This is a genomic window from Nocardia sp. NPDC059236, from assembly GCF_042754085.1.
Classification (GTDB): domain Bacteria; phylum Actinomycetota; class Actinomycetes; order Mycobacteriales; family Mycobacteriaceae; genus Nocardia.
Genome location: NZ_JBHZAF010000002.1, coordinates 55473 through 380901, shown reverse-complemented (window position 1 = coordinate 380901; position 325429 = coordinate 55473). Strand labels below are relative to the sequence as shown.

The following is a 325429-nucleotide window of genomic DNA, read 5'->3' as shown; positions in this document are numbered from 1 at the left end:
CAAAACCTATGGCGGCCGGGTATCCTATTCCGCGCCGCCCCGGATTGGGTTCCGAATCCCCCGCAATTCGCCAAAACGGGCGGAGGCCCGGATCCGATCGATCGGATCCCGGCCTCCGCCGCAGTGTGCTGAATTCAGGCGAGATTGAAGGGCTCCGGGGCGCTGCGGACCGAACCGAGTTGCGCCACAACGGTGTAGGGGCCCGCCGGAACGGGAACGCGGTCGCCCGCGCAGTTGGGCTGGGAGGTGGCGCCGGACCAGGTGACGGTGAAGGCGGCCTGCTGGCCGGGGGCCAGGGTGTGCAGGTCGGGGGTGCCGTCCGGGTAGCAGTCGGTGCTGGACCACAGCCTGCGCTGGCCGTCCAGGGACTGGACCTGGACCAGCTGCAGGCCCGACCCCATATCGCGTTCGCAGGCGGCGCTGGAGATATTGGTGATGACGATGCCGAACTGCGGCTGCTCGCCGACCCGGTACGTGGGCTGCCCGACGGTCACCTTCACGGCGAGCGACTGGTCGGGGCACAGACCCAGCGCGGCGGGAGGGATGGCGGTCGGGGCGGCGGCAGCGGACGGCTTGGCCGCGCTCGGCTCCGGGGCGCTCGCGGAACTGCTCGCGGCCTTGGTGGTGGCCGCGGCGCTCGAGGTGGTGGCCTTGGCGTCCGTCTTGTGGTCGCCGCCGCCCTTCAACAGCGCGAAGGGCACCCAGATCACCAGCGCGAGGCCGAGCACCATCGCGCCGATCGCGACCGCGCGACGGCGCCAGTAGATTTCGGGTGGCAGTGGTCCGTTCGGTTCCAGCACGGTGTCAACGGTAAGGGCACCGTCCGGGTCATCCCGAGCAGGGTGTCGGCGTGTCGGACGTGAAAGCGCCTACGGGGGCGGTAAATTCCGCCGCCCGCGGGAGCGAAACGCGCATCCCCGGCAGAACCGACGCCACCCCGTTCGAGCCGGGCTAGACCACTTCGCCGATGTTGCCGATGACGCGGTGCAGCTTGATCTCGCCGTCGCCGAGGTTGTAGGTGACACAGGCGATGGCGCACTCGCCGGTGGCCACCCGCTGGGAGATGATCATCGACCGCTGCATGAGCAGGCGGGCGGTCTCCTCGACGTGGCGGGCCTCGAGCTCGTCGACCGATTCCAGGCCCTCGCGCCGGCCGATGAGGATGGACGGGGTGACACGCTCGACGACCGAGCGGATGAACCCGCCGGGGACATTGCCGTGGTCGAGGGCGTCGATGGTGGCGCGGACCGCGCCGCAGCTGTCGTGGCCGAGCACGATGATCAACGGCACCGACAGCACCTGGACGCCGTATTCGATGGAGCCCAGCACCGAGGCGTCGATGACGTGACCTGCGGTGCGGACCACGAACATGTCGCCGAGACCCTGATCGAAGATGATCTCGGCGGCGACGCGAGAGTCGCCGCAGCCGAACAGAACTGCCGAGGGCTGCTGCCCGGCGACGAGCTTGGCCCGGTCGGCCGCGCCCTGGCTAGGGTGCTGCAACGTGCCGTTGACGAAGCGCTCGTTGCCTTCGCGCAAGGCTTTCCAGGCACTGATCGGGTTGTTGTGCGGCATGTGTCCCATTTTCCATAGCCCTCTGGTTACCGGCGAGTCCTCAGCGTTACGGTCGGGCAAAGACGCGCCGACCGGATCGCTGCGCGCCCGGTGAGCCGCCGGGTGGGCGGAAACCGGCCTCGCCGAAATGGATACCATCGCGCGTGGCGGCGTGCGGGATTTCCCGGCTCCGAAACGGCCGGGAGGAGGCGAAGGTGGACAGCGACGCGCTCATCGACTGGTATCGCGAGACCGCGCGGGACCTGCCGTGGCGACGGCCCGGCGTCACGGCGTGGCAGATCCTCATGAGCGAGATCATGCTGCAGCAGACGCCGGTGGTGCGGGTCGAACCCATTTGGCGGGAGTGGGTGGCCCGCTGGCCGGTGCCCTCCGCCATGGCGGCCGCACCGCAGGGCGACGTCCTGCGGGCCTGGGGCAAACTCGGCTATCCGCGGCGCGCGCTGCGGCTGCACGAGTGCGCCCGGGTGCTGGCCGAGGAGCACGGCGACGAGGTGCCGGCCGACGTGGACGTGCTGCTGAGCCTGCCCGGGATCGGGGCGTACACCGCCCGTGCCGTGGCCTGTTTCGCGTACGGGCAGCGAGTTCCGGTGGTGGACACCAATGTTCGCCGCGTGGTGGCCCGCGCCGTGCACGGCCGCGCCGAGGCGGGCAATCCGGCGAACCGCGATCTCGCGGAAACCGAGTCCCTGCTGCCCGCGCGGGTCGACCGGGCCGCCGTCATGTCTGCCGCCCTGATGGAACTGGGCGCGCTGATCTGCACCGCGCGGACCCCGGATTGCGAGCGCTGCCCACTTCCCGTGTGCGCCTGGGTCACCGCGGGCCGCCCGGCCTCCGAGGTGGTGCGGCGCGTGCAGAAGTACGAGGGCACCGACCGGCAGGCGCGGGGCCGCCTGCTCGACGTCCTGCGCGGGGCGTCGGGTCCCGTGGAGCGGGTTCGGCTGGACCTGGCCTGGACTCGCGATCCGGGCCAGCGGGATCGGGCCCTGGATTCGCTGCTGGTGGACGGCCTCATCGAGCAGACCCCCGACGGCCTGTTCGCGCTGGCGGGCGAGGGCAGCTGATCGCAGCCGGTTTCGCGGGATCCGGTGCGAAACTCAGGCGGCGACGAGGACTCCGCGGCGATTGCGTGTGCGGCTGCCCACCACCCGGCAGATCAGGTAGATCGTGAACGAGATGGTGGTGACGAAGGTCGAGATCGGGACGCCGGGGGCCAGCGACAGCAGAATGCCTCCGACGGCGGCGATCTCGGCGAACACGATCGACAGGATCGCCACCCGGGCCGGGCTGGCGGTGAGCTGGGCGGCCGCGGCGGCGGGAGTGATCAGCAGCGAGAGCACCAGCAGCGCGCCGACGATCTGGACGCCGAAGGCCGCGGTCACGCCGAGCAGCACGGCGAACACGATGGACAGCGCCCGCACCGGAACACCGCGCGCCACCGCCACTTCCGGATCCGCGCTGGCGAACAGCAGCGGGCGGTAGACGGCGGCCAGCACCACCAGCACGGCGGCGGTGCAGGTGGCCAGCAGGCCCAGGCCGGAATTCCCCACGCTGACCACCTGACCGGTCAGCAGCGAGAACTTGGAGCCCGCGCGTTCCGGGCCGAGCCACAGGAACAGCACCGACAGGCCGAGGCCGAAGGACAGCACCACGGCGATCACCGAATCACGTTCGCGAGCACGGGAACCCAGCACGCCGAACAGCACGGCCGCCACCACCGAACCGATGATGGCACCCAGGCCGACGCCGATGCCGGCCAGCAGCGCGGCCGCCGCGCCGGTCAGCGAGAGCTCGCTGGTGCCGTGCACGGCGAAGGACATCTGGCGGCTGATGATGAGCGGGCCGATGGCCCCGGCCAGCAGGCCGAGCAGGGCGGCGGCGAGCACCGCCTGCTGCACGAAGTCGTAGGACAGCAGATGGGCGGTGGTGGCGACGTCGAACATCTGCGAGAACAGCTTGGACAGCTTGTCGATCATGCCCGCGCCTCCGGTGCCTGCTTGCTGTGGCTGTGCTTGTCTTCGCCATGGCTGTGCCTGTTTTCGCCATGGCAGTGGGCCGCACCGGATTCGCCGAGGGCGTCCATGGCGTCGCCGGTGCCGACGACCACCAGGCGGCCCCGCACGCGCAGCACGTCCACCTCGGTGCCGTAGAGCTCGGAGAGGGTCTCGGAGGTCATGACCTCGTCGGGCGTGCCGATCCGGAACTGCCCGTCGACCAGGTACAGCACCCGATCCACCAGCGGCAGAATGGGATTGATCTCGTGCGTCACGAACAGCACCGCGGTGTCGTGGGTGCGCCGCCGCCGGTCGATGAGCTCGGAGACCAGCCGCTGATTCGCCAGATCCAGCGACAGCAGCGGTTCGTCGCACAGCAGCACCCGGGGATCACCGGCCAGCGCCTGCGCCACCCGCAGCCGCTGCTGTTCGCCGCCCGAGAGCGCGTCCAGCGGCGCGTAGGCGAACCTCTCCGCTCCCACGGCCGAGATCGCCGCCGCCACTTTGCGTTTGCGTTCCCTGCGCCCGCGCAGCCCGAGCCCCCACCGATGCCCGTCCACCCCGAGCCCGACGAGATCGACCCCGCGCAGCTGCGCCCCGCCCTCGATGGTCTTCTGCTGCGGCACATATCCGATATCCGGATTCCCCACCCGCACCGGCGATCCCGCGACCTCCGCGGTTCCCGCGGTCAGCCCCAGCTGCCCCAGCAGCATCCGCATCAACGACGTCTTCCCGGACCCGTTGGGCCCCAGCACCGCAATGAATTCCCCCGGCGTCACCTCGAGATCCAGCCCCTGCCACAACGTCCGCTCCCCGAACGACAGCCGCGCATTCGACAGCCGCACGGCCGGTGCGCCCCGGCCGCCGTGTGCGCTGCCTGCGCCCGTGGCCGGCGCGCCGGCGGCAGCGTTCGCCGTCGTTTCGACCTGCGCCGCAATGGTGTTCGTATCGGCGGTGAGGGCACAACCGGCTTCGGGCGTCGTCACGCCGGCGTCGGGTGCCTGCGCGGCCTGCGCGGGGTTCGCGGTCATGGTGGTACTCCCGGATGCGGCGGTCGGTCAGGAGAGGGCCTTGGCGAGGGCCTGGGCGTTGTTCGTCATCCAGGTGACGTAGTCCAGGCCCTTGGGGAGGGTTTCGGTGACCTCGACGACGGTGACGCCGGACTTGTCGGCGGTGGCGCGCAGGTCCTTGGTGAGTTTGTCCTCGGTCTGGATGTTGTAGACGAGGGCGCGGACCTGCTTGGCGCTCAACAGGTCTCGCGCGGTGGCCACGTCCTGGGGCGCGGGGTCGGTGCCCTGTTCGACGGCCTCCTGGAAGGCGTGCGGGGTCTTGTCGTCGGCCTTGGCGGCGGTGAGCAGGTAGGCGGCGAGCGGCTCGGTCTGCAGGACCGGCTGGTTCGGGTGCTCGGCGGCGATCTTGGCGGTCACGGCCTCGATGGGGGCCAGCTGCGCGGCGAAGGCGGCGGCGCGGTCGGTGAAGGCCTGCTTGTGGCCGGGGTCGATCTCGCCGAGGGCGTCGGCGATGTGCTGGGCGATGTGGCCGACCTGGTGCAGGTCGTACCAGACGTGCTCATTGGACTCGTGGTCGTGACCGGCGGCCTCGGTCCGCGCGGAAGTCGGTGCGGCCGAACCGCTCTCGTGCGCGTGATCGCCTTCGGTGGCGATGTCGAAGGCGTTGACCGTCTTCGTGTTCCGGCCCGCGATGGCCTTGTCGATGAACTCGTCGTAGTGGCCGCCGTTGTAGACGACCAGCTTGGCGTCGGTGATCTTGGCAGCGTCGGCGGGGGAGACCTCGAACGAGTGCGGGTCCACCGCGGGGTCGTCGATGATCGATTCGACGGTCACGTCCGGCCCGGCGACGGCCCGGGTGATATCGCCCCAGACATTGGTGGAGGCGACGACGGTCGGCTGATCGGAACTCTTGGCACTGCCGCAGGCGGTCACGGTGGCGACCGTCGCAAGTCCGGCGGCGAACACGGCGAATCCTCGGGCGAAGCTGGTGGTCACGCGGGGTACTCCTGGCACTGCGGCTTACTAGTAACGAAAACGATTGCCATTTGAATGTAGCGCAAACGACCGTTAGGTCCCTAGCCCCAGGTTGAGATGTGGCCTGCGACACCTGCGGCCTACCTCGGCCCCGTGCAGAAAACGGCCCCCGCGAACAGATGTTCGCGGGGGCCGCTTCGGTCGTGCAGTGCGGTCCGGCCTAGGTCATCGCCGCGACCGGCAGGCTCAGCAACTGCGCGCAGCGGAGCAGGCCGAGGTGCGAGTACGCCTGCGGGTGGTTGCCGAGCGAGCGTTCGGCGACCGGGTCGTACTCCTCGGAGAGCAGACCGGTCGGTCCCGCCACATCCACCAGCTGAGCGAACAACGCCTCGGCGTCCTCCCGCTTGCCGATGAGCAGGTACGCCTCCACCAGCCAGGCGGCGCACAGGTGGAACCCGCCCTCGCCGCCGGGCAGCCCGTCGTCGTGGTGGTACCGGTACACCGTCGATCCGCTGCGCAGCTCGGCCTCGGTGGCCACCACGGTGGCCGCGAACCGCGGATCCGAGGGATCGATCAGCCCGCTGAGCCCGATGTGCAGCGTGGCGGCGTCGAGGTCGGTGCCGTCGTAAGCCGCTGTGTAGGACTGGACTTCGTCGTTCCAGCCCTCGGTGCGGACCTCGTCGGCAATGGTGTCGCGCAGCGGCTCCCACTCGGGATCCGCCGGCCGCCCGAACTGCCGGGACAGGGTGAGCGCCCGGTCCACGGTGAGCCAGCCCATGACCTTGGAGTAGACGTGGTGGCGCGGATTGCCGCGGATCTCCCAGATGCCGTGGTCGGCCTCGCGCCAGCGGCGCTGCACCGCGGAGACCATGGCGTGCACCAGTTCCCAGTCCGCATCCGGCAGCGCCTTCGCGGGATCGTTGATGCCCTTGCGTTCCCGCGCGTGCGCGAGCTGGGAGATGAGATCCACGATGGGCCCGAACACGTCCAGCTGCACCTGCATGTTCGCCGCGTTGCCGACGCGCACCGGCCGCGAGCCGGCGTAGCCGGGCAGCTGGTCGATGACGGCCTCGGGGGGCAGCGTCTCGCCGTAGAGCGTGTACAGCGGGTGCAGTCGCTCGGGTCCGGGCAGGGTCTCGAGCACCCGGTGCACCCAGGCCAGCAGATCCTCGGCCTCGCTGAGCGAGCCCAGCGAGACCAGCGCGGACGCGGTGAGCGAGGCGTCGCGCAGCCAGCAGTAGCGGTAGTCCCAGTTGCGCACGCCGCCGATGTCCTCGGGCAGCGAGGTGGTGGCCGCGGCCAGGATGGATCCGGACGGCGAGTGCACCAGCCCGCGCAGGGTGAGCGCCGAGCGCTTCATCAGATCCGGCTTGAGCGGCGGCAGTTCGAGCGTGCCCACCCATTCGGCCCAGTACCGCTCGGCCTCCCGGCGGCGGTCCGACTCGGCCCGCATGGCGGGCGCGAGATCGGAGGTGCCGCAGCGCATTTCGAGCACGATCGGTCCCTGGCGCGGGTCGACCACGGCGCGGGCCGTGTGGTGGTTGCCGTCGTCGATGATCTCCCATTCCACGCCGGGGGAGCGCAGCACGATCGGATCGTTGGGGCCCTCCACCTTGAGCCCGCCGGTCGCGGGCAGCAGCCGCACCGGCACCTGCCCGAATTCGGGGCGCGGCGCGAAGGTGATGACCGCTTTGGCGTCACCGGTGATGACGCGGGTCAGGTCGGTGCGCTCGGGTACCACGTCGTGCGGCAGGTAGTCGACGACCTGCAAACTGGACCAACGGGTTTCGACGGTCATGGTGCCGTCGACATAGCGCTGCGACAGCGGCAGGCTGGCGCGCTCGGGCTGAATGGTGAAGTGGCCCGCGCCCGGTCCGCCCAGCAGATGGGCGAAGACGGCGGCGGAATCGGGTTCGGGGTGGCACAGCCAGGTGACGGTGCCGTCCGGTGTGACAAGGGCTTTGGAGCGCGGGCTGGCCAGCATGGTCAGCCGCTCGATTCGAGGGGCGGAGGCACCTGCCAACCACGTGCGGCGTTCCTCGAGGAGGAACGCCAGCGCCTTCGACACCTCCTCGGTGCTGGCTACCCGGTATTCGGCCAGCGATTCGCCGTCGCCGACCTTGATGCCGACGTCCGGTCCGGAGAGGCGTTTGAAGGCCTTCTCGTCGGTGACGTCGTCGCCGATGAACAGTGCCGCCGAGGCGCCCTGCTGATGCCGGACGATATCGAGTGCCGCGCCCTTGTCGGTCTCGACCACCGCGAGTTCGATGACCTCCTTGCCCTCCGTGGTCTGCACGCCGACCCAGCTGGCCGGGCCCTGGCGCACCGCAAAGACTGCGCGACGGCCGATTTCGGGGCTGGCATTGCGGACGTGCAGGGCCACACTGGCCGGTTTGATCTCGACGGAAGCGCCCGGATTGTCCTGAGCGATCTGCGTCAGGGTCGTGGTGACCTCCTGCAGCAGCTGTTTCGCGTCATTGTCGATGGCGTGCACGAAGCCGACATCGAATTCCGAACCGTGACTACCGATCAGCTGCACCTCGACAGGCAGCCGGGACAGGGCCGCGAGATCGCGCAGGGCGCGACCGGAGATCACGGCGGCGGTGGTTCCGGTGAGTCCGGCGAGAGCGCGTAAGGCACTCACCGACTCCCGATGGGGATAGGCCTTGGTCGGGTCGGAGACGATGGGCGCGATCGTCCCGTCGTAGTCCGAAGCGACCAGCAACCGTGGCACGCGGGCGATGGCCGACAGGGCACGGCGAAGTTCCAGTGACAAATCCTGTGCGCTCACGCATCCAACCTAGTGATCGGAGGAGATTTTTCAGGGCGCGAGTGATGCTACTGGGTCTTGATTGCTCACTCGTGTGTGCGGTGATACATAGCGTTTACAAGACACTTCCGGGTCGTTCACGCTTTTTGTGAGACACGCGCGGGTTGCTCTGCGTTCACCTGGGCTGACCAGCGGGGTTCCAGCAAACGCGCAACGGGCTGCCCGGTTCTCCGGACCGGGCAGCCCGTTGCGCATCGAGCGAACGCAAGTGTGCGTTCGTGCTATTCGTTGCCGCTGCCGCTGCCGATGAGCAGATCGACGGTGAGCTCCAGGCGCTCGGTCACATCGGTGGCCGAGGCGCGGCGGGTCAGCCACGCAACCAGATTCGACAGCCACACATCGGAGATGACGCGGGCGATGGCGAGCTGGCGGTCGCTGGGAACCTCGTCGGAGAGGGCACGGGCGAAGAACCGGTCCATCACCTTGCCGACCCGATCGACCTCGGCGGCCGCGGAGGCGTCGGCGAACATGAAGGCGCGGGTCATGGCCTCGGTGAGCAGCGGGTCGCGCTGCATGGCCCGGGTGACCTGGGTGAGCAGCAGGTGCATGCGCTCCTGCGGGGTGGCGCCGGCGAGCGGCTTGCGCCGGCCCTCGAACTGCTCGAATTCCCGGGCCAGGGCGGACACCAGCAGGTGCACCTTGGACGGGAAGTACCGGTAGAGCGTGCCGACGGCGACATCCGCGCGTTCGGCGACCGCTCGCATCTGGACCGCGTCGTAGCCACCCTTGGATGCCAGCGCGAGCGTGGCGTCGAGGATGCGCTTGCGTCGGTCGCGCTGCGCCGCCGAGCTCAGATCCTCCTCGCTGAGGGTGGTGACGGGCGCGGTGCGTCCACCGGGCACCCCGTCGGCGGCCTGCGATCGGGAGGGACTGGCCATCGGTTGAGAGTCCTTTCCTGCACGAATCGTTCGGTTCATCTCACCCAGCGTCGACTGGGCACGAGTTCGTACCGCGTCCGGGACGGCGCTTGACTTCGGCCCGGCTCGAACATTAGAACATGTTCTAGGAGCTGAAGTCACGCCGGAAAGGCGGTATGGAGTGTGACCATAGCCACCACTGACGAGCATAAAGCCGTCCAGGAGTCGATGCGCGGATGGGCAACCGCCGTGCGCCCGATTGCAACAATGCGTTCCAGAGCACAGACGGAACTGCGTTCCGGCGCGCCCGATTTCTGGCGCGAGTACTGGCCGCGCCTGGCCGATCTCGGAATTTTCCGGGTCGCGGTGCCGGAGGAGGCCGGGGGCGCGGGTGGGACCGTCGGGGATCTGGCCGTGCTGGTGGAGCAGGCGGCACATGACCTGGTCGGCGGACCGGTGCTCTCGACGGCGTTGGCGGGACTCGTCGCCGGCGAGGCGCTCGACGAGATTACGCCATGCGGCGTCGCGCTCGCGGGCGAAATCGCAATATCCGTGGGCGAATCGGGCGCCTCGGTGTCCGGTGAGTGGGACTCGGTTCCGGGCGCCGCACCGGGTACGGCGGTGCTGGTCCCGGTGCGCGACGGTGATCGTCACCTGTGGGCGCTGATCGACGCCGACGCCGCCGGGCTGACCGTGGAGCCGCTGGCCGGCATCGACAAGACCGTGCCGGTGGCACGCGTGGTGTGCGCGGACGTCGCCGTGGCCGCTGATCGCCTGTTCGAGCCCGGCTTCTCCGTGCTGGACCTGGCCGCCACACTGGTCGCCGCCGAGGCCGCGGGCATCGCGGGCTGGTGCCTGGAGACCGCCACCGAATATGCGAAGGTGCGCGAACAATTCGGGCGCAAGATCGGCGAATTCCAAGCGGTCAAACACATTTGCGCGTGGATGCTGTGCCGGGCCGAACAGATTCGCGCCGTCGCCGCCGATGCGGCCGCCGCGGCGGACAGCGGTAGCGCGGAACTGCAGCTGGCCGCCGCCGTCGCCCTGTCCATGTCGCTGGATGCCGCGGTGGAGAATGCCAAGGATTGCATTCAGGTTCTGGGCGGAATCGGTTTCACCTGGGAGCACGACGCGCATCTGTATCTGCGCCGGGCCACCGCGCTGCGGCAGCTGCTGGGCGGCACCGCGCGCTGGCGGGCCCGGGTCGCCGAGCTGACCCTGGCCGGCATGCGCCGCACGGTCGGCGTCGACCTGGGCGCCGACGGCGAGCCCGGATCCGACTGGGAGACAGCCGGTCTGGATGCCGCCGAGGCGGCCGTGCTGGCGGCGGACCTGGCCAAGATCGCGGCGCTGCCGGAGCCGGAGCAGCGGGTGGCGCTGGCCGAGGCCGGACTGCTGGCCTCGCACTGGCCCGCGCCCTACGGTCGCGGCGCCGGACCCCTGCTGCGCACGCGCCTCGACGACCAGATCCGCCAGGCGGGTATCGCGCTGCCGGACATCGCGATTGCCAACTGGGCGATCCCGACCCTGCTGCAGTGGGGCACCCCCGAGCAGATCGAGCGCTACGCCATGCCGACGCTGACCGGTGAGGTCATCTGGTGCCAGCTGTTCTCCGAGCCGGGCGCCGGGTCTGACCTGGCAGCGCTGCGCACGGTGGCCGAACGGGTCGAGGGCGGCTGGAAGCTGCGCGGCCAGAAAGTGTGGACCTCGCTGGCGGATCGCGCCACCTGGGGCATCTGCCTGGCGCGCACCGACGCCTCCGCGCCGAAGCACAAGGGCATCAGCTACTTCCTGGTCGATATGAAGAGCGCGGGGCTGGATATCCGGCCGCTGGTGGAGATCACCGGTGAGGCGCGCTTCAACGAGGTGTTCCTCGACGACGTCTTCGTGCCGGACGACTGCCTGGTCGGTGAACTCGGCAATGGCTGGAAGATCGCCCGCTCCACCCTGTCGGCCGAGCGGGTCGCCATGGGCGGCAAGGGAATCGGGGACGAGCTGGAGGCATTGATCGCCGCCGCGCCGGCCTCGGGCCCGGGCGCGGAGCTGGTCGCGGACCGGCTCGGCGGGCTCGTCGCGGAATCGGTTGCCGGAACATTGTTGGAAGCTCGTGCGGCGCAGAAGCTGCTGTCCGGCGGGGACCCTGCCGCGCAGAGCAGCGTGCGCAAACTGGTCGGTGTGAGACACCGGCAGGCGGTAGCGGAATTCGCCGTCGAACTGTCTGGTGCGGCGGGCGCTCTGGAAACCGACGCGGTGAAAGAATTCCTGCTCACACGCTGTTTGTCGATTGCCGGCGGTACCGAGCAGATCCTGTTGACCGTCGCCGGTGAACGGATCCTCGGATTGCCCCGCGAGTCGCACGGCTAGTCCACACCTGAACCGGGAGCATTGCATTGGACTTCACCAGGGACGAGAGCCAGGACGCTGTCGCCGAGGTTGTCGTAAGTTTGCTGGAACGCGACAGCGCGCGTGATGTCGCGCTGTGGCCGATCATCGCGGGCAGCGGCCTGCTGGCCGTGCCGCTGCCCGAACGCTTCGGCGGCGACGATATGGGCCTGCTCGAGGTCGGGGCCATGCTCACCGAGCTGGCCCGCGCCGCCGCGCAGGCGCCCGCACTGGTCACCCTCGGCTTCGGCGTGCTGCCGCTGAAGGCGATCGGCCTGCCGGATGCCTTGGCGGAAAAGGTGTTTCCGGCCGTGGCCGAGGGCGCGGTGCTGACCGCCGCCCTGCACGAGCCCGGCTCGCCGTTCACGGTGAAGCCGGAGACCACCGCGGTGACCGACGGCGCCACAGTGCGGGTCACCGGCCGCAAGGTGGCGGTGCCCTACGCCGACACCGCACGCTGGATCCTGGTGCCCACCGACAGCGGCATCGCCGTGGTGGACGGTGACGCCGCGGGCATCACCCGCACCGCGAGCCCGACTTCCGATGGCGTGCCGGAGTTTTCGCTCCAGTTCGACCAGGTCGTGATCCCGGCCGAGCAGCTGCTGCCCGGCGGGCTCACCGAACTGCACCGGTTCGCGCTGGCGAGCCTCGGCGCGGTGGCCGACGGCCTGCTCGCCGGCGTGGTCTCACTGACCGCCGAGCACGTGCGCACCCGTCAGCAGTTCGGCCGCCCGCTGGCCGAATTCCAGGCGGTCGCACAGCAGATCGCGGATGTCTACGTGGCCTCGCGGACGCTGCACGCGGCCGCCTGCTCGGCGACCTGGGCGCTGGCTCAGGACGAACAGGGCGCCGAGCACCTGGAGCGCATCGACGACGATCTCGACGTGCTGGCGTACACGGTGGCAGCGGAACTGCCCGCGGCCATGCAGAAGTGCCACCACCTGCACGGTGGTCTCGGGGTGGATATCACCCATCCGCTGCACCGCTACTACTCACAGGCCAAGGACATCGCCCGCTGGCTCGGCGGCGAATCGTTCCGGCTGGACCGTTTGGGAGCCAGATGTTCATCGAACTGACCGCGGAGCAGCGCAAGCTGCGCGACGAACTGCGCACGTACTTCACCGGTCTCGTGACTCCCGAAGAGGAGGCCGAGATGCTGGTGAACCGGCACGGTGACGCCTACCGCGCGGTGGTCAAGCGCATGGGCCGCGACGGCAAGCTCGGCGTCGGCTGGCCCAAGGAGTACGGCGGGCAGGGCTTCGGGCCGCTGGAACAGCAGATCTTCTACAACGAGGCGGTCCGCGCCGACGTGCCGGTGCCGCTGGTCACGCTGCTGACCGTCGGCCCGGCGCTGCAGTCGTTCGGCACCGAGGAGCAGAAGCAGAAGTTCCTGCCCGGAATCCTCACCGGCGACGTACATTTCGCCATCGGCTACTCCGAGCCGGACGCCGGCACCGACCTGGCCGCGCTGCGCACCTCCGCGGTGCGCGACGCCGACGGCGACTGGATCGTCAACGGGCAGAAGATCTTCACCACCGGTGCGCACGAGGCCGACTACGTCTGGCTGGCCTGCCGCACCGGTTCCGCGGAGTCCCGGCACAGGGGCATCACGATCCTGATCGTGGACACCAGGGATCCGGGCTACTCGTGGACGCCGATCATCACCGCCGACGGCGCGCACCACACCAACGCCACCTACTTCGACAATGTCCGCGTCCCCGCGAACATGATGGTCGGCGAGGAGAACGGCGGCTGGAAGCTGATCACCACCCAGCTCAATCACGAGCGGGTGAGCCTGGGCCCGTCCGGCAAGATCGAGCAGCTCTACCACCGGGTGCACGACTGGGCGCAGGCCCAGGGCGTGCTCGGCGAGGCCGACGTGCGGCGCTCGCTGGGCCGCCTGCACGCCATGACGCGGCTGAACGAGCTGCTGAACTGGCAGGTGGCCTCCAATATGGAACGCCCCGACGCCGACCAGCGCGATGTCATCGCCGATGCCTCGGCGACCAAGGTGTTCTCCACCGAGGCGCTGCAGCAGGCGGGCCGCCTGGCCGAGGAGATCGTGGGCCGCTTCGGCGATCCCGCCGACCCGGCCACCGCGGAACTGCTGGTCTGGCTGGACAAGCGGACCAAGCAGAACCTGGTGGTGACCTTCGGCGGTGGCGTCAACGAGATCATGCGCGAGCTGATCGCCCAGATGGGCCTGCGCCTGCCCAGGGTCCCCAGATAGGAGCCACCCAACCGTGGAGAAGACGTACCCCAGGCGGACGAGATCATGCGCACTGTGCCCGATGGCCCAGATGGGCCTGCGCCTGCCGCGGGTTCCGCGCTAGATCGCAGAGGAGAGAGCGTGACGAAGAGTTTCACGGCCGACGAGATCCGCGAGGGCCTGGAGAAGATCAAGGCGGACGGTGAGTCCGCGGCGCGCGCGGGGCGCGATCCGATCAACCAGCCCATGATCAACAACTGGGTCGAGGCCCTCGGCGACGCCAACCCGATCTACGTGGACGAGGCCGCCGCCAAGGCGGCCGGGCACCCCGGCATCGTGGCCCCGCCCGCCATGGCGCAGGTGTGGACCATGCTGGGACTGGGCGGCGTCCGCGCCGACGACGACCCGATGACCCGCACCAACGACCTGTTCGACGCGGCCGGCTTCACCTCGGTGGTCGCTACCAACTGCGAGCAGGTCTACCACCGCTACCTGCAGCTCGGCGAGCAGGTTACGGTGCGGTCCAGCATCGGCGACATCGTGGGCCCCAAGCGGACCGGGCTCGGCGAGGGCTGGTTCACCACCTACCTCACCAACTGGTACGTGGGTGACGAGCTGGTCACCGAGATGAAGTTCCGCATGCTGAAGTTCGCGCCCGGCACCGGAAAGACGGCCGCTCCCAAGGAATCCGGCGAGGTGTCCGCGGAAGATCTGGCCAAGCGCGTGCGGCCGACCGTGTCCAAGGACACCGAGTTCTTCTGGGACGGAATCAAACTCGGTGAGCTGCGGATCCAGCAGCGGCCCGACGGCTCGCTGCAGCACCCGCCGGTTCCGGCGCTGTGGAAGGACCACTCGGAGCAGACCGACTATGTGGTCGCCTCCGGTCGCGGCACCGTCTTCAGCTTCGTGGTGCACCACGCGCCCAAGGTGCCCGGACGGCAGCTGCCGTACGTGATCGCCCTGGTCGAGCTGGAGGAGGGCGTGCGCATGCTCGGTGAGCTGCGCGGCATCGAGCCGGGCGAGGTCGAGGTCGGCCTGCCGGTCGAGGTGGGCTTCCTGAAGCTCGACGACGACAACACCGTGCCCTACTGGGAGGCCGTGAAATGACCACTGTCGAGCTCTCGGCCGTGCAGGTCGGAACCGTGTTGCCGGAGTTGGTGATTCACGCCGACACCACGTTCATCGTCTCGACGGCGCTGGCCACCCGGGACTTCCAGGACGTGCACCACGACCGCGACAAGGCGGTCGAGCGCGGGTCCAAGGACATCTTCGTCAACATCCTCACCGACACCGGTCTGGTGCAGCGGTTCGTGACGGACTGGGCGGGGCCGCGGGCCATCGTCAAGTCGATCGCGCTGCGGCTGGGCGTGCCGCTCTACGCGGGTGACACCCTCACCCTGAGCGGCACCGTGGCGGCCGTGGACGGCGCGGACATCACCATCGACGTGGTCGGCAAGGACTCGCTCGGCGACCACATCACGGCGAAAGCCGTCATCTCCCTGCAGGAGGCACAGTGAGTGGGCTGAGCCGTACCGCCGCCATCGTCGGCATCGGCGCGACCGACTTCTCCAAGGACTCCGGCCGCAGCGAACTGCGCCTGGCCGCCGAGGCTGTCACCGCCGCCCTGGCCGACGCGGGACTCACGCCCGCCGATGTGGACGGCCTGACGACCTTCACCATGGACACCAATACCCAGGCCGCCGTGGCGCGCGCCGCCGGTATCCCGTCCCTGAAGTTCTTCAGCAACATCCCCTTCGGCGGTGGCGCGGCCGCCGCGACCGTGCAGCAGGCGGCCATGGCGGTCGCGACCGGTGTCGCGGATGTCGTGGTGGCCTACCGGGCTTTCAACGAGCGCTCCGGAAACCGCTTCGGGCAGTTCGCGACTCACCTCGCGACCGGCAACCCGAGCTCCTCCGGCGTGGACAACGCGTTCTCCTACACCCACGGCCTGGGCACCCCGGCCGCGCAGGTGGCCATGGTGGCGCGCCGCTACATGCACGTATACGGCGCGCGCAGTGAGGATTTCGGCCGGGTGGCCGTCGCCGATCGCAAGCACGCGGCCGTGAACCCGGCGGCGCACTTCTACGGCAAGCCCATCACCCTCGAGGAGCACCAGGCGTCGCGCTGGATCGCGGAGCCGCTGCACCTGCTGGACTGCTGCCAGGAGACCGACGGCGGCGTGGCCATCGTGGTCACCAGTGCCGAGCGGGCCAGGGATCTGCCCAACAAGCCCGCGCTGATCGCCGGCGCCGCACAGGGTTCCGGTGCCGACCAGTACGTCATGACCAGCTACTACCGCGACGCCATGACCGGGCTGCCGGAAATGGGCCTGGTCGGCGACCAGCTGTGGGCGCAGAGCGGGCTGCGGCCGGAGGACATGCAGGCCGGCATCCTCTACGACCACTTCACCCCCTTCGTCCTCATGCAGCTGGAGGAGCTCGGCTTCTGCGGCCGCGGCGAGGCGAAGGACTTCATCGCCGACGGCGCCATCGAGATCGGCGGCCGCCTGCCGCTGAACACCCACGGCGGCCAGCTCGGCGAGGCCTACATCCACGGCATGAACGGCATCGCCGAGGGCGTCCGCCAGATCCGCGGCACCTCCGTGAATCAGGTCCAGGGCCTGGAGAACATCGTGGTCACCGCCGGCACCGGCGTACCGACCTCGGGTCTGGTGCTCACCGCCAACTGAGCGAGTCGCGAAGGCCCGGATGATCGCCGAGATCGTCCGGGCCTTTCACATGGAACCGCTTGGTATCCATAGAATCGGCCTGGTGTCCGACAAGTCTGAAATGGGCGAGTTTCTTCGGTCGCGCCGGGCGCGATTGCGGCCCGAGGACATCGGCTTGCCGGTGTGGGGGCGGCGGCGGGTGCCCGGGTTGCGGCGCGAGGAGGTCGCGCATCTGGCCGGGGTCAGTGTCGAGTACTACGTGCGGCTGGAACAGGGGCGGGCCGAGGCGGTTTCGGAGGGGATCGTCGATGCCATCGCCACCGCGCTGCTGCTGAGCGAGGACGAGCGACGGCACCTGCGCAATCTGGCGCGCCCACCGCGTTCGCTCTCCCGGGCGGGCGAACCGCTGCGCCCCGGGCTGCAGCAATTACTCGATTCCATGACCCGTGCGCCCGCGTATATCGTCGGGCATCGGACCGACATCCTGGGGTGGAACGCCGCCGCGGTGGCGGTATTCGGCATCGATTTCGCGGAACTGCCCGAATCCGAACGCACGTGGATGCATCTGATCTTCTTCGACCCGCACATCCGGGCGATCACGGCCGATGTGGCGGTGGTCGCGGGCCACATCGCCGCGGATATGCGGCTGCAGGCCAGCCACCGGCCCGACGACCCGGAACTGCGGGCCATACTGCGCGACATGAACGAGCGCAGTCCCGAGTTCCGGGAGTACTGGGAGACGCACGAGGTCAGCGACTTTCAATACGGCCGCTACATCGTGCACCACCCGCTCGTCGGCGACCTGCACCTGGATTACGAACTGCTCGATATTCCGGCCGATCCCGGGGTACGAGCCCTCATCGCCTACACCCCGGCGCCGGGCACCGATACCGCGCGGGCACTGGACTCATTGCTGGACGAGACCGCCTCCGAAGCCAAACGGTGCAGCTGATCCGCGAGCCGATGGCCGTGATCAGTCGATGGTGCCTTTCGGCACGACCCACACATGGGGCTGCCGGGTGACTGCGGCGATGTGCTCGAAGTCCACGTCGTAGTGGACGACGACCGCGTCGTGGAATTCGGCGACGGCAGCGGTCATGAGGTCGACGATCCCTGCTGAGCGATGCAGCCCCTGGCGAGCGAGCAACTGCTGAACCTCACGAGCACGATCAGCGATCGCCTCGTTGACAGGCAGGTTCACATAGAGGGCGCGGCGGCGTTGCGCGATCTTCTGCAGATCGGCCAGATTGCGGCCCGAGTATCCGGCTTCGAGATCAACGGTCACGCACGTGGCTGCGGCTCGGTTGGCGATCAGCCCGGTGATCACGGCGCGCACGGCGTCGTCGCGGATCCGCGAGGCAGCCGAAGTATCGATGAGGTGCAGTCGGAGCGGCGTGGGTTCGTTCAACGGCGGGCCCGGCGCATGACCTCGGGATCGCCGATGTCCGGGCCGATCCCGATGCTGTACGGGTCGTCGAGGATCTGTTCGATGCGTTGCCTGCGCTCGGCCACGAACTTGAGCGCGGCGTTGACCGTGTCCTTCTTCGTGGTGGTTCCGAGTTCCTTGGCGGCCAGGGCGAGAGCCTCGTCATCGAGGTCGATCATCGTCTTCATATATCTCATGATATGTCTCCGGCATTAGTGCCAGCAATATTCAGCAGGTATTCGGCACGGTCGCCGCTCTGGATTGCTGATCGACCCAAGTCGGTGCCGGTGCTGTTGCGGGGGCTGTCCCGAGGTATCCGGACATAGCGTCGCGTTCCTCGAAAGGGGTGCGGCTACGCAAGATTCGGTGGCGGTTACCGGCGAGGGCGTAGATTGGGGCGCAATTCATCTGTGGGGAAAGGGATCGCGATGACCTTGCGGGAACGGTTGAATGAGCTGCCGGTGATGGGGAGTGCGCCGGTGTACGGGGAACCGTACGAGACTTCCGATGGGACCACGATCATTACGGTCGCGGCCGTAAGTGGCTGGCGCGGGTCGCGGCCGCTCGGCGTATTCGTCGTCCGCGACGGTGAGGTCAAGTGGGAGCCGGCCGTGGACGGCTCCCGTATCGCGACCCTCGGTGTCCTCACCGGCCTGATCGCCGCGACCCTCGGCACCTTGGCCCTGGTCAAGCAGCCGCCGTGGCCGAACATGCGCATCTGGGATATCCGCTACCGCGCTAGCTGATGGCCCTGAACTGGGCGGACAATACGGCCGCCAGCTGATTCACGCTTTTCGCGGTACCCGGCGCGAGACCGGTGCGGGCGCCGGCGAAGCGGTCGAAGACCAGGCCCTCGAGGACCGCGATGAAATCGGCTGCGGCAGTGGCCGGGTCGGATGCGCCGAGGGTTTCGAACAGGGTGGTGGCGTGCCGGTGCGAGAAGAGCGAGCTCGCGAGTTTGTCGTGCATGTCGGCATCGCCGAGCAGTTCGATGATGAGGGCGTGGCGGGCGATCAGATGGTTGCGGCGTTGCGCGAGTAGACGATCCAGCCAGCCCGCGATGCCGGCGGCCAGCCGGTCCAGGGCGCTGTCCGTGAGGGTTCCGGGTGCTCCCGTCGGTGCCGCCAGGTCCGCTTGCCCGGTCGCGAAGTCGGTGCGGGAGCGGGTGGTGATGCGGTCCACGATGCCCTCCAGGAGGGCTCGTTTGGTGCGGAAGTAGTAGGACGTCGATCCTGCGGGGAGTTCCAGCGCGGTGTCCAGGGCGCGGTGGGTGAGCGCCCGGAGTCCTTGGGTGGCAATGAGATCGATGGCGCTGTCCACGATGAGGGTGCGCCGGTCGGGTGTGGAGGTGGTCACCTTTGCTCCTCTGCGGCTCCGTGATCCTCTACAACTATAGAGGAAGCTCTACAGAAGTAGAGGAAGCGGGGAGGTTGTCATGGAAACGCCGGAGATCGTGCTCGATGCCGACCAGCGCCACGCCGCCGCGCAGCTGGCCGCCATTGCCGCGCGGGTGGGCCGGAGGTGGCGGCGGCCGCGCGGGCTGTACCTGTACGGCGGTCCGGGGCGCGGCAAGACCATGCTCATGAACCGCTTCTTCGCATCGGTGCCCTCGAATCGCAAGCGGCGCTACCACTTTCACGCCTTCTTCGCGCAGTTGAATGCCGGAATCCACGAGTACGGGAATATCGACGCCTCGGTGGACGCGCTGCTCGGCGACGCGGATCTGATCTGCTTCGACGAATTCCATGTGCACGATTCGGGCGATGCCCGGCTCGTGACACGACTGCTGGACACGCTGTTCGCCCGGCGCGTCACCCTCGTGGTGACTTCGAACTATCCGCCGCGGGACCTGCTGCCCAACCCCCTCATGCACGGCATGTTCGTGCCGACCATCGAGCGGATCCTCGAGCACCTGGACGTGGTGGCGGTAGACGGTCCGCAGGACTACCGCATGCTCGGGGGCCGGCACACCGGCTTCGCCGCCGGGCACTACGTGGTCGGGGCCTGCCCGATGATCGGCGCGGTCGATCTGCCCGTCGCGCATCGGCGGCTGCACGCCCGCGCGCTGGAAAACGGGGAGCTCACTGTCGATTTCGCGGAGCTGTGCGGTATCCCGGTGTCGGCGGCCGATTTCCTGGAGCTCACCCGTGAGGTCCGCCGCTGGGTGGTGTGCGCGGTGCCGCCCATGGGGACGGTCCCGCCGGACTGGGTGATGCGCTTCGTGAACCTGGTCGACGTGCTCTACGACGCCGACCTGGAACTGTCGATCTTCGCCGACGTGCCGCTGGCGGAGCTGGGCGGTGCCGGCAATGGGGCGAGGGTGGCGATCGAGCGCGTCCCCGATCTCTACCGCACCCTGAGCCGGCTCGCGGAGCTGCGCGAACCGGCAAACCTCGAGTCTCGATAGCCGTTCGGCGAAGCCCCGGTGAACTGGCCGACTTGATCGACGTGCACGGTTCACGTGCCGTCAACGCGGAGGGGGTCTGGCGTTGCGGGCCGCTTCCTACCGTGGCGTCAGGAGCAGCACCGAACCGGAGGGGAACGATGCGAATCCGCGAGCAGGCAAGGGATTCCGCGCCGCGGAACCCGAGCATACCGAGTAGTCCCCATATCCGGAAAAGCGCCCGCCTGCGGGTGCTGGTCGTCGCCGAGTCCTTTCTTCCCCAGGTCAACGGCGTCACCAACTCCGTGCGCCGGGTACTGGATCACCTGGCCGCCAAGGGTCACGAGGCCACGCTGGTGGCCCCGACCGGTCCCGGCAAGTACGCCGGGTTCCGCGTGCACGTGGTGCGCGGAGCCCGGCTGCCCTTCTACCGGGATTTCCGGATCGGGCTGGAGACCCGCCGCCGGCTGCGCAAGATCATGCGCGAATTCCGGCCCGATGTCGTGCATATCGCCTCGCCGGCGACGCTCGGCTATCAGGCGGCCAAGGTCGCGAACGAGCTCGGGATTCCGACCGTCGCCATCTATCAGACCGATCTGGTGGGTTTCGCGCTGCGCTATGACCTGCCCGGCGGCGTCCGCGCCATGACCGCGCTGACCCGGCGCATCCACCTGCGGGTGGACCGCACCCTCGCGCCCTCCACCGCCAGCCTGCGCCAGCTGGAGCTGATGGGCATTCCGGGACTGGGCCGCTGGCCGCGCGGGGTCGACCTGCAGCAGTTCGGCCCGTTCCGGCGGTCGGCGGAACTGCGAAAGCGCCTGGCCCCCAATGGCGAAGCGCTGGTCGGCTATATCGGGCGCCTCGCGCCGGAGAAGGAGCTCGAGCTGCTCGCCGCACTGCGGCCGCTGCCGGGCGTCCGGCTGGTCGTGGTGGGCGGCGGCCCCGAGGAGAAGCGGCTGCGGAAGCTGTTGCCGGACGCGGAGTTCCTCGGCGTGCTGCACGGTGAGGAACTCGCGGCGGCCTATGCGTCGCTGGATGTGTTCGTGCACACCGGCCGCCACGAAACCTATTGCCAGGCAGCGCAGGAGGCGCTGGCCTCCGGTGTGCCGGTGGTCGCGCCCAAGTCGGGCGGCCCGATCGACGTGGTCACGCCCGGCGCGGGTTTCCTCTATCCACCCGGCGACGCCGAGGCGATGACCGAACTGGTGCGCCGCCTGGTCGAGGACCCGCGACTGCACGAGCAGACCGCGCAGACCGCGGTGCGCAGTGTGCGCGACCGGTCCTGGACGGCCGTCAACGATCTGCTCATCCGTCACTACCGCGAGGTGATCGCGGAACGCCTGCAGGCGGATTCGACTCTGCAGGCCGATTCCACGCGGGGCGAGTTCCCGGCCACCAAGGAGGCATCCTGATGCTCCGCATCTCCGTTATCGGCACCGGATACCTGGGCGCCACCCATGCCGCGGGCATGGCCGAACTCGGCTTCGACGTGCTCGGGGTGGACAACAACCCGGCCAAGGCCGCGGCGCTGTCCGCCGGGCGGGTGCCCTTCCACGAGCCCGGACTGCCGGAACTGCTGGCCGGGCACGTGTCGGGCGGGCGGCTGCGCTTCGGCACCTCGCTGGTCGAGGCCGCCGAGTTCGCCGACGTCCACTTCCTCTGTGTCGGAACGCCGCCCGGGGTGAACGGGGCCGCCGACCTGTCGCAGCTCTACACCGCGCTGGACGGGCTGGTGCCGCACCTGACCCGCAACTGCCTGATCGTCGGCAAGTCCACGGTGCCGGTGGGCACCGCCGAGGCGCTCACCGCGCGCATCGCCGAGCTTGCGCCGGAAGGGATTTCGGTCGATCTGGCCTGGAACCCGGAGTTCCTGCGCGAGGGGCACGCGGTCTACGACACGCTGCACCCGAACCGGCTGGTCTTCGGTGTCACCACGCCGGACGCGGAGTGGGCGCTGCGACAGGTGTACGCCACGCCCATCGCCGCGGGCTCGCCGGTGGTGATCACCAACCTGCCGACCGCCGAGCTGATCAAGGTCTCCGCGAATGCCTTTCTGGCGACCAAGATCTCGTTCATCAATGCCATGGCCGAGCTGTGCGACCTCACCGGCGCGGACGTGACCCTGCTGGCCGATGCGCTGGGCCACGACGACCGGATCGGCCGCAAGTTCCTGGGCGCGGGCCTCGGCTACGGCGGCGGCTGCCTGCCGAAGGACGTGCGCGCCCTGATCGCCCGCGCCACCGAGCTCGGTGCGGGGGAGTCGGTCGACTTCCTGCGCGACATCGACGCGGTCAACCTGCGTCGCCGCGAGCGCGTGGTGCGGGAGACCCTGGAGCTGCTGGGCGGTCACCATCCGCGCGGCCGGGTCGGGGTGCTGGGTGCGGCGTTCAAGCCGCTCTCCGACGACGTCCGCGATTCACCCGCCCTCGATGTCGCGCAGCAGCTGCGCGCGGCCGGCGTCGAGGTGACCGTATTCGACCCCGCCGCAACGGGTCCGGCGCGTGCCGTCGCCCCGCAGCTGGTGTTCGCCGCCACCCCGGCGGCCGCCCTGCACGAGGCGGATGTGGTCCTGCACCTGACCGAGTGGCGCGAATTTCGGGAACTGGATCCGGGTTTCCTGCGCACGGTCGCCCGCGGCCGGGTCATCATCGACGCCCGCAATACCCTCGACCCCGAGCCCTGGCTGGCGGCGGGCTGGGACTTCCGCGCCCTCGGCCGCCTGGTCGAGCCGCGCACCGTGGCCGGCCGCGTCGGCGCGCCCGCCGGCACCGTCTATCCGGCACCGGCTGTCCGGGAGCCGATCGCCGAACCGGCCAGCGCTCTGGCTCAGCCCTCGCCACTGACCCGCCTGCGCGCCCGCGTCCGCCGCACCGCCTGATCGCTACGGTCCCAGACCGTCGACCCTCAGCCCGGCACGCGGTCTCCCCGCGTCGCCGGGCTGCTGCGCCACGGCGTGCGGCCCGGTGCCTTCCGGCCTCGAATGCGCCGAGCGGCTCTCCTGCCTCGCGAGACCGGCCTGCCTCCCTCGCTGCCGTGCGATCTTGATCTGCGCTCCGGGTCGCCCGGATCGTGCACGGATGGTGATAAGTGGGGTTGCGGCGGCAGGGTCGGCCTCGACCGGGATGACCTGGGTTTTCGGGTCTGGCACGGGATGCCGCGCAGGTGGGGGATTTATGCGCGGCGGGTATGTGACTCCAGCTTCACGATTTTGGTCCTGACGGACCGCTCGGCATGTAACTATGTGCCTGATTCCGCTGGACTCTGGTTAGGAGTATTCGTGACTGGGGTGGGGACGGTGGCAGCACGCGCGATCGCATTGATCGGGCTCGTGATGCTGGCTGTCGTCGCACTGCGCGGGTACATTCCGGGAACCGGAGGACCCGCCGCGCCACATCCGTCGTCGGCGGTGTCACTGGCCTTGATGCCGGTGCTGCTGCTGGTCTCGATGGTGATTCTGGTGGCGGGTGTGATCAACAGCCAGCATCGCCTCCCGCTGGCCATGCCCGAACCCGACCGCGAGTCCGCGGTGCGCGTGCCGGGCCTGCGCCGGCTCGGGCTCCTGCTGCTGGTCGGGATCGCGGCCATCACGCTGATCGTGACGGCGGTGCTGTCGGTGTACCTGGTGACGCCGGCGCGGCAGACCCAGGTGGGGACGCCGCCGAGCGTGTCCGCCACTGGGACCGCCCCGCAGCCACAGGAGACCGTGGCACCGCCGGAGGAGGCGGTCCCCGAGCCCACGCTCACCGGCACCGCGCTGCTGCTGGTCGGCATCACCGCCGGCGTGCTGGTGCTGATCGCCATGACCGGCCTGGTCGTGGTGGCGGTGGGCTCGAACCGCCGGCCCTCGCTGGAGCGCACGCCCCTGCCACAGCCCACGGCCACCGAGGCGGTCTCACTGGCCAAGGTCGCCGAGATGGGCCTGGCGGCCATGATCGCGCCGGGGCAGGACCCGCGCACCGCCATCATCGCCTGCTACGTCGCCATGGAACGCGGTCTGGCGACGGCGCGGGAGGTCGCCCCGCTGGCCTCCGACACCCCGTCCGAGGTGCTGGCGCGAGCCTTCGACCGTGGCTTCCTGCACGACGCGTCGGCGCGGGAACTGGTGGCCCTGTTCGAGGAGGCGCGGTTCAGCCCGCACTCCATGCTGGAGTGGCAGCGGATGCGCGCCGAGCAGCTGCTGCGCATCGTGCTGGCCGATCTACAGGGGCAGGCGGCATGAAAGACGGTGTGGCAGTGCGGATCCCGAGGGGCCGAACGGGGGTCCGGCCATGAATCGGAGTGCGATCGTGGTGGGTGCGGTGGCGCTGGCCCTGCTGTTCGAACTGCTCGCTCTCGGCGATCAGCGCGAGCATCTGGTCGCCCTCACCGCCGTTCCGGTGGCTGCGGCGCTGGGACTGCTGGTGTGGTCGCTGGTGGAGCGGTCGCGCCGGCTCGCCCCGCCCGAACCGGACGACAACGATATCGACAACGGTCCCGTCGAGATGCTGCACCGCTGGCAGGCGCGCGCCCAGATGCTGGCGGACCGCTCCGAGGGCTCGCGCGCGGAGTGGGATCGGCACCTGCGGCCGCTGCTGGCCAAGGAATTCGAACTGACCAGCGGGCACCGGATGGCCAAGAACCGGCGGGCGCTGGAAGTGGCGGGACAGCTGCAGTTCGGGCCCGAGCTGTGGCGCTGGGTGGACCCGGCGAACTCGGCGCTGCGCGATCAGGTCAATCGGGCTCCCGGCCGCGAGGCCCTGGACGAAATCCTGCGCCGACTGCAGAACATGTGAGATGAGATGCGAGACATGCGATGACATCACCGATGGACGTGACCATCAAGCGCACCGACGCGGTGCTGCGTGAAGTATCCCGGGTCGTGGTCGGCAAACGGGACGAACTGCAGCTGATCATGATCGCGGTGCTGTCCGGGGGCCACATCCTGATCGAGGACCTGCCCGGACTGGGCAAGACCCTCATCGCGCGCTCCTTCGCGACCGCGCTCGGGCTGAACTTCACCCGCGTGCAGTTCACCCCGGACCTGTTGCCCGCCGACCTCATCGGGTCGACGATCTACGACATGCATTCGGGCCGTTTCAGTTTCCGGCGCGGTCCGGTCTTCACCAATATGCTGCTGGCCGACGAGGTCAACCGCACCCCGCCCAAGACCCAGGCCGCCCTGCTGGAGGCCATGGCCGAGGGGCAGGTCTCCATCGACGGCGAAACCTTCCCGCTGCCACAGCCTTTCGTCGTCTTCGCCACCGACAACCCGATCGAGTACGAGGGCACCTACCCGCTGCCCGAGGCCCAGCTCGACCGCTTCGCCATGCAGCTGCGGCTGGGCTACCTGTCGGAGACCGACGAGATGAACATGATCCGCCGCCGCCTGGAACGCGGCTCGCAACCCGCCCAGATCGGGCAGGTGGCGGATGCCGACGGCCTGCTGGAGATGCGGCAGTCGGTGGAATTCGTGACGGTGCACCCGGATGTGGTGGGCTACGTCGTCTCCCTCGCCTCGGCCACCCGCGGGCATCCGCAGGTGGAGGTCGGCGCGAGCCCCCGCGCCGAACTCGACCTGGTGCAGATGGCCCGCGCCCGGGCCCTGCTGCACGGCCGCGACTACGTGGTCCCCGAGGACGTGAAGGCGCTCGCCGTGCCGGCCATGGCCCATCGCATCACGCTGCGCCCCGAGATGTGGGTCCGCCGCATCCGCGGCGAGGACGTGATCTCCGAACTGCTGCGCCGCCTGCCGGTCCCACGCGCCACCCAGGCCTGAGGCGCGTATGAAGCATCGCGACACGAGTACGGCGGTCGAGGCCGAATTGCGCTGGCGGCCCGCACCGTTGGTGTTCATGCTCGCCGCGGTGTCCGTGCCCGCCCTGGTGCTGGCGCTGGTACTGGGCAAGTGGCAGCTGGTGGTGTTCGCCGCGCCCATGCTCGGGGTGCTGGCCACCGCGCCGCTGCAGCAGTCCCGCACCCGCATCCAGGTGGACGGGGCGGGGGTGCTGCGCTGCTTCGAGACCGAAGAGGTGGTGCTGACCGCCGCGGCGTTCGTGGAACGCGGGCACGCGCTGCTGCGGCTGCATCCGGAACCCTTGCAGAGCATGGAGATCCATGTCGAGGAGACGGTGGACTCCGGGACCGCGCCCGCCGGGCTGCGGCTGGCGCTGTCGGCCCCGCGCTGGGGCCGATATCCGGTGCCGATGCGGGTGACCGCGCTGAGCCCGGCCGGGCTGGCGGTGGCCTCGGTGCGCTTGCGTGCGGGCGAGGTGTACGTCTATCCGATCACCGATCCGCAGCGGATGCGCCTGCCGCGCACCGAACTTCCCGAACGGATGGGCACCCATCTCACCCGGCGGGCCGGGCCGGGCGTGGAGTACGCGGATATCCGCGCGTACACGCCGGGGGATCAGCTGCGCACCGTGAACTGGCCGGTGAGTGCGCGGCGCGGGCAGCTGTTCGTGACCGAGCGCTTCACCAACCGGGCCGCGGATGTGGTTGTGCTGGTGGACACGTCGATGCAGGCGCCCGGGCCCGCGTCGGACTCGCTGGAGCTGTCGGTGCGCGGCGCCGCCCAGGTGGCCCAGTCCGCGCTGCAGGCGGGCGACCGCACGGCGGTCGTGTGCCTGGGCCGCACTCCACGCTGGCTGCGACCGGATATCGGCCGCCGCCAGTTCTATCGCATCGTGGATGCCGTGCTGGATGTCGGTGACGAGCACATCCTCACCGAGGGCACGCTGGCGCCGCACGCCGCGGTGCCCATCGGGGCGGTCATCGTCGCCTTCTCCACGCTGCTCGACACCCAATTCGCCCTGGCCCTCATCGATCTGCGCAAGCGCGGCCACGTCGTGGTGGTGGTCGACGTGCTGCGCGGAACGCCGTTCGGCGATGGCCTGGACTCCACCCTCGCGCGCATGTGGCAGCTGGAACGCACCTCCATGTACCGCGATATGGGCACCGTCGGCGTCGACATCGTGCCCTGGCCCGAGGACACCCGCCTCGATCAGGTCATGCGCCTGCTGCCCGAACACCGCCGCACCGTGAGGGTTCGCCGATGACCAAGTTCCTCGCCGTGCTGTCCGGGCTGCTGCTGGCGGGCGCGGTGGCCATCGTGCTGCCGTGGGCCGCGATAGCGGTGATCATCCTGGCGGTGGCCGGCTGGCGCTGGCGGGTGTGCGCGGTGCTGGCCGTGCTCGCGGCCATGGCGGCGCTGGCCTGGGTCGGGACCGGGGCGCTGGTGGCGGGCGGCATCGGGCTGGTCGCGACCACGTACCTGCTGAACACGGCGACCGTGTCGGCTCCGGTGGGCGTGGTGCCGACGACGATTCCGTCGGTGGCGGGCGCACTGGTGTTCACGGTGGCGGCGGGGGCCGCGACCGTGCTGCCCACCGGACTCACCTGGGTGCCGATCCTGGCGCCGTTCACCGTGATCGCGTTGTACGCCATGCTGGTTCGCGGACTGACGGACGACCGGACCGTCGGCCGAGCCGAGAACACGCCCGGCGGCTGAGCCGAAAATCGCTTCGAATCCGGCTGTGGGGCTGGTTCACTCGCGCCATGGACGAACAACAGATGATCAAGGCCTCGAAACGGTTGTCGAGGCACCTACGGCATGCCCCCGAGGCCATCGGCATCGCGCTGGACCCGGCCGGGTGGGTGGACGTCGCCACGCTGCTGTCGGCGTTGGGCCGGCACGGGCGGGCGCTCTCGCGTCCCGAACTGGACGAGGTGGTGGCGCGGAACAACAAGCGCCGCTTCGAATTCGATGCGACGGGGACCCGGATCCGCGCGAGTCAGGGGCACAGTGTCGACGTTGACCTGGAGTATCGGGCGACCGTACCGCCCGTGGCTCTCTACCACGGCACCGTTGCCGCGGCCCTGCCCGGAATTCGCGCCGAGGGGCTGAAGCCCATGCGCCGCCACGACGTTCACCTGTCGGCGGATACCGAGACCGCCGTCAAGGTCGGGGCACGACGTGGCAGACCCGTGGTACTGACCGTGGCTGCCGGCGCGATGCACCGCGACGGGCACGAATTCCGGGTCAGCACCAATGGGGTCTGGCTGGTGGCCGCCGTCCCGCCCGGATACCTGTCCGGACTCTGAGCGGGGCGGCCGCCGCGGCGACTACTGGAGGGCGGGGGGCATGCGGGTCGGCTTGATGCGGCCGGCGTCGATGAGCGCCCGGAACGCCGCGGCTTTGCGCGCGCACTCCGCAACCGGGCAGCGGCGGTGCTGCTGCATGGTGCGATGGGCTTCCTGGACGCCCAGCGGGTGATCCGGAGCGAGGTGCGACCAGGCGGATGTGTCGGGAGTTGCCAGCGCTAATACGCTGCGTTCCTTGTTGATTCGATCGCGGATGCGTTCTACGGAGAGCCGGTCCGGATCGTGATGGGGGTGGTGCAGGCTCATGATGGTGACAGCCATGATCACGAGCGTTGCGAGAGTGGCCGTGAACACTTGCCAGGCGGCCATTTGTTCACCTTCTCCATGTCTATCGGTAGTAGTCAGCTAGATATTCAGTTGGTTAGCTAGATATTCACCGTATGCCTGAAGACGTTACGCCTCCAGCGCGTCTTGGGTCAGGTTCAATCGAATTTCGGCCGCTTTGAACAACTCAGCTGTCGCCGATCCCGCTGTCGCGCTGAAGGTTTGCGGCCATCTCAATATCCGGTATGCGGCTTATGGCCGGATTGCCGTGTCACCCACCGGGTCTCGAACTCCTCGCCGACTGCCCCGCCCGCACCCGCGAGGACCTGGTAGCCGCCCTCCGGTACGCCTACCGCCCCAGCTCCAGAGCCTGGACTCCGAACACCCACTGCCCAACAAGATCAGGGAGCTCCCACCGAGGAAATCTGTCCGATTTCCGCAGTGAGAGCTCCCTGATCTTGAAGCTCTGTTCGGGTTACGAGTGGGTGAGGACCACGTCCGCGAGAACGGGGGCGTCGTCGCGCTCGACGACGGTGACCGCGATGACGAGTTCGCCGTCCTGCTGCCAGATTCGGGAGCGCAGGGTCTCACCGGGGTACATGACGCCGGCGAAGCGGGCGCGGAAACCCTTGACGCGGGACACATCCGAGGCGAGGACCGTGTCGGTCGCGGTCTTCAGGACCAGGCCGTAGGTGCACAGGCCGTGCAGGATCGGGTTGGGGAAGCCGGCATTGCGGGCGAATTCGGGGTCCGAGTGCAGCGGGTTGCGGTCGCCGCACATGCGGTAGAGCAGCGCCTGCTGCGGGAGAGTGGGAGTGAGGACCTCGAAATCCGGTGCCCGGTCCGGAAGTTCGGTCTTCGCGCTGGGGCCGCGGTCGCCGCCGAAGCCGCCCTCGCCCTTGGCGAAGATGGAGGAGCGCGACGTCCACAGGGGTTCGCCGTCGGAGCCGACGGCGGTGTCCTCACGCCAGATGACGGCATTGGAGCCCTTGTCCCAGATCTCGCTGATGCGGCCGGAGATGCTGCCCTTGCCGGAGGCCGGGATCGGGCGGTGCACGATGATCTCCTGGCTGCCGTGCACGACCTTCGCCAGATCGATGTCGATGCCGTCGAACTTCACCTTCGGCGGCTCGGTCTCGTGGAAGGACGGCGCGACGGTCGCGAACGACGGCAGCACCTGCGGCTCGCGATCGTCGACGTAGCGCAGCTCGGCGGCGTCGGTCCAGCGGTTGCCCGCGCCGAGCGCCAGGTTGTAGGTCTGCACATCACTGGCGGACCAGCTGAATTCGCGCGCGGGGATCTGCGCGCCGAGCGCGACACTCAAATCGATGGGCATGAAAGGTTCTCCTCGTCACTCGCGTCCGATGGTCCGGCGCGGCTCGCCTCCCCGCAAGCCGCCGCCCCGCTGACCGGGTCGCGCTCGAAAGTCTGGTTCCCGGCCCGCCGCGGGAAAGAGCGTTCGCGGCGGCGGGCACGGGCTGTTCAGTTGTCCGCGCCCCCGCCGGGATAGAGCGGTACGGCGGGGCATGCGGGGTGGGTTGGGCGCGGACTCGACGTGACCCGACTCGCGCCCAACCCGATCCTGAACCGGGTTGGGACGGTTCAGGACGCTTCTTGGGACGACACCGTCTCGGCCACCGGCGTGCCGTTCTTCGCCTTGGCGGCGATATCGAGGGCGGCCAGGTAGCCGAAGGTGATGGCGGGGCCGATGGTCGCGCCGGGACCGGCGTAGGTGTGGCCCATGACCGGGGACGAGGTGTTGCCGGCGGCGTACAGGCCCTCGATGGCGGTCCCGTCCTCGCGCAGCACGCGGGCATCGTTGTCGGTGACCAAGCCGCCCTTGGTGCCGAGGTCGCCGGGGACCATCTTCACCGCGTAGAACGGGCCGACCTCGAGCTTGTTCAGGCACGGGTTCGGCTTGATGGTCTGGTCGCCGTAGTACCGGTCGTAGGCGCTGTCGCCGCGGTTGTAGTCGAGGTCCTTGCCGGTCGCGGCGAAGCCGTTGAAGCGCTCGATGGTGGCGGCCAGCTGGTCGGCGGGGACGCCGATCTTCTCGGCCAGTTCGGCCACCGTGGGCGCGACGACGATCAGGTCGTTTTCCATCCAGCGGGACGGAATCCGCTGGCCAGGCTGCAATCCGGCGAAGATGTACCGGGACCGGTAGCGCTGATCGAACACCAGCCAGCACGGCACGTTCTCGCCCGGACCCTCACCCTGCCCGTATTCGCCGCCGTACATGGTGTGCACAGCCTCGACGTAAGGAGCGGACTCATTACCGAATCGCTGACCTTGCGTATTGATCATGATGCTGCCGGGCAGATTCCGCTCCGCGAGGCAGAACCAGGGCTTTCCTTCACCGCGGAAGGTGGTCGGACCCCACCAGGCGTCGTCCATGAAGTCGATGTCCGCGCCCGCCGCGATGCCGGCCCGGATGCCGTCGCCGGTATTGGCGGCCGCGCCCGTGGTCCACTCGGTGGTGATGGGCTCGCGCTGGTACTTGTGCCGCATGTCGGCGTTGTGCTCGAAACCGCCGCTGGCCAGGATGACGCCGTACTTGGCGTTGAACCGGACGGCCTGCCCGTTCTCCTCGGCGTCGACGCCGGTGACCACGCCGTTGTCGATGACCAGTCCGGTGAGCGGGGTGTTCAGCAGCACCGGCACATTCGCGTCCAGCAGGCCCTTGCGCAGGCCGGCGATGATGGCCTGGCCCATGCCGACCAGCGCCTTGCCGGTGACCTTGCCCCACGCCCAGCGGGTGCCGACGCGCAGCACGCGCGCGATGCCGACCGGGTGCCGGCGAATCAGGTTGAGCTTCTTGTAGTCCGCCTGCATGACGACGACGTTCAGCGGCGCCTTGCTGTAGGCCGGCTCCAGCTTGAAGCGCTCCTGGCCCAGGACTTTGAGGTTGAACGGCTTGGGCTCGCAGCTGCGGCCGTCCGCCTTGCCGCCCGGTGCCTCCGGGTAGTAGTCGGAGTAGCCGGGTACCCAGGTCATCTTCAGGGCGGAGTGGTCGAGCACGTAGTCGAAGGCTTCGGCGCCGCGATCGATGTAGGTGTCGATCTTCTCCTTGGGCACCACGTCGCCGATGATGCTGTACAGGTAGGTGCGCGCCTCGTCGAGGTCGTTCCCACGGCCCGCGGCCTTCAGCACCTTGTTTCCGGGAATCCAGACGCCACCGCCCGATCGCGCGGTAGAACCGCCGTAATGAGCGGCCTTTTCGATGAGCACCGTGCGCAGACCGTGGTGCGCAGCGGTGAGGGCGGCGGACATACCGGCGGCACCGCTGCCGACCACCACCACGTCGTAATCCCGATCAGTCATGTAGAACACGTTATAGAATCGATCCTGGTTTGGTCTATGTTGGTCTGGCAGATGGGACTGCTGAAGCGACGTTATTCACAAAAACTCGTTTCAGTTTCTAGTCTCGTTACTGGATGGCCACCGGCCGGTACCCCCGATGGAAGGAACACAGCGTGCTGACCGACGCGCTACGTAAGGAACTGGCCGACGAGCTCGCGGCGGCCGAGCGGACCCGGGTTCCGATCGATCCGCTGGCCGTGCGGCATCCCGAGATCGACGTGGTCGATGCCTACGAGATCCAGCTCATCAATATGCGGCAGCGCTTCGACGGCGGCGCCAAGGTCGTGGGCCACAAGGTGGGCCTGTCCTCCAAGGCCATGCAGCAGATGATGGGCGTGGACGAACCCGACTACGGGCACCTGCTCGCGGAGATGGAAGTCTTCGAAGACGTTCCGGTCGACACCTCCAAGTACCTGTACCCGCGCGTCGAGGTCGAGGTCGGCTTCATCCTGGGCGCCGACCTGCCCGGCGAGGACTGCACCGAGGAGGACGTGCGCAAGGCCACCGTCGCCTACGCGCCCTCCATCGAGCTCATCGACACCCGCATCAAGGACTGGAAGATCGCGCTCTGCGACACCATCGCCGACAATGCGTCCTCCGCCGGCTACGTGCTGGGCAAGCAGCGGGTCTCACCGGATCAGCTGGATATCAAGAACATCGACGCCGTGCTGACCCGCAATGGCGAGGTCATCGCCGAGGGCCGCTCCGACGCCGTGCTGGGTGATCCGACCATCGCGGTGGCGTGGCTGGCGCGCAAGGTCGCCTCGTTCGGCGTGCGTTTGAAGGCGGGCGACATCGTGCTGCCCGGCTCCTGCACCCGCGCCATCGACGCCCGCCCGGGCGACGAGTTCATCGCCGAGTTCGCCGGACTCGGTTCCGTCCATCTGGGTTTCGCGTAGACCTGAGCCGATCAGGCCGCGTCGCACAGACACTGACCTCACCGAGTAGGAGAAAGCCGTGACTGCAAGCAAAGTCACCGCCGCGATCGTCGGGTCCGGCAATATCAGCACCGATCTGCTGTACAAGCTGCTGCGTTCGGAGAAGATCGAGCCGCGCTGGATGATCGGCATCGACCCGGAGTCCGAGGGCCTCAAGCGCGCCCGCGGCCTGGGCCTGGAGACCTCCGCCGAGGGCGCGGATTGGCTGCTGGCGCTGCCGGAGAAGCCGGACCTGCTGTTCGAGGCCACCTCCGCGTACGTGCACCGGGCCTACGCGCCCAAGTACGCCGAGGCCGGCATCCGCGCCATCGACCTCACCCCCGCCGCCGTGGGCCCGGCCGTGATTCCGCCGGTCAACCTCGACTCGCTGCGCGACGAGATGAACGTCAACATGATCACCTGCGGTGGACAGGCGACCATTCCGATGGTGCACGCGGTTTCTCGCGTGGTTCCCGTCGAGTACGCCGAGATCGTGGCGTCGGTGTCCTCCGTGTCCGCCGGTCCCGGCACTCGCGCGAACATCGACGAGTTCACCAAGACCACCTCCGCCGGTGTCGAGACCATCGGTGGGGCGAAGCGTGGCAAGGCGATCATCATCCTGAACCCGGCCGAGCCGCCGATGATCATGCGCGACACCATCTTCTGCGCCATCCCCGAGGACGCCGACCGCGACGCCATCACCGAGTCGGTGCACCGGATGGAGAAGTCCATCCAGGAGTACGTGCCCGGCTACCGGCTGCTCAACGAGCCGCAGTTCGACGAGCCGTCGCTGGTTTCCGGTGGCATGGCAAAGGTTTCGATCTTCGTCGAGGTCGAGGGCGCGGGCGACTTCCTGCCGCCGTACTCGGGCAACCTCGACATCATGACGGCCGCCGCCACTCAGGTGGGCAATGTGCTGGCCGACCAGATCATCTCGGCTCGGGTGTAAGGAGTTCCGACAGTGAGCAATTCGAACGCTGAATCCAATTCACCGCTCGCGGTGGCGAAGCCGTTCTCGGCGGATCTGGACATCCGGGTCACCGACACCAGCCTGCGTGACGGCTCGCACCACAAGCGGCACCAGTTCACCGTGCAGGAAGTGCGCGACATCGTCGCCTCCCTCGACGCGGCGGGCGTGCCGGTCCTCGAGGTCACCCACGGTGACGGCCTGGGCGGTTCCTCGTTCAACTACGGTTTCTCGAAAACCCCTGAGCAGGAACTGATCAAGGCTGCCGCGGAGACCGCCAAGCAGGCCAAGATCGCCTTCCTCATGCTGCCGGGCGTCGGCGTCAAGGAAGACATCAAGATCTCGCAGGACAATGGCGCGAGCATCTGCCGCATCGCCACCCACTGCACCGAGGCCGACGTCTCGATCCAGCACTTCAACATGGCCCGCGACCTCGGCCTCGAGACCGTCGGCTTCCTGATGATGGCGCACTCCACCACCCCGGAGAACCTCGCCAAGCAGGCCCGCATCATGGCCGACGCGGGCTGCCAGTGCGTGTACGTCGTCGACTCCGCCGGTGCGCTGGTGCTGGAGCAGGTCACCGACCGCGTCTCCGCCCTGGTCGCCGAGCTCGGCAATGACGCGCAGGTCGGCTTCCACGGCCACGAGAACCTGGGCCTGGCCGTCGCCAACTCGGTCTACGCCGTGCGCGCCGGCGCCACCCAGATCGACGGCAGCGCACGCCGTTTCGGCGCGGGCGCGGGCAACCTCCCCGTCGAGGCCTTCATCGGCGTCTGCGACAAGCTCGGCATCAAGACCGGCGTCGACTTCTTCGCCGTCACCGATGCCGCCGAGGATGTCGTCCGCCCGGCCATGCCGAGCGAATGCCTCCTCGATCGCCAGGCCCTCATGATGGGCTACGCCGGCGTCTACTCGTCGTTCCTGCGCCACGCCGAGCGCCAGGCCGAGCGCTACGGCGTCTCCGCCGCCGAAATGCTCGTCCGCGCCGGCCAGCGCAAGCTGGTGGGCGGCCAGGAAGACCAGCTCATCGACATCGCTCTGGAACTCCAGCGCGAAAAGGAAAAGTCGGCCGCCAACGCCTGACCCCACCCCTTCGCTGGGCCGCAACCGACTCCGGTTGCGGCCCAGCGGCGTTTTCGGCACCGGTTCAATGACCGATCAGTAAGCTGACCAGCGTCTTCTGCCGATCTGCCCGCCCTTGATGTATCTAACCTGATGTCATCGATTCAGGCTTGTATATCTGGAGGTGGCTCATGGCTCGGACGGTGATCGACCTTGACGATCAGCTGGTAGCCGACGCGTCGAAGGCCCTTGGGACAACGACGAAGAAAGACACCGTGAATGCGGCCCTTCGGGAAATTCTCGAGATCCGCCGCCGTGCGGTCGCGCTGACGCGGCTACAGGAACTGGTCGCCGATGGCGCGATCGATGTGGAGATATTCGAAGACAAGCGGAACTATCGCCGGTGAACGGGGCGCAGTTCCTCATCGACACGAGCGCTCTGGTCCCGCTGCTGCGTCAGGAGCCGGACGGGGTGGTGTGGCAGCGCGTCGCCGCCGCAGGGCTGATCGCGATCTGCCCGATCACCGAACTCGAGTTCTTTTACAGTGCGCGTTCGATTGCCGATCGCGAGTCGCTGATCGAGCAGATTCGCATTCTGTTCGGCTGGGAGCCGGTCGACGATCGTGCCTACCGGCGGGCATGGGAAGTGCAGGGCGAGTTGACCAGTCGAGGGCAGCGCCGCAGCGCGGGACCGGTCGACCTCGTCGTCGCGGCTACCGCCGAACTCAGGGGTCTGACCTTGCTGCACCGCGACCGCGACTTCGATTGCATCGCAGCCATAACCGGCCAGCCTCATCGTCGACTGGGAACTCCCTGATCCAGCGGTTCCCTCGTCACCTCGATCTGCGCAGGGTGGCTTCATACTCGAGGACCGCAAGGAGGTCGTCGGGTTCGAGGTCTGGGTAGTCGTCGAGGATTTCGGCAGTGGGCATCCCGGCGGCACGGTCCAGGCGGGACATGGCACAACCTTAGAGGGCCTGCGTTCCCGATCCGCTGGTATTCGGATTGGTCTGGCATCAACTGGCTCTACGTCTTCCAATGGATACGATTGGATAAAAATGAGAGATCTGAGGCCATTCAGGGTCTTGCAGCTTCCGCCTAGCGTTGTCCTCGTTCGGTTCGATGAACGGGCCGGGGAAAAGCGTTGGAGGACAGAGCGATGCGTGCGGTGGTTCAGAAGAGCTTCGGTGGGCCTGAGGTGCTGGAGGTTGTGGAGGTCGAGAAGCCGGAGTTGCTTTCGGGGGAGGTGCTGGTTCGGGTGAAGGCCAGTGCGGTCAATCCTGTTGATGTGGCGGTGCGGTCGGGGGCGTTCCCGTTGCTGGGGGAGCCGCCGTTCGGGGTTGGGTGGGATATCTCCGGGGTGGTGGAGGCGGCTGGGCCGGGGGCGCGGTATGAGATTGGGGAAGAGGTTTATGGGATGCCGTTCTTCCCCAGGGCCGCAACGGGTTACGCGGAGTATGTGGCTACGCCCTCGCGGCAGGTGGCTCGGAAGCCGAAGTCGCTGAGTCATGTTGAGGCTGCGGCGCTGCCGCTGGCGGCGCTGACCGCGTGGCAGGGGCTGGTGGACAAGGCGGGGGTCGGGGAGGGGGATCGGGTGCTGGTTCACCGGGCGGCCGGTGGGGTCGGGCATCTGGCGGTGCAGATTGCGAAGGCGCGGGGTGCGTATGTGATCGCGCTGGCCAGTGCCGGGAAGCACGACTATGTGAAGAGCCTCGGCGCCGATGAGGTGATCGATTACCGGACAACCGATTTCACCGCGGTCGTGAAGGATGTCGACATTGTCTTCGACTCTGTCGCCGATGGTGCACGGTCGCTTCAGGTGTTGAAGCCGGGTGGGGTGCTGGTGACCATTCTCGAGCATGTGAACCCGGAGCTGGAGCGGGCTGTGAAGGAAGCCGGGCGCCGGTTCGCGGGTGTTTCTGTGGAACCGGATTACTGGGCGCTGGAGCAGATCGCGGAGCTGGTCGACGCGGGGAAGCTGCGGCCGACCATTGCCGAGACGCTGCCGCTGGAGGAGGCGGGGAAGGCGCACGAGATCGTGGCGTCGGGGCAGACGGTCGGCAAAGTGGTGCTGACCGTCGAGTGAGGGGCGGGGCGAATAATCGGGGCGGGATCCGGGTTGCAGGGCACGGGTTCGAGGTGAAGGAGATCGGTCATGGATGTGCTGAGTGAGGCCCTGACTTCGATGCGGACCGGTGCGCCGAACTCGGTGCGGACGGATGGGCGGGTGCCGTGGGCGCTGCAGCTGCCGCCGACGGCGGGTGCGGGATTCCATGTGGTGCTGCACGGGACCTGCTGGTTCTATCCCTCGGACAGCAGTGCCCGGCCGATCGCGCTCGGGCCCGGTGATGTGGTCTTCGTCCGGGACGGGGCGGGGCATATTCTCGCCGACCACCCGGACACCCCTCCGGAGGTTCCCCGGCCCGAGCAGTACACGCAGCGTCCGCCGGTGGGCGCGTTGCAGATCGGCGGGGACGGCCCGGCCACCAGTCTGCTCTGCGGCAACTATCACCTCGACGGGCAGCGGCCGCATCCGTTGCTACGGCAACTCCCGGAGGTGATCCATCTGCCCGCCCGCCACGGCCGGCACCCGGAGTTGAATGCCGCGATCCAGCTGCTCGGCGCGGAGCTCGACAATCCGCGCATCGGGTCGCACGGCATCGTGCCGGCGCTGATCGACTCGCTGCTGCTGTACATCCTGCGCGCCTGGATCGAGGAGCAGCCGCAATCCGAGGCGGTGGGATGGGCTGCGGCGCTGCGTGATCCGGCCGTCGCCCCGGCCCTCGAAGCCATGCACGGCGATCCGGCCGCGCCCTGGACCGTGCAGTCCCTCGCCGACCATGCGGGCCTGTCCCGCGCCGCGTTCGCCCGCAAGTTCAATGCCATGGTCGGCGAACCGCCGCTGGCGTACCTGACCCGCTGGCGGCTCACCACGGCGGCCCGCCTGTTGCGCGAGGACGAGCTGGCCATCGAAAAGGTCGCGGCCCGAGCGGGATACAGCTCGGAGTTCGCGTTCGGGAAGGCGTTCAAACGCGAATATGGCCTGGCCCCAGGCCAATATCGTCGCCAAGCCCGCGCCGCCGCCTGACTTGTACACATGTGGAAGGGCCCCTGTGGATGAATCTACAAGGGGCCCTTCGCATTGTCTGGGTAGTTGGGTTGAGGGGTGAAGCCCCTGAGAGCTACCGAGAGTTGGTCATCTTCACAACCACGTATCGAGAGTGGTGGTCGTGAGGAAGTGTTCGAGGTCCGCGCGCCAGGGCGCGGGCGTCGTCTTCTCCGGTTCGATGGCCGTGTACTGGCCCCGGTAGAAGAGCAGCGGCCTGCCGGAGTCGGTGGACTCCGACAGGGCCCGGACCCGGCCGATCACGATGTAGTGATCGCCGCCGTCGAGCACGTTGTCCACAGTGCACTGGATCGTGGCCAACGCGCCGTCCAGCACCGGGAGGTCCAGTTCCGAGGTGTGCCAGTCGATTCCGGCGAACTTGTCGGGTTCGCGGGAGCCGAAGCGGGCGCACACCGGCTGTTGCTCCTCGGCGAGCATGTTCACGGCGAAGCTGCCGTTGCGTTCGATCGCCGCCCAGGAGCGGGACTCCTTGGTGGGGCAGAAGAGCACCAGCGGCGGATCGAGGGACAGGGCGGCGAACGACTGGCACGCGAAGCCGATGGGGGCCCGCGCGCCGTCGACGCCGTCGAAGGTGGTGATGACGGTGATGCCGGTACAGAACTGCCCCAGCACGTTCCGGAACTGACGCCCGTCGATGACGGGATTGGCGTCGGTGGTCATTGGCCGCCCCTGTTCGTCTCGCTACTTGAATCCGACGCTGAAGTCGTGGCCCCACAGGCTGACCGCGGTGGATTCCCGCGCGATCCACGAGTGGTCGTCGACTTCCAGTCCCTCACAGCCGAATTCGATGTCGAACCCGCCCGGCGTCTTCATGTAGAACGAGAGCATTTTGTCGTTGATGTGCCGCCCGAGGGTGGCCGACATCTTCACCTTCTTGCGGTTGGCGCGGTCCAGGCAGAGGCCGACGTCGTCGGAGTTCTCCACCTCGACCATGAGGTGCACGATGCCCGTCGGGTTCGGCAGCGGCAGGAACGCCAGCGCGTGGTGGCGCGGGTTGCAGCCGTAGAAGCGCAGCCAGGCCGGGTCGCCGTCGGCGGGACGGCCCACCAGCTGCGGAGGCAGCCGCATGGAGTCGCGCAGCCGGAAGCCCAGCACGTCCTGGTAGAACGCCTGTGCCGCAGCATCGTCCGTGCAGGTGAGGACCACGTGGCCCAGGCCCTGCTCGGCGGTGACGAACTTGTGGCCGTAGGGGCTCACGAAGCGGCGGCCCAGGTACTGCGCGCCGTAGAACGCCTCGAGGGTGTTGCCGGCCGGATCCTGGAACCGGATCATGCCCTCGACCCGGCGCTCGCCGAGCTCCTCCTTGGTGCCCTCGGTGAAGGCGACCCCGGCCTTGGACAGGGTCTCGCGCAGCTGCTGCAGCCCGCGGGCGTCGGTGACCTCCCAGCCCGAGACCAGCAGCCGGTCCTGCTCACCGGGGACGATCACCAGGCGTGCGGCGAAATCGTCCATGCGCAGGTAGAGCGCGTCGGGGTTGAGCCCGTCGCCCTCCATCATGCCGAGCACCTTGAGGCCGTACTCGCGCCAGGCCGCCATATCGGTGGCCTCGATGCGCATGTAGCCGAGCGCCTTGATACTCATGCTCACTTCTCCTTGACGCCGAGCAGGAAGTCGGTTGCCAGGCGGTTGAATTCGTCGAACTTCTCCAGCTGCGCCCAGTGTCCACAACCGCCGAAGACATGCAACTGCACGCGCGGCACCATCTTCAAGGCGACCAGGGCGCCGTCGATCGGGTTGACCCGATCCTCGCGGCCCCAGATCATGAGCACCGGCTGCCGCAGCTTGAACGCGTCGCGCCAGATCATGCCCTTGGCGAAATCGGGTCCGGCGAAGGACTTGCCCATGGCGCGGGTGGCGGCCAGCGACTCCGGCTGCGAGGCCGACGCGAAGCGCTCCTCGACGAGTTCCGGCGTGATCAGCTTCTGGTCGAAGACCATGATCCGCAGGAACGCCTCCAGGTTCTCCTTCGTGGGTTCGAAGTTGAACTTGGACAGCAGCTTCACGCCCTCGGTGGGGTCCGGCGCGAACAGGTTGGTGGACAGGCCGCCCGGGCCCATCAGCACCAGCTTGCCGGCGCGGTCCGGGTAGTCCAGCGCGAAGCGGGTGGCCGCGCCGCCGCCGAGCGAATTGCCCAGCAGGTGTACGCGTTCGGTGATGCCGAGGGTGTCGAGCAGGTCCTTCAGCGCCGACGCCGAGTGCACGAAGTACTGCGGGTGCTCGGTCGGCTTGTCGGACTGGCCGAAGCCCGGCTGGTCGACCGCGAGGACGTGAAAGTCCTTGGCCAGCACCGGAATGTTCTTGGCGAAGTTGGACCACGAGGACGCGCCCGGGCCGCCGCCGTGCAGCAGCACGATGGTGGGGCCGTTGCCAACCCCGGCCTCGTGGTAGTGCAGCTTCAGGTCCGGCCGCACCTGCGCGAAGCGCGAGGTGGACTCGTAGGTGATTTCTCCCACTGCGGTCATGGGGATTACACCATTCCGTCGGTGACCGGGAGACCGAAGGCGTGGGTGCCGTACATGACGTAGGCGCGCTCCGGGTCCTGCGAGGCGTGCACGCGGCCGGCGTGGGCGTCACGCCAGAAGCGCTGCAGCGGAGTGCCTTCCACCAGCGCGGTGGCGCCGGCGGCCTCGAACAGGCGGTCGACGGAGGCGATCACGCGGCCGGTGGCGCGCACCTGGTCACGGCGGGCGGCGGCGCGCATCTCGAACGGAACGTCCTTGCCCGCCACGATGCACGCGTACTCGTCGGCGATATTGCCCGACAGCTGACGCCAGGCGGCGTCGATGTCGCTGGCGGCCTCGGCGATCCGGACCTTTGCGAACGGGTCGTCCTTGGTGTTCTCACCCGCGAAGGCGGCGCGGACGCGCTTGCCCTGGTGCTCGACGTGGGCCTCGTAGGCGCCGTAGCCCATGCCGATGATCGGCGCGGTGATGGTCGCGGGGTGGATGCTGCCCCACGGCATCTTGTACAGCGGGTCGGTATTCTGCTCCAGGCCAGGCGATTTCAGTTCGCCCATGGTTCGCATGCTGAGGAAGCGGTGCCGGGGCACGTACACGTTCTCGACCACGACGGTGTTGGAGCCGGTGCCGCGCAGGCCGACCACGTGCCACACGTCGTTGATCTTGTACTCGCTCCGGGGAATCAGGAACGAGCCGAAGTCGACCGGCTTGCCGTTCTTGATGACCGGTCCGCCGACGAACACCCAGTCGGCGTGGTCGGAGCCGGAGGACCAGGCCCAAGAACCATTGACGATGTAGCCCTCGCCGTCCTCGGTCACCACGCCCGCGCCCATCGGGGCGTAGGAGGAGGAGATCCGGACCTCGGTGTCGTTGCCCCACACCTCTTCCTGCGCGCGCTGGTCGAACAGCGCCAGGTGCCAGTTGTGGATACCGAGGATGCCGGCGCACCAGCCGGTGGAGCCGCACGCGCTGGCGATCTTGCGGACGGTGTCGTAGAAGATCACCGGGTCGCAGGCGTAGCCGCCCCACTGCTTGGGCTGCACGAGCTTGAAGAAGCCGGTCGCCTGCAGATCCTTGACGGTCTGGTCGGGAAGGCGGCGCAGATCCTCGGTCTCCTGGGCGCGCTCACGCAGGGTCGGCAGCAGCGCCTCGACCCGCTCAACTACTTCTTGCGTCATCTCGCCAGTTGCTCCTGCCTGGTGTTACGGGAAGCGGTCTTCGTTTGCCCCTGAGAGTAGAACACGTTCTTATTCCTGTCGAGAACGCAGTACAAGCGCAGCTCAGAGCGCCCCTATCCAGGTAGTGGGACCTATCGCTGGCCAACCGCGAGTCGATTTTGTAACGTGTTCTAGTACATCCATAGGAGGATCAACGATGGCGACAAGCGCCCAAGGGCCCCGCGGGAAGGTCCGCGAGATCGACGTGGGCTCGATGCCCACCCGCTACGCCCGGGGTTGGCACTGCCTCGGCCTTGCCAAGGACTTCCGTGACGGCAAGCCGCATGCGGTCAACGTATTCGGTACCAAGCTGGTCGTTTTCATGAACAGCCAGAACGAACTGAAGGTACTGGACTCCTACTGTCGTCACCTGGGCGGCGACCTCTCCATGGGTGAGGTCAAGGGCGACTCCATCGCGTGCCCGTTCCACGACTGGCGCTGGGGCGGCGACGGCAAGTGCACCGGCATCCCCTACGCGCGGCGCGTGCCCCCGCTGGCCCGCACCCGCGCGTGGATCACGCTCGAGCGCAACGGCCAGCTGTTCGTCTGGCACGACCACGAGGGCAACCCGCCGCCGGACGAGGTGACCATCCCGTACATCGAGGGTCCCTACACCAATGCCGACGGCAGCTCCTCGGAGACGCTCAACGAGGGCTGGACCGACTGGACCTGGCACTCGCTGCTGATCGAGGGCTCCAACTGCCGCGAGATCATCGACAACATCGTGGATATGGCGCACTTCTTCTATATCCACTACGCCTTCCCCACGTTCTTCAAGAACGTGCTCGAGGGTCACGTCGCCACCCAGTACCTGGAGACCAAGGCCCGGCCGGATATCGGCAACGCGGCCAAGGCCGGCATCGACGTGCTGCTCAAGTCCGAGGCGTCGTACTTCGGGCCGTCGTACATGATCAACCCGCTGCTCAATATCTACAGCGGCTTCGAGGTCAAGACGGTCCTCATCAACTGCCACTACCCGGTCACGCAGAACTCCTTCATGCTGCAGTGGGGCGTCTCGCTGGAGAAGCCGAAGGGGCTGCCCGAGGAGCAGGCGCAGATGTTCGCGGCCAAGATGACCGAGGGCGTCAGCGAGGGCTTCCTGCAGGACGTCGAGATCTGGAAGCACAAGTCCAAGATCGACAACCCGCTGCTGACCGAGGAGGACGGGCCGGTCTACCAGCTGCGTCGCTGGTACGACCAGTTCTACGTCGATGTCGCCGACATCGACCCGAAGTCGGTGCAGCGCTTCGAATTCGAGATCGACACCTCCAAGGCCAACGAGGCCTGGGGTCTCGAGGTCGAGGAGAACCTGCGGAAGAAGCGGGAGGCCGACGAGGCCGCCGCGCAGGAGGCGAACGTCTGATGACCGGCTGGGCGAAGGCACCCGATTTCGCGGACCGTCCGGAACAGCGAGCACAGGTGCGCGCCCAGACGGTCCTCGACAAAGAGCACTACATGGAGTCTGGGCTGACACCGATCGCGTGCCAGACCTGCGGCACCGAGGTGCTCGTGCGCAAGCACAGCCACAATCAGAAGACGGTGCAGTGGACGGTCGATCCGGCCGCGCACTGCCCGGTCTTCCGCAAGCTGGCCGAGGCCGGGCCGACCACCGGTAAACCGGACTCCTGCCCGAACCTGGAGAAGACCATCGACCACGCGGTCGCGGAGGGTCTGCTCGGGATCGACGACTGAGAGTCGTCGAACCACCGATTTCCTTGCTTCGTGTAGGTTCGCGGTTCAGTCGAGCCGGAAGTCGGCGAAATCGAATCCGGGGGAGACGACACAACTCACCAGCACGTAGTCGTCACCTGCCGGACGGGCGGCCTGGCTGATTCCGCCGGGAACCACCGCCTGGGGGCGTTGCCCCTGTTCGACATCGGGTCCGAGGACGATCTCCTCACCCCCGATGTTCAGCAGCAGGGGACCACCCCGATGCCAGAACCAGATCTCGTCCGACGTCACCGTGTGCGGCGCGGACTTCTCGCCGGGTAGCAGCAGAAAATAGATGGCCGTGCCGGTCGCGCGCGGGCCCGGGTAGCCTTCCGGCTCGAATTCCACTCCGCTGCGCCAGGTTTCCCGATACCAGCCGCCCTCGGGATGCGGCACCATATCCAGTTCAGCGGCCAGCTTCGGACGGTCGTCGCTCATGGTCCCCACTGTATTGCGGGGCTCGACCGAATTCCCTTTACTGCGAGCGCGTTCGGCCAGGCGTCGTCGACGGCCGTCTCATGCCCCGGTGATCGTCCAGGTGATGCCGCGGGGCGCGAGCGAATCCAGGAAGTCCGCGGCGTCGAAGGCCTCCGAGGGCGTGAGCACACCCGGCTGCACGGCGCCGCCGGCGAGCCGCACGGCCGCTTCGACCGCCATCAGGCCCGAATCCCGGTAGGAATCGACCCCGCTGACCACGCCGCGCCGTGTCCGGCCGTCCGCGGCGGTGGCGTCCACGATCATGTCGTAGCGCAGATCCGAAGCCGCACTCGGCTTTTCCGGCAGGCCGGCGACCAGTTCGGCGGTCAGGCCGGTGATGTTCGCCCGGAACACGCTGTCGACGGCGCCGGTGACGGCGGCGGCGTCGGTGTGGCGCGGGATGGTGAGCACGGCGGGGAAGGCGAACTTGGCCACCTCGGTCGGCTTGATATCGCCGGGGTACAGCATGGGCGCCGGATCCGCCGGGCCGGTGCGGAACTCGCCGTCGGCATAGTGCCAGCCGCCCGCGCGGAACCAATCCAGGCTGGCCAGTAGTGTTTTCGCGCTGCCGCGAGAGCCGTCCCCGCCGCTGCGGCTGTGGTGGCTGATCACGAAGCCGACCGGTCCGGCGAGACGCGCGGCGAGTAGATCCGCGAGCAGATCGGCGGGGAGATTGCTGTCGGTCACCGAGGAGAGGACCGTCACCCCGGCACGCTCGGCGCGCGGGCCGTACTCGTCGAGGACCCGGCGGAGGAACAGCTGCTCGCCCGAAATGTCGACATAATGCGTACCCGCGTCGAGGGCGGCGGCCAGGATGGGCTCGCCGAGGTCCACGTAGGCGGGCAGGCTGCTGATCACCACATCCGCACCGGTGAACGCCGCGACCAGGGCGGCGTGATCGTCGGCCACTGCGATCCGGATCTCGGCTTGCGGCAGCCCGGCCGCGTCGGCAGCGGCGCGTAGCCGATCGGCATTGCGGCCCACCAGGATCGGGGTCAGGCCGCGGCGATCCAGCTCGGACAGGATGTAGCCGCCGGTGTGGCCATTCGCGCCGTACACGGCGATGGTGGGGGTCTGCGTGGTTTCTTGTGTCGTCATGTGGATGAAGTTATTCGCGTGAAGTGAGCACATGAATGGCTGAATTACTCAGAACGATGCTCGAAACGCTCATGAAGTGAGCGGTATGGTGCCGATGTGGACATCCTCAGCGAGACCGTAGCCGCCATCCGCACCGGCAACCCGGCCTCGGGACTCTTCACCCGGCACGCGCCGTGGGGCCGTCGCTATCCGAAGGTGCCCGGCGCGGGATTCCATGTGGTGCTTCAGGGTTCGTGCTGGGTGCTGCCGCCCGACGGGGAGCCGGTCGCGCTGGGGGCCGGCGATGTGCTGTTCATGCCGCGCGGCGAGAACCATGATCTGGTCGACGCGCTGGGGACGCCGATCACCGAGGTCGCCGTGCCGGGCGAGCCGCGCGAGATCGCGGGTCCGGGTGCGCGGACGGCGCTGGTGTGCGGTGCGTACGAGCTCGGGCGGCACCGCAGCCACCCGCTGCTCGACGACCTGCCGGAATTCATCCACCTCCCGGCCCGTCCCGGTCGCCACCCGGCCCTGCGGTCCGCCGTCGATCTGCTCGCCGCCGAGATCGCCGAACCGCGACCCGGCACCGATGCCGCCATCCCCGCGCTGCTCGACACCCTGCTGCTGTTCATGCTGCGCGCCTGGTTCGACGAACAGTCCACTGCGCCGACCGGCTGGGCCGGCGCCTTCGGCGACCCCGCCGTATCCGATGCGCTGCGCGCGATTCACGCTGCGCCGGAACGGGCTTGGACGGTCCCGGAGCTGAGCGCCGTCGCCGGGGTCAGTCGCGCCACCCTCGCTCGCCGCTTCCTCGCCACGGTCGGCGAGCCGCCGCTGTCCTATCTGACCCGCTGGCGCATGCTCACCGCGGCGCGGCTGCTGCGCGAGACCGACACCCCGCTGGCCGGCGTGGCGAGGAAGGTCGGCTACCAGAGCGAATTCGCCTTCGCCAAGGCCTTCAAACGCCAGTACGGCTCGGCCCCCGGGCAATACCGCCGCGTCGACGATGAACCCGCTGTTCTGGCGGTCTGAACGCGGGACCGGCTCGTCACGCGGCAGACGGTGGACAGGCGGCGGGCTGGGTGGGGTCGGCATAGGCTGAGCAGTGTGACGGACTGGCGTGCACGCAGGGGACCGATCGGCGTCTTGACCGGCGCGGGGATTTCGACCGACTCCGGAATACCGGATTTCCGTGGGCCGCGCGGGGTTTGGACCGAGGATCCGATCGCGGAGCTGCTGTCGACGTATCAGAACTATGTGGCGGATCCGGAGCTACGCACCCGGGCCTGGCTGGCGCGGCGGGACAATCCGGCCTGGCGGGCGACACCCAATGCGGCACATCAGGCCCTGGTGCGGCTGGCTGCCTCGGGGCGGGAGGTCGGCATCATCACGCAGAACATCGACCGGCTGCACCACCGGGCCGGGTCGGACAGCGTGGTGGAGATCCACGGCAATATGTTCGAAGTCGTCTGCATCGACTGCGATTTCACCGATTCCATGGCCGCCACCCTGGAACGGGTGGCCGCGGGCGAGCCGGATCCGGCGTGCCCGGACTGCGGCGGCATCCTGAAGGCGGCCACCGTCATGTTCGGCCAGCAGCTCGACACCGCCGCCATTCGCGCGGCGGTGCAGATCGCCGAGAATGCCGAAATCTTTCTGGCCGTGGGCAGTTCACTCCAGGTCGAGCCCGCCGCGTCCATGTGCGCGGTGGCGGTGGACGCGGGGGCCGACCTGGTCATCGTGAACAACGAGCCGACCCCCTACGACGACTACGCCGCCGAGATCGTGCGCGACCCGATCGGGGCGGCGCTGCCCCGGCTGGTGTCGGAGATCCTGGGGGACTGAGGGTTTCAGCTGAACGGCGTCTTGGGGCGCGGCACCATCTCGCCGTCCACCCAGATGTCGACCTTCTCGTTGTAGAACGAGGCCAGCCCGGCGATCTTCTGGCTCTCCGGCAGCGGGGTGCGGTAGATCCACACCAGGTCCGGGTGGCTGGTCTCGCCCAGCTGGATGTTCCAGTACTCGGCGTGGCCCTTGTACGGGCACGACGTCCTGGTTGACGACGGCCGCAGCAGGTCCATGCGGATATCGGTGAGCGGCAGGTAGTAGCGGGCGGGCAGCCCGGTCTCGAACAGGATGCGCGGGGAGTGCGAATCGGCCAGGGTCTGGCCGTCCAGTTCGACCCGGATGTGGCGGGAGCTGGCGAGGATGTCCACCCGGGTGTACGGGTCGCGGGGGTGGACGTAGATGGGCTCGTCCTCCTCGAACCACTCGTCCATGGCCTGGAAGTCCAGCTTCACCAGGTCGCGCAGTTCCGGAATCGGGGAGTCCAGGTGCCGGACGGCCGCGCCCGCCGCGGTGACGTCGTCGGCGATCACATCGAATTCGGTGCCGTCCCCGCGGCTGGGGGAGTGGCGGGTCTTGCCATTGGGTTCCAGCTTCACCCGCAGGTCGGCGACCGGCAGATAGTAGGTGGGGTAGTGGGGTCCCTCCCATACCAGCGTCGGATTGACGGTATCGGCGGCCAGGTGACCGCCCAGGTAGGCGCGTACCCGCTTGGCGCTCGGTTCGACGCGTACCCGGCCACGCTGTGTCTCGGTCATACCTCCTGACGGTACGCCGGTGGGTAAACCGCTGTCGGGGAGCAGGATTCGCGTACCGGCGACAGCCCGGGAAACCGTGGCCCGACCGGCGATTTTCCCTGCCTGACCAGGGCCGATATGGTGTTCGGGCAACACTCGAGCAACACAAGAAGGTGGCGGTCTGATGTCGGAAACCGGCAGTGTCCAGAAGCCGGAGCCCGGCAGTGCCCTGAAGCCGGAGCCCGGCAGTGCCCTGAAGCCGGAACCCGGCAGTGCCCAGCTGACGGAACCGGGCGGCGAGCAGCAGGGACTGCGCACCGGACTCCGGCGCCGGCACATGACGATGATCGCCATCGGCGGCGCGATCGGTGCGGGCCTGTTCGTGGGCAGCGGCTCGGTCATCCAGACCGCCGGGCCCGCCGCCATCCTGTCCTACGCGGGCGCCGGACTCGTCGTGCTGTGCGTACTGCGGGCGCTCGGCGAAATGGTGGTGGCCCGCCCGGTCGCCGGATCCATGGGCGAGTACGCGCGGATGGCCATGGGACCGTTCGCCGGATTCACCGTCGGCTGGCTGTACTGGTACCTCTACGTGATCCTGGTCGGGGCCGAGGCGGTGGCCGGCGCGGCCATTCTCGGCAACTGGATCGACCTCGACCAGTGGGTCCTGTCCGCCGGGCTGCTGATCGTCATGACCGTGGTCAACCTGGTGTCGGTGAAGTCGTTCGGCGAGTTCGAGTTCTGGTTCGCCTCCATCAAGGTGGTGGCGATCGTGGCCTTCCTGGCCATCGGACTGGCCTGGGTGTTCGGGCTGTGGCCGGGCTCGGACGCGGGTTTCGCCAACCTGACCGGGCACGGCGGCTTCGCGCCCAACGGGATCGGCGGCGTCTTCTCCGCCATCGTGGTGGTGATGTTCGCGTTCGGTGGCACCGAGATCGTGACGGTGGCGGCCGCGGAATCCAAGGAGCCGGGCCCGGCGGTGGCCCGCGCCACCAACAATGTGCTGTGGCGGGTCGGCCTGTTCTATGTGGCCTCGATCTTCCTGGTGGTGACCATCCTGCCGTGGAACGACGCCAAGGTACTGACGAGCCCGTTCGTGAGCGCGCTCGAGCACATCGGGATTCCGGCCGCCGGCACCATCATGCAGGTCGTCATCCTGACCGCGGTGCTGTCGGTGCTGAACTCGGCCATCTACGTCTCCTCCCGCATGCTCTACGTCCTCACCCGCGACGGCGACGCCCCCGCCTCCCTGGTGAAGCTGAACAAGCGCGGCGTCCCCGCCCGGGCCGTCCTGCTCGGCACCGTCGCCGCCTGGGGTGCGGTCATCGCCTCCTACGTCTCACCCGACCAGGTCTTCACCTTCCTGGTGAACTCCATCGGCGTCGTCCTGGCCTTCGTCTACGTGGCGATCATGTTCTCCCAGTTGCGACTTCGCGCCCGCCTCCGCCGCGAGGACCCCTCCGCCCTCACCTACCGCATGTGGGGCTACCCCTACATCAGCTGGGCCGTCATCATCGCCCTCTTCGCCGTCTTCGTAGCCATGGCCCGCAACCCCGACCAGCGCAACCAGCTCATCGCCTCCACCATCAGCCTCCTGGCAGTCATGGCGATCTACCCCCTGCGCGCCAAATTCGGCCGCAAGAAGCCGGTCCGCAACGTCGAAATCCTCCACCACTGACCCGAATCCCCTGCGCCACACCGATTCCCACAACGAATCGGGCGATTCCCGTCGAGATGACCGGTTATCGAACAATCTTTCGATAACCGACCTACCGTCGTGCTCATGGTCAGCTCGAAACATGAAGCGATGCACCGGCTTTTCCGAAGTTACCCAGACGGTTCCGCCACGGTCCCGGCCGGCTCCGGCGAGCTCGGTCTGGGCAATACCCCGGCCGCACAGACATGGAGGCAGTTGATGACCGTGGATCTCTCGATGCCTGGTTCGATCGTTCGCTCACCGCGAGCTCGATAACTGAGATTCTCGGCAAGGAGGGATAGCTGTCGAGCCCGGTGTTTACTGCGTGGGTTTGACGACGACCGCGGTGCCGTAGGCGGCGACCTCGCTCATGGTGTTGGCGATTTCGTTGCAGTCGAAGCGCATGGCGATCACCGCGTTCGCGCCATAGGCCATGGCATGTTGGCACATTCGCATGATGGCCTCGTGTCGCGACTGGTACAGCAGCTGGGTGTATTCGTGGATTTCGCCGCCGCCCAGGGCACGGAAGCCGGCTGCGAAGTTGGCGCCCAGGCCGCGGCTGCGGACGGTCAGGCCCGCGACCTCGCCGATCACCTTGACGATTTCCTGGCCGGGGACATCGTTCATGGTGGAGACCAGGATCGGGAACTGCGGGCCAGGCTGCTGCTGCGGTTGCGGCTGGCCCTGCTGCGGGTAGGGGGCCTGGCCCTGCGGGGGATACGGCTGTTGGCCTTGCTGCGGGTACTGCTGCTGGTATGGCTGTTGCGGCGGCATCGGTTGGTTCATGAGCGGGATCGTACGGGGTCGAACCGAACGCGGACCGAACCGGAATGGCACGGCCCGCATCGGGTTTGCCCGGGTCAGGCGGTGAATGCCGGGGCGTTGCGGCGGGCGAATTCGGCGAAGGTGGTTGGGGTGACGCCGAAGCGTTCGTGGGTGGACACGTCGATATGGGCTTCGGGGGATCCGGCGCGGCCGGCGTAGAGCTCGTCGAGCAGGTCGATGACCGGGCCGGGTAGACCCTGCTCGGCGTGCAGCTCGCGTTTGCGCCGGCGGGTCACGAGCTCGTAGGTGAACGTGGTTCCCGTTGCTGCGGAAAGCTGTTCGACGATCTCGATGGAGGTCAGGGCCTCGGGGCCGGTCATGTCGAACGCCTGGCCTTCGATGCCCTCGGCCCGCATCATGGCGACGCAGACTTCGGCGATGTCCTGGATGTCGACCGGGGCCAGTCTGCTCGCACCGATCGGCATGACCAGCGCGTGGCGGGCACTGTCGACTCCGGTCAGCGCCTCCGGCAGGTACATCTGCATGAACTGGCTGGGGCGCAAATGCGTCCATTCGAGGCCGGAAGCCTCCAGATAGGCCTCGATCTCCAAATGCCAGCGGGTGCCGCGAAAAGCCGTGAGATCGAAGGTGGTTCCGGATTCCTTGCCGCCGAATTTCACGATGTGCCGCACCCCGAATTGTTTGGCGGCGTCGATGAATCGGCACTGGGTTTCCAGCATGCGGTCGCGCGGGGAGGAGATCATCAGCGCCCGGTCGACGTCCTCCATGGCGGGTCCGAGAGTGTCGGCGTGCAGCATGTCGCCGACCACGACCTCTATTGTCGGTTCCGCCGCGGCGAGCTGCACGGCCTTGGCGGGGTCGCGCACCAGCACGCGAACCGGGACCTGCTGTTTCACGAACTCGCGCAGGACGATGGAACCGGCCGCGCCGGTGACTCCGGTGAGCAGGAACATGGGTCTACCTCACTTCTGAATGAATGCGGATGCGAAGGTGCGCAGGGTGTTCGGGATAGAGACCACGCCGGCCCGCGAAAGGAATCGCCGCCCTCAGTGCCCCGGATCGACCTCGGGAAACCCGAAGTGGCGCACCATGCCCGGGTCGATGAAGGCGGTCACGTGGGTGACGTGCCGGTCGTCGACGGCCAGCACCACCACGCCGAACGCGGTGAGCGCCGGGTCCGCGTGCTCGCCCCGGTAGGCGACCATGGCGGGCTGCCCGTTCGCGATCACCGGATACAGCCGGTACTCCCCGGAGCGCGCCCAGATCAGCAGCCGCTCGATGCAGTGCGTCTTGCCCGCCAGCCAGCGGCCCGTCGCGGTGGATTCGAGAATGGCGTCGTCGCGCAGCAGCTCGGTGAGCCCGGCCACGTCCGCGTTCTCGAACGCGGTGAGATAGCGCTCCAGCAGGGCCCGCGCGTGCGGGGAATCCGGTTCGATCACCGCGTCCGCTCGCGGGGACACCTCGTCGAGTTTGGCGCGGGCCCGCTGTAGTGCGCTCTTGGTCGCCGCGAGACTCATGCCGAGCATGTCGGCGACCTCCGCGGCCGGGTAGGCCAGCACCTCCCGCAGGATGAACACGGCCCGCTGCCGTGGCGGCAGATGCTGCAGGCTTGCCACGAGCGCCAGCCGCAGACTCGACCGACCGGCGACGATCTCGGCCGGGTCCGTATCCGGCCAGCGCTCGGGGAACGGTTCCAGCCACAGCTGTTCCAGTTTGGCTCCGGATCCCGCCGCGGCGGGCCCCAATCCGGATGGCAGTACCCGGCGCTGCTTGTTCGTGACCGCGGTCAGGCACAGGTTGGTGGCGATCCGATACAGCCAGTTCCGCGTCGACGCTCGCCCCTCGAATGCCTCCCAACCCCGCCAGGCTCGCAGATATGTTTCCTGTACCAGGTCCTCGGCCTCGTGCACCGAGCCGACCATCCGATAGCAGTGCGCGATCAGCTCGCCGCGATACGCCTCGGCGGCGCGCAGGAATTCCTCGCGATCGAGATCACCGGACACGGTCGACGGCATGGCAGCTCCCCGGGACGTAGCGATGTCGATATTCAGACGACCCGGACCGTCGAAAGTAATCGTCAGGGGTGGCGACGTGCGGATATGTGAACGGACCGCACCCCTTGGGATGCGGTCCGCGGCGTGGACGGATCAGTCTTCGCCGAAGGTGATGGCCTGGGCCTCCGCCTGGCTGTGGGTCGCGGGGGCGTGATCGTCCATGTGGGACAGGAGCTTTCGGCCGGAGAACAGGACGGCGACCGCGGCGGCGGTGCAGGCGGCGCCGACCCAGAAGGGGAGGGACGCCTGGTGTTCGCCGAGTTTGCCTGCCAGGTAGGGGGCGGCCGCGCCGCCGGCGAAGCGGACGAAGCTGTAGGCGGCCGAGGCGGTGGAGCGTTCGACGGGGGCGGCCTCCATGACGGCCTCGGTGATCAGGGTGTTGTTGACGCCGAGGAACAGGCCCGCCAGGACGGTGCCGACGATGAGAACCGGCTTGTGGTCGGTGAACACGGCCATGACCGCGAGATCCGCCGCGAACAGGGCGAGCGCGAGCGCCATCATGGGCACGGTTCCGAAGGCGCGCTGCAGTTTCGGGGCGAACACCACCGAGGACAGGGCGAGCAGCAGACCCCAGCCGAAGAAGATGAATCCGATCGAATAGGTGCCCATGTTCAGAGGGAACGGGGTGTACGCGAGCAGGGTGAAGAAGCCGTAGTTGTAGAGCAGCGCGGTCACGCTCACCAGCAGCAGGCCCGGGTAGGTGAGGGCCTTGAACGGCGCGACGATCGAGGTCGGCTGCGCGGGCTTCGGCGACTCCGGCAGCAGCACCACCAGGGCGATGAACGCGACCGCCATCAGGACCGAGACGCCGAAGAACGGTGCGCGCCAGGTGAAGTGGCCGAGGAAGCCGCCCACCAGCGGACCCGACGCGATGCCGATGCCCAGCGCCGCCTCGTAGAGGATGATGGCGCGGGCGACGCCGCCGGTGGCCGCACCCACGATGGTGGCCAGCGCGGTGGCGATGAACAGCGCATTGCCCAGACCCCAGCCGGCGCGGAAGCCCACGATCTGCCCGACCGTGCTGGAACTGCCTGCGAGAGCGGCGAACACGACGATGATGGCCAGGCCGGCCAGCAGGGTCCTCTTGGCCCCGACGCGGCTGGAGATGACACCGGTGATGAGCATGGCCACGCCCGTGACCAGCATGTAGCTGGTGAACAGCAGTGTCACCTGGGACGGTGAGGCGTGCAGCTGCTCGCCGATCGGCTTGAGGATCGGATCCACCAGCCCGATGCCCATGAAGGCGATGACCGAGGCGAAGGCGACGGCCCACACCGATTTGGGCTGCTTGGGTTTCGAGGTGGCGGCGCTGGTTGTCGACATAGCGGCGTTGTCGGGGCCGACGGCCGCGGGGAAGGCGGGCCGGGTGATCGGGCTGGTGGTCACTGGAGAGTCCTCATCTACGAATGATGGTGAGTCGCAGCTGCTTTCGGTCGAGTTGCGAGGTGCCGGATTCAGGCTCCGGCGGCCTTGAAGGCCTCGGCGAGGTCGTTCAGGTCTCGGCTCAGGCGGGTGAGCAGGGCCGGATCGAGGTCGGGAAGGCGTGCGGCGAGGGAGTTTCCGAGGTGGTCCCGGGCGGCGGCCAGCCGGTCTCGTCCCGCGGGCGTGAGTTCGACGACCACGGCTCTGGAGTCGTCGGGATCCTTGGTCCGCGTGGCGAGACCGGCGTCGGTCAGCCGTCCGATCAGCGCCGTTGCTGCCGGTTGCGAGCATCGGTCGAGGCGAGCGAACTCGCTGATCCGCAGGGGGCCGTACTCGTCGAGGGTCCCGAGGGCCCGCATGACGGCGTGCGGAAGATCGATGCCGCCGAGTACTCCGGCCAGGCGGTTGAGCCGTGAGGTGGCGACGACGATGTCGACCAGCCTGTCCCCGGTGTCCTCCGGGGTGAGCTCGGTTGCCTGTCTCAGCTGCACCCGTCGATTGTTGCATAAGCTAACTATCTAATTGCATAGGCTAACGATATTTGTCGCGTGAGATACGGCACAACGCAAACGGCCCGTGCGCAGCGAACTGCGCACGGGCCGTTTCCGGAAAGGTTTCCGCTAGGCCGGACGGGCCAGCGGACGGGCGGGAGTGCCGAAGAGCTGGGCGTCGGCGTGGGCGCGCTTGAAGAACAGGTGCGCGTCGTGCTCCCAGGTGATCGCGATACCGCCGTGCATCTGGACGGTCTCGGACACCACCGAGTTGAAGGTGTCGATGGCATGCAGGCGGGCGGACTGCACGTCGACGGCCTCGACCGCACCTTCGGCCAGGCCCGCGATGGCCAGGTACGCGATGGAACGGGTCGACTCGACCAGCACGTACATATCGGCCATGCGGTGCTTGAGCGCCTGGAAGCTGCCGATCGGGCGACCGAACTGCACCCGGGACTTGGAGTACTCGACGGTCATGTCGAGGCACTGCTCGGCCGCGCCGAGCTGCTCGGCAACCACTGCCGCCCAGGCGATTTCACGCAGCCGGGCGACATTCAGCACGCCCAGCGGACGGGCCTCGACCGAATCGAAGTCGATGCGCGCCAGCTTGCGGGTCGGATCCTGGGTGACGACCGCGGTGCGGGTGACGCCCGCGGCCGTGCCGTCCACCTCGAACAGGCCCGCGGCGGTCAGCACCAGCAGGGTGTCGGCGTGCACGCCGTCCAGCACGTAATGCGCGGAGCCCGAGAGCTTTTCGCCCTCGGCGGTGACCCCGAACGAGTCCCAGCCGCGCGGCCCGGCCCAGCACAGCGCCAGCGTGCGGACACCCTCGGCGACCTCCGGCAGCAGCCGCTCATTGGCCTCGGCGTTCCCGGCCAGCAGCAGCGCCTGCACACCCAGCACGGCCGAGCCGAGCATGGGCGGCGCGGACAGCGTGCGCCCGAGCTCCTCGACCACCAGCAGGGACTCGACCAGACCGACCCCGACGCCGCCGAACTCCTCCGGAATCGCCAGCGCGGCGACACCGACATGCTCGCACAACAGCTTCCACAGCTGCTCGTCGTAGCCGCGCTCGCTCTCCAGCCCGCGCCGCATGGCCGCGCTGTCCCCGTGCTTGGCCAGCACCGCGCGCACGGTGGTCGCGAGTTCCTGCTGTTCGGCGGTGAGGCTCATGCCTTCGCTCCCATGTCGTAGAAGTGATTCGAGTGTGTCGCCCGGCGGCCGGGCGTGCCCGGCGCCCCGGCCGCCGGGGTGCTCATGCGACGTTTCCGGCGCGGAGCGCGGCGGCGATCCGGGCGCGGTGTTCGGCCGGGGTGCCCCAGGCCGAGCGCAGCGCGGTGACCTTGGTCAGCCACAGCGACAGATCGCATTCGGCGGTGTAGCCGATGGCGCCGTGCACCTGCAGCGCGATGCGGGCGGCCTGGTAGGCGGCCTCGCCGCAGGCCAGCTTGGCCGCGGAGATGTCGCGGCCGCGGGTCTGTGCGTCCGCGCCGGACTCCAGGGTCAGGGCCGCCCGGTAGAGCAGCGGCTGCGCCATGTCCAGCCCGATGTGGGCATTGGCCACGTGGTGCTTGATGGCCTGGTAGCGCCCGATCGGGGTGCCGAACTGCTGCCGCTGCTTGACGTACTCGACGCTGGTGTCCAGCAGCGCCCGGCCCGCGCCGAGCAGCTGCGCGGCGGCGGCCAGGGCGGCGGTGTCGAAGGCGAGATCGATGGCGGCGCCGACGCCTTCGCCCTCGGCCAGGGTCTCGACGGCGGCCACGGTGAACAGGCGGCGGGCGGCGTCCACCGACGTCACCAGTGCACCGGCGGTGGCCAGCGCGATGCGGTCGCCCTCGGCGATCAGCACCAGGTCGGCGATGTCGGCATCCAGCGCGGTGGCCGCGCCCTCGGCCCGGCCCGCATTCGCGCCGGCCGTGGCGGTCACCGCGAGGGTGCCCAGCTTCGCGCCCTCGGCCAGCTCGGGCAGCCGTTCGGCGGCGAGCGCCGAGTCCGGAAGCGCCTGCAGCAGTGCGGGAATCGCGGCGGCGGTCTCCACCAGCGGGCCCGGCACCGCGGCCCGGCCGATCTCGGTGAAGGCCACGATCATCTCGACCGGGCCCGCGCCGAAGCCGCCGTTCTCCTCGGTGACGGTCAGGCCCAGCGCGCCCGCCTCGGCCAGCTGGCCGATGAGTGCGCGCCCGGCGGTGGAATCGCCCGCGCCCCACGCCCGGACGACGCCGGGAGTCTTGGCGGCCTCGCCCATCTTGCGCAGGCTGGCGGCGAAATCGTTCTGTTCTGCGGTCAATGCGAATCGCATGTCGTCGTCCTCCGGGTGGCTATCGCGGCAGGCCGAGCAGGCGTTCGGCGATGATATTGCGCTGGATCTCGTTGGTGCCGGCGTAGATCGGGCCCGCCAGCGAGAACAGGTAGCCATCGGTCCAGGCCGATTCCTGTTCCGCGGCCGCGCCGTGCAGATCGAGCGCGGTCTCGTGCATGGCGATGTCCAGATCCGACCAGAAGACCTTGTTCACCGAGGATTCCGCGCCGAGCTGACCGCCCTCGGCCAGCCGGGTCACGGTGGCCCAGGTGTTGAGGCGGTACGCCTCCGCGCCCACCCAGGCGTCGACCACGCGGTCGGCGAGGGCGGTGTCGGACTCGGCGGCCGCACCGCGCCACAGCTCGATGAGCTTGTTGGCGGTGGCATTGAACCGGCCCGGCGAACGCAGCGACAGGCCGCGCTCATTGCTGGAGGTGGCCATGGCGACCTTCCAGCCGTTGTTCGGCTCGCCGATCACGTCCGCATCCGGCACGAACACGTTGTCCAGGAAGATCTCCGCGAAGCCCGGCTCGCCGTCCAGCTGCGGAATCGGCCGCACCGTAATGCCTTCCGCGGTGAGCGGGAACATCAGATAGGTCAGGCCGCGGTGGCGCTCGGCCTCCGGGTCGCTGCGGAACAGGCCGAAACCCCAGTCCGCGAACGAGGCTCGCGAACTCCAGGTCTTCTGGCCGTTGAGCAGCCAGCCGCCCTCGGTGCGCTTGGCGGTGGAGCGGATGCCCGCCAGGTCGGAGCCGGCCTCCGGCTCGGACCACGCCTGCGCCCAGATGTCGTCGGCGCGCGCCATTCTCGGCAGGATGCGGGCCAGCTGGTCCGGCGAGCCGTGCTCGAACAGGGTCGGCGCGAGCAGGAAGATGCCGTTCTGCGAGACGCGGCCCGGCGCGCCCGCGGCGTAGTACTCCTCCTCGAAGATGACCCACTCGGTCAGCGAGGCGTCGCGGCCGCCGTACTCGGCGGGCCAGGCCACACACGACAGGCGGGCCTCGGCGAGCTTGGCCTCCCACGCGCGGTGCGCCTCGAAGCCCTCCTCGGTGTCCATGGAGGGCAGGGGAGTGGCGGGCACATTGGCCGCCAGGAACTCGCGCACCTCGGCGCGGAACTCCTCTGTCTTGGCGTCGAATTCGAGATCCACTTATTTCGCCCCGTCGTTGTTGGCGGATTCTGTTTCGCGGCCGGCAGCGTCGGTCGCGGCGGCCTTCATGGACTTGGCGTTCATCCCGCCCAGCGAGTCCGCGCCGACCTCGGCATTGTGGGCGTGCGCGAAGTGGTGCAGCCCGAACACCGAGTCCATGCCGGCCCGCATGCCCATGAGGTCCTCACACTGGTTGACGGCCTTCTTGGTCAGCGCCAGCCCGAACTGCGGCATCTCCGCGATCTTGTCGGCCAGCGCGAAGGTCTCGGTCTCCAGATCCGAGCGCGGGACGACACGATTGACCATGCCCCACTCGTAAGCCTGTGCGGCGGTGAAGCGTTCGCCGGTGAACAGGATCTCCTTGGCGCGGCGCGGCCCCAGCACCCACGGGTGCGCGAAGTACTCGACGCCTGGAATGCCCATGCGGACAACCGGATCGGAGAAGAATGCGTCCTCGGAGGCCACGATCATGTCGCAGGACCAGGCCAGCATGAGCGCACCGGCGATGCACGCGCCCTGCACCATGGCGATGGTCGGCTTGGGGATCTCCCGCCAGCGGCGGCACATGCCCAGGTAGACCTCGGACTCACGGGCGAAGCGCTGATCGCCGCCCGGGCGATCGGTGTGGTCCCACCACAGCGCGGCCTTGTTCTCGTACTTGATGTGGTGGTCGCGGCCCGGCGTGCCGATGTCGTGGCCCGCGCTGAAATGCTTTCCGGCGCCGCCCAGCACGATCACCTTGACCTCCGGATCCTCGACGGCCCGCACGAAGGCGGCATCGAGCGCGTAGGTCATGACCGAGTTCTGCGCATTGCGGTAGTCCGGCCGGTTCAGCGTGACGACCGCGATCGGCCCCCGCTTCTCGTAGCGGACGACTTCGCCCTCGTCCGGGATGGCACCCAGTTCCTGGCTCACACTGTCTCCTTTGCGCGTGATCGAGCGCCCACGTGGTTACGCTCCGCTACCGCCTCCGGGCTTGACTCGCTCACGCGGTCTCCTCACGTAATTGCCGCTTGAGAACCTTTCCGGCGGCGTTGTAGGGCAGCTCGTCGCGGAATTCCACGTACTTGGGCACCTTGAAGTTGGCCAGCTGCGCCTTGGCGTAGGCCTGCACGTCGTCGGCGGTCAGCTCCGAGCCGGACCGGCGCACCACGAACACCTTGCCGACCTCGCCCATGCGCTCGTCCGGCACGCCGATGACCGCGGTCTCGGCGACACCCTCGAGCCGGGCCATGGTCTGTTCCACCTCGGCGGGATACACATTGAAGCCGCCGGAGATGTACATGTCCTTGAGCCGGTCGGTGACCTTCATGTAGCCGCGGTCGTCGATGACGGCGACGTCACCGGTGTGCAGCCAGCCGTCGGCGTCGATGGTCGCGGCCGTGGCCTGCGGATCGTCGAGGTAGCCGCGCATCACCTGGTCGCTGCGCAGCAGCAGTTCGCCATTGTCGGCGAGCTTCATCTCGAAGCCGTCGATGGTGCGCCCGCAGGTATTGGCGATGGTCTCGCTGGAGTCCTCGGGCCGGCACATGGTGCCGAACCCGCCGGATTCGGTCTGCCCGTACGCGGTCAGCACCACCTCGAAATCGAGCTCGCTGCGCATTCTTTCGATGAGCACGACCGGCACGGTGGCCGCGCCGGTGACCGCGACGCGCAGGCTGGACAGGTCCGCCCCGTCGCGCTCCGGGTGGCCGAGGATGGTCTGGTGGATGGTCGGCGGACCGGTCAGCACGGTGATGCGCTCGCCCTGGATGAGCCGCATGGTCTCCCGCACGTCGAACACGGCCTGCGGAATCATGGTCGCCCCGGTGACCAGGCTGGTGATGATGCCCGCCTTGTACCCGAAGCTGTGGAAGAACGGCGGCACGATCAGATAGCGGTCGGTGTTGTTCAGCGTCGCGCAGTCGGCCCAGGCCCGGGCGCTGCTCAGCACCTGGTGATGCGCGATGAGCACGCCCTTGCTGCGCCCGGTGGTGCCGGAGGTGAACAGGATGTCCGAAAGATCGTTCGGCGATACCGATTCCGCGCGGGCGACGACCTGCTCGAGACTCACCGCCTCGGCCACCTTGCCCAGTTCCGACCAGACGATGGCGTCCTCGACGGGGGCCTCGCCCTCGACGGGGATCACGATGGTGGTCTCGATGCCCAGTTCCGGTGCGGCGGTCCGCAGTTCGGTCAGCCGGTCGCGCCCCAGGAATTCGCCCGTGATGAACAGCGCCTTGGCATGCACCCGCGACAGCACATCCGCCGCCTCGGCGGCCACGTACCGGGTATTGAGCGGAACGATCGCCGCACCCACGTAGTGGCTCGCCAGCACCGCGGTCACCCAGTGATGCGTGTTGGGCGCCCAGATGCCGATGCGGTCGCCGCGCTGAATGCCGCGCGCCATCAGCGCACGCGCGGTCTCACGCACCGAGTCCAGCAGTTGCGACCAGCTCAGTCGCACGGCACCGTCGCCGACAGCGGGCGCGTCACCGTAGACGTGCGCGGCCGCGTGCAGGGCGAGCGGTGTGGTCTGCGGAGGAGATGTCACAGGGCTTCCTCGCTGTCCGGGAATGGGTCTAACAAAGCAAGTGCTTGGTAGGTTACTCTACCGACGTGAGCATGATCCAGACCCCCGAACCGGCCAGCGGGATTGAGCCCCCCGAGGACGCCGAATTCCGTGCTGAGGTGCGCGAATGGCTGGCCGAGAACCTGAACGGCCAGTTCCGCGAGCTGCGCGGTCTGGGTGGTCCCGGGCGCGAGCACGAGGCCTTCGAGGAGCGGCTCGAATGGGATCGCGCCCTCGCCGCCGCCGGCCTGACCTGCCTGGGCTGGCCCAAGGAGTGGGGCGGCCGCGACGCCACCCTGCGCCAGCAGGTCATCTTCCATGAGGAATACGCCAAAGCCGATGCCCCGAGCCGGGTTTCGCACCTCGGCGAGGAACTGCTCGGACCCACGGTCATCGCCTTCGGCACCGAGGAGCAGAAGAAGCGCTTCCTGCCGGGCATCCGCAATGTCACCGAGCTGTGGTGCCAGGGCTATTCGGAGCCGGGCGCGGGCTCGGACCTGGCCGCCGTCACCACCTCCGCCCAGCTCGAGGGCGACGAATGGGTGATCAACGGCCAGAAGATCTGGACCTCGCTGGCGCACCTGTCCGACTGGTGCTTCGTGGTCGCCCGCACCGAGAAGGGCTCGACCCGCCACCACGGTCTGTCCTACCTGCTCGTCCCCATGAAGCAGCCGGGCGTCGAGGTGCGGCCCATCATCCAGCTCACCGGGACCGCGGAATTCAACGAGGTCTTCTTCGACAATGCCCGCACCGCCGCCGATCTGGTGGTCGGGCAGCCCGGCGACGGCTGGAAGGTCGCCATGGGCACGCTCACCTTCGAGCGCGGCATCTCCACCGTCGGCCAGCAGATCCGCTACGCGCGCGAACTCGCCGACCTCGAGGCCGTGGCCCGGGAGAACGGGGCGATCGAGAACCCGGTCCTGGCAGACCGTTTCGACAAGGCGTGGGTCGGCCTGCGGGTGCTGCGCGCGCACGTGCTGCGCACCCTGGAGTCCGGCCACGACGGAGCCTCCGTGGATGCCCGCACCGCCGCCGGGCAGGCCTCGGTGACCAAGCTGCTGTGGGCCAACTGGCATCGCGGCCTGGGCGAATTGGCCATGGACGTGCTCGGCGCGCCCGGCCTGATCGCCGACGGCCCGGGCGATGACCTCAATGCCTGGCAGCGCATGTTCCTCTTCACCCGTGCGGACACCATCTACGGCGGTTCGAACGAAGTGCAGCGCAATATCATCTCCGAGCGCGTGCTCGGACTTCCCCGAGAGGCTCGACCGTGAGTGAGCGAAGCGAACGTCAATTGAATACCGTCGACCTGTCCACCGCTCCCGAAATCACCCCCGGCCACAATCTGCTCGCGGGCAAGATCGCGGTGGTGACCGCCGCCGCGGGCACCGGCATCGGTTCGGCCACCGCGCGCCGCCTGCTCTCCGAGGGCGCGGACGTGGTGATCTCCGACTGGCACGAGCGTCGCCTGAAGGAGACCGAGCAGGCGCTGCAGGCCGAATTCCCCGACCGCCGAATCGCTTCCGTGCCCTGTGACGTCAGCTCGACCGAGCAGGTGGATGCGCTGGTCGCCGGTGCCGTCGCGGCGCTGGGCCGGATCGACATCATGGTCAACAATGCGGGCCTCGGTGGTGAGGTGCCGGTCGTGGACATGACCGACGAGCAGTGGGACAAGGTCCTCGACATCACGCTGAACGGGACTTTCCGCGCAACTCGGGCGGTGCTCAAGTACTTCCGCGAGGCCGGCCACGGCGGCGTCATCGTCAACAATGCCTCGGTCCTGGGCTGGCGCGCCCAGCACGGCCAGGCCCACTACGCCGCCGCCAAGGCCGGCGTCATGGCGCTGACCCGCTGCAGCGCGGTCGAGGCCGCCGAGTTCGGCGTGCGCATCAATGCGGTGGCCCCCTCCATCGCCCGCCACGCCTTCCTGGACAAGGTCACCTCGGCCGACCTGCTCGACCGCCTGGCCGCGGGCGAGGCCTTCGGCCGCGCCGCCGAGCCGTGGGAGGTGGCCGCCACCATCGCCATGCTCGCCAGCGACTACACCACCTACCTGACCGGCGAGGTGGTCTCCATTTCCAGCCAGCGCGCCTGACCAATATCTGATTCGCTCGGAAAATTCTCCGGCCCGCCTGAAAACAGGCGGGCCGGATGTTTTTGCCAATTCTTGAATGCTCCGTCGATTGGTTCGCGGCGCGTCTCGTTCTGGACTGCGGCTTGATAGACCTCCGCCTTGGAGCGGGGGAGCGAAGCGGAGGAGCGGAGGAGGGAAGAACGAGACCTTCAGCGCCGCGAACACGCCCGGAGCGGAGCGGAGGGCAATATGGCACCGAAAAATGGCTGGCGCGTCGAGGGTGTGGTTGTGCAATCCTGGTTTAGGCCGGTACCGCTAGTCGAAGGGCACGACCCATGGGTCCGGATCGCCGACAACAAGCAGCCCCAGCACACGCCCATGAGGAATTGGAACTCGAGCTGGTGCGTGAGGTCGTTCTAGCGCGCCGAAGACTCGACAATGTCGTTCTGGCCGCACTGACTTTGGGTGCGGAATTACTGGATCACGACTCCGAGTGCGCCACCGCCATGCGGGCGGCGCAGATCCTGGAAGAACACGCCGTGGACGAAACCGACGTGACACGCGACCCGCGTGGCGCGTTGCGGCGGGACATGGTGCGCGATCGCGAGCGCGCCCGCCGCATCGGCCTGTCCCGGATCGGGTTTTCGGACAGCGAGGCGGATCAGCGTCGCCGGAAAAGGACGGCCCTGCTCTGCGAGGTCCGGGCCGATCTGCTGGAGGTGGTGCGCAACTGCCGCCGCCTGCGCTACGACCATGCCGCCTTCACCGACGGTATCGCGCAGGGATTATGTGCTGCCACAGACAAATTGGTGGTGGGCGCCGATATGGAGACCTATCGGGCCTGGCAGCGGGGGATGGTCCTCAAGCTCATCGAGGAACCCGGTCGCGACGGCATACCGCCGCGGGTCATGGCCACCGTGGACGCCGGGCCGGGCCGGGAGCCGCTGACCGTCGAATGGGACAGTCCCGAACGGCGGTTGGCGCTGGTGGCGCGGATGGCGCGGGCGGGGGTGTCACCCGTGCTCATCTGCGATCGCCTGCTGGCCGACCTGTCGGTCTCGTCGCCGCTGCGGTATTCGATGCGCTGAGCGGGAGGCAGGTGGACCAAGCAAATGCTTGGTTGTATATTGACGGGGTGACCCAACCTGACCCCTCCAAATCAGCACGTCGCACCGAGCTGCTCGGCCTGGCCGCGAATCTGTTCGCGGAACGGGGCCTGCGCGCTACCACGGTTCGTGACATTGCCGACGCGGCGGGGATTCTATCCGGGAGTCTCTACCACCACTTCGATTCCAAAGAAGCCATGGTGGACGAAATCCTGCGCGGGTTCCTCGACGACCTCTTCGGTCGCTACCGCGAAATCGTGGCGGCCGGCGTCCCCGCCCGCGACACGCTGGAAGCTCTGGTCACCGCTTCCTACGAATCCTTCGACCGGTTCCACGCGGCCGTCGCCATCTACCAGGCCGAGGCCAAACGACTCAGCGGCACACCGCGATTCGACTACATCGCGGAATACAACAGCGAGTTCCGTGAGCTCTGGCACCAGGTGCTGACCAACGGCGTCGCCGACGGCAGCTTCCGGCCCGAGATGGACATCGAACTGGCCTACCGGTTCCTGCGCGACACCGTCTGGGTGTCGGTGCGCTGGTACCAGCCCGGCGGCCGGATCACCGTCGACAACCTCGCCAAGCAGTACCTGACCATCGTGCTCGACGGGCTCACCAGCCCCGAGAAGCGCACATAACCAACTCTCAGCGACAACTTCACCGCAGCAGCAGCCAGTAGGAGTTCCCCATGTCAGCACCGTCCCGCCGTCAGTATTCGCCGATGCGTGAGGCGTATGTGATCGACGCCGTGCGCACGCCGGTCGGCAAGCGGGGCGGCTCGCTGGCCGCCGTGCACCCGGCCGATCTGGGCGCCACCGCCATCAAGGGGCTCATCGAGCGCACCAACCTGGACCCGGCCGCGGTGGACGACGTGGTGTTCGGCTGCTGCGACACCATCGGCCCGCAGGCCGGAAACATCGCGCGCACCTCGTGGCTGGCCGCGGGCTACCCCGAGTCGGTGCCGGGCGTGACCGTGGACCGGCAGTGCGGTTCCTCGCAGCAGGCCATCACCTTCGGCGCCCAGGCCATCATGTCCGGCACCGCCGAGGTGATCGTGGCCGGCGGCGTGCAGAACATGAGCGCCATCCCGATCTCCGCGGCCATGCTGGCCGGGCAGGCCTACGGCTTCGACTCGCCGTTCGTCGGCGCGCAGGGCTGGGACCACCGCTACGGCACCGGTGAAGTGTCGCAGTTCAATTCGGCCACCATGATCGCCGAGAAGTGGGACATCTCCCGCCGCGACATGGAGGAGTGGGCGCTGCGCAGCAACGAGCGCGCCCGCAAGGCCATCGTGGACGGCAAGTTCGACCGCGAGATCGTGCCGGTGGGCGACTTCTGGATCGACGAGTGCCCGCGCGAGACCACCCTGGAGAAGATGGCCGGGCTGCAGCCGCTCGCCGAGGGCAGCCGCATCACCGCGGCCCTGGCCAGCCAGATCTCCGACGGCTCCAGCGCCACCCTGCTGGCCTCGGACTGGGCGGTCCAGGAGTACGGGCTCACCCCGCGGGCGCGCATCCACCACGTGAGCGCGCGCGGCGCGGACCCGATCTACATGCTGACCGCGCCCATCCCGGCCACCAGGTGGGCGCTGGAGAAGACCGGTCTGACCATCGACGACATGGACGTCATCGAGATCAACGAGGCCTTCGCCTCGGTGGTGCTGGCCTGGATCAAGGAGACCGGCGCCAACCCCGACAAGGTCAATGTCAACGGCGGCGCCATCGCGCTGGGCCACCCGCTGGGCGCGACCGGCGCCAAGCTGTTCGCCTCCCTGCTCAACGAGCTGGAGCGGGTGAACGGCCGCTATGGTCTGCTCACCATCTGTGAGGGCGGCGGCACCGCCAACGTCACCATCATCGAGCGCCTGGGCTAGTCCAGATACGGCGTTTCGGAAGCGGCACACCGAGTTTCGGTGTGCCGCTTTCGTATCCGGGGCCTTGCAATGTTCGCTATCGTCGAACGACAGGCCGGTTGAAAGCGAAGTTGTCCGGGGTGGGGACTGTGATGGACGAGTACCTGCCGAGAAGAGTTTTCCTCCTGGGGGCCTTCGGTTTAGCGGGCATGGGCTACATGGCCGCTGCGGCCGCCGATCCGGTCCCCCTGCCCCCGCCGCCCGTGCCGCTGCCCCCGCTGCCCCCGCCGACGTTCACGCCGTTCAACTACCATTCGCCCGCGCTGCAGCCGTTCGTCGACGACCTGCCCATTCCCGAAACACGGCGGGCCGCAGGGGAGTTGGCGGCCATCTCGGGAACTCACCGCTATCACCGGGAACTGCCGGAGACCCGCAGCTGGGGCTTCGGGCAGCCGGTGCTCGGGCCGAACCTGGAGGCGCATCGGGATCAGGTGGCGCGTATCGGTTTTCGCAATGAGCTGGGCACCCATGTGCTGGCCCAGCATGTGGACCTGACCATGCACGGCGTCACCGAGCTGGATCGCACCGATCCGCGCTTCACCGTGCACCTGCACGGCGGCGCGAATTCGCCCGACTCCGACGGACATCCGCTCATCGGTTGGCGCAATGGCGGCGGGCCCAGCTTCGCGTACGGCAACCGGCAGGAGGCCGCGACCCTCTGGTACCACGACCACGCCATGGGGATCACCAGGTTGAACATCCAGGCCGGGCTGGCCGGAATATATTACCTGCGGGACGAATTCGACACCGGCCGCGACGGCAACCCGATCGGCCTGCCCAGCGGCGAGTTCGAGATCCCGCTCATCGTGCAGGACCGGACCTTCAATGCCGACGGCAGCCTGCAACCCATGGTGGCCACCTATATTCCGCAGGGCTACAACCAATCCGGGCAGCTGGGGGACGTGTGCTGCGTGAACGGCGTGGTGTGGCCGCGGCTCGAGGTACGGCGCACCGTCTACCGGTTCCGGCTGCTCAACGGCTCCAACTCGCGGCCCTACATCTTCGAGTTCTCCAACGGCATGCTGTTCTTCGCGATCGGCGGGGATCTGGGCCTGCTGGACCGGCCGGTGCCGACACCGTCGATCCGGGTGAGCCCCGGTGAACGGGTGGACCTGCTCGTCGATTTCGGCGGCCTCGGCGACGGCGAGACCGTCGACCTGATCAATACCGCCGAAAACGATTTCGGCAATGCCGTGTTCATGGCCCCCGAGCTGCGGCCCATCATGCGCTTCACCGGCGCGGGCGACGGTCCGGCCCACGACATCCCGCGACTGCTGCGGGGCGGCCCCGGCCTGCCCGACCCGCTGGAGCCCACCTACCGGCCGGGCTCGGTGCGCACGGTGACGCTACTCGGCCTCAATGACGATTCCCGGGCCGCGGCGGTCTTCCCGACCATGATGTCGCTGAACAATCTGCCCTTCCTGAGCTCGGACATCGATACGGCACGGGCCGGGACGGTGGAACAGTGGGACATCGTCAACACGACCCCGTTCGACCACCCCATCCACCTGCACCTGGCCCGGATGCGGGTGATCGGCCGCCAGCCCATGCTCACCTCGGCCTACTTCTTCGCCAACTACCCGCCGGCGTTCGGTACCCGCTGGGCGCCCTCGGCCGACGGGTTCGCCATCGGGCCCCAGCAGGGGCCGCCGCCCTGGGAAGCCGGGTGGAAGGACACCATCGAGTGCCCGACCGACACCATCACCCGGATCCTGGTGAAGTGGCCGTCGGTCGAGGAGCTCGGCTTCGATCCCGATGCGGTGGTTCCCGTGCCGCCCGGCGCGGAGGCCATGGCGCCCACCGGTGCCGGCATGGCGGGCGGGATGGCGGATACCCCGGAGATCCACGGCTACGTGTGGCACTGCCACAACCTCGACCATGCCGACCACGACATGATGCAGCAGATCCGCGTCCAGCCCTGACCTCCGCAGGGTGCGCGAAGTTGCCGGGATGCCACGGCATTTCGGCCGGGATTCCTACACTGCGTGCATGTCGAGATCGGTGCAGGGCCGGTTCGAGGAGATAGCCCGCAAGGCCCGGCGGGTACAGGACGCCATCGACGGCGTGCGGGCTCGCGCCGACGTGGACGGGGTGCGGATCGTGGTCGCACCGGACGGCCGCATCAAGGCCCTCGAGCTACCGGATTCGCGGATGGCACAGGCGATTTCGCATGCTCACGAACAGGCGCTCGCGCACGCGCTCGAATGCGCCGATCGCCTGCGCGGTGAACTCACCGCAGATCCCGCGGTGGCGACCGCCTGGCGTCTGTTGATGCGACCGGTCCCGGAGTTGTCGAAAACTGCTGCGCCGCACGATGACTCGGCCGCGTCGCAAGTGGATGCCCCGAACCCGTACGCCCTGCCCGCCGCCGTCCGGCACCGATACGGCCTGCTCTGAACCGATCGGCGTACCCGCGCGCCCGGCGGGTTGCGGGACGTTGCCCAGAGCTGTGAAGACGGCCCGCCGGGCCGGCCCGGCGGGCTCGCACCGCACCGGCCGGGCTCGGCGGGCCAGGCGGGGAGCGCGGCGCGAGCTGGGGGTTTGCTCGGATTAGGATGGCCGCGGACTTGTTTCGGGCCTTCGGGAGAAAGCGGGCGGTTCATGGATCTGGGTGTCCGCTGGAAGGTGCACGGCGACGGGCGCTCGCCCGCGCCGGGGGCGGTGGTGCGGCCGGACGAGCGGCTGTCATGGCCGCGCACCTTCGGGCTGGGCGCGCAACACGTGGTGGCCATGTTCGGCGCGAGTTTCGTTGCGCCCGTGCTGATGGGGCTCGATCCCAACCTCGCCATCATGATGTCGGGCGTCGCGACCGTGCTGTTCCTGCTCGCCACCCGCGGCCGGGTGCCCAGCTATCTGGGCTGCTCGCTGTCGTTCGTGGGTGTGGCCGCGGTGATCCGGGCGCAGGGCGGTAGTAGCGCGACGGTTACCGGCGCCTGCCTGGTGGTGGGCGCCGCGCTGTTCCTGATCGGCCTGGCCGTACAGCGGTTCGGCGCGCGCATCATTCACGCCGCCATGCCACCGGTGGTGACCGGCGCGGTGGTCATGCTCATCGGCTTCAACCTGGCCCCGGTCACCGCCTCGACCTACTGGCCGCAGGATCAGTGGACCGCGCTGCTGGTCATGCTGTTCACCGGGCTGGCCGTGGTGGGCCTGCGCGGATTCTTCGCGCGCATCGCGATCTTCCTGGGCCTGGTGTTCGGGTACGGGCTCTCGTGGGTGCAGGACCGGGTGTTCGGGCAGATCCATTCGGCCGACGGCAGTGGCAAGGTCACCGATCACTGGCGGCTGGATCTGTCCGGTGTGGCCAAGGCGGATTGGCTCGGCCTGCCCAGCTTCCACGCTCCGTCCTTCCAGTGGTCGGCGGTGCTGGTGGCGCTGCCGGTGGTGATCGCGCTGGTCGCCGAGAACGCCGGGCACGTGAAGGCGGTCGGCGAGATGACCGGCGCCAACCTGGACGACAGGCTCGGCACCGCCATCGCCGCCGACGGCGCGGCCTCCATGCTGTCCACCGCGGTCGGCGGCCCGCCCAACACCACCTATTCGGAGAACATCGGCGTCATGGCCGCCACCCGGGTGTACTCCACGGCCGCCTACTGGGCCGCCGCGTTCTTCGCGCTGCTGTTCGGCCTGTGCCCCAAGTTCGGCGCCATCGTCGCGGCCATTCCGGGCGGCGTGCTGGGCGGGATCACCGTCATCCTGTACGGCATGATCGGCCTGCTGGGCGCGCAGATCTGGACCAATGCCCGGGTCGATCTCCGCAATCCGCTGAACCTGGTGCCCGCCGCCGCGGGCCTGATCATCGGCATCGGCAATGTGAGCATGAAGTTCACCAGCAACTTCACCCTGAGCGGCATCGCCCTTGGCACCCTGGTCGTCATCACCGGCTACCACGTGCTGCGCGTCTTCGCGCCCGCGCACTTCAAGGGGGAGGAGCCGCTGCTCGACGAGGGCACCTCCTCCTACGACGAATCAGGCAGGTAGCGAACGGGGTTCGGCCGCGGCCGGTCCGTCCGCCTGCTCTCCGGCGTAGGGCAGCTGCAGCACGTACCTGGAGTGTTCGGACGAATACTCCAGGTACTGCGAGGCTTCCGGGTCGCAGGCCAGTCCCTCGATCCGGGTCCACTGCCCGTCACCGGAGGCGATGGTGTCGGTGTAGCGGACGTGCAGGTGGCCGTGGAACAGCACGCTGGGCCGCAGCGCCCGCACCACCCGCTGGATGCGGTCCTGGTTGGGATAGCACTCGTCCTTGTCCTTGCGATTCCACTTCGGCTGCGAGGCGCGCGGTTTGTCGTGGGTGAGCAGTACGTCCACCGGTGAGCTGTCGGCATCGAGCAGGCCGGTCAGCTCGGCGTCGGTCATCTCCTCCTCCGGAAACCACAGCATGCCCGCGGTCTCCGGCCGCTTCGAGGAGCCGTAGCCGCGCCGCTTGGCGACCTGCTCGGCCTTGCGGGCCTCCCGCGCCAGCCGCCAGCCCTTGTCGGTGGAGCGGGCCCCGCCGAAGGCGGCGAAGCTGGTGCCCTCCCAGGTCCAGCGGTGCCCGCGCGGGGCGTACCGGAGGTGCTTGCGGCACACCAGGAATCCCTCGTCGTCGGGATGCTCGTCGTAGAGCTCGTGCAGCAGCGAGCTCTTGTCGTGGTTCCCGTCCAGGAAGTACACGGTGACCCCGGCGCGCTTGGCCGCCCTGTTCACCACGTCGAAGTACCGCCGCCCCGAGTGCATGTGCTCCCACGCCCCGAAGTCCCCCACGGCGAACACCCGCGCGCAGTCATTCCGCGCCGCGACCCGTATCAATGCCAGCGCATGCGCGGTGTTCCCGTGCAGGTCTCCGACAATCAGGACATTCCCCATCGCCACATGGTGGCACCCCCGTCCCCGGACGGCATCCGCAATTCCCGGACGCCGCTTTCGGCCGGCCCGAATTAGGCTGACCTCCATGAACTCTGTGTTGGTTACCGGCGCGGCGCGCGGCATCGGCAAGGCCGTCTGCCTGCGTCTGGCGCAGCAGAACTGGCAGGTCTACGCAGGCGTCCGCAAGCTCTCCGACGGTGAGGCGCTGGTCGAGGCGGACTCCCGCATCACTCCGGTCGTCCTCGATGTCACGAATCCCGACCACATCGCCGCCCTCGACGAGGTGCTGCCCGCCGACCTGACGGCCGTGGTCAACAATGCGGGCATCGTCGCCGACGGTCCGGTCGAGCTCCTCGATCTGGACGCCCTCCGAAACCAGTTCGAGGTCAATGTCTTCGGTGCGGTCGCGGTCACCCAGGCCGTCCTACCGCGCCTGCGCGCCACCCGCGGCCGCGTGGTCTTCATCTCCTCGCTGTCCGGCCGCATCTCCACCCCCGGGACCGGCGCCTACAACTCCTCCAAGTTCGCCCTCGAGGGCCTGGTCGACGCCCTCCGGGTGGAGCTGCGCCCCTGGGGAATCCACACGTCCCTGATCGAGCCCGGCCCGATCGCCACCGACCTCTGGTTCGGCGCGACCGACATGGTCGACACCACGACCGCCCACCTCACCGATGCCCAGCGCGAGCTCTACAGCGCCCACCTCACGGGCCTGCGCAAGATGTCCCAGCAGGTCCCGAAGATCGCCGCCCCCGTCGACTCGGTCGTCAACGAGATCGAAAAGGCTCTCACCGCGAAGCGCCCCAGGGCCCGCTACATCCCGGGCCTCGCCGGAAAGATCCAGGTGGTGGCCACCTCACTCACCCCGACCCCGATCCTGGACACCGTCTTCGCCCTGGTCTCCGGCATCCACAAGAAGTAGCGGGCACAGCGCAGCGTTGGGCCGGAGCAGAGGCCCGGAGAGGCGGGGGAGGTTACGCGCCGTAGACCGGCTCCGGGGTGGTGGCCTTGGACAGCAGGTCGCGCACGACCGGGCCCAGCTCGGCCGGCTCCCAGCGGGCGCCGCGGTCGATGGAGACACCGTGGCGCCAGCCGTCGGCGACGGTCACCTTGCCGCCCTCGACCTCGAACATGCGGCCGGTGACACCGGCGGAATCGGCGCTGCCCAGCCAGACCACCAGCGGCGAGACGTTTTCCGGGGCCATGGCGTCGAAGCCGTCCTCGGGGGCGGCCATCATGTCGGCGAAGACCGTCTCGGTCATGCGGGTGCGGGCCGCCGGGGCGATGGCGTTGACGGTGATGCCGTAGCGCGCGAATTCGGCCGACGCGGTGAGGGTCAGGCCCGCGATGCCGGACTTCGCGGCGGAGTAGTTGCCCTGGCCGACCGAGCCGAGCAGGCCCGCGCCGGAGCTGGTGTTGATGATGCGGGCCTCGGGGGTGCGGCCGGCCTTGGCCTCGTTGCGCCAGTACTCGGCGGCGTGCCGCATGGGCGCGAAGTGGCCCTTGAGGTGCACCTTGATGACCGCGTCCCACTCGTCCTCGGCGAGGTTGACCAGCATCCGGTCGCGGACGATGCCGGCATTGTTGACCAGCACGTCCAGGCGGCCGAAGGTGTCGACGGCGGTCTGGATCAGGCGGCGCGCGCCCTCCCAGTCGGAGATGTCGTCGCCGTTCACGATGGCCTCGCCACCGAGGGCCTTGATCTCCTCGACGACCTGCGCGGCCGGGGAGTCCGGGCTGGGCGCGCCGTCGAGCTCGGCGCCGAGGTCGTTCACGACCACCTTCGCGCCGGCGGCGGCGAAGGCGAGGGCGTGGGCACGGCCGATGCCACGACCGGCGCCGGTCACGATGACGACGCGGCCGTCGCAGATCTTGTTGTCGGTCATATCGATTACCTCTTCGTGTTCGATCGGTCTAGTGGCCCGAGACGGCGGGGACGTCTGCGGTGGATGCTTCGAGGAAGGCGGGCTTCTCGCCGCCGCCGTGCACCAGCAGCGCGCTGCCGGTGACGTACGCGGCCAGGGGCGAGGCCAGGAACGCGGCGGTGCGACCGATGTCCTCGGGCGTCGCCATGCGCTGCATGGGAACCGTTCGGCTCACCGAGGCGATGCCCTCCTCGTCGCCGTAGTGCAGGTGCGAGGACTCGGTGTTGACCAGGCCGCAGATGACGGAGTTCATCCGCACCTTCGGAGCCCACTCCACCGCGAGCGACGAAACCAGGCTGTCCACACCGGCTTTGGCCGCACCGTAGGCCGCGGTGCCGGGGGAGGGCCGATGCCCGGAGACGCTGGAGATCATCACGATCGATCCGCCCGTCTCCTGCTTCTGCATGACCTCGTTGGCCACCTGCGAAACCAGCAGCGGCGCCAGCAGATTCAGCTGCACGATCTTGGCGTGGAAGTTGGCGCTGGCGTCGGCGGCCAGGGCGAAGGGCGCACCACCGGCATTGTTCACCACGGTGTCGAGCCGCCCGTACTTCGCGACGATGGCCTCGATCAGTCCGCGCACCGAGTCCGGGTCGCGCACATCGCACGGCAGGAAGTCGATGCCGCGGCCATTGCTCTCGACGGGGGTGTCGCCGGGCCGTCGCGCGCAGGCCACCACGGTCGCGCCCGCGTCCAGGAATACCCGGCTGATGCCGGCGCCGACGCCGCGCACGCCGCCGGTGACCAAGACGACCGAGCCGGACAGGTTTACTTCGATTCCCACCGTGATAACCTACCAAGCACTTGCTTGTTTTGCCAACGATGGGACATTCGATGGGGATCAACCGTCACACCGAAACCGAGGGCGTCGAAGTCGTCACTGTCGACTACCCGCCGGTCAACGCGCTGCCTTCCGACGGCTGGTTCGCCCTGGCCGACGCCGTCACCCAGGCCGGCCGCAACCCGGAGACCCGGGTCGTCGTGCTGCGCGCCGAGGGCCGCGGCTTCAACGCGGGCGTGGATATCAAGGAGATGAACGCGGACACCGGGCACACCGCCCTGATCCGCGCCAACCACGGCTGCTTCGCCGCCTTCGCGGCGATCTACGACTGCGAGGTTCCGGTCGTCACCGCCGTGAACGGCTTCTGCCTCGGCGGTGGCATCGGCCTGGTCGGCAACTCCGACGTCATCGTCGCCTCCGACGACGCGACCTTCGGCCTCCCCGAGGTCGACCGCGGCGCGCTCGGTGCGGCCACCCACCTGGCGCGACTGGTCCCCCAGCACCTGATGCGGACCATGTTCTACACCGCGGGCACCCTCACCGCGCAGCAGCTGCACCACTACGGCTCGGTCTTCAAGGTGGTGCCGCGCGCCGAACTCGACGCCGCCGCCATGGAGGTCGCCAAGAACATCGCCAACAAGGACGGCCGCGTCATCCGCGCCGCCAAGAAGGCGCTCAACGGCATCGACGTGCAGGACGTGCACCGCTCCTACCGCTTCGAGCAGGGCTTCACCATGGAGCTCAACCTCGCAGGTGTGGCCGACGAGATCCGGGCGCGCTTCGACGACGACCTGGCCGCTCAGAAAAAAGCAAAGTAGAAGGGGCGAAACACTATGCGCGACAAGCGAATGAGCCTCGACGAGGTCGTCGGTGAGCTTCGCAGCGGCATGACCATCGGCATCGGCGGCTGGGGTTCCCGGCGCAAGCCGATGGCCTTCGTGCGCGCCCTGCTGCGTTCGGACATCACCGATCTGACCGTCGTCACCTACGGCGGCCCGGATCTGGGCCTGCTGTGCTCGGCGGGCAAGGTGCGCAAGGCCTACTACGGCTTCGTGTCCCTGGACTCCGCGCCGTTCTACGACCCGTGGTTCGCCAAGGCCCGCACCGAGGGTGCGATCACCGTGCGCGAGATGGACGAGGGCATGGTCAAGTGCGGTCTGCAGGCCGCCGCGGCCCGCCTGCCGTTCCTGCCCATCCGCGCCGGATTGGGTTCTGCCGTCATCGATTTCTGGGAGGGCGAGCTCGAGACCGTCCAGTCCCCGTACGCCGATGCAGACGGCCGCCGCGAAACCCTCGTCGCCATGCCCGCTCTGAACCTGGACGCCGCCTTCGTGCACCTGGACCTGGGTGACAAGCACGGCAATGCCGCCTACACCGGCGTCGACCCGTACATGGACGACCTGTACATGCTCTCCGCCGAGAAGCGCTACCTGTCGGTGGACCGGCTCGTCGAGACCGAGGAACTGGTGAAAGCCGTTCCGACGCAGGCTCTCATCCTCAACCGCATGATGGTCGACGGGGTGGTCGAGGCCCCCGGCGGCGCGCACTTCACCTTCTCCGGCAGCTACGGCCGCGACGAGAAGTTCCAGCGCCACTACGTCGAGGCCGCCAAGACGCCCGAGTCGTGGGCCGAGTTCAAGGCTCGCTACCTGGACGTGTCCGAGGCCGAATATCAGGCCGCCGTCAAGGCTTTCGCCGAGGAGCAGAAGTAATGACCGACACCACCACCGTTACTCGGGCCGAGATCTGCGTCGTTGCCGCCGCCGAGATCTTCCGGGGCGCGGGCGAGATCATGGCCTCGCCCATGTCCACCGTCACCACCATCGGCGCGCGGCTGGCGCGGCTCACCTTCGAGCCGGACCTGCTGCTGTCCGACGGTGAGGCGCTGTTCTTCGCCGAGATCCCGCCGATCGGCGGCAAGGCGCCCATCGAGGGCTGGATTCCGTTCTCGAAGGTCTTCGATGTGGTGAATTCCGGTCGCCGCCATGTGGTCATGGGCGCCAACCAGATCGACAGGTACGGCAACCAGAACCTGTCCGCGTTCGGTCCGCTGCAGCAGCCGACCCGGCAGATGTTCGGTGTGCGCGGCGCGCCGGGCAACACCATCAACCACGCCACCAGCTACTTCGTGCCCAAGCACAACAAGCGGGTGTTCGTCGACCAGGTCGACATCGTCTCCGGAATCGGTTACGACCAGGTCGATTCCGAGAACCCGGCCTACCGCTTCCACCACCTGCACCGGGTGGTCTCGAACCTGGGCGTGTTCGACTTCAACGGCCCGGACCACACCCTGCGCGCGCTGTCGCTGCACCCGGGTGTGACCGCCGACGAGGTCGCGGAGAACACCTCCTTCGAGATCGCCGGGCTGGCCGACGCGGGCGAGACCCGTTTGCCCACCGAGGAAGAGCTCACCATCATCCGGACCGTGCTGGACCCCAAGGGCTTCCGTGAGAAGGAAGTGACGGCATGACCGCGCAACGGCTCAAGACGCCGCTGACCGAACTGGTCGGCATCGAGCACCCGATCGTGCAGACCGGCATGGGCTGGGTCGCCGGTCCGGGCCTGGTCGCGGCCACCGCGAACGCCGGCGGCCTCGGCATCCTCGCCTCGGCGACCATGACCCTCGACGAACTCGAGGTGGCCATCGCCAAGACGAAGGCCAAGACCGACAAGCCCTTCGGCGTGAACATTCGCGCCGACCTGTCGGACGCGCCCGACCGCATCGACATGATGATCCGCGACGGCGTGAAGGTGGCCTCCTTCGCGCTGGCTCCCAAGAAGGAGCTCATCGCCAAGCTCAAGGACAACGGCGTGGTCGTCATGCCGTCCATCGGCGCGGCCAAGCATGCGGTCAAGGTCGCCTCCTGGGGCGCTGACGCGGTGATCGTGCAGGGCGGTGAGGGCGGTGGCCACACCGGTTCCGTCGCGACCACACTGCTGCTGCCGTCCGTCCTCGACGCCGTCGACATCCCGGTGGTCGCCGGTGGCGGTTTCTTCGACGGCCGCGGCCTGGCCGCCGCGCTGTCCTACGGCGCGGCCGGCGTCGCCATGGGCACCCGCTTCCTGCTCACCCAGGACTCGAGCGTCCCGGACTCGGTCAAGCAGGAGTACCTCAAGCGCGGACTGCAGGACACCGTCGTCTCCAAGAAGGTCGACGGCATGCCGCACCGCGTGCTGAACACCGAACTGGTGGACAAGCTGGAGCATTCGAGCGGCCTGCGCGGACTCACCGCCGCCGTCTCGAATGCCGTCAAGTTCAAGAGCATGACCGGCATGAAGTGGTCGACCATGATCAAGGACGGCATCGGCATGCGGAAGCAGAAGGGCCTCACCTGGTCCCAGGTCATCATGGCCGCCAACACCCCGATGCTGTTGAAAGCCGGTCTGGTGGAGGGCAACACCCACGCGGGCGTGCTCGCCTCCGGCCAGGCCGCGGGCATCATCGACGACCTGCCCACGGTGCAGGACCTCATCGACCGCATCATCACCGAGGCCATCGAGCGCATCGACAGCCTCAACACCTACCGCGTCAGCACCACCGCCTGACGCGTCCCCGAACGTGCGCGGCCACCACAGCCCGACCGCGCACCCGGATCCGGCCAACCCTCGGATCCTTGCGCGCGCCCATCCGGCGCGCGCCGAGCCGTCCCCGGAACCTCTCGCCCGGGGGCGGCTTCGCGCGTTTATCGACCCACCACGCAACGTCGGGGCGCCTTTGTGCGGATCCGTGTCGGGTCGGCCGGGGCACCTGCGAGTTAGCTGCCTTTTGCCTGATTTGTCAGCTTTAGTGCGAGGTTTCAGACCTCACGGTCGCCCTGCTTCGACGGTGAGGTTCGGCCCGAAGAACCTGGCCCGGGCCAATTGGCCTGGGCCGCTGGTGATATTGGGTACATGGGGTGTCGCGCAGGCGTACGGTTTGTGAGCCCCCCTAATGCAATCGGGGACTTGCGCGGATTGCCGTCGTGACCGGTACGATGGCCGCGTTCCGCAACGGTCCGGCAATCGGGGCGACAGTGTGAGCTCGAGACCTGTCCCGAACTGCCTGGTGCGGATCGGGATTCCGTACCCCTGGTGCGGAGGAAGCCAAGCGCGCGGTATCTGATGAGGGGATGGCTGTCGCATGATCGTCGATCGTGCAATGCGCCTGGTGGCAGTGATCGCTGCTGTCACCGGTTCGGCGCTGCTCGCGCCCGCGGTTGCCGATGCGCATCCGGGGGGCATCCCGCTCGATCCCGTACCCGCGGGCCAGGATCCGACCCTGCCCGCGCCCGGCGGTTCGCAATCGCAGGCGCCCGCTGTCACGCAACCTCAGGCAATCGATGCCACTCGTCCGCAGCCCGTCACCCCGGTGGCCGGGCCGCAGGATCTGCTGTCCATGCTGCTCGCGCTCGGAACCGGCTCGGCCGGTGCCGGTTCCGCCGGCGTCGGCTCGGCCGCGGTCGGTTCGGCCGGACTGGGCACCGTGCTGGGCGGAACCGGCTCCGCGGCCCTGGGCACCGGGTCTGCCGTAACCGGTTCCGCCGGTGCGGAATTGGGTTCGGCCGTCGCCGGTACCGGCTCGGCCGGGGCGGCCACCGGTTCGGCCGCGCTCGGAACCGGTTCCGCCGCAGTCGGTTCCGCCGGTCTCGGCACCGCGGGTGTGCTCGGCCTGGGTTCGGCGGGCGTCGGCTCCGCGGGCGTGGGGACCGGTTCCGCGCTGCTGGGCCTGCTGCTCGGCACGGGTTCGGCCGCAACAGGTTCGGCTGCGGTGGGCTCGGCCGCAACGGGTTCGGCCGGGCTGGCCGCGCTGTGCACCGGTTCGGCCGCGGTCGGTTCCGCCGGAATCGGTTCCGCGGGGCTCGGTTCCGCGGCGGTTTGCGCTTCGCCACTGCTGCTGTTGCTGATCCCGCCGCCCGCCGCGCCCGCGGTGCCGCCGGTGCCGCTGGAGATTCCGCAGCCCCCGGCGGTGCCGCAGTTGCCCGCCGTCGTAGCCCCGGCGGCCGCGCTGCCCGAGCCGGAGGTCGCACCTGCCGCGCCGCCGTTCCCCGCGCCGGCGCCCGCTCCCGTTCTGGCCCAGCCGAATCCGGATGTGAAGCCGACCTCGAACAACACCCCGCTGCCGCCGTGGAAGCCACTGTCGGTGATCGGCGGGCTGATCGCCATGGCGCTGGTGGGCACCGGCTCGGGCGCGGTGAGCTTCCAGAGCGCGTCCGCGGCCCAGGCGCGCGTCGATGCCGCGCGCGCTGCTTTCTTCGGACCGAGGGTATGAGGGGACCGCGATGACCGGGAGCAAGGCTCATAGCATCGGGTCCTACCGCCGGGTGGCCGCCGCGGTGGACGCGGTGTGCGCGGTGGCCGCCGATTTCGACGCCACCGACCTGGACGAGGTGGTGCTCGCCATCTCGGCGGAGCGGCGGCGGATCATCGAGATCGCCAGTGCCCAACTGGGCCCGGGCGTGTGCGGCCAGCGCCGCAGCTATCCGGACCGGGATGTGATCGTGCTGGCGCAGTCGCTACCCAGTCGTGAGCACACCCTGGCGCACGAGCTGGGGCACATCGTCTTCGACCATCCGGGCGAGGCGGCGACCGAGGTGGTGCTGGAGGCCAGCGACGATCTCATCGCCTACATGCTCAGCCAGCGCGCGCATCAGAAGGCCATCGATCTCGGCGACGACGAGCAATGCGAGTGGGAGGCGGAGACTTTCGCGAGCATGCTCATGACCCGCCTGCGCGTGTTCAACAGCCGGGGCGCGGGCGTCTCGGTCCTTCGATTCGATGAGGCGTTGGGATGACCGAGTCAGGGGATGCGGCATGACCTTCTGGGTGACGGCCATGCTGGTGTGGATGGCCTCGGGTGCACGCGTCGGGCGCGTGCTGGTGAAACCGGCGACCACCGCGCGGGTCGCGATCGTGATCGCGGTGGCCGCGGTGGCGCTGGCGGTGACCGTCGGCGTGCCGGAAATCGCTCTGGCCGTTGACCATTTGGCACCGGGTGGTGTGCACGGCCAGTGGCTGGGCGACCGGGTGGTCACCGCGGCGTGGATCATGTTCGCCACCGCCACCTCGGTGGTGGCGGCCGCGGCGTGGCCGGTGGTGTCGCGACGAAATCTGCGTCAGATCGGCATGATGATCTACGCCGGCGGCGCGATCGCCATGATTCTCACGCTGCTCTGGTCGCTGACCTTCGGCTGGGTGATCGTGCTGCTGGAGTGCGTGTTCATCGTGATTACCGGTGTGCGCAACCTGGATTGGACCACGCTGGGCCGCGGTATCGCGCTCTACACCACCGGTACCGCGGTGGTCGGTGTGCTGGCGGCGATGTCGATTCGCCGCGAGGCGCGCGACGAGCCGATGCCGAAGCCCGGCGACGAGGGCTGGTTCTGGCCGATGTGGCAGATCGCGGCCATGCTCATCGCCATCGGCGCGGTGTGGATCGTGATCGAGCTGTGGTGGCGAGCCCGGGTGCTGCTCAAGCAGATTCACACCCTGCACCGGGTGCTGATCGCGCGCTTCCCGGAAGTGGTGGCGCACGAGCAGACCGGATCGGGCACTCAGCTCAAGGCTTCCGATCAGGTCGCGCAGATCATGGACGCGCTCTATCTGCAGTCCGGTGGCGGGGTGGAGCTGGCCGCGGCGGGGGCGCCGCCGGTCTCGGTGGCCGAGCGCGCGCAGCGGGTGGCCGCGTGGTCGCGGAATCCGTTCGGCGAGGTGGTGATCGACGGTCGCTGGATCTCGCCGCCGGCGGGGGTCAGTCCGCGTGGCTGGGTGCAGGCCATCGCCCGCGCCTACGACGCGACGGCGGCCGCGTCGCCGAGCACGATTCAGGGCTCCGCGCAACGGTAGTCATTACTTTTCCATTACTATTCGGCGGATCCGCGCATTACCACCCCTCCGCGGCTCCGAACTTGATCACGCGGAGATCACCGACTCAATTGCGATCTTGTCGCAAATGCGCAAGTCCCGTACCGCGCGCGATTGCCAAGGGCGTGGCATTCCGGCGGGCCCTGCACGATGAGACTTCGTATCCGAGGTTTCGTCTCATCGAACCCGTCGTGCGCAGTACGGGACTTTGCTTGTCAGTAGATGTTGTCACTCTTGCTTGTCGCGGATGATGCATTGGGGCCGAAACATCCACAGTGCACAAAACGACATAGTGCACAAAACAACTCATTAGACCGACCGGACTCGCCCAGTCGGCGTTATGCCAGGTTTGTGCATACTGCACCAGTGCAGGGGTCTACGCCACATGGCCTCAGCACGCTGAGACCGGTGCAACATCCTGCACTCGAACCGAATGGTCCGGCGGGTCACCGGCACTGCCCTGCAAGCAGTGCCGGTGACCCGTTCATGTCGAGTCCGGAGCAAGCCCTGTAACAAACCAACACAGTGCGGCCTCCGAGCTAGCCGCACTGTGTTGCTCTGTGGCAGTGCCTATTCCGTGCCGTCCGGAGGAATTTCGGGCAGTCCTTCGCTTGCCCGCAACTTCTCCGCCATAGAGGTGAGGAGGTTCTGAGATTCTTCGGACAGGTCGAACGCCCTACTCGACAGACGACGGAGTCCATAGCCCTGCAGCTGGGACAGCAGCTCGAGATCGTGATCGATCTTCGCCGCGTAGATGTCGTTGAAGAAGTAGTCCGGCTTGACCTTGAAGAACTTTGCCAACGCTGCCACCGTCTCATCCGACGGGTTCGTGCGCTGTCCCGACCGCAACTGCGACAGATACGGTTTCGAGATCGGATGGCCGGATGCCGTCAAGGCTGCCGCCACCTCTGCGTTCGTGTGCGGCTTACGCCCCGGGGGATGCACGGTTTCGAACAGCTTGTTCAGCCGCGCCGCGAAATCAGCCATTGTGAGCCGCCCAATTCCCTTCGCTGTACTAACAGTCGTTATCTCGGATACGTATCATTGATATTAGCGGCTCAGTAACTGAAAACCTACGCCTGATTCGCGATTTCCTTGAAGCTTCTAGGCGGTCATCCGCTTCACCCGCTGTGGCTTGGGCGTTTGCGGGCTAACCCTACGGTTCTTGCTGAGCGCTTAAGAACCCCGGTTCTGGCCCGTCGCGAGGCTCTTCCCGGACGGGCCGCGGGTAGCCATAAGATAGCTGACGTCTCATCTTCCTGCCTGTGCCGCTGATCATGTGGCGTACGCCACGTTTTGCGGCCAGCAGGATGAACGTTCAACCTGGCCGAAAATCATTGAGGGACTAGATCCGTTCGATGATCGTGCCCGTCGCGAGGGCGCCGCCGCAGCACATCAGGACCATGGCGGTGGTCTTGTCCGAGCGCTCCAGCTCGTGCAAAGCCGTTGTGATCAAGCGGGATCCGGTGCTGCCGACCGGGTGGCCGAGCGCGATGGCGCCGCCATTGACGTTGACGCGATCGAAATCCGGCTTGTGCACCGAGGCCCACGACAGCACCACGGACGCGAAAGCCTCGTTGATCTCGAACAAGTCGATGTCGGAGATGCTCATGCCGCTGCGCTCGAGCAGTCGCTCGCACGCCTGCACCGGACCATCCAGGTGGAATTCGGGCTCGCCGCCCACCAGGCACTGCGCCACGATGCGGGCGCGCGGGCGCAATCCCTCACGCTGCGCGGCCTTTTCGTCCATGAGCAGCACCGCGGCCGCGCCGTCGGAGATCTGCGAGGAGGTACCGGCGGTGTGAATTCCGCCCTCCAGCACCGGCTTCAGCTTCGCCAGGCCCTCGCGGGTGGTCTCGCGCAGACCCTGGTCGCGGCTGATGTCGGCGAACTCGCCGGTGAGGTTGCCCTCCTTGTCGACCTGCGGCGCGTTCTTGATGGTCAGCACCTCGCGATCGAAGCGGCCCTCCGCCCACGCCTGCGCGGCCAGTCGCTGCGAGCGCTCACCCAGCTCCTCGACATCGTCGCGAGTGATGCCGCGCCGCTTGGCGATTCGCTCGGCGGCCTCGAACTGGTTGGGCATGTCGATGTTCCAGGACGCGGGACGGCGCGGGCCGGCGTGCGTTCCGACGTTGGCGCCCAACGGAACATGGCTCATGGACTCGATGCCGCAGGCCATGCCGACCTCGATGGCGCCGGTGGAGATGAGCCCGGCCACCAGGCCCGCGGCCTGCTGGGCCGAACCGCACTGGTTGTCGATGGTGACCGCACCGGTCTGCCACGGCAGCCCGGCGTGCAGCCAGGCGGTGCGGGTGACGTTGTTGCCCTGCTCGCCGACCTGCATGACGCAGCCGCCGACGACCTGTTCGACCAGCGCCGGATTCAGTTCCGCGCGCTCGAGCACGCCCTGCTGTGCCGCGCCCAGCAGCTCGGCGGCGTGCAGGCCGGCCAGCCAGCCATTGCGCTTGCCGATGGGCGTGCGGGCGGCCTCGACGATGACGGGAGTACCCATGTCTTTCCTTCCGGATTAGAACTGCAACGAGTTCACAACCAGTAACGTAAGCCTGTTCCGGACCAATACCTAGTCCCTTCTCTTGTTTTACCTCCTGTGCTTCAATAGCGGTAGAACGTGTTTCAGTTGGTCAAAGGAGACTGCTGGTGGTCGACACTGCAGCCCGGCCCGATGTGCCGGATGGATTCGATGTCACCGACCCGGAAATGTGGGCGCACCGGGTCCCGGTCGAAGAACTCGCCGAACTGCGCCGCAGCGCCCCCATCTGGTGGAACCCCAAGTCGCCGGAGGTCGGTGGCTTCACCGACGACGGCTTCTGGGTGCTCAGCAAGCACGCCGACGTCAAGACCGTCTCGCGGCGCGACGACGTGTTCTCCACCTATGAGAACACCGCCATCCCGCGGTTCCAGGACGACATCACGCGCGAGCAGATCGATCTGCAGCGCTTCGTCCTGCTGAACAAGGACGCCCCGGAGCACACCAAGCTTCGCAAGATCATCTCCAAGGGCTTCACCCCACGCGTCATCAACGGCCTGCGGGCCGAGCTGACGGCCCGGGCCGAGGCCATCGTGAAGGCCGCCGCCGACTCCGGCACCGGTGACTTCGTGGAGCAGGTGGCCGCCGAGCTGCCGCTGCAGGCCATCGCCGAACTGATCGGCGTGCCGCAGGAAGACCGCATGAAGCTGTTCAAGTGGTCCAACGACATGACCAGCTACGACGATCCGGACAGCGACGCCGACCCGGTGATCGCCTCCACCGAGATCCTCGGCTACTCGTACCAAATGGCCGAGGCCCGCCGGGCCTGCCCGGCCGACGACATCGTCACCCAGCTCATCAATGCCGACATGGACGGCGAGGCGCTGCTGCCGGAGGAATTCGGCTTCTTCGTCATGATGCTGGCCGTCGCGGGCAACGAGACCACCCGCAATGCCACCACGCACGGCATGATCGCGTTCATGGAGAACCCGGACCAGTGGGAGCTCTTCAAGAAGGAGCGGCCCAAGACCGCCGCCGACGAGATCATCCGCTGGGCCACCCCGGTCAGCTCGTTCCAGCGCACCGCGCTCGAGGACGTGGAAATCAGTGGCGTGCAGATCAAGAAGGGGCAGCGGGTCGTGCTGTCCTACCGCTCGGCCAACTTCGACGAGGAGGTGTTCGAGGATCCGTACACCTTCAATATCCTGCGTGATCCGAACCCGCACCTGTCCTTCGGCGGCACCGGCGCGCACTTCTGCATCGGCGCGAACCTGGCCCGGCTCGAGATCGAGATCATCTTCAATGCCATCGCCGACCACATGCCCGACATCTCCAAGCTCGGAGATCCGCGACGGCTGCAGTCCGGCTGGCTCAACGGCATCAAGGAATTCCAGGTCGACTACAAGACCTGCCCCGTGAAGCACTGAGCCGCAGATGATTTGATCCGCCCCGTTCCCCCTCTCACTCCTCGGGGCGGAGAAAAAGGAAGCGGGCGACTGGATGAATCCAGTCGCCCGCTTCGTCTTTCGTATGCCGACCGAGGGCCTAGGCCTTCTTCATCGTCGACATGGCGCGCTCGGTCTCCCAAAAGGCGCGCAAGGCAAGAATTTTCCCGTCCTCGTCGACCTTGTAGGTGAAGACGCCTTCCGCGTCGACGATATGACCACTCATGGTGGTGCGGATGCGGCCCGTGTAGGCCACCTCACGACCGCAGGCGAAGGAGTCGTCGAAGAGGAACTCGATCGACTCGGTGGGGGCAATCGCCTTGTCCCAGAAGGCTGCGATGGCCTCCGCGCCGCGGTGCCCGACGCCCTCGGGATCGAAGAAGGACGGCCCGATGGGGTCCTCCACGATCCCGTCGGCGGCGAACAGCGCCACCCAGGCCTCCTTGTTCTTCGCCCGCACCGCGGCCTGCGACGCCGTGCCCGCTACCCGGGCCGGGTGTTCGGTCGTGGTGGTCACGGCTGCTCACTCCCGACGACCCACATCGAGAAGTACTGCGAGCCACCGCCGTACGCGTGGCCGTAGGCCTTGCGCGCGTTCTCCACCTGGTAGTCGCCGGCCCGGCCCATGACCTGCTTGGCGGCCTCGGCGAAGCGGATCATGCCGGAGGCGCCGATCGGGTTGGAGGAGAGCACGCCGCCGGACGGGTTGACCGGCAGCTTCCCGCCGATGGCGGTCTCCCCGGCGTCGGTGAGCTTCCAGCCCTCGCCCTCGGGCATGAAGCCCAGGTTCTCCAGCCACATGGGCTCGAACCACGAGAAGGGGACATAGATCTCGGCCGCGTCGATCTCCTCGAGCGGGTTGGTGATCCCGGCCTGTTTCCACAGCGCCTTGGCGGCTTCCTGACCGGCCTTGGGGTTGACCTGGTCGCGGCCGGCGTAGGCGAGCGGCTCGGTGCGCATGGCGGTGCCGTGCACCCAGGCCACCTTCTTGCCCTGTGCCTCCACGGCCTTGCCCGACGCCTCGTCACCGATCACGATGGCGCAGGCGCCGTCCGAGGACGGGCAGGTCTCGTCGAAACGAATGGGGTCCCACAGCATTTGGGAGGACATCACGGATTCCAGGGTGATGTCGGGCTGGTGCAGGTGCGCGAACGGATTACGCGCGCCGTTGCGGCGGTCCTTCACCGCGACCATGGCGCCCACGTGCAGCGGGGCATTGGAGCGGCGGATGTAGGCGCGCACGTGCGGGGCGAAGTAGCCGCCCGCGCCCGCGCCGACCGGCATGGTGAACGGCACCGGATTCGACAGCGCCCACATGGCGTTGGACTCCGACTGCTTCTCCCACGCGATGGCCAGCACCTTGCCGTACACGCCGGCCTGCACCTGGTTGGCCGCGACGATCGCGGTCGAGCCGCCCACCGAACCGGCGGTGTGCACCCGGAGCAGCGGTTTTCCGGTGGCGCCCAGGGCATCCGCGAGGAACAGCTCCGGCATCATGGAGCCCTCGAAGAAGTCGGGAGCCTTGCCGACCACCACGGCGTCGATATCGGCCATGGTCAGGCCGGAGTCCACCAGGGCGCGGTCGATGGCCTCGCGGACCATGCCCCCCATGGATACATCCGACCGTTTGGTCACGTGATGGGTCTGTCCGGTGCCGAGCACCGCGGCGGGGAGTGTCATCGTGCCTCCAGGGTGGCAACCAGGTTCTGCTGCAGCGCGGGCCCCGAACTGGCGTGGGCCAGTGCGCGATTCGCGGTGCCGTTGATGATTTCGGTGGCGGCGAAGCCGATGCGCTCGAGGCCCGCGGCGAACATCGGATTGCCCGACAGCGGACCGCCGGACGGATTGATCCGGGTGGTGCCGTTCAGGCCGATGGCCTGCTTCAGGATCAGCTCCTCGTGGCTGAACTGCGCGTGCAGCTCGGCGATGTCGAAGCCGCTCGCGTCGCCGCCGGTGAGGGCGTCGGCCGCCTTCTTGGCCGAGGCCGAGACCGTCAGGTCGCGCGCACCCAGCACCGGGGTGTCGATGTAGTGGGCCATTCCGGTCAGCCAGGCCGGACGCTCGCACAGCTCGCGGGCGCGATCGCCCACGGCCAGCACGATGGCGGCCGCGCCGTCGGTGATGGGCGCGATGTCATGGGCGCGGAAGGGATCGGCGACCTTCGGTGCGGCCAGCAGCTTTTCGGCGTCGGAGCCGGTGCTGCGCGCGGCCACCGCGGCCATGTCCGCCTCGGTCCAGCGGCCCGCGTCCAGGCCCGCGCGGGCCTGCAGGCCGGCGATGGACACCGAGTCCGGCCACAGCGGCGCGACCAGGTACGGGTCGGTCTGCAGGGTGAGGATCTGGCGCAGGGTACCGGCCGAGGCCTTGCCGAAGCCGTACACCAGGGCCGTCTCGGCCTGTCCGGAGCGCAGTTTCACCCACGCCTCGTACAGCGCCCAGGCCGCGTCCATCTCCACGTGCGACTCGTTGATCGGCGGCACCGCGCCGATGGAGTCGATGGCCGAGATGAACGAGAAGGCGCGTCCGGCAAGGTAATCCGAGGAACCGGAGCACCAGAAGCCGATGTCGGAGACCCCGATGCCGAGCTTGGCGTAGAGCTCCTGGAAGCAGGGCGCCAGCATCTCGACGCCATTGGTGGTGCCGAAGGTCTCCGGCACGTGCGGCGCGTGCGCGAAGCCCACGACCGCGATGTCAGTTGCCTTGTGGTTCAAGGTGGTTCAGCGCCTCTCTACAGGTGGTGCGCGAAGCTGTCGTAGTCGGCGTCGGGTTCGCCGGTGGGCCGGAAGTGGTCGATATTGGCCATGGACAGGCCCCACTCCTCGCGCGGCTTCCACACCGCCTCCACTCGCATACCCATCCGGACCTCGCTCGCCTCGACGCCGAGCATCAGGTGCAGGAAGGGGATGTCGGCGCCGTCGAGCAGCACGTAGGCCGCCACGTACGGGGGCTTGAGGCGCTGGCCCATGAACGGCACGTTCACGATGCAGAAGGTGGTCACGATGCCCTTGTCGGACACCTCGACGTAGTCGTCGGTCGGCGAGCCGTCGCGCGGGTCGGCGCCGCGCGGCGGGAAGTACACCTTGCCGTCCATCCGGGCGCGGGCGCCGAGCAGGCGGCCCTCCATGAGCGCCTTCAGGAAGACGGCCTCCTGCGGGGCGGCGGTGTGCTTGATGGAGAAGTCGACCGGGGTCACGATGCCGGTCACCGGTTCGAGGTCGCTCGCGGAATCGACGGGGGCCGTGGAGGTCTCACCCGGTTCGAAGGCCGCGATGTCGTGGATGTCGCCGGTGCGCTCGGCGGCCCAGCGTGCGCGCACCCGCATCCCGGTGGCGATGTCGGCCGGGGAGGCCACATCCACCGCGTGCAGGATGGCGGTGTCCGCGCCGTCCAGCTTGATCAGCGCGTAGGCGAAGGGCCGGTCGAAGGGCTGGCCGGGCAGCGGCTCGGCCACCCACGACCAGGTCTGGACGGTGCCGACGTCGGACACGCCGACGAACTCCGACAGCGCCTCGCCGGTGGCCGGATCGAATTCCGCGGGCGGCACGATCACGCGCCCATCGGAACCCCGCACCCCGACGACCTTGCCGGATCGCAGTTCCGTGAGGAAGCGACCGATGATCGGACCGGTGGAGCGGGTGTAGTCGAATTGCATCCGCAGCGGTGCGGACAGTATTTCGGTGTTCCCCAGAGTCACGAGATCGAGTAGAACAGGTTCTAGTGATGGTGGCAAGAGTACGGGCTGCGGCCCTGACAACCAGCCCCGGATGTTCTAGGAAGGACATGGAAATGCGCTTTGGTCTGCAACTGGGATATTGGGGCGCGCAGCCGCCCGCCAATCACCGGGAACTGGTGCTGGCCGCGGAGGAGACCGGCTTCGACGCCATCTTCACCGCGGAGTCCTGGGGATCGGACGCCTTCACGCCCCTGGCGTGGTACGGCTCGGACACCAGTCGGGTCCGGCTGGGCACCTCCGTCGTGCAGATGTCGGCGCGCACCCCGACCGCCACCGCCATGGCCGCACTGACCCTCGACCACCTCAGCGGCGGCCGGCACATCCTCGGGCTCGGCGTCTCCGGTCCGCAGGTGGTGGAGGGCTGGTACGGGCAGCCGTTCGCCAAGCCGCTGGCCCGCACCCGCGAGTACGTCTCGATCGTGCGGCAGGTGCTGGCCCGCGAGGGCAAGGTGACCAGCGCGGGCCCGCACTACCCGCTGCCCTACTCCGGATCGGGCGCAACGGGATTCGGCAAGCCGCTCAAGCCCATCACCCACCCGCTGCGCGCGGACCTGCCGATCTGGCTCGGCGCGGAGGGCCCCAAGAACGTGGCGCTGACCGCGGAGATCGCGGACGGCTGGCTGGCCATCTACTACACGCCGCGGCTGGCCGACATGTACAACGAATGGCTCGACGAGGGCTTCTCGCGCCCGGGCGCGCGGCGCTCGCGCGAGGACTTCGAGATCGCCGCCACCGCACAGGTGATCCTGACCGATGACCCCAGGGCCGAACTCGATCGGCTGCGCCCGTTCATGGCGCTCTACATCGGCGGCATGGGCGCCGAGGAACTCAACTTCCACGCCGAGGTGTACCGGCGCATGGGCTATGGCGAGCAGGTGGACGAGATCACCCGGCTGTTCCGCACCGGCCGCAAGGAGGAGGCCGCGGCGGTCGTGCCCGACGAGCTGATTCTCGACACCACCATCATCGGCAACGAAGCGCAGGTGCGTGAGCAGCTGAAGGTGTGGGAGCAGGCCGGCGTCACCATGATGCTCGTGGGTGTCCGCGACGTGGCGCAGTTCGAGGCGCTGCGTCCGCTGATCGAGTCGCAGGGGCACTGAGTCGGTCGCAGGGGGCACTGAGTCGGTCGTAGAACTAGTTCCAGAAATCCGGCCCCGAAGAGGCGCTTCGCGGCCGGTTGGAAAGGGCGCGCCCCGGTGAACGGGTCGCGCCCTTTCGCATCTGTTCCAATTCAGCGTAAGTCGCCGTAGGGTGTGACAGGGGGCACATCCGGTCACTGGACCAAAGCCGAATCTGTGGCTTGTCACACACAAGAACACGTTCTATTTTGAAGCAGTGAGCTACAACATTGCGGACCTTGTCGAGCACACCATCGACCTCATGCCGGAACGTGTCGCGCTGGTTGACGACGCTCGTTCGGTGACCTACGCCGAGCTCGAGGACCGAGCCAACCGGCTGGCGCACTACCTGCAGGATCAGGGTGTGCAGCCGGGTGACAAGGTCGGCGTGTACTCGCGCAACACCATTGAGGCCGTGGAGGCCATGGTGGCCATCTTCAAGGCGCGGGCAGTCATGATCAACGTGAACTACCGCTACGTCGAGAACGAGTTGCAGTACATCTTCGAGAACTCGGATATGGTCGCCGTCATTCACGAGCGGCGGTACAGCGACAGGGTGGCCAATGTGCTGCCGAACGTGCCGAGGATCAAGGCGGTCGTCACCGTCGAGGACGGCACCGACCTGCCGCTGCCCCCGACCGCGGTGGAATACGAAGCGGCGCTGGCCGGCTCGCGCGGCGAGCGCGATTTCGGCGAGCGCTCCTCCGACGACATCATGATGATCTACACCGGCGGCACCACCGGCATGCCCAAGGGCGTCATGTGGCGGCAGGAGGACTGGTGGCGCGTCCTCGGCGGTGGCATCAACTTCTACACCGGTGAATTCATCCAGGACGAGTGGGAGCAGTCCAAGGGCGGCGCGAGCGGCAACTCGCCGATGGTGCGCTACCCGATTCCGCCGCTGATCCACGGCGGCGCGTTCACCGCGACCCTGCACAGCCTTTTCGACGGCGGCAAGGCCGTCATGCTGCCGGAGTTCAGCGGACACGGTGTGTGGCAGGCGATTCAGCGGCACGGCGTCAACATGATCTTCATTACCGGCGATGCCATGGCCCGTCCGATGCTGGACGCGCTGGCCGAGGGCAATGCGGAAACCGGTGAGGCGTACCAGCATTCGAGCCTGTGGGTGCTCGCCAGCTCCGCGGCGCTGTTCTCGCCCGCACTGAAGGACCAGTTCATCGAGAACTTCCCGAACGCGCTCATCACCGACTCCATCGGCTCCTCGGAGACCGGCTTCGGCGGTCTGGCCGTGGCGGCCAAGGGCGCCACGCACACCGGTGGCCCGCGGGTGAAGATCGACGGCTCCACCAAGGTGATCGACGAGGAGGGCAACGAGGTCGCGCCCGGCTCCGGTCAGGTCGGCATGCTGGCGCGCACCGGCAACATCCCGCTCGGCTACTACAACGACCCGGTCAAGACCGCCGAAACCTTCAAGGTGTTCAACGGCGTTCGCTACTCCATCCCCGGCGACTTCGCCCGCGTGGAGGAGGACGGCACCGTCACCATGCTGGGCCGCGGCTCGGTGTCGATCAACTCCGGTGGCGAGAAGATCTACCCCGAAGAGGTCGAGGGCGCGCTCAAGGCGCACCCGGAGATCTTCGACGCGCTCGTGGTCGGCGTGCCGGACGAGCGCTGGGGCCAGCGGGTGGTCGCGGTTGTGCAGTGCCGCGGCGGCGCCCGCCCGACGCTGGAGGAGTTGCGCCCGACCCTGGTCAAGGAGATCTCCTCCTACAAGATGCCGCGCAGCCTGTGGTTCGTGGACGAGATCAAGCGCTCGCCCGCGGGCAAGCCGGACTACAAGTGGGCCAAGGCGCAGACCGAGGCCCGCGAGGCCGACCACCACGCCCAGGCCTCGAACACCAAGTAACGCGGCTCAGCTCGTGGTGTGTGCCGGTGCCCGTCTGCGATCGCAGACGGGTACCAGCCTTTTCGCGGGTGTTTCTTGTCGGTGGGCTGTGCGACGCTGTCTGGCATGAGCGAGAAGGCGGGCGGCACCGTTTCCGACGATGTACTGCGGTCTTTCGAGGGGCATCGGCGGGAGCTGTGCGCCTACGCGTATCGAATGCTCGGGTCCTCGTTCGAAGCCGAGGACGCGGTGCAGGAGACCTTCACGCGGGCGTGGAAGTCCTACGACTCCTTCGAGGGCCGGTCCAGTCTGCGGTCCTGGCTGTACAAGATCACCACCAATGTCTGTCTGGACATGCTGGACGGTCCGCAGCGCCGCGCCAGACCCATGGATCTCAATGGTCCCTCGACCCCCGATTCGCAGCTGCCCCCGCCGGAGCCGGATTACGTGTGGGTGGAACCGATTCCGAACGCCCTCGCCTTCGGCGCCGATCCGGCCGAGGCCGCCAGCGCGAAGGACACGCTGCGCCTGGCCTTCGTCGCGGCGGTGCAGCATCTGCCGGCCAGCCAGCGCGCCATCCTGATCATGCGCGAGGTGCTGCGCTTCTCGGCGGGCGAGACCGCCGACATGCTCAATGTCTCCCCGGCCTCGGTGAACAGCGCCCTGCAGCGGGCCCGCGCCACCATGTCGAAGGTGCAGGAGACGGCCACGGTGTCGGACCCCTTCGACGAGAGCAACGAGCAGCAGCGCAAACTCGTCGACGATTTCGTCAAGGCCTTCGAGGCCTACGACATGGACGCCCTCACCGACCTGCTGAAAGCCGATGTGGCCCTGTCCATGCCGCCGTTCTCGCTGTGGATCTCCGGTCCCGGGAACGTGGCCGCCTTCATGCTCGGCACCGGCCACGCGTGCCGCGACTCCCGCCTGGTCCCGCTGGCCGGCGCCAACGGGCTACCCGCCTTCGGCCACTACAAGCCGAGTGACGAGCCCGGCCGCTGGATCCCGTGGTCCATCACCACTCTCGAACTCGACGGTGACCGCATCTCGGGTCTCACGTTCTTCCTCGACACCGAGAAGCTCTTCCCGCTGTTCGGCCTGCCGATGGAGCTGGGCTCGAACTAGGGCGGGCTCGTCACCGTCCGTCGCCGCGCTCCGGTGGTGTTCCGCGGGCCGGTCCCCCTCCGTCCACATCTCGGACGACGGTGGACTCCGGCCCGCGGACCGGCTTGGCGCGCAACCTCCGTCGAAAGACGGAGGACATCGGTGGCCGTCGCTGATCGCCGTTGATCGGAGGCTCCGCACGAACTAGCCGGTTCCCCTACCCTCACGGTCGGCGCCGCCACCGGTCAAGATCGGCGACTCACCCGTTTTGGGTGACACCCAGCGCATGCAGTCCATCCGGAACACTGATATCTCGCCGGTGCCCGGGTCGCGGACCACGGCGGTGTGTTCGCTGAACCCGCCGACCGGGAATCGAAATATGCTCTCCCACAGGTGCTCACGAGAGGTGCGTGATGACGGTAGAGCTGCACGCGGACGAGCTGTGGGCGGAGAATCTACGCCGCATGCTGGTGGGGGTGCGCCACGAGGCCGTCATGGCCATCGCCCGCCCCGTCCGCCCGGAGACCGAATACGGTTCCGAGGACACGGTTTTCCGGCAGCTGCACGCCGCCGGTAAGCAGGTCCGGCTGCTGTTGTCGGCCGCCTATGTGGGCGCGCGCGGACGGCAGTCGGTGTTGCGGCAGTTCGCGGTCGGCTCGCAGATCCGGGTCACCGACACCGACTTCTGCAATGCGCTGGTCGTCGATCGCGAGCGGGCGGCGCTGTGGTCGGCCGCGCCCGGGCAACAACCGCGCGGCCTGCTGGTGGCCGAACCGGCGCTGCTCGGCGTGGTGCACCAATTCGCCGTCCGCACCTGGCATTCCGCGCGGCAGCTCCGCGATCACCTGGAGCTGGGGGAGCGCGGGCTGGACGCGGTGGCACTGGCGGTGGTCGAGCAGCTGCATGCCGGGGCGAAGGACGAGACGGCGGCGCGGGCGCTGGGGGTGTCGCTGCGCACCTACCGCCGCTATGTCGCGCAGCTGATGGCCCGTTTCGAGGTCAGCACCCGATTCCAGCTCGGGGTGCGGGTGCGTGACCTCGGGCTGTTGAGCTGACTGCACACCCGGTCAGCGGGGAGCACGCATCCCCTCGGCGTGCTCGGCCGCGTACCGCTTGGCGGCGGGATAGTTCGCCTTGCCGCTGGGCTGCCGCATGACCTGGTCGACCAGCCAATACCCTCGGGGCGCTTTGTATCCCGCGATTCTAGTGCGCAGGTGCGCGTCGAGCTCACCGAGCGCGAGCGCGGCTCCCGGGCGCGGCTGCACCACCGCTGCCACGGCCTGTCCGAAGCGGTCGTGCGGAATGCCGATCACCAGGGCGTCGAAGACCTCCGGATGGGATTTGAGGGCGGTCTCGACCTCCTCCGGGAACACCTTCTCGCCGCCGGTATTGATGCACTCCGAGCCGCGCCCGAGCAGGGTGACGGTGCCGTCGGCCTCGTAGCGCGCGTAATCGCCCGGCGCCACATAGCGTTTGCCGTCCACCTCGGCGAAGATCGACCGCGTCTTCTCGGGATCCTTGTAATACCCGAGCGGCACGTGCCCGGTCCGCGCCATCCGGCCTACCGCGCCCGGCCGGGGTTCGACCAGGTTGCCGTCGTCGTCGAGCAGGACGGCCTGTGCGCTGAACTTCACCCGCGGGCCCTGTGTATGGTCGGAATCCTTGGTGACCACGGACAATCCGGTGCTGCCACTCTCCGAGGAGCCGATCACGTCGGTGATGAACAGGTTCGGGAAGGTGTCGAGGTACTGCTGTTTGAGCGAGTGTGAGAACAGCGCGGCGTGGCTGCTGAACGCCCACAGGGACGAAACCTCGTAGTGCCCTTCGTGATACGCCTCTAGCAGCGGTTTGGCCATGGCGTCACCGACCACGGTGAGCACATTGACACCGTGCCGCTCCACCACCCGCCAGACCTCGTGCGCATCGAACTGGGGCACGAAAACCACGGTGCCACCGGAGTTCAGGGCGATGAATGCCGCCCACTGCGCGGCGCCGTGGATGAGCGGCGAGAGCGGGGCCATGACGATTCCGGTCGGCGCGGACTTCGCGGCGGCGGCCAATTCCCATTCGTCCGAGACATATTCGCCGGTCACATGGTTGATGCCGCCGCCGAGCGTCCGCCAGACGTCCTCGTGCCGCCACATCACGCCCTTGGGCATGCCGGTGGTGCCGCCGGTGTAGAGGATGTACAGGTCCTCGCCGCTGCGCGCACCGAAATCGCGGTCCGGGGACTGCGCGGCCAGCGCCGCGTCGTAGTCGGGTCCGATCGCGAGCACCTCGGTCACGGACGGCACCGCAGCCTGGACCTCGGCGACGATGGCACCGTACTGCGCCTCGTGGACAAGGGCCTTCAGATCCGCGTTCTCGACGATGTAGCGCACCTCGTCGGCCACATAGCGGTAGTTGACGCACACCGACACCGCCCGCAGTTTGTAGGTCGAGAGCATCGTTTCCAGCGCCTCGGCCGAATTGCGTGCGTACACGCCGACGTGATCGCCCGCGCCGATGCCGCGGGCGGCCAGGTGATGGGCGAGCCGATTGGCCCGCTCGTCCAGTTCGCGATAGGTGAATTGCCGGTCGGCGCAGATCAGGGCGATCCGGTCCGGGACCGCGTCGACGGCGTGCTCGAACAGGTCTGCAACGTTGAAAGCCATGGGTTCACCCTGGTTCGCACCCGGGTGAACCGACACTTCATCGGATGGCAGGAAGCTGCCGATCGGCGGTCAGGCGGGGTAGGCCATGTGGAAGGGCTCCCACTGGTGGCCGTCGAGGTCGAGGAAGGTGCGGCTGTACATGCCCACCTCGGCTTCCTGGGCGCGGCGGTCGGGGTTGAGTTCCTCGGTGCCGCCGGCCTGCAGGGCCGCTTCGACGAGGGTGTCCACTTCGTGGGGGCTGGACAGGGCCAGGGCGTAGACGCTGTTGACGGTGCCGCGGGTGTCGCCGAGGGGGCGGGTGCTGAAGGTGGTGAAGAAGTCGTGGGTCAGCAGCATGACGCAGATGTTGTCGTCGACCACGATGCAGGCGGCATTACCGTCGGTGAAGTCCTGGTTCACCTTCCAGCCCACGGCCTCGTAGAAGCGCTTGGACCGGTCCAGGTCGGCGACCGGCAGATTGATGAAGATCATCTTGCTCGGCATGGTGGTTCGACCCCTCTCATTCGATGTACTGATGGGGACGAAGCGGGTGCGGAAAACTCATCGGTCGTGGAAGAGTGATCGGGGGAGGTGCCCGATGACTCACAGCTACCTGGTTGCCCTCACCGGAAGCGGCGGAACGGTTCCGCCGGAGCTGGGTGTGGTGCGGCGTCTGGTGCGGCGTGGCCATCGGGTGACCGTGCTGGCGGAGGAATCCCTGACCGGCCCGGTGGCGGCCGCGGGCGCGCGGCTGCGCCCGCGCGCGGGGGCCGGATTCGCCCGCGACACCGCCGACGAAATCGATGCCGAGCGACCCGATCTGGTGCTGGCTTCCTTCTTCGCCTTCGGGGCCATGGTCGCGGCGCAGGCCTGTGAGGTGCCCTTCTCGGTGCTCATTCCCGGCATCTACCCGCTGCCGGTGGAGGGTGGCCCGCCGCCGGGTTCCGGCTTCGGCAAGGCGCACGGGCCACTGGGCCGGTTGCGCGACCGGGTGGTGGGCTCGCTGGTGCAGCGGCGCTGGGACGAGGAACTGCTCCCGAGGCTCAATGTCCTGCGCGCGGATTTCGGGCTGGAGCGGCTGGCCCACTATCAGGATCAGGCGCAGCTGGCGCGCCGGCAGCTGGTGCTGTCCAGTGCGGCGTTCGACTTCCCGGGGCAGGGGCCCGACGGGGTGCGCTGGGTCGGCCCGATCCTCGACGAGCCGGATTGGGTCGAGGGCGCCACGTGGACGCAGACCGACGGCGGCGACCCGCTCGTCCTGGTCGCGCTGTCCACCACCTTTCAACGCCAAACCGATTGCCTGCAGCGCATTTCCGACGCCCTCGGCCAGCTCCCGGTGCGCGGCGTCATCACCACCGGCCCCGCCGTCGACCCGGACGAGCTGCGCGCCCCGCCGAACGTGACGGTCCTGCGCGCCGCCGGGCACCGCGAAATCATGCGGCATGCCAGCCTGGTCGTCACCCATGGCGGCCACGGCACCCTGATGAAGTCCTTCGCCGCCGACCTCCCGGTCGTGGTCCTGCCGCACGGCCGCGACAATGCCGACAATGCCGCGCGCGTCCGCGCCCACCATGCCGGAATCACGGTGCCGCGCACCGCGACCCCGCAGCGCATCGCCCGCGCGATCCGCCACGTGCTGCGCACCCCGGCCCACTACCGGGCCGCGGCCGAGCTGGGCCGCGCCATCCGCCACGACGCGCGCGGCGAGGCCCTGCTGTACGAACTGGAGCCGTCGACGGATCATCACGATCCGGTGGGTGAGCGCATCTCCTCCGTCCGTGGATTCGAATCCTGATGTTTGGCCGGATTTCGCGTTCGACCGTCCGCATATGGCTGGCAGGCCGGGTTTTCGCTGGTTAGCGTGGGCCGCATGGATTTCGTGGCCATTTTGCGCGAGAAATTGAGCCAGCTCGGAGAGCTGATCACGCCGGGGGTCGATCTGGCCGCACCGGTTCCCAGCTGCGGGGATTGGACCTTCTACGACCTGGTCGACCATGTCGGCCAGGGCAATCTGTGGGTGGTCACCGGTATCCGGGAGGGCCGCGGCGACTACCAGGGCGAACCCGCTCCGAAGGATCCCGTCGAGCTGCGGGCCTGGTACGACGAGACCGTGCAGGCCCTGCTCGAGGCGGTGTCGGTCACCCCGGAGACCCCGGCCTGGACCTTCACCAAGCTGCTGCCGCGCACGGTCGGGTTCTGGCAGCGCCGCCGCGCCCAGGAGACCCTCATGCACGTGTGGGACGGCAAGAACGCGCTCGGCATCGCGGAGGAATTCGATCCGGCGCAGGCCGCCGACGGCATCGCGGAGGTCTTCGAACTGTTCGCGCCGCGCATGATTCAGCGTGGGCTGGCGAACGAGCCCGAGGTGGCCATCAGGGTCCGCGCCACCGATACCGGTGAGAGCTGGACCTACGGCCCGGGCACCCCGGTCGCCGAAATCTCCGGCACCGCTTCGGATCTGCTGCTGGCGCTGTGGCAGCGCAAGCCCGCCAAGGATGCGGCGCTGGCCTGGCAGGGCAACTGGGCGGCGGGGGAGCGGGTGCTCGCCGGTCCGCTGGTGCCGTAAACCGTTCCCGGACAATGAAAAACGGCGAGGTGGTGGCCGGTATGGGAGCCACCGCCTCGCCGTCGGCCGCAGTGCAGGGTTCGGCCGAGTCTCCGGGAGTTGGGTACCGAGTCTCCGAGAGTTGTTACTGCGCAGCGTCGCTCAGCAGCGACCCGAGTGCGCGCAGGTGGTCGGTGGCGCCGCCGAGGGCGAACTCGTGGTGCTTGGCGGCGGTGAAGTACTGGTTCACGATGTGGTCGCGGTCGATACCGACGCCACCGTGCACGTGTACCACGGTGTGGGCGACGCGGTGGCCCGCGTCGGCGGCCCAGAACTTGGCGGTGTGGACCTCGGCCGCGGCGGGCAGGCCCTCGGCCAGCCGCCAGGCCGCCTGCGTCACCGCGAGCCGGACTCCCTGGACGTCGATGTAGGCGTCGGCCAGGCGCTGGGCCACGGCCTGGAAGCTGCCGATCTTGCGATTGAACTGCTCACGCTCGCGGGCGTAGTCGGCGACCAGTTCCAGGCCCTTCTCGACCACGCCGAGCTGGGTGGCGGCCAGGCCGAGCCAGGCGCGCTCCAGCAGCCAGGTCAGGATCTCGGCACCCTGGTCGACGGTGCCGACCAGTTCGGCGGGGGTGCCGGCGAATTCGACCTCGGCCTCGGGGGAGCGGTCGGTGACGATCTGGTCCTCGACGCGCACCGAGGCGTGCGACGGGTCGACCAGGAAGACGGCCGGGGAGCCGTCGACGCTGGCGGACACCAGGATTCGTGCCGCCTGGCGGGCGAAGGGCACCGTGGTCTTGAGACCGGTCAGCTGCCAGCCGTCGCCCGCCATCGCGGTGGTGACGGGGCTGGTGAGCTCCCAGTTGCGCTCCTCGCTCAGCGCGGCGGTGAGGATGACCTCGCCCCGCGCGGCCTGCGCGGCCAGCTCGCGCTGGGCCGTGGAGCCGAACTGCGCGAGCGCGCCGGCGCCGAGCACGATCGACCACAGGTAGGGCACGGGCGCGACGGACTTGCCGATCTCGCGCAGAATAGCGGTCTGCTCCAGCACGCCGAAGTCGCTGCCGCCCACCGTCTCCGGCAGGGCCGCGGCCAGCACGCCGGTCTCGGCGAGCGAGCTCCACAGCGATTCGTCGAAGCGCACGGTCGGGTTGCCCGACGCGTCGGTGTTGCGGTCGAGCTCACGCAGCCGGTCGGCGGTGACCAGCTTGCCGGTGACCTCGGCGGTGAGGCGGGCCAGATCCTGCTGCGCCTCGGTGAGGGTGAAATCCATGATGGTTACCTTGGTTTCGCGCGATGTGAGCGTCAGGCCCGGAGGAGGCAGCTTGCGTAACCACGGAGGGCTCGCTCGCATCGCTATCGGACACAGCTAGCGCGCGGCGGCGGGCTGCTTGAGGGCGGTCATGGCGATGATGTCGCGCTGCACCTCGTTGGTGCCGCCGCCGAAGGTGAGGATCAGGCAGGCGCGGTGCATGCGCTCCAGGCGACCACGCAGCTGCGAGCCCGCCGAGTCCTGGCGCAGGTAGGCCTGCGGGCCGAGGATCTCCATCAGCGCGCGGTAGGCCTCGGTGGCCAGTTCGGTGCCGTACACCTTGGTGGCGGAGGCGTCCCACGGGCGCGGGGCGGCGTCGCCGCCGGCGTCGGCGCGCGAGGCGATCTCCCAGTTGGTCAGCTTCAGGTACTCGACCTTGGCGTGGATGCGGGCCAGGCTGATCTGCACCCATTCCTCGTCGATGACCCGGGCGCCATTGGCGGTCTTGGTGTTGCGCGCCCACTCGGTCACCTGCGCGACGGCCAGGGCCAGGGGCGCGGACGAGGTCAGCGCGACGCGCTCGTGGTTGAGCTGGTTGGTGACCAGCGCCCAGCCGCCGTTCTCCGGGCCCACCATGTCGGAGTGCTTGACCCGCACGTCCTGGTAGTAGGTGGCGCTGGTGTCGGGCCCGGCCATGGTGTGCACCGGCGTCCAGGAGAAGCCCTCTGCCGTGGTCGGCATGATGAACATCGAGATGCCCTTGTGCTTCTTGGCGTTCGGGTCGGTGCGGGCGGCGAGCCACACGTAGTCGGCGTAGGCGATGAGGGAGGTCCACATCTTCTGGCCGTTGATGATCCAGTCGTCGCCGTCGCGGACCGCGGAGGTGCGCAGCGAGGCCAGGTCGGTGCCGGCGCCCGGCTCCGAGTAGCCGATGGCGAAGTGCAGCTGACCGGCGGCGATCTTGGGCAGGAAGAACTTCTTCTGCTCCTCGGAGCCGTAATGCATGATCGTCGGCGCCACCGAGTTGATGGTCAGGAACGGCACCGGCGCGCCGGCGATGGCGGCCTCGTCGGTGAAGATCAGCTGATCCATGGTGGAGCGGTCCTGGCCGCCGTACTCCTTGGGCCAGCCGAGGGCGAGCCAGCCGTCGCGGCCCATCTCCTCGACCACCTCGCGGTAGACATTGCCCTCGCCGTACTCTCCGGTCTGCGCCGAAAGCGCTTGCCGCCGTTCGGGAGTGATGAGGCGGGTGAAATAGTCACGCAGCTCGGCACGCAGCTGTTCCTGTTGCGGCGTGTAGGCGATACGCATAGCAGTACCTCTAGCCTTCGTTTCTCGGTTCAGCCGATCATCGCACGCAAGTGAAACATGTTCCAGTATTCGTTCCGGTTAGGGCTACTTTGCTGTTCTGACCACGGGTCCGCTTGTTAGGCTCGGGAAGAACCTGTGGTTAAGGAGAGAACTATGAAGGTGATCGTCGATTTCGATCAGTGCGAAGCCAACGGAATCTGTGTCGGAATCGCCCCTGACGTCTTCGATCTCGATGACGACGACAACCTGCACGTCAACGAGGCCGAGGTCACCGAGGCCAACCGTCGCGATATCGAGTCCGCTGTGGCCCAGTGCCCCAAGGCGGCATTGAAGCTGGTCTGAGCGGACGCTTGCCCGTCGGGTGGAACACGTTCTAGAGTCGGCCCGGTGAGCGATTCTGATGTAAGTCTTTCGGGCCGGGTTGCCATCGTCACCGGCGCGGGCGCCGGGCTGGGCCGGGCCGAAGCCCTCGAGCTGGCCCGGGCCGGCGCGTCGGTCATCGTCAACGACCTTGCCGAGAACGACGCGGTGAGCGCAACCCTCGCCGACATCCGGGCGCTGGGCGTCAAGGCGGAGTTCGTGGGCGGCAGTATCGCCGAGCGCGCGACGGCCGACGCATTGATCCGCACCGCCGAGGAGACCTTCGGCGGGCTGGACATCGTGGTGAACAATGCCGGGATCACCCGGGACAAGATGTTGTTCAACATGTCCGACGAGGATTTCGACGCGGTCGTCGCGGTCCACCTGCGCGGGCATTTCCTTCTGACCCGCAATGCGGCCGCCTTCTGGCGTGGCAAGTACAAGGAGACGGGTGCTCCCGTTTATGGGCGCATCATCAACACCTCCTCGGAGGCCGGTCTGCTCGGCCCGGCCGGGCAGGCGAATTACGGTGCGGCCAAGGCCGGCATCACCGCGCTGACGCTGTCGGCCGCGCGGGCGCTGGAGTCGGTCGGCGTGCGCGCCAATGCCATCGCGCCCCGAGCGCGGACGGCCATGACCGAGAAGGTCTTCTCCGCGGCTCCCGATCAGGGTCCGGACCCGCTCTCGCCCGATCACGTCGCGCGGCTGGTGGCCTACCTGGCCTCGCCGGCGGCCGAGGCGATCAGCGGTCAGCTGTTCGTCGTCTACGGCCCGATGGTGGCCCTGATGGCGGCTCCGGTGGTGGAGCAGCGCTTCGACGCCGAGGGCGAGTGGACCCGCGAGGGCCTGGCCGCGACCCTGGGCGGCTATTTCTCCGAACGCGGTTCGGACGCTACGTTTTCCGCCTCCTCGCTGAAGGATCTGGGCTGAGACTGGCCTCGGTGTCCCCGTCCGGGGGTCGTGGTTCCTGAAGACACGGCCCGGCCCCCCGCGGCTGCGGTTGATCACGAGATCGATCGTTGGTAAGAAAAGGGACAACTATGTGTGTCGCCTCACAATGCGGCATACCTGTGGTGGTTAGGCTGACATGAACCTGTTCTCAAAACTGGACGCCAGTTCAGAAAGATGACCTGTTCAAAACCGTCGAAACCTTCCCGAACCGTATGGGAACGTGTTCTAATCTTCGAGCGGGACCGAGATCACATTCAGATCTCGGTTGCTATAGCTAGGCAGGGGCAGGAGGAATAGCGGGAATGAATGAAGTCCTTGCCGTACCGCTGCGGGCGGTCGGAGGGTTCTTCGAACTCGCCGGTGCGGTCGCTCGCGCCGCGGTACGGCCCCCGTTCCAGCGACGGGAATTCATCGATCAGTCCTGGTTCATAGCCCGGGTATCCATCTTCCCCACCCTGATGGTGGCAATTCCGTTCACCGTGCTGGTGAGCTTCACCCTCAACATCCTGCTGCGGGAGATCGGCGCGGCCGACCTCTCCGGCGCGGGCGCCGCCTTCGGCACCATCACTCAGATCGGCCCCATGGTCACGGTGCTCATCGTGGCCGGCGCGGGCGCGACCGCCATCTGCGCGGACCTGGGCGCGCGCACCATTCGCGAAGAGATCGACGCCATGAAGGTGCTCGGCATCGATCCGATTCAGCGCCTGGTGGTTCCGCGCGTGCTCGCCTCGATGTTCGTGGCCTTCCTGCTCAATGGCCTGGTGTCCACCATCGGCATCCTGGGCGGGTTCCTGTTCTCGGTCTACCTGCAGGGTGTGAACCCCGGCGCCTTCGTCAACGGCCTCACCCTGCTGACCCACCTGCCGGAGCTCGTCATCTCCGAGGTGAAGGCCATGCTGTTCGGACTCGTCGCCGGACTGGTCGCCTGTTATCTGGGCCTGAACGTGAAGGGCGGTCCCAAGAGCGTCGGCGACGCCGTCAACCAGACCGTCGTCTTCGCCTTCATGGCGCTGTTCGTCATCAACGTCGTGGTAACCGCCGTTGGCATCAAGTTCACGGCGCGGTGATCAGATGGCGTTCGTGATCCAGTCTCGTTTTCCCAAGGTGACCAAGCGTTTTCAGCGCTTCACCGAGGCCCTCGATTCGGTCGGCAAGCACGCGGTGTTCTATGCGCGGTCGATCGGCTCGGTGCCCAAGGCGCTGGTGCACTACCGCACCGAGACCATCCGGCTGATCGCCGAGATCTCGATGGGCACAGGGGCTTTGGCCGTCATCGGCGGCACCGTCGTGATCGTCGGGTTCCTGACCCTGGCCGCCGGTGGCACCATCGCCGTGCAGGGTTACAGCTCGCTCGGCAATATCGGTGTCGAAGCCCTGACCGGCTTCTTCGCCGCGTTCATCAACGTTCGCATTGCGGCCCCGGTCATTTCGGGTATCGGCCTGGCGGCGACGCTGGGCGCCGGTACCACGGCACAATTGGGCGCCATGCGCGTCTCCGAAGAGATCGACGCCCTCGAGGTGATGGCCATCCGGCCGGTCCCCTTCCTGGTGGGCACCCGCATGCTGGCGGGCATCATCGCCATCATCCCGTTGTACTCACTGGCGGTCATCGCCTCGTTCATCGCCTCGCGCTTCGCGACCGTGGTGATCTACGGCCAGTCGGCCGGTGTGTACGACCACTACTTCTCGACGTTCCTGATCCCCAGCGACATCCTCTGGTCCTTCGCGCAGGCGATCTTCATGGCCATGGCGGTCATGCTGATCCACACCTACTACGGCTATCACGCCGCAGGCGGACCGGTCGGCGTCGGCGTGGCGGTAGGTAATGCGGTGCGGGCCTCGCTGATCGCGGTCGTCATGGTGACGCTGCTGATGTCGCTGGCCATCTACGGCACCTCCGGCAATTTCCATCTCTCCGGGTAGGGGCGGGACGACACACATGGTCCAACAAGAGCGCGGAATGGCGAGCCCGATCGGCTCGCCGTTCGTCGAGAAACCGAAGCCGAAACGCTATCTCGAACAGGGGTGGGTCATTCGGCTGGCCGGCGTGGGCATGGTGCTCGGCCTGGCCGCTGCCGTCGCGGTCTGCCTGGTGATGTTCGCGGGCGGGTTCGAAGACAAGGTCAAGGTCACGGTCGCCGCGCCGCGGGCCGGCCTGGTCATGGACAAGGACGCCAAGGTCAAGATCCGCGGGGTCGAGATCGGGCGGGTCACCAACATCACCGACAGCGCCGACGGTGCGCGCATCGAACTGGCGATGGACCCGGACAAGCTGAAGATGGTGCCCGCCAACGCCACCGTGGACATCAACTCGACCACGGTGTTCGGGGCGAAGTACATCAACTTCATCGAACCGCAGCACCCCGACTCCGACTCGCTGAAGCCGGGTTCGGTGGTGCAGGCCGGCGCGGTGACGGTCGAATTCAACACGCTCTTCCAGCATTTGAACGATCTGCTGGCGAAGGTGCAGCCGGAGAAGCTCAATGCGACGCTGACCGCGCTGGGCACCGCGCTGCAGGGTCGTGGCGACAAGCTGGGCCAGCTCATGGTCGACAGCGATCAGTTCCTCAAGGACATCAACCCGAGCCTGCCCGACCTGCAGCGTGATCTGCAGACCTCGGTCGGCGTGACCAACCTCTACGCCGACACCGCGCCGGATCTGTTGCGCACCACCGGGAATATGACGGTCACCGGCGGCACCATCGTCGATGAGAAGGACAACTTCGACAAGGTGCTGCTGAACCTGGTCGGCCTGGCCAACGACACCGGCGGCGTGCTCTCGGACAACCAGAAGGCGCTGGTCGACACCCTCGGCGTGCTGCGCCCGACCACCGAACTGCTCAACGAGTACAACCCGGCCCTGTACTGCTTGGTCGTCGGCGCGGCCAATGCGCTGCCGGACGGCAACCGCATCTTCGGTGGCGACGGGCCGTGGGTCACCCTGAACGCCGGCTTCATGGGCGGCGGCACCCCTTACTCGTACCCGAAGGATCTGCCGAAGGTGAACGCCACCGGTGGCCCGCACTGCGAGAACATCCTCGACCGAGTGCCGGGCAGCCACTCCAACTACCTCGTCACCGACACCTCCGAGGGCGAGGTGTGGACGCCGGCGATGGATACCCACCTCAACGGCCCCAGGGTGTTCCAGATTCTGTTCGCCGGACTTCCGGGGGTGCCGAACCCATGAGGCTCAAAGTGCATTCGAGCAGCGTGAAATTGGGGATCTTCACCCTGATCATGGTGCTGGTCCTGGCCGCGCTGGGCATCGTATTCAGTCAGATGCGCTTCGCCCGTTCGACCGGCTACCACGCGATCTTCACCAGTGCGGCCGGGATGCTGCCCGGCTCGAAGGTGCGCATCGCGGGTGTGCCGGTGGGCTCGGTGAGCCGGGTCTATGTCGGCAAGGACCATCTGGCCCATGTCGACTTCGACATCGACAACCAGTACCGCGTGTACTCCGGCACCCAGGCGGCCGTCCGCTACGAAAACCTCGTCGGCGACCGCTATCTGGAGCTGATGGACGGTCCGGGCACGGCGCAGCCATTGCGTAAGGGCGCCACGATCGGCACCGACAAGACCAAGCCGGCGCTCGATCTGGATCTGCTGCTCGGCGGGTTCAAGCCGCTGCTGCGCGGCCTCAACCCGCAGCAGGTGAACGATCTGACCGGGGCGCTGCTGCAGGTGTTCCAGGGACAGGGCGGCACGCTGGTCGCGCTGCTGAACAGCGGCGGCTCGTTCAGCAAGACCCTGGCCGACCGGGATGCCTTGATCGGCAGCGTGATCGAGAACCTGAAGACGGTGCTGGGCACCATCGACCAGCGCAACGCGGACTTCGGGACCACCCTGAACGAATTGCAGCGCCTGGTCAGCGGTCTGGCGGCCGACAAGGATCCGATCGGCGACGCACTGCCCCGATTGGCCGGGGCCACCGGCGATCTCACCAGTCTCCTGCAGCAGGTCCGCCCGGATCTGAAGGCGAACGTCGAACAGCTCGGCAAGCTGTCACAGAACCTGGACGACCGCAAGAGCGACGTGCAGTACGTGCTGGACCTGCTGCCGGACACCTACAAGAAGCTGATCCGCATCGGCTCCTACGGCTCGTTCATGAACATGTACGTCTGCGGTACGGCCGTCATCGTCGACGGACCTGACGGCCAGCATCAGACGCGTCTCGTCACGCCCGGCGGTCAGTCCACCGGAAGGTGCTCGGACAAATGAATCAACAGCGCTCACCCCTGATCGATATCGGGGTCACGGGCATCGTGCTGGCGGTGACGATCTGCCTCACCGCCCTGCAGTTCGACCGTTTGCCCTTCATCCGCTCGGGCGCGGAGTTCACGGCCTACTTCGCCGACGCCGGCGGGCTGCTGCCCGGCGACCAGGTGCAGGTGGCCGGCGTGAAGTCCGGCCGGGTCGAGAATGTCGCGCTGGACGGCGCCAAGGTCAAGGTGCGGTTCACCCTCGACGAGGCGATCGTGCTGGGCACCAAGACCACCGCGGCGATCAAGACCAATACGGTGCTGGGCCGCAAGTCGCTCGAGGTGGTGCCGACCGGCGACGGCGCGCTGCGTCAGGATCAGCCGATCCCGTTGGAGCGCACCACGTCTCCGTACTCGCTCACCGACGCGCTCGGCGATCTGGCCACCACGGTGAAGGGCCTCGACACCGACCAGGTCAACAAGACCCTGGACACCCTGTCGGACGCGTTCACCGATACGCCGGGACCGCTGAGGTCGGCGCTCGACGGCGTCACCCAGCTCTCGCGCAGCCTGAACAACCGCGACAAGGCGCTGACCGAGCTGCTCTCGCACGCCCAGAACGTCACCAAGGTGCTGGGTGATCGTGCGGCGCAGATCAATTCGCTGCTGGTCGACGGCAACAGCCTGCTCGGCGAGCTGGATGCCCGCCGCGCGGCGCTGAGTCAGCTGATCGTGTACATCAATGGTCTCGCACAGCAGCTCACCGGCTTCGTCAACGACAACGAGGCGCAGCTGAAACCGACGCTGGACAAGCTGAATTCGGTGCTGAAGCTGCTGCAGGACAACAGGGACAACCTCGGCAAGGCGGTCGACGAACTCGGGCCGTTCGAGGCCGCGCTCGGTGAGCAGGTCGGCAGTGGGCCGTACTTCCAGGCGTACCTGGCCAATGGCGCGAGCCCGGCCCTACAGGTCCTGGTCGACGCCATGGTCTGGCCGCAGCACCTGCCCGACTCGCTCCAGAAGATGCTCACTGAAAACGGGGCTCTCACGACCTCGACCGTGCCGAAGGAGCCGGAGCGTTGAACGCAATTCGCAAGCTGCCCCGGTGGACCCGGATCGCCGCAGCGGCCCTGGTGGTCGTGCTGGCAGGGTGGCTGGTCTACGGGCTGGTCTCCGACATCGGCAAGAAGCACATCACGGCCTACTTCCCCTCGACCAACGGCCTGTACGCCGGTGACGAGATCCGAGTGCTCGGTGTGAAGGTCGGCAAGATCGACTCCATCGAACCTGGCAAGGATCGGGTGACGGTGAAGATGACCGTCGACCGCGGCGTCGATCTGCCGGCCGACGCCAAGGCCGTGATCATCTCGCCGTCGCTGGTGTCGGCGCGCTTCATCCAGCTCGCGCCCGCGTACACCAGCGGCCCGAAGATGGGCGACGGCGCGTCGATCCCGGTGGAGCACACCGCCGTTCCGGTGGAGTGGGACGACATCAAGGCCGAACTGACCAAGCTGTCCACCGCGCTGGGCCCGATCGGCGAGGACAAGCAGGGTTCCTTCGGCCGGGTCATCAATACCGCCGCCGACAACCTCGGCAATGGCAATGCCCAGGCCTTCCGTGACACCCTGAAAGAGCTGTCGGCCACCCTGAACACGCTCTCCGACGGCCGCACCGACCTGTTCGGCACCATCCGCAATCTGCAGCAGTTCGTCGATGTGCTGTCCAAGTCCAATGATCAGATCGTGCAGTTCGGCGGCCGGCTGGCCTCGGTCTCCTCGGTGCTCGCCGGGGTGTCCACCGATCTCGGTTCGGGGCTGGACAATCTCGATTCCGCGGTCGCCGATGTGAAGCGGTTCCTCGACGAGCGCGGCGGGGCACTGACCGAAAGCGTGCAGCGGCTGGCCGACGCCACCCAGGTGCTCGCCGACAAGAGGCCCGAACTGGAGCGGATCATGCACTCCGCGCCGACCGCGCTGGTGAACTTCTACCAGCTCTACAAGCCGGCGCAGGGAACCATCGCGGGCGCACTCGCCGCGCCGAACTTCGCCAATCCGTTCGCCTTCCTGTGCGGTGCCGTCGAAGCCAACGCGAACAACGACTCCCAGCACAGCGCCGATCTGTGCAAGCAGTATCTGGCGCCCATCGTCCAATCGCTGATGATGAACTACCCACCGGTGATCCTGAACCCGGCAACGCAGCAGAACGTGTTCCCCAACCAGCTCACCTACAGCCCGCCCGATCTGGCCAACCAGGTACCCGCGCCCGACGCCGCACCGGTGGCGTCGCCCAAGTCCCTGACCGATCTGCTCATTCCCGGAGGTGGACGATGATGAGCCGCCGCAGGATTCGCCTCGCGGGCGCGGCGATCGGCCTGGTCGCGGTGCTCGGTGTGAGCGGCTGTGAGTGGGACGGCCTGAACTCGGTGTCCATGCCCGGTGCGGTCGGCACCGGGGAGGGCGCGTGGCAGGTGGACATCCAGATGCCGAATGTGACCACGCTGACTCGCAATTCGCCGGTCATGGTGAACGACGTGCCCGTGGGCACGGTCACCGGCATCAAGGTCGAGAACTGGCACGCGCTGGTCACCGTCTCCTTGGAGAAGGGAATCGCTTTGCCCGCCAACGCCATCGCGCGTATCGGGCAGACCAGTCTGCTGGGCAGCAACCACGTAGAGTTGTCCGCGCCGACGAATGAACCGGCGCAGGGCCGGCTGAAGGCCGGGGACGTGATCCCGCTCGAGCGGGCCGGGGCCTACCCGACCACCGAGCAGACCCTGTCCTCACTCTCGGTGGTGCTCAACGGCGGTGGCATCTCCCAGGTGGAGACCATCACCAAGGAACTCGACGCGACCTTCAAGGGCCGCACCGACGCCATCCGCGACCTGCTGCCGCAGCTGAATCAGCTGACCGGCACGCTGGACAAGCAGACGAACGACATCATCGCGGCCATGAGCGGTCTGGACCGGTTCGCCGGGGTGCTGGCGCAGCAGAAGGACGACGTCGCCGACGCCGTGACCAAGATCCACCCGGCGTTGACGGTGCTGGCCGATCGCCGCGAGAACATCACCAAAACCTTGACGGCACTGGGTGGTCTGAGCGATACCGTGCAGCAGATCATCGACCAGGGCGGCGACAACCTCAAGGCCGACCTGGCCAACCTGGAGCCGGCGTTGCAGTCGCTGGCCGCCACCGGCGGCAAGCTCGCGGATTCGCTGCAGTGGCTGCTGACCTTCCCGTTCCCGATCAAGAACATCGACAAGGTCATCAAGGGCGACTACATGAACCTGTTCATGACGGTCGATCTCACTGCCGCCCGGCTGGATTCGAACTTCCTGACCGGTACCCCGCTGGGCGGCACCTTCGGCGGTGCCCAGGCCACCCTCGGCGAGGGGACGCATCCCGCTCCGCCGCAGGGTAAGGGCGATCCGCTGACGGATCCGCTGAAGCCGTCGGCCCAGAACCCCACGCCGGCTCCGACGCCGAGTATCGCTGGGCTGCCGCCGATTCCGGGCCTGCCCGCCATTCCGGGACTCACCGTGCCCGCGCAGCAAGGGGCTGACGGAAAGTGAAACTGACCAAGTTCGTCAAGGTTCAGCTGGCCATCTTCACGGTGCTGACCGTGATCGGCCTGACCGTCATGGGCGGCAACTATGTGAAGCTGCCGGCCATGGTCGGCATCGGAAGATACGGCGTCACAGTGCAATTGGACGCCACCGGCGGCCTGTACCAGACCGCCAACGTGGCCTACCGCGGCACCAACGTCGGCAAGGTGGAGGAGGTCCGGCTCACCCCGGCCGGGGTGGACGCCAAGCTGTCCATCGACAGCGACTACAAGATCCCCGCCGATGTGCAGGCTTACGTGAAAAGCGTCTCGGCGGTCGGTGAGCAGTATGTCGATCTGGTCCCGCCGGATGCCCCCACGAGTGGCAATCTGCACGACGGCTCGGTGATCCCGGTGGAGCGCACCAAGCTGCCGCAGGACGTCGGCGCCATGCTCGACCAGGCCGACCGGCTGCTGTCCACGGTCGCCGACACCAAGCTGCAAGAGGTCATCAACGACGCCTTCGTCGCCTTCAACGGTGCCGGGCCGGATCTGCAGCGGTTCATCGACTCCGCGTCCCTGCTGGTGCAGGAGGCCAAGAACAACACCGATCAGACCAAGGATCTGCTGGACAAGATCGGTCCGCTGCTCGACACCCAGAACCAGTCCGCCGACTCCATCCGCGGCTGGACCAAGGACCTTGCCACACTCACCGATCAACTGCGCCAGCATGATCCGTCGCTGCGCGCCGTGTTGCAGCAGACGCCGTCCACGGTGCAGAAGGTGAACAAGACCTTTCAGGATCTGAAGCCGACCCTGCCGATCATGCTCGCCAACCTGCTCAGCGTCGGACAGGTCTCGCTCAAGTATCACTCCGGGCTCGAGCAGATCCTGGTCGTCTACCCGCCGCTGCTCGCATCGCTGCTCACCGCCATCCGCGGGCCGGTCCAGAACGGTGCCATGGTCGACTTCATGCTGGGCTTCGAGGACCCGCCGGGTTGCACCACCGGCTTCCTCCCGCCCAGCGAGCGGCGTTCGCCGGCCGATCTCAGCCCGATCGAAACGCCCGACAACCTGTACTGCAAGGTGCCGCAGAACGCGAAGGAAGCCGTGCGCGGCATCCGCAACACACCGTGTGTCGACGTGCCGGGCAAGCGGGCTCCGACTCCGGATCTGTGCCACGACCCGAACGGCTATGTGCCCGAAGGCGACAACCCGCCGTTCGGCGCTCCCAAGCCGGTGGACAACAACGGTCAGCCGCTCGATAAGCTGCTCGGTAACCAGAAGGCGCCATTCATCGGGCATTCCGACCCGAATACCGGCACCTTCGTCGGACCCGACGGTCACGTGTACCGTCAGGGGGACGTCAATGCAGATGGTTCAACCAAAGTCCCGTCGAGTTGGCAACAGCTGCTTCAGGAGCCACCGCGATGAGCGATAACCCAGCAAATCGAAACCGCACTCGGCGGCGTGTCGTCCGGCAGGCGGGCCCGCCCGTCGAGGACGAGCGCACCGGCATCGAGGTCCGGGAGGCGCCCCTCGGCGCGGTGAGCCCGGAAACAACTGCCGCTGAGCCGAGTGTGGTTGCCGATGCTGGGGCGCCGGCCGAGACCGCCGCGTCGAAGCCGGTGCAGACCGAGAAGTCGACGCCGGCGGAGGCTGCGGAGCCGAAGCCCGCGGAGACCGCAGAGTCGAAGCCCGGGAAGGCCGCTGACCCGATCGATGCCGAATCCGCCCACGCGGAGCCGGAAATCGTGGTCGGGTCCGGGGTTGCCGAAGACGAGCCCGTCGAGGATGCGACGGAATCCGAGGAGGGCGAGCCGGACTCGCGACTGCGCAGGATCTACGTCTCGCTCGGGCGGCTGGGTTCGGTGGCCGCGGTGGTGGCCCTGGTGTCCGCGCTCGTGCTGATCGGTTCGGGTGGCCTGTTCTTCTACCACCAGCACCGCGCAGACGCGCTGCGCGACCGGCGCGCCGAATACGTGCAGGTGGCCAAGCAGGCGTACCTGGACATGGTCACCGTCAAGAGCGACACCGCCGATCAGGACATCGACCGTTTGCTCTCGGTCGCCGGCGGCGGTCTGAAGGACGAGTACGCGACCAACAAGGACGAGTACAAGAAGCTGTTCGAGCAGTTGAAGGTGCAGTCCTCCGGCAAGGTCATCTCCGCGGCGATCGAACGCGATGACAAGGACTCGGCCATCGTCCTGTTGCTCGCGCAGCAGACGGTCTCCAATGTCGCCTCCAATGGGCCCATGCAGAAGGACTACCGCTTCCGGGTGACCGTCACCCGGAAGGGCGACTCCGTGACCGCCTCGTCGATGGAGTTGGTGCCGTGAAGCTCACCGTGCGTTCGATCGTCGTTGCCGCCGCCGGCATCCTGCTCGTGGCCGCCGTCGTAGTCGGCTCGCTGGTCGGGGACCGATTCTGGTCCGAGCGGCAGGCCGAGCAGAACCGTTCCTCCGCAACCGCTTTCGCGGCGGACACGGTGGAGTCGCTGTTCACCTACAACTACGATTCCGCCGAGAAGGACCTGCCGGCCGTCGCCGACAAACTGACCAGCGACTACCGGGACTCCTACCTGAAGGTGATCCACGAGCAGGCCATTCCGGCGGCCAAGGAGAAGAAGCTCTCCGTCCAGACCACGGTTCAGGCGACCGGCGTGATCACGACCACCCGTGACCGCGCCACCGTCCTCGTCATCGCGGATCAGCGGTTCTCGAGCGCCGATACGCCGCAGGACACGCTCATGAGCGATCGGCTGCAGGTGGAGCTCACCAAGCAGAGCGGGCACTGGCTCATTTCGGACGTCAAGCCGATCTAGGTCACCGGCTCGAACCGAGCCGAGTCGATATCGGGCGCGCAGCCCCGGGCACTGCCCGGGGCTGCGCGTTTTTTTCGGCAGTATGTATGGGGCGGCGTCTCGAAGTGCTTTGAGTGACAGCAACTTTCGGAATTATTCGCCTTGACACCTTCTGGAACCGGTTCTAGATTTGGAAGTGCGTCCCACACGGGCGGGGCGCGGCACAGCGCTGATGCGCAATGGGGTATCGGGGGGTTCTCACGGTAGGAATCACGAAAGACATTTCTTTCGTGTTCTTTTCGTTGCTGCTTTCTTCGAGAAGCTCGCGCGCATGGGCGGGAACTGTTACGCAACCGAATTTCTACGGTTGACAAAGGGGGGATTTCGCGACCCTTCGTCGGCTGGAAAGGGTCCGCGGTGTGACTACTTCTTATCTGCTCGGGGGACATATCCCACTGACCGATTCCTCGGTCCGGGAATTCTATGACCGGTACCCGGAAATTCGCCGCTCGTACGAGGAGACCGCCGAGTGGACCGGGGTTTCCGTCCCGGAACTGCTGGAGGGCGGCCGGCACACCGAACGCGAATTGCTGCACGCCTTCGATGGATTGCGTCAGGCGGCGCTGGTCCTGGGGCTGCACGATGTGCTGGCGGCGCGCGGCGTCCACCCGGACGCGGTCGGCGGGATCAGCCTGGGCGGACTGCTCAGTGCCTGCCTGGCGGGCGCCGTCGATCGGCGTGAGCTCTTCGAGATGCTGCACTATCACCGGCTGGTCCCGCCGCAGCCGGCCGGCACCCGGGCGCAGGGAATGGCCGTGGCCGCCTTGCGATTCGGCGACGACCCCGAGGACTACTACGGCGAGCGGCGGCCCGGGGTGTACCTGGCCGCGGACTACGACGCCGCCTACGGCGGGGATGTGCACGTCATCGTGCTGTCGGGGTATGTCGACGCGCTCGAGGAGCTGGTGGCCCAGCACCCGCGCCGGATGCAGATGCTGGACGAGTATCCCGGCGCCTTCCACAGTCCGCTCGCGCAGTACGCGACCGACTTCATGGCGCCGCACATCGCCGGGATGACCTTCCGGGATCCGAAGATCACTCTGTTCTCGCCGCACGTCGCCGGCGCGGTGACCACGGCCGACGAGGTTCGAGACTTCTTCCTGTACAACCATGTCCGGCCGGTGGGCGTCAAACCGCTGATGACCGAGGTCGAGCGCATCGGCACCACCGCGGTGGTCGGACTCGGGCCGGGGCTGCCGCAGAGTCTCGTGGTGGAGCCGCGGACGATGACATTGATTCTCACGCCCGGCGAACTGGATGAGGCCGCGGAAGCGCTGAGGTGACCGGTGAAGAAGTCGCTGTACGAGCTCGGCGAGCTGCCGCCGGTCGGGTACGTCCCGCGGAAGATGCTGGCCTCGGTCATCCGCCCCGATCGCTACGGCGAACCGACCGACGCATTTCGCGAGGAAATCGTCGACGTCCCGGGGATCGGGCCGAACGAGGTGCTCGTCTATGTCATGGCCGCCGGGATCAATTTCAACAATGTCTGGGCGGCCCGGGGTAAACCGCTCGATGTGATTGCGGCACGGCGGAAGCGCGGTGCGGCCGAGGATTTCCATATTGGCGGTTCGGAAGGCTCCGGAATCGTCTGGGCGATCGGCGACCGGGTGGACAATGTCGCCGTTGGTGATTCGGTCGTCCTGTCCTCGTGCCTCTGGGACGAATCGGCACACGATATCCGGATGGGCGCGGACCCGATGACATCGTCGAGTCAAAGTGTCTGGGGATACGAGGAGAATTTTGGTTCCTTCGCCCAATTCACGGTGGTGCAGGACTATCAGTGCCATCCCAAACCGGCGCGGCTGTCCTGGGCCGAAGCCGCGGCCTTCATATTGACGGGCGCGACCGCGTATCGCCAGTTGCTGGGGTGGCATCCGAATGTGGTGCGGCCCGGCGATCCGGTGCTGATCTGGGGCGGCGCGGGCGGGCTCGGTTCCATGGCCATCCAGATCGCCCGGGCCTACGGCGGGCGGCCGGTCGCGGTGGTCTCCAGCGTGGAGCGTGCGAAGTACTGCGCGAAACTGGGGGCCGTCGGTGCGGTCGACCGGCGCGAATTCTCCCATTGGGGAAGGCTTCCCGACATCAGCGACGAGACCGGGATGGCGGCCTGGTTCGCGGAAGTGCGGCGCTTCGGCGCCAGGTATTGGGAAGCGCTCGGTGCGAAGCGCGCACCGCGGATAGTCCTCGAGCATTCGGGGCAGGACACCATCCCGACGTCGATCTACCTGTGCGACAACGCGGGCATGGTCGTCATCTGCGGCGGGACCACCGGGTACAACGCGGATATCGACCTGAGGTACCTGTGGATGCGCCAGAAACGTTTGCAGGGATCGCATTTCGCGAACCTGCAGCAGTGCCGGGCCATCACCGAGCTGGTGTCGACCGGCGACATCGATCCGTGCCTGTCGCAGGTCGGCGCGTTCGCCGACATCGGAAAGATGCATCAGTTGATGTGTGACAACGAGCAGCCGCCCGGAAACATGGCGGTGCTGGTCAACGGGGGGCCGTCGTGACAGATCATGTTCTTGCCGAAGACTCGATCGCCGTGGTCGGAATGGCGTGCCGCCTGCCCGGCGGCATCGACTCGCCGGATTCGTTGTGGCGCAGCCTGATCGAAGAGGGGGACGCCGCTGCAGAGGTCGTCGGCGAACCGGACGGATTCGATCCGGAATTCTTCGACATCAGCCTGCCCGACGCCGAAGCCATGGACCCGCGCCTGCGGCTGACGCTCGAGACAGGCTGGCAGGCACTGGAGTACGCCGGGATCGACCCGGCAATGCTGCGGGACAGCGACAGCGGCGTCTACGTCGGCGCCCCGGGTGGCGACTACGGCCGCGTCGCCACCATCCTGGGCTTCCGCGGCCCCGCGATGAGCATCGACACGGCGGGCTCGGCCGCACTGGTCGCCGTGCATCTCGCGGCGCGGGCGATCGCGGCGGGTGACTGTTCGCTCGCCCTGGTCGGCGGGGCCGGCGGACCGCACGAGGGTGTGGCGGTCCTGGTCCTGTCGCGGTTGTCCGAGGCCCACCGCCGTGGTTACCAGGTGCTCGCCGTGCTGCGCGGCTCCGCGGTCAATCAGGAGGGTGCCGCCGGGTCCGGCGCGCAGGAGGGTTTGATCCGGGCCGCCCTTTCCGATGCTGAACTCGCGGCCGCCGACATCGATGTCGCCGAGGGACCCGAAACCGGCGCTGCAGCAGCAGGACTCGCTGGCGTACTCACGATGATTCAGGCTATCCGGCACGGGCTCGTGCCACCCACCGTGGCTGCCGCCCCGGCCGCCCCGTGGCCGGAACACGACCGCCCACGCCGGGCGGCGGTGTCGGCGTACGGGGCGAGCGGCACCCATGCCCGTGTCATCCTCGAGCAGGCCCCGCCCGAGCCCGCGCTCACGCCGGTCGATCCCACCCGGCGGGTGCCCCTGACTGTGTGGCCGTTTTCCGGCCGGACTCCGGAGGCGCTGGCAGAGCAGGCCGCGCGCCTGGCCGACCACGTCCGGGCGCATCCGGAATTCACTGCCCGCGAGGTGGGTCACGCCCTGACCACGACCCGCACCGTGTTCGACCATCGCGCGGTGGTCCTGGGCCGCAACCGTATCGACCTGCTGGCCGGGCTGGCGGCCATCGCGGACGGTAAGCCGGTCGGGCCGATTCGCGGGCGGGCCGCCGATCGCCGGGTGGTCTTCGTCTTCCCCGGGCAGGGCCAGCAGTACCAGGGCATGGCTGCCCAGTTGCTGGCCGAGTCACCGATTTTCGCCGCCGAGATCGCCGCGTGCGAGGCGGCGCTGTCGGAGTTCGTCGACTGGTCACTGACCGATGTGCTCACCGAGGCCGAGGGCGCGCCGTCGCTCGCGCACGTCGACGTGGTGCAGCCCGCGCTGTTCGCGACGATGGTTTCGCTTGCGGCGCTGTGGCGTTCATTCGGCATCGAGCCCGCCGCGGTGCTCGGGCACTCGCAGGGCGAGGTGGCGGCCGCCTATGTGGCGGGCGCGCTGTCGCTGTCCGACGCCGCCCGGATCGTGGCGCTGCGCAGCAGACTGCTGCGCGAATTGGACGGCACCGGCGGCATGGCCTCGATCAATGCCCCGGTGGCGCGGGTGCGCGAACTCATCGCGGGCATCGACGATCTGCACATCGCCGCCGTCAACTCTCCGACCGCCACCGTCGTCGCGGGCGGGGTGGACCGCGTGGCCCGCATACTCGAGGTCTGTGAGCGAGCGGCCGTGCGGGCGAGGCGGATTCCGGCCGACTGCGCCGGTCACACCGCTCATGTCGATGTCCTGCGGGAGCGGCTCGACGCCGCCGTGGCCCCGATCACCGCGCGGGCCACCGGCATCACCTTCTTCTCCACCGTCACCGGCGGGGTGCTGGCCGGCGAACAGCTGGGCCCGGACTACTGGTTCCGCAACCTGCGCGCGGCGGTGAGTTTCGAGGCAGGCTTCCAGGCTGCGGCCGATTCCGGATACAACGCCTTCCTCGAGATGAGCGCGAACCCGGTGCTGATCGCAGCCATGCACGAATCCCTCGGCGCCGCAGCCGATTCCTGTCTTGTCACCGGCTCGCTCCGGCGCGACGACGCCGGTATCCGGCGCCTGCTGGCCTCCGTGTCCGAGGCCCATGTCGGAGGGGCGTCGCCGCAGTGGTCGACCATCTACCCGGTCGGCTCCGCACGACCGATTCGGTTGCCCACCTATCCCTTCCAACACCGGACGTACTCGACGGCCGGCGTGGTGGAGACGGGCGGCGAGGAGCCCGGCGACCTCGGTCTGGCCGCGGCCGGGCACCCGCTGCTCGGCGCGGTGGCCGAGGTTCCCGGCGCGGACCGCTTCCAATTCGTCACCCGCGTCTCCCGGGCGACCCGGGGCTGGATCGCCGATCACGCCCTGCGCGGCACCGCGGCGCTGCCCGCTGCGGCGCTGGTGGAGCTGGCTTTTCACGTGGGCGGCCGGCTCGGCGTCCCGCGGGTCCGGAAGCTGACCGTGCACGAACCGGTCACACTGCCCACCGCGGGCGCAGTGGATCTGCAGGTCGTGGTCGGCGAACCGAGGGAATCCGGTCAGCGCACGGTGGCCGTCTTCTCCAGCCCAGAGGACGCGGATGCCCCACTCGGACAACGCCATTGGACCCGGCACGCGGACGGCGTGCTCACTTCGGCCTCCAGGACCGCGGATACCGACACCCACGGGCTCACCGTTTGGCCCCCGGTCGGTGCGGCGCCGGGTTTGGAGCCCGGTCCGGTATACGAGACCCTCACTGCGCTCGGCTACCGGTACGGCCCGGCTTTCCGAGGCGTGCGGCGCATCTGGCATCGCGGCGACGAAATATTCGCCGAGGTCGCCCTGCCCGATTCCGTGGCTGACGCGGACAACTACGGACTGCATCCGGCACTACTGGACGCCGCCCTGCAACCGGTCTTCGCGGCTGCTACGCCCTTGCAGGCGGACGCGATCCGGCTCCCGGTGGTATGGGAAGACGTGGAACTGCATGCGGTGGGCGCGAATACGCTCCGAGTGCGGCTGACCACCGCGGGGACGGACCGTTTTCGCTGGGCGCTCGGCGACGGCACCGGCCGGATCATTGCCGAGGGCACCGTGGGAATGGGTGTCGTCGCACCGACCGAGCGCGCCGCCGGTGGATCTGCGCGGCAGAATGCGCTCTACAGCGTCGACTGGCTGACTGTGCAGGCGTGGCGGGGGCGTTACGCCACCCGCCAGGGCGAGTGGGCCATTGTGGGAGCGGAGCCGCTCGGGGTGCGCGGCGAGGCGGGTCCGGCCCGTTATCCGGATCTCGAATCCCTCCACGCGGCGGTGGATTCCGGAACAGATGTGCCGTCGGTGGTGGTGCTGTCCCGGGTGGCCTCCGCCGCCGTGGTCGAGCCGGGCGCGCGTCCGGCCCGGGCCCTGCGCGACGAACTCGCACTGATGCTGCGTCAGCTCCAAGCCTGGTTGGCCGCACCGCGATTCGCCGACACCAAGCTGGTCGTCCTCACCCGGGGCGTGCAGGCGGCCGAGGCCGTCGAGGACGTCTCGGATCTGGTGGGCGCGAGCGTGTGGGCGCTGGTGCGCACCGCGCAGTGGGAGCATCCGCACCGCATCGTGCAGGTCGATCTCGACGAGGCCGGCATCAGCCTGGATCAGATCGCGACCGTGCTGCGCCTCGACGAGCCCGAACTGGCCCTGCGGCACGGCGAATTCCTTGCCCGGCGACTGCGTTCCGGCATCGACCCGGTGGCATCCCCTGATCCCGGGCCCGCCGGATCCGGGCCGTCCGCCTTCGATCCCGACCGCACCGTGCTGATCACCGGTGGCACCGGCAAGATCGGCGGCATCGTCGCCCGGCACCTGGTCGCCGCCTACGGCGCCCGGCACCTGCTGCTCACCAGTCGCAGCGGCGGCAGTGCCGACGGAATCGCCGAACTGACAGCGGAATTGGGTGCGAAGGGCGCCGAGGTGACGGTCGCGGTCTGCGACGCGGGCGATCGCGACGCGCTGGCCGAGGCGATCGACGGCGTCCCGGCCGCGCATCCGGTCGGAGCGGTCGTCCATCTGGCGGCCACGCTGGCCGATGCGACCTTCGCCGCCCTCACCGAGGCACAGCTCGACGCCGTGCTGCCCGCCAAGGCCAATGGCGCCTGGCACCTGCACGAGCTCACTCAGCATCTCGATCTGTCGATGTTCGTTCTGTTCTCGTCATCTGCAGGCGCTTTCGGCTGGGCCGGCCAGGCCAACTACACGGCGGCCAATGTCTTCCTCGACAGCATCGCCCGATACCGGCATCGCCGCGGGCTGCCCGCCACCGCCATGGCGTGGGGCTGGTGGGCCGAGGACACCTCCAATACCGGTGGACTCGACGACAAGGGCCGGGCGCGGCTCGGCCGCATGGGTCTCACTCCGATGCCGACCGCCGCGGCCATGGAGCTTTTCGATGCCGCCCTGCGCACCGGACAGCCGTACGTCCTGCCGATCGGGCTCGACCTGACGCGGCTGACCGCGGCCGAGCCGACCGGCGAACCCGCCCCGCTCTTCCGGGCGCTGGCGCCCGTCCGGCCGCTGGCCGCACAGCAGGCGGGTGATTCGACCGAACTCGCCGCGCGCATGGCGGGGCTCGGTCCCGCCGAGCGGCACCAGGCAATGACCGACCTGCTCAAGACACCGGTGTCCATCGTGCTCGGCTACGCCACACCCGATGCGGTGCAACCGGATCGGCCGTTCGCAGAGATGGGACTGGACTCGCTCAGCTCTATCGAACTCGGGGCCCGGCTGCGGGCGATAACCGGGGTGAAGCTGGGCAATGCGGTGATCTATCAGCACCCGACGGTCAGGCTGCTGGCCAAGCACGTGCTGGACCAGGTCACCCCGCGGGCCGCCGAACTCGCGGCCCCGATCGTCGCGGAGGTCGAGATGCTGCTCGAGCGCCTGTCCGAGATCTACGACGGCGGTCCGATACCCGACGCGCTCTTGGCCCGCCTGACCGGCGTGATCGACGCCCAGCCGATGAGGACACCCGCATGACCATCGCTTCCGGCGAGCCCGTCGCAATCATCGGCATGGCGGGCCGCTTTCCCGGCGCCGCGGACATCGACGCACTGTGGGAGCTGCTCGACACGGGTGGTGACGCCATTCGCCCGGTACCCGCGCAGCGCTGGGACGCGAGCGCACCGCTGGACCGCGAGAAGCGGATCCAGGCGGTCGGCGGATTCGTCGACGGCGTCGACGGTTTCGACGCGGCGTTCTTCGGCGTCTCCCCGCGCGAGGCCGCCGATATCGACCCGCAGCAGCGTCTCATGCTCGAAATGGCCTGGCGCGCTGTGGAAGACGGCCGAGTACCACCGGAGGCGCTGCGCGGCACGCGCACCGGGGTCTATGTCGGGGCGTCCTGGCACGACTACGAGATCCTGCGCAGGCAGCGGGGTGTCGGTGCGAGCCAGCACAGTTCGGTCGGCAATGCCCTGGATGTGATCGCCTCGCGAGTCTCCTACACCCTGGGCCTGACCGGGCCCAGCATGACCGTCGAGACCGGGTGTTCCTCCGCGCTCGTCGGACTCGACCTGGCGGTCCGGGCCATCCGCTCGGGAGACATCGACGCGGCGCTGGTCGGCGGCGTGAATCTGATGCTCGCCCCGGACGTCTCGATCGGGCTCACCCACTTCGGCGGGCTGTCCGAGCACGGGCGGTGCGCGGCTTTCGGCGCCGGCGCGGACGGATTCGTCCGCGGTGAGGGCGTGGCCGCGCTCTACCTCAAACCGCTGCGGGACGCGGTGCTGGACGGTGACCGGGTGCGGGCCGTCATCGTGGCGTCCGTCGTGAACAACGACGGTGGCGGCGAGAGTCTGGTGACGCCCAGTGGCGCGGGCCAGCGCGACCTACTGCGGCGGGCCTACCTGGATCACGACTTGGACGTCGACCGGCTCGCCTATGTGGAGGCACACGGAACCGGGACGCGCCGAGGTGATCCCATCGAGGCGGAGGCGCTCGGGGAGATCCTGGGAACCGCGCGCAGTGCCGGCAGCGGACCGCTGCTGATCGGGTCGGTCAAGACCAATATCGGTCACCTGGAGGCGGCCGCGGGCATCGCGGGACTGGTCAAGGCCGTGCTGTGTCTCGAACACGGCACAGTGCCACCGAGTCTGCACTCCGAGGTGCCGAATCCGGATATTGCCTTCGACGAGCTGAACCTGCGAATAGTGCGGGAGCGCACGCCACTTCCGGCGCACACCGATGTCCACATCGGCGTGAACTCGTTCGGGTGGGGCGGGACCAATGCACATGTGGTGCTACGTGGCGCGGCATCGACAGTGAGGGTGGTCAGCGAGGTTGCCCTCGAAACCAGACCCGAGCCAATGGGTTTCGTACCGGTATCCGCGCACACCATCGCCGCGCTGCGGCAGCGCTGCCGCGACATCGCGGATATGGTGGACGCCGAACCCGACCGGCTGGACGCGATCACCGCGGCGCTGGCAGGGCGGGCACCGGCCCTGCCGGTGCGGAGCGCGGTGCTGGGCGCATCGCCTCAGGAAGTGGCGGCGGCCTTGCGCCGCCACGCCGATGACCCGGCCGCCGAACTCCCGTCTGTGCTGACCGGCCGGGCTCACGACGTCGGCCGCACCGCCTTCGTCTTCCCCGGCCAGGGCAGCCAATGGCACGGGCTGAGTGCCGCACTGTACGGCCAGGATCCGGCCTTCACCGAGACGATCGACGCATGCGCTGCGGCACTGCGGCCGTACGTCGACTGGGATCCGGTCGCGGTGCTGTCCGGCGCCGCCGGACCGGGCTGGCTCGACCATGTCGATCAGGTGCAGCCGGTGCTATGGGCGCTGTCGCTGGGTATCGCGGCCGGGTGGCGGCGGGCGGGCATCGTGCCCGATGTCGTCATCGGCCACAGCCAGGGCGAAATCGCGGCGGCCACCATTGCGGGGCTGCTCAGCCTCGACGACGCCGCGCTCATCGTGTCCCGGCGCAGCGCGCTGCTGCGCTCGGTCGCGGGTACCGGCCGCATGCTGGCCGTCGAACTGCCCGTGGCCGAGATTCCCGCTGCCATCGCCGGATTCGAGGAACTCGTGGCACTGGCCGTGCACAACGGGCCGACCTCGTGCGTGCTCTCCGGCGATACCGACGCCATCGAGGCGCTCGATGAGATCCTCGCGGCCGACGGCGTTTTCTGCCGGATGGTGAATGTCGACTACGCCTCGCACAGCCCGCAGATGGCCGGGGTGCGGGTACCGCTGCAGGCCGCGCTCGCCGGGGTCGCATCGCTACCAGGCGGCACGGAGTCACCACTCGACGGCGTGGCGGCGCTGCCGGATGCCGTGGAGATGATGTCGACGGTCCGGCTGAAGGCCGTGACCGCCACCGACCTCATCGGCGACTACTGGGTGGAAAACCTCTGCAGCCCGGTACTTTTCGCCGAGGCGATGACCGCGGTGTTCGACGACGGCGTCACGCACGTGATCGAGATCAGCCCGCACCCGGTGCTGCTGCCCGCCGTGGAGCAACTGGCCGCCGAGCGCACCGACCCGCCGATGGTGCTGCCGTCGTTCTACCGGGACTGCGACCCCCGCGGCGAGCTGCACCGCAGCCGTGCCCGCGCCTTCGTCGCCGGACTGCGGCTCTTCGCGGCGGTCGCCGTGCCGGCGATCGCACTGCCACCGTATCCGCTTCGGCCGCAATCGCATTGGCTGCCGGATGCCGGGCCGGGTGCTCCGCGCGACACGGCAGCCGGCACGCTGCGAGTTCCGGTATACCCCAGCCGGCTCGAGCCGGGGGCCTGGCAGGCGACCGTCCCGATCGATCTGGAAACGCTGCCGTGGCTGGCCGATCACGTGGTCGGCGACGCGGTGGTGGTGCCGGGGGCCATGCTGGCGGTGCTGGCCATGGCGGTCACTCGCACCCACCTGGGCACCGGCCCGGCGGGCCTGTCGGGATTGCGGTTCGTCGAAATGCTCACCGTCGGTGACGCTCCGGTCCGGGTCGAGGTCACCCTGCGCGAGGACGTCCCGGCCGGGATCAGCTTCGAGATCGCGGCGCTGAACGCCGGCACGAACAGCTGGACGGTGCACGCGCGGGGCTGTGCCCTGCACACGCTCGAGTCCGCGACCGCGCCGCTGCCGTTCCCCTTCGGTCCCGGCGAGCCGACAATCGGCGACCCGATCCCGGTCGCCGATTTCTACGCGGCCTGCGCCCGCCGCGGGGTGGAGCTCGGCCCGGACTTCCAAGGCGTGCGGGAACTCCGGCGCTGGCGGGACGGCACGGCCTCGTTCGCACTGGCCAGGATCGCCCTGAGCGAACACGCCCGGGCGATGTCGCACCCCGGTGAGCTGCACGCCACGCTCGTGGACTGTGCCATGCAGGCCGGACTGGCCCTGTTCGACGGTGAGAACACCATCCTGCCCGGCGGCATCGAGGAACTGATCCTGGACGCCGAACCGGCCGGATATGTCGACGCCGCCTGGGCGTATGCCATCCGGCGCTCGGACACCACCGCCGACATCCACCTCTACGACGAGCAGCGCGCGCCACTGGCCCGCATCCTGGGCCTCGAGCTCATCTCGATCGACGACGACCGTGCCGACGCCAGGCCCTACGACCGGGAGCTTGCCTTCACCTGGCACGCGGTCGCGCGCGGCGAAACAACCAGCGCACCGGAATCATTCGCCGTCACCGGGTCCGCCGGAGCAGTCGGCGAGCTGACGGAGGCCCTGCGGCGGAGGGGCGCCGAGGTCGACGTCGCCGCCGATCGGGCCACGACTGTGGTCTTCGCCGCACCCGCGGCCCGGGACGGCCTGGACGCACAGCGCCGGGGCCTGCTCGAGCTCGCCGAACTCGTCGGCTCGTGTGTCCGATCGACTTCGGCGACACCGCGTCTGGTCGTGGTCACCACGGCCGCCCAGGCGGTCGGGACCGATGAGCGTCCTGATCCGGGCGGCGCGCTGTACTGGGGATTCGTCCGGGTCCTGCGTCGCGAACATCCCGAATTGTCGGCCGAGATCATCGATCTCGCCGCACCGCCCGACACCGAGCGCGGGGAGCTGTTCGACGACTGCGCCGCCGAACTCCTGGTCCGCACCGGTGAGGACCAGCTCGCCCTGCGCCCCGGGCAGCGCTACGCCGGACGCATCGAACAGGGCGAGCAAGCGGAAAGCACTGCGGCAGTGCGGCCCTGGCGAGTCACGGCACAGCCCTTCCGGCTCACGGTGACTCCCGGCCGCTCCTGGGAGGGTCTGCGCTACCGGCCCCTGGAAACCCGCCCACCGGGGCCGGGTGAGGTGCTGATCGAAATCGAGGCGGTCGCACTGAATTTCACCGATGCGCTGAAGGCGGCGGGCGCCTATCCCGACGACTCGGCGGGCCGCGACCTGCTCGGCCTCGAATGCGCGGGCGTGGTTCGCGCGGTCGGCCCCGAGGTGACCGGACGGGCTGTGGGCGATCGCGTCGTGGGCTGTGGATTCGGCGCGCTGGCCTCGCATCTGACGGTGCGCGCCGATCACACGCAACCGATACCGGATGCCCTCCCCGCCACCACCGCGGCGGCCCTGCCCATGGTGTCCACCACCGCCTGGTGCGCGCTGGTCACTATGGCCCGGCTCGCGCCGGGAGAGACCGTGCTGATCCATTCCGCCGCAGGCGGACTGGGACAGGCGGCCATCGGCGTCGCCCGTGGTCTCGGGGCGCGGATCATCGCCACCGCGGGCAGTGCGGAGCGGCGGGATTACCTGCGCCGCGCACACGGGCTCGAGCACGTCTTCGATTCCCGGACGCTGGGCTGGGCGGACGAGGTGCGGGCGGTGACCGGCGGGCACGGCGTCGACGTGGTGCTCAACTCGCTCTCCGGCCGCGCGATCGATCTCGGCATCGACGTGCTCGCCGAGGACGGCCGCTTCATCGAGGTCGGCAAGCGGGACATCCACGCCGATCGCCGGGTCGGGCTGCGGCCGTTCGCGAAGGGAATCAGCTTCGCGGCCGTCGATCTCACCGGATTGATGGCACGCCGTCCCGAGCGCTTTGCCGCCGCGCTGGCCGAGACGTGGGAGCAGATCGGCACGGGCCGGCTCGTTCCGGGACCCGTCACCGTGCACGACTTCGCCGACGCCGCCACCGTGCTGCGGGACCTGACCCGGGGCGAGCACACCGGCAAGGTGGTGCTCGCGAGTCCGGACACGGTGACCGACATCGTGCCGGAGCCATTGCCGGAGGGGCGTTTCCGCGCGAACGGCACCTATCTCATCACTGGTGGCCACGGCGCCCTGGGACGCAGCCTGGCCGACCATCTGCTCGCGAACGGTGCCGGCGCGGTGGCCCTGGTCGGCCGCAGTGCGCCGGACACGGTGGACACGGCATCGGTGCGCAGCTATCGGGCCGACGTCGCGGATTCGGAAGCGCTTACCGCTGTACTGGATTCGATCCGGGCGGAGCTGCCGCCGCTGCGCGGGGTCTTCCACGCCGCGGGCGTCCTCGACGACGCCACCATCCTCGGTGTCGACGCGGACCGCATGGAGCGGGTGCTGCGGCCGAAGATCGACGGCGCCCGGCACCTGGACGCGCTCACCGCCGATGACCCCCTGGATCTGTTCGTGCTGTTCTCCTCGGCCGCCGCGCTGATCGGCAACCCCGGGCAGTGCGCGTACGCGGCGGCCAACGCCTATCTCGACGCGCTGGCCGCGGCCCGCCGGTATGCGGGACGGCCCGGACTGAGCATCGAGTGGGGATACTTCGCGGAGGTCGGTCTGGCCGCGGCAGAACACAATCGCCACGCCCGGCTCACCGAACACGGCATCAGCAGCTACCCCACCGATGAGGCGTGGACCGCCATGGCCGCCTTCCTCACCGAGGAACGCACTGTCGTGGGGTACATGACCTTCGATCAGCGTCAGTGGTTCGACGCGTACCCCGATGCCGCCGCCCAGCCGAGCTGGCAGCTGCTGCGGCAGCGAGCCGCCGTCGAGTCGGCGGGGCGATCCGCCGGTGAATTCCACACCGCGCTGGCGGATTCGGCTCCCGCGGACCGGCACATGCTGGTACGGGACAAGATCACCGAGGTGGCCGCGCGCGTGCTCCGCATGCAACCGGCCGACCTCGACGCCCGGACACCCTTCAAGGCGCTCGGACTCGACTCGCTCATGAGCCTGGAGATGCGGAACCGGCTGGAATCCGCATTCGCGCTGCGGCTTTCACCCACGCTGCTGTGGACCTACGGCACCGCCGAGACCCTGGCGGGCGCGATCGGCGAACGGCTCGCCGCCTCGCTGTCCGCGGCCGGCGTGACCACCGGCTGACCCCTCAGGAGGCACTCCCATGGACAATCCGAATTCGAGCGAGGCTCTGACCGCGGCCCTGCGCCGTGCCACCCGGACCATCAAGCAGCTGCGCGAGCAATCGGCGGGGCAGAGCCCCGGCGGGCCCATCGCGGTCGTCGGCGTGGGCCTGCGGCTGGCCGGCGGCATCGCCGATCTCGACGGCTACTGGGCGGCGCTGCGGGAAGGGCGCAGCCTGATCACCGAGATGCCCGCGCATCGGCGCTGGCCCTTCGAGGACGAATGGGACTTCCTGCCCACGCGAGGCAGTTTCATCGGCGACGCCCTCGACTTCGATCCCGCCTTCTTCGGGCTCAGCCCGCGCGCGGCCCAGGCCATGGACCCGCAGCACCGCATGCTGCTGGAGGTGACCTGGGAAGCCCTGGCGCACGCCGGAATGCGGCCCGACCGGGAGCTGCCGGAGTCGGTGGGCACCTTCGTGGGCATCGCCGGCCGCCAGGACTACGCCGCCTGGGAGCCGCCGCAGGTCGATCCGCACTGGGCGCTGGGCATCGGCCACGGCTTCGCGGCGGGACGCATCGCCTATCACTTCGGATTCACCGGTGCCGCGACAGCTTTCGACAGCGCGTGCTCCTCCTCGCTGGTCGCCATCCATCACGCGGTCGCCGCCCTGCGGCGCGGCGAATCCGAGATCGCGCTGGCGGGCGGGGTGAGCCTGATGCTGGCCCCCGGGTCCACCGCGGTCATCCAGCAGACCGGAGCCCTCGCACCCGACGGGCTGTGCAAGACCTTCGACGCCCGTGCCAACGGCTATGTGCGAGGCGAAGGCTGCGCCGTGCTGGTGCTGAAGCGCCTGGCCGACGCGGAACGCGACAATGACCGGGTGCTCGGGGTCATCCACGGCACCGCCGTCAACCAGGACGGCCGCTCCTCCGGTTTCACCGCACCCAACGCGGTCGCCCAGCGCCGGGTGATCGAGGCGGCCCTGGCCGACGCCGGGTGCAAACCCGAGGAGATCGGGTTGGTCGAAGCACACGGCACCGGCACCTCACTCGGCGATCCCATCGAGGTCAGCGCCATTGTCGCCGCGCTGGGCTCCCGCAATGGCGGCAAATCGCTGCACGTGGGCTCGGCGAAGACCAATGTCGGTCACCTGGAGGCCGCCGCCGGTGTGGTCGGGCTCGTCAAGGCGCTGTTGTGCATTCGTGAGCGCACGGTGCCGCCACTGGCCCACTTCCAGACCTTGAATCCGCGAATCGACCTGGAGGGCACCGACGTTCGGATCTCGGGTCAGAGCGCCGCCTGGGCGCTCGCGGAGTCCGGCCCGCTCGCCGGGGTGAGTTCGTTCGGCGCCATCGGCACCAATGCGCACGCGATCGTCGGACCCGCGCCGGAGACCACCGCCGCGTTCCCACCCGGGGGAGATATCCCTCGGCCCGCGTGGAACCGCGGACCCTGCGTCCCGGCGTTCCTCGGTGCGGCCCCACCTGTCCGGAGCTGAAACACGGTTCTACTCACCATAATTCGACACTCTTTGGGGGTAATGCACAGTGGTGGCATTCTTCGACATGGTCGGCGGTCGCTACGCCCCGACCGAGATCGCGGCCAGTCCGTGGGCGCCGAACCAGGTGAGCGGCACCGCGGTGTCCGGACTCCTGGCGCGCGAGGCCGAAACACACAGTCCCGGCGGCGCATTCCTGCCCGGGCGGTTCACCGTGGATCTGTTCCGGCCCGTCCTCGCCGAACCGATCGAGCTGCGCAGCGAGGTGGTCCGCGACGGCCGCCGCGTGCGGGTGGTCGACGTCTCGGCCGTGCAGCAGGACCAGGTGCGGGTGCGCGCGACGCTCATGTATCTGGCTGCCGGAGAACCGGCGCCGGGGGAGGTCTGGCAGCCGGTGCGGCAGTTACCGGTACCCGAGCCGAGCGCAGAGTGGCACCCGCTGCGGTTCAAGTCGGGTGCGCTCGACTGGACCGGCGACTTCCTCACCGGCCAGAACAGTGAGCGCAAATGTATGTGGCACGACATGGCGCCGCTGGTCGAGGGCGAGCCCAATTCGCCGTTCCAGCTGGCCGCCTATGTCGCCGACACCACCAATATGGTGTGCAACTGGGGTACCGCGGGCATCGGCTACATCAATTGCGATGTGACCCTGGCACTCTCGCGCCTGCCCGCGGGGCCCGAGGTGGGGTTGCAGGCACAGGACCAGGTCACCGGCGACGGTGTCGCGATCGCCACGGCCACCCTGTACGACCGGACCGGCCCGTTGGGCGTCTCCGTCGCCACCACCATCTCGAATGTGCGCCGGGCGGTGGATCCGGCCGCCTTCGCGGCCGAGGCATTCTCGGCGCCGCACCCACAGTGAACCCCGGGGAGGAACCGTCATGCGGATTGCGTACACGCCGCAACAAGAGGAACTACGTGCCGAACTGCGGGACTATTTCGCTCGCCTGATGACCGACGAGCGGCGCACCGCGCTGGCCGCGCCGACCGGCGAATACGGCGAGGGTGACGTCTACCGTGAGGTCATCGCGGAGATGGGCCGCGACGGGTGGCTCGCACTGGGCTGGCCGGAGGAGTACGGCGGCCGGGGCGGCTCGGTCATGGATCAGCTGATCTTCACCGACGAGGCCGCCGTGGCCACCGTCCCGGTGCCGTTCCTGACCATCAATACGGTCGCGCCGACCATCATGTACTACGGCACCGACGAGCAGAAGCAGTTCTTCCTGCCCAGGATCGCCGCCGGTGAATTGCACTTCTCCATCGGCTATTCCGAGCCCGGCGCGGGCACCGACCTGGCCTCGCTGCGCACCTCCGCGGTCCGCGACGGCGACGACTGGGTGATCAACGGGCAGAAGATGTGGACCTCCCTGATCAGCTACGCCGACTACGTCTGGCTGGCGGCGCGCACCGACCCGGACGCCGAGAAGCACAGCGGCATGTCGATGTTCATCGTGCCGACCACCGCCGAGGGCTTCTCGTGGACACCGGTGCACACCATGGCCGGGCCCGATACCAGCGCCACCTACTACCAGGACGTCCGAGTCGGGCAGTCGGCGATGGTGGGACCGGAGAACGGCGGCTGGGGGCTGATCACCAACCAGCTCAACCACGAGCGCGTCGCGCTGAGCGGGGCCGGGCACCTGATGATGGCGCTCCGCGAAACCATCGAATGGGCGAAGAAGACCAAGGCGGCCAATGGTATTCGTGTCATCGACCAGGAGTGGGTGCAGCTGAACCTGGCGCGGGTGCACGCCAAGGTCGAGTACATGAAGCTGCTGAACCTGGAGATCGCCTCGCGCGCCGACGCCGGCGGTGACGCCGCGCCGCGCCCGTGGGACGCCTCCGGCCTGAAGGTGTACGGCACCGAGTTCGCCACCGAGGCCTACCGGCTGCTCATGGAGGTGCTCGGCCCCAACGCGCACCTCTGCCAGGACTCGGCGGGGGTGGAGCTGTTCGGCGTGCTCGAACGGCTGCATCGCGCCAGCCTCATCATGACCTTCGGCGGCGGCACCAATGAGATCCAGCGCGACATCATCGCCATGTTCGCCCTGCGACTGCCGCCCGCCACCCGCTGACCACACCCGAAAGGCCGGTAATCATCATGGATTTCACTCCGACCGAGGCCCAGCGGGATCTCGCCCGCCTGACCGGTGAGGTCTGCGCGAAGCTGGTCACTCCCGACCGGCTGCGCGAACTCGACAAGCACCTCGACGCCGCCGGTGACCGCACTGTGCGTTTCGACCGGCAGCTGTGGAACGCACTCGCCGAGACCGGTGTGCTGGCCGCCGCGCTGCCGGAGTCCGTGGGCGGCAGCGACTTCGGCGTCCTGGAACAGACCGCCGTTCTGCGCGAGCTGGGCAAGGCCCTGGCCCCCGTGCCCTACCTGTGGTCCATCGTGCTGAGCGCGGCCGCCCTCGCCGAATTCGGTACCGCGACCCAGCGGGACCTCGCCGCGCGGGCCGCCACCGGCGAGATCATCCTGACCGTGGCCCTCAGCGAAGCCCGGAACTGGGAGCCCACCGCACCGGTCACCACGGCGGCCGAGGACGCGGGCTGGACGCTGAACGGCGCCAAGACCACCGTGCCGTTCGCGCGCCAGGCCGATCGTATCCTGGTGCCCGCCAGCGTATCCGGGACGGTCGCCCTGTTCCTGGTCGATCCGTCGGCGGCCGGCGTCACGGTCACCGAGCAGATCACCACCGATCGCAGTCCCGAATACGCGGTCGAATTCGATTCCGCACCGGCGGAACCGGTGGGTACGGTGGCGGGCGGCGCCGAGATCCTGCACCGGCTGCTGGACCGCGCCTGGCTGGGGCTGGCCGCGCAGCAGCTGGGCACCCTCGAACAGGGGCTGGAGCTGGTGGTGGCGTATGCCCGCGAGCGTGAGCAGTTCAATCGCAAGATCGGCAGCTTCCAGGCCGTGGCCCAGCGCCTGGCCGACGCCTACATCGACGTCCAGGGCGTCCGGCTCGCGGTGACGCAGGCGGCCTGGCGGCTGGCCGAGGGCCTGCCCGCCGCGGCCGAGGTCCACACCGCCAAGTTCTGGGCCGCCGACGCGGGCCACCGCGTCGCCCACACCGTGGTACACGTGCACGGTGGCGTCGGTATCGACCGCGACCATATCGTGAACCAGTACTTCACCGCCGCCAAGCACAACGAGTTCGCCCTCGGCGGCGCCACCGACCACCTGCGCGCACTGGGTGCGGCGATGGCGGCCGGCCTCTAGCGGGAGAGACCGGCGTGATCCCGGAGCTCCGCGATCACGCCGGTCCGTTCGCCGCCGATGTCACTGTCGCACAGCCGCAGTGCCGGTTCGCGCGGTGATGCTCGCACCGTAGCGCCGGGTCTCGTTCTCGATCTGGCGGGGAGTCGCCGAGCGGGCCAGCGCGATTCGGGCCCCGCTCACCAGCGCCGCGCCCGTCGCGGCGAATACCTGCGGATCCGACAGTGCACCAGCGCAATACAGCGTGTCCCGATAGTCGATGCCGATGGCGGCCACCGTGCCGTACGCGCTGAGGGCCCACTGCCGATTGGTGATCCGCTCGACCGTCGGAGTGGGCGCCGCGACGTCGACCGCGAGGAAGGCGAGGTCGTCGGCGGTTCCGGGATTCGGGGTGTACCAGTCGGGTAGGCGCACGGTCCGGACGTCGATGGCATCCAGATCGGTTGCCTGGTCCGCCAGGGCGTTCCGGCTGCCGCGTGCGCCGTCATCGCCGAGCACCAGTAGTCGATGGTCGTGCTTCCCGACGCGGTCGATGTCCGACTGGCCGGCGATGATGGTGCCGATACCGGTGGCCGCTACGGCCGCGGCCAGATTCTCGTCCGCGGGCAGCAGCACCGCCACCGCGCCGAGCCGCGACAGGGCCGCCATCGCGATCAGGGCGCCCGGTCGCATCCCCATCACCACGCCCACCTGATCGGCGGGCTCCACACCCACCGCGATGAGGGCCCGCACCACCGCGTCGATACGGGCGTTCACCGCGGCCTCGGTGCGCATCCGGCCCGCATAGAGCAGGCAGTCACGCGAGGAGGTGCGCGCACCCCAGGCCGATCCCGGCGAAATCCTGGTGCCCAGCAGCAGCTTTCCGGGGCGCACGGGCCGGGGCGGGGCGAACAGCGCCCGCTGGGCCCGGCTCCGCGGCCGGGGCGGCCGCGGTGTCGCCTCGGGCATGTCGACGATCTGCTCGGGGCGCGGCCCCTGGCCGCCGTGCCAGTGCAGCCAGTCCGCGATGGCGGGCCAGGTCGTCCGCACCGCGACGCCGCCCGCGACCATCTTGTAGTGCCCGGCGTCGACACCGACCTCGTACACGGGCGCACTGCGCGCCGCGTGCCGGATGCCGCGCACCGAGGCGGCGGGCGCGAGCTGATCCTTCGACCCGACGATCCCGAGAATCGGGCAGGTCAGCTCGCCCAGGCTGTGCACCTGCTCGCCGACCACGAACCCCCCGGAGTACAGGCGGTTCCCGATCGCGAACTGCCGCAGCAGATCCGAGGCCGCCGGACCCGGGTAGCCGATGCGGCCCTCACCCGCCATGAACCGGCGGCGGCGTTCCTCGGCGGGGGACAGGCGCGGTGCGGAGCGGTGGCGCAGGGTGTGCACGCGATTGCGCACCGCGTTCACCGGATCGACCAGATCCCACCAGGTCTTCAGGATGGAGTCGGTGATATTGCTGCCCTCGCGCACCGTTTCGGCCAGGAAGTTCGCGATGCGCGGGCCGAACGGGAGCCCGGCGGCCGTCCAGTCCACCATGCTGCCGATCCCGACCATGCTCGCGATCCCCTCGCCGCACCGGTGTGCCGCGGCCAGGTAGCCGAACATGCCGCCCTGGCAGTAGCCGACCAGGTGCACCGCGTCGCCGGTGTGGTCACGCATGGTGTCGACGGCGGCGGCCACCGCCAGGACGTGATCGTCCAGGGTCCGTTCCCAGCCGTTCTCTTCCGTTGCCGGAGAGCCGAAGTCGAGGACCCACGGATCGATTCCGGCCCGATGCAGCAGCGCCACCGCCCCGGTCTCGGTGTCCAGGTCGAAGACCTCGGCGGTCATCATGAGCGGCGGTACCAGCAGGGCGGCCGGGCCCGCCGCCGGTTGCTCCGGAAAGTAGCGGCGCAACCGGTACATTGGCCGGCCTTCGAGCACGGCGAACGGGCTGGTGACGGGATCGGGTGCACTCCCGACGAATTCCATTGCACTCCCCACAAATGAAACGTGCCCTAGTCAAAAATTCGACGTGAGTCCATATGCGTTTGGTCACAGCGGATTTGCCGACTGAAGCCCTGCATCGAGTTCTAGAACAAGTTACAGTGCGAAGGAGTCGATGGGGTGGGTTCATGGACGTTGAAAGTCACTGAGACGCAATTGATCTGCGCATTGTCGCGCGGCAACCGGAAACAGTTCGGCCGTGAAACAGATTGGCGGAGAAGCACAGTCATACGCTCCGCCGATGGGAGGGGTTCTATGGATATGCTGCGGTGTCCCGTACACAGATACCCGTCGGAGACAACGAGATCACTGGGCCTGGACCCGGTCATGGACGAGGTCCGCGAATCCGGCGGCATCGCGCGGGTGCAGTACCCGTACGGCGATGCGGCCTGGCTCGTCACCGGCTACGAGGATGTGCGAACCGTCTATTCGCAGAAGGCGTTCAGCCGCACCGGAATGTCCCAGGACACCGCGCCGCGGCTCACCGCCGGACTGCTGCTGCAGGGCGGCATCGGCAGTCTCGACGACAGCATCCACACCAAACTGCGCCGCGTCATCGGGCGGGAACTGACCGCTGGGCGGATGGCCGCGCTGCGCACCACCGCCGAGGCCCTCATGACGCGGCGGCTGGCCGAGCTCGAGCCGTCGGCGGCCGCGGACTACGTATCCGGTGTCGCCAAACCGTTTTCGCTGAATGTGCTCGGAGAGCTGGTCGGCATTCCCGAAGCCGAGCAACCCGAGGTGGCCAACTGGGTGAGCGCGCTGCTCACCGACGCCTCCGTGGCCGACGCCGGCGCGCGCGGCGCGGACGCCGCGCTGCAGGATCTCGGCAAATACGTGCTGCGGCTCATCGCCGACCGGAAGGCCGCGCCCACCGGGGATTTCGTCTCCGATCTGGTCCGCCACGGCGACGATCTGGCGAAATGGGAGCTGGTGACCGTCGTCTTCGCCCTCATCGTGGGCGGCTACGAATCCTCGGCCCACATGCTGAGCAAGCTCGTGCTGCGCCTGCTGCTCAGCCCGGACCTGTGTTCCGAGCTGCGGGCGCATCCGGACCGGATCCCGGGTGCGGTCGACGAGCTGCTGCGCACCATCGCCCTGGCCGGTGGTGAAGGACTGCCCTGGCGGGTCCGCGAGCCCATCCGGCTCGGCGGGGTGGACCTGGTGCCCGGTGACTACGTCGTCCCGGCCATCGGCGCCGCCAATCTGGACCCGGCCGTCTACACCGATCCCGAACGCATCGACCCGGCACGATCGGCCAAGCCCCACCTGGCGTTCGGTTACGGCACGCGCTACTGCCTGGGCTCCCAGATCGCCCGCATGGAACTCGAGGTCGGTATCGGCACGCTGCTGCGGGACTACCCCGGCGCCCGGCTCGCGGTCGCACCCGAGCAGGTGCGCTGGCACAGCGGGTCGGCGGTCTGGCAGCTGGCCGAACTACCGGTGTGCCTGTGATGGCGGTCGGAATCCTGCGCACCGGCGCCTACGTGCCGCCCGCCGAGATCGGCAATGCCACCATCGCGGCCTGGGCGGACACCACACCGGAGTGGGTGGGCGAACGCACCGGCATCGACACCCGCCGCTACGCCGGCACGGAGACGGCCACCTCCGATCTGGCCCACCGGGCCGCTCTCGATCTGCTCGGGCCGCGGGAGACCTGGCCGCGGATCGGCAGTGTCATCGTCGCCACCTCGACCGGGGATCAGCCGCAGCCCGCGACAGCCGCTGCGCTGCAACACAAATTGGGGCTCAGCGGCATACCCGCCTTCGATCTGAACTCGGTCTGCGTCGGCTACCTCTTCGCCCTGACCGTCGCCGCCGGACTGCTGGAACGCGAGGGAGAGGGGGCGGACCCGGCGCTGGTGGTCGGGGCCGACATCTATTCGCGGATCATGAACCGCGCCGACCGCAAGACCGTGAGCCTGTTCGGTGACGGCGCGGGCGCGACCCTGGTCGGACCGGTGCCGCCGGGCTACGGGCTGCACGCGAGCCGCCTGGTCACCAATGGCGAACTGCGTTCTCTCGTGGAGGTTCCCGCGGGCGAGCGGCTGTTCCGGATGGACGGCCGCGCGGTCCGCGACTACGTGCTCACCATGCTGCCCAAACTCATCGCGGAGGCGCTGGCGGAATCCGGCTTCACGCTCGCCGAGATGGACCGGATCATCCTGCACCAGGCCAACACCCGGCTGCTGGAGACCTGTATCCGGGAACTCGGCGTGGATCCCGCCCGGGTGCCGCTGACCGCTCCCCGCTACGGGAACACCGGCGCGGCCTCCATTCCCATCACCCTGCACAGCACCCATCTCGAACGTCCGCTGCAACGCGGTGAGCGCATTCTGCTGGCCGGCGTCGGCGGCGGCATGAGCGCCGGGGCGGCGGTCCTGACGTGGTATTGACCCGAACGAAATCGGAGGACTCCTGATGCGGCTCGAAGGAAAGGCCGCCGTCGTCACCGGCGGCACCCGAGGGCTCGGCTTCGCGATCGCGAAAGCGTTTCTCGCGGAAGGCGCGTCGGTCATGTGCTCGGCGCGCACGGCCGGGGACTACCAGCTCCTCAAGGAGGAATACCCGGACCGCTGCCTGTTCCATCCGGCCGATGTCGCCGATCCGGCGGCGGTCGAGCAGTTGATGGCCGCGGCCGCGGAATCGCTGTCCGGACTGGACGTGGTGGTCGCCAATGCCGGCGTGAGCCGGGACGGGCGGATCGAACAGCTCGCCCCGCACGACTGGGACGCCATGGTCGCCACCAACCTGACCGGCACCTTCCTGTGCACCCGCGCGGCCGTGCCGCACCTGCGGGAACGCGGCGGCGTGATCATCAATATGTCCTCGTCCATGGCGAGCCGGATAGCGGTCGGCGCGGCCGGCTACAGCGCCACCAAGGCCGCCATCGAAATGTTCACCCGCACCAGCGCAATCGAACTGGGGCAGTACGGAATCCGGGTCAACGCCCTCTCACCCGGCATTCTCGACGCCGGCATGGGCGGCCGGCTGGCGGACAACGACCGGGTCTGGGCCGCCTACCGCAAGCGGTTCGCCCTGGGCCGGGCCGGGCGGGTCGAGGAGGCCGCGCAGGCGGCCGTGTTCCTCGCCTCCGACGACGCCTCCTACGTCAACGGGGCGATTCTCGATGTCAACGGAGGTTTGATGTGGGCCTGACCGACCAGCGCAACAATCCGTTCAGCGAGCCCGAGCAGGCCAAGCTGGTGGAGCTCGGGCGCAAGCATGTGATGGGCATGGAATACACCGACGCCGACGAGGTCTGGATCAGCTCGGGCATGGAGCATCTGCTGCTGCAGACCGTCGGACGGCGGAGCGGGAAGACCCACAAGGTGGCGCTGCCGTTCTGGGTCGATGCGGCGGGACACCGCATCGTCGTCGCCTCCTTCATCGGGGCGCCACGGCATCCGGCCTGGTACTGGAACCTCACCGACACCGCGGCCAATGCCGAGGTGCGGGTGAAGCTGCGCGCGGCCGAGCTCCGGGCGCGTCCCCAGATCCTCGAAGATCCCGAGTACCAGGAGGTTTGGGACGCCTTGACGACCGACCGCGAGTTCTACCGCGACTATCAGTCCCGGACCGAACGCCGGATACCGCTGGTCCGATTGCGCGAACTGTGAGCGAGGCGAATGCGGCTGCGCTGCAGGGCGTTCCGGTGACCGCGCTGTGGACACTGTGGAGCCGGGCGTCCGAATCCGCCCGGACCGATTCGGACTTCAGCGATTTCCGTGCCGAGGAACTGTGCCGGTCGATCTACTTCGACTACCGGACCTTCGGCAGGCCCGCCCAGACCCAGGTGCTGCGCGCCCGCACCATCGACGCGGAAATCGGACGCTTCCACTGCAACTCGCCCGGCGGCACCGTGGTCGCCCTCGGCGAGGGGCTGCAGACGACCTACTGGCGGCTCGGCACGCCGGACCTGAACTGGATCTCGGTGGACCTGCCGGAGATGATCGCCCTGCGTGAGCAGCTGCTGCCGGAGGAGCCACGGGTCCGCGCGGTCGCCGCGTCGGCGCTGGACCGGTCCTGGTTCGATCTGGTCGGCGCCGGGGACGTGCTCATCACGGCCGAGGGCCTGTTCATGTACCTGCAGCCGGATGAGGTGTACGCACTGATCGGCGATATGGCACAGCGGTTTCCGGGCGCGAGCGTCATCTTCGACGTCTTGCCGCCGGGCCTGACCGAGCGCACGCTGAACGGGACCAAGCTGGCCCGAGGATCGGACTATGTATTGCCGCCTATGCCCTTCGGCCTGACCGTCGCCCAGACCCGAGCGCTGTCGCAGCAGATCCCGGGTGTCTCCGGCTACCAGGAGCTTCCGATGCTCCCCGGACGCGGCTGGTGTTCACCGGTGATGCTCGGCCTGCAGCGCAGGCTGCCGCTGGTCCGGAACCACCGCCATCTGATCGCGCGGCTCACCTTCGCGTAGGGGCCGCGGCTCGGCGCGGCTGCGGCCCACCGGTGACCGGGTTAAGGTCACAGAGTTGAGTGAAACCCGACCGGTCAGGATGCAGCACGTGGAGAACAAGAAGGCACCGTGGACCGCCGCCGACATCCCGAATCTGCAGGGGCGCACCGCCATTGTGACGGGGGCCAGTGCCGGGCTGGGGTTGGAGACCGCGCTGCGGCTCGCCGAACACGGCGCCCGGGTGGTCCTCGCCTGCCGCAATGCCGACAAGGCCGCGGCCGCGGCGGAAACCATCCGCCGGACCGCGCCGGACGCCGACTTGCCGTTCGTGGAACTGGATCTGACGTCGCTGAAATCGGTCCAGCGGGCCGCGGCACGGCTGCACGACGACTTCGGGCAGATCGACCTGCTGGTGAACAATGCGGGCACGCTGAGCCGGGACCGGACCGTCACCGAGGACGGGTTCGAAACCACCTTCGGCACAAACCATCTGGGCCCGTTCGCACTCACCGGACTCCTGCTCGATCTGCTGCACGCGGCGCCGCAGGCCCGCGTCGTCACGGTCACCAGCGGGGTCCCCGCGCAGAAGGGCACCTGGCTCGACCTCGACGACCTCACCTACGAGCGGCGCACCTACAAGGCCTACCCCGCCTACGCGCAGTCCAAGCAGGCCAACGCCAGCTTCGCATTCGAACTGCAGCGACAGCTCAACGGCACCGGCAGCCGGCTGATCTCGGTGCTGGCCCACCCGGGCGCCGCCGAATCCGACTTCGCCCAGAACCTCGGTCCCGCGGTCGCCTTCCTGTCCCGGCCCTCGCTGCGCTGGGTGTTCCGGATCGTCATGCAGACCGTCGAGATGGGTGCGCTGCCGAGCCTGCGCGCCGCCACCGACCCCGGCGTGCGCGGCGGTGACTTCTACGGCCCCACCGGCTCGACCAAGGGCTACCCGGTGCCGAACGCGGCCGGGGAGCGCACCCGCGATCCCGAGCTGGCGGCCCAGCTGTGGGCCGAATCCGAACGGCTCACCGGAGTCACCTACCGGTTCGATCTACTCGACGACGCGGCGGACTAGGCCCGATACGCCGAACGCCCCCTGAAATCCTCAGGGGGCGTTCACCTTACGACCGGGTCAGCGGCTCGGGTTCGGATCCACGTCGTCGTCGGTCAGCAGGGCGCTGCCGGCGACGCGATCGGTGGCCAGGGCGTCGAGGAAGGCACGCGCCCACCGGTCGACGTCATGGGTGAGGACCTGGCGCCGCATCGAACGCATCCGGCGGCGACGGGTGTCGCGGTCGTCGTCGATCGCGCCGATCAGGGCGTCCTTGACGCTGTCGAGATCGTGCGGATTGCACAGGTAGGCCTGCCGCAATTCCGCTGCCGCACCGGTGAATTCGCTCAGCACCAGCGCACCGTTGAGGCTGCCCTGACACGCGACGTACTCCTTGGCGACCAGGTTCATGCCGTCGCGCAGCGGCGTCACCACCATGACATCGGCGGCCACGAAGAACGCGATCAGCTCGTCGCGCGGGATCGGGCGGTGCAGGTAGTGCACCACCGGATAACCCACCCGGGAGAACTCGCCGTTGATCCGGCCCACCTGGCGCTCGATATCGCCACGCATCTGAATGTAGGACTCGACCCGTTCCCGGCTCGGCGTGGCCAGCTGCACCATCACGGTGTCCGCCGGATCGATCCGGCCGTCGTGCAGCAACTCCTCCAGCGCGGCCAGCCGGATGTCGATGCCCTTGGTGTAGTCCAGGCGGTCCACACCCAGCAGGATCGTCTTCGGATTGCCCAGCTCCGCACGGATTTTCGCGGCCCGTTCCCGCACCCCGCGGCGGCGCGAATACTCGTCCAGCTCGGTGGAGGTGATGGAGATCGGGAACGCGCCCACCCGCACGGTGCGGAAACCCACCTGCACCACACCGAGTTTCGAACGCACGCCCACATTGCCGCGCGACGTCGGCTGGCCGGCCAGCCTTCTGGCCAGATACAGGAAGTTCTGCGCGCCGCCCGGCAGATGGAAACCGATCAGGTCGGCGCCCAGCAGGCCCTCGACGATCTCGGTGCGCCACGGCATCTGCATGAACAGTTCCACCGGTGGGAACGGAATGTGCAGGAAGAAGCCGATGGTCAGATCGGGCCGCAGCATGCGCAGCATCTTCGGCACCAGCTGCAGCTGATAGTCCTGCACCCACACCGTCGCGCCCTCGGCGGCCACCTTGGCGGTGTACTCGGCGAAACGGCGGTTCACCTGGACGTACGCCTGCCACCACTGGCGGTCGTAGACCGGCCGCACGATCACGTCGTGATACAGCGGCCACAGCGTCGCGTTGGAGAAGCCCTCGTAGTAATCGGCGACCTCGTCGCCCGACAGTGGCACCGGATGCAGTTCCAGACCGTCCTCGACGATCGGATCCAGATCCACATCCGGGACGCCGGCCCAGCCGACCCAGGCGCCCTTGTTGTTGCGCAGCACCGGTTCCAGCGCGGTCACCAGGCCGCCGGGGCTGCGCTTCCAGCGAGTGGTTCCATCGGGTAGTCGCTCCAGGTCGACCGGAAGCCGGTTGGCGACGACGACGAAACCGGAGCCGGAGCTATCCGGGTGCACGGGTCATTCGCCTCGCGTCGGAGCGATGCCCAGCATGGACAGCAGCATGCGGCACTCGTCGGCATCGGTGGCGTAGGCGGCCACCACGCGCTGGGCCTGTCGAGCGGTTTCGTCGGCGAGCGGTTCCAGATCGTCGTCCGCGATGTCGTTTGCGCCGGTCTTCGCGGCCATCTCATGTCCTCTCGGGAAAGTCTGCTCGGTGCGAGGAGTCCATCGTATCTGCCAGGAAAGTCGGGACCGTGCGCTGCGTACATTGCGAGCCCTAACCGCAATGGTCGTGCTCGCGAGACCTGCCGAGCAGACCGTACGGTCGGCGGCACCGAGCGAAACGTTCCAGGCCCCGATGCCTATACGGTCTACGAAACGTAGAAATCGGAAACGTGGCGAAGGGGTCTGAAGCATGCCGTTGGCGACGGTGAACGGAATATCGCTGAACTACCAGGTCAAGGGAGACCGGTCCAAGGGCACCGACGTCAAGGGGTCCGCGCCGCTGGTCGTCATGATCATGGGCACCGGCAGTGGCGGCCGGGTGTGGGAACTGCACCAGGTGCCCGCGCTGGTCGCCGCCGGATTCCGGGTCTGCACCTTCGACAACCGCGGCATCGCACCGTCCTTCGAATCGCCCGCCGGGATCACCATCGAGGACCTGGTGCGCGACACCGCCGCCCTCATCGAGTTCCTCGACGAGGGACCGGCCCTGGTGGTCGGTCAGTCCATGGGCGCGCGGGTCGCGCAGGAACTCGCGCTGGCCCGGCCCGACCTGGTCCGCAAGGCCATCTTCATGGCCGGACACGCCCGGCTCGACCAGTTCCAGAAGACGCTCTCGTTCGGCGAGCACGAACTCGACGCCTCCGGCACGCGGCTGCCCGCCAAATACGAGGCCGCCATGACCGCCATCATGAACCTCTCGCCGGCCACCATGGCCGACCCGCACGCCGCCCGCGACTGGCTCGACCTGTTCGAATTCACCGGCGGCCCGGCCGCGCCCGGCGTGCGCGCCCAGCGGCGCATGGACCACGACTTCGACCGCACCCAGGCCTACCGGGCCATCACCGTGCCCTGCCTGTCCATGGGCTTCGCGGACGACCGGATGATCCCGCCCTACCTTTCCCGCGAAGTCGCCGATATCATTCCGGGAGCCCGTTACCAGGAGGTTCCGGACGCCGGACACTTCGGCTACCTGGAACAACCGGAGGCCGTCAACAAGATCCTGCTCGAATTCTTCGCGGCCTGAACGAAGTGCAGGTAACCGCCCAGCGGTAACGCCTGCCTTGCTAGGGTCGAATCAACGTCGGGGGCTCGTTCCATCACTGCGGTGACTGGACGATCCGTCTACGTTCCCGTACACAGCGCCAGTATCCAGTGAGGTGAAATGAGCACCAACCCCTTCGATGACGAAGACGGCCGGTTCTTCGTCCTGGTCAACGATGAGGAACAGCACTCCCTGTGGCCCGCCTTCGCCGAAGTTCCGGCGGGTTGGCGAGTCGTCTTCGGCGAGGACAGCCGTGCCGCGTGCGTCGAGTACGTCGAGAAGAACTGGACCGACATGCGTCCGAAGAGCCTGCGAGACGCCATGGCGGCGGACGACGCGGCTCGTCAGGCGGCTCAGTCCTGACACTCTGCGGTTAGTCCGATACTGCGCGAACGGCTTCCGAACGCGGCCGGTCGATGCCACGAGCGTCGCCCGGCCGCGCTCCGGTCTTCCACGCAGCATCGTTCCGACTGGGACGCCGGCTTTTCCGCGCAGCCGGCCACCCCGGTTATGATGGCACCGCTTTCCGCCTCCTTAGCTCAGTGGTAGAGCACCGCTCTTGTAAAGCGAAGGTCGTCAGTTCAATCCTGACAGGGGGCTCAGCAGACAATTAGGGCGAGGACCTCCGGGTCCTCGCCCTGATGTCGTTCCGAGGTCCCCGCAGCGCTACCGGGGGTTGGTGCGCTCCTCGCAGGAAACTCCCAGGGAAGGGTCAGGTTCTTCGCGGGGGAAGCGCAGAATATGGCCTTATGACAGGTGTGCCCGTTCAGCCGCGCGAACCCGAGGCGAGGGTGCTCGTCGTTGACGACGAGCCCATGATCGTCGAGCTACTGTCGGTGAGCCTGCGGTATCAAGGGTTCGAGGTCGCGAGTGCCGCGAGCGGCACCGAGGGGCTGGACAAGGCCAAGACCTTCCGGCCGGATGCGCTGATCATCGATGTGATGATGCCCGGGATGGACGGCTTCGGGCTGCTGCGGCGGCTCCGGGCCGACGGGATCGACGCACCGGTGCTGTTCCTGACCGCGCGCGACGACGTGGACGACAAGATCACCGGACTGACGCTGGGGGCCGACGACTACGTCACCAAGCCGTTCAGCCTCGAAGAGGTGGTCGCGCGGCTGCGGGTGATTCTGCGGCGGTCCGGGCGCTCGGCGCCGGAGACCAAGACGTCGCGGCTGCGGTTCGCCGATATCGAACTCGACGACGACACCCACGAGGTGTGGAAGGCGGGCGAACCGGTTGCCCTGTCGCCCACCGAGTTCACGCTGCTGCGGTACTTCCTGGTCAATGCCGGCACCGTGCTGAGCAAGCCGCGGATCCTGGACCACGTGTGGCGCTACGACTTCGGCGGCGAGGTCGGCGTGGTCGAAACCTATGTGTCCTACCTGCGCAAGAAGGTCGACACCGGACCGGATCGGCTCATCCACACCCTGCGCGGGGTCGGCTACGTCATGCGGGAGCCGCGCGGTAAGACGGCCAACGCGTGAACGCTGCCCCGCCGGTCGATGGCAAAGGCACGCGCAGTCTCCGGGGCAAGCTCGCCGACCGGTTCGCCGCGGTGCCGCTGCGCACCACCCTGGTGCTCGCGCTGGTGTCGCTGGTCGGATTCGGGCTGCTGGTCTCGGGTATCGCGGTCACCTCGCTGATGCGCAATGTGCTGGTCGAACGCATCGACCGGCAGCTCTACGACGCCGCTCACAGCTGGGCCGCGCCCGGCGCGCAACGCCCGGAACCGCTGCCCACCGTGCGCGGGCGGGAACGGCCGCCGCACCTGTACTGGGTGCAGGTGCAGGATGCGACGGGCCAGGTCACGCTGAGTCTGTCGGCGGGCGTGCAGCAGCCCGAGGTGCCCGCGGACCTGGGCAATCGGCCGGAGACCGTCGGCTCGGTGGGCGCGTCCTCCGAGGAGTGGCGGGTGCTGCGGACCGTCAACGAGTACGGCACCAGCACCATCGCGCTGCGCATGGACGAGACGAACTCGCTGCTGGACAAGCTGATCGTGCTGCAGCTGGTGATCGGCGCGCTGGTGCTGGCGGCGCTGGCGGCGGTGGCACGCATCGTGATCCGGCGCAGTCTGCGGCCGCTACGGGAGGTCGAGCGCACCGCGGCCGCCATCGCGGGCGGTGACCTGCATCAGCGAGTTCCGGTGCGCGGCACCGACACCGAGGTCGATCACCTCTCACAGTCGCTGAACACCATGCTGACCCAGATCCAGCAGGCCTTCGCCGCCACCGAGGCCTCCGAGGAGGCGGCGCGGCGCTCCGAGGCCAAGATGCGGCGCTTCGTCGCCGACGCCAGCCACGAACTGCGCACCCCGCTCACCACCATCAAGGGCTTCTCCGAGCTGTACCGGCAGGGCGCGATCACCGATCCCGACATGCTGATGGACCGCATCGAACGCGAGTCCAAGCGGATGGGGCTGCTGATCGAGGACCTGCTCATGCTGGCCCGGCTGGACGCGCAGCGACCGATCGAGCGGCGGCCGCTGGACCTGCTCATGATGGCCAGCGATGCCGTGCACAGTGCGCGCGCCCTGGCGGCGGCCCAGCGCCCGGAGGGGCCCGAACGCAAGATCGACCTCGAAATCCGGCCCGGGCCCGGCACTCTGGAGATGCTCGGCGACGAGACGCGGCTGCGGCAGGTGCTGGCCAACCTGATCAACAACGCGCTGGTGCACACCCCGCCCGAGGCGGAGGTGACGGTGCGGCTCACCCCGGCCGCCGACGAGGTGCTCATCGAGGTCGCCGACACCGGGCCGGGACTGGCGGCCGAACAGGCCGAGCGGGTCTTCGAACGCTTCTATCGCACCGATGCGTCCCGCAGCCGGGACAGCGGCGGTACCGGACTGGGACTGTCGATCGTGCATGCGCTGGTCGACGCGCACGGCGGCAAGGTGTCGGTGACCAGCGAGCCGGGGGAGGGCACCACGTTCACAGTCCGGCTGCCGCGCGAACCGCGCTGAGCGGGGTGCCCGCGCCGGACGCGGGCACCCGGGTTCACTACGCGGGGACGTTCGCGCCGTAGCCGAGGTTGCGCAGGGCCTGCTTGATCATGGCCTGCGCCTCGTCGAGGGATTCCTTGCTGGGTTCCGGGTCCGCCCCGCTGATGTCGAAGTCACCCAGGTGGAAGGCCGGGAAGACGTGCATGTGCAGGTGCGGCACCTCGAGACCCGCGATGAGCAGGCCCGCCCGCGGGGCATCCCAGGCGGCCCGCACGGCCTGGCCGATCTTCTGGGCGACCGCGGTCAGGCGCGCGAAGGTGCCCGGATCGACGTCCTGCCACTGGTCGATCTCCTTGCGCGGCACCACCAGTGTGTGCCCTTGCGTCACCGGGGCGATCGTGAGGAAGCCGACGAATTCGTCGTCCTCCCAGACGAACCGGCCCGGCAGCTGACCTTCGATGATTGCGGAGAAAACAGAAGCCATGCCCCGGACCTTACGCGGGGAAGGACACCCCCGCGCGAACGCACAACAGACCGCTACCGATGGCGTCTGCCCAGCCCTTTAAGCTGTCTGCCGTGCGCGTACTCGTCATTGGTTCCGGAGCCCGTGAACATGCCCTCGTCCTGGCACTGCGCAAGGACCCGGCGGTGTCCGCCGTGTATGCGGCGCCCGGCAATGCCGGCATCGCCCAGCACGCCGAGGTGCGTGCGGTGGACGCCACCTCCGGGGCGGAGGTGACCGCGCTCGCCCAGGAGCTGGGCGTCGATCTGGTCGTGGTCGGACCCGAGGTGCCGCTGGTGCTCGGCGTGGCCGACGCGGTGCGGGCCGGCGGGATCCCGGCGTTCGGCCCGTCTGCCGCCGCCGCGCGGATCGAGGGCTCGAAGGCCTTCGCCAAGGACGTCATGAACGCGGCCGGGGTGCGCACCGCGCACAGCGAGATCGTCGATCATCCGGGCGAATTGGATGCGGCGCTGGATCGTTTCGGGCCGACCTGGGTGGTCAAGGACGACGGCCTGGCCGCCGGCAAGGGCGTCGTGGTGACCCCGGACCGGTCGGTGGCCCGTGAGCACGGCGCCGAACTGCTCGAGCAGGGCCACCCGGTGCTGCTGGAGTCCTTCCTCGACGGCCCCGAGGTGTCGCTGTTCTGCCTGGTCGACGGCGAGACCGTGGTGCCGCTGCTGCCTGCCCAGGACCACAAGCGGGTCGGCGACGGCGACACCGGGCCGAACACCGGCGGCATGGGTGCGTACACGCCGCTGCCGTGGCTGCCGGACGAGACCCTGCAGGCCATTGTCGACGATGTGGTGAAACCCGTTGCGGCCGAGATGGTTCGCCGCGGCGTGCCGTTCAGCGGCCTGCTGTACGCCGGTCTCGCCGTCGGGCAGGCCGGGCCGGCCGTGGTCGAATTCAACTGCCGCTTCGGCGATCCCGAGACCCAGGCCGTGCTGGCCATGCTGGACAGCCCGCTGGGAGAGCTGCTGTACGCCACCGCGACCGGCACCTTGGACCAGGTGCCCGCGCCGCGCTGGAAGGACGGCGCCGCCGTCACCGTGGTGCTGGCCGCCGAGAACTACCCGGCCCGCCCGCGCAGCGGCGATGTCATCACCGGGGCCGAATCCGCCGGTACCGGAACCGAATCCGAGGTGCTGCACGCCGGCACCGCGCAGCGTGAGGACGGCGCGCTGGTGTCCGCCGGCGGCCGCGTGCTCGCCATCGTCGGCCAGGGCGCGGATCTCGTCGAGGCCCGCAAGAACGCCTACGAGCGGCTGGCCGGAATCAAGCTGCCGGGCGGCCACTTCCGCACCGACATCGCGCTGGCCGCCACCGAGGGGCGCATCACCGTCCCGGCCTCCGCCTGAAGGCCGACGACCCGAAGTCCGAATCCGCGCCTGAACCTCGAATGCCAGCGCGACAACTGATTTCGTACCGATCGGGGTAACTCCCCGGGTACCCCTGACATTGTTTCGGCCCTGGACCGCCGGCACGCGTCGCCAACGGTCAACGGCTCCCGAGCCGTGCGCTGAAGTTTCGGGGAGGCGGGGGCGCTCAGCCGACGATGATGCCGTGCTGGGCCAGCCAGGGCTGCGGGTCCACGTGCTGGCCGTTGATGATGATCTCGAAGTGCAGGTGCGGTCCCGTCGAGTCGCCGCGGTTGCCGATGCGCGCGATCTGCAGGCCCGCCGGGACGCGCTCGCTGACCGACACCGAGAAGTCGTACATGTGCCCGTAGACGGAGATGGTGCCGTCGTCGTGGCGGATGCGCACCCACAGCCCGAAGCCCTGGGCCGGGCCCGCGTCGATGACGGTGCCCGCCGCCACCGCGTAGATCGGTGAGCCGAGCGGCGCGGCGATGTCGATGCCCGCGTGGAAGGTGCCCCAGCGCGCCCCGAATCCGGAGGTGAACATGCCCTTCGCGGGCAGCGCGAACCCGCCGGCGCCGGGAATCACGAAGCCGGGCGGCAGCGAACTGTCCGGTGACGGCGTCATCCACGGCTGCGGCTGCCCGGCGACGGCCGCCGCGGCCTCCGCCTTGGCCCGCTCCAGCGTGGCCGCCGCGGCCGCCGAGACCACCGCCTGCTCGCGCAGATGCTCACCGTTGTTGATGGCGTCCAGATACCGCTTCGAGGTCTCCGGGGAGGCCTGCACCTGCAGCGGATACTGCACCGGAACCCGCAGCGCCACACCGGGACCCACCTCGGCGTCGGTGGGCAGCAGCCCCAGCGCGCCGTCCGCGCTCGCGAACACCAGCACCGCGACCACACCGCCGATCAGCACCCGGTGCCGAATGCCCCACGCGCGCACCACCGGCCACTGCCGCCGCGCTTCGGCCCGGCCCCGCCGCACCAGCTCGACGGTCTCGGCCCACGTGCGCGGCCGCCGGGCCCACAGCTCGACCGTGCGTTCCCGCGCGATCGGCGCGTACAGCCGCAGCCAGGCGATCGCCTGCCCCGCGAGCCGGACCACCGACCGCCAGACCCGTTCCAGCGCCTCCTGACTCCGCGAGGGCTCGTCCTGGAATGCCAGCTGCGACCGCACACCCGGCGTGTAGCTGTCCGTCGCGCCGGCTGTCCGCGGCGGCGCGGGTTCGGGTGGGTATGGGTCGGCCTCCGGGGTGGTCCCGGTGGTTGCTGGTCCCCCCTGCACAGCCGCCTCCTCAGGCATTCGGGTGGCAGTTCCCGGACAGGCGGGGGAGTCGGTGCTCTACCGTCTGTCGAGTGCGTATCGAATCTCGCCGGTCGACCATTCCACCTTTTTACGTGATGGACGTCTGGAAAGCAGCAGCTGAACGGGCCCGGACACACGGAGATGTGCTGGTGCTGGCCGCGGGGCAGCCGTCCACGCCCGCTCCGGCGGCGGTTTTGCGCGCCACCAAGGCGGCCATGGATTCCGAATTGCTGGGCTATACCGAGACATTTGGGACCCTGGCGCTGCGGGAGGCCATCGCGGAGCACCATCGCAGCACCTACGGGGTGCGCGTGGACGCGGACGATGTCGTGGTGACCACCGGTTCCTCCGGCGCGTTCACCCTCATCTTTCTGGCGGCCTTCGATCCCGGCGACACCGTGGTGGTGGCCCGGCCGGGCTATCCGGCCTACCGGAACACGCTGACCGCGCTGGGCTGCGATGTGGTCGAACTGGACTGCGGGCCGGAGACCCGGTTCCAGCCGACCGTGGCCATGCTGGAGGCGCTGCCGGAGCCGCCCGCGGGCCTGATCGTGGCGAGCCCGGCCAATCCGACCGGGACCATGATCGCGCCGGAGGAGCTGGCGGCGCTGGCCCGCTGGTGCGACGAGCACGGGACGCTGCTCATCTCCGACGAGATCTACCACGGCATCGTCTACGCCGGCACCGAGCCGACCTCCTCGGCCTGGGAGACCTCTCGGGAGTCGGTGGTCATCGGCTCGGTGTCCAAGTACTTCTCCATGACCGGCTGGCGGCTGGGCTGGATGCTGGTGCCGGAATCGTTGCGCCCGGCGCTGCAGCGACTGGCGTCCAACATGACGGTGTGCCCCCCGGCTATTTCTCAGTTCGCGGCGGTGCACGCGTTCGGCGCCGAGGCCAAAGCCGAACTGGACGGTCATGTGCGGCGCTATGCGGCGAATCGCCAGCTGCTGCTGTCGGGGCTGCCCAAGCTCGGCATCACCGACCTCGCCCCCGCCGACGGTGCGTTCTATGCCTACGCGGATATCGCTCACCTGACCGATGATTCGATGCGCTGGTGCACCGAGGTGCTCGACGCCACCGGTGTGGCGCTGGCTCCCGGCATCGACTTCGACACCCGCAACGGCCATCACACGGTTCGCTTCTCGTTCGCCGGAGCCGGTGCCGACATCGAAGAGGCACTGGACCGGTTGGAACGGTATTTGGCCTGATCTGCCAAGGAGATTGAGCGCAGTGGGCAAAATGAACACAGCGCCGGTGATGACTGGCACGATTGCACCGTGACCACTGCGACGACTCCGAAAGGCGAACGGCGTCGCCAAGCGCTGGTTTGTGCCGCCGCCGAGCTCCTGCTCGAAGGCGGCTTCGAAGCGGTCCGGCACCGCTCGGTGGCAACCCGGGCGGATCTGCCGCTCGCGTCGACCACCTACTACTTCGAATCGCTCGAGGATCTGATCGCGCGCGCGGTCGAGTTCTCCGGCAATGCCGAACTGGAGGCCATGCGCCGCCGCGTCGGCGAGGTGACGCACCGCCGGCGCGGGGCGGAGGCCACCGTGGAATTGGTGCTGGACCTGTTGGTGGGTCCGGAGATTCAGGACCTGGACGCGCGGGGCCAGCTGATCGCCCGCTACGAGCGCTCGGTCGCGTCCGCCCGGCACCCGGAACTACGAGAGGTCCAGCTGCGACTACGCGCCCAGCTGGACGAGCTGCTGACCGACGTGCTGCGCCGCTCCGACCGCGTGGTGCGCACCGAACAGACCCGCCGCCTGGTGGCGGTCGTCGATGGGGCGGTGGTGACCGCGCTCGGTGAACTCGACCCGCAGCCCCGGCGCATGGCGCGGGGCGCGCTGCTCGAGATCATCGACATCGTCGCCCCACCGGCATAACTCGGCCCGACGCCCGGGGACTCTCGGGACGCCCCGGCCGGGGCGAACCTCCGCCGCGATGATGGCGGGGCAAACCGGCGGGAAACCCACCGGTAAACTGGGACAACGTGAGTCTTGTGCCGAACGTCCTTGCCACCCGCTACGCCAGCCCCGAGCTGGTTCATCTGTGGTCGCCCGAGAACAAGATCGTGCTCGAGCGGCGGTTGTGGCTGGAGGTGTTGCGGGCCCAGGCCGAGTTGGGGGTGGATGTTCCGGCGGGGGTCGTCGAGGACTACGAGCGGGTCATCGATCGGGTGGATCTGCAGTCGATCGCGGAACGCGAGCGGGTCACCCGGCACGATGTGAAGGCCCGGATCGAGGAGTTCAACGCGCTCGCGGGGCACGAGCACGTGCACAAGGGCATGACCTCGCGGGATCTCACCGAGAACGTGGAGCAGCTGCAGATCCGGCTCTCGCTCGAGCACGTGTACGGCCACGGCGTGGCCATCGCGGCCCGGCTCGCGGAGCGGGCCGCCCAGTACCAGACGCTGGTGATGGCGGGCCGCTCGCACAATGTGGCGGCGCAGGCCACCACCCTCGGCAAGCGATTCGCTTCCGCCGCAGACGAATTGCTCATCGCGCTGACCCGGCTGCGGGAGCTGATCGACCGATACCCGTTGCGCGGCATCAAGGGTCCGATGGGCACCTCGCAGGACATGCTGGATCTGCTCGGCGGCGACGCGGCCAAGCTGGCGCAGCTGGAGCAGAAGGTGGCCGGCCACCTGGGTTTCGCGAATGTGTTCACCAGCGTGGGCCAGATCTACCCGCGCTCGCTGGACCACGATGTGCTCTCCACGCTGGTGCAGGTGGGCGCGGGCCCGTCCTCGTTCGCGCACACCATTCGCCTGATGGCGGGCCACGAGCTGGTCACCGAGGGCTTCCAGCCCGGCCAGGTGGGCTCCTCGGCCATGCCGCACAAGATGAACACCCGCTCGTGTGAGCGCGTCAACGGCCTGCAGGTGGTGCTGCGCGGCTACGGCTCGATGGCGGCCGAGCTGGCGGGCGCGCAGTGGAACGAGGGCGACGTGTTCTGCTCGGTCGTGCGCCGGGTCGCGCTGCCGGACGCCTTCTTCGCCATCGACGGCATGATGGAGACCTTCCTGACCGTGCTGGCCGAATTCGGCGCGTACCCGGCCGTGGTCGACCGCGAGCTCAACCGCTACCTGCCGTTCCTGGCCACCACCCGCATCCTGATGGCGGCGGTGCGCGCGGGCGTGGGCCGTGAGACCGCCCACGAGGTCATCAAGGAGCACGCGGTGGCGGTGGCGCTGGCCATGCGTGAGCAGGGCCGCGAACCCGATCTGCTGGACCGCCTGGCCGCCGACGACCGCATGCCGCTGGACCGGGCCGCCCTGGATGCGGCCCTGGCGGACCGTTCCGCCTTCATCGGCGCGGCCGAGGCGCAGACCGCCGATGTGATCGCCCAGGTCCAGAAGCTGGTCGACGCGAATCCGGAGGCCGCCCGCTACACGCCGTCGCCGATCCTCTAGGGAGACAACGACTCTCGAGTCTCGCCCCCGGCTCCGGAACGGAGCCGGGGGCGAACGAGTTGTAGGCGAAGTATTGCGGGGTCGCTCGCCCGGCCACTGGGTCGAGTCGGGCGGGTGTGGGGTAGGGGGCTCTAGGCTCTGCGGGCATGAACCCTTACACGATCTTCTCCGACATCGTTGCCGGGCGAGCACCGTCGTCCAAGGTGTACGAGGACGAGGATTGCCTGGCGTTCATGGATATTCGGCCGGTGACGCCCGGGCATGTGCTGGTGATTCCGAAGACGCCCGTCCGGAGCCTGGCGGAGCTGGATCCGGCGTTGGGCGGCAAGCTGTTTCAGGTGGGGCAGCGCATCGCGGCGGGCCTGCGGGAGTCCGAGGTGCACTGTGACGGAGTGAATTTCTTCCTGGCCGACGGGGTCACGGCGGGGCAGGAGGTGTTCCACGTGCATCTGCACGTGATTCCCCGCACCCCGGGCGACGGATTCGGGCTGCGGGCGCGGCCGACCAGTCCGGCGCGTGCGGACCTGGATTACCTGGCGGGATCCATCAGGGGCGCATTGTCCCGAATTGCCGCCGACTGATAGCCGAATCGCATTACCATATCCGGACCGCGTGGTTAGCCAACGACACGCCATAACCCCATTCCCACGCGTCGCAATAGCCACTCGAGTTACGTTTGATGGTGATTGTGGTGGGCTGATGAAGGTGGGGACATGCGTCGAAGAGTCGTTGCCGCAGCTGTTTTGGCGATCGCTGCAGGTTTGCTTTATCCGGTGGCCGCCCCGCCGGCAATCGCGCACGCGGCCGAGGTCGTCCGCGTCGACCAGCTGAGCGCCACCCGCTCGGCGATCTTCATCGACTCCGCTGCCATGGGCCGCACCATCCAGGTGCAGGTGCTGCATCCGGCCGGCGGCGGTGACCGCCCCACCTACTACCTCCTCGACGGCCTGGATCCCGGTGCGACGCAGAGCACCTGGACCAATGCCACCGACGCCGAACCCTTCTTCCAGGGCAAGGACGTGAACGTGGTGCTGCCCATGGGCGGCCAGGCCAGCTACTACACCGACTGGGTATCCGACGACCCGCGCTTCGGCCGCTACAAGTGGGAAACCTTTCTGACACAAGAGCTTCCGCCCATCATCGACGGATACTTCGCCGGTAACGGGGTGGACGCCATCGGTGGTCTGTCGATGGGCGGCATCGCGGCCTTCGTACTGGCGGTGCGGCATCCGGAGCTGTACCGGGCGGTGGCGGGCTACAGCGCCTGCCCGGACACCACGATCGCGCAGGGCGCCATGATGTTCTCGGTGGCCAATCGCGGTGGCAATCCGCTCAATATGTGGGGTGCGCCGGGTAGTGCGGCGTGGACGGAGCACAATCCGGCGGTGCTGGCCGAGGCGCTGCGCGGCAAGACCATCTTCCTGTCCACCGGCACCGGCCTGCCCGGCCCGCACGAGCTGGAGATCAAGCCGCAACTGCCGGAGAACATCTTCTTCGGCGGCCCCATCGAATTCGGGGTGGACGCCTGTGTCACCGCGTTCGAGCAGCGGTTGCGTGCCATGAACATTCCGGCGCGGGTGGAGCACTCGCCGGTGGGCACGCATTCGTGGTCGTACTGGCAGGACACCCTGCACGAGTCGTGGCCGACCATCGGCGCGGCGATAGGGGCCTGAACAGTGTTGTGCCCGGCTCGTTTCGAGCCGGGCACACCCGAATCAGGCTCCGGGCCGGTTGAATTCGCCGTCCTTGGCCCCGGCCACGAAGGCTTCCCATTCGCCGGGGGTGAAGATCAGTACTGGCCCGTCCGGATTGCGGGAGTCCCGTAATCCGATGTTTCCACTGGCCAGAAAGGCGATCTCGACGCCGTCGGCGGTGTCGTCTCCGCGCCGCCACACCGCATCGGCCTCGATGACGCGGTTCTTCGCTTCCACTGTCGGCCTCCCCTGTGCGCACCAGCAGTACTGGTCGGTGATGTAGATCGCACTCATAATGCCAGGGTTTGTGAGGGCTTCGGATCGGATATTCCATCTTCTGTCAGTGGAAGGAGGTATGTGGTGCGCACGCCATGGTCCCCGCAACGAGCCGCCCCGGTCTCCGACAGCTGTGCGGTGGTTCCCGAGCGCTTCACAGCGGAATTGGCCCACAGCATTCTTCGGATCCACCGGAGTTGCCCGACCGACCAATGTGCTCGTCGCAAGGCCGCCGTCTTCTACCTCTACGAGCAGCATCAGCACGCCAACGGGACGCGGCAGCGACGGATACGGTGACGGCTCCCGCGCTCGACCGGCGCGGGAGCCGCACCACGCCCGGTACCGCCGGGTCGGGGGTGCGCGGTGGGGGATCGCTACTAACGTGGTGCCCATGGCTTTGGACAGTGGTAGCGCGATCTCAGTAGACGGCGCGGTGGTGGCGCCGATCGCCAAGCGGGCTCCGATGGAGCGCGTGCACCACGGGGATGTCTTCATCGACGAGTACGAGTGGCTGCGGGAGAAGACGGATCCCGAGGTCACCGCGTATCTGGAGGCGGAGAACGCCTATACCGACGCGCAGACCGCGAAGCTGGGCCCGCTGCGGGAAAAGATCTTCGAGGAGATCAAGTCGCGGATCCAGGAGACCGATCTGTCGCTCCCGACCCGGATGGGCGAGTTCTGGTACTACTCGCGCACCTTCGAGGGCAAACAGCACGGCGTGCACTGCCGCTGCCCGATCGCCGGTCCGGACGACTGGACCCCGCCCAAGCTGGAGGCGTCGGCCACCATGCCCGGTGAGGTGGTCCTGCTGGACTCCAATGAGCTGGCCGAGGGCCACGACTATTTCGCGCTCGGCGCGTTCTCCATCAGCCACGCCGGTGACATGCTGGCCTACTCGGAGGACACCTCCGGTGACGAGCGCTATGTCCTGCGCTTCAAGAACCTGACCACCGGTGAGCTGCTGCCCGACGAGATCACCGGCGTCACCCAGGGCGCGACCTGGTCGCTCGACGGCGCGTACGTCTTCTACTCGACCTACGACGACGCGTGGCGGTCCGACACCGTGTGGCGGCACAAGCTGGGCACGCCGATGTCGGCCGATGTCCAGGTTCTCCATGAGCCGGATGCCCACTACTCGGTGGGCGTGACGGCGACCAATTCGGAGAAGTACCTGCTGCTCTACGTCGAATCCAAGATCACCACCGAGAACTGGATCCTGGAGGCCGACAACCCCGAGGGCGAATTCCGGCTCATCATGCCCCGGCGCGAGGGCGTCGAGTACTCGGTCGATCATGCGGTGGTGGGCGGCGAGGACAAACTGCTCATCCTGCACAACGACGTGGTCGACGGGGTCAAGGCCGAGAACTTCGTGCTCGCCGAGGCTCCGCTGCACGATCCGACCAACCAGACCATCCTGATTCCGCACCGCGACGATGTCCGCCTCAACGGCCTGGAGTCCTTCTCCGACAAGCTGGCGGTCAGCTATCGGCGCGACGCGATGCAGCGGGCCGCGGTCTGGCCGCTGACCGACACCGGGTACGGCGAACTGCACGAGATCGATTTCGGTCTGGAGCTGTTCGACTCCGGGTTCGGCGCCAACCCGGAGTGGGAGCAGCCGATGCTGCGGGTCGGGGTCACCTCCTACATCACCCCGATGAAGATCTTCGACTACGTGCCCGACACCGACGAGCTGCTGCTGCGCAAGGAGCAGGTGGTGCTCGGCGACTACAACCCCGATGACTATGTGCAGCACCGGGATTGGGCGGTGGCCGCGGATGGCACCCGGGTGCCGATCTCGGTGGTCATGCGCAAGGATGCCCCGGCCGGTCCGAAACCGTTGCTGCTCTACGGCTACGGCTCCTACGAGGCGCCGATGGATCCGTACTTCTCGGTGGGGCGGTTGTCGCTGCTGGATCGCGGCATGGTCTACGCGGTCGCGCATGTCCGCGGTGGCGGCGAGATGGGCCGGCGCTGGTACGAGGAGGGCAAGAAGCTCGAGAAGAAGAACACCTTCACCGACTTCGTCGCCTGCGCACGGCATCTGGTGGATTCCGGTGTCACCGCGCCGGACCGCATGCTCGCCGAGGGCGGCAGTGCGGGCGGGCTGCTGATGGGCGCGGTGGCGAACCTCGCACCCGAGCTGTTCGCGGGCATCCTGACCAATGTGCCCTTCGTGGACCCGCTGACGTCCATCCTGGACGAGTCGCTGCCGCTGACCGTCACCGAGTGGGACGAGTGGGGTAATCCCCTGGCGGACAAGGAAGTCTACGAGTACATGAAGTCCTACGCGCCCTACGAGAACGTCGAGGCGAAGGACTATCCGGCGATCCTGGCCATCACCGGGCTCAACGACACCCGCGTGCTGTACGTGGAGCCGGCCAAGTGGGTGGCCAAACTCCGCGCCACCAAGACCGGCGATGCCCAGCTGCTGCTCAAGACGGAGATGAGCGCGGGCCACGGCGGTGTCAGCGGCCGCTACGAGAAGTGGAAGGAAGCGGCCTTCGAGCTCGCCTGGCTCCTCGACACCGTGGGCCTGGCGGACGCCTAGGCTCCGAGTCCGGAACATGAAGCGGCGGCGGGATTCCCGCCGCCGCTTCGCGGTATTCGGTTGCCGCCGTGGTTATCCGGTGGCAGCCGAACTCTCGGCCGCGCTCACTTCTTGCCGGCCTTGGATTTGGCGTGCTTGGTCTTGGCTTGCTTGGTTTCGGCCGGGGTCTCGGCGGTCTTCTTGCCGTTGATCGTGGCCTTGCCATCGGCCTTGGACCGCACCGGTTTCGCCTTGGGGGTGGGGACGACCGCGCGTGCGTTGTGCGGGAAGCCGCCCGCCTCCTCGCGGGTGAGCGAGGTCGTCATCGGGTGCTTGTCGAGCACCTGCAGGCTGCGGTGCAGGTCGGCGAGCAGCAGATCGGCCATGTCGATCGTGAAGCCGTGGCGCAGCACCGCGCGCATGATGATCTCGTCCTCGCGGTCGGCGGGCAGCGGGTAGGCGGCGATGAGCCAGCCGCGGGTGCGCAGCCGATCGGACAGGTCGTAGAGGTTGTAGTCGGCGCCGTCGGCCAGTTTCCACGAGACGGCGGTGATGCCGCGGCGCGGATCGGCATCGTGGATGAGCTCGAACGGCCCGGCCTCGGCAATGCCCTTGGCCAAGTGCTGGCTTGCGGTGTAGATGGCGGTCTGCACATTGCGGTAGCCGGTGCGGCCCAGCCGGATGAACTCGTAGTACTGGGTGACGGCCTGCCCGCCGGGCCGGGAGAAGTTCAGGTTGAAGGTGGGCATATTGCCGCCCAGATAGTCGACATTGAAGATGAGCTCTTCGGGCAGATCCTCCTTGGTCCGCCAGATGGCCCAGCCCGCGCCCAGCGGTGCGAGACCGGTCTTGTGGCCGGAGGCGTTGATGGACTTGACCCGCGGAAGCCGGAAATCCCAACAGATTTCGGGTGCGCAGAACGGGGCGAGGAAGCCGCCGCTGGCCGCGTCGACGTGGATGGGGATGTCGAGTCCGGTCGCGGCCTGCAGCGCGTCGAGCGCCTTGCTGATGCCCTCGACATCCTCGAACAGGCCGGTGAAGGTCTGGCCGAAGGTGGGCACCACCATGATGGTGTTCTCGTCGCAGTAGGCGGCGATGTCGTCGGGGTGCATGGTGTAGCGCTCGCCGCGCAGCGGGATCTGGCGGATCTCCACGTCGAAGTAGCGCGCGAACTTCTCCCAGCACACCTGGACCGGGCCGCACACGAAGTTGGGGGTGCCGGTGCCGCCGCGCCGGCGCCAGCGGAATTTGGCGGCCAGGCCGCCCAGCATGGCGGCCTCGCTGGACCCGGTGGTGGAGGTGCCCAGCGTGCCCCGCGGATCGGGGGAGTTCCACAGGTCGGCGAGCATGTGCACGCCGCGTTGCTCGAGTTCGGCGGTCTGCGGGTACTCGTCCTTGTCGACGATGTTCTTGTCGAGGCATTCGTTCATCAGCCGCCGGGCCTGGTCGTCGACCCAGGTGGTGCAGAAGGTGGCCAGGTTCATCCGGGAGACGCCGTCGAGCATCAGTTCGTCGTGGACGATCTGGTAGGCGACCTGCGGGAAGATCTCGTGCTCCGGGAAGCCACGGTGCGGAGCGGCGCGTCTGATGCCGGGCATCGCGTAGACGTCGTCGGGTTCCGTGGTGCCGGTCATATGGCCTCCGATCGAGATTCGGCATGGGTTTGCCGAGATGATGGTAGCCAGCCGGCCATGATCGAAACTGGTTCGGCCAGCTACCGTTTCGTAATCAAGAGAAAGTTGCTGAACGGTTACTATTCAGCACTATGGACTATCAGCATGTCATAGTGCAGGCGATGTCCGCCACGCCGCCGCACCTCGGGGCGGGTGCGGTAGCCGATCAGCTGCTGACCGACACCGTCGACCGCAATCGCGCCATCTGCTATCTGATGTCGAGCTTCGGAAACCTGCGCACTCTGGAAACAATCGGTCACCTGAAGAAGGGTGAGACCGTGAAACCCGATACCGCCAAGTGATCAGGAGGATGTCATGACCACGACCGCAGGGGTGCAGGAGGATTCGAAGGTGGCCGCGCTGCGCGCGGCCGTCAAGGAACTCATGCCGCGTGCGAAAAGCGATCTCGCGCAGCTCGTCTCGTTCAAATCGGTGTACGACGCCCGGCAGTTCCCGATCGAGGAGTGCGAGAAGGCCGCGCAGTGGGTGGCCGATGCGTTCGAGGCGGAGGGGCTCACCGAGGTGGGGCTGCACGAGACCCCGGACGGCAGCAATGCCGTCGTGGCCCGCAGCCGGGGGCCGCAGGGCGCGCCGACCATCATGCTCTACTGCCACTACGACGTGCAGCCGCCGCTCGACGAAGCCGCGTGGCAGACGCCGGTCTGGCAGCTCACCGAGAAGGACGGCCGCTGGTACGGGCGCGGCGCGGCCGACTGCAAGGGCAATATCGTCATGCATCTGACCGCGCTGCGGGCGCTGCGCAAGGTGTACGGCGACGAGTATCCGGTCGGGTTGGTGCTGGTCTCGGAGGGCTCCGAGGAGCAGGGCACCGGTGGCCTGGAGGAGTTCGTGCCCGGCAATGCCGACCTGCTGCGCGCCGACACCCTGCTCATCGGCGACTGCGGCAATTTCGCGGTCGGCGTGCCCACCTTCACCCAGACCCTGCGTGGCACCGTGAATGTGGTCGTCACCGTCGAAACCCTCTCCGGCCCCTTGCATTCCGGCATGTTCGGCGGTCCCGCGCCCGATGCGCTGGCCGCCATGATCCACCTGCTCGGCACCCTGCGCGACGTCGACGGCAACACCACCATCGACGGGCTGCGCAATGACCAGGTCTGGCAGGGTCATGAGTATCCGGTGGGCCGATTCCGTTCCGACGCGGGCGTTCTCGACGGCGTCCATCTGCTGGGCAATGGCGAGGTCGCCGACATGCTCTGGGTCCGTCCGGCGCTCACGGTGCTCGGTATGGACGTCCCGCCCGTGGTCGGCTCCTCGGCGGCCATCCAGCCCAGGACCCGGGCCCGCCTCAACCTGCGGATCCCGCCGGGCACCAATCCGGAGGACGCGCTGAAAGCCCTGACCGCGCACCTGAAGTCGCACGCGCCGTGGCACGCGAGGGTGACGGTCGAGACCGAGGCCACCGGCTCGCCGTTCGTCGGCAGTACGGACGGCCCGGCGCGGCGGGCCATGTCGGCGGCCATGGAGACGGCCTACGGCCGTCCCGCCACCACCGAGGGACAGGGCGGGTCGATCCCGCTGTGCAATGTCTTCGCCGACACCTATCCGCAGGCGGAGATCATGCTCATGGGCGTGGAGGAACCGAAGTGCCTGATCCACGCGCCCAATGAGAGCGTCGATCCGACGGAGATCGAGCACATGGCCCTGGCCGAGGCGCTGTTCCTGGCCTCCTACCGCTGACCCCGGGCGAGGCGGATTCGCCACGAATCCGCCTCGGCCGCAGTGGGTTACACAGCTCGCGCCGCCGGGCGGTGGCCGCTCCCGCCCGGCGGTGCGACATCAGAATTCCGCGTGATCCTCGGGTTCGATGATCTTGAATTCGGTATTGGCCGGACTCATTTCATTCAGCCGACCGAAATAGATGCCCTGTGCTTCGGGGGCGATGATGCCGTAGTGGATGGGGAACGCGACACGCGGATTTACCGCACGCAGGTAATCCACCGCCTCACTGATGCGCATCCACGGGGCGACCGCGGGAATGGCGAGAACACCGACCGGAGTCGGCGGAACCCAGAGTGAATCACCGGGATGGACGAGTTGTGCGGGATCGTCCGGAGTACCGAGTTGGAAGACGGTGTTGTCGATAACAGGGATCTCCGGATGGATGACCGCGTGCCGGCCACCACCGCCGGTAATTTGGACATCACCGACTTCGAGAATATTTCCGGCGTGCACCGGCTCCCACGGCTCGCCCCGCAGCAGCGCGGTCTGCGGATCGGACAGCAGCCTGGCCTGCGGATTCGCCTCGATCAGCGCCTCGATCCGGTGCGGGCAGATGTGATCGGGATGCTGATGCGTCACCGCAATGGCATCCAATCCGGTGAGGCCTTCGAATCCGTGCGAGAAATTGCCCGGATCGAACAGGATCTTGCTGCCGTTGAGCTCCACGAGAATGCAGGAATGTCCGAAATGGGCTATGTGCATGATTCAACGGTAGCCCGCGGGGCTGTGGTGTAGACCACGGACGGCACGACCCGGCGGTATGTCCGCCGCCCCCGCCAACTACGCTGATCAGCGATACCCCCCGCCCGGCAGGCATGCATGCCGGGCGCCGCCCCACCAGCTGAGGAGCAACGCGTGGCACGTGTCGTGGTCGAGGTGATGCCGAAGGCCGAGATCCTGGATCCGCAGGGACAAGCCATTGTCGGCGCGCTGGGGCGTCTCGGGCACCCCGGCATCTCGGATGTGCGGCAGGGCAAGCGATTCGAACTCGATGTCGATGACAATGTCACCGACGCCGACCTGGAGCAGATCGCCGAATCGCTGCTGGCCAATGTCGTGATCGAGGACTGGAAGGTCGTCCGGCTGTGAGCGCCCGCATCGGTGTCATCACCTTCCCGGGCACGCTCGACGACGTCGACGCCGCCCGGGCGGTGAAACTGGCCGGTTCCGAGCCCGTTTCGCTGTGGCACGCCGATGCCGACCTCAAGCAGGTCGACGCGGTCGTCGTCCCCGGCGGCTTCTCCTACGGCGACTACCTGCGCGCCGGCGCCATCGCCTCGATGGCCCCGGTCATGGGCGAGGTCATCAAGGCCGCCGAGCAGGGCATGCCGATCCTGGGCATCTGCAACGGCTTCCAGATCCTCTGTGAGGCGGGCCTGCTGCCGGGTGCGCTGACCCGCAACGAGGGCCTGCACTTCGTCTGCCGCGACCAGTGGCTGACCGTCGAGCAGACCGACACCGCCTGGACCACCCGCTACGAGCCGGGCGCCCAGATCCTCATCCCCGTCAAGAACGCCGAGGGCCGCTACCAGGCGTCCACCGCCGTGCTCGACCAGCTGGAGGGCGAGGGCCGCGTGGTGTTCCGCTACGCGGGCGGCAACCCCAACGGCTCGCAGCGCGACATCGCCGGCATCACCTCGGCCAATCGCCGGGTCGTCGGCCTGATGCCGCACCCCGAGCACGCCACCGAGCCGCTCACCGGCCCCAGCGACGACGGCCTGGGCCTGTTCCTCTCGGTGCTGGACAGCCTCGTCAAGGCGTAGCCCCACGTGCGGCGGAACTAGATTCCGTCCAGAATCTCGAAGTCGACTCCGCCCGCCCTGGCCAGCCAGGTCGGGCGGACTGCTTGTACCCCCTCGAAACCGACCTCGCCCCACGGGGTTTCGACGACCCGCCGGTCCGCCACCGCGGCCTGGATGCACCGCACCTCGAGCGATCCGGCCAGCTCGGCCATGCCGTGCAGGGTGTGGATGGCCTCGTAGCTGGTATTGCTGAAATTGGTGAGCGTGGGCGCGAACCAGCCGTGCAGCCGGTGATAGCGGTCCAGCCGCTCCCGATCGTGCGGTCCGTTCACGAAGAAGCCCGACGGCACGAACAGATTGTGGTTCGCGCCGCCGCCCGCGGCCAGCAGCACGTTCTCGTCCACGGCCGGGCTCACCCGCACCTGCTGACCGGACCGCCCGGTCCGGGAGAACTGCAGGTTGAAGCGGGCGACATCGGCGCCCACCAGCAGCACGATGATCCCGTCGGCCAGGTCGAGCCGGGGATCGTCGAGGAAGCGGCCGAAATCCCGGGTGCGCATGGGCACGAACAGCTCCAGCGGAATCAGCTCCGGATCCTGCAGCGCCGCGCGCACGGCCTGCGCGGTGCGCCGCGGCCACACGTAGTCGTTGCCGATGATCGCCCAGCGCCGGGCCTCGAAGGAGCGCCGCAGCCAGTCCAGCGCGGGCACGATCTGGTGTTCGGGATCCGCCCCGATCATGAACAGCCCGTCCGGGACCGACTCCACGCCCTCGTGATCGGTGGCGAACAGGTACGGCACCCGCCCGGCCGTCACCCGCTCCACCGCGCGGCGCACCGCCGAGGTGTGCCAGCCGGTGACCGCGTGCACCATGCCGGTGGCCAGCAGTGCCGCCACCTCTCCGGCCACCAGGTGGGGTTCGCGCCCGCCGTCAATGTGAGTGACGCGCAATTCCCGTCCCAGAATTCCGGAACCGGAGTTGATTTCTTCCAACGCGAGAGAAATAGCCGCCTCACAGGATGGCGCGAAGATACCTCCGGGTCCCTGCTGCGGAACTATGTTGATGATCTCGATGACGTTCTCGGGATTCCCGCCGAACGGGGACATGGGCTACCCTTCCCCTCGTTCAAGCGGTTTTCTGACGGGCGGGAAATATGGCGACAATTCTAGGTGGATTTTCCACCTTGCATGGAGCCCTCCGAGCGGCCGAGCGGAGTTGGCTTCGTCACCTGGACGCCGCATTGTGTGCCAGGCGGCTCACCGCCGACCAGTGGTGCATGCTCACCAATCTGTCCGCTGACATCGGCATCACCATGAGTGAGCTGGCGTCGCGGGCGCAGCTACCCCCGTCCTCGGCCACCCGGCACGCCGACCATCTCGCCGAGCGCGGGCTCATCTTCCGGGTCGCGGCGGCCGACGACCGCCGGCGCATCCTGATCGGACTGAGCCGCCGCGGTGAGGAATTGGTCGAGGAGGTGCGCGCCGAGGAGGCGCGCGCCGAGGCCGAAATGCGCCGCAGTCTCGGAAGTGACGACTATCTGGAGCTGGTGCGGCTGCTGGGCCGCGTCGCCGAGGCGCCGCTACCGGATTAGCACGGCGCTGATCATGGTTGCCTAGGATCGAGCCCATGCCAGTTGCCGAGACCACCGCGACCGCCGCAGGCCTGTGCGCATTCATCGATGCCTCCCCGTCGCCGTTCCACGTCTGCCGAACTGTCGCAGCCGAACTCGACGAGCTCGGCTTCACCCGGCTGTCCGAATCGGCGCCCTGGCCCGCGGGTGGCGCGGGCCGCTACTACGTGGTGCGCGCCGGCTCCCTGGTGGCCTGGGCCGACGGCGTCCCGGACGCGGCCACCGGCTCCGGGCAGGCCGGCCCCTTCCGGGTGGTCGGCGCCCACACCGACAGCCCCAATCTGCGGGTCAAACAGCATCCGGACACCGCCGTGGCGGGCTGGCAGATGGTCGGGTTGGAGCCCTACGGCGGCGCCTGGCTGAACTCGTGGCTGGACCGCGATCTCGGCATCTCCGGGCGACTGTCGGTGCGTGACGGAAATACGGTGCGGGAGCAGCTGATTCGCATCGACGAACCGATTCTGCGGGTGCCGCAGCTGGCCATCCACCTCTCCGACGACCGGCGTGGCGTGCAGCTCGATCCGCAACGGCACGTGAACGCGGTGTGGGGGATCGGCGGCGAGCCGCGCTCGTTCCTGGCGTTCGTCGCCGAACGCTCCGGCATCGACCCGGGCGCGGTGCTGGGCTGGGAGCTGATGACCCATGATCTGGTGCCCTCCAGGCTGATCGGGCGCGACCTGGATCTGATCAGCGCGCCCCGGCTGGACAATCAGGGCACCTGCTACGCCGGGCTGCGTGCCTTCCTGGCCGCCATCGCCGAACCCGGCGCGGCGACGCCGGTGCTGGCCATGTTCGACCACGAGGAGGTCGGTAGCCAGTCCGACCGCGGCGCCCAATCCGGGCTGCTGCCCACGGTGCTGGAGCGCATCGTGCTCGCCCGCGGCGGCGGACGCGCGGAATACCTGGCGGCCCTGGCCGATTCGGTGTGCGCCTCCGGCGACATGGCGCACGCGACACACCCCAACTATCCGGACCGGCACGAGCCCTCGCACCGCATCGAGGTGAACGGCGGACCGGTGCTCAAGGTCAACCAGAACCTGCGCTACGCCACCGACGCCACCGGCGCGGGCGCCTTCGCCCTGGCCTGCGCGCAGGCGAATGTCCCGTTGCAGCGCTACGTGCACCGGGCGGATCTGCCCTGCGGCTCCACCATCGGGCCGATGACCGCGGCCCGCACCGGCATGTCCACCGTGGATGTCGGCGCGGCTCAGCTGGCCATGCACTCGGCGCGCGAAATGATGGGCGCCGCAGACGTTCCCGCCTACGCGGCGGCTCTCGCGGCCTTCTTGACCCCTACGTCGTGAGCAGCGCGGCCTTTTCCGGGTCCGGGTTCGGGCGATAGCTCAGCGCCGCCACGACGAAGACGGCGAAGGTGAAGATGACGTAGCTGTTGCCGACGATCTGCTGCCACCAGTTCCAGGTGAGTTCGCGGTCGTGGTTGTGGGGGAGCAGCCACATCGGCCCGATGGCGAACATGACCACCGCCAGGCCGGCCGCGCCGAGGAACCACCGGTTGCGGCGGCCGCGGGCGACGGCATCGGCGGTCACGATCAGCGCGGGCGCGATCCACACCCAGTGGTGCGACCAGGAGACCGGGGAAACCAGCAGCACCGCAGCGGCATTCACCATCAGGGCCGCGACCGTCGCGCCGGCGTCGAGCAGGCGCTTCATCCACAGGGCGGCCAGCGCCACCGCGGCCACCGACAGCACCAGCCAGATCAGCGTCGAGATCGAGGTCGAGTAGCCGAGCCGGAACACGAAGCCCTTGATCGACTGGTTGCCCGCGTACCAGGGCGGGCCGATGCGGCCGGTGTCGGACAGGGTGTGGAACCAGTACTGCGGCGAATCCTTCGGGAACAGCACGAATCCCACCGCAATCGCGCCGATGGCGGACAGTACCAGTGTGATCGCGCCCTTCCAGTCCTTGCGCAGCAGGAAGTAGAGGAGATAGCCGCCCGGGGTCAGCTTCACCGACACCGCGATGCCGATCAGCATGCCGCGCGGCCAGAAAGGCTTGCGCACCAGGCAATCCAGCGTCACCGCGGCCATCAGCACCAGGTTGATCTGCCCGAACCCGTAGGTCTCGCGGATCGGTTCCAGCAGCTGCAGCAACCCGACCGCGCCGACGACGATCGCCAGCCGGGTCTGCCACGCCAGGCTCGGCCGGATCCGGTCCAGCACCACCCACAGCGTCACACCCAGCGAGGCGATGGAGACCGCGAGCACCGCCCACTCCGCGACGGCCAGCGGCATGATGGCCAGCGGCGCGAAGAACAGCGCGGCCAGCGGGGGATACGTGAACGGCAACCCGATCCCGTACACCGTCGGCATCGGCCCGTAGAGATCCTTGCCGTCGAGCCAGGCCCGCGCGCCGTTCCGATACACCTGCAGGTCGATGTACCCGTGCCAGAGAGTCGCGAAACTGATCACCGCGGATATCGCGAAGAGCGTGATCGCGATCGCGAGCAGTTGCCCCTGCCGCCGTGTCAGCCCTCCAGGCGTGGTCACGGGTTTCTCGGTCGGATCCGCGACCCCGGATCGATCGTTCACCCGGACAGAGTAGCGGGCAGCGGTCGCGACTTCGGTTCTCGGCTGCTGCCGGGGTGTGCTCCCGAACACAGCGACAGGCGGCGCAAGTGTGAGATTTCCAGGCAATTAGACTCGGTCCGTATCTCGCCGACATCCAGCAACGCCGGCTTTCGCTTCCGACCTGCCCGGCCGAAAGGACTCTGGTATTCCCGTGACCAGCCACGTCGATACCGTCAGCAACGCCGCGGCCACCTCGGACCACCCGCAGCCCTACAAGGAACTCGGCCTCAAGGACGACGAATACGTCCGGATCAAGGAGATCCTGGGCCGGCGTCCCACCGACGCCGAGCTCGCCATGTACTCGGTGATGTGGTCGGAGCACTGCTCCTACAAGTCTTCCAAGGTGCACCTGCGCTACTTCGGTGAGACCACCACCGAGGAGATGAAGAAGTCGATGCTCGCGGGCATCGGCGAGAACGCGGGTGTGGTGGACATCGGCGGCGGCTGGGCGGTGACCTTCAAGGTCGAGTCCCACAACCACCCCTCCTATGTGGAGCCCTACCAGGGCGCGGCCACCGGCGTCGGCGGCATCGTGCGCGACATCATGGCCATGGGCGCCCGCCCGATCGCGGTGATGGATCAGCTGCGCTTCGGTGCGGCCGATCACCCGGACACCCGGCGCGTGGTCGACGGCGTGGTGCGCGGCGTCGGCGGCTACGGCAACTCGCTGGGCCTGCCGAATGTGGGCGGCGAGACCGTGTTCGACTCGTCCTACCAGGGCAATCCGCTGGTGAACGCGCTGTGCGCGGGTGTCATGCGGGTCGAGGACCTGCACCTGGCCTTCGCCTCCGGCCAGGGCAACAAGATCATCCTGTTCGGCGCGCGGACCGGTCTGGACGGCATCGGCGGCGTGTCCGTGCTGGCCTCCGACACCTTCTCCGGCGACGAATCCGGTTCCGGCCGTAAGAAGCTCCCGAGCGTCCAGGTCGGCGACCCGTTCGCCGAGAAGGTCCTCATCGAGTGCTGTCTCGAGCTGTACCACGCCGGACTGGTGGTCGGCATCCAGGACCTCGGCGGCGCCGGACTGTCCTGTGCCACCTCGGAACTCGCGGCGGCCGGCGACGGCGGCATGCACATCGAACTGGACCAGGTGCCGCTGCGCGCCGCCAATATGACTCCCGCCGAGATCCTTTCGAGCGAGTCGCAGGAGCGCATGTGCGCGGTCGTCACCCCCGAGAACGTGGACGCCTTTATGGCCGTCTGCAAGAAGTGGGACGTCACCGCCACCGTCATCGGTGAGGTCACCGACGGCGAGCGCCTGATCATCACCTGGCACGGCGAGACCGTGGTGGACGTGCCGCCGCGCACCGTCGCCCACCAGGGCCCGGTCTACGAGCGCCCGGTCGAGCGGCCCGCGGATCAGGATGCGCTGAACGCGGATTCGGCCGCGCGCCTGAACCGGCCCAAGACCGGCGACGAACTGCGCGACACCCTGCTGAAGATGCTGGCCAGCCCGCAGCTGTGCTCGCGCAAGTGGATCACCGAGCAGTACGACCGCTACGTGCGCGGCAACACCGTGCTCGCCGAGCACGCCGACGCCGGTGTCATCCGCATCGACGAGGAGACCGGTCGCGGCATCGCGCTGGCCACCGACGCCTCGGGCCGCTACACCAAGCTGGACCCGTACACCGGCGCGCAGCTGGCGCTGGCCGAGGCCTTCCGCAATGTCGCCGTCACCGGCGCCACCCCGACGGCCGTCACCAACTGCCTCAACTTCGGCTCCCCGGAGGACCCGGGTGTCATGTGGCAGTTCCAGCAGGCCGTGCGCGGCCTCGCGGACGGCTGTGCGGCCCTGGGCATTCCGGTCACCGGCGGCAATGTGTCCTTCTACAACCAGACCGGCCAGACCGCCATCTTGCCGACCCCGGTGGTGGGCGTGCTCGGCGTCATCGACGACGTGCACCGCCGCATCCCGACCGGCCTGGGCACCGAGCCGGGCGAGACCCTCATCCTGCTCGGCGAGACCCGCGACGAGCTGGACGGCTCCATCTGGGCGCAGGTCGAGCACGACCACCTCGGCGGTCTGCCGCCCCAGGTCGACCTGGCCCGCGAGCAGTTGATCTCCGAGATCCTGGTCTCGGGGTCCCGCGACGGCATGGTCTCCGCCGCCCACGACGTCTCCGAGGGCGGCCTGATCCAGACCGTGGTGGAGGCCGCGCTGGCCGGCGAAACCGCCTGCCGCATCATCATTCCCGAGGGCGCCGACCCGTTCGTCACCCTCTTCTCCGAGTCCGCGGGCCGCGTCCTGGTGGCCGTGCCGCGCTCGGAGGAGACCCGCTTCACCAAGATGTGCGACGCCCGCGGCCTGCCGTGGGCCCGCATCGGCGTGGTCGACGACGGCTCGGACTCGGTGGAGGTCCAGGGCCAGTTCAGCGTGAAGCTCGACGATCTGCGCGCCGCCCACGAGGGCACCCTCCCCGCGCTGTTCGGTACCTCCGACCACTGAACCGACTCGGCCCGAGGGCCGTGGACATTCCGAGAGCCCGCCGGTTTCCCCTCGATCCGGCGGGCTCTCGCCATTCCTGCGGTGCGGGACCAGCTCAATTGATCTTGAATGGGTCGTGCTCGGCCATCAGCTTCTCCATCCGGGCCTCGTCGATGCGGTGATGCACCTTCGAGGATTCGTGTTGATCGCGAATCACTTTCGCGAGGGTGAAACTGCTGCTCACCAGGAACAGCATTGCCATCAGCAGGAATCCGCGCTGCCAGATGTCCAGCGGGAGGTAGACGATGCCGATGATCAAGGCGCAGAAGCTGATTCCGAAGGCGATCGTGGCCTGAGCCAGAAACGCCGTGGTGCTCTCGGTGTGTGCGCTCGGAGTGCTCATGGTTGGTGAGTCTGGCGGCCCCGCCGCCGAATCGACCGAGTACATCTACTCGAGTGCACCGAGTACAGGCCGCGGGCGGCACGCCGGTGGGATGGTCCCTCTCACCTGCTGCGGTCCACGGATTCCGGCCGGTTGCGTCCATACTTGACGAGTGCTGGACTCCGCCGACGCCCTGAACCGGCTGCGCACACGTGGCGCGATGGTGTATCGGCGTGGCACGGTGGTGGCGCGGAAGGTCGAGGACGTCATCGACCTCAACCACACCGGACTGGTGGTGGCGACCATCTTCTTCGCGTGGTCGGTGACGCCGTCGCTGGTGCCGCGCGACTGGCTGTTCCAGGGTTTGATCTCCGGCCTCAATGCCGCCATCGGTTACGGCGTGGGTTGTGTGCTGCAGTGGTTGTTCCGCAAGTGGATTCGGCCGCGGATCACGATCGCGACTCCGCCCGAGTGGGCGCGCTACGTGATCAAGGTCATCGTGGTGGTCGTCGGCATTCTGGTGGCGGGCTACATGCTGGTGCTGTCCGCCGACTGGCAGCGCGAGATCACCACCCTCATGGGCATGGAGGGCACCACCCGGGCCGCGTATCTGCGTACGGGCGGGCTGAGTTTCGCGGTCGGCGCGCTGGTGGTGGCGGTGTACCGCACGCTGCGCGAGATCGTGCGGTTCCTGGCGCGGCTGCTCAGCCGCTGGGTGCGGGTGCCGCCCGCGCTCGCGCCCGCCACCGGCGCGCTGCTGCTCACCGTGCTCATCGTGACGCTGTTCAACGGCGTCGCCACCCGCGCCTTCTTCGCGGTCGCCAACTCGGCGTTCAGTGTCCGCAACGACAAGGTGACCGAATACGCGGTGCAGCCGGCCGAACCCGAGCGTTCGGGCAGTCCGGCCTCGCTGGCCAAGTGGGAGACGCTGGGGTCGGAGGGCCGCTGGTTCGTCTCGCACGGACCCGACCCCATGCTGATCAGCGCCGTCACGGGAAAGCCCGCGCGCGAACCGATCCGGGTGTACGTCGGGTTGCAGTCGGCGGGCAAGGACACCACCGAGGAGGACCTGGCGGTCGCCGAACTCGAGCGCACCGGGGCCTTCGACCGCAAAGTGCTGGTGCTGGCGACCACCACCGGCACCGGCTGGGTGAACGGGGAGGCCGCGTCCGCCATCGAGTACATGTGGGGCGGCGACACCGCCGTCGTGGCCTCGCAGTACTCGTATCTGCCGAGCGTGCTGTCGTTCCTGGCGGACCGGCAGAAGGTCGCGATCAACGGGCGGAAGATGTTCGACGCGGTGTACCAGCGTTGGTCGCAGCGGCCGCCCGAGCATCGGCCCAAGCTGCTGGTGTACGGGGAGAGCCTCGGCTCGCAGGGCTCCGAATCCGCCTTCGACGGCCTGGCCGACCTGCGCTCCAAGGTGGACGGCGCACTGTGGGTGGGCCCGCCCAACTCGAATCGCCTGTGGCAGCAGTTCGTTCAGCGCCGCGATCCGGGCACCCGCGAGGTGGAACCCATCTACGCCGACGGCCTGGTGGTCCGATTCGCGGCCACCGCAGCCGATCTGGGCAAACCCTCGGCGGACTGGCGCAAGCCGCGCATCGCCTATCTCCAGCACGCCTCCGACCCCATCGTCTGGTGGTCCTCGGATCTCATCTTCTCCCAACCGGATTGGCTCTCGGAGCCGCGCGGCGCGGATGTCTCGCCCCAGATGCGCTGGTGGCCCCTCGTCACCTTCTGGCAGGTCGTCGCCGACCTCACCAATGCCCAGGGGGTGAGCGACGGTCACGGCCACAACTACGGCTCCCTGGTGCTGGACGGCTGGGCCGCCATCGCCGCCCCACCCGACTGGGACCAGGACCTCGGTGAACGCATCCGCACCCAGATCGAACTCGCGGAGGCGTACGAGCGGGCGGTGAAATAGCCGTGCTCGCCACGGCCCGCGCCCTGCTGCGCCCGAAACCCCTTGCCGCGGCGGCGCTCCCGCTGCTGTGGAGCAACCGCATACTGCCCGCACTGGACCTGGACGTGCGCGGCCGCACCGCCGTCAGCACAACCTTCGCCGCCGCGTACACCCTGCTCTTCCGAGGCACACCGAACTGGTTGTCACCGCATGGGCTGCGTACCGGCGCGGCGGCGGCCGGGATGGTGCTCTCCGGTTACGCTGTCGCCCTGGCCCTGCCGCCCACCCGCCGTCACCTCGCCGGACTCGCCGATCGCGGCCCGGGCGTCTCCACCGTCGAATGGACCGCCCTGCACATCCCCGGCGGCACCGTCCTCACCGAAGAGCTCGTCTACCGCTCGACGCTGACGCCCCTGCTGGATCGGGCCGCCGGGCGCCCGGGAAATGCTTTGGGCGCGTTCGTCTTCGGTCTGTCACACATCCAACCTGCTCGCGCCGCAGCCGATCCGGTCCGCGCAACGGTGGCCCTCACCACCGCCGCGGGTCTGCTCTTCGACGGGTTGCGCCGCCACACCGGCAGCGCCACCGCCCCGGCCCTGCTGCACCTGGCCCTCAATGCCGGCGGAGCCCTGGCCCCACGGGTCGCCCGGCGCCTTGCCCGAGGTGAGCGTTAGCCCGCGAAAGGGGGATGTCGGCGCGCCGCAGTAGCCTCGGCGGCATGGCGCGACGAGGTGCGGTGGATCCGGCGGAGGTGCGGGCGGCGGTAGCGGCGGTGAAGGAGTGGCTGCGCGACGAGACCACGGTGCCGCCCTCGCGCACCGAGCTCGCGGCCGCCGTGCGCGGGACCGCGCGGGCATTGGCGGCGGATGCGCCCGGGCATTCGGTGGAGGTGCGAGTACCGCCGTTCGTGGCGGTGCAGTGCATCGAGGGCCCCAGGCACACCCGGGGGACGCCGCCGAATGTGGTCGAAACCGACCCCCGCACCTGGCTGCTGCTGGCCACCGGGCTGCTCGGCTTCGACGTGGCGCGCGAATCCGGTGCACTGTCCGCCTCCGGCAGCCGGGCGGGCGAGGTCGCGCGGTGGCTGCCGGTGGTGCGGGCCTGACGCTGCGGCGCTAGGCGTCGGCGGGTTTGGCGTGCTTGCCGCCGCCGGTATCCGGGGTCTCGACGGGCTTGCGCTCCAAGCCCTTTCGATCGTAGACGCGGGTGATGAACAGACCGCCGACGACGGCGATGACCAGGCCGAGCACCGCCATCCAGACGCCGCGGGTGAGCCCGGCCCGGCCGTTGCCGTAGAAGTACAGGATCGAGCGGGTGCCCAGGAAGACCTGGTGCATGGGCTCGAACTTGGCCAGCCAGCCGAAGTACCTGGGTGTCGCCTCGATCGGAATGGTGCCGCCGGAGGAGGGCAGGCCCAGGATGATGAAGATGATCAGGTTGATGATCAGGCCCGCGGTGCCGACGGCGGCCAGCATCGAGGTGCAGGTGAAGCCGACCGCGACGATCACCAGAGTGCCGTAGATGAACAGCAGCAGCGGTCTGTCGATCGGCATGCCGAGCGCGGCCGCGATGCCCATCAGCGCACCCGAGACCGCCAGCGCCATCACCACCACCGCCGACCATTTGATGAGCAGCGTCTTCACCCGCGAGATCGATGCGCGTGGATAGTGCACGTACCACGGCCCCCACTCGGTCGGCAGGAACCCGAGGGCCGAATCGATGAGCTGATGGATGATCATCGCCCCGACCATGCCGACCAGCAGGAGCAGCAGGCTGTAGAAGAACGCGGTCAGGCCTTCGCCGGAACCGCCGGGCAGCGGCCAGAATTGGTCGACGACGATATTCAGGGGTTGCGCCAGCACCAGCCGGGTGGCCGCGGTGAGTTCCGTCGGGGGTGCGCCCGGAGCCGGCGTCAGCTGCGCCTTCACCTGGTCGGTCAGCTGCTGCCCGACCTGAGCGTTCACCTGGGTGAGAGCTCGCTCACCGAATTTCTGCACCACGGCGGTGGCGAACGCGCCGGTACGCGGATTGGTCTGCAGCGTGATGATCGGCTTGGCGATGTCGCCGGGCACCACACTGCCGACACCCAGAATGCCGAGCCGCTTGGAGAAGTCGGACGGAATGATGATCGTGCCGTACACCCGAGCGGACTGCATCTGCAGCTGCGCCTCGTTGATGCCGAGCACCCGCAGATCGATCTGGTCCGACGGCACCGCCTGCTGTAGACCGTCGGAGATCTGATCGCCGAAGTTGACGTGCTTGCCGCCGATATCGTCGCCGACATCCTGATTCACCAGGGCGATCGGAAAGTCGTGCAGATTCTTCTCCGGATCGACCACGTAATCGAGGTACATGACGCCCAGCAGCGAGGCGAGCAAGGTGACCACCACAATGGGAAACACCCACCTGAACGGGCTCAGATGCCTGGGTCGCGGAGCGGTTTCCGCACTGCCGGTGCTTTCGGTGCTCGCCACGGTCGAACGCTAACAGCAATCCGCTTGCCATCCCCGTTATCCCAACGGTGGGTTGCCTTGGGGTTACCCGTAGAATGGCGAACGCCCCCAGCCCGCCGAACAGGGAGCAAACGGTGACTCTCCCCTCCGCCGCCACCACCTCCGACCAGGACGAGAACGAACCGCGCGAAGAGTGCGGTGTGTTCGGCGTCTGGGCACCGGGCGAAGATGTGGCAAAGCTCACGTATTACGGACTTTACGCATTGCAGCACCGCGGTCAGGAGGCGGCGGGCATCGCCGTCGCCGACGGCGCGCAGGTGCTGGTTTTCAAGGATCTCGGCCTGGTCAGCCAGGTCTTCGACGAACAGACCCTGGCCGCCATGCCCGGCCACGTGGCCGTCGGCCACTGTCGTTACTCCACCACGGGTTCCACCACCTGGGAGAACGCGCAGCCCATCTTCCGCACCACCGCGGTCGGTACCGGAATCGCGCTGGGCCACAATGGAAATCTGGTCAACACCGCCGAATTGAGTACGCGGGCACGGGAACTCGGACTGGTCACCGGTCGGCTGGCGGGCACCGTGGCCGCCACCTCCGACTCCGATGTGATGACCGCGCTGCTGGCGCACGCGGCCGCCGACAAGAGCATCGAGCAGGCCGCCATGGAGCTGCTGCCGACGCTGCAGGGCGCCTTCTGCCTGACCTTCATGGACGAGCACACCCTCTACGCCGCCCGCGACCCGCACGGGGTGCGCCCGCTGTGCCTGGGCCGGCTGGACCGCGGCTGGGTCGTTGCCAGTGAGACCGCCGCCCTCGACATCGTCGGCGCGTCCTTCGTGCGCGAGATCGAGCCGGGCGAGCTGCTCGCCATCGACGCCGACGGCGTCCGCTCGCTGCGCTTCGCCAATCCGACGCCCAAGGGCTGCGTCTTCGAATTCGTGTACCTGGCCCGGCCCGACTCCACCATCTCCGGCCGTTCGGTGCACGCCACCCGGGTGGAGATCGGCCGCCGCCTGGCCGCCGAGCACCCGATCGAGGCCGATCTGGTCATCCCGGTGCCGGAGTCCGGCACCCCGGCCGCCGTCGGCTACGCACAGGGCTCCGGTGTGCCCTACGGCCAGGGCCTGATGAAGAACGCCTACGTGGGCCGCACCTTCATTCAGCCCAGTCAGACCATCCGCCAGCTCGGCATCCGGTTGAAGCTCAATCCACTACGCGAGGTGATCCGCGGTAAGCGGCTCATCGTGGTGGACGACTCCATCGTGCGCGGCAACACCCAGCGGGCCCTGATCCGCATGCTCCGCGAGGCGGGCGCGTTGGAGATCCACGTGCGCATCGCCTCCCCGCCGGTCAAGTGGCCCTGCTTCTACGGCATCGACTTCGCCTCGCGCGCGGAGCTGATCGCCAATGGCGCGGGCCCCGAGGGCATCGAGGGCGAGAGCCTCGACGACATGGTGGAGGGCGTGCGCCGCTCCATCGGCGCGGACACCCTCGGCTATATCTCGCTCGAGGGCATGGTCGCCGCCACCGAGCAGCCGCGCTCGCGGCTGTGCTGCGCCTGCTTCGACGGCGACTACCCGATCGCGCTGCCGGCTGAGAACGCCATCGGCAAGAACGTGCTCGAGGGCATGCTGTCCGGTGCGACCGAGACCGAGCTGCTGGCGGACAATGTCAATGCCTCGGCGCTGAGTCGCCCATAAGCACAAGCCCTGCGTCGCCCGTAAGCCCAAGCATTGACGGTGCCCGTTCGCGTAATCGCGAACGGGCACCGTGCTTTTCCCGCTCCGAACAGGGAAATTCGGTGGCGTAGTTGCGACATGGGCGTCTCGGGGCGGATGGCTCGATTTGTGTACCGATTGTTCCGAAACGCAACACGCCGGTTATAACCGGTCGATACTGTGCCCAGCCAAAGGATGTCCACCGCAGCGCGGCGGGACCGTGACCCGGCCGCTGCGCTGCGCTTCGAGAGCAGGGCAGTATGCGCGCGAGAAGAGTTGCGGCAGTAGGTTTTGCGGGACTAGCGGTGCTGGCGGTCGCCGGCTGTGGTTCGGGCAAGACATCGGACAGTGGTGGGGGAGCGGGAATCCTGGTCGGCACGACCGACAAGGTCACCTCACTGGATCCGGCCCGGGCCTACGACAACGGCTCACTGCTGGCGGAAACCCAGGTCTACCAGTTCCTGATGAATTTCCCGGCGGGTGAGGCAGTGCCGAAACCCGACGCCGCCGACAAGTGCGAGTTCACCTCGCCGACCGTCTACACCTGCACGCTCAAACCCGGATTGAAATTCGCCAATGGTGATCCCCTCACCGCGCAGAGCGTGAAGTTCTCCTTCGACCGCATGGTGAAGATCGACGACCCGCAGGGCCCGAAGGCGCTGCTGGACAACCTCGATCACACCGATGCCCCCGACGACAAGACCGTTGCCTTCACCCTCAAGAAGGGCAACGACCAGACCTTCCCGGCCATCCTGCCCACCCAGGCGGCGGCCATCGTGGACGAGAAGGTCTTCCCGGCCGACAAGGTGCTCGCCGACGAGGACATCGTCAAGGCCAAGCCGTTCTCCGGTCCGTACACCATCACCAGCTACGACAAGAACAAGCTGGTCGAGTACAAGTCCAACCCGGACTACAACGGCCTGTTCGGCAAACCCAAGACCGACGCGGTCACGGTGAAGTACTACGCCGAGGCCGCCAACCTGAAACTCGATGTGCAGCAGGGCAATATCGATGTCGCCTGGCACACCCTCACCCCGACCGACCTGGACTCGCTGAAGACCAGCGACAAGGTGACCGTGCACCAGTCGCCCGGCGGCGACACCCGCTACATCGTGTTCAACCTCAACACCCAGCCCGGCGGCAATCCCGCCCAGAAGCTGGCCGTGCGCAAGGCCGTCGCCGTCGCCGTCGACCGCGAGGCGCTGGCCACCAGCGTCTTCAAGGGCACCTGGGCCCCGCTGTATTCGCCGGTGCCCAAGGGTGTTCCGGGCGGCACCGAGGCCCTGAAGGACATCTACGGCGCGCTGCCGAACAAGGATGCGGCCGCCAAGTTCCTCGCCGACGCGGGCGTGGCCACGCCGGTCGAACTGAACCTGCAGTACACCACCGAGCACTACGGGACCGTCAGCTCCGAGGAGTACGCCGCCGTCAAGAGCCAGCTCGAGGCCACCGGGCTGTTCAAGGTGAATCTGCAGTCCACCGAATGGGTCGCCTACCAGAAGGCCCGCTCCACCGACGGCTACCCGGTATTCCAGTTCGGCTGGTTCCCGGACTACCCGGACGCCGACGACTACCTGCGCCCCTTCTTCACCGAGGACAACTTCCTGCGCAACCACTTCGGCGATCCGAAGATCACCGCGGAGCTGAACGCCGAACTGACCGAACCGGATCCGGCCAAGCGGACCGCCGCGCTCGCCACCGTGCAGCACGACCTGATGGCCGATTTCCTGCCCATCGTGCCGCTGCTCACCGGCAACCAGATCGCGGTGGCGGGCAAGAACATCCAGGGCGTGGACAACACCCTGGACCCCTCGTCCAAGTTCCGCTTCGGCGTGCTGAGCAAGTAGTCGGATGGTGACGACCACCGAACCCGAGGGCGGGCCGGCGATCCCGGCCCGCCCGGCGGGTACACGAACGCACCGCAGGTTCTTCCCGGCCCGCCGCGGCGACACCCGCTACGGCGCGCTGGCGCGGTACCTCGGGGTACGAGCCCTGCTCATCATCCCCACCACGTGGATCCTGGTGACCCTGGTCTTCTTCCTGATGCGGGTGATCGGCGATCCCATCACCGCCGCGCAGGGCGGGCGGCTCACCCCCGAGGAGTTGCAGCGGCGCAAGGAGGCCGCCGGACTCACCCGGCCCATCCTCACCCAGTACCGGGAATACCTGTCCGGCCTGCTGCGCGGGGATTTCGGCCGCTCCCAGGACAATCGGGCCATCAGCGACGTCATCGTCACCTACGGTGCGGCCACGCTGGAACTGGTGTTCTGGGCGCTCCTCGTGGCCTTCGCGGTGGGTGTGCCGCTGGGCAGATACGCCGCCACCAAACGGGATTCGGCCGCCGACGTGAGCCTGCGGTTGTTCGCGATCCTGGTGTACGCGGCCCCGGTGTTCTTCGTGGGCCTGCTGTTGAAGCTGATCTTCGCGGTCAAGCTGGGCTGGCTGCCCGTGGCCGGGCGGGCCAGCACGACCGTGGAGTTGCAGCTGCAGCACGTGTCGCCCAAGACCAACATCATGATCGTCGACGCGATCCTCTACGGCGACACCGGGAACATCATCGACGTGCTGAAACACGCTGTGCTGCCGGCGATCGCGCTGGGCCTGCTCACCGCGGGCGTGTTCCTGCGACTGGTGCGGATCAACCTGATCCAGACCCTGCGCTCGGGCTACGTGGAGGCCGCCCGGGCTCGCGGCCTGTCCGACCGCGTCGTCACCGGACGGCACGCCTTCCGCAATGCCCTCATCCCGGTGGTCACCGTCATGGGCATGCAGATCGCCATGATGCTCGGCGGCGCGGTGCTCACCGAAACCACCTTCGAATGGAAGGGATTGGGCTACCAGCTCGCCACCTACCTGCAGGCGCGCGATTTCGTGGCGGTGCAGGGCATCGTCGCGTTCATCGCCATCGTGGTGGCCGTCATGAGCTTCCTGGTGGACCTGATCGTGGCGCTGATCGACCCGAGGGTGAGGTTCTGATGACCGTCATCGAAACCGGCGTGCGGGCGCCGGTCCCGCCGACCCGCTCCCGGCTGCGGATCCCCGGAACGGCCCTGGTGCGCATGACCTCCGGGCTGCAGCGGGCCACGCTGCTGCTCGGGCTCGCCCTGGTCGTGGGGTTCATCCTGGTGGCGGTCTTCGCGCCCCTGCTGGCGCCCTACGGATTCGCACAGAACGCCTCCGGCGGCGTCGATTTCGCGCGGCAGCAGGCGCCGTCGGCCGCGCACTGGTTCGGCACCTCGGTGCGCGGGGAGGACGTGCTCTCCCGCGTCCTCTTCGGTGCGCGCACCGCGCTGTCGGTGATCGCGGTATCGCTGGTGCTGTCGCTCATCGTCGGCGTGCCGCTCGGCCTGGTGTCCGGCTACCTCGGGCGCTGGGTGGACCGCGTGCTGGTGCTGTTCATGGACGCCATGTACGCGTTCCCGTCGCTGCTGCTGGCCATCGTGGTGTCGATCGTGGTGTCCGGCGGGCAGTCCAGCAGCTTCGGCGGCATCCTGTCGGCGGCCATCGCCATCACCGTCATCTTCGTGCCGCAGTACTTCCGGGTGGTGCGCAACGCCACCATCTCGGTGAAACAGGAACCGTACGTGGACGCCGCGCGCGTCACCGGCGCGTCCACGCTGCGAATCCTGTTCCGGCACATCCTCGCCAATGTCACCCAGTCGCTGCCGGTACTCATCACCCTCAATGGCGCGGAGGCCATCCTCACGCTCGCCGGGCTGGGCTTCCTCGGCTTCGGCATCGAACCCACCCAGGCCGCGGAATGGGGCTACGACCTCAACAAGGCGCTGGCCGACGTCTCCAACGGCATCTGGTGGACCGGCGTATTCCCCGGCGCCGCCATCGTGATCGTGGTGCTCGGCATGACCCTGGTCGGCGAGAGCCTCAACGAGGTGCTCAACCCGCTGCTGCGCACCCGCCGCGCCGCCACCGCGGCGGCCACCGACACCGAGCCCGCGGCCACCGACTCCGAACCCGCGCAGGAGGCGGCCGATGCCTGAACCCGTCCTGTCCTTCGACTCCCTCACCGTCACCTTCGCCACCGACGCCGGGGCCGTCACCGCCGTGAAAAACGTTTCCTACCAGGTGTATCCGGGCGAGGTACTGGCCGTGGTCGGCGAATCCGGCTCCGGCAAATCGGTCAGCTCGCGCACCGCCATGGGACTGCTGCCGCCCACCGCCGACGTCCGCGGGCACGTCCTGCTGGGCGCGAAAGCGATCACCAGGATGAGCGAGAAGGAACTCACCGCGGTCCGCGGCGGAGCCGTCTCCATGATCTTCCAGGAGCCCGGCGCGGCCCTGGACCCGCTGTTCACCGTCGGCTTCCAGATCGGCGAGGCACTGCGGGCGCACTCGGGCATGAAGCGGAAACCGGCCCGCGCCAAGGCCATCGAACTGCTGCGCGCCGTCGGGCTGCCCGACCCCGAGGCGCGGGTGGACTACTACCCGCACCAGCTCTCCGGCGGCCAGAAGCAGCGCGTGGTGATCGCCATCGCCATCGCCTGCGAACCCCGGGTGATCATCGCCGACGAACCCACCACCGCCCTCGACGTCACCGTGCAGGCCGAAATCCTGGCACTACTCCGGGATCTGCGCGACCGCATCGGCGCGGCCATCGTGCTCATCACCCACAATATGGGCGTCGTGGCCGACCTCGCCGACCGCGTCGTGGTGATGCGTGAGGGGCGCATCGTCGAAGAGGCGGCGGTGGAAAAGCTTTTCGCCGAACCCGAGCACGAATACACCCGTGCTCTCTTGGCCGCGGTGCCGAAACTACATGTGCTGCCGGATAACTGGGAAGCCGCAGAGCATCCCGGTGACAGTGCACCGGCCGCTGGGGTCGAGGCCCGAGCCGACTCGGCGCCCGTCGCCGGGGCGGCACTGGCGAGAACGATTGTCCGCGAACCCATTCCGGCCGACGCCGCCACCGTGCTGGAGGTCTCCGGCCTGGTGGTGGAGTTCCCGGCCCCGCTCGGCCGCCCGTCCTTCCGGGCCGTGAACGAGGTCGGCCTCACCCTGCGCCGCGGCGAAACCCTCGGCCTGGTCGGCGAATCCGGCTCCGGCAAGTCCACCATCGGCCGCTGCGTGGCCGGTCTGCAGCGGCCGACCGCGGGCAGCGTCCGGGTGCTCGGCACCGATATCGCGGGCCTCTCCGAACGCCGGCTGCGGCCCATCCGCCGCCGCTTCGGCTTCGTCTTCCAGGACCCCGCCACCTCCCTCAACCCGCGCCTCACCATCGGCGACTGTGTGGCCGAACCGCTGCTGGTGCACAAACAGGCCAAGGGTGCGGCCGCCCGCGACCGCGTCCGCCGCCTCCTCGACGACGTGCAACTCCCGGCCAGGGTGGAAAAGCGCTACCCCCACGAACTTTCCGGCGGCCAGCGCCAACGGGTCAGCCTGGCCCGGGCCCTGGTACTCAATCCCGACCTGCTGGTCGCCGACGAACCCACCAGCGCCCTGGACGTCTCCGTCCAGGCCCGGGTGCTCGAGCTGTTCGCGGGCCTCCAGCGCGAGTTCGGCTGGGCCTGTCTGTTCATCAGCCACGACCTCGCGGTGGTGGATCAGCTGGCCGACCGGATCGTGGTGCTCCGCAACGGGACCGTCATCGAACAGGGCACCAACGACGACATCCTGCGCAATCCGCGTGAGGAGTACACCCGCCGCCTCGTCGCCGCCGTCCCGGTCCCCGACCCGATAGAGCAACGGCGTCGGCATCGTTACGAAACGTGACAACAGATTTCGTAGCGGTTGGGGTAACTCACCGGGTACGTCCAAAATAGATTTGGCACCCACCCGCCGGCACGGGTGCCGAAGTCCGACGGCGCTATGCCGGCCGCTGAATTCTCGGGGAGGCGGGCGAGCCCGCTGAGTGCTCTGGGAGGCGGGTGAGCTAGCGTGAGCAGGCATCTATCCATCGATTCGGCTTGGAGCTCTCTCCGACAATGACTGAACAGATCCCCAGCGGTGCCGGTGCCTCGTACGCGGCGGCCGGCGTCGACATCGAAGCCGGTGACCGTGCAGTCGAGCTGTTCGCTCCCCTGGCCAAGAAGGCCAGCCGCCCCGAAGTACAGGGCGGACTCGGCGGCTTCGCAGGACTGTTCGCACTGAAGGGCGGCTACAAGGAGCCCCTGCTCGCCGCCTCCACCGACGGCGTCGGCACCAAGATCGCGATCGCCCAGGCCCTCGACAAGCACGACACCGTCGGCCTGGACCTGGTCGCCATGGTCGTCGACGACCTGGTGGTCTGCGGCGCCGAACCGCTGTTCCTGCAGGACTACATCGCCGTCGGCAAGGTGGTCCCGGAACGCGTCGCGCAGATCGTCTCCGGCATCGCCGAGGGCTGCGTCATCGCCGGCTGCGCCCTGCTGGGCGGCGAGACCGCCGAGCACCCGGGCCTGATGGGCGTCGACGACTACGACCTGTCGGCCACCGGCGTCGGCGTGGTCGAGGCCGACGCCGTGCTCGGCCCGGACCGCGTCCGCCCCGGCGACGTGGTGATCGGCATGGGCGCCTCCGGCCTGCACTCCAACGGCTACTCGCTGGCCCGCAAGGTGCTGCTCGACATCGACCGCATGTCCCTCACCGGGCACGTGGAGGAATTCGGCCGCACCCTCGGCGAGGAACTGCTCGAGCCGACCAAGATCTACGCCAAGGACTGCCTGGCCCTGATCGCCGAGACCGACGTCCGCACCTTCTGCCACGTGACGGGTGGCGGCCTGGCTGCCAACCTGGCCCGCGTGCTCCCCGCCGGCCTGGTCGCCGAGCTGGATCGCGGCACCTGGAACCCGGCCCCGGTCTTCAAGATGATCGCCCAGCGCGGCCGCGTCGAGCGTGCCGAGATGGAGAAGACCTTCAACATGGGCGTCGGCATGGTCGCCGTCGTCGCCCCCGAGGACGCCGACCGCGCCCTCGCCGTCCTCACCGCCCGCCACATCGACTGCTGGACCCTCGGCACGGTGAAGAAGGCCAAGGACGCCGACGCCGCCCGCGCCGTCCTGGTGGGAGACCACCCGCGCTTCTGAGCACCGGACAGCAACGAACGAAGGCCCCGGCCACTCTGGAGAGTGGCCGGGGCCTTTCGTTATATCCGGCGGCGAGCCAAATCGCCCGTCTCCCAACGTGACAACTGATTTCGTTCCGGCGAGGGTAACTCGTCGGGTACGTCCAGAATCGGATCGGTACTCAACCGGCGGCACGCGTGCAGAACTGGCTACGGCTCCCCAGCCGTGCGCCAAAGGCGCGGGGAGGCGGGGGAGCCGCTAGTGCTGCTGGCAAATCCTCAGCATCGCCTGCTGCTCGGCGTAAATCGACGTGCTAAAGGGGGAAGCCCATCGGCCTCCCCCTGCAGTACGTCGAAATATCCGAGTCAGCGACGCCAGTCGTCGTAGCTGTCTTCTTCTTCCCAGCTCGACCGCGATTCGCTCGCGTCATGCTCTTCGGAAAGCACACCACTCCGCTGTGTGTCGGAGGGACTCCCCGACAGCTCTCGCTGAAGGCTCGAGAAGTCGGTCGACGGTGAGCTGTACTTGAGCTCCCGTGCAACCTTGGTCTGCTTTGCCTTAGCCCGGCCACGGCCCATGGCTGACCCCCTCGCGTCACTGCGGGGCGGCCTGGGGTGGGTTTGGCGGCCCCGTTCGAATTAATACTCTTCCTGACGAACACTTTAGCGTGTGTCCGGCGGTCGCGCTTCCAGGAGTGGGGGATAAACGTCCCGGGGCCGGGCCCGGCGATCTCCGGGCTCGTGCGAAAAGGTTGCTGACCGGGGGCTACAGCACCCCGGGAATCGCTCTGACGATGCCCACCCGGGTTCCGCCGCCGAGCACCGCGGGGGCCGCCAGCTCAGCGTGCTCGTCGGTCCACGACACCCCCATACGCTGGAGAATGGCCAGCGTCAGGGGGAGTCGCGCGCGATCGGCGCCGTCATCGATCTTGTAGGCGAACGCCGAACCGTCCGGCAGCGCGCCGGCGTGCACCCCGTCCGCGCCGATCTTGCACACCAGGCCGGGGGTCGCGGTCATCACCCGGAAGTCGGGACCGTCCGTGCCGGAAATCACTCGCGGATGCGTGCGAATCGCGTCCGCGACACGGCGTTCCGGGCTGTCCTCGGGCGCGGTGGCGAAGGTCGCGTAGGCGCGCGCCAGATTCACCAGCGACACCGGCACGATCGGCAGGCCGCAGCCGTCGATGCCCAGATCGGTCTCCGGTTCACCGGTCAGTTCGGCGACCGTCTCCAGCACGGCCCGCTGCAGCGGGTGCCCGAGCTCGAGATAGCCGCGGGTGGGCCAGTCGTTGATCCGGCAGGTGGCGAGCATGGCGGCATGCTTGCCGGAGCAGTTCATGTAGACGCGGCGGGACGCCTTGGCGCGGTCGCGCCCGGCCAGCGCCTGGGCCCGGGCGTGCTCCTCGAACGGCAGATCGGGCGGGCACTCGAGATCGTCCTCGGTGAAGCCGAAGCGGTCCAGCAAACGCTGTACCAGCTCCACATGATCGGCCTCGCCGAAGTGCGAGGCGGTGGCGATGGCCAGCTCGGCGTCGTCCACCGGCTCGAAACCGTTGCGCAGCAGGGTGAGTGCCTGCATCGGCTTGTTGGTGGAGCGCGGGAAGATCGGGCCGTGCACCGCGCCCACCGCGACCAGCGGCTCGCCGTCCGGGCGCAGCACCACCGCCGAGCCGCGGTGCACGCACTCCCGGAACCCGGACCGCACCACCTCGACCAGATCGACGCTCATGGTGGGGCTCCCCTCGGAAGTCGGTGTCATCGGGCGGCCGCCCCGACGTGACGGCGGCGGTGACGATCGATCTGCATGCGGACGTCGTCGGAGATGGTGGGTTCGGCCTCGGCCAGCAGTTCCAGGCGGGCCGGGTCGGCGCCGGTGAACAGGTCGCGGACGGTGATCCGGTGCTCGGGCACGTACACCACCCGCACCTCGTCGCCCGCGCCGATCGTGCCCTCGGTGAGCACGCGCAGATAGGCGCCCGTATTCGCCTGTGCGGTGAAGCGTTTCACCCACTGCGGTTCGCCGGAGTGCCACTGGAAGGTGGAGCACGGGACGCGCGGGGCGGACACCTCGAGCAGGGTTTCGCCGATGGCCCAGCGCTCGCCGATGACCGCGTCGCTCACGGGCAGGCCGGTCAGGCGCAGGTTCTCGCCGAACCAGCCCGCGTCGAGGTCCCGGCCGAGCTCGGTGGCCCAGCGCCGCGCGTCCTCCTCCGCATAGGCGTAGACGGCCTGGTCCACGCCGCCGTGATGTTTGGTGTCGCACACGTGGTCGCCGTCCAGCCCCAGCGCCCGGACCGGAACCCGGTGCGGCACCGGGCGTTTGTCGATGGCGGTGCGACCCACCTTGGAGGACCGGGCGGGCACCTCCAGTTCGGCGTGCACGACGCAGACGGCCAGCACCCGGCCGGCCGGAACGACGGCGTTCACCGGCCGCGCAGCTTCTCGACGGCGAGCCGGCCGGCCTGCGGCTCGTCGTGGGCGGGCATCGAATCCGGGTCGATGGCCGCCGCACACGGGCCCGCCACCAGGGCGGTGTCGGCCGGGATGGTGCGTTTGATCAGGGCGAGGGCGATCGGGCCGAGTTCGTAGTGGTCGATCACGGTGCCCAGGACGCCGACGGCCCGGCCGCCCGCGGTCACCGGGTCGCCGGTCGCGGGGCGGGAATCCGCGGAACCGTCCAGGTGCAGCAGCACCAGGTGCCGGGGCGGCTTGCCGAGGTTGTGCACCCGGGCCACCGTCTCCTGGCCGCGGTAGCAGCCCTTGTTCAGATGCACCGCACCGTGTTCGGCGGGGCCGCCGATCCAGTTCACCTCGTGCGGGATGGTGCGGTCGTCGGTGTCGACGCCCAGGCGCGGGCGCAGCGCGGCCACCCGCAGCGCCTCGAACGCCCACAGGCCCGCTGGCGCCGCGCCCGCGTCGCGCAGCCGCGTCCACCAGGTGACCAGCTGGTCGCGCGGGACGATCAGGTCGAAGGAGTCGGCGGTGGGCCAGGGCATGCGGCGCAGGAAACCGCCGCCGGGCAGGGGGACCGCGCGATAGGTGCCGGGAAGGGCTGGGACGCCGAGGGTTTCGATGAGCTCGGTCACACCCGGGCCCAGCAGGCTCAGCACCGCATGGTCGTTCGCGTCGACGGGTTTCGCGTCGGCCCAGAACACCATCTTCTGCAGGAAGCTCAGCAGCTCGGGGCCGCGCGCGCCCTCGGTGTCGATCCACACCGTGCCGTCCAGGTCGGTGAGCACGAAGTGGTTGAGCACCCGGCCGTTCAGATCCAGGTCCAGATTCTCGGCGGATTCCCGGTCGCCCAGTTCGGCGACCGCCTGACTGGAGATGGTGTGCAGCCAGCTCAGCCGTTCCTTGCCCGTGATCGACAGCACGAATCGGTGGGAGCGATCGACCACCGCAACCCCCTGTACCGCCGCGCGCTGCTCGCCGAACGGATCGCCGTAATGCCACGCGACCGCGGCATCCGGTGACTCCGGCAGCCCCGCGACAGCCCCTGGAACCTGCAGAATCGGACTGGGTGCAACCGATGAGGACACACACCCACACTAACCCGCCGCTCCGTGCCTTCAGCGCACGGCTCGAGAGCCGTTGGCGGTTGGGCACGCGTGCCGGCGGCCGGGAGCCGAACCGATTGTGGACGCACCCGGTGAGTTACCCGGATCCGTGCGAGATCAGTCGTCGCGTTGGGAGACGGGACCGGGTGGCGTGATCAGGTCATGGGTGGGTTCGTCGTGCCCGGAACGATGTCGCCAATGGGCCGCGGGCAGAGGTTTACGGCGTGGCGGCAGGCGGGTTTACGGGCTGGGTGGCGCGGTATGCCCGCCGGGGTCCGCCATCTGTCATAGGGTCGAGTCCATGGTGGAACGGGTTTTGGTGACACTCGACGGCGCGATCCGGGATCCGGACGCGCCGTTGTTGTATGCGGACGACATCGGGGTGCTGCGGGGGGACGGCATCTTCGAGACGGTGCTGGTGCGCGCGGGCGTGCCCTGTGCCCTGGAGTTGCATCTGGCCCGGCTACGCCGCTCGGCGGAGGCGCTCGATTTGCCCGCGCCGGATCTGGAGGCGTGGCGGTTCGCGGTGGAGCTGGCCGCCGAGCAGTGGGGGAGCGAGCGTGAGGGGACGCTGCGCATGGTGCTCACCCGGGGGCGTGACAGCGATCACGGAGCCGCTGGCGAACGAATGGCGAACAAGGGTGGGGACCTGGCCGGCGCCGAACCGGCAACCACCGGTTACGTTTTCGTGGTGCCGGTCCCGGACCGCGTGGAAAAGGCGCGCACCGAGGGTGTTTCGGTGATCACGCTCTCGAAGGGCATCTCCATCGACCTGGCGCAGAACGCGCCGTGGCTGCTGCTGGGTGCGAAAAGCCTGTCCTACGCCACCAATATGTCCGCGCTGCGGTTCGCCCAGCGGATGGGCGCCGACGACGTCATCTTCACCAGCACCGAACATCGGGTGCTGGAGGGTCCGCGCTCGACAGTCGTTGTGCAGCGCGACGACAAGCTCATCAGCCCGCCCGCGCGCAATGGCGTGCTGCCCGGCACCACCCAGCGCGCATTGTTCGCGCAGGCGGAGAAGGCGGGCTGGGAGTGCCTGTACGAGCCGCTGTTCACCGCCGACCTGATCACCGCCGACGCGATCTGGATGCTGTCCTCGATCACCCTGGCCGCGCGGGTCAATTCCCTGGACGGACTGCGCATGTCGGCGCCGGAGAACGCGGACGAGATCGTCGAGATGGTGAATCGTGGCATCGCGCTGCCCGGGAGCCTCGCCGACTGGTGATCGGCCCGGGTTTCCTTGACGGTCACCAGGTTCCGGCGGTGACCGGTGGGATTCGCCGCGGCGTGTCCGTCACATTCCGGCAAATATCTGGCACGCTGTGGTGAGGCATACGTTGATCTGAGCTCCCATGGGCGTAATGTCGGGTACTACGTTATGTCGTAGATCGGCAGGGAGGTCGGATGAGCGTCGTAGATCTGGCGCGCTGGCAATTCGGAATTACCACCGTCTATCACTTCGTCCTGGTGCCGCTCACCATCGGCCTCGCTCCGCTCGTCGCGGGCATGCAGACCGCCTGGGTGATCACCGGTAAGGAGCACTGGCTCAGGCTCACAAAGTTTTTCGGCAAGCTGTTCCTGATCAACTTCGCCCTCGGCGTCGCCACCGGCATCGTGCAGGAATTCCAGTTCGGCATGGGCTGGAGCGAATACTCCCGCTTCGTCGGCGACGTGTTCGGCGCCCCGCTGGCCATGGAGGCGCTGGTCGCCTTCTTCATGGAATCGACCTTCCTGGGCCTGTGGATCTTCGGCTGGACCCGGCTGCCGCAGAAAGTGCACCTGGCCTGCATCTGGCTGGTCGCCATCGGCACCAACGCCTCCGCGTACTTCATCATCGCGGCCAACTCGTTCATGCAGCACCCGGTCGGCGCGAAGTACAACCCGGAGACCGGCCGCGCCGAACTGCACAGCATCTGGGAGGTGCTGACCAACAACACCACCCTCGCCGCCTTCCCACACGTGGTGGCCGGATCCTTCCTCACCGCAGGCACTTTCGTCGCGGGCATCGCCGGATGGTGGATGGTGCGCAATGCGCGCAAGAGCAAGGCCGAGAGCAGCGACGCGCCGATCGAGGAGGCCCGCACCATGTGGCGGCCGAGCGCGCGCCTGGGCCTGTACGTGATCCTGGTCGCCTCGGTCGCCCTCATCTTCACCGGTGACATCCAGGGCAAGCTCATGTTCAAGCAGCAGCCCATGAAGATGGCCTCGGCCGAATCGCTGTGCCACACCGAGACCGACCCCGACTTCTCGGTCCTGACGGTCGGCACCCACAACAACTGCGACAGCGTGGACCACCTCATCGAGGTGCCCTACGTGCTGCCGTGGCTGGCCAGTGGCGACTTCACCGGCGTCACCCTGAAGGGCGTCAAGGACCTGCAGGTCGAGTACAACCAGAAGTACGGCGTCGGCGACTACCGGCCCAACCTGTTCGTGACCTACTGGTCCTTCCGCGCCATGATCGGCTTCATGGCCGGCCCGATCCTGTTGGCGCTGGCCGGATTCTGGGTCACCCGCCGCGGCCGGGTACCGGATCAGACCTGGTACAAGTGGCTTTCGCTGCTCGCCATCGCCACCCCCTACCTGGGCAATATCTCCGGCTGGGTGTTCACCGAGATGGGCCGTCAGCCCTGGGTGGTCGCACCCAACCCGACCGGCGACCAGCACATCCGGATGACGGTGCAGCAGGGCGTCTCCGGGGTATCGGCGGGCACGGTGCTCACCTCGCTGATCGTCTTCACGGCGCTCTACGGACTGCTGGCCATCGCGTGGTTCTACCTGATGCGCCGCTATGTGATCGCCGGACCCGAGAAGGCGTCCACCGATACGGGCCCGAAGATGACCGGGGAGCCCGTCGAGAAGCTTTCCTTCGCCTACTAGGAGCCGAGGATGAGTCTCCCAGAATTCTGGTTTCTCCTGATCGCAGTGCTGTTCACCGGCTATTTCGTGCTGGAGGGCTTCGACTTCGGCGTCGGCATGCTGATGCCGATCATCGGTCGCGGCGACGAGCAGAAGAAGCGGACCGTGCTCAACACCATCGGCCCGGTATGGGACGGCAACGAGGTGTGGCTGCTCACCGGCGGCGGCGCCATGTTCGCCGCCTTCCCGGAGTGGTACGCCAGCCTGTTCTCCGGGTTCTATCTGGCGCTGCTGCTCATCCTGGTCGGGCTGATCGCGCGGGCCTGCGCCATCGAGTGGCGCGGCAAGATCAACGATCCGCGCTGGCGCACCTGGTGTGACGTGGGCATTGCGCTCGGGTCGTGGATTCCGGCGCTGGCCTGGGGTCTGGCCTTCGCGAACATCGTGCGCGGTGTGCAGCTCAACGAGCACAAGCACATCCAGGGCACGCTGCTCGACCTGCTCAACCCGTACGGCATTCTCGGCGGGCTGGCCACGCTGCTGCTGTTCCTGCTGCACGGCGCGGTGTTCATCGCCCTGAAGACCGGCAGCGAGGTGCGCGACGACGCCCACCGCATCATCCGGCTGATCTTCGCGCCCACCGCGGTGGTGGTGGCGTCCTTCGGCATCTGGACCCAGCTCGCCCACGGTAAGGGCTGGACCTGGATTCCGCTGGTGCTGGCCGTGGTCGGGCTGGTGGTGGCGGGTCTCGCCGCCATCCGGGGCCGGGACGGCTGGGCCTTCACCGGCACCGCGGTCACTATCGCGGCGGCCACCGTGCTGCTGTTCGGGTCGCTGTTCCCGAATGTGCTGCCGTCCACCATCAATGACGCGTACAGCCTCACCGTCGACGGCCGCGGCGGCACCGTGGCGGCGTCCTCGACCCACTACACGCTGGTGGTGATGAGCTGGGTCGCGGTGGCCCTGGTCCCGATCGTGCTGATCTACCAGGCTTGGACGTACTGGGTGTTCCGCAAGCGGCTCACCATGGAGCAGATCCCGGCCTCGATCGGGCTGCCCATGGAATCCGCGAAGAGCTGAACGGAGCGGGCGCGCCGGACGTGATGTCCACGGGCCCGGCGCGCCCGTTCGCAGAGGAGATCGACCATGGCACGACCGGTGGACCCGCGACTGTGGCGGCACGCTCGCTCCGCCCGCAGGTATCTCGGGCTGAGCGTGGGGCTGTCGCTGGTCACCACGGGGTGCATCGTCGTCGCGGCGCTCGCGCTGGCGCGGGTGCTCGCGGGGGTCATCACCGAACCGGGCCAGCGCCGCATCGGTTCCTGGATCGCCGAACTGGTGATCTTCGCGGTCGCGGTCGGGTGCCGGGCGGCCGCCACCTGGTGGCAGTCGCGGCTCGCGCACCGGGCCGGGGCGCAGGTGGTCGCCGAACTCGAGACCGCCGCGCTGGCAGCCGGGGCCCAGCTCCCGCCCCGGGAATTGGAGAGCCGCCGCACCGAACTCGCGGTCGTGGTCGGCTCCGGATTGAGCGGGCTGCGCGCCTACCTCGCGGGCTACCTGCCCGCCCTGCTGCTGGCGATGCTCGTCCCACCGGTGATGCTGGCCGTGATCGCGGTGCACGACTGGGTCTCCGGCCTGATCATCTTCGTGACCCTGCCGCTGATCCCGATCTTCATGATCCTCATCGGCCTGCTCACCCAGGGGAGATCCGCCGGCACCCTGGCCGCCACCACCCGGCTCTCCGACCAGCTCCTCGACCTCTTCGCGGGCATGCCGACCCTGCGCGCGCTCGGCCGCGAGACGGGACGCGCGGACAGCGGTGGGGGAGACGGTGATTCACCGCGCAGCATGGCGGGCCGGGTCCGCGAGCTCGGCGATGTGCTGCATCGCCGGACCATGTCGGCGCTGCGCCTGGCGTTCCTGTCCTCCATGGTCCTGGAGATGCTCGCCACCCTGTGCGTGGCCCTGGTCGCGGTCTCCATCGGCATGCGCCTGGTGTTCGGCCACATGGGCCTGTACGCGGGCCTGCTCGCCCTCATCCTCGCCCCCGAGGTGTACCTCCCGCTGCGCGCCGTCGGCGAACGTTTCCACGCTGCCCAGGACGGAATGGCCGCCGCCGACAAGGCTTTCGCCATCCTCGAGCCGGACACCGCGCCGGCCGCCGACGCGAACACCGATGCGGCATCCGCGGCGCCGCCGCCCGTGCCGGCCGGACCCGAGCACCGGAACCCGCACGGCCACATCGACATCCGCGAACTCACCGTGCGGTCGCGCGACGGATACGCACCCGAAGGGCTGTCCGCTGCCCTCCGGCCGGGCACGGTCACAGTCCTGACCGGCCCGAACGGGTGCGGCAAATCGACCGCGCTGCAAGCCATCCTGGGCCTGCTCACCCCGGACTCCGGAAGCGTTCTCGTCGACGGCATACCCGTCTCCGACCTGGACCCCGACCAGTGGTGGTCCCACATCGCCTGGCTGCCCCAGCGCCCGGTTCTCGTCCCCGGCACCCTCCGCGCCAACCTCGAACTCCTGGGCCCCCCATCCGGCCCGGACCAGGTCGACGCCGCCTGCGCCGCAACCGGTTTCGACGCCGTTCTGGCCACCCTCCCGTCCCGCTGGGACACCGTGCTCGGCGCCGGCGGCATCGGCCTCTCCCTGGGCCAGCGCCAGCGCCTCGCCCTCACCCGCACCCTCGCCGCCCCGCGCACGATCCTGCTCCTGGACGAACCCACCGCCCACCTCGACGATGCCTCCGAGACAACGGTTCTCGCGGCCCTGACCGCCCGCGCCCGCGCCGGAGCCACCGTCGTCGTGGTCGCCCACCGCCCCTCCGTTCTCGCCATCGCAGACCACGTGGTCGAAGTCCGGGCCACGACCACGGCGCAGTCCGAGCATGAACCACAGTCGGATACGACGGCCGCTGCGCCACGGCAATCACAGGCGGCGACGAACTCGGCCGCCCAGCTCGGCGGCAACGCCGCGCCAGGGTCTTCCGGCGCATCCACCGGAACAGGGATCGAAGGGTCAGCGGCCGCTCCGGATCCGGGTGCCTGCGGACCCGCGCCGGAAACCGCTGCCGCCGAGTCGGTATCGGGTCCGCGAGCGGATCCGAGTCCCCGTCGAGCGGACGGGGGCGCACTCGGCCGAGCCGGGAGCGGCGCGACCGGGAGCGCGGGCGCGGTGAGCTCGATGGAGGTGTCGGCGCGATGAGGGCGGTACTGGCCGATTTCCGGCGGATTCGGGAGCTGCTCGAGCTGTCGCGGGGGCGGATGGCGCTGTCGGTGGGATGGGGGGTGCTGGCGCTCGGGAGCGGGCTCGGGCTGGCGGCGTTGGCGGCGTGGCTGATTGCGCGGGCGTGGCAGATGCCGCCGGTGCTGGATCTGAGCATTGCCGTGGTGACCGTTCGGGCGCTGGGTATTTCGCGCGGGCTGTGCCGGTATCTGGAGCGGCTGGCCACTCACGATGTGGCGTTGCGGTCCATGAGCACCGCGCGGACCACGACCTATCGGACGCTGGCGGGTGCGGACATCTGGCGGTTGCGGCGGACCGGGTCGGTGGACGGCGATGCCGCCGGACCGGCGGGCGCGGAAGACGAAGCCCGGCAGGGGGATCCGACGAATCTGCGGCGCGGTGAGCTGCTCGGCCGGGTCATGAGCGATATCGACGATCTCTGGGCCGTGGTGGTACGCGCGTTCGTCCCGATCGCGGTGGCGCTGATCCTGTCGCTGCTGGCCGTCGGACTGCTGGCGAGTATCTCGGTGTCCGCGGCGGTGATTCTGGCGGTGGCGCTGGCCGTTTCGGGCATCATCGCGCCGTGGCTGTCGGCGCGCGCGGCCCGGGAGGCGGAGCTCGCGGTGCGGACCGATCGCACCGAGTTCACCGCCGAGGCGCTGACCGTGCTGGACCACGCGCCCGAATTGCGGGTGGCGGGCCGGCTTTCCGGGGCGGTCGGCGCGGCCGCCGCGGCGGGGCAGCGGGCGGTCGCGGCGGAGGATCGGGCGGCGGCACGCAGCGCGTGGGCCGCGGCGGTGCTGCCACTGTCCATCGGGGTGAGCGTGCTGGGGGCGCTGCTCATCGGAATCGTGCTGTACGGCAGCGGTTCTCCCATCCCGACCGCCGGCTTCCAGACCGTCCCGCCGGGCGGCATCACCCCGATGGCGTTCACGGTGCTGGTCCTGGTCCCGCTATCCGCCTTCGAGGCCGTGGCGGTGCTCCCGGCCGCCGCGCAGGCCCTCACCACCGGTCGCGCCGCCCTGCACCGCCTGGATCGGCTCGAGCACGGCGAATCCGAGGCTCCCGCACCGAATCTCCCGGCGCTGCCGCCGGGCCGCCGGATCGCCGTGGTCGGCCCCAGCGGCGCGGGCAAGACCACGCTGCTGATGTCCTGGGCCGGGCTCTTCGAGACGCCGCGCCCGGGCGTCACCTTCTTCGCCGAGGACGCGCACCTGTTCGGCACCACGGTGCTGGAGAACCTGCGCGTGGCCCGCGGCGACATCACCCCGGGCGAGGCCGAATCCGCTCTGCGCGCAGTCGGAGCCGGCGACTGGCTGGACTCCCTCCCCGACGGCGTCGAGACCGATCTGGTCGGCGGCGCGGCCGCGGTCTCGGGTGGTCAGCGCCGGCGCCTCCTGCTGGCCCGCGCCCTGCTCGCCCCGGCCCGCGTACTGCTGCTCGACGAACCCACCGAACACCTGGAGGCCGAAGCCGGGGCCGAGCTGCTGCGCCGCCTGCTCGACGAATCCAGCGGTCTGGTGGAGCGTGACCGCACCGTGGTCGTCGTCACCCACCAGCTGCCGCCGGACACGAAGGCGGACACCATCGTTCGCGTCGAGCCGGGCGGCACCGTCGCCATCGCTCGATCTATTCCCACAACGCCGGCCTGACCTGCGATTTCGCAATCCGAGAAAATACGTTGCCGCCACTGTCTCATCCGACTAATTTCGTCGGTACACAGGAAGGAGGTGGTTCGAGAATGATTTCTAGGACGCGTGAGGTGGCTGCCAGCTAGGCGCTACCGCTGCAATCGGATTCCGATCGCGCGAGCCCTCGCGAATCCAAGGCAGCCACCCGGCCCCCGAGTTACGGTCCGTCCGACCGGATCAGCGTGAAAATGTTGCATCTTCCGCTGGTATGACTCGGGGGCCGTACCTGTTCCGCACATCCACGCATGAAAAAGCCCCGTCCGGCCGGACGGGGCTTCGCTGAATCTGCTAGCCGATGTAGCGCTGCAACCGTGCCGAGAGCCGCGGCTCCAGTGCGCCGTCGGCGGCGATGCGCTCCTCGACGTAGCCCAGGTCGCCGCCCTCGACAATGCCGTAGAGCCGCTTCGCGCCGCCCACCACGATGCCGGACTGGCTGCGGATCACCACGTCGGTGGCCAGCTCCCAGGAGGACTGGGTGAGCGCCTGGCCGTAGAACAGCTCGACAATGCCGGTGGAGTGGGTGAGCAGCAGCTCCAGCACCTCGTCGTCACCGTCGATGCCGACCCGCCAGAAACCGCTCTCCCGCAGATCCGGGCCCACGTACTCGCCCTGGGCGTCCAGCTTCCAGGAGCGCGCCTCCCAGGTCAGGTAGTCGCCGCCGTCGTGCGAGACGATGATCTGCTGACCGAAGCGGTAGTCGCCGGTCTCGAAATCATTGCCCTCGCCCTCACCGCGCCACACACCGACCAGCGGCAGCAGCGCGAGCATGGAGGAACTCAGATCCGGGCCCAGCCGCAGGTTCGCGGTATCGACGGGCAACGGCAGATCGGGGAGCGTCGGAACGTTCAGCGACCCGGTCGACTTGGCACGCTCGGCCGCGTCCGCGACCGCCTGGTCGCCGCTGCGCCGGAGGGCGGCAGCATCAGCGGGCTTCGCGCCCTCGTCGTGGCGAACGACCGGCGTCGACGACGACGAACCGTTGGCCACTCCGTTTTCGATGTTCTCGTGGGCCGGATCTGTCACGACTCGGTGAACAGCCGGTAGAGGACGTACAGACCGAACCAGGCGATCAGCACGGAGACGAGAACCAGCAGAATCTCGAAGGTAAGCACCACGTCTCGGAGTGTAATCGCACCGCCGGAATCACGTGAAAACGACCCCGGGAAAAACTCCGGCACCCACGAGAACGGCCCCGGGATCACGAATCCCGGGGCCGTTCTTGATGTTTCGCCTACTTGGCGACGCTGACGTCCACGTTGTGGATGCCGGCGCCCTCCGGCGACACCTCGACGGTGCCGTTGCCGGACGCGGACAGCGCGCGCAGGGTCCACGTGCCCGGCGCCGCGAAGAAGCGGAAGTCGCCGGTGCCCGAGGCCACGACCTCGGCGGTGAAGTCGCCGTTGCCGTCCAGCAGGCGGACGAACGCGCCACCGACGGTCTGGCCGTCAGCGGTCAGGACGCGGCCGGTGATGACCGTCTCCTTCTCGACGTCGACGTTGGCGGGCAGGGCCTGGCCCTGGGTAGGTGCTGCACACATAGGTAATTACGCTCCCAACTCGATCGGTGCACCGACGAGGGACCCGTACTCGGTCCAGGACCCGTCGTAGTTCTTGACGTTCTGGTGGCCCAGCAGCTCCTGCAGCACGAACCAGGTGTGCGAGGAACGCTCACCGATGCGGCAGTAGGCGATGGTCAGCTTGTCGCCGTCCAGCCCGGCCTCCTTGTAGATCTCCGCCAGGTCGGCGTCGCTCTTGAAGGTGCCGTCCTCGTTCGCGGCCTTGGACCACGGCACGTTGATGGCGGTCGGGATGTGGCCCGGACGCTGCGACTGCTCCTGCGGCAGGTGCGCGGGAGCCAGGATCTTGCCCGAGAACTCGTCGGGGGAGCGCACGTCGACCAGGTTCTTGGCGCCGATGGCCTCGATGACCTCGTCGCGGAAGGCGCGGATGGACAGGTCCTGCGCGGCGGCCTTGTACTCGGTGGCAGCGCGGTCCTTGATCTCCTTGGTCAGCTCACGGCCGTCCAGCTCCCACTTCTTGCGGCCACCGTCGAGCAGCTTGACGTCCTGGTGGCCGTACAGCTTGAAGTACCAGTAGGCGTAGGCCGCGAACCAGTTGTTGTTGCCGCCGTACAGCACCACGGTGTCGTCGTTGGCGATGCCACGCTCGGACAGCAGGGCAGAGAACTGCTCCTGGCTCACGAAGTCGCGGCGAACCTGGTCCTGCAGGTCCTTCTTCCAGTCGAGACGCACGGCGCCCTCGATGTGTCCCAGGTCGTAGGCCGAGGTGTCTTCGTCGACCTCGACGAGGACGACGCCCGGGGTGTTGAGGTTCTCTTCGACCCAGTCTGCGGAGACCAGGACATCGGAGCGAGCCATGTTGTTCCTTTCGATGCGGTGCCGGTACAGGCGTTGCGTTCGTGTGGTTGAGGGATGGACGGTCGGGGGTCAGACAGAGGAGTTCACGGAGCTGGTCGAGGTCGGGACGGTGCTGCCCGGGGCCGAGCGGAACCGCGCGACCAGCGGATAGATCTTGCAGCCCAGGCAGATTCCGAAGGCCGCGTTGAGGAAGGCTGCGAACAGCGCGAATCCGGTGAAGATCGCGCCCGCCACGGGGCTGCCGGCCGCGAAGCCCAGCACGCCCAGCACCGCGAAGGCCAGGCCCACCAGCTGCGCGAAGCGCAGCGGCGCAACGGGTTCCAGCTCGGTCGGCGCACCGACGCGCGGGGCGACCGCGGCGGCGTAGAGCCGGCCGTACGGGCTCCGGCGCGGACCGTAGGCCGCGCCCAGGCCGAACACGATGGCCTGCAGCGCCAGCAGCACGGTGGCGGCGGGAACCGAGACGGCGGCGAGGATCAGAACGAGGGCGAGCACCGCGGTGGTGATCCAGGCGGCGAAGCGGGGGCCACGGACATCCACCTGCCCGGCGGGCGGTGTGCTCCGTCCTGCGGGTGATGTGCTCGGATGAGGGTTCGACATGGGAGTGCTCCTGCGCTGAAGGTGTATTGGCCAGATCGCCGGAGGATCGAAACGATCTCTCGACAGCGGGTCAAATCCGGTCGGCGACAGGGGAATACGAAAGGCCGACCGGCTAGCGGCACAGGCAGCAACAACCACCGAGCCGGCACAGGTCTACCGTGCGGCGTCGGGTGAGCATCAGCTCGCGGTTGGATTGCACGAGAGGCAGTTTACCCAATTTTCGGGGGAAATTGGACCCGGGGTCCGTAATGCTGATCACTCAGCGGAGCCGGCGACCGTTAAAGGGGCCAATGACGTGCGCAGATCCGCCGCCTTCGGAACGCCGGAGATCCGGAAGCGTTCCAATCCTCGAGAATCCAATCCGAAAGTGGTGGGCAGCGAGAGCACGTTCAGCTCGCGCGCCAGCTCCGGATACGCGTCGATGTCGACCTCGAGATCCAGTGGCGGCAGCTCGGCCGACTCCAGCTCGCCGACCACCGACGCGACCACCCGGCGCACCGCCGCGCACGGGCCGCACCAGTCGGCCGAGAAGTGCAGCACGGTGGGCCGTCCCGGGATCACGCCGGCCGCGGCCAGCAGCGCGGCCCGATTCGATTCGGGCTCAGGCGGATTCGCCGCGGCGGCGGCGCGCACGCGACCCTCGTTGCGGCGCACCAGGATTCCCACGCCGGTCGCCAGGACCAGCATGACCACCAGAATCTCGATCGCGATCATTGTTTCTGCAACCTGTCCAGGTCGACGATCGCATTGCGCCCGGCGCCCTCCACCACGATCTGCCCGCCGCTGGCCTGGACCCGGGTCGGGACGATGCCGAACGGCATGTTCTTGGTGTCGAGGGTACGGGTGAAGCGGGCCAGGACCGCGGGCCGGTCCTGCTCGGGGATGACGATCCGGTCCTGGTCGGGGAGCACCGAATCGGTGTCGGCCTGCAGGTCCCGGCCCGCGATGGCGGTGGCGGTGATCCGCACCTCGTCGCCCACCAGCCGCAGATCGGCGAGCACGTGCACCTTCTTCTTCGTCACCTTCTCGCCGCCGTCGCCGGGCGGATCGGTGACCGCCACGGTGTCGGCGTCCGGGCCGACCGGCACGGTGCCCTCCAGGATGATGGTGCCCCCGTTGGTCGTGGGGACACTGCCGGAACCGCCGGAGCCGTCGGACTTGTCGGCGGGCGGGCCGAAGACCTGCAGGTCCGGAATCTTGAACAGCCGGCCCAGCTCGGTCGGCTCGATGCGCATGCGGGCCTGCACCTCGTCCACCGGGACCTGGCCCACATTGCCGTCGATGAGATTGCGCATCGACAGGTGCGCGCCGGTCAGATCGGCCTCGACCGTGATCCGGCCGGGAATGTCCGGACGCATGGCGCGGGCGCGGACGTCGATGTTTCCGTACTGACCGTCCAGCGCCTGGGCGACGAACGGGTGCCGCAGCGACTCGTGAATGGTGATCTCCGGATCGGCGCTCAGGTCCGAACCGGTCCGCAGGAGTCGCGAGACCCGGTACTCGGAATACGCCGCTACCCCGAAATCGAGTAGGACGGCCAGCCCTGCCAGGCAGAGCAGTCCGATGAGCAGCCTCCGGAAACGCATAGCTGCACCCTAATAGGGAGGTGTGCCGTTACCACCCGCCGACGTCCGACTCGGGCCGGTCGCGGCCCGGTGAATGACAGGTGAATGGGAACCGGACCGGACCGAACGGTTGCGACGGCTGGCCGGAATACGAGGGTGTCGGCCGAGACACGCTAATGTAGGCAGCGATTACCTGTGATGACCTGCATGAGGTAGTGGCGGACAATGCGGTAGCCACACACATGCCAGATGGGATGGAGGGCCCCCATGGAGCTGCTCCTGCTGACCTCCGACCCCAACCCCGAGTCGGTGTTGCCGTCGCTGGCGTTGCTGCCGCACCACGTGCGACCCGCGCCCACCGAGGTGGCATCGCTGCTCGAGGCGGGTTCCGCCGACGTGGCGCTGGTCGATGCCCGCACCGATCTGGCCGCCGCGCGGGGACTGTGCCGTTTGCTGGGTAGCACCGGATCGTCGGTGCCGGTGGTGGCCGTGCTGACCGAGGGCGGTCTGGTCGCGGTGAACGCGGACTGGGGACTCGACGACATCCTGCTGCCCGGCACCGGGCCCGCCGAGCTCGACGCCCGGCTGCGCCTGCTGGTGGCCCGCAACGGCGGGGTCGCCAGCCCGGAGAACACCGGCAAGATCACCCTCGGCGAGCTGGTGATCGACGAGGGCACCTACACCGCCCGGCTACGCGGCCGCCCGCTCGACCTGACCTACAAGGAGTTCGAACTCCTCAAATACCTGGCGCAGCACGCCGGCCGGGTGTTCACCCGTGCCCAGCTGCTGCAGGAGGTCTGGGGCTACGACTTCTTCGGCGGCACCCGCACCGTGGACGTGCACGTGAGACGCCTGCGCGCCAAGCTGGGCAGTGAATACGAGTCGCTGATCGGTACGGTCCGCAATGTCGGCTACAAAGCGGTGCGCCCGGCGCGCACGGCCGGCAAGGGCGAGGCGGTCACCTTCCCCGACTCCGACGGCACCGACGACTCCGAATTGACCACGGCGAACGGCGCTCTCTGATGACCTCCTGGGCCGACCGCCTGCCCGCCGAGACCGCCGCGCAGGTGCGGGCGGTCCTGGAGCGCGCCACTGCCGCCGACGGCGTGGCACCGGTATCCGAACAAGCGGTGCTCTCGCTCGGAAATGATTCGCCCGCACGACATCTGGTGGACATCCGCGATGGCGCGGTCGCCGGGTACGCGAATCTGGTTCCGGCCCATGACGAGCATCCGGCCATGGCGGAGGTCGCCGTGGATCCGGCGGCCCGCGGGAACGGGATCGGCGCAGGTCTGGTGGCCGCCGCACTGGCCGCGGGCGGGCCGGGTGCGCGGGTCTGGGCGCACGGTGACCTGCCGCCCGCGCGGGCGGTGGCGGCCCGGTTGGGCTTGTCCGTTTCGCGTGAATTGTGGCAAATGCGAAGAGAACTGGCTAATTCGGAGCTACCGGAATTGGCCGTGCCCGACGGACTCGAACTACGCACTTACACAGGGCCTTCCGACGATGCCGAACTGCTGCGTGTGAACGGTGCCGCCTTCTCCTGGCATCCCGAACAGGGCGGCTGGACCGAGCGCGATATCGACGCCCGCCGCGCCGAATCCTGGTTCGATCCCAAGGGTCTGTTCATCGCCGTGGATCCGGCGCGGCCCGAGCGCGTCCTCGGATTCCACTGGACCAAGGTGCATTCCGACGAGACCCCGCCGATCGGTGAGGTCTACGTGGTCGGCATCGACCCCGATGCGCAGGGCCGCGGCCTGGGCCGGCTGCTGACCCTGGCGGGTCTGCACTATCTGCGGGACCGCGGTCTCGGTGCGGTGCTGCTCTACACCGAGGGCGACAACACCGCGGCCGTCCACACCTACACCCGGCTCGGTTTCACCCGATTCCACATCGACGTCGCCTACTCGAGCGGGTCCTGAAATCCCTTCGGCAACAGTGCGGTTAATGTCACATCCGGTGTGCCGCAATCAGGGTGGGTTGTTCATCTCTCGTTCACCTGTGCTGGTCCAACTGTCAACCAGGTGCCCTTACGTTGCAAGTGGGCCGCAGACCGCTGCCCGGTGCGCTAGTTCGCAGCGAACAGCCGCCAATCGCGCCCGTCCGACCGTTGAGGGGTTGGACGTGCAATCGTGATTCCCGGAGGAATAGGTGAATCTCAAGCGCAGCAGCGCCCTGCTCGGTGTGTTGGCCGCGGCCGGTGCCCTGACTCTGTCCGCCTGTGGCAGTGACAACAACAGCACCGCCAACGGCGGCGCCAAGATCGACGTCGCGTGTGGCGGGAAGACCTCGCTGAAGGCCAGCGGCTCGACCGCCCAGAAGAACGCGATGGACCGCTTCGTTGCCGCCTACCAGGCGAACTGCAGCGGCGCCAAGCTGGACTACACCGGCTCGGGCTCCGGCGCCGGCGTGAACGAATTCATCGGCAACCAGACCGATTTCGCCGGTTCGGACTCGCCGCTGTCCGCCGACAAGGGCGAGACCGACAAGGCCGCCGCCCGCTGCGGCAGCCCGGCCTGGAACCTGCCGGCCGTCTTCGGCCCGATCGCCGTCGCGTACAACATCCCCGGCATGGACGACCTGGTCCTGGACCCGCCGACCCTCGCCAAGATCTTCTCCGGTGACATCACCACCTGGAACGACCCGCAGATCAAGGCCCTGAACACCAACAAGGCCGACAAGCTGCCATCGGACAAGATCGGCGTGATCTTCCGCTCCGACGAGTCGGGCACCACCGACAACTTCCAGAAGTACCTGACCGCCGCCGGTGGCTACACCAAGGGCGCGGGCAAGGCCTTCAACGGTGGCGTCGGTGAGGGCGCCAAGGGTTCGGACGGCACCTCGGGCGCGGTCGCGAACACCAAGTTCACCATCACCTACACCGAGTGGTCCTTCGCCAAGGCGCAGAAGCTGTCCACCGTGCGCGTGCTGACCACCGCCACCTCCAACGACCCGAAGCCGGTCGAGCTGACCGCCGAGTCCGCGGGCAAGGCCGTCGACGCCGCCAAGGTCGCCGGTCAGGGCAACGACCTGGTGCTGGACAACAGCTCGATCTACAAGCCCACCACCGCGGGCGCGTACCCGATCATGCTGGCCACCTACGAGATCGTCTGCTCGAAGTACAGCGACGCCGACACCGCCAAGGCCGTCAAGGCGTTCCTGACCTCGGCGGTCGGCAACGGCCAGACCGGTCTCGCCGACGCCGGCTACGTGCCGCTGCCGGACGCGTTCAAGACCAAGCTGACGACCGCGATCAACGCCATTCAGTGATCGCCTGATCGAAAAACCACGATGACCGTGCACGACGAAGCTGCATCCTCGGGCCTGTCCGTTTCGACCGACCCGAGGGATGACCGTGCCCAACTGCCGGGGGATACTGCGCTGATGCCGACCGAACCCAGCACCAAACCGGCCGCGGGGCGCGGCGCACCCACGAAGTTCGGCGCGGAGTTCGCCTTCCGCTCGGCGGCCACGGCCGCCGGCGGGATCATCGTCGCCGCCATCGCCCTGATCGCACTGTTCCTGCTGATCCGGGCGTGGCCCTCGATCATGGCGAACAAGGCGAACTTCTTCACCACCACCGAGTTCAACGTCAAGGACGAGAACAACCTGCGCTTCGGCATCAAGGACCTGTTCATGGTCACGGTGCTGAGCTCGGTGTTCGCGCTGGCGATCGCCGTGCCGATCGGTGTGGGCATCGCGCTGTTCCTGACGCAGTATTCGCCGAAGGCGCTCGCGCGACCGTTCTCGATCATCGTGGATCTGCTGGCGGCCGTGCCGTCGATCGTGTTCGGTCTCTGGGGTCTCCTGGTCGTGGCCCCCAAGCTGGGGCCCTTCCAGGACTTCCTGAACAAGAATCTGAACTGGTTGTTCCTGTTCTCCGACGGCAATGTCAGCATCGCCGGTGGCGGCACCATCTTCACCGCCGGTGTGGTGCTGGCGGTGATGATCCTGCCGATCATCACCTCCGTCAGCCGTGAGGTCTTCGGCCTCACCCCGCGCTCGCAGATCGAGGCGGCGCAGGCGCTGGGCGCCACCAAGTGGGAAGTGGTGCGCCTGACCGTGCTGCCGTTCGGCCGCTCGGGCGTGATCGCCGGTTCCATGCTCGGCCTCGGTCGCGCGCTCGGTGAGACCATCGCGGTCCTGATCGTGCTGCGCACCTCGACCAAGGCCGGCCACTGGTCGCTGTTCGACGGCGGCTACACCTTCGCCTCCAAGATCGCCTCGGCCGCTTCGGAATTCAGCTCGAAGCTGCCGACCGGCGCCTACATCGCCGCCGGTTTCGTGTTGTTCGCTCTGACGTTCGTCGTCAACGCACTGGCTCGGCTGGCGGCCGGCGGGAAGGTCAACGGATGACCACCACACTCGACAAGCCGATCAAGGCGCCGACCTTCCGGCATGTCAGCGTCGCCCGCCGGCTCAAGAACAATGTCGCCACCGGCCTGGTCTGGCTGTGCTTCGGCCTGGCCCTGGTGCCGCTGCTCTGGGTGCTGTACGTGGTGATGCAGAAGGGCGCGAAGGCCGTCGCCAATATCGACTGGTGGACCAAGTCGCAGAACGGTGTGCTGCCCGATCAGCACGCCGGCGGTGTCTACCACGCCATCTACGGCACCATCGTGCAGTCGGGCATCGCCGCGATCATCGCGGTGCCGCTCGGCATCATGGCCGCCGTCTTCCTGGTCGAGTACGGCCGGGGCTGGCTGGCCAAGACCACCACCTTCATGGTGGACATCCTGGCCGGTGTGCCCTCGATCGTGGCCGCGCTGTTCATCTTCGCGCTGTGGATCGCCACCTTCGGCAACCCGCAGAGCGCCTTCGCGGTGTCGCTGGCCCTGGTGCTGCTCATGCTGCCGGTGGTGGTGCGCAGCACCGAGGAGATGCTCAAGCTGGTTCCGGACGAATTGCGGGAAGCCTCTTACGCTCTCGGCATTCCGAAGTGGAAAACCATTGTGCGGATCGTGATTCCGACCGCCGCGCCGGGCATGATCTCGGGCATGCTGCTGGCCGTCGCCCGCGTCATGGGTGAGACCGCGCCGGTGCTGGTGCTGGTGGGTTACTCGAAGGCCATCAACTTCGATGTCTTCAACGGCAATATGGCCTCGCTTCCGCTGCTGATGTACCAGGAACTGTCGAATCCGGAGCCCGCCGGCCGCGAGCGCATCTGGGGTGCGGCGCTGACCCTGATCCTGATCATCGCGCTGCTGTACCTCGCCGCCGCGGCGGTCAACAAGCTGCTGACGCGGAACCGATAGAAGGAAAGACTGATGGCCAAGCGAATTGACGTCAAAGACCTCAATATCTACTACGGCAAGTTCCATGCGGTCGCCAATGTCGGGCTGACGGTGCTGCCGCGCAGCGTGACCGCGTTCATCGGTCCGTCCGGTTGTGGCAAGTCGACCGTGCTGCGCGCGCTCAACCGCATGCACGAGGTGACCCCGGAGGCCCGCGTCGAGGGCGCGGTGCTGCTCGACGGCGAGGACATCTACGGCGCCCAGGTCGATCCGGTCGGCGTGCGCCGCACCATCGGCATGGTGTTCCAGCGGCCGAACCCGTTCCCCACCATGTCGATTCGCGACAATGTGGTGGCGGGCCTGAAGCTGCAGGGCATTCGCAACAAGTCCCAGCTGGACGAGGTGGCCGAGCAGTCGCTGCGCGGCGCGAACCTCTGGAACGAGGTCAAGGACCGCCTCGACAAGCCGGGCGGTGGCCTGTCCGGTGGTCAGCAGCAGCGTCTGTGCATCGCCCGCGCCATCGCGGTGTCGCCGGACGTGCTGCTCATGGACGAGCCGTGTTCGGCGCTGGACCCCATCTCCACGCTCGCGATCGAGGATCTGATCACCGAGCTGAAGAAGGAGTTCACCATCGTCATCGTCACCCACAACATGCAGCAGGCCGCGCGTGTGAGTGACCAGACCGCCTTCTTCAATCTGGAGGCGCAGGGCAAGCCGGGCAAACTCATCGAGATCGACGAGACGGAGAAGATCTTCTCCAACCCGTCGCAGAAGCAGACCGAGGACTACATCTCGGGTCGCTTCGGCTAAAAACAGACCTTCCGGCGTTCACGGCCCCTGTCATCTGGCAGGGGCCGTTCCGTTTGTGCAGGTGGGGAGGTGTAAGCGGCCGCTGTGTGGCGTCGGTCATATGGCCTGCCGATGATTGTGTGCAACCGTTAGTAACAGTTAGTCTGACCCTGTTGGTAAACCGATCGGTTTAGTAAGGAGGTGTCGGATGACCGTCTCAACGGCGAGCCCGGGATCCGGACAGGCCGCGGCGGAACTGCCGCAGCGGGCCAAGGTGGCTGCCCTGATCGCCATCTGTCTCGCGGAATTGCTGGTGGTCCTGGACAACACGCTGGTCAATGTGGCCCTGCCGTCCATGGCCGTGCAGCTGCAGGCCGACATGAGCGGCCTGCAATGGATCGTGGACGCGTTCACCCTGGCCTTCTCCGGCCTGCTGCTCGCCATGGGACACCTCGGCGACCGGTTCGGGCGACGGCTGTTCATGATCATCGGACTCAGCGGCGTCGCGGTCATGTCCGCTGCCGGCGCACTCTCCTCCGGCCTCGGACAGGTCATCGCGGCGCGCGCCGGCATGGGCGTGTTCGCGGCCGTGGTCTTCCCGGCCACGCTGGCGCTCATCACCAATATCTTCACCGCGGCCCGCGAGCGCGCCGCCGCCATCGCGCTGTGGACGGCCATGGCCGGCATCGCCGTCGCCATCGGCCCGACCGTCGGTGGCTGGCTGCTCGAGTACTTCTCCTGGCACTCGGTGTTCTGGATCAATGTCCCCGTGGCGCTGGCGGGTATCGGGGCGGTGCTGGCCACCGTGCCGGAATCCCGTGCCGACCAGGTGGATCGGCTCGACCGCATCGGCATCCTGCTGTCCCTGGCCGGGGTGACCGCGCTGGTGTGGTCCATCATCGAGGCCCCCAAGCACGGCTGGTTCGCGACCGAAAGCCTTGCGGGCTACCTGCTTTCGATCGCCCTGCTGGCCGCGTTCGTGGGCTGGGAGCTGCGGGTGCCCGCGCCGGTGCTGAACATGCGGCTGTTCCGCAATCGCCGCTTCGCGCTGCCGTCGCTGGCGATCACGGTGTCCTACTTCTCGGCATTCGGCTTCCTGTTCCTGATCACCCAGTACTTCCAGGGCGTGAAGGAGCTCTCGCCGCTCGAATTCGGCATCCACTCACTGCCTTTCGCGGTGGCGGTGGGCTTCGGCGCACCCATCGCGACCATGCTGGCGCAGCGGGTGGGCACCACGGCCATGCTGGTGTCCGGGCTGCTGATCCTGGCGGTGGCCATGTACATCGCGGGCCGGACCACCGTCGAAACCCCTTATCTGGGACCGGTTGTGGTGTCCATGATCCTGATGGGCCTGGGCTTCGCGGTGGTGCAGGGGCCGGCGACCGAATCCATCATGGGCGCGGTGCCGCTCGAGGAGGCGGGGGCGGGCTCGGCGGTCAACGACACCACGCGTGAAGTGGGCGGCGCGCTCGGGGTGGCCCTGCTGGGCTCGATCATGACCTCGGTCTACGCCGGGAAGATCGGCGGCCGGATCGACGCGATTCCCGCGCAGATCATGAACGCGCAGCAGAAGGAACTGGCGGGCAATACGCCCATCAGCATCATCGGGATCGTGAAGGCGCCGGTGAATCCGCTGCTGGCGCAGGCGAAGGCGGATCTGATCCATGCCATGAAGGTCGCGGCCATGCAGGGCGCCGAGGCCGCATCCTATGTCGCGGTCGGCACCCTGGTGGTGTGCGCGGTCATCGTGGCCGCGACGCTCCCGTGGCGCCCCGAACGGGGCCGATCGATCCTGATGGGCTGGCGCGAGTCCGGCGAGGACTGACCCGCACCGAAACGAGGGAGTTCCGGGGTCGCCCCGGAACTCCCTCGTTCGTCGTCCTAGATGCTTTCCTTCTCGGAGTCCGGGTCGGGCGGCAGCACGCCGGTGACCAGGAACACCACGCGACGCCCGATCTCGACGGCGTGGTCGGCGAAGCGCTCGTAGTAGCGGCCCAGCAGCGCCACATCCACGGCCGCCGCCACGCCGAACTGCCAGTCGCGGTCCATGATCAGCGTGAACAGGTGCTTGCGCAGGTCGTCCATCGCCTCGTCGTCGTCGGTGAGCTTGGCGGCCCGCTCGGGATCGCGGGACTCCAGCACCTCCTTGGCGGTGGCACCCATCTTGACCGCGACCCGGCCCATCTCGGCGAAGTAGCTGTTGACGGCCTCCGGCACGGCGTGCGCCGGGAAGCGCCGCCGGGTCATCTTGGCCACGTGCAGCGCCAGCACGCCCATCCGGTTCACATCGGCGACGATCTGAATCGCGCTGACCACCTGCCGCAGATCACCGGCGACGGGGGCCTGCAGGGCCAGCAGCGCGAAGGCCTTCTCCTCGGCCAGCTGGATCATCTCGGCGATGCGGTCGTATTCGGTGATCACCTGCTCCGCGAGCTCGAGATCGGCACTGAGCAGGGACTGGGTGGCCCGCTCCATCGCCGATCCGGCGAGCCCGGCCATGCCGCCGAGCAGATCGGCGAGCTCGGCCATTTGTTCGTTGTAGATGACACGCATGACTCAAGACATTAGTGTGCACCGCTGACCAAGTCACCAACTGCGGGTTAACCGTCGGTAGCGGTCGGTTCCAGCGCCGATGCCGCAGTTGTGGCCAGTGGGACGCGCGGTCACTTACACAGGTCGTCGGCGGCGTTGACGTGCTCGAGATCGGACGGAAGTGTGACCGGAGCCGCACTGGGTCCGCCGGAGTCGCTCGGCGTGTCGGGCAGCGGCTGCCCGAAGGCGGTGGGCGCTTTCACAGTGCCGGTGAAATCGGAACCTGCGACCACTTCGACAATGCTGCCCAGCCCGCCCGCCGGTTCCAGGATGGCGCCCGGAATGGCGCTGGCCACCGTCCCGGCCTCGGCCTCGTGGCCGCTGGAATAGCGGACCTTGGTCCTGGGCGAGGTGCCGTCGGCGTAGTTGCCGGTGCTGTAGATCTGGAAGCCCTGCGCGGCCAGCTTGGTCGCCGTGGTGCTCGCGATGCCCGCCTGGCCGGAGCCGTTGGACACCTGCACCGAGAAGGTGCTCGGATCCACCGCGGCCAGCTTGGGCTTGGCCGCGGGCGCGGCACTGGCGCTGGGCGGGGGGTCGGTCTTCTTCTCGCCGGGCAGCGGCTGGTCGTCGATGACGGCGCGGAAGATGGCCTTGATATCCGATTCGCGCGGGATCTCGTTGCCGTAGGAGGTGGTGCCCGCGGTGGGGACGGTCAGGAAGGTGATGGCCCCGGCCTGCATCTTCTGCATCGAACGGCCCAGTGTCAGCAGGTCTTTGGTGGTGACGTTGTCCATGAAGGAGTGCTTGGCGAAGGCATCGATGAAGCCGTTGAGCTTGCCCGGATCGAAGAGCACCTTGCTCGACAGCGCACTGCGCAGCAGCGACGACAGGAACCGCTGCTGCCGGTTGATGCGGTCGTAGTCGCTGCGCTCCTCGCCGTACACGTGCCGGGCGCGCACGTAGTCCAGTGCGGTGGAGCCGTTCACGACCTGCTTGCCCGGCGTGGTGAGCACGGTGCCGAGGATCTCGTCGACCAGCGGCTTGGTGGTGCACACCTCGACGCCGCCGACCACGTCGACCATGGATTCGAAGCCGGAGAAGTCGATGCCGACGAAGTGGTTGATCTTCAGGCCGGACAGTTTGGTGATCACCTTGGTCAGGCACTTGGGCCCGCCGAGGGCGTAGGTGGCGTTGAGCTTGTCGCCGTCGGCGGCGGGGAACTTCTCGCCGCTGTAGGCGGCCTTGTCGTTGTCCCAGCCCTCGCAGACCGGGCGGGAGACGTCCAGGTCGCGGGGGAAGGAGACGGCGACCACGCGGGCCCGGTTGGCCGGGATGTTGACCAGCATGACGGTGTCGGAGCGCGCGCCCTCGGCGTCGTCGACGCTGCCCGCGCCGAGGCTGCCGTTGGCGCCCGCACGGGTGTCGGTGCCGACGATGAGGAAGTTCTCGTCACCGGTCTGGCCGTCGGCGTCGACGACGTCGGGTGAGTTGTCGTCGAGTGCGGAAACCTGCTGGAAATTGTTGTCCTTGGCGCGCAGGTAGCTCCAGCCGGTGCCGGTCACGATGAGCGCGATGACGGCGACGAGGGCGAGCGTGGCACGGCCGGCCAGCTGCAGCCGCCGGTTGCGGCGGCGGCGCGTGCTCGAAACCCATTTGGCCGGTGCGGGTCCCACGGCGGCCGGGAGCGCGGTGGTCGGATAATCGGCGGGCGACTCGACCTTTCGCGCGAGCAGCGCCCGGGTGCGGGCGGCCGCGCCGGGTGCGGCCGGTGGCGGCGCGGTATCGGTGACCGGGGGTAGTTCCACGGTGACCGGATCCGCGGTCGGGTCGGCCGGGCGCGCACCGCGATTGCCGGGTGCGTTCGCGACCCGGCGCAGGTGGCTGGTGTCGCGCACGGTGCGCTGGGACCCGGTGTTCGCCGCGGGCTGCGCGCCGGTCGAGGCCGCCGGCTGTGATCCGGTGGCGGGCACGGGAGCCGGTGGGGCTGCCGGTTGCGGCGGCACGGGTGCCGAGCCGTTCGGCCCGGGGGTTTCGCGGCTCGCCTCGGCCGCGGGCTCGTTCGGAGTCTCCGGTTCGGCGCGGCGCCGGCGTCGGGTCTGGCGTTCGCTGTCCACGCGCTCGACCAGGTCCTGGACCGAAATGGGTGCGGCGGCAGCGGGTTCGGCGTCGTCGGTGTGGCGGGAGCGGCGGCCGGTGCGCGCCGGATCGTCCCCGTCCGCGGGGTAGCGCTCCCAGGGGGCGCGACCTCCGGGTCGTGGCGTACGCCCGTACCGATCGTCACCCACCAACGAACCTCACTTTGCTTCTGATGCCGAGGGCCATGATAACGATTTCGCCACGACGGACCACTCGAACATATGTCCACCGCAGGTGAGGACGGTTTTTCCGCTTTTGTCGGGTATGTCGCACACCCGGGTGGGCACGCTTCGCAAAGTGTGCCAGGGCATCGCCACAACGCCCGGGAGCTGCGCCGGGCGGTGATCGGATCGAACTCGAAACAGGGAGCGATCAGCCGCCGCTGTAGCTGACTCAGCCGCCGCTGTGCATGACGTCGGCCGCGGTGGGCACGGTCGCGTCCTCGGGATCGTCGAGCCAGCCGTCGGGGAGGGCCACCTTGGTCTGCGGGGAACCCTGGCGTCCGCGCGGGCCGAGCGCGTCGGCCGGGAACGGCACGTCCGGCTCCAGCTGACCGACCAGATCCGCGATCTGCGCCAGGCTGGTCACGGTGGCGAACTGCCGGCGCAGCGCCGACCCCACCGGGAAGCCCATCAGGTACCAGGCCATGTGCTTGCGGATATCGCGCATGGCCTTGTCTTCGCCGTCGTGCTCGACGAGCAGCGCGGCGTGCCGGTAGAGGATCTCGCCGACCTTGCCGAGGGTCGGGCCCTCCGGAATCGGCTCGCCGCGCAGGGCGGCGCTCAGCTCCGCGAACAGCCAGGGCCGGCCCAGGCAGCCGCGACCCACGACCACGCCATCGCAGCCGGTCTCGGCCATCATGCGCAGGGCGTCGTCGGCGGTGAAGATATCGCCGTTGCCCAGCACCGGGATGCTGGTCACGGTCTCCTTGAGCCGGGCGATGGCGGACCAGTCCGCCTGCCCGGAGTACAGCTGCGCGGCCGTGCGGGCGTGCAGCGAAACCGCCGCGGCGCCTTCGGCTTCGGCGATGCGGCCGGTGTCGAGGTAGGTGTGGTGCTCGTCGTCGATGCCGATGCGGAACTTGAAGGTGACCGGCACATCGCCTGCGGCCGTGACCATTTCGCGCACGATCTCGCGGAACAGCCGCCGCTTGTAGGGCAGCGCCGACCCGCCGCCGAGGCGGGTGACCTTGCGCACCGGGCAGCCCAGGTTCATGTCGATGTGGTCGGCCCAGCCTTCGCCGACAACGATGCGCACCGCCTCGCCGAGGGTCTTGGGGTCGACGCCGTAGAGCTGCATGGACCGCGGCGACTCGTCCGGCCCGAACGCCATCATGTTCAGCGTCTTCTCGTTGCGCTCCACGATGGCGCGGGCGGTGATCATCTCGCACACGTACAGCGAAGTGGCGCTGCCGAATTCGCGGCACAGGGTGCGGAAGGCGACATTGGTGATGCCCGCCATCGGGGCCAGCACGACCGGCGGATCGAGCGGGTAGGGCCCGATCCGCAGCTCGGTCTTGGGGGCTTCGAGCGAGGCAGTCACGTCGTCCAGTCTCTCATCCGCGCGCTCGCGGCCAGAGCCGCGTACCGCCCGCAGTGCCCCCGGTCACACGGGTCACCACATGCGCAGGCCGCGGCGGCGCACCACGGCGACCGCGAGCACCGTGCCGACCAGCCACACCGCGAGCCCGACCCCGAGGTGGATCGCACTGCGCAGATCGCCCGGCATCGAGCGGCTCAGGTGGTGGCCGAGGATGGCGCGCTGCTCGCCGTCGATCGGCGCGACGAAGTAGTAGAGCCCGTACGGCAGGACCAGGTGGGTCAGCCAGGGCAGCGTGCTGCGCCAGTCCCGGCGCGCGGCCCAGCGCTGCCCGAGCGCGCGGGGCGGCACCGCGAGCAGCGCCGACACGATATTGCCCACCCCGAGCCAGGCCAGGATCGGCAGCGCCACATCGGCGACCGAAACCCCGGCCCGCTGCATCGGATGCGCGCTGGTCTTGGCGGTGAGCACGGCCGTGGCCAGCAGCGTCGGCAGTCCCACGATGATCAGCAGTGCGAGGTTCTTCACCAGCAGGATGCGCTGCACCGGCACCCCGGCGGCCAGGCTCAGCCGGGTCCGGTCGGCGTCCACGCCGAGCACATTCGTGGTGGTGACGTCGGCGAGCACGAAGGTCGCGAAGTAGACGCCGACCAGCACCACCCAGCCGTGCTTGTGCAGGGTGAGCGGCGAGATCAGCAGAAAGAGCCCGGACAGCACCACATTCGCGCCGATGCCCTCGAGCCACAGCGCAGGCGGGGTGAACGACCAGCGCACCTCGCCCGCGACCTGCCGCCACAGCGGCCGTCCGGGCTCGATCGGGCTGGGGGCGGGATGGCGGCGCTCGGTGTGGAACTGGGTGAGCGCGCGTTCCCGCACGGCCAGCAGGGTGCCGCGCATCGGTTCAGTCCAACGAGTCGACAAAGTCACCTATCCGGGCGGCCACGGCGCCGGGCAGCCGTCGTGGCAGATGGTGGCCACCCCCACTGATCAGATCGATTCGGGCACAGGGCAACTGCTCGCACAGTGTGTGGGAGGTGGAGATCGGCACGACCTTATCGGCGGGGTCGGCGAGGATCAAGGCCGGCACGAGGATGTCGGCGAGCCGCGCCATCCACCGGTCCAGCGTGTCGAACATTTCGCGCTGTTCGGTTAGGAAACTGCGCCACACCGGACCGTGCCGGTGGTGCACGCCGGCGAGCAGCGCGAGCGCGGTCCCGGCGGCGGTCCCGGCCGGGCTGTGGTCGAGGCCCTTGCGCGCCAGCCACGGCAGCACCGACCACGCGGTCAATGCCAGTGCGGTGCCGGCGTACGGCGCGGCGAGCAGTTCGTCCCAGGCGGTCAGGCAGCCGGGGCCCACGCTGGAGACCAGTACCAGTCCGCGCACCCGGTGCGGCGCGAGCGTCGCGGCCGCCAGCGCGACCGCCCCGCCGTACGAATGTCCGGCCAGGACGGCACTGTCGATGCCCTCGTGGTCGAGCCGGTCGAGCAGCCAGCGGGCATTGTCCTCGATGGATCCCGCCGGTTCCGGATTGTCACCGTATCCGGGGCGGTCCAAGGCCAGCGCGGTGAGCGATCCGGGCAGCCGGGCGGTGACCGCGTCCCAGTCGGACCGATCGCCCGGTTGCCCGTGCAGCAGCACCACATTCGCCGTGCGGACCCGGGTGTCGAGGCTCATGCAGTCATGATCGGGCCCGCAGACCTGGACCCGGCTGCGGAATCCCGGTGAGCTTGCTGTGAGTCGCGCGCAGGGCGCGAAACGGCCCCTCCGGATCGAAATCCGGAGGGGCCGTGTCTGATTCGCTCGGAGGGTCCGGGCCGCAGCCCGCAGTCGCTAGCTGCCGGTGGCGGCCAGCTCCTTCTCGCGCTTGGCGGCCTCGCGGGCCAGCATGCGGTCGCGCTGCTCCTCGAACTTCACGACGTCCTTGCCCAGCTTCTCGAGGAAGGTGCCCAGGCGCTCCCGGATCTCCTCGCCGCGCGCGGTGAAGTCGTCGCGCTCGAAGATCCGCCACTTCTTGAGCACCGGGTTCACCACCTCTTCGAGGTGCTGGCGCAGGTCGTAGATGCCGTGCTTGGCCATCAGCACGCCGTTGCGGCGGAAGTTGGGCATGCCGGCGCCTGGCATCTGGAAGTTCTCCAGGATGAGGGTGATGGCCTCGAGGGTCTGGTCGGGCGACAGGTCGAGGGCAGCACCGCACATGTTGCGGTAGAAGATCATGTGCAGGTTCTCGTCGGCGGCGATGCGCTGCAGCATGCGGTCGGCGATCGGGTCGTCGCAGACGCGGCCGGTGTTGCGGTGCGAGACGCGGGTGGCCAGCTCCTGGAAGGTCACGTACGCGACCGAGTAGAGGAAGCCGGCATTGTTCGACAGCTGCTCGAGTTCCTCGGTGGGCGAGGCGAACCCGTTGGTCATGTGGATCATGCGGGCCTGCTCGAGGGCGACCGGGTCGACGCCGCGGGTCACGACCAGGTAGTCGCGCATGACGATGCCGTGCCGGTTCTCCTCGGCGGTCCAGCGACCGACCCAGGTGCCCCAGGCCCCGTCCTGGGAGAAGTTCTCGGCGATCTCACGGTGGTAGGAGGGCAGATTGTCCTCGGTGAGCAGATTGGTGATCATGGCCGCCTTGGCGACCTCGCTCAGTTTCGACTGTTCCGGATCCCAGTCGACACCACCCATGGCGGCGAAGTTTCGACCTTCGTCCCACGGCACGTAGTCGTGCGGGTGCCATTCCTTGGCCAGGGAGAGGTGGCGATTGACGTTCTCCTCGGCAACCGGCTCCAACTCCGTCAGCAGCTCGAGTTGAGTCAGATCCTTTGCCATACGTGTGCCCTTCGTGTCGTGCGTCGTGCTGTCGTACCCTCGCCGGCCTGCCGCCGCGCCCATACCTTACGTGACCGTAGGGTGATGTGAAACTCACATGTGCGCCATTGCGGCGTAGGTGAGAGATGTCATATGACAAGCGGCCCACAGCGACGGGTGTATCGCCGCGGGCCGTGGTTCGTTAGCCGCGCATCCGGTCGAGATGCCCGATTACTTCTTACCCAGTAGCCCGCCCAGCACGTTGCCGAGCACACTGCCCGCGTTCTGGCCGACCGCCTTGCCGAGTATGTCGCCCAGACCGCCGCCACTGTTTCCACCGGTGGCGCCGCCGAGCAGACTGCCGAGCAGATCGCCGATCCCGCCGCCGGACTGGCCGGCCCCGCCGTCGCCTCCGCCCAGGGCCTTCTTGCCGAGGTAGGCCAGCACGATCGGCGCGAGCATGGGGAGCAGCTTGCCCATCAGGTCCTGGCTGATGTTGTTGCCGCCGACATTACCGAGAGCGCTGATCACCGTGCTCTTCTCGGCGCCGAAGGTCTGATCGACGATCTGGCTGCCGTTGGAGACGTCCACCTGATCCATGTCGACACCGCCGTCGAGCAGGCCGTGCGGCTGGCCGGCGACTTCGTTCTCCAGGTTCAGTCCGACCTCGGGGTTGCCGGCCTGTGCCTGGAAGCCGCCGAGTAGCACGGGGACGGCCGCATCGATCGCCGTCTTCGCGGTCGCCTCGTCGACGCCGAGCCTCTCGGCGATCTGCGCGACCGGGACATTGGAGAGCAGGTCATCGAAGGAATTCATGAACTCCGCCTGTGGTGATGGTTCCCGGGAAAAGCTCTGCTCCGGTCACGGTAGGTGAACTCCGGGCAGATTGCTACAGATTCGCGGATGTGGCGGGGGCCCGGAGGTATCGTTCCGGGCCCCTCGCATGGGAGTGCCCCCACCAGGGCTCGAACCTGGGACCTGCGGATTAAAAGTCCGTCCCCACCGGCTCCTATCAAATCCCTGGACACGCGTCAACATCCGTGACACGGAATGTCTTCTGTACAGCTAATTTGTAGGAGTTTCGGATCTTACTTACGTGACATGAGAGTACACGCCGATACACCTGCTTGCCCCATATGTGCCCCACTCCGATCGCAGATTTGCCCCACGCCGGGGCTTCCGATGGGTTAGTTCCGGATCTGATCTAGCAGCCAACTGCGCTTCGTCGGCCGGTCCGGAAATTCGTCAAGCTTGGCCTGCACAGTGTCGACAGCGCGCTGAATCTGCACAAGGCTACGCGGCGGTAGGTCTGTGAGCGAGGCGGCGAGTGGCGTGGCGACGACACCGACAGCGCCAGCGTCGATCGACTCTCGGATTCGGCGCGACGAGCCGTCCCACGTTGCGAATTCGGGTGCAGCGTGCCGGATCTCGGTGATTTCAGCCAACGAGATCTTGGCGAGCTTCCCGCCGGATGGCAGATGGCCTGTACTGCGGGCACTGGCAGCAAGTTCGGCGTCAAACGTACTGCCGAACATCGGATGGCTGTAGATCGTTGATCCAGTCGGCAACGCCTCCAGAAACTGTGCAGCGGCTAATCGAGTGTCAGCCTGCAGCACTGCCATTGGCCTGACGTGACGATCGGCGGCGGTCGCGAGGTCATCGGCAGACCAGGAACAGGCGAGTAGTCGGCCAGGGCCGACCGCCTCCAGCCAGATATCGAGGATGGCAGTGCGCTCGGTTCTAGTTAGCTCACCGCCTGCCGTTGTCGAGCCATTGATTAGGAAGAAGTCAACCCACCCAGCAGCGGCTGCCGATGCATGACGGCGTGTAGCCGCCATATCCGGCGTTCCGTCTGGATGTACGAGGTGCATCGTAGGAACGACGATGGAGGACTTGGCGGCGTGAACTGCGTCAACGATCTGGCCAGCAGCCCGATCAGGCCCGACTGACGCTGTATCGATTCGCACGTCCGCGAGAGGGAGTCTTGGAGTTGCATCCCAAGCTGCCAGGCGCTCAGTGACGTCATCAGTACCTCGGGCAGCCGCTCGTGATGCGGTGACATCACGCGGGCACCATAGTTCGACTACGACCCACCGAGTCGACGGTGCCGCAGCCTGCAATGCGTCTATAGCCTCCGGCTGACCGACGTGTAGGACCGGAATCTGGTCTTCACCGAACATCCTGTTCAGCTCAGCTCGATCAATGATGTAGGTCGAGCCATATCGACTGTTCGAATAGATGACTTCACCTGCGGATAACAGATGGTCGAGGTCGTCGGGTGAGGCCATCCGGTATCCCGCTGTGCGGCCGGCGCCGACCTTCATGCGGTGGTAGTGGCGGAACTCTTTACCGAACGGGGCGAGTGCGGCCGTCACGGTGTCCTTGCCCGCCGCGGGCGGGCCGTACATTGCGATCGCGATGTCCATGCTCAGCCCTGAAGGGGCTTGAGTAGTTCCTGCGCCTGCTCTCGCAGAGGCAGCGAATCGGGGTCATTCGCGATGATGGTGTGCTGCCAGGGGGGCTCGAAAGTGATGTCGAGGCCGCGCACGTACTCGTCCCAGTTGGCGAGCTTCCCACTGTCTCGGGCCGCGCCGCGACGGGTGATGTACGAGTGCATCGAATCTGGCTGGCATCGGATCCAGACCACTTCCATGTCAGCGCCAATCGAGTCCAACTCGGCAGCGGTGCGGCGGAACCATGCTTCGGACCTGAACTCCTCGATGTACGGAGCAGTGGTGATGACGGATACTCCGCAGCCGACGTTCTCCCGAACTGCCGCGGCAAGGCACTCGTATTCAGCAGGCCGTACGTGATTCAGGTAGATCGGTGATTCGCGGTCGGCGACGGTGCTGCCTAGCTGCACGAGGGCTGTGTCGACCACCGCCCTGGTGATGGTGTCCTTGTCGAGCATTGCCCAACCTGTCATTTTCGCCAGGATCCGGCCGAACTCCGTCTTTCCACTACCTGCGTAGCCGCCGACGTAGATCACCTGAGGCCGTCCTCGCCGTGGGCGCGGGACTCCAGGAGTGGCGGTGTCGCTGACCATCCGCCCGGAGCGTGGTCGGCTAACAATCAGCCCTTCCTCCTCGAGGATGGCCATCGCGTCGTTGATCGGCGCAACGCTCACGCCGAATTGCTCGGCCAGTACGCGCGTGCTTGGCAACTTTTGGCCTGGTCGCAACCGACCAGATTCGATCTCGTTGCGGATCTCGCGCGCGATCTGACGGTGCTTCGCGTCGCCGGTGATGTCCACGTAGCCCTCCTGTCTCTGTCGTGGTCAACCGAACCTATCAGTTGATACCTGTGCAACCCATCTGGGTTGGGCGAACCTGCGGTAAACGCCCGTTTGTGATGAAAAACGCACGAATGTCTAGACATCAGACGACATCAGATCTAACATTGAAGACATCAGATACACGATCTGATGTCGTACTGATTTGACAGAGGAGTGGGATTCATGAGCAGACGGAACGGTTCATTCGGTGCACGTAAGACGCTGATCAGCCTTCGTGACGCGGCCGACTTGGCCGGCGGAGTTCATCCCCGAACCATTCGCCGTTGGGTCGACAGCGGTCTGCTGGAGGGCTTCCAGGTCGGTCCGCGACTGATCAAGGTCGATCGTGACCAGGTTCTCGCGCTGGTCCGCCCCCTGAACGAGACCGGGATCGGTGCCTGATGCGCGACTACATGGGCAATCACGTGTCGCAGGTTGACAAGCACGGGTACGCGGTCGGCGTTGACGCGATTCGCATGAGTACGTCGGTGTGGGGCTCGTTTCGGGTGCGCTACGCCGAGAGCGTCGACAAGGTCTGTGTAGAGGTTGAGGACGAACACCCCGGCCGCGGTCGCATGTCGATGCAGTTGACGCTGGAACAGGCGATGCTGCTGCGTGACCTGGTGGACGCCGGTATTGCCGATGCGCTGGCCGCGCAGGCGATTACGGAGCCTGTTTCGGTTGCGCCTGAGCATGATTCGGCGACCGATGCCGGGGCGGTGGCGTGATGAACCGGCTGACCTTGTTGCCGTTCGTTTTCGTCGCCATCGTGATCGCCTTCTACGCCGCGCCCGGATTCGTCTTCAGCGTGATCGTCAGCGCGTTTCTGATCGTGTTCGGTGTGCGGTGGTTCGTTCGGGTCGCCAGCCGTCCCCGCCCGAGGGGGATGGGGCGATGATCGAGCCGGTTGTTCGTACGGATGTGGCGGTGGTGCGCGGCATCGGGTTCGGGATGGCGTTGCTGCCGTTGGGCTTTCGGTTGATTCTGCTGGCCGGGGCGCTGCTGGTGGCGATGGCCGGATGCACCGGTGCGTGGGTCCAGCAGCAGCACTATCGGCCCTCGCCGAACGTCTGCCGCGCCGATGAGGTTGGTGTCCGCACCGACTGCATCCCCCGCGCGCAGCTCACCCCGGTGCCCGATCAGGCGGGGGCTCAGCGATGAGCGAGGGCATTCCGACCTACCAATGGCGCACCGCGCCAGCGCATCTGCGGACTCGTCGCCAGCTTGCTGCCGAGGGTTTGCGCCCGAATGGGCAGGACATCGCGGGCAAGTTGCCGTATCGGCGGCGTGGGCGTGAGTACGTGGCGCACCTCTTCGACATTGGCAAGAGCGCGCCGAAGCGGCCCGCGACCGAGGCCCAGCTGGCGGCTCTGGCGAAAGCGACCCGTGAGCACCAGCTGCGAGCCGCTGAGCGCCACGGTGTCGACCGCAGCGAGTTCGACGAAGCCGCCGAGCAGGACTCGGGATGGGGCGCATCCACCAGTGCTCTCGCGGGATACGCGGGCACGGGCAACGCCCTGGCCGATGCGATGGCCCGCGGTGCTGAACGGGAAGGGATGGACCGATGAGCATTCGATTCTCGCCGCGCGACATGGTGGTGCTGACGATCCTCGCCGAGATGTACGGGGCGCCACTGGATCTGGTGGTGACCATGCTGGGCGTGAGCCGGTCGCGGGCCTACCGGATCGTGGCGAAGTGGCAGAACGCCCACATGATCAGCGCCAACCGCGTGCGGCCGGTGCCCGGATCGGCGTGGGTGTACCCGACGAAGTCGGCGTGCGAAGCACTGCTGGACAGGTCGGTGCGCTACTGGGTGCCGACCCCGAAGATGGCCGCGCACACCAAGGCCGTGTTGCAGCTGCGCCTGGCGCTAACCGGGATGGATCTGGACCGCTGGATCTCCGAGCGTGCTTTGCGGGCCGAGGTCGGGCTGGTGGCCGCCGGGCAGGCCCGCCCGCACATCCACGATGGCCGCTACCTCACCAGCACAGGCGAACTGTGGGCGGTCGAGGTCGAGCTGACCGCGAAAAGCATTGCGGCAGCCCGGTCTTCGGTGTTCCAAGCCTTGCATGTTGCCAAGCAGGCGGACTGCGCGGGGCTTACCTACTACTGCCGCGGGGACGCGGTGAAGAACGTGATCCGGACTGCGGCGGCGGGCCTGGATGTGTCTGCGGGGCCGAAGTTGACCCTGCTCGATCTGGACGAGTTCCTGGCCAAGCGACAGGCCGAACCGTCTTCTCCCGCTGCGCGACCCGGGCTCCGGGTGATCGCGGGCGGCGCCGCTGATCACGAAACCACCCAGGTCACGAACCAGGACGAAGGAAAGGCGGTCGGATCATGACCTGCACTCCGATGATTACCCCCGACGACTGCGGACCCACCGCGACACCTACTGCCGATCCCGTGCCGGCACCGCAGACGACGGAACAGCCCGGCATCCATGTGCATCCGGAGATGCCGCCGATCGGGATCAAGCACGACCCGCTGGGCTGGCTGCCGGACTTCTCCGCCTGGCACTGGGACAGCGTCGGCCAGCACGCCCTCCTGGGCGCTGCGTGTCTGGTGACGGTCCTGGCTGGCATGGTCGCGATCGTGGCCCCGGCGACGCTGCTGGGCTGGAAACCGGCCAGGCTGCGGAACTGGATGTTCGCATCGGTGCTGGCGATGCCCGGCGCTGCCGCGCTGTGGGCGTGGGACGTGTTCGCCCCGGTCCACGACTTCGGGCAGGCCGCACACGAATGGCTGGCTGGCCAGTTCGTGGGCGGGATGTTCGGGATGGCTCCGCTGCTGATCCCGGCGGCGTGGATGCTCGCGACGCTGTTCTACACGAACCGGCGGGTGCAGCTGGCCACGGTCGGGCTCAAGAGCCCGGCGCGGACCGAGCGGGCGTTGTATGTCCAGGCGCAACGTGAGCAGCGGGCCGCGGCTCGACTCTCGCGTCGGCGCCTGCCGTACACGACCGGTGGTCTGAACCCGGAGCTGGTGATCGGGCGGCTGTCGCTGGAAACCGACCAGGCTCCGCCGTCGAGCACGATGCGAGCCCTGATGGGCCGCAACGAGACTCGCCTGATTCTGCCGTGGATCAACGTGGCCGAGCACATGACCACAGTTGCTTCCAGCGGTTCTGGCAAGACGACGCTGATGCTGCGGGTGCTGTTCAGCTGGTTCGTGACCACGTGGACGCGGCATCGGCAGTGGTGGCGCCACGACCGGCCCGGCCGCCCGCTGGTCATCGTGGTGGACTGCAACGGCGGCCCGGAGTCGCGCAAGACCGCCGCCAAGATGCGGAAGTGGTTCTCCGCGTTGGGCGTTCGTCCCGACCGGATCGGCGTCTTCCCCGATGATGTCTCGCTGACCATGTGGCCGCGGTCGGACTTCGATGCGTTGCCGGTCAAGGTCCAGCGGGTGATCGTGGACGATCTGCGGTCGGTGCTCTCGGCGATGGTCTCCGGTGGTTCGACGCCGACGACCGACACCGAGAAGTACTTCCACGAGATCCGCGAGACCCTCATCCATTTGATCGTGGACGCCCCGGCACGGGTCGATCTGATCAATGGCGTGCCGACGCCGGTCGGGCACAACCCGCCGCGCAGCTGGCTGGAGTTCTTGTCCCGCTTCGATGTGGAGAAGCTGTCGAGGCTGTGGGGCGGCGAGGCCGGGGTGGTTCCGTGGGCGGGCGTGATGGGCGTGGACATGGAGATCGCGTCCACGATCGACGGCAAACAGCCCGTCATGAACAGCGCGCGAGCCGAATTCGCGAACCTGTACCGGTCACTCGGGTCCGCGTTCGACGGTGACAAGGAGCTGACCGACTTCGATCTGATCTACATCGTGCTCGAAGGTGTGAAAACTCCTGATCGGGCGCGATCGCAGTTCGGTGCGCTGGGAACGATGTTGGAGCAGCTGGCCGACAAGCAGCACGGCCGCGCCTCGTTCATGGTGGTCGACGAGTACTCGGCGGTCTCCGACGGCAAGACCCGCGCGGTGAAATGGGTCGAGCGACTCCGCAAGGCCGGCATCGGATCGTGGTGGATCGCGCAGTCCTGGCAGGGCCTGGGCCACGACGACGACAACCGTGCGGCCCTGGTCGCCGCGGCGTCGGGCGGCAGCCTGCTTGGGCGTTCCACCGACCCGGAAACCCTGTCCAAGGTCTACGGCACCCGCCCGAAATTCGAGCACAGCCGCAAGCTGATCGGCGGCAACCGCCACGGCGACGAGGGCAACGTCCAGCCTTCGGACCAATTTCTGCTGCCCCCGAACCGTATGCGCGCCATGACCAAGGGCGATGTCGTGCAGGTCTCCGGTGGTCGCGCCCGCTGGGGCCGGGTGAGCCCGCTCGATGACAGCGAGCTCAAGCGTGTGCGCCCGCTGCCGGGCATCTCCGATTTCGCCGAACCCGAGACCGCCGGCGCCGACCAGCTGGCCCCGGTCATTGATCTGAACAAGCGCCGTCCGGCCTGAAACCCACTGCACCAGAAGGAGTTATGACCATGTCTTCCCCGAAACCGATCGAGCCCGAGGACCACGGCGAGGAGCTGGGCGGGCGTAGCGCCGCCGAGCAGGCGCACGAGCAGCAGATCTTGGAAGCGCTCACCGCCGACATGCAAGGCAGCGCCGCCGCGCAGCTGGCCGCGCAGATGGTGCCGGTCGTCCCGGACGGCGGAACGGTCGGCCGCACCGTCGCCCCGCACGTCTCCCGGCTCACGAAAACCCGCGAGAGTCTGCGGATCTGGGGCCCGGCCGTCGCAGCCACGCTCGCGGCGACCACCGCGGTTGCGGTACTGCCACTGCCCGGGCCGCTGTCGCTGTACGTGCTGGCGTTGGCGGCGTTCGCGTGGTGGCACTGCGCCGGGCGCCCCGGACCCGTCGACTCGGTGCGCATGCTCGCTGGCGTTGCCGTCGAGAACTACGCCGGGCTCCGTGAGCGGGTGACCCGCCTGTCCGAGCGGCGTGGCGTCTACGAGGCCCGCCGCACCTCCACCGACCCCGGACCGCAGTAGCGGATCCGGTCCCTCAATGACACCGATTGGAAGGAAAACGCCATGAACAACAACGACTTCCGCGCCGCCGCACTCGGCATCACGGGCGGGGTGATCGCGACTTTCGCGACCATCACGTTTCTCGACAACGACATCGATACCCGGATCCTCGACGCCATCGCCCGCTGGCGGATGACCCCGGGCGAGCGCGACGAATACGACCGGATCCGCCGCGGCCAGGCCGAGACGCACGCCGCCGAGGCCCGCAAGACCGAGGAGGAACAGGCCGAGATCCGCGCCAAGTTCCGCCCCGACTTGCTCAGTGTGCAGGGCAAATTCGTCGTGCAGATGCCCTTGTCGGAGCTGTCGATCCGCGACCTGATCAGCGAAATCCGCTACGCCAAGACCCGCAAGCGCGCGGAGATCGCCGATGGCGACGGCACGTACGTGTTCGGCGAGGCCGAAGTATGGGGCCCGCAGGTCGATGCCCTGCGCAGCGAATTCCAGAGCCGCCACATCGAGGACATGTCGCTGCTGGACCGCACCCGCTACAACGCTGCCTGCAAGTACGTGAGCAGCCACCGAGACGAATGGCCGCCTGTGCCGGCGCGCGGCACCACGACCGCCGACGTGGCACAGACCGTCGCCGCGGGCGAGCCGTCGACGTCGTACGTGTCGTACCCGGATTTCTCCGGCCCCGCTGCCCTGGCCGACACCACCACTGAGGAGTAGAAACCATGTCCGATCACAGCGCTGTCGACGAAATCGTCGGCGAGGCACGTAAATTCAGCGCCGCGATGATGGCCGCGATGAAGCGGCACACCCAGGCCACGGGCTGGCTGGAACGTCGCAAGGCGCGCAAGGAAATCAGCCGCCTGCTCCGGGCCGAGCAGCGCGAGCAGGCCCAGGCCCGTATCGACAACCTGACTTGGACCAGCCAGGCCGTGGACCGTTACCGCGCCCACAGCGCCGCGGTCGCGCACCGGGCAGCCGATCCGAGCGTCGATCACGACCGCCGTGCCCGCGACGCCCGCGATCTGGCCCAGCACCGCGACGACATGGCGGCCCAGTTCATCGGCAACGACCATTTGACCCGCACCGAGCAGGGCATCGCCCTGGACGGGCTGGACGCGGCCACGATGTTCCCGGAGTACGAGACCGGCAACCTGTTCAGCCGCGCTCACAAGGTCAAAGGCATCGAAGCCCTGCGCTACCGGGCACGGGTGGCCCGCGAAACCGCCACTGTGCGTGAGCGTGCCGAGGCCGAGCGGGCCGGGTTCGATGTGAGCCTGGACGCGGCGCGCCGCGCGAATCGGGAGCAGCGGGAACTCACCCGGATCGAGAAGGCCCAACCGGATCAGTCCCGCTACGTGGCGGAGATGATCTGGACCAGTAGCCGGGGCGAGATCGGCATGAGCGATGTCACAGCACTCCCGACCGAGCATGCGGCGACGGCTTGGATGGCGCGAAGCGTCGATAGCTCGCTGTGGACCGAGGGCACCACGCTGGCGGTGCGAATCACCGACAGGGACGGTGCCGCAACGCAATACAGCGAGTCGGGCCGGCCGGAGATCGTGGCCGATCAGCTCGACGCTCGCGAGGCGATGCTGCGGGAACGGACCTTGGCCGGACAGGTCCACCGTGACCCGCCGGCGCAGGCCCGTGAGACGGGCGCGCGGGACAGCGGCCGGTTCAACAGTTTTCTCACCTACTGGCCCGAGGGCGGGAACGGCGTCCAGAACGTGCACGCCCGTCACGACAGCGAGATCGCGGCCGTCGCGTGGACGGAAAACCAGCTCAACGAGATTCGGTCGAAAGCCGACTCGGTGGTGCTGGTCTCGGCGTTCGAGCACGACGGCAACGGCCACCACGAACCGGTCTTCCAGGCCGAGGGCGGTCGGCAGTTCCTCGTCGACGAGGTGGCCCAGTGGCGTGAGGGTGCCGAGCGCGACGCCGGACGGCAGCGTGGCGAGCCGCCGCGGGAATCGGCTGCCGCAGAACGTGATCGGTTGCGCGGCGAGCTCGATTCGCTGACGACCAGGCATCGGCTCTCGATCGAACACAACGGCGACCTGACCGACCAGAACGCCGCATTGACGCGGCAGATGGCCTTGCTGACCACCGAGCGTGACCACCTGCTCGGTCAGCGTGACTCACTGCGCGGCGAGCGTGACGAGGCGGTACAGAAACTCGCCGAGCGCACGCCGGCGCACGAGCGGTTCGGCAGCCCGGAACGGCAGGCCGAGCAGGCCAAAGCCGCAGCGCGACAGCCGGGCCGGTCGGCGCTGGCCGACTACCAGCACGGCCAGACCCTCGCCGATGCTGTCGCCCGCAACGGCCACGACCGCGAAGGCATGGAGCGGTGAACGGCGACGCCGAATCCGCACCTTTTCTGCAGGGCGAGAAGTTGCCGTCCATGCCGGGCGAGGCACCGCCCGGCATGGACCCGGTGACGTGGCGCGGTCAGGCGCAGGCACGCGATCTGACCGGCCACGGCCGATGGCCCGACATCACCACAACATCCAATCGAGAGGACACCGAACCAATGAACGACATTACTCACCCCCAGCAGGCACCCAGAGCGATCGTGACCGAGACCGAGCAGCAGATGCGCGCGGACTTCATGCACGCGTGGGGGAGCCACAACAACAGCTGGGACTACGACCCCGCCGATGACATCGCCTACATGGAATACGCGGGTCCGTGGCTCACCGATGAGCGGTGGGTGGGCGAGTGGGTCCACCTCGAAGACGCCACGCTGCGCTGGAGCGAGGTCAGCGACATCGACGCCGAGATCGAGAAGTTCGACACCGCCGAGTTGTCGCCGATCCGGCGCCGCAGCGAGGAGCAGGCCCGCTACATCGCCGAGCACGGCATCGAACGTGACGAGCACGGGCTGTTGTCCTCGCACTACGTCACCCGCGTCGAGGAACGCGCCGAATCGGGCGTGGGCACGCCGTCGCCGCTGGCCGACTACAAGCCTGGTAACGCGCTGGCCGCGCACCTGGCGAACTCCGAGCGCGACGGGTTCGACCGGTGAGCGCCCCGGCCATCGAGGCGACGATGCCCGCCCAGAGCTTCGGCGCGCACGATCTGGTCGCGCGGCCGGCGGGCCCGCGGTCGCCGGTCCGTACGGCCTGGCCGGCGGCGTCGACGTCCACGAGCATGGTCCGGCCGTCGCCGGAAGCTCTGGGCGGCGGGGACCTTGAGGCGCGGTTGATCGCGGCGCATCAGCGGACCGCCGAGTTGGAGGAGCAGCTGGCCGCCGCGGTCGCGGGCCGCGATGCCGCCGAGCATCACGCCGCGCAACTGGAAGACCGTAACCGGGAGTTGGCCAGCGATCTGGACAACGCCCTGGATCAGCTGGCCGGGCACGCCCTGCACGCCGAGCAGGAACGACTGATCCGCCCGCCGGCGTGGAGCCCGTGGACCGCATCGGCTGACCGAGGGGGATACGACCGATGAGCACGGCTGACCATCCGCTCACCGTGTCCTCCGGCGAGGATCCCGCCCCCGCGCCGTGTCCTTCCGATTCGGTTGGCGCGCAGCAGGACACGGACCCCGCCCGGCAGGACACACCGAACCGATTCGAGGACACAGAGGAGGACACAATGCGGCAGAACCAGCCCGCCCGCGATCACGTCGAGACGGCGGCTCTCATCGCGGTGATTTCGGTGTTGACCGCCGCGAGTGGATGGTCAGCTATCGCCCTGCACGGGCTGGCACAAGCCGCGGGCATCACCTCGTGGCTGGCGTGGGGTGCCCCGGTCATCGTGGACGGCCCGCTGATCCAGGCCGCTATCGCGCTGGTCGTGCTGAAGCGCCGTGAGAAGGGCGGCGCGGACGTAGAGCCCGGTCAGCGTGCGTTCTTCTGGTGGATGCTGGCCATGTCGGAGCTGGTCAGCCTGGTCGGCAACGGCGCACACGCCTGGATGTCGCCCGAACGCACCATCAAGGGCTGGGCGGCAGCGATTGTGGCGGGCGCGGCCCCGATCGCGGCGATGGCCGTCATGCACGGCCTGACGATCCTGATCGAGGTACTCGGCCAGGCACTCAAGACCACCGCGCCCGCAGGTATCGCCGAGCGAACCGCTCCCGCAGCGGATTTCGAGGCTCCGCGAGCCCCGTCTCCTGCTGTGTCCTCAGGACACACCCCCGTGTCCCCGACTGTGTCCTCGCCCGCGGCAGGACACACCCAGGACACAGCCGCTGTGTCCTTGCCGTCTCCAGGACACGGCTCCGAGTCCGGCGAGGACACGGAGACCTCTGCCGAAGAGCGGGACGCGACCATCTGGGCGATGCATTCGGCCGGCGCCAGCCTGCGCGATATCGCCGCCGCGACCGGTCTGTCGTACGGGTACGTGGGCAAGCGGGTGAAGCGGTTGAAAGCCGAGCACGGTGTCACCGACGAGGATCCGGGCCCCATCGATGAGACGGAGGTGGTGCTGCAAGTCGTTCGCTGATCGATCGCCCGGTGATGCGGGAGGGTGTGCGGCGGTCCCGCCCGCGTCCAGGGCACACAGCGTCGCGGGGCGGCGATGGCCGAACGGCCACCCTTGACCCGCGAGCCTCCACCGCCACACAGGCACAGCCCTACGGGGCAGGCAGCAAGCCCTGCCCCCCAATTCCCTTCCACCTCGAACACATTGGAGGACACCATGACCAACGCACTGACCGACCTGGACCAGATCAACGCCGAGCTGATGGGCGCCGGCGCCCGTAATCCGTTCGGCAAGGACGTGCAGCCCGGGGACGGGGTGACCGGCGAGATCGTCTCGGTCGTGCGCCGCCACCGCCACAACAGTCAGGGCCAGCCCTTGTTCTGGGTCAACCGCAAACCGATGGCCGCCGCGGGCGGTGACCCGGTGATCGATAGCCAGTTGATCCTGGAAACCGACGCCCGCGACGACGAGCAGGACGACGGGCTGCGCGCGATCACTCTTGACCGGGACGTGCAGCGCGCGATCAGCGTGGGTGTGCGCCGCGCCCGCGCCGGCGGCATAGTGATCGGCGGCCGGATAGAGGGCCTGCTCTACGTCGGCCCGGTCGAGGGTGGCGGCTACGGCCGCATCTACGACCTGGGCGCCTACATCGCACCCGCCGCCTAACGATCCAACCCACCAGAGCCCCCGGCCCGTGATGAACGGACCGGGGGCTCTGTCGTGTTCACGGCCCCTCAGCTGGTCGTGATCCCGGCCTTCTATTCTTCCCCGACTGTTCCCCGGCCCCTTCCTCCGAAGGCTTTTCGTGCCCGGACAGCGGGTTGCTCAAGGGTGGCCGTAGGCCATCGCCGTCAGGCGACGCAACGCAGTTGCGCCCTTGAACAACCCGCTGTCCGGGCACACACTGTCCGGCCGAGGAAGGGCCCTGCTCATGTTCCGGCATCGGCTGGCAGCAGTCGATCTTGGTGTTGGGGGACCTGGTCGGCGGCGCGAAAACCCCGGCACAAAGCTAGCCACTGGGTAGCACACGAGTGTGCTACCCAGTGGCGCTCTCTACCACCACACCAACCCTCCTCTGAACTGGGGCGAAGGGCATGATTTCTGCTCACTCCCCACCCCCACCCAGTCCGACATCTCATCACCCACTTCGTGATCGACGAGATGTCGGACTGGGTGGGGGTGGGGAGCAATCAGAAATCAAAAAGATCAAGTAGGGGAGGGGTGGTGTGGTGGTAGAGAGAAAAAGAAGTGGTTGCGTTGGGTAGGTATCGGAAAGTTTGCGAGTGGGTCGTGTTGAGAGACGGTGGTTGTGGTGGCGTCGTCTGCCTAGGCTGCGGTTTAGGGCACGCGGCTGTGCGTGATGGTCAATTGGTGTAGCGCGTGTGCCGGCGGGGACGTGGGACGCTGACTCGTGTAGCGGCGCAGTGATGTAGCGCGTGGCACCATCCGATGGGGTACCGCGAGCTGGCGCTCGCGCCTGCGTTCCGCTCGGCAGGTGGTGGCGGGGCACCTCACCGCTCGGCCTGTTCTGGGGCTATCACACGGGTACCGGCCATCAAGGGCGCCTACGGCGTCGGCAAGCCGATGGCGCAAGCGCCACCCTTGACGGCCGCCACCCGTGTGATCGAGACGCCCCAGGCCAAGCGGAGAGGAACCCCACCACCACAGACACGCGCTCCACTCCGGACATGTCCGCAGCCTGACGGCTGCGCGCGGGGGCGCTGCCCGCCGGACCCCCGCCCTCGCCGGGAGCAGGCCTGCACAGAGAGAGGAGGGTGCACCCGCGCGCGTTGTGTTGGTCTACCGCAGCCCTCAAACGACCAAGATCACCGCCATGTACGAATGCGTCAATCACCTCAGCAACTTGATGGCACCGTGACAGCTACTTTGCGGCAAGAATCTTCGCGACCAGTGGCGGTTGCCGCGTCTTTGGCCACGAATGCGCGGCAAAAACCGCGCCACCCGATCCGGCTAAAAGCGCTGGTAGGCATCCGGATCGGACCGTACCGATCGGTGATGGTTCAGAACGATACGTTATCCGGCGAAGAGGTGGGCCGCCGTCTCGCGTGGGAGACAGGGTTGGTTCCGGGCCGGACGGCTGGAAGTCCTCGAACGCCCCAAATCCGAATAGAAACCACAACTAGTTGTGCCACAGCACGCCTTGTACTGCCTGCCAGGAAGCATGGTCCGCCGCATTCAGCAGCAGGCTGGTTGGGCTCTCGGTGAGTCGGTATGGTGCCCCATCTGGTCGTAGGGAAGTGCCGCCAGCTTCGGCTAGGAGCAGAGTGCCAGCAGCGTGATCCCATGGCTGTGACCGCTGGTACAGCACGAAATCGAGGTCGCCGTCGAGTAGTCGTGTGTAGTTGACCCCAGCGCTCAAGGCGCCTGGTCCCAAGTTCGCGAACCTTCTGCCGACCTCTGACAGCCGCGCTTTTTCCTGCCTGTCTAAGCGCTTCGTTGGGGCGGCGCCCCGTAGACGCTCGACCTCTGCGGGTGGGGGCGGTCGCCAGAGCCGGACACCGTCTCGGAATGCCCCAGAACCGCGCTCAGCGATGTATCGCTGTCCTGTCTCCGGCAGGATGATCCACCCGGCTACGGGCATGCCGCCGCGGAGCAGCGCCACCATCACCGCGTATTCGCGGCGCCCAGCCACGAAGTTCGATGTGCCATCGATGGGATCCACTAGCCAGCATGCTGGCTTGCCCAGCGCTGCGAGCAGAGACAGATCATGGGCGACAGCTTCTTCCCCGACTACCGGGATGTCGAGGATCTCTCGCAGCCCCTGTGAAATCAGTTGCTCGGCTTCACGATCAGCCACGGTCACCAGATCTCCCGGCGCTTTTTCCGCCACTTCACCGGCGGCCAAGCGGCGGAATCGAGGCAAGATCGCCGTCTCGGCAGCGCAGACGAGGACTTGCGCCACTTCATCGATCACGCCGTGAGACTAGTCCAGGGGCAGAGGAGGGCGGCGATGACGTGTGTTCAATACGCTCTGACCAGGCCCGAGCCCGTTCCCGCACATGCAACACGAGGTACCGACCGGGTTCCTCATCGCACGCCTCTTCCCGAACTGGTCGGTTGACGAGGAGTCAGCCGAGCGCCGCACGTACGTTGTCCCACTGGGACTTTGCGCGATGGGCGTAGCGCATCGTGGTCGTGATATTCGCATGCCCCAGCAGCCGCGAGACTTCCTCGATGGGGATTCCGTTCTCTAACAACCGGCTTGCGTAGGTGTGGCGAAGGTCGTGGAGTCGCACGTGTCCAATCTGGTGACGGCTCTTACCTTTACCGACATGCGCAATCCGGACTGAGGCGTCGAATCGGTTCCGGAGATTGGATGGATCGAACGGCCGGCCTTCGGTGTGCGCAAGAACAAGGGCTGAATGGACGCGGGCGTTCCGCGGGTACTTGACTGGCGAGGGCGCAGGCTTGCCTACGCCGACTTGCGAAAGGTGTCTGCGTAGCCGCTGAGTCAGACTTGCGCCGATGGGAATCGCGCGGCGCTCATGATCCTTGGGGGACTTCATCTCTTGCGCAACGGGATCGTACGCCCACTCGATCGAGATCAGGCACCGCTTGAGATCTACGTTCTCCCAGTGCAGCCCCATGGCTTCGCCGAGCCGCATCCCAGTGCCGAGTAGCACTTCCATCACGAGCTGATCGAAATCGCTCATGGATTCTATGATTGCTGAAATTTCGCTGTCGTCCAGATAGCGCTCGGGCATGGGGCCAGGCTTGGGTAGCACAATGCCCTTACAAGGGTTCGAGTCGATCGCTCTGGCCTTGTGGGCCGCCTTCATGGATGCGCTCAGGAGGTAGTAGCACTTCGCGACGGTTGACGCGGCCATGCCCCCGTTCGCGAGGTCGGTGACCCATAGCTGGATCGCATCGGTGGTGATGTCGCGCAGCGCGACCCTCTTCCACCGCGGACGGACATGATCGCGCAGCCGTCCTTGGTCGGATCGGTCTGTGCTCTTGACCACAATCCGGCCGGCCTGCCATCGAGGTTCCCACTCGCCCCATGTGAGCTTTCCGGCGTCGGCGGGTCTAGGCGACTCCCGATGGTTGACCTCTTCCTTGCCCGCCTGGCGGATTGCGTCGGCCTTGTGGGCAAAAGTGCCCGGGAGTCGCTGTTTCTCGCCTCCAGCGCCTCGATAGACGCCTCTATAGCGGCCGCTGGGAAGCTTCTCGGCCCATGCCATATCGTCACGCTCCGTCGATAACGATGTGGGGCAGACGTGGGGCATGTTGTAGTCTGTCCCAGCCAAGCCCCTTTAGCTCAGTTGGTAGAGCTGGAGACTTTTAATCTCTAGGTCGTAGGTTCGAGTCCTACAGGGGGCACAACCAGTAAAGGGGCACCTACGGGTGCCCCTTCTTCGTGTGTGCCCCATGAATGCCCCATGATCCTAGCGTTTCCGCAGCTAGAATCGCTGCAACTTGCGGATTAAAAGTCCGTAGCTCTACCAACTGAGCTATAGGGGCGTGCGGGACGTCAGTTTAATGGGCCGACCCCATAAGTGTTAAACGAGTATCCGATTGCGCTCTGGCAGACGGTATTTGCGCAGGTCACGATGCGCCGTCGGGGTCCGGGCCGGTGCGGCGCGGGCGCGCGGCGGGGAACCGCGGGAACCGGCGGCGTCCGGGTGGGGGATGACGCGGTGTGCCGTTGGGGTGACGGGCCGTGCCGATCGGCGGGGCTCGGGGAGCCGAGGCGGTCGGTTGGGGGGACGATGTGGCCCTGTGAGGGTGCGGACCGGTCGGTGCGGCACCGCGAGAAGGTGGACCCGGGGGCGGGTCGGGGTCGGCGCGGAGTGTGGGCGGGGTGGGGTGGCGGTGTGGTTTCGCCGTGTCCATTGCCCGACGGGTTCCGGACGGCCCGGTAAGCGGGCGCTGATTGCCGGTGCCGAGGGGTCCGGCAATCGCCTTGCCACTCAGTTTGTTTCGTTGCGCTGGAGTGTGAATATCATCCAATGGTGATGTGTGGCAAGCTATTTGGAGCGGGGGGGAAACCGGTCGGAGTCGGCGCGGGCGTGGGGGCGGCGGCTCGGCGGCGATGCGGTGTCGGTGTGGACAGCGCATCGCGGCGGCGATCGGCCGGCCGAACATCGGTGGGATATGGGCGAATTCGTCGATTCGAACCAATCATCCTTACGATTGCTGGGGAATTGCGGCATTCGATAGGGGGTGTGCTGGCTAACTGACTCTCCGGTACACCTCACGCTGGGTGCGCTTTCCGGGTACGGTGACCGACTGGTGAATTCCCGAGAAACCGGGATTGCCCCGGCGGCACGGGATTCGGCTTATCGTTGATGTGCCCGAACGTGTCGCGACCGGTCTGGCCGATCGCGGCTCCAATACGATGAAGCTGCGGGGAGGCGGACCAGGACGACGTGAACGCCCGGGTGCGCACCCCCTGTGGTGCACCCGGGCGGGAAAAACTATACCTGTTGGTGTGTTTCAAGTTTTTCGCGCTTTTCCGTACCGAAAGTTTGGTAATTCCGGGCGAAGCCCGTTTTGAAGTATTTGAAAGACACATAACTTTGCGTCGAGGCCGCGCGGCGGTCGGCGACGGTTAGCTAGCTTCGGAGGCGTTTCGAGCATGGCACGGCAGCAAGAGCGGGCCCGCCGGACACGCGCGGCGATCATCAGGTCCGCCGCCGTTGAGTTCGGGAAGAGCGGCTATGCCGCTGCTTCGCTCAACCGCATATTGGAAGGTTCCCGGGCGACCAAGGGGGCCATGTACTTTCACTTCGACTCCAAGGAGGACCTGGCTCGTGCGGTGCTGGATGCGGCGGTCGACCGCTATCGGGCATCGACCGAAAGGTGGCTCGCCAGAACCGATCTCGGTCCGCTGGATGTGCTGCACGGCATGATCGACGAGATCGCGCTGCGGCTGGAGAACGACATCATCATCCAGGCGGAGTTCCGGCTCATCATCGAGCCGGAGTTCTACCGCGACATCCAGGCCGGCGGCGGCCGCATCCTCGGGCGCGCCATCCGGCAGCTCGCGGTGAAAGCGACCGAGCACAAACAACTGCGCCCGGATTCGGATCCGGACCGGTTCACCCGCACCTTGGCGGCGGCGCTGGCGGGCCAGCGCTATATCTCCGATGTGCTGGCGGGACCGGTGGATCTGCGGGCCCGGTTCGCCGAGGCGCTCGAGGTGATCGTGGAAGCCACCACGACACCGGAGTGGACCGAGGAGTTCCGGCGCACCGGCTGGCGGGTGTCCGCCCGGCTCGAAGATCTCAACTTGGGACTCTGACCAGCTGATTTGGGAATCACGCGGAGCCTGTCATAAGCTATCTCCGCTCCCAACGGAAGCCGTTGAGCAAACGGTCCGGAGAAATCCGGCGGGCCCCCTTCGTCTAGCGGCCTAGGACGCCGCCCTTTCAAGGCGGTAGCGCGGGTTCGAATCCCGTAGGGGGTACAACGATGGAAACATCGTTGTCGGAGCAAGAGCAAGGCCCTGTGGCGCAGTTGGTTAGCGCGCCGCCCTGTCACGGCGGAGGTCGCGGGTTCGAGTCCCGTCAGGGTCGCAAGACTCCTTGCATGGCAAGAAGTGGTATAGCGTGGCATTCGAATCGGGTGCCTACGGCCAGGTAGCTCAGTTGGTACGAGCGTCCGCCTGAAAAGCGGAAGGTCGCCGGTTCGATCCCGGCCTTGGCCACCGGATCTGGAAGACCCTGTCCCTCGGACGGGGTCTTTCCGCATTCCCGGGCTCTCCGCGTGTTTTTCGACCTGTGGGTCTGATCTTGGTGGAATGCTGGACCCCATGGCTCAGGACAACCAGTGGTATTACTGCATCTCCCATCAGAAGGCGGAGCAGGGGAAGACCTGCTGGGTCGGCGATCGGATCGGGCCCTATCCGGATAAGGCGACAGCGGAGCGGGCGTTGGATATTGTGCGGGAACGAAATCGGCGCGCGGACCAAGAGGACGACTGACGCCGGAGTGACGGGGGTGACGCGCTGTTCGGTGCGCTCACGAGGCACTCAGGTTGACCAGGTACGGTTTCGTAGCCAGAAAACGACCAAGCGGGAGGGTAAGCCTTGAAGGTCACCGTGGTGGTGCCGACCTACAACGAGCGGGAGAACCTGCCGGTGGCGGTGGAGCGGCTGACCGCGCTACCGGTGGCCGACCTGCATGTGCTGGTGGTGGACGACAATTCGCCCGACGGCACGGGTGAGGTGGCCGACAAGCTGGCCGCCGACCTGCCGAACGTGGTGGGCGTGCTGCACCGCACCGAGAAGGACGGTCTGGGCCGGGCCTACATCGCCGGCATCACCAGGGCGCTGGGCGAGGGCGCCGACGTGGTCATTCAGATGGACGCCGACCTGTCGCACCCGGCCGAGGTCATCCCGGCCATGCTGGACAAGCTGGAGTCCACCGATGCCGGCGTGGTGCTCGGATCCCGTTATGTTCCCGGGGGTTCCACCGCGGCGGAGTGGAAGTGGTATCGCAAGGCGCTGTCGGCCTGGGCCAACTTCTACGTGAATATGATTCTGCGCCTGGGCGTGAAGGACGCGACCGCCGGTTTCAAGGCGTGGAAGGCGGACACGCTGCGCGCCATCGACGTGGCCTCGATCAAATCCAACGGCTATTCGTTCCAGGTCGAGATGAACTACCGGACGGTCAAGAAGGGCATTTCGATCGCCGAGGTGCCGATCCGTTTCGAGGAGCGCACCAAGGGCGCGTCCAAGATGAGCCTGAAGGTGCAGCTGGAGTCCGCGGCCATGCCGTGGAAGCTGCTGTTCGGTCGCGCTGTCTGACTAACTGCCGGGGCGGCTTTCGGGCCAGTGGAGCAGCGTGTCCACGAACAGCTGCCGGACCTGCTCCACCTCGGCGTCCATATCGGCCGGATCCCAGTCGCTGACATCGATCGGCGGTAGGACGGCCACGTCCACGACGCCTTTGCGCACCACGGCGGAATTGCGCCACGCTATTTCGCCGGCATTCCGGATCACCACCGGAATCACCGGCACACCCGCCTGCCGGGCAATGTGGAACGCGCCCTTCTTGAACGGCCCGATGCGCGGGGTCAGGGATCGGGTGCCCTCGGGCGCGATCACGACCGACAGTCCGCCGCGCAGGGTGTCGACGACGGGTTCCAGCGCGGCCTTGGCGGCCGCGGTGTCGGCGCGGTCGATGAAGGTCACCTCGACGAAGCGCATGAGGGGACCGAAGATCGGGTTCTTGGTGATCTCCCGCTTGGCGATGCCGGTGAATCCGGTGCCCAGCACCTCGGCCAGCACCACGATGTCGAACTGGCTCTGGTGGTTGAAGATGAACACGGCCGGGCGTGGGGCGCGGGCGTTCCCGGCGCCCACCACGCGGACCTTCACTCCGGTGCCGCGCAGGGTGGTGTCCGCGGCGTAGGTCATCATCGAATCCGCCATCTGGCGGCGCTGTTTCGTGTGCGCCTTGGCGGCCACGCCGAACAGGGCCCCGCCCAGCAGACCGGTGAATCCGGCCAGGGTGCGGGCGTAGTCGGTGGCCCCGGGCGCTTGCCGGGGCCGGAAATGCAGCACCGGCCAATCCTTTTCGGCCGCCTCCAGCACGACGCGCGGATCCGGGTTCACCGCCACCGGGTGCCCGGCGGTCTGCAGTAGCGGCAGGTCGGCGGCGCTGTCGGCGTAGGCCCAGCTCTGGGTGAGGTCGATGTCGTGGGTGATGGCGAAGCGGCGCACGGCGTCGGCTTTGCCGTTGCGCCACAGCGGCTTTCCCTCCACGTGCCCGGTGAGCACGCCTTCCTGGACGGCCATGGCCGTGCACAGCACGTGCGGGACGCCGAGTTCCTCGGCCACCGGCCGCACCTGGTAGCAGGTGACCGAGCTGATCAGCACCAGTGTGTGCCCGGCCGCCTCGTGTTCGCGCACCAGCCGCCAGGCCTCCGGATAGATGTGCCCGTACACGCTGCGCGCGAACGCCTGTCGCCCGAGTTGGGCCAGCTCGTCCTCGGCTGTCCCGGCCCAGCTGTACATCACCGATTGCAGGAAGCGCTCGTACTCGCCCTCGCTGCGCGCCCCGCGAATACTGCCGAGCAGGGTGGCGGTGAGCGCGCCCTGGGTGCTGCTGCGCCGCAGCAGTCGCCGGGTCAGCGGCGGCGGGTTGAATCCGTGGACGACGGTGCCGCCGAAGTCGAAAATCGCTGCGACGCGGGGGCCTTGCGGTCCGGTGCGCACGGCTTCGAGGGCCGCGCCGAGATCCTGTGCGCCGACCGGGCGCTGGGTGACGCCGACGCCGGGCCGGAGCGGCAGTGCGGGCCGGCCCGCGCCGATTCCCCGGACCCGGTGTGTCATAGCGCTTCCAGGCGGTTGGAGGGGTCGAGGGTGGCGGCCCGGGAGATGCGCTGCCCGATGGCGCGCAGTTCGGCGGCGAAGCGGCTGCGGCGGGCGGCCAGATCGGCGGGATCGTCGGAGGGGGTGAGCAGGCCGTGGTTGTCGGCGAGTTTGATCGCGCTGCCGAACAATTCGGAGGACACCGATTCGGGGCTGTGCAGCCGTTGCTGCAGCAGCATCTGTTTGCCGACCTGCAGGCATTCGTCGATGAGGACCTTCTTGTCGACCTCGGCGACCGGGTCGCGGGCGGCCAGCCGTTCGGCCACCACCAGTTGCGCGTCGAAGAAGGAGCGCAGCACCCGGTGCGCCATCATGAACCCGGATTCGGCCAGCCGGGCCAGGATGTCGGAGCCGACGGTGCCCGCGGCGGTGCGCTGATGCCAGTCGTGGTCCATCAGCAGCATTTCCGCGGTGAGCTGGCTGGTGAATTCGGCCCGCTCCGGGAAGAAGAATTCGAACTTGAGCAGGTCGCGCAGCCGGAAGGCGGCCTCCCAGCCGACCCGGAGCTGATCGCCCTCGGGCGCCTCGACGGCGGTGAGGATGGACAGTTCGAGGATGGCGCGGTTGACGAACCAGTGCACGGCGCTGTTGCGGTAGAACGCGGCCTCCAGGTGTGCCCCGGCATTGATGGCGTACACCGGTTCCAGCCCGCCGCGGTACACGGTGACCACGGTGGCGACGGTCAGCTGTTCGAGCACCACGGCCAGCCCGTGATCGTCGCGAAGCGCGTCGAGTTCGCCGCTGGGCAGGTTCCGGCGCTGGATGTAGCCGAGCACGGGCGCGATGGCGGCGCGCAGTTCGCCGCGGGTGAGGGCGCGCTCGTGCACGCCCAGCAGTACCAGGGTGGTGAGGGCGTTGACGGTGATCGGGGTGACGTCGTTGATGCCGACGGCGACCTCGAAGGCCAGCCGCTGCACGGCCAGGTGCTCGAGTTCGAGGGTCGGCTCGGAAGGCGGATTCGGGTGGACCGTCAGCGGATCGCCGTTCACGGCCAGCCGGTCGCGGGCCGAGAGCGGGGTCCCGAAGCGCACGTACACGCGCCCGGCCGAGTGCTGCTGGTTGCGCACGTAGCGGGCCAGCCAGGTCAGGCCCTCGGGTTGTTTTCGGCCGCCGGTCTGTTCGAGGGCGATGGCCCCGATCTCGTTGAGCCGCTCGTAGGTGATGGATACCGGCACCAGCATGACGTCGTCGATGCGTTTCGAACGCAGCGCGGCCGCAAGGTAATTCAGCAGTCCGTAGCGGGGCGGCCGGAGTTTGCCGGTGCGGGTGCGCCCGCCCTCGAAGTACCACTCCAGGTTGAAGCGTTTGGTGAGCAGGTAGGCGAAGTACTCCTCGACGACCGCCTTGTACACCTCGTCGTCGCCGAAACTGCGGCGGATGAACACGGTTCCGGTGCGCCGCGCGACGGGCCCGATCGGCCAGAACTTCAGATTGGCTCCGCCGACCACGTGGTTGGGCGGAAAGTCGTTGCGCGCCAGGATGTCCCCGAGCACGAAGGCGTCGACGTAGGACCGGTGCGAGGGCAGGAAGACCAGCGGGTAGCGCCGGTTCAGCGAGCGCAGCCGGTCCAGCCCGGACTCGTCGGCATCGACCTTCCAGGTGGAGGCGTGCACGGGCCGCATGGCCTGGGTGAACAGGTCCGACACCAGCCGGCTCTGTGCCGCGACGAGTTCGCGCAGGCCCTTCTCGGCCCGCCGGTACACCTCGCGCGCGGGCACGCCGGTCTCCTCGGCGATGGCGTCGAGCCGCCGCAGGAATTCGGGCGAGTCCAGGATTTCCTCGACCACCAGCCGCGGCACCTTGTACCGGTCGCCGATGACGGCGCGTTCGGCGCGTTCCAGGGCGACGATGCCGGCGCGCACGATGGCCCGCCCGAAAGCGTCGGGCGCACCGGCGGATCCGGGATTGTTGGCGCGCAGCTCGCTGAGCCGGGCCGGTTGCCCGGTCAGCACCAGGTGCCGGTCGGGGGCCTTGCTGAGCAGCCGCCGCTGCATGAGCCGGTTGGGTTTGCGCGGGTTGGTGAGGGTGAGCAGGTCGCTGAAGGTGGTGCGGCGCACGCCGTCTCGCTCGGGCGGCAGCCACAGCACCCGGACCGGCACCACCAGCGGATCGTCGCTGCGCCCGACCAGCCGGGCGGTGACGGCCGCGGCGTCGAGGTCGAGCTGGGTGACGGGCGCGGCGGTGCCGAACTCCTGGGTGATGCCGCCCTCGGCCAGCCAGTGTCCGACGAGGGCGCGCTCCACCTGGGAGGCGGCGTCGACCAGGGCGACCACGGACTGCGGAGCGGTGAGCGCGGCTTCGGGGAGCCGGCTGTCATGATCGAGCATTCTGGTTACCTCCGCATGAGCCGCTGCGATCCATTGAAGCCCAAACGTGCGGCGTCGGTCGGTAGGTCGGGCAATTCCCCGGTCGGGGCGTGGGTTTCGGGGCGGCGCGGCGGCGTCGTGGCGCAGGTCGCGATCGACCCCTCCCCGCTCTGGGAAAGGTAATGCTAACCTCACTCATTAAGTTAGGTAAGCATAACCTTGGAGGTCTGGTGTCGGTCGCTGACGAACGGGTACGGCTCGAGGGGGAGCAGCGGTGGGGCGAACACGTCACCGATCCGGTCGCGGCGGTCACCGCGCTGGCGGCGGCGGATCGCTTCGGCGAATACGTGGTGTACGAGCGGCCCGGCGAATGGGTGTTCGCGGCCGACCCGCTGGGCGGCGTCGAGCTGGACGCGAACGAACTGCGGGTGAGCTGGGGCGGGCGCACCACCGCCGGGCCGTGGACGGGGAATCCGGCGCAGGCCGTCGACGGCGCGCTGGCCGCACTGCCGCTGGACGGCCGGAATGCGTTCGGGTGGATCGGATTCGAGTTCTGCGCCTGGTCGCTGGGCGCGACCGCGCACGTGCACCCGCGAGCGACGCTGGCGCACCTGATGATTCCGCGCATCGAGGTACGCATCGACGCCTCGGGGGTACGGGTGTCGGGTGCGACGCCGTCCGAGACCGGCGACATCCACGCGCTGATCGCGGCCGCGCAGGACACGCCGCTGCCGGTCGCGCACCCCGTCGACGTCACCGTGGATCCCACGGGCTACCGGGACCGGGTGGCCACCGGCGTCGCCGAGATCCGGGATGGCAAGTACCAGAAGGTGATTCTGTCGCGGAAGGTGGAACTGCCCTTCGCGGTGAACATTCCGGCCACCTACCGGCTGGGCCGCGTGCACAACACCCCGGCGCGCTCGTTCCTGCTGCGGCTGGGCGGGCTGGAGGCCGCGGGCTTCAGCCCGGAACTCGTGGCGGCCGTGGACGGGGAGCGGGTGGTCACGACCGAGCCGCTGGCCGGGACCCGCGCCTTCGGGCGCGGCGACGAGGTCGATCTGGCCGCCCGCGCCGACCTGGTGCGGGATCCGAAGGAGATTGTCGAGCACGCCATTTCGGTGCAGACCTCGTTCGCCGAGATCGCGGCCGTGGCAGAGCCGGACACCACCGCGGTCTCGGACTTCATGGCCGTGCGCGAGCGCGGCAGCGTGCAGCACCTGGCCTCCACGGTGCGCGGGCGGCTGGCGGCCGACCGCAGCCCGTGGGATGCGCTGGAGATGCTGTTCCCGTCGGTCACCGCCTCCGGGATTCCCAAGGTCGCGGGCGTCGATGCGGTGTTCCGCCTCGACCACGATCCGCGCGGCCTGTATTCCGGTGCGGTGGTGACGGTTTCGCCCGACGGTGCGCTGGAGGCGACGCTGGTGCTGCGCGCGGTCTACCAGACCGGTGCGGGTGCGTGGCTGCGCGCGGGCGCGGGCGTGGTCGGGCAGTCCCGGCCCGAACGCGAATTCGAGGAGACCTGCGAGAAACTCGGCAGCGTCGCGCCGTACGTGGTGCGCGCCTGAGCGTCAGACGCCGAACTCGACCCCGGTCAACCGCTCGGACAGCTCCCAGAGCTGCCGGGCGGTCTTTTCGTCGTGGGAGGCGGCATTGGAGCCGACCTTGGCGGGGTGACCGCGCCAGTTGAACCGGTCCGGCCCGTAGTAGCCGCCCGGTTCGACCGCGGCGGTGGCGGCGTACAGCGTTGGGAGAGCGCCCATCTCGGCGCTCTGCGCCACCAGTCGATTGCCGAGCCCGACGATCTGCTCCAGCAGGTTCTGGGTCTCCGAGCTGATCTCGGTGGCGGCATAGCCCGGGTGCGCGGCCACCGACAGCGTGGGCGAGCCGGTGAGCGTCAGCCGGCGCTGCAGCTCGTAGGTGAACAGCAGCAGCGCCAGCTTGGACTGCGCGTACGCGCCGAAGCGGGAGTAGGCGCGCCGCTCCCAGTTCAGGTCCTCCAGATCGATACGGCCGATGAAGTGGGTGATGCTGGAGGTGTTCACCACACGCTCCGAAATCCGGTCCAGCAGTAGGCCGGTCAACGCGAAGTGGCCCAGATAATTGGTGCCGATCTGCAATTCGAAGCCGTCGGCGGTGCGCTGCTTCGGCACCGCCATCACCCCGGCGTTGTTGATGAGGACATCGGCGCGCTCGACACCCGCGGCGAAGGCGCGCACCGAGGCCAGGTCGGCCAGGTCGAGCTGGCGGATCTGCACGGTCCCGGGCATGGTCCGGGCCACGGACTGCGCCTTGATCTCATTGCGGCAGGCCATGATCACCTGGGCGCCGGCGGCGGCCAGGGCGCGCGTGGTGGCCTCGCCCAGGCCGCTGGTCGCGCCGGTGACGATCACGATGCGACCGGTCTGGTCAGGAATGTCCGATATGTTCCACCCGCCCATGGCTGAACCCTAGGGCGTGTGGCTCAGTAGCGCGCGGCGAGGGCCTTCTTGTCGATTTTGCCGACCGCGGTGACGGGCAGGACGTCGGCCTGCCGCAATACATCCGGGAGCTTGTAGGTGGCCAGGCCGCGCTCGGTCAGGAAGGCCTTGACGGCGGCCAGCGACGGGAGGTCGTCCGCGGTCACCAGGACCACGCAGACCTTCTCGCCGAGCGCCGGATCGGGCAGGCCCACGGCGGCCGCGTGCCGGACGCCCGGATAGGCGAGCAGGTGTTCCTCGAGCTCATCGCAGGAGATGTTCTCGCCGCCGCGATTGATGACGTCCTTGATGCGGCCGGACACGATCAGGTGGCCGCCGGGCAGGCGGCGCACCAGATCGCCGCTGCGGTAGTAGCCATCCGGGGTGAAGGCGCGCGAATTGTGTTCGGGGGCACGGTAGTAGCCGCGCAGGGTGTAGGGGCCGCGGGTGAGCAGCTCGCCCTCCTCGCCGTCTTCGACGTCGTCGCCCTGCTCGTCCACCACGCGGACCTCGTCGGCGGGGGAGAGGGGGCGGCCCTGGGTGGTGCAGACCAGTTCGTCGGAGTCCTCGGCGCGGGTGTAGTTGAGCAGGCCCTCCGCCATGCCGAACACCTGTTGCAGCCGCACGCCCAGGGCGGGGACGACATCGCGGGCGTTCACCTCGGCCAGCTTCGCACCGCCGACCTGGAGCAGGCGCAGCGAGGACAGGTCGGCGTCCTCCCACTCCACTGCCGCGCACCAGAGCTGGGCCAGCGGCGGCACCACGGCGGTGACCGTGACGCGGTGGCGTTCGATGGCGGCGAAGGCGCTCTCCGGGCTGGGGTCGGTGACGAAGGCCATGGCGCCGCCGGTGGCCACCGTGCCGAGTACGCCGGGGCAGGCCAGCGGGAAGTTGTGGGCGACCGGGAGGGTCGCGAGATAGACGTCGTCCGGGCCGAGCTCGCAGACCTCGGCGCTGGCCTTCGCGTTGTAGGCGTAGTCGTCGTGGGTGCGGGCGATGAGCTTGGGCAGGCCGGTGGTGCCGCCGGAGACCAGCATGAGCGCGATATCGGAGGCGTCGACCTCGGGTAGCGAATCACCCTCGGCGGGAATCGAATTCAGGTCGGTGAACGGGCCGGGGTCACCCAGCACCAGGACGTGCCGCAGGGCCGGGACGTGCGCGCTCACCTCGGCGGCGAGGGTGCGGTAGTCGAAGTCGGCGAGCCGGTCCGCCGTCACGTAGGCCACCGCGCCGGAAAGCCTTGTCAGATGCTCGATCTCGGCGCGCCGGTGGGCGGGCAGGGTGAGCACGGGGATGATCCCGGCGCGCAGCAGGCCGAACAGCACCGGAACGAACTCGGGGACATTGGGCAGCTGCAGGACGACCCGGTCGCCAGGCCGGATGCCCAGGGCGAGGAAGCCGTGCGCCATCCGGTCGGCCGCCAGATCGAGCGCCGCGTAGGAGGTCTCGGTGCCGCCCAGCAGCGCCGGTCGGTCGGGCCACTGCCGGGCCGCGTCGCGCAGGAGTTCGCCCAGCGGCCGGCCCGCCCAATATCCGGCCCGCCGGTACTGCTCGGCCAGATCGTCGGGGAACGGGACGAAGCCGTCGCGGTCGTCCGTGGCGGGTTTTGCGGTCGATGTCTCCGCGGATGCGGTCGATGTCACAGCTCTGACCTCTGGCTAGTAAGGGTGGCCTTGCATAAGTTAGGCAACCCTATCTCAATAGGTTACGCTGCTGTCGAACGACATCCGAATTCCGGATCGGCAGCGGTCATCCCCTCCCCTCGAACAAGGAGTACCAGCGGAAATGGAGTCACCCCAGGGGTCAGCGGCGAGCATCGCCCGGGACGAGATCCGTACCGCCGTCGCCCGCCACCTCGGCCTCGACCCGGTCGCCGTCTCCGACCACGCCGACCTCATCGAGCTCGGCCTCGACTCCATCCGCACCATGAAACTCGCGGGTTCCTGGCGCAAACGCGGCCTGGCCGTCAACTTCGCCCAACTCGCCGCCGAGCCCACCGTCGCCGCCTGGCACCGCCTCCTCGGCGGGGCGGAATCGAATGACCCGGCGGACGATGTGCTTGCGGCCGCGAGCGAGACGGCGGATGACGGGAGTCCGTTCCGGCTGGCACCGATGCAGCACGCGTACTGGGTCGGGCGGGGCGAGGGCCAGGAGCTCGGGGCGGTCGCGGCGCATCTCTATGTCGAATTCGACGGGGCCGGGGTGGATCCGGAGCGGCTCCGGGCGGCGGTCGAGGGGCTGGTGCGGCGGCATCCGATGTTGCGGACGCGGTTCCTGCCCGACGGGACCCAGCAGACGCTGGAGCGGCCGGGCCGGGAGGTCTGGAGTGTCACCGATCTTCGCGCGGCCGAGGCCGAATCGGTGGAGCGGACGCTGGAGGCGTTGCGGGAGCGCCGGACTCATCAGCTGATGGCGGTGGAAGACGGCCAGGTCGTCGATATCGCGCTGACCCTGCTGCCGGACGGGCGCACCCGGCTGCACCTGGATGTGGACATGCTCGCGGCCGACGCCATGAGCTACCGGATCCTGGTGGCCGACCTGGCGCGGCTCTATCACGGCGAGCAGCTGCCGGCGCAGTACTACACGTTCCGGCAGTACCTGGCCGAACATGCCGGTCCCGCACCGGAACACACCGCCGATCGCGAGTGGTGGCAGCGGCGGCTCGCGGATCTGCCGGGCGCGCCGGAACTGCCGGGCGCCGCCGAGGTCCAGGAGCAGGCGCGCACCGTGCGGCTGCATCGGTGGCTGTCGCCGGAGGCCAAGGCGCGGATGTTCGCGGCGGCGCATGCGCGGGGGATCACCCCCGCGATGGCGTTGGCGTCGGTGTTCGCCGAGACCATCGGCGGGTGGTCGGCGCAGCGGCGGTTCCTGCTGAATCTGCCGCTGTTCCATCGGGAGCCGGCGCATCCGCAGGTGGACGGGGTGGTGGGCGACTTCACCTCCTCGGTGTTGCTGGAGGTCGATGTGACCGAGCCGGCTACCGTCACCGACCGGGCCCGCGCCCTGCAGCGTGAATTGCATGCCGCCGGAGCGCATTCCGGCTACACCGGCCTCGAGGTGCTGCGCGATCTGGGCCGGCTGCGCGGCGAACCGGTGCTGGCCCCGATCGTCTACACCAGCGCCATCAATCTCGGCGAACTCTTCGCCGACCAGGTCACCGCCACCTTCGGCGAGCCGGTCTGGATCATCTCCCAGGGCCCGCAGGTTCTGCTCGATGCCCAGGTCACCGAGGTCCGCGGCGGCCTCCTGCTGAACTGGGACGTCCGCGCCGACGCCTTCCCGCCCGCCATGGTCGAGACCATGTTCACTCGCTACATCGACGCCGTCCTGCGCCTGGCGGGCAGTGACGAGCCGGAGGTGGAAGTCCGCGACGCGGGGTGGGATGCCGAGGCGGCGGTGCGAATTCCGGTGGAGCAGGCGGTGGTTCGCGCCCGGGTGAATGCCACCGATGGTCCGGTGAGCGGTCGGGCGCTGCACAGTGGGCTGTTCGAGTTCGCCGCCGCGAATCCGGATGCGCCCGCGGTCATCTGGGAGGACGACCGCGCGGACGCGTCCGACTCCCGGGCTCGAGTGCTGACCTATGGCGAGCTGGCCGGGCAGGCGCTCGCGGTGGCGGGTGCGTTGCGTGCGGCGGGGGTGCGGCCGGGTGATGCGGTCGCGGTGCAGTTGCCGAAGGGGCCCGATCAGATCCTGGCCGGCGCGGGTGTGCTCGCGGCCGGCGGCGTGTATGTGCCGATCGGGTTCGATCAGCCCACGGCGCGCCGGGACGAGATCGTGCGGATCGGTGCCGTGGTGGCGGCGGTGACGGCCGGGGCGGAGGTCACCGGGGTGCCGACGCTGGCGCTGACCGAGGCGCGGCGGTATCCGGAACCGTTGGCCGAGGCCGTGATTCCGGATACCGAGGCCATCGCGTATGTGCTGTTCACGTCGGGGTCGACGGGGCAGCCGAAGGGCGTGGAGGTGCCGCATCGGGCGGCGATGAACACCATCGACGACCTCAACGAGCGGTTCGGTATCGGCGCTGACGATCGGGCGCTCGCCCTGTCGGCGCTGGAGTTCGACCTGTCCGTCTACGACATCTTCGGCCTGCTGAGTGCCGGGGGTGCGGTCGTCGCGCTGGATGAGGGACAGCGCGGCGAGCCGGGACGGTGGGCCGAAATGATTCGGCGGCATCGGGTTTCGGTAGTCAACTGTGTCCCCAGCCTGCTGGACATGCTGTTCGAGGCGGCCGCCGGGAAGCCTGTGGATAGCTTGCGCATGGTCATTCTCGGCGGCGACTGGGTGGATGTGGCGCTGCCCGGACGGCTGGCCGCGGTGGCCCCGGACTGCCGGTTCGCCGGATTGGGCGGGGCCACCGAGACCGCCATCCACTCCACCATCTGTGAAGTGGTGAATGCCGAAGTGCCGCAGGAGTGGTCGGCCGTCCCGTACGGCACTCCGCTCCGCAATGTGCGCTGCCGGGTGGTCGGGCCCTCGGGGCAGGACTGCCCGGACTGGGTCACCGGCGAGCTGTGGATCGGCGGGGCGGGCGTGGCCGCCGGGTATCGCGGCGACGCCGAGCGGACCGCCGACCGGTTCGTCACCCACGAGGGCCTGAACTGGTACCGCACCGGCGATCTCGCGCGCTACCTGCCGGACGGCTGCCTGGAGTTCCTGGGACGCGCCGACCATCAGGTCAAAATCCGTGGGTATCGCGTGGAACTCGGCGAGGTGGAGAGCGCCCTGCGCGCCCTGCCGGGCGTGCGGCACGCCATCGCGGCGGTGATCGGCGCGGCCGCACCGAAACTCGCGGCGGTCGTGGTGGCGGGCGAGGGCGTCACCCTCGAGGTCCCGGCCCTGCTGGCGGCCGCCGCGGAGCTGCTGCCCGCCTACATGATTCCGTCCCGGGTCGAACTGCCGGCCGAGCTGCCCTTCACCTCGAACGGCAAGCCGGACCGCAAGGCCATCGCGACCCTGCTGGCCGTGGGTGAGCGGGACGGCGAATTCGTCGCTCCCCGAACCGATATCGAGCACGCCGTGGCCGGCATCGTCGCCACGGTGCTGGGCCGCGAGCGGGTCGGCGTGACCGACGACTTCTTCGCCCTCGGCGGCGATTCGGTGCTGGCGACCGCGGTCGTCGCGCGCGTGCGGGATTGGCTGGATTCCCCGGACACCGTGGTCGCCGACTTCTTCGCGGCCCGCACGGTCGCGGGACTGGCCCGCCGCCTGCTGGATCGTGAGGAGCGGGCCGGCGCGGCCGGCCGGCTGGACGAGGTGGCCCGCCTCTACCTGGAGGTGGCAGCCATGTCCGACGACGAGGTCCTCGCCGTGTCCTGACCGGCGGCCAGTACTGGATCCGACCCGGGAATCCGTCACCGCCGCTCTCGGTGACGGTGGTCTCGGTGTCCGTGGCGGTCACAAAGTCAGATCAGCACCAGAACGTCGGATCAGCACCAGAACGCCCAGCAAACCCGGGATTATCAGGGCGTCCATGGTCGCGGACGCTACCGCTCGAGCAGGTCGAAGGGCTCGACGGCGAGGCGGACACGACGCGCCGGAGCACCCTCGGCAGGCGTCGGCAAATTCCGAATCCGGGAGCGGTTCGCGCCGAGATCAGACGAGCACGCCGCCGCGCCCCTAGACTCGACCCCGTGAGTGGTTGGGACATCTCCGACATCCCCGATCAGGCGGGCCGGACGGTCATCGTGACCGGCGCCAACAGCGGGCTGGGCGCGGTCACCGCGCGTGCGCTCGCCGGCGCCGGGGCGCGCGTGATCATGGCGTGCCGCAATGAGGTCAAGGCGCGGGCCGTCGCCGACGAGATCGGCCCCAATGCCCAGGTGCGCCGGCTGGATCTGGCCGACCTGACCTCGATCCACGAGTTCGCCGACTCCGTCGACGGCGCCGACGTGCTGATCAACAATGCGGGCGTGATGGCGGTGCCGTTCAAGCGCACCGCCGACGGCTTCGAAATGCAGATCGGCACAAACCATCTCGGTCATTTCGCACTGACCGGGCTGCTGCTGGACAAGATTCGCGACCGGGTGGTCACGCTCTCCAGCGGCATGCACGCCATCGGCCGCATCGACCTCGAGGATCTCAACTGGGAGCGGCGCTCCTATCAGCGCTGGGCCGCCTACGGACAGTCCAAGCTGGCCAATCTCATGTTCGCGCGCGAACTGCAGCGCCGCCTGACGGCCGCCGGATCCACCAAGGTGTCGGTGGCCGCGCATCCCGGCTACGCCGCCACCGAGCTGCAGGGGCACACCGAGTCGCTATACGACACGCTCATGTCCATCGGCAACCGGCTGTTCGCGCAGAGCGCCGAAATGGGCGCGCTGCCAACGCTGTTCGCCGCCACCTCGGAGGTCGATCCGGGTGGCTTCTACGGCCCGACCGGGCTGCGCGGCATGCGCGGCTACCCCGGGCCCAGCACCTCCACCGCCGCCTCCAAGGACGAGGTGATGGCGCGGCGGCTGTGGGAGCTGTCCGAGCAACTGACCAAGGTCACCTATCCGTTCGTTCGCCGCTGACCCGGAGGCCGGAGAACCGATGAGCATTCCATTCGACCGGCGGGATCAGCTCGACAAGATCCAGCAGGGACTGCTGCCGGGTGAACAGATCCTGGCCGTGTACGACGCCATCGGGGTGGGCACCGGATTCCTGGGGATCACCGACCGGCGGGTGGTCATCCAGGACAACTCGTTCGTCGGGAAGAAGATCGCCATCACGAGCATCCCGTACGCGCGGATCTCGAGCGTCAGCATCCTGACCAACAAGTCGTTCGCGGGACAGTTCTTCTCCTCCGGGCACATCGCCATCAGCACCGGGCACCACACCTACGAGGTGGAATTCCGGGGCGACGAGAAGACCCGCCACGTGCACGATGTGATCCTGCACTACATCCTGCGCTGACCTGGTCCGTCCCAGTCTGTGAGATGTCGGTCCCATCAATGGTGTTCCACGCCACAGGCACGATTCGAGATCTCTGATACAGTCTCGGGCATGCAGCGTGTGTATTTCTGGTTTAGCCAGCCGGCCCCGGGTGGGTCGCGCGGCGTGAACCTGCGCTGACATCCTCCACCCCGAGCCGGACGAAAACAGACCGGCTCTAAGGGGTTTCGAACAACTCTCCGTGGGTCGGCCTGGGACAGGAAACCCACCCATGACTACCACCGCCGATCTCGAACGGCATGCAGATCTGGACGATCAGCGCACGCTCAGCGTGAGCCCGCTGCGTTCGCCCCGTGAGATCCGTGCCGCCCACCCGATCGACGACACCCTCGCCGACACCGTGCGCGCCGGCCGCAAGGCCACCGTCGACGTGCTCAACGGCTCCGACGACCGCCTGATGGTGATCGTCGGCCCGTGTTCGGTGCACGATCCCGACGCCGCCATGGACTACGCCCGCCGGCTCGCCGCCAAGGCCGCCGAGCTGGACGACCGGCTGCACGTGGTGATGCGCGTCTACTTCGAGAAGCCGCGTACCACGCTGGGCTGGAAGGGTCTCATCAACGACCCGCACCTGGACGGCAGCTTCGACATCAACACCGGCCTGGACCTGGGCCGTCGCCTGCTGGTCGACATCACCGCGCTGGGGCTGCCGGTGGCGTGCGAGTTCCTGGACCCGATCACCCCGCAGTACATCGCGGACCTGGTCGCCTACGGCGCGATCGGCGCGCGGACCGCGGCCAGCCAGGTGCACCGGCAGCTGTCCTCGGCACTGTCCATGCCGGTCGGCATCAAGAACGGCACCGACGGCGACGTGCAGGTCGCGGTGGACGGCGTGCGCGCCGCGGCCGCCTCGCACGTCTTCCCCGGCACCGACCTGGACGGGCGTTCCGCGCTCATCCGCACCGCGGGCAACCCGGACTGCCACGTCATCCTGCGCGGCGGCAGCAACGGCCCCAACTTCGACGCCGCCTCCTGCGCGGAAGCCCTGCTGCGCCTGGAGAAGTCGTCGCTGCCGCAGCGGCTGGTCGTGGACGCCTCGCACGGCAACTCCAACAAGGACCACAACAAGCAGATCGATGTCGTCACCGATCTCGCCGAGCGCATCGCGGCGGGCGAGGACACCGTGGTCGGTCTCATGATGGAGTCCTTCATCGTGGCGGGCCGCCAGGACCTCACCCTCGGCCACCCGGAGGCGCTCACCTACGGGCAGTCCATCACCGACGCCTGCATCGACTGGGACACCACCGCGGCCCAGCTCGACCGGCTCGCTGACGCCGTCACCCGCCGCCGCGAGGCCCGCGGCTAGCCGGCCCGGCCACCTGACCAGCACCCGCTCGTTGCGAGTTCACCTCGCACGGAACGAGTCCGGCGTGCACACTGTGTTCGGCGCACACCCAGTCCGGCGGGTGTGCGCCGAACCTTTTCCGGGTGTGTCAGACACCCTCGGGCCAGTGCGGGCTGGGCGTCGCGGGGTCGTCGCGCAGGCGGCCCGCCACCCAGGTGTCGCGGCGGACGCCGCGCTGCAGCGAGCCGCCGCGCAGCAGTCCCTCGTAGTGGTAGCCGGCGCGGCGGGCCACCGCCGCGGAGGCGTGATTGCCGACGAAGGCACGCCACTCCAGCCGCTCGAAGGCCAGCCCGGCGGGATCCAGACCCGCCGCGGTGACCAGGAGCGCGGCCCGGGTCATCAGGCCCTCGCCGCGGGCGGCGGGGGTGAGCCAGAAGCCGATCTCGGCGGTGTCCTCGTCCCGGCGGCGATTGGGCAGGGTCAGGCCGATCATGCCGACCACCGGCCCGTCCGCGGCGCGGCGCAGCGCCCAGGTGGGGCTGCGGGTGGCCCAGCCCGGGCCGACGATGTCGTAGATGAACTTCTCGGCGTCGGCGCGGTGATAGGGGACCGGCATGGTGGTCCAGGCGCCGATGGACGGTTCCTGACACAGGGCCGTGATGGCGTCGATGTCGGAAACTGCGGGCGGCGACAGCCGGACCACGCCGTCGGAGAGGAATTCCGCGTCCATGCGGTCATGCTGTCACGGAAACGTGCGCGGGCACAGCGGGTTCTGGCCACCGGGGCGGTGCGGAGGCTGTCGGAGCCCGGCCGTAGGATCGATCCGATGGTTGCCGCTCTCCTTGCCGACTTGTTCGAAACACATCGGCCGCATCTGCTCTCGGTGGCCTACCGGCTCACCGGCAGCGTCAGCGACGCCGAGGACGCGGTGCAGGAGAGCTGGCTGCGGCTCGCGGTGGCCCGCCAATCCGAGATCGAGGATCTGCGCGCCTGGCTCACCACCGTGGTCGGCCGCATCTGCCTGGACCGGCTGCGCAGCGCCGCGGTCCGGCGGGAAAAGTATGTGGGGCAATGGCTCCCGGAGCCGGTGGTCAGCGCGGTGACGCCCTCCAGCACCCCGGACCCGCTGGCGGCCGTGGTGCGCAAACAGGAATTCCGCTTCGCCGCCCTCGTGGTGCTGGACACACTGACACCGCCGCAGCGCGTGGCATTCGTTCTGCACGACGGCTTCTCGGTGCCGTTCAGCGAAATCGCCGACATCCTGGGCATTTCCGTGGACTCCGCGCGGCAGTTGGCCACCCGGGCCCGCAAGGCGGTGGCGGCCGCGCCCGCCCCGGTCACCGACGACGAGCACAATGCCGCGGTGCAGCGACTGCTCGCCGCGCTGGGCAGCGGCGACGTCGACGCCATCGTGGCCGCGCTGCACCCGGACGTGCGTACCGTGGGCGACGGCGGCGGCGCCGTGTCCACCGCCATCAATGTGGTTGCGGGCGTGGACAAGAACGTCCGCCTCTGGCTGGGCCTGTGGCGCCGATTCGGGCTCTTCGACGCCGAGCACATCGGACCCGCCCGGCAGCTCGAACCGGTGCTGGTCAACGGGCAGTGGGGAATCCTCGCGCACGCGATCCCGGCCGAGAACGGGTCCGCCGGGAACCCGCAGCGCGTGTACGCCTTCACCGTGCGCGAGGGCCGGGTGTGGGGCGTCTACGACGTGGTGAACCCCGCCAAGCTGACGGGCATCCGGTTGCCACAGTGAACCGCGGCCCGTCGCTGTGAGGTAACTCACCGTCGCGGGCCGTTTTCGCCGATGGATTAGGCTCCGGACATGCCGCGCATTCCCACCGTTGCCCGACTGCAGCCCTTCGCGTCGACGATCTTCGCCGAGATGACCGAGCTCGCCGTCCGCCACGGCGCGGTCAACCTCGGTCAGGGTTTCCCGGACAGCGACGGCCCCGCGGGCATGCTCGAGGTGGCGCGGCAGGCCATCGCCGACGGGTTCAACCAGTACCCGCCCGGCCGCGGCGTGCCCGTCCTGCGGCAGGCCATCGCCGCCGACCGCGCCCGCCGCTACGGCACCCACTACGACCCGGACACCCAGGTGCTGGTCACCGTCGGCGCCACCGAGGCCATCGCGGCCACCGTGCTCGGACTGGTCGAACCCGGCGAGGACGTGGTGCTCATCGAGCCCTACTACGACTCCTACGCCGCCGCCATCGCGCTGGCCGGGGCGCGGCGCCGCACCGCGCGGCTGGTGCCCGACGGCGACGGCTTCGCCCTCGACCTGGACAGCCTGCGCGCCGCCATCACCCCGAAAACCCGGCTGCTGCTGCTGAATTCGCCGCACAACCCCACCGGGACCGTGCTCTCGCGCGCCGACCTCACCGCGATCGCGGACATCGCCATCGAACACGACCTGTACGTCATGTCGGACGAGGCGTACGAGCACCTCTACTACGACGGGCACGAGCACATCAGCCTGTCCACCCTGCCCGGCATGTTCGAGCGCACCATCGTGATCTCCAGCGCCGCCAAGACATTCAGCGTCACCGGCTGGAAGATCGGCTGGGCCTGCGCGCCCGCGCCGCTGCTGGACGCGGTGCTCGCCGCCAAGCAGTTCATCACCTTCGTCGGCGGCGGGCCGTTCCAGCCCGCGGTCGCGCACGCGCTGAACACCGAGCAGCAGTGGGTGGCCGCGCTGCGGGACACGCTGTCGGAGAAGCGACTTCGGCTCTCGGCGGCGCTCGCCGACGCCGGGTTCGGGGTGAAGCGCAGTGACGGTACCTATTTCGTGTGCGCCGACATCACGCCGCTGGGCGCGAGCGACGCCTACGCCTTCTGCAAGGAGCTGCCCGAACGCCTCGGCGTGGCCGCGGTGCCGGTGAGCGTTTTCGCCGACGACCAGGCCGCCTGGAACCACCTGGTGCGCTTCACCTTCTGCAAGAAGGAGGAGACCATCGCCGAGGGTGTCCGCCGGCTGCGCGCGGGCCACACCGCCGACGTCGTCCGCTAGCGCCGGGCCTTGGAAAGCCGTCCGCACCCTCGGGAACCGGCGCCGCCGATCCGGCTGTGCCGGATGGCTCCGGGTTCGGGGTCCAGATGGTGGCGAGTGGACCGCGACAGCGGGTGGGTGGGGCTCGGAGAATTGGCCGGGTGATCGAGACGAGTGCGGTGCTGGGGGTGGCCGCGGCGGCGCTGGGGCTGGTGCTCACGCCGGGGCCGAACATGATGTATCTGGTGTCACGGACCGTGTCGCAGGGGCGGCGGGCCGGGCTGGTGTCGCTGGCGGGGGTGGCGGTCGGGTTCGGGGTGTATCTGGCGGCGGCGACCGCGGGGATCACCGCGGTGTTCGCCATGGTGCCCGCGCTGTACCTGACCCTGAAGGTGGCGGGTGCGGTGTACCTGCTCCATCTGGCGTGGAAGACGTTCCGGCCCGGCGGGGTTTCGCTGTTCACGCCGACGGAACTGCCCGCTGATCCGACGCGGCGACTGTTCACCATGGGTCTCGTCACCAATCTGCTGAATCCGAAGATCGCCATCCTGTACATGGCGCTCATCCCGCAGTTCGTGGTGCCCGCGCACGGGCGGGTGTGGCTGCAGAGCCTCTGCCTGGGCGCGGTGCAGATCAGCATCGCCATCACCGTGAACGGGTTGATCGTGCTCAGCGCGGGCGCCATCTCGACCTTCCTGGCGCGGCGGCCGCTCTGGCTGCGGGCCCAGCGGTTCGTCACCGGCTCGGTGCTCGGCGCCATGGCCGCGCTGGTGCTGTCGGACCGCACCCGCCCGCTTCCGGCCTGACCGGATCACGGTCGCCGCTGCGGTGGCCCGCCGCGAATTCCCGCGGCGGGCAACGTCTCACGCGCGCAGGCTGCCGGGGTAGAGGAACTCGTCGGCGGGACGGTCGGTGCGGTCGAGCCAGGCGGTGAAGAAGCCGTTCAGATCGCGGGGTGTGCGGGTCTGCATGAACGCGCGGAACTCGGGCATGGACGCATTGCCGTACTTGTGCCCCATGACGAAGTCGCGCACCGCCGGAAAGAAGGCGTCATCACCCATGGTGCGGCGCAGCGCGTGCAGGAACAGCGGGCCGCGGTAGTAGACCGAGGTGAATTCGCTGCCCTTGCCCGGGTTCTGGAGCGGGATCTCCCAGAACTTCGGATCGTCATGGTATTTCGCGATGGTCTCCCGGTACTCGGCGTCGACGTCCTTGCCGTCCTTGCGTTCCGGCCACAGGTAGTCGGCGGTATAGCTGGCGAAGCACTCGTTCAGGCAGACGTCCGACCACTGCTTCACCGACATGGAGTCGCCCCACCACTGATGGGTGATCTCGTGCACCACGGTGTCCAGATCGGTCCAGGGCGCGTAGATGGGGCGCGTCTGGGTCTCCAGCGAGAACTGCAGATCGGTGTCGACATAGATGCCGCCCCCGGTGTCGAACGGGTACGGCCCGTACAGCTGCTCCTGGAAGTCCAGGATCTCCGGCAGCCGCGACTCCACCTCCTTGGCCTTCAACGCGTCCGGCGCGAACGCGCTCAGCAATGGAGTTCCATTGGCGCGCCGCTGTTCCAGGAACTGGAACCGGTCGATGGCGATGGTGGTCAGGTAGCCGACCACCGGCTGGCGCATCTCCCAGGAGACGGTGCGGTCCGCGCCCTGCACGGTGTCGGACACCTTGTCGCCGTTGGACATCACCTCCCACTCCTGCGGCACGGTGGCGTGCAGCGTGAAAGTCGCCTTGTCCAAGGGCGTGTCGTTGAGCGGGTACCAGGCGCTCGCCGAATGCGGTTCGCCCGCAACGAAAGCCCCGCCACTGGGCGAGAACCACCACCCGTCGCCATCGGCGCCGGTTGCCGCGCCCGCATACTGCACCTGCACGGTGAACGGCAGGCCGGGCAGCAGCGGGATCAGCGGCGTCACGACCAGTTCGTGCTCATCGGTGCGGTCGAACCAGGCCGGCAGCCCGTTGACCGACACCTTGGAGATCTCCGGCCCGCTGTAATCCAGGTTGAAGGTGCGCAGCGCCTGCGTGGCCACCGCGTCGATCCGGGTCGACCCGGTCAGCTGATGGGACGGCGGATCGTAGGAGATGGTGACGTCGTAATGGTCGGCGTGATAGCCGCCATTGCCGTCCATCGGATAGTAGGGATCGCCCAGCCCGGGCGAGCCGGCCAGCGGGTCGCCCGAATCCGCCTGCGCGGGAGCCGCATTCGCGCCCGCCAGCAGTACCGCCCCCACCGCCAGGTACCGCCAGTTCCGCCTCATGCGCTGCACCGACCCCTTTCCGTGATCGACCGCCGACCAGCCCGATGCTAATCGGCGCACCCCTCAGTTACCGCTGCCCGACACGGCGACGCTCGCGCCCAGTCCGATGATCATCACGCCACCCGCGCCGCCGACCACCTCCAGCCGCTTGGGCGACCGGGCGAACCAGTTCCGCGCGGTACCCGCCAGCAGGGCGTAGACCGAGTCCGAGATCAACGCGACCACCAGGAACAGCCCGCCCAGGATCAGCATCTGGACCGGGACCGCGCCCGCCTTCGGCGCCACGAACTGCGGCAGCACCGCGGAGAAGAAGATGATGGCCTTCGGATTGGTCAGCCCGACCAGCACCGCCTGGCGCAGCACCCGGCCGTTCTCCATGGGTTCGGCCTTCGCCTCGAAGGCCTCGCGCAGTGAACGCCGTTCCCGGACGGCCTGGATGCCCAGGTAGATCAGGTACAGCGCGCCGGCCAGCTTCACGATCGAGAGCGCGATGGCCGAGGCGGCGAGAATGGCGCCCAGCCCGGCGGCCACCAGGCCCAGGACCGCCATGACGCCGGCCGAATGGCCCAGCACCGACAGCAGAGCCGCGCGCCGCCCGTAGGTCAGCGCCCGGCCGATCACGAAAAGCACACCGGGACCGGGGATTATGACAATGACAATGGATGCGACGAGAAACGCCAGCATATTCGCGGCGGGAATCATCCGATCATTCTATTTTCGGCGGGCGCGCCTGTCGCCCTTATTGTTGCCTGTCGCCCGGATTGTTCAGCCGCGCAGTTCTTCCGGCAGCTGCTGCGGGTCCAGCAGCAGGCGTTTGGCGTCCGCGCCACGCACCTTGGTGGCCAGGTCCAGATTGTCGGTGAGCAGCTTCCACTCCGCCTCGTTGATGGCCCCGCGGGCGCGCTCGATGATGTTCAGGTCCCGGGTGCCCCAGGCAATGGGCATGGCGCTCACCGACTGCCACAGATCCCCGACCGGGCCGGGCGCGCGGTCCACCCGCACGGTCACCGCGGGCACGCGCTCCCCGGCGCGGGCCCGATGCCCGGGTAGTGAGCGGACCGTGCGGGTCACCAGCGCGTAGCGCGGGCCCGCGGTATTCGGCTTGGCCAGATCGACCAGGGCCAGCAGGGTGGCCCCGTTCCCGTGGGTCTCCGACACCACCGCGGGCACCAGATCGCCGGCGGCGTACAGCTTGTCCACCCGGCCACGATGCGGCGTCCAGTACCCGATGAACAGCGCGGTCACCGCGGCGAGCAGGAACGCCACCGCCAGCAGCCAGGACCAGGGGTGGTTCACCCAGATCAGGAATGCCGTGCCCAGTCCCAGCCCGATGGCCGCGCTGTACGCCCAGATGCGAAGCCGCCGCAGATACGCGACGACCTCGTTGACCGCCCGGGCATGGGCGCGATCCACCGCGAATTCGAAGCGCCGCACGTGCGTCCCTCCCGCCTTATGGAGGCTCTTCCTCCACTTATCCTATCGTCGGCCCCAGCAGGTCGTCCGCATCGGTGATGCGATAGGCATACCCCTGCTCCGCCAGGAAACGCTGCCGGTGCGCGGCATACTCGGCGTCCAGCGTGTCACGTGCGACCACGGAATAGAAGTGAGCTTGGCCGCCATCGTGTTTGGGGCGCAACAGCCGCCCGAGCCGCTGCGCCTCCTCCTGCCGCGACCCGAACGTGCCCGAAACCTGCACCGCCACAGAGGCTTCCGGTAGATCGATGGAGAAATTGGCCACCTTCGACACCACCAGCACCGGGATCTCGCCGCGGCGGAAGGCGTCGAAGAGCTCCTCGCGCTCCCTGGTGCGGGTGGAACCCTGGATGACCGGGGCGTTCAGATGCTCGCCCAGCTCGTCCAGCTGATCCAGGTAGGCCCCGATCACCAGGCTCGGCGCATCCTGGTGCCGGGCCAGAATCGACTCCACCACCGGCAGTTTGGTGCGCGCGGTCGAGCACAGCTTGTAGCGCTCCTCCGGCTCGGCGGTCGCGTAGGACATGCGCTCGGCGTCGGTCAGGGTGACCCGCACCTCGATGCACTCCGCGGGCGCGATCCAGCCCTGCGACTCGATGTCCTTCCACGGCGCGTCGTAGCGCTTGGGGCCGATCAGCGAGAACACATCGCCCTCGCGGCCGTCCTCGCGGACCAGGGTGGCGGTCAGCCCGAGCCGGCGGCGCGACTGCAGGTCGGCGGTCATGCGGAAGACCGGGGCGGGCAGCAGGTGCACCTCGTCGTAGATGACCAGGCCCCAGTCCCGGCTGTCGAAGAGCTCGAGATGCCGGTACTCGCCCTTGGTCTTGCGGGTGACGACCTGGTACGTGGCAATGGTGACCGGGCGGATCTCCTTGCGCTCACCGGAGTATTCGCCGATCTCGTCCTCGGTCAGCGAGGTGCGGGCCAGCAGTTCGCGCCGCCACTGCCGCCCGGCCACGGTATTGGTGACCAGGATCAGCGTGGTGGCCTTGGCCTTGGCCATGGCCGCGGCGCCCACCATGGTCTTGCCCGCGCCACAGGGCAGTACGACCACGCCGGACCCGCCCGCCCAGAAGGAGTCCGCGGCCATTTCCTGGTAGTCGCGCAGATGCCAGTCGCTGGACTCGTAGTCCAGGTTGATCTCGTGAGCCTCGCCGTCCACGTATCCGGCGAGATCCTCGGCGGGCCAGCCGATCTTGAGCAGCATCTGCTTGATGCGCCCGCGCTCGGACGGATGCACGACCACCGTGTCGTCGTCGAGGCGCTCGCCCAGCATGGGCTGAATCTTCTTGTGCCGCAGCACTTCTTCCAGCACCGCGCGATCCAGGCTGACCAGCACCAGCCCGTGCGCGGGATGCTTGACCAGCTGCAGCCGCCCGTAGCGGGCCATGGTGTCGACGATGTCCACCAGCAGCGGCTGCGGCACCGCGTACCGGCTGTGGCTGACCAGTGCGTCCACCACCTGCTCGGCGTCGTGCCCGGCCGCGCGGGCGTTCCACAGCGCGAGCGGTGTCACCCGATAGGTGTGCACATGCTCGGGCGCGCGCTCCAGTTCCGCGAACGGCGCGATGGCCTGCCGCGCCGCATCGGCCGACTCGTGGTCGACCTCCAGCAGCAGCGTCTTGTCGCTCTGCACGATGAGTGGACCGTCGGTCACGACACCTCCTGGCTTTGTCCGAGCCCGAATGGGCCTGGTCCATTCTCCAGGAAGTCACCGACAATGCCACGTGACCTGCGTCCTTTTCACTCATGGCGCACGTGACCGGCCCGGAAGCGGCCGATCGATCTCGCGAAAACGGTCAAGACCCGAGTTTCGGTGGCTACGATCACTCCAACTTGGACGGATGTCCATTTGGACGATTGACCTGAAAGAACTGAACAGCGATGCCGATACACAGCACCACCACGGCCCGGATCGGGCGCGGGCGCGCCGGACGCTGGATCCGCGGACTGCTCACCGCGGCACTGGCGGGTGCGCTGATCGCGCCCGCCGCCGTCGCCCAGGCCGCGCCCGCGGGCTCCGCGCTCGCGCGGCTCCACACCGACGGCGTGCGGTTCGTCGACGACAGCGGCCGCGTCGTCCTGCTGCACGGCGTCAACAATGTCGACAAGGAGCCGCCCTTCCTCGAACCCGGCGACGGCCTCACCGTCACCGCCGACGATGCGGCGCTGCTCGCGCGGCACGGCTTCGATACCGTGCGGCTCGGCGTCTCCTTCGACGCGCTCATGCCGACCAAGGGCGTGGTCGACACCGCCTACCTCGATCGCGTCGCCGGCGTGGTGGACACGTTGGCGCAGTACGGGATTCACACCCTGCTCGACAACCACCAGGACGGACTCTCGAACATCTGGGGCGGCAACGGCTTTCCCGAATGGGCCATCCACGCGCGGCCCAGCGGCCTGGAGCCCAATGTCGGCTTCCCGTTCTATTACCTGATGCCCAGCATGAACTCCGGCTGGGACGAGGTCTGGAACAACACCTACGGAGTGCTCGACTACCTGGGTGACGCGCTCGGGGCGCTCGCAGCGCGGGTGAGCGGGCACCCGGGCGCGCTCGGCATCGAATTGCTGAACGAGCCGTGGCCAGGTTCGGCCTTCCTGTCCTGTTTCCCGAACGGTTGTCCGGGCTTCGACGTCAAATACCAGGCGGCCATGCAGAAGCTGACCGATGCCGTGCGCGGCCGCAACGGCGACCTCATGGTGCTGTGGGAACCCAATGTCACCTGGAACGAGACCATGCCCACCAATCTGGGCAAGAATCCGCCGATCAGCGCGCCCGACATCGCCTTCGCGCCACACGACTACTGCATCCCGAGTCAGCTCGCCATCTATTCGGGGCTGCCCGCCTTCCTGCGCGGTCTGTGCCCGGTGCAGCAGGCCAAGACCTGGAGCAATATCGACGCCTTCACCGCCCGCACGCAGTTGCCCACCCTGGTCACCGAATTCGGTGACGGCGACGCGTCCGTGCTGAGCAATACCCTCAGCCGCGCCGACGAGCGCTTCGTCAGCTGGCAGTACTGGACCTACACCTCGCGGTTCGGCGCGGGCGGGCCGAAGCCGGACCCGTTCCTCGGGGATGTCGGCAAGCAGCTGGTGCGGACCTATCCGCAGGCCACCGCGGGCACGCCGGGGCGGATGATCTTCGATCCCGACACCGGTGACTTCGCCTACCGGTACACCCCGCGCCCGGCGAGTGGGCCGACCGAGATCTATGTGTCGGATGTGCACTATCCGGACGGGTACGCGGTACGGGTCGACGGCGGCCATGTCACCTCCGCGGCGGGTGCCCGGGTGGTGACGGTGGAGGCGGACGCGTCGACGCCGGTGACCGTCTATGTCAACCGGCCGGGGTCGAAGGGTGCGACCGTGCCCAGCGGTCCGATCGGGACGGGTTCGGCGGACAGCGGTTCGGCGAGCGGCTCGGCCGACAGTGGTTCCGCGAGTGGCTCGGCCGACAGCGGTTCGGCCAGTGGCTCGGCGGGCACCGGATCGGGGACCGGTTCGGCACGCTGATGCGCGAAACCCGTTGATGTGCTTATGTAACGAGTCGAGGGTGGGGAGCGACACAGGGCGCAGGGACAATGTTGGACCTGCGCCCAGTTTGATCCGATCGAGAGGTATAGACCGTGAACGCCTTCAGCCTGCAATTGCTCAGTGCCCTCCCGACCATCCTCGTGAACCTCTCGTGGCTGGGCATGCGCGGGCTGTCCATGCTGCACTGAGAAATTCATGCGATTCTGATATAAGCCCCATGTCGGATGCGCTCGCAGGCGGCACACAGGTATTCTCACCGCGTTCACAGCCGTGAATTGTTCGGTGAGAAAGGTTTTCGCTAGTGAAGTTCGCAGGAACGAGGACGCTGGTGCGCCTCGTACTCGCCCTCGTGGCGGTGGCCGTGGCCGTGCTGGCCGTTTCCGGCTGTTCGATGCTCCAGGACGCCAGCAAATCCGACACCGCCAAATCCAAGGTGGGCGACTGCATCAACGTCATCGAAGGCTCGGCCACCGACTCGAAGACGGCGCCCGTCGACTGCTCCGACCAGAAGGCGGTGTACAAGGTCGCGGCGGTCTACGACAAGAAGACCGACTGCAAGGAGGAGGAGACCTCCTACGAGGAGACCCTCAATGGCGGCACCACCGCGTTCCTGTGCCTGAGCCCGAACTTCAAGGAGGGTGCCTGCTACAACGAGAGCCCGTCCACCGGCTACAAGTACGTGGCGTGCACGGCTCCCGAGGCGTCCTTCAAGGTGCTCAAGCGGATCGAAGGCCAGGACGACGAATTCGCCTGTGACGCCAACACCGCCACCAGCTTCCGCATCGTTCACGACCCGAAGACCACGTTCTGCCTGGGCAGCCCGAAGGGGTAGCCCGGCACTCGGGACTTGCGGCCCGGTACGCGGACGACATGACGAATGTCGTTCGGGTACCGGGCTTTTCCTGTTCCAGGGCGACCGAGGCCGCTATTCGACCAGGGCGACCGACGCGATGCGGTGCAGCGTGAAGTGGCGGACCGCGCCGGTGACCGGATCCCGGGCATCGAGCTGGCCGCCGCCGACCTTGAGGGGTTCGACCACGCGCTGGGTGGCGACGCCCTGGGCATCCACGTAACCGATGTGGACGGGGCGGCGGGTGCGGGCGGCCAGCTGCAGCAGGTTGAGGGTGGCGGCGGTGCTGGTGCGGGAGCCGTCGGAGCGCACCGCCTGGCCGGGGCGGACATTGGCGGCGCGTTCGCCCGCGCGGAGTTCGGCGACCAGGGATTCGAGCTGTTCGGTGCTCGGCGGGCTGGGCCGCCAGTTCGGGCGCTGCGGGCCCCGCGTGGACAGGCGGGCCCCGCGGGGTCGCAGGTCGACGATGGCGCCGGACGAATCCTCGCCCGCCGGGCTGAAACCGGCGGCGCGCAGCCGCTCCAGCACCTCGCCCAGCGGCGCCTGCGAGATGGCGACGGTCGGGGCCACGGCGCGCAGCGCGAGTTGGCCGGCCACGGGCGCGGCCAGCACCTCCGCCAGCAGCGTCGGGTCCTCGCTGCGCACGAAGCTCTGCGCCATGCCCGCACGCAGGCGTCCGTGGCGGCGGGCCACATCGTCGATGAGATAGGTCAGCGACTGGGGGACCGGGGTGCGGGAGTGCATGGTGAACAGGTTGTGCAGTTCCGCGGCCGTCGCGCCCGCGTCCAGCGCCCGGCGCACCGAGGTCTCGCTGATGCGGTAAACCGTTGCGGCGCCGGCGGATTCGACATCGGCGACCATGGCGACCCGGTCCTGGAGTTCCGGGGTGAGCGGACCGGGCGCGATGACCGTCAGATCCGCCTGCACCAGGACGTGGTCCACCGGCTCCGGCAGCGCGATCGCCATCTCAGATTCGGCGTCCTCGGGACTGCCGTGCAGCAGGGTCCAGCCCGCCGAGCTGAGGGCCCCGCGCGCCACCAGCCCGAGCGCCTCGGCCTCGGCCAGCGTGTTCGCCACCGCCTCCAGCCGGTAGTGCCGGCGCCGGCGCGGTTGCCGCCAGGCCAGGATCCGGCCCAGGTCGGCGGCGGAGACCTCGGTGCCGGGCGGGAATTCGGCCAGCGCGCCCAGCACGGCGTGCCGGTCGCGGACGGCGTGCACATACCGCAGCTCCGCCGACAGCGCGGCCAGGGGCTTGTCATTGGCGTCGCGCAGCCCGATCATCCACGGGAACCGGTCCAGGTCCAGCCAGGCCTGCGCCAGCACCGTCCAGCGCCGCGGCGGCACCACCGCGAGCCAGGCGTCGGCTGTGGTGGTGGGCGCCCAGTAGTCCTCGGCCCCGTCGTCGGGCGCGGGCTCGGGACTGCCCTTGTCGATCAGCCGGGCCGCGGTGAGGACCTCGGCCAGCAGGCCGACCCGGTTCTCCTCGATGCCGGTCTGCTTGGCGACGCGGCGCAGCTCCCGGACACCGAGACCGCCGGAGCGCAGCACCGGGGCGGGCGACCCACCCAGCGCGTCGAGCACGGCCGCACTGTGCCGCAGCAGTTCTCCCACCTCGCCCGCGGCCACCGCATTGATGTCGGCGGGGGCGTGCTTGGTCGAATCCGGGTGTGGCGGCACCAGCGCATGCGGATCACTGACCGGCTCGTTGCGCAGCACCTGCCCGACCGAGACCGGCAGCTCCACGGTCTCCTCGTCGATCCAGTTCAGCAGCCGGTGTGCCAGCAGCCGCTGCACCGGGCGCTCGGAGGGGGTGCCGGGCGCGGCATCGCGGGTGCGTCCGCGATGGCCGGTGCCGGCCAGCTTCTCCAGCAGAGCCCGCTCCTGCGGGGTGGACGCGGCCAGGGCCGCGGTGATCTCGGGTTCGGTGAGCGCGTCCGGCAGTTCGGTGGTGCTGCCCAGCGGCCACGGCAGCGCCTCCTGGGCGGCGGGGGTGACGCGCAGGGCGGTATCCGGGCCCCAGACGAGGGCGCGGGCGCGCAACTTCTGCAGCGCGGCATTGACGGTGGCCGCCGGAACCCGGTCCGACAGCAGCTTGCGCAGGGTCTTGGCGGGCAGCGGCACGCCGCGGCCGCCGTCTCCGGCGCCTTGCACCACCAGGGTTTCGATGACGGCGAAATCGAGGGTGTCCAGCTCGTCGCCCGCGCGCAGCACCGAGGCGCGCTGTTCGGTCCGCGCGGCCAGCACGGCCATCGAACCGGGCAGGGGGACGGCCAGATCGGGCCGCAACTGCAGCAGCGTCACGAGATCAGCGTCGCTGCGCTTGGAAAGCCATTCGGCCAGAGTCATATCCGCGCGGGCGGCGGATTTCGCGGACTTGGCGGGGCTGGCGGCCGCGTCGGCGGTCGTGGCTGAGGTGGGGAGGTCGGTCACTTCACCCGATCCATCGGGCAGCCGGCATGTCGGGCAATGCGCGGGCGTGGTTCATCGGGCACGGTGCGGACGCGGTTCAGCGGCCGCCGCGGCGACCAGGCGGTAGGTGGGGCTGTTGGCACTGTGCCCGCCCCGCGGGCCTGGGGTCGTATGCGCGGCGGCCGCCCGGGAACGAGCGCCGTTAACCGCATGGTTGTCGGTCGTACGTCGGATCAGCGGTTGACGATGGTGTGCGGGTGCACGTAGGGCAGCTGATCGGCCGGCAGCGGGAACTCGGTGTCCTCGCCGTAGGGGGACAGGCCACCGGAGCGGGTCGAGGAGAGTTCGGTGACCGCGTGATCGCCATTGGCCATGTCCGGCCAGCCATTGTCGACATAGGGTTTGTTCGATTTGTTCACCACGCGCTCATTCTGGCATGCGGCCCTCGGGACCGCCCCCTCCGGCACCCCGAAGTTTGCCCCCGCCACGGCGTTCCGCCGGCAACCCCGGAAATCGCGAATGCCCCGCATCGGCATTGATGCGGGGCATTCCGAAGAGGGAACGGGTACTACTGCGGCAGCAGGCCCTTGTTCGCCTCGAAGAAGTTCACGATGCCGGGGTCCAGCTTGGTGCCGTTGGCCTTGGTGGCATTGAGGAAATCCAGTGCGGGCTGCGGGATCTGGACGCCCTGCGACTGGGCGACCGCGATGGCGCGGTCCACGGCCTGGAAGACTTCCTGGGTGCCGTCGCTGCCGGCGCCGGGGCCCGCCTGCTGCGGGTTCCACTGCGGGGTGTCCGAGGTCGCGGGCGCAGGGGCGGTTCGCGGCGTGGATCCGCTGGTCAGGCCGAGGCTCGAGGAGCAGGAGGGCCAGGCGCCCCAGCCCTGCGTGGCGAGCACCTTCTCGGCGACCGCGATCTGCTGCTCGCGGGTGGCCTGGTTGGCGGTGGCGGCGTATTCGCCGCCGCCTGCTGCGTTCCAGGTGCCGGGCGAGAACTGCAGCCCACCCTGGAAACCGTTGCCGGTGTTGATGCCCCAGTTGCCGCCGGCTTCGCACTGTGCGAGGCGATCCCAGTCGGAGTCGGGTGCCGCGCTGGCGTTACCCGCCATGGCCACTCCGGCGCCGCCGAGAGCGATGCCCGTCAGGGCAACCTTGGCGACAGTGCGGCCGGTGTTGGTCGGCTTGCGATGGCGTCCACTCATTTTCGGGTCTTTCCTCTCGTACGCGCCTGCGAGGCCGACTACCGGGGTCGAACTGAGAGGTCGTCCGGCCCGGCGCACTGGATGTGCGCTGTTCCTCGTCTTCGCCCCTTTCTCCAGTTGGGGGTCCGGTACCCGCGGGGCGAAGTTCGGTGCGGCGGGCCGGTGGCGCCGGGCTGACCCGGCGAGGAAGACACTACGACGACCGCCGCCAAAAATCACCATTTGGTAACCGACGTGTCTGTCCGGGTCACTAACCGGCGCAAGAGGTTCCGGATGGCTTCTGCGCAGGTGGTCACGGCGAGTCCCCGCCGATAGGGGTCTGTCACCGCTCTGTGACCTCCTCGTTATGTGACGAAGATCACACGCATGTCCGGGTAACGAACTGGGCAATCTCCGTGTCGTCGCCCGCGTGTCGGCAGAGTCCCGATCCTGACCCGGACGGTCAGCGGGACCGGCGGCCCGACCAGAGCGCGTAGACCACCGAGAGCAGGAAACCCAGCGGCGCGCACATGGCGAGCAGATACAGCCACAGACCCGGCTTCGCATCGGTCAGCAGATGCACGCCGAAGATCGCGAACACCGCCAGCAATCCAATCGCGAACAGGCCCAAGGCGATATACAGCAGCCAGCTCGCGGAACCGCGAGGGGCCTGCTTGGAAGAAGTGTCGGACACCTCTGAACCGTAAAACTGATGTGCTTGCGCTATTCGCACCGGGGTAGACTCAGTGTCAGTCGCGTCCTGCATAGCTGTGTGGGGCGCGTTCTTTTCGCAAACGGAAAGGTCGCCGGCGCATGCGTCCGGCGACCACGAATGTGCCCGGCTGCCCGGGCTTGAATGACGAACGGGTGAGCGCAGTGCCGACCGGCAAGGTGAAGTGGTACGACGTCGAAAAGGGCTTCGGCTTCCTTTCCCAGGATGAGGGCGAGGACGTCTATGTTCGATCGTCGGCGCTGCCCGATGGCGTGGAGGCCCTCAAACCGGGCCAGCGCGTGGAATTCGGAATGGCGGCGGGTCGCCGTGGCCCGCAGGCGCTTTCGCTGAAGCTGCTGGAGACCCCGTCCCTGCGCGAGGAGCGCGGCGGCCGTGGCGAGCGCGGCGACCGTCGCGGCGGCGGGCGCAATGACGCCCCCATCAATCGCAAGAGCCCCGACGAGCTGCACGGCCTCATCGAGGACATGATCACGCTGCTGGAGACCAAGGTGCAGCCGGATCTGCGCCGCGGCAAGTACCCCGACCGCAAGACCGCCCAGCGCATCGCCGAAGTGGTGCGCGGCGTGGCGCGGGAGCTCGACCACTAGGTCGCGACGAGAAGCCAACGGGCCCCGGTGATTCCATCACCGGGGCCCGTTCCGTTGTTGCGGCAGGTGGGATCTCAGCTGAAGAGCGCGGGATCGAACGCGGGGGTGTGCAGCGCCCAGATCCCGCGGGAGATGACACCCTCGTTACCGTTCTCGTCACGGGCGGGTATCGGCAGGTGCAGTTCCATGATGGCCAGGCGCACGTGCTCGGTCGGCGGGGTCTTGATGGTCAGGGTGAGCGGCTTGTCGTATTTGGGATCCTTATCCCGCTCCGGCTTGCCCGACAGCCGCCAGGGCTGCTTGTAGGTCAGGACCTCCGCGTCGGCCTTGTTGTTCGGCAGGCGGTAGCCGATCAGCAGCTCCCACGGCGCGTCGGCGACCTCCTTGGGCAGCGAGATCTGCACCGTCGAGCCCGGGGGCACATCGAGATCGGAGACGGACTGGGTGGAATTGCACTTGCCGATCGCCAGCCGGTCCTTCGACACCTCGAGGTCGCAGTACAGGAACGGATTCACCGACACCGACTTCCCGTGCGCGTACGCGGTGATCTGCGGATCCGGCTTGGTGGTGTGGCGGGCGATGACCACGATCGCGGCGAAATAGGCCACTGCCACCACGACTAGAACCGCCAGCAGAGCGATGATCGTGCGGGCTTTGGGTTGGTTCACCGGGGCTTCCTGTCCGTCACTGGGTGGGTTCCCCCGCGCCGTGCGCGGCGGGGATCTCCTGCTTGGCGTGCTGAGGTCGGTTACCGCCCAAACCGGGCAGCAGCGAATGACCACGGTAGCTGACCACGGTTTGGATCAAGCCCAGCGCCATCACCGACGCGACCACGGTGAAGCCGATCCACCAGGTCGTCGGCAACAGGACACCCAGGGCGCCGCCGAACACCCAGGCCAGCTGCAGCACGGTCTCGGAGCGGCCGAAGCCGGAGGCGATGGACTCGATGGGGAGATCGTCCTGGATGGAGGCGTCGAGGGACACCTTCGCCAATGCGCTGGTCCCGGCCGCGATCAGGGTCGCCACGGCTGCGCCCAGCAGGTTGCCCATCACGGCCGCCGCCACCGCGGCGGCGACACAGGCGATGGCGCAACTCAACACGATCAATTGCGGGCGGCCCAGTTTCATGCGGGCGCCGGTCGCGTTGCCGGTGAAATTGCCGATCGCCGCGGCCGCGCCGATGACGCCCAGCATGGCCAGCTGCTGGACCGGCCGATGCTCGGTGGCCTTGGCCACGAAGGCCGGATAGAAGAAGAGGAACCCGGTCAGCAGGCGCACGGTGCTGTTGCCCCACAGGCCGGTCACCACCGAACGGCCAAGGGGCTGGCGACGTTTGCTCGGCTGCACCCGGTCGGCCTGGCTCGGATCGAGCACCTCGGTGCGGGAGTCGCCGCCGTGATAGCCGATGGTGGCCGGGACCTCGCCCTCGGTGACCTCCACCCAGGAGGGAATACGCAGGCTCAGGAACGCGCCCGCCGCCGCCAGTCCGGCCGCGAACAGCAGTGCGCCCGTGGAACCCCCGACCTTGGCGATCAGGGCTGCCACGCCGCCCGCCCCCAGCGTGCCGCCGACCAGGCCGAACACGGTGAGCCGGGAATTGGTGCGCACCAGGTCGATTCCAGGTGGCAGTACACGCGGGGTGACCGCGGACTTGAGCACCGAGAATGACTTGCTGAGGATCAGCATGCACAGGGCCAGCGGGTACAGCGCCCAGTTGTCGATATTGAAGATGAGTAGCCCGGCGATCAGCACACGCAGCGCGAACGAGCCCGCCAATGCCAACCGGCGGCCGCGTTGCAGCCGGTCCAGCATTGGGCCGATGACCGGTGCGATCACCGCGAACGGAGCGATGGTGATCAGCAGGTACAGCGCCACTTTGGTTTTGGATTCCGCCGTGGCACTGGCGAAGAAGAGCGTATTGGCCAGCGCCACCGCGATCGCCGCGTCGGTCGCGAAGTTGGCCATGGTGGCGTAGATGAGCGCGGTGAGACCCGACTCCTCAGCCCCGTCGGCCTTGGCGGCGCGCTGGAAGGTCGCGAAACCGCTCTGCGTCAACTCGATGCTGCGGCGTGCGGCGACCCGGGTGACGGTCAGTTTGCGGGGCGGCTTGTGCAGCCCGCTGCTGTCCTGGGCATCGGGGTCGGCTTCGTGTGAAAACGATTGCGTGTGAGCCGTTTCCGGGTGCGGCGGTTCGGTGTGCGCGTGCCGCGTGTTGTCGGGGCGCGTCGGATAACCCTGATCGCGGTGTGCGGGCGAAGCGGATTCCGGCTCGGGTGATCGGGACGCGGACTCCGGGTCGTAGCGCACCCGCCGTGTGGTGCCGAAGTCGTGCGGCTGCTGCCACGCTTCCGGCTCGCTCGCAGTTCCCTTGGGCGACTGGGTTTCGTACGGCCGGGTCGGCGGGTTGTCCTTTGCCCTGTCATGCGTTTCGGCCTTGTCGTGGCGGCGGCGCGCCCAGCGCGACGTACGGCCCTCCGGTTCGCCACCTGAGCTGCGCGGAGATTCGCCACGCGACCTCGATGGCGGGTCGGTGGGACGCGCGGACATACGCCGGGCCAGGAATTCCGGCACTTCGCTCTCGTCGCCCGGCGGGACGGGTCGGCGGCCCGCGCGGTTGGCGGGCGGATAGCGGTCGTACCCCGGGTGCCGTTCGATCATGGGAGAGTCCTCGTCGCCCCAGCGACCTGGGTCGGCACCGGGGTCACGGGGAGGAGTCACGCACCCAATTCTTGCAGTGCCGTCGGCCGGTGGCTGCACTACGGCCGGTGTGGGCCGCCACAAGTTCGGAGCGACCGGTCGCGATGGACCAGATCAGGCGGGGACGAAACGCACTTCATAGGACGTCGGCCACTTCTTGCCGGTGAGGAGGAAGTGGTCGGTGCCGGGGAGGTGGGCGATGCCGTTGAGGACATCGGTGTCGGGGGTGCGGGCGCTGCGGGGGAGCAGGCCGGAGGCGTCGATCGCGGCGAGGACCTCGCCGGTGCCCGGATCGATGCGCAGGATGGTGTTCGTCGGCCAGGTGTTGGCGTAGACGGAACCGTCGGGGGCGCAATCCAGTTCGTTGAGCTCGGCATCCTTGTGGCTGGTCAGCGCCACGCTCCCGGTGATCGCGAAGGTGTGTGGATCGCGGAAGGTGAGGGTCGAGCTGCCATTGCTCATCAGCACGCGATCGTCCCGGGTGCACAGGCCCCAGCCCTCGCCGTCGAAATGCGTGGTGCGCAGTTCCGCGAGGGTGCCCGGGTCGCGGGCGATGGCCACGCCGTTCTTGTAGGTGAGCTGCCACAGCACGTCGCCGGCCCGGGTGATGCCCTCGCCGAACAGGGGCGCGGGCAGGTCGGCGCGGGCGAGTTCGGCGCCGGTGTTCAGGTCCGTGGCCCGGATCGAGGAATGGCCGGCGAGTCCGGTGCCCTCGTAGAGAACCGACCCGTCGACCTCCAAGCCCTCGGTGAACGCGCCCGGGTCGTGCGGCCGCGTGGCGACCACCTCGACCCGCAGCTTCGGCGTGTTGTCGCTGCTGGTGCAGCCGGTCGCGGTCGCAGCCAGGGCCAGGGCCGTGGACAGCGTGATCGTGGCGGCCGCTACCGGTGCACGGCGTTTGCGCTCCATACGGCAAAATGTAGGGCGTGAGCGCGGTTGGAGTTTCGGAGTCCGGTATGCGGCCGATCCTGGCGGAGGCGGTCGAGCTGGCCCGCCGTGCGCTCCTGGACCTGGAACCGGTCGGGGTGGGCGCGCATCTGGGCGTGACCGGCGAGGACGAATCCTCGGCCACCCATCACTTCGAGGCGACACTGCCCGGCTATCGCGGCTGGCAGTGGGCGGTCGTGGTGGCCGCGCCGCCGGAGGCGACCACCGCCACGGTGAGCGAGTCGGCCCTGCTGCCCGGGCCGGACGCGCTGGTGGCGCCCGACTTCATCCCGTGGGATCAGCGCATCCGCCCCGGCGATCTCGCGCCCGGCGATCTGCTGGCCCCGCCACTCGGCGACCCGCGCCTGGTGCCCGGCTATGTCGCCACCGGTGACCCGGCCGTCGACGAGGTCGCCCTCGAGATCGGGCTCGGCCGCACCCAGGTGCTCTCCCGCGAGGGTCGCGAGGAGGCCTCCTACCGCTGGTTCTCCGAATACGGCCCCGAGACCGACATGGCCCGCGCCGCCCCGTCCACCTGCGGCCGCTGCGCCTTCTTCGTTCCCATGGCCGGCGCCCTGGGCGCTGCCTTCGGCGTCTGCGCCAATGCCATGGGCGCCGACGGCCATGTGGTCCACGTCGCCTACGGCTGCGGGGCCCACTCCGACGTCGAACTCCCCACCGGCAGCGGCTCTCCCCTCTACGAGGCCTACGACGACGCCGCCGTGGACCTGTTCCCCACCGCCGACCTCCGCAACGGAACCGGTGCGCTGGAAGCGGAATCCGCCAAGAACGGCGAAGTAGACGGATCCGGCACGGTAGCGGGTGCGGAAGCGCCTGCGAGCGACGCTGATTCGACGCTCACCGTGGCGGACGCCGACGCGACCACCGATGCCGCCACGACCGACGCTGACTCCGACGCGATCGCCGACGCCGCCGCTGAGCCTGCCGCGACTGCTGACGCTGCCGCGACGACCGAGGCCGCGGAGGCCGAACTTGCCGCTGTGGCCGAGGTGGAATCGGGCGAGGCGGACGAATCTGGCGCGGTTCGGACTGCGGAGACCGACACGGTCGCCGCGGACACGAGCGTTGCGGCTGACGCTGATTCGGCGACGGGCCTGACTGATGCCGCGGATGTGCAGGCGGGTGTGGTCGATGCGGACGTCGAGGTCGCCGCTGTTTCGGTGGTGCCCGAGAGCGGCGAGGCCGCAGGACCGTCCGAGAACGCCGAGGCTGCCGGAGCGTCCGAGAAGTCGGTGGCCGCGGACGATTCCGGCGCGGCCGGGTTGTTCGAGGTGCGCGATCCGGATGCGGTGTACGACGATGCGTGGGCCGTGGATGCGGTGCGGGTGGAGCCCGAGACCGGTTCGGCCGAGTCGCGCTGAGGCGCTCGCCCGGATAGGTTGTAGCGCCGCCGGATTCCCGGCGGCGGGTGCGGTTTTCGATGGATCGCGCCGTAGTCCTGTGAAATACCCGGATGCTTGGCTCTGGCGTGCCATCAACGGTTGTGCGGAAGGGGTGTAGGGCGTGGTCGCGACCGATGCGGGGGATCCCTTCGGGACGGCGGAACTGCGGGCCGGGGTGGTGGCCGCCTGGCGCGGGTCGCCCACCCGGTTGCGGGAGGACGCCGCCACGGAGGCGGACCTGGTCCGGGCCGGATACCGGGACCGGCTGCTGACCGAGCTGGCGCAGAACGCCGCCGACGCGGCCGCCAAGGCGGGCGTCGACGGGCGGATCGCGGTGTGGCTGGACGGCCGCACCCTGCATGTGGCCAATACCGGTGCGCCGCTGGATGTTTCGGGCGTGCACGCGCTCACCGCACTGCGGGCCTCGGGGAAGACGGACGCCGCGGCCGTCGGGCAGTTCGGCGTGGGATTCACCGCCGTGCTGACGGTGTCGGACGAGGTGGAGTTCCGTTCGACCGGCGGCTCGGTGCGGTTCTCACGGGCCGAGACCTGGGCGCTGCTCGGCGCGCAGGGCATCGAGATCCCGCAGACACCGGACGATTTCGAGCCGCCCGCGCTGCGACTGGCCTGGGCCACCGCGGAGCAGCCCGTGAACGGCTTCGACAGTGAGATCGTGCTGCGGTTGCGCGAGCACGTGGACACCGTCGCCCTGCTCACGGAGATGCGGTCGGAGGCGGCCGATCTGCTGCTGGAACTGCCCGCGCTGCACGCCATCCGGATCGGTGACGACGAGATCGCCAGTGCTGAACGGGAACTCGGTGACGGCCTCACGGAACTGCGGGTCACCGGCCCGAATTCCGATGAGCGCGTGTGGTGGCAGTACCGCACCGAGCGCGCCCGCTGGCTGCTGCCGGTGCGCGACGGCCGCCCGATCGCCGCCCGCCCCGATGTGCTGCGCGCACCCACCCGTTCCGACGAGGAGCTGTCCATTCCGGCCCTGCTCATCGCCGACATCCCCATGCAGCCGGACCGCCGCCGCCTGCTCCCCGGTGCGCACCTGAGCGCGCTGGCCGCCGGTTACGCCGCGTTCGCGCGCGCCCTGCCGCCGCGCGACCGCCTGGTCCTGGTCCCCACTCCCGGCTTCGCCCGCAGCGAGGCCGACGGCCTGCTCCGCGAGGCCCTGATCGCCGAGCTCCGCGACAACGAGTGGCTTCCGGTCCTCGCCGGCCGTCCGGAACGCGCTGCCGAATACGCCCCGGTGCCAGAAGAATTCGACGCCGCGTTCGGCGAGACGGCAGCCGGCAGTGGTACCGAGGCCGATGAGGTGCGGGCATCGGGCGATCCCGATACCGCGGCCGCGCTCGAACTGGCCGCCGCGCCGGACGTCGACTCGGCCGCCGCGCCGACCGCCAGGGCGAGTGCGGTATGGGAGCAGGAAACCCTGCCGCTGTGGGATCTTCCGGCCCAGGACGAGGCGCCCGGCGACACGGTCGAACCCCACGACGCCATCGGACCGCACGATGTGGTCGCGACCTTCGACTCGACCGAGTTCGAGGAACCATCCCCGGTGGACCTGGGGATGGTTGTGGATGAATCGGCGATCACCGAAACCCTGGGCGCGGATTCGCGGGCGAATGTCGCCTCGCCGCGCCGGGCCACCGTATTCACCGGTGCGACCGTGGAATTGGCCGGTCTGCTGGCGGACATGGCCGGCCCGCTGGTGATTCCGGAGCTGTCCGGCCGCATGTACGCCGATGCCCTCGCCGTGCTGGATGTGCACCGGATCGGCCTGGCGCGGATCGCCGAGCTGTCGAGCAGCCTGGAACGTGACCCGCAGTGGTGGTATTCGCTCTACGACGCCCTGGAGCCGTTCGCGGTGGATCCGCTGGCGGTGGAGGAACTGGGCGCGCTGGCGGTGCCGCTGACCGATGGCCGCCTGGTGACCGGCCCGCGCACGGTGGTGCTGGATGACCGTCTGGAACAGGCGATTCCGGTGCACTGGGCACGTCTGGTGCACCCGGAGGCGGCACACGAGCTGCTGGGCCGGCTGGGTGCGCGCCCGGCCACGCCGGAGGATCTGCTCAATGACGCCGGGCTGCAGGCGGTGCTGGAGGACGATCCGAGCGATCCGGACACCGTCGACGCGGTGCTGAAGCTGGCGGCCACCACCCTGGCCGCGCCGGGTGTCCTCCCGTCCTGGCTGGGCCTGGTCGAATTGCCCGATGTCGACGGCGAATCGACGCCGGCCGACGAACTGCTGCTGCCCGATGCGCCGCTGGCCCGCGTGCTCGTCGAGGATTCGCCCTTCACCACCGTGGACGCCGGCGTGCTCGAGCGCTACGGCCCGGAGGCCCTGCGCGCCATCGGTGTCGGCTGGAGCTTCACCCTGGTCGCCGAGTCGGATCCGACCGGCCCGGACCACCACCTCGACGACGAGGAGACCTGGTGGGAGGGTCTGGCCGAGGATCCGGCCGAACTGGTGGCCGTCCGCGACCTGGACCTGGTGGACGACGCCGAATGGCCGGAGGCGCTGCGGCTGTTGCTGTCCGATGAGACGACCCGCCGGCTGCTCGCGGACCGCGACGGCTACACGGCCTGGTGGCTGCGCCATCACGCCCACGTCGACGGCATTCCGCTGGGCCTGCTGCGCCACCCGGACGACACCCTGTTCGCGGGTCTGCTCCCGCAGCTGCCGGGCTTCGACGCGAACGATCTGGCGGTGCTGCGCGGCGTGCTCGCCGACCCGGAGGTGCTCACCCCCGCGCTGGCCGAGGAACTCCTCGACGCTCTCGCAGATCCGGCGAGAATGCCCACCCCGGAATCGATTTCACAGACGTACCGCTATCTGGCCGAGGCGCTCGACGCGGGCCGCCTGGACACCGAGGATCTGGTGCTGCCGGGTCAGGTGCGCGCCCTCACCGGCGAGGTGATCCCGGCCGCGGACGCCCTGGTGCTGGATCGCCCGTGGCTGGGCCCGGCGCTGCCCGCCGACCGGCTGGTCGTGGGTGACCTGGCGTCGGCACGTCCGCTGGCCACGCTGCTGGATCTGCCGCTGGCCTCGGAGGCGGTGACGGCGGAGGTGGTGAGCACCGGCCGGGAGACCAGCTGGACCGCCGAGCCGCTGGGCGTGCTGCTGCGCCTGCAGTTCGACTTGCAGCTGCCCGCAGGCGATCTCGTCGTGCACGACGAACTCCGGGTCCGGCTGACGGGTGCGTTCGAGGCCACGGTGACGGTCGCGTGGTGGCGGGAGGGCGATATCACCCACGTGCAGGCGCAGCCGCAGAACTTCTCGCGCCGCTGAGGATGCGTGCCGGCCCGAATGGCCGTGCGCGGGCCCGGCCTGGTTGAGATACACAGGCGGGCAGGCGAATTCGGGTCCGGCGCGGGCGGTGCTGCACAGTGCCCGCGCCGGAGCGGGGGGAGGCCCGGGTCAGGCCGCGTGGGCTGCCACGGTGGTGGCGAGGACATCCAATTGCTGACGGACGGCGGCGCTGTCGTTGTCGACCAGCCAGCGCAGCACGATGCCGTCGATGGCCGCCAGTATGAAACGGGACAGCGTGTCGACGGGAACGGTCCAGGAGGTGCCGGTGGCTTCGCGCGCGTGTTCGATGACGTCGGCGACCGTGGAGTCGTTGAAGGTGTACTGCTCGCGTGCGATGGCGAGTTTCGCGGGCGTCTGCTCGCCTTCGCGTAGGGCGTAGGTGGTGGTTTCGTAGGTGAGTAGTTGGCGCTCCGGAGTGGCTTCGATGTTGAGCCACATGAGTTCCAGACCGGCGCGCACCAATTGTTGCAGCGCTTCTTTTCCGGTTCCGACGTCCTGCCATACCGTTTCGTTGGCATCGACGGAATCGCGCAATTCCATCGAGAGCGCCTTGACCAGCTCGGTCATCAGCTGATCTTTGTTTTCGAAACAGTAATGCACCACACCGAGGGAAACACCGGCTGCCTGGGCAACATCGCGCGTGGTAACTCCTGCCACGCCCTTTTTTTCGGCAAGGCCGATGGCTGCCTCGATAAGGTGGGCCCGTCGTTCTTCGACGCTCAATCGGGAGGACACTCCAGGGAGTTAAGCCTCCGAGGCGCGTGCAGTCAATTCGCACGGTCCGCAAGTTCGTTTTGTCAGGCCCCTCTGGACGGGCGACCAGTCGCTTCTGGTGCTAATCCGAGCCCGGGGTCCGCTAATCCAGACCGAGTTGTGCGCCTTTGTCCCCGCGCCGCGCGCTCCGGCGCTGAATCGTGAAGATCGTGTAGCCGAGCAGACCCACCGCCAGACCCATCAGGCAGACCGGACGCGCGGTCGCCCACGCGTCGTTCGCCCACACCGCCACCGTCGCGATCAGGAAACCGATGGTGCCCACGGCCAGCACCGGGCGCGGATCGGTGAAGCGCGGGGGAATCTCCGGAACGGGCGGCGTGGTCACCCCACCAGACTAGAGGGCAGGGGCCGGTTCGGGTGGCGCGCCGGGGCGGCCGGCCCCCACGCACCGGAACAGCCGACTCCCGCGCGGGCGGTCCCGTATCGTTTGCCTCTGTGACAACGCCTTCCGACATTCGAGCGCTCGCCGGTGAACTTTCGCTGGCGGTAGTGCGCTTGACTCGGCATCTGCGAGGCCGGCGGGCCGATGCCCAGATTTCGCTGACCCAGCTGTCCGCGCTCGCCACGCTGAATCGGGAGGGCGCCATGACGCCGGGCACGCTGGCCGCCAAGGAGCGGGTGCAGCCGCCGTCGATGACCCGGGTCATCGCCTCGCTGTCGGAAATGGATCTGGTGGAACGCAATCCGCACCCCACCGACGGGCGGCAGATCATCGTGTCGCTGTCCGACGCCGGGCGGGCCCTGATCGCCGACGAGAACCAGGCCCGCGAGGCCTGGATGACCGATCAGCTGTCCCGGCTGTCCCCCGCCCAGGTCGGCGTGCTCGCCGAGGCGGTCGGGATCATGAAGCAGATCGTCGACGAATCCGAGTGATTCAGTAGCCGAAACGCCGGTCGCTGTCGACGATTTCGCGGCCCAGAGGGAACAGCGAGATCGGGATCAGCTTGAGATTGGCCCAGGCGAACGGGATCCCGATGATGGTGACGGCGAGGGCAATGCTGGTCATCAGGTGGCCCAGCGCCAGCCACCAGCCCGCCACGATGATCCAGACGATGTTGCCGAGCATCGAGCCCACGCCCGCGCTCGGCTTCTCCACCGCTTCCCGGCCGAAGGGCCAGAGCACGAAGTAGGCGATGCGGAAGGATGCGACGCCCCACGGGATGGTCACGATCAGCACGCAGCAGATCAGCCCGGCGACGACATAGCCGATGGCCATCCAGAATCCGACCAGCACGAGCCACAGGACGTTGAGTATCAACTGGATGGGTTTCACGTATCCCAGCATGCCAGCGTCCGGTGCTCACCCACCACCGGGAAAACCCTGAACTCGCCAAGGGTGACCCTCGTCCGAATTGGGTGAAATACCCCGAAAGGTGGGTTGAAGCATTGATCCGCCGTTAATGTCTCGCTATCTAGAGCTCATGCAGCTCTATTCATTCTTTCTGGCAAGAAAAGAATCGGGAGCGCATTTTGAGCAAATTGATGCGACTATCGGTGGCTCTGACGGCCCTGGCCTAGGCGGCCACCAGCACGCTCGTCGCGTGCAGCAGTCGACTCAGAAGAACCAGCCGAGTTCGGCGTCGCGTTCGGCGGCGAACGCCTCGTCGAATGCGCGCAGCACGGTCGCGTCCTTGGCCTGGATCCGGTTGGCGGCGGCGAAGACCCGGGCCCGGTACGCGCCGAAGTAGAGGCTGCCGAGTACATCGATGCCGAGCTCCAGATCCGGGGTGCGGCCGGTGGGCGCGCACTCGGCGATGCCGTCGCGCACCCGCAGCGCGAAGCTGCCGCCCGCGTCGCGGAACGGATCGTCCACGGACAGCACGACATCCAGATCCCGCTGGTAGGTGCGGGCGGTGAGAGCGGCGGGGACGTCCATGACCCGGGTCCACAGCGCGTCGTGGCGGCCGGTGACGCGCACCAGACGCGGATTCGTGACCAGGTAGGGGAGTGGATCGTTATCACTCAGCGTGGCCTCGACCGTGTCCACCAGATCCAGGCTCAGCAGCACCCGCCAGAGCGCGACATGGGCTTCCGCTGTGACAGCCCGCAATTCACGGACCGTGGCGGTGTTCTTGTCCCCGTGCCAGGCGCGCCGCAGGATGGCGTAGCCGTCCGGATGGATCAGGAAGAACTGCGGTGAGCTCTCCTCGCTCTGCACCACGTCGGCGAAGAACCGCTGCTGCCAGCGGGCTGCGGGCCGCGCCTGCGCGCCCGGGACCAGCCGCCGCCAGCGGTCGTAGATCTCGGGCAACCGGAGCTTCGCCTCTTCCCGGTCGGCGACCTGCACCCCTCCGGGATCCGGTGTGGTGGAACGGAATTCGGCGGTGCGCCCGCGCACGGATATCCCGTTCTCGACAATGGACGGGCCGTAGCCGAAGCGGCCGTAGATGGTGCCCTCGCTGGCGGTGAAGATGGTGAGCGGTATGCCCTCGGCCTCGGTGCGCCGATGCTGCTCGGTGTAGAGCGCCCGCAGAATGCCGCGCCGCCGATGGGTGGGCGCGACCACGACGCTGCTGACGCCGCAGGCCTGCACGGTGTGCGCGCCGGGCACGGTGACGGTCATGGTGCGGTCGTTGGTGTGCCCGACGATGCGATCGCCGTCCACGGCCACCAGGGCCCGCTCGGTCGGAAAGACGTCGCCGCCGTATTCCAGATCGGCCGGGCCGACCCGCATCCCGAAGCAGATCTCCGAGAGCCGGATGATCTCCGCCCGCTCGTCCGCTCGCGCCGAACGCACGGTAATGCCATTCGTCGATGCCATACCCCGAACATCCCACGTATTACCGGGCCTCGCACCCGATTTTCTCCGGCGCCACCTGCCGCCCCCGCCGCGGCAGGTGACACCGGAGCTGAGATCGTTTCCCTCTCACGGGAACAAGATTGCCGTCGCACCCCAGCGAGATTCTCAACAAGACCTTGTGAACGACGAACCCCGCCGCAACCATGCGTTGCGGCGGGGTTCGTCGGAAACCCTTCGGGCACAGGGCTCGTCGGGGTCAGCGACCGTTGATCTGCATGTAGTCGCGCTCGCCGTAGCCGGTGTAGATCTGGCGCGGACGGCCGATCTTCAGCGGCTCGCGGTGCATTTCGCGCCAGTGGGCGATCCAGCCCGGCAGGCGGCCCATGGCGAAGAGCACGGTGAACATGCGGGTCGGGAAGCCCATGGCCCGGTAGATGACGCCGGTGTAGAAGTCGACGTTCGGGTACAGGCGACGCTCGATGAAGTACTCATCGGTGAGGGCGGCCTCTTCGAGGGACTTGGCGATCTCGAGCAGCTGGTCGTCGCCGCCGATCTTGGCCAGGATGTTGTCCGCGACCTGCTTGACCAGGGTGGCGCGCGGGTCGTAGTTGCGGTAGACGCGGTGCCCGAAGCCCATGAGCTTCACGCCGTCTTCCTTGTTCTTGACCTTGCGGACGAACTCCTTGACGTCGCCGCCGCTGGCCTTGATGTCGTCCAGCATCTCCAGCACGGCCTGGTTGGCGCCGCCGTGCAGCGGGCCCCACAGCGCGTTGATGCCGCCGGAGACGGAGGTGAACAGGTTGGCGTCGGACGAACCCACCAGGCGCACAGTCGAAGTCGAGCAGTTCTGCTCGTGGTCGGCGTGCAGGATGAGCAGCATGTCCAGCGCCGCGGCGATCTCCGGGTCGACCTCGTAGGGCTCGGCCGGGAAGCCGAAGGTCATCCGCAGGAAGTTCTCCACCAGCGACAGCGAGTTGTCCGGGTACAGGAACGGCTGGCCGACCGACTTCTTGTACGCGTAGGCCGCGATGGTCGGCAGCTTGGCGAGCAGCCGGATGGTGGACAGCTCGACCTGCTCGGGGTCGCGCGGGTCCAGCGAGTCCTGGTAGTAGGCCGACAGCGCGTTGACCGCGGAGGACAGCACCGGCATCGGGTGCGCGTTGCGCGGGAAGCCGTCGAAGAACCGCTTCAGGTCCTCGTGCAGCAGGGTGTGCCGGCGGATCCGGTCGGTGAAGTCGTCGAGCTGGGCCTGGGTCGGCAGCTCGCCGTAGATCAGCAGGTAGCTGACCTCGATGAAGGTCGACTTACCGGCCAGCTGCTCGATCGGGTACCCGCGGTAGCGCAGGATGCCCGCCTCGCCGTCGATGTAGGTGATGGCCGACTTGGTCGAGGCGGTGTTCATGAAACCGGGGTCATAGGTGACGTACCCGGTGCTGGCGAGCAGCTTGCCCAGGTCGATCCCGTCATTGCCCTCGACAGCCTTGGCGACGGTCATCGGGTACTCGCCGCCCGGGTATTGCAGTACCGGCTTGGCGTCGTCGTCGACGTTGATGATGTTCTCAGCGGGCACGGAAGGATCCCTCTCAGGCTTGTAACCGTAGGCATCGGACACGGTCGGCGTGCGATGCGCTCGAGTCAACGCTAGCCGCTGTCCACTACGCCCGACCAATGAGGGTGGCTCTTTGCTACCTCACAGTCACATCGTTCGCAGGTGAGGAGAGCGGCGGTCATGTGCTATGAGCATGAACCCCGCGACATCACGCGAGCTGCACCTCCGGATACGCACGTGCCACCCGGTATCGAACGAACGCCGGAAACGCCACGGCCGCGATCATCATGCCGATCACGACCAGGACGCCACCGCCGGCCGCGGCCGTCGCGGTACCCACCGCCGCGGCCGCGAAACCGTGCGCAACATCACCGATGCGCGGTCCACCCGCCACGACGACGATGAAGACCCCTTGCAGTCGTCCGCGCATCTCGTCGGTCGCCACCGACTGCAGCATGGTGGTGCGCAGGGCCGCGGAGAACATGTCCACCGCCCCGCCGAAAGCCAGGCAGGCCAGCGCGATCCAGAGTGCGAGCGTCATGCTCAGCCCGTGCCCGACCAGGCCCACGGCCAGGCCGAACCCGACCATGCCCAGCCCCCACAGCACGATGCAGACCACCACGGCCAGACCCTGCCGCCGCACCCGCGACAGCCAGCCGGAGAACACCCCGCCCAGCACCGCGCCCACCGACATGGCCGCGAACAGCAGGCCCAGTGCCGTTCCGCCGGAAGCGGTGTCGCCGAAGCTGTCCTGGGCGATCTGCGGGAACAGGGCGCGCGGCATGCCGAACACCATGGCCACCACGTCGACCGCGAACGAGGCCAGCAGGATGCGCTGGGTGGCCAGGTAGGCGAAACCGTCGAACACCTCGCGCAGGCCCGCGCGCCGGGTCTCGCCGTGCGGCGGGATGGGCGGCAGCTTCCAGGTGGCCCACAGCGTGGCCAGCAGCGCGATGGAGTCGATCAGATACAGCGTGGCCAGGCCCGCGAACGGAATCAGCATGCCCGCCAGCACGGGACCGGCGATGGCGCCGAACTGCATGACCGTCATGCTCAGCGAATTGGCCGCGGGCAGCTGCTCGGGCGGCAACAGCCGGGGGTAGATGGCGCTGCGCGCGGGCTGGTTCATGGCGAAGAACGCCTGCTGCACCGAGAACAGGATCAGCACCAGCCAGGCATTGTTCAGCCCGGCGGCGGCCTGCGCCCAGAAGGCCAGCGAGGTCAGGCCGGTGCCCGCACTGGTGACGAGCAGCATTTTGCGGCGGTCCATGGCGTCGGCGAGCGCGCCGCCCCAGAGGCCGAAGACGATGAGCGGGATGAGGCCGAACAGCCCGGCCAGGCCGACATACGAAGAGCTGTGGGTGATGTCGTAGAGCTGTTTGGGGACGGCAACGACGGACAGCTGCGCGCCGATCACGGTGACGATGCCGGTGGTCCAGAGCCTCCGGTAGTCGGGATTCCGTAATGGAGTTATGTCGGCGAGCAGCTTCACCGGCCCAACCTAGCGACGTCGAAGAGCGCTTGGGAAGGCATTTTGGGCCGATCATCCCATCATTTGAACGTGAGATATCCAACTCTTTCGGGCCGGCGAGGGTCGGTCAGGGTTGCAGGCGTTCGACTTTCATGACCGACACGTCGGTATTGCCCGGTTCGACGGTGACCCGGATGCGGTTGTGCATGCGGCTGCGGCGGCCCTGCCAGAACTCCACGGTCTCCGGCTGAATCTGGAAGCCGCCCCAGAACGGTGGCACCGGGATGTCGCCGACCTCGGCGAACCGGGCGGCCGTCGTCTCCATCTGCCGGTCCAGCTCGGCACGGGAGGCGATGGGCCGCGACTGCTCCGAGGCCCATGCTCCCAGCCGGGAACCGCGCGGACGGGACTGCCAGTACACCTCGGTGGCCTCGGCCGAGACCCGCCGCACCGGCCCGCGCACGGTGACCTGCCGGCCCATGGCGGGCCACACGAAAGTGGCCGAGGCATACGGGGTTCGGGTCAGCTGGCGGCCCTTGAACGATTCGTAATTCGTGTAAAAAGTCACACCTTCGGGAGAAAGCCCCTTGCACAGGACAGTTCGCGACGCGGGCCGCGGACCGGTTTCGGTGATCTCGACGGTGCTCAGCACCATCGAGTTCGGATCGGTCATGCCCGCGCTGGTCGCGTCCTCGATCCAGTTGCGCAGCAACGGCTCCCAGCCGTCGGACAGCCAGGTCTCGTCGAGGTCGGTTTCCGGGCCCGGATGGTTGTCGCCCTGATCGACTCCGTACTCGACCCGCAGGGCAGCCATGTCGACGTCGGGCGTGGCTAATTTCTCCTGGTCAACCATGGGGCAGACGTTACTCCGGAGTAATGCGGGGGTTAAGCTCCAGTTGATCGGCGTGGCTGCCCAAAGATCGGGCGCCCGACTTTGCAAGGAGAGTCACAACATGACTGCCAGCGCTGCGGTACCAAGCTCGGTCGTCCCCGACGGCTTCGTGAGCGGTCTCGAGGGAGTGGTGGCCTTCACCACCGATATCGCCGAACCCGACAAGGACGGCGGTGCACTGCGGTACCGCGGCGTCGACATCGAGGACCTCGTCGGCAACTCGGTCACCTTCGGCGACGTGTGGGCCCTGCTGGTCGACGGCGAATTCGGCCGCGGCCTACCGCCCGCCGAGCCGTTCCCGCTCCCCATCCACACCGGCGACGTGCGCGTCGACGTGCAGGCCGGCCTGGCCATGCTGGCCCCGATCTGGGGCTACGAGCCGCTGCTCGACATCGACGACGACACCGCCCGCGAGAACCTCGCCCGGGCCTCGGTCATGGCGCTGTCCTACGTCGCCCAGTCGGCGCGCGGCATCTACCAGCCGGCCGTGCCACAGGCGAAGATCGACGAATCGGCCACCATTACCGAGCGGTTCATGACCCGCTGGAAGGGTGACCCGGACCCGCGCCACATCGAGGCCATCGACGCCTACTGGGTGTCGGCCGCCGAGCACGGCATGAACGCCTCCACCTTCACCGCCCGCGTCATCGCCTCCACCGGCGCCGACGTGGCGGCCTCGCTGTCCGGCGCCATCGGCGCCATGTCCGGCCCGCTGCACGGTGGCGCCCCGGCCCGGGTGCTGCCCATGATCGAAGCCGTCGAGAAGACCGGCGACGCACGGGCTCTGGTCAAGGGCATCCTGGACCGCAAGGAGAAGCTGATGGGCTTCGGCCACCGGGTCTACCGGGCCGAGGACCCGCGCGCCCGCGTGCTGCGCGCCACCGCCAAGCGCCTCGACGCCCCGCGCTACGAGGTCGCCGCCGCCCTGGAGCAGGCCGCCCTGGCCGAGCTGCGCGAGCGCCGCCCCGACCGCGCCATCGAGACCAACGTCGAGTTCTGGGCCGCGGTGATCCTGGACTTCGCCGAGGTCCCGGCGCACATGATGCCCGCCATGTTCACCTGTGGCCGCACCGCCGGCTGGTGTGCCCACATCCTGGAGCAGAAGAAGCTGGGCAAGCTGGTCCGCCCGGCCGCGATCTACACCGGCCCGGCCCCGCGCAAGCCCGACGCCGTCCCGGGCTGGGATCTGGTGTCGCACAAGTAATCCGGTTCGAACACGACGGTGGCCCGCAGCGAGAATCGCTGCGGGCCACCGTTTTTCACATCCGTCCCCGGGTCACCCCCCAGCCCCGGGAAGCTCTCAGCCCTTCACCACGATGGTGCTGACGATCTTGTCGGCGAAGGTCTGCTTCTTGTCGTCCCAGGCGGGCCACAGGAAGCCGAGGTAGCAGGGGAGGGCGTCGATGAAGTGCAGCAGGCGGCGGCCGATGGCGAGACCGAAACCGACCGGCTGGCCGGTGGATTCGCGGACCAACCGGATACCGACCACGCGCTTGCCCGGGGTCTGGCCGGTGGTGCCCTCCTGGTGGCTGATGAACAGCAGGCCCGCGACGCCGACGACGAAGGCGAGCAGCAGGCAGATGACGCCCACCGCGTTCATCCCACCGCCCGTGCAGGACGTGTGGTAGGTGCCGGGCGTGACGCTGCACTGCACCTTCGACGTGCCGGCGGTGACCGCGATGGTCCGCAGGATCGTGCCGGGCAGAACCCAGATCGCGCCGTCGATCAGGTACGCGCCCACACGCGCGCCCCAGCTCGCATACTGTGCCCCGTACCCTCCGAACGGCGCATAGCCGGGCTGCGGCGCCCCGTACGCGGGTTGCGCTGCGCCGTAAGCAGGTTGGGGCGCGCTGTATGCGGGCTGCTGCGGAGCGCCGTAGGGGGACTGGGCGTCATAGCCGGGCTGCGGAGCCCCGTACGCGGGTTGCGGGGCGCCGTACGCGGGCTGGGGCGCACCGTAACCAGGTTGGGGTGCGCCGTAGGCGGGCTGCTGCGGCGCGCCGTAGCCGGGCTGGGGTGCGCCGTAGCCCGGGGCGGGCTGATCGGCGGGCGGGTAGCCGTATCCGGGCTGCTGCTGCGGGTACGGGTTGTTCGGGTATGTCAATGCGTTTCCTTGCAAAGGGATTGTTTCGGTCGGGCAGGCTACAGTCTGGAGCAATCCGGCCTTCGGGATGAACTGAAAATCCGACACGCCGTGAGCGCTGCGCGATTGCTGATCCGCTCACCAGCGGCGGCGTCCCGAGGTGCTCGTATTCGGGCTGCGGCGGCGAATCCTGCAGTGGAACAATGGATTACATCTGCACCAACGGCGGTGGCGAATTGGTTGCCGGATCGCAACGGTTGGAACAATCATGATCGCGGTCCTGGCTACTGCGACCGGATTCACATAACCTGCACCGGTGCTCGACGCAGGACTGTCCAGGCGCGGCTTCTTCGCCGCGGGCGCGGCGCTCGCCGCAGGCCTCGTCACCGCCGGATGCGGTGTGGCGAACGGCAATTCGTCCGACCGCATCCTCGATCCGCACGCCGGGGCCGATCCGGCCACCACGCCGGCGCGGCTACCCGCCGCCACGGTGTCGCCCGACGCCGTGGCCGCGAAGTATGCCGGTCGGCAGCCGCAGGGCTGGGGCATGGACCTCGACGGCATCGTGACCGGGTTCAATGCCACGGGCAAGCAGTTCGCGGTCACCTTCGACGCCTGCGGCGGCCCCGGCAACAACGACATCGACGAGAACCTGCTGGCCTTCCTGCAGGCCCAGCAGATTCCGGCCACCCTGTTCCTGAACAAGCGCTGGATCGACGCGAATCCCGGTCGCGCCGGGCAGCTGGCCGCCAACCCGCTCTTCGAGATCGGCAATCACGGCACCGCGCACTGCCCGCTGGCGGTGAACGGCCGCGCCGCCTACGAGATCAAGGGCACCGCCTCCCCGCAGGCGGCCGTGGACGAGGTGTGGGGCAACCACCAGCGCATCACCGCCCTGACCGGTCACGCGCCCCGCTTCTTCCGCGCGGGCACCGCGCACTACGACGACGTGGCCGTGGCGATCGTGAAGGACCTGGGCGAGACCCCGGTCGGCTTCTCGGTCAACGCCGATTTCGGTGCTACCGCGACCGCCGCCCAGGTCCAGAACAACATGACGGCCGCCAAGACCGGCGGCATCTCCCTGGCGCACATGCACCGCCCCAAGTCGGGCACCGGCGCGGGCATGCTCGCCGCGCTGCCCGTTCTGAAGTCCAACGGCTTCCAATTCGTGCACCTGCCATAGCCTTTCGGGCCGGGGCCACAACCTTTTAGGCCGGGGCCACAACCTTTTGGGCCGGGGCCACAACCTTTCGGGCACGTGCCACAGCATTTCGGGCCCGGCGGTCAGCCGGGTAGCGAGGCCGCCCAGTCCACCGCGACGGATTCGCCGCGGTCGACGGTGAAGAAGGCGACCTCCAGATGCCGGCCCAGATCCACCAACTCCAGGGCGGACAGGGGGACCGGCTGCACCACCCGCACCCGCCACGGTCCCGGCTCGTCCCAGGCGTGCAGTTCCAGATCCAGCCGCAGCACCGGATCGTCTCTGCCGGTGTAGTCGGCTGCGACCGGTGTCGCGGCCAGCACGGTGGCGCGGGCGCGGCGACCGTCGGCCAGGATCTTGGCGATATTGGTGCGCGAGGTCTCCTCGGACGCGGGCAGATACAGCACCACCCGGTCGTCATCGCCCGGATCGACCCGGCAGCAGACCACATCGCCGGGCTGCATCCACTGCCGATCGGCCGCGTTCACCCGCTGCCGCACCCGCGTCTCGTGGGCATGCCGGCCCTCGAGCTGGACCCGCACCCAGAATTCCGGCCCCTCGGCAGTGTCATGCACACCGAGCACGGTCGCGGTGCCCTCGACGCCGTGCAGCAGCAGTTCGCGCCGCGCGGCGTCGTCGAGCGCGGGCCCGCGGCGGGTGAGGCCGCTGGAACCGAATTGCGAGGACAGCCGGGCGAGCAGGCCGATTCGCGGGGCGGGCGCGACCTGCGGTCGCGGCCGACCGGAATTCGGGGGCGCGCCGCGTCCGGAATCGGGCGGCTGGTCGGAAGCGCTGCGCGGTCGCTCGTGTGCGGCCATGTCCATGGCGGTACACCGTAATCGCTGTGTGGTGCCCGACACAGCGATACCCGCGGTTTGCCGAACCCGCTCGTGGGAATGTTTTTCCGACCGGACCCGGGCGTGAGCGCGGGTGATAGCACCTCTACCCTTGTCGCCATGACCTCTGCGTTCCCGACCATCCCCGACGATCTCAAGCCCGCCGACGGACGGTTCGGTTGCGGCCCCTCCAAGGTCCGCCCCGAGCAGCTGCAGTCCCTGGTGGATACCGGCGCTTCGGTGTTCGGTACCTCGCATCGGCAGAAGCCGGTCAAGGACGTGGTGGCGCGGGTGCGCTCCGGTCTGCGCGACCTGTTCTCGCTGCCCGACGGTTACGAGGTCGTGCTGGGCAACGGTGGCACCACCGCGTTCTGGGACGCCGCCGCCTTCGGCCTGATCCGCGAGAAGTCGCTGCACCTGAGCAATGGCGAGTTCTCCTCGAAGTTCGCCTCCGTCGCCAAGGGCAACCCGTTCATCGGTGACCCGATCGTGGTGAAGTCGGAGCCGGGCGACGCTCCCGAGCCGACCTCCGACCCGTCGGCCGACCTGATCGGCTGGGCCCACAACGAGACCTCCACCGGTGTCGCCATCCCGGTGTCGCGCCCGGCCGGTTCCGAGCACGCGCTGGTCGCCATCGACGCCACCTCCGGCGCGGGCGGTCTGCCGGTGAACATCGCCGACACCGACGTCTACTACTTCGCCCCGCAGAAGTGCTTCGCCTCCGACGGCGGCCTGTGGATCGCGCTCATGAGCCCCAAGGCGCTCGAGCGGGTGGAGGAAATCAAGAACTCGGGTCGCTGGACCCCCGAATTCCTCTCGCTGCCGATCGCGATCGACAACTCCAGCAAGGACCAGACCTACAACACCCCGGCGCTTGCCACCCTGTTGCTGTTCGCCAACCAGATCGAGTGGCTGAACGGCAACGGCGGCCTGGACTGGGCCGTGAAGCGCACCGCCGACTCGTCCTCGCGCCTGTACTCGTGGGCCGAGACCAGCGCGTACGCAACGCCGTTCGTGCAGAACCCGGCGCTGCGCTCGCAGGTCGTCGGCACCATCGACTTCGCCGACACCGTGGACGCCGCGCAGGTGGCGAAGGTGCTGCGCGCCAATGGAATCGTGGACACCGAGCCGTACCGGAAGCTGGGCCGTAACCAGCTCCGCATCGGCATGTTCCCGGCCATCGATCCCGAAGATGTGTCGCAGCTGACCCGCTGCGTCGACTGGGTCGTCGAAAAGCTGGCCTGAGCAGTAAAAACGACATCGGTTCACGGTTCTCTCCCGATCTTCGGGAGATCGTGAAACCGGTTTCGCCGCTGAGGCGAATCGATCACACTAATGCGGCGCGGAAGTCTGGGAACAGATTTCCGCGCCGCGTGTCTTGCCCCATGATTCTCAGAAGTGCACTACTGTTCCAGAACGTGGGCGGTGTCGCGAGCCTAGCTATAGCTGTGAGTTGCGCAGCGAACAGGAGGTAACGGTGCGTGAACTTCGAGTAATCGGATTGACGCCCGATTCCACGCACATCGTGTGCATCGATACCGAGAGCGGCCAGAAGTACCGGCTCGCCGCCGACGATAAACTGCGCGCCGCTGCCCGCGGAGATCTTGCCCGATTCGGCCAAATCGAGATCGAAACGGAAGCCACGATGCGTCCTCGCGATATCCAGGCCCGTATCCGTGCCGGTGCGTCCGTGGAGCAGGTCACCGAAGAGTCGGGTATGCCGCTGTCGCGGGTGGAGCGTTTCGCGTATCCCGTTCTGCTGGAACGCGCCCGGGCCGCCGAGCTGGCGCAGAAGGCGCACCCGGTCCGCAACGACGGTCCCGCCGTGGAGACCCTCATCGAGATCGTGTCGGCCGCCTTCGCCGAGCGCGGCCACAATATCGAGGTCGCCGAATGGGACGCCTGGAAGGACGAGAAGGGCTACTGGGTGGCCCAATTGCAGTGGCAGGCGGGCCGTTCCGTGATCGCCGCGCACTGGCGCTACCAGCCGGACGCGCACGGCGGCTCGGTGGTGCCGCTCGATGATCCGGCCTCGGACCTGATCGATCCCGATTTCGGCCGGGCGCTGCGCGGCCTGGCGACCATCCTGCCGGACCAGACCGACCCGGTGGTGGACGAGGTGCCGGCCCCCGCGCCCGCACCGCGCGAGGAGCGGACCCCCGACTACGAGTCCGCGCCGGCGCGAGTCGCCAAGCAGCAGAACGTGGACGACTACTTCGAGCAGCGCGCCGCGGTCGGCGACGGCACCGTGCCGGTGACCGCCGCCGCCGCCCCGGCGCACGCGCCCGCTCCGGCGGCGAAGGAGCAGCCCGCTCCGGCGCTCCCGGCTGCCCCCGCACCCGCTCCGGCGGCTGCCGCCGAGCCCGCGGAACCGGCTCCCGCCCCGGCACAGCCGGCCGCGAAGGCCAACGCGCAGAAGCCGAATCGGGCCAAGCGGGGCGGCAAGGCGCCGATGCCGTCCTGGGAGGATGTACTCCTAGGCGTGCGGTCCTCCGGTCACTGAGTCCCACCGGGTAGGCCGCTCGAATTTCTCGGATGCTAGTGGGTTGCTGAATCCCTGGGCCATCCGCTCTGCGCCGCGCCGCGAAACGAGGTTCGCAACGGCGATATTTCGGCCCTCGCGGAGGTAGATTCATTGAGTCGGCGGTCAGCGCCGGGTCGATCCACGTCGATGCCAGCGATCGGCCGCCGGATGTTTGCTCAAAAGTAGCCAGCCTTTGTGTAGTGACTGAGGGGAGGTGACGTCGGTGCCATCAACGGTCTCGTCCCTGTGGTACGTCGACGCCCCCGATCCGGTGGCCGTGCTGCGTGCGCACCCGGGACCCGACCCGGACGCCGCCTTCGCACTCGCCAAACAGCTCAACCCGGACCGTGATGTGGTGCCCGCCGCCTCGGGCACCATGAAGGTGTGGGCGGGGCCGGATCCCGAATCCATCTATATCGGTTGCTATCCCGGCGTCACGGTCGTCTGCTCCGCCCAGGCCGCGCTGCCGCGCCCCACCAGACTGCCGGAGCTGCTGGTACGTCCGCTCGCCTCCGAGCAGACCTACCTGATCTCCTACGACCTGTCCCTGGGCTGGGGCGCGTTCGCGCATTGGGAACGCGGCGAATTCCGCCGCTCCTTCAGCGCGACCCGGGTCAATATCCTCGAGGACGAGGGCATGCCGCGGGTGTGGGAGCGGCCCTATTGGGCGGGTGACCATCCCATCCACCTCGTGCCCGGTGAACTGCCCGACCCGCAGTTGCTGCCCTTCGACCCGCCGGACTTCGCCGACGCCGCCAATCAGGAGTGGCTCGGCTTCCGTTATCGCGGCCGGGATCCTGAGCAGGCGCTGACCGCCGACGGGATCGAGGTGTGCGGCTTCTCGCTGTTCCCCAGGGGCGAGGCGCCGATGATGGTGGAGGTCGTGCCGGAGGCGCCCGTCGAGCACAACGGCAGCAAACGCGGACTGCTGGGCTGGCTGCGCGGCCGCGACCGGGTCTCCTGACTCAGAACAGCAGCAGGCCCAGCCAGGCCAGCAGGACGCCCGCGCCCAGGCCCGCGATCACCCAGCGGGTCACCGGGGCGTAGCGCCAGCGCCAGGCGGTCGGCGCGGCACCGCCCACCGCGATCAGGTTGACCGCCACCGACATCACCGGATGGATCTGGGCCAGCGCCGCGCCGAAGGCGTACACGCCGACGGCGGTCAGCGCGGCCACCATGACGACCACGGCGATGCCGCTGGCCCACGGGGTGGGTTCGGAATAGCCGTATCCATACGGTCCGTCGGGCGGATGGCTCACTGGGCACGCACTCTCTCGTAGAAGGCCATGGCGGCTGCGGTCGCCACATTAAGCGAATCGGTGCCCGCCGTCATGGGGATGCGGGCACGAATGTCGCAGGCCCGCATGGTCTCCTCGGTGAGGCCGGGGCCCTCCGCGCCGAGCAGCAGGGCCACCTTCTCGCCGGTCATGGCGGTGGCGAGGGTGTCGGCCTTGGGGTTCGGGGTCAGGGCGATGATCTGGAAGCCGTTGTCGCGCAGCACGTCCAGCCCCGCCGGGAAGGGTGGCAGCTGGGCGAAGGGGACCCGCAGCACGTGGCCCATGGAGACCCGCACGGCGCGCCGGTACAGCGGATCCGAGCAGCGGTCGCCGAACAGCACGGCGTCCGCACCCAATCCGGCGGCATTGCGGAAGATCGACCCGATGTTCTCGTGGTCGTTCACGCCCTCGAGCACCGCCACCGTGCGCGCGTCCGCGAGCAGCTCGCCGGCGGTGAGTTCACGCGGCCGATAGGCGCCCGCGAGAACACCGCGATTCAAATGGAATCCGACGACCTGCGCCATCACCTCGGCGCTGGTCCGGTAATACGGAATTTCCACTCCGGTCAGCTCCTCGGCGAGCTGTTCGTATCTCTTCGCGACACCGAACAATGCGAAGGGCGTGAATCGCGAGGCCAGCATGCGCTGCACGACCACCACACCCTCGGCGATCACCAATCCCTTGCCGCCGGGCAGGTCGGGGCGTCGATCGGCATTGTTGAGGTCGCGGAATTCGGCGACCCGCGGATCGTCCGGGTCGTCGATATCGATCACTTCGGCCACCGGGACATTTTCGCCTCCGCTGCGGGCGGGCGAATGCGCGGGGCATAAGGTGATCGAGACCCGATTCCGATCTATCGAAGAGGACAGCCCATGAGCAGCAAGCCGGAAATCGAGTTCCAGGATGGTCCCGCCCCCGCCGAACTCGTGATCAAGGATCTCGTTGTGGGTGACGGCGCCGAAGCCAAGCCCGGCGACACCGTCGATGTCCACTACGTGGGCGTCGAGTACGACTCCGGCGCGCAGTTCGACGCCTCCTGGGACCGTGGTGAGTCCATCGTCTTCCCGCTGCGCGGCCTGATCCAGGGCTGGCAGGACGGCATCCCGGGCATGAAGGTGGGCGGCCGCCGCCAGCTGACCATCCCGCCGAAGCTGGCCTACGGCGAGGCGGGTGGCCACCATCTGGCCGGCAAGACCCTCGTCTTCATCATCGACCTCCTGGACGTCGTGAACTGACGACTCCGGTCGACGAAAAACCCGTGCCCGCCGTGCTTTTCAGCGCGGCGGGCACGGTTGTCTTCGCTGCTGGAACTCACACCTTCACGACGATGCTGCTGATGATCTTGTCGGCGAAGGTCTGCTTCTTGGCGTCCCAGAGCGGCCAGAGCCAGCCGAGGTAGCAGGGGAGGGTGTCGACGATGTGGCAGATCTGCCGGACGAAGGCCATGCCGAAGCCCAGGGGCTGCCCGTCGGCCTCGCGGATCAGCTTGATGCCCAGCAGCTTCTTACCGGGGGTCTGGCCGCTGGTGCCCTCCATATAGATGAGATACAGGCCGCCGATGATCGCGATGGCCGCGCCGATGAGCACCAGCACGATCCCGCCCGCGGACAGCCCGCCCGAGCAGGACGTGCTGTAGGAGGAGTCGGTCGAGTCGGTGGTGCAGTTCATGTCCCTGGACCCGACCGCGAAGCCGATGCCGTAGAAGATGGCCGCGGGCACGCCGATGATCAGCCGGTCGATGAGGTACGCCCCGACCCGCGCGCCCCAACTGGCATAGGGCGCTTGGGGATACGCGGCATAGCCGGGTCCCGGCGGATAGCCCCCGGGCTGACCCGGATAGCCGCCCATCGGCTGCCCGTACCCGGGCTGTGGCTGTCCTCCGTACCCGGGTGGTGGCTGCTGCCCGTAGCCGGGCGGTGGCTGCTGGCCGAACCCGGGCTGCTGCCCGAATCCGGGCTGTTGCGGCTGCTGCGAGTAGGGATCGTTGCCGTAGGTCATCGGTTCCTCCCCAGAGGGAATGCGGGGGCTGGGCCCCCGCATTGTCTCCCGAATCCCTAGCCGACGATGGCGTTCATGATTGTTCCGGCGCTCGTGGCGGTCGCGCCGCCGATCATGGCGTTGGCGACCATCTTGGGGGAGGCCGAGCCGCCGCCCCACTTCTCCCAGGCGAAGCGCCCGCCGCCGTAGGTGATGGCCGCGACGCCCGACATCTGGGTGAACCAGGTGAAGTAGCGGAACATCTTCATCATCTTGTCGGCCATGGGCGGGGTTTCCGCGGTGGGGTTGCCCATCTGGGCGAGAACCGTGCCGTACATGTCATGCGCGGCCATCAGCATGCTCACGATCGTTCCTCTCCGGTACCGGGGCGGTAGGTGGAGCCAGGGTCGGTAGAGCGGTGGAGCTTCCGAAACGCGTCGATTAGAGCAATCCGGGCAGAGTCTATCCGGGCGAATCGCCGAATGTTGCTGATTGTTTGCGAACGTTATTTCCGAACGATGTCGACCGGGTCGGTGAGGGCGGCCGCGATGGCCGTTTGCTGCGGCACCCCGAGCTGCGGGAGCGCGCCCATCGCCTGGTCGGCCTGATTGCCCAATGTTTTGGTCACGGCCTGCAATTGGGTGACGCCACCGGTCAGCGCCTGCATGGCCGCCACCAGCTGGGTGCCCGCCTGATCGGCGATGGCCGGAATGCTCTGTGCCAGCGACGCGCCCTGATTCAGTTGGGTGCTCGCGTCGTTCAGCCTGCCGGCCGCGTCGCGTAGTAGTTGCCCGACCTTGGTATCCGGAGTGACTTGCGTGCCGGTCAGATTGGCGAAGCCGCTGAGCTGGGTGTTGGCCTGATTCGCCACGTTCTGCAGACCCTGCAGCTGGGCGATGACATTCGCCAGCTGCGGATCATTGGCGAACGGCAGCGCCTGCAGCAGCGGCACCACGAAGTCGAGACCGTTGGACAGCGTGCTCGCCGCCTGGGAGACCTGCCCCATGGTGACGCCGGTCGAATCCAGCGCCGCGGCAAGCTGATTCGCCTGCGTGGTGGCGGCGCTCAGGGTGGAGTTCAGCGCGTCGATGCCGGAGGTCAACTGTCCCGCACCGGATTTCGCCTGATTCAGGAAGTCCATCATCTGGTCGGCGCCCCCGGAGAACTGCTGCGCCCCGTCGGCGGCCGCCCGCACGCCCGCGCTGAGCAGCTGCGAGGTGCCCGCGATCTGCGACACCTGCACGCGCGCGGTGTTCATGGTCGCGAACAGGGTGTCCAGCCCGGCGGCGCTGATCTTCTTGGTCACCTCGGTCACCGCGTCGTTGACCAGGTTCGGGTCGGCGCGATCGTGGGTGGTGACGGTGACCTGCGCCCGCTGCGGCTTGTCGGTGAGCAGGGAGGTGATGCCGGTACTGAGGTCGGTGGGCAGCGTGACCACCGCGGCGTAGTCCTTGGTGCTCGCCTCGTCGACCACGTCCCAGTGCCGGGCTCCGCTGCCCTGCAGCTCCTTTGCGATGCGCGCGCCCAGTGGCCCGGTATCGCCGTTGATGAGCGCGACCGCGGTGGGCGCGGAGCGTAGCCGGAGGACGCTGATCGTGCCCGCGGTGACCGCGGCGGCGAGCAGCAGGACGATCAGGACCCAGCGGGCGCGTTTTCCGAACACCATTCAGACCGTAGAGGGGCGGCGTGTCCCGAGCTCTGATGGTTGTCTGAGAGTTCGGTAAAGACCGGTACGTTCACCCGCGGCCGGGCGATGGCCCCGGCGGCGCATCGCGGTCCGGAAGTTCCAGTACCAGGCGCACCCCGCCCAGCGTGCCGTCGTCGAAATAGGCTCGGCCACCGTGCAATTGGGCCTGCTGCGCGACCAGCGCCAGCCCCAGCCCGGACCCGCCCTTGGCGGCTTGGCTACCTCGGAAGAACCGTTCGAACACCGCCTCGCGCTCCGCGGGCGGCAGTCCGCGCCCGTTGTCGTCGATGGAGATGACGATGCGCCCGGTCGCCGACCGGTGCGCCGACACCAGCGCCTCGGTGGCCCCGCCGTGCCGCGCCGAATTGGTGAGCGCGTTGTCCACGGCCAGCCGCAGACCGGTGGGCAGGCCGCGGGTGACGAGTTCGGCGTCGGTGTCGATACGCACCTTCAGCTGCGGGAAGTGCCGCATGGCGTCGTGCGCGGCGGCGTCGCAGAGCTCGGCCACATCGGTGACCACGTGGTCGCGTTCATTGGTGAGGTCACCGGCGGCCAGCCGTTCCAGCGCCGCGAGGGTGGTCTCCACCCGGTTCTGGCCGCGCTGCAGGTCGCCGAGGATCTCCCGGCGCTGGTCCTCGCTGAGGTCGAGGGTGCGCAGTACCTCCAGATCGGTGCGCATGGCGGTGAGCGGGGTGCGCAGTTCGTGCGCGGACACCGCGGCGAAGTCGCGCGCGGTCTCCAGCGCCGCGGCGATCTCGGCCTGCGCCCGATCCAGCCGCTCCAGCATGGTGTTGACGGCCTCGCCCAGCTTGTCGGCCTCCTTGACGCCCGAACCGTCCACGGGCAGCTGCGCATTCGGGCCGCCGGTGGGCCCGCGCTGATCGACCGCCTCGGTGAGCCGGACGATGGGCCGCACCGCGCGGCCGCCGAACAGCCAGCCCAGCCCGGCCGAAGCCGCTACCGCGGCCAGCGCCGCGAAGAACACGAACCGCCGCTGCTCCGCGGTGGCGTGCTCGGTCTCCGTGGTCGGAATGCCCAGGGAGACAACGCGTCCCGCGGGCTGGTTCTCGGTGGTGGTGAGCACCCGGTAGGAATTGCCGTCCACCGTGACGGTGTGATTACCCACCGACAGGGCGGGCAGCTGCACGGAGGTGCTGGTCATGGAGCCGTCGGCATTGCGCACGGTGAGCGCCAGCTGGTTGGTGGGCCCGAGCACGTCGAGGACGGTCACCGCGAGTTGTGGCTCGATGAGCACGATCCGCGAGGACAGCGCCAGCTGCTGATCGGCCTGACTGAGATTGTTGCGCTCGATGGCGGTGACGGTCACCCAGCTGAGCACCGCCACGATGATGGTGGCGCCCAGCGCCGCGGCCGCCGCGACCCGGAAGCGCAGCGAATAGGAGTGGCGGCGCCGGCGCGGTGGCGCGGAATCGGGTGCGGGCCGGTTCATTTGGGTGCGCGTAAGACGAACCCCACCCCGCGGATGGTGTGCAGCAGGCGCGGGGTGCCGTCGACCTCGAGTTTGCGGCGCAGGTAGCCGACGAAGACGTCCACCACATTGGTGTCGGCGGCGAAGTCGTAGCCCCACACCAGTTCCAGCAGCCGCTCCCGGCTCAGCACCACGCCGGCGCTGCGCGCCAGCGTGGACAGCAGCTCGAATTCCCTTTTGGTGAGCTCGATCTCGGTGCCGTGCAGCAGCGCCCGGTAGCCGGCGACGTCGACTTCCAAGGGGCCCACGGTGATCGCGCCCGGGATGGCGGAGGCGGGTACGTCGCTGCGCCGCCGCAGCAGCGCCTTGATGCGGGCGACCAGTTCGGCGAGCACGAACGGCTTCACCAGATAGTCGTCGGCTCCGGATTCCAGCCCGGCGATCCGGTCGTCGACCGAACTGCGCGCCGACAGTACGCAGATCGGCACCTCGTTGCCCATGGCGCGCAGCGCGGTGACCACGCCCGCGCCGTCCAGGACCGGCATGTTCATATCGAGCACGACGGCATCGGGCGCGGATTCGTTGACACTGCGCAGCGCCGCCGCGCCGTCCCGGGCGATGACCACCCGGAACCCCGACAGCCGGAGCCCGCGCTCGACCGATGCGAGCACATCCTCGTCGTCGTCGACGACCAGGACAGTGGGTACCTCACCGCGTTCGACCACGGGTTCCATTCTGGCAGCCGCTAGCTCAGTAGTTGTGGCAGGAGTCCGCGACCTGCTGGATCGCGGCGGCGATTCCGCCGGCGCGCGGGTCGGCCGCGGCCTGGTTGGCGGCGTCCGGGTTGTCCTTCAGGTACTGGTCGAGCTCGGCCTGCCGCTCGGCGGGGGACAGGTCGAACTTGGCCTTCAGTTCGGCCTTGGTGTCGGGGTTCTGGTCCAGGAACTGGGCCAGGGCCGGGGCCTTGTCGTGCAGGGCCGCGTCCACCTGGGTGAAGGTGCAGGTCGAGTTCAGTAGCGGCGCAACCAGATCCGCGGGGGAGGCCGAGGCGGTGGCGGGCGCGAGGGCGAGGGCCACGGCGGCGACCGCGCCGGCTCCGAAGAGCGCACCGACGCGGCGATTACGGACGAAGCTCATGCATCGACCTTTCTTGTTCGACAAGCAGAGCGAAAGGATGGCGCGCGAATCCCGCGATTCGCGCCCGCCCGACGCTAAACCATCCGCATGGGAGGCCGATGAGCGAAGTATGAAAACTCTCTGAGGCTAGCCCGAGACGGCCGAATCCCCGGCCTGAGCGGCCGGATCCACCCCGGACGCGCCCGTATCGAGGGTGGCCGGATCGACCCGGTGGATCGGGGAGGCTGCGACCGCGGCATCGGCGGCGGCGATGCGCTCCTTGTCCTCCATGAGGGTGACCGCGTCGCGAATCTGCTTCTCCAGGGTGGGCAGCATGGCGGCGTCGTCGATGGTGGGCGGCACCTCGAAGGTTTCACCCGCCGCGATCTGACGCATGGTGCGGCGCAGGATCTTTCCGGAGCGGGTCTTGGGCAGCGCGGTCACCGCGACCACGTCATAGAGGGTGGCGATGGCGCCGACCCGCTCGCGCACCCGCTCGATGACCTCGGCGCGCAGCCGCTCGGACTCGATGTCGATGCCGGTCTTGAGCACCACGTACCCGATCGGCCGCTGCCCCTTCAGCTCGTCCGGAATACCGACCACCGCGGTCTCGGCCACAGCCGGATGCCCGGAGATGGCCGCCTCGATGCCGCCCGCCGAGAGCCGGTGCCCGGCCATATTGATGACGTCGTCACTGCGGCCCAGGACGTACAGGTAACCGTCCTCGTCGAAGAAGCCGGAGTCCCCGGTCAGATAGTGGCCGGGATAGGCGGAGAGATAGGAGCGCTCGTAGCGGGCGTCGTCGCGCCACAGCGTGGTCAGCGTGCCGGGCGGCAGCGGCAGCCCGATGACGATGTTTCCTTCTGTATTGGGTGGGACCGCATTGCCTTCGGAATCCAGCACCCGCAGCCGGTACCCGGGCACCGGCACCGAGGCCGAACCGGGCTTGATCGGGAGCTGCTGCAGCCCGAGCGGATTGGCGCAGATGGGCCAGCCGGTCTCGGTCTGCCACCAGTGGTCCACGACGGGGCAGTCGGGCCGCTCCGCGAGCAGGGTCTCCACCGCCCACTCGTAGGTGGCGGGGTCCAGCCGCTCGCCGGCGCAGAACAGCGCCCGCAGCCGGGTCAGATCGTGCCGATGCGCGAGTGCGGCGTCCGGATCGGCGCGGCGAATGGCCCGCAGCGCCGTCGGTGCGGTGAACATCACGTCCACCTTGTACTCGTCCACCAGTCGCCAGAAGGTCCCGGCGTCCGGGGTCCCGATCGGCTTGCCCTCGTAGAGGATGGTGGTCGCCCCGACCAGCAGCGGCGCGTACACGATGTAGGAGTGCCCGACCACCCAGCCGATATCGGAGGTGGTGAGCATGGTCTGCCCGGGGCCGACCTCGTAGATATTGCGCATGGACCAGGCCAGTGCGACCGCGTGCCCGCCGTTGTCGCGCACCACGCCCTTGGGCTTCCCGGTGGTCCCGGAGGTGTAGAGGATATAGAGGGGATCGGTCGCGGCCACCGAGACGGGATCGGCCGGTTCCGCGCCGATCTGCGCCTCGTCCCAGTCCAGCCAGCGGGCGGCGACGGTGTCGGAGGAGGCGGGCAGATGTTCGGTGGCGGCCTGCTCGGCGGGAAAACGAATGGTGGGGAAGCCGTCCCGCTGCTTGACCAGCACCGTGCGGGGCGCGGTGGTCTCCGCGAGGTCGAGGGCGGCCAGCACGATCGGCGGGTATTCGATGCGGCGGCCGGGTTCCAGCCCGCCGGAGGCAGTGATGATCAGCACAGGTTCGGCGTCGTCGATGCGGGCCGCGAGTTCGTGGGCGGCGAATCCGCCGAAGACCACCGAGTGCACCGCGCCGATGCGGGCGCAGGCGAGCATGGCCACCACGGCTTCCGGAATCATCGGCATATAGATGACGACGCGATCACCGGTCTTGACGCCCAGTCGGAGCATGGATCCGGCAAATCGGGCGACTTCGTCCAGCAGCTCCCGATATGTGTAGATCCTTCTGGACCCGGTCATAGCGGAGTCGTATATTAGGGCCGGTTGTTCAGCGCGACCCCCCTCCTGACCGCCGGTCGGGCCCTCCGGGGATGTGATATCGCGCACATGCCGGTCCAGGGCGTTGTAGGAGGTGTTCAGGCGAGCATCGGGAAACCAGCGCGCCGTCGGACGGGCCGCGGTATCGAGAATCTGGGTGGGAGGCACATCCCAGCTGATGGCTTCGGCCGCGTCGCACCAGAACTCCGAGGGATCGACCAGGCTCAGCTGATACGCCGGTCGGTACTCCTGCTTCGCGTTCAACCCGGTGACTCCCTAGCTCCGCCATGTGTCCTTGAGATGCGCTGAGATGCCCGCCTCGATAGATCCAGCTGATTGTGGCAGACTTCACGCGACGTCCGGGCGGACGCCGCGACCTTTGATTTTGCCTGCAAATGGCAGGTCAGAGACCGGTGGTTGCCAAGAGGTCACACAAGAAGTTATTGATCCGTTAGAATCGCATGTCACATATTTCGGCCGTCTTGGACGCAATTTCTCGGCCAGCCGCAGTTCTCGGCCAGCTGTGCCAGTCGAGCCCAGCGTGCGATCGCGGAGGCTCGCTGATGGCGCGTGGCTGGGGCCAGTTTGGAAAGTGAGTGGGAGATGCGTGACGCCGCTAGGTCCGGCAGCAATAAGCGCTGGGCGCTGAGCAACTGGGACCTGCGATGGAAGGTCACGGCGGTGCTCGCCGTGCCGCTGTTGGTTGCTGTTGTGCTGGGAGCGTCCAGGATCTCGGCGGAGTTCGCCGACTCCAGCCGGCTCTCGACGGCGACCGATCATGTCGGGGTCATCCCGGCGATCACCGGTCTCAGTGCTGATGCGGCGCAGGTCGCCAGTGGTCAGATGGTCATGCTGGGTCCGACCCAGTCGCTGACCTCGGATCCGGAGCTTGCGCAGTTGGATACGGCCATCGCGTTCGCCGAGAAGGCCGCCGCGCGGTTGAGCGATATGCCCAGCGCCCGCTCGGCGCTGGACGAGATGATCGTGGGCGCCAAGGCGATCCGGTCCCAGGGCCTGGCGCCGTCGAAGTCGATTCCGGACACCGTCACCGCGGTCGAACGGATCCGCGGCGACAGCGTGCGCACGGTGGAGAACATCGTGTCCAGCGTCGCCGACAAGAACGTGGACCAGTCCAAGCTGCGCCTGGTCGACTCGCTGAACAGCCGTTGGATGCTGTTCAACGAGGTCGCCGGTATGGCCGAGGCGCTACGTAACAACCCCAAGGATGGCCTCAAGGACATCCAGATCGGCGTCAATACCGAGCGGCAGATGCTGGCCGTGCTCGCGCACCGCTTCCCGGACGGTGACGCCACCATCGCGGAGCTCGATCGGCAGGCCGACACCCGCGTGCAGCTGGTCAACGGCCCGCAGGCGCTGGCCGGGCAGCTGCCGGTCGCCGAGCTGAAGGATTCGCTGGTCGCCAGCATCAACGGCTACCAGTCCATCGCGACCGCCTCCACCAGGGACATCGTGTCCCGGGTGGACGATCTGGCCGCGGCGGCCCGCTCGGGCGCCATCCGCTACTCGATCATCGTCATCGCCACCATCCTCGGCGCCCTCGCGCTGGCCGTGCTGATCGCGCGCGCGATGATCGTCCCGCTGCGCCGTCTGCGCCTGGCCGCCCTGCGCGTCGCCGAATACGACCTCGGCCAGGAAGTTTCCTCGCTGCGTGACGGTGCGGATCCCGAAGACGTTCCGCTGGAACCGATGCCGGTGCACACCGACGAGGAGATCGGCCAGCTGGCCCGCGCCGTCGACGACATCCACGGTCAGGCGCTGCGCCTGGCCGCCGACCAGGCCGCCATGCGTACCCAGGTCAACGACATGTTCGAGACCCTGGCCCGCCGCTCCAAGTCCCTTGTCGATCACCAGCTCTCGCTCATCGAGGCGATGGAGTACGACGAGAAGGACCCGCGCCTGCTCGAAAACCTCTTCCGCCTCGACCACCTCGCCGCCCGTATGCGGCGAAACGGCGACAACCTGCTGATTCTGGCCGGTACCAAGCAGCGCCGGACCAAGTCCGCGCCCGTCGAGATCGCCGACGTGCTGCGCGCCGCCATCTCCGAGGTGGAGGACTACGAACGCGTCAAGCTGGGCGCCACCCCGCGGGGTGCGCTCGTCGAGCCCGCCGCCTCCGACCTCGCGCACCTGTTCGCCGAGCTCCTGGACAACGCGCTGCGCGCCTCGCCCCCGGAGACGGACGTCAAGTTCACCTTCGCGCAGGCACACGATCAGGGGCTGCTGATCGAGGTCGCCGACCGCGGTATCGGTATGCCCCCGGCCGAAATGGCCGAGATCAACCGGCGACTGGAGGCCGTGGCCGAGGTCGGTCCGGACACCGCCCGCCACATGGGTCTGTTCGTGGTCGGCCGCCTGGCCGAGCGCCATGGCCTGACCGTGCGGCTGCGCCCGACCTTCGACATCGCCCGGGACCCGGGCGTGACGGTCACCGTGCACGTGCCCAAGCCGCTGATCGTCTCGGCGGGCGGGCCGATCTCGGTACCGCCGCAGCAGGGTCAGACGCCGCCGTCGGCTCCGGCTCCCACGCCGTCCGCGCCGCAGGGTGCGGGCAACCAGGCCGGTGCGCCGTCCTCCATGCAGATGCGCGCGGTCACCCGCACGGCGACCGGCAATGTGATGGTCACCGTGGATCCGGGTGTGAGCGGGCCGATTCCGGCTCCGGCGGGACAGACGCCGGGCGCTGCCCCGGCCCCCGCCGCGGCCAGCGCCTCGACCGGACTGCCCACGCGGCAGCCGGGCGCCCAGGTGCCGGGCGGTCTGCCGACCCGGCAGCCCGGTGTGAACGGGCCCACCGTCAAGCACACCCTGGCGGCTCCGGGCGGGTCGAAGCCCGCCGGCCTACCCCAGCGTGATCCGGGTGCGCACGGTCCGTCCGCGCCCTCGGCCCAGCCGGGCGCCAATCAAGCGCTGGGAGGTGGAGCGACGCAGCGCGGCCAGAGCCCCGAGGGCCCGTCGCAGCCGCGGGGCGGTCTCGCCGCCAATATGCTCAAGCGTCAAGGTGCCCCGGGCGGCCTGCCGCCGCGACCGGGCGAGCCGGGGGCCGCGCCCAGCGGTCCGGGCCAGGGCGGTTTGCTGCAGCCGGGTCAGTCCGGTGCGATGCCGCAGCGCAATCCCTCCGTCGGCCTGCCGCAGCGCGATGCCGCGCCGGGTGGAGCTCCGTCGGGACCGGGTGGTCTGCCGCAGCGTCAGCCGGGCACCAACGGTGCGCCGGGCCGCGAGGCCGGCCTCGGCCAGCCGCAGCGCCCCGCGCCCGGCGGCCTGCCCCAGCGCGACCCGGGTAGCAATGGTGCGCCGCAGCAAGCGCGCGGAGCGGATTCGGGTCCGACCCGTCGTGAGCCCGCCGCTGGTGGTCTCCCGCAGCGTGACTCGGCCGCCGGTGGTCTGCCGCCGCGTGATCCTTCGGCCGGTGGGCTGCCGCAGCGTGATTCCGCTGCCGGTGGTCTGCCGCGTCGGGAGCCGGGCGCCAATGGCGCGCCGCCGCAGCGTGGTCCGGGTGCTCCGGGCCAGGGTCTGCCGCAGCGGGGCGCCGCGCCGCAGCGGGACGGGGGCAATGGCCTCGCCGCCGCTCAGGATTCGGACGTGCCGGGTCTGCCCAAGCGTGATGGCCTCGCGCCGCGCGACGGCGGCCTGCCGCAGCGCGATCCGGCCGCGGGTGGTCTGCCGCAGCGTGGTGCGGCGGCCGGTGGCCTGCCCCAGCGCGACGCGGGCAAGGGTCTTCCCCAGCGCGACGCGGGCAACGGTCTGCCGCAGCGTGGTGCCGCCGGTGCGGATCCGTTGTCGGGTGGACTGACTCAGCGTGATCCGCTGGGTGGGTCTCTGCCGCAGCGTGATTCTGCCGCCGGTGGTCTGCCGCAGCGCGGTGGCAACGGCCTGCCGCAGCGGGATGCTGGCAGTGGTCTGCCGCAGCGTGACGCCGGTAGCGGTCTGCCGCAGCGAGAGTCGGCCGGCGGTCTGCCGCAGCGTGGTGCCCCGGGCGCTGATCCGCTGTCGGGTGGTCTGACTCAGCGTGATCCGCTGAGCGGTCCACTGCCGCAGCGTGATCCGGGCGCGGGTCTGCCGCAGCGGGGCGCGACCGGTCTGCCGCAGCGTGATCCGGGTGCGGTGCTGCCGCAGCGCCCGAGCCCGATTCCGGGTGTGGGCCTGCCGCAGAACGGCTCCGACGCTGTCAAGGAGCCAGGACGGCACAGCTTCCGCTCGAATCCGCAGAAGGCGGCGTCGTTCTTCCAGACCCGTTTGCAGCCAGCCGATTCCGGTGGCGATGCGATCATGGGCGGTACGCCGATTTTCGCCGAGATGATGTCGGCGTGGCTATCGGATCCGAATGCCGACCGGTCCCAGGTGGCGTCGTCCTTCGAATCACCGGGTGACGAGGGCTGGCAGGCGGCTCGCCGCGTCAACGAGTCCGCGGCGGACAAGCGGACCGCCGCGGGTCTGCCGCAGCGCGATCCCGGTAACCGACTTGTGCCCGGTGGTGTCACCGGAAACGCTGACAAGGCGGCCCATCGGGACCCAGAATCCATCAGGTCAAGTCTGAGTCGTCACCAGCAGGGCGTCCGGGATGGCCGCGCGATGAAAGCTATGAACCTAACCGGAGATAAAGGAGACCGATGAACCCCGATCTAGGTGGTACGAAGCGTCAGCTGGATTGGCTGGTTTCGAATTTCGCCAATGAGGTTCCCGGCGTTGCGCACGCGGTCCTGGTATCGGCTGACGGCCTGCTGATGGCCGCGAGTGCGCAGCTGCCCGTGGACCGTGCCGAACAGCTGTCAGCGGTGACCGCGGGGCTCGCGAGCCTCTCGGTGGGTGTGTCGAACTTGTTCGAGGGCGGCACCGTGTTGCAGTCGGTGGTCGAGATGGAACACGGCTACCTGCTGCTCATGGCGGTCGGTGACGGCTCGTACCTGGCGGTCCTGACGAATACGTCCTGCGACATCGGCCAGGTGGGATACGAGATGGCCTTGTTGGTCGAGCGAGTGGGCCAGACGGTTCAGGCCACACCTCGCGTCACGATGGGTTCCTGATGGCGGGATGGACATAGATAACGAACGCGTTGGGAGCGCCGAGCCGAGCCTGGTTCGCCCTTATTCACTGACGGCCGGTCGCACCCGGCCGAAGGTGGAGCTCGCCCTGGAGGCGCTCGTCGCATCGCATCCGGTCGCCCTCGAGCGGCAGTTCGAACTCACCAATATCGAGACGTCAATCGTGGAGTTGTGCAGAGAATCGCCGTCGGTTGCCGAGGTAGCCGCGCGTCTGGGCATCCCGCTCGGGGTCGCGCGGGTGCTGGTCGCCGACCTCATCGATGCCGGCCATGTGCGGGTATCGGCGACATTGAAAGACGATTCCAGCGACGATGAACGTCGCGAGCTGATCGAAAGGGTTCTCAGTGGACTCCGGCGTATTTGATTCGACGACACAGGTCGACACGCGCACCAGCAAGCCCACGTCGGCCAAGATCGTCGTGGCCGGTGGTTTCGGTGTCGGCAAGACCACCCTGGTCGGTGCCGTGTCGGAGATCGTTCCGCTGCGCACCGAGGCTTTGGTGACCAATGCCAGTGTCGGCGTGGACTCCCTGACCGGGGTCCCGTCGAAGGCCACCACCACGGTGGCCATGGACTTCGGCCGCATCAGCCTGGCCGATGACCTGGTGCTGTACCTGTTCGGCACGCCCGGCCAGTACCGCTTCTGGTTCATGTGGGACGACCTGATCAAGGGCGCCATCGGCGCGGTGGTGCTGGTCGACACCCGCCGGCTGGAGGACAGTTTCGCCGCCGTCGACTACTTCGAGGCGCGGAACCTACCCTTCCTGGTGGCCATCAACGAATTCGATGATGCGCCACGGTATCCGGTCGAGGACATTCGCCAGGCCCTGGCGGTACCCGCGGACGTGCCGATCCTCTCGATCGACGCCCGTCGCCGGGAGCCGGTGAAGCAGGCTCTGGTCGCGGTCACCGAGTACGCACTGCGCAAGGTTGTGCAGGGGTACTGAGTTGAATTGCGGCGGCTCCGCCGCCGCGGTTCGCGGCCCTGTTACCTCGGCCTTCCCTCCTCCGCTCCTCCGCTTCGCTCCCCCGCTCCGTCAGTCCAGGCCGAGGCGGGCCGCGAACTGAGGGTGTGCCATCTGTAGCTACTCTCATGCCTCATGAAGATCTCGGCGCGGGAGCTGCTCGGCGCATTGCTCGATCCCGGTTCCTTCGTGAGCTGGGATCGGCCACCCGTTGCGGTGGCGGCATCGGCCGGGTATCACGAGGATTTGCTGGCTGCTGCGGCAACGGCGGGCACCGATGAGGCGGTGCTCACCGGGGAGGGGTTGCTGCGCGGGCGGCGGGTCGCCGTGCTCGCGTGTGAGTTCGGGTTTCTCGCGGGGTCCATCGGGGTGGCCGCGGCCGAGCGCATCGTGTCGGCGGTGGAGCGTGCCACCGAGCTGGGACTGCCGCTGCTCGCCTCGCCGACCTCCGGCGGCACCCGAATGCAGGAGGGCACAGTCGCTTTCGTGCAGATGGTGAAGGTCGCCGGGGCCCTGGCCGCACACAAGGCGGCGGGGCATCCGTATCTGGTGTATCTGCGCGACCCGACCATGGGCGGGGTGTTCGCCTCGTGGGGATCGTTGGGGCACATGACATTTGCCGAGCCGGGCGCGCTGGTCGGTTTTCTCGGGCCGCGGGTTTACAAGGCGCTGTACGGGAAACAGTTCCCCGAGGGCGTGCAGACGGCCGAAAACCTTTACCACAATGGCGTTATCGACGGAGTCGTCCCGGTGCCGGTCTTCCGCCGGATCGCACATCGCGCCCTGAACGTGCTGTGCGACGGACCGCTGCCGCTGCCCGAAAAGGACTGCGGCCCACACCGTTCGGAGGAGGGCTTCGGTACCTTCCCGGCGGGTGCGGAGCAGCGGTGCGGCCCGGCGCTGCTCGATACCGGCGATGTCGGCGGCTGGCAGTCGGTGCTCATCTCGCGGCGGGCAGATCGGCCGGGAATCCGGGAGTTGCTGCGCCACACCACCGATCGAGTTCCGTTGTCCGGCACCGGACAGGGCGAGCTGGATCGCACCGTCGTGCACGCGCTCGCCCGTTTCCGTGGGCAGCCCTGCATCGTCTTCGGTCACGATCGCGCGGGGCAGTCACCCGAGAACACCATGGGCCCGGCGGCGTTGCGCGAGGCCCGGCGCAGCATGCACCTGGCCGCCGAACTCCACGTCCCCCTGGTCCTCGTCATCGATACCGCGGGCGCCGCGCTGTCCCGTGAGGCGGAGGAGCGCGGCCTGGCGCCCGAAATCGCCCGCTGCATAGCCGATCTCGTCACCCTCGACACTCCGACGGTGTCGGTGCTGCTCGGTCAGGGCACCGGCGGTGGCGCGCTGGCCCTGCTGCCGGCGGACCGGGTACTGGCGGCCGCGAACGGCTGGCTGGCTCCGCTCCCGCCGGAGGGGGCGAGCGAGATCGTCTACCGCGACACCCGGCACGCCCCGGAACTGGCCGCTGCCCAGCGGATCCGCGCCCAGGATCTGCGGGCCGACGGAATCGTGGACCGCGTTGTGCCCGAGTATCCCGATGCCGCGGACGAGCCGGTGGATTTCGCGCTGCGCATGGTGGCGGCCATTGCCGACGAACTGGCCGGTCTCACCGGTAGGTCCGCTGCGGATCTGCTGGCCGCACGGCAGCTGCGATACCGTCGCCTGGGTCTCGGGTCGTAGTTCTCCTCATATCCCACCACGGCGACGCTGAGAAGTTGCCGCCGTGCGAATCAGATTCGGCTTCTTCCTTATAGTGTGTTCGGTTGACGGGGTGGAACAGCGCTTCTACCTTCGGAACGGTGACTTATCGGTTCGAGGCCAGCGACGTCCCAGCGATAGTGCTCAATGATGGCCAGGTCATGCCGAAGCTAGGGTTCGGTGTGTACAACGTCGTCGGCGACGAGGCGGTCGTCACCATTACGACGGCCCTCGAGCTCGGCTACCGGAGCATCGACACCGCCGCCTTCTACGGCAATGAGGAGGAGGTCGGCCGCGCGGTCCGCGAATCGGGCCTACCGCGGGACGAGGTGTTCGTCACCACCAAGCTGTGGAACGCCGACCACGGCTACGACGCCGCCATGCGCGCCTTCGACGCCAGCGTCAAGCGACTGGGCCTGGACACCATCGACCTGTTCCTGATCCACTGGCCGCTGCCCGCGGCCGATCTGTACGTCGACACCTTCCGCGCGCTGCAGACGCTCAAGCGGCAGGGCCGGGTGGTCTCGATCGGCGTCTCCAACTTCACCAGGGCGCACCTGGAACGGGTGATGGGTGAGACCGGTGAGGTGCCGGCCATCAATCAGGTTGAGCTGCACCCGTATTACGCGCAGTCGGAGCTGCGTGCCTTCCATGCCGCGCACGGCATCGTGACCGAGGCGTGGAGCCCGCTGGGGCGCGGGGCCGAGTTCAACGACTCGGTCATCATCGCGCTGGCGGACAAGCTCGGCCGGACGCCCGCGCAGATCATCCTGCGCTGGCACATGCAGCTGGGGAACGTGGCCATTCCGAAGTCCACGATGCCGTCCCGGATGGCGGAGAACCTGGCGGTCTTCGATTTCGAGCTTTCCGGCCGGGAGATGACGCAGATCGTCGGCATCGACAAGGGCGCGCGGCAGGGCGCGGATCCGAACACTTTCGATATGGACGCCCCCGCCTGAGCTCACGGCTCGTGCTGGGTGGGAATGCCCAGGTACGAGGTCAATTCGACGGCGGCGGCCCGGCCCGCGCGATTCGCGCCGATGGTGCTGGCGGACGGGCCGTAGCCGATCAGGTGGATGCGCGGATCGGCCTCGACCCGGGTGGCGAGCCGACCGCCCATGGTGATGCCGCCGCCGGGACCGCGCAGCCGCAGCGGGGCCAGATGGTCGAGGGCGCTGCGGAATCCGGTGGCCCACAGGATCACCTCGGCATGCTGGAAAGTGCCGTCGGCCCAGCGGATTCCGTCGGCCTCGAGGTGGTCGAACATGGGCCGCCGGTCCAGCACGCCGCGGTCGCGCATGGCCCGCACCCGCGCGTCCTCGGGCAGGCCGGTGACCGAGACCACCGAGCCGGGCGGGAGTCCGCGCCGCACACGGTCCTCCACCATGGCCACCGCCGCCCGCCCGTCCTCGGGCGCGAATTGCCCTGAGCGGAACACGGGTTCGCGCCGGGTCACCCACGTGGTGCCGGTGACCTGCGAGATCTCGTCCAGCAGTTGGACGGCGGTGATCCCGCCGCCCACCACGACCACGTGCTTGCCCGCGAATTCCGTTGCGGTGCGGTAATCGTGGGCGTGCAGCTGACGCCCTGCGAAGGTGTCCGCGCCCCGGTAGTAGGGAATGAACGGCTTGTCCCAGGTGCCGGTCGCATTCACCAGCCCGCGCACCCGCAGCGTCGTGTCCGGTGTCAGCTCCGCGTGCAGCAGCCCGTCGACCTCCTGATCCGGGCAGGTGGCCGGGGTGGCCCGGTCGCACACCAGGCTGACCGATACCGGCCGGTGCACCCGCAGATCGAAGCGCTTCTCGTAGAGCTCGAAGTAGTGCGGCACGGCCGTGGCCGCCTGTGCGTTCTCCGAGCCCTCGGGCAGCGTCTCCGCGAACGGCATGCCCGGAAGATCGTGCACCCGATTGACGTTGCTCAATGTCAGTGACGGCCACCGGAACTGCCACGCCCCACCGGGCGCGGGAGCGTGGTCGACAATGAGAAAGTCCTGCTCCGGCCGCAAACCGAGCCGTCGCAGGTGATATCCGACCGACAAACCGGCCTGCCCGGCGCCGATTACGAGGATGTCGACATCGGGTGCTGCAGTCACCGGCCCGACGGTACGCGCACCTAGAGTGAAGGCCGATCATGGGTCGAAAGTGCAGGTGAGTTGGACAGTGGGGAAGGGAAAGATGCTCGGAGTCAGCCGCGATGGCGAGGTAGTGACCATCGAACTGCAGCGTCCGGATCGACGGAACGCCCTGAACGAGGAGCTGATCGGGCTGCTGCGCGCGGCGCTCGAGGAGGCCGCGACCTCGGCCCGCGTGATCGTGCTGACCGGCCAGGGGCCGATCTTCAGCGCGGGCGCGGATCTGGACGGCGTGTATTCGGACGAGTTCCTGACCGGGCTGCTCGGCATGCTGCGCACCATCGAGACGATCCCGGTGCCGGTGATCGCGGCCATCAACGGCGGGGCGCTGGGCGCGGGCGTGCAACTAGCCCTGGCGTCGGACCTACGGGTCATGACGCCGGACTCCTTCATCGCCGTGCCGGCGGCGAAACTCGGTATCTCCGTGGACCGTTGGACCGTGCGCCGGTTGTCCAACCTGATCGGGCCCGGTCCGGCGCGCACCATCCTGATGGGCGCCGAGCGGGTGCAGGCCGCGGACGCGTACCACTTCGGCTTCGCCAACCGGATCGGCACGCTGGCCGACGCGCAGGCCTGGGCCGAGCAGATCGCCGAACTCGCGCCGCTGTCGCTGCGGCATCTGAAACTGGTCTTCAACGACGACGACACCCGCGGCCCCGACTCCCTGGAGCAGACCGCGGCTCTGGACGCGGCGTGGCAGAGTGCCGACGCGCAGGAGGCGCGCACGGCACGTCAGGAGAAGCGGCCCGCGAAGTTCGAGGGCAAATGAACGGGCAGCGCGCGACCGCGAAGGCGCGGAAACTGGTGGGTATGTCTGCGGGTGCATTCGGTCTTTCCTGGTTGGTGCGGGCGGCGTGGGGGATTCCCTCCGCCATGGGCGCCTCCATGTCCGCCATCGCGCCGACGGCGCGCGGGGCGACCACCTATCGCAATCGGCAGTTCCACAACACCGAACCGAGCAGCCAGATCACCGGTTCCCCGCTGGAACTGCTGTACCAGCTGGCCACCCAGCGCGACCGGGGCCGCCCGGCCGGGACGATCCCGCTGGTGACGCCCGCGCTGCCGGAGCAGGCGGGGGACCTGGCCGTCACCTGGTACGGGCACGCCACCTGCCTGATCGAGGTGGACGGCTACCGGGTGCTGGCCGATCCGGTGTGGAGCGAGCGGGTCTCGCCGTCGCCGCTGGTGGGTCCGGCCCGGCTGCATCCGGTACCGTCGCCGCTGTCGGAGCTGCCGGCGCTGGACGCGGTGCTTATTTCCCACGACCACTACGACCATCTGGATCGCGACACCGTGATCGAGCTGGCGGACAGTCAGGACTGCGTGTTCATCGTGCCGATCGGCATCGGCGCGCATCTGCGGCACTGGGCGGTGCCCGAGCACCGCATTGTCGAATTGGACTGGGCAGCTTCGGTTTCGCTGTCGGAGCTGCAGCGGGATCATGGTGACGGCACCGATCTGGTGATCACCTGCGCGGAGGCGCGGCACTTCTCCGGCCGCGGGCTGGTGCGCAACACCACGCTGTGGGCGTCCTGGTCGATCGCCGGTCCCACCCGCCGGGTCTACTTCGGCGGCGACACCGGCTACACCAAGGCCTTCGCGGAAGCGGGTGCGCGGCTGGGCCCGTTCGACCTGACCCTGCTGCCCATCGGCGCCTACGACCGGCACTGGCCGGATGTGCACATGAACCCCGAGGAGGCGGTGCGCGCCCACGCCGATCTGTGTGTCGGCGATGCGGGCTACGGGCTGCTGGTGCCGATCCACTGGGCCACCTTCAATCTGGCCTTCCACGGCTGGTCGGAGCCGGTCCGCCGGTTGGCCGAGGCGGCGGAGGCGGCGGGGACACGCATCGCCGTGCCGAAGCCGGGCGAGCGGATCGACCCGATTGGCCTCCCACCACGGGATTCGTGGTGGGAGGATGTTCGCCAATAACGGACCGAGATTGAAGGAGCAGCGCTGTGAGTCTCATGGACACGCTCAAGGGCTTGGTCGGCAAGGGCAAAGAGGTGGCGGCCCAGAACGCCGAGAAGATCGAGCAGGCGGTCGATAAGGCCGGACATGTGATCGACGAGAAGACCGGGGGGAAGTTCTCCGCCCAGATCGACAAGGGCGCGGAGGCGGTCAAGTCGGCCATCAAGCCCGAGGCGGTCGCCGAGGCGCCGGCCGCGGCCCCTGCGGAGGCTCCCGCAGCCGAACCGGCCCCGGAGCCGGCACCCGCCGCGGCGGCGGCCGAACCGGCCCCGGAACCCGCTGCGGAGTCCGCGGAAGGCGAACAGCCCAAGGCGTAATCGTCGCGGCGTCTCGCAGTGGTCGCACCGGTCGTTCCACGGGCTGTTCGGGAGTGGCGGGATCCCCGTCGCTGACCTGAACGGCCCGTTGGCATTTCACGGATGGCGCGAGTTCCTCCGGGTCGCTTCGGGTTGCCGGTTTTTGCCGGGACCCGGACCTAAACTGCTGTCATGGGGTCCCGCAGGGATTTCGGGGGTATCGAGGTTGGGCTGACCAACCTCGACAAGGTGCTGTACCCGGCCACCGGCACCACCAAGGGGGAGGTCATCGACTATTTCACGGCCATCGCCCCGGCCCTGCTGCCGCATATCGCGCAGCGGCCGGTGACCCGCAAGCGGTGGCCGAACGGGGTGGACGAGCAGTCGTTCTTCGAGAAGAACCTCGCCGAGCACGCGCCGAAGTGGTTGGCGCGGAGGACGGTTCGGCATTCCGATCGGCCGGTCACGTACCCGCTCGTCGACAATCTCGCGGGCATGGCCTGGCTCGGGCAGCAGGCGGCGCTGGAACTGCATGTGCCGCAATGGCGTTTCGACGGGGCCGAGGTCGGGGACATCACCCGCCTGGTGTTCGACCTGGATCCCGGGCCGGGGGCCGGGCTGGCGCAGTGCGCCGAGGTGGCGCTCATCCTGCGGGACGTGGTGCGCGAGGTGGGGCTGGAGGCCTACCCGGTCACCAGCGGCTCCAAGGGAATTCACGTCTACGTGCCGCTGGACCGCAGACTCGGGCCGAACGGGGCGTCGGCGGTGGCCAAGCAGGTCGCCACCAACCTGCAGCAGCTGCGGCCGGAGCTGGTGACGGCCACCATGGCGAAATCGGCGCGTGGGGGCAAGGTGTTCCTGGACTGGAGCCAGAACAATCCGGCCAAGACCACCATCGCGCCGTATTCGCTGCGCGGGCGCACCGAGCCGTGGGTGGCCGCGCCCCGGGCCTGGACGGAGATCGAGAAACCGAAACGGCTGCGGCACTTGCGCTTCGACGAGGTGCTGCGGCGCTGGCGGGAGCAGGGGGATCTGCTCGAAGGATTGGACGAGCCACTGCCGGAACCGGTTCCGGACCGGCTCGACACCTACCGCTCCATGCGTGACCCGCGGCGCACACCCGAACCGGTCCCGCCGGGCCCGCCGGACGCCGGTCCGGGGAATCGGTTCGTGGTGCAGGAGCATCACGCCCGGCGGCTGCACTGGGATGTCCGGCTGGAACGCGAGGGCGTGCTGGTGTCCTGGGCGGTGCCCAAGGGCCCGCCCTCCGATACCGGCGAGAACCGCCTGGCCGTGCACACCGAGGACCATCCGATGGAGTACCTCACCTTTCACGGGACCATCCCCGCGGGCGAGTACGGCGGCGGCGAGATGATCATCTGGGATACCGGCACCTACGAGACCGAGAAGTGGCGTGACGACGAGGTCATCGTCTGGCTGCGCGGGCAGCGGCTGACGGGACGGTACGCACTGATCCAGACCAACGGCAACCAGTGGCTCATGCACCTGATGAAGGATCAGACGCCGCCGGGGATGGAAGGCAATGGGGCGCAGCCGGTTCCGGCCGCGCCGCCGCGCACCCCCGCGCCCATGCCGCGGGGACTGAAACCCATGCTGGCCACGGCGGGTGATGTGGGGACCCTCGACGCCGAGCACTGGGCCTTCGAGACCAAGTGGGACGGATTCCGGCTGATCGCCGAGATCGAGGACGGCGCGGTCACGCTGCGCAGCCGGGCCGGGCATGTGGTCACCGGGAAGTATCCGGGCCTGGCGGTGCTGGGTTCGGAACTGGCCGGGCACAGCGCGGTGCTCGACGGCGAGGCGGTGGTCTTCGACGATCACGGCGGCGCGAATCTCGGCCTGCTGCGGGAGGATTCGACGCGGGCGGTCTTCCTGGCCTTCGACCTGCTGTATCTGGACGGCACCTCCCTGGTCCGCAAACGCTACGACGACCGGCGGCGGGTGCTGGAAGCCCTTGCCGGGCAGGCGCGTTCGCTGATCGTGCCGAAACAGCTGGGCGGGTCGGGCGCGGAAGCCCTGCGGTACAGCCAGGATCACGGCATGGAGGGCGTGGTCGCCAAGCGGCGGGACTCGGTGTATCTGCCCGGGCGGCGCGGGCAGTCGTGGATCAAGACCCGGAACTGGCGGACGCTGTCGGTGGTGATCGGCGGCTACCGGAGATCGGAGGTGCGGCAGTTCGCTTCGCTGCTGGTCGGTGTTCCGCACGAGGGGGAGCTGTACTACCTGGGCCGGGTCGGCACCGGGTTCAGTGAGCAGGAGATGAGCGGCCTCGCCGATCGGCTGCGCCGCCTGACCCGCAAGACCAGCCCGTTCGACAATGAACTCACCGCCGACGAGCGCAAGGACGCGGTGTGGGTGACGCCGAAACTCACCGGCACCGTGCGCTTCATGAACTGGACCGAGACCGGACGCCTCTGGCATCCGGCCTGGATTCCCAGCTCCGACTGACCGTTTCGGCTAGCTCGACTTCTCGAGCAGCGGCACGATGGTGTCGATATCGGTCACGATGGCGTGGCCCTGGAAGGCGAAATCGTCCCAGGCGCGCTGCTGTCCGGGCTCGTCCCGCCCGCCGACGCCGTCCCGGATCACGACCGGGATGAAACCCAGATCGGTGGAGTGGCACACGGTCGGCGCGATGCCGATCTCGAGCGCGACGCCGACAATGGCGTACGCGCCGATCCCGAGGTCCCGCAGGGTGGAGGCCAGCGGGGTGCCCTCGAACGCCGACATCGAGGTCTTGTCGAAGACGGTCTCGCCCGCCTGCGGCCGAAGTTCCGGCACCAGCTCGAATCCCGGGGTGTCCCGCTGCAGGATCGGCACCACGTCGTCCGCGGAGTCCACGCCCTGCCAGCTCATGGCCATGCGCAGCGCGAAGGTTCCCATGAGGCGCTTCGGCAGGAAGAAGTGCCGCAGGAAGATCACGGGGTAGCCGCCGCGCCGCGCGGCCTCGACGACCCGCGCGACCCGTTCGGTGATCGCCGGGCCGTCGTCGAGTTGCCCGAGCACCCCGGCCTGCATGTCGTACACGACGACCGCCATCTTCTCCGGCGAACACACGTCCTCGAGCGTCTCCGGAATCTCCAGCCCGTTCCCGCGCCGCATAAGCCCTCCGCAATCTCCCACTGCCCCACCCTCTTTCGCCACCCTACCCCGCCGGCGAACCATGATCAGGGACCTCGCGGTGCGGGGAATCGGGCGACATCCCCAGGTGGAAGCTCCTTGCTCAGGCGGCGGAGCGGGCTGGGCGGGGCGCGGGCACCAGGCCGAAGTGGATGAGGCTCTCCGCGGTGTCGAGCAGGGAATCCGCTACGGGGCGCATGGTCCAGTTCAGGTCGTGCTCGGCCTTGGCGGCGGTCAGGTGCGCTGCGCGGCCGAGGAAGCGGACGGCGGTGCGGGCGTCGGGGTTGAACCGGGCGCTCAGGCGGACGAGCCAGTCGGGGAGCACGCGGGTCGCGACCCGGTAGCGCTGAGCGAGGATCTGCGCCATCTGCGGGAAGGAGACTTCCTCGCCCGCGCAGATGTAGCGATTGCCCGCGGCCTGCGGGGTTTCCATGGCGAGCCGATGCGCCACCGCGAGGTCGCGGACATCCACGGTCGCGAAGTTCAGCCGGGGGACGCCGGGCATGCCCCCGGCCAGCAGGGCCCGAATGCCGTCCACCGAGGTGCCGGCCTCGGCGCGCAGGATGGGGCCGATGATCATGCCCGGATTGATCACTGCCAGTTCGAGATTCGGGTGTTCGGCGGCGAAATCCCAGGCGGCGCGCTCGGCCAGGGTCTTGCTCTTCTGGTAGGCGTCGCACTGTGCGGTGTCGGACCAGTCCGCCTCGGTGAGCAGATGGCCTTCGTTGCCGACCTCGACCGCCGCGATGGAGGAGGTCACGACGACCCGCTCGACACCGCTCTCGGCGGCCGCGCGCAGCACCCGCAGCGTGCCGTCCACGGCGGGGCGGACGAGTTCCTCCTCGTGCTCGGGGACTCCGGAGGGGAAGGGCGAGGCGGTGTGCAGCACGTAGCGGCAGCCCGCGACGGCCGCGGCCCAGCCCGCGTCCGAGCCCAGATCGGCTTCGACCAGTTCGACGCCCAGTAGTTCGGCCACCGCGGTGGCGCGGGCGGCCGAGCGCACGGTGCCGCGCACCCGATAGCCCTGGCCGAGCAGCTCCTGGATGACATGGCCCGCGACATAGCCGGAAGCGCCGGTGACGAGAACGAGATCGGACATTGCCTGACTCCAATCTGAGCGATGTTCAGAATCTGAACAATGTATAGATTCCGAGGCCGGGAACCGTCAACCCCTTACGCTCATCCCATGCCGCCGACCAAGGACCGCTATCACCACGGAGACCTCCGCGAGGAACTACTGCGCGCCTCCCTGCAGCTGATCGAGTCCGAGGGCCTGGCCGCGGTGAGTCTGCGCAAGGTCGCCCGCGAAGCCGGCGTCAGCCCCGGCGCGCCCTACCACCACTTCGCCGACCGTGCCGCCCTGATGTCCGCCCTCGCCGCCCGCGGCTTCGAAATCCTCGGCGCCGCAATGGCATCCGCCCGCGCCGCTGCCCCCGATCCGCGCGCCGCCCTGCTCGCCATGGCCGAGGGGTATGTCGGCTTCGCCCGCGACCACGCCGCCTACTTCCGGATCATGTTCCGCCCCGAGCTGTCCCAGCCCGAGAAGCACCCCGACACCGAGGCCGCGGGCGACGCCGCCTACGCCATCCTCGAATCCGCCGTCGCCGACGCCGTCCACTCCGGCTTCCTTCCCGCCACCGACGCCGAAACCATGGCCCTGGCCTGGTGGTCGATGGCCCACGGCATGGCCGCCCTCACCGTCGACGGCAAATTCGGCCTCCGCGCAACCCAATCCGGCACCACCCCCGAAGCCCTCACGACCCGCATCACCCACATCTTCGCCAACCTCATCGACCAGCGTCCGGCCTAGCGGCCGGGCATCCGGGCCGATCGGCGGGACGGCCGGGTGGGCCATGCCATAGGGGCCGGTGTTTCCGCTCATCGACCGCGGATATTTGTGGCGGCATTGCCAGCAGTCTGTGGAGATGTTGAGAGGTCACGGTGGGTTGGGGTGCGGACACGGCAGACTGGTAGGCGTGACTGATTCGTACCGGATTCGCGGTGGGCTGGCCGAGCAGGTTGGCGTGTCCCGCGCCGGGAGCAGTGCTGGGGCGACGCTTTCCACGGGGGCGTTGCGGCCCATCGAGCTGGCCGCGTCGGCCGTGCTGGGCGGGGCGACGGTGGGGCTGGTGACGCTCGGGGCGCTGGTGCCGTTCGCCGCGGCACTGCAACTGGTGGCGGCGGTGCCCATGGGGCTGCTGGCGCATCGGCACCGGTTCCGGGCGCAGCTGGCGACCACCATCGCGGGGGCGCTGGTGACATTCGTCGCGGCGGGGCTGCTGCCCGCCGAGAACCTGGTCGGCGTCGCGGTGATCGGTGGGATAATCGGCACTGTCAAGCGCAGGCGAGGCGGTCTGCCCGCGGTGGTGGCGCTGTCGGCGGTGGCCGGATCCGTGATGGCCGCCCTGACGGTCGGCATGCTGCTGGTTTTCGCCCAGTCGCGGCACCTGCTGTTCGACAGCATCCGCAACTCCGCGGAAGGCATCGAAAACCTGGCGGCGCGCCAGTCTTCGCTGGAGCCGCTGGGTCGTGCCGTGTCCGACTACACCGACACCGTCCTGCACTGGTGGTGGGCCTTCGTGGGCGGCGGCATCATCGCCGCCATGGTGGCCAGCGGAGTCTTCTCCTGGTTCGTGCTCGGGCGGGTGCTGGATCGCTTGTCCTGGCTGCCGGGCCGCGACAGCCTGCTGGACGCGCCCGCGGATCCGCGTCCGGTCGCGCCGCTGCCGGTCACGTTGCGGGAGGTCGCGTTCCGATACGGGGGAGCGCGCACCGATGCCCTGCACAATATCGATCTGACCGTCGACGTCGGCGAATTCGTGGCGGTGGTCGGCCACAACGGGTCCGGAAAATCCACGCTCACCAGGATTCTCGCGGGTCGCCCACCGACCGCGGGCACGGTCACCCGGCTGGGCTCGGCCGGTCTGGGCGTGCGTGGCGGCACCGCCATGGTGCTGCAGCGACCGGAAAGCCAGACGTTGGGCGTGCTCGTCGCGGATGACGTGGTGTGGGGCCTGCCCACCGCCGATGCCGCGGCCGTCGATATCGACGGATTGCTGTCCGAGGTCGGCCTGGCCGGTATGGGCGGCCGCGAAACCTCGACCCTGTCGGGTGGCCAGCAGCAGCGGCTCGCGGTGGCCGCCGCCCTGGCCCGGCAGCCCACGCTGCTCATCGCCGACGAGGCGACCTCGATGATCGACCCCGAGGGTCGTCGTGACCTGGTCGCATTGCTGGCCGACCTGCCGCGCCGGCATCCGATGGCCGTGGTCCTGGTGACCCATCACGAGGCGGACGCGGCTGCCGCGGACCGGGTGGTCCATCTGGAACAGGGCCGCTCGGTCGGCCATCTGCCCGCCTGGCCGCGCCCCGTTCGCGATCCACGCCGCCGGCCCATGGGCGACACCGTCCTCGAATTGCAGGGCGTCGGCCACACCTACAACCGCGGCACCCCCTGGGAAGCGCCCGCCCTGCACGACATCGACCTGAGCGTCCGCCGCGGCGAAGCCCTGCTCATCGTGGGCGGCAACGGTTCCGGCAAGTCGACGCTGGCCTGGATCATGGCCGGGCTGACCATGCCCACCGCCGGCACCTGCGTGCTGCGCGAACCCATGGGTACCACCCGCCCGGTGCACAAGCGGATCGGCGCCGTGCAGCTGGCCTTCCAGCATTCCCGCCTGCAACTGCAGCGCCAGGACGTCGGCACCGAGATCGAGGACTGGGGTGGCCGCGGCAGTTACGCCGTCGCGCGTGCCCTCGACGCCGTGGGGCTGGACCGGGCGCTGGCCTCGCGCTCGGTCGAGGAGCTCAGTGGCGGGCAGGCCAAGCGGGTGGTGCTGGCGGCGATCGTTGCGAGCCACCCCCAGGTGGTGGTGCTCGACGAGCCGCTGGCCGGACTCGATCCGGAGGGCCGCGCCGGCGTGGTGGAACTACTTGCCCGGCTCCGGGATTCGGGTCTGACCCTCATCGTCATCTCGCACGACGTGTCCGACATGGCCGCGGTGTGCGACCGCACCGTCCACCTGCGCGACGGCCGCCTCGTCGAGAACGGTTCCGCCGCAGTGCACGACAACCGGATTCAGGATTTCACCGGAGGTGTCCGATGAGCAGCGTCGTCCTCCGCGAGGTCCCCGTCGACAGCCCCGTGCATCGACTCTGGGCCGGTACCAAGATGATCGGCGTCTTCGCCGTCAGCGTATTGCTCATGTTCATCCCGTCCTGGGCGCTGCTTGGTGTCGCGACGCTGTTCCTGGTGGCGGTGTTCCTGCTGGCGAAGCTGCCGCTGGGCACGCTGCCCCGTCTCCCGTGGTGGATGTGGGCGGGCGTGCTGATCGGGGCGGCCATCAACGCGCCCGTCGGCGCGTCGGCGCTGCTGCGGTACGCGCAGGTGATCCTGTTCGGCTTCCTGCTGCTGGGTGCGTCGTTCCTGGTCGCCTGGACCACGCCGATGGGTGAGGTGGCACCCGCGCTGGCCAGATTGGGTGCGCCGCTGAAACGCATCAGCTGGACACGCCATGGGGTCCGGCACTCGATTCCGGTGGACGAGTGGGCGGTGGTGGTCGCGCTGACCCTGCGCGGCCTGCCGCTGCTGCTGGAGGAGATGCGCATCCTGCGCGCGGCTCGAAAACTGCGGCCCAAGGATTCGCTGCTGCATCGCGCGTCGGAGAACCCGCTGGTCGACATTCTGACCGCGAGCATGGCGGTCTCCAGCCGGCGCGCGGGCGAACTCGGCGAGGCCATCACCACCCGCGGCGGCACCGGCGAGCTGACCGCCCGCCCGGGATCGCCGGGGCGCGCGGACGTGGTGGCGCTGCTGGTGGTGGCTTTGGTGTGCGCCTTGGGAATCGGCGTCGAACTGCTTTTTTAGCAACACTCGAGCCGAAAATAATTCGGGGTGTCGGTGCCGCGCGCTACCGTGTCTGCCAGTAGAACGCGTTGCCGATGCAGCACGGGCTCACAGTCGCAAAGGGGGAATTCTTTCAACTGAGCCGTGTGTTGCCACAAACACCTGATCAAGATTGGAAGACCATGATGCTGCGCAAGATCACCGCTATCGCCGCGCCGGTTGTCACGGCAGTCGCCATCGCCGGAGCCGGTGTGGCACACGCGGATTCGACGGTTCCCGACATCGGCTACCAGACCCAGCTGGTCGGCAATGCCGTTGTCACCACCCTCACCAACGGCAGCTTCGAGCTGGCCGGGCGAGCGGTGAACATCAAGGACTCGGCGGGGGCGACCGTCCTCAGCTTGCCGCTGGCCTTCGAGCAGGACGGCCTGAGCTTCCCGGTGCCGGGCACCGTCAGCGATGACGGCGCCACCCTGTCCCTGACCGCGGTCAAGGATGTCGCCGCGGCCACTCCGGTACTGCACCCGGTGGCCTCGACGAACGAGAACCAGCACGCCCTGGAGGCGTTCAGCACCCAGTTCGGCATCGGCACGGCCATCGGCAGTTTCCTGGGCCTGGCGGTGGGCGCGGCGGTCGGCGCGATCGGATTCCTCGGTGGCGCTTTCGGTTTGGCGACCGTACCGGTCGCCGCGGCGGTCGGCGCGGTCATCGGCACCCTGGTGGTCGGCGGGCCCGCCCTGCTCATCGCCGGCATCGACCTGATCAACACGCTGAACGCGGCGCCCGGCACCACCAAGTGGGCCCAGCCCGGCGACCAGTAACGCCCCGGCGCGGGTGCACCGCCGCTGCGGACGATCGTCAGCGCACGGTGCACCCGGCGTCCACCGGGTCGCCATTGAAGCGGTCCGACAGAAAGTTCATGGCCCCCAAAGCTTCTCCGGCAGCGGCCGGATTGTGGCCCGGTATCGCCGAGTGCACGGCGGTGAGGTTCGCGCCCAGCGCGCAGTAGCGGTCCACCAGGGCGCTGAAGCCCGCCGACGGAATCACGTCGTCGTTGTTGCTGTGGTACAGGTACAGCGGCACGTCGGGCGCCCAGCCGCCCAGCTCCTGATGGCTGGTGGCGGCCCGGAAGGCTTGGCTGTCAAGGATGTCCGGGACGCTCGAGTAGTCGTCGACGTGCCCGAAGAAGTGGCGGGCCACCAGATCGCCGCCGCAGGAGGTCGCCTCCTGCGCCAGCAGCGCCCGGCCGCTGTCATTGAGCGTGTCCGCCAGTCCGGAGCCGGAATCGTTGCGCGCCAGGGCGAGCAGGATCAGCACCGCGAGCCCGGCCTGATAGCCGCCGTCCACGCCGCGCGCGATGGCGGGGATGTCGGCGGGCACGCCACCGGAGGTCACGCCCGCGAACCAGATCTCGGGCGCGTAGCTCGCCCGCAGCTGCATGGCCCACAGGGTGGCGAAGGCGCCGCCCGAGTAGCCCCAGGCTCCGAGCGGGCTGGCGTCCGTGATACCCAGTGGTGCAAAGGATTTGGCGGCGCGCACGCCGTCCAGCACGGCCCGGCCGGAGTTCACGCCGTCGAAGAATCGGGACTGCGGGCCCTCGTAGTCCGACACCACCACCGCCCAGCCGCGGCGGAACGCCTCGGCCAGGAAGGGCACGTCCAGCAGGGTGGTGGCAATGGAGAAGTCGCGCCCGCCGCGCAGCGCGAACGATGGGGCGCAACGGGTTCCGAGGCTGTCCTCGGCGATCTGATACGACAGCAGCGGGCGATCGCCGGGACCGGTCCAGGGCATGAGCGGCGTCATGACGGTGGCCACGTCGGCGGCGGCTTCCCCGGTGGAATCGGTGGTGCGGTACTGCACCTGCCAGCCCGCCACCGGGAGCGGCAGCCCGAAGACGGCGATGGGCCGGGAGTTGAGGATTGCCCCGTTTGCGAACTCTCCCAGGTTGATCGGCGCCGCGTAGAACGGATCATTGTCGGGATAGGGGACGTCGGCGCGAGTGCCCGGCACCGCGACCGCCGCCGCCACCAGGGTCACCGCGCCGATCAGCCCGGCGCGCCACCAGCGCCGAACCTTGTGTGAGCGCACCGTGAATCCGCGCGTGCGTACCCCGAACCATGCGCCGTCCCGCCGCATAACGCCTCCAGCGTCGAACCATCCGACGCTCCGGACATCACGGACCCGCTGTTCGCGCCGACAAGAATTCCGGCGCATCGGAGAATCAAAATTACGTCGGGCCGGTCCTCGCGGTCAACGCGTCTCCGCGCGTCGTAACTACGGCGTTGCGCGGCTTCTTGTACGAAAAGATATATCCAGCTTGGTATCCAGATCTTTGCGACTGGCTCTACCGGTTGCATGCCAGTTGCCGCCATGCTCGGTCAATGTTGTTGCGCCGCCTCATCGCCCTGTATGTCGGACTCTGGTTGTACGGCTTCTCCATGGCCGTGATGATCCGCGCCGCGCTCGGCCTGGATCCGTGGGATGTGTTCCACCAGGGCGTGGCCGATCAGGTGCCGCTGAGTTTCGGTACGGTCGTGGCGATTACGGGCGCGGCGGTACTGCTGGCCTGGATTCCCCTGCGGCAGTGGCCGGGTCTGGGCACGGTCAGCAATGTCGTGGTGATCGGCGTCTCGGTGGATGCGGGGCTGTGGTTGCTGCCGGAGTTGCACGCGTTGCCGATCCGGATCGCGGCCATGGGTGCGGCGGTGGTGCTCAATGCGATTGCGACAGTGCTCTATATCGGCGCGGGCATGGGGCCGGGTCCGCGTGATGGCCTGATGACTGGCCTGGTTCGGCGCACGGGCAAGCCGGTGTGGGTCATCCGGACAGGGCTGGAGGCGACGGTTTTGTCCGTCGGTTGGATCCTCGGCGGCAGCGTCGGAGTGGGCACGGTCGTGTACGCGTTCGCCATCGGACCGCTGATCCAGCTGATGATCCCGTTCGTGGACCGGTTCCTGCCGGGCTTCCATTCCGCGGAACCGGCCGGTTCGCCCGCTGCGGAGACCGAGCCGATGGCCGCCTGACCATCCGGGGTTGACGGGCTAACGGCGTTAGCCTAACGTTGTGGCTAACAACGTTAGCCCCAGTTAGAAGCCTCGGAGGGTCCGATGACCACCATCGCCGCCAACCTGCCGGCCACCACCGATCACCGCCTCCCGGCCCTCGTCCGCAAGGCCGGATGGATCACCTGGACCGTCTTCCTCGCCGCCTTCGCCATCCTCGAGGGCGTCAACCACGGCACCGGCTCCTGGCTGGCCCTGACGGCCGGCCTCATCGCCCCCGACCTCACATTCTTCGCCGCCATCGGCGCGAAAGACCCTGTGCAGCAGGGCCAATTGCCCCGCCGGGCCGTCCCCTTCTACAACACCGCCCACCGCACCTGGATCCCCCTGGCCCTGGCCGTCGCGTACACCTCTGCGCCCCTCCAGATCCCGGCCCTGTTCACCTTCCTGCTGGCCTGGATGCTGCACATCGGCATCGACCGCATCGCCGGCTACGGCCTCCGCACCGCGGACGGATTCCTCCGTGCCTGACCCGACCGGACCACTCACCGAGCGGCAGCGGCAGATCGCCGCCGCCGCTCGCACCCTCTTGGACACCCAGGGCCCCGAGGCCTTGACCATGCGAAACGTCGCCGAGGCCTTGGGCATCAAAGCCCCCTCCCTCTACAAGCACGTCCCCGACAAGACCGCCCTCGAAACCCTGGTAGTGGCACAGGCTTTCACCGAGGTGGCGCAGGCTCTGGAAACCGCCTCCGCCCAGGGCCTCCCGGGCGTGGCCCAGGCCTACCGCGACTACACCCTGGCCCACCCGCACGTATACCGCCTCATGAACTACCGCCCACTCCGCCGCGACCTACTCCCGCCCGACCTGGAAGAGCGCACGGCACAACCACTCGTCACGGCCGTCGGCGGCGACCCGGCCCGAGCCCGCGCCCTCTGGGCCTTCGCCCATGGCATGGTGAGCCTCGAAATCGACGGCCGCTTCCCCAGCAACGCCGACCTAGCGGCCGCCTGGCAATCCGGCCTCGCCGCCTTCGGCGAGTAGCGGCCGATCCGCGCAATGAGCGCCTCAGCGCACGTTGCAGCCGGGGGACATCGGTTTGCCGGCGAAGCGGTCGGACAGGAAGTTCATGGCTCCCAGGGATTCCACGACGGCCGCGGGGTTGTGGCCGGGGATCTGCGAGTGGATGGCGGTCAGGTTTGCGCCGAGGGAGCAGTAGCGGTCGACGAGGGCGCTGAAGCCTCCCGCCGGGATCACGTCGTCGGCATTGCTGTGGTAGAGGTACAGCGGGGTATCGGGGGCCTGGGCGCCCAGTTCCTGACGGATGGCGGCGGCCTTGAATGCTTGGCTGCCGATGAGATTCGGTGCGGCCGAGTATTCGTCGAGGTGCCGCATGGCGTGGTGGACCACCAGGTCGCCGGCGCACGAGCTGGCCTCTCGGGCCATTAGCGTGCGGCCGTTGTCATTGAGTATCTTGGCCAGTCCGGTGCCGGAATCGTTGCGCGCCAGGGCGATCAGGATGAGGACGGCGAGCCCGGCCTGGAAGCCGCCGTCCACCCCGCGCATCATGGAGGGGATGTCCACGGGCACGCCGCCGGAGGTCACGCCCGCGAACCGGAGCTCGGGTGCGTAGCTCGACCGCAGCTGCATGGCCCACAGGGTGGCGAAGGCGCCGCCCGAGTAGCCCCACGCGCCGAGTGCACTGTTGGTGGTGATGCCGAGCGGGGCAAAGGATTTGGCGGCCCGCACGCCGTCCAGCACGGCCCGGCCGGAGTTGATGCCGTCGAAGAAACGGGACTGCGGGCCCTGGTAGTCGGATACCACCACCGCCCAGCCGCGCCACAGCGCCTGCGCCAGGAACGGGACATCCAGCAGTGTGGTGATGATGGAGAAGCCGCGTCCGCCGCGCAGCGCGAACGATGGCGCGCACCGCGTTCCGAGACTGTCCTCGGCGACCTGGAACGCCAGCAGCGGGCGATCACCCGGCCCGTTCCACGGGGTATCGGGCTTCAAGACCGTGGCCATATCGGCGGCGGCCTCACCGCTGGAGCCGGTGGTTCGGTATTGGACCTGCCAGCCCGTTACCGGAAGCGACTGCCCGAACACCGAGATCGGCCGGGAGTTGAGAATCGACCCGTTCGCGAATTGTCCGAGGTTGGCAGGCGCCGCATAGAACGGATCGTTGTCGGGGAAGGGGATATCGGCGCGGGCGCTGGGCACCGCGATTGCCGTCGCCAGCAGTGTGACTGCGCCGATCAGTCCGGCGCGCCACCAGTATCGGATTGTTCGCGATAATTTGGTCGATCTATTCGTGCGTTTCCCGAACCGTGCGGCATCGAGCTTCAAAACGCCTCCAGTGTGTATCGGCCGACGCTCCAGATACCACGGACCACTGCGTGCGCCGCCAAGAATTCCGGCGCATGGGAGAACAAACTATGTGGCCTGGTACGCGCGGTCAACGATGACTCGCGCGTGGAGACCAAGGTGTTGTGCGGAGTCCAGCGCTCCGGCCCCCGATGCCCTCGGCTACCCTTCGGTCCGGCCCGGCCGAGGGCCGGTTGTCATCCGCAGATCCAGCTACTACGAAAGGTTGGTCTCACATGAGGTTGATCAGTGCGCGGTACGCAGGCGTGATTGCAGTGACGATTGCCGGATTCGCCGCCGGTGCGGCGCTGTCCGGTGCGGGAGTGGCGGGCGCCGATCCGATGAGCGATCTCGAACCGCTGCTGAGCTCGAGTTGCTCGTTCGACCAGATCGACGCCGCCTTCCATCAGGTGGAACCCGAGATCGCTGCGCAGCTCGATGCCGTACCCGCGCGCAAGGCCGCGTTCCGGATGGCCTACGACCAGCCGATGTGGCAGCGGCGCCTCGCCTTCCAGGCCCTGCTCGTCGAACAGCAGCAGACGGGCGCGCCCACCGACATCAACTCGGACTTCGGTCCGCACCTGCGCCAGGTCACCGACAGTTGCCACCGGTACTGACCAACGGGTTGCCCTTCTGATTCTCATTGAGCGGTGAAGCCGAGGAATCGGGAAGGTTCGGTGCTGGTGGCAGGCGGCCGCAGCAGATCAATCGGTGTCCGCTGCCAGCACCGTATTCCCTACCACGGTTGAGATGACTTGGTGGGCAAGGAATTTCGCGTCTACCGGTTACTGGTCAGCCTCGGATCGGGGTGAAGGTGTAGTCGGTGAGTCGGAGGGTGCCGGTGCGGCGGCGGTAGCTGCGGGTGGTGCCGGGCCAGTTGTTGGTGATGCGGCCGGAGGGCGTCCGATACCAGCTGGTGCAGAAGTTCCACGGGGTGCGGGCCAGGCGCTGCTGCAGGGCGTCGTTGAAGGCCAGTTCGACTTCGGGTCGGACTTCCAGATAGGTGCGCGGTCGTTCGGCGAGGAGTTGCAGGGCGCGGCGGATGTAGTGGGCCTGGGATTCGATCATGTAGATGATGGATCCGACGGCGAGGTTGGTATTGGGGCCGTAGACCATGAACATATTGGGGAATTCGGGGACCGTGAGGCCCAGGTAGGCGTGGGCGCCGCCGTCCCACACGTCGCTCAGGTTGCGGCCGCCGCGGCCCCGGATCTTCATGGGCCACAGGAATTCCGTGCCCTTGAAGCCGGTGCCGTAGATGATGACATCGGCCTCGTGCAGCACGCCGTCGGCGGTGTGGACACCCTCGGGGACGATCTCGCTGATGGCGGCGGTCTCCACGTGCACATTGGGCTGGGTGAGGGCCGGGAAGTAGTCGTTGGAGAACAGTCCGCGCTTGCAGCCGATGGGGTAGTCGGGGGTGAGCTTGGCGCGCAGCTCCGGATCGGCGACCTTCACCTCCAGATGCTTCTCCGCGATCCGCGCGACCGCGCGCACGATGCCGGGGAACTCGACCAGCCCCAGCGATATGAACTCGGCGAGCAGCCACCACGAAAGGCGTTCGGCCTTCGGCATTCCCGGAATCGAGATGAGGATCCGCTGATGCACCGGCTTGTAGTCGGTGTCGAACTTGGGCAGCACCCAGGCGGCGGTGCGCTGGAAGACGGTCAGATGAGCGGCCCGCGGCTGGATCTCGGGAATGTACTGGATCGCGCTGGCCCCGGTCCCGATGCAGGCCACCCGTTTGCCGGCCAGTTCGACCCCGTGATCCCACCGCGCCGAATGGAAGGATTCCCCGCCGAACACCTCGATGCCCGGAATCGGCGGCATGGCCGGGCGCGACAGCTGCCCGACGGCCGGGACCAGCACATCCGCGCTGCGCGTCACGCCGTCGGCGGTGCGCACCGTCCACTGCCCGGTCGTCTCGTCGAACTCCGCCTCGGTGACCTCGGTCCCGAACACGATGTGGTCCAGCAGCCGATGCCGCTCGGCGATCCCGTGCATGTACGCCCAGATGTCCTCGCGCGTCGAATACCGCTGCCGCCACTTCGGTCTGGGCTCGTGCGCGAACGAGTACAGCGGCGACGGCACATCGCAGGCCGCCCCGGGGTAGGTGTTCTCCCGCCACACCCCGCCCAGGTCGGCCGCCTTCTCCAGGATGGTGAACTCGCGGAAGCCATTGCGCTGCAACTCGATCGCCATGCCGAGCCCGCCGAATCCGGCGCCGATGATGATGACGGACGGCATTGTGGTGCTCCTCACATCGAAGACTCTTCTCACTGTAGGAGCGAGCGTTCGATTTGGTGGGCGACCGGATCGAGAATTTCGGCCATAATCAGGCTATGGGCACGGTGCAGGAGGCGGGGATTCGCGACTGGAATTTCCCGCGCGGCGTGGCGAGTGTCGCCCTCATGGTCGGATTCGCCCGCGAGCACGGGGTCCCGGCCGCCCGCATGCTGCAGGGCAGCGGGTTGAACGAGAAGCAGCTGGCCAATCCGGACGAGCAGATCGACGCGCACACCGAACTGGCGGTGATCCGGAACCTGGTGCGCGAACTGGGTGCCCGCCCCGATCTCGGGCTGGAGGTGGGCCGGCGGTACCGCATCACCACCTTCGGCATCTTCGGCTTCGCCTGCGTCAGCAGTCCCACCCTCGGTGAGGCCATCTCCCTCGCCCTGCGCTACCTGGAGCTCAGCTTCACCTTCTGTATTCCGGCGGCCCGCTGGCGGCCGGGTGAATTCGTGGCCCGCATCCACGACGAGCGGGTGCCCGCCGACGTCCGCCGCTTCCTGGTGGAACGCGACGTCACCGCCATGTTCCAGATGCTGTCGGACCTGATGGGTCACCGCGTCGAACTGCTGCGCGCCGACTTCGATTTCGAGCCACCGCCCGACCTCCGCCTCTACACCGAAATCTACGGGCTGACACCGAATTTCGAGGCCGAGCACAACGTGTTCAGCATGGATCCGGCGATCCTGGAGCAGCCGCTGCCGCAGGCCAACGAGCACACCTGGGCCATGTGCCTGGCGCAGTGCACCGAACTGGTCTCCCGCCGCCGCGCCCGCACCGGCATCGCCGCCGAGGTGCGGGAGCTACTGGTGCCGCGCTGCGGCCTGGACGGTTTCGCGGTGCCGCCCGGAATCGATTCGGTGGCAAGGGATCTCAATATGAGCACCCGCACCCTGCGCCGCCACCTGGACGCCGCGGGCACCAGCTACCGGCAGCTGCTGGACGAGGTGCGGCGCGCTTTGGCCGAGGAAATGCTCACGGCCACACCGCTGTCGGTGAGCGATGTGGCGATCCGGCTCGGCTACGCGGAGGCGTCCACCTTCATTCACGCCTTCAAACGCTGGACCGGCACCACGCCCTCGGCCTACCGGCGCGGCGCGCTCACTCCGTCGGTTCGCTGAGCCAGCCGCCCATGGCGATGGGCCGGAACATCGACAGCAGCCGGCCGTCGGTAATGGAGTGGAAGATCATCGACGGGTCGGGCGCGAAGTCGATCGGCACGTGTCCCGGTGCGGCCGTTTCCCATTCGCAGCCGATGGTGGAGGAGACACTCGGCGCCACGATCAGCGGCTTGCCCGCGAACTGGGTCATGAGCCCGGCGTGCACGTGGCCGGTGAGGACGGCGGCGATGCGGTCGTCGCCCGCCACGATCTCGGCCAGGCGCTCCGGATTGGTGAGCCGGATGGGATCCACGACGGTGGACTGCACCGGCACCGGCGGATGATGCATGGCCACCAGCACCACCTCATCGTCGGGGGCGGCCGCCAGGACCTCGGTGAGGAATTCGTAGGTCTCGTCCTCGAGCAGGCCCTCCGGTTTGCCGGGGATGCTGGAGTCCAGCAGGGCCAGGGTCACGCCGTCGATCCGGTAGGACTGGTTGATGGGTCCGGTGCCCGAGGAGGCGGGGAAGAGCACGCTGCGCATATTGGCGCGGTCGTCGTGATTGCCGGGCAGGATCAGCACGGGCAGATCGGCGGTCAGGGCCGCGCGCGCCTGCTGGTACTCCTCCACATCGCCTTCGTCGGCGATGTCCCCGGTGACGATGATGACGTCGGGTCGCTGCGGCAGCTCGGCGAGAAAGGCCATCACCCGTTCGGCGCGTTCGACATTGCGGGCGCCCATATTGAAATGGGTGTCACTGAGCTGAGCCAGCAGAACCATCGGCGTTCGCTTTCTGTGAAGGGCAGCATCATTGCGCCCGGCTGTGCCGCCGCACCGCGGTCACCCCAATCAGGCTAAATGACCTGCCCTGATGCGGTCTCGGTGAGACCCGCCACCCAATATAGCGAAGTCGTATCAGTAGCCGGTCGATGTGGTGCGGGTCATGAGTTCGCCTGCGCTGCTCAACAGTTGCCGCGGATCGGTGGTGACCGGGGTGTCGCCGATCCGCCAGAAGTCGGCGCCCGGCTCGGCCTCCAGTTCGAGTGTGCCGGTGGGGCGCCAGGACGCGTCCAGGGTCAGACGCCACGAATGCAGATGGGTGCGGGGAAATGCGCCGGACCGGTCGAACAGCGGGTCGCCGACGATGGGATGACCGATCCAGGCCAGGTGCACGCGAATTTGATGCCGCCGCCCGGTGATCGGGCGCAGTACCAGCACGGTATGGGAATCGGTGCGGGCCAGGGTGGTGAATTCGGTGACCGACGGATAGCTCTTGCCCGCCGCCACGTCCTGCTCGTCGACCAGCCAGGTGTCGCCCGCGCGGTGAATGCTCTCGCGGGGCGCGGCGATTCGCACCCGATTCTTGCGGCCCACACTCAGCGGCAGGTCGATGACGCCGTGGTCGGGCAGGCCCGTGGAGGCGGTGACGGCCAGGTACGTCTTCTCCGCGGTGCGCTTGTTGAACTGCCGGGTGAGCTGCCCGTGCGCGGGCAGGTCCTTGGCCAGCAGGACGAGACCCGAGGTGACCTTGTCGATCCGGTGCACCGGATACAGCGTCTCGCCCTGCGCCGCGGCCATTTCCACGATGTCGGTGTCGTGGCGTTCGCCCGTCACCGAGATCCCGGCCGGCTTGTTCAGAGCCAGGACCGCCTCGTCCTCGAGGATCAGGCACTCGGTGCGCAGTTCGGGCCACGATGTTTCCACGCGGACCAGCGTAATGAGGCGCTGCGCGGCCCTGTGCCACGAGGCGTCAGGCGACGGCTCGCTCCAGCTCGGCCAGGCCGTTCTCCAGGTGGTCGGTCATGCGATCGAGATCCGGCACGGTGCGGCGGCAGCCGACCAGGCCGAAATCCAGATTGTCGCCATTGGTGGTCAGCGTGATGTTCATGGCCTGCGATTCGAACGGAATCGACAGCGGGTAATTGGCGTCCAGGCGCGCACCCTGCATATAGACCGGTTTGCGCGGCCCGGGCACATTCGAGATCACCAGGTTGAACGGCATGCGCGGCAGTGCTTCGAAGCCAGGTAGTAGCGACACCCCGAACGGCGTCATCAGCGCGGCCGACAGCAGCATGGCCTCCAGCTTCGGCAATTGCGTGAACACCCGTTTGGCGTCGCGCATGGAGGTGCTGATGGTTTCCAGCCGGACCGCCGGATCCTCGATGTGGGTGCCGAGGTTGGTCAGGCAGGCCGCCACCAGATTGCCCTCGGAGGTATCGGATTCGGCGGCGCTGCGAATGTTGACCGGCACCATGGCGATCAGTGGCTCGTCCGGCAGTGCGTCACGCTCGAGCAGATAGGCGCGCAGCGCGGCGGCGCTCATGGCCAGCACGATGTCGTTGACGGTGGCCCCGGTGGCCAGCCGGACGGCATTGATCCGCTCCAGCGGCCAGGATCGCACCGCGATGCGCCGGGCCCCGCCGATGGAGGTGTTGAGCACGGTGCGCGGGGCGGTCATGGGCAGGGTGAGCCGCCCGTCGATGGCGCCCCGCAACGGCGCGGCGATCGATCCGGTGGCGCGCAGGATCCGCGGCACCGCCCGGCGCAACTGCGTCCAGGGGCTTTCGGTTTCGGGGCTGTCGTCGCGCGGCACCGGCGCCGTGCCCCACGGGACGGTGAGCCGGCTGTCGAACGGGTCGTCGGTGAGGGTGCGCTGCAGCAGCCGCATGGCCGAGACGCCGTCGATGAGAGCGTGGTGCATCTTCACGTAGACCGCGAAGCGGCCGTCGGACAGGCCCTCGATGAGCCGGGCCTCCCACAGTGGGCGGTGCCGGTCCAGCAGGATGCCGTGCAGGCGCTCGGTGAGGTCCAGCAGATCACCCATGCCGCCGGGCGCCGGCAGCGCGGAACGCCGCAGGTGGTAACCCAGATCCACGGTCTCTGCGTGGGACCAGGCGAGGCTGGAGAAGCCGCCCAGCAGCCGACTCGGTTTGCGCCGGAATCGGGTGCGGACATCGGTTTTCGCGGCCATCGCCTCGAAGAGTTCGTGGGTGAACTCGGGGCCCGCGTCGACGGGCGGTTCGAACAGCTGCAGACCGCCCACGTGCATGGGATGCTCGCGGGATTCGATGGCCAGGAAGATCGCGTCGAGAGGGTTGAGCAGGTCCATGGGAGCCGCCTTAGCCGGGTGGGGCACAACTGCCCGGAGCGGATACGGTGCGGCGACGCTGCCCCCCGCTGCGTTAACGGTTAATCAGGCTATCACTCTATATGATTCAGCCCACATCGACCTGTTGGCGCAAACTCCCAGCTCTGCACGGCGTGTCCGCTATCGCGGCGCGAGTTCGGCCGCCCGCCACGGGACTTCCCGCTCGGTGTCGGCTCGCGACGCGAAGGTCATGGCGACGATCGTGCGGCGGCCGTGCGCGAAGGGGTGTACCCGGTGCAGGGTGGTGTCGGCGCGCATCAGGTAGAGGTCGCCGGGCTGTATTTCCCACGAGTGGATCGGATTGCGGGTCAGGGTCCGGTAGATGTCGGCGTGGTCCCAGTCGCGGCGGGTGTGCGCCACCGTCTGCACGAAGCCGCCGTCCGCCAGCGGCGGGCACTCCACCACCAGGACGAGGGCGAAAGCGTAGTCGTCCCAATGCCATTGGTCGACCGAGTCGTCGTGGTGCAGGCGGCTGACGCGGTAGCGCTCGGCCTCGGGGCAGGCCAGGACCGGTTCAGCGGCGACCACGGAAAGGCTGTGCCGCAAGGGTTCACAGTCGTAGAGCTGTGGGA

293 protein-coding genes, 5 tRNA genes and 2 pseudogenes (1 of these 300 running past the window's edge) are annotated in these 325429 nt (G+C 68.5%); 179 read left to right on the top strand and 121 right to left on the bottom strand.

Annotated elements, in window-relative coordinates; translation table 11 throughout:
- Nucleotides 1-134 precede the first annotated feature (134 nt).
- Nucleotides 135-800, bottom strand: coding sequence for a hypothetical protein (locus tag ACFXIV_RS06850; RefSeq protein ID WP_379398241.1), 666 nt, complete (start codon nucleotides 798-800; stop codon nucleotides 135-137).
- Nucleotides 801-951: 151 nt separating this feature from the next.
- Nucleotides 952-1575 (bottom strand): carbonic anhydrase, encoded by a 624-nt coding sequence (locus ACFXIV_RS06845; RefSeq protein WP_379398239.1) that lies wholly within the window; start codon nucleotides 1573-1575, stop codon nucleotides 952-954.
- Between the two features lie 194 nt (nucleotides 1576-1769).
- On the opposite strand from ACFXIV_RS06845, the gene ACFXIV_RS06840 reads away from it, so the two are divergent.
- On the top strand, nucleotides 1770-2636 hold the full coding sequence (locus tag ACFXIV_RS06840) for an A/G-specific adenine glycosylase (protein ID WP_379398237.1): 867 nt from the start codon (nucleotides 1770-1772) through the stop codon (nucleotides 2634-2636).
- Nucleotides 2637-2669: 33 nt separating this feature from the next.
- On the opposite strand, the gene ACFXIV_RS06835 is transcribed toward ACFXIV_RS06840, so the two are convergent.
- From ACFXIV_RS06835 to kstR, 5 genes are all read right to left on the bottom strand, one after another.
- Nucleotides 2670-3548, bottom strand: a complete 879-nt coding sequence (locus ACFXIV_RS06835; RefSeq protein WP_379398235.1) for a metal ABC transporter permease — start codon at nucleotides 3546-3548, stop codon at nucleotides 2670-2672.
- Nucleotides 3545-4597, bottom strand: coding sequence for a metal ABC transporter ATP-binding protein (locus ACFXIV_RS06830; protein ID WP_379398233.1), 1053 nt, complete (start codon nucleotides 4595-4597; stop codon nucleotides 3545-3547). Before ACFXIV_RS06830 ends, ACFXIV_RS06835 begins: the two co-directional genes overlap by 4 nt.
- Nucleotides 4598-4624: 27 nt before the next feature.
- Nucleotides 4625-5572, bottom strand: a complete 948-nt coding sequence (locus tag ACFXIV_RS06825) for a metal ABC transporter solute-binding protein, Zn/Mn family (protein ID WP_379398231.1) — start codon at nucleotides 5570-5572, stop codon at nucleotides 4625-4627.
- Between the two features lie 199 nt (nucleotides 5573-5771).
- Nucleotides 5772-8342, bottom strand: a complete 2571-nt coding sequence (gene otsB, locus ACFXIV_RS06820) for a trehalose-phosphatase (RefSeq protein ID WP_379398229.1) — start codon at nucleotides 8340-8342, stop codon at nucleotides 5772-5774.
- Nucleotides 8343-8602: 260 nt separating this feature from the next.
- Nucleotides 8603-9259, bottom strand: a complete 657-nt coding sequence (gene kstR, locus ACFXIV_RS06815) for a cholesterol catabolism transcriptional regulator KstR (protein WP_379398227.1) — start codon at nucleotides 9257-9259, stop codon at nucleotides 8603-8605.
- 162 nt (nucleotides 9260-9421) lie between these two features.
- On the opposite strand from kstR, the gene ACFXIV_RS06810 reads away from it, so the two are divergent.
- The 7 genes from ACFXIV_RS06810 to ACFXIV_RS06780 all read left to right on the top strand — a co-directional run bounded on the left by ACFXIV_RS06810 (nucleotide 9422) and on the right by ACFXIV_RS06780 (nucleotide 17449).
- On the top strand, nucleotides 9422-11602 hold the full coding sequence (locus ACFXIV_RS06810) for an acyl-CoA dehydrogenase family protein (RefSeq protein WP_379398225.1): 2181 nt from the start codon (nucleotides 9422-9424) through the stop codon (nucleotides 11600-11602).
- 26 nt (nucleotides 11603-11628) lie between these two features.
- Nucleotides 11629-12696, top strand: coding sequence for an acyl-CoA dehydrogenase family protein (locus ACFXIV_RS06805; protein WP_379398223.1), 1068 nt, complete (start codon nucleotides 11629-11631; stop codon nucleotides 12694-12696).
- Nucleotides 12681-13850: an acyl-CoA dehydrogenase family protein gene (locus ACFXIV_RS06800; protein ID WP_379398221.1), complete on the top strand. Its 1170-nt coding sequence runs from the start codon at nucleotides 12681-12683 to the stop codon at nucleotides 13848-13850. The genes ACFXIV_RS06805 and ACFXIV_RS06800 overlap by 16 nt, the downstream gene beginning before the upstream one ends.
- Before the next feature lie 120 nt (nucleotides 13851-13970).
- Nucleotides 13971-14936 carry a bifunctional MaoC family dehydratase N-terminal/OB-fold nucleic acid binding domain-containing protein gene (locus ACFXIV_RS06795; protein ID WP_379398219.1) on the top strand — a complete coding sequence of 322 codons (966 nt, stop codon included), beginning with the start codon at nucleotides 13971-13973 and terminating at the stop codon, nucleotides 14934-14936.
- Complete coding sequence (locus tag ACFXIV_RS06790) at nucleotides 14933-15346, top strand: MaoC family dehydratase (RefSeq protein WP_364606405.1); 414 nt, start codon at nucleotides 14933-14935, stop codon at nucleotides 15344-15346. The genes ACFXIV_RS06795 and ACFXIV_RS06790 overlap by 4 nt, the downstream gene beginning before the upstream one ends.
- Entirely contained in the window at nucleotides 15343-16518 is a 1176-nt protein-coding gene (locus ACFXIV_RS06785) for a lipid-transfer protein (RefSeq protein ID WP_379398217.1), read from the top strand. The genes ACFXIV_RS06790 and ACFXIV_RS06785 overlap by 4 nt, the downstream gene beginning before the upstream one ends.
- Before the next feature lie 82 nt (nucleotides 16519-16600).
- A complete protein-coding gene (locus ACFXIV_RS06780; RefSeq protein WP_379398215.1) occupies nucleotides 16601-17449 on the top strand; it encodes a helix-turn-helix transcriptional regulator in 849 nt (282 codons plus the stop codon).
- Between the two features lie 21 nt (nucleotides 17450-17470).
- Here ACFXIV_RS06780 and ACFXIV_RS06775 read toward each other — a convergent pair whose 3' ends face one another.
- Together ACFXIV_RS06775 and ACFXIV_RS06770 are read right to left on the bottom strand one after the other, a co-directional pair.
- On the bottom strand, nucleotides 17471-17905 hold the full coding sequence (locus ACFXIV_RS06775) for a PIN domain-containing protein (RefSeq protein WP_379398213.1): 435 nt from the start codon (nucleotides 17903-17905) through the stop codon (nucleotides 17471-17473).
- On the bottom strand, nucleotides 17902-18120 hold the full coding sequence (locus tag ACFXIV_RS06770) for a type II toxin-antitoxin system VapB family antitoxin (protein ID WP_379383220.1): 219 nt from the start codon (nucleotides 18118-18120) through the stop codon (nucleotides 17902-17904). Before ACFXIV_RS06770 ends, ACFXIV_RS06775 begins: the two co-directional genes overlap by 4 nt.
- Nucleotides 18121-18351: 231 nt before the next feature.
- On the opposite strand from ACFXIV_RS06770, the gene ACFXIV_RS06765 reads away from it, so the two are divergent.
- A complete protein-coding gene (locus ACFXIV_RS06765; protein ID WP_379398211.1) occupies nucleotides 18352-18669 on the top strand; it encodes a hypothetical protein in 318 nt (105 codons plus the stop codon).
- On the opposite strand, the gene ACFXIV_RS06760 is transcribed toward ACFXIV_RS06765, so the two are convergent.
- A complete protein-coding gene (locus ACFXIV_RS06760) occupies nucleotides 18662-19279 on the bottom strand; it encodes a TetR/AcrR family transcriptional regulator (protein ID WP_379398209.1) in 618 nt (205 codons plus the stop codon). The genes ACFXIV_RS06765 and ACFXIV_RS06760 overlap by 8 nt on opposite strands.
- 79 nt (nucleotides 19280-19358) lie before the next feature.
- Between ACFXIV_RS06760 and zapE the strand changes: the two genes are divergently transcribed.
- The 9 genes from zapE to ACFXIV_RS06715 all read left to right on the top strand — a co-directional run bounded on the left by zapE (nucleotide 19359) and on the right by ACFXIV_RS06715 (nucleotide 28388).
- Complete coding sequence (gene zapE / locus ACFXIV_RS06755; RefSeq protein WP_379398207.1) at nucleotides 19359-20330, top strand: cell division protein ZapE; 972 nt, start codon at nucleotides 19359-19361, stop codon at nucleotides 20328-20330.
- A gap of 221 nt (nucleotides 20331-20551) precedes the next feature.
- Complete coding sequence (locus ACFXIV_RS06750; protein WP_379398266.1) at nucleotides 20552-21718, top strand: glycosyltransferase family 4 protein; 1167 nt, start codon at nucleotides 20552-20554, stop codon at nucleotides 21716-21718.
- Nucleotides 21718-23184, top strand: a complete 1467-nt coding sequence (locus tag ACFXIV_RS06745) for a UDP-glucose dehydrogenase family protein (RefSeq protein ID WP_379398205.1) — start codon at nucleotides 21718-21720, stop codon at nucleotides 23182-23184. Before ACFXIV_RS06750 ends, ACFXIV_RS06745 begins: the two co-directional genes overlap by 1 nt.
- A 399-nt stretch (nucleotides 23185-23583) precedes the next feature.
- Nucleotides 23584-24525 (top strand): DUF4129 domain-containing protein, encoded by a 942-nt coding sequence (locus ACFXIV_RS06740; RefSeq protein ID WP_379398203.1) that lies wholly within the window; start codon nucleotides 23584-23586, stop codon nucleotides 24523-24525.
- 49 nt (nucleotides 24526-24574) lie between these two features.
- The gene (locus ACFXIV_RS06735; protein WP_379398201.1) at nucleotides 24575-25078 is read left to right on the top strand and encodes a hypothetical protein; all 504 of its coding nucleotides are present in this window, start codon (nucleotides 24575-24577) and stop codon (nucleotides 25076-25078) included.
- A 20-nt stretch (nucleotides 25079-25098) separates the two neighbouring features.
- Entirely contained in the window at nucleotides 25099-26061 is a 963-nt protein-coding gene (locus tag ACFXIV_RS06730; RefSeq protein WP_379398199.1) for an AAA family ATPase, read from the top strand.
- A gap of 7 nt (nucleotides 26062-26068) precedes the next feature.
- A complete protein-coding gene (locus ACFXIV_RS06725; RefSeq protein WP_379383207.1) occupies nucleotides 26069-27343 on the top strand; it encodes a DUF58 domain-containing protein in 1275 nt (424 codons plus the stop codon).
- Entirely contained in the window at nucleotides 27340-27795 is a 456-nt protein-coding gene (locus tag ACFXIV_RS06720) for a hypothetical protein (RefSeq protein WP_379398197.1), read from the top strand. Before ACFXIV_RS06725 ends, ACFXIV_RS06720 begins: the two co-directional genes overlap by 4 nt.
- A gap of 47 nt (nucleotides 27796-27842) precedes the next feature.
- A complete protein-coding gene (locus tag ACFXIV_RS06715; protein WP_379398195.1) occupies nucleotides 27843-28388 on the top strand; it encodes an RNA 2'-phosphotransferase in 546 nt (181 codons plus the stop codon).
- A 21-nt stretch (nucleotides 28389-28409) separates the two neighbouring features.
- Here ACFXIV_RS06715 and ACFXIV_RS06710 read toward each other — a convergent pair whose 3' ends face one another.
- From ACFXIV_RS06710 to kstD, 3 genes are all read right to left on the bottom strand, one after another.
- Entirely contained in the window at nucleotides 28410-28757 is a 348-nt protein-coding gene (locus ACFXIV_RS06710) for a hypothetical protein (protein WP_379383201.1), read from the bottom strand.
- A 430-nt stretch (nucleotides 28758-29187) separates the two neighbouring features.
- Nucleotides 29188-30048: a MaoC/PaaZ C-terminal domain-containing protein gene (locus ACFXIV_RS06705; protein WP_364606357.1), complete on the bottom strand. Its 861-nt coding sequence runs from the start codon at nucleotides 30046-30048 to the stop codon at nucleotides 29188-29190.
- A gap of 266 nt (nucleotides 30049-30314) precedes the next feature.
- Nucleotides 30315-32033 carry a 3-oxosteroid 1-dehydrogenase gene (gene kstD / locus ACFXIV_RS06700; RefSeq protein WP_379398193.1) on the bottom strand — a complete coding sequence of 573 codons (1719 nt, stop codon included), beginning with the start codon at nucleotides 32031-32033 and terminating at the stop codon, nucleotides 30315-30317.
- A gap of 152 nt (nucleotides 32034-32185) precedes the next feature.
- On the opposite strand from kstD, the gene ACFXIV_RS06695 reads away from it, so the two are divergent.
- The 5 genes from ACFXIV_RS06695 to ACFXIV_RS06675 all read left to right on the top strand — a co-directional run bounded on the left by ACFXIV_RS06695 (nucleotide 32186) and on the right by ACFXIV_RS06675 (nucleotide 35835).
- Nucleotides 32186-32971: a 2-keto-4-pentenoate hydratase gene (locus ACFXIV_RS06695; RefSeq protein WP_354831291.1), complete on the top strand. Its 786-nt coding sequence runs from the start codon at nucleotides 32186-32188 to the stop codon at nucleotides 32969-32971.
- A gap of 58 nt (nucleotides 32972-33029) precedes the next feature.
- Nucleotides 33030-33938, top strand: a complete 909-nt coding sequence (locus ACFXIV_RS06690; RefSeq protein ID WP_354831289.1) for an acetaldehyde dehydrogenase (acetylating) — start codon at nucleotides 33030-33032, stop codon at nucleotides 33936-33938.
- Nucleotides 33939-33950: 12 nt separating this feature from the next.
- Nucleotides 33951-35039 carry a 4-hydroxy-2-oxovalerate aldolase gene (dmpG, locus tag ACFXIV_RS06685; protein ID WP_379398191.1) on the top strand — a complete coding sequence of 363 codons (1089 nt, stop codon included), beginning with the start codon at nucleotides 33951-33953 and terminating at the stop codon, nucleotides 35037-35039.
- A 170-nt stretch (nucleotides 35040-35209) separates the two neighbouring features.
- Nucleotides 35210-35425, top strand: coding sequence for a type II toxin-antitoxin system VapB family antitoxin (locus ACFXIV_RS06680; RefSeq protein ID WP_040854392.1), 216 nt, complete (start codon nucleotides 35210-35212; stop codon nucleotides 35423-35425).
- Nucleotides 35422-35835: a PIN domain nuclease gene (locus ACFXIV_RS06675; protein ID WP_379398189.1), complete on the top strand. Its 414-nt coding sequence runs from the start codon at nucleotides 35422-35424 to the stop codon at nucleotides 35833-35835. The genes ACFXIV_RS06680 and ACFXIV_RS06675 overlap by 4 nt, the downstream gene beginning before the upstream one ends.
- Nucleotides 35836-35851: 16 nt before the next feature.
- Here ACFXIV_RS06675 and ACFXIV_RS06670 read toward each other — a convergent pair whose 3' ends face one another.
- Nucleotides 35852-35977 (bottom strand): DUF433 domain-containing protein, encoded by a 126-nt coding sequence (locus tag ACFXIV_RS06670; RefSeq protein WP_379398187.1) that lies wholly within the window; start codon nucleotides 35975-35977, stop codon nucleotides 35852-35854.
- A 200-nt stretch (nucleotides 35978-36177) separates the two neighbouring features.
- Between ACFXIV_RS06670 and ACFXIV_RS06665 the strand changes: the two genes are divergently transcribed.
- Together ACFXIV_RS06665 and ACFXIV_RS06660 are read left to right on the top strand one after the other, a co-directional pair.
- Nucleotides 36178-37104 (top strand): NADP-dependent oxidoreductase, encoded by a 927-nt coding sequence (locus ACFXIV_RS06665; protein ID WP_379398185.1) that lies wholly within the window; start codon nucleotides 36178-36180, stop codon nucleotides 37102-37104.
- 69 nt (nucleotides 37105-37173) lie between these two features.
- Entirely contained in the window at nucleotides 37174-38106 is a 933-nt protein-coding gene (locus tag ACFXIV_RS06660) for a cupin domain-containing protein (protein WP_379398183.1), read from the top strand.
- 114 nt (nucleotides 38107-38220) lie between these two features.
- Here the strand turns inward: ACFXIV_RS06660 and hsaB are convergent, their stop codons facing one another.
- The 4 genes from hsaB to hsaA are packed head-to-tail and all read right to left on the bottom strand — an operon-like array spanning nucleotide 38221 to nucleotide 41782.
- Nucleotides 38221-38805, bottom strand: coding sequence for a 3-hydroxy-9,10-secoandrosta-1,3,5(10)-triene-9,17-dione monooxygenase reductase subunit (hsaB, locus tag ACFXIV_RS06655; RefSeq protein ID WP_379398181.1), 585 nt, complete (start codon nucleotides 38803-38805; stop codon nucleotides 38221-38223).
- Between the two features lie 21 nt (nucleotides 38806-38826).
- Entirely contained in the window at nucleotides 38827-39726 is a 900-nt protein-coding gene (gene hsaC / locus ACFXIV_RS06650; RefSeq protein WP_354831276.1) for an iron-dependent extradiol dioxygenase HsaC, read from the bottom strand.
- A 2-nt stretch (nucleotides 39727-39728) separates the two neighbouring features.
- Nucleotides 39729-40607: a 4,5:9,10-diseco-3-hydroxy-5,9,17-trioxoandrosta-1(10),2-diene-4-oate hydrolase gene (gene hsaD, locus ACFXIV_RS06645; protein WP_379398179.1), complete on the bottom strand. Its 879-nt coding sequence runs from the start codon at nucleotides 40605-40607 to the stop codon at nucleotides 39729-39731.
- A gap of 5 nt (nucleotides 40608-40612) precedes the next feature.
- Nucleotides 40613-41782 (bottom strand): 3-hydroxy-9,10-secoandrosta-1,3,5(10)-triene-9,17-dione monooxygenase oxygenase subunit, encoded by a 1170-nt coding sequence (gene hsaA / locus ACFXIV_RS06640; RefSeq protein WP_354831271.1) that lies wholly within the window; start codon nucleotides 41780-41782, stop codon nucleotides 40613-40615.
- A gap of 196 nt (nucleotides 41783-41978) precedes the next feature.
- Between hsaA and ACFXIV_RS06635 the strand changes: the two genes are divergently transcribed.
- Both ACFXIV_RS06635 and ACFXIV_RS06630 read left to right on the top strand, forming a co-directional pair.
- Entirely contained in the window at nucleotides 41979-43184 is a 1206-nt protein-coding gene (locus ACFXIV_RS06635) for a Rieske 2Fe-2S domain-containing protein (RefSeq protein ID WP_364606341.1), read from the top strand.
- The gene (locus tag ACFXIV_RS06630; protein ID WP_379398177.1) at nucleotides 43184-43513 is read left to right on the top strand and encodes a hypothetical protein; all 330 of its coding nucleotides are present in this window, start codon (nucleotides 43184-43186) and stop codon (nucleotides 43511-43513) included. Before ACFXIV_RS06635 ends, ACFXIV_RS06630 begins: the two co-directional genes overlap by 1 nt.
- Before the next feature lie 45 nt (nucleotides 43514-43558).
- On the opposite strand, the gene ACFXIV_RS06625 is transcribed toward ACFXIV_RS06630, so the two are convergent.
- The gene (locus tag ACFXIV_RS06625; RefSeq protein ID WP_379398175.1) at nucleotides 43559-43969 is read right to left on the bottom strand and encodes a cupin domain-containing protein; all 411 of its coding nucleotides are present in this window, start codon (nucleotides 43967-43969) and stop codon (nucleotides 43559-43561) included.
- A gap of 78 nt (nucleotides 43970-44047) precedes the next feature.
- Nucleotides 44048-45106, bottom strand: a complete 1059-nt coding sequence (locus ACFXIV_RS06620) for a saccharopine dehydrogenase NADP-binding domain-containing protein (RefSeq protein WP_379398173.1) — start codon at nucleotides 45104-45106, stop codon at nucleotides 44048-44050.
- Nucleotides 45107-45202: 96 nt separating this feature from the next.
- Between ACFXIV_RS06620 and ACFXIV_RS06615 the strand changes: the two genes are divergently transcribed.
- Together ACFXIV_RS06615 and ACFXIV_RS06610 are read left to right on the top strand one after the other, a co-directional pair.
- On the top strand, nucleotides 45203-46117 hold the full coding sequence (locus tag ACFXIV_RS06615) for an AraC family transcriptional regulator (protein ID WP_379398171.1): 915 nt from the start codon (nucleotides 45203-45205) through the stop codon (nucleotides 46115-46117).
- A 75-nt stretch (nucleotides 46118-46192) separates the two neighbouring features.
- Entirely contained in the window at nucleotides 46193-46930 is a 738-nt protein-coding gene (locus ACFXIV_RS06610) for an NAD-dependent deacetylase (protein WP_379398169.1), read from the top strand.
- Between the two features lie 5 nt (nucleotides 46931-46935).
- Here ACFXIV_RS06610 and ACFXIV_RS06605 read toward each other — a convergent pair whose 3' ends face one another.
- Nucleotides 46936-47688 carry a DUF427 domain-containing protein gene (locus ACFXIV_RS06605; RefSeq protein WP_379398167.1) on the bottom strand — a complete coding sequence of 251 codons (753 nt, stop codon included), beginning with the start codon at nucleotides 47686-47688 and terminating at the stop codon, nucleotides 46936-46938.
- A 163-nt stretch (nucleotides 47689-47851) separates the two neighbouring features.
- Between ACFXIV_RS06605 and ACFXIV_RS06600 the strand changes: the two genes are divergently transcribed.
- Complete coding sequence (locus tag ACFXIV_RS06600) at nucleotides 47852-49342, top strand: amino acid permease (RefSeq protein ID WP_379398165.1); 1491 nt, start codon at nucleotides 47852-47854, stop codon at nucleotides 49340-49342.
- Between the two features lie 336 nt (nucleotides 49343-49678).
- Here the strand turns inward: ACFXIV_RS06600 and ACFXIV_RS06595 are convergent, their stop codons facing one another.
- The 10 genes from ACFXIV_RS06595 to ACFXIV_RS06550 form a co-directional block, all read right to left on the bottom strand.
- On the bottom strand, nucleotides 49679-50146 hold the full coding sequence (locus ACFXIV_RS06595) for a YbjQ family protein (RefSeq protein WP_379383172.1): 468 nt from the start codon (nucleotides 50144-50146) through the stop codon (nucleotides 49679-49681).
- 74 nt (nucleotides 50147-50220) lie between these two features.
- A complete protein-coding gene (locus ACFXIV_RS06590) occupies nucleotides 50221-51099 on the bottom strand; it encodes an NAD(P)H-binding protein (protein WP_379398163.1) in 879 nt (292 codons plus the stop codon).
- Nucleotides 51100-51192: 93 nt separating this feature from the next.
- A complete protein-coding gene (locus ACFXIV_RS06585; RefSeq protein ID WP_379398161.1) occupies nucleotides 51193-52161 on the bottom strand; it encodes an RNA polymerase subunit sigma-70 in 969 nt (322 codons plus the stop codon).
- 132 nt (nucleotides 52162-52293) lie between these two features.
- Nucleotides 52294-53523, bottom strand: coding sequence for an MFS transporter (locus ACFXIV_RS06580; protein ID WP_379398264.1), 1230 nt, complete (start codon nucleotides 53521-53523; stop codon nucleotides 52294-52296).
- Between the two features lie 131 nt (nucleotides 53524-53654).
- Entirely contained in the window at nucleotides 53655-54113 is a 459-nt protein-coding gene (locus tag ACFXIV_RS06575; RefSeq protein ID WP_357012346.1) for a MarR family transcriptional regulator, read from the bottom strand.
- A 129-nt stretch (nucleotides 54114-54242) separates the two neighbouring features.
- Nucleotides 54243-55286: an acyl-CoA dehydrogenase family protein gene (locus tag ACFXIV_RS06570; RefSeq protein WP_379398159.1), complete on the bottom strand. Its 1044-nt coding sequence runs from the start codon at nucleotides 55284-55286 to the stop codon at nucleotides 54243-54245.
- 82 nt (nucleotides 55287-55368) lie between these two features.
- A complete protein-coding gene (locus tag ACFXIV_RS06565) occupies nucleotides 55369-56412 on the bottom strand; it encodes an acyl-CoA dehydrogenase family protein (RefSeq protein WP_379398157.1) in 1044 nt (347 codons plus the stop codon).
- Nucleotides 56413-56431: 19 nt separating this feature from the next.
- On the bottom strand, nucleotides 56432-57562 hold the full coding sequence (locus tag ACFXIV_RS06560; RefSeq protein WP_379398155.1) for an acyl-CoA dehydrogenase family protein: 1131 nt from the start codon (nucleotides 57560-57562) through the stop codon (nucleotides 56432-56434).
- The gene (locus tag ACFXIV_RS06555) at nucleotides 57563-58477 is read right to left on the bottom strand and encodes an enoyl-CoA hydratase (protein ID WP_379398153.1); all 915 of its coding nucleotides are present in this window, start codon (nucleotides 58475-58477) and stop codon (nucleotides 57563-57565) included.
- A gap of 70 nt (nucleotides 58478-58547) precedes the next feature.
- Nucleotides 58548-60095, bottom strand: a complete 1548-nt coding sequence (locus ACFXIV_RS06550; RefSeq protein ID WP_379398151.1) for a FadD3 family acyl-CoA ligase — start codon at nucleotides 60093-60095, stop codon at nucleotides 58548-58550.
- A gap of 71 nt (nucleotides 60096-60166) precedes the next feature.
- On the opposite strand from ACFXIV_RS06550, the gene ACFXIV_RS06545 reads away from it, so the two are divergent.
- The 8 genes from ACFXIV_RS06545 to ACFXIV_RS06510 all read left to right on the top strand — a co-directional run bounded on the left by ACFXIV_RS06545 (nucleotide 60167) and on the right by ACFXIV_RS06510 (nucleotide 69186).
- Nucleotides 60167-61387: an acyl-CoA dehydrogenase family protein gene (locus tag ACFXIV_RS06545; protein ID WP_364606757.1), complete on the top strand. Its 1221-nt coding sequence runs from the start codon at nucleotides 60167-60169 to the stop codon at nucleotides 61385-61387.
- Nucleotides 61384-62208 (top strand): SDR family oxidoreductase, encoded by an 825-nt coding sequence (locus ACFXIV_RS06540; RefSeq protein WP_379398149.1) that lies wholly within the window; start codon nucleotides 61384-61386, stop codon nucleotides 62206-62208. Before ACFXIV_RS06545 ends, ACFXIV_RS06540 begins: the two co-directional genes overlap by 4 nt.
- 365 nt (nucleotides 62209-62573) lie before the next feature.
- Entirely contained in the window at nucleotides 62574-63275 is a 702-nt protein-coding gene (locus ACFXIV_RS06535) for a hypothetical protein (RefSeq protein WP_379421221.1), read from the top strand.
- Nucleotides 63276-63322: 47 nt separating this feature from the next.
- Complete coding sequence (locus tag ACFXIV_RS06530) at nucleotides 63323-63931, top strand: TetR/AcrR family transcriptional regulator (RefSeq protein ID WP_379398145.1); 609 nt, start codon at nucleotides 63323-63325, stop codon at nucleotides 63929-63931.
- A gap of 83 nt (nucleotides 63932-64014) precedes the next feature.
- A complete protein-coding gene (locus tag ACFXIV_RS06525) occupies nucleotides 64015-65166 on the top strand; it encodes an acetyl-CoA C-acetyltransferase (protein ID WP_379421226.1) in 1152 nt (383 codons plus the stop codon).
- A gap of 119 nt (nucleotides 65167-65285) precedes the next feature.
- Nucleotides 65286-67127, top strand: a complete 1842-nt coding sequence (locus ACFXIV_RS06520) for a multicopper oxidase family protein (RefSeq protein ID WP_379398143.1) — start codon at nucleotides 65286-65288, stop codon at nucleotides 67125-67127.
- A 67-nt stretch (nucleotides 67128-67194) separates the two neighbouring features.
- Nucleotides 67195-67602: a hypothetical protein gene (locus tag ACFXIV_RS06515; RefSeq protein ID WP_379398141.1), complete on the top strand. Its 408-nt coding sequence runs from the start codon at nucleotides 67195-67197 to the stop codon at nucleotides 67600-67602.
- A gap of 204 nt (nucleotides 67603-67806) precedes the next feature.
- Nucleotides 67807-69186, top strand: coding sequence for a uracil-xanthine permease family protein (locus ACFXIV_RS06510; protein ID WP_379398139.1), 1380 nt, complete (start codon nucleotides 67807-67809; stop codon nucleotides 69184-69186).
- Here the strand turns inward: ACFXIV_RS06510 and ACFXIV_RS06505 are convergent.
- Entirely contained in the window at nucleotides 69175-70053 is an 879-nt protein-coding gene (locus tag ACFXIV_RS06505; RefSeq protein ID WP_379398137.1) for a metallophosphoesterase, read from the bottom strand. The genes ACFXIV_RS06510 and ACFXIV_RS06505 overlap by 12 nt on opposite strands.
- A gap of 85 nt (nucleotides 70054-70138) precedes the next feature.
- On the opposite strand from ACFXIV_RS06505, the gene ACFXIV_RS06500 reads away from it, so the two are divergent.
- Nucleotides 70139-70972 (top strand): SDR family oxidoreductase, encoded by an 834-nt coding sequence (locus ACFXIV_RS06500; RefSeq protein WP_379398135.1) that lies wholly within the window; start codon nucleotides 70139-70141, stop codon nucleotides 70970-70972.
- 52 nt (nucleotides 70973-71024) lie between these two features.
- Here ACFXIV_RS06500 and ACFXIV_RS06495 read toward each other — a convergent pair whose 3' ends face one another.
- Nucleotides 71025-71936, bottom strand: a complete 912-nt coding sequence (locus ACFXIV_RS06495; protein WP_379383150.1) for an SDR family oxidoreductase — start codon at nucleotides 71934-71936, stop codon at nucleotides 71025-71027.
- Between the two features lie 28 nt (nucleotides 71937-71964).
- Complete coding sequence (locus ACFXIV_RS06490) at nucleotides 71965-72759, bottom strand: SDR family oxidoreductase (RefSeq protein WP_379383149.1); 795 nt, start codon at nucleotides 72757-72759, stop codon at nucleotides 71965-71967.
- Nucleotides 72760-72809: 50 nt separating this feature from the next.
- On the opposite strand from ACFXIV_RS06490, the gene ACFXIV_RS06485 reads away from it, so the two are divergent.
- From ACFXIV_RS06485 to ACFXIV_RS06455, 7 genes are all read left to right on the top strand, one after another.
- Nucleotides 72810-73574, top strand: a complete 765-nt coding sequence (locus ACFXIV_RS06485) for an enoyl-CoA hydratase family protein (protein WP_354831217.1) — start codon at nucleotides 72810-72812, stop codon at nucleotides 73572-73574.
- 15 nt (nucleotides 73575-73589) lie between these two features.
- Complete coding sequence (locus ACFXIV_RS06480; RefSeq protein WP_379398133.1) at nucleotides 73590-74468, top strand: CoA transferase subunit A; 879 nt, start codon at nucleotides 73590-73592, stop codon at nucleotides 74466-74468.
- Nucleotides 74468-75226 carry a CoA-transferase subunit beta gene (locus ACFXIV_RS06475; protein ID WP_379398131.1) on the top strand — a complete coding sequence of 253 codons (759 nt, stop codon included), beginning with the start codon at nucleotides 74468-74470 and terminating at the stop codon, nucleotides 75224-75226. Before ACFXIV_RS06480 ends, ACFXIV_RS06475 begins: the two co-directional genes overlap by 1 nt.
- Nucleotides 75223-76302, top strand: a complete 1080-nt coding sequence (locus ACFXIV_RS06470; RefSeq protein ID WP_379398129.1) for an NAD(P)H-dependent flavin oxidoreductase — start codon at nucleotides 75223-75225, stop codon at nucleotides 76300-76302. The genes ACFXIV_RS06475 and ACFXIV_RS06470 overlap by 4 nt, the downstream gene beginning before the upstream one ends.
- Before the next feature lie 574 nt (nucleotides 76303-76876).
- Complete coding sequence (locus ACFXIV_RS06465) at nucleotides 76877-78004, top strand: hypothetical protein (protein ID WP_379398127.1); 1128 nt, start codon at nucleotides 76877-76879, stop codon at nucleotides 78002-78004.
- A 10-nt stretch (nucleotides 78005-78014) separates the two neighbouring features.
- Nucleotides 78015-78527: an ImmA/IrrE family metallo-endopeptidase gene (locus ACFXIV_RS06460; RefSeq protein ID WP_354831205.1), complete on the top strand. Its 513-nt coding sequence runs from the start codon at nucleotides 78015-78017 to the stop codon at nucleotides 78525-78527.
- A 19-nt stretch (nucleotides 78528-78546) separates the two neighbouring features.
- Nucleotides 78547-79578, top strand: a complete 1032-nt coding sequence (locus ACFXIV_RS06455; RefSeq protein WP_379398125.1) for a hypothetical protein — start codon at nucleotides 78547-78549, stop codon at nucleotides 79576-79578.
- Between the two features lie 588 nt (nucleotides 79579-80166).
- Here the strand turns inward: ACFXIV_RS06455 and ACFXIV_RS06450 are convergent.
- Together ACFXIV_RS06450 and ACFXIV_RS06445 are read right to left on the bottom strand one after the other, a co-directional pair.
- Nucleotides 80167-80583, bottom strand: a complete 417-nt coding sequence (locus tag ACFXIV_RS06450) for a helix-turn-helix domain-containing protein (RefSeq protein WP_011207048.1) — start codon at nucleotides 80581-80583, stop codon at nucleotides 80167-80169.
- A 358-nt stretch (nucleotides 80584-80941) separates the two neighbouring features.
- Nucleotides 80942-82108, bottom strand: a complete 1167-nt coding sequence (locus tag ACFXIV_RS06445) for a steroid 3-ketoacyl-CoA thiolase (protein ID WP_379383143.1) — start codon at nucleotides 82106-82108, stop codon at nucleotides 80942-80944.
- A gap of 206 nt (nucleotides 82109-82314) precedes the next feature.
- Between ACFXIV_RS06445 and ACFXIV_RS06440 the strand changes: the two genes are divergently transcribed.
- The gene (locus ACFXIV_RS06440; protein WP_379398260.1) at nucleotides 82315-83511 is read left to right on the top strand and encodes a cytochrome P450; all 1197 of its coding nucleotides are present in this window, start codon (nucleotides 82315-82317) and stop codon (nucleotides 83509-83511) included.
- Nucleotides 83512-83629: 118 nt separating this feature from the next.
- Here the strand turns inward: ACFXIV_RS06440 and ACFXIV_RS06435 are convergent, their stop codons facing one another.
- The 4 genes from ACFXIV_RS06435 to ACFXIV_RS06420 are packed head-to-tail and all read right to left on the bottom strand — an operon-like array spanning nucleotide 83630 to nucleotide 87223.
- Nucleotides 83630-84046, bottom strand: coding sequence for a nuclear transport factor 2 family protein (locus ACFXIV_RS06435; RefSeq protein ID WP_379398124.1), 417 nt, complete (start codon nucleotides 84044-84046; stop codon nucleotides 83630-83632).
- Entirely contained in the window at nucleotides 84043-85209 is a 1167-nt protein-coding gene (locus tag ACFXIV_RS06430; protein ID WP_379398122.1) for a thiolase domain-containing protein, read from the bottom strand. The genes ACFXIV_RS06435 and ACFXIV_RS06430 overlap by 4 nt, the downstream gene beginning before the upstream one ends.
- Nucleotides 85206-86240: a thiolase domain-containing protein gene (locus tag ACFXIV_RS06425; RefSeq protein WP_364606261.1), complete on the bottom strand. Its 1035-nt coding sequence runs from the start codon at nucleotides 86238-86240 to the stop codon at nucleotides 85206-85208. The genes ACFXIV_RS06430 and ACFXIV_RS06425 overlap by 4 nt, the downstream gene beginning before the upstream one ends.
- Nucleotides 86241-86257: 17 nt before the next feature.
- Nucleotides 86258-87223 carry a Zn-ribbon domain-containing OB-fold protein gene (locus ACFXIV_RS06420; RefSeq protein ID WP_379398120.1) on the bottom strand — a complete coding sequence of 322 codons (966 nt, stop codon included), beginning with the start codon at nucleotides 87221-87223 and terminating at the stop codon, nucleotides 86258-86260.
- A gap of 92 nt (nucleotides 87224-87315) precedes the next feature.
- Between ACFXIV_RS06420 and ACFXIV_RS06415 the strand changes: the two genes are divergently transcribed.
- From ACFXIV_RS06415 to ACFXIV_RS06400, 4 genes are all read left to right on the top strand, one after another.
- On the top strand, nucleotides 87316-88362 hold the full coding sequence (locus ACFXIV_RS06415; RefSeq protein WP_379398119.1) for an LLM class F420-dependent oxidoreductase: 1047 nt from the start codon (nucleotides 87316-87318) through the stop codon (nucleotides 88360-88362).
- Nucleotides 88363-88597: 235 nt separating this feature from the next.
- Entirely contained in the window at nucleotides 88598-90247 is a 1650-nt protein-coding gene (locus ACFXIV_RS06410) for an acyl-CoA synthetase (RefSeq protein WP_379398117.1), read from the top strand.
- A gap of 105 nt (nucleotides 90248-90352) precedes the next feature.
- The gene (locus tag ACFXIV_RS06405) at nucleotides 90353-91348 is read left to right on the top strand and encodes a sigma-70 family RNA polymerase sigma factor (RefSeq protein ID WP_379398115.1); all 996 of its coding nucleotides are present in this window, start codon (nucleotides 90353-90355) and stop codon (nucleotides 91346-91348) included.
- Between the two features lie 392 nt (nucleotides 91349-91740).
- On the top strand, nucleotides 91741-92382 hold the full coding sequence (locus ACFXIV_RS06400; RefSeq protein ID WP_379398113.1) for a hypothetical protein: 642 nt from the start codon (nucleotides 91741-91743) through the stop codon (nucleotides 92380-92382).
- Between the two features lie 12 nt (nucleotides 92383-92394).
- Here the strand turns inward: ACFXIV_RS06400 and ACFXIV_RS06395 are convergent, their stop codons facing one another.
- Entirely contained in the window at nucleotides 92395-93981 is a 1587-nt protein-coding gene (locus ACFXIV_RS06395) for an acyl-CoA synthetase (protein ID WP_379398111.1), read from the bottom strand.
- Nucleotides 93982-94050: 69 nt separating this feature from the next.
- A complete protein-coding gene (locus ACFXIV_RS06390) occupies nucleotides 94051-94464 on the bottom strand; it encodes a VOC family protein (protein WP_379398109.1) in 414 nt (137 codons plus the stop codon).
- Nucleotides 94465-94558: 94 nt separating this feature from the next.
- Between ACFXIV_RS06390 and ACFXIV_RS06385 the strand changes: the two genes are divergently transcribed.
- Both ACFXIV_RS06385 and ACFXIV_RS06380 read left to right on the top strand, forming a co-directional pair.
- A complete protein-coding gene (locus ACFXIV_RS06385) occupies nucleotides 94559-95755 on the top strand; it encodes a glycosyltransferase (RefSeq protein WP_379398108.1) in 1197 nt (398 codons plus the stop codon).
- Between the two features lie 75 nt (nucleotides 95756-95830).
- Nucleotides 95831-96526, top strand: coding sequence for a maleylpyruvate isomerase family mycothiol-dependent enzyme (locus ACFXIV_RS06380; RefSeq protein WP_379398106.1), 696 nt, complete (start codon nucleotides 95831-95833; stop codon nucleotides 96524-96526).
- 124 nt (nucleotides 96527-96650) lie between these two features.
- On the opposite strand, the gene ACFXIV_RS06375 is transcribed toward ACFXIV_RS06380, so the two are convergent.
- Both ACFXIV_RS06375 and ACFXIV_RS06370 read right to left on the bottom strand, forming a co-directional pair.
- Complete coding sequence (locus tag ACFXIV_RS06375; protein ID WP_379398104.1) at nucleotides 96651-97778, bottom strand: acyl-CoA dehydrogenase family protein; 1128 nt, start codon at nucleotides 97776-97778, stop codon at nucleotides 96651-96653.
- A gap of 96 nt (nucleotides 97779-97874) precedes the next feature.
- Nucleotides 97875-99068 (bottom strand): acyl-CoA dehydrogenase family protein, encoded by a 1194-nt coding sequence (locus tag ACFXIV_RS06370; protein WP_379398102.1) that lies wholly within the window; start codon nucleotides 99066-99068, stop codon nucleotides 97875-97877.
- Between the two features lie 153 nt (nucleotides 99069-99221).
- On the opposite strand from ACFXIV_RS06370, the gene ACFXIV_RS06365 reads away from it, so the two are divergent.
- From ACFXIV_RS06365 to ACFXIV_RS06270, 20 genes are all read left to right on the top strand, one after another.
- A complete protein-coding gene (locus tag ACFXIV_RS06365; RefSeq protein ID WP_040854753.1) occupies nucleotides 99222-99410 on the top strand; it encodes a ferredoxin in 189 nt (62 codons plus the stop codon).
- Between the two features lie 45 nt (nucleotides 99411-99455).
- Nucleotides 99456-100358 (top strand): 3-oxoacyl-ACP reductase, encoded by a 903-nt coding sequence (locus ACFXIV_RS06360; RefSeq protein ID WP_364606228.1) that lies wholly within the window; start codon nucleotides 99456-99458, stop codon nucleotides 100356-100358.
- A gap of 323 nt (nucleotides 100359-100681) precedes the next feature.
- Nucleotides 100682-101446 (top strand): ABC transporter permease, encoded by a 765-nt coding sequence (locus tag ACFXIV_RS06355; protein ID WP_040854757.1) that lies wholly within the window; start codon nucleotides 100682-100684, stop codon nucleotides 101444-101446.
- Nucleotides 101447-101450: 4 nt separating this feature from the next.
- Nucleotides 101451-102302: an ABC transporter permease gene (locus ACFXIV_RS06350; protein WP_364606226.1), complete on the top strand. Its 852-nt coding sequence runs from the start codon at nucleotides 101451-101453 to the stop codon at nucleotides 102300-102302.
- 37 nt (nucleotides 102303-102339) lie between these two features.
- A complete protein-coding gene (locus ACFXIV_RS06345) occupies nucleotides 102340-103566 on the top strand; it encodes an MCE family protein (RefSeq protein WP_379398100.1) in 1227 nt (408 codons plus the stop codon).
- Nucleotides 103563-104597, top strand: a complete 1035-nt coding sequence (locus tag ACFXIV_RS06340; RefSeq protein WP_379398098.1) for an MCE family protein — start codon at nucleotides 103563-103565, stop codon at nucleotides 104595-104597. The genes ACFXIV_RS06345 and ACFXIV_RS06340 overlap by 4 nt, the downstream gene beginning before the upstream one ends.
- Nucleotides 104594-105661, top strand: a complete 1068-nt coding sequence (locus ACFXIV_RS06335) for an MCE family protein (protein ID WP_379398096.1) — start codon at nucleotides 104594-104596, stop codon at nucleotides 105659-105661. Before ACFXIV_RS06340 ends, ACFXIV_RS06335 begins: the two co-directional genes overlap by 4 nt.
- A complete protein-coding gene (locus ACFXIV_RS06330) occupies nucleotides 105658-106908 on the top strand; it encodes an MCE family protein (RefSeq protein ID WP_379398094.1) in 1251 nt (416 codons plus the stop codon). The genes ACFXIV_RS06335 and ACFXIV_RS06330 overlap by 4 nt, the downstream gene beginning before the upstream one ends.
- The gene (locus tag ACFXIV_RS06325; protein WP_379398092.1) at nucleotides 106905-108146 is read left to right on the top strand and encodes an MCE family protein; all 1242 of its coding nucleotides are present in this window, start codon (nucleotides 106905-106907) and stop codon (nucleotides 108144-108146) included. Before ACFXIV_RS06330 ends, ACFXIV_RS06325 begins: the two co-directional genes overlap by 4 nt.
- Nucleotides 108143-109552 carry an MCE family protein gene (locus ACFXIV_RS06320; protein WP_379398090.1) on the top strand — a complete coding sequence of 470 codons (1410 nt, stop codon included), beginning with the start codon at nucleotides 108143-108145 and terminating at the stop codon, nucleotides 109550-109552. The genes ACFXIV_RS06325 and ACFXIV_RS06320 overlap by 4 nt, the downstream gene beginning before the upstream one ends.
- Nucleotides 109549-110457 (top strand): hypothetical protein, encoded by a 909-nt coding sequence (locus tag ACFXIV_RS06315; RefSeq protein WP_379398088.1) that lies wholly within the window; start codon nucleotides 109549-109551, stop codon nucleotides 110455-110457. The genes ACFXIV_RS06320 and ACFXIV_RS06315 overlap by 4 nt, the downstream gene beginning before the upstream one ends.
- The gene (locus ACFXIV_RS06310) at nucleotides 110454-110942 is read left to right on the top strand and encodes a h domain protein (RefSeq protein WP_379398086.1); all 489 of its coding nucleotides are present in this window, start codon (nucleotides 110454-110456) and stop codon (nucleotides 110940-110942) included. The genes ACFXIV_RS06315 and ACFXIV_RS06310 overlap by 4 nt, the downstream gene beginning before the upstream one ends.
- Nucleotides 110943-111340: 398 nt before the next feature.
- Entirely contained in the window at nucleotides 111341-112264 is a 924-nt protein-coding gene (locus ACFXIV_RS06305) for an acyltransferase domain-containing protein (RefSeq protein WP_379398084.1), read from the top strand.
- Between the two features lie 3 nt (nucleotides 112265-112267).
- Nucleotides 112268-113494, top strand: a complete 1227-nt coding sequence (gene ccrA, locus ACFXIV_RS06300; RefSeq protein ID WP_379398082.1) for a crotonyl-CoA carboxylase/reductase — start codon at nucleotides 112268-112270, stop codon at nucleotides 113492-113494.
- On the top strand, nucleotides 113491-118488 hold the full coding sequence (locus ACFXIV_RS06295) for a type I polyketide synthase (protein ID WP_379398080.1): 4998 nt from the start codon (nucleotides 113491-113493) through the stop codon (nucleotides 118486-118488). The genes ccrA and ACFXIV_RS06295 overlap by 4 nt, the downstream gene beginning before the upstream one ends.
- Nucleotides 118485-124745: an SDR family NAD(P)-dependent oxidoreductase gene (locus tag ACFXIV_RS06290; protein WP_379398078.1), complete on the top strand. Its 6261-nt coding sequence runs from the start codon at nucleotides 118485-118487 to the stop codon at nucleotides 124743-124745. Before ACFXIV_RS06295 ends, ACFXIV_RS06290 begins: the two co-directional genes overlap by 4 nt.
- A gap of 19 nt (nucleotides 124746-124764) precedes the next feature.
- Entirely contained in the window at nucleotides 124765-126225 is a 1461-nt protein-coding gene (locus ACFXIV_RS06285; protein ID WP_379398076.1) for a polyketide synthase, read from the top strand.
- A gap of 52 nt (nucleotides 126226-126277) precedes the next feature.
- Nucleotides 126278-127087 carry an acyl-CoA thioesterase domain-containing protein gene (locus ACFXIV_RS06280; protein WP_379421220.1) on the top strand — a complete coding sequence of 270 codons (810 nt, stop codon included), beginning with the start codon at nucleotides 126278-126280 and terminating at the stop codon, nucleotides 127085-127087.
- A gap of 19 nt (nucleotides 127088-127106) precedes the next feature.
- Nucleotides 127107-128300 carry an acyl-CoA dehydrogenase family protein gene (locus ACFXIV_RS06275; protein WP_379398072.1) on the top strand — a complete coding sequence of 398 codons (1194 nt, stop codon included), beginning with the start codon at nucleotides 127107-127109 and terminating at the stop codon, nucleotides 128298-128300.
- A 26-nt stretch (nucleotides 128301-128326) separates the two neighbouring features.
- Entirely contained in the window at nucleotides 128327-129451 is a 1125-nt protein-coding gene (locus tag ACFXIV_RS06270) for an acyl-CoA dehydrogenase family protein (protein WP_379398070.1), read from the top strand.
- Between the two features lie 60 nt (nucleotides 129452-129511).
- Here ACFXIV_RS06270 and ACFXIV_RS06265 read toward each other — a convergent pair whose 3' ends face one another.
- Nucleotides 129512-131410, bottom strand: a complete 1899-nt coding sequence (locus ACFXIV_RS06265) for an alpha/beta fold hydrolase (RefSeq protein WP_379398068.1) — start codon at nucleotides 131408-131410, stop codon at nucleotides 129512-129514.
- A 342-nt stretch (nucleotides 131411-131752) separates the two neighbouring features.
- Between ACFXIV_RS06265 and ACFXIV_RS06260 the strand changes: the two genes are divergently transcribed.
- The 6 genes from ACFXIV_RS06260 to ACFXIV_RS06235 all read left to right on the top strand — a co-directional run bounded on the left by ACFXIV_RS06260 (nucleotide 131753) and on the right by ACFXIV_RS06235 (nucleotide 136905).
- On the top strand, nucleotides 131753-132880 hold the full coding sequence (locus ACFXIV_RS06260; protein ID WP_379398066.1) for a cytochrome P450: 1128 nt from the start codon (nucleotides 131753-131755) through the stop codon (nucleotides 132878-132880).
- Complete coding sequence (locus ACFXIV_RS06255; RefSeq protein WP_379398065.1) at nucleotides 132880-133821, top strand: 3-oxoacyl-ACP synthase III family protein; 942 nt, start codon at nucleotides 132880-132882, stop codon at nucleotides 133819-133821. The genes ACFXIV_RS06260 and ACFXIV_RS06255 overlap by 1 nt, the downstream gene beginning before the upstream one ends.
- A 25-nt stretch (nucleotides 133822-133846) precedes the next feature.
- A complete protein-coding gene (locus tag ACFXIV_RS06250) occupies nucleotides 133847-134584 on the top strand; it encodes an SDR family NAD(P)-dependent oxidoreductase (protein ID WP_354831106.1) in 738 nt (245 codons plus the stop codon).
- Nucleotides 134575-135045, top strand: a complete 471-nt coding sequence (locus ACFXIV_RS06245) for a nitroreductase/quinone reductase family protein (RefSeq protein WP_379398063.1) — start codon at nucleotides 134575-134577, stop codon at nucleotides 135043-135045. Before ACFXIV_RS06250 ends, ACFXIV_RS06245 begins: the two co-directional genes overlap by 10 nt.
- Nucleotides 135042-135854: a class I SAM-dependent methyltransferase gene (locus tag ACFXIV_RS06240; protein ID WP_379398061.1), complete on the top strand. Its 813-nt coding sequence runs from the start codon at nucleotides 135042-135044 to the stop codon at nucleotides 135852-135854. The genes ACFXIV_RS06245 and ACFXIV_RS06240 overlap by 4 nt, the downstream gene beginning before the upstream one ends.
- 79 nt (nucleotides 135855-135933) lie before the next feature.
- A complete protein-coding gene (locus ACFXIV_RS06235; RefSeq protein ID WP_379398258.1) occupies nucleotides 135934-136905 on the top strand; it encodes an oxidoreductase in 972 nt (323 codons plus the stop codon).
- A gap of 57 nt (nucleotides 136906-136962) precedes the next feature.
- Here the strand turns inward: ACFXIV_RS06235 and ACFXIV_RS06230 are convergent, their stop codons facing one another.
- Both ACFXIV_RS06230 and ACFXIV_RS06225 read right to left on the bottom strand, forming a co-directional pair.
- The gene (locus ACFXIV_RS06230) at nucleotides 136963-138444 is read right to left on the bottom strand and encodes a trehalose-6-phosphate synthase (RefSeq protein WP_379398059.1); all 1482 of its coding nucleotides are present in this window, start codon (nucleotides 138442-138444) and stop codon (nucleotides 136963-136965) included.
- Between the two features lie 3 nt (nucleotides 138445-138447).
- Nucleotides 138448-138615: a hypothetical protein gene (locus tag ACFXIV_RS06225; protein ID WP_167659823.1), complete on the bottom strand. Its 168-nt coding sequence runs from the start codon at nucleotides 138613-138615 to the stop codon at nucleotides 138448-138450.
- A gap of 229 nt (nucleotides 138616-138844) precedes the next feature.
- Here ACFXIV_RS06225 and ACFXIV_RS06220 point away from each other — a divergent pair, with 229 nt between their 5' ends.
- From ACFXIV_RS06220 to ACFXIV_RS06200, 5 genes are all read left to right on the top strand, one after another.
- Complete coding sequence (locus ACFXIV_RS06220; RefSeq protein ID WP_379398057.1) at nucleotides 138845-139678, top strand: alpha/beta fold hydrolase; 834 nt, start codon at nucleotides 138845-138847, stop codon at nucleotides 139676-139678.
- 138 nt (nucleotides 139679-139816) lie between these two features.
- A complete protein-coding gene (locus ACFXIV_RS06215; protein ID WP_019931522.1) occupies nucleotides 139817-140059 on the top strand; it encodes an MbtH family protein in 243 nt (80 codons plus the stop codon).
- A gap of 165 nt (nucleotides 140060-140224) precedes the next feature.
- A tRNA-Thr gene (locus ACFXIV_RS06210) sits at nucleotides 140225-140296 on the top strand.
- A gap of 149 nt (nucleotides 140297-140445) precedes the next feature.
- Nucleotides 140446-141183 carry a response regulator transcription factor gene (locus ACFXIV_RS06205; RefSeq protein ID WP_354831085.1) on the top strand — a complete coding sequence of 246 codons (738 nt, stop codon included), beginning with the start codon at nucleotides 140446-140448 and terminating at the stop codon, nucleotides 141181-141183.
- A gap of 71 nt (nucleotides 141184-141254) precedes the next feature.
- Nucleotides 141255-142658: a sensor histidine kinase gene (locus ACFXIV_RS06200; protein ID WP_379398256.1), complete on the top strand. Its 1404-nt coding sequence runs from the start codon at nucleotides 141255-141257 to the stop codon at nucleotides 142656-142658.
- Between the two features lie 37 nt (nucleotides 142659-142695).
- Here the strand turns inward: ACFXIV_RS06200 and ACFXIV_RS06195 are convergent, their stop codons facing one another.
- On the bottom strand, nucleotides 142696-143121 hold the full coding sequence (locus ACFXIV_RS06195; protein ID WP_379398055.1) for an HIT family protein: 426 nt from the start codon (nucleotides 143119-143121) through the stop codon (nucleotides 142696-142698).
- A gap of 92 nt (nucleotides 143122-143213) precedes the next feature.
- Between ACFXIV_RS06195 and purD the strand changes: the two genes are divergently transcribed.
- Nucleotides 143214-144497 (top strand): phosphoribosylamine--glycine ligase, encoded by a 1284-nt coding sequence (gene purD, locus ACFXIV_RS06190; protein WP_379398053.1) that lies wholly within the window; start codon nucleotides 143214-143216, stop codon nucleotides 144495-144497.
- A 187-nt stretch (nucleotides 144498-144684) separates the two neighbouring features.
- On the opposite strand, the gene ACFXIV_RS06185 is transcribed toward purD, so the two are convergent.
- Nucleotides 144685-145782, bottom strand: coding sequence for a M23 family metallopeptidase (locus ACFXIV_RS06185; RefSeq protein WP_379398051.1), 1098 nt, complete (start codon nucleotides 145780-145782; stop codon nucleotides 144685-144687).
- Nucleotides 145783-145853: 71 nt separating this feature from the next.
- Between ACFXIV_RS06185 and ACFXIV_RS06180 the strand changes: the two genes are divergently transcribed.
- The 5 genes from ACFXIV_RS06180 (at nucleotide 145854) to ACFXIV_RS06160 (ending at nucleotide 150888) form a co-directional block, all read left to right on the top strand.
- Nucleotides 145854-147011: a pyridoxal phosphate-dependent aminotransferase gene (locus tag ACFXIV_RS06180; RefSeq protein ID WP_379398049.1), complete on the top strand. Its 1158-nt coding sequence runs from the start codon at nucleotides 145854-145856 to the stop codon at nucleotides 147009-147011.
- Between the two features lie 69 nt (nucleotides 147012-147080).
- Entirely contained in the window at nucleotides 147081-147686 is a 606-nt protein-coding gene (locus ACFXIV_RS06175) for a TetR family transcriptional regulator (protein WP_356998822.1), read from the top strand.
- Between the two features lie 107 nt (nucleotides 147687-147793).
- Nucleotides 147794-149215, top strand: coding sequence for an adenylosuccinate lyase (gene purB / locus ACFXIV_RS06170; protein WP_379398047.1), 1422 nt, complete (start codon nucleotides 147794-147796; stop codon nucleotides 149213-149215).
- Between the two features lie 146 nt (nucleotides 149216-149361).
- The gene (locus ACFXIV_RS06165) at nucleotides 149362-149796 is read left to right on the top strand and encodes an HIT family protein (protein WP_379398045.1); all 435 of its coding nucleotides are present in this window, start codon (nucleotides 149362-149364) and stop codon (nucleotides 149794-149796) included.
- 132 nt (nucleotides 149797-149928) lie between these two features.
- Complete coding sequence (locus tag ACFXIV_RS06160) at nucleotides 149929-150888, top strand: alpha/beta hydrolase (RefSeq protein ID WP_379398043.1); 960 nt, start codon at nucleotides 149929-149931, stop codon at nucleotides 150886-150888.
- A 42-nt stretch (nucleotides 150889-150930) separates the two neighbouring features.
- Here the strand turns inward: ACFXIV_RS06160 and ACFXIV_RS06155 are convergent, their stop codons facing one another.
- Nucleotides 150931-151203, bottom strand: coding sequence for a DUF397 domain-containing protein (locus ACFXIV_RS06155; RefSeq protein ID WP_083868551.1), 273 nt, complete (start codon nucleotides 151201-151203; stop codon nucleotides 150931-150933).
- Between the two features lie 373 nt (nucleotides 151204-151576).
- On the opposite strand from ACFXIV_RS06155, the gene ACFXIV_RS06150 reads away from it, so the two are divergent.
- Nucleotides 151577-153733, top strand: coding sequence for a S9 family peptidase (locus ACFXIV_RS06150; protein WP_379398041.1), 2157 nt, complete (start codon nucleotides 151577-151579; stop codon nucleotides 153731-153733).
- Nucleotides 153734-153837: 104 nt separating this feature from the next.
- On the opposite strand, the gene ACFXIV_RS06145 is transcribed toward ACFXIV_RS06150, so the two are convergent.
- Nucleotides 153838-155346: a glutamate decarboxylase gene (locus ACFXIV_RS06145; protein ID WP_379398039.1), complete on the bottom strand. Its 1509-nt coding sequence runs from the start codon at nucleotides 155344-155346 to the stop codon at nucleotides 153838-153840.
- 131 nt (nucleotides 155347-155477) lie between these two features.
- Between ACFXIV_RS06145 and ACFXIV_RS06140 the strand changes: the two genes are divergently transcribed.
- Both ACFXIV_RS06140 and ACFXIV_RS06135 read left to right on the top strand, forming a co-directional pair.
- On the top strand, nucleotides 155478-155687 hold the full coding sequence (locus ACFXIV_RS06140; RefSeq protein WP_379398037.1) for a hypothetical protein: 210 nt from the start codon (nucleotides 155478-155480) through the stop codon (nucleotides 155685-155687).
- Nucleotides 155688-155700: 13 nt separating this feature from the next.
- The gene (locus ACFXIV_RS06135; RefSeq protein WP_379398035.1) at nucleotides 155701-157083 is read left to right on the top strand and encodes a dipeptidase; all 1383 of its coding nucleotides are present in this window, start codon (nucleotides 155701-155703) and stop codon (nucleotides 157081-157083) included.
- A gap of 99 nt (nucleotides 157084-157182) precedes the next feature.
- Here the strand turns inward: ACFXIV_RS06135 and ACFXIV_RS06130 are convergent, their stop codons facing one another.
- Complete coding sequence (locus tag ACFXIV_RS06130) at nucleotides 157183-157827, bottom strand: MBL fold metallo-hydrolase (protein WP_379383048.1); 645 nt, start codon at nucleotides 157825-157827, stop codon at nucleotides 157183-157185.
- Between the two features lie 153 nt (nucleotides 157828-157980).
- On the opposite strand from ACFXIV_RS06130, the gene purS reads away from it, so the two are divergent.
- Both purS and purQ read left to right on the top strand, forming a co-directional pair.
- Complete coding sequence (gene purS / locus ACFXIV_RS06125) at nucleotides 157981-158214, top strand: phosphoribosylformylglycinamidine synthase subunit PurS (protein ID WP_040803258.1); 234 nt, start codon at nucleotides 157981-157983, stop codon at nucleotides 158212-158214.
- Nucleotides 158211-158888: a phosphoribosylformylglycinamidine synthase subunit PurQ gene (gene purQ / locus ACFXIV_RS06120; RefSeq protein ID WP_364606110.1), complete on the top strand. Its 678-nt coding sequence runs from the start codon at nucleotides 158211-158213 to the stop codon at nucleotides 158886-158888. Before purS ends, purQ begins: the two co-directional genes overlap by 4 nt.
- Before the next feature lie 17 nt (nucleotides 158889-158905).
- Here the strand turns inward: purQ and ACFXIV_RS06115 are convergent, their stop codons facing one another.
- On the bottom strand, nucleotides 158906-159973 hold the full coding sequence (locus ACFXIV_RS06115) for a substrate-binding domain-containing protein (RefSeq protein WP_379398033.1): 1068 nt from the start codon (nucleotides 159971-159973) through the stop codon (nucleotides 158906-158908).
- 47 nt (nucleotides 159974-160020) lie between these two features.
- On the opposite strand from ACFXIV_RS06115, the gene ACFXIV_RS06110 reads away from it, so the two are divergent.
- Together ACFXIV_RS06110 and ACFXIV_RS06105 are read left to right on the top strand one after the other, a co-directional pair.
- Entirely contained in the window at nucleotides 160021-160458 is a 438-nt protein-coding gene (locus ACFXIV_RS06110; RefSeq protein ID WP_356998850.1) for a MarR family transcriptional regulator, read from the top strand.
- A gap of 35 nt (nucleotides 160459-160493) precedes the next feature.
- Nucleotides 160494-161801 carry a M18 family aminopeptidase gene (locus ACFXIV_RS06105; protein WP_379398031.1) on the top strand — a complete coding sequence of 436 codons (1308 nt, stop codon included), beginning with the start codon at nucleotides 160494-160496 and terminating at the stop codon, nucleotides 161799-161801.
- Here the strand turns inward: ACFXIV_RS06105 and ACFXIV_RS06100 are convergent.
- Complete coding sequence (locus tag ACFXIV_RS06100) at nucleotides 161791-163047, bottom strand: glycosyltransferase 87 family protein (protein WP_379398029.1); 1257 nt, start codon at nucleotides 163045-163047, stop codon at nucleotides 161791-161793. The genes ACFXIV_RS06105 and ACFXIV_RS06100 overlap by 11 nt on opposite strands.
- A 190-nt stretch (nucleotides 163048-163237) precedes the next feature.
- Here ACFXIV_RS06100 and purL point away from each other — a divergent pair, with 190 nt between their 5' ends.
- Nucleotides 163238-165532, top strand: coding sequence for a phosphoribosylformylglycinamidine synthase subunit PurL (gene purL, locus ACFXIV_RS06095; RefSeq protein ID WP_379398028.1), 2295 nt, complete (start codon nucleotides 163238-163240; stop codon nucleotides 165530-165532).
- 94 nt (nucleotides 165533-165626) lie between these two features.
- Here the strand turns inward: purL and ACFXIV_RS06090 are convergent, their stop codons facing one another.
- Complete coding sequence (locus ACFXIV_RS06090) at nucleotides 165627-165914, bottom strand: YiaA/YiaB family inner membrane protein (protein ID WP_379398026.1); 288 nt, start codon at nucleotides 165912-165914, stop codon at nucleotides 165627-165629.
- Between the two features lie 151 nt (nucleotides 165915-166065).
- Between ACFXIV_RS06090 and ACFXIV_RS06085 the strand changes: the two genes are divergently transcribed.
- Genes ACFXIV_RS06085 through ACFXIV_RS06075 form a run of 3 tightly spaced genes read left to right on the top strand, consistent with a single transcriptional unit; the run spans nucleotide 166066 to nucleotide 168904 of the window.
- Entirely contained in the window at nucleotides 166066-167820 is a 1755-nt protein-coding gene (locus ACFXIV_RS06085; protein ID WP_379398024.1) for an alpha/beta hydrolase, read from the top strand.
- Nucleotides 167821-167822: 2 nt separating this feature from the next.
- Entirely contained in the window at nucleotides 167823-168473 is a 651-nt protein-coding gene (locus ACFXIV_RS06080; protein ID WP_379398022.1) for a CPBP family intramembrane glutamic endopeptidase, read from the top strand.
- Between the two features lie 44 nt (nucleotides 168474-168517).
- Complete coding sequence (locus ACFXIV_RS06075) at nucleotides 168518-168904, top strand: sterol carrier family protein (protein ID WP_379398020.1); 387 nt, start codon at nucleotides 168518-168520, stop codon at nucleotides 168902-168904.
- Between the two features lie 10 nt (nucleotides 168905-168914).
- Here the strand turns inward: ACFXIV_RS06075 and ACFXIV_RS06070 are convergent, their stop codons facing one another.
- Nucleotides 168915-170273, bottom strand: a complete 1359-nt coding sequence (locus tag ACFXIV_RS06070) for a YhgE/Pip domain-containing protein (protein ID WP_379398018.1) — start codon at nucleotides 170271-170273, stop codon at nucleotides 168915-168917.
- A 113-nt stretch (nucleotides 170274-170386) separates the two neighbouring features.
- Here ACFXIV_RS06070 and purF point away from each other — a divergent pair, with 113 nt between their 5' ends.
- The 6 genes from purF (at nucleotide 170387) to purM (ending at nucleotide 178989) form a co-directional block, all read left to right on the top strand.
- Nucleotides 170387-171952 (top strand): amidophosphoribosyltransferase, encoded by a 1566-nt coding sequence (purF, locus tag ACFXIV_RS06065; RefSeq protein ID WP_379398016.1) that lies wholly within the window; start codon nucleotides 170387-170389, stop codon nucleotides 171950-171952.
- 278 nt (nucleotides 171953-172230) lie between these two features.
- Entirely contained in the window at nucleotides 172231-173817 is a 1587-nt protein-coding gene (locus tag ACFXIV_RS06060) for an ABC transporter substrate-binding protein (RefSeq protein ID WP_379398014.1), read from the top strand.
- A 118-nt stretch (nucleotides 173818-173935) separates the two neighbouring features.
- Nucleotides 173936-174946 carry an ABC transporter permease gene (locus ACFXIV_RS06055; RefSeq protein ID WP_379398254.1) on the top strand — a complete coding sequence of 337 codons (1011 nt, stop codon included), beginning with the start codon at nucleotides 173936-173938 and terminating at the stop codon, nucleotides 174944-174946.
- Nucleotides 174946-175968 (top strand): ABC transporter permease, encoded by a 1023-nt coding sequence (locus ACFXIV_RS06050; protein WP_379398012.1) that lies wholly within the window; start codon nucleotides 174946-174948, stop codon nucleotides 175966-175968. Before ACFXIV_RS06055 ends, ACFXIV_RS06050 begins: the two co-directional genes overlap by 1 nt.
- Nucleotides 175961-177697 (top strand): ABC transporter ATP-binding protein, encoded by a 1737-nt coding sequence (locus ACFXIV_RS06045; RefSeq protein WP_379398010.1) that lies wholly within the window; start codon nucleotides 175961-175963, stop codon nucleotides 177695-177697. Before ACFXIV_RS06050 ends, ACFXIV_RS06045 begins: the two co-directional genes overlap by 8 nt.
- A gap of 212 nt (nucleotides 177698-177909) precedes the next feature.
- Nucleotides 177910-178989, top strand: a complete 1080-nt coding sequence (purM, locus tag ACFXIV_RS06040; protein ID WP_379398008.1) for a phosphoribosylformylglycinamidine cyclo-ligase — start codon at nucleotides 177910-177912, stop codon at nucleotides 178987-178989.
- A gap of 344 nt (nucleotides 178990-179333) precedes the next feature.
- Here purM and ACFXIV_RS06035 read toward each other — a convergent pair whose 3' ends face one another.
- The 4 genes from ACFXIV_RS06035 to ACFXIV_RS06020 form a co-directional block, all read right to left on the bottom strand.
- On the bottom strand, nucleotides 179334-179546 hold the full coding sequence (locus tag ACFXIV_RS06035; protein WP_071811571.1) for a DUF3073 domain-containing protein: 213 nt from the start codon (nucleotides 179544-179546) through the stop codon (nucleotides 179334-179336).
- Nucleotides 179547-179733: 187 nt separating this feature from the next.
- Complete coding sequence (locus tag ACFXIV_RS06030) at nucleotides 179734-180696, bottom strand: asparaginase (protein WP_379398006.1); 963 nt, start codon at nucleotides 180694-180696, stop codon at nucleotides 179734-179736.
- A 26-nt stretch (nucleotides 180697-180722) separates the two neighbouring features.
- The gene (locus ACFXIV_RS06025; protein WP_379398004.1) at nucleotides 180723-181394 is read right to left on the bottom strand and encodes an MOSC domain-containing protein; all 672 of its coding nucleotides are present in this window, start codon (nucleotides 181392-181394) and stop codon (nucleotides 180723-180725) included.
- A complete protein-coding gene (locus ACFXIV_RS06020) occupies nucleotides 181391-182506 on the bottom strand; it encodes a YgfZ/GcvT domain-containing protein (protein ID WP_379398002.1) in 1116 nt (371 codons plus the stop codon). Before ACFXIV_RS06020 ends, ACFXIV_RS06025 begins: the two co-directional genes overlap by 4 nt.
- A gap of 319 nt (nucleotides 182507-182825) precedes the next feature.
- Here ACFXIV_RS06020 and ACFXIV_RS06015 point away from each other — a divergent pair, with 319 nt between their 5' ends.
- From ACFXIV_RS06015 to ACFXIV_RS05995, 5 genes and pseudogenes are all read left to right on the top strand, one after another.
- Nucleotides 182826-183752, top strand: coding sequence for an aminodeoxychorismate lyase (locus tag ACFXIV_RS06015; RefSeq protein WP_379398001.1), 927 nt, complete (start codon nucleotides 182826-182828; stop codon nucleotides 183750-183752).
- 179 nt (nucleotides 183753-183931) lie between these two features.
- Nucleotides 183932-185404 (top strand): cytochrome ubiquinol oxidase subunit I, encoded by a 1473-nt coding sequence (locus ACFXIV_RS06010; RefSeq protein ID WP_379398000.1) that lies wholly within the window; start codon nucleotides 183932-183934, stop codon nucleotides 185402-185404.
- A 9-nt stretch (nucleotides 185405-185413) separates the two neighbouring features.
- Complete coding sequence (gene cydB, locus ACFXIV_RS06005) at nucleotides 185414-186463, top strand: cytochrome d ubiquinol oxidase subunit II (RefSeq protein WP_379397999.1); 1050 nt, start codon at nucleotides 185414-185416, stop codon at nucleotides 186461-186463.
- A gap of 66 nt (nucleotides 186464-186529) precedes the next feature.
- Nucleotides 186530-188254: pseudogene (cydD, locus tag ACFXIV_RS06000) on the top strand (thiol reductant ABC exporter subunit CydD); the annotation flags it as partial.
- 335 nt (nucleotides 188255-188589) lie between these two features.
- Nucleotides 188590-190266, top strand: coding sequence for an ATP-binding cassette domain-containing protein (locus tag ACFXIV_RS05995; protein ID WP_379397997.1), 1677 nt, complete (start codon nucleotides 188590-188592; stop codon nucleotides 190264-190266).
- 327 nt (nucleotides 190267-190593) lie between these two features.
- Here ACFXIV_RS05995 and ACFXIV_RS05990 read toward each other — a convergent pair whose 3' ends face one another.
- From ACFXIV_RS05990 to ACFXIV_RS05965, 6 genes are all read right to left on the bottom strand, one after another.
- Nucleotides 190594-191292 (bottom strand): FABP family protein, encoded by a 699-nt coding sequence (locus tag ACFXIV_RS05990; RefSeq protein WP_379398252.1) that lies wholly within the window; start codon nucleotides 191290-191292, stop codon nucleotides 190594-190596.
- A 244-nt stretch (nucleotides 191293-191536) separates the two neighbouring features.
- Entirely contained in the window at nucleotides 191537-191842 is a 306-nt protein-coding gene (locus tag ACFXIV_RS05985) for a DUF1416 domain-containing protein (protein ID WP_354830981.1), read from the bottom strand.
- A gap of 6 nt (nucleotides 191843-191848) precedes the next feature.
- Nucleotides 191849-192682 (bottom strand): sulfurtransferase, encoded by an 834-nt coding sequence (locus ACFXIV_RS05980; protein WP_379397995.1) that lies wholly within the window; start codon nucleotides 192680-192682, stop codon nucleotides 191849-191851.
- 69 nt (nucleotides 192683-192751) lie between these two features.
- Nucleotides 192752-193282: a DUF4395 domain-containing protein gene (locus tag ACFXIV_RS05975; protein WP_379397993.1), complete on the bottom strand. Its 531-nt coding sequence runs from the start codon at nucleotides 193280-193282 to the stop codon at nucleotides 192752-192754.
- 255 nt (nucleotides 193283-193537) lie between these two features.
- A complete protein-coding gene (locus ACFXIV_RS05970) occupies nucleotides 193538-193996 on the bottom strand; it encodes a thioredoxin family protein (RefSeq protein ID WP_354830975.1) in 459 nt (152 codons plus the stop codon).
- Nucleotides 193993-194868, bottom strand: a complete 876-nt coding sequence (locus ACFXIV_RS05965) for an LmeA family phospholipid-binding protein (RefSeq protein ID WP_379397991.1) — start codon at nucleotides 194866-194868, stop codon at nucleotides 193993-193995. The genes ACFXIV_RS05970 and ACFXIV_RS05965 overlap by 4 nt, the downstream gene beginning before the upstream one ends.
- 246 nt (nucleotides 194869-195114) lie before the next feature.
- On the opposite strand from ACFXIV_RS05965, the gene ACFXIV_RS05960 reads away from it, so the two are divergent.
- The 7 genes from ACFXIV_RS05960 to ACFXIV_RS05930 all read left to right on the top strand — a co-directional run bounded on the left by ACFXIV_RS05960 (nucleotide 195115) and on the right by ACFXIV_RS05930 (nucleotide 202689).
- Nucleotides 195115-195870 (top strand): winged-helix domain-containing protein, encoded by a 756-nt coding sequence (locus tag ACFXIV_RS05960; protein ID WP_379397989.1) that lies wholly within the window; start codon nucleotides 195115-195117, stop codon nucleotides 195868-195870.
- A complete protein-coding gene (gene mshD, locus ACFXIV_RS05955; protein ID WP_379397987.1) occupies nucleotides 195870-196766 on the top strand; it encodes a mycothiol synthase in 897 nt (298 codons plus the stop codon). The genes ACFXIV_RS05960 and mshD overlap by 1 nt, the downstream gene beginning before the upstream one ends.
- Before the next feature lie 229 nt (nucleotides 196767-196995).
- On the top strand, nucleotides 196996-198114 hold the full coding sequence (gene pstS / locus ACFXIV_RS05950) for a phosphate ABC transporter substrate-binding protein PstS (RefSeq protein WP_379397985.1): 1119 nt from the start codon (nucleotides 196996-196998) through the stop codon (nucleotides 198112-198114).
- A 114-nt stretch (nucleotides 198115-198228) separates the two neighbouring features.
- Entirely contained in the window at nucleotides 198229-199200 is a 972-nt protein-coding gene (pstC, locus tag ACFXIV_RS05945) for a phosphate ABC transporter permease subunit PstC (RefSeq protein ID WP_356998922.1), read from the top strand.
- On the top strand, nucleotides 199197-200096 hold the full coding sequence (gene pstA, locus ACFXIV_RS05940) for a phosphate ABC transporter permease PstA (RefSeq protein ID WP_379397983.1): 900 nt from the start codon (nucleotides 199197-199199) through the stop codon (nucleotides 200094-200096). The genes pstC and pstA overlap by 4 nt, the downstream gene beginning before the upstream one ends.
- Before the next feature lie 12 nt (nucleotides 200097-200108).
- Nucleotides 200109-200885 carry a phosphate ABC transporter ATP-binding protein PstB gene (gene pstB / locus ACFXIV_RS05935; protein ID WP_040854892.1) on the top strand — a complete coding sequence of 259 codons (777 nt, stop codon included), beginning with the start codon at nucleotides 200109-200111 and terminating at the stop codon, nucleotides 200883-200885.
- Nucleotides 200886-201072: 187 nt separating this feature from the next.
- Nucleotides 201073-202689, top strand: coding sequence for an MFS transporter (locus tag ACFXIV_RS05930; protein ID WP_379397981.1), 1617 nt, complete (start codon nucleotides 201073-201075; stop codon nucleotides 202687-202689).
- 56 nt (nucleotides 202690-202745) lie between these two features.
- Here the strand turns inward: ACFXIV_RS05930 and phoU are convergent, their stop codons facing one another.
- The 9 genes from phoU to ACFXIV_RS05885 all read right to left on the bottom strand — a co-directional run bounded on the left by phoU (nucleotide 202746) and on the right by ACFXIV_RS05885 (nucleotide 213121).
- Nucleotides 202746-203417: a phosphate signaling complex protein PhoU gene (gene phoU, locus ACFXIV_RS05925; protein ID WP_379397979.1), complete on the bottom strand. Its 672-nt coding sequence runs from the start codon at nucleotides 203415-203417 to the stop codon at nucleotides 202746-202748.
- Nucleotides 203418-203527: 110 nt separating this feature from the next.
- Nucleotides 203528-205681 (bottom strand): LCP family protein, encoded by a 2154-nt coding sequence (locus tag ACFXIV_RS05920; RefSeq protein WP_379397977.1) that lies wholly within the window; start codon nucleotides 205679-205681, stop codon nucleotides 203528-203530.
- A gap of 244 nt (nucleotides 205682-205925) precedes the next feature.
- On the bottom strand, nucleotides 205926-207074 hold the full coding sequence (dusB, locus tag ACFXIV_RS05915) for a tRNA dihydrouridine synthase DusB (protein ID WP_379397975.1): 1149 nt from the start codon (nucleotides 207072-207074) through the stop codon (nucleotides 205926-205928).
- A gap of 72 nt (nucleotides 207075-207146) precedes the next feature.
- On the bottom strand, nucleotides 207147-207968 hold the full coding sequence (locus ACFXIV_RS05910; RefSeq protein ID WP_379397973.1) for a hypothetical protein: 822 nt from the start codon (nucleotides 207966-207968) through the stop codon (nucleotides 207147-207149).
- 4 nt (nucleotides 207969-207972) lie between these two features.
- Nucleotides 207973-208746: an alpha/beta fold hydrolase gene (locus tag ACFXIV_RS05905; protein WP_379397971.1), complete on the bottom strand. Its 774-nt coding sequence runs from the start codon at nucleotides 208744-208746 to the stop codon at nucleotides 207973-207975.
- Nucleotides 208747-208902: 156 nt separating this feature from the next.
- Complete coding sequence (locus tag ACFXIV_RS05900; protein WP_354830944.1) at nucleotides 208903-209889, bottom strand: acyl-ACP desaturase; 987 nt, start codon at nucleotides 209887-209889, stop codon at nucleotides 208903-208905.
- Nucleotides 209890-210099: 210 nt separating this feature from the next.
- Complete coding sequence (locus ACFXIV_RS05895) at nucleotides 210100-210684, bottom strand: DUF937 domain-containing protein (protein WP_379397969.1); 585 nt, start codon at nucleotides 210682-210684, stop codon at nucleotides 210100-210102.
- A 371-nt stretch (nucleotides 210685-211055) separates the two neighbouring features.
- The gene (locus ACFXIV_RS05890) at nucleotides 211056-212294 is read right to left on the bottom strand and encodes a hypothetical protein (RefSeq protein ID WP_379397967.1); all 1239 of its coding nucleotides are present in this window, start codon (nucleotides 212292-212294) and stop codon (nucleotides 211056-211058) included.
- 2 nt (nucleotides 212295-212296) lie between these two features.
- Complete coding sequence (locus tag ACFXIV_RS05885; RefSeq protein WP_379397965.1) at nucleotides 212297-213121, bottom strand: GntR family transcriptional regulator; 825 nt, start codon at nucleotides 213119-213121, stop codon at nucleotides 212297-212299.
- Nucleotides 213122-213325: 204 nt separating this feature from the next.
- Between ACFXIV_RS05885 and ACFXIV_RS05880 the strand changes: the two genes are divergently transcribed.
- The 14 genes from ACFXIV_RS05880 (at nucleotide 213326) to ACFXIV_RS05815 (ending at nucleotide 223229) form a co-directional block, all read left to right on the top strand.
- On the top strand, nucleotides 213326-213544 hold the full coding sequence (locus ACFXIV_RS05880) for a DNA-binding protein (RefSeq protein ID WP_379397963.1): 219 nt from the start codon (nucleotides 213326-213328) through the stop codon (nucleotides 213542-213544).
- The gene (locus ACFXIV_RS05875; RefSeq protein ID WP_379397961.1) at nucleotides 213544-213870 is read left to right on the top strand and encodes a hypothetical protein; all 327 of its coding nucleotides are present in this window, start codon (nucleotides 213544-213546) and stop codon (nucleotides 213868-213870) included. The genes ACFXIV_RS05880 and ACFXIV_RS05875 overlap by 1 nt, the downstream gene beginning before the upstream one ends.
- Nucleotides 213870-214040 carry a hypothetical protein gene (locus tag ACFXIV_RS05870; RefSeq protein WP_379397959.1) on the top strand — a complete coding sequence of 57 codons (171 nt, stop codon included), beginning with the start codon at nucleotides 213870-213872 and terminating at the stop codon, nucleotides 214038-214040. The genes ACFXIV_RS05875 and ACFXIV_RS05870 overlap by 1 nt, the downstream gene beginning before the upstream one ends.
- Nucleotides 214037-214303 carry a hypothetical protein gene (locus ACFXIV_RS05865; protein ID WP_379397957.1) on the top strand — a complete coding sequence of 89 codons (267 nt, stop codon included), beginning with the start codon at nucleotides 214037-214039 and terminating at the stop codon, nucleotides 214301-214303. The genes ACFXIV_RS05870 and ACFXIV_RS05865 overlap by 4 nt, the downstream gene beginning before the upstream one ends.
- Nucleotides 214300-214710 carry an RRQRL motif-containing zinc-binding protein gene (locus ACFXIV_RS05860; RefSeq protein WP_379397955.1) on the top strand — a complete coding sequence of 137 codons (411 nt, stop codon included), beginning with the start codon at nucleotides 214300-214302 and terminating at the stop codon, nucleotides 214708-214710. Before ACFXIV_RS05865 ends, ACFXIV_RS05860 begins: the two co-directional genes overlap by 4 nt.
- Complete coding sequence (locus ACFXIV_RS05855) at nucleotides 214707-215483, top strand: hypothetical protein (RefSeq protein WP_379397953.1); 777 nt, start codon at nucleotides 214707-214709, stop codon at nucleotides 215481-215483. Before ACFXIV_RS05860 ends, ACFXIV_RS05855 begins: the two co-directional genes overlap by 4 nt.
- Nucleotides 215480-217603, top strand: coding sequence for a hypothetical protein (locus tag ACFXIV_RS05850; RefSeq protein ID WP_379397951.1), 2124 nt, complete (start codon nucleotides 215480-215482; stop codon nucleotides 217601-217603). Before ACFXIV_RS05855 ends, ACFXIV_RS05850 begins: the two co-directional genes overlap by 4 nt.
- A 29-nt stretch (nucleotides 217604-217632) precedes the next feature.
- Nucleotides 217633-218142 (top strand): hypothetical protein, encoded by a 510-nt coding sequence (locus ACFXIV_RS05845; RefSeq protein ID WP_379397949.1) that lies wholly within the window; start codon nucleotides 217633-217635, stop codon nucleotides 218140-218142.
- Nucleotides 218143-218184: 42 nt separating this feature from the next.
- A complete protein-coding gene (locus ACFXIV_RS05840; protein WP_379397947.1) occupies nucleotides 218185-218853 on the top strand; it encodes a hypothetical protein in 669 nt (222 codons plus the stop codon).
- 5 nt (nucleotides 218854-218858) lie between these two features.
- Nucleotides 218859-220487 (top strand): hypothetical protein, encoded by a 1629-nt coding sequence (locus ACFXIV_RS05835; protein WP_379397945.1) that lies wholly within the window; start codon nucleotides 218859-218861, stop codon nucleotides 220485-220487.
- Nucleotides 220484-221161 (top strand): hypothetical protein, encoded by a 678-nt coding sequence (locus ACFXIV_RS05830; protein WP_379397943.1) that lies wholly within the window; start codon nucleotides 220484-220486, stop codon nucleotides 221159-221161. The genes ACFXIV_RS05835 and ACFXIV_RS05830 overlap by 4 nt, the downstream gene beginning before the upstream one ends.
- Nucleotides 221158-221586: a hypothetical protein gene (locus ACFXIV_RS05825; protein ID WP_379397941.1), complete on the top strand. Its 429-nt coding sequence runs from the start codon at nucleotides 221158-221160 to the stop codon at nucleotides 221584-221586. Before ACFXIV_RS05830 ends, ACFXIV_RS05825 begins: the two co-directional genes overlap by 4 nt.
- Nucleotides 221583-222584 (top strand): DUF2637 domain-containing protein, encoded by a 1002-nt coding sequence (locus ACFXIV_RS05820; protein ID WP_379397939.1) that lies wholly within the window; start codon nucleotides 221583-221585, stop codon nucleotides 222582-222584. The genes ACFXIV_RS05825 and ACFXIV_RS05820 overlap by 4 nt, the downstream gene beginning before the upstream one ends.
- A gap of 195 nt (nucleotides 222585-222779) precedes the next feature.
- Nucleotides 222780-223229, top strand: a complete 450-nt coding sequence (locus ACFXIV_RS05815) for a hypothetical protein (RefSeq protein ID WP_379397937.1) — start codon at nucleotides 222780-222782, stop codon at nucleotides 223227-223229.
- A 1474-nt stretch (nucleotides 223230-224703) separates the two neighbouring features.
- On the opposite strand, the gene ACFXIV_RS05810 is transcribed toward ACFXIV_RS05815, so the two are convergent.
- Both ACFXIV_RS05810 and ACFXIV_RS05805 read right to left on the bottom strand, forming a co-directional pair.
- The gene (locus tag ACFXIV_RS05810) at nucleotides 224704-225498 is read right to left on the bottom strand and encodes an inositol monophosphatase family protein (protein ID WP_379397935.1); all 795 of its coding nucleotides are present in this window, start codon (nucleotides 225496-225498) and stop codon (nucleotides 224704-224706) included.
- Between the two features lie 154 nt (nucleotides 225499-225652).
- Nucleotides 225653-226765: a tyrosine-type recombinase/integrase gene (locus ACFXIV_RS05805; RefSeq protein WP_379397933.1), complete on the bottom strand. Its 1113-nt coding sequence runs from the start codon at nucleotides 226763-226765 to the stop codon at nucleotides 225653-225655.
- 66 nt (nucleotides 226766-226831) lie between these two features.
- On the opposite strand from ACFXIV_RS05805, the gene ACFXIV_RS05800 reads away from it, so the two are divergent.
- The 7 genes from ACFXIV_RS05800 to ACFXIV_RS05770 all read left to right on the top strand — a co-directional run bounded on the left by ACFXIV_RS05800 (nucleotide 226832) and on the right by ACFXIV_RS05770 (nucleotide 230334).
- Nucleotides 226832-226904: transfer RNA gene (locus tag ACFXIV_RS05800), tRNA-Lys, on the top strand.
- A gap of 1258 nt (nucleotides 226905-228162) precedes the next feature.
- Nucleotides 228163-228828, top strand: coding sequence for a TetR family transcriptional regulator (locus ACFXIV_RS05795; protein ID WP_379397931.1), 666 nt, complete (start codon nucleotides 228163-228165; stop codon nucleotides 228826-228828).
- Nucleotides 228829-228920: 92 nt separating this feature from the next.
- Nucleotides 228921-228993 (top strand) — tRNA-Glu (locus ACFXIV_RS05790).
- A 35-nt stretch (nucleotides 228994-229028) separates the two neighbouring features.
- Nucleotides 229029-229102: transfer RNA gene (locus ACFXIV_RS05785), tRNA-Asp, on the top strand.
- 57 nt (nucleotides 229103-229159) lie between these two features.
- Nucleotides 229160-229233, top strand: a tRNA-Phe gene (locus ACFXIV_RS05780).
- 105 nt (nucleotides 229234-229338) lie between these two features.
- Nucleotides 229339-229509, top strand: a complete 171-nt coding sequence (locus ACFXIV_RS05775) for a hypothetical protein (RefSeq protein WP_379397929.1) — start codon at nucleotides 229339-229341, stop codon at nucleotides 229507-229509.
- Between the two features lie 123 nt (nucleotides 229510-229632).
- Nucleotides 229633-230334, top strand: coding sequence for a polyprenol monophosphomannose synthase (locus ACFXIV_RS05770; protein ID WP_379398250.1), 702 nt, complete (start codon nucleotides 229633-229635; stop codon nucleotides 230332-230334).
- On the opposite strand, the gene ACFXIV_RS05765 is transcribed toward ACFXIV_RS05770, so the two are convergent.
- On the bottom strand, nucleotides 230335-231864 hold the full coding sequence (locus tag ACFXIV_RS05765) for an HAD-IB family hydrolase (RefSeq protein WP_379397927.1): 1530 nt from the start codon (nucleotides 231862-231864) through the stop codon (nucleotides 230335-230337).
- Nucleotides 231861-234230, bottom strand: coding sequence for a glycerol-3-phosphate 1-O-acyltransferase (locus ACFXIV_RS05760; RefSeq protein ID WP_379397925.1), 2370 nt, complete (start codon nucleotides 234228-234230; stop codon nucleotides 231861-231863). The genes ACFXIV_RS05765 and ACFXIV_RS05760 overlap by 4 nt, the downstream gene beginning before the upstream one ends.
- Nucleotides 234231-234391: 161 nt before the next feature.
- On the opposite strand from ACFXIV_RS05760, the gene ACFXIV_RS05755 reads away from it, so the two are divergent.
- Nucleotides 234392-235774, top strand: coding sequence for a salicylate synthase (locus ACFXIV_RS05755; RefSeq protein ID WP_379397923.1), 1383 nt, complete (start codon nucleotides 234392-234394; stop codon nucleotides 235772-235774).
- A gap of 3 nt (nucleotides 235775-235777) precedes the next feature.
- Here the strand turns inward: ACFXIV_RS05755 and ACFXIV_RS05750 are convergent, their stop codons facing one another.
- Nucleotides 235778-236647 carry an oxidoreductase gene (locus ACFXIV_RS05750; RefSeq protein ID WP_379397921.1) on the bottom strand — a complete coding sequence of 290 codons (870 nt, stop codon included), beginning with the start codon at nucleotides 236645-236647 and terminating at the stop codon, nucleotides 235778-235780.
- Nucleotides 236648-236670: 23 nt separating this feature from the next.
- Entirely contained in the window at nucleotides 236671-238308 is a 1638-nt protein-coding gene (locus tag ACFXIV_RS05745; protein ID WP_379397919.1) for a (2,3-dihydroxybenzoyl)adenylate synthase, read from the bottom strand.
- A gap of 142 nt (nucleotides 238309-238450) precedes the next feature.
- Between ACFXIV_RS05745 and ACFXIV_RS05740 the strand changes: the two genes are divergently transcribed.
- The 4 genes from ACFXIV_RS05740 to ACFXIV_RS05725 all read left to right on the top strand — a co-directional run bounded on the left by ACFXIV_RS05740 (nucleotide 238451) and on the right by ACFXIV_RS05725 (nucleotide 244904).
- Nucleotides 238451-241981, top strand: a complete 3531-nt coding sequence (locus ACFXIV_RS05740) for an amino acid adenylation domain-containing protein (protein ID WP_379397917.1) — start codon at nucleotides 238451-238453, stop codon at nucleotides 241979-241981.
- A gap of 314 nt (nucleotides 241982-242295) precedes the next feature.
- Complete coding sequence (locus tag ACFXIV_RS05735) at nucleotides 242296-243177, top strand: oxidoreductase (protein WP_379397915.1); 882 nt, start codon at nucleotides 242296-242298, stop codon at nucleotides 243175-243177.
- Between the two features lie 19 nt (nucleotides 243178-243196).
- Nucleotides 243197-243559 carry a PH domain-containing protein gene (locus ACFXIV_RS05730; RefSeq protein WP_354830917.1) on the top strand — a complete coding sequence of 121 codons (363 nt, stop codon included), beginning with the start codon at nucleotides 243197-243199 and terminating at the stop codon, nucleotides 243557-243559.
- 250 nt (nucleotides 243560-243809) lie between these two features.
- Complete coding sequence (locus tag ACFXIV_RS05725) at nucleotides 243810-244904, top strand: 3-deoxy-7-phosphoheptulonate synthase (RefSeq protein WP_379397913.1); 1095 nt, start codon at nucleotides 243810-243812, stop codon at nucleotides 244902-244904.
- A gap of 127 nt (nucleotides 244905-245031) precedes the next feature.
- On the opposite strand, the gene ACFXIV_RS05720 is transcribed toward ACFXIV_RS05725, so the two are convergent.
- Nucleotides 245032-245613, bottom strand: coding sequence for a GNAT family N-acetyltransferase (locus ACFXIV_RS05720; protein ID WP_379397911.1), 582 nt, complete (start codon nucleotides 245611-245613; stop codon nucleotides 245032-245034).
- Nucleotides 245614-245709: 96 nt separating this feature from the next.
- Between ACFXIV_RS05720 and sigJ the strand changes: the two genes are divergently transcribed.
- The 3 genes from sigJ (at nucleotide 245710) to ACFXIV_RS05705 (ending at nucleotide 248678) form a co-directional block, all read left to right on the top strand.
- On the top strand, nucleotides 245710-246639 hold the full coding sequence (sigJ, locus tag ACFXIV_RS05715; RefSeq protein ID WP_379382966.1) for an RNA polymerase sigma factor SigJ: 930 nt from the start codon (nucleotides 245710-245712) through the stop codon (nucleotides 246637-246639).
- Between the two features lie 69 nt (nucleotides 246640-246708).
- Complete coding sequence (locus tag ACFXIV_RS05710) at nucleotides 246709-247893, top strand: pyridoxal phosphate-dependent aminotransferase (protein ID WP_379397909.1); 1185 nt, start codon at nucleotides 246709-246711, stop codon at nucleotides 247891-247893.
- Between the two features lie 140 nt (nucleotides 247894-248033).
- Nucleotides 248034-248678, top strand: a complete 645-nt coding sequence (locus ACFXIV_RS05705) for a LysE family translocator (protein WP_379382962.1) — start codon at nucleotides 248034-248036, stop codon at nucleotides 248676-248678.
- A gap of 57 nt (nucleotides 248679-248735) precedes the next feature.
- Here ACFXIV_RS05705 and ACFXIV_RS05700 read toward each other — a convergent pair whose 3' ends face one another.
- From ACFXIV_RS05700 to ACFXIV_RS05685, 4 genes are all read right to left on the bottom strand, one after another.
- Nucleotides 248736-250139 carry a M1 family metallopeptidase gene (locus ACFXIV_RS05700; protein WP_379397907.1) on the bottom strand — a complete coding sequence of 468 codons (1404 nt, stop codon included), beginning with the start codon at nucleotides 250137-250139 and terminating at the stop codon, nucleotides 248736-248738.
- A gap of 63 nt (nucleotides 250140-250202) precedes the next feature.
- Complete coding sequence (locus ACFXIV_RS05695) at nucleotides 250203-250841, bottom strand: LysE family translocator (RefSeq protein WP_379397905.1); 639 nt, start codon at nucleotides 250839-250841, stop codon at nucleotides 250203-250205.
- Between the two features lie 63 nt (nucleotides 250842-250904).
- The gene (locus ACFXIV_RS05690; RefSeq protein ID WP_379397903.1) at nucleotides 250905-251573 is read right to left on the bottom strand and encodes a DUF3239 domain-containing protein; all 669 of its coding nucleotides are present in this window, start codon (nucleotides 251571-251573) and stop codon (nucleotides 250905-250907) included.
- 37 nt (nucleotides 251574-251610) lie between these two features.
- Nucleotides 251611-253269, bottom strand: a complete 1659-nt coding sequence (locus ACFXIV_RS05685; RefSeq protein ID WP_379397901.1) for a DNA repair helicase XPB — start codon at nucleotides 253267-253269, stop codon at nucleotides 251611-251613.
- A 227-nt stretch (nucleotides 253270-253496) separates the two neighbouring features.
- Between ACFXIV_RS05685 and ACFXIV_RS05680 the strand changes: the two genes are divergently transcribed.
- Together ACFXIV_RS05680 and ACFXIV_RS05675 are read left to right on the top strand one after the other, a co-directional pair.
- Nucleotides 253497-255125 (top strand): cellulase family glycosylhydrolase, encoded by a 1629-nt coding sequence (locus ACFXIV_RS05680; protein ID WP_379397899.1) that lies wholly within the window; start codon nucleotides 253497-253499, stop codon nucleotides 255123-255125.
- Between the two features lie 322 nt (nucleotides 255126-255447).
- On the top strand, nucleotides 255448-255978 hold the full coding sequence (locus ACFXIV_RS05675; protein ID WP_379397897.1) for a hypothetical protein: 531 nt from the start codon (nucleotides 255448-255450) through the stop codon (nucleotides 255976-255978).
- Between the two features lie 93 nt (nucleotides 255979-256071).
- Here the strand turns inward: ACFXIV_RS05675 and ACFXIV_RS05670 are convergent, their stop codons facing one another.
- The 4 genes from ACFXIV_RS05670 to ACFXIV_RS05655 form a co-directional block, all read right to left on the bottom strand.
- The gene (locus ACFXIV_RS05670; RefSeq protein WP_379398248.1) at nucleotides 256072-258342 is read right to left on the bottom strand and encodes a helicase-associated domain-containing protein; all 2271 of its coding nucleotides are present in this window, start codon (nucleotides 258340-258342) and stop codon (nucleotides 256072-256074) included.
- A 296-nt stretch (nucleotides 258343-258638) separates the two neighbouring features.
- Nucleotides 258639-258827, bottom strand: coding sequence for a hypothetical protein (locus tag ACFXIV_RS05665; RefSeq protein WP_356999003.1), 189 nt, complete (start codon nucleotides 258825-258827; stop codon nucleotides 258639-258641).
- A gap of 146 nt (nucleotides 258828-258973) precedes the next feature.
- The gene (locus tag ACFXIV_RS05660) at nucleotides 258974-259606 is read right to left on the bottom strand and encodes a transglycosylase family protein (RefSeq protein WP_379397895.1); all 633 of its coding nucleotides are present in this window, start codon (nucleotides 259604-259606) and stop codon (nucleotides 258974-258976) included.
- Between the two features lie 442 nt (nucleotides 259607-260048).
- Nucleotides 260049-260279: a hypothetical protein gene (locus tag ACFXIV_RS05655; RefSeq protein ID WP_354830880.1), complete on the bottom strand. Its 231-nt coding sequence runs from the start codon at nucleotides 260277-260279 to the stop codon at nucleotides 260049-260051.
- A gap of 182 nt (nucleotides 260280-260461) precedes the next feature.
- Here ACFXIV_RS05655 and ACFXIV_RS05650 point away from each other — a divergent pair, with 182 nt between their 5' ends.
- On the top strand, nucleotides 260462-260905 hold the full coding sequence (locus ACFXIV_RS05650; RefSeq protein ID WP_364606729.1) for a cold-shock protein: 444 nt from the start codon (nucleotides 260462-260464) through the stop codon (nucleotides 260903-260905).
- 74 nt (nucleotides 260906-260979) lie between these two features.
- Here the strand turns inward: ACFXIV_RS05650 and ACFXIV_RS05645 are convergent, their stop codons facing one another.
- The 3 genes from ACFXIV_RS05645 to ACFXIV_RS05635 all read right to left on the bottom strand — a co-directional run bounded on the left by ACFXIV_RS05645 (nucleotide 260980) and on the right by ACFXIV_RS05635 (nucleotide 264511).
- The gene (locus ACFXIV_RS05645; RefSeq protein WP_379397893.1) at nucleotides 260980-261573 is read right to left on the bottom strand and encodes a DUF2771 family protein; all 594 of its coding nucleotides are present in this window, start codon (nucleotides 261571-261573) and stop codon (nucleotides 260980-260982) included.
- 16 nt (nucleotides 261574-261589) lie between these two features.
- Nucleotides 261590-263563 carry an MFS transporter gene (locus tag ACFXIV_RS05640; protein WP_379397891.1) on the bottom strand — a complete coding sequence of 658 codons (1974 nt, stop codon included), beginning with the start codon at nucleotides 263561-263563 and terminating at the stop codon, nucleotides 261590-261592.
- A gap of 153 nt (nucleotides 263564-263716) precedes the next feature.
- A complete protein-coding gene (locus ACFXIV_RS05635; protein ID WP_379397889.1) occupies nucleotides 263717-264511 on the bottom strand; it encodes a glutaminyl-peptide cyclotransferase in 795 nt (264 codons plus the stop codon).
- A gap of 47 nt (nucleotides 264512-264558) precedes the next feature.
- Here ACFXIV_RS05635 and ACFXIV_RS05630 point away from each other — a divergent pair.
- Nucleotides 264559-265371 (top strand): annotated as a pseudogene (locus ACFXIV_RS05630) (DUF3027 domain-containing protein); the annotation flags it as partial.
- 682 nt (nucleotides 265372-266053) lie between these two features.
- Nucleotides 266054-269233 (top strand): sacsin N-terminal ATP-binding-like domain-containing protein, encoded by a 3180-nt coding sequence (locus tag ACFXIV_RS05625; protein ID WP_379397887.1) that lies wholly within the window; start codon nucleotides 266054-266056, stop codon nucleotides 269231-269233.
- A gap of 129 nt (nucleotides 269234-269362) precedes the next feature.
- Here the strand turns inward: ACFXIV_RS05625 and ACFXIV_RS05620 are convergent, their stop codons facing one another.
- Together ACFXIV_RS05620 and ACFXIV_RS05615 are read right to left on the bottom strand one after the other, a co-directional pair.
- The gene (locus tag ACFXIV_RS05620; RefSeq protein ID WP_379397885.1) at nucleotides 269363-269977 is read right to left on the bottom strand and encodes a TetR/AcrR family transcriptional regulator; all 615 of its coding nucleotides are present in this window, start codon (nucleotides 269975-269977) and stop codon (nucleotides 269363-269365) included.
- 133 nt (nucleotides 269978-270110) lie between these two features.
- Nucleotides 270111-270353, bottom strand: coding sequence for a DUF2530 domain-containing protein (locus ACFXIV_RS05615; RefSeq protein ID WP_379397883.1), 243 nt, complete (start codon nucleotides 270351-270353; stop codon nucleotides 270111-270113).
- A gap of 110 nt (nucleotides 270354-270463) precedes the next feature.
- Between ACFXIV_RS05615 and ACFXIV_RS05610 the strand changes: the two genes are divergently transcribed.
- Nucleotides 270464-270901, top strand: a complete 438-nt coding sequence (locus ACFXIV_RS05610) for a MarR family transcriptional regulator (protein WP_354830859.1) — start codon at nucleotides 270464-270466, stop codon at nucleotides 270899-270901.
- A 1-nt stretch (nucleotide 270902) separates the two neighbouring features.
- Here the strand turns inward: ACFXIV_RS05610 and ACFXIV_RS05605 are convergent, their stop codons facing one another.
- From ACFXIV_RS05605 to pdxH, 5 genes are all read right to left on the bottom strand, one after another.
- Nucleotides 270903-271292, bottom strand: a complete 390-nt coding sequence (locus ACFXIV_RS05605; RefSeq protein WP_379398247.1) for a YccF domain-containing protein — start codon at nucleotides 271290-271292, stop codon at nucleotides 270903-270905.
- Nucleotides 271293-271583: 291 nt separating this feature from the next.
- A complete protein-coding gene (locus ACFXIV_RS05600; RefSeq protein ID WP_379397881.1) occupies nucleotides 271584-272789 on the bottom strand; it encodes a GNAT family N-acetyltransferase in 1206 nt (401 codons plus the stop codon).
- A 235-nt stretch (nucleotides 272790-273024) separates the two neighbouring features.
- Nucleotides 273025-274338: a citrate synthase gene (locus ACFXIV_RS05595; RefSeq protein ID WP_379397879.1), complete on the bottom strand. Its 1314-nt coding sequence runs from the start codon at nucleotides 274336-274338 to the stop codon at nucleotides 273025-273027.
- A 187-nt stretch (nucleotides 274339-274525) separates the two neighbouring features.
- On the bottom strand, nucleotides 274526-275809 hold the full coding sequence (locus ACFXIV_RS05590; RefSeq protein ID WP_379397877.1) for an MFS transporter: 1284 nt from the start codon (nucleotides 275807-275809) through the stop codon (nucleotides 274526-274528).
- Between the two features lie 106 nt (nucleotides 275810-275915).
- Entirely contained in the window at nucleotides 275916-276641 is a 726-nt protein-coding gene (gene pdxH / locus ACFXIV_RS05585; protein WP_379397875.1) for a pyridoxamine 5'-phosphate oxidase, read from the bottom strand.
- A gap of 100 nt (nucleotides 276642-276741) precedes the next feature.
- Between pdxH and ACFXIV_RS05580 the strand changes: the two genes are divergently transcribed.
- Entirely contained in the window at nucleotides 276742-277884 is a 1143-nt protein-coding gene (locus ACFXIV_RS05580; protein ID WP_354830844.1) for a citrate synthase 2, read from the top strand.
- Between the two features lie 96 nt (nucleotides 277885-277980).
- On the opposite strand, the gene ACFXIV_RS05575 is transcribed toward ACFXIV_RS05580, so the two are convergent.
- Complete coding sequence (locus ACFXIV_RS05575; protein WP_379397873.1) at nucleotides 277981-278784, bottom strand: RDD family protein; 804 nt, start codon at nucleotides 278782-278784, stop codon at nucleotides 277981-277983.
- 295 nt (nucleotides 278785-279079) lie between these two features.
- Here ACFXIV_RS05575 and ACFXIV_RS05570 point away from each other — a divergent pair, with 295 nt between their 5' ends.
- Nucleotides 279080-279946 (top strand): polysaccharide deacetylase family protein, encoded by an 867-nt coding sequence (locus ACFXIV_RS05570; protein ID WP_379397871.1) that lies wholly within the window; start codon nucleotides 279080-279082, stop codon nucleotides 279944-279946.
- 101 nt (nucleotides 279947-280047) lie between these two features.
- Here the strand turns inward: ACFXIV_RS05570 and ACFXIV_RS05565 are convergent, their stop codons facing one another.
- A complete protein-coding gene (locus tag ACFXIV_RS05565) occupies nucleotides 280048-280788 on the bottom strand; it encodes a hypothetical protein (RefSeq protein ID WP_379397869.1) in 741 nt (246 codons plus the stop codon).
- A gap of 132 nt (nucleotides 280789-280920) precedes the next feature.
- Here ACFXIV_RS05565 and serC point away from each other — a divergent pair, with 132 nt between their 5' ends.
- The 3 genes from serC (at nucleotide 280921) to ACFXIV_RS05550 (ending at nucleotide 284288) form a co-directional block, all read left to right on the top strand.
- A complete protein-coding gene (serC, locus tag ACFXIV_RS05560) occupies nucleotides 280921-282045 on the top strand; it encodes a phosphoserine transaminase (protein WP_379397867.1) in 1125 nt (374 codons plus the stop codon).
- A gap of 232 nt (nucleotides 282046-282277) precedes the next feature.
- The gene (gene sepH / locus ACFXIV_RS05555; RefSeq protein WP_379397865.1) at nucleotides 282278-283303 is read left to right on the top strand and encodes a septation protein SepH; all 1026 of its coding nucleotides are present in this window, start codon (nucleotides 282278-282280) and stop codon (nucleotides 283301-283303) included.
- Nucleotides 283304-283547: 244 nt separating this feature from the next.
- On the top strand, nucleotides 283548-284288 hold the full coding sequence (locus ACFXIV_RS05550; RefSeq protein WP_379397863.1) for a DUF6928 family protein: 741 nt from the start codon (nucleotides 283548-283550) through the stop codon (nucleotides 284286-284288).
- Nucleotide 284289: 1 nt separating this feature from the next.
- Here ACFXIV_RS05550 and ACFXIV_RS05545 read toward each other — a convergent pair whose 3' ends face one another.
- Together ACFXIV_RS05545 and ACFXIV_RS05540 are read right to left on the bottom strand one after the other, a co-directional pair.
- A complete protein-coding gene (locus ACFXIV_RS05545; RefSeq protein ID WP_379397861.1) occupies nucleotides 284290-284583 on the bottom strand; it encodes a DUF2537 domain-containing protein in 294 nt (97 codons plus the stop codon).
- Nucleotides 284580-285383, bottom strand: coding sequence for a TrmH family RNA methyltransferase (locus tag ACFXIV_RS05540; RefSeq protein WP_379397859.1), 804 nt, complete (start codon nucleotides 285381-285383; stop codon nucleotides 284580-284582). The genes ACFXIV_RS05545 and ACFXIV_RS05540 overlap by 4 nt, the downstream gene beginning before the upstream one ends.
- A 90-nt stretch (nucleotides 285384-285473) precedes the next feature.
- Here ACFXIV_RS05540 and ACFXIV_RS05535 point away from each other — a divergent pair, with 90 nt between their 5' ends.
- On the top strand, nucleotides 285474-285836 hold the full coding sequence (locus ACFXIV_RS05535) for an FKBP-type peptidyl-prolyl cis-trans isomerase (protein ID WP_379397857.1): 363 nt from the start codon (nucleotides 285474-285476) through the stop codon (nucleotides 285834-285836).
- Nucleotides 285837-285912: 76 nt separating this feature from the next.
- Here ACFXIV_RS05535 and ACFXIV_RS05530 read toward each other — a convergent pair whose 3' ends face one another.
- From ACFXIV_RS05530 to ACFXIV_RS05500, 7 genes are all read right to left on the bottom strand, one after another.
- The gene (locus tag ACFXIV_RS05530) at nucleotides 285913-286599 is read right to left on the bottom strand and encodes an RDD family protein (protein WP_379397855.1); all 687 of its coding nucleotides are present in this window, start codon (nucleotides 286597-286599) and stop codon (nucleotides 285913-285915) included.
- Nucleotides 286600-286655: 56 nt separating this feature from the next.
- Nucleotides 286656-286937, bottom strand: coding sequence for a hypothetical protein (locus tag ACFXIV_RS05525; RefSeq protein WP_379383426.1), 282 nt, complete (start codon nucleotides 286935-286937; stop codon nucleotides 286656-286658).
- Nucleotides 286938-287083: 146 nt separating this feature from the next.
- A complete protein-coding gene (locus tag ACFXIV_RS05520) occupies nucleotides 287084-288244 on the bottom strand; it encodes a YhgE/Pip domain-containing protein (RefSeq protein ID WP_379397853.1) in 1161 nt (386 codons plus the stop codon).
- Nucleotides 288245-288314: 70 nt separating this feature from the next.
- The gene (locus ACFXIV_RS05515; RefSeq protein WP_379397851.1) at nucleotides 288315-289715 is read right to left on the bottom strand and encodes an ATP-binding protein; all 1401 of its coding nucleotides are present in this window, start codon (nucleotides 289713-289715) and stop codon (nucleotides 288315-288317) included.
- Complete coding sequence (locus ACFXIV_RS05510) at nucleotides 289712-290419, bottom strand: response regulator transcription factor (RefSeq protein WP_379382912.1); 708 nt, start codon at nucleotides 290417-290419, stop codon at nucleotides 289712-289714. Before ACFXIV_RS05510 ends, ACFXIV_RS05515 begins: the two co-directional genes overlap by 4 nt.
- Nucleotides 290420-290444: 25 nt before the next feature.
- The gene (locus tag ACFXIV_RS05505) at nucleotides 290445-290831 is read right to left on the bottom strand and encodes a hemophore-related protein (protein ID WP_379397849.1); all 387 of its coding nucleotides are present in this window, start codon (nucleotides 290829-290831) and stop codon (nucleotides 290445-290447) included.
- Nucleotides 290832-290957: 126 nt separating this feature from the next.
- Nucleotides 290958-293105 carry an AMP-binding protein gene (locus ACFXIV_RS05500; protein WP_379397847.1) on the bottom strand — a complete coding sequence of 716 codons (2148 nt, stop codon included), beginning with the start codon at nucleotides 293103-293105 and terminating at the stop codon, nucleotides 290958-290960.
- A 339-nt stretch (nucleotides 293106-293444) separates the two neighbouring features.
- On the opposite strand from ACFXIV_RS05500, the gene ACFXIV_RS05495 reads away from it, so the two are divergent.
- The 6 genes from ACFXIV_RS05495 (at nucleotide 293445) to ACFXIV_RS05470 (ending at nucleotide 301529) form a co-directional block, all read left to right on the top strand.
- The gene (locus ACFXIV_RS05495) at nucleotides 293445-297473 is read left to right on the top strand and encodes an ATP-binding protein (protein WP_379397845.1); all 4029 of its coding nucleotides are present in this window, start codon (nucleotides 293445-293447) and stop codon (nucleotides 297471-297473) included.
- Nucleotides 297470-297883: a roadblock/LC7 domain-containing protein gene (locus tag ACFXIV_RS05490; RefSeq protein ID WP_029930951.1), complete on the top strand. Its 414-nt coding sequence runs from the start codon at nucleotides 297470-297472 to the stop codon at nucleotides 297881-297883. The genes ACFXIV_RS05495 and ACFXIV_RS05490 overlap by 4 nt, the downstream gene beginning before the upstream one ends.
- Before the next feature lie 7 nt (nucleotides 297884-297890).
- Nucleotides 297891-298265 (top strand): DUF742 domain-containing protein, encoded by a 375-nt coding sequence (locus ACFXIV_RS05485; protein WP_033085504.1) that lies wholly within the window; start codon nucleotides 297891-297893, stop codon nucleotides 298263-298265.
- A complete protein-coding gene (locus ACFXIV_RS05480; protein ID WP_174391578.1) occupies nucleotides 298246-298848 on the top strand; it encodes an ATP/GTP-binding protein in 603 nt (200 codons plus the stop codon). Before ACFXIV_RS05485 ends, ACFXIV_RS05480 begins: the two co-directional genes overlap by 20 nt.
- Before the next feature lie 153 nt (nucleotides 298849-299001).
- Complete coding sequence (locus ACFXIV_RS05475; RefSeq protein ID WP_379397843.1) at nucleotides 299002-300552, top strand: carboxyl transferase domain-containing protein; 1551 nt, start codon at nucleotides 299002-299004, stop codon at nucleotides 300550-300552.
- 179 nt (nucleotides 300553-300731) lie between these two features.
- Entirely contained in the window at nucleotides 300732-301529 is a 798-nt protein-coding gene (locus ACFXIV_RS05470; RefSeq protein ID WP_379421219.1) for an aldo/keto reductase, read from the top strand.
- A 2-nt stretch (nucleotides 301530-301531) separates the two neighbouring features.
- Here the strand turns inward: ACFXIV_RS05470 and ACFXIV_RS05465 are convergent, their stop codons facing one another.
- Nucleotides 301532-302662 (bottom strand): NAD(P)-binding domain-containing protein, encoded by a 1131-nt coding sequence (locus ACFXIV_RS05465; protein WP_379397839.1) that lies wholly within the window; start codon nucleotides 302660-302662, stop codon nucleotides 301532-301534.
- 82 nt (nucleotides 302663-302744) lie between these two features.
- Here ACFXIV_RS05465 and ACFXIV_RS05460 point away from each other — a divergent pair, with 82 nt between their 5' ends.
- From ACFXIV_RS05460 to ACFXIV_RS05445, 4 genes are all read left to right on the top strand, one after another.
- The gene (locus ACFXIV_RS05460; protein ID WP_379397837.1) at nucleotides 302745-303470 is read left to right on the top strand and encodes an enoyl-CoA hydratase; all 726 of its coding nucleotides are present in this window, start codon (nucleotides 302745-302747) and stop codon (nucleotides 303468-303470) included.
- A 41-nt stretch (nucleotides 303471-303511) separates the two neighbouring features.
- Entirely contained in the window at nucleotides 303512-304633 is a 1122-nt protein-coding gene (locus ACFXIV_RS05455) for an MBL fold metallo-hydrolase (RefSeq protein ID WP_379397835.1), read from the top strand.
- Nucleotides 304634-304668: 35 nt separating this feature from the next.
- Complete coding sequence (locus ACFXIV_RS05450) at nucleotides 304669-304989, top strand: antitoxin (RefSeq protein WP_379398245.1); 321 nt, start codon at nucleotides 304669-304671, stop codon at nucleotides 304987-304989.
- A gap of 171 nt (nucleotides 304990-305160) precedes the next feature.
- A complete protein-coding gene (locus ACFXIV_RS05445; protein ID WP_379397833.1) occupies nucleotides 305161-307437 on the top strand; it encodes an ATP-dependent DNA ligase in 2277 nt (758 codons plus the stop codon).
- A 9-nt stretch (nucleotides 307438-307446) separates the two neighbouring features.
- Here the strand turns inward: ACFXIV_RS05445 and ACFXIV_RS05440 are convergent, their stop codons facing one another.
- Both ACFXIV_RS05440 and ACFXIV_RS05435 read right to left on the bottom strand, forming a co-directional pair.
- Nucleotides 307447-308091: a cysteine hydrolase family protein gene (locus ACFXIV_RS05440; RefSeq protein WP_379397831.1), complete on the bottom strand. Its 645-nt coding sequence runs from the start codon at nucleotides 308089-308091 to the stop codon at nucleotides 307447-307449.
- A 121-nt stretch (nucleotides 308092-308212) separates the two neighbouring features.
- Nucleotides 308213-309208, bottom strand: coding sequence for an SDR family oxidoreductase (locus ACFXIV_RS05435; RefSeq protein ID WP_379397829.1), 996 nt, complete (start codon nucleotides 309206-309208; stop codon nucleotides 308213-308215).
- 87 nt (nucleotides 309209-309295) lie between these two features.
- On the opposite strand from ACFXIV_RS05435, the gene ACFXIV_RS05430 reads away from it, so the two are divergent.
- The 4 genes from ACFXIV_RS05430 to ACFXIV_RS05415 all read left to right on the top strand — a co-directional run bounded on the left by ACFXIV_RS05430 (nucleotide 309296) and on the right by ACFXIV_RS05415 (nucleotide 313773).
- On the top strand, nucleotides 309296-309919 hold the full coding sequence (locus ACFXIV_RS05430; RefSeq protein WP_379397827.1) for a TetR/AcrR family transcriptional regulator: 624 nt from the start codon (nucleotides 309296-309298) through the stop codon (nucleotides 309917-309919).
- Between the two features lie 214 nt (nucleotides 309920-310133).
- Entirely contained in the window at nucleotides 310134-312212 is a 2079-nt protein-coding gene (locus ACFXIV_RS05425) for an ATP-binding cassette domain-containing protein (RefSeq protein WP_379398243.1), read from the top strand.
- Nucleotides 312209-312973 (top strand): energy-coupling factor transporter transmembrane component T family protein, encoded by a 765-nt coding sequence (locus tag ACFXIV_RS05420; protein WP_379397825.1) that lies wholly within the window; start codon nucleotides 312209-312211, stop codon nucleotides 312971-312973. Before ACFXIV_RS05425 ends, ACFXIV_RS05420 begins: the two co-directional genes overlap by 4 nt.
- Before the next feature lie 161 nt (nucleotides 312974-313134).
- The gene (locus ACFXIV_RS05415; RefSeq protein WP_379397823.1) at nucleotides 313135-313773 is read left to right on the top strand and encodes an ammonium transporter; all 639 of its coding nucleotides are present in this window, start codon (nucleotides 313135-313137) and stop codon (nucleotides 313771-313773) included.
- 37 nt (nucleotides 313774-313810) lie between these two features.
- On the opposite strand, the gene ACFXIV_RS05410 is transcribed toward ACFXIV_RS05415, so the two are convergent.
- Nucleotides 313811-315040 carry a lipase family protein gene (locus ACFXIV_RS05410; protein ID WP_379397821.1) on the bottom strand — a complete coding sequence of 410 codons (1230 nt, stop codon included), beginning with the start codon at nucleotides 315038-315040 and terminating at the stop codon, nucleotides 313811-313813.
- Between the two features lie 293 nt (nucleotides 315041-315333).
- Between ACFXIV_RS05410 and ACFXIV_RS05405 the strand changes: the two genes are divergently transcribed.
- The 3 genes from ACFXIV_RS05405 to ACFXIV_RS05395 all read left to right on the top strand — a co-directional run bounded on the left by ACFXIV_RS05405 (nucleotide 315334) and on the right by ACFXIV_RS05395 (nucleotide 316999).
- Nucleotides 315334-315975 (top strand): YitT family protein, encoded by a 642-nt coding sequence (locus ACFXIV_RS05405; RefSeq protein WP_379397819.1) that lies wholly within the window; start codon nucleotides 315334-315336, stop codon nucleotides 315973-315975.
- Between the two features lie 84 nt (nucleotides 315976-316059).
- Nucleotides 316060-316485, top strand: coding sequence for a DUF4260 family protein (locus ACFXIV_RS05400; RefSeq protein ID WP_379397817.1), 426 nt, complete (start codon nucleotides 316060-316062; stop codon nucleotides 316483-316485).
- The gene (locus ACFXIV_RS05395) at nucleotides 316478-316999 is read left to right on the top strand and encodes a TetR/AcrR family transcriptional regulator (RefSeq protein WP_379397815.1); all 522 of its coding nucleotides are present in this window, start codon (nucleotides 316478-316480) and stop codon (nucleotides 316997-316999) included. The genes ACFXIV_RS05400 and ACFXIV_RS05395 overlap by 8 nt, the downstream gene beginning before the upstream one ends.
- A 24-nt stretch (nucleotides 317000-317023) precedes the next feature.
- Here the strand turns inward: ACFXIV_RS05395 and ACFXIV_RS05390 are convergent, their stop codons facing one another.
- Entirely contained in the window at nucleotides 317024-318175 is a 1152-nt protein-coding gene (locus ACFXIV_RS05390; protein WP_379397813.1) for a lipase family protein, read from the bottom strand.
- Between the two features lie 380 nt (nucleotides 318176-318555).
- Between ACFXIV_RS05390 and ACFXIV_RS05385 the strand changes: the two genes are divergently transcribed.
- Nucleotides 318556-318936, top strand: a complete 381-nt coding sequence (locus tag ACFXIV_RS05385) for a hemophore-related protein (protein ID WP_379397811.1) — start codon at nucleotides 318556-318558, stop codon at nucleotides 318934-318936.
- Between the two features lie 175 nt (nucleotides 318937-319111).
- Here the strand turns inward: ACFXIV_RS05385 and ACFXIV_RS05380 are convergent, their stop codons facing one another.
- Entirely contained in the window at nucleotides 319112-320566 is a 1455-nt protein-coding gene (locus ACFXIV_RS05380; protein WP_379397809.1) for a flavin-containing monooxygenase, read from the bottom strand.
- A 95-nt stretch (nucleotides 320567-320661) separates the two neighbouring features.
- Between ACFXIV_RS05380 and ACFXIV_RS05375 the strand changes: the two genes are divergently transcribed.
- Entirely contained in the window at nucleotides 320662-321729 is a 1068-nt protein-coding gene (locus tag ACFXIV_RS05375; RefSeq protein ID WP_379397807.1) for an AraC family transcriptional regulator, read from the top strand.
- Here ACFXIV_RS05375 and ACFXIV_RS05370 read toward each other — a convergent pair.
- The 4 genes from ACFXIV_RS05370 to ACFXIV_RS05355 all read right to left on the bottom strand — a co-directional run.
- Entirely contained in the window at nucleotides 321710-322489 is a 780-nt protein-coding gene (locus ACFXIV_RS05370; protein WP_379397805.1) for a metallophosphoesterase, read from the bottom strand. The genes ACFXIV_RS05375 and ACFXIV_RS05370 overlap by 20 nt on opposite strands.
- Before the next feature lie 135 nt (nucleotides 322490-322624).
- Nucleotides 322625-323413 carry an RluA family pseudouridine synthase gene (locus tag ACFXIV_RS05365; RefSeq protein WP_379397803.1) on the bottom strand — a complete coding sequence of 263 codons (789 nt, stop codon included), beginning with the start codon at nucleotides 323411-323413 and terminating at the stop codon, nucleotides 322625-322627.
- Between the two features lie 46 nt (nucleotides 323414-323459).
- A complete protein-coding gene (locus ACFXIV_RS05360) occupies nucleotides 323460-324818 on the bottom strand; it encodes a wax ester/triacylglycerol synthase family O-acyltransferase (RefSeq protein WP_379397801.1) in 1359 nt (452 codons plus the stop codon).
- Nucleotides 324819-324977: 159 nt separating this feature from the next.
- Nucleotides 324978-325429, bottom strand: the 3' portion of a protein-coding gene (locus ACFXIV_RS05355) for a hypothetical protein (protein WP_379397799.1). It continues 274 nt past the right edge of the window; only the last 452 of its 726 coding nucleotides appear in the window; its start codon lies off the right edge, out of view — the gene reads right to left on this strand; its stop codon occupies nucleotides 324978-324980.

Excerpts from the sequence above, each read along its gene's own strand:
- ACFXIV_RS06845 (WP_379398239.1), bottom strand. The coding sequence starts at position 1,575 with ATGCCGCACAACAACCCGATCAGTGCCTGGAAAGCCTTGCGCGAAGGC.
- ACFXIV_RS06835 (WP_379398235.1), bottom strand. The coding sequence starts at position 3,548 with ATGATCGACAAGCTGTCCAAGCTGTTCTCGCAGATGTTCGACGTCGCC.
- ACFXIV_RS06830 (WP_379398233.1), bottom strand. The coding sequence starts at position 4,597 with ATGACCGCGAACCCCGCGCAGGCCGCGCAGGCACCCGACGCCGGCGTG.
- kstR (WP_379398227.1), bottom strand. The coding sequence starts at position 9,259 with ATGGCCAGTCCCTCCCGATCGCAGGCCGCCGACGGGGTGCCCGGTGGA.
- ACFXIV_RS06800 (WP_379398221.1), top strand. The coding sequence starts at position 12,681 with ATGTTCATCGAACTGACCGCGGAGCAGCGCAAGCTGCGCGACGAACTG.
- ACFXIV_RS06790 (WP_364606405.1), top strand. The coding sequence starts at position 14,933 with ATGACCACTGTCGAGCTCTCGGCCGTGCAGGTCGGAACCGTGTTGCCG.
- ACFXIV_RS06770 (WP_379383220.1), bottom strand. The coding sequence starts at position 18,120 with ATGAGATATATGAAGACGATGATCGACCTCGATGACGAGGCTCTCGCC.
- ACFXIV_RS06765 (WP_379398211.1), top strand. The coding sequence starts at position 18,352 with ATGACCTTGCGGGAACGGTTGAATGAGCTGCCGGTGATGGGGAGTGCG.
- zapE (WP_379398207.1), top strand. The coding sequence starts at position 19,359 with ATGGAAACGCCGGAGATCGTGCTCGATGCCGACCAGCGCCACGCCGCC.
- ACFXIV_RS06745 (WP_379398205.1), top strand. The coding sequence starts at position 21,718 with ATGCTCCGCATCTCCGTTATCGGCACCGGATACCTGGGCGCCACCCAT.
- ACFXIV_RS06735 (WP_379398201.1), top strand. The coding sequence starts at position 24,575 with ATGAATCGGAGTGCGATCGTGGTGGGTGCGGTGGCGCTGGCCCTGCTG.
- ACFXIV_RS06730 (WP_379398199.1), top strand. The coding sequence starts at position 25,099 with ATGACATCACCGATGGACGTGACCATCAAGCGCACCGACGCGGTGCTG.
- ACFXIV_RS06725 (WP_379383207.1), top strand. The coding sequence starts at position 26,069 with ATGAAGCATCGCGACACGAGTACGGCGGTCGAGGCCGAATTGCGCTGG.
- ACFXIV_RS06720 (WP_379398197.1), top strand. The coding sequence starts at position 27,340 with ATGACCAAGTTCCTCGCCGTGCTGTCCGGGCTGCTGCTGGCGGGCGCG.
- ACFXIV_RS06715 (WP_379398195.1), top strand. The coding sequence starts at position 27,843 with ATGGACGAACAACAGATGATCAAGGCCTCGAAACGGTTGTCGAGGCAC.
- ACFXIV_RS06710 (WP_379383201.1), bottom strand. The coding sequence starts at position 28,757 with ATGGCCGCCTGGCAAGTGTTCACGGCCACTCTCGCAACGCTCGTGATC.
- ACFXIV_RS06705 (WP_364606357.1), bottom strand. The coding sequence starts at position 30,048 with ATGCCCATCGATTTGAGTGTCGCGCTCGGCGCGCAGATCCCCGCGCGC.
- kstD (WP_379398193.1), bottom strand. The coding sequence starts at position 32,033 with ATGACTGATCGGGATTACGACGTGGTGGTGGTCGGCAGCGGTGCCGCC.
- ACFXIV_RS06680 (WP_040854392.1), top strand. The coding sequence starts at position 35,210 with ATGGCTCGGACGGTGATCGACCTTGACGATCAGCTGGTAGCCGACGCG.
- ACFXIV_RS06670 (WP_379398187.1), bottom strand. The coding sequence starts at position 35,977 with ATGTCCCGCCTGGACCGTGCCGCCGGGATGCCCACTGCCGAAATCCTC.
- ACFXIV_RS06665 (WP_379398185.1), top strand. The coding sequence starts at position 36,178 with ATGCGTGCGGTGGTTCAGAAGAGCTTCGGTGGGCCTGAGGTGCTGGAG.
- ACFXIV_RS06660 (WP_379398183.1), top strand. The coding sequence starts at position 37,174 with ATGGATGTGCTGAGTGAGGCCCTGACTTCGATGCGGACCGGTGCGCCG.
- hsaB (WP_379398181.1), bottom strand. The coding sequence starts at position 38,805 with ATGACCACCGACGCCAATCCCGTCATCGACGGGCGTCAGTTCCGGAAC.
- hsaC (WP_354831276.1), bottom strand. The coding sequence starts at position 39,726 with ATGAGTATCAAGGCGCTCGGCTACATGCGCATCGAGGCCACCGATATG.
- hsaD (WP_379398179.1), bottom strand. The coding sequence starts at position 40,607 with ATGACCGCAGTGGGAGAAATCACCTACGAGTCCACCTCGCGCTTCGCG.
- hsaA (WP_354831271.1), bottom strand. The coding sequence starts at position 41,782 with ATGACGCAAGAAGTAGTTGAGCGGGTCGAGGCGCTGCTGCCGACCCTG.
- ACFXIV_RS06635 (WP_364606341.1), top strand. The coding sequence starts at position 41,979 with ATGGCGACAAGCGCCCAAGGGCCCCGCGGGAAGGTCCGCGAGATCGAC.
- ACFXIV_RS06630 (WP_379398177.1), top strand. The coding sequence starts at position 43,184 with ATGACCGGCTGGGCGAAGGCACCCGATTTCGCGGACCGTCCGGAACAG.
- ACFXIV_RS06625 (WP_379398175.1), bottom strand. The coding sequence starts at position 43,969 with ATGAGCGACGACCGTCCGAAGCTGGCCGCTGAACTGGATATGGTGCCG.
- ACFXIV_RS06620 (WP_379398173.1), bottom strand. The coding sequence starts at position 45,106 with ATGACGACACAAGAAACCACGCAGACCCCCACCATCGCCGTGTACGGC.
- ACFXIV_RS06605 (WP_379398167.1), bottom strand. The coding sequence starts at position 47,688 with ATGACCGAGACACAGCGTGGCCGGGTACGCGTCGAACCGAGCGCCAAG.
- ACFXIV_RS06600 (WP_379398165.1), top strand. The coding sequence starts at position 47,852 with ATGTCGGAAACCGGCAGTGTCCAGAAGCCGGAGCCCGGCAGTGCCCTG.
- ACFXIV_RS06595 (WP_379383172.1), bottom strand. The coding sequence starts at position 50,146 with ATGAACCAACCGATGCCGCCGCAACAGCCATACCAGCAGCAGTACCCG.
- ACFXIV_RS06590 (WP_379398163.1), bottom strand. The coding sequence starts at position 51,099 with ATGTTCCTGCTCACCGGAGTCACCGGCGCGGCCGGTTCCATCGTCCTG.
- ACFXIV_RS06585 (WP_379398161.1), bottom strand. The coding sequence starts at position 52,161 with ATGCCGTCGACCGTGTCCGGTGATCTCGATCGCGAGGAATTCCTGCGC.
- ACFXIV_RS06580 (WP_379398264.1), bottom strand. The coding sequence starts at position 53,523 with ATGTCGACAACCAGCGCCGCCACCTCGAAACCCAAGCAGCCCAAATCG.
- ACFXIV_RS06570 (WP_379398159.1), bottom strand. The coding sequence starts at position 55,286 with ATGAGCCTCACCGCCGAACAGCAGGAACTCGCGACCACCGTGCGCGCG.
- ACFXIV_RS06565 (WP_379398157.1), bottom strand. The coding sequence starts at position 56,412 with ATGCGATTCGCATTGACCGCAGAACAGAACGATTTCGCCGCCAGCCTG.
- ACFXIV_RS06545 (WP_364606757.1), top strand. The coding sequence starts at position 60,167 with ATGATCCAGACCCCCGAACCGGCCAGCGGGATTGAGCCCCCCGAGGAC.
- ACFXIV_RS06525 (WP_379421226.1), top strand. The coding sequence starts at position 64,015 with ATGCGTGAGGCGTATGTGATCGACGCCGTGCGCACGCCGGTCGGCAAG.
- ACFXIV_RS06515 (WP_379398141.1), top strand. The coding sequence starts at position 67,195 with ATGTCGAGATCGGTGCAGGGCCGGTTCGAGGAGATAGCCCGCAAGGCC.
- ACFXIV_RS06510 (WP_379398139.1), top strand. The coding sequence starts at position 67,807 with ATGGATCTGGGTGTCCGCTGGAAGGTGCACGGCGACGGGCGCTCGCCC.
- ACFXIV_RS06505 (WP_379398137.1), bottom strand. The coding sequence starts at position 70,053 with ATGGGGAATGTCCTGATTGTCGGAGACCTGCACGGGAACACCGCGCAT.
- ACFXIV_RS06500 (WP_379398135.1), top strand. The coding sequence starts at position 70,139 with ATGAACTCTGTGTTGGTTACCGGCGCGGCGCGCGGCATCGGCAAGGCC.
- ACFXIV_RS06495 (WP_379383150.1), bottom strand. The coding sequence starts at position 71,936 with ATGACCGACAACAAGATCTGCGACGGCCGCGTCGTCATCGTGACCGGC.
- ACFXIV_RS06485 (WP_354831217.1), top strand. The coding sequence starts at position 72,810 with ATGGGGATCAACCGTCACACCGAAACCGAGGGCGTCGAAGTCGTCACT.
- ACFXIV_RS06480 (WP_379398133.1), top strand. The coding sequence starts at position 73,590 with ATGCGCGACAAGCGAATGAGCCTCGACGAGGTCGTCGGTGAGCTTCGC.
- ACFXIV_RS06475 (WP_379398131.1), top strand. The coding sequence starts at position 74,468 with ATGACCGACACCACCACCGTTACTCGGGCCGAGATCTGCGTCGTTGCC.
- ACFXIV_RS06470 (WP_379398129.1), top strand. The coding sequence starts at position 75,223 with ATGACCGCGCAACGGCTCAAGACGCCGCTGACCGAACTGGTCGGCATC.
- ACFXIV_RS06465 (WP_379398127.1), top strand. The coding sequence starts at position 76,877 with ATGATCGTCGATCGTGCAATGCGCCTGGTGGCAGTGATCGCTGCTGTC.
- ACFXIV_RS06460 (WP_354831205.1), top strand. The coding sequence starts at position 78,015 with ATGACCGGGAGCAAGGCTCATAGCATCGGGTCCTACCGCCGGGTGGCC.
- ACFXIV_RS06455 (WP_379398125.1), top strand. The coding sequence starts at position 78,547 with ATGACCTTCTGGGTGACGGCCATGCTGGTGTGGATGGCCTCGGGTGCA.
- ACFXIV_RS06450 (WP_011207048.1), bottom strand. The coding sequence starts at position 80,583 with ATGGCTGATTTCGCGGCGCGGCTGAACAAGCTGTTCGAAACCGTGCAT.
- ACFXIV_RS06445 (WP_379383143.1), bottom strand. The coding sequence starts at position 82,108 with ATGGGTACTCCCGTCATCGTCGAGGCCGCCCGCACGCCCATCGGCAAG.
- ACFXIV_RS06440 (WP_379398260.1), top strand. The coding sequence starts at position 82,315 with ATGTGGGCGCACCGGGTCCCGGTCGAAGAACTCGCCGAACTGCGCCGC.
- ACFXIV_RS06430 (WP_379398122.1), bottom strand. The coding sequence starts at position 85,209 with ATGACACTCCCCGCCGCGGTGCTCGGCACCGGACAGACCCATCACGTG.
- ACFXIV_RS06415 (WP_379398119.1), top strand. The coding sequence starts at position 87,316 with ATGCGCTTTGGTCTGCAACTGGGATATTGGGGCGCGCAGCCGCCCGCC.
- ACFXIV_RS06405 (WP_379398115.1), top strand. The coding sequence starts at position 90,353 with ATGAGCGAGAAGGCGGGCGGCACCGTTTCCGACGATGTACTGCGGTCT.
- ACFXIV_RS06400 (WP_379398113.1), top strand. The coding sequence starts at position 91,741 with ATGACGGTAGAGCTGCACGCGGACGAGCTGTGGGCGGAGAATCTACGC.
- ACFXIV_RS06395 (WP_379398111.1), bottom strand. The coding sequence starts at position 93,981 with ATGGCTTTCAACGTTGCAGACCTGTTCGAGCACGCCGTCGACGCGGTC.
- ACFXIV_RS06390 (WP_379398109.1), bottom strand. The coding sequence starts at position 94,464 with ATGCCGAGCAAGATGATCTTCATCAATCTGCCGGTCGCCGACCTGGAC.
- ACFXIV_RS06385 (WP_379398108.1), top strand. The coding sequence starts at position 94,559 with ATGACTCACAGCTACCTGGTTGCCCTCACCGGAAGCGGCGGAACGGTT.
- ACFXIV_RS06380 (WP_379398106.1), top strand. The coding sequence starts at position 95,831 with ATGGATTTCGTGGCCATTTTGCGCGAGAAATTGAGCCAGCTCGGAGAG.
- ACFXIV_RS06375 (WP_379398104.1), bottom strand. The coding sequence starts at position 97,778 with ATGGATTTCACCCTCACCGAGGCGCAGCAGGATCTGGCCCGCCTCACC.
- ACFXIV_RS06370 (WP_379398102.1), bottom strand. The coding sequence starts at position 99,068 with ATGCGTATCGCCTACACGCCGCAACAGGAACAGCTGCGTGCCGAGCTG.
- ACFXIV_RS06365 (WP_040854753.1), top strand. The coding sequence starts at position 99,222 with ATGAAGGTGATCGTCGATTTCGATCAGTGCGAAGCCAACGGAATCTGT.
- ACFXIV_RS06355 (WP_040854757.1), top strand. The coding sequence starts at position 100,682 with ATGAATGAAGTCCTTGCCGTACCGCTGCGGGCGGTCGGAGGGTTCTTC.
- ACFXIV_RS06350 (WP_364606226.1), top strand. The coding sequence starts at position 101,451 with ATGGCGTTCGTGATCCAGTCTCGTTTTCCCAAGGTGACCAAGCGTTTT.
- ACFXIV_RS06345 (WP_379398100.1), top strand. The coding sequence starts at position 102,340 with ATGGCGAGCCCGATCGGCTCGCCGTTCGTCGAGAAACCGAAGCCGAAA.
- ACFXIV_RS06340 (WP_379398098.1), top strand. The coding sequence starts at position 103,563 with ATGAGGCTCAAAGTGCATTCGAGCAGCGTGAAATTGGGGATCTTCACC.
- ACFXIV_RS06335 (WP_379398096.1), top strand. The coding sequence starts at position 104,594 with ATGAATCAACAGCGCTCACCCCTGATCGATATCGGGGTCACGGGCATC.
- ACFXIV_RS06325 (WP_379398092.1), top strand. The coding sequence starts at position 106,905 with ATGATGAGCCGCCGCAGGATTCGCCTCGCGGGCGCGGCGATCGGCCTG.
- ACFXIV_RS06315 (WP_379398088.1), top strand. The coding sequence starts at position 109,549 with ATGAGCGATAACCCAGCAAATCGAAACCGCACTCGGCGGCGTGTCGTC.
- ACFXIV_RS06290 (WP_379398078.1), top strand. The coding sequence starts at position 118,485 with ATGACCATCGCTTCCGGCGAGCCCGTCGCAATCATCGGCATGGCGGGC.
- ACFXIV_RS06285 (WP_379398076.1), top strand. The coding sequence starts at position 124,765 with ATGGACAATCCGAATTCGAGCGAGGCTCTGACCGCGGCCCTGCGCCGT.
- ACFXIV_RS06275 (WP_379398072.1), top strand. The coding sequence starts at position 127,107 with ATGCGGATTGCGTACACGCCGCAACAAGAGGAACTACGTGCCGAACTG.
- ACFXIV_RS06270 (WP_379398070.1), top strand. The coding sequence starts at position 128,327 with ATGGATTTCACTCCGACCGAGGCCCAGCGGGATCTCGCCCGCCTGACC.
- ACFXIV_RS06265 (WP_379398068.1), bottom strand. The coding sequence starts at position 131,410 with ATGGAATTCGTCGGGAGTGCACCCGATCCCGTCACCAGCCCGTTCGCC.
- ACFXIV_RS06260 (WP_379398066.1), top strand. The coding sequence starts at position 131,753 with ATGGACGAGGTCCGCGAATCCGGCGGCATCGCGCGGGTGCAGTACCCG.
- ACFXIV_RS06255 (WP_379398065.1), top strand. The coding sequence starts at position 132,880 with ATGGCGGTCGGAATCCTGCGCACCGGCGCCTACGTGCCGCCCGCCGAG.
- ACFXIV_RS06250 (WP_354831106.1), top strand. The coding sequence starts at position 133,847 with ATGCGGCTCGAAGGAAAGGCCGCCGTCGTCACCGGCGGCACCCGAGGG.
- ACFXIV_RS06235 (WP_379398258.1), top strand. The coding sequence starts at position 135,934 with ATGCAGCACGTGGAGAACAAGAAGGCACCGTGGACCGCCGCCGACATC.
- ACFXIV_RS06225 (WP_167659823.1), bottom strand. The coding sequence starts at position 138,615 with ATGGCCGCGAAGACCGGCGCAAACGACATCGCGGACGACGATCTGGAA.
- ACFXIV_RS06220 (WP_379398057.1), top strand. The coding sequence starts at position 138,845 with ATGCCGTTGGCGACGGTGAACGGAATATCGCTGAACTACCAGGTCAAG.
- ACFXIV_RS06215 (WP_019931522.1), top strand. The coding sequence starts at position 139,817 with ATGAGCACCAACCCCTTCGATGACGAAGACGGCCGGTTCTTCGTCCTG.
- ACFXIV_RS06205 (WP_354831085.1), top strand. The coding sequence starts at position 140,446 with ATGACAGGTGTGCCCGTTCAGCCGCGCGAACCCGAGGCGAGGGTGCTC.
- ACFXIV_RS06195 (WP_379398055.1), bottom strand. The coding sequence starts at position 143,121 with ATGGCTTCTGTTTTCTCCGCAATCATCGAAGGTCAGCTGCCGGGCCGG.
- ACFXIV_RS06165 (WP_379398045.1), top strand. The coding sequence starts at position 149,362 with ATGAACCCTTACACGATCTTCTCCGACATCGTTGCCGGGCGAGCACCG.
- ACFXIV_RS06160 (WP_379398043.1), top strand. The coding sequence starts at position 149,929 with ATGCGTCGAAGAGTCGTTGCCGCAGCTGTTTTGGCGATCGCTGCAGGT.
- ACFXIV_RS06155 (WP_083868551.1), bottom strand. The coding sequence starts at position 151,203 with ATGAGTGCGATCTACATCACCGACCAGTACTGCTGGTGCGCACAGGGG.
- ACFXIV_RS06150 (WP_379398041.1), top strand. The coding sequence starts at position 151,577 with ATGGCTTTGGACAGTGGTAGCGCGATCTCAGTAGACGGCGCGGTGGTG.
- ACFXIV_RS06145 (WP_379398039.1), bottom strand. The coding sequence starts at position 155,346 with ATGACCGGCACCACGGAACCCGACGACGTCTACGCGATGCCCGGCATC.
- ACFXIV_RS06140 (WP_379398037.1), top strand. The coding sequence starts at position 155,478 with ATGGACTATCAGCATGTCATAGTGCAGGCGATGTCCGCCACGCCGCCG.
- ACFXIV_RS06135 (WP_379398035.1), top strand. The coding sequence starts at position 155,701 with ATGACCACGACCGCAGGGGTGCAGGAGGATTCGAAGGTGGCCGCGCTG.
- ACFXIV_RS06130 (WP_379383048.1), bottom strand. The coding sequence starts at position 157,827 with ATGCACATAGCCCATTTCGGACATTCCTGCATTCTCGTGGAGCTCAAC.
- ACFXIV_RS06115 (WP_379398033.1), bottom strand. The coding sequence starts at position 159,973 with ATGTCCCCGTTCGGCGGGAATCCCGAGAACGTCATCGAGATCATCAAC.
- ACFXIV_RS06110 (WP_356998850.1), top strand. The coding sequence starts at position 160,021 with ATGGCGACAATTCTAGGTGGATTTTCCACCTTGCATGGAGCCCTCCGA.
- ACFXIV_RS06105 (WP_379398031.1), top strand. The coding sequence starts at position 160,494 with ATGCCAGTTGCCGAGACCACCGCGACCGCCGCAGGCCTGTGCGCATTC.
- ACFXIV_RS06090 (WP_379398026.1), bottom strand. The coding sequence starts at position 165,914 with ATGAGCACTCCGAGCGCACACACCGAGAGCACCACGGCGTTTCTGGCT.
- ACFXIV_RS06075 (WP_379398020.1), top strand. The coding sequence starts at position 168,518 with ATGGCGCGACGAGGTGCGGTGGATCCGGCGGAGGTGCGGGCGGCGGTA.
- ACFXIV_RS06060 (WP_379398014.1), top strand. The coding sequence starts at position 172,231 with ATGCGCGCGAGAAGAGTTGCGGCAGTAGGTTTTGCGGGACTAGCGGTG.
- ACFXIV_RS06050 (WP_379398012.1), top strand. The coding sequence starts at position 174,946 with ATGACCGTCATCGAAACCGGCGTGCGGGCGCCGGTCCCGCCGACCCGC.
- ACFXIV_RS06045 (WP_379398010.1), top strand. The coding sequence starts at position 175,961 with ATGCCTGAACCCGTCCTGTCCTTCGACTCCCTCACCGTCACCTTCGCC.
- purM (WP_379398008.1), top strand. The coding sequence starts at position 177,910 with ATGACTGAACAGATCCCCAGCGGTGCCGGTGCCTCGTACGCGGCGGCC.
- ACFXIV_RS06035 (WP_071811571.1), bottom strand. The coding sequence starts at position 179,546 with ATGGGCCGTGGCCGGGCTAAGGCAAAGCAGACCAAGGTTGCACGGGAG.
- ACFXIV_RS06030 (WP_379398006.1), bottom strand. The coding sequence starts at position 180,696 with ATGAGCGTCGATCTGGTCGAGGTGGTGCGGTCCGGGTTCCGGGAGTGC.
- ACFXIV_RS06015 (WP_379398001.1), top strand. The coding sequence starts at position 182,826 with ATGGTGGAACGGGTTTTGGTGACACTCGACGGCGCGATCCGGGATCCG.
- ACFXIV_RS06010 (WP_379398000.1), top strand. The coding sequence starts at position 183,932 with ATGAGCGTCGTAGATCTGGCGCGCTGGCAATTCGGAATTACCACCGTC.
- cydB (WP_379397999.1), top strand. The coding sequence starts at position 185,414 with ATGAGTCTCCCAGAATTCTGGTTTCTCCTGATCGCAGTGCTGTTCACC.
- ACFXIV_RS05995 (WP_379397997.1), top strand. The coding sequence starts at position 188,590 with ATGAGGGCGGTACTGGCCGATTTCCGGCGGATTCGGGAGCTGCTCGAG.
- ACFXIV_RS05985 (WP_354830981.1), bottom strand. The coding sequence starts at position 191,842 with ATGTGTGCAGCACCTACCCAGGGCCAGGCCCTGCCCGCCAACGTCGAC.
- ACFXIV_RS05980 (WP_379397995.1), bottom strand. The coding sequence starts at position 192,682 with ATGGCTCGCTCCGATGTCCTGGTCTCCGCAGACTGGGTCGAAGAGAAC.
- ACFXIV_RS05975 (WP_379397993.1), bottom strand. The coding sequence starts at position 193,282 with ATGTCGAACCCTCATCCGAGCACATCACCCGCAGGACGGAGCACACCG.
- ACFXIV_RS05970 (WP_354830975.1), bottom strand. The coding sequence starts at position 193,996 with ATGATCGCGATCGAGATTCTGGTGGTCATGCTGGTCCTGGCGACCGGC.
- ACFXIV_RS05965 (WP_379397991.1), bottom strand. The coding sequence starts at position 194,868 with ATGCGTTTCCGGAGGCTGCTCATCGGACTGCTCTGCCTGGCAGGGCTG.
- ACFXIV_RS05960 (WP_379397989.1), top strand. The coding sequence starts at position 195,115 with ATGGAGCTGCTCCTGCTGACCTCCGACCCCAACCCCGAGTCGGTGTTG.
- mshD (WP_379397987.1), top strand. The coding sequence starts at position 195,870 with ATGACCTCCTGGGCCGACCGCCTGCCCGCCGAGACCGCCGCGCAGGTG.
- pstC (WP_356998922.1), top strand. The coding sequence starts at position 198,229 with ATGCCGACCGAACCCAGCACCAAACCGGCCGCGGGGCGCGGCGCACCC.
- pstA (WP_379397983.1), top strand. The coding sequence starts at position 199,197 with ATGACCACCACACTCGACAAGCCGATCAAGGCGCCGACCTTCCGGCAT.
- pstB (WP_040854892.1), top strand. The coding sequence starts at position 200,109 with ATGGCCAAGCGAATTGACGTCAAAGACCTCAATATCTACTACGGCAAG.
- ACFXIV_RS05930 (WP_379397981.1), top strand. The coding sequence starts at position 201,073 with ATGACCGTCTCAACGGCGAGCCCGGGATCCGGACAGGCCGCGGCGGAA.
- phoU (WP_379397979.1), bottom strand. The coding sequence starts at position 203,417 with ATGCGTGTCATCTACAACGAACAAATGGCCGAGCTCGCCGATCTGCTC.
- ACFXIV_RS05910 (WP_379397973.1), bottom strand. The coding sequence starts at position 207,968 with ATGCGCGGCACCCTGCTGGCCGTGCGGGAACGCGCGCTCACCCAGTTC.
- ACFXIV_RS05905 (WP_379397971.1), bottom strand. The coding sequence starts at position 208,746 with ATGAGCCTCGACACCCGGGTCCGCACGGCGAATGTGGTGCTGCTGCAC.
- ACFXIV_RS05900 (WP_354830944.1), bottom strand. The coding sequence starts at position 209,889 with ATGGCAAAGGATCTGACTCAACTCGAGCTGCTGACGGAGTTGGAGCCG.
- ACFXIV_RS05895 (WP_379397969.1), bottom strand. The coding sequence starts at position 210,684 with ATGAATTCCTTCGATGACCTGCTCTCCAATGTCCCGGTCGCGCAGATC.
- ACFXIV_RS05890 (WP_379397967.1), bottom strand. The coding sequence starts at position 212,294 with ATGGACATCGCGATCGCAATGTACGGCCCGCCCGCGGCGGGCAAGGAC.
- ACFXIV_RS05880 (WP_379397963.1), top strand. The coding sequence starts at position 213,326 with ATGAGCAGACGGAACGGTTCATTCGGTGCACGTAAGACGCTGATCAGC.
- ACFXIV_RS05875 (WP_379397961.1), top strand. The coding sequence starts at position 213,544 with ATGCGCGACTACATGGGCAATCACGTGTCGCAGGTTGACAAGCACGGG.
- ACFXIV_RS05870 (WP_379397959.1), top strand. The coding sequence starts at position 213,870 with ATGAACCGGCTGACCTTGTTGCCGTTCGTTTTCGTCGCCATCGTGATC.
- ACFXIV_RS05865 (WP_379397957.1), top strand. The coding sequence starts at position 214,037 with ATGATCGAGCCGGTTGTTCGTACGGATGTGGCGGTGGTGCGCGGCATC.
- ACFXIV_RS05860 (WP_379397955.1), top strand. The coding sequence starts at position 214,300 with ATGAGCGAGGGCATTCCGACCTACCAATGGCGCACCGCGCCAGCGCAT.
- ACFXIV_RS05855 (WP_379397953.1), top strand. The coding sequence starts at position 214,707 with ATGAGCATTCGATTCTCGCCGCGCGACATGGTGGTGCTGACGATCCTC.
- ACFXIV_RS05850 (WP_379397951.1), top strand. The coding sequence starts at position 215,480 with ATGACCTGCACTCCGATGATTACCCCCGACGACTGCGGACCCACCGCG.
- ACFXIV_RS05845 (WP_379397949.1), top strand. The coding sequence starts at position 217,633 with ATGTCTTCCCCGAAACCGATCGAGCCCGAGGACCACGGCGAGGAGCTG.
- ACFXIV_RS05840 (WP_379397947.1), top strand. The coding sequence starts at position 218,185 with ATGAACAACAACGACTTCCGCGCCGCCGCACTCGGCATCACGGGCGGG.
- ACFXIV_RS05835 (WP_379397945.1), top strand. The coding sequence starts at position 218,859 with ATGTCCGATCACAGCGCTGTCGACGAAATCGTCGGCGAGGCACGTAAA.
- ACFXIV_RS05820 (WP_379397939.1), top strand. The coding sequence starts at position 221,583 with ATGAGCACGGCTGACCATCCGCTCACCGTGTCCTCCGGCGAGGATCCC.
- ACFXIV_RS05815 (WP_379397937.1), top strand. The coding sequence starts at position 222,780 with ATGACCAACGCACTGACCGACCTGGACCAGATCAACGCCGAGCTGATG.
- ACFXIV_RS05805 (WP_379397933.1), bottom strand. The coding sequence starts at position 226,765 with ATGGCATGGGCCGAGAAGCTTCCCAGCGGCCGCTATAGAGGCGTCTAT.
- ACFXIV_RS05795 (WP_379397931.1), top strand. The coding sequence starts at position 228,163 with ATGGCACGGCAGCAAGAGCGGGCCCGCCGGACACGCGCGGCGATCATC.
- ACFXIV_RS05775 (WP_379397929.1), top strand. The coding sequence starts at position 229,339 with ATGGCTCAGGACAACCAGTGGTATTACTGCATCTCCCATCAGAAGGCG.
- ACFXIV_RS05765 (WP_379397927.1), bottom strand. The coding sequence starts at position 231,864 with ATGACACACCGGGTCCGGGGAATCGGCGCGGGCCGGCCCGCACTGCCG.
- ACFXIV_RS05760 (WP_379397925.1), bottom strand. The coding sequence starts at position 234,230 with ATGCTCGATCATGACAGCCGGCTCCCCGAAGCCGCGCTCACCGCTCCG.
- ACFXIV_RS05755 (WP_379397923.1), top strand. The coding sequence starts at position 234,392 with ATGCTAACCTCACTCATTAAGTTAGGTAAGCATAACCTTGGAGGTCTG.
- ACFXIV_RS05750 (WP_379397921.1), bottom strand. The coding sequence starts at position 236,647 with ATGGGCGGGTGGAACATATCGGACATTCCTGACCAGACCGGTCGCATC.
- ACFXIV_RS05740 (WP_379397917.1), top strand. The coding sequence starts at position 238,451 with ATGGAGTCACCCCAGGGGTCAGCGGCGAGCATCGCCCGGGACGAGATC.
- ACFXIV_RS05730 (WP_354830917.1), top strand. The coding sequence starts at position 243,197 with ATGAGCATTCCATTCGACCGGCGGGATCAGCTCGACAAGATCCAGCAG.
- ACFXIV_RS05725 (WP_379397913.1), top strand. The coding sequence starts at position 243,810 with ATGACTACCACCGCCGATCTCGAACGGCATGCAGATCTGGACGATCAG.
- ACFXIV_RS05720 (WP_379397911.1), bottom strand. The coding sequence starts at position 245,613 with ATGGACGCGGAATTCCTCTCCGACGGCGTGGTCCGGCTGTCGCCGCCC.
- sigJ (WP_379382966.1), top strand. The coding sequence starts at position 245,710 with ATGGTTGCCGCTCTCCTTGCCGACTTGTTCGAAACACATCGGCCGCAT.
- ACFXIV_RS05710 (WP_379397909.1), top strand. The coding sequence starts at position 246,709 with ATGCCGCGCATTCCCACCGTTGCCCGACTGCAGCCCTTCGCGTCGACG.
- ACFXIV_RS05700 (WP_379397907.1), bottom strand. The coding sequence starts at position 250,139 with ATGAGGCGGAACTGGCGGTACCTGGCGGTGGGGGCGGTACTGCTGGCG.
- ACFXIV_RS05695 (WP_379397905.1), bottom strand. The coding sequence starts at position 250,841 with ATGATTCCCGCCGCGAATATGCTGGCGTTTCTCGTCGCATCCATTGTC.
- ACFXIV_RS05680 (WP_379397899.1), top strand. The coding sequence starts at position 253,497 with ATGCCGATACACAGCACCACCACGGCCCGGATCGGGCGCGGGCGCGCC.
- ACFXIV_RS05670 (WP_379398248.1), bottom strand. The coding sequence starts at position 258,342 with ATGACTCTGGCCGAATGGCTTTCCAAGCGCAGCGACGCTGATCTCGTG.
- ACFXIV_RS05660 (WP_379397895.1), bottom strand. The coding sequence starts at position 259,606 with ATGAGTGGACGCCATCGCAAGCCGACCAACACCGGCCGCACTGTCGCC.
- ACFXIV_RS05640 (WP_379397891.1), bottom strand. The coding sequence starts at position 263,563 with ATGATCGAACGGCACCCGGGGTACGACCGCTATCCGCCCGCCAACCGC.
- ACFXIV_RS05635 (WP_379397889.1), bottom strand. The coding sequence starts at position 264,511 with ATGGAGCGCAAACGCCGTGCACCGGTAGCGGCCGCCACGATCACGCTG.
- ACFXIV_RS05600 (WP_379397881.1), bottom strand. The coding sequence starts at position 272,789 with ATGGCATCGACGAATGGCATTACCGTGCGTTCGGCGCGAGCGGACGAG.
- pdxH (WP_379397875.1), bottom strand. The coding sequence starts at position 276,641 with ATGGTTGACCAGGAGAAATTAGCCACGCCCGACGTCGACATGGCTGCC.
- ACFXIV_RS05580 (WP_354830844.1), top strand. The coding sequence starts at position 276,742 with ATGACTGCCAGCGCTGCGGTACCAAGCTCGGTCGTCCCCGACGGCTTC.
- ACFXIV_RS05565 (WP_379397869.1), bottom strand. The coding sequence starts at position 280,788 with ATGGACATGGCCGCACACGAGCGACCGCGCAGCGCTTCCGACCAGCCG.
- serC (WP_379397867.1), top strand. The coding sequence starts at position 280,921 with ATGACCTCTGCGTTCCCGACCATCCCCGACGATCTCAAGCCCGCCGAC.
- ACFXIV_RS05535 (WP_379397857.1), top strand. The coding sequence starts at position 285,474 with ATGAGCAGCAAGCCGGAAATCGAGTTCCAGGATGGTCCCGCCCCCGCC.
- ACFXIV_RS05530 (WP_379397855.1), bottom strand. The coding sequence starts at position 286,599 with ATGACCTACGGCAACGATCCCTACTCGCAGCAGCCGCAACAGCCCGGA.
- ACFXIV_RS05525 (WP_379383426.1), bottom strand. The coding sequence starts at position 286,937 with ATGCTGATGGCCGCGCATGACATGTACGGCACGGTTCTCGCCCAGATG.
- ACFXIV_RS05520 (WP_379397853.1), bottom strand. The coding sequence starts at position 288,244 with ATGGTGTTCGGAAAACGCGCCCGCTGGGTCCTGATCGTCCTGCTGCTC.
- ACFXIV_RS05515 (WP_379397851.1), bottom strand. The coding sequence starts at position 289,715 with ATGAACCGGCCCGCACCCGATTCCGCGCCACCGCGCCGGCGCCGCCAC.
- ACFXIV_RS05505 (WP_379397849.1), bottom strand. The coding sequence starts at position 290,831 with ATGAGCTTCGTCCGTAATCGCCGCGTCGGTGCGCTCTTCGGAGCCGGC.
- ACFXIV_RS05495 (WP_379397845.1), top strand. The coding sequence starts at position 293,445 with ATGCGTGACGCCGCTAGGTCCGGCAGCAATAAGCGCTGGGCGCTGAGC.
- ACFXIV_RS05490 (WP_029930951.1), top strand. The coding sequence starts at position 297,470 with ATGAACCCCGATCTAGGTGGTACGAAGCGTCAGCTGGATTGGCTGGTT.
- ACFXIV_RS05485 (WP_033085504.1), top strand. The coding sequence starts at position 297,891 with ATGGACATAGATAACGAACGCGTTGGGAGCGCCGAGCCGAGCCTGGTT.
- ACFXIV_RS05475 (WP_379397843.1), top strand. The coding sequence starts at position 299,002 with ATGAAGATCTCGGCGCGGGAGCTGCTCGGCGCATTGCTCGATCCCGGT.
- ACFXIV_RS05470 (WP_379421219.1), top strand. The coding sequence starts at position 300,732 with ATGCCGAAGCTAGGGTTCGGTGTGTACAACGTCGTCGGCGACGAGGCG.
- ACFXIV_RS05460 (WP_379397837.1), top strand. The coding sequence starts at position 302,745 with ATGCTCGGAGTCAGCCGCGATGGCGAGGTAGTGACCATCGAACTGCAG.
- ACFXIV_RS05455 (WP_379397835.1), top strand. The coding sequence starts at position 303,512 with ATGTCTGCGGGTGCATTCGGTCTTTCCTGGTTGGTGCGGGCGGCGTGG.
- ACFXIV_RS05450 (WP_379398245.1), top strand. The coding sequence starts at position 304,669 with ATGGACACGCTCAAGGGCTTGGTCGGCAAGGGCAAAGAGGTGGCGGCC.
- ACFXIV_RS05445 (WP_379397833.1), top strand. The coding sequence starts at position 305,161 with ATGGGGTCCCGCAGGGATTTCGGGGGTATCGAGGTTGGGCTGACCAAC.
- ACFXIV_RS05440 (WP_379397831.1), bottom strand. The coding sequence starts at position 308,091 with ATGCGGCGCGGGAACGGGCTGGAGATTCCGGAGACGCTCGAGGACGTG.
- ACFXIV_RS05435 (WP_379397829.1), bottom strand. The coding sequence starts at position 309,208 with ATGTCCGATCTCGTTCTCGTCACCGGCGCTTCCGGCTATGTCGCGGGC.
- ACFXIV_RS05430 (WP_379397827.1), top strand. The coding sequence starts at position 309,296 with ATGCCGCCGACCAAGGACCGCTATCACCACGGAGACCTCCGCGAGGAA.
- ACFXIV_RS05420 (WP_379397825.1), top strand. The coding sequence starts at position 312,209 with ATGAGCAGCGTCGTCCTCCGCGAGGTCCCCGTCGACAGCCCCGTGCAT.
- ACFXIV_RS05415 (WP_379397823.1), top strand. The coding sequence starts at position 313,135 with ATGATGCTGCGCAAGATCACCGCTATCGCCGCGCCGGTTGTCACGGCA.
- ACFXIV_RS05405 (WP_379397819.1), top strand. The coding sequence starts at position 315,334 with ATGTTGTTGCGCCGCCTCATCGCCCTGTATGTCGGACTCTGGTTGTAC.
- ACFXIV_RS05400 (WP_379397817.1), top strand. The coding sequence starts at position 316,060 with ATGACCACCATCGCCGCCAACCTGCCGGCCACCACCGATCACCGCCTC.
- ACFXIV_RS05385 (WP_379397811.1), top strand. The coding sequence starts at position 318,556 with ATGAGGTTGATCAGTGCGCGGTACGCAGGCGTGATTGCAGTGACGATT.
- ACFXIV_RS05380 (WP_379397809.1), bottom strand. The coding sequence starts at position 320,566 with ATGCCGTCCGTCATCATCATCGGCGCCGGATTCGGCGGGCTCGGCATG.
- ACFXIV_RS05375 (WP_379397807.1), top strand. The coding sequence starts at position 320,662 with ATGGGCACGGTGCAGGAGGCGGGGATTCGCGACTGGAATTTCCCGCGC.
- ACFXIV_RS05370 (WP_379397805.1), bottom strand. The coding sequence starts at position 322,489 with ATGGTTCTGCTGGCTCAGCTCAGTGACACCCATTTCAATATGGGCGCC.
- ACFXIV_RS05360 (WP_379397801.1), bottom strand. The coding sequence starts at position 324,818 with ATGGACCTGCTCAACCCTCTCGACGCGATCTTCCTGGCCATCGAATCC.